The organism is Echinicola pacifica DSM 19836 (assembly GCF_000373245.1).
Classification (GTDB): domain Bacteria; phylum Bacteroidota; class Bacteroidia; order Cytophagales; family Cyclobacteriaceae; genus Echinicola; species Echinicola pacifica.
Genome location: NZ_KB890754.1, coordinates 21056 through 482428, shown reverse-complemented (window position 1 = coordinate 482428; position 461373 = coordinate 21056). Strand labels below are relative to the sequence as shown.

The window sequence follows — 461373 nt, the reverse complement described above, 5'->3', positions numbered from 1 at the left end:
GGTATAGCTCATTGGGATTTTTGATTCCCGACGCTCCGTGTACATATCCATCATGTATTTTCCTTGCACCGAAAATTCCTCTGTGATCTGGTAGTTGAGTCCCAAGTTTCCAAAAACCCGGTTTCTATCAAAGCTATTATTCACCTCATAAGCAAGGAAATAAGGGTTATTATAATCTCCCAAAGCCTGAGATTTCTGCTGAATCCCCTCCTGGCCTGGCATCCAGTAATCCTTCATATCATTGATATCAATATGCCGGGAAAGCTTATAGGCCCATTCCAGAGGGTTGGTGCCTCGGTTTCCTGCGGGACGATTGTCGGAGCCCGTTTTACTGATATTTATGCTAGAGTTTAAGGTCAGCTTCTCGTTGATCTTCAGGCTGCTATTTAGCGATAGGTTATTTCTTCTGAAATCTGAATTGGGGATTATCCCCCAGTTGTTTAGGTTGGTATAGCCTATTCTATAGTTGATTATTTCATTATTATTTGCCACGGACACCCCATTGGTTAGGGTCACTCCATTACGTACAAAATCTGAAACATTGTTGGGATGAGACTCCAGCGGCAGCGGCACCAGGTTTCCATTTTCATCCCTTGGGCTATTCCACTGAATGGCCTCATATCCCTTGTCCAGCTCCGGGCCGGCACCAGCAGCGGAGCCTTCCTCTATCGCCAGCTGGCCTCCCGGATAAGGATTATTGTCCGGGGTATAAGGTCTTACGCCTGTGGCGAATTTATTATGAAAGGGCAGGTATTTATATGGCACCTCCACCAAGGTATTAGAACTGATACTAACGGTGACACGGTCAGCACTTTTTCCCGATTTGGTGGTGATAAGTACCACGCCATTGCCAGCACGGGAACCATATAAAGCCGCAGCACTTGGTCCTTTTAGCACAGAGACACTTTCGATATCGTCAGGATTGATATCAGACATGGCGTTTCCGTAATCCACCTTATTCTCATTACCGATCTGACTTACATTGTTCAGGGTATTGATTACAGGCACCCCATCCACTACAAACAGCGGTTGGTTATCGCCACTTAGGGAAGTGATCCCACGAATCACCATACTTACTGAGGAACCTGTGCCACCCGTGGAATTGATAGCCACACCGGGCACACGACCCGCTAGGGATTTTAGCATATTATCCTGCCCGCCACGCTCAAATTCCTTACCCGACACTTCCGACACCGCATAGCCTAGCGAACGCTCTTCCCTGCGGATGCCCAATGCCGTAACCACAGCCCCTTCCAGGTTTTGGTAGGCTCCCAATAAGGTGATGCGCAATTGGTCCTTATTGCCAACCATTACCTCTTTGGAGTGAAATCCTACATAACTCACCACTAGCACCGACTCTGCCCCAGGGACTTCCAGGACAAATTTCCCATCGATATCCGTGACGGTTCCGGTGGATTCTCCTTTTACTTTTACGGTGGCTCCCGCCAAAGGAATACCCTCTTCGTCATACACCTCACCCATAATTTTGATCGCCACTTCCGCCACAGACTCCCGGCGAACCAAAATATTGCGATCTACCGTGCTGAACTCTAAGTCGGTATGATCACTCACTTTGGCAAGCAGCTCCTCCAGGGTACCCTGCTCTGATAGACTCACTTGACGATGCAACTGGCCTTCTACCTCCGTATTATACAGAAACTTATAATCTGTCTGACCTTCAACAGCCTGGATGAATTGACTGATAGTCATCTCTCCGCGCTTTAGAACAATGTTCTCAGGATTTTTAGCATTAGCATCCAGGACATAGATGAGTCCCAGGCATAGCAGCATCGCCAGCCTAAGCCAATTACTAAAAAATAAAATTTTAGTAGTTTTCATTTCCATACGTTTAGATATTATGTGGTTGGTTTTTGTGTGTGATATTTCTTCAAATTTGCATACGCCCCTTTTTGGTGCTAGCTCAGCTTTCTATTCCTTCATAGGCAAAGCCTTTACTTTGAGCAGATTTTCCCTGGGTTCGTTTTCCTTTCCTGCCAAAAAAGCAATGGCAGAAACCATATCTTCCATATTTTTATTTTCAAATCGTCCACTGAGCTTTAAGTCCAAAATAGTAGAATCCACCACCTCCAGCTCCACCCCATAATGCCGCTCCAGCTGCGCCAAAACATCCTTCATCGGGCTTTGATTATAGGAGAAAACCTTATTTTTCCATAGGACCTCAGCCGTATTCCCTAGCTCATATTGGCCAGTGCCTTTATGAATAATTATGGATTGACCAGCGGTCATGACTTCCTTCGCTCCTCCTGCTGTACTGATCTGCACCGCCACACTTCCCTCTGCCACAATCAATTCAAAATTCTCCTCCTCCTGATAAGAATGGATATTGAAAGCAGTCCCCAAGACTTCCACCCTTTGCTCTCCAGTATGGATGATGAAAGGCTTCATCTCATCCCTGCTGATCTCAAAATAGGCTTCTCCAGAAAAGTATATCTCCCGGCTTTCCTTATTCTCAAAAGACCCTGCCCTGAGCTCTGATCCTGCATTGAGGGACACCTTACTGCTATCCTGTAGCCACACATCCAGTTGCTCACCGTAAGCCGTCTGATAGATCATTGGCTTTTCCTGCCAGACATTTCCTATATAAAACCAAGCTCCTATTGCCAACAGTGAAACCAAGGAAGCTGCTGCCGCCACGCGCCAGTAAAGCCCAATCTTCGGGGAATCCTCCTTTTCCTCTGTTGATTCCTCCTCCAGGTATTGGTTAAAATATTCCTCCATTATCTCGGAAACTTCTTCCCGGCCACCAGCCATCCGATCCACCAAATAGTCAAATTCCGTCTTGCTGACCTTTCCCTGTATATAGCGCTCCGTGAGCTGCCTTAACTCTTCCTTCGATAGTGACATATACTGATTATTATTTATTACAAGTCATTGATATTTAACCTTCTGACTCTTTATTATAAAACTCCCAATGGGCTCAATCAGACTATTGACCAAAGGTTAAGTTTTTATTAATAGAGCAGATTTTTAAGTAATTATTAATTAATAATGGACCAATCCTCCCGGGAGTTTGAATGATTAAAACCCAATAAAAAAATATCGGCACCTTATTATCATGGGCTAAATCGATAAACTCATTTTCACTTAGTTGAGAGCTAGTAGTGAATTATTCCCTTTTAGTTCCAATAAAATATGAAGTGAAAAACCACTGCCTTAGTAAAAAAGCAGTGGTTAAGTATAATTAATATTCCTTCCGAACTATTTCTTTGCTTCGCTAATAACTCCAAGGTATCTTCCCATCCAATAAGGGAGCAACCAGATGTCCCCGGCGCTGCTTTCCGCCATTCCCTTATTTCCTCCATCCAGGGTAAAACGGTTGGCATTATGCCTTCTGATCATAAGCTCATCTGGAGCCAGCACCTGAGAGGTACTTTGCTCCCGGAAGTTGGGCGCTAAAAATTGCAGGTCCTTCCGATGGCTATTGGTCATGGTCCAGTTGATCAGGTCCATGGGATATTCCTGTAAGTACCAGACCGCATCCTCCTGACCAAAATTCCCTGGAGAGGCTATAGCCGTGATAATATTCCACAAGCCATCCTTCTCGGCTGTTTCGGATTTCCAGTGATCGCTGATCGCTTCGGCATACTTAGACTTAAGTTCTTCCGTAAAAGCATACCGATATAAGCCCCAATAGCCTAAGAAATACATCTCATCATCGGAGTGGTTCCAAGCTTCCGACAGCATCGCTGCCCAGTCATCTCCCCCTTCTTCGGCCTTACCAATAGTTTCCATCGGGACCATTAGATTATCCAAATAGCCATAATTCTCCATTAGCTCGTAAGCTTTGTCCTTAAATATCTCCTTTTGGGTGAAATGATAGGCGGTCTGCAGCATGGCTATGATATTGGAGGAGTTGAGCTTACGGTCTCCCACCATTTTGGGAAAGTTATTTACATATTCAGGATTCCATTTCCCCCATAAGGTAGGCTTACCATCATAGTCGATCAGGTACATATCATGCTGAACGATATGGCTCATCAGGGCATCGAGCAGCCCAATCGCCTTATCCCTCATCGCTGAGTCCTCCACCAGCTCGGCGATCACCCCAAGCACAAATACATGGCCGATGGCCTCATCACTACTGGTGGTCGCCTTCCAGTCCCACTCCGGATCGGCAGAACTCTGCCATCTCTCGGGATCAGCCAATTGCTCCTTATACCCCGACCGGTTATAAGACCGGGAAGGAAATCCCTCCACAGGATTGATAAGGTACAGTCGCTCCATAGCCTCCAGTGATTCCTGGCAATTTTGCAGGGCTTCGGTGTCTCCATTCACCGCATACCTGAAGGCCTGCGAAGCCAAGTACATGGCGGTCCACAGCCCGTCATTATCCGAATCCTTCAACTGACCTGAATCCACATTTCCACGTTCCTTTAAAGAAAGTGAGGAATTGAAGCCTAGGCGGATATGCCGCTTCCGTACTTGATCCTCAAAAAAAGCGGCTTTTTCCTCTAGAGTGTGGGAGGCAAAAACCAGCTGGGACAGTCCGGCATCAGTCAATACTAAAACCGATCCATCCTTGCCCTCGGCCATATCAATCACCCGATCACCCGTCAGCCATCTCTCGCCAAAGTAATAATTATAGCTACCATCCTCTTTTAGCATAAATGCCCCCTTATTGGAGCCAAACCATAGCCTATCATGGATCCACTGGACCGCTGTGATCTCTGGCCACGGAACCTGACTTGTCTGCGCTCCGACCTTCCCTGAGCCTATATCAAAACGCTTATATCCATTATTGCTGCCCAAAACAACCTCATTTCCTTTAATCGCAAATGCGGTGAAGCCTTTCCCTGAAAGTAGCCTATTGATCGCTCCATCTTCGTCTCTGATGCTTAGCAGCCCCTCTTTCATCAGGGCATAAAAAAGCCCTTTATCCTTCCCATAATGTATATCTATTAATTCTCCATCGAGCTCCTGCTGCCATAAAACACCATCTCTTCCTAGCTTACTTATAGTATTGCCTTGGTAAATCAGAAATTCAAATTCCTTCCCTGGCACGAACTGCGCTACAGCGTTGGAGCCATGCAAAAAGTAAATTCCCCCCGCCCAGGCGTTGGAAAATACCGCCTTATCATCCAAATAGACAAATTGCTCCTGATATACCTCCATGGCCTTCACCTTCTTATCTTTCATAGCCAGATAGGACCGATCCTCGACCAACTGACCCGGGTTCAGGAACTGCCCTGCATGGGGTTTATAGAGGCCTTTATGGGTCAGCACCTGAATGTTTCCATTCCTATCCATGGCCACTGATCGGGGCTGTGTAAGACTATCTATATAGTATTTGATACTGTGCTCCTGCACAAAAGGATGATCCTGATAAGGCTTAATTACCGACTGAGACCAGGCTCCCTGGCTAGTGAAGAGTAGCAAGCCTATTAGTAGGGATAGATTATACGTTTTATTTTTTGGCAACATTCCTATTGGTTTTAATATGGTTGTACTTATAAAATTACTTGGCCGCTGGGAAATAGACTATTCCTCATTTCATCTATCTTTTCTGGGTTGAATCTGAGGATCAATAACCCTGTATTTGATGGATTTTTGTCCTCCAGCCAGGTGACAGGAATACGTCATATGTAATTTCCCATCCTTACCCTTGATCAGGGAAGGATAAGAATAGCGGTCCTTATGATCCGGATCATATTCTAGCTGCAGGTGATCCTCCCAACTTACCCCCTGATCCTTAGAGAGGTATAAGCTAAGCTGATATCGGCCATCTGTAATATCATTGCAGAGCAAAAACCAATGCGTGTCATCATACGACAACAGCTCTACACTGGCAGTATTTGGAATAGCTGTTTTGGTGGATGGAGACCAGCTCTGGCCCTTATCTCTGGAGATGCTTTGGTGGATACGCTCTGGGCTGTCCCCACTGTCACGCATTAGGGCGAGGATGCTTCCATCAGATCGCATGGCTAATGCCGGCTGGATCGGGCCTCTGCCCACCAGCGGACTACTGGGAGTCCAGGTCTCTCCGCCATCCTCGGACAGGGCCATCATAGAAAAATTATACCCATCCGAATATAAAGGAAGCACCATCCGCTGCCCCTCCATGAGCAAGGGCTTGATCCGCGTCATCCAGCCAATACTTCTTTTGGCTGGATCAGCCGAAGCTTGGATGATCTGATCCTCATACGACTGCGCGTACTCCGCCCATCCTGCCCCTGATGGAGGCATTTCCTCAAATGCCTCCGCGACCTGCTTCTGGAAATCATCATTGGGCTTGAGGAAGATATTATCCTGCCACTGCCATACCGGTGGACCTTCTTGCTCATAGTCCATCGTGGAGCGAATCTTGAGTATCGATTGCTCCCACTTATTGGCCAATACGGCGATCCATACCAGGAACAGCTTATTATCTTTATTTAGGAATATTACAGGATTGCAGTCAGGAATTTGCGGGCTATCCGCGAGCAGAAATGGGGCTGACCACTGGTCAGTAGCCGCGGATTTGCGGGCGCCCATGATCCGCACATCATCGGCCGTCCGCTCTCCAGAACCCTGAAACCAAGCCACTAGCCAGTCGCCATTGGGCAGCTCCACCAAGCTGCTAGCATGCACATGCTGCTCCTGAAAAGGGAATATATAGGCCTCATCTACCTTTATACTTTGCTGCGCAAAAGCAGGCATCCCAAGCCATAAAAGCAAGATAGCCGACAAAGCAGCCATATAGAACTTAAAGTAAATCATTCGCAGAAAAGGGAGCATAGGCCATGGGGATTGTTTGTATGATTACCTTCAATTTCCATTTTGGGCTACTGCCGAGTCCCTACAGGCCCTTCTGATTACCATCAATGAATCATTTACCTCTATTTTTTAACCATTCATAATAGTCTTTTTCAGAATACTTAGGTATTATCATTAATAATTGGAGGCTATAATCACCCCTCAGCTTGCTGGAACTGGCTAAACAGCTTTGGCTCAGGAAGAAACCTATTGGGCATGCCTAAGAGAGAGCTTGCTCAGGAAACCGGGAGTATTGAAATCCCTTAGGGCACGGAGTACTTTGGCTTTGGGAAAAGCCTACTTCATTATAGCATACGAAAGATCATTAGTGAATAGCATATGAGACTAGGAATAGATTTAGGAGGTACCAAAATTCATTTGGGGCTCGAAGAAAACGGCCTTATCACGAGGCAAACACGCGAATTGCTGACGGAGAAGGACAATTTAGAATCCACACTTTCGCAGATAAAATCCTATATCCGGCCTTATCTTCATGAGCGCCTGAGCGGAATCGGCATTGGAGTCCCTTCCGTGGTGGACACCAGCAAGGGCGTGGTATATAATGTCACCAATATCCCTAGCTGGGAATGTGTGCCACTAAAGGCCATCCTGGAAAGTGAGTTTGGACTTCCTGTGGAGGTAAATAATGATGTCAACTGCTTTGTATTGGGAGAATACCGCTACGGTAAAGCCACCCCATTCACCAATGTCGTGGGCATGTCCATTGGCACAGGCCTGGGGTCTGGCTTGATCCTAGATGGTCGCTTATATATAGGCCAAAATTGTGGGGCAGGCGAAATAGGTTTATTACCTTATCTGGACCAGAATATCGAGTATTATGCCAGTGGAAACTTTTTTCCTGTGACCTATAATATCTCAGCTTTGGAGGCCTACCAGCAAGCCTGCGAAGGAAAGGCTAGCGCTTTGGCCCAGTGGGAGGAATTTGGGAAACACATTGGAAAGGCAGTTTTGGCGGTATTATATGCCTATGATCCTCAGGCTATCGTCTTTGGCGGTTCTATTTCCAAAGCTTTTCCCTATTTTAGAGAAAGTATGTTATTCCATATGCAGGAGTTTATTTACCCGGAATCATTAAAGAAGCTTCAGCTGCTGATTTCTGACGATGAGCTCATGCCGATTTTAGGTGCTGCAGCGCTAATAGAGACTCCCTAAACCGTAAAAAATGAATAAAAATCACCTAATAGTCGCTTTAATCATCCTCATATTCTTTGTCATCAGCTTTCTCACCAATATTTTAGGACCTATTATTCCTGATCTTATTGCCAGCTTTGACCTCAGCCTGGCCCTCGCGGGCTTCTTACCCTTTGCGTTTTTTGTGGCTTATGGTGTCATGTCCATTCCCGCAGGGCTGTTGGTGGATCGCTATAAGGAAAAGAAGGTGCTGCTTCTGGCATTTTCTTTTGCCTTTGTGGGAGCACTGCTATTTGCGCTTTTACCTTCCTTCTCCATTGCCATGCTCAGCTTATTTTTGATCGGCGTGGGAATGGCCATGCTGCAGGTAGTGATCAATCCCCTCCTGCGTACCTCGGGTGGAGAAGCCCATTTTGCTTTCAATTCCGTACTGGGCCAACTGGCATTCGGTGGGGCCTCGTTTTTGAGCCCTATGCTATATAGTTATCTGGTACGAAACCTGGGGGAAGCGGACAGCCCTTCGCTGGTGCAGCTTCTTGCGCAGGCAGTTCCTGAAGGGATGAAGTGGCTGTCCCTCTATTGGGTATTCGCTGCGATAGCCCTGCTGATGCTAGCTGTCATATCCTTGGTCAGGTTTCCCTCCGTGGAGCTCAGGGCCGACGAAAAAGTGGACCTCAGTGCGGCTTTTGGCAGCTTAAGCCGCCAGCGTACCGTATGGCTGTTCTTCATAGGCATCTTCTGCTATGTGGGCACCGAGCAGGGCATTGCCAACTGGATTTCTAAGTTTCTGCAGACTTACCATCAGCTTGACCCCGCAGTGGAAGGAGCCCAAGCCATCTCCTATTTCTGGGGCTTGCTGACCTTGGGATGCCTGCTGGGATTAATCTTGCTAAAGGTGTTTGACAGCCGCAAGGTATTGATGCTTTTTACGGCCGCAGCGATGATCAGCCTTGCCCTTGGGCTATTTGGATCCGCCCATCTTGCAATTATCTGCTTCCCATTGACTGGCTTTTTTGCCTCTGTGATGTGGTCGATTATATTTTCCCTGGCTCTCAATTCGGTGCCCCAGCATCATGGGACCTTCTCAGGGATCTTATGCACCGCCATTGCGGGAGGAGCGATATTTCCTCTGGTAGTCGGCGTACTCGGCGACTGGATAGGCTTACGCTTAGCGATGCTTTTCCTAATGCTGCCCCTAGCCTATATTTTCAGCATAGGAATATGGGCAAAACCACTGATCAATAATGCCACCATTAGCACTTTCAAAGAACTACTCAAGCCTGGTAATTAAGCATGTATAAAGTAATTTTACTATTGGATTTTGCAGAGGAATATAGCAAAGATCTACTTCGAGGGATCTCCCGCTATGCCAATGAAAATGGTCCCTGGACCTTTTGTAGAATGCCCTTATATTACCGCGAGACCATCGGTATAGAAGGTATCCTGGACTGGGCCAAAGACTGGGGCGCGGATGGCATCATAGGCCAGCTCTATAATGATATGGATCTGGAGCTCATCAGGCAGTCTGGCCTGCCAGTGATCGCCCAGGATTTTAAAGAGCGCTTCGATACCTTGCCCAATATAACCGCTGACTATCACCATATGGGTAAAATAGGCGCGCAGTATTTCCTCAAAAAAGGCTTTAAGCATTTCGCTTTTTATGGGTATAATAATATCGTATGGTCGCGGGAGCGGGCGGAAGGATACGAGGATGAGCTTAAGAATCACGGCTTTAGTGTCAACTATTTTGAGCATCATATGGCCAGGTCCACGGATATCTGGTATTATAAAAGCAACTCGCTGAGCACCTGGCTGACTGCCTTACCTAAGCCCGTGGCCATCATGGCCTGCGATGATAATCAGGCACTGCATCTTACCGAGGTATGTCGGCAAATCGGGGTAAAAATCCCTGAGGAAATCGCCGTACTGGGCGTGGACAACGATGTGATGCTCTGCGAGCTCTCCGATCCGCCCCTCTCCAGCATCGCCATGGACATCGAAAAAGGTGGCTATGAAACCGCCGCTTTATTGGAATATATGGTCCGCAATGGTAGTGATAAGTATTATGATATCCTCGTGGCAGCCACTCAGGTGGTCACCCGAAAATCTACCGATATCTATGCCACCAATGACGAGTATATCGCCTCTACCCTAAAATATATCCACCAAAATATCGACAAAAACCTGCATGTAGAGGACGTGGTGGTCCAAGTGCCACTCTCCAGAAGATCACTGGAAAAAAGATTTCACCAAATCACCGGCTATCCTATCTATAAATATATTTTTAACCTTAGAATAGAAAAATTCACCCAAAAATTAATAGAAACAGATAAGACTATCTTCGAAATAGCCCTGGATATGGGGCTCAATGATAGTAAAAATATTGCCCGACAGTTCCGTCAGGTGAAAGGCTGCAATCCACTAGAATACCGAAAAACACATCAGCTGCCCAAAAACTAATGGCCGCGGCCTGTCTTATTCTGAGTTGTCATTCAAAAACTGATCAAACATCTCACGTAACTCCCCTTCGAAATACTCCGGATGATCCGTCATTAGCCGAACCAAGGTCTCCATCTCCCTGCGATTGATGGAGTTATCTCTCAACTTGCTCAATAAAGATAATGCCTGTTCATTTTCCATATCTTCTGTTATTTTGGACCTAATGTATTAATTATAAAGCTTTTGAATCGATTCTAGTGCCCTCCGGGCAAATTAAATTATACCTCAGCCTATATTTCCCATTTTATAATAAATAGATAATTCAACCCTCCCTCAAAGTCCCTACAATCTATGCTCCCCTCTACTAACTTTGAAGACTCCTTGTCTTAGGCTGAGCGAATAAAAAAAACAATAAACGATCCAAAATCTGATATACCTTATTATAACCTAGCCTCCCATTAAGGGATTTTAGAAATCTGTCGCTTCGCTCAAAGTAAATTAGTGCCCTCCCCAAAGCGATTCACCCTCCTCCAGCTTATCAGATCGCCAAGCCTTATCCCTTTCTCACAGTCTTAATAAAACCCAGCATTCCTGATTCACTCCTCCCAGCCTACCTTCAATAAAACACTAAAGCAAGTTTCCATATCCTCAGCTATCTATTAAAGAGAACCTGAGAAAGGAAAATATTAGAGCTTAATGAAAATCTTCCTTTTGTATAACCATAATGCAGGAAGGTAATTGATACCTACAAAAAGGATGGCGTATCCCATACTGGCCAGCCTAGGAGCTATGCCTGCGGCCATCATAGCCTCCATATAGGTCTCACTCAGTGAAAGTCCCCAAAATCCTGAAGAATAAAATATCAAAGACAGTAAGTCTGCCAATACATATACTGCGATGGCATTGGAACCGAATACCAGCCAGGGAAAGGTGCCCCTTTGGTGGCCTTCCATATCCAGCCAGTAATATAGCATTCCCAATACACTGAAACCCGCGCCGCTGGTGACCAGTACAAAGGAACTGGACCAAAGGTTTTTATTTAATGGAAAAAACAATGACCATAATAATCCGGCGATAATCAAGAGCATCCCCAGCGACATGAGGTTAAGGGCCTTCTTGCCGGGCATAAGGGAGGACAGCAGTATCTTTCCTGCAAGTAATCCCAGGATTCCTGAGGCAATCGCCGGCAGGGTACTCAGCAGGCCTTCAGGATCCCAATCTCCCTGCCACATTTTACCCGGCAATAAGAGGCGATCCACGTAGGCTGCAATATTCTGACCAGGCTCCAAGCTTACCAGACCGGTCCCCGGCATTGGAAGCAGCGTCAACGCCAAACTATAAGCCAGCAGAATACCTAGGGCGATATAGACCTGCTTCTTCCAACTGGTATGCAGGAATAAGAAACTGGATGCCAAAAACACCAGCGCTATGCGCTGTAATACACCGGCTATCCGGACATTCATAAAATCGAATGTGGGGATCAGACCAAGAAATATTCCCAATAGAAAAAGCTTAACCGTACGGCTGATAATTTTAGGATATAATTCCTGTGGGCGGGTACCTTGATCGATTTTGGCCGAATAGGCCAGAGAAATAGAAACACCTACTATAAATAAGAAAAATGGAAATATAAAATCCGTCGGGGTGATCCCATGCCATGGCGCATGCTCCAAGGGCGGAAATACATAATCCCAAGTCCCTGGATAATTTACCAAAATCATCGCGGCAATGGTCAATCCTCTAAAAACATCAAGAGATCTTAGTCTGCTTTTGTTAGCGCTCATTTAATATTGATTATATACGTAGAAATACTACTTACTATACTAATTACCATCAATTCAGGCTATTTGCATTACAATCCGCAAAAAGAAGGGCCTTAGGGCATCCTCCCAACATTAACAATAATATAACTCTTTGCAAATCAATACTTAACACAAGAAACATCTTCGCTTTTTGAGGGTTTATATTCGTGTTTTGCGCAATTATTGTCGAAATAATGTTTGATATTTAATTATGGAAAGCAAAATTATATAGTCATGAAACAGCCTAACAAACAAATTTTACAGCTATTTATTGAAGGTGACCATAATGCGGCAGATGCCGTTTACCGTTTTTACAGAAAACCTGTCATCCGATTTGCTCAGTCTCTATTGAAAGATCCTGTCGAAGCGGAGAATGTTTTTCAGGAGGTATTTACCAAAATTATGGCGCATAGGCCTAAAATAAATCCGGAGATGAATTTCAGCAGTTATTTCTTCACAGCGGTCCGAAATGAAATTTTCGATTATTTCAAAAAACTTAAAAAAGACCAGCATTTAAAAGATGAATTCTGGTCACGAATCGAACTGGCAGATCGCCATGAGCAGCTTCTTAAAGAAGAAAGGCTACAGCAATTGGAGGAGGAAATAGAGCACCTGTCCCCGAAGCGGAAACAAGTGCTCCAAATGAATTATTTCGAAAAGAAATCCTATCAGGAAATTGCCAATGAACTGTCGATTTCTGTGAATACCGTCAAAAACCAACTTATCAAAGCCAAAGCACATTTAAGACAGGAATTAAACTAATTAGGCGTTTCTAATGACTATAGGTCAAGCCTCATTGGCAGGTTATCAGCATTCTGGTGCTGGCTGACTAATGATTCAGCAGCATTGGCTTTTTCGGGCTGCCCGCTTTTACTTCTGCGGCTGAGCTGATCAGAGGGCTTAGAATCTCCAGCCATCTAGCTAGCACCACGGGCTCTCCTACGAGGGCTGAAAATCGCTCTCCATCATAAATTTCCAGCGTCTTCCGCATTGGTTTATTCCAATATTCCAATTCAAGGCTGATCCTGTCGATAATTTTCTCCTTCCCTTTTCCCTGGCCGCTCATTCGACTGACTTCCTGCTTATGCAGCGCCTTAAGGCCAGAGAGGTCGATACATTCTGGGGTTTCCTTCGCCAGATCTGCACTATAAATCAATATTCGCTTATGAGCGTCTAAACCTAAATAATAGGCATTTCTCCAAAATTCCTGCTCCCCAATAGTCAGCCCTTGCGACTGTGAAAAGGTTTTGTAATTATTTAAAGCAGTCTTTTGAATTTTTTTATTTTTCTGAGCATTCAGAATTAAGGGTAATGCAAATGCGCCAGTCAGCAGAAAGGCAATGATCAAAGTGATACTATCCATGAGTAAGTTGATTTTTAGTAATTAATAATCCAATTCCCTAGTGGAAATAGCCTGTGCCCAAGTAGCCCTCAGCACTCACCCACACTGTACCGACTTATTTTCTAACTATAGAAGCCATAAACTTTAATTATTCCCAATAAGGAATAAGCGTTCTGGGCAATCTTCAAGAACCACTACTGGAACTTAAAGAGCACTGGTCCATAGCAATGAAAATAAAGGCCAAAGATTGTGGGCAGAATATGTTTTTCTGAAGACGATAGTGTATCTGGCTAAAACCCTAGGGGTAATTTCACTTGCGAACCAGGAGGAGGAATTCCTCAGATTTTGCAGAGGTGAACTGCCATAGAGGCAGGAGAAATAGGAATATTAAATTACCAGAAAAAATGGCTAGGAAAGATGATCTCTCTAATCCCCAAGCTGGGGATAATCCCCATAAATTGTTCCTCTCGGCCGATAACCGAAATAGAAACAAGGACCAGATCCAGCGCGGATCCAGATATAAAAGTGGGAAAGTCATTATTACCAAAATACTCTGCACTTCCCTGCACCGCCAGCGAACTTACTGGAATCAAGGCATGGGAGAGAGTATGGGAACTGGCTAGACTGACTTGAACATCAGCAGGCAGCGCAGATGTATTCTGCTCCGCCTCAGCAAGATGAGGGGCAGTCATCGCCATTACTATCATCCAGACAGTGAAAGCAAAAACTCTATACAGCGGAGCCGAAATGTTCTTCAAAGTAGTGAATTAATTTTCCCGAAATGTAAGGTGATTTTCACCATAATATCAAAAATAAACAGTTTTTTTTCTTCTATAGTTCTCAGGATAAAGTGAAATGCCATGCTTCTAAAAGACTTCCAAAAAAAATCAGCTGGCGAATGCATTTACTGCTTCTCGTAGATTTTTGATGGTGATGCTACCTTCTCTTTCTCTTGTCTCAATTTCATATACACTTTGCTATAAATTCGCTTTTTTAATCTGGTAACTACTGCAAAGCCCTTCCCTGGAAAAGGCGAATGGCTTATAGCCATCCAGAAGAAGCTGGCATTACTATTCCAATCCTATTGAAAGCCAGTAATTTTACGATCTAATTGCTTTAGTTTTAATTTGATTATATTCATCTGCTAAGGTATTATCCTGGCAACTCCATTTCAAAAATATGGTTAAAACCTGTTTAAGGCCAAAAAACAAAGAAAGGCATCCGCGGAAACGGATGCCTTTCTGTTTAATATTTTATATAGAAATCTGATTAGCTCAATGCTTGCTCAATATCAGCACAGATATCATCGATATGCTCGATTCCGAGGGAAATTCGAAGTAAACCAGGGGTCACACCTGCTGCCAACTGCGCTTCTTCGGAGAGCTGCTGGTGGGTGGTGGCGGATGGCTGGATGATGAGTGTTTTGGCATCACCGACATTTGCCAGATGACTGATCAGTTTCAGGTTATCCACCATCTTTTCGCCAGCTTCCTTGCCTTCTTTAAGTTCAAAGGTAAGCACGCCGCCAAAGCCATTTTTGAAATATTTTTTGGCTAGCTCATGATGACTGTGGCTTTCCAGGCCTGGGTATAAAACCTTGGCAACTTTTGGATGCTTTTCCAGCCATTTGGCTAAGGCAAGGGCATTTTCTACGGTGCGTTGAGCACGTAGAGAAAGCGTCTCCAATCCTTGCAGTAAAAGGAAGCTGTTGAATGGGCTGATGGCCGGGCCAAAATCCCTCAGGCCTTCCACTCTTGCTCGGATCGTAAAGGCTACGTTTGGCATGCCAAGGGGATTTCCTTCTCCGAAAGTATTCCAGAAATTCAGTCCATGGTATCCTGCGGAAGGCTCTGAGAACTGCGGAAACTTCCCATTTCCCCAATTATAATTACCACCATCCACGATAATTCCTCCCACGGAGGTACCATGTCCACCGATCCATTTGGTGGCAGAAGCCACCACGATATGCGCGCCATGCTCCAGGGGACGGAAGAGATACCCACCAGCTCCGAAGGTATTATCTACCACAAGAGGAAGATCATATTTGGTCGCCAAGGCCCCCAATTTTTCAAAATCAGGAATATTAAAACCAGGGTTACCGATAGACTCCACATAGAGTGCCTTGGTATTGTCATCGATCAGGCTCTCCATGTCCTCTGCTCTCTCGCTTTGGGAGAACCTTGCGTCAATTCCTAAGCGCTTAAAAGCCACCTTGAACTGATTATAGGTACCGCCATAGAGGTAAGGAGAAGTCACAAAATTGTCACCGCTCTCGAGGATATTATTGAGCGCTATAAACTGCGCCGCCTGGCCAGAGCTCACCGCCAAGGCAGCTACTCCCCCTTCCAATGCTGCCATTCGCTGCTCGAAGACATCATTGGTAGGATTCATGATTCTGGTGTAGATATTACCAAATTCCTTCAGGCCAAATAAATTGGCTCCGTGCTCGGCAGAATTGAATACATACGAGCTAGTCTGGTAAATCGGAACTGCCCGGGAGTTGGTAGTTTTATCAGGTTCATGGCCAGCATGAAGCTGAAGGGTGTCAAAATGAAATTTTTGCTCTGACATGGTTATTGCAAATTATTATTTTAGGGAATTAAAGATAAAAATATCATCATTTCATCTTCTTGAATACAATCAAAGCCTGACTGGCTTTATATTCAAAAATACCATTTTGAAATGAAACTTTCCTGAAAATAGTATAAAATGCAAAGGTAAGTAGGCAAAAATTTGCCTACTTACCATTTGTCGAAGTATAATACTTCTTTTACCTGTCCGAGAGAATCAATGAAAATCTTGATATTCTCATCCACTTTTAAGGGAGATTGGTAGATATAAATAGAATCTAAACCTTCCCATACCTCCTTAGCATCAGGAGATCCCATTAAGGTCAAAGCCTGATCCTTAGGCATCCCCACCTGTACATCGTAGGATCTTGCCACATTCTCCCAGGTCTTCTCCTGGTACCTTTGGAATAACTGCCAGGAAACCAGTACCAACATGATGAATATGGCTCCATAAAATAAAAAATCCCTCTTCATACCCATATAGCTTTATGACCTTTCATTCAATAAGCGAATATCACCTAAAATTGTTTAAAAATAAGCGTCCATTTTATGATTTTTTTTCATGATATCGCCCGCATTAGTCCTGTATTATGAGATCAAGAGGAATACCCTCAAAATCAAAGGAAATAAGAATTCCATTTAACCATCATTTTACACCACTTATACCCCAAAAATAATAGGCTATCCTCGGATCGTAAGTAAATCCACTCGAAAGAAAATTTTATGAAAGCAAAAGAAAAAACACCTGTTTCCCCTTGGATTATGGATTATTTATTACAAATTTAAATATTCACTACACACTTGCCCCTCAAAATTCAGTGATCCAATTAATAACCCACGCAATATGTGACTTCTCTAGGGAGTTATAGTAGCGATAATGATAGTACGAAACACCTGTGGTTTTTTTGATAAATTCCAGTAAGCAGCATGATTGAAAAAAATGATCTTACGCAAAATGGCTCCAATAAAGCAAAGCTGCTTTCTATGGTAAGCCATGAAATCCGTACCCCCTTGCATGGCATTATTGGTTTGACCGAACAGCTGCAGGACACCACCCTGACACAGGAGCAAAAGGACCTGGTGGACAACTTACTTCGGACAGAGCGTATTCTTATGAATCTGGTGAATGATGTCCTGGATTATTCCAAACTCAAAGATGCAGCATTTGACATCAAACTGAAGCCTACTAAAATCCAGTCTGTCTTAGATGATATTCGTTTTTTATTTATGGCGGTAGCCAACCAAAAAGGATTATCCCTTGTGGTGCACTGTGATGTGATCGATAAAATAGTGAAGGTGGATGAGCTTCGCCTCAAGCAAGTATTGTCCAACTTAACCAATAATGGACTAAAATTCACTGATACAGGAGGCATTACCTTGGTCTGCACCCAGGTGTCTGGGGAAATCAGTGGCCGAGTACGCTATAAGTTTGAAGTCATCGACACCGGAAAGGGCATTCCTGAAGAAGTCGTGAACAAGATATTTGATGAATATTACCAAACCGAAATCGGCAGCAAAAAAGAAGGGACAGGACTTGGGCTCACCATCTCTAATATGATCCTCTCCAAAATGGACAGCACCTTAGAACTTACCAATTCTGATGGAGGTCAGGGAGCTACATTTTTCTTCTTCCTTGATCTCGAAGTAGCTGAAGAAGTTCAGCCTGAACATAAAGAAAGAATAAGCCACCACTTCCAGAATGCTCATGCGCTAGTCATCGATGATGACGCCATGGTCCAGCAGATTTCTTCCAATATGCTATTGAAAGAGGACATTAAGGTGGAGCTTGCCAGCAGTATTAGCGAAGGCAAGGAGAAATTCAGGAAATACCACCCCGAACTGGTGTTTCTTGATATGGAGCTTGAGGATGGAACTGGCGATCAAATGGTCCAATTCCTCCGCAATGAATGTTTCTATCATGGGGTCATCATCTGCACCACCGCTTCCACCCATAGCACCAAGGATATCATAGCCATGGGTTTTGACGATATACTTCGCAAGCCCTTTAACCGCCGATCCATGAACCGGGTGCTGGCCAGACTATCCCAAAAAGAATATTAGATGTCCATCAACTCAGGGAAATTTGAGGAACAAAACATACTTTTTAATAGCCTAAGGTAAAGCTGGAAATAGGAGTACTGACTCCTATTCTACTGACTTTTTGTCCTCCAGGAAGTGCTTATTTACTTTTAAAGGCATGAATAATATTCTCCAAGGATTTTCACTTCCTCCAACTAAAATTGCGGCCTTCTTAAGACAATAGCCAATGCTTTCCCCTTCGTAAATTCACAAAAAAAATCCCTCCCAAAAACCTTTACGATTTTAGGGAGGGGCTGTTAGTCAGTCAAATCAAAAAGTTACAAACCTATCTTTAATCTATTAGAAGGAGTAAGCCACGCTGAAACGGCTATTTCGCGGTGCTTCGGCCTGATATAATACAAATCCTGAATAGCTGGCTCCCATATAGAGGTATTCATCGAGGATATTGAAGACATTTGCCCTTAACTCCAGCTGATTTTTCTTCCAAGAAAGACCACCATCAAGCTTGAAATAATCCGGCAGCTGATATTCTGGATTTACCTCATATCTCCAAGTATGTCGATCCCCTTGGTACATAAAACCCATGCTAATTCCCAGGCCTTTGAGGGCTCCAGAGGTCAAGGAATAGCTGATCCATGTATTGGCGACGTGGGTGGCAAAACCCGGCACGCCATTTCCTATATTGTCAGGATTAATATCCTCGGTAATCTCAGAATCCGTATAGGCATAATTGGCCGTCACCACCAATCCTGGAAGGATTTTTCCTCTAGCGTCAAACTCAATGCCTTGGGTTCTGGTCTGCCCTAGCTCCAGCGAGAATATTCCCGTGGCATCATCCGGGTCAGATACCAGTTGATTATTTTTCAAAATTCTATAAGCCGACAAGCTCGTGCTCCATTTACCCTCAAAGAAGTCACGCTTCAGGCCTAATTCCATATTGTTTCCCGTGATTGGCTTCGGACTTTCTCCACCTTCAATTATCCCAGATTGCGGCACAAAACTCTGGTCATAAAGCCCATAAATGGAGGTATTCTTATCCAGGGAATAACTTAGTCCCAGTCGGGGGGAAAGCTTAGTATCTTCTAATGGGGATCCATAGGTCACCTGATAGACATAGGTATATCTTCCTGCCAGCGTCAGTCTCAGGTCATTTTTCAGAAATCCAAGTTCATCCTGAAGGTAAACACCAGAGAAAGTTTGATTCAAATACGTATTATTGGCTCGGTTATGTAAGGTTTTTGATCTATCAAAAACCGGGAGTCCATTGGCAGGTCGTCCATATACAGGGCTAGCTCCCTGAAATAACGACTCCGGTGTATCGAGATTTATTTGCGAATAGAAGTCGGCATAATATTCCTTGGTTCCAAGGTCGAGGCCTGCCAGGATAGTATGGGAAATAGCGCCGGTCTGCACCTTACCATTGAGGTAAGCCTGACCAAAGGTGCTATTGCTCTGTGCATCCCAAATGGAGGCATATCGCAACATATTATCCTCATTGTCGATGGATCTGATCCACAGGGAATTACCTTCCTGGCTATAATTAAAATAAGATAGCTGAGCGGTAAATTTCCAGTTGGAGTTGATTTGATGCTGAAGATTTGCAGTGATATTTCTATCCTCAATAGTGGTCGGATCCAAGCCTGGCTCAGACACCGTAAAAGACTGATCATAAGCAGCATACCCTTTGGTAGTAAAGACATTCCCATCGCCCATATTGGACATGGTGACGTGCTGGTGGATATATTCCAGGCTCAGCTTGGTCTTATCATCCAGCTGATAGCTGATCACTGGGGCGATGCTAAATCGGTCCTGGTATCTGAATTTCTGAAAGGAATTCTGCGTCTGGCCCATGGCGTTAAATCGATAAAGGAGCTTTCCTTTTTTGTCCAGCTTACCTTCTATATCCAGCGTTCCCCGGTAGAGATCAAAGCTGCCAAGGGTAATCCCCACGTTTCCTCCGGATTGGCCCGTAGGTTTTTTGGTGACCACATTATAAATGCCGCTGGGCTCACCATAGGACATCATAAAGCCTGCCGGGCCTTTCACAAATTCGATTTCAGAAACGAAACTCATTTCTTCTGTCAAAGGACCAAAATTACTAGTCACATTCATACCATTCCGGAAGGCTGAAGCCCTCGAACCCCGCATATTGATCTGGGCATAGAGATTTCCCCATTGGGTAAACTGGGTGGCACCGCTGACATTTCGTGTCAGTCCATCGGTCACAAAAATCACCTGCTGATCAGCCAAAGCTTCAGCAGTTACCACTTGAATATTCTGAGGTACCTGCACTAGGGGTTCGTTTAGGCGTAAGGAAGGGCTGGGATTATCGACCTTGTATCCATTACGAATAGCGTGGATCGTCACCTCATTTAGCTCCTCCTCGGATGCCAGAAGTTCGATGGTCCCCAAGTCAAGCATTGCGCCTTCTGAAATCACGATAGGCTGCACCACCGGGCTAAATCCAATGCCCGATACCGATAGCTTATATTTCCCTGCCGGCGCGGCGATCCTGAAATTTCCCCTTTCGTCGGTTGCCGTGCCATAATTACTGGACTTTAGCAGCACCGTTGCAAAGGGTATAGGCTCCTTGTTTTCGTTAATTACTCTCCCTCGAAGGGACCCGGTAGTTTGCGCAGTTACTCCCTGAAACCACAACAGGGCAATTGTAATAAGTAGTAGTTTTTGCATAAAGCACTTTAAATTGATAGTCGTAAGTGGTGAATATAATAAAATTATTAGGTCTTGATAACTAATTTTGTCAGGATCTAAAAACCCTTTAAATTCAATTTGGACAAAGATATTAACGTTTTTCCTCTTTACTTACTAAACCAAAAATAAAACAGGTGTTTAATGCATTATTTTTCTAAATTTCTACTGCTTAGGGGGGTAAATTTGGTAGATCACACCAAAACTGGTAATTCCAGAAAAGATTTTTTTCTAATCAATTTTTCAGATTTTAATTCCCAACTTCCTTTTAGTGCTGATGAACTAGGAGTTTTTGGTGAGCACTTAATGGGAGAAGGGAAAACAAGGGAAAAGATTCTGGATAAAACATTACTTGTTATATCCAGAATTCACCTATTACCTGATGATGCTTTGGGTAGCGCAGCGCCAAATATTATTATACTGCTGGCCAAAGTGTTCTCCAGAAGTTTCTTCGGTAGCGATAGCTTCCACGATATACTGCCCTTTCCAAGGCGTCTCTAGGGTGAGCTCTCCTTTTTCATTGCTTTCCACCTCTTTGGTCCATCCATTTGGGCTGGTGATAGTGACCTTAATTCCTCCTTGAGGCTGGCCTTTGAAATAGGTGGTAAAGTGAAGGTCATCTTTCAATTTTCCTGTCTCAGGACTGGTGAGCAATAAGGCCAGGTCGGTGGACGGTCCTTGGACTATTTCGCTGGTCTTACCCACCCATACTTGTGCGGCGGTATTGAATTGATAGATATAGTCTCCCCCCAGGTCCTTGGCAGAATGTCCTATCTGAATGCGATATACTCCATCCATGCTTGGAGTAAATTTGGCAGTAAAGTACTCCTCACTGCCTTGCTGAGTAGTCAGGGCCGTTTTATTTCCTTCAGGATCGATCAGCCAAAGTTCAAATTTAGATACATCTGAGTACCAGTCATCGACTTTTTCGATCATGCCTTCAAGGTACTCCCCATAATAAATCTTCACTTCCTGCTCCTGTCCTTTTTTTCCTTTAGGAGCGGTCTCTATCCATAGTGCATGAGCAAAAGAGGAGGATAAACTAGCCACCATGGCTAGTACAACTAATAAACTGAATTTTGATTTCATAAACTTTTAAATTTTATTTTCTTAATAAGTCGTCAATTTGAAGCTGAATTTGGGCTTCGCCAAGGCAATCTTTGAGTCGGTAGAATTCCTCTTCCAGCAGGGTAAACTGAATATCCTGATGATAGGTTTCGACGACGATTCTGTCCAGACCATCATAAAAGGGACTATAATCTCCCTCAAAGTCCAGCTCCTCGATATAGCGGCAAAAGCCCTTGAAGTCCATCATGCTAAAACTGGCCATACACTGACCGAACATCATACCGATGCGGCCGCAATGCTCACAGCGTGTGAGGATAAATTGGTTTTTCATCAGTATAATTTCGGGTTTACAGTAATCCATAGTTAGTTTAGCTCTAGTGGTTTAATTGGTGCCTGTAATGATCCCGGAGAAAGTTTATCGATTGCGCTCCCCAATCACACACAGGGCTTAATTTTTTCTAAAATCTATACCCCAGGCTCAAACGAGCATTTCGTGGTGCTTCTGCCTGATAGTAATAATAAGTGGCATAAGCGGATCCAGAATAGAGGTATTCGTTAAGTACATTAAAGACATTGGCTCGGATGGAGAGATTGTCATTTTCCCAGGACAATCCCCCGTCGATTTTGAAATAATTAGGTAGCGGCAATTGGTTTCCCTGCGCCCAATTCCAGGTGGATCGGTCCCCCTGGTAAGTAAAGCCTGCACTCAGCCCAAATCCTCGAAGCGGCCCCTCCTGTAGGGAATAGATGATCCAGGCATTGGCTAGGTGCTTTGCAAAACCGGGCAAGGTCCCTCCCACCGGACTCTCCGGAGCAGCCTTGGTCACCACATTATCCGTATAGGCATAGTTAGCGATGATCTCCAGCCCGGGAAGCACATGTCCACGGGCATCAAACTCAATTCCCTGCGCTCGAGACTGCCCTATCTGAAGGGAAAACTGGCCCGTTGGGTCCTCAGGATCATTGACCAGCTGGTTGTTTTCCAGGATTCTATAGGCAGAAAGACTGGTGCTTAACTTGCCTCCAAAAAAGTCATGCTTCACTCCTAGTTCCATATTGTTTCCAGTGATAGGCTTTGGCTTATCGCCATTGCTCAACAGTCCGGACTGAGGTACAAATGTCTGATCGAATAATGCATATACGGAGGTCTCCTTATCGATGGAATAGCTAAGTCCAAATCGTGGTGTCAGTTTACTGTCCTCCACCGTGGTTCCATAGGAATTTTGTGAGGTATATGTATAGCGCGCTGCCAGGGTCAGTCGCAATGTATTGTCAAAGAAACCTAGCTCATCCTGTGCATAAAATCCGCTATAAGACTGAGTGATCGCCGTGGTATTGGCGCGCTGCTTAAGGCTTTTGCTCCGATCAAATTGCGGAAGACCATTCACAGGTCTGCCATATACAGGATTATTCATATTAAAATACGCTCCTGCGGAGTCCAACTGGTGCGATTGGCTCCAGTCTGCAGTATATTCCTTGGTCCCCATATCCAGGCCAGCGAGGATGCGGTGATTTACCGCTCCGGTTTTCACCTCTCCATTTAGGTACACTTGTCCATATGCACTCTCGCCTAGGGCATCCCAAATGGATACATAGCGCAGTAGATTGGCATCTGCATCCACATAATTTAACCACATCGAGCTGCCTTCCTGCTGATAATTAAAATAAGCAAGCTGGCCAGTGACTTTCCAATCGGAATTTATGGTGTGTTGGAGATTGGCCATAACGCTATTGTCATCGATCCTCGTGGGATCCAGGCCGGGCTCTGCTATGGTGAAACTTTGGTCATAAATTCCGTAGCCTTCCGTGGAGAAGACATAAGCGGATCCTACATTGGACATCTTTACATGCTGATGAACGTATTCCAGCGTAAGCTTAGTGTCTTCGCTCAGCTGATAGCTGATCACTGGAGCGATGCTATAGCGATTTTGGAAGGTGAAATCCTGGAAAGAATTTTGAGACTGCCCCATTACGTTCAATCGGTATAATAATTTGCCATCCTTGCTGAGTTTCCCATCGAGATCCATCGTCCCACGATAGAGGTCAAAGCTCCCCATGGTCATCGTCACCTCACCCTGGGTCAAGCCCGTTGGTTTCTTGGTCACCACATTATAAATGCCACTCGGGTCGCCATTGGACATCATAAAACCTGCTGGCCCCTTCACAAATTCAATATTGGAGACAAAACTCATATCCTCCGTCAACGGCCCCCAGTTTGAGGTGACATTCATCCCATTTCTGAATGCCGCTGCTCTGGAGCCTCTCATATTGATCCTTGCGTATAGGTTTCCCCAGTGCTCCAGACGACTGGCTCCACTGACATTTCGGATCACTCCGTCAGCCATATCCATTACCTGCTGATCCTCCAGCACCTGGGCGGTGATCACCTGGATATTTTGTGGAATTTCAATTAGGGATTCATTGAGGCGGAGGCTTTCTGAGGGGTTCTCCACCTTATAGGAGCTACTCGCTCCAGTGATCGTAACCTCCTTAAGCACTGCTTCTGAGACTTTCAGTGAGGCGGTGGGCGCAGTACTTACCTGACCGCTGCGAAGGCTGATTTTCTGATGAATGGAAGCAAAACCTACTGCCGATATGTCCAAGGTATAATTGCCGGCAGGAGCCGAAAACTGATAGCTGCCGTCCTCGCTTGTGGCCACTCCGTAGTTAGTGCCATGAAGGATCACGGAGGCAAAGGGAATAGGACTGCCCTCCGGATCTTGTACCTTGCCTCTCAGAGTGCCCATTGATTGAGACCAAGCGGCGGTGCTTAGCCCTATCAATAACATAAAGAGTATAATTCTTTTCATCTTCTTATTTAGATTAAGTTTAATTAAGGACAAATGTATACTCCATACGTTTAGGATGAAAATTATTTAGAATGATTTTAAATACATATTTTCTATGCTTATTAGAGTCTCATAGATTTTATCTAATTGACTCCAATGACCTCTTATATCAACCTCAAAAACGTAATTCCTAAGCCCACATCACGGAGGCGCTTATAAAAAATACCAGCCCTAAAAATAGGACTGGTATAGGTAGTTGATCTCCTGCGTGGAAACGGGAACAGGAATGATCCTCGCTATTTATTGGTATATATTACTCTTTGATGATCTTAAATACAGCGTATTCTCCATTTTGACTGATGTGAATGAAATACGTTCCAGCTTTCAGATCATTGATATCCCAATTCGTCAGGTCTCGATTCAGGTTTTTAGATTTGCGCAGCAGTCCTTTGGAATCATATAGATAGGCCATAGTAGGAAGGGCCACAGATTCCGCCAGTTGTAGCTGAAACTCTCCCTGAGTAGGATTAGGATAGAGGATGGCAATCGTCTCTTTCTCTGAAGAAGCGGCCGTATGACTGCCCATCGACTTCTCATATTCCGTAAGAGGGCGAGGACTTGGCGCCGTTCCTGATATAAGGTTTCCTTGATAAAAGACGCCTATATTTTCATTGTCGGCCCATTGGTTTAAAGTCTGAAAGGAATGGTCATTGTTTTCATCAAGCTCAGACCAATCCGTTTTGGTCAGGCGGAAGGCTATTTCTCCCGTTTCACTGAGCGGTGCAAGGCTCTCCCCCGCTTTGTCTACCTTCAGTTCCAGGTAATAATCAGCCGTAAGGGAGTCCGCACTGATGTCCACGATAGTAGCATCTATGTTTTTAGCTCCGAGTTTAGCATAATCCACCCAGGCTTTGAGCGCTGCATTTCCCTCCTTTTTGATCCAATAGCGAAGACTTAAATCCTCATATTGCAGGCGCACATTGCCTTCATTCAATAAGGTTAGGCTTTTATTAATTGTATTTTTTCCGCCGGACTTATGCTTGCTCCATACAGAGGAAATTATTTTAGACTCCACAGGCTCGGGTTCTTTCCCCCAGATCAGCTCACCTTTCAGATAGACACCTATAGAAGGATTGGCTATGAAGGAGGCTGCTTCCCGTGCAGAATAATCATTCGTTTCATCCAAGTCAGACCAGCTATCATCAAAAATGGCAGTCTGAATGATCCCCGAGGCCTGCCCCGACGCTAGAAGACTTCCCTCCTCAAAGGACAATTCCATATACCCAAACGCTTCGGTATGCGGCTCTTCCATGGGAACATAATTCAGGTGAATCCTATCCCTTCCCAATGCTGCATAATCCACTCTGGAGGAAATTGCGGAATAATTCTCCGGGGTAAACCAATAGCGAATGCTCAGTTCGTCCAGGCTAATCGAGGTACTATCGGCATTTTGCAGGTTAAAATAAGGTTTGATTTGATTGTTAAAAGGCTTATTACTCTCCCCATTTTTATACTGCAAGCTGACTTGCGGGAAAGCCTTATAAAGGGCGTGGATTTCTGTTTCGCTCAGCGCAAAATTATACAGCCTTACCTCATCCATCAGGTCTCGATAAGGTTTATTTTCATCCGAATTGCCGAAGAGGACTGCGCTGCTTGCGCCAATAGCGTTGCTGCTGCTGGAAGCTTCGGAGGCCTTCTGGCCATTTATAAATAAGCGAACCTTACCGTCTTTTCGATCCAATACCGCCACGACATGGACCCATTGCCCCCCAAAAATGGTATGGGGGCTTCCTGCGCTTACACTTAGGCTGGTGGAAGACTTGACCTTATCATCATCCACCGCAAAAGTCAGGCGACCATCTCTCAGCTGAATACCATACCACTGGTCCGCAAAACTCCCCTTGTGAATGAGGTAGGAATCCTTTCCATTGCTGTATTTATAATCGTCACGGGGGATGCTCACCCACATGGATAGGGTAAAGGAATTCTGGTCAAATTTCAGGTGCTCGGCATGCGGTATGGCCACGGCGGCATCTGAAATAGGATGATCAAATTTCATGGCACGGCCATATTTGCCGGCTGTTCTTTGGTAATCCGCATAACCGCAGGCTTCCCCATCCTGCTGATAGTCCGACCAGTCCATCACCGTCATCCCTCCTTGCTCATCCATCTTCCAATAGCCCACCAGGCCTTTGGGGGAGGTAGCGTGGAAATTCCATAGAGCGCTCCTGCTGCTGCCGGCCTCACCGACTGCCTCCACCTGCCAATAATATTCCTCGCCCTGCTGCAGCTGATCGAAGAAGGTGACGCTCTCCTCCACCGAAAGACTATCGACCAGGTCCATCGCTGAGGAATCCTGGCCTAGATAGACCTTATAATACTGCGTATTGATGCCTCCTTTCCAACTTACCTGTACCGAATCGGTATATCCTTCTAAGGAAGAATGACTCGGAAGACTCGGGGCAAATGGCTGAATGGGAAGCGTAGAGGTATGAAATAAGGCCAGCACCTCCTGCTCCGACAGTCCATGATTATAGATTTTCACCTCATCGATCTGCCCTCGGAAGGGAGTACCAAAACCATTGGAATTTCCAAGAATAATAGGTTCATATTGACCAATATTCCCCTGAGTACGGTCTGCCACTTCCTTATACAAAGCGCCATTCATATAGATTTTCAGACTGGATGACTCAGTATCACGAATCGCTACCAAATGCACCCAATCTCCGGTGTAAATGTCCTCAGAACTCGCCGAAAGCTCCGTCTTCTGGGAATTGTCATCCACCGAAAAACGTAAATTCCCATCCTTGAGCTCTATTCCAAACCACTGTCCGGTGCCTCCCGTTTGGGAGTCAGCCTTAAAGGTCCCTTTATGAATCAAATAAGCCTGAGAAACCGGTTGGTTTGACTTCAGCCACATAGAGATGGCAAAAGAATGATAGTCAAAATACAGCTGATCCGCATGAGGGATGAATACATGAGAGGGATTCTCTGCGCTGGAAAAGTCCAAGGCACCATTTACTTTTCCCTCCGTCCAGGAGTAATCATTTAATTCGTTGACCTCCCCTTCATTGGCGAAGCCAGAACTATCCATCACAGCCGTGCCCTCCAGCGTGTCCATGAGCCAGGCGCCCACTAGGCCCCTGGCGATATAAGGCCTTGTACGGAATGACCAGAGATCCCCCTCGGTACTTCCTAGAGCATTGACCGCATCCACCCGCCAATAATAGCTCGTACCAGATAGCAGCGAATCCAGCGATAAGAGAGTAGTGCTTAGGCTATCCAGCAGGCTCAGCTGCTCTGGCGAGCTTCCAAAATAGAGTTTATAATAATCCGAATTTTCACTTCCCTCCCAGGTCAAAGTCACCGAGGTGGTGTCTGCATAATCACTGGAATGACCCGGAGATGGAGCAGAAGGAACAGAAGGGGCCGTCGGAACGGGCAAAGTCTTATAAGCAGCGCTTATTGCGGGAAGGGCTTCCGCCGATTCATCAGCTGCGGTAAGCCTAAACTGATAAGTCGTATTTGGCAGAAGCCCATCTATAAAAAAAGAAACCTCCGTAACTCCTAAAGTATCTATTGGGATAAAATCATCATTGGAGGCCTTCATCTCAAGATAAATGGTTTGGTAATCCTCCTCATTATTCTTCCAATGGAGCCTGAGAGATGTGGTGCCGATTTCCTTGGCGCTGATCTCACTGATGGGTTTCACAAAGGGCTCTGGATCCTGGTAAATGAGTTCATTGATATAGCGCTCCACATTAGCGTAGCCGGATGGACCGATCAGCATGGCATCGGAGGCATCCTGAGGATCCAATCCCTGCTCAAGCTCCCAGCTATCAGGCATACCATCACGATCGGTATCCAGTTTTTGAGGGGCGCTGAATACCTCTCCAGGGCCTGCGGTAGGGAGCTCCTTTTCGTTGGCTATCAGCTTGCCAATGGTCCCTAAGCTCCGCAGCTCATCCATCATAAAACGATCTACCTGGTCTCTAGTGGGGTAATTGGCTCCAGCATTGGCCAGAATATAATGGTAACTCTCCTCAGCGGTCATCACCTGCTCTGGAAATGGATAATCATAAGGAGTCTCAGCAAAAGTGCTAATCCCCTGGTAAGACTCGCGGCCCACCAGTTCTCCATCCAGTTGGCCATTGAGATTGCCATCGTGATAATTCCCTTCGGCATAGGGGATAAAGCTATCGGTACCTCGGGAGAAGGGTCTGATGCTAGTGCTTGGCCCATCGATATAGTAGTTGTTCACGATATTTACCCGGGATTCCGCACTGGACCCCCCCATAATATATCCTCCTCCACGGCCCCAGTTATAAACTATATTATTGACAAACTGGTTTTTGTTTTTGACTTTAGGATTCCTGGTATTATTATCGATATAAAGGTTTCGGAATAAGCTGACCAATCCTGAAGGCTCCATCAAGCCCCCGCAGGAATGCGTCTCCAGCCCTTGGCCAATGATGCTATTCTGAATGGTGATACTGTCCGCATGACCGGTAATCGAGAACGTTTCGTCCCGTCCCCAGCTAGCAGAGATATGGTCAAAAATAATATTCTTAGCATTATCAGTCAGCGTCATAGCATCGGCTCCACTGGTGCCATATTTGCCCATCCGCACCCTCAGGTACCTCACGATGGTATTGCTGGCCTGAGTGAAGGTGATCCCATCACCATAGATCACCAGCCCATCCCCCGGGGCAGTTTGACCCGCGATGGTGATGTTTTTGGATACGATGATCCGAGATTCTGCATGGATGATTCCGCCCACCTCAAATACCACAATCCTATTGGGACGGCTTACGGCATCCCTGAAAGATCCCGGTCCCGAGTCATTTAGGTTGGTCACGATATAGACTTCTCCATATCTTCCGCCTTTGGCAAATTTTCCGGATCCTTCTGCCTCAGGAAATGCGGGCGTCTGGGCTTTGCTTTCGCCCATAGGCGAAAAGAAATTAATGATAATCAGCAAAAGAAGGACTAAAGCCCTCCTAATGGGAAATGTAAAATGGTGCTGCATGTTAGTCAGGTTATTGGATAAAATTGATTTACACTAACACCAGGGGCTTGCAGGATCTACTTAGGGTGGGCTGAAATGAAAACTGAGAGACATGCTATTTGCCTTATGACTCAGCTCATTCTTTGCCCATTATAAAATTGGAAAAATTATACTAAATAACTGTTATGGTCTATCCTGACCAATCAGCATTTTCTTCCCTAAGTAAAATCTTAGATTTACACTAGTACCTACCTCAGGAGCTAGGCTGAGGATGAATTTTTGCCTGAGGTAAATTCCCTTTTACCTTTGGCTAAGCGTCCAAAGTCTTTTCATAATTTCCGGGAATTGCATTAAGCAGGAAGAAGCTCCCTCCACTTTGTTCTTAGTTTTTTTAAGTGGTCCAAAACACCTTTTCTCTTTCTAGGACCTTTTGGTACACGACTCGTAAGTCTTTCAAAATCAAGGAATGGCCATAATGAAAAATACCGTAATTACGGTATTTTTTGGGAAGCTTGGAGGTGGTATTTTTACAGTATCAAATAACCCATCAAAACATGACTTTTGCTAATGTGAATGATTTACTGAAGAAAATAGACCATAACGGCATGGCCGTGATTGTCTCCAGGGGAATTGCTATAGTGTTAACGGGAGTTTTTTTAATGGCCACTGCCGTTACCCTTGACCATTCATTATTGCATCTATCTGTGATATCACTTTTGGTATGCTGGATGATGGAAACTTACTTTAGGGTAAAAGAAATCACCCTACAGCAACTCTATGATGAGCAGATCCAATTTCTGAGCAATGACAGTTCCCTCCGCAACACCAAGAGCCAATTCGGCAAATGGTTTGAGGAACTTTTTATAAGTATCAATGGACTGTTTTACCTTTTAGCGATATTCGTTCACCTTTTTTTACTGATAATATTATAATAAGGAAGTACTATAAACCCAAAAAAGGCATGCTTTAAAAGCATGCCTTTTTTGATTAGGGCCATCGTTGATGATGATTCAGGAAAATGACACCTAGTTATTTTTGGGCCGGCGGCCAGCTGATCTCTTCTCCATTCACCACGAAATTTTCGAAATGAACCCCTTCCATATGGTTTATATTAAAGACCTCGTCCACCCCATCAATCCGGCAATTGATCATTTGGAAATTTTTGACAGGAGAGCTTTCATAGGCATTGGCCATGACGGCGTATTTGCCGCCATCTTTTACATATAGGTTTTCGACGATGACATTTTGGATGCTGGGAATATGATCCCCTTCTTCCTCATAAAACATATTAAACCGAACTGCAGCTTCCTTATAAGTGCCCACCACCACATCTTTCATAAATACATTTTCCACCGTTCCTCCACGTTTAGAGCTGGTTTTGATCCTGAGTACCCGATCCAGGTTTGGGCTGTCCATCGTGAGATTATAAGCATAGATATTCCGGGCTCCGCCCGAAATCTCACTTCCTATCACCACACCACCATGGCCTTCCTTCATCTCGCAGCCTTCGATGATAATATTTTCCGAGGGAATCCCCGGTCCTCTACCATCTTCATTTCTTCCAGATTTGATCGCAATACAGTCATCTCCAGTATCAAAATAGCAATCCTTGATCAGTACATTCTTACAGGCTTCCGGATCACAGCCATCGTTATTGGGGCCCAGGGTAATGATTTTCACCCGCTCCACGGTCACATTATCACAAAGTACCGGGTGTAGGTTCCACATGGGTGAGTTGATCAGTTTGACATCCTGAATCAATACATTGCTGCATTCGAAGGGCTGTACAAATTGCGGTCTTAGAAAATGCCCCTCTCCAAATACCCGCTCTTCCAGGGGCAGCTGCTCGTGTACCATCTCGTGTAGCAGATTGCGCGCCTCCGTTTGCCTTCCCATGCCTTCTTCCCAACCATAATGCTTCGCACCACACCATGGCCACCAATTTTCCATATCTGCATTGCCATCCAAGGTTCCTGTGCCGGTTATAGCGATGTTCTCCTGCTGATAAGCATAGATAAAAGGCGAATAATTCATCAGTTCCATCCCCTCCCATCGGCTTCGTACCAGAGGCAAATAATCCTTTGGATTGCGACTAAACTGCAGGACCGCTCCCTCGGAGATATGCAGATTTACATTGCTCTTGAGATGGACGGCGCCTGTCAAAAATACCCCCGGAGGAACGATTACTTTGCCGCCTCCAGCTTCGTTGCAGGCGGATATGGCACTGGCGATCGCATCGGTATTCAGGAATTCCCCGCCTTCCTTCGCTCCAAAATCGAGGATACTAAATTCTCGATCTGCAAATTCCGGAGCTTGAATCAAGGCACGAATGGAATCCAATTTTGACCAAGGGTCAACACTCTCTTCTGCGGACTGCTTGGACTGGCTACAGGAGACCATCAGCGCGGCACAGACTAAAAACAGATAAATGACTCTGCAATTTTTCATATAAATCTCAATTTTTAAATAGACTAATAATATACTTTCCTACGAAACGAACCTCGCATTAATCCCCGCTCATACCGGCTTTTTCCATTTCTAAACTAGCCAAAATAAAGGGTCCTATCCCTTTGGGATCATTCGTTTTTATTTTTTCATTGATATAGTATTCATAGGTACCATCGCGATAAGGGTCGCCGCCTAGCCCCGCCACTGCACAGACCTGATCCAGGTGAATCTCTCCCGCTTCTTCTCGTATCAGTTGATCGATGATTCCTTGATAGCCCTCTTGAGCGGCAGTCAGTGCGGAGGGCTTTAGGTACCCCTTATTTACTCCTTTGGCGAGTGCATAGACAAACATGCAGCTAGCGGAGGCTTCCAGGTAATTTCCCTGTTCCCCGGGCCTGTCTATCACCTGATACCAGAGTTTTGACTTAGGATCCTGATACCTGATAATGGCCTGAGCCAGACGCTCCAGAATTCCTCGAAGCTGTACCTGCCCATAATGGTCCTCAGGAATATAATCCAGCGCATCCACCAGCGCCATGGCGTACCAGCCCATGGCTCGGCCCCAGACATTGGGCGATCTACCAGTCTTCGGGTCTGCCCATTGCTGAAATTTACTCTCATCCCAGCCGTGATAGAGTAAGCCTGTATGCGGATCTCTCAGGTACTTCTCCATCAGTACCAGCTGGTGGATTCCCTGCTCCCTGGCGGTGTTATCCCCAAATACCTCGGCGTATTGCAGCAAAAATGGCGTACCCATATAGGCTCCATCCAGCCACATCTGGTGGGTATATCTCAGCTTATGCCAGAAACCGCCCTCCGAGGTTTTGGGCTGAAACTTCAGTTGCTTCCTGAGGGTATTCAAGGCGGTCAGATACCTCGGGTCCTTTGTTTCCGCATATAAGTGGAAGAGTAATTTCCCCGAGTTGATCATATCTATATTATACGTCTCATACTTATAAGTAAGGATCGTGCCCTGCTCATCGATCAGCTCGTCCGCATAGGATTTGATATAGTCATAATATTCTTTTTTTCCCGAAACCAAATACAGCTTCTCAAAGGAAAGTAAGACCAATCCCTGAGGATAACTCCAGACAGGTCGGTCCATAAAATCAATCATCCAGGCCGATGGATTACGCTTCATGACCGACTGGGCCATGGCTTCGGACCATTTTCCTGTTGAGGAAGGTCGGGATTGACCTTTGGTCAAAATCGATAATAGCATTAAGCCGAAGAGGCACAGAAAATAACGATACTTCATCATGGCATAGGTTTAAGTCCTTCCCACTTCAGGTTCCAGGTACCATCATCCGGGAATCCTGGATTTTTACGATCTGGTGCTCCCTCCCAACCTGCGGCCATCATGGCTACGGTGGTCAGTAGTCCACCATTTCCAGGCAGGTAGATTCTCAATCTTTTATCTTGATAATTGTGCCCATTGGGCAAATAGGTGTTTTTGTCTTCTCCCATGAACAGGGCATCCAGAGCGGTGTTTGGCATATCCAATCGGGCGGCACTCATGGCCATCATCGGATAATCCCAGCCCCAGGTGGATTCCCAGTTCCATATTTTAAGGATTTTCTCCAGGGTATTTTTCATTATTACCGTGTCGATCTTATCGGTTTTGGGCAGCATTCCATAAGCGCCTAATACCACAGGATGATCATGGAGGTAAAAGTCATCCTCATAGGCTCTAGGATGGCTGCTGCTAGGTAGGTATAGCTCATCCTTGATGGCTAGTGGTGCCAGGTTATCCAGCACATCCTGCCATTTGGGATTGGGAGATTCGCCCATCCGCTTCTGCCAGTCCAGGGCCACCGTCAGCCCATAATGCCAATAAGCCAATTCGAATGGAGGGTCATCGGTAGCATTGGCAGGAAAGAGCTCCTGAGCAGGGATCAGCGGAGAGATCAGGTGGTATTTCCCATCCTTATCACTCTTCTTAGCAAAGGAAGCCATAAAATCCGCGGTTTCATAAACTAGTTCCTTATAGGTAGCCAAAGTCTCCTTTTCGGGCCTGGCCTGATAGATTTGCTCTATAAAATAAAGGATATGTGGCTGTTGCCAAATAAGGTAAGAAGCCACACTGGAGGGGCTTTCATCCCCATAGGGATCTGTCATCTTTTGCCATCTGGCCCCCTCGAAGCCCTGCCGCTTGGCGGTGGCTTTGGCCTTGGCAAGATTATCAAAATACCACGGAAGGCTCTTTTCCATGAGACCTATCCTATCCCATAATCCATAATGAGCAGCATGCCACCAGTGCATCTCCATATGAAACTTACCATACCAGCTATTCATCGTAAGGCCAGTCTCCTGAGGCGGTAGAGATCCTGAGCAATTTACCCTCGTGAGGTATTGCGAAAGCACCACCCTTCTCTCCAGCTCCTGAGCACGGGGATCAGTACATTCCCCAAAGTCGATGGCCCCACCCGACTTCCAAAATTCATCCCAATAGGCAATGCTATTTTCGGAGGTGGAACTGAAGTCCGGAAGTTCAGTTTCGCCTTTTTTGGAGAAAAAAGCGGAGAATTCCATACTTTCCTCATTGCCCTGAGGCGCTAAGGTAAACAGGTGCTCGGCCTGCTTATGAATGGACGCATTGCCCTTCCATGAAAAGTCAGTGACATAGCGAGTACTGTCCAATTTTCTATTGATTCGTACCTTATTCTCAGCGATGGACTCCAAGTCTGACTGATGCTTGGAAGGGCTATTCCAGTCATACCCCGGGCATACATGACAATCAGAGCCATAAGGGAATCGGAGATTCACCTTTATCCTTCCCTTTGCAAGCAGGGGGGAAAATACCTTGGCCGATATGCCATCCATCTGCTGATGCCCATACAGCTCCACCACCACGGGGATGCCTTCGATCTCGTACTTGGAGGTGATCTTTCCGGTCCATAGATCCAGTTCTTGTTCCACTTCCTGAAGGTCTTCGACCTCTACGATGCTTCCATCTTCCTTTTTTATTTCCAACCCAATAATCCCCAGATGCAAGCGGTGAGGGCTCGTCCGGAAATAATCGGTGACTTCCTTTTTGCGGCCTTCTTTCCACTGCACGGGGAAGGATATCACCTGCCCAATGGCGGAAGTATCGTAGCGAAGGATTTCGTCCCATTGGTAATTGCCCTCATTGGGGAAGGCATGCCAACCCCACTGGCTTTGGGTACCTAAAGAAACGCCTTTTTCATAAAATTCAGGGAAGGATTGCAGCCCACTAATGTCCACCGTATAGGCAAATTCCCCATTTCCTACCGACAAGGATGCAAGGGTATCCGCCGACTGAAGCCGTACATTATGCCTGCTCACCACGGCCTCCCTATCGATGGGAGACTGAGCCCCTTCCTGCTTATCCGCAGACTCGCCGCAAGAGCTAAGCACCGCCGCCGATATCAGCATGAGACAGGAATGTGTATAAAGTTTATTTTTAATATTTTTGGTCATGATTCTGCTTGATACAAATAATTATTATGCTAAGTTTTTATTTGAAACTGCCCTTTCTAAATCCTTCATAATATAAACCCCCAGTACTATTCTTGGTCCTGCTGCATCCTACCCAAATGGAGGTAGGAGAACGTCACTTTTATAATACTTTTCCTAATACGACCCTATCATTCAATACATTAACTAATGACTCATAATCATTTGATTTACAATAAATTAATACTATTCAGTTTATCAGGTATTTCAGCTTCTAATTTCCGATAAGGGATAGGTTAATAATTAATATATTTTTCGAAAATCAAGTTGATAGTTTTCTTTTTTTCGAAGGAAAATCAAATTAGAAAAAAGGGATTGGATAACTATCCTTGACTGTCTGGTAATGGAAGGGTCATTTCAGAGCACTGGTAAAGGGCGGGTTCCATCAGGGTATATTTTTAGGACAGCCGATAGCCTGAGTCGCCCAGTGTCTGGGTAAGGACCGGGGTTTAACAGGCAGCTATTTCCGGCGACTGACAAGGCTGACAATGATACTTTCATTTGCGCTATTCCCGCGGGGGGTTGATACTGGCAACGGGGAATTTACCTTGGAAAATAAGGGCGAAAAAAGACAAAACCGGGGCTAAGCGCCCCGATCCTGTACTGCTATAACAAACCCCTAGTTTAGTATCATAATCCATCATCGAGGAACCAATGTTGTGGTTGCATCAGATGGTTTCTTATTGCATCACTTTTGCCTGCCGGGTACTTGGCACTTACCCGGTCAGCCACTAGAGAGGGGTCAGCCCATCTTTTAGCCATCCGTATCATCGCAAAAAGCGATCTGGCCTCGCCAGCACTTTCCATACAGGTCTCTTCCAGCAGGAGTAAATCCAGGCCCTTACGGTAAGCCTCTATTTTCTCTGGGGAATCCAGGTCATTTCTGTCCAGGCCTTCAGGATATACAGGGCCCAGGTCCACCCTTCTGCGCACACCCCAGTTGGTGTTTATGGCAGAGTTATACGTTTCATTGTCCAAGGGATAGCGGAGATTACCTTCATTCTTGGAGAGGTAGTTTTGGACACCATCATTGAGGAAGGCTTCTGCTTCGGCAAACAGTCCCATTTGATTTAAGGCTTCGGCGATAAATAAGTGGAGATCTGCTGCACGGTAAAGCACGATGTGTACGTCATTTTTGTACACATTGTCTGGCAGTTCGTGGGCACGGGAAAACTTCCTTACCACCCATTCTCCATTTTGATTCCAGTAGGTATAGTCCTCCCCACGGTATCGGTCCCCCACGGTCACTCCATCCTGCCTCACCTGCGCCTCAAATCGGCTCATGGCCACTTCGGTAGGTCGCAGGAAATAGTCGTTAGGCTCAGTATTGGAAAAATAGTGGATTAGACGGTGCGTCTGCCCTCTTCTATAGTCAAAGGGAACTATATTGATGAGTTCCCGAGTCTTGGTAATGGGATCTCTATAGAAAAACTGGACCCATTCCGAATTATAATCTTCATTGCTCAGCTTATATCTTTTGCTCCCTTGGTCATAAATATAAGGCATGCCTATGCTGACCACCTTTTCATAACTGCCAGCCCAGAGGTACAGCTCCATCAGAAGAGGCTCTGGCGAGGGGCAGATCATATTCCAGGTAAGGTCCTGACTGGAAGTATTGACGCCAGGAAAGAGCAAATCCGACCAAATCAGGACTTTTTTGCCATCGATGCCTTTCACACCGCCCTCCATGAGGCTGATGAGTTGGCTGATCAGCTCATCAAAGCCCAAGCGGGGATACTTGCTCAGGTCCTCATCTCCCAGCAGAGGTGCATCCAGATATACGGCCTCCCCATAGAGCTTCGCCAGCATGAGGTAAGCCCATACTTTATACCTTATCGCCCCACTGATCAGCGGCTCAAACACCTCATTCTCTACCGCATTGGGATTGGATTCCTTAAAGTCAAAGGCCTTTTTGATATAGGTATTGGCATTGCCAATCACCCCATAATACCCGGAAGGATCCGCAAGCTCATTGTCTGCGCCAGCGGAATAGTTATAAATATCCCAAAGCTGCTGCGGCGCATTTGCCGTAGGCTCCAGAAAATCGCCTCTTAACTCCGCTAGGAGAATTCCCTTGTCTGCGACTTCCTGGACTTTGGCGGCGATTCCCATATAGCCAGAATACAGCTCATTGGTATTGCCTATATAGTTTTCATCCAATAAAATCTCCTTCTCGTCTGCCTCAAAGTAGCTTTCGCAGCTGCTCAAACCCAACAGGGCCAGCAGGACCGCAGCAGCATAGAATCGTGTATATTTCTTCATCACCTTTCTCATTAAAATTGTAGGTTAAAACCAAACTTGATGGACGTCGGCAGCGGCAGAGTTCCCATGTCCACCCCTTGCATATAAGGCTGATAAGAGTAGGACATCACTGGGTCAAGTCCCAGATAATTGCTCAAGGTGAGCAGGTTTTCTCCCGCGATATAGATTTCTCCACCCTCAATGAAGTTCATCCTTCCTAGCTGGTAACTGAGGCTTAAGCTGCTTAATCGCAGGTAAGAGCCATCTTCAATCCAGCGATCAGAAAACCGGCTATTGTTCATAGGATCTCCATAGGTAGCTTTGGGAACCTGGGTAAGCTGACCATCCGTCTGCCATCTCTGATCCACAGCCAGCGATTGGTTTCTGAAATCCTTCAGGGACTCAAGCTCCCGGCGTAGGGCATTATAAATTTGATTACCCTTGCTATAAGTAAACTGTGCCGAAAGGCTAAATTTCCGGAAACGCAGCTGTGTAAAGAAACTCCCGAAATAATCCGGGGAAGCGTCCCCTATTAGGGTACGATCTTCCTCATTGATTATTCCATCCTGATTCTGGTCCGTAAAGTGGATGTCTCCAGCCGCAAAGGGATCTCCTTTATAATCCACAAGCGCCAAGGCATCTGCCTGCTGCTGCGTGGCAATCACTCCCTCGGACTGATATCCATAAAAGCTATAAGGATTCTGACCTTCCTGAGAGATCAATGCCCAGTCACCGGACATTTCTCTAATCATAGCCTGTGACGGGCTGTCCAGCTCTTTCAGCACATTATTATTAGTGGTGATCATCCCACCAATGTTCCAGGACCAGTTCTTTTGCTGGACTAGGGCCACCTGAATAGAAGCTTCTATGCCTTGGTTGGTGATCATTCCTCCATTGATGTATCGGTAATCTATACCATAGGCGGAGGAGGTCTGCTGAGGGAAAATCAAGTCATTTGTTTGGCTATAATAATAATTGATCGCCCCTATTAACTTCCGGTCAAGAAAACTGAAATTGGCTCCCAAATCGAAATTCATTACCTTTTCTCTACCCAAGGAGGTATTGGCAACATTGCCGGTCACGATGCCAGCAAGCTCTTTATAGGCCTGACTGGAGTAATATTGCTTGCTCAATCCGGTGCCAAACTGGCTATTTCCAGTAAGCCCAAATCCAGCATGAATATCCAGCAGGTCAATGGCGCGTTGATCCTTTAGCCAAGAGGAATTTTTCAGTTGCCAAGTAAGCTCAGCACCCGGATATATCCCCCATCGCGGCGCATCCACCCCTGTGGAAGAGGCGCCATCTGTGGAGATATTTAGGGTCGAAAGGACTTGGGAGGAGATCTGGTAATTGGCATAAGCATAGACGCTCATCCAGTTCCACGAGTCATAATATCCGTCAAAATACCTACCGTCCACTTCCACATAGGAAAGTGTCTTATAAAAGTCCGAGCTGGTATTTCTCCCAAATCCCCCATCAAATTCATTTTTGGTGATCAGTCCTTGAAATCCGATTCCCCCATTAAGTTTTTGGCTGGGAAGTAGATTGGTAAAGTCCGCGCTGGTGTTGTAGAATAAATTGGAGGTCTTGCCTGTACCTGCTCTTGCGGTATTCAGGGCCACGCCATCTTCCAGCGGGACAATCGTCTGATTGGATCTGCCGGGGATAAAGGTACTTTGACGCTTATATCCAGAATAATACCCGAATGTGGCGCTAAGGACTGCATTTTCATTGGCTTGATAGTTTATGCCTGTATTGACAAATACATCAAAGTTATCCGATTCCATCTTAGTATCATTGACGACCGCCAGTGGGTTGGACACGCCAAACTGGCGAACGGCATCATAAGCTGGCAGCTGGTTATTGTACTCATCCTTCTTGAATGAACTCAGGATGGGTGCCTTATAGAGTGCAGCGACCAGCGGATTAGAAGCATCTGACAGGATCTGTTCGTGCACTTTGCTATTGCCATAGGTAAGGCTCATGGAGGTTACCAGCTGGAATTTTTGGCTCAGTTCAATCTGGGCATTTAGCCGGGTGGTATAGCGGGTATAGTTTGTATTGTCCATCGTACCGCCCTGGTTGCTGGCGCCGACGGCCAGATCATATTTTGCAATGGCATCACCACCTTTTACCCGTAGGTGGTTGGAAGTGACGAATGCTGATTGGTTGATGAGGTCTTGCCAATCCGTCTGATTATTATACAGGAAATTATAATAATAATCAGGGTCATCCCTTAAGAAAGGAAAGAGGCTAAGCATATCTCCCATATCCTCGTATCGGGTGAGGCCCACATCGCCCAGATAGCTTTTATAGTCATCCACACCAAGGACAGGCAGCTCCTTATTATTAAAAGCCATGCCGTATTGGCCCGAAAACTCGATGATGGTCTCCATATCTTCTGGTCTGCTCGTCTGGATGAGAAGGACGCCATTGGAGCCCAGCGATCCGAATCTCGAAGCTTCGCTACCTTTCAGCAGCCGTATTTCGTCAATATCATTAATGCTGATGGCATTAAAAACACTTTCTGAATAGCCTTGGATGATGGGCGAATTCTGATCTTCTGGCAAATAAGGTATGCCATTGATCAAAATCAGCGGTCTATTTTTCGCGCTTAGCGATCGGATTCCTCTAAGGTTAAAGTAGGCGCCTTCTCCAGGCATTCCACTTTTGGTGATGAGATTTAGTCCCGGAAATGCCCCCTGAAGGACATCCTCCACATAGATGGCATTGGGCTTAAACTGCTCCACCGCCAGATAATCGGCCGAGAAACCAGCGGCTGAAAAGCCCTTTTGCGGCAAATCATAGGCGGCGGACCGCTTGGGATAGAGGATCACCTGAATATAATCACGACCCAAAATCTCCACTTCCTGCTCTTCAAACTCCGGTGCCCAGACGGTAAAGGTACCTTGCAGCTCCTCTATATTCAATTCAAACTCCCCCTGATCATTGGTCTGGCCAGTGGCTTCTGAGCCGGCCACGGTGATATAGGCCTGGCTGATCGGCTCATCATCATAGGGGCTGATTACCTTGCCCTTCAGCAGCTGCTGAGCCGAAGCCGCACATCCTATTAGCATCGCAAAAGCCCAAAGGCCCATGCTCTTATATAGTTGCTTATTCATAAATCCCTTTCTTTTCATTAGTAGTTATTTTGGGTGGGTACTAATGCCCAGTGGTACAGCTTCATTTCTTCTCTGGAGCTCTTCCCGAGCAGGGCCACCTCTATCCTGATGGTGAAGGAGCTTACTTCGCTGCCTTCGATGGTGACGATTCCCGCCAGACCTCCCAGGCCATCCCACTTGGTACCGGACACGGTATTGGTGCTTCGGTCATAATTCCATGGGGAAGATGGCTCCACATTCAGCTCCTTGGCCACCAACTGATCGTTGATATATACATTGATAAATGGGTGGTTTTTGGATTGAAATCCCATATACAAATTGTACTCTCCTGGCGGCACTTCCACCACAGAGGCCGTGGTGGTACCATCTGCATTTTTATCCAGTTTGACCGGCGTGTAATCCACCGCTAGGGGCTGTCCCTCCACATTGTCCCCAAAAAGGCGAAGAATGGTGTAGCTTCCTGACACATTAATATTGGGGAAGGAATAATTGTCCGTCACCTGAGACCGCACCTCAGTGGCATTATGAAAAGTAAATAATTCATCCCGCATCTCATCTGGAACAAATTCATAATAGTAAAACAGCTGCTTGATCGCAGAGATGTGGACATTATTAGGGATTTTCAGATGGCTAACCTCGTAAATCCGGCCATTGCTCATTCTTTTGAATTGTGGATTTACTCCCTGGACGGTCGTTTTCCATAATTTGCCGAAGGCAGAAACCAAATCTTCCTCCATTCCATAATTGTCGATGACCTTATCATAAAAAGCCGCATTCATGATCCAGTCCCAGGCAATGGTGGAATCTGCCTGAGTAAAGGGCTTTCCAAACTGATCATATAGATGCTGTAAGTTCGAATAGCAGTTGCCCACCACCTCATTACTAGGCAGAAACATGGTCACCTGCGAAAACTCTGACCTAAAGTCAACCTTCTCAAAAATGGGATTTTCAATTCTAAAGGTGGAGTCATAGATCGTATTTCCGGACTTGTCCACCCCTATCGGGATACTATTTTGTGCATCAAAGAGCGTATCATTCTTGGCAAACACGGAATCCCGAATAATGGAATAATCATCGGAAAGCTGGAACAGGTAATCATAGATGCTCTCATCGGGCAGCATGAGATCATCGATTTCATGCACCACTCCATTTTGGCAAAACTGATTGCCCAGAATGATATTAGAGTCGGCCACGCGGATTTGATTTTCCACAGGTCTGCTGACTGGGATGTACTTTCCATTGAGGCTGCGTAGCCTCAGGCCGTCTCTGAGCTTGCTCATATCATAGGTAAGGTTATTGATATGGTATCGAAGGACATATTCCTCTTCCAATCCGAGCGCAGACAAATTGGCCATGGCCTCATTATTCACTGCCCACACCGATAGGTATTGGTCTCTGGAAAGCTCCTCAGCGATTCCATGTCGCTCGAGGGCTTCGACGAAATCGGTATATTCTGGTTGCGACTTCAGGTAGTCCAGCAGATTCAGTGGAGATACCACCGCATCGCTTGCCGCCGCTTCATAGTGCTCATCCCAGGTTTCCTTACAGGAAAAAAGGAAGGCGGCGAGACCTATTATTATATAACTTAGCTTGTTCATTAGTTTCTATTTTAGTCCTTAGGGGTAAAGCGAATATGGTCCAAAGTGAGAAGCTCACCATCTACAGCCACGATTCTCAGCGTATGACTTTTGGTCTCTTCGAAGGTGAAGGAACTGGTCATCCTACGCTCCAGTTTCCGATCATACTTGCTGTTGGATACAGGCCACTGACTTCCCAGGCGCTTGCCATCCATTGAGCATTGCAGGTAGCCAGTGTTGGAGGACTTGGTATAGCTGAGATAGACCATGGTCACCTCATAGCTTCCTTTGATCAATACAGGCGTATCCATTTCGATCCAGCCAGAAGGCCCCAGGTCCAGTCGGAGGTGATCGTGATTTAAGGCATCCTGATACCAGATCCCATCCGCGCCCCGGTTATTGCGGTAACTCACGACATTTGACCTGAATTCAGGGGTGGACTTCCAGCGATAGCAGCTTACTTCCTCCTGATTGATCGTGCGCGTGTAGGTAGAGTTTAGACTGGAGTTTTGGTACTGATCACATAGGGCTTGCAGATCTGCATAATCTGTCAGATCCCATAATACCGTCACCTGCTCTGGGGTAAAGAGAGGCATCCATGAATCCATAATATGTACCACACCATTCTTGCAATTGACATTAGGCTCCATAAAGCCCACTCCCTCTTCTGACTCACGGTCAAAGTTCAATACTAATTGTCCTGCTTGGTCGGAGATATTGATCACCTCATTGCTGGCAAGGGTATTGATATTTTTGGCTGTTTCTCCTTCCGGGAATTCCCCCAGGTCGGAGAAGGATCTCAATTGCGATAGCAAATGATAAGAGATGTACTGGTTCAGCTTATTGCTGGATTCCAAATAGCTCTCGTCCTCCACGCCTAGCACCGTGACCAGATCTCCGAGGCTATTGATCCCATGTGCGGCATAGACCTCATTGGGCACTGCAAAAGCCGTCATGCGGATTCTGTACTGAACGGGATTTCCCTGGCTATCGAGCCCTTCCTCGGTGATGGTATGTAGGAGGTCTGCCTGACCTGTCAGCTGCACCGCTTCGCGAAAGATGCTAAAACGATCCGCTTGGATCTTATCCCAGATCGTGGCTCTCACTGGGACCAGCACCTCCTCAAGGACATGCACGATCCCATTGGTGGCCACCACATCCAGTTCTGAGATGCGAGAAAGGCCATTGACATATATCGCATTCAATCCCCCCTCTCTAAACTCAATAGATAGATTGTCATCGGTGGCATTGCGGTCATTTATCACGCCATTTTCGAACTGGCTTTGGCTAATCAACGCGGAGTGGATGGTATGGTATTTTACCAAATATGCCGCATCCTCCGGACTCATATCCGATACCTTATCCCAGTTGTTCTCCTCGAGGTACTGCTGCATGCCTTCATTCGAAGGGACAAATACCGTATAGGAATCTTTTAGGTTTAGGGTATTATACATATCACCATGCTGCATCAGCTCCACCCAAAGGGAAAACCTCTCCGGTTGGGATTCTAGCAACAGTGAAATGGGCAAATCCTCATAGGCGGTGAAGGTGCTATCCTGATAAGGATCCTCGCAGGCTCCTAATCCGATCAGCAGCATCAAGAAATATAATGGTCTTAATTTTTTCATTTGCCGGTTAATTTAGGTTTTCGTAATAAGGGTTTTGAACTAGCAATTGGTTGGACTTAAGTTCGTCAAAGTGTATCGGCAGATAGTGACTATTGACATCAAGGAGCTTAGATCTGATGATCGGTGCACCACTTGCAGGAGCGGTCAGGAGCACTTGAGAGATCAGGAAATCCTTATATTGATAGTCATTTCTGCTGCCCACCCGGAGCAGGTCATACCATCGCTTTCCTTCGCCAATAAACTCCCTACCTCGCTCGTCCATGATGAGCTGAAGCATCTCCAGTTCGGTGGATGCTGCAGCGATGGGCTCTGATAGCTGGGCTCTTTCGCGAATCACATTCACCAGCTCGGCGGCCTCTTCATAGTCACCTTGCATGGCCAGCGCTTCGGCTTTCATCAGATAGATATCCGCCATTCTATAGATGATCCAGTTTTGGTCACTGTAGGTTCTGGGGATGCCAGTTCCGGCCTCTGCGCCCAGGTACTTCCACACTTGCAGATTTCCCTCGGTATAGGTGGCCCCTGCACCGCGTATATCTTCGTCCGAATCAGCGAAGAGCTGAAGGGAATATTCAGAGATTTTGTACCGATTATTGGACCCAAACCAGCTGACCAGGGAGTTGGTCTGCCCCTTCTCATTATCAAACTGCAGCTCAAAGATCCCCTCATTGGTATTGCCCGGGCTAAAGATGGTAAACCAGTTATTGGTCGTATTGATTTTTCCTTGGAGAAGTCCCAGTCGACCGCTATTTATTATTTGATCGCAGGCTTGGGAGGCTTTTTCATACTCCTCCGTCCACAGGTACAGATCGGCCAGGGTGGCATAAATCGCCCATTTGGTCGATCGGCCTTTGGTCTCCCAGAGGGTAGGCGCTATTTCCTTGGAGTATTCCAAGGCTGCTTCCAGGTCGGTTTTGATTTGCTGAAAGACCTCATTGGATGGGGACTTTTCTTTTTCAAATGACTGCTGATCATCCATATATGGCTCGGTGATCAGCGGTACATCGCGGAAATTTCTCACTAGGTAGAAATAAGCCAGTCCTCTGAGGAAATAAGCTTCTGACAGATAGGACTGCATCACGTTTTCGCTAAAGGAGGGGTCTTTTGGCACCACGGTGGGTGCATATCTGATGACCATATTAGCATAGTTGATGATTTGATAGAAATTCCCCCATTTGACAAATTCATTTCCGGGGATGATATCCCATTGGTTGATGCGGAAGATATCTGGCTCGATGGCACCGTATCCTAGGCTAATGCCATTTCCCCTCATTTCTCCCCAGACCAACATCTCCTCCATAGAATCGCGCAGGCGCACATATCCGGCTCCCAACACGGCTTCTACTTCTTCTTTATTGGCCCAGTATTCATCACTCACCTGGTTATTTTCTGGCTGTACATCCAGCCATGAATTGCAACTTCCGAGCATCAGCATCGCTAGCACCAGCGTTATATATTTTGTTTTTTTCATGATTGGCTGGGTTAAAAGTTCATATTAATACCTAAAGCATACCTTCTTGGCCTTGGCGTGCGCGCATTATCCACACTCAGCATATAGATATTGCTCGAAAGGCTCACCTCAGGATCCTGGCCAGAGTAATTGGTCCAGGTGTAGAGGTCTTGAGCGGTGAAGAAAATATCAAATCGCTCTATCTTGTTTTTGCTTAGGAAGGCTTTTGGCAGGGAATACCTTAGCGAAACGGTCTTTAGTCGGATGAAGGAGCCATCTTCCACGTACCGGTCAGAGCCTAGGAAATTATAGCCTTCATTATAGAGGGCCCGAGGAATCTCGGTATCATCACCTTCATGTCTCCATCGCTTCAGCACCGCGGTGCTTTGATTGGCGGTACCATACATATTTTCGGTCTGCATACGGGCTTGGTTTACGATCTTCTGACCAAACCGCCCGTGAACAAAGGTGGTCAGCATGAAGTTTTTCCATCGCAAATTAAATCCCCCACCGGCGGTAAATACGGGCATTGCATTGCCTAGATAGACGATATCATATTGGTCGATTACGCCATCTCCGTTGATATCTTCATACTTAGCATCTCCGGGAAATACCCGTCGGTTACCATTTTTGGTATATACCAGGTCCCCTTCTATATCATACATGAGTTTTCCATCCCCATCATGAGCATAGGTTTCTTCACCATTCTGATACACTCCGAGGTAGCGGTAGCCATAGAAGGAGCCTATTGGATTGCCTTCCACTATCTTATGCGCATATTTTTCATTGCCAAAAGTGTAATTTTCAAAGAGCATATTATCAGGAAGCTCCACCACTTCATTGCGGTTACGGGCGAAGTTTATATTGAAGGACAAGCCCCAATCCTCTCTGCGGACGGCATCATAGTTGAAGATCAATTCCCAACCCCGGTTATAGACCTCTCCAGAATTATAATACCCCACTTGGCTGAAGCCTGTGGAAGAGGGAAGGCTATAGTTTTTTTGGAGGAGGTCGGTGGTCTTGCGGTCATATACTTCGGCGGTCAGGAACAGCTTTCCATTGAGAAGAGAAAGGTCAATACCGATATTAGACTGGGTGATGGTTTCCCACTTTAGGTTCTCGAGTTGGATGGAATTGGGTGATATGGCGATCATATCCATATATCCGGGAGTAATGGGGCTAAAAGTCCCGATATAAGGCCAAGCACCTCCTGGAGGGTTGCCACTTTTGCCCCAGCTGGCGCGCAGTTTGCCCAGCTCAATTCCAGCTATTCCATTCATAAAAGGTTCATCTCCAAACTGCCATGCGAGGCCCAGCGAGGGAAACCCTGCCCAGCGGTTACTGGCGCCAAGGCTGGAGTTGGCCTCCCATCTATAGCCGCCGGAGATGATGTACTTCCCATTGAAGGTATAGTGACCATTGGTGATGGCAGAGATCCTTCTGCTCATAGAATTGTCGGATTTCATGCTGGCCACCGCTGCCCCATCCGTAGGGTCGCTGAGGGCGCTGGATGCATTGCCACTAGTCTCACTTACATAGCCAAAACTTCTGGATTCATTGGTTTGTAGAAGGCCGCTGAGGATGATATGGTTCCTATCATTTAGTGCCTTATTATAGATCAATTTGTTTTCCGTATTGATATACAATTGATCCGAAAGTAAATCCGAGCTTCGGTTGAAATAAGGGTCAGTCCATAAAACACCTGTGGCAGATTGAGGTAAGAATTTCTTGTTTTTGGTAGTCCTCGCGTCGAAGCCTACTGTTCCCAAATATTGGAAATCAGGGTTAAACTGGTATTTCAGTCTAAAGATCACCCTTGAATTATCCGCTTTGGTCTGGTTGCTGGATTCATTCACCAATGCCACAGGGTTATAAACATTGCTACCAAAACTTCCCTGGAAATTCTGAAGAGGCGTAAAATACTCTGTAGTGCGGTTTCCTGCCTGATCGAGAACGTAAGGGCTCATATTAGGCATCTTAAACATGGCCATAGATCTGGCAGAAGGGAAATTGCTTTCGGTCCAATTGGCATCCTTCAAACTTTGGGAGTAAGACATGTCTGCACTTACACTCAACTTATTAGAAAACTTATAGGTCACACTGGCCAGGGAATTAAATCGATCGAGGGAGGTACCAATGGTGGTCCCCACATCACGGAGATAGCCTACCGAAACGCGGTAAATGGCCTTGTCCCCACCACCACTTAGGGAGAAGTTATTATCCAGGAAATAGCCCAATTGGGTCACCTCATCCACCCAGTCGGTATCCTGATTATACTCATCGAAATACACCCACTCCGGATCAAAATTAATTTCCTGAGTGCCGAATAGTAATCCAGTATAGGCTGCGCCCGACTGGTATCCGATATCATTTACCGAATTCCAAATTCCATCCTGCATCAAGCTGACATACTGGGCACCATTGAGCATAGGAATGGTGGAAGGTTCTTTTTTCACTTCCGATTTGGTAGAGAAAGAAAATCTCGTTTTACCTTTTTTGCCTTTCTTTGTTTTGAATACCAGGACGCCGTTGGCTCCTTGTGAGCCCCAAATAGCGGTGGCTGCGGCATCTTTAAGCACTTCTATGGACTCTATATCATTTGGGGAGATATTTACCAAAGCCCCAAAATCCTGATCATTCGCTGTCGCAAAGTTAAAATCATCCCCGAAATTTGTCGGGTAAGGCACCCCATCCACCACGATAAGTGGCTCCGAATTGGCATTGAGGGAGGATGTACCTCTGATGCGGATAGAGCTACGGGATCCCGGATCAGCGCCAGAGATAATATCTACATTGGCCATGCGACCCTGCAATCCGGACTCTATGGAGGTCATGGGGACCTCCTCCAGCTGCTCCACGTCAAACCGCTGACTGGCAGCGACCTGCTCTCTCGCACTGATGCCCAGAGAGTTGACCTCCACTCGCTCCGCGACCACTTCGGCGGAGCCATATTCAAAGGCCTCCTCCTCAAGGTTGATGTTAAGCTTCGTCTGGCTGCTATAAGCCAGTCTTTTGGTGGTAAATCCAATATAGGAAAATACGATATTAAGATTCTCCATTGGCGGGATCGCTAGACGGTAATTCCCATTTGCATCTGAAATGGTACCATTTAGGTTTCTTTGCTGGTCATTTTCCACAAATACACTGGCGCCAATTAAGGGTTCGCCGTTGGTATCAGTGATGGTTCCTGTGACCAGATTTTGCTGTGCCTGCAGTGGAAATGCCAGGCATAGCAGCAGGAGACTACTAAGAATATAAATTGATTTCATAAGGCTTGTTTTTGGGTTATTGTCCTGATTGGATCACCTGATCGATCTGGTACACCGCTCCATCTACATATATTTTAGGAAAGGTGCTGATCACCTTCGCCAGCTCCCCAGTGCTTGACCTCAGCTGAAGCGCACCATTGACCTCTTCTAAATGGATAGGGCTGAAACTGTCTCCAGCCTCTTGGGCACTGAGGAACTCCCCTTGTACTTCCATTCCCGGAAACGCATAATCGTTGAGACTATTAGAGCTGATCGGTACAAAATAATAGCGTAAATACGCCTCCAATTCCTCTTTGTCCTCAGGAATTAAACCGGCCTCCTTAGCGGCGATAATCGCCTCATTGGTAGGAGCAAATAGCATATAGTTATCCCCAAATAAGAATTCTAATTCCTTCTGTGGATCCACCAATCCTGCTTGTGAAAGCAATTTGGAAAACTCCCCAAATTCCTGAATGGTGCTGGTGCCAGAACTGGCAGAGGCGATTATATACTTGAGGCTTCCCTCCTCCGGGATCAGCGATCTGGCGACATCATAGGAGCTGCCATTGATCCAATCTCCGGCGATACCCTGCGCAGGAACAAATTCTCCCAGATTGAAGGTGTTAGAAGATGCTACACCCTGATCGGTGATATAGAGATAGCTAAAGGGATTGCGCGTCCTATAGACCTTAGTGCCAGAGATTTCACTGATCTCCTCGGTGACCAGGTGATTCTGAACGAAAGCCTTCATAGCACCATTGCTCATGGGTACCCGAATCCCCTCAGAGTTTTCAATTTCCACATATTCATCCCCAAACATCAAGAGATTACCTTCATTCCAGAAGATATCACTACCATGATAGAGGGTATTTAAAATCACCTCATTGGAGGGAATGAATAGGGTAAACTGTAGGGCATCACCCATTAGCGCCGGGAGTAGGCCCGCATTGGTCACCATCTGTAGGAAGATCTGATAATCGGGATTAACCAATAGAGGTCCGACCACACCCTGAAACAAATCCGGCACAATCACCTCTGTAAGGCCATAATACACCCCATTGACCCCTAAGCCTCTGGCGGCCACCTCTGATTGAGGATCAAATTGAATGGTATTGCCAAAGGAACTTTTGATCTCTCCTCTTTCTATTTCGGAAGGAAATACGATGGAACCGCTATAAACATGGTTTCTCAATAGAATGCTAAGAGGTAATAAAGGCACCTCCTCCAATGAGGAATAATAGGGCGACCAATATTCCTGAAAAAACTCGTTTAGCGCTTGATTGCTGGGAGCAAATACATTGTAGGCGCTCGCCGAAAGTTCTGCAAGGTTTGCATAATCCGACAATCCCCCGCCCCCATTATAGGACCATTCGGAAGCGATGCTCGGCAGGTTGCCATGAAACTTCACATATAATGAATCTCTGGCAGCTGCATACTCCCGAGAGGTCTCCACATCATACCAGTAAGTGGCAAACTTATCATAGATGGCTATAAAATCACTATAATCTTCCTCTTGCTGCAACTCCGTATAGATGGACTCGAGGGGCTTGATCACCCTATCCACCAGATAGACATAGCCATTGTCCGTCGGGATGGCATATTCCTCCACTGTGGCATCTGAGACCGTGAAGCCTCCAGCGCCGGTCCAGGAGCTATTGGGATAGAAATACTTATAATTACTCGCTGCATCGATGTTTTTGCTGGCAAATAGCTGATACGAAAATACCGGTAGAAAGCGCTCCTTATGGAAAATCTTCCTTTCCTTCTGCGCCACCAAGTCATATTCCACACTTATCGTATCCCTACTTTTGGTACGGTGCTTATAATATAATCCCGCAAAGGCAGGCTTATCCACTCCCTGGCCTTCTGGGCGATAATTCACAAATCGCTCCCGACCAAAGGAATAATAAACGAGGTGAAAACCAATAAGCTTCTTCAACTCATCACTTGGCATGGCCGCTATAGAACCGAAGCCCTCCGCATCCAAATAAGCCTGAAAAGACTCATCCGTGGGAGCCATCACCGTGACGATCCCCTTCCCTTCCACCAAACTCCTAAAGCCTGACTTATCCACCGCTTCTAGGAACATACTGTACTCACCGCGGCTTTCTAATAAATCCCAAGCATTGCCCTTGAGCCATTCGGGCCTTTCATAATGCTCCTCCCAGCCTGCTTCCTGACATGAATAGTACAGCAAACATGCTGATAAAAGGAAAGTAATCCTTTTGATCATCTTGTTTTGAATTTAGGTTATTGAATTGGGTTTAATGCCGACAAGAAATCCAGCTTAGTAGTTGGAATGTTATTTCGGATTAATGTTTTCAGGTAAAATAATCAGCCTGTGTAGAGCTTAGGGTCAAAATTATATTCGTAAGGTATAGGGATCAGTGATAGGATCTGATCTGTACTGTACTGTGCTGTCCATACAGCACGGGTATGTTTGTATTATTCAAATATTATCTTAAATTATATACACCTACTATTTTACCCTAGTCACGTACTTAATTTGCCTCAACTGCTTAAAGACCCATTTAAATCGATTGCAATCCGAAATATGAGAGATCATTTGCCAGAACCTAAAAAATCATATATTCCTATTCATCATTTTATTTATCAATAATAACCCAATTCTCGATGGTGCAGCGCTCAAAGTAAGAGAAGGGGCATCCAGCCGCGTGTTAAAAAAGACCGAAAAATAAAAAAGCCAGTTTGTCCACACTTGCATGCTGGATATAACTGGCTTTTGCATAAAGAATAAGATAGACAGCGCACAGGGCTATGCCGCCTTCGAAATCCACTAGATAATCATTGGAGTTTATTCTGAGGGCTGTGAGTGCAGGGAATATACTGCTGACTTGAGGCCTTTAGCCTTAGCGGTGATTTTGACTTCTCCAGGGAGTTTTGAGGCTTGCACCACCAAGGTAAGTTGACCGTTGAATACTTTCATTTGTGGGAGATGGAATAGCTCCAGGCTGGTAGGATCGCCATTGGCGACAGCCCTAAAAAGCCCTTCCCCAGCAACGGAGAAACTGACTTCCCGCTGATCCACGGGGCAGAGATTCCCTTCCTTATCCACTACTTGCACGCGGAAAAAAGCCAAGTCTTCCCCATCTGCGATGAGGCTTTCCTGCTCCGGCTGGAGCAGGAGGTGATCGGGTTTCCCTGCCGTATGGATGGTTTTCTCCCCCATCTTTTCGCCATTTTCATCATAGGCAATGACCCTTAGCTCCCCAGCCTGATAGGGTACCTCCATCCACATGAGGCGATACCGCTCCTGCAGGCTGTTGTATTCTCCCTTATCCCTGATCCCCATACTTTCTCCATTGACGAACAACTCCGCTTTGGGATGGTTGGTATAGACGAATACTGGGACGCTCTCGCCTTCCCTTCCCTCCCAGTTCCAGTGAGGAAGGATATGTAAGGTCTCCACTTCAGTATTCCAAATACTTTGGTACAGATAATAACGGTCCTTGGGGATGCCCGCCAGATCCACCATGCCAAACATAGAGCTGTGATTCGGCCAGGCATCGGTATCGTAAGGGGTCGGCTCGCCAAGGTAATCAAAGCCAGTCCACACAAACTGTCCCATGGTCCATGGGAAGTCATCTGCCAAGGCAAAGTCATCCTCGGGCAGATTTGACCAATAGCAATATTCCAAATCGTAAGAGCTGGACTGATGATCCTCATGCAGCACCTGCGAGGCTTTTTCCACCGGAAAGTGATATACTCCTCTGCTGCTCACGGTGGAGCCCGTTTCGGATCCGAGTACCAAGCTATGAGGTAAGCGCTCATAGGCTTCCTGGTAGCGGTGAGTTCTATAATTAAACCCTGCTATATCGATCATCGCGGCAAAACCATTGTCCAGAACACAGGAAACCTGATCCATCCCGGCGGTCACCAGTCTGGAAGGGTCCTCCCTATGGCAAATATCCTGTAAGTACTTTGCGACCTTATATCCTTCGGGGCTGCACTGCGTGGGCACCTCATTGCCTATTGACCACATGATGACGCTGGCATTATTACGGTAATGTCGGACCATATTTACCAGGTCCTTCTCCGCCCAATCCTCAAAAAATCGGTGGTAGCCATTTGCACTTTTCGCGCGATCCCATTCATCAAAGGACTCCACCATGAGCATTAGCCCCATCTCATCACAAAGCTGTACCAGCTCGGGAGCAGGCATATTATGAGAAGTCCTTATCGCATCAGCACCCATATCCTTCATTATCTGAAGCTGACGACGGATCGCAGCGGTATTCACTGCAGCACCGAGTGGGCCCAAGTCATGATGCAGGTTCACCCCCTTAAACTTCCTGGGCTGGCCATTAAGAAAGAAACCCTTATCAGCAATAAACTCCACTTTTCGGATACCAAAAGTGGTGGAATACTCATCGATTTTCTTTCCCTGAAACTCTATCACCGAATGAGCAGAATATAAGTGAGGCGTCTCGGGAGACCATAATTCCGGCACCTCCACCGTCAGGTATTGCTCCAGTGGCCTGCCATGACTTAGCTTTTGCGTATTTGTCTTTTGACTCACCAGCTGCCCCTGTGGATCGAGGATGCGGGTCGTGATGCTAAGCGCTTCGCCCTCTTGGATATTCGAGATTTCGGTCTTAATATTGACCGAGGCATATTCCTCAGAGACAAATGGAGTCGTAATATAGGTCCCCCAAATAGGAATGTGCACCTTAGGCACGACGAGGATATGGACATTTCTATACAGCCCTGCCCCGGGGTACCATCGGGAAGACTGCTCTTTATTTTCCAGGCGTACCGCCAAAAGGTTTTCCTCTCCTGACTGGTTTATCTTATCCGTAATATCAAAGTAGAAGGTATTATAGCCATAGGGCCAAAAACCAACCTTCTGGCCGTTCAGAAAAACATTGGCCTCGCTCATGGCCCCATCAAAAATCACAAAAACCCGCTGGGATGCTGTATCGATAGTCGCCAGATCAAAGGTATTCCTATACCATCCAATCCCCATATATGGCAATCCTCCCGTTCTTCCGGTTTTCCGGGAAGCCACCTTTTCTCCATTTTGGGTGACAGCCACCACCTGAAGGTCATTATTTTCATCAAAAGGCCCATAAATGGCCCAATCATGAGGCACGGTCACAGATTGCCATTCTTCCTCATCCATTTGGAGACTTTCCCCATTTTGCACCTCGCCTTTGGTGAATTTCCAGCCTTCCTTCAGGCTGAACTCCTGTCGCAGGTCCTGAGCACTAAGGCGAAACAGACTAAGGAAAAAAATGATGATCAAGCTATAATTTTTCATAAGGGGTCTATTTTTATTCCATCCAGGCTATTCATTGACTAGCCCATACCAGCGTCAAAAATAAGGACTTTTGCCTCAATATGAACCTTTAAAATTGAGCTAATTACCAACTATACTGTAATGTCCTGTTTCCGTAAAAAAGCTTTAATAAATCGCTGGCTGTCCCGATTGTTGGATTTGGGGATGATGATAGCAGCGAGTTTGGATGGAGACGGCTTCCGGCCTTTGAAGAATCCATATCCACGATAGATCCCTTTTTCGATAAGTACCGCCGCACGCTCCCCCTTTTCTCTTCCGGGAAGTAAAATCAGCTGATCCTCATTCGGCAGGATAATGGAATCTATATATGCCAGGGCCCTGGAGTTATACTCTTCCGTTGCCTCCTTGCCGATGCATGCCCCCATGCATAGCTTGATTGAATAGTGAAAACAGGCCGCCCTGCTTGGATATAGCCCATTAATCTTCTGACATAACTGGTGCTTTTCGGTGATTCGAAAAAGGTAAGCTTTGGCCTCCGCTCGAGAGGTGAATGCCATAATCTCCCGGCTATCACTATCGATCTTGTCAATAAATAATCGGATATATCCCTGTTTGTTCAATTCATGATATAAACCATATAAAAAAACACTTCTGCGCAAGGCCCGATTAAATAGCGGCTTAATGGTTTTGATTTGCTCCGACTCTCTAAGCAAAGCCAAAAGCTCACTGCCCATGTTTTCATAGATCACCCTGACCACCTGATTTCGCATGCGCAGGCTCTTACGGCTGGTATTATTAAAATGCTGCTGCAGCCGCTTACGGATATCGATGCTTTTGCCGATATAGAGAATACGGTCATTAGCATCCAGAAAAAAATACACGCCTATCACCCCTGCCGGTATAGAAGCTATTATATTTTGCAATCGTTCTTCTGGCATTACTTACTTTCCTTTGGTTATTTTCACCTATCTGGCTATATAACCAAAAAACAGTCCAAGGTGTTTCCTCGATGAATTAATTCAAGTGCTGAAAGGCATTTTCAGAAATTAAGCTCTGGTCCATTCCATCTTTCAGGTGGCTAGGGCGAGATTTCAGTGGGCGCGCAGCAGGACTTTTCTTGAGTTTGGAAGCCACCCACAGGGCGGTCAATGAAAGTACAATCCAAAACGCATCTATAAAGAATACCTGATCTTGCCCAAGGCTATAACTTTTCCAAAGCCAATTTCCAGTAACTAGCCCATTGGCTATCGGGATACATAATCCTAAGACTGCCCCACTAATGAGGCTCATCTTATTGGTGAAGTAATTATCCTTCTTGACGATGAATAGCACCGAAAGTAGCAACCAGGAATAAAAGAATACCTGATAGATAAAGCTCATTCTGGACTCATCAAAATCCTGCAAGAATACTTTCACTGCCAGGAAGGTCAATGCCGTCACAGGGAACATACTTAGGCAGATCGCCAGATAAATGGTTACAAGCCAGGAATTGAATTGTCGTTTTGCTGGGGCTATATGTTTCTTATCTCTGGCGACTAGCCAGATCATCACTCCAGAAATGATCACGAAGCAGGATACTAAACCCAGGATGAAGTACACTATCTGGAGCCCCTTGCCGCCGAAATCCCCGAAGTGCAGCTGCTTGATCACCGCTGTGGCTGCATCAGGATAGCTCGTTTCGGTAAGTGGATCCACTGCGGAGATCACGGTGCCGGAGCTGGCATGATAGATGATCTCCCCTTTTCCGGCAAATTTCACCCGGTGATTGGCGGTTCCTTCCAGGGCCACTTGCATATTGGCATCTCCATAATTGAGGACCTGCACCGTCTTGACTTCGAAGTCGGGCCATCTAGCCTCAGCCCTTGCCATAAAGGCGTTGACACTAGGTAGTTCACTTAGCTTTTCGGCCTGAAAATTTGTCTGCGGAGCACTCAATCCAAAATCCTCATAGAGCTTTTTCGTATCTCCATCATAGACAAAAGTGGCTATCGCCGGGGACATCACCGTGGTGCCTATGATCAGACAGCATCCCGTCACCGCATAGATAAATTGATAAGGCAAACCTATTATCCCCAGGGCTGTATGGGCATCTGTCCATAAATTCTTAAGGCTAGCCATAGGACGGAAAACGTAGAAGTTAGACACTATCTTCTTCCAGTGGACGAGTACGCCAGTAATAATGGCAAATAAGAAGAAAAAGGCGACGAATCCGGAAAGCATATATCCTGAAGTCCCCCAGAAGTTTAGCTGCGCAAAGAAATGTAATCGGTAAAGAAATTCGCCTATACTATAATTGCTTCTATAAGTATATGGCTGGTAAGTGTCTGTGTCAAGGTAAAAAAAGCCACGCTGGCGAGCCTCTTCCGTAGCGGTGGTATCCTTGGAGGCGGACAAACTCACGTTGATCCTTCTCTCCTCAAAGTACTTGGTAAAAGCGATATCCCTCCCATAAAGTTCCTTTCTGGCGTCCAGGGTGTCTAGCATCCGGTCAAGGTCGAGCGTACCCAATTTAAAATCCTCGCTGATGGACTCATTCCTCTCCCATCCGATGATCTCATCTCTGAAAAACGAGAAAGAACCTGCAAAGAAAATCACATACAAGGCCGCACTAATGATAATACCACTGATGGTATGGGTATGAAAGAGGATATTATAAATCCGGTTGCTCATAGTCTAGAAGATTGGGAGGTACATTTTGTTGAGGTAGATAATGGCCGAAAACACCAGGGTGATGGCCAGGTATAAACCCCATGCTTTCCATCCGTTGCGAAAGAGAAAAGCCAGCAATAGCAAGGTGGCCCAAAGCATAAAGCCCCCAAATCGCAAGGTGCTCAGCACATTTATATGATCCAGCCAATAGGCCAGCATCATGAATGCCGATACGGTCACTGCATATCCACCAATAAATCCCGCGGTAATCTTGGCGAACCGCTGGGAAAATGAAGTACTAAGGTATTTTTTGTTAGCCGGCATACTTATATCAATTCTATAATGAGGGAAAGAACAAGGCCGATGGCTAGCATTCTGCCTGTGACGATTTGCAATGGCGCGACAATCACCACTAAGCTCCCAACGGTCATCAGCAAAACGATAAAAGAAAAGATACCCGCTCCTAAGCCCAAACCTAGCACTGCCAATAAAGCGGCTACCAATAGACAAAAAACTCCTATTCCCTTTGCTAATTGGGGAGCACGTCTGGCAAAAGTCCTTATCGGTGAATGCCCACCAAGCTGTGCTTTCTGCGAGGTATAGTACAGGAATAGAAAACCTATAAGGACTATCAGTAGGGAGATCGTGTTCATTTCTTGATGGTGGTTTCACTTATTTGGCACAAATATAGAAGGCGGAAAAAACGATTGCAAGTTTATTTAGATTTAATTTAAATTAAGACTAGAATATTTATGGCTTTTAGGCTTAATAGAGAGGCTTTCATAAAGGCATGAGCCAAAAAGTAATAGAAGCCTCTCATAATACAAATGACTTTTCCGACTAAAATAAATGGATAGGGAATTGATGGAAAACTCAGAGCCAAGGGTGGCTGGTTAGGTTAAGATTCTGAAAAGCAATAAGGCTAAAGTTATGGAAGCTAAATTTAGGTCCAAAGAAAGTATGCTCCACCCTCAGCCCGACGGAGTGTTGCTTGGGGAGGCTTGCGTACTGGATTTATCAAAGGAGCAATTCCTCATATTCTGCGGAATTTAAACCTCCTTACAAATTGTTTCTCTTTGTTTATAGAACGAATATCAGGCTCAGAGAGGAATAGAAAGTTTAGAAAAGGCCAGCTAGCCCCAAAGCTAATAGATACTAAAAATTAGGTCTCCGATAAAAAATAGAGTACGGAAAGTGCGTTTGGGATCACTCAGTACTGAATCCTCAGACAGGCCACAAAAAGTGCATTAGATTTAATTGAAACTTAACAAGGCCTTATTGATTGGCATAGAATTGACGGATATGCACCTCCACATTTTTAACGACGCCCTTATACCACTCAAAGCGTAGGAGTTCCTTTTCATGCTCCTCCAAAAAATAATTAGCAGGCAGGTTTTGTTTTACTTTCTCCTGAAGGTCGTACAGGCAGATGGAGGCACTTACCGAGATATTGAAGCTTTCTGTGAAGCCAGACATGGGAATATGGACCAGTCCATCACTTTTGGCAATTACCTCATCGCTCACGCCGGCATGCTCATTGCCAAACACCAGGGCGGTCTTCTCCGAGGGCTGGAGCTGATGAAGGGGCATGCTATCTCCGTGAGGGGAAGTGGCATAGATCTTATATCCCTCCTCACGGAGTTTTCCAAAGCAGGCATCCACTGCTGAATGCTCCTTTTCAGGCTCGTATTTATGAATATCCACCCATTGGGAAGCGCCCCGAACCACATATGGATTGACTTCATAGAGGTCCTTTTTTTCCATAATATGGATGTCCTGAACCCCAAAACAATCACAGGTGCGGATCACCGCACTAGCATTATGCGGCTTATAAATATCCTCTAGTACCACCGTAAAATAACGGGAACGCAAAGCCAGGACTTCCTCCATCCTGGCTTTTTTATGATCCGTCACATACTGTGATAAATAGTCTAATAATTTATGATCTATGGGCGAGTTTATCATTTGCCAAATAATCCAAGCTGATCCTTATCGTCCTCCTCCTCTTTGCTACTTAGGTCTATCGTCGTTCCCACTTCCAGAGAATCATCCGCAGCTTTTTGGGGTTCTTCTTTTTTGATAGGTTCTAGGAGTTTTATGCTTTTGACCATATGAGAGGTCAGTCTGTTACCCACAGCTTTCCAGCCCTTCACATCGATAAGCATATCCAGATCGTACTCGACTTTTTCGGTCTCCTTATCCTTCTTAAGGGTCACTTCCACCTGCGGTTGTTTATGCGTGGATATGATATCCAGCGTCGATTTCCGATGATCGGAGATGAAGCTAAACTTCTTATTGGAAGTGCTGGTCTCCACATGGAATCGCTTCACATAGTGATTTTTACTTACGCCGTCGAAATAAATACAGGAAATTACCGCCTGAGGGTCAAATTTCTCGATCAACATCAGTGTATTGGTGTCATAGCGATTGGTGAGTTCGTAGCTCGTAAGCTCATAGCTGCCATCTTTATAGAAGGCGATGACCTTATCATCTCCCAGGAAATTACCGATCAGCTTCCCGCGCTCATCGGTATTGAGTCGGCCTACGGCCTCATCAAAATACACATCCAGTCCGCCAAGGGTAGAAACGCCTTCCATCTTCAGCTGTATCTTACGGATGGTATAGCGGCTGAGGATATTCCCTCCTGCCCCACGGCCTTTGATATCGATTTCCTTGAAGTCAAAATCAAACACCTTCACACGGGCTTTGCTTCCCTGAGTCAGGTAAACCGTCACGATCTCCGCCTCCCCATTGGCATTTGGGGTAAAGTACAGCACCTTGGAGCCTTTGGTTCCTTTGGTGAGCACATACTCCCGGTCTCTGGTGACACTGAGAATCTGGAATCTCTTTACCATGGCTCTGCCAGAAACGCCATCGAGGTAAATCATATTATAAACCATGCGCTCGTCACCTTTACGGAACACCGCCACATGAATGATGTCTTTGCCCACAAAAACCTTATCCTGAATTCTGGTCACCACACAGGTGCCATCCGACTTGAAGGCGATGATATCATCCAAATCCGAACAATCACAGATAAACTCATCTTTCTTCAGGCCATAGCCCACAAATCCATCTTTACGGTTTACATAGAGTTTGGCATTATTGGCAGCCACCACAGTGGCCTCAATGGTGTCGAATGTCCGAATCTCGGTCTTCCGTTCCCTGCCTTTTCCGTATTTCTTAAGTAGTTCCTTATAGAAGCTGATGGCATAGTCAGTGAGGTTTTGCAGGTGATGCTCCACTTCCTTGAGCTCATCTTCCAACTTCCGCATTAGCTCATCGGCTTTGAAACTATCAAACCTCGAGATCCTTTTAATTTTGATCTCTGTAAGCCTCACGATATCTTCTGTGGTAATGTCCCGGTAGAAGCTCGGCTTATAAGGGTCTAATCCCCGGTCGATGGTCTCTATGACCGACTCCCAGGTTTCGCACTCTTCTATATCTCTATATATTCGATTTTCGATAAATATCTTCTCCAGAGAGGAGAATAATATCTTCTCCATCAATTCCCCCTTGCGGATCTCCAGCTCTCTTTTCAGCAGTTCTTTGGTCTGCTGGGTATTATGAGCAAGAATTTCATTCACACCCATAAACACGGGCTTCTCGTTTACGATCACGCAGGCATTGGGCGAGATGGAGACCTCACAGTCAGTGAAGGCATATAGGGCATCGATGGTCATATCGGGAGATTGTCCCGGAGCCAGATAGACCTGAATTTCTACATCTTTGGCGGTATTATCTACCACCTTTTTGATCTTGATTTTCCCCTTATCGTTGGCCTTGATGATGGAGTCGATCACCGAGGTGGTGGTGGTCCCAAAAGGAATATCCTTGATCAGCAGGCTTTTGGAATCGCCTTCCTCTATTCTTGCACGCACTTTTATCCTTCCACCTCGCAGGCCTTCGTTATATTCCGAAAAATCTGCCAATCCCCCTGTCGGGAAATCAGGAAGTATATTTGATTTCTTTCCCTTCAATAAATCTATGGAGCTGCTGATGAGTTCACAGAAGTTATGCGGGAGGATCTTGGTGGATAGACCCACGGCGATTCCTTCCACCCCTTGAGCAAGGAGTAGTGGGAATTTCACTGGCAGGGTAACCGGCTCGCGTTTTCGACCATCATAGGATAGCTGCCACTCGGTGGTCTGGGGGTTAAATACCACCTCCAGCGCAAACTTGGAAAGTCTGGCTTCAATATATCGGGCGGCGGCGGCACCATCACCGGTACGGATGTCCCCCCAGTTTCCCTGAGTTTCGATCAGCAGCTCCTTCTGTCCTATATGGACGATGGCATCACTGATCGAGGCATCCCCATGCGGGTGATACTGCATGGTCTGCCCGATGATATTGGCCACCTTATTGAAGCGGCCATCATCCATCTCTTTCATGGCGTGAAGGATTCTTCGCTGTACTGGCTTGAATCCATCATCGATCGCAGGCACTGCCCGCTCCAAAATCACATAAGAAGCATAGTCCAAAAACCATGATTGGTACATTTCACTTACCGGTACGGACTCGTGTAATGCATCACCATTGAGGTTTTCTTCTGGAGTATTATCTATTTCACTCATAATTTAAATTTCGTTTTTCGATGCCCATTTCCGATTGCAGAGCGCCACTATTTAGGCTGCTTCTGTCTCCTCCTTATCCTTTGCTTTCTTAGGATCATCCACGATATCCTTCTCCACTTTTAGGCGATCAATAATAAAGTTCTGTCTGTGAGGGGTATTTTTACCCATAAAGAAGGACAGTAAATCAGCTATCTTGGTATCCTTCTTTAAGATGATGGGCTCCAGACGGATATCTTCCCCAATGAAGCCTCCAAACTCGTCGGGAGAAATCTCCCCTAAGCCCTTAAATCGGGTGATCTCAGGTTTATTTCCCAGCTTCGCAATTGCATTACGTCGCTCCTCATCAGAATAGCAATAAATAGTTTCCTTCTTATTCCTCACACGAAACAGAGGCGTATCAAGAATGTATAAGTGCCCATTTTTCACCAAATCAGGAAAAAACTGCAGAAAATAAGTCATGATCAGCAGGCGAATGTGCATCCCATCCACATCGGCATCTGTCGCTATGACGATCTTCCTATACCGCAGAGACTCGATGCCATCCTCAATATTCAGGGCATGCTGGAGAAGGTTAAATTCCTCGTTTTCATACACCACCTTTTTGGTCATCCCAAAGCAGTTTAGGGGTTTTCCTCGCAAGGAAAACACCGCCTGGGTCTGCACATCTCTGGACTTGGTGATGGATCCTGAGGCGGAATCGCCTTCAGTAATGAAGAGCATGGTGTTATTTTTGGCCTCCTCATTGGCTTTTGGATCATCGTAATGCACGCGACAATCCCTCAGCTTTTTATTATGTAGGTTAGCTTTTTTGGCTCTTTCATTTGCCAGTTTCTTGATGCCGGAGATTTCCTTTCTTTCTCGTTCTGATTGAAGGATTCTCTTCAGCATGGCATTGGCGGTATCTGGATTTTTGTGAAGGTAATTATCAAGTTCTGTTTTGATAAAATCATTCACAAAGGTTCTCAGCGTTGGACCGTCAGGTCCTACACTATGTGATCCTAGCTTAGTTTTGGTCTGCGACTCAAACACTGGCTCCTGAACCCGCACGGCTATGGCTCCGGCAATACTCTGACGGATATCAGAAGCATCGTAATCTTTCTTATAAAATTCCCGTATGGCTCGCACCAGTGCTTCTCTAAAAGCGGCTAGGTGGGTACCTCCCTGAGTAGTATATTGCCCGTTGACGAAGGAATAATATTCTTCTCCATACTGGTTGGTATGAGTAAGCGCCATCTCGATATCCTCGCCTTTGAGGTGGATAATCGGGTACCGCTCACTGTCATCATCCAATCTTCTGTCCAGGAGATCATGAAGCCCCTTATCAGAGAAGAATTTCTTTCCGTTATAGTTGACCGTCAGGCCTGCGTTCAGAAAGGCATAGTTCCAGATCTGATTTTCGAGGTATTCGGGGATAAAATGATAATTCTTAAATACGCTGGAGTCTGGGCTAAAGACGATCTTAGTCCCATTTCTCTCCGAAGTACTGGTAATCGGGCGGTCTTCTATAAGCTCTCCTTTTTCGAATACCGCCACCTTAGTTTGTCCATCACGGTAAGACTGGACTTTGAAATTTTCAGAAAGGGCATTGACTGCCTTGGTACCCACGCCATTTAGCCCTACGGACTTTTGGAAGGCACCGGAATCATACTTCCCTCCCGTATTAATCTTGGATACACAGTCTATCACTTTCCCCAAAGGGATGCCTCGACCATAATCCCTCACCTCTACCTTATGCTCAGAAATCTTCACTTCGATGGTCCTGCCGTAACCCATCATATGCTCATCTATACTATTATCGAGGACTTCCTTCACCAGCACATAAATCCCATCATCCTGGGCGCTGCCATCTCCAAGCTTCCCGATATACATCCCTGGTCGGAGCCTGATATGCTCCTTCCAGTCAAGCGACCTAATACTATCTTCGGTATATTGAACGTTTTTTTCTGCCATGATTAGCGGTTATTTTTTCTCCTTGTCAAACTTCACTTACGATCTTACCTCCTGCAACTTGCGGGATAGAATGATAAAAAGCATAATGATCCAAACCACAAATAAAACAGGTAATAGATATAATCCAAATTCAAACGGCTCGCCGGTCTCATCGGCCACACCATTCAGCTGATGGACGAATACCGACACCACGACAATACTGAAGTTTACCACCGTCACAAAGGAGTAAATCCAGCCTAGGATATATTCACGAAGTACATCTCCTTTCGGGAATAAACGCTTCATATTGAAGGAGGCGCCGCTTTCTATGAGCTTGGCGGGGATGATCAGGATCACATTGAGCAGAATAAACAGCCCTATGCCTATATAAAAAAAGGTGTTCCTTGAGATTAATTGAAGGGGGTTTCCTTCTGTATCTATCTTCAGCTTGACCATCTCTGGCAAGGCGGCGTAGATGTATAAGAAAATAACAATAAATGCCAATACTGACAATAAATGGAATGCTTTTGCAAATCGTTGAATCATAAATGCGAATTTTAAACCGCTAATATAAGAGTTATGATGGTACAATACTTTTATCTGAGCCATTAGATTTTGACTTCCTCCCTCCCAACATCGCTAAGAAGCTGAAATTAAAGCCATTTTGATTCCAGCCTCTCCCCCCAAACATTTCTCCCATCTCACTCATTCTTCCATGGCCCTCATCAAAATCCAGCATACGCATACTTTTTAGCGACAGATAATTGGTGTATAGTGACTTCTTGTCCTACCTTTGAGACGAAAAGAAAAACAGACCAATGAAATTCAAATTAGTTTTTATCCTCTTGATCAGTTGTCTCTGCCTTAATCAGTCCTGCGTCAGAAAACTAGATACTGGAAATATCGATCTTGAAAAATGGAAATCAGATCGCTATGGTTGTCGAGGGTTGAGATTAGAGCAGCTGGAAGAAATCAAGCATATAAAAAATAATTTCCTGGAAGCCACCAATCAGGAGTTGATTGTCACCTTTGGGAGGCCCGACCGCGTGGAGCTGCTTAATAAGAGTCAGAGTTTCTTCTTTTACTTTCTGGAACCGTCCTCGAGCTGTGATGGGGTAGAAATAGAAAAAGAACCCCTAAAGGTTCTCTTTCGATTAAATGCTATCAATAGAGTGAGCGAAGTCACAATTAGTACATTAGATCCCTAAGGCTAGAAGCATAAAGCTGCTGCACCCAGAGTACCAGCATTATTACCTAAGGTGGCTTTCTGAAGCTGCACCTCCTGGGTATAATAGCGGGTCAGGTATTGGCGAACGGTCTTCTCCAGTGCTGGCATCATAAATTCCAGTCCTGCAGATATTCCACCGCCAAAGTACACCTCGTTGATATCCAGGATTCGGATGGTGCTTACGATGGCCTCGCCAAGGATGTCGCCCACTTCTTCAAAAGTCAGTAGTGAAACTTCATTTCCCTCCCTTGCGGTATCCACCAGCAGGTGCGTACCGAGTTCCTGATCCCTCAGTCTTCCGATTTTTTCCGGATAGGCATTGACCATTCTTTCGAGGATGTTCAATATGCCATTACGACCTACCAAGGTCTCCAAACGGGCATTGCCTCGGGAAAGCATATGTCCCATTTCCATGGCATTACCACGGGCTCCCTTGAAGATTTCCCCATCGATCACTGCCGCAGAGCCTATGCCTGTGCCCATGGTGATGAAAAGGAAATTTGGAGATGGTTTGGAAGAGGCAAATTTATACTCGCCCATTGCAGCGGCAGAGGCGTCATTTTCTAGACAGAATGACTTATCTGGATACTGCTCCAATAAGGCCGCTTTGAGATTAAATCCATCCAAAGCAGGGATGGCTGGTATCTCCAGCGTGGTGGTCCGCTCCTTATTAATAAGGCCTGGCAGACCAATACCCACCTTTTGGATATCTGGATACTTCTTTAGGTATTTGCCAATTACCTCCACAAAGCAGGCATTAAAGCCCTTTGGGTCTTCACGGTAAGAGGTGGTATCTTCCTTATCAAAAGAAACAATCTCCCCTTGCAGGCTCACTTTTCCTATTTTGAGATGGGTACCTCCTACGTCCACTCCCAAAAAGTGCTCTTGTTGATTATTCATGGTTTAAGGTTTTAATAGGTTTTGAATCGTAAAATAGCAAACGAAATGCTTTACTTCCTAAATTCTTTGGAAAAGTCTTGAAAGATTTCATACACTGCGGGGCATACCAGGGTGTTTTGTAGCGTCAAACCCAATATGCCATGCATGTTTTTACGATTGGTATGTGGGTATTCCCTGCAGGCCTTTGGGCGGGCCTCATAGACAAAACACTTATTGTCCTCTCCCAGAAATGGGCAGGGCGACTGATGCAGCACATAGTCTCCTTCATCATCACGATAAAGGTATTGGTCTATAAATTCCGATGGCTTTAGTCTTAGCTTTTTTGCCAGCCTATCGATATCCGTCTGGATAAATATCGGGCTGGTGGTTTTGCAGCAATTGGCACATGTCAGGCAATCCATTCGCTTAAATTGCTCCTCATGGGCTGTCTCAAATTTCTGATCCAGCATTTTAGGCTTCACCTTGCGCAGGCGAGCCCTTAGTTTCTTATGAGCAGGAAAATCCGACTGGGATTTGTCCTTAAAATTATCAAGATCAAATTGCTCCAAAACCTATTTTTTTCATTATTCCAGTTAAATAATACCAAATATCATATGGATTATACCAAAATTATTGTATTTTAGTAGGTATCCATAAACCCAAGAGACCATGAAAATGCATCCAAATGAATTGTTCTTCTATTACACGCCCGGTCAAAGCATCGACAAGCAGGCCAGGGCGTATGCGCGATCGGTGTCGCGGTATGTAAATGAAATTAATATCGAAAAGGAGAAAATCACCACCACAGGATGGCGAACTATTCTGGACAAGCTTCATCTACGAGCAAAAGACCTGCTCAACCGTGCTCATCCAGAATATCAAATCCATATCGCCGGCAAAACCTGGGATGAAGAAAGCTGGCTTCATATCCTGGTGAAATATCCTCATCTCATCAAAGCCCCTATCGCCATCAAACGCGACAAAGCGGTGCTCTGCATCAAACCAGGAGAGATCTTTAAGCTTAATTAGTCCACTAAGCTAATTCCATCTTCCTTGATGACAATCTTGCGAGCTTTATATAGTTGCCCAATTGATTGTTTAAAGTGTTTTTTACTCATCCCAAGAATGCTTTTAATTTCCTCAGGGGATGATTTATCATGTAGGGGCAGGAATTGATTGTCTTTAAGGGCATCAAGGATTTTTTCTGCCCCTTCTTCATATTTCTGCCGCCCGATCGGCGTTAGCTGTAAATCCAACTTTCCATCTTCACGGCGCTTCTTGACAAAGGCCTTCACATGATCTCCAGTGCTTACTCCTGTGAAAGTCTCGTTGCCATAGATCAGTCCCTCGTAATGCTGGTTGATCAGCGCCTTAAACCCTAGGTCAGTCCGCTCAAAAATCAAGGCTTCCACTTCCTGACCTTCTTCAAAGCCCTCCGTATCCGCAAGGACAAAGTCCTGGTATTTAGACACGCCTATCAAGCGATTGGTTCTATAATCCACACAAACCATGACCAGATAGCTTTCGCCTTCTTTCATGGGCTTCCCCATCTCTGATACGGGCACGAAAAGGTCCTTTGGTAATCCCCAATCCATAAATGCCCCAATTGCCGCCACCTGCTTCACAGGCATCACCGCAAACTCATCCAATAAAGCTACAGGGCGATTGGTCACCGCCACCAAGCGGTCCTCACTATCCGTATAGATAAAAACTTCCTTCTCGTCTCCCTCTTTTTCCTCCCCATTCAGGTAGCCTTGAGGTAGCAATACTTCCTGTCCTTCGGACAAAGTAAGGTAAGCCCCATGGGCCGTAAAACGACTGATCGGTAAAACTGTTATCCTACCAAGTTCTTTGATAATTTCCATAAGGCACAAAGTTAGCTAAATATTGAACACCCTCCACCCTGACGGGCAATTTCGTTTGCATTATTACGATGACCTCCATATGCAAGGATGTTTCCAGCCTTTATAAAATTAAATTTGGATCATCATTAGCCCAGCCACAAGTAATTTCCCTGCATATAGCTTCCAGATTTCACTTGTCCGATGGATGAAATTCCTGAATAATCATGCCAGCAAGGACCGCACCGCGGTAGCGGAAATACAGAGAAGCTTTTTTAACCTATATTCATAGAAGTCATTCCTTTAAAAATAACCTAAGCATTAAGCTTCATCCATTTTTAATTTATATTTTGTCATCTCTGAATCGCTAAACCCAATTAAAATGAAAAATATAACCGTTATAGGCTCAGGAACGATGGGAAATGGTATTGCCCATGTGCTGGCGCAATATAATTTCTCCGTCAGCTTATATGATATTAATGAAGCAGCACTGGAAAAAGCCCTGCTGACCATTGGCAAAAACCTGGATCGACAAATTGATAAAGGAAAACTACCTTCCTCCCAAAAGCAATCGATCTTAGGCAAAATCCAGACCTATACCTCCCTGGAGGAGTCCCTAAAGACCGCAGATATGGTCATCGAAGCGACAACGGAAAATGAAGAGCTTAAGCTTAACCTTTTTCGACAGATGGATCAGGCCTGTCCTGCACATTGCCTATTGGCCACCAATACCTCCTCAATCTCCATCACTAAGATCGCTAGTGTCACCTCACGGCCTGGGAAGGTCATCGGCATGCACTTTATGAATCCTGTGCCCATTATGCCCTTGGTAGAGGTGATCTCAGGATATGGTACCACTAAGGATACGCTCAGCACAGTCATGAGCCTAGCCAAAAACCTAGGGAAGAGCCCCGTAATGGTAAATGATTACCCGGGATTCATCGCCAACCGCATCCTGATGCCCATGATCAATGAGGCGATTTATAGCCTCTACGAAGGAGTGGCAGGCGTGGAAGAGATCGATCAGGTGATGAAAATGGGAATGGCCCACCCAATGGGACCGCTCCAATTAGCCGATTTTATTGGGCTCGATGTCTGCCTATTTATTCTGAAGGTGATGCAGTCGGGTTTTGGAAACCCTAAATATGCCCCTTGTCCCTTATTGGTGAATATGGTGGCCGCAGGAAGCACGGGCGCCAAAGCAGGTGAGGGATTTTATACCTATTCCCCAAATAGTAAGGAGCTTATTGTATCTCCACGCTTCCGCCGTCAATAAGTTCATAAACTCAGCACACCAAATAAAAGCACTTAATCAAGGCTATTTAAGCAGAGAAATCCGTAGTTTCGTGGGATAAAATAGATAAAACCATTATTTATGCATATTGCTATTTCAGGAAATATTGGCTGTGGCAAGACCACATTGACGAACAAACTCGCCAAACATTATGGATGGGAAGTGGAATTGGAGGATGTAGAGGACAACCCTTACCTCGAGGATTTCTATGCTGACATGAAAAAATGGTCCTTCCATCTACAAATCTATTTCCTCAATAGCCGCTTTAATCAAATTAAAAATATAAAGGCGGCAAACTACTCCACTGTACAGGATCGCACCATCTATGAGGATGCATATATTTTCGCCTCCAACCTCTATGAATCAGGTAACTTTGAGGAGCGCGATTATCAGAATTACCTCAATTTATTTCACTCCATGACGGAGTTTGTCGAAGCCCCTGACCTGCTGATCTACCTTCGGGCAGATATCCCCAAACTGGTAAGCCAAATCGCCAAAAGAGGCCGCGACTATGAAAGTAGTATCAGCATTAATTACCTGAAAAATCTCAACCAACATTATGAGGATTGGATCAGCCAATACGATAAGGGCAAATTATTAATTGTTGATGTAAACAATATGGATTTTGTGGCCAATACAGAGGACTTTAGCTTCATCGTAAACCAAATAGACCGGGAGATCAACGGGCTATTCTCCTAAGCTTTTCTGCCTAAAATAGGAGGGCAAAAAATGATTCCTCAGCTTCCAGTCTATTAGTCCAAGGGCAAATTGCCCCTAACTACTGCCAATCTCTTAAGATCAGAATATTAGATGGTTTTTCTTTGCAGCCAAGCTATAATGGCCTGATGCTGCTCTTCTTTAGGCTGCACCAAAAGTTGGTCAATTTTCTTGAGACTCCCACCATACATGATGGTTTCATACATAGGAATACGGACCATCTTATACCCATGCAAGCGAGTCAGCAGGTCATATTGAGCGTCATTATAGGCATTCAGCCTCCAGCCTGGCGCTCCAACACCTCCCAAATCCCCCGGCTCTGATGGCTGCCCGAAGCATTTTTTGGCAATTGGCGGTCCATTCCATACACGCTCCGCCATGCCGGATTTTAAGCAATCACGCTCATAAGTCCGGCAAAGGCGCTTATAGCTGGCTAGCCAGGAATAGGTAAATACCTCATACATGCTGGTCTTGAAAGTTCCTGCACGGTACCGGTTAAAGTGCACAGCATCATCATATACGAAAAGAAAACCATGGATCTTAAAATCAAATTTCATCCGATCCAGTAATTTTGCTTCTCCTTCTCCACCCAGCTGATGGTACAGCTCGCCTAATAAGCTTTTCGCCCTATCATCCAATAAGCGCGGATTTACCTCCAACTTATAATCCTCTTCTACGTCTATGCCATTAGCCACTAATATCTCGACCAAATTGGCTACTTTCAAATGATGCACACTTCTTAAATTAAATTTCTAACTACTCCTAAATCACACTTAGCCACAATCCCCTCACCAAAAATGTGCGATCAATAGGCCTTCCCCTCTCTCTGCATTTTATATTTCTATTCCTCCAACATTCTTTCTTTCAGGTTCCCCTTAGAACCCGGAAAGGTGGTTCTGCTGGATATATCCCAGCCTATTAGCAGCATTATAATTAGAAAAATAATACTGACCACCAGAAATATTTTTTTCTTTGTTTTCATATTGCATTCTTTTCAGCTATTTTTCTTCGAAATTTCACCAAAATTAAGTGAAAGATAACAGTAAAAAAAGGCGATATTTACTAAATTAAATCAATACTACCCTACATTAAGGAATAAGCCCTAAGCACATCACCTTGGAATCAAGTCAATATATTACTATCCCAACTCATAAGCTATGTACCAGATTATAAACAAAGATGTAATCTATCAATTTTTAGGGGAAGACCCGGATTTAATTAAACCGATGCTTGAGATGATACTCAACAACAGCCTCCCGGAGCTGGAACAACTCGATGAGCTCTATGAAAATGGGGACTATGAATCGGTAAGAATAAAGGTGCATAAAGCCAAATCCGCGATGGGATATGTGGGTGCTCAACAGACACGGCAATTATTATTGGAAATAGAAAAAGGGGTAAAGGAAGTCTATCCAGAAAAAAATGCTCAGTTAAAAAGTGAGCTAGAGATCGTGAGGCAGGAAGTACAGCAGTTTATTTCTGAAATATAAACAAACGAATAGCCGTTCACCCAATAATTCTTGCACTTGAAGAGCTACTTTTACATCTTGGGAAAAAATCCCAAATATGAAAAAAACGTACCTGTTAAGCTTTTTTACTTTTTTACTAATATTCACCGCCGCTGCCCAGCAATCCAGCCTGAGTGTTCGTAAAATCATGCAAGACCCCAAGTGGATGGGCACCTACCCCTCCCAAGTGCAATGGAGTGAAGATGGTCAAACCATCTACTTCAAATACAATCTTGAAAATGATCCCGCTGATTCCTTATATAAAATAGAGATTCGCAATGCCGGCGCCATCGTCAAGGTAAAGCCTGAGGAAGAAAATAATCTCATTCCCTCCCAAGCCCTTGAGAATAGGGAGGGAACGAAGAAAATCTATACGAAAGATGGCAGCCTCTACCTTTATGAGAACAAGAAGCAAAAAGAAACCCTACTCTTGCAACTAAGCGAACGCATCTCCCAGCCTCAATTCCTAAATGAGGAGGAGCTCATTAGTTTTCAGCTCAGCCAAAACCTCTTCACTTACCATCTTCAAACCGGGCAAATCCGGCAGCTTACCCATATCAACTCAGGAAAATCTCCGGAGAAGACCGCCAAAAAGGTGGAAGAAAAAGAAGAGTGGTTAGCAACAGAAAACAAAAGCTTGCTGGAGATCGTACGTGAGCGAGCGGGCAATAAGGAGGCCAGCAAAGCCTATAGAGAGGCCATAAAATCCAAATCACCCTATAAATATTATACAGGAGATCAAAGAGTCCAAGGCTTGCAACTGTCGCCCAAGGCTGATTATGCCACCTTCATACTCTCTAGCCCGGCTGAAGAGCCACAAAAAACCTTCGTGCCAGACTATACTGACCTGTCCGGATATACCAAGGCCTTGGATACCCGCTCCAAGGTGGGTCAAGAACCTCGTAGCATGCAGCTCGCAATCTATGACCTGAAGAATGACACCGTATATTTGGCAAAATCAGAAAACCTCTCAGGAATCACTGATCAGCCTGATTATATCAAGGATTACCCAGAAATAGAATGGACCAAAGAAGTAAGAAAAACATTTCCTTCCAGCCCTATATTTAATAAAAACGGGCAGGCAATAGTAAACTACCGATCTGCAGACAATAAGGATCGATGGATCGCCTTATTGGACTTGCCTACCGGCGATCTTAAGGTGCTCGATCGCCAGCGAGATGAAGCCTGGGTGGCAGGTCCGGGAATTGGCTATACCTTTGGCGGCGGCACCCTGGGCTGGCTGCCAGACCAGCAGCATATCTATTTCCAATCTGAGGAATCCGGATACAGTCATCTGTACCTTTATGATATCGGCACGGAGCAAAAAACAGCCTTGACCAAAGGAGAATTTGAGGTCTTTTCGCCTCAGCTTTCCAAGGACGAGAAATATTGGTATTTCAGCTCCTCGGAGGTAGGCCCTGGAGAGCGTCATTTTTATAGAATGCCGGTATTAGGTGGTGAGAAGGTGAAATTGACGCAAATGGAAGGCAGCAATCAGGTGACGATGTCCCCTGACGAGAAGCATCTGGCCATTCTCTATAGCAGCAGCAACCGCCCTTGGGAATTGTATCTAAAAGAAAATAAAGCCAAGAGTAACGCTACAAAACTCACTGCGGGGCAGTCGGAGGAATTTCAGGAATATGACTGGCGCAAACCAGAGAATATCACCTTTGAAGCCTCGGATGGAGAGGCCGTCCATGCAAGGCTTTACCGCCCGGAGCAGGCCAGCAAGAATGGTGCAGCAGTGATCTTCGTTCATGGTGCCGGCTACCTGCAGAATGCCCATAAATGGTGGTCCAGCTATTTTAGAGAATATATGTTCCATAACTTACTTTGCGACCTGGGATATACCGTATTGGATATCGATTACCGAGGTAGTGCTGGATATGGTAGAGATTGGCGAACGGGCATCTATCGTCATATGGGGGGCAAGGACCTCTCCGACCATATCGATGGGGCAAAATTCCTTGCGGATACCGAAGGTGTTGATACCGAGCGAATCGGAATCTATGGAGGAAGCTATGGCGGCTTCATCACACTCATGGCATTATTTACCAGCCCCGATGTCTTTAAGGCAGGTGCTGCGCTAAGGTCTGTTACGGATTGGGCGCACTATAATCACGGCTATACCTCCAATATCCTCAATGAACCGACAAAAGACCCCTTGGCTTACAAACGATCTTCACCCATTTACTTTGCCGAAGGCCTAAAAAACCATCTGCTGATCGCCCATGGCATGATCGATGTCAATGTGCACTTTCAGGATGTAGTCCGCCTGTCACAAAGGCTTATAGAATTGGAAAAAGACAATTGGGAAATGGCCGTTTACCCTGTGGAAGACCATGGATTTGTGGAGCCTAGCAGTTGGACCGATGAATATTCCCGAATACTTAAGCTATTTAATCAAACCCTCCTGGAGAAATAAATAGCCCAATACCCTTCTCCAATTTAGAGGCTAGTCATTTGGCTGCTTATCAAATGGAGCTTACCCATGTAGGCTCCATTTTTTTATTCTTAAACCTAAGCCCAGGCTATCAATCATTTTTTTCGGTGGAAGCCAGATTATTTGCTTCGCAAAAAAAACGAAACTCCTCTACCTGATTTCCTAATGAATAACTGAGATTCCTTAGGATATTATTGATCTTAACAGAATTTAAACGTATATTATTTTGGTTTTGCAGAATTTATCGCATGAACCTACCCAATTTTCATTAGCCCAAAACCTACATTAATATGAAAATCCTAAAATTCATACTCTTTGGCCTCATCGGTATCCTCCTTCTGGGGCTACTAGCTGCGGCTTTTATCCCAAAAAAAATGGACGTGGAAGTGAGTGTCATAATTGATAAGCCGGTGGTAGAGGTTTTCGATTATGTCAAAAAACTTAAGAACCAGGATAAATTCTCCGTTTGGATGCAGGTAGATCCACATATGCAAAAGACCTATATGGGCATGGATGGTACTGTGGGTGCGGTATCCAAGTGGAAATCCACCAATTCGGATGTAGGACAGGGAGAACAGGAAATTAAAACAATTGTGCCTAATAAGCGGATAGATTACGAATTGAGATTCATAGAGCCCTTCCAAAGCACCGACAGAGCTTATATGATCACCGACCAAATCACTTCCAGTCAAACCAAGGTCATCTGGGGCTTCAACAGTGTCAGCCCCTACCCGATGAATCTGGTGGTGAAAATCATGGGCGTGGAGCAGATGCTCTCCAACCAACTGCAGGAAGGCCTGAGGACGTTAAAAAAACAGATGGAAGAATAAGAAGCTAAAGCATAAAAAAACCGGCCGCGGGTCTGCGGTCGGTTTTTTTATGCTATTATTTTTCAGAGGCAGTCGAATCAGTTGATGATCACCATCTCTACTCTCCTATTTTGCTCTCTTCCCACTTCGGTATCATTGTCTGCGACAGGGTCGGCGCCCCCATTTCCTCTGATCATCATTCGTTCAAAGGCCACTCCCGAATCCACCATATAGTCTCTGATGGCTTTGGCACGGTTCATAGAAAGCTGCTTATTGAGGGCGGCATTTCCCACATTATCAGTATGGCCTTCCAGCCTGATTTTCACCAAAGGATTTTCTTGCATAAACACCACCAGCTTATCGATATAGGCATAAGTCTGCTCCTGGGCTAGCTCAGCAGTTCCTTTTTCGAACAATACATCTCTCAGCACTAGGCTCATTCCTGCCTTTGCCGGGGTAAGCATCACCAATTGCTCACCGCTGATGCCCTTCACAGCTATAGCCTCCGGCAAATAGCGATCAGAAGAAACTACTAATAAGTCGGTCTGCTCTCGCAGAGGAATTTCCTTCACGCCCATCAGGTCATCAAGCACCTCAATCGTACGACCGTCGGCATCCCTCAGGCTCACCTTATAGGAGATCTCTGCCATACTTTCCTTATCCAATACACTTAGTCTAAGTCGCTCGCCGGTTAGCGCTCCCGGCTCCAAGGTTTTTGCCTGTTCTCCAGGCTCCACTTTGGGGATGGGTATAGGCGTCGATTGATCCTCGGTCACCTCGGCGACCACCACTTCTAATACTTTACTTTGAGCTTCAGCTTCTTTCCTTACCGTATCAACTGCTATGGTTGGAAGTGCTTCCTCTTTCGCCGGCAGGCTTATCGTAGTTTCCTCTTCCACTGGCGCTCTCTCCACTGGTGTTGCGGCAGTTTCCCTGACAGGATAGCTAGAGGCCAAATAAGGCTGATCTGCAGGTGCCGGAATATCCTCCAGGACGATTTCCTCTTTTCTTCTCATCAGGATATCCCCATATCCCTCACTATTCTGTGTGGTGGTCACAAAAGCCGTATAGGGGCTATTGGGATCAATGAAATAAGACAATTCTACCCCTTGGCTATTGATATCTTCCTGTAATCTTCGTGGAGTCGTCCATTTCTCCCAGCTATCATCCATCCGTTGGGTATAGAAGATATCTCTGCCTTCGCCGGTACCATGGCCATTGGTGGAGAAATAAAGGACCTGCTTATTATCATCCAGAAAAGGGGTCATCTCCTGCTCGAATGTATTGACATCAGGCCCAAGGTTTTGGGGTACGGTCCACTTGCCTTCGCCTTTTTTGAAGCTGATATAGATATCCTCATTTCCGAAGGTGCCGTAGGAATTCATAGACATCACCAATATGGAGCCGGAGGGATGAAGTCTGGCACTAAAGGAGGAGCCATTATTCTTAAAGCTGCCAAAATCCAGCTGGTTCACATATTCCCAACTGGTCTCTCCTGTCCTTCGATACAGGTGGATTCCATGTTTCTTTTGTTTTCCATCATGATATACCAAGGCGGTATTATCATCCGGAAAACCAATCAGGAGGTCATAGCCTGAGGTACTAAGACTTTGGACTGGTTTGGTTTCTTGCCATTGGTTGAAGGCGTTTTTCTTGCTATACCAGACATCGCCCAGGTCCCTGGATCCACCGATATTGTCTGGATGATAGGCGACGATGACGAACAGCTCTTCTTTGGAAGATAATACGGGCTGTTGCTCATCATAAGGGGTATTTACCTCCTTAAGGGCAAAAACCCCCTGGCCTTTGGCCGGTAAAAAAGTAGAAAAAGCAAGCAGCCCAAGGGCGCTTGCTTTTAAAATGTCACTCTTAAATTNCTGGTTTACTTTCATTTTATTGGTCTAATACAATCGCAAATACTAATGGCGCTACGATGGTCGCATCAGATTCGATGATGTATTTCGGGGTGTCGATACCCAGTTTTCCCCAAGTGATTTTCTCATTTGGCACCGCTCCGGAATAGGATCCATAGGAGGTGGTGGAATCGGAAATCTGGCAGAAATATCCCCAAAGTGGGATGCTATCACGCTGTAGATCCTGATGGAGCATAGGCACCACACAGATCGGGAAATCCCCGGCGATACCACCGCCAATCTGGAAGAAGCCCACTGTGCTATCTTCTGTAGCATTTTGGGTGTACCAATCCGCCAAATACATCATATACTGAATACCGCCTTTTACGGTATGGACATCTTTTACGTCGCCACTGATGACGTGACCAGCAAACATATTGCCAAGGGTGGAATCTTCCCATCCAGGAACGATAATTGGTAGATTTTTTTTCGCAGCCTCTAGCAACCAGCTGTCTTTAGGATCGATTTGGTATTCTTTTTCTAGTTTTCCAGAAAGCAATATTTTATAGAAAAACTCATGAGGAAAATAGCTTTCGCCGGCTTCGTCAGCCTTCACCCACTCGTCGAGGATCACATTTTCGATCCTTCTCATAGCCTCCATTTCAGGAATACAGGTATCCGTCACCCTGTTCATATGACGATCCAGAAGGTCTTGCTCGTCCTCTGGAGTCAGCTGTCGGTAATGAGGAACCCTTTCATAATAATCATGAGCTACCAAATTGAAAACATCCTCCTCGAGGTTGGCACCCGTACAAGTAATGATCTGCACCTTATCCTGACGGATCATTTCTGCGAGAGAAATGCCTAATTCGGCGGTGGACATGGCACCGGCAAGGGTCACCATCATTTTACCATTATTGTCCAGGTGAGCTTTATAGCCCTCAGCAGCATCTATCAGTGCTGCTGCATTGAAGTGCCTGTAGTTGTGTTTTAAAAACTCTGTAATCTTCATCAATATGATTATTTAAATTTCACTGTTCTTATTTCCCTAAACAATTATAACTATTAGGGCTTCAAGTATATTGCCAAACTCACTATTCTCTTACTATAATAAGCCTTATAAACCTGAGCCTATAAGGCGGATACTACCTATGAAAGAATAAAAATACTATAATATAAGATATGAAAAAAGCCCGGTAAAAAACCGGGCTTTATAAATTCATCTAAGGGGAAGCTGTTTGATTATTTTGCCTCCGTAGCGGTAGAATCTTTACTTGCACCCGTGGCAGTATCACCTGCCTTATACGCGTCATTCAGACCAGAAGTCACCTCAGTGGTTACATCCAGAGTTTCGTTGGCATACCATACGCCCCCACCTCTGGTATAACTTAGCACCATTTCCAAGCCTTTATCTTTGGCGTAGTCCTTCAAGAAAACCTGAATTTTGTCGTACACTTGATTGTAAAGGTTGGCTTCATCTGCTGAAAGCTCCTGCATCAGGTTATCTCTATAACTTACCAGGTTTCTTTCTTTAGTCATCAAATCTTCCTGCTTGGCTCTGGACTGGTTAGGCGTCATATTTTGAGCAGATTGCTGAAAATTAGTCACCTCTTGTTCAAAACCTTTTGCTCTGTTGGCTAATTCGCCTTCGTAGCGCTTGCCTTTCTCAGCAATTTCAGCGGATTTGTCTTTAAAAAACTGGTAGTTGTTGATCACACTGTCCGTGTTGATATAGGCGATTTTCAGATCGCTTAGATCCACCTGAGCATTGCTGCCTGATTCAGCACCGCCATTTGCAGCACTTCCACTTCCATTATCGCAGCTTGTCAATAAGGCACCTGCAATTCCTAAAATCCCTAATACTTTGCTAATTTTTCTCACTTGTATTGTTTATTATTTCAACTTGCCGCAAATATAAACAAACTTATGATTCTACAAATTTTATTTGCATATGATAACAGTTTTTTAGCATATCAAGCCCTAAAAATATAAATATTGCGCTAATCTATAGGTATTGGCATGGGCCTCGATGATCAAGGAGATCTTCTCGGAATAGCCACCTCCCATACAGCACATAATAGGAATTCCCTTTCGCTTCGCCAGTGTCAGGACACGTTCGTCCCTCGATCGGCAGCCCGCCAGACTAAGGCCCAGCCGCCCTAGTTTATCGCTCGCAAGCACATCCACTCCACACTGATAAATCAAAAAATCGGGCTGAAAGCTATCCATGACTGGCTCCAGATGCTGATCCAATACCTCCAAATATTCCGCATCTCCCATGCCGTCCGGCAGTGGCACATCAAGGTCAGATCGCTCCTTATGCAGTGGGTAATTGGCCGCGCCATGCATACTAAAGGTAAACACCTGCTCCTTATCTTGGAATATTTCCGCAGTCCCATTTCCCTGATGCACATCTAAGTCGATCACCAACACTCTATTGGCCAGGTGATTGTCTAATAGGTAATTGGCAGAAATAGCAATATCATTTAATAGACAAAAACCCTCTCCCCGATCCGTAAAAGCATGGTGCGTGCCTCCAGCACTATTCATCGCTATCCCATACTTCCGGGCATATAAGCAGGCCTGTACAGATCCATCCATAATATGAATTTCTCTTTCGATAAGTGCTTGACTCAGCGGAAAGCCCGTTTTTCGAATTTCTGATTTATCCAGCGCAAGGTTCCTGAGCTTGGACACGTACTCAGGCTTATGCGTATTCAGAAGCCACCGCTCCTCTAAGGCCTTGGGAATAAAGAGATTCTCCTCCCCGATCGTGCCCTCATACAACAATTGCTGAGGGAGCAATTCATATTTTTCCATTGGAAAACGATGGCCTTGAGGAAGTGGATGGGCGTATTTTTCGGACCAAGCTATTTTGAGCATGCTATTATAATTCCAGTTTGAGAGAGAAGTTCCTAACCTACCTCCTTCTATAAACAACAAAAACCGTTTGTTGCTTCACAACAAACGGTCAAGGTATAATGTTTTACTGAAGGGACAAGGATATAGCCCAATGCTCCCATCCTTAAGAAGTAGGGAAACTAGACCTGTTTCCATTCCAAATCCAGGGTGATTAAAAGAATAGAAAGGTCGATATTAAGGGCAATAATCTGTCTAATGATTTTACTTGGATTACTCTTCTACATCTTCTGACTGGTAGGAGAACAGGGTCTCGTCGAGTACCAAGGTATCATCATTGAATTCTTTGATAAACTTAATAATGGAACCTTCAGTCACCTGATCCAGATGAAGTGCCGCATCCACACCTATCCCAAAGTCATGGTTGGTATCGATATCGACAAATTCCTGCACTTTCACTGCCTCATCTTCCTCGAGCTCCATGATGATTTCGGTGATAAACCAGCCCACCTCTTCCTCATCGCTATTGAGAGGTTTAAGGTTTCCGTTTTCATCTTCTTCATAATGGATCCCCTTAAAGTTGGGGAATTTTTGCGCGGCTTTGTGCTCTGCCAATTCGTAAATTTCACTAGAGTGGTGTAACCTCAAAGTATAAAGAGCTGCATCATAAATCACCTCTCGTCCTTCAAACATTCCAATAAAGTAAAAGTTGACGAACTCTTCGCTGTTGGCATCGGATGGCACTATTTTATAGGGCTTACCTGCACTCTTAAGCTCTGCTTTTAAGCTTTCAATGGTTTCGGGATTAAACCCATCATTTTTGTACAACATATGCTTTAATCAAAAGGGTGTTTCAACAAATATCAAACTTAATATAAAAATAACTAGAGCGAGTCTAGACGCATTTACCATATATAAGTAATTAATTTACAACTAATTACCATAAAACAAAATCCACTTGTGAATTTTTAATGTAAATGGTGAATTTTTAATTATTTAGGTATTAATCTCTTTCAAACAAAGAAACGCCAAAAAGGGCATTTATTATAGATAATATCAAACTAAAAAGCAGTGCCCACCAAAAACCATCTACCACAAATCCGGGGATGATGGCAGCAGCCAGCATGATAATAAGGGCATTGATCACTAAAAGAAATAAGCCAAGCGTGACCACCGTAATAGGTATGGTGAGAAAAATCAAAATGGGTTTTACAGTGAAATTCAGCAAGCTAAGAACTGCCGCTATAATCACGGCCACCCAAAAATCCTCAACATGAACACCCGGCAATAGATAGCCCGTAATAATTACCGCTAATCCCGCAATGATCAATTGGATAAGAATACTTCCCCAACTATTAGTTTTTGCACTCATACATTTTATTGTTTTAGGTAGTTACTGTTCAATAATTATGCATTATACCCGTTTTTGAATAAGCAAACAATCAAATTTTCGCCAAAAATTATGAATTATGTCATGTTTTTCAAAATAACTCCATTGGCATTAACTATTTCCGATAGAAGGAATTATCTTTGTAATCTAAATCAATTCTAAATTTCGTGATATTAATAGTATTCTTCCTCCTTCACTGGTATTTCTCTTTGTTTTGCCAGAGTTTCTTTCTGCACCGCTATGCGGCTCACCAGATGTTCATTATGAATAAGTATTGGGAAAAGTTCTTCTACCTTTTCACTTGGATGTGTCAGGGCAGTTCTTACCTCTCCCCAAGAGCTTATGCCATCCTTCACCGTATGCATCATGCCTACAGTGACACCCCTAAAGATCCACACAGCCCACATCATACCGAAAACCTTTTCACCATGATGTGGAAAACCAAAAACATATATAATGAATACTTCAGCTTCCGTCTGATGCCGGAAGAAAGGTTCTCAAAAGACGTGCCTGACTGGAACAAATTCGACCGTATGGCCGATAGTATGTTCGTCAGATTAGCTTGGGGACTTCTTTATGTAGCCATATACGTGCTTAGCATTAGCGTTTTTCACCTGCCAGGCACGCACTGGTGGATGTACTTCCTTCTTCCTATTCACTTTCTGATGGGCCCAGTTCATGGGGCTATTGTAAACTGGAGTGGACATAAGTACGGCTACGCCAATTTTGACAATAATGACCAATCCAAAAACAGCCTGTTGCTGGATGTCCTAATGCTCGGTGAGCTGTTTCAAAACAACCACCATAAACTTCCCAACCGACCCAATTTTGCGGTGAAGTGGTACGAATTTGACCCTACCTATCCGGTGGTTAAGCTACTGCATTTCACTAGGATCATAAAACTAAGGCCTGCCTAAAGTAAGCCACTCAAAACCTCCCTCATACGGAGGTTTTTTTTTGCCCTATATCAACTAATTTATTAATTCAAACTATTGTAATAGTTGCGAAACTAAAAAACTATTTATATATTGATAAGGTCAATGGTAATTAGTATCCCTTTCTTGTTATTTACAAACTAAATGATTAAGTTAACAGGGAAAAATAACCAGAATTGAGAAAAAATGAGAGAGTTAACAAGAGCAGAAGAACAAGTCATGCAAATTCTTTGGGAGATCGAAAAAGGATTTGTCAAGGACATTCTAGTAAAGATGACAGAGCCCAAGCCTGCCTACAATACTGTATCAACTATCATCCGAATATTGGAGCGTAAAGGTTTTGTCAAGCACAAGGCTTATGGAAAATCACACGAGTATTTCCCTATCGTATCCAAAGATCAGTACCGAAGTTTCTCCATTAAAAATTTACTATCTGGATACTTTGGTGGCTCATTTACCAAGCTAGCTTCCTTTTTTGCAAAAGACGAACAGATGGACATGAAAGAAATTGAAAAGATACTTGATGAACTTAAGGACAATGTAAAATAAACCCATGGTTTTTCTGATTGATTATATCTGGCAGAGTTCTTTCTGCCTACTCTTTTTTTTCGGAATTTACTGGTGTTTTCTCCGTGGGGAAAAGGCCTTTAATTATTCACGTATATTTTTATTGGTTACTCCAGTCCTGGCCTTATTATTTCCATTGCTCAAAATCCCCGTGGACTTCTCGAAGCCCTCCATTTCCCTGCAAAATCTGGAGTTTATGCAGGCCATTCATGCCAGTGAGCAGCAAGAGGATGTAGCGGCCACTTTTGGGCTGCCTGAAGTGCTCGTAGAAAGCACCAAGCTTCCTATACTGCTCGAATGGGGAGATTACCTCCTCCTAGCTTATCTCTTTATCTGCACACTTTTGGTCATCCATTTATTATGGCAACTCCTGCAGCTGCGCTTATTGTCCGAAAAAGGCTGGTACCAAACCATTTATAAGCTCCAAGGGAATTATTTTCTGATCCCCACCTTTGGGATGACTCCTGTATTTTCCTTCTTTGATAAGATATTCTGGGATGATACCCAGTCTCTGGCTCCCGAGGAGAAAGAGCAGATCTTAAACCACGAAAAAGAACATATCCGCCAAAAACACAGCTGGGACATGCTGTTCTATCAGGTACTGACCATCCTCTTTTGGTTCAATCCAGGCATTCACCTGATGCGCTCTGCCCTGATCGATACCCATGAATTTTCTGCCGATGCCAAGGTCCTCAAAAATTCTATGAACAAAGATCTTTACCCCAATCTCATTGTCAAAATCGCCTTTAAGGGATTGGACCTTCCGGTAGGAAACCACTTTATTCGGTCCTCTACCCTAAAAAGAATCATGATGATGAAGAAATCGAACCGAAAAAACTGGGTTAAACTCCTGATGGTAATCCCACTTACGGGAATGCTGATGGCGCTGGTCTCCATGAAAACTACTGATCAGAGCCCCCTGATAAACTCTCTCTCTAGCATTAACATCAAAGTAATCGAAAACCAAATCCTTCAAGCCCGGGACACCATCCAGGTGGGCACCAGGGTCTTCAAAATCACCAACCCTAAGCATTATGAATATATCTCAGGATTGGAGAATGGTAAAGTCTCCGCTCAGCTTGGTTATTTAGGTTATGAATTTACGGATATCGATGACCATAAAGAACATAAGCAAGTACTGGAAATGATCGATGTCCTAAAGGGGAACAGTCATTTTGCAAAGAATTATTCGGATCCTGATCTAGCGATCAGTCCAGATCAGCAACCACAGCCTATCAGTGATCAGGAATCCATGGTCAACTTTATTTCCAGAAACCTAAGCTTCCCCATTATAGCGCGTGAATTGGAAGCTGATGGAACCGTCTTAGTGGAATTTATCGTGGATCGAGAGGGAAATATCAAATCCCCTATCCTAAAGGAATCTATGGGAATGGGACTGGATGATGAAGTCCTGAGACTATTTAATTCTAAAGACATCCCAAAATGGAAGCCAGCATTAAAGGACGGCAGCCCAATCAGCACCTTGGTGGAATTGCCAGTGGTATTTGAGACGAGGACATTCTCCGCTTCCCAGCTCGGCACCAGCAGCATACCTCCCTCCAGGGAGCCGGTGATCACTGAGGTAGATGAAATCCCCTATCCAAATGGAGGGGCCAAAAGGTGGCATAATTATATTTCTTCCAATATGGAATACCCAATGGCCGCGATCAATAATAAGGTGGAAGGTACGGTATATCTTTCCTGTATCATTGGCTCCACGGGCATTGCAAGGGAAGTAAAGGTAATCAGTGGTATCGGCGCCGGAGCAGATGAAGAAGCGGTCAGACTATTGGAGCAATCGCTCCCGTGGACTCCCGCCAAAGTAAATGGCAAAGCAGTAAGTACTCAAATTAAGGTGCCGATCAAATTTGACTTAGCAAAGGTAAGCCCTCCTAATCCCAATCGTATTAAAAAGATCACCGTAATGGGCTATTCCGCAAAGGAGGAACCTGCCAAACTACTGAAGCCGAAGGCGGCGCCTGCTATCGGCCAAAATGACTTATCCAAGGTGACCTACTATGTCAATGGCAGGAAAACCGATCTGAGGGATGTCCAGAAGATTGTCCCTACGACTATCGAAAGCATCACCGTGCTCAATAAAATCTCTGCCAAAGCCAAATATCCCAATGCATATAAAGATGGGGTGATTGAGATAGCTCTGAATGACCAGTAGGCCCTCCTTGAGTTTCAGCAGCCTATATTTCCAAAAATCTATATTATCAGTAATTATCACCTATAATTTCCTCTATTAATCCTAAAACAATCGATTTTCACCTTGCTTATCTCTTATAGTCCTCTTAACTTAGAGATAATATTAAATCAATCTTATAACCGTAAAACCAAGATAAGTAGAATGGGAAAAGGCGATATTAAAAGCAGAAGAGGAAAAATTAAAAGAGGTACTTTTGGAAAAAACCGGCCTCATAAGAGTCAAAACAAAGTAAATAAGAAGAAGCAAACACAAGGCATATAAGGTCCTTGGAAGCCACCAATCATTTAAATAATATAGAAGAGCGGGAATCCCCGCTCTTCTTTTTTGCTTATTCCCGCCCAATCAATATTTCCTAAGCCCCTACTCTGATTTATTTCTAAAATACTCACCTAGAATAAGGAGGTTTTATCCTCCAAAGGAAGGGGCAGGTATCAACGTCGGACCAGAAAATAGCCTCTCCTAAAGATTTTGATTTGCCATTTGAATTTTAGCGATTGGACTGGAGCCAATATGGTTCAAATAAAGACTGGTTATAATATTTCATTTCCTTACGCTTTTGCTCATCATTAAGCGCCTCATAATGATCAATTTCCTATGGGAAAGCGCCTACAAAACCCTTTCCCTATCGATTTTATGGGGTTTTTGGGAAGGATAAAAATTTATAATTCCTTTGGTAAGAAACTTGCAAAATCGAAAATCCCATTGTTTATTTGTGGTATCCTTTTACTTTTTATAAAGTATAGGGATTTATACAGAAGAGGTGAGAGACAGGCTCGAAGACCCTCTGGCAACCTGGAAAATCCAAGGTGCCAATTCCTGCCAAATGTGAATATCCGCATTTGGAAATATAAATTCTTAATCATGAATTTTATTAAAAGGATACTTCAAACAGCACAATTACATCTACTTACTTTCCAACAATCTATTTTGATAGAGCCTATTCAGACCTCCAAGGGTCGAATGTGTTTCTGTATGTGTTGATCTCCCAATCTCGCAGTGTTTTTGCTGCACTCCCTAAAAATTAATTATTGACGATACTTGCCGCCCTCGGGCAGCATCAAAATAGAGTATAAAATGAATTTAACCTCACCGTATCTGATTACTGATATGAGCCAAGAAACTTTCCACTGCCAGGAAGAATTAAAACTGGAATCTGGTGAAGTATTGCCTGAATTTGACCTTTGCTATACGACTCAGGGTCATCTGACGCCAAAGAAGGATAATGTCATCTGGGTGCTCCATGCCCTTACCGGCGACTCCAATGTACAGGAGTGGTGGAGTGGCCTGGTGGGTGAAGATAAATTCTTTGATCCCACCAAATACTTTATTGTATGTGCCAATAACCTGGGCTCCTGCTATGGCTCGACTCAGCCACTAAGCACCAATCCTGTCACAGGCAAGGCCTATTATTACGATTTCCCTAATCTCGCCACCCGAGATATGGCCGCAGCTTTTGACCGACTTAGAGAGCATTTGGGGATAGAGAGCATAGACACCATTATAGGTGGATCCCTCGGCGGGCAGGTAGCCTTGGAATGGTCCTATATTCTTCAGGAGAAAGTTAAAAACACCATCATCGTAGCCTCCAACGCTAAAACCTCTCCATGGACCATAGGCTTCAACGAAGCGCAGCGTATGGCCATCGAGTCTGATTGCACCTGGGGCGAGAAGCGTCCCGATGCAGGCAAAAAAGGCCTTGAAACCGCTCGGGCCATTGGAATGCTCAGCTATCGTCATCAGGAAATCTTCCAGGCTAGCCAAAGTGAGTCTGAGGAAAAAACCGATCACTTTAAGGTCAGCAGCTACCTGCGCTACCAAGGCGTAAAACTTGCCAACCGATTCAATGCCCTCTCCTACTGGGTACTGACCAAAGCCATGGACAGCCATGACCTTGGACGTGCACGTGGAGGCACTGCAAAGGCCCTCTCAGAAATCAAGTCAAAGGTTCTTTCCATTGGCATCAATACCGATATGCTCTTCAATAAAGAGGAATCCCAGTTTATCAGCCAGCATGTCCCCAAGGGTACATATAGAGAAATCTCCTCCATCTATGGCCATGACGCTTTCCTGGTGGAAAACGAGCAAATCAATTATATTCTAAAATCTTTTTACCTGGAAAATAATGACTAAGAAAACAGCTCTTTTTGGATTTGGTGTAGTTGGGCAAGGCTATTATGAAATAGCCAAAAAGCATGAAGGCAATCTCACGCCGACCTGCATCGTGGTGAGGGACTCTTCTAAAGAAAGGCTGGAGGGATTACCCCTATCCTATGACCCAGGGGACATTCTCAATGGAGAATATGATATCATCACCGAGCTGATCTCTGATCCTGACCAAGCGTATGACTACGTCACTCAACTCCTTAAACAAGGAAAGAAAGTGGTCTCCGCAAATAAAAAAATGATTGCTGATCACCTTCCTGAATTGATTGCCTTGCAATACCAATATGGAGGTGTACTGCTCTATGAAGCTGCCGCTGCGGCAGGGATTCCTATCATTCACACCTTGGACAGCCACTATGACGGAGACCAAATCACCTCCATCAAGGGAATTCTTAATGGCTCCTCTAATTATATCCTGAGCAGATTGAGCTTGGATGGCCTGGACTTTGACCAAGCGGTAAAGCAGGCTCAGGAAAATGGCTTTGCAGAGGCAGACCCTACCCTGGACATCAATGGCAGCGATGTGAGTAGTAAGCTCTCCATTCTTGCTCTTCATGCCTTTGGCAATTATATAGCCCCTCAAAAAATACTGACTATCGGCGTCCAATCTATTCGTTCTGCCGATATACAATTAGCGAAAGCGCTCCACCTATCCATCAAGCTCATCGGCAGCGCCAGCCAAAGCCCATCCGGCTGCCAAGCCTATATTCTCCCCACTTTCGTCAATAGTAATGACCCACTATTCCTAGTGCAAAACGAGTATAATGCGGTCAAAATAAATTCAGAAAACCTAGGAGAACAAGTGCTAATAGGCAAAGGGGCCGGAAGCTTCCCCACTGGCGCATCGGTATATGCTGACCTTCGCAGACTTCCCGCTGGCAAGGGATATCGCTATGACCTCCTAAATGGTCAGGTTCCTACCAGCCAAAGTCCGGAATTAAGCCCTCTTAAAGTATTGCTGCGCTCAAATGACCAAAAGAGCCTCGCCACCCTCGCAGGCGCTGAAGGAATTATCTCTACGGATGCTGGCTATTGGAAAATCTGGAATACCGGTTCCGAGCAGCTTTTTGCCCATCAGGATTACCTTAATCAGCACCAACTTTCGGTGATATCCTTAGGGGATAATGATATTGAGCAAGAAATAGTGGATGCCTTAAATCTAAATTACGCCTTAGCTTAAGCTTCTTCCACTGAGACATTATGGAATTCTATAGCCTTCGTTCCTTAAAACAAAAGGCTATAGAGAAGGACTTCGTTTATTTCTGCTTCATACTTTGCTATAAATCCCTACCCTTTGGCACAGGTTTAGCTTTATTGGCGGTATATTAATCTGATCATGTGGATCATTAATCGTATCGTATGAACTATTCCCAAATCAAAGAAACGTGTATATACCTCACCGACCTGGATCAGGCAGAGGCATTTTATAATGGATTATTGGATATGCCGATCATTTCACGAGAAGATGATCGGCATATCTTTTTTAGATGTGGAAGCTCTGTATTGCTATGTTTCATTCCTGAGGTTACCAAAAATGAAGAAAACCTCCCGCCCCATTTTGCCTACGGCAAGCAGCATATCGCGCTGGAGGTTCCTGCTGAAGAATATGACGCTGCAAAAAAAGAACTCCTTGCCAAAGGAATAAAAATTACCCATACTCAGGATTGGAAGGAAGGACTGGAAAGTATCTATTTCGACGATCCCTTCGGCAATGTCCTGGAAATAGTTCCTAAAGGAATCTGGGAATAACAATGTCCTGTTTCCTTATCCTATTAGTATCAGCATAATAAATATTGATCAACCTATCAGGTAGATCCTCTTCTGCAGAAGCTCAGCCTATAGGAGATCGCATATATTTGGGGCAAAGCCCCGCTTCATTTAACCCTATAATGCCGGTGGTTGAAATCAGCGGCTAGGCTACTTTGTTTTCATGAGCATTAGTCCCAGAAGTCGGCATTCTCCACTCCTGCTTCTTTGGCTTTAAACACAGGATCTTTGCCTTCTTTCTTTTGGCGTTTATAATCTTCAAAAGCTCTCATTACAGGCTTTCGTAAGAGCAGAATCGCTATGATATTGAGCCAGGCCATTAAACCCACCCCAATATCGCCCATGGTCCAGGCAAGTTTGGCCGTTCGGATCGTGCCATAGAAAGTCGCTATTAATATCAAAGCTCTTAAAGCCCAAAGACTCCAAACTCTATTTTTGCCCCGATTCAGGTAGGACAGATTGGTCTCTGCGATATAGTAATAAGCCATAATGGTGGTAAAGGCAAAAAACAATAAGGATACGGCAACGAAACCACTGCCGATAGAGGGAAACTGCGTGGCCACAGCGTATTGGGTATATTCAGCACCAAATTCCACGCCGGGGAGATTCTCTACTAAGAACCCGCCCTCGGGATGGATTACATTATATTGGCCCGTAAATAAGATCATCAGGGCAGTGGCAGTGCATACAAATAGCGTATCAACGTACACCGAAAAGCCCTGCACTAATCCTTGCTTAACAGGATGACTCACCTCTGCTGCTGCCGCTGCATGAGGGGCAGTCCCCTGTCCTGCCTCATTGGAATATATTCCTCGCTTCACCCCCCAGGCAATCGCCATCCCGAATACACCACTAAATGCGGATTCCATATTGAAAGCTGATTTGATGATCAGTGCAAAAATCTCTGGCACCTCGGTAATATTAAGTCCAATGATCACTAGTGCCATAAGAATATAAGCTGCGGCCATAAATGGAATCACCACCTCTGCCACCTTGCTAATGCGCTTCACGCCTCCAATAATAATCAAAGCCAACACGGCTGTCACCCCAATACCAGTAAAAACTGGGTCGATTTGGAAGGCATTTTTCACGCTTAGCGCGATACTATTGCTCTGTACCCCTGGCATCAGGACGGCGGTACTCAAGATGGTGGTAAGGGCAAATAAAACTGCATACCACTTTACCTTTAGGCCTTTTTCGATATAAAAAGCAGGCCCACCGCGATATTGTCCATTATCCACCTCCTTATAGATCTGGCCTAAAGTGGACTCTACAAATGCCGATGCAGCGCCTAAAAAGGCAATCACCCACATCCAGAAAATCGCCCCTGGTCCACCCATTGCGATAGCCGTGGCCACACCAGCGATATTCCCTGTCCCCACTCTGCCACTGATCGCAATGGCAAAGGCCTGAAACGAAGAAACTCCCTTATCCGAGGACTGCCCCTTGAAAAGCAAGCGTATCATTTCTCCCAAATAGGTAACCTGCAAAAAGCGCGTGGTGATAGAAAAATAAATTCCAGCAAGAAGGCATAAAACAATCAGTGCGTTGCTCCAAACGAGAGCATTTATAAACTCTACAATCTCTTTCATAATCTCTATTGGGTGAAGGAAGAAGAAGCATCAAAAGCCAACATTCTTCCATTGGGCTCAAACCCAAATAAAAGAAAAATTTCGCAAATTTTTCAAAATAATATTTCAACAGGTTTGTTTTTTTAGGCAAATGGCAAATTTTCCCTGACAATAAACCATTCCCCCCTCCAAAACCACCCTTTCCACTGCAAGTGTATTTTTCCTGATTCTAAAACTAAGGGTAAAAACTATGAGTATAAACTCATTTTTTTTTGGCTCGGAGCACCTAAAATCAAGATCGCTCAAGGAAGATTATAATTGGACTATATAAACCGCGGATTATCACCTTAGCAGGAAGACCTGTGGGCAAAGGCTGATAAGCAAAGTCCACTTTGATAAAATCGAAGAAGCAGCTGACAAAAGAGATTTTCATTTTCAGTCAATAAGGTTGGTTTAAATCAGATAGCTGATTAATTTTGGAGCAATTGTATGGTATATGGGCAAATCGAACAGAAAAAAGAAAAGGCTAGGTAGTTTTAAATTTATGAGTGTGCTTTTCAGCACTACTCTTTCCCTGTTTATTGTAGGGCTGTTTGGGGTCATTGTGATTCAAGCGAAAACCCTCACCTCCATCATTCGAGAGAATATAGAAGTACAGGTATTTCTAAACAAAAACATCACCGATGCCGACCGAGGCAAGCTTCAAAAAGCATTGGAAGGGCAGGATTTCCTACTGGTCAAAGAGGATGGTGCCCAGCTTTCCTATATCTCTGCGGATGAGGCTGCAGCCACCTTTTTAGAAGATACTGGTGAAGACTTCAGCAAGTTCCTCAAGGACAACCCCCTGCGGGATAGCTATGTATTATCGGTGAAGGAAGAATACCAAACGACAGAAAAAATGCTAGCCATCGTCGCCGAAATTCAGCAAATGGATGGGGTCTTTGAGGTTACTTATATGAATGACCTGGTGGAGTCCATCAATAAAAACCTAGTCAAGGTAAGCATGGTATTAGGTGCTTTTGTCTTAATTTTGGTAATTACGGTAATCATCCTTATTAATAATACGATACGATTAGCCCTATTTAGTCAGCGTTTTCTGATTCGCAGCATGCAGTTGGTGGGAGCCACGCGGGGATTTATCCGTAGGCCATTCCTCAATCGCTCCTTTTTCTTTGGAGCTATGGCAGGAATTATCGCCTCGGCGATGCTATTTGGACTTATCATCTATGCCAAGGCCAATATTGATGGCTTTGCCTTATTACAAAACAATCAATTGCAGTTCATCCTATTTGGTGGGCTGATTTTATTAGGATCCATTTTATCCTTTTTCAGCACGCTAAGAGCTGTCAACAAATATTTGAGAATGTCCTTAGACGAACTATACTAAAATGAATAAAAACAACTTACCCTTTTCCAGAAAAAACTACCAGCTCATGTTGATTGGAATAGCCATTATCATTGGCGGTTTTGTCATTATGGCCTTGGATGGTGAGCCACATGGTTTTGGTTTCATGGGATTGACCCTTGGGCCAGTAATCACCTTGGCAGGTTTTATTTTTGAATTCTACGCAATTTTTTACAAATCAGAAAAATAAATGAGCATCATAGAAGCAATTATCCTTGGTATCATCCAAGGACTTACCGAGTTCTTACCGGTATCCAGTAGTGGACATATAGAGTTAGGCTCTTTCCTATTAGGAGTAAAGGCCGCCGACAACCTCTTATTTACCGTGGTAGTACATGCTGCCACCGCCCTGAGTACGATCATAGTATTCAGAAAAGACATTTTGGAAATATTTAAGGACCTGCTGAAATTCCAATGGAATGAGGGCACGCAGTTCGCTACCAAAATCCTATTATCCATGATTCCTATTGGGGTGGTGGGCGTATTGTTTGAGGATGAGATAGAAGCTCTCTTTGGAGGCAATATTGTATTTGTGGGTGGAATGCTGCTGATAACTGCCGTTTTATTGGCATTTTCTCATTTCGCTGCCAAGCGTGAAGGCCATGTTACCTTCCCAAAGGCGGTAATTATTGGTATTGCACAGACGATAGCGATCATGCCGGGGATTAGCCGCTCAGGCTCCACGATAGCCACTGCGATATTGATCGGTGTGGACAAGGAGCGGGCGACGCGTTTTTCCTTTTTGATGGTATTGATCCCTATCCTGGGAGCTTCTGCCATTAAGTTATTGAAGTTTTTCAAGGATCCTAGTATTGCCGAAGGCATCTCAGCAGTAAGCTTGACGGCAGGATTTATCGCCGCCTTTCTTGCTGGCCTAGCCGCATGTATCTGGATGATCAATATAGTCAAGAAAGGCAAGTTGATTTATTTTGCCGTGTATTGCGCCATTGTGGGCTCGATAGCACTCATTGGTGGATTAATGATGTAATATGCAAGAGCCTTACGGAGAAGTATTTCTCGTCAACAAACCTTATGAATGGACCTCTTTTGATGTGGTCAAAAAAATCAGAAACGCCCTAAAAATCAAGAAAGTGGGGCATGCAGGGACATTAGACCCTCTTGCCACCGGCTTATTGATCATCTGTGCCGGCAAGAAAACCAAAAGCATAAATGACTATATGGGGCAGGAAAAAGAATATACCGGCACCTTTGTTTTGGGAGCCACCACGGACTCCTTTGACTTGGAGCAGCCCATCATAGAAGTCGCTGACCCTGCTCACCTTACCTTAGATCAGGTAACCGAGGCCTGTAAGGCGCTGACTGGTGAGATCATGCAGATCCCTCCCGCTCACTCTGCCATCAAAAAAGATGGCAAAAGAGTCTATGAATCAGCAAGAAAAGGCATAGAGGTCCAGCTGGATCCCAGGCCAGTGACTGTATCCACCTTTGAAATCACTCGATTAGAATTACCCGAACTGGATTTTAAAATCGTTTGTTCGAAGGGAACCTATATCCGAAGTTTAGCGAGAGACCTTGGTGAAGCCTTGGAAGTGGGCGCCTATATGTCAAAACTCGTTCGGACCAGAATAGGTGATTTTAACCTATCTGAAGCGCATGAAGTACAAGAAATAGTGGACAGGATAAAAGCTGAAAAAGAAGCTAATTCATGAAAATATACGAAGGACTGGATCATTTTCATTCCATCAAAAACCCCGTGGTCACAAGTGGAACCTTTGATGGTGTGCACTTGGGTCACCAGAAGATCCTAGGACGGATACGTCAGATTGCTGAGCAAGAACAAGGCGAAACAGTCCTGCTCACCTTCTGGCCGCATCCACGCCTGGTTTTATATCCCGATGAACATAACCTTCGCCTGCTTACCACCTTTGAGGAGAAAGCAGTCCTGCTGGAGCAATTTGGCATAGACCATCTCATCACCATCCCCTTCACCAAAGAATTCTCTCAACTCAGCAGCGAGGAGTTTATCCAACGCGTGATAATCGATAAACTGCAGACCAAAAAATTGGTGATCGGATACGACCATCGCTTTGGTAAAAACCGTGAAGGGAGCTTTGAGCACCTAAAGGCGAACCAGAAGCGCTATGGATTTGCCATAGAGGAAATACTTCGTGAGGACGTGGACCATGTCGCCATCTCCAGCACCAAGATCCGTGAGGCGCTAAGCCTAGGAAAAGTGGAAGAAGCCCATGAGTTTCTGGGGAGAGACTACGAGCTCAGTGGACTGGTGATCAAGGGCCAACAAATCGGCAGAAGCATAGACTTCCCTACTGCCAATATCCATGTGCCAGATAGCTATAAGCTGATTCCTGGCGATGGTGCCTATGCGGTGAGGATCGTCGTGGACAGTTCCGAGTACTACGGCATGTTGAATATCGGTAATCGACCCACCGTGGATGGAGTAAAAAGAACGGTAGAGGCGCATTTGTTTGGTTTTGAGGGAAATCTATACGACAAACAAATAAAAGTTTATTTCAAAGATTTTTTGAGAGCGGAAAGAAAATTTGCAAATTTAGAAGAGCTAAAAAAGCAATTGGCTAAAGACAAACTTACAGCTAGGGCTATTTTTGGTTTATAGACTTCTGAATTTTGCCTTATGATTAACAAAACCGTACCCAATGCCGAGTCTGCCACTAAGGATATTGGCAGCAATTCCGTCCTTATGCTGGGAGGCTTTGGTCTCTGTGGCATTCCGGAAAACTGCATCAGCGCCCTTCTCACAAGGGACCTCCATGACCTCACATGTATCTCTAATAACGCCGGAGTGGATGACTTTGGGATCGGACAGATGTTGCAGCGGCGCATGGTCCGCAAGATGATCTCCAGCTATGTAGGTGAAAATGCCGAATTTGAAAGGCAACTGCTCAGTGGAGAGCTCAAAGTTGAGCTCATCCCTCAAGGCACCCTAGCGGAGCGAATCCGCGCTGGCGGAGCAGGCATCCCTGGTTTTTTCACCCCAGCGGGCGTAGGCACCGAAGTGGCCGACGGCAAGGAACAGCGGGAATTTGACGGTAAACTATATATCCTGGAGCGAGGTCTTATCGCTGATTTTGCCTTGGTGAAAGCCTGGAAAGGCGATACCGCCGGAAACCTTATCTTTAAAGGAACCGCCAGAAACTTCAACCCCTTGATGGCCATGGCTGGCCGAATAACGATCGCCGAAGTGGAAGAACTTGTTCCAGCGGGAGAATTGGACCCTAACCATATCCATACTCCCGGAATCTTCGTGCAGCGGATTTTTGAAGGGAAGAATTATGAAAAACGCATCGAAAAAAGAACCGTCACTCCCTAAGCCCTCCCCCCATGTTAGACAAAATCCAAATTGCCAAACGAATAGCCCGCGAAATTAAAAACGGGCAATATATCAACCTTGGGATAGGCATCCCCACGCTGGTGGCCAACTATATCCCTGAGGAGCTGGAAGTGGTTCTCCAATCCGAAAATGGCTTATTAGGACTCGGCCCCTTCCCTAACGAGGAAGAGGTGGATGCCGACCTCATCAATGCAGGCAAGCAAACCATCAGCATGGTAAAAGGCTCCGCCCTATTTGACTCTTCCATGTCCTTTGCGATGATCCGCGGCGGGCATGTGGACCTGACCATCCTCGGAGCGATGGAGGTCTCTGAAAATGGTGATATTTCCAACTGGAAAATCCCCGGAAAAATGGTGAAAGGAATGGGTGGCGCCATGGACCTGGTGGCCTCTGCCGAAAACATCATCGTCGCCATGCAGCACTGCAGCCGAGAAGGTAAGTCCAAATTACTTAAAAACTGTACCCTTCCCATCACCGGTATCCGATGTGTGCGAAAAATCGTCACTGACCTCGCCCTTATCACTGTGATGCCAGAAGGGGGATTTAGATTACTGGAAAGAGCCCCCGGCGTGAGCGTGGACGAAATCAAATCCAAAACAGAGGGCCGATTAATCATTGAAGGAGAGATTCCTGAGATGGTTTTTTGAAATTAGGCTTTAAACTTATATCCCTTATAGACTTAAACTCTATCCTTTTTATTTCTGACTATGGAAAGGACTTTAAGCCTGTGCTATAAGCGGTGGCCCTTATCTAATTAGCTATGCTTAAATCATCATTGCAAGGCGAAGCTAAAGAACAGCCAAAGCTCTTTTGTCCACGAACTAAAGGATGACGGCTATATTTGGATAAAAAAGTCTGCCAGATAAAAATCACTTCCTGCCTTAGACTGATTCCCAATCTCCAACCTTGGTATTTTAGTCCGCTATTCTGATCATACGAAATCAGGAAGATTCATGAAGCTTTTTTTGGACAGTTGTATATAAAATTGGTTTTTCATTTTCAAGTCATTTAGACTTGAGGTTTTAATATTAATACCTAAGCTCATCCTTGAAACTTATTTACTCTAAAATGGATTCCTTATATAGCTCCAATGAAAGCTAATCCCTAATTAAACATCCTCGATCATGAAAAGAGCTCTTATCATTTTATTCAATTTAGTCAGTGCAGTCCTAATGACTTTCTTTGCAATACCGAAGTTATTTGGAAAAGAACAAAGTTTGGCTGGTTTTAAGCAATTTGAGGATGCTTTAGGCATTGATGCAGATGGGTTTAGGATTTTCACGGGGATTGTTGAGGTGCTTATTGCAGTATTGCTAACTTATATTAGCGCTAAGCCTATAAAAATCATATCCATATTTACCTATTTTATCCTCGGATCCACCATGGCCTCGGCCCTATTCCTGGAATTTTTTGCCAGACCTGAACCAAAAATTCTGCTGGTCATAATCGCCCTCTTTTTATTGTCCTTTTCGTCTACCAGGCTATTTCAATTGACCAAACCGGGTGAAATCTAAAAGTATCTTTTAGTTTGCGAAAAGTACAATGTATAAAGTTCATCGATAATGAGGCTTAGGTTTGTTATAAATCAACCGTAAGGTTCTTATTTGCCTTTCATAACTGGTGATTTTCGATAGAATAATATATTATTTCCCATAAAAATGGTATAAAACACATTTTTGGACTTTTTTTTGAGGTTAATGCGAATAATTAGCCTGTTTTTTATCCTGAGTTTCTGCTATTCGGATTTGTATAAAGCCATCTTCAAGGCTAGTAGGCTCCAGGGTCATTCAGCAGCGCTCATGCACTAAACTTAAACCATTAAACACGATGAAAATCCCAGCTTATACCCGTTTTATTCTAATGCTTCTATTTTCTGGTATCTCCATGTATATCACCATGTATTTCAACACCTTTGAATTCAGTCATGTTTTCTTCAGTTGGACTCGAATGTATATGACCTTAATTGGACTTGGTGGCATGGCGATCGTTATGTTCTTATTCATGCAGAAGATGTATGAAAACAAAGTCAAAAATGCCGCCCTTCTTATTGGAAGTGTCTTAGTCATGGCGGTCTCCACCCTCCTGGTACGTCAGCAGGTGCCCATTGATGATGTGAAATGGATGCGGGCCATGATTCCTCATCATTCTATTGCGATATTGACAAGTAACAGAGCGGATATACAGGATCCGGAAGTAAAAAAACTAGCCGAAGATATCATCAAGGCACAGGAAAAAGAAATCGCTCAAATGAAGGAAATGATCAAACGACTGGAAGAATAAACCCTCCCTTCATTCCTCGAGCTCATATAGGAATTTTAACAGGCCCATCAAATGGCCTTGATGATTGCATGAAAAAGTCAAAAAGCCCGGAAGAAATGATCTTCCGGGCTTTTTGGTTGATTCTAAAAACTAGTCCTAGTCGATGGAAATAGTTTGCTTGGCCATATTCCACCCTCCTATTTCTATCGAAGTCTGGTTACTTTCCAGGTTTTCGTAGGTAAGTAAGATGGTTTTGCTTTCTCCAGGAACTAGCGATACATAATTATCACTATAAAAAGTGGGTAATAAGCGCTCGCCAGAAGCCTTATCCACCAAAGATACCCGATTAAAGAAAGACACCGTGTTCCCTTCGTTATTGCTGAGGCGAAGTTCTATTTCTGTATCCGATATTTTTTTGGCTGATGCCTCAAGTCCAGCCTTTTCCATGGCCTGTAATCCCGAGTAATTTCCGCTAGCATCTGGCAACCAGTAGAAATTATCGCTCACTTTATTCTCATGCTCATCCATCAGCTGAACGGAGAGAAACATGCCCTCCTCTGCCCTTAGCTCGTCAATTTTTTTCTTCAATGACATGATCACCCTACTATCACTCGGCTCGATATAGCAGAATATCTGTGTAAGGACCTTGCTTTCCCCTTTGAGATCATAAGCGGTCACCTTCAGCATGAGGTCAAATTGCTGCTCGAAGGTATTATTAGCAATCATGATATTGCCTGTAACAGGGTCATACATCCCATGAACAGGCTCGCTGCCCGTTCTCAAGCCATATAAGCAGGCATTTGGGTCGAGGTAATAATCATACATCTGACCCCTCAGGGCAGTCCATGGATTTTGTGTTTTCCAAATGATGACGCCTGTGTACCAATCCCACATATGAGCCGAAAATCCTTCGATAAGCCCTCGATATTGGTTGTAATTTACCAACTGTGCCTTGGAGGCAAAATCCTCCATATCGGTAGGTTTGCCATAGGGATCCATCGCATCGCGATAATCTATATATTTATGATAGGTCCAGACTTCATCTTTCACTTTTTCGGTTCCGTCTTGCTCCTCGGGAATCACCTGATGTGCTTCTGGGATAAATCTTCTTAGCGATACCGCATCACCAGTGCCAACGGAGCCCACCTCGGAGTTGAAAGGCCAGGTTTTATCACCCCAGAAGGTGGAAATATCCTGTATGCCATAAGGGCCATCGCCATTTCCGCCCTTGAAGTTATAGGACATCTCATCTGAGTTGGAGTAATCGATAAACCAACGTGTACCGTCCAATTCGGGCAGGATCTCATCTCTGAGGGCATATAGAATATCTGCTGGCGGGGTGATTTCATTGCCTCCGCACCACATGGCCAAAGAAGCATGGTTTCTGAGCATTTTGATCACGTCAATGGCGGACTCCAGGAATAGATCATGATCATCCGGATACTGCCTTCGGGTCCATTGATCGTCTTTTTTGTAAGGATCCAGCCAGCGGCCATTGGCATCTCCAGACATCCAAAAATCCTGTATTACGAGTAAGCCGTACTTATCACAAGCCGCATAGAACTCCGGCCGCTCGGGTAATGCCCCACCCCAAATTCGAATTAAATTCAAATTCATATCTCGGTGAAAGCGAATTTCGGCATCATAGCGCTTTTCCGAAAATCGTAGCATCGCATCAGAGATAATCCAATTGCCTCCCTTAATAAATATCTTCTGGCCATTGACGGAGATTTGCTTACTTCGGGTGTGGGCATTCCATTCAGTTTGGATTTCTCTAACCCCAAAACGAACCGCTTCACTATCGGACAAATTATCATCCGCCACAAACTGGATATTGATATCGTATAAGTGCTGCTCTCCATACCCACTAGGCCACCAGAGTTTAGGATTCTTTAAGCTATAATCCGGCAGAGATACTTCTATCGTTTTATTGGCCGGAATGCTTACGGACTGCTGGATGGTTTCCCCATCAAGGGAATAATTTAGCGTTCCAGAGACCTCCTTATTTTGAGTATTTTCCAGTTCGGCGCTCAGCTGAATGGTTGCTGGATCCTGCGGACCATGAGCAGTTCTGATGCCCTCTACCAGGGTGACGATATGTGGGTTTTTGAGGTTCACGGCCCCTGTTTTTTCAATAAATACCTTATCCCAGATGCCCGTATTACGATCACGTACAGGCTGAATCCAATCCCATCCTGCGGTATATTGCAAGGCTACTCCCCTGGCAATAGTCCCATCGCCTCCTTGTCCACCATTAGGATTGCCGACATGCTCCGCTGGATGAACCAACACGGCCAGGCGATTATTTCCATCCTTGGACAGCATCCCGGTAATATTAAATTGCCTGCGCAGGTACATACCTTCATAGGGCTCCTGGTTCACTTTCTGGCCATTTAGATAGACCTCCACACTATAATTGATCCCACGGAAGCTTAGCCAAACTTGCTCATCCTTCCTGGCTTTTTCGCTGAAATCTTTAACGAACCAATAGGTATAGTGCTCCTGGCCCGTATCATAGATATCCTCAATCTTTTCATTGTTCATACCATAAAATGGATCGGGGATCTTTCCATTGTTCAGTAAGGTCGTGAGCACAGTGCCTGGTACCGTCGCAGGCATCCAGTCCTCCATAGCTTCTGATGGGCTTGATAGCTCCTCACCGCTCGTCTGGCACTCCGCAAGGGGCTTGCAGTACCATTCACTGTTGAGTTCATATCGGTTTTGGCCTCTGGCCAAATGCATAAAATTCATAGCGAATAAGAATATACTCACTATTCTGAGGGTAGTTTTCATAGGTTTGTGATAGGTTGATGATTTAGCCTGCGCTCCAAAATACACAGGCTTAAATTTAATAAACTTTTTACCTTTCAAACAAAAGTTTATTAAATTTTAATACAAATAATAACCATTTTTTTGATTTTTTACACAAACAATCAAAAATAGAGAGCTATTATAACCCTAAGTTTTCATTTAGACCAAAACACCTTTACCTATATGCTAACTGGAATTCTGCCCTATTATAACCTTCAAAGTGTTATCTATATAAAAGAAATCTTGACAGGTAATTAAGGATGACTGCAGCGAGCCCTGATGAGGGCAGAGTGAAAGGTCAGGGAAAATTAAAAGCTCGTCAGCTGGTTGGAAGGCATAGTCATGGGAGTCTTAAGCTTGTACCTTATCAATGTCACGCTAACCTGTTCAAAATCAAGAACTGAGAAAAACCATGAAATCTAGAAAGACTTCAAATGATTATCTTATTTTTATAGAAGTGCCTTTATTGATTTTTATTTGAGCACAAAGAATATAAACCTACTACCCCCGTAATAATGAATAGAGAGATCAAGAATGTGGATGATTATATCGCGGGTTTTCCAGCCAGAACGCAAGCTAAACTCAGACAGATAAGGGAGTTGGTCCTGGCTATAGCCCCAGAGGTGCAGGAAAGCATCTCTTATGGTATGGCCGCCTATAAGTTAAACCAAAAACCACTCGTATATCTTGGTGGCTTTGGAAACCATATCGGATTTTATGCTACTCCCTCAGGTCATAGCCAGTTTGCCAGTCAGTTAGCCAGCTATAAACAGGGAAAGGGCTCGGTGCAGTTCCCCCTGGACAGCGAGCTGCCGATGGAATTGATTTCCGATATGATAAAATTCCGTGTGGCAGAAAACAAGCAAAAGAAACCTCCCAAGTCCTCCAAAGACTTTTTATCCAAATCCTAAACCCTGTTTTACTTTTATTACTGACAAACCCATGAAAAATCTCAAAACCATCTTCCTGGTATCCACGGCTCTCCTTAGCCTGTTGCTATTAATGTCCGCAGGCATTGAATTATTTACTGCCGGAGCCAGAGACACCTTTGTCGCATTGGGCTATCCCGCCTATCTTTCTATCCCTTTGGGCTTGGCAAAAATCGCTGGACTTATTGCCTTTTGGTTAGTAAAAAACCCCACTATAAAAGAATGGGCTTATGCAGGATTCTTTTTTGACTTCGTATTAGCCGCCTCCGCTCATTTAATTTCCGGTTTTGGAAACCCCATGATTGCCATTATTGCCTTGGTACTTTTGGCCATCTCATATATATCGCGCATGAAAGCAGGACTTAATTAAAGCCATGAAATCTGAAAAAGAAAAAATGCTCTCGGGGGAATTATACAATGCCATGGACCCCGAACTCACTAGCGAACGGGAAGCTGCCAGGGATTTACTTCATGAGTTTAATACGAAGCGAGAAACGGAAACAACCTCCACTGCCCAGCTTTTAAAGCAATTGATGCCGGAATCGGGTGAGAATATATGGATTCAGCCTCCCTTTTATTGTGATTATGGCTATAATATCAAAACTGGAAAAGGTGTATTCTTTAATTTCAATTGCGTGGTACTGGATGTCATGCCAGTCACCATCGGCCATCGCAGCCTGATCGGTCCCAATGTACAGATCTATACTGCCACGCACCCTTTGGATTTTCAGGAGCGAGCCAGTGGACTGGAATCTGCCAAGCCAATCCATATCGGTGATGATGTCTGGATAGGAGGCTCTGTGGTGATTTGCCCCGGGGTGACGATAGGAAACCGCTCGGTCATAGGAGCAGGATCTGTGGTGACCAGAGACATCCCCGATGATACACTGGCTGCTGGCAATCCCTGCAAAATCATCCGCAAACTCATTTAATAACACCCTCTATAGGCTATTGAAGGAAGATTTATCAGGAAATATGGTATAAGTGTATTTTATACATTAATAATTAAGTATATTTGTTTATTCAATAGATAAGCTTGTCCCACTTATAAATCAAAAGGGGGGACCAGGGAAAAGATTAATAAACCTATACCAAAATGAACCGAAGTATTTTCAGCCTATTCACCCTATTATTGGGACTAATCAGCAGCGTTTCGCTTGCCCAGCAGATGGAGTTTGACAATCCACTAGTAGAGCAGCGAGCAGATCCATGGGTATTCCGCACCGAGCAAGGGCAGTATTATCTAATAGCCACCGTCCCAGAGTATGACCGCATCGTGCTGCGCAAAGCTTCCACCATCAATGGATTAAAAACGGCAGAGGAAAAGGAATTATGGCAAAAACACCCAAGCGGAAATATGGGGGCACATATTTGGGCACCTGAACTGCACCATATTGATGGAAAATGGTATATCTATTTTGCCGCTGGGGACACAGATGATATTTGGAATATCCGTATGTATGCGCTCTCCAATACCGCCTCCGATCCTATGAAAGGAGAATGGAAGGAGGAGGGTCAGGTAATGACTAAGATCAGCTCCTTTTCCCTAGACGCCACCACCTTTATGCATAAAGACAAGCGCTATATGATATGGGCCCAGAATGTACGAGGCGGAGCACATGGCACGGCCCTAGTCATGTCCGAGATGAAAGATGCTACCACCCTTATCGGCCCGGAGATCGTCCTTACAGAACCTGAGTACAGTTGGGAAACTCAAAAATACAATGTCAATGAAGGGCCAGCAGTTATAAAGCACCAAGGAAGGATTTTCGTGACTTATTCGGCAAGTGCTACGAATTCAAATTACTGTATGGGTATGCTTTGGATCGATGAAGAGGCTGACTTGATGGATAAGCGTAACTGGCAGAAATCTCCTGCTCCGGTATTTTCGACTAATGAAAGTATCAATCGCTTTGGCCCTGGCCACAACTCCTTCACGCTAGCCGAAGACGGCAAAACCCCTGTCTTGATCTATCATGCAAGAGACTATAAAGAAATCCAAGGCCATGAATTGACCGATCCAAATCGTGCTACACGTGCTAGAATAATTCACTGGACCCCAAGCGGATTTCCGGATTTTATGCAGCATTTAAAGGATTAACAACCCTTTAACAAAAAATCAGTAACTGATAAACCCCTAATTCAGGAGGTAGTCCAGCCCACTGGATTCACCTCCTGAATTTTTTTTTTAAGCCTGCCATCAATTCCACATAGCATTATCCTCACATTTGGGCCAGGACACAGCCAGCCAAAACTCCACCCTTCTGCCTTCCCTCCTTTGGGCTGATATTCCCTAAGCTTCCATAATAATTAATTTACACCTTCAGACTCTATTCGCTCAAACTCTACAAAAACAAAATTTTGGACGGTACCGAATGGGGTAGAATGGTTGACAATCTTGCTACGGGTTTTCTGAAAGCCGAAAGGCTCCACCCGTTGGCAAAGGCTGGAAGCTGAATATTGCTGAATAGCTATGCCACTGCATTTCTTTGGTCCCTGCTCCGAAAACGCCCCTATCAATATCCTTCCACCTGGCACAATCATCTGTCGTGCTAAGTTTAGGTACTGCCGCTGATGATGATCTGCAACCAAAAAATGAAATACCGCCCGATCATGCCAGTAGCGATACCTCTCTGACAGCTCCACCTCCAGCACATCGCTTATCAGCCAGGAAACTGCATTTGCATCTTCCCCAAGTCTTCTTTTGCCTTTGGCAATGGCATTTGCCGAAATATCTAAAACGCTGAGATTTGAAAATTCATCTTGCAGGAGATAATCCACTAAGCGGCTATCTCCTCCGCCTATGTCTATTATAGAATCGCCTTTGGTAAGTCCCGCAGAATGAATAAAATCCAAAGAGGTCTGCGGCTTTTCCTGATACCAACTCACCTCGGTCGGGCCTTTTTCTTGGTAGATTTGCTCCCAATGCGATTTACGATCTATTTCCATATCTTTTTATTTCTATCATTAAGTACTCTCTTGAAATCATCCGCTCTCTCCCAAAACTACGGCATGAAAAGCAAATTATGGTCTTTCTCTCCACTTATCAAGCATTTTGATTTTACTTGTGGTTTAGCAAAACTTATCCCTAGAAAACATTAAGCTTAAGCGAAGCTAAAAATTCCCTGACTCATTAATAGGCCTTTGCGATATTAACGGAGGTAATAAACGCTCATATTCGGTTATTTTATTTAAATTAATTCCCGGAAACACTTTTGGAATTTTTACCATTAAAAAATGAAAAACAAATTTGCCTTAGCTTTAGCCTCTCTAGCTTGGTTTGCAGTAATTCTTCAGCTCCTTATTATGCTGAAAAACCCAAATAGCCACTTTATTGACACCATGATACGGTTTTTTAGCTATTTCACCTTACTTACCAATTTGATGGTGGCGGTATATTTCACTTATTATTTCAAATTAATACGCAGTGAAGGCCCCTCCCCCAAATACCTAAGGCTCAGTCTTACGCCATTGACGGTATATATAGTCATCGTGGGACTTGTCTATCAGATTGCACTTAGGCCTCTTTGGTCTCCGACGGGATTACAATGGGTAGCAGACGAGCTGCTGCATACGGTGGTGCCGATTATGGTTTTCTTGTTTTGGTATCGGCGTGCCAAAATCTTAAACCTCCACTGGAAACAGCTCCCTTATTATTTGATTTGGCCCTCCATTTATCTCTGCTTCATCATGTTTCAAGGTTCGGTTTCTGGTTTTTATCCCTATTTCTTCTTAGATGCCTCCACCCTTTCGATACCAGATTTAGTGATCAACCTGATGGCTTTATTATTGGTATTCCTTGTCATTTCTAGTCTATTCATCCTTATTTCCGCAAGGCTAAATAAGAAAAAGCACCTCGTAAAAGGATGAATTCACTCTCAGAAGCCAAATCGCAGGTATATCTCCAGCATCCTGAACCGATAAGAAGTTGTCTGCTAAGCTTGCGGGAAATTATGCTCTCCTATCCACGGCCATTGACCGAAAGCATCAAATATGGCATGCCTTGCTTCTGCTACGGCAAAAGTCCGGTATGCTACTTTTGGGTGGATAAGCAAACGGCTTTCCCCTACCTGTTGTTTGCAAGGGGCCATCTTATGAGCCATCCTTTCCTCGAACAGGGTAAGCGTAAAAAAATGAAATCGCTAAGCATAAACCCAGTGTATGACCTTCCCTTGGAGACCATTATGGAAACCCTTGAGGAGGCACTGAGCCTTTATAAGTAAATTTTCCCTGAAGAACAGGCCTCAGCTTATATCATAGGAAAAACAAGACGATTTATTTGTCTTAGAAAAATAATACCAGGTTAATTTCGCACCAAATAAACGATGCTACATTATAATGGATGAACTGGAAATCAACAAAGTAAACGCAATGGCATTTTACAAAATGGCCTTTGAAGGAAATCCAAAAATGGCCGTGGAGCGATATATAGGGGATGAATATATTCAGCACAATCCTGCCGTAAGTGATGGAAAGCAAGGATTTATTGAATATTTCGAAAGAATGCAACAGGAATACCCGCAGAAAAGCATACGATTCTTAAGGTGTATAGCGGAGGGTGAAATGGTGGCGCTGCACAGTCATCAGGAATGGCCCGGGCAGGAGCAATATATTACAATGGACTTCTTCCGATTTGATCCATCAGGAAAAATCGTTGAGCATTGGGATGCTATTCAGCAAGTGCCTGCGGACGCTGCTAATGGCAATACCATGCTGTAAGAAATTCGGCCCTTTTTTTTTCGACCTTAGGCCACTGATCATCAGCATACTGGACTTTTACCATTATTATAAAGGAACTACGGGGATAGTTTTGTAGTTTTGCATTTTCAAATTCAATTGCCAAAATGAAAAATTCTGAAATTAATTTTAAGATCAATCTAGACGAAAAGAACCTTCCAAAAACCATCGAATGGGATGCTTCTGATAAAGAAGGCGAAGGAGTAGAACAAACTAAAAGCATCAGCTTGAATGTTTGGGACAACCAGAATCACAGCACCTTGCGAATAGACTTATGGACAGAAGATATGTCTGTGGTCGAGATGAAGAGGTTTTATATAGACATCCTTGGAGGCATGGCACAGACTATTCTGAATAGCACTGGCGATGAGTTTATGTCAGAAGAAATCAAGGAATTATGTGACCGACTCGTACAGCACGTAAATGAAGAGAATAAAAGCTCCAAATAAATAGAAACCGCCGTAGAGCGGTTTTTTTTTGTCCCTGGCAGTAATTACCTATCTCCAGCATACAGAGATCATCTTGGCTTACTGAATTTTCATTATCCTGCCAAACAATACCAAAGGCGCTGGCATCGCAGATTAGGCAAATATAAGGGTTCGGTCGGACGCGACAGCTTTACGATTCTTATGGGAGTTATTACCAAACTGCTCAAAAGTGACCCGGGAAAAACGCACTGTCACTAATTGGGATTCCTCAATGCATTTCTGCATGCCGGAAGTTCATTTTAACAGACTGATTTAGAGACGGTAGGGCTTGAAATGGCTCTTAAGGAAATCGATAGATTAAACAGCTAAAAGTACTTGATTACTAAACTACTTATTTATTTACATCGGATATTTTAAATTATATTTTTTGAATATAAAACAATATTAATTGTATTTGAATAAATCCTTTTGGTATTAAATAGATCTATCCATGACCATTAGCATAACTATACCAAGGAATGTCAGCGAAAATAGATGGGAAGGCATTATTTATTATAGCTAAGCCCTTAATTGGTGGTTTTTGGTGGTCAAAGTGCGGATAAGAAAGCTAGCGGCAGGATAGATTAAGGAATTAACCAAAAGCACTTCACTTGTTTTCAACTTTAGCCATATGGCCAAGTATTTTTTTATTATTAACAAACGCAATATTATTAGGCTTAGTCTATTTAATTGGATTTTTTACCTTATATTAAAATGGTATTTAGCCCGAAATCAGGCTAAATGCAATTAGCCAAACAAACCCAAATACCATGATTATAGTCCTACAGCCTTCGCGGTGGTTCCGATATTTATTAGTCATAATGCTAATAATCTCCGCCGCCCTGCCCGGATGGGCACAAGAAACTACGATAAAAGGAACGATCACTGATGAAACCACCAAGGAGACCCTCATAGGGGTAAATATTCTGGTAAAAGGGAAAGTCATCGGAACGATCACCGACCTGGACGGCAACTTTTCTCTAACCGTACAGCAGGCGCCCCCACTTACCCTAATCATCTCCATGGTGGGATACGCAAGCAAGGAAATTGACATTAGTTCTAGTCAGCCTCAGCCTTTAAAAATCCAACTGGTAGAGCAAACCCTTCTTGGCCAAGAGGTGGTAGTTTCTGCCTCCCGTGTGGAAGAGAGCATCTTGACCTCTCCGGTATCGATCGAGAAGATGGATATTCTAGCCATTAGAGAGGGAGCCAGCGACAGTTATTATAAGGCGATCGCCAATCTCAAGGGAGTGGATGTCACCTCCTCCTCCATTAATTTCCAAATCCTCAACGCCCGCGGGTTTAATTCCACGGGCAATACTCGTTTTGTCCAGCTTACGGACGGGATGGATACTCAGGCTCCGGCGCTAAACTTCCCTATCAGTAATCTTAACGGTCCTTCTGAACTGGATGTAGAAAGTGTAGAATTTATTCCTGGTGCCTCTTCTGCCCTCTATGGCCCTAACGCCTTCAACGGCATACTTCTGGTCAACAGCAAAAACCCTTTTGATTACCAAGGCCTCAGTGCTTATTATAAGCAAGGCTTAAATCATATCAATGGCCAGCCCGGTGAGCCTCAAAGTGCCCAGCCTCTGTATGAAGCGGCCATCCGCTATGCAAAAGCTTTCAATAATAAATGGGCTTTCAAAATCAACGCCTCATTTCTCCGTGCGGAGGACTGGTATGGCACCAACTATTCCGACCTAAACGAACGAAGCCAAGGAGACCTTCCTACCAATCCAGGTGCCAATAGAGTGCATATTTTCGGGGATGAGGTATCAAATAATATTGGCCTACTTAGAAATGTAAGCAGCATCCAAAACACTGCTCAAGCCTTGGGGATAGGCGGATATATAGCCAGTATCCCCGATCAGGTGGTATCCAGAACTGGATATGAGGAGCAGTATCTTGTCGATTATGGTGCCGCCACCAATAAGGTGAACGCCGCCCTTCACTACCGGATCAATGATAAGGCAGAACTATCCTATACCCTCAACTATGGCGCTGGAACCTCCGTGTACACGGGTTCGCAAAGGTACTCCCTATCAGAATTTGAGATTTCGCAACATAAGTTGGAACTTACTGGTGACAATTTCTTTGCACGAGTATATACCACTCGGGAGAATTCAGGAAGTTCCTTTATTGCTGACCTTACCGGGGTGAGGATCAATGACACTTGGAAGGACAATAGCACCTGGTTTGGAGAATACACCCTGACATATATGGGAGCTCTGGCACAACAGGGAGTGGCACCGGGTAGCCTTGGGACGATCGACCAGCAAGCAGCTGCTCACCAGGCGGCGAGAGCTGCCGCCGACCAGGGTAGATTTGTGCCTGGCACTGCGGAATTTGATAATGCAGCAGCAGAAATCAAGGCTGACTATATCCCCTCAGGTTCTTTATTTAATGATCGCTCCAGAATGTATATGGCCGAAGGCCAATATAATTTCAAAAACGAAATAGATTTTCTTGACCTCCAGGTAGGCGCTAGCTATAGACTTTACGAACTTAATTCCCAAGGGACGATATTCGCCGATGTGGATGGCAATGAGATCAGCATCTCAGAGTTTGGTGCTTTTACCCAAGGATCAAAGACGGTAATGGATGACCGACTAAAACTTATGGCCTCCTTGAGGTATGACAAAAATGAAAATTTCAAAGGTCAGGTAAACCCGCGAATCGCAGCAGTATTCACCCAGGGACAGAGCAATATCCGACTTAGCTATCAGACAGGCTTCAGAATGCCCACCACCCAGGGGCAGCACATTGACCTCAATGTGGTATCTGCAAGGCTTATCGGTGGTTTACCGTATTATCGTGAGAAGTATAATGTCTTCGAAAATGCCTTCTCTTTAAACTCGGTCAACGACTATATTGCGGAAGTAGGAACTGGCCTCAGCCCCGTGGATCCTGCAGCCACCAGTAAGCTGGTCCCTGTGAACGACCTTCCAGAGCTAAGACCAGAGCAGGTGAAGTCCATAGAAATAGGCTATAAAGGCCTGCTTGCGGAAAACAAGTTATTGATAGATTTTGCATATTATTATAATAGCTATAATGATTTCATCACACAAACCGCTGTCAGAAAAGCTCCGGGGCCAGTATATCCAATGCCAGCCAATAGTGACCAGGCCGCTATCAATGCTGTAAATGCTCCTTCCCTGCTGACTCCTATCACCATTCCGGGACAGGAGAACACTTACCAAACCTATACCAACCTAGTGGATCACTCTGTGGAAGCGCACGGAGCTGCTCTTGGACTTACCTATAATCTTCCAAAAAACTATACTATAGGCGGGAATTACAACTATAATAAACTGCTAACTGAAATCGAACCAGGCTTTTTGGCTGATTTCAATACGCCGGAACATAAGTTTAACCTCATGCTCTCTAATCGAAAACTAACGGACAAGCTAGGGTTTAACGTCACCTACCGTTACCAAACCGCTTTCATGTGGGAGTCTTCTTTTGCAGTGGGCGAAGTCCCAGCGGTGGGTACCATCGATGCGCAGGTGAGCTATAAGGTAAAATCTCTTAAATCAATTTTCAAATTGGGTGGCTCGGATATCTTAAATAAGAGGTATTTCCTTAATTATGGCGGCCCATCCACTGGAGCTATATATTATATCAGCATCACTTTTGATGAACTCCTGAACTAAACCCAAATCGACCATGACTATCAATTATAAAACGATATATCTTACGGCAGTGGCGGCCCTGGCCTTTTCCTGCCAATATGAATTCCCTGCGGTCCCTGACAATGAACCCAGCCCTGGTAATGCTGATTTCTCTAAGATGATCAATGTGGGAAACTCTCTCACGGCAGGCCTTATGGACGGGGCCCTGTACAATCGCAGCCAGCAAAACTCTTTTGCCATCATCCTTGCTGCCCAGTTGGAAGCGGTGGGTGGTGGATCCTATAATGTTCCCTCGATCAATTCTGAGAACGGCTATTTTGCTATGGGGCCTAATGGGCCTTTAGGCAGACTCACCTTGGTCACTAACAGTCAGACAGGAGCAATAGGCCCGCAACCTATTGGTGCGGGAGACCTGCCTAGTGCCTATACGGGTGATAAGGCTAGCTTAAATAATTTTGGTGTCCCTGGCATCACCATAGGTCAGGCGCTGACTCCACTTACCGGTGGACCTGCCTCCACCAGTAATGCGGCGTACAATCCACTATATGCTCGATTTGCAAGTGCTCCGGGGCAGTCCACCATAATCGGGGATGCGGCGATGGCTTTGGCTGATGGCGGTAGTTTTTTTACTTTCTGGCTGGGCGCCAATGATGTTTTGGGCTATGCCATCACAGGAGCTGCTAACCCCACAATACTTACTTCAGACAGTGATTTTCAGGAAAGACTCACCTTAGCCCTTAACACCTTGCTTTCGGCAAATGAGAGCGCTAATGGAGTGGTGATGAACATCCCAGGCATAGAAACTCTACCCTATTTCAATCTAGTTCCTTATAATGCTATTCCACTGACTCAGGCAGAAGCTAATCAGCTGAATCAAGGGTACACTGCCTATAATGCAGGACTGGGCCAGGCACTGCTTGCGGGTTTTATAAGTGAAGAAGAGAAGAATTATCGGACTATTGAATTCATCGCTGGAAACAATTCTTTTGTGATAGAAGATGAATCATTGACAAATCTGACGGCCTTGGGTCTGCCCTCGATACGACAAAGTAAGAAAACCGATAAAACCACGCTTCCACTGTCGCAAGCCTTAGGCCAGCCTTCAGCAGATTATCCTAATGGCCAACGAGGGCTGAGTTTCCCCGTAGAAGACAGCTATATACTTATTCCTGATGAGCAGGTGCAGGTCAATACCAAAATCAGCACTTTCAATGGTTATATCGCCGCAGCGGTAAGTGCACATCAAGACCGACTAATTCTGGTGGACATCGCCGCTTTTATGCAGGAAGTAGCTGCTGGCACGATCAAATCTAATGGGGTAAGTCTAAATGCGAGCATTGTCCCTCCAAATGGTGGTATCTCCACCGATGGCATCCATCCAAATGGCCGTGCTCATGCTTTCATCACCAATCTGGTAATCGATGGGATCAATGCTAAGTGGCAGGCCAATATTCTAAAAATTAATCCTAATGCCTATATCGGAAATGACCTTCCTGTGGTCAGGTAAAATTTCTCTGCTGCTATAAAATAAAAAAAGCCTCGTAACAATGTCACGAGGCTTTTCCATTCACTTTAACCACTAACAACCATAAAACAAAAATTCATCATGCTATGAAGCAATCAGAAAATGATGAAAACATCACTTTTGTTAGTAGTCCGTACGGGAATCGAACCCGTGTTTCATCCGTGAAAGGGATACGTCCTAACCCCTAGACGAACGGACCATGTAAAACAGAAAGACAAGGTATCAAGATGGTAGTCCGTACGGGAATCGAACCCGTGTTTCATCCGTGAAAGGGATACGTCCTAACCCCTAGACGAACGGACCATTTTGTTTTTATTTCCTTGCCTTTCTGTAAGGTGATGCAAATATAGAGGCTTAAATTTACAATACAAAACCCTGCCAAAAAATATTCTGTTTTTAATCCCAAATTCCTGATTATGAGCCTAAAAAAATAACACTTTAGGCAAAACCGCGGGACTTTTGTAAATTCACCCTTTGGAATTACTAACCCAATAACGATTAAAAGGATGACTAAAATAAAGGTGGCTATCAATGGTTTTGGCAGAATTGGCCGGTATGTATTTAAACTGCTTCAGCAAAATCCCGCCGTGGAGGTACTTGCTATAAATGACCTCATGGAAATTTCGAATCTGTGCCATTTGCTAAAATATGACTCCATCCATGGCCGCTGGGATCATCAGGTACAGTCCGCAGATGACCATATCATCATCAATGGGCATAAAGTGAATGTCTATGGTAAAACCTCCCCTGAGCAGCTCCCCTGGAAGGAACTTGGGATTGATATAGTCATCGAATGTACGGGACGATTTGTCTCCAAAGACAAAGCCGAAGGACATCTAACAGCAGGAGCAAACAGGGTCATCATCTCTGCTCCAGCAGTGGGCGAGGTACCCACGGTCGTACTGGGCGTCAACGACCCTATACTCAAGGGTGACGAGACCATCATCTCCAATGCCTCCTGCACCACCAACTGCCTTGCTCCTATGGTGAAGATCCTTGATGATCAATTTGGTCTTCAAAAAGCCTTTGTTTCCACCGTGCATAGCTACACCGCAGACCAAAACCTCCAGGATGCTCCTCACCGAGACCTCAGACGTGCCCGTGCAGCCGCCCTGTCCATCATCCCCACTACCACCAATGCCGCCAAAGCAGTGGAGCTCGTCCTGCCTAAGCTTCAAGGAAAACTCCATGCTATGGCTTATCGGGTCCCCGTTCCGGATGGAAGCCTCACCGAGATCAATGCCATCCTTGATCAACCCACCAGCACGGAGCAAGTCAACGAACTCATGAAGCACCATGCGCAAAATGACTATAAGGGCATCCTCGAATACACCGAAGACCCCTTAGTCTCTGCTGATATTATCGGTAATCCCCATTCCTGCATATTCGATTCCCAATTGACAGTAGTCAATGGCAATTTTATCAAGGTCATCGCTTGGTATGATAATGAATCCGGCTATGCCAATAGAGTGGTGGACCTGGTCTTCAAACTCTATAAAATCGCAAGGTAAAACCCTAATCATTAAAAAAATACAATAGGGAATTTTAGGCCTCTTCGCTATAGGCAAGGCAACTGAATCATTATTAGGAGTTTTAACCATAAATTAATTACCGATTCTGGGTACAAATACCCATTATGCAACGGTGTGGAATCATTTTCGCAGTAAATTTGGTCATAGCACTAATTTTCCGAAGCCAATGTCTCACGATCACCATCACAGCCATAAAAACATAAAACTCGCCTTCTTCCTCAACCTGGGATTTACCATTCTGGAGTTTATTGGAGGGATGTTTGTCAATAGTATTGCGATCATCTCGGATGCCCTTCATGACCTTGGCGACAGCATATCTCTAGGGATCAGCTGGTATTTGGCGCATAAGTCCAATAAGGAAGCCACGCAGACCTTCACTTTTGGATATAAGCGTTTTTCTCTTCTTGGTGCCCTCATCAATAGCCTTATCCTTTTGGGAGGCTCGGCGTTTGTGATTCGTGAGGCGATTGATAGGATCATTCATCCCGAAAGCTCTGACGCCCAAGGAATGTTTATATTTGCTATCATTGGGGTGGCGGTAAATGGCTATGCAGCTTTTAAACTGAGCCATGGCAAGACCCTGAACGAAAAAGTCATCAGCTGGCATCTTATCGAAGACGTATTAGGCTGGGCGGCAGTATTGGTAGCTTCTATCATTATGATGTTTGTGGATAGCCCTTACATCGACCCCGCTTTATCCATTGCTATCACACTGTATATCCTATATAATGTCCTCAAAAGGCTTCGCGAAACACTTATGATCTTCTTGCAAGCCAGCCCAAAGGAAATAAATGAAGCAGAAATCCATAGTAAAATTCTCGCCTTAAAATGCGTGGAATCCCTTCACCATGTACACATATGGTCGTTGGATGGTGAAAAACATGTGTTTACCGCGCATATAAAGCTAAAAGAAGTCGATTCCTTACAGGATATCATGAACCTGAAAAGCAACCTGCGTAGTCTCCTCAAAAGCTATCCATTCTCCCACCATACTATAGAAGTGGAGCTTCCTGATGAACCTTGTGCGATGCTGGAAACCAAGGAAGAGCATCACCACCACTGATGGGCTCTTTGATTACTCCTATTATCATGTATTTATTCTAAGGGAAATTTTATCCGAAACAATGAAATACTATCGGTGTTTCTTATGTTTCCGCAAATACTCAGATGGAGAAATATCCATTATATTCTTAAACTGTCGATTGAAATTCGATAGGTTATTAAAGCCACATTCATAGCCCACTTCGGAGATATTTAGTTTCTCCTCGATTAGAAGTTTACAGGCATAGCCAACTCTTATTTCATTCAAAAATCTAGAATAAGTCTTCTTAGTAGATTTCTTAAAATACCTGCAAAAAGCGGTCGGGTTTAGATGCACCAATTCTGCCACCTCTTCCAAAGGGATATTTCTCTTGAAATTATTAAAAGTAAAAGAATATACCTTATCCACTCTATCATCGCCGGTGCTGTGCAAAGGCAGCAGAAAACCATCCGTGCTTAAGGTTTGGCAATCAGTTTCATCAGCCAAAACTGCCAAAAATTCGATGAGAAGATTAAACCGTACCACCCCCTCAGCCAAAAACAAGCGATCCATATATTCAAAAGCCAGCTCTCTAGCTTTCCCCTCAAACTTCAGCCCGTTGGTGGCTCGGTCTAGCAGCTTACTGATAGATTTCAGTTCGGGTAAATCCATGAATTCCTTCCCTGCAAAATCTCTTTTGAAGTGAACGGTATAAGCTTCAGCACTTCCCTCCTGCTTTTCTTTAAAAAAGGCAGGATCATTTTGCCATAGATGGGGAAGGTTTTCACCAATCATTATTAGATCCCCTTCCACAAAAGGCTCAATGCTATCGCCAATAAACCGCGTACCTTGACTTTTGGTAATATAAACCAACTCAATTTCACTATGATAATGCCATACATCCAGGAAATAGGGATACGAATGCCTGGCTACCATGAAGGAGCGATCAAAGGGGCTTTTTCTTTCTAATAATTTGGCTTTCATAAATAAGTACGGTTGAGGGCTAACGGTTTCTTGACCTCTCAATAATACAAATATTATCATTACAAAACAATAACCTAAACAAAGGAGCAAAAATAGTATTACATAAAAGTAATATTAATGTAGCAAGACCATTTAGATTATGTGAAATTGCATCATAATTCACTTTAGAAAAAAAATTAATAAAACTCCTAAAACCATGGGCATAAAAATCACCGGTTATAAGATTAAGGACATCCGATTTCCTACCAGCAGGGAAAAGCACGGCTCAGATGCCATGAACCCCGATCCTGACTATTCGGCAGCATATATTATACTCGAGACAGACCAGCCAGATCTTGAGGGGCATGGGCTTACCTTCACCATAGGCAGAGGCAATGAAATCTGCTGTGCAGCATTGGAGGCGATTGCTCATCATGTGGTGGACACGGACCTTGACGATCTTACTGCGGACATGGGGGCTTTTTGGCGCTCAGTGAATAGTGACAGCCAGATCCGCTGGTTAGGACCAGAGAAAGGTGTAGTCCATCTCGCTACCGGAGCCTTGGTCAATGCGGTATGGGATTTATATGCCAAGGTGGAGAAAAAGCCATTATGGAGATTATTGGGAGAAATGAGTCCTGAGGAGCTGTTGAAATGTGTGGACTTCACTTATATCACTGATGTATTGACGCCGGAGGAGGCCTTGGAGATGCTCAAAGAAACTGCCAAAGGCAAGGAAGAGCGCTTTAAATATTTAGAAGAAAATGGATATCCGGGATATACGACCTCCGCAGGGTGGCTGGGATATACTGACGAAAAAATCAGACGACTGTGCAAAGAGGCGAAAGCTGAAGGTTGGAAGCATATCAAGATGAAAGTAGGGGCAAACTTACAAGACGATATCAGAAGAGCAGGAATCATCCGAGAGGAAATCGGTGATGAGATGTTCCTTATGATGGATGCCAACCAACGTTGGGAAGTATCTGAGGCCATCGAAAACATGAAAGAATTGGCAAAATTCAACCCATTATGGATTGAGGAGCCGACGAGTCCTGATGATATCCTTGGTCATAAAGCGATATCTGATGGAGTACATCCTATTCTAGTGGCCACAGGTGAGCATTGCCAAAACAGGGTGATCTTCAAGCAACTTATGAAAGCGGGAGCCCTTCAGATTTGCCAAATTGACTCTTGCAGAGTCGGTGGTGTAAATGAGAACCTAGCCATCATGCTGATCGCCAAGAAATTCGATATTCCTGTATGCCCTCATGCGGGTGGTGTGGGTCTATGCGAATATGTGCAGCACCTCTCTATGGTGGATTACCTATCAATCAGTGGGACGATGGAAGGCCGCGTGATCGAATATGTAGATCATTTGCATGAGCATTTCCTGGATCCGGTTATCATAAAGAATGGCAGATACCAAGCCCCTCAGTTACCGGGTTACAGTATCGAGATGAAGGCTTCCTCTTTGGAGGAATATGACTTTACCACAGGTCCGGTATGGAATGAAGCACATGTCTAGCAGGTTGGTGCAGGACAGCTTTTTTTCTTAATTTGGACATATTTCTGTAAATAAATCACAAGATGAAAGATAAAACCATAATCATAACGGGTGGTGCAAGTGGAATTGGGCTGGCCATGACCACTAAATTTGCCCAAGAAGGCGGAAAAGTATATTTCATAGACTACGATCAGAAAAACGGAGAATCTGTCGCCAAAGATCTGAGTTCCAAAGGACTGGATGTGCATTTCATCCAAGGGGATGTATCCGATACTTCTGCGATAAATACGGCAATCGGCGGTATAGAAGGCACTATAGATGTGCTGGTAAATAACGCCGGAGTATCTCATATCGGCAATTTGGAGAACACCTCTGAGGACGATTTTGACCGACTGTATAAGGTGAATGTAAAGGGAATCTATAACTGTACCATCGCAGCTATCCCAAAGATGAAAGAAAATGGCGGCTCCATCGTTAATATGGCTTCCATCGCTTCCACCATGGGAATTCCTGATCGTTTTGCCTATTCCATGACCAAAGGAGCAGTTTTTGCTATGACCTTGTCTTTAGCAAGAGATTATGTGCAATATAATATCCGCGTAAACAGCATCGCTCCAGGAAGAGTCCACACCCCCTTTGTGGATGGATTCCTAGCCAAAAATTACCCTGGTCAGGAAAAAGAAATGTTTGATAAACTTGCTGCCACCCAACCTATTGGAAGAATGGGCAGGCCTGAAGAGATAGCGGCCATGGCCTATTATTTATGCTCAGAAGAAGCAAGCTTTATTACTGGAGGCAATTATCCTATTGATGGCGGTTTCTTAAGTCTTAAAATGTAATTGGAATTCCCTGCTCCTTTTAGCTTATATTTTCTGTAAAAATCCTAATTTAGATTTCAGAAAATAGAAGGTACCCCATTCAAGTGAAAAGAGTACTTCCTAGTTATTAACTTTGACATACAAGGTTTCTCTAGCCAGGAAGTTTGTCAACGGAATAAATGGGAAATCAGAGCAGACTCCCGATTACAGTGAATATAATTAAACATAAGCTAACGATAAAAAAGCATGAAATTATTAAGATTTGGCAATCCTGGAGCAGAAAAGCCAGGAATCGAAAAAGCAGATGGTAGCCGCTTAGACTGCAGTGCCTTTGGAGAAGACTGGACTGAAGATTTTTTGGAGAATGATGGATTAAACAGACTATCCAAGTGGCTGGAAGACAATGAAGAGTCTTGCCCACAGGTAATCACTGAAACCCGTCTAGGTCCACCGATCAAGCGCCCATCAAAAATCATCTGCATCGGCCTTAATTACTCTCTTCATGCCAAAGAAAGTGGTATGGAAGTGCCAAAGCAGCCAGTTATCTTCATGAAAGCCACCTCTTCTCTTTGTGGTCCAAATGATGATATCATCATCCCAAAAAATTCTCAGAAAACCGATTGGGAAGTGGAATTGGCCGTGATGATTGGAAAGAAAGCCAGCTATGTAGAAAAAGAAGATGCGATGGACTATATCGCAGGTTATTGCCTGCTAAACGATGTCTCCGAAAGAGACTTCCAGCTTAGCCATGGCGGACAATGGGTAAAAGGAAAGAGTAACGATCACTTTTCTCCACTAGGCCCCTACTTGGTCACTAAGGATGAAATCAAAGACCCTCATAACCTGAGACTTTGGCTGAAGGTAAATGGTAAAATGCTGCAAGATAGCAATACCTCCGACCTGGTTTTTGATATTCCTACACTGGTAAGTCACCTGAGTCATTATATGACCCTATTACCTGGGGATATCATCTCCACCGGTACTCCTGCCGGGGTTGGACTTGGCCTCACCCCTCCTACTTATCTCAAAGAAGGCGACGTGGTGGAGCTGGGAATAGATGGGCTGGGAACTTCCAGCCAGAAAGCGGTAAACTATAAAGGTTAATCCCTTCTTATATTGATAAAATTAAAACCTGCTGGATATATTCAGCAGGTTTTATTTATTTTGACCCAAAGAACCAAAACAAACCTATGAAAATTGACGCACATCAACATTTCTGGCAGTATAATCCAGAAAAGCATGCCTGGATAGAGGATCATATGAGCACGATCCGCCAGGATTTTTTACCCAAAGACCTTAAGCCTCTCCTTGACAAAGCTGGTGTGGAAGGCACCGTGGCGGTACAAGCAGATGAGTCTTTTGACGAAAACACCTTCTTATTGCAGCTGGCAAAAGAAAATTCTTTTATCAAAAAAGTAGTGGGCTGGGTAGACCTCCGCTCCCTATCTTTGGAAAAATCCCTTGAGGAATATTCCACCAATCCCAGCATGGCAGGATTTAGAATGATCCTTCAGGGTCAACCTCCCGCTTTGATGGATGATATCTCCTTCAGGAATGGCATGGCAAAACTAAAGAACTATGGTTATACCTATGATATTTTAGTATTTCCTCATCATCTCAGAGCCACCTTGGACCTGGTAAGTCACTTTCCCGATCAGCCCTTTGTAATAGACCACTTGGCCAAACCTTATATTAAAGATGGAAAAATAGATGAATGGGCATCCTGGATGAAAAAAATTGCCAGCTTCGATAATGTACATTGCAAGGTATCAGGTATGGTGACAGAAGCCAATTGGAAATCATGGACCTCTGCCGAACTGAATCCATATATTGAAGTAGTTCTGGAGGCCTTTGGCGCTGAGCGACTCATGTTTGGATCCGACTGGCCAGTACAACTATTGGCGGCTGAATACCAGCAATATCATGACTTGCTTTCTGACTATATTTCTAGCCTTTCGGCTGTGGAGCAGGCAAATATAATGGGAAATAATGCTGCCAAATTCTACGGAATCCAATAAGTATTATTGGGGAAGCGAACCTGCGGTAGTCTTACCTGATTAAGTATTTAATCAGGTAAGTTACGTTTACAATGCATGAAACTATTTATGTAAGGTAGTCTAATAGGAATGACTTGCAATTTCACGCTCCTATACCTCAGAGAATACTCCCTGCCCATAGGGTCAAATTAAACGATAAACTTTAAGCAAAAATGAATAAGAAATATACGCTTACCTTAGATCTGAAAAACGAGCCACAATTAATTAAAGAGTATGAAGCCTATCATCAAGAGGTGTGGCCCGAGATAAAAGAAAGTATATTGCAAGCGGGAATTGTCAATATGGAAATCTATCGCTGGCAAAACCGATTATTTATGATAATGGAAGTGGATAATTCATTTTCATTTGATAAAAAATCAGCAATGGATGCCTCCAACCCCAAAGTCCAGGAATGGGAAACACTAATGTGGAAATACCAACAATCTCTTCCCGGAGTGGCCGAAGGGGAAAAATGGCAATTAATGGATAAGATTTTTGAACTTCAGGAAGGAAATTAATTCCTTCCTGAAGTAATTACATTACGGCTTATGGCCTAAAATAAATCAATATTCCTTGATTAAATTAAGTCATTGCTTAATTTCGATTTCACCTAATTCAGTTTCCTTTTCAATTTTAAGGTAAATGCTTAGATAATGGAAACCTGTTTGAGAATATAGCTCAAGCCTTAATTTTTTGCCAATGGGCCTTTTTTTAATAGTAATTCTAATTTGTAAGCCATTTACAAAAATCCAGATCGGCACATTCAATTAAAGCCGGATAATTTCCTTATTTATTTTTAGGCAATAATTTTAAAGATATTTTTTTCAAGTTCATTATACTTTCTTTTCTTTGCACCATAACTCAAACGATCGTTTAACATATTATGTATATAAATTTCGCTGTTGATATAATAACAAACCTAAAATGATATATGAAATAAAATTCATGTAAATATTAGACGTGATTTTATTTAGAATTGTGGGTAAAATAAATTTTAGTGGTAAGGAGAAATTTATTTTTTCCCTGAGGAAATCTTAAAAAAACGTTGCTCAAATCTTCAAAATACATTATTTTAATAACAAAGAACACTACTAAGACTACAAGGGAAGGACCATTCATTTATGATCAAGGTAATAATTGTTGACGATGAACCTAAAGCGCAGGATTCATTAGAATCCTTGTTGCAATTAAAATTTAAAGATAAGTATAAAATTATCTCCAAGTGCTCTTCTGTGGATGAGGCGATTGTAGCGATCAACCATCAAGTTCCGGATCTTTTATTTTTGGACATACAGATGCCGGGAAAAAATGGTTTCTCGTTAATGGACCATTTCCCTATTTTGCCTTTTGAAGTTATTTTTGTCACTGCCTTTAAAGATTACTCTTATGAAGCCATCAAGGCACATGCTTTTGACTATTTGCTTAAGCCCATCGATCTTGGGGAGCTGGAAGAAGCCATGCTTAGGTTTGAGCGAAACAAGGAGGAGCGTAATCTAAATCATAAATTAGACACTATCCAGGCAAATATGGAACAGCTGGATATCATTACTTTTAATTCGGAAAGAGGGTTGGACTTCGTCAAAATAAATGACATAATCTACTGTGAATCAGACAATAACTACTGCACCATCTTTCAGGAAAATGGAAAAACCATCAAAGTTTCCAAAACCTTAAAGAACATTCACGAAAAGCTTCCTCAGCATATTTTCCATCGTGTACATGACAAATATGTGGTTAATATTAAAAAAATAGACAGCTATGACCGGCGGGACAATTATTTGTTTTTGAAAAACGGAGAAAAGATATCCATATCTATACGCAAAAAATCCAAGTTCCTGGATGCTATCAATGGTTAAATATATTTTATTTTTTCTATTACAGCTCTCCCTATTTACCCCACTTATAGCGCAGCAATACCCCACGGTTAGATTTCAAACCCGCGATGGGCTCCCCAATATTGCGATCAGAAGCCTGTATGTGGACTCTAGGGATATCCTATGGATCGGCACTGAAAACGGCCTGTCCAAATATCAAAATGGCTACTTCACAAATCTATTTGTGGAGGATGGGCTTGCCGAAAACAACTGCTGGGCGATCTGTGAGGATGAAAATGGCCATTTGTGGTTTGGAAGTTACGGTGGTGGGGTAACAAGCTTCGATGGGGATGCATTTAAGATTTATAATAAAGAAAATGGCCTGGTTCACAATCAAGTCCAAACCCTTTATGCTGCTAATAAAAAAGTCTATATAGGTACGTTGAACGGCTTATCCATTATGGATATTGACACCAAGGAGATCAAAACGGTAAAAGGTAGCCAGGCTAAGCATCCTCAAAACTATGTTTCAGGATTCTTCCAAAGGCATGGAAAATTCTATTATACCACTTATAATAATGGACTCTACGAGGTCGTGGATAATGGCGAGGAATTTAAGGCCCGCAAAATCCATAATGGAACCATGACCTTGTCGCTTTTTATTGAGGGAGACAGCTTGTACTGTGCCAATAAAGGCCAGATGGTAAAATACCATATAGATGATTTCATTAAATCCCCCGACACCGGACAGCCGGTGGGAAGATCTTCCGTATGGGACCAAACCCAAGATCACCTCGGAAATCGGTACTTAGCGGCCTGGGGAATTTATCAGAATACAGGGGGACTTTACCGATTTGATGCTAAGAATATGATACCTATGAATCAGGATTTTGGGATAGACTCCAAGCATATTCTAGCCTTGGAATTCCAAAAATCTAAGCAACAGCTCTTTGTTGGGTCTCATGATAAGGGGCTTTACCGAGTTTCCCTAGACAATTCAGTGGTGTACTTTCCAAGAAATGGTACAGAGGTGAAAGGCATAGAGGAGTTAAATGACAAACTATTAATTCTGGATGAGTCCGGCTTAGAGATAAAGCCGCAAAAAAGAAACGACTCTTCTTCAGTCCATATTCATCCAAAAACCTTCAAGAAGGAACAGGAAAACTACCTAAAAGCAGGGAAATACATCCCTAAGCATGAGGATTTTTTCTATGAGATCGACTATACTACGCCCTCCTCATTGATCAAATTTTATAGGCTCAGTGTTCATAAAAACAAAATTTGGATATCGACCAATATTGGTTTATTCGCCCTTAATGAAACGGGAGAAATCACCGATTATCTTCCCTTGCACACCATGGTGATGGGCTTCACTCCTGACCATCAGCTCATTGAGACCAATCCATATCATGGGGTACGAGTATATAATGATCCGCAATCATTTGATTATCACTACTTTCCAGAAGAGGACATAGACACCCCGACCATGGTCACTGACATCACTTCTTCGCCCGGAAGCACTTATTTCTCTTCTGCCTTTTCTGGCTTATTCCTATATACCGGTGGCAAATTCAAATCGCTGCTTAAGGAAGGAATTTTAGAGGAGAAAAAAATCAAGAAAATTCACTATACCGAGGACGGGCGTTTATTGGTAGGTGGTGAATATGGCAATCTGTATATCCTGGATGGGGACGCTGATTTTAAACTCCTAGGTAGGTATTCCAAAAAAAGACTAAATGGAAATTCCATCGTCGCATTGGAGGATTATAAGGAATATATGGTGGTAGGCACCGAACAGGGCGTACACCTTATAAGCGATCATTCTTATCAATTCTATAGTCAGCAACAGGGCCTCAAGCATTCTCCGCGGATGGTAAAAGTAATTGGTGATGACCTTTATATCGCCACCGAAGCGGGGTATTATAAGCTTGACTTGAAGCATATCTCCTCTCTGGAGAGAGAAAAAATTGGCGTGCAGCTCCATAATATTAGCATAAATAATGCAGCTATATCCAAGGACAACTATCGATGGTTCGATTATAAGGAATCAAGTATTTCGCTGAATGCCGATCAGTCAGCGGTCAGTGTGGACTTTGCTCTTGAGGGGGTAAAACACCCTGATCTGGTATGGATTAGATACCGGCTAAATCCCAATGAGGAATGGAGTCCTTTCCAGCAAAATACACTGATAACTATCAATCATCTAAATCATGGGAAGTACAATCTGGAGATCAATGCCTTTGACCAGCACACGAGTACTTCAGAAACCCTGAGCCTCCTTAAAATAATTGTCGAGCCTCCTTATTACGCCACACCTTGGTTTGTGGTTTTTTCCATATTCACTTTATTCCTGCTGGTGCATGGGCTATTTTGGTATAACCTTAGGCGCCAGCGCCAAATACAAATCGCCAAGTCAAACATTACTAAAAGAATCGCAGAAACGCGTCTGGAAGCACTCAGAAGTCAGATGAACCCGCATTTCACCTTCAATGCTCTTAACTCTGTGCAGTATTATATCCTGGAGCACAATCAGGAGGAGGCCATTCGATTTCTAGGGCAATTCTCCTCCTTAATGCGGACCACCCTCGAGCATTCCTCCCAAGCGTGGATCTCTTTACGAGAGGAACTAAGGTATATCAAAGCCTATGTGGACATTGAAAATTCCAGACGAAAAGTCCCCATAGAAGTTAATATAAAGCTGGATTCCAGCCTTTCAAATGATGATACTCAGGTCCCACCGATGATCGTCCAGCCAATTATAGAAAACGTGTTTGTACATGCCTTTCCGCCCTCGAGGCTAAAGCCAAAAATGACCATCTCCTATACCAAATACAATAAGCATAGTCTGATATGTTCAATAGCGGATAATGGGATTGGTTTTGACTCGAGCACCATTTCTAACCAGTCAAAAGGGCTTTCCCTTATTTCAGAAAGGCTAAAACTCCAATTTATGGACGAAAAATCCCCCATTACCATTCACTCCACCATTAATACTGGGACAACCATCCAGGTGATTATCCCTATTCGTATAGCCACATAAGCTTGCCTTGGACCAGGTGAATCCCGGAGAAGGCCGAATCACTGCTTTGAAATTTATATCAGCAATATTAGTTGGAACTACCTCTAATTGGTCCCTTTCCAATAGAATGGCAATGCGGTCTGGGGAGACTGCATTTGTGCATAGATTTTCCTTCCGTAAGGATAATATATCTTTGGTCAATAAATACAAATCACTGATAGCCAAGGTACAATATACTTTTTAAGGGTTTGATTACTATACTCCCTCTTTCCCAAAAAGTGCTAAGCACCTTTTTTTCAGCCCGCCAAAGCCGTATTGCAGGGACTATAAGCAGTTTTATGGGATGCCAAGCATTATGAAAAGCCTCCTAATTAAGCGGAAACGGTAAGTACTCAGGATTATAACCCCTCACCTCTTCAAAGCTTACACTTACTCATTCTTAAAAATTATACGAAAAAATAGACCTTATTTTACAGCGATGAAAGTGATTAATTTGAAAGGTTAATCAATCGCAATTTTGCGGCAATTATCAATAAGTTGGTTCTGTTTAACAACAGTATTTTTTCATCTTAGCCCGGGAGCTATTCCGCCCGGGCTTTATTTTTTTTCTGATCTATCAAAACGATCGCTGAACAATCGTCCTGCAAGCCCGATGCTATTAGATTCTTGCCTGATAGGTATAAAGGTCAAAATACCTCCCTTTTTTCTCCATTAATTCATCATGCTTGCCTCTTTCCGCAATTTGCCCTTTTTCCACCACCAGAATCTGATTGGCTTGGCGGATGGTACTTAGCCTATGAGCGATCACAAAGGTGGTTCTTCCTTTCATAAGTTCTTTTAAGCTGGCCTGGATAAGGGTCTCACTCTCGGTATCCAAATTCGATGTAGCCTCATCGAGGATCAGAATTCGTGGATCCGCCAGGATGGCTCTAGCAATGGCTATACGCTGCTTTTGTCCACCGGAAAGCTTTACTCCACGCTCCCCTATCATAGTATCCAGACCTTCGTCAAATCTATCTGTAAACTCATTGACATAGGCAGCATACACTGCCTGCATCAGATGCTCTGTACTGGCGTCTGGCCGGGGGAAGAGAATATTATCCCGAATGGTCCCTTCAAACAAAAAGTCATCCTGCAATACCACCCCCAGCTGACTTCTATAACTATTAAGATTTACCTGCTGTAAATCCTGGCCGTCCACACGGATAATACCGCTGGTAGGGTTTAGAAAAGAAGCTACAAGGCCTGCAATGGTCGATTTCCCAGAACCTGAGGTACCTACCAATGCCGTCATCGTCCCTGCTGGTGCAGTGAAACTCACTTCTTTTACTACTGGCTTGTCTTTTTCATAGGCAAAAGAAACCTGGTCAAATTCAAAATCGCCTTTGATGGAAGGTAGTGCTATGCCCCGTAATTTCTCATCCTCTTCCAACGGGATATTCATAATCTCCTCTGTCCTGTCCAACCCGGCAAATGCCTCGGTCAGCTGGCTACCAATATTGCTCATCTGAACAATGGGGGCGATCATAAAACCCAAATAGAGGGTAAAAGCAAGGAAATCACCAAAGGTCAATTGATCGTTCATAATCATATAGCCGCCGATACCCATAATCCCTGCTGAGGCCAGCCCCAATAGTAAGGTCGCCGCACTCGTCACCATACTGGTGGTGGTAAGGCTAGACTTCACATTGAGATACAGTCGCTGCACACCATCCTCAAAAGTTTTCACTTCCTGGGATTCCGCATTAAAGCCCTTAATCACTCGGATTCCCCCTAGGGTCTCCGTGAGACGTCCGGTAACCTCGGCATTTATTTTGCCTCTTTCCCGGAAAATAGGTCTGATCTTAGCAAAAGCCTTTAAGGAAATTAAGCCAAAAACAATTACAGGTACCAGTACATAAAAAGTCATCATCGGACTGATATAGATCAATAATCCAAGGCAGATAATAGAGGTCAGTATCCCTCCCACCATTTGGGCTAAGCCTGTACCGACAAGATTACGAACGCCTTCCACATCCGTCATAATCCGCGAAACCAACTCCCCTGTTTTGGCATTATCAAAAAACCTAATGGGCAGGCGGATTATATGTCCCTGGACCTTGGCCCGCAATTTTGCTATCAGGTGCTGAGCTTCCACGCTCAAGATCTGGGTAAGAGCAAAGCTCGTCACCGCTTGAATGGTAACTGAGGCACCCACCGCTATCACGAGCCACTTTAGCAGCACCATATTATTGTTTGGAATGACATCATCTATAAGATACTTACTCGCTCCAGGCAGCACTAATCCCGCCAGCCTGCTGATGATGATCAAAAACAGACCCAGAAAAAGGTGCTTTCGTCTTGGCCAGATAATCGTTTTGAACACATGACCAATGGTCACTTTCTTTTCTTTCTTGATTGTTGACATAGGTATATAAAAATAAGGCAATTCTCAACGAAAATTGCCCTCAATAAGTTCTTACCTAATTATAAATAGTAAATAAATAATGATTTTCCAGTAAATCCCTGAGAATAAAGGCACTTATACTTCTTTTATCTCCCCGGCAAATCACGCATTTTAAAGAACTCAATTGGTAAACCAGGGCACTGGAGAAAAACGGGGGATGTCAAGCTAGTAGGAAAAGTAAAAAACGTAAGCCACTATTCACCGATTACCCAGCCAGCACTAATAAGAGAAGCCTGAATCCTGGCTAGTAGAAAATGGGGTGCAAATAGGATCCTTTGGGGAGATTTTAATTCCAATTGGCGCGCTGGCGAATCTTGCTTCTACTACTCACCACTCCAAAAATCAAGGCATTGATTACAATGGCTAATACGATCAATAGTGCGGTTTCAAATTTGGTAAGAATAGAACTTCCAGCCATGATACGTTGAGAGTCATCATTGACCTGCTTACCCACGGTCAATTGAATTTCAGAAAGCGTCTGCAGGTCTTCAGAAGCCGCGGTGATATAGTTCTCCGTATCCCCCTTAGCTTGCTCAAAGTCCTCAATGGATCCATCAATAATGATGTGCTCAAGGTTTTTGATTGTTTGCATATTAGAGGTCAGGGAGCTGAGCGCCACTGCTTCTTCAGAAGTCAAATGTGTGGCTTCAAACACCACTAATATCGAATCGATTTTGAGGTTAAGATCAGAAGTGGTGGAGGCATGATTTTGAAATTCAAGGGCGGTCTGGCTATCATCAAGCATCCGCTGCTTCTTATTCAATATATCCGAAAGGTGATAAATATAGCTTTCCGGCAGCAGCCTATCCTCATATATCGTGGCGAGGGAGATCGTCAAATCAGAAACATTTTCTTCATCCAAAATATTCTTAACAAAAACAGATATAAAAACTACCATTAACAATCCAGCGATAGCCAAGCGATTTTTAATACTATAAACCCATTTCATGATTAGAATCTCCTCTCCGGTTAAATTTGGATACCATTATATCTGGAACTTTATATTTAGACTAATATAAACCCATTTTGCCCTGATTAACAATTTATTAACAAACTTATTATGTTTTACGGAATTCTCCTCAAAAGGGTACCAAATAATTGACTTGATTAGGTATTTTATAATCATTCTGCCTTCATTCAGGGTGGTTTTTGGTATTATTCACAGGCATATCTTAGAGTAATACAATTTTCACTTAAGTGTAAAATAGGGATTTTCAGGATTGTCCCTCCTATTATGGCTATCGAAATGGAGGTATGTTGGTGGCTGATCCTTACTATATAAGGAGTACCTTCCAGAAATCTCTTCGGCTTCCATTTCACCAAACAAAAATTGCTACTCAAACCATTTTATAGAATCAAGCTTAAACCTTCAAAAGTCACACCTTATATATTATAGTAAATTTTGTGGATTGGCAATTGAAATTGTATCCTCATCCACTCAAGGGCAATACTTCCCCGAACAGGGGATTTACTAGGTGTAAAGGATCTTCATTTAGGAATATTTCCGAGGGACTTCCGAAGGAAAAGGATGTGATTTCACCTGGTGAAACCACTTGATAGCCTTAGACTTTGGCAGTTTTAGGGGAGCTCCTATGCTGGATTCCTTCTGAAAAGCGAGTAAAAATGATTAGAGGGAAAAAAAACATCAAATTTTTATCAGGGAATTCCTTACATTTTCCTAAGGTTACCAAATTGTTATATGTATCGTTTTTTCTTATTTGAAAAACATTTTACTTTAAATAAGCTGCTTCAAACTAAAAAGTTATTAGTACTTCACCTATACGACATGTAACTATTCTAATTTTTAAACTCCAAAATATTCATTTTTTTTAGTGATCTTTGTGGCCATTGAATGTAAAAATTCGTATTCTTATATAACTAAAGAAGACAAAATCATGCTGACCAGAGATTTCATACAGCTGCTACAGCTTACCCCAAAGATGCCTGTAAAGGTGGAATACCTACCAGGTCTATATACCCCAGATTCAGTATTTGTTGAGAAAGTCACCACCGCAGACGGTGATGATGGAGCAGTACATATTCAGGTAACATTGGCGGAAGGTCCATATAGATCAAATTTAGTTACGAATGATATATTTGATCAAATACTACAGGATATCCCAGACATGGCCATACTACCCAGCTCTATAGTTACCGTAATATATGGTAACGCTGAATTTGGTAATACTGAATTGGACATCAATGAAATAGAGGTTTTTCAAGGTAATTTCACCTTAAAACTATACTCTACCAATAATTTAATTAATGCGAATAGAAGAAAAGAGAAAGTCAGAAGCAAAACGGTGGAACCGAAAAGCAAACGCCACTTTTTTTCTGGTTTGAAAAACATATTATTTCCTACACCATTGGTACTTCGTTGGAATCCCGCTAAATTATAAGCGAATTCAACGTAGCTATTATGTCAAATAAGGATTTAATAATTCCTGAGCGTAGCCGGGATATAGGAGATTTCTTAGTGGGTCGATTACTGCCTTTCAGAGAGAAGCGCATGGTCGGCCCCTTTGTATTTATGGACCATATGGGTCCCTCCACCGTGGGTCCGGGTCATTATATGGATATTGGTCAGCATCCTCATCTGGGTTTATCCACGCTTACTTTTTTGCTTGAGGGCGAAATGATGCATGAGGATAGCCTAGGGACAAAACAGCGGATAAAGCCAGGGTCTGTAAACTGGATGACTGCTGGTTCTGGCGTCACCCATACGGAGCGCAGCCCTATCGACTTGCGAGATGGCGGGAGCTATCCCATTCATGGCTACCAGATCTGGGTGGCCCTGCCCAAGGACAAAGAACTAATATCACCGAGTTTCCATCATTTTGAGGCGAGCCAACTTCCCTACTGGGAGGATGGAGCTGCCGCCATCACTTTGGTGGCTGGGAAGGGATTCGGCAAAGAATCTCCCGTCCCCGTTCACTCCCCTTTATTTATGCTGGACATCAAGGTTTCTGCGGATTATGATTTGGAGATTGCCGAGCAGCTTCAGGGAGAAATTGGGATAGCAGTGGTGGATGGAGAGGTAAATGCCTGCGATCAAATCGTGCGTAAGGATCACCTGCTCGTCTCCAAAGTGGACAATCAATGTGCCTTAAAAATTAAAAAAGACAGTCATATTCTTGTATTTGGTGGAGACCCCTTTCCTGAAAAACGATATATTGACTGGAATTTTGTTTTCAGTGAAAAGGAGCCTATCCAAATGGCCAAAGAAAGGTGGATAAAAAAGGACTGGCCAATGGTCAGTGGCGACACTTCCTATATCCCCTGGCCATAAGCGAATTATAAGCTAAATACATAAAAGAATCCATAGTAAAATCAAGGTTTAGTGGGACTCTGGAAAGAGTCCCTTTTCTTTATTGTTTATTTAAGGGGTAAAGATTTTAAATAACGCTGCCTATATAGTTTCTTTGTAATAAATTCACACAAGCAAATTAACTTTTCATGAAGATTATAGCGATAGGTAGAAATTACGCCAAACATATAGAAGAGCTGCAAAACGAAAGGCCCTCAGAACCGGTGGTTTTCCTGAAACCTGACACGGCCCTATTGAAGAATAATATGCCATTTTACCTACCAGAATTCTCAAATGATGTGCACCATGAGGTGGAGATCGTACTGAAAATTGACAGAGAAGGCAAATTCATCAAAAAGGAATTCGCAGATCGGTATTTTAGTGAAATTGGTATTGGTATTGACTTTACTGCAAGGGATCTCCAGCATAAGTGTAAGGAAAAGGGCCTGCCTTGGGAAATCGCCAAGGCCTTCAATGGTTCGGCACCTATAGGAAATTTTATTGCTAAAAAAGACATTAAAGACCTCAATGACCTGAACTTCCACTTGGACATCAATGGGAAAGAAGTCCAAACAGGCAATACCTCCATGATGTTATTTGACTTTGGGACGCTTTTGGAATATGTCTCGCAGTTTTTCACCCTCAAGAAAGGAGACCTGATCTACACAGGAACCCCCGCAGGTGTGGGCGCAGTGAAAGCCGGAGACCGTCTGGAAGCATATATTGAGGATGAAAAATTATTAGACTTTGAAATTAAATAGATTAGCCTTACTACTCCCTATTTTCCTGCTGTCCCTTACGGCTGCAGCACAGATAGAAAAAGGGTATTATAAATTCCCTATCAAACCCGGTCAGCGAAACTACCTGTCGGGCAATATGAGTGAAATTCGCCCCAATCATTTCCATACCGGAATAGACATCAAAACAGACGGGCGGGAAGGACTGCCGGTTTATGCCGCTGCTGATGGCTATGTCTATCGGATGAAGGTCTCCTCCTTTGGCTATGGGAATGTGCTCTACCTCCGGCATCCCAATGGACAATATACCCTATACGGTCATCTGAAGGACTTCAACAGCCAGATTGAGGACTATATGTGGGCCCAAATGCAAAAAGCGGAGGACAATAATTTAGAAATATATCCTGATAGTCTGGCCTTACCGGTCAGGAAGGGTGATATTATTGCCTATTCCGGGAACACAGGCAGCTCTGGAGGGCCTCACCTTCACTTCGAAATCAGGGATTCAAAAGACAGGGCCCTGGACCCGCTTAAATTTGGGTTTCGGGAAATAGAAGATAGCACCCCTCCCACCCTACGCTCCATCGCAATCACTCCCCTAACGATAGATAGCAGAATCAACGGGAAATTTGAAAGAACCGTGCTACAGCCCGCCTTCCGGGGCAATCAGTTTGTCATCGATGGAAACGTAGAAATTACGGGAAAAGTAGGCATAGAGATCAGTGCTTATGATAAACTCGATGGAGTATATAATCAAAATGGTTTTCCTCACTTCGAAGTATTTCAGGAAGGAATAAAAACCTTTGATGTCAATGTGGATCGGGTGGATTTCAACATCGGCAGATTCCTTCTCACTCACACCCATCAAAATCGCTATACTAAATTATATACCACGGCTTATAATCAGTTTGACTTTTACAGCCCTGATAGCTTATACAGTGGGGCCATAGAAGTGGCAGCTGACAGCAGCAAGGCCGTCACCGTACGTCTGGAAGACGTATATGGCAATACCTCAAACCTAGAAATGACCTTCAAGGGTGAGCCCGTCCAACATGAAATAAGCGGCTACTCCGCAAGCAAAAAAACCTTGGATTACGAGGATAACTGGCTGATCGTAAGGGCTCAGAAGCTAGACAGCCAAAACCTCGCCACCTTCTATATAGATGACCTCATGATGGAGGTGATGATGAGCTATGAGGATCCGCGCTTCCGCACCTATATATGGGATATGGATTATGGTATCCCCGACTCCATAGATGTCTGCAATGAAATCTTATACCCTAAGGTCCAACAAAAAATACCCTTTGGGAAGGAATATTATTATAGTGATAATAACTGCACGATAAACTTTGAGAAGGAATCATTGCTCGAAACGATCTTTCTCAATATAGAATCAGGCAGGTATAATTCGCGACCTTCCCTGGAGATAAATGAAGGCAGAGAGGACTATCTACGTGAGGAAATAGAAGTAAGTATGGATGTGACTGACTATAAAGGGAGCCGTGAGAAGGTCCATATTTATCAACATTATTCCAATGGCTACAAACGCTTTGTCGGAGGGGAATGGAATGATGGGAAAATCACCTTCAAAACGAAAAATTTTGGTACTTTTGTGCTGGTTCAGGACGATACCGCCCCAAGCATAAGCCCCATCCGGGTGAATTCCTCCGAACTTCGCTTTTCGATAAGGGACAATCTGTCAGGCATTAAGAGTTTTGAAGCTCGGGTTGATGGAAAATGGGTAATTATGCGGTATGAACATAAAAATGGCGTAATTTGGTCACAAAAGACCGATGCCGGCCCCTTTAAAGGAAAGCTGGAATTAAAGCTTACCGATAATGCCGGTAATATTTCAGTTTTTACAAGAAATCTCTAGGTTTCTGACAAAATATTCGGAAATTTAAATGTCAAAACAACACTTAAACTCATAAACTTAAAATTATGGCACTTGAAGTAGGCAGTAAAGCCCCTGATTTTGAAGCAAAAGACCAAGATGGCAAGCTCATCAAATTGTCTGAATTCAAAGGCAAGAAGGTTGTTTTATACTTTTATCCTAAGGACAACACCCCTGGCTGCACAGCGCAGGCATGTGATTTACGGGATAACTATGAAGCCTTACTCAACGCGGGTTACGTTGTATTAGGAATCAGCACCGATTCCGAAAAGTCTCACCAGAAGTTCATTGAAAAGCATGAGCTACCATTTCCATTGATTGCTGATGAGGACAAGGTGGTGCATGAGAAGTACAATACGTGGAGGGAGAAGAACAATTACGGCAGGACCTATATGGGCACTGTGCGTACCACCTTTGTGATCGATGAAGAGGGCAATATTGCTGATATCATTGAGAAGGTAAAGACAAAAGAACATTCAAATCAAATACTTAACTAAGTTCCTTTAAAATGGAAAAACTAACAACCGAACAATTACAAAAGACGGCCTCACAGGTCAGGAGAGACATTTTGCGCATGGTGCATGAGGTACAATCCGGCCATCCTGGAGCCTCTTTGGGTTGCACCGAATTTTTCGTTGCCCTGTATTTTAACCAACTGAATCACAATTCTGAATTTTCCATGGAAGGAAAGGGTGAAGACCTATTTTTCCTTTCAAACGGACATATTTCCCCTGTATGGTACAGCGTATTGGCCAGATCAGGATATTTTGACCTGGAAGAGCTGAAGACTTTCAGAAAGATCAACAGCCGAGTGCAAGGTCACCCAGCCACAGAAGAAGGCTTACCAGGAATCAGAATCGCTTCTGGCTCATTGGGACAGGGGCTATCTGTCGCTATCGGAGCCGCTCAGGCGAAGAAAATCGATGGTGATAAAGGCATAGTATATGCACTTATGGGCGATGGTGAACAGCAGGAAGGTCAAATCTGGGAAGCTGCGATGTATGCTCCTCACCATAAGGTGGACAATTTGATCGCAACGATCGACTTTAATCGTCAGCAGATCGATGGCCCTACGGCAGTGGTGATGGATTTAGATGATTTGAAAGCTAAATGGGAAGCCTTTGGATGGCAGGTTATCGAGACTGTAAAAGGTAACGATATGGCATCTGTGGTGGAAGGATTAGAGAAAGCAAAAGCACTATTGGGTAATGGTAAGCCAGTGTTAAACCTCCTTCATACAGAGATGGGTTTTGGAGTAGACTTCATGGTGGGCACACACAAATGGCACGGAATTGCTCCAAGTGACGAGCAATTAGAAAATGCCTTGGGCCAACTGGAAGAATCACTGGGCGATTATTAATCAAATCATTAACATCCTGTTGCCTCCAAGTGCAACAACAAACATTGTAAACCATGGAAAAAACCTTAGACACTAAATATACTTATACTGAGAAAAGCGATACCCGATCAGGTTTTGGTGACGGCCTTGTAGAGGCAGGTCGCAAGAACCCTAATGTGGTTGGTCTATGTGCTGACTTGATCGGCTCCCTAAAAATGGGTGCTTTTCAAAAAGAATTTCCTGAGAGATTCTTCCAGGTAGGTATCGCAGAAGCCAATATGATGGGCCTTGCCGCTGGTATGACCATCAATGGTAAAATTCCTTTTACAGGAACATTTGCCAATTTCTCTACCGGCCGTGTATATGATCAAATCAGACAGTCAATCGCTTATTCTGACAAAAACGTCAAAATTTGTGCTTCTCACGCGGGTCTCACTTTAGGAGAAGATGGTGCTACTCACCAGATCCTTGAGGACTTAGGAATGATGAAAATGCTTCCTAATATGACGGTGATCAATCCTTGCGATTATAACCAAACCAAAGCCGCAACCCTAGCAATTGCAGAATATCATGGCCCGGTTTACCTGAGATTTGGTCGTCCAAAATGGCCTATCTTCACTCCTTCGGATCAGAAATTCGAAATTGGTAAAGCCTGGAAAATGATCGAAGGTACCGATGTTACCATTTTTGCAACAGGTCATTTGGTATGGGAAGCGGTCGTGGCTGAAGCCATGCTTAGAGAAGAAGGCATCTCCGCAGAAGTAATCAATATCCACACCATAAAGCCTCTCGATACGCAGGCGATTTTGGAATCGGTAGCCAAGACAGGCTGCTGTGTGAGTGCCGAAGAGCACCAATATAACGGTGGCTTAGGCGATAGCATTGCGCAAACCTTGATTAGAAACAGCCCTGCTCCACAGGAATTTATTGGAGTGGACGATTCTTTTGGTGAGTCAGGGAAACCTGAGGACCTATTAGAGAAATATGGTCTGAATGCAGAAAATATCGTTAAGGCTGCTAAAAAAGCAATTGGCAGAAAATAATCCTTAATGGAAATTGATGAAGCAGCAAATTGGTCCTTCCAGTTTGCTGCTTTATTGTTTTTTATCCAATCCTCTTCATTTTTGAAGACAAGCGTCATGAAAGCCTAGTGAATAACAATTAGCTGCCAAGGCACCATAAGTTTACCCCAGATGATTAGCTATTATTTTCACCAACCCAAACACCTACAACATGAAAATCCTAAGCCCTAGCCTACTATTCTTACTTATACTATGCACCTACACCAGTTCTGCCCAAGCGCAGCAGCTGGAGTTTAAGGAGTCTGAAGGTGGAATCATGCTGACGGAGGAGGGTTCAAATCGATTTTTTTATCAAACCGCAACAAAAACCTTAGATGGAAAATACCCACGAGCCAATTATGTCCATCCTCTCTATGGCAATAATGGTGAGCTACTGACTGAGGATTTTCCTGAAGATCACTATCACCACCGAGGGATATTCTGGACCTGGCATCAGCTGTATGTTTCCGGCAAACGAATCGCTGATCCCTGGTTTTGCGAGGGAATTTCCTGGAAGGTAACGCAAACCTCCACGCAGGTTAAAGGCAGCAAAGCTTGGATCAAAGCCACCGTACAATGGCTGGCAGATAGCCTTCACCAGGCTCCGGTAATGGAAGAGGAAATACTTATCAGCTTTTCTAGAATCAAGGACAATGCCTATACCCTGACCTTTGACATTAGTCTTAGCGCCCTGGTCGAGGGGCTATCAATTGGAGGCTCGGAAGACGCGAAGGGCTATGGTGGCTTCTCCCCGCGAATAAAACTCCCTGATGACCTGGAATTCCACTCTCAAGGCAAGGAAATCAGCCCACAAAATCTACCCGTACAAGCCGGCCCCTGGATGGATATGCAAGGAAGCTACGATGGCCAAAATCAGTCAGGGCTGGTAATTATGGGCGAGCCAGCGCATTTACCCAATTATCAAGGCTGGATCCTCCGCAGTGCCAACAGCATGCAAAACATGGCTTTTCCAGGCCAGCAAGCCCTCTCTATTCCTAAAGGTCAATCTCTGGACTTCAGGAATATGATTTTGGTATATGAAAACCTAAGCCCAAAACAAATAGAAAAGATCTATAAGGATTTTGCCAAAAAACGAGACTAAGGGCTGATTCACGTTCCTCATTTGATAATCTTGCTTCAGCAATGGTTTCTAAGTGCTTTGCTAAAGCTCTATTAAAAAGTCTGAAGTCCCACGTAATCAATCCAATTACCCAAAAAAGAAAGTCAGCTCCCGGGGAATAAGCCTACGATCACTTTCAAAAAAAAAGAGCTTATTGGTGATTTTAATAAATCGCAATAAGCTCTTTCCTGTAAGTTATGTTCAATTAAATTTTTGGCAATTCCCAGCCATTATGGTAGTGAGCATTGACCAATTTATTGGCTTCATCATTTGTAAATAAGCCTTTGTCTGCATCCCAATAAATTTTATTACCAGTTTTGAAGGCGATATTACCCATATGCGCATTGATCGCGGCGATACTGCCTGTTTGAATGGCACAATTGAGCATGGAAGGGTCATTGGCTTTGATAGACTCCACAAAGTTCACCGTATGGCGATCCAGAGCATTACCTTCCGGCTTTACTCTAGGCATGCTGGCGAGCAGTTCCTTGCCATCTTTTTTCTCGGCAATTATCTCCCATCCGCCTCTATTGACCACAAGCGTGGCATTGTTTCCTATGAAAGCTATGCCTTCGGTATAGCCATAATTTCCCCCATCTATCCCGGTGGCATGCTCCCACAGCATATTGAAACCATCAAATTCATAAACGGTCTGCAAGGTATCGGGAGTTTCGGAGGCATCGTCTGGGTAGGCGAATTTTCCTCCTGAGGCCATCACCGATTTTGGTGCGGTGACGCCCATGGCATATAAGGCGATATCGATCTCGTGCACTCCCCAGTCAGTCATCAAGCCACCGGCATAGTCCCAAAACCACCTAAAGTTGAAGTGAAATCTATTCTCATTAAATGCTCGCTCAGGAGCTGGTCCTAGCCACATCTTATAATCCACCCCTGCAGGAGGCGTGCTATTCGGTTTTACGGGCACTGGCTTCATCCATCCTTGGTAAGCCCAGCATTTGACGAGTCGGATATTTCCGAGTTGCCCTGATTTTACAAATTGAATCGCTTCATCATATTGGCTTCCGCTGCGCTGCCATTGGCCCACTTGGACCAGTTTTCCATAGCGCTCAGCAGCCTGAACCATGATATTACACTCTTGAATGGAATTAGCCAGAGGCTTTTCGGTATAAGCATGCTTGCCAGCGGACAGGGAATCCACCAAATTCAAGCAATGCCAATGATCAGGAGTACCGATAATTACCACATCAATATTCTTATCTTCCAGCAGTTTTCGGTAATCCTTATACAGAGCAGGTTTTTTGCCACGGAGCTTCACCACATCGGCGGAGCGTCGGTCCAGCACCGATTGGTCGATATCGGCAATGGCCACACAGTTGACCTGTGGCATTTTCAGGAAAGAATTCATATTGGACCAGCCCATACCATTGGCCCCGATGAGGCCTACGTTTATCTGATCGCTGGGGGCCACTTTACGGGTAAAAAGGCCAAATTCTTTTGCATCTACGATCAATGGCATGGACATTCCTGCCGCCGCAAGCATGCTATTTTGTAAAAATTTCCTTCTAGAAGACATGAAATAGGTATTTTGGTTTAAGTATATTTTATATAGTAATCAAAAAAAAACCAATACCTGGCGGGGAAAGTATCGCCTAAGTATTGGTTGGGAATGTGATTATAATTTTCTCACCCAGATATTTCTGAAATTGACCAAATTACCATGGTCTTGCAGTTTTATGGGAAGCTCGGCAGCATGTGGTTCGTATTGGTGCACCCCAATATAGGCGGTGGTTCCTTTCACTTCATAGTGATTCTGAACCAAAACGCCATTATGAATAACCGTCACATAGGCTGGCGAAATCACGATGCCATCCTTATTGAAGCGTGGTGCGGTAAAGATCACCTCGTAGGTATTCCATTCGGATGGAGAACGCGTGGCATTCGCTAAAGGAATGCCTTCCTTATATAATGATCCAGCCTGACCATTAGAATAGGTTCTATTATCATAGGAATCCAGAATCTGAACTTCATATCGATTCATGAAAAATAAGCCACTATTTCCTCTTCCCTGGCCATCTCCTTTCACTACATCGGGTGCTTTCCATTCAATATGCACTTGGACATCTCCAAAGCTTTCCTTGGTGGCGATATCCCCCGTACCTGGGTTTACCGTAAAAAACCCATCATTTATAGTCCAATTTGCCGCTCCACCTGTTTTGAGGCTGGTCCAGGCATCAAGGTTACTTCCGTCAAATAATACTATCGCATCAGAAGGAGGTGTATGATTTTCCTTGCCTGGGTCCACTTTGCGCACTTGAGGTTCCCATACTTCCGTGGCCTCTGGCGGCAGCTGTACACTGGTCTGCTGAGCCTGCACCGCAAAGCCGCTCAAAGTCCCCATCAAAATGGCAGGTAACATAAATTGTAATTTCATTCTTATAGGTTTTATTGGTTATAATAATTGATTCTCTTACGATAAAGCTAAAAATATCACTCACTTCATAACCACCACACTCCACAAAGGATTTCTTTCTAAAAGTCACTTTGATTTTTAGCCTATGAAAATTAAGGTTTTTACCTTCAATATAAAAGTAAACAACACACTTATGATTATAATCTCTCTATAAATTTCTCAATAAACGAGCTCTTTTATTTTCTTCTTTAGGCTAGCCATAAGATCTGTAGGCAGAGACCTTTCTCCTATAAATACATCGGTCATGGCCGAGATAAATCGATCACCATATTTCTTCATTAGGAAATTCCTGATTTTCTTCTGTCCATAAAACCACTGAGCGACCTTCAGGCTGGTATTCAGCTCGGGCAGCAGCTGCTCTTTTAGGAGTTCCTCATACCTTGCTCCAGCCAAGGAGACATCCCCTTCGGACTGGGCGATAGCCTCCGCCACTAAGGATCCACTTTTCAGCGCATTGGATATCCCCTCGGCGGTGATAGGGTCTGCAAATCCAGCAGCATCACCGATCAAAAACACCCCGTTTCTAAAGAAACCATCCGTCCGTGGTGCCACAGGAATCTGGAAACCATGAGCTTTTTCGCTGATCACTTCCTTGATCCCGAGTTTATCCAAATAAGCCCTATAATGCGCTTTCAGGTCGATGCGGGCTTTCCTGGTGGAAGCCACTCCTAGCGACAGATGGTTCTTCTTAGGGAAGCTCCAGGCATAGCCATAGGGAATGCTATCCACATCAAACCTAACCTCGCTAGACAGTCGCTCAAAGTCCTCAGGACTCACTTCCACCTCATATTCCAAGGCAGGAATCAAATTCCTCGTCTCGCTCCACCCAGCCAGCTTGGCGGTAGGACTTAGAGCCCCATCAGCGGCCACGACCATTTTGGTCATGATATCTCCCTGATCGGTATGTAGGGTGATGGCTTCGCCAAAACTAAGTTTATTCAACTTATGACCTTCTTTCAACACTGCCCCTTTTTCGATGGCCTTATTGACAATAAAATGGTCAAAATCATCACGCATCACCATGCTGATCACGGGAACCTCCCGCTCTGTAGTCAGGACTAAGTCATCCCTATCAAAATATAAGTGAATCTGGTAAAACTCACGCTCTACGACGTCTGAAATATCAAAGGGTAAATTCCTGCGGCCTCTAAATACGAAGCCTCCACCACAGGTTTTATACCTTGGCAGGGATTCTTTATCAATCAAAACAGTAGATAAGCCTTTGCTAGCCAGTTGGTATGCAGCGAGCGAACCCGCAGGGCCGCTTCCGATAACTGCCACATCAAATATATGACTCATGAATGGGGATATAAGGGTGGAAATAAAATTCGACCCTAATTTAAAACATATTATACTTTATTTACCAGTTCTCCTTTCTTTTATAAGCCATTTTCATATCCTGAACTTCCCAAACAAAGACTTTGCTCCTCCCGACTATGGGCTGGACTCAGGGCTGAATGATAGCCTCGCCGGATTCCTCAGCGAATGCTTACTATTTCCAGCAATTCCTTGTAGTTTTGCAGTGCCTAACGTCCTTAATCTACCAATGAGCTTAGATATTCAACCAAAAATCGCGATAAAGCTATGAATAACAGACAACTATTCTTATCCCACCTTGCTCAAACTACCGATTTCCCCTTATTGATAGAAATAGAAAAAGCGGAAGGAATCTATATGTACGGGCCTGAAGGCCGTAAATACATCGATTTGATATCAGGAATTGGGGTAAGTAATGTGGGACATAGGCATCCCAAAGTCATCGGAGCTATTCAGGAGCAACTAGACAAATACCTGCACCTGATGGTATATGGAGAATATGTGCAGAGTCCCCAAGCCCAATTGGCCAAGGCCCTCTCCGATACCCTGCCAGAGCAACTGGACAATGTGTACCTGGTCAATAGTGGAAGCGAAGCGGTGGAAGGCGCTTTAAAACTCGCTAAAAGATATACTGGCAGAAGAGAAATCATCAGCTGTGTCAACGCCTATCATGGTTCAAGCCATGGTTCTCTATCGGTCGGTGGAAATGAAATTTTCAAAAGGGCTTACCGACCCTTACTTCCCGGGATCACCAATATACCCTTTGGGGAGCTTGACTTCCTGGACAGCATCACCAAAGATACTGCTGCAGTCATAATGGAGACGGTACAGGGAGAAGCAGGGATACGAGTTGCCACGCAGGAATATTTCTCAGCATTGAGGAAGCGATGCGATGAAACAGGCACCTTATTGATTTTGGATGAAATCCAGGCGGGATTTGGTCGTACGGGCAAATTCTGGGCTTTTGAGCATTATGGAATAGCCCCTGATATCATTGTATGCGCCAAGGGTATGGGTGGTGGTATGCCTATAGGTGCCTTTGTAGCGCCCCAGGAAATCATGGCCGTTTTCAAAAATAACCCACTTCTGGGTCATATTTCCACTTTTGGAGGCCATCCTGTGAGCAGCGCTGCCGCACTGGCCACCATAAAAGTGCTCAAAGAAGAAAATCTCGTGGAAGCGGTAGAAGCTAAAGCAGAACAAATAAAAGGCTTATTGCAGCATCCAAAAATCAAGGGGATCCGAAATAAAGGACTCATGATGGCCGTGGAATTCGAATCTTTTGAGGTGCTCAAGCCAATCATTGACCGGGCCATTGAACTCGGTGTGATTACTGATTGGTTTTTGTTCTGTGAGGATAGCATGCGGATAGCCCCTCCTTTGACCATTACTGAAGAAGAAATATCAGCAGCTTGTACCCTCATACTTCAGGCGATAGAAGAAAACGCCTAATACTTTACCAGGAAAGGGGCATCGAGGAATTGGTCCTTTCACTTTATTGTTTGGCAAGTCTAGGGGGCCATGCCAGCACCTTCACCCCGGGGGAATAATGTGCCAATACGGGATCTCCATCGGTAAGTTTTCTGAAAGTGGGATAATTCACCTTTACCCTTTGCAGGGAAATACTCCGCAGAGGCCATTCAATATGGTGAATGGGGAAATGCTGAATACCGTTTTTAGTATCCTGGAAAAGATGGTACCGCTCCAGTAACCAACGCTCCACGGCAGTCTTTTCGCCTAGTCCCCTTCCGGTGGAGAACTTCAATTCTAAGGAATCTCCCATTCGCAAATTTTCTGATCGGAAAAATCCAGCTCCTCTTTTCATTAAGGAAAACCGATAGGGAAGCCCCGAAAAGGCCTTGGCAACATAACATGCCACTCTTTTTCCTGCTTCCATACTTAAGAAATAAACCCCTGCCTCCCCATTTCTTTTTACATAGGTGCGTACATTGACCTCTAGGAAGTCTGAGACCATGGAGAAAGGCGGTATATTCCTGAAACTAATATTATTCATGGTAAAGGCCACCAAAGAAATCCAGGCTTGGCCATCGATAAGATCCAGTTCTAGCGTATCAGGCAAAAAGCCCTTTAAATAATCAGCATCCACCTTCCAATGTAAAAAAACACATCTATTCCATTCCTGATAGTACTTCCACCGCTCTGCCGGATTCGCCTCCGACCTATGATCAATCGTACCTATAATCTCTTTATATTTCACACTCAATATCTTTATTCTACAATAATTCCCAAGTCCCGATGGTATTCCATTCTGCCTCCCATATACCTCCTTAGCTTTCCCCAGATCCCTTCCCCCTCACTTAGCTTATGAAGGAGCCCCTTATTCCAGACCTCTATCATTTGCTCAGCAAAATCCTATTAGGGACTCTTTCTCCTAATACTTACTATTTTTTTGAGATTAGGCTCCCTACCCTATGGCGAAATTATGGACAAGGGAAATAGGGCTTAGTATCTTTGGCACTTATTTAATTTTTTTGGTAAATAAAACCATAAATACACATTTTATAGACCGTGGTAACCCTAAATAGATAATTCACAGTCAATATATCATAATTGTTTAGATCAAAAAAAAATGTTTTGATAATAGTAATGGTATATTCCCCAAATAAGCATTCTATCTTCAAGACTGCTGGTCGAATTCTGATAATGGTTTCAGGCCAATTTTTTATAGATGGAATCCCCTTTTAGGAACCAAAAATCCTCCTGGACCAATAATTTATTCTTATCTTAATAAATCCGATTATTGAGCAACTTTATCGGGAAAAATATCGTTTTCCTACAAAACCTATAGATTTTATATTTAACCATAAAAATTAATTCAGTTATGTCATTACGATTAGGAGATTCCGCACCTGATTTTACAGCGAATAGCACTGCCGGTGAGATCAATCTTTATGAATACCTTGGGGAAAGTTGGGGGATTTTATTCTCTCACCCTGCTGATTATACACCAGTCTGCACCACTGAGCTGGGCACTGCAGCCAAGCTGAAGGGTGAATTTGATAAAAGAAATGTAAAGATGATTGCCTTGAGTGTGGACGGTATCGACAGCCACCATGGCTGGGTGAAGGACATCAATGAAACTCAGCAAACTGAGGTAAACTACCCGATCATAGCCGATGAGGATCATCATGTATCAGAGCTATATGATATGATCCACCCCAATGCTGATAATAAGCTTACGGTAAGATCGGTTTTCATCATTGGCCCAGATAAGAAAGTGAAGCTGATCATCACTTATCCTGCAAGCACCGGAAGAAATTTTAATGAGCTTCTTCGCGTAATTGACTCCTTGCAGCTAACCGCTAACTACTCTGTGGCAACTCCTGCAAACTGGCAACATGGCGAGGATGTGGTAATAGCCCCAGCTATCAAGAATGAAGATATTCCTGCAAAATTCCCTAAAGGGCATAAGGAAATCAAACCTTATTTAAGAACGACTCCTCAGCCGAATCTTTAAGCTGCTGAGACTTTAGGGGCTCGTATTGGGACCTTAAAGTTTAGAAATGTAAGTCATAAAAAAAGCCCAGACCTTGCAGAGGTCTGGGCTTCTTATTTATGGTAAATAGAAATTATTTCCCAAATACATATCTGATATTCAGGCCGAATACATCCGCTCTAAAATCAGTATCTTCTACGATCCACACCACAGGTCTCCAATCCAAACCAACGGCCATTGGGAAATCAAAATGGTATTCTAAACCTATTTCGCCAGACACACCGAAGTAAAAAGGATCATTAATGATCAGGGATGGGCCTACACCAACATACCAGTTCAGACCATCCGCCTCGGTAATTGGGCGATAGATGAAGTCATAAAGTGCATCAATGCCAACGCCATCACCAAAGCTAACATCTGCGTGAACTCTGCTGAACTGGCCTACGGAGAAAATCCCGTCAATGGCTACATTATTATGGCCTTCACCAAAACGAACACCTATTTCCTGAGCTTGAACACCATAGGAAATCAACAAAACGGTTACTGCTAATAGAAATTTTTTCATTTCGTTAAATTTGTATTTAAAAGTATAGTTAATTTGATTATTTCAAGTAATTAGAAATCTGTCAGCACAAAATTAACTATTTTTAAGTAAATAATAATAAAAAAAACTGATATGTTTATCCTCAAAACGCTGCACTTCATCTACCTTCTGTCTATCAGTAAATTATATATAGGGGTATATGACTCCTTCTTATTTTTACTTTCGTATAGTAAGTGATCCAATCATAATAATTAAAAAAGCCTGAAGTCCTTCCCTATAGAAAAAGATTAGAATTTAGACTTCTAAGAAGCCTTCAAAGATCTTGACGGCGCGGCCTAGTATTTTCACCCTGTCCCCTTTCAGTTCCAGCTTCATCTCCCCTTCTCGCTTACTCGCTTGATAGGCATGAAAAGAGGTATTCCCTTCCTTTTTATGCCAATAATCCACCAAGGCACAATGTGCAAATCCTGTAACCGGATCCTCATTGATCCCTAAATTAGGTGCAAAGTAGCGGGAATAGATATCGTAATGTTCATCTCCTTTTGCAGTGATAATGATTCCCTGCTCAGAATGCATGGCTAATACACCAAACTCAGGCTCGACATACTCCAGGCTGTGAAAGCTCTCCAATTCGAGAATCCAATTGCCTTTAAGGGAGGCCGAACCTATAATCCTCTGACCAAAAAAATCATTCTTAAAGAAGGGGTGAACACCAGTTTTGGTCTCTAGCAAGGGAAAGTCCATGGCGATCTCCTCTCCTTCCATCTTCACCTTGAGGTCCCCACTTTTGGTCTGAAAGATAATCTCCTGATCCTCCTCTACCACCTCTTCCATATAGAGCATATAGGCACTGGCCAGCGTGGCGTGTCCACAAAGATCCACCTCCTTCTCAGGAGTAAACCATCTCAAACCAAAGACATTAGGCCCTTTTTGCTCCAAAAAAGCAGTCTCGCTCAGGTTCATTTCTGCTGCGATCAACTGCATTCCTTCCTCAGCTAAGGGGCCTGGCAACAGGCAAATAGCCGCTGGATTCCCGCAAAAAGGAGTATCTGTAAATGCATCAATGGTAACGATAGGTAATGGAGTGGACATATTATTTAAGATATTAAAATGATGAAAAAGGAATAATTGAAGCACTATCAGTCGAAGGATCACCTAGAAAATCAGCAATTATCAGCCTATTCCTTACCTTTCGATTGCTTACCTAAATTAGGCGATATTGACCTTAAAACCAATTAAGTGGTCCATTAAACCAGAAAATAGAATTGGCTAATTTAGCGAGGACTTTTAGCCATTCCCGGTCCATGTTTTATAATCCAGAGGGCAATTGCTGAATATAACTATTCTTATGGCCTAGATTCTAAATTGAAATTGACCTTAAGAAATAAGGCAGGGTATAACTTTAATGATGAGATCAAGCTCCAAAAAGTCAGTAGGTATGTTCCTTATTCTGGAGAGATATCCCGACTTCGGATAATTTCAGCACCTGATTTGCTCATATCCTTTAAGGCAAGCGTAAAATCATTGGGATTTATATTGACCGCCTTAGAGGCATCTTCGATCACATAGGTATCAAAGCCCTCCTTAAGGGCATCCAAAACAGTGAACTTTACGCAATAATCAGTGGCCAAGCCCACAATATAGACCTCCGAAACTTCCTGCGCCAATAGGTAGTCGGCTAAACCTGTATCGGCTTTCCTAGCATTATCATGAAAACCACTATATGAATCCACAAGTTTATTTTGTCCTTTTTGGAAGACCTTCCTCCAGTTGCTTTGCTTAAGGTCCTGATGAAATTCTGCACCAAAACTACCTTGCACACAGTGGTCAGGCCACAGGATCTGGTCCTCACCCTCCACCACTACGATATCCCCCGGGCTTTTGCCTGGGTGCTGAGAGGCAAAACTGCTATGATCTGCGGGATGCCAATCCTGCGTGGCCACTATGAAGTCAAACTTTTCCTGCAATTCATTGATGACAGGGATCACCTTATCTCCCTCAGGAACTGCTAATGCCCCACCTGGAAGAAAATCATTTTGTACATCTACAATTATCAATGCTCTCATTATAATTCAGGTTTAATATCTACTCCATTCCTTCCTCAGAATCTATACCAAACACGGATACTTTAGCATAGCATCAGAGATAAACTAGCACAGGTTTTTAAGGTAAAGCAGAATGGATCAATTGAAATTTTTGGCTTGCAAAACCAAATTTGTCCTCAGGTGGTATAATGACTCCTCCAATCCCACCGGATAGATATGTGGATTGATTAATCGTTTATGTGCTTTATCGAATTTCTCCAAATTGCTAAGGGTTTTTTGACGGATATCCGCAAGCAATGGCCTTGTATATACTTTTTCGCCCTTGACGAATATAGGGACAAGCATATCCTTACTTTCTAGCTGATCCGGACTTATTTTCTTGCGTTTGGTAGGGTCATAAGGGTCAATAATGGTGAGTTCCTGCGCAGACAGGTCGGTATTTTCCAGATAAATCATGTCAGATACTGCTTTCCCATTTTTATAGAATCGCTTGACATTATGGTATCCGGGGATATTGATTTTGATGGATTGCTGAGACACTTTCACTTTGGGCACCCATTTGCCATCGTGATCTTTAAGAGCGGCCATTTTATAGACAGCTCCCAAGGCGGGCTGGTCATAAGCCGTCACCAGCTTCGTTCCTATTCCCCAGATGTCAATAGCGGCTTCCTGTAATTTCAATGAAGACAGAATATGCTCATCGAGGTCATTGCTAGCCACTACTTTGGCATCGGGAAAGCCAGCTTCATCGAGCATTTCTCTGGCCACATTGCTATAGTAAGCCAAATCACCTGAATCGATACGTATGCCCAATAGTTTTTTACCTTTCTCCTTAAGCAGTTCACCCATTCGGATGGCATTTTGGACCCCTTTGATGGTATCATAAGTATCCACAAGGAAGATACAATTGTCAGGAAAAGCATCTGCATAGGCCTCAAAGGCAGCCATTTCACTTTCAAATGCCATAATCCAGCTATGTGCATGGGTGCCGGAGACGGGGATCCCAAATAGCTTTCCTGCCATCACATTACTAGTGGAAGAGCAGCCGCCAATATAGCTGGCACGGCTCGCCGCCAAAGCGCCGTCTATGCCCTGAGCACGTCGCAGTCCAAACTCCAATACAGGGTCGCCTTTGGCTTCCAGGGTGATTCTCGCAGCCTTGGTAGCCACCAAGGTTTGGAAATTCATAATATTCAGCATGGGGGTCTCCAGCAGCTGACATTGTAATAAAGGTCCTTTTACCCGGATCATTGGGGTATTTGGGAATATCACTGAGCCCTCTTCCACGGCGTCTATATCACAGCAGAAATCGAGTTCTTTCAGGTATTGGATAAATGCTGGATCAAAAGTCGGCTCCCCATCCTCCTTCCGCATTTCGCTCAGATAGGCGAGGTCATTTTCGTCAAACTTAAAATTACGACAGTAATCGATGACATAATCTAATCCTGCTGCGATGGTAAAGCCACTTTGGAAGGGGTTTTTACGAAAGAATAAGTTAAATACAGCTTCTTGCTCTGATTTGCCCGACTTCCAGTAAGCATAAGCCATGGTTAATTGATAAAAATCAGTGAGTAAAGCCAATGATCCTTGATATAAATCTCTGGTAATTTTCATTTATTTAGATCTAATGTTTAAAATAACACCGCATAGTACCAGTGCCATTCCCAAATAGGTTAGCAAGTTAAAGGTTTCGCCGAAAAAGATAAAACCAAATACAAGCGCATATAGAATTCCGATATAATTTAAGCTAGTAATCTTGGCCAAATTGGCATGCTGATAAGCCATAGTCATGAAATATTGGGCGGCCTGGGTAAAAATCCCAATACCCAGCAGAATCAACCAATCCCATCCTACTGGCGTCACCCAATGAAAATAACTCCATACCGAAACAATCGGCAGGGTCACCAGTGGAAAGTAAAACACAATCACCAAGGGATGTTCGCTGCCCTTAAGCTTGCGGATAATATTATACGCCAAGCCTGCAAAGAAGCCTGAGGCCACCCCGATCATCGTATATTGAAGAGAAATCCTTGCGTCAAAACCCTCGATCACCAATACGCCGCCAAAGGCTATGGCAAAATACAAAAATCGGATAGGTTTAACTTTTTCCTTAACAATAAATATCCCTAAAATAGTAGTAAATATGGGTGACAGGTATTGCAAGGTCACCGCACTGGCCAAAGGAATATTCTGTAGGGTATAAAAGAAGGTAATCAGACCCAAGGAGCCGGAAATCCCTCTTAGTATTAATAATTTTTTGTTATTACCAAATATGGGCACCCCCTGGCGCTTCAGGATGATATAACTGACGACGAGACTGAAGAGTGATCTAAAAAAAACGATTTCCGCTGCTGGCAAATGTGGCACATACTTCACCATGACCTGCATGATTGCAAAAAATATCCCTGCCAGAAGCATATGCCTCACGCTGTCCTGATTCAAAATGGTTGGTCTTTAGTGATTATATAATTTTCAAAACACCAGCGGAGGAAAATGGTTCCCTGAACTTATAAATCAATAACTATCCCGAGATTCCAGGCTGAATACCCGGCAGAGGGTCTTGTTCTTGGTCGGAAGATTCCTCTAGATTTGTCTGCTCCACGGGGTTTTCCGTAGCGGCAGTTCCTTCAGACTCCTCATCAGACGCGGCTTGCTTTTCTTCCTGCAACTCCTTCTCTGACTTGCCCAGCATCACTCCAAACATCATCACAAGTACCGAAAGGACGATCACCTGAATGATCAGTGACTTATTTACCAAACCAATCATATTCTCCGGGCTGATATACAGAAATAATAATACGGTGATCAATCCTCGAGGAGCCACAAATAACAGCGGCTTCATCGGCAGCTTACTTAGATATAGCTGCAGCGCCCTTAGGGAGAAGGTCAGCACCACAATGCCCACCGCCCATATCAGCGTGGAAGTGTTCAGAATCTCCGAAGTTTCCAACAAGTAACCGAACAATAAGAAGAATAATGAGCGAATCAAAAATGTCGCCTCAATGGTCAACTCTTTAAACTTCTGCACTTCTTTATTTAATATATCCGTGCGGAATACATCAAAGAATTTGAGATTATGAAGTTCATTTAAGTTGCCAATGGATAAGCCAAATATTAGGATAAAGATCAGTGCCGGAAGATGATAGACATACGATATGGCATAGATCAAAATGGTCAGGAGAATGATAGGCACAAATTTGATATGATGCTCCAATTTGCTCAGCAGAAAGGATAAGCCTATCGTCGCCACGAAGGAGATGATACATATAATAAGCAGTTGGAGACCAAACATGCCGAAGGAATTCAGTCCCACGGTCTCATTGCGAAGCATAAAATTGAAGAATACTACACCGAGAATGTCTGAAAGCGAACTCTCATAAATCACAAATTCCTTATTTGAAGTGGAGAGATTCCTCACACTTGGGATGGCGATGGCGCTACTAATCACGCACAGCGGGATTGCATTGATTAGGCTATCTCTAAAGGTATATCCTCCATATTGCTCAAAAATATAAGCCAATAAAAAAGACAAGGCCAGTAAGGGGCCTAATGCACCAAAGAATGACTTGCGGATAAGGGTAAACTTGGACTTGTTTAGCTCCAATTCCAAGGAGCCCTCAAGTACGATCAGGATCAGTCCTGTGGTCCCTAAGATCGGCAAAATGGTGGACAAATCAGGTAAATTCAATTCAAAGAGCATGGTTCCTCTTCGTACCAAATAGCCCAAAAGCAGCAATAAAATTACTGAGGGAATTTTAGTTTTCTTAAAACTATAGTCGAATAAATACGCTATCAAAAGGAGCGTACATAATGTTATGATTATCGTTGTCGTCATTATAGTCTTTTTTGGTCACTAGCTTCTCCCTTCCTCCTCGATATCTACTAAAGGAGATCGCTATCTCTTAAAAAATGGTCAGGAGGTAGATCCGATTATGGAAACATCTTGCCCAATTTTATCTCTAATAAGCATAAAATCTCTTAATCTACCAGAAATTTTAAAGCAATTTTTCTGGCCGAATAAAAAATATTTCTCTAAACCCTTGGCAAAAAGCCATGTAAATCTCCCTCCTACTTTAGGCGTTAAAACACGAGTATCTCCTTAAAATCAGTAAAAGAAAGCTAAAATTATGGTTTCTCCTTTCGACAGCCCTGGCTGCTACTCTATATTTCCATATCATAATAGCTATATTCACACTGGCTAACCACATCCATTTCTTTAGCTCCAAAAAAGAATGCTTGTGTGGAGAAACAAGATCGCATTATTTTTGTTTCAATAAAAGTACACAAAATCAAGACAGCAATATCTATGGCATTGAAAATCAATCAAGAGGCTCCAGACTTTACTCTACCTTCCACCAGTGGCTCCAGTTTCCAGCTATCTGAAGACTTCAAGGGCAAGTTTTGTTTACTATTCTTTTATCCCAAGGACCAGACCAAGGGCTGTACGCAGGAAGTATGCAGTTTCAGGGATAATTTTCACCTTTTCAGCAAATTAGACATCCCACTGGTGGGCATCAGCAGAGACAGTATAGCGAGTCATCAGGAGTTTAAGGAAATGCATAAGCTTCCTTTCGAACTGTTAGCTGACGAAAGTGGAGCAGTTTGCAAGGCGTATAAGGCACTGATGCCCATCGTCAGGGTGCCCAAGCGAATCACTTATTTGCTCAATGCAAAACATGAAATCGTAGCAGTCCATGAAGGGTTATTTGATGGGCCTGCACATGTGGAAGCTATGATGAAGGAAGTGCAGGCGCTGACCAAAGGCTAAATGACGGTATCCTGCTGGACGATGAGTCCATCCTGCATGGTAAGCATTCGATCGGCCATTTGGGCCAGTTCTTTGTTGTGAGTAACAATTACGAAGGATTGGCCGAATTTTTTGCGCAGTGTAAAAAACAATTCATGCAAAGCCTCGGCACTTTGAGAGTCGAGATTGCCACTAGGCTCATCGGCGAAGATGATCTTGGGATCATTGATCAAGGCTCTCGCCACGGCCACCCGCTGCTGCTCTCCCCCGCTTAGTTCGGAGGGTTTGTGTTGCATTCGCCCTTCTATCCCCAATAAGGCCGCAAGTTCCAAGGCTCTCTTTTCCAGTTCGCCAGAGTCTCTTTTGGCGATCATTCCGGGGATCATGATATTTTCCAGGGCGGTAAATTCGGGAAGGAGATTGTGGAACTGGAATATAAAGCCAATTTCCTTATTACGGTAGGCGGCGAGCTGATCTCCTTTGAGTTTTACCAGGTTTTTTTGATCCACCATTACCTCCCCCTGATCAGGCAGGTCGAGGGTACCCAAGATATGCAAAAGTGTACTTTTTCCGGCTCCAGAAGCACCTACGATAGATATCACCTCACCTGCATCGATGTGAATATCCACTCCTTTTAGCACATGTAAGTCACCGTAATACTTCTGAATCCCCTTAGCGTGTAGCATACCTTATATATCGTTCTAGAAGCTTCAAAGTTAAAACTATTTTGGACTTTACCTGATGCCAGAATGCCATAAAATGGATTTAATACCGATAATCTTAAGGGGATTTAATGGCTTCAAAAACTTTATCCAGGGATTTAATGCGGCTTGGATAGCGACTCTACTAATGATAGAACAGATAAAGAACCAATTATAAATCAGAATTTTACCTTTAGCAAATGGCTATAAGAGTGAGGGGGAAAGAAGAGTCCATTAAAGGAAGGCAAAGAATCATTTTATAAAAAAGACCTTGATAAACCTTGAAATATCGGCCTGTGCTGATTAACTTCGAGCAAAAATTTTCGCTAGGATGAATATACACGAATATCAAGCAAAAGAAGTTCTGAAAGGATACGGTGTCAAGATTCAGGAAGGCATAGTAGCCGATACCCCTGAAGCCGCACTGGAAGCAGCCAAGCAACTCAACGCAGAAACAGGTACCTCATGGTATGTGCTAAAAGCACAGATCCATGCTGGTGGACGTGGAAAAGGTAAAGTTCAGGAAACCGGCTCCAATGGTGTGGTTTTGGCCAAGAAGTTGGACGAAGTATCTGAAAAAGCCAAAAACATCCTAGGAGGAACATTGGTGACTCACCAGACAGGTCCTGAAGGCAGAAAGGTAAATAAGATTTTAATCGCTGAGGATGTTTACTATCCTGGAGATTCCGAGCCAAAGGAATATTACCTATCCATTTTATTGGATAGAGCCAGAGGTTGCAATGTCATCATGGCCTCTACCGAAGGTGGAATGGACATCGAGGAAGTAGCCGAGAAGACTCCTGAGAAAATCATCAAGGAGTGGATAGACCCTAAAGTAGGTCTTCAGCCTTTCCAGGCCCGCAAGGTTGCCTTTGCACTGGGACTATCTGGAAACGCACTTAAGGAAATGGTAAAATTCATCGCAGCGCTTTACAGAGCTTATGATGCTACCGATTCTTCCCAATTTGAGATTAACCCGGTATTGAAAACTTCGGATGATAAGATCCTGGCAGTAGATGCAAAGGTAAATCTGGATGACAATGCGCTATACAGACATAGAAACCTTGCTGAATTGAGAGATTTTGCTGAGGAGGATCCATTGGAAGTAGAAGCTGGCAAATCTGACCTAAACTATGTGAAGCTTGACGGAAACGTAGGTTGCATGGTGAATGGTGCAGGCCTTGCGATGGCGACTATGGATATGATTAAGCTTTCTGGTGGCGAGCCTGCCAACTTCCTCGACGTAGGTGGCGGAGCCAATGCAACGACCGTGGAAGCTGGATTCAGAATTATCCTTAAGGATCCTAATGTAAAAGCCATCCTGATCAACGTATTTGGTGGTATCGTAAGATGTGATCGTATCGCTAGCGGCGTGGTAGAAGCCTATAAGTCAATAGGTGATATCCATGTTCCTATCATCGTACGTCTGCAAGGAACCAATGCTGAGGAAGGCGCAAAGATCATTGACGAGTCAGGATTGAAAGTGGCTTCTGCAATTACTTTGAAAGAAGCAGCAGAAAAAGTTCAAGAAGTACTTAAAAACGTATAAAAATACTTTATATTTGTGACCGATTTGAGGGTAAGCCTTCAAATCGGTTTTTAATGCGCGCGTAGTTCAACTGGATAGAATATCGGATTTCGGCTCCGAGGGTTGAGGGTTCGAATCCTTCCGTGCGTACTAATAAAGCCTTGCTGGATCTCCCGCAAGGCTTTTTTTGGGGCATGCCCTCTCTCTCCTACCTACATTGGCTAATTTACATAGCCCCACAGCGGTACTACACTATTCAAGAGAGGAGAACCCTACTCAAGATCACTCACAGACCAAAGAAATGGATTCATGCCTCTGGATATCAATTTCTGGATAGCCCCATCCGGTAAGCTAATGGCGGCTGTAACACTAAGATCCCTTGAGGCTAACGATATAAGGGAAATGCTTTCAAAAAAGTAAGAAACCCATTTCTTTTTGAAATGAAGCGTGTAGGTCTGGGTCGGTGGTAGTTTTTATTTCCATGTATCCTTGCTTCCGGAAAGACTGAGTTTAGCTAACAGTCTCCCAGTCTATTATTAGCATTCAATAGTCCGTCTATAACTTGTAAAAAATCAGGACGGGATTATTGCTGCTTTCTGTACTGGACACCAAATCTCCTAGCACTTTATTTAAGGTATTACTTTCAAGAATCATCTTTCTACTTGCATATTTCTGCTGGAAAAAAATATAGTTAACCAAAACATTATTTTCAGGAATGCTTGTAGGTACCCGGAAGGAACCTAAAGCATAAATATCTTTTTGAACTATTCCATGAATCAGTTTCCCCGAAGCAATTGATCTGAAAAGGTGTGCTGTTTTACGTCCTATATAATAATGATTAAAGTAAGTGAAATCATCTAAAAAATGTCCCAAGGCTACCACATAGGAATAGTCTCCATATTACTTTTCAAAATCAGCTAACTCATTAAATTCCGTATCATGTGGCAATATTCAATTTCCAAAATCGATGTGACAATAAGGAAATAGTTTATCTTGGTTAACAGTACAGACGATATTAGTAAAGGGTCGGAGATAAAATACTTTTTCTCCTTTTCTACTGAAAACCTTTCGCGTAAAAACCATACTATGCTCTTTAGAAGCGTTATAGCCCTTCCCTTTGCTACCACCTTCCCAGTAGTATCAACAATTGCCAATTGATTGTTTTTAATTTCTTTAAGATGGTGATTATATGTTTTATTTAAATCAACAGCATTCATACTGTACTTGAGGTATGCAAAATTCATTAGACCATAGCCGATCCTTTGCTCTTTCATAAACTCCCCTTCCAAAGTATATATAGAGGACCTTAGATAGCCGATCGTCATGAATAACTAATTGATTCTTATTCTCCTGACCTAATAAATACATAGAATTCATTTTTATTTCCATCCTTTAAAAAAATTTTACCCTCATATATTTTGATATCAGAAATCCAATATGACATGAGGTCATTTGGGATATCTCCAAGGTTCACATACTATATCTTGTCAATTATATCAGACATCAATACCACATTTTCATTATACCCAGGGACCTTAATCTCCAACAGAAAAGAATCCCTCCCTACAACTGAGTCCAAATTGGACAAACTTCGAGACAGTACCTTTTCGACATCAAGATAAATTTATTATTCTAACTAAACTTCCTGGATTTACCACAGGAGCCAAAAATTAAAATAAAGAAAACAAAGAATACAGAATTTAATTGAAAGATCTTCATTTATAAGTATCGTTTGGGATGAGACTTATCCACCAAAACAAATAATTAAATGCAATAAAATCTCAAACAAGTCCTTAAGCTATTTTTAAAGAATAAATGATTATAGGGAATTTCAGAAGGGATATAATATAACTTAAATTAATATAATAATGATAGTATTAGTCGAATTTTACCAGACACCCCGCCGATGCAACCTCACATCCATTCCTTTTTAAGTTGAAACTCTCACCTAATACCTTCGGAATAGAGCAAGCTTGCCGATTCCCTCCATATAGTATTATATGAAATCAAAGCCACACTGTGTGGCCTCCATCCTGGTGCTCCCCCCAAGCCCTACACAAATTCCATATTCACCTGCACCATCCTATTCCCAAATTTAGGTCAGAATAGCTATATAGAGTCAAGATAGGCACCCACCTAGAGCAAAGACGACAAAGGAAGTATTGCTAAATAATTTGACTTAACAATTGATACTTTTGGTCAAATTAATAAAGGCCCTAATACTCTATCTATGGCTTAAATCATTCAGAGCAAATTCTAGAGCTTCCAGGGCTCAGCTCAGAGGACTTAATTTCATAAGAAATGTTCCTATAGTCAAAAATATATGGTTAGAAATAAATATCCCATAAAGATTCGGTGAGAAAGTATAGAATCCTAGTTATCTGCAATTCCCTATAAGCATCAATATCGTAGCATCCTACAGTGCTATCTTTATTTTCTTGTGTTTTTTTTCTTGCTTATCCTTACTTCTTAGCCTCGATTCCCCTGAAAATTGGATTTAGTTTAAAAAAATAGCTCTAAACTTTCGAAATCCAATTATTTATAATAAAGTCATTAATTATTTGCATTAATCTAATTAAAAACAACTATTCAATAACTTTATAATAATACTAACAACATAGTTAATTAACTATAAAATACATTATATATAATTTTAATTTTTTAGTTTAAATATATTACAAGGTTTTATATTGATGATCTTGCATTATTCAATATTTTAAACTAATATAAAATATATAATGAATTGAAATTTATTCACTTTCGATTCAACAAATTTTAATTTATTACCTAACCCAAAAAAACCCATGAAAATATTTTACCAATTAGTATTAGTACTACTAATGCTATCCATGTCGACAATTTCGGCAATGGCCCAGAACCAAACCCTTTCAGGTATAATCACAGATGAAGAAAGAGAGCCTATTCCCGGAGCAACGGTATTAGTAAAAGGTACAACGATTGGTACCTCTGCAGATATTGAAGGACGCTATTCAATAAGCATTCCTGCCAATTCAGTATTAGTATTTTCTTTTATTGGTTATGAATCGATAGAGGTATCAATCGTGAATCAAAGCACCTTAGACGTCACGCTCGAGTCAAATATTTCAGATTTAGAGGAGGTCGTAGTCATTGGTTATGGAACGGCCAAGAAAAGAGACCTCACAGGTGCTGTTTCTTCAGTAGTCGCAGATAAGCTTGAAAATGAAAATCCCAATTCTGTACAAGACCTTCTCCGTGGAAATGTTGCTGGTTTAAATGTTGGCTTAAGTACCACTGCAAAAGGTGGAGGAACTTTGCAAATCAGAGGCCGAACGTCATTAAATGCAGGTACAAGTCCTCTTCTGGTTTTAGATGGAGCAATTTATTATGGGGAGCTTTCCGACATTAATCCGAATGATATTCAAACCATGGATGTGCTGAAAGACGCTAGTTCTGCTGCTGTGTATGGAGCAAAAGCCGCTAATGGGGTCATTATTATTAATACAAAGAAGGGCATAAAGGGTAAACCGAGGATTAAGATTAATTCAAATGTTGGTTTTGCCTCCGTAGCCTCTACGGAGAAGGTGTATGGCCCACAAGCTTTTATAGATTGGAGGACAGATGTTTTTGAAAGCTCAAATGCAGGTGGATTTGACCCATATGAATTTTCCAACCCAAATTCTCTTCCTTCAAACGTATCCATAGATGAGTGGATGGCATATGATGGATCCACAGGGGATCCCGAAACAGTCTGGTTACAGAGAATAGGTTTGCAACCAATTGAAATTGCTAATTATAAGTCCAACCAATCGGTTGACTGGTACGATAAAATTTATCAAAAAGGACTGAGGCAAGATTATACTGTTAGTATGTCCGGCCAAGGGGATGACATTACTTATTATTGGTCTTTGGGGTATATGAATAACGAAGGTGTGGTAATAGGGGATGAATTTCAAACTATCAGAAGTAGGTTAAATCTTGAAGGAAAGATAAACAACTTCCTTACGGTAGGTATGAATACGCAATTTGCTATCCAAGATGAAAGCTCCGTGCCGGTAGGATCAGGAAATTATACTGATCTTTCTCCGTGGGGAAGTGAATATAATGAAGATGGCACTTTAAAGTATCGACCAAATGAAGAGCAAAGTGGAGGGCGCCACCCTCAGTATGACAGGCAATATACTGACCGACTAGATAAGGAATTTACGCTCAACTCAACATTATACGCGACATTAAGCCTTCCTTTAGGACTAAGTTTCAGAACCAATTTTACTCCGAGGTATACTTATTATGAGCGATACAATCACCAAAGTGCTGAGCATGAGGACTGGGGGCGTGAAGGGGGGTTAGCTTCCAGAAGGCAAAAGAAAACACATTATTGGCAAATAGATAATATTTTGACATGGAAGATGACCTTTAAGGAAGTTCATGATTTCAATGCCACATTCCTTATAAATGCCGAAAAATTTCAGAGTTGGGATAATACAATGAAAAATGAAGGATTCCAGCCGCATGATCGCTTAGGTTTTCACAAAATTGACTCAGGCATTTTACCCACAATTTCAAGCGATGATGAATATTCAACTGGGGACGCCTTAATGGGTAGATTACTTTACACCTACAATGATCGGTACGCTACGACCCTTTCGGTAAGAAGAGATGGATATTCGGCTTTTGGTCAGAGTAATCCTAGAGCAACATTCTCCTCTGCCGCTGTAGCCTGGACTTTCACAGAGGAAAATTTTGTGAACGTAAAATGGTTAGATTATGGAAAACTCCGAATGTCCTATGGAAGTAATGGAAATAGGGACATAGGGAGATATGTAGCCCTATCTGACTTAAACACTGGCAAATACTTTTATCAAAAAGAAAGTGGAGAGCTATATCTAGTCAATCAACTATATGTAAACAGTATGAGTAATCCTGCTTTAAGGTGGGAAAGGACTAATTCAATAAATTTTGGACTAGATTTTTCCCTATTTGATGGTGTTATAGATGGGACCATGGAGTTCTATAAAATGTATACCACTGACTTATTGGTTAAGCGAAGCCTTCCAGATATTGTAGGTTTCGACTCGGTCTTTGATAATTTGGGACAGGTGGATAATAAGGGTTTTGAAATATCTTTATCTAGTACCAATATTAGTCGTATGAACTTTACCTGGAGGACTCATAGTAATTTTCAACTGAATCGTAATGAGATCATCAGCTTGTATGGAGATACAGATGAAAATGGGATTGAGCTAAATGATTACGAGAATAAATGGTTTATTGGTGAATCCATTGATAGAAATTGGAATTATCAAACCAATGGAATTTGGCAAACCGGACAAGAGAGTGAGGCATCAGAATATAAACTCCAACCAGGGGATTATAGAATTAATGATCTGAATGGAGATGGAAAATTCACAGAATTAGATGATAAGACATTCTTAGGATACTCTGAACCTCGGTATAGATGGAGTATTAGAAATGAATTTAAATACAAAAATTTTGATCTATCATTCATGTTTTATTCCTATTGGGGTCACGAGGGAGCCTTCAACCAACTCAAAAATAGGACTAGCTTTTTGGATAGACGAAATTCTTATACCACCCCCTATTGGACAGAAGAAAACCCTAATAATGAATGGGCACGATTAGCCTCAGATGACGCAGGAGTACCTTTTGATGTTTATCGAAAAAAATCATTTATACGCTTTGAAAATATTTCATTAGCCTATACCCTACCTAAAACTCTTTCACAAAAGGCAAAAATTGAAAATATGCGCTTTTACTTCAACGTCAGGAATATAGGGTATTATGCGCCAGAATGGAATTGGTTTGACCCGGAAAATAATGGGGTAACTCCTAGGTATATGACACTAGGAGTTGATTTAACATTATAAAACAGTTTTACATCAAATCGAAAAACTTATGAAACTTAATATATATTATCCATTTACAAAATCACTTATGATTTTGGGTACTGGCTTTCTTATTTTAGCTAGCTGTAATGAAGAATGGTTAGAGCCAAAACCTTTGTCATTCTATGCACCAGAAAACACCTTTAATGAGGCTAGTGGACTATGGGGAGCAATGGTGGCCTGTGAAAGGAACCTTCGTCATGAACTTACTGGGGACGGTTCTCCTATATTAACGGAACATATATTCTCAGAAGTAGCTATAGAAGGCACCACGGATAAGTCAGGCCCAGCTCAAGATATGAACAAACTTATCACTCCGGATGCTAACCTAAATAGTACCAATACAAATAGAATCGGGTGGTATTGGTATGAGGGTTTTAAGGGAATAAAATATGCTAATGTGGTAGTTTCTCGAATAGACCAACCCAGCGATTATGAATCAGAAGCGGAGAAAAATCACATTTTAGGTACGGCTTATTTTCATCGAGCAATGAGATATTATCGTCTTACTCACCAATTTGGAGATGTTCCTTTTATTGAGGAGGAAATTAATACTCCAAAACTGGACTTCTATTCAACAGACAGAAAAGTCATTTTAAAGAAGATAAAGGAAGATCTAGAGTTTGCAGAGCAATATGTTCCAGAATATATGGATCGTGGTCAAGTTCCCAAGGGTGCAATTCAACATCTATTAATTAAAGTAAATTTAGCCCTTGCTGAATTCGATGATGCTATTGCAGTTGCCAATAGGCTAATAGACCAGGGACCATATCATTTAATGACAGAAAGATTTGGAGCAAAAGACTCTTATCCAGATAAGGATGTGGTTTGGGACCTGCACCGACCAGAGAATAAATCGATCTCTTCAAATAAAGAAGCAATATTTATGGTAATGGATAGGCTGAATGTAGATGGAAACTCTGGTGGAATGAGTTCCATGAGACAGGCGGTACCTTTTTGGGGCTCTAATATAAACACTCCAAATGGAAATAAAGGCACCTCCGACAAAGCCCAGCTTGATATCGATCAAGTATCCAAATTCGGAAGGGGAATTGGGAGATTGAGAGGGACCTGGTATCACCAGCACATGATTTGGGATGATGAAAAAGACTTAAGGCATGCCCCAGGAAATTGGATGACTATGGAAGACTTGGTATATAATAATCCATCTATTAAGGATTCGGATTCATTTTATGGCCAAAACTTACAATTGACAAATTCTGCAGGAGTCGTCTTACTAAATGACACCATTAGAAGTTGGTTCGACTGGCCACATTATAAAGTATTTATCCCCGATCCCGAGTCTATTCAACCTGCAGGTGGAAATAGTGACTGGTATATATTTAGATTAGCAGAATCCTACTTATTAAGAGCCGAGGCCTATTACTGGAAAGGTGACTTAAGCAATGCTGCCGCCGATATTAATGCCGTTAGGACACGTGCCTTATGCTCCCCCTACCCTGCGGCCCATATAAATATTGGAACCATTCTAGACGAACGCGCAAGGGAATTATTCTACGAAGAACCACGTAAAACTGAATTGACTAGAATATCCTTCATATTCGCTCAAACTGGTAAAGCTGCTTATAATGGTAAAACTTATAATGAGCAGAGTTTTTCAGAGGATAACTTCTACTTTGATAGAATGATGGAAAAAACAGATTATTATAATAAAGGAGTCTCTACCATCCATGGTGACACCTATACTTTAAGTCCTTATCATGTATTGTGGCCAGTGCCTGCGGATGCAATCAACTCAAATACTAGGGGAAAAATCAATCAAAATAAGGGATATGCTGGATATGAAAACAATATTCCTCCTTTGACAAATACAAGTGAATAAATATACAATGTGACCTTTAATATATTAACCCAAATAAGTCGATGTTATACGTCGACTTATTTTATTTCCACCTCTATTTCGCAAATCACCACTTTTTAAAACCTTTCATTTCGTTTATAAAATGAGTTTTAAATCTTCAAATCCCTTTCTTTTTTCAGATTTTATCCCTTAATTGTTCTGTCGCTTTTTGGGGACATGATGAGCCATTTACTATTCGAAGCTTAAAGAATGAAAAGAAGAAAATCACTTAAGATCATGGCACTGGGTGCCTTGGTTCCCAATACAGGATTACTAGCTCAATTTCAAATTAAGGAGAAGCAACTGGAAAAAAGCACCTCTCTGCATTTTGAGAGTGACTGGCAGACCTGGCCCGACATGGAATGGGTAGGATCTGAATATTGGGGCAACCGCCTTCAGGACTGGAATATACGAGAGGGCAAGGTCGTATGCCAGGTCCAGGGACAAAACCGCAGCCTGCACTGTCTCACCACCCAAGTCAAAGAAGCTTCTGGCTCATTTCATACAGAGGTATCCCTCCATATAGATACTGCTGTCAGCAGCTCAGACCAGAGCTATGCTGGGGTCCGGCTGGGCATCAAAGGTAAATTTAACGACTATCGGTCCGCAGCAGTTCATGGTCGTGGCCTCGATATTGGACTGACCAGCGCCGGCAATCTTCTAATAGACGATACGCTGATACCTATAAATGCCACTATTCCGCAAGAGGTCAAGCTCTCGATCAGTCTCGAAGAATTGAATAGCAAATCCAAACTTAAAGTAAGCCTTCAATCTACAACTGGAGAAATCCTCGCAACGGGAGAAACCAGGGAGCTCAATCACCTTGATATATCAGGAAATATTGGCTTGGTATCTCATATCGCTAAGGGCAAGGAAGATGAATCAGCTTCTTCTGCCACTTTTTCTGAGTGGAAAATTGAAGGATCACGGCTCCACTCCTGCAGTGAGCACGAATACGGCCCAATCTGTTTTGCGCAATACACCATTCATAAGAACATCCTAAAACTCACTGCGCAGCTATGCCCCGTGGAGCAAATAAAAGGACATAAAGTAAGCTTGGAGGTAAAGGAAGGCTTAGAATGGAAAGCAATGGGAGAAAGCACCATAGACCCCATGTCCAGAACAGTACATTTCAGACATGAAAACTGGCCTTTTACCGAACCTAAGGCTTACCGAATCAGCTTGCACCTTCCCTTGAAAGAGGCGGGAGACAGCCGTGAATATTATTATGAAGGCAGCATTATGGCTCAGCCACAGCAAGCCTCGAAGGTCAAAGCGGCGGTTTTTAGTTGCAACTGTGACTACGGCTTTCCGGATATGGAAGTGGCGCCTTACGTCAATGAGCATCGCCCGGATTTGGCCCTATTTCTTGGAGATCAATTTTATGAAAGCACGGGAGGTTTTGGCATTCAGACTTCCCCCATGGATAAGGCTGCCCTGGATTATCTGCGCAAGTGGATGATGTTTGGTTGGTCCTACCGTGAGATATTTAGACATATCCCCTGCGCTATTATCCCTGATGATCATGATGTCTATCATGGCAATATCTGGGGAGAAGCTGGCAAAGCGGCCGACATCACCAATGGCTGGGGCGCTCCGGCTCAGGACTCCGGAGGATATAAAATGGAACCGCGATGGGTAAATATGGTCCAAAAATGCCAAACCAGCCACCTTCCTGACCCTTATGATCCTACACCAGTAAAGAATGGTATAGAAGTATATTATACTGATTGGCTGTATGGAGGGATAAGCTTCGCAATATTGGAAGACCGAAAATGGAAATCTGCCCCTAAGCATGTACTGCCTGAAGAGGCGGATATATGGAATGGATGGATCAAAAACCCGGATTTTGACATCAAAAAGCACCGCGTTCAAGCTGACCTACTGGGAGACCGCCAACTGGATTTTCTCGACCATTGGGCAGCGGACTGGTCTGGAGGGGCAAAGATGAAAGCCCTGCTCACCCAAACGATCTTCAATACTGTGGCCACCTTACCCGCCGAAGCCATGGATGACTCCGTGGTCCCAAGCATGACCATTCCTAAGCCTGGGGAATATGTCCTTGGGGATCAGATTAAAGGAGATATGGACAGCAATGGCTGGCCTCAAGTGGGAAGAGATCAGGCCGTGGAAAAAATACGTAAATGCTTTGCCTTCCACATCGCCGGCGATCAGCACCTTGCTAGCTTTACCAAATATGGAGTGGATGATTTTGGAGATGGGGGATTTGCCTTTGCAGGTCCTGCCCTGAATAATATCTGGCCCCGTAGATGGTGGCCACCTGTGGACAATCCGCAAGATTATTCGGATCAAAACCCAGTCTATACCGGAAACTATGAAGATGGGTTTGGAAATAAAATGACCGTCAAAGCCATCGCAAACCCGAGGCTCACCGGAATTGAGCCAGCCGTGGTTTATGATAGAGCCACAGGATATGGGATCGTTACCTTTGACTCCAATACTAGGACCATCACCACCGAGTGCTGGCCAAAATATGTCAACCCCGCAGAGAAGCCCGATGGGCAATATGCTGGCTGGCCTATTACCATTAGCCAGGAAGATAACTTTGGTAAATCCGCCAAAGCTTGGTTGCCCGAAATAAAAGTCAATGGGATGAATAACCCCATTGTCGAAATTATAGAAGAAAAAACTGGTCAAAGCCTGTACTTTCTATCGATCAAGGGAAATACCTTTACCCCTAAAGTATTTGATGCCGGAAGTTATACCATTCGTATCAAAGACGCTGATTCAGGGAAAATAAAGGAGAAAAAAGGAATAAAATCCTCCAAATCCCCGAAAGGCACGCTAATGATGAGCTAATCATAACACCAAAAAAGCCAAGCCGAATAAGCAATATTTGCTAGTCCGGCTTGGCTTATTATTTTTATAATCCACTATAAGTTATTTCGTCATGGAGACTTATATACCTGCTTCACTTCCAAGGAAGACTAATCAAGAATCTTAGTCAAATGCTTAATATAGGCATCCGCATAGCGCTGCATCCCCAGGTCTGTGGGATGAGTACCATCTACATAGTCATCCATACCTAAGCCAATATCCTCACGGGTCATGAGATACAGATCCTCAATGCCCTCAGCTATCAAGTCTTCAAAAATTGCCTTGGTCCATAAATTTAGGTTGGTATAAATCTCCTTCCGAGCTGAATCGATGCCCCCATCAGAGTAACCATCATGCTCCACAAGCAATATTGGGGTGTCGGGTTGGGCAGCCTTTAGAGCCTGAATAGCATGTGTAATTCTTTCCCGCACGATTTCCTCAGTGAATCCCCCTCCTGGGCCTAAGTTTGGCAAGCAATCCAATACATAAACGCTAGCCTTCAAGGTCTCTATGTATTCTATGAGTTCGGGCTCCATCCTACCATTGCCAGAAAATGCCAGGTTTATCAAGGGTTTATCGAGCGATCTTCCAAGGATATTAGGCCAGGACATTCCAGCTCGAGAAGCACAGGCGCCTTGGGCAATGGAAGTACCATAAATGACGATAGGGTTTTCCGGCCTTTTAGGCAGGAAGGTAAATTTCGCCGAACTGGCCATGCCTATCTTCAGGTCACTGACACTATTATATAAGGGCAAATACAGCTGGTATTCTCGCTCCTCCCCAGTACTATTGGGTGTAAGGAAAGAATAAGCAATTTTCTCTTCTGAAAAATCATAACGGCCCCTTACCCATAGCCACTCACCATCGGCGGCACGGGAGTATAGGTCCAGCCCTGACACCCCGGTGGTGGGCATATGAGGCATGGATAGCTTCTTACCGGGCACAAAAGTCACTTGTACCTGATCCGCGTCAGTGGTAAACCTTAACAGCAGACCCGTAGCATCCCTAGATAGATTCCAGACGGGCTCCCTTACCTTGGCCTGGGCATCATCAGGAAGTCTATTATATCCGATATCCTCCCAACCTCTGCCTTCTAAGACCCCATCAGTGGCTAATGGATCATGCCATTGCAGCTCCTGCGCCCATAGATTCACCGAATCGAATGATAATACAGCCAATACAAACAGCCTTACGAAAAATGATTTCATAGTTTATGATTATATAATTGATGATTCCCTAAGTAATTTATGTACCTCATAAAACGGATATGCTGAAATAGATCAGGTTTAATTCCTAATGGCATAAAGCCCATCTAAGAAGGTGACTAAGCCAAGCTCGCCGTCCTTATTGCAATTTCCACCGAATGTTCATTGCCATTTTATAGCTAATGAAGTTATTTCCCCAAGCCAGAGACCTTCCGCAGCAATCATTATGAGGGTAAGTATAATAAAAAAATAGTGAGCAAAGGACAAGGCATATTATTTTAGCAAATAATCACGGGGATTAAGCTAAAATAATATGCCATAAATAAGTGCTAAATAAGTCGTAAATCGAAGGGATTAATTCATCTTAGACTCCAGCATCTTGTCCACAAAATTCCACTGGTCAAAAGCAGGGGATTCATGTTCTCTTTTCACAATATCATCCAGCTGTTTGATCACTTCAGGGTTCTTGGAGGCGAGATCCATTTGCTCGGCAGGATCCGCATCCAGGTCAAATAGCTCCCATTCTTTACCAGGGTTTTTCTTCAAGTCTGTCTTCACGCCTTTCCACTTGCCCATTCTCACAGCCAGTTGGCCACCTTTTTCGGGGTATTCAAAATATAAAAATTCATGATTTGGCTGGTCTTCTTCCTGCAGCATGGCAGGTAAAAAAGAGAGTCCGTCAGTTTGTCCTTTCACCTGCTGCTCCGTAAGGTCGGCTAGAGTAGCCATCACATCATATTGTACAGAAATATGATCGGTGGTACTTCCAGGGGCCACTTTTCCCGGCCATCTGGCGATCATTGGCATCCTGATTCCTCCTTCATATAGGTCCATCTTCAAACCTCTAAGCCCTGCAGTACTTTCAAAATAAACAGCATCCACGCCTCCATTGAAAGTGGGACCATTGTCACTTGAGAATATCACTAGTGTATTTTCGTCCAATCCTAAATCTTCTAATAAAGCGAAAACCTTACCCACTTCCTGATCCAAATAAGAGATCATGGCAGCATAAGCACTTTTAGGAAATTCATGCGGAGCATAGCCTTGTTGCCCCAGATATGGCTCCTCTTCAAACTGCCCCAGATACTGCTCCAGGGCTTCATCAGGCACCTGCAAAGATACATGGGGAATGGTATAGGGTAAATAAAGGAAAAATGGCTCATCCTTATTTTCCTTAATAAATTTGGTGGCCTTTTCGGTCATTTTATCTATAGAATACTCCTCGCCCTGATAGGCATCAAAGTAGCCCTCATCTCCATATTTAAGATCCCTCAATTTGAAATCTCCCAAAGCCTGAGCATTGCCTTTGCTTCCACTAGCGGATGGAGTATGTACGAAGATATAAGGATTGGATAAACTGTCCCATTCGGTATTTTCCCACAAATGAGTAGGGTAAAAATTATGCGCCTGACGCTGGTCAAGGTATCCATAGAAGTAGTCAAAGCCTTGCTTATTTGGAGCTCCAACATTTCCAGTCATCCCAAGCCCCCATTTACCAATAGCCGCGGTTTTATATCCAGCTTGCTGCATAAGGTGACCTAAGGTAAAACTAGTCTCTGGAATAGGCTGTTGGCCATTCTCCACCTCATCGCTAAAACTAGCAGGAAGGACAGGAAGATTTCCACGAATATACCCTTTTCCGGTATGCTTGCCCGTCAATAGCCCACACCTAGCTGGAGCACAAACAGGCGATGAGGAATAATGATTGGTAAAAACAATCCCCTCTTTAGCCATCTGATCCAAATGAGGCGTTTTGATTTTCGACTGACCATATACCCCCAGTTCCCCGTAGCCTAGGTCATCGGCATAGATATATATAATATTCGGCTTAGTAGGTTTTTCCTCCGCCACTTTTTGCGCCGAATTACAGGACCACAGCGAAGTGGCCAAAACCAGGCCCATGCACCATGGGCTATAAAATGCTCTTCTTATATTGATTTTCTCCATGCTTAAAAATAACCATAATAATAACCAATCAAAACAAAAAACCTTCAAACTATTTCGTTTTGAAGAAATTATTAAAACTATTGAAGGGTAAACATTTGATATTTTATGGATTAAATCTCTTATAAAGTCACTATAACCTACTCCATCAATTAAAAAAATGGAATATAGAGCAGTAAAAGCATCAAAATCGCAGGATTACTCAAAGAAAAGAGCATGATATTCTTTTCTGAATATTATTTTGTTTTTAACCTGCCAGGGTAAAACTCAGTCGAAAAAACCAAGTCAAAATAGACATTAGGAAAACGGTCAGAATAGATACAGAACAAAATTTGATCAAGCAGTAACATGAAATCCGTACTAGTGGAAAACGGAGGAGACTAATCCAGCTCCAAAACTTTGAGGTCGTTTTCGCTAAGGATTTCTGTATTTTCGTACACCAGCTTCCAGCCAAGCGAGTTGGTCAGGACATAGAATCTTGCCAGCTCGGCAATAAGCCGCGTTTCTGCATTTTGCTTGATCTCTGATTTCTCTATTTTCTGATTTATAGACGCATTCACCTTACTTTTGATGCGGTTGAAGTCGGCTGCCCCAAAGGGGTTAAAATAATCTCCTGCCACATCGTAAAACTGTAAATCGGGGAATATTTTGATTTCTGGCGGAGGGATGCTGGTTATAAAAAGTGTTTTATTATCGGCATCAAGCTGGAAGGAAACTTGCCCCAGGTCAAAGGCCACCTGCACCTCTGCATTGACCACCACCAAGGCTTTTTTCTCCGTGGTCCAGAGATTTCCAAATATTCTTTCTGTTTGCTTATAATTAAAAACCTGCGAAAAATGACCCTCTGTAACGATCAACTTCCGCACATTATTTACCTCCTTCTGGATCAATGCGGTGCTCTCCTCAAGGGTGGCTGCCTCTTCGCGCTTTTCAGCAAACCAGCGAAAGCCCCAAATTACCAAAAAACCTACCACAAGCCCAAAAATGAATTTCCGCATATACCAATTAATTATTTTTCAGAAAGTTAGCTATTTTCTTCTATTCTTTTCTCCAATGAATTATCGATTTAAACAAAATCCCTCACTCCTTGTCTCAGCTCATCTATCTACCCCTCTACTATTTTCCAGCACCATCTCCCCTCCTCCTCCACTCAATATATTGCTCCAGCCTCGTCTTCCTTCATAAGATTACCTACTTCCGCGGGCTATAAAGCAAAAAAAGTACTGAAAACCACTAAAAGGGCTAATCAGTACTTTTTTTTTAATTCCAACCCTCAATTTTGGTCATTACGACCTATTGAAGGCTGATATCTTTAGTAATTATTTTTTCTCGATCACCGGACTTTCCAGCTTTTGATGGAAGATCTTCTCTGCATCCGGATCCTCATACTTCTTGATAGTCTCCAGAAGTTTCACTTTCATTTCCTCTTGGACTTTAGCATAAGCTTCTTCACCATATACATTCTTCATCTCTTTGGGATCCTTTTCCAGGTCAAATAATTCCCAACCTTCGACTTGGTTATAGAATCTAATAATCTTATACTGTCCCATTCTAATGCCGAAATGAGGGGATACGCTATGCTCACCTACCTCATAATAATGATAATAGAGCACTTTTCGGCCTTCCTTATCCTTGCCGGTAAGTACTGGCAGCATAGAGGCTCCTTGCATATCTTCAGGAACCTTCACTTGAGCAGCCTCCAGCAGGGTTGGTGCGATGTCCAGATTCATAACCAGTGCATCCGATTTGGTCCCTGGCTCCACTACTCCCGGGTATCTCATCATCATAGGTGTGCTAAAAGACTCCTCATACATGAATCGCTTGTCAAACCAACCATGCTCGCCCATATAGAATCCTTGATCCGACAGGTAGATGACAATGGTATTTTCATCCAATCCATGGGCTTCTAGGTAGTCCAGCGTTCTTCCAATATTTCTATCCATAGACTCTGCTGTCGCAAGATAATCTCTCATATATCGCTGATATTTCCATTCCACCAGCTCTTTTCCTTTTAGGTCCAGCGCATTGAGCTCCTCATGGATTGGCTTATAATGAGCATCAAAAATAGCCCGTTGCTCCGGGGTCATACGGACAATATTATTGTCCTTAGAATCATCCGGATACATCTTCAGATCATAAGCCATGATCATGGTTTTGTCGATGGTCATATCCTGTTCCATCGCCGCTTGACGACCGGCATAGTCATCATAGAAATTGTCAGGAAGCGGATAGTTTACCTCTTCAAATCGATCCAGGTCCTGGAAATCCGGCAGCCAGGTGCGGTGTGTGGCTTTATGGCCGATCACAACGGCAAACGGCTTATCCATATCCCTATTGTCCAACCAATTTTCTGCCGCATCTTCTACCAGATCACTTACATATCCCTCTCTATTTACCTTTCCTTCACCTTTGACGATGAAGTCGGGGTTATAATAGAAGCCTTGGCCGGGGAGAATTTCGTAATGATCAAATCCCTGTGGGTCTTCGCCCAAATGGTATTTCCCGATCCATGCCGTTTGGTAGCCTGCTGCCTGCAAGTGCTTTACGAACTGATCTTGATCACTTTCAAATTTACTATCGGAGTTTCTTTTGAAACCATTCTTATGACTGTATTTGCCGGTTAGCAATACCGCCCGGCTGGGGCCGCAAATGGAGTTGGTCACATAAGCATTGGTGAATAAGACACCTTCCTGCGCGATACGGTCAATATTTGGGGTCTTCGCTATCGTGCTTCCATAAGCGCTGATGGCCTGTCGTGTGTGATCATCAGAAATGATGATGACAATATTGGGTGGTTTTTGTTCCTCAGGTTTTGCACATGCAAAAGCTGATATTGCTAAAACCGACCACAGTAAAATCCTGAACATGATCCTTGTATTTAAGTATATAAATTTATTGTTCTAAATCACTTTTATCCAAGCTCATAAGGCTATTCCTGGCTATAGGATATTCCTAAATCATTGGTACGGACCTCCATTAGTTTCTTTGCCAGTTGCTCCTGAAATCCTTCCACTACTTTAGCATATTGAGGGTTTCCTGCAAGGTTATTGAATTGCTGAGGATCGTTTTTCATATCAAAAAGCTCCATTCCTCCACTGGCATCTTCCTTATATTGGATAAACGCCCACTGATCACTTCGCAATAAGAAAAACTCTTGACCTCTCCATTTGGACACCGAAAACGCAGCTTCTCTAATCTGTGCTTTGGGGTTTTCGATGATCGGCACTAAGCTCTTGCCTTGGATTTGATTGGGCAAGGAAAGTCCAGCCAGCTCGGCAATGGTCGGGTATAGGTCTATTAGCTCCGCAAAGGAGGAAGTTACTGCGGCTTGTTGGCCTGGAACTTTGATGATCAAAGGAACCTTTACCGATTCCTCATGCAAGCTTACTTTCATCCAAAAGTCATGCTGCCCCAGATGGAATCCATGGTCTGAGGTGAAGATGACAATCGTATTATCTTCCAGTCCTTCTTCTTTCAGCGTAGCAAGCACCTTTCCTACCTGAGCATCCATATAGGCCACAGAGGCATAATATCCAGCGATGGCCTTTTTTTCCTGATCTTCGGACATCTGCGCATTCACCGAAGTGACATAGTTGATGCCATTGGCAGGGATATCATTCCAGTCTCCCATTACCTTAGGAGGAAGGATCATTTCCTGGTAAGGGTATGCCTCAAAATAGTTGGCAGGAGCCACAAAAGGCACATGAGGCCTTACTAAGCCTACGGCCAAAAAGAAGGGCTTATCTTTATGCTCTTTAATCAATTGGGAAGCTTTTTCGGCAGTCCTGCCATCAGAATGTACCAGGTCATCCCCATCGGCTTTGACGATGGTCATCACATTTCCACCTTTCCGCTCCAGTTCTCCATATGGATTGTTTTGCACCAATTCGGCCTCTCCTTCGGCTTGCCATTCAGGGCCTTGGCTGTTGAATCGCTCCATCCAGGAAGCCTCATCATCCGCTCCATCTGAGCCTTTCTCAATATCGATGGGAACGCCCATATGGTAAATTTTACTTACCCTTGCGGTATAATATCCGTTATTTTTGAATAACTGGGACCAGGTCACTTTATCCGGACCTATATGCTCTCGTCCACTGGTGTACCCAAAAGTCCCCGTGGCATGAGGATAGTACCCCGACATAAAAGAGGCCCTGCTGGGTCCACAAATAGGGAACTGACTGTAAGCCCGATCAAAGCGCATCCCCTCGGTCGCTAGCTTATCAATATTTGGAGTAATTTTTAAAGGATTTCCATAACAACTGACCGCATTGGCAGTAAGGTCATCTGAAATTATAAATAAAACATTATAGGGCTTTTCCCCTTGACCAAATACCGAATAGGATAATAAGGTCAAAAGAAAGCCTAATAGAGGCTTAATGGTCATAAAACTTGCATTTTCATGTATAAAAAACGATAATAACGAAACAACTATATTTCCTTCTTCTAAGGTAACACTCTGTTCAGTAAGGCATCAATTGGCATTGGGATGAAAGTCCTAAAGTTACTGAAAATTCTATAATGAGCCGTTTAAACAAATTTAATAAAAAGACTATAATAAATAATCAATATTTTAAATAATTACCTAAAAGAAAAATGATTTTTTATATAAACCAAATCATTTTCTACGGGACAGCACCAAACATCATTGGTCAAAAATTTCCATTCTTGGTAATATTTACTTAAATTCTACACAGAATGCTAAACAATAAATACTAATGGCTAAGAAAATTCTAATAATCGCAGGTGACTATGTAGAGGACTATGAACTGATGGTTCCTTATCAGGCAATGCTTTCCATTGGATTGGAAGTGGATGTCATGGCACCTAGCAGAAATAAGGGGGACATCATCCCTACCGCTATTCATGACTTCGTTGGCGATCAGACTTATACGGAGCTGCGTGGGCATAATTTTGAAATCAATGTGGACTATAATAAGGTAGATCCTGAAGCTTACGATGCTTTATATCTGCCGGGCGGAAGAGCTCCCGAGTACATACGGCTAAACCAACGCGTCATTGAAATCACACGTCATTTCTTCGATAAGAACAAACCCGTCCTGGCGGTATGCCATGGCATCCAGATACTCACCACCGCGGGCGTGCTCAAAGGCAGGTCACTCACGGCCTATATGGCGGTGGGGCCAGATATAGAACTGGCTGGTGGCACCTGGGAGAATGTCTCTGTGGATGAAGCAGTGGTGGACGGAAACCTCGTCACCTCCCCAGCCTGGCCAGGTCACCCTGCCATGCTAAATGAATTTTACAAACTTCTGGGGATCACCATCTCTCACGGATAAAACCCCTTACGCACAGTATATACCCTATTACAAAGGTATATCCTGTGCTAGTTCTAAACTTTTTGGGAGATAGACGGTTAGGAAGTAAAAGATCAACTGTCGTGAAAATTTTATTAACGGGTGCTACAGGGTATATAGGTAAAAGGTTACTTCCTCAGTTGGTAAGGATGGGGCATCAAGTGGTATGCTGTGTCAGAGACCAAAACCGATTTGAGCCTCCTAGCTCCCTCACGGAGCATATCAGCGTGGTAGAAGTAGATTTTTTGAAGGAAGAAACCCTTGCTAATATCCCTAAGGATATTGATGCTGCCTATTATTTAATTCACTCCATGTCAGGAGCGGATGATTTCTCAGAAATGGAAAAAAAATCTGCGCAGCACTTCCGAAAGAGTCTTGAAGGCAGCAAGGTGCAGCAGGTGATATACCTTGGGGGAATCATCAATAATGAGGTATTGTCTAAGCATCTGCTCAGCCGAAAGGTGGTGGAAGATGAGCTCCGGAAAGGGGACTATCATTTTACTGCCCTGAGAGCGGGAATCATTATTGGCTCAGGTAGTGCCTCCTTTGAGATCATCCGTGATCTGGTGGAGAAACTGCCGCTGATGATAGCTCCCCGCTGGCTCAAGACACGCTGTCAGCCTATCGCCATTCGGGATGTGATGAGCTTCCTCAGCAAATCCCTCTTTCAGGAATCCGCCTATGATTCTCATTTTGATATCGGAGGACCAGATGTATTGACTTATAAGGAAATGCTTTTGGGCTACGCCCAAAATCGTGAGCTAAACCGACACATATGGACGGTCCCGGTGATGACCCCAAAGCTCTCCTCCTATTGGTTATTTTTCGTGACGAGCACCTCCTACAAATTGGCGAGCGCACTCGTGGATAGTATGACGGTAGAGGTAATCTGCCAACCTAATCCACTGGCGAAAAACCTGCAGATAGCCCCCTTAAACTATCAGCAATCCCTGGATGCGGCATTCACCAAGATCGAATCCAACGAGGTGATATCCAGCTGGAAGGACTCCCTGATTAGTGGGCGGTTTGAAAACAATCTTTCTGAATATATCAAAATCCCCACCCATGGCTGTTTTGTGGACCAGCGAAAAACGCCCATCGTCGATGAGGAAAAAGTACTCAATCGCATCTGGGCAATTGGAGGAAGTACAGGATGGTACTATGGCAACCGGCTGTGGAAGATCCGTGGGTTTATGGACAAGATGGTCGGCGGCGTGGGGCTGCGTCGTGGACGTACCCACCCCGGGACAATCCATTCGGGGGATTCAGTAGATTTTTGGCGGGTATTATATGCCAAAAGAGAGGATAAGAGATTACTGCTATATGCTGAAATGAAGGTCCCTGGAGATGCTTGGCTGGAATTTAAGATAGAGGATTCCTGCTTGATCCAGACGGCCACTTTTCGGCCCAAAGGCATCTGGGGAAGGCTGTATTGGTATTCTGTCTATCCCTTTCATGGGCCCATCTTTGGGGGCATGCTACGCAAACTTGCGGATACCAGCAGCAGTTAAATGGGCTCGATTCAGACTCAGTGAGTCATTTATTCCTCCACCTTTCCTTCGAAATGCTTATCACGCTCAAAAGTTTCGATATGCCTGTGCTTTTTACTTTCGTAGATATCTGTTAGCGTAATCATAATCCCTGTCTCCTCCACCGCGCCAAACTCATTATTCATAGCCGTACCGAAGGTCTTCATGCTTGGAGAAAGGTTCATATAGGTATTGATGAGCGGAGGGATATTTTCTCCAAGAGCTCTCACCCGGGAATTCAATTCCTTATACCCTTCCTTATAATCCAGGCCATCGAAGAGCCCTTCAAACTTCGAAATATCAGTTTTATAGCCCAGTCGTTGAATAGGTTCTACCAAATGCTCCTCATCCGGGAAGTAATAATTCATGAAATAAAGGAGTAAATCCCTGGCTTCCGCATTGAAGTGGGGATACATGGTGACTTTTCCAAAGAGGTATTTGACATCGGGGTTTAGCACCACCACCGCACCTAATCCATCCCAAAGATTATCTAGGGAAAAAATCCCCTTGCGATTATCTGTTCTTGGTTGGTATTTTGGCTGCACAAACGATCTTCCCAGCTCAATGGTATGAGGCAGGTACTCTTGCTTAAACTTATCTGTGAACTTAAATAGATGGGCTGTGGAGAGATTTAACTCACCGTGGCTATTGAATCCTGCCGTGCTGCACTTGATCAGGCGGTATCCTGCGATGATCTCTTCCTCCACGGGGTTCCAAGCGACCAATTGATCGTAGCATTTTTCGCAGGTATCATTTTCATCGATATCCAGTGGTAAGCCCGTACCTCCTCCAGCACCTCGGAAGGTAAGTTCTCTCAGCCTCCCAATTTCTTGCATGACATTGGGGGCGTTATGATGATTCACCAGATAGACATGATTGTCTCCATTATTGGTATGTCTAAGGAAACGCTCCTGAGTAAGCTCTTGCTTCAACAGGTCCTTATCTACTGGGGCTATTATCTCTTGCATAAAAACTTTAACTTTCTGTGGCTAAGGAATAAACCATATTTTTCACCTCCTCTGCCCAGTCCTTCTCACTTTTTCCCTCATCAAAATACTGGTAAGATATTGGTTTTCCTATATGTATAGTCACTTTTTTATTCTTTTGGCCAAACATTTCGTCCGCCAAATACATCATTTCAATATTTGCCTTTATCCCCAAAACTTTCCTGATCCTCGCTAGATTATAAAAAAAAGGAGAGTTATTCCCCTCAATATAAACAGGCACCACTCGTTTTTGGTATTTTTTGGCCTTGCTAATAAAGCTCTTTTTCCATTCTAAATCCTTCACTCCGCCTTTTTGCTTCCGGGAAACCAAGCCCGCTGGAAATACCAATACAGCCATCTCGCCCGCGTAGGTCTCCTCTATCAGTTTAGCAGCAGCACGGCCATGGCTGCCATGCTTATTGACAGGGATGAACAATGGTTCGAAGTTTTTGATATTCATCAAAATATCATTCACCAAAAACCTCATATCTGTGCGGTGCTTTCCCAGCTCATGCATGAATACTATGCCGTCCAGCCCTCCCAGGGGATGGTTGGAAGCAAATATCACCGGCTCGTGAATAGGGATATTCTCAGCCCCCTTAAGGTCCACAATAAGGCCAAACTCCTCAATCATCGCATCCACAAAATCCAACCCAAATAGGTGGCCTTTCCGAACCATAATGTCATTCAGCTGATCCTCATGCGCAATCTTACGGATATAATTAAGCACATAACTCGGCATCCAACGATTGAGCCCAGGATTCTTGTCCTTAATAACTTTTTGTATGTCTATAAATTTATTTTGAGGCTCGTCCAAGAACTATAAATTTAAGTTTTTCGCTGTTCTTCCTAACTTCCAAATGACTGATATGCAGAAAAATGAGCGATTATATCCGCGTATTCCTATTGGCATTCTCCAAATTCAAATGGAAGTAAGTCGTTAAAAATACAAAAAAATAGCAATGATACGCCTATATATTACAATATACCTGCCTCCTCTTATCCGATTTTATTCGATATGCCCTTTACGAATTTAGATTTTCACTATTTAAAATAATGGCTTCGAGGCCCTTTCCCCAGCTCCAGTCCCTTACCGTAAGAAGCTTAGCAATAGTAAAATTTCATCCTGCTCGAATCAAGACCTAATCCCGGAATATTTTACTCGATCACCCGAGAAATATGCTTCACCGAGCCCACCATAAAATACCCTAATGCAGGCCTGTCCCCATCAAGCAATTCTATATTGCTGATGGGATTTTGGGGCGGCGGGGTAAATAATCCGCCATCATTATATAATAAACCCAACATACCTTGCAGGTAATCATAAGCACTTTCATTTAGCCGATACACAGACAGCCGTGCTTCGTCCCCCTTTCGGAAAGGGATGGACTCCAGCTCAAAGCCATTCTCAAAGGCCGCTGTGCCAAAAGTGTCATCAAACAGCAAATAATCACTTCGCCCAGTCAGTAAGGTATCATTGCGATTTACCCTTATTCTATAGAAATTGTCCTCCGCAAATGGGATTTTGCCGTGAACTTTGAGGTAATAGCCCTTCGGGCGAAAGGCCCTTTCCTCCTTATACACATAGGACAAGCTGTCTATCTGAGGGGATTCGAGCAGGATTCCTGAGGATCGATAGTGGTTTTGCCCTATCTCCACATGCAGGGAATACCGCCTCCCCGGACGCCCTTCCTCATTAAATACCGGAAGATACGTTTTGGTCTGCTCAGAATATTCAAATCTAATCTTCCGTGCATTTTCTTCATAAATCAAATAAACATTGGCATCAGCAATAGGCCTATAACTCGCCGAATCATAATAGTTTTTGGTCCTGGTAACTCTGACTTGATTATAGATACTATTATTGGTCCATATCCCCTCGATCACGGGCAGCTCGGGACCCTCTCCCACCTCCAGATATACCTCCTCCTGGCAGGACACTAGCCCCAGGATCATCACTATCATTATAATGGTCTTCATGGCCGTCAAAATTCAAAATTATAAGAGATGGAAGGCAAAAAAGTAAACAAGTAGGTCATCACCACCCCAGGCCGCTTGGAATAAATCGGATCACCAGAGGAGGAGGTAAAATTGATATCATTATTTATAATATCAGTAAACTGATAAGAATAGGGGTTCTTACGGCCATAGATATTATAGACACTAAGGCTCCAGCTCCCCTTCCAGCGCTTCCCTTTCTCCTTATCCTTCAGTGTCACCGACACATCCATGCGATGATAATCGGGAAACCGATCCTCGTTTCTTTCCTCAGGATAAAGAGGCAATTGCTGAAAATCAACCACATAGGAGCCCACGGGATAACTTACCGCTTGCCCCGTGGCATATACAAAGGTGGCATTGCCACTGAGCCGCTTAGAAAAATCATGCTGAAGCACCAAGGATACATCGTGAGGCCTATCATAGCGAGGGGCATAAGGCTGGCCAAGGCTAATCCCCGCCACCTGACGGAAAGTCCTCGAATAAGTATATCCCAGCCAGCCGGTCGTTCTGCCTGTATTTTTGCGCAATAGCAATTCTGCACCGTAAGACCAGCCCTTACCTTCAAACACCTCTGCTTCTATCTGATCCGAAAATAACACCTCTCCCCCCTGCCGAACGTCTATCAGGTGCTGGTATTTCTTATAATACGTCTCCACCGACATCTCCCATACGCCTCCCTTGATATCCTTAAACAAGCCTGCGGAAAACTGATCCGCTTGTAAGGGACGTATATATTCCCCCGATAACACCCAGCGATCAATAGGCAGACCTGCGGAGCTATTAGTGGCGACCTGGGTATATTGATAGTTACGATTATAGGAAGCCTTTAGGGATAAGGAGGGGCTGATCGAATAGCGCATGGCAATCCTTGGCTCCAGGCCTTGGTAAAATTTCATCAGTTGCAAGCGCGAGAAATATAAGGTATCGGTGATCGTCTGGGAAGAAGGGTAAACTGAATCCTCATATTGATACTCCACCCCTTGGCCCACACGGGCAAAAAGGCTCCAACGCAACCCCGTCTCCAATTTTAGCTTAGTGCCAAGTTCTGATTCCCCCAACACAAAGAAACTTTGCAATAAGGCATTCCCAGGATTGGTTTCCACAGGTACGAGCGAACTCCCCGGCTGGGTGCTCATCTCCACGGGCCTGAAATGAAATAGCTGACTTTTCATCCCCACTTCGAAGGAATTAGCACTATTAAGGATATAAGACAATGTAGTTTTCACCCCACTTTCCGATAGTAGGTTGTTCCACAAGAAGCCATTGTCATTGTCCATGACCTCCACTTGGTAGCGGTACCGCGAACTGTAAGCATTAAGGTCTAAGTATAAATCAGGCCGCAGCGTACGCTTCCAGTCCGCTGAGCCCACCCAGTTTTTCCAGCCAAAGCCAAAAAGGTTGCCTGCTTGCAGGTAATCGCTTCCGAAATAAGTGGAAAAGGATAATTTATCCCTATCAGAAGGCCTAAAGGTGAATTTTGCACCCAAATCATAGAAGTAGAGTTTATTGCTATTGATGGAGGCATCATTGGACAGCTTTAGGAATAGATCGGCATAGGTCCTTCGTCCCGTAAGCAGGAAGGAGGATTTTTCAGAGAATAAGGGGCCATCTAAGGTGATTTTTGAACTAATATTGCCTATTCCACCTGCGGCGTGGAGCCTATCGGGCCGGCCTTCCTTCATCGTAATGTCCACCACGGAGGAGGCTCGCCCACCGAAGGTCGCAGGAATATTCCCTTTATAGAGGTCCACCTGCTCCAGAGCATCCGGATTAAATACCGAGAAAAACCCAAAGAAATGAGAGGGATTATAGACTGGAGCACCATCCAGCTGAATTAGATTCTGATCTGCGGCTCCCCCTCGTACAAAAAGGCCGGTGGTGCCCTCTCCAGCAGTCTGGATGCCTGGCAGCAGCTGCAGGCTTCGCAGCACATCCACCTCACCAAATAAACTAGGGAGACTTTTAAGTCTTTCCACATCAATGATATTGCGCCCCAAATCTGTGGATTGACTATGAACAAACTGCGATTTTCCTTCCACCACAAACTCCGCGAGGCCTTGAGCAGAAGGAATCATGCGGATAAGCAGCTCTCTTGAGCTATGGGCGGGCACATAAATAATTTGTTTTTGGTACCCGATATAGCTCAGCTCAAGGCTGTCCACGGCGGAAATAGATGGCAATGAGAACCTCCCCTGATCATCGCTCACCACAGCGGTGGAAGGCTGATCTTTCCAGTAGAGGGTAGCGCCAAGCAGCTCAGCACCAGTCAGTACGTCCACCACTTGTCCAGAAATGATCTTTGATTGGCCGCTGGCGAGGGGAGAATTCCCTAACCAGCAAAGAATACCTATCAAAACCAAAACAACCTGCTTCATAAAGGCCTAAATCACTGTTTGTCTTACTTTTTATTCTTTTTGGAACCGCAATATGGGTATTTTGTTTGCAATACTTCCCATTAGTTAGATTAAGATATTGAAAAATCAAATCAGAAAAAACCAGAAGGTATTACCCTATTGCTATTTTTCTCTACAATGAATAATTTAGCTCGGTCTGTTTCGTTTTGATTTAAAATTCCTAATTTCAAGGCATGATTTGGGCATATCCTGACGTAAAATTACTCGTAATCCTAGCCATCGTTTTTGGTGGGCTGTACTTTATCTATCTGTACCGCTTCTGGCGGATCAATAAACAACTGAAAATCAAGAAGCACCGGCTACTCATGAAGATGGGCCTCCGGATCGCCTACTTCATTTTGTTTATGATCGCTATGGCAGGGCCATCGGTGGGCACAGGATTCAAAGAAATAAAGCAAGAAGGCAAGGACATATTTATAGCGATTGACTTATCTCAGTCGATGAATGCAGCGGACATCAGTCCTTCCAGGCTTCAGCGAATTAAATTTGAGTTGAAAAACCTCATTAAGAATTTCGATTCCGATCGTATAGGCTTAATCATCTTTAGTTCTGAGGCCTTCATCCAATGTCCCCTTACTTTTGACCAAAATGTCCTTCAGCTGCATCTCGATGGGTTGAATACCGGCCTTGTACCCAATTATGGTACTGATATTGCAGCTCCCCTGGAGCTAGCTCTTAAAAAATTCAGAACGGATGAAAATCAAGACCCCAAATCAAAATCGATCATCCTCATCAGTGATGGTGAAAACTTTGGTGAAAACCTTAATAGCACCTTGGACCAGCTGAGCGAAGAGGGAATCAAAGTATTCAGCCTGGGGATAGGTACCGAAGGCGGAAGCACAATTCCCAAAGGCAATGGAGTCATCATGGATAATGCCTCCAGCAGCCCGGCGATCAGTAAGCTGAGCACCAGCACGCTCAAGAGGGTGGCAAATGAAACCAATGGACAGTACTTTGAAATCAGTGATCAGGCGCAGGAAATCCCTCAGCTTATCACTTCTATAGAGAAAATAGAAGGTTCCATCACGGGTTCCCGAACCGTGGAAGCCTCGGCAAACAAATATTTCTATTTTCTGCTTGCCGCATTAGGGCTGGCGATATTAGATATGATCTTGCCACTGAGAACCCTGAGTATTTAAGTATTCAAAAACAGAAAAGACGAATGAACAAAGTCATATTGGGTCTAATGCTATTATTACCAGCATCCTGGACTCAGATCAGCAAGAAGAACAGTGCTCTGGATCAGGCGGAAGAAGCCTATAAAAAGGCCGATTATGAAGCCTCCGTCCGCGCTCACCTGGACCTGATCACCAATTACGAGCTGGAAGGTCAGGAAGCCGCTTATGATCTGGCACTAAGCTACCAGCTCAATGGTCAGGAAGAAGAAGCCAAAACAAAGTTCACAGAGTTACTTTCTTCCCCCAATCCACTAATCGCCTCCTCCTCCGCTAACCAACAAGGGGTGATGCTCGGCAGTGAAAAGAAATATAAGGAGGCCTTGGAAGCCTTCAAAACTGCCCTGATCAAAGATCCTACGAATGAAATCGCTCGGTATAACTATGAATTACTAGCCAGATGGCTGGAGAATAACGAGGACCAAAATCAAGAAGAAAACCAAAACGAACAAGACCAGCAGGAACCATCCAACTACGCGAAAAGAATGAAAGCGGAGGCGGACAAACTTGTCGATCAGTTTAAATTTGGCGAGGCCTTTGAGTTAATGAATAAGGCATTGGAAATAGACGAAACTGTTTCTCACTATCAGTCGTTTATCAAAAACCTAGGAGACATCAATGAAATCAATGAGCAATAAATCCGTCATCAAGTACAGCTTAGCCCTTGTGGCCCTGCTATGGACCAGCAGCATAGTTTCAGCGCAGACTGTGGATAGCTATTTTAATCAGGCGGCAAAGCACTATGTGCATAATGACTATAGAAATATGGGTCAGGCTTTGGCCGAAGGCTTACAGAAATACCCTCAGGATCCGAAGCTAAATGCGCTAAAAGACAAGCTGGAGGAAGAACAAGAGAAGCAAGACCAGCAACAAAAAGAAGATCAGAAAAATCAGGATCAGCAGGATCAAGACAAGCAGGATCAGCAAGATCAGCAGCAAGGCGATCAAAAGCAGCAAGACCAGGAGCAGCAGCAAAGCCAGGAGTCCAAGGACGGGGAAGGCGATGAGCAAACTCAGGAAGATGGCGCCGAAAATTCTGAGGAAATGCAGGAAAAGAAGGGTCAAAAATCTCAGGATCAGGATCCCTCCGACCAGAACTCCAATTTAGACAGCGACTTAAGCGAGCGTGAAAAGGCCATGGAAGAACTCAAGCAAAAGCTGCAACAAATGAATATCTCGCCTCAGCAAGCCCAGCAAATCCTCGATGCGATGGATAATGCGGAATTGCAGTATATTCAGCAAACTCGCAAAAAACCCACCAAACGTCCCGACAAAGGCCTTCCCGATTGGTAAGAAGCTTTGCTCCTCTTCCTATTTAGGCAACCATTTCTCCATTATAAGCAGTGAATTTCGGTTCAATTATATAGATGTCATACTTTATCCTGAAAACTTCAGGAGCTAATCGGTATAAATGAAGCGCTGGGAAAGAGCTCTTATTTCTTTTTTATGATCAGCCTTACTCAGCGGCAAATTGCATTGAGCGACTGGTAGGGATATTTTAAGGGTAATTATAGTGCGGAAAATATAAATGGAAGGAGAACATCCCCATCATTAATCCCTCATAGCAGGGAGCTCTACCCCGGAGCCTCACCCCCAAAACATTCCCATACGAAGTGGCGGCTTAACCTTCTAACTTTTGAGGGAATCCAGCGTGCAAAATTGGGTGTCCTTGATTTATAGTTTTATATTTATAAGTGTATCCTCTAGGAATGGCTGTGATCAGCACCTCCCTATTCAGCTTTGATCATTTACAGGCTGGATTTGGAGCAAACCTGAGGAAAAAAACCAATGATTTCAACCATTAAACTATAAGCCCAAATGAAAGAAGTATGCATCTTATCACTTACCAGAACCCCAATGGGGAGTTTTGGAGGAGTATTAGCAGGATTATCGGCAACTAAACTAGGCAGCATCGCGATAGGTGGCGCACTCAGCAAAGCGGGTATAAGTGCGGATCAAATCGAGGAGGTATTTATGGGCAATGTATTGTCCGCCAATCTCGGTCAGGCACCAGCCCGACAAGCCGCCCTAGGTGCGGGACTGGGACATCAGGTTCCCTGCACCACCATCAATAAAGTATGTGCCTCAGGCATGAAGGCGGCCACGATAGCAGCCCAGAGCATCATGATTGGTCAAAATGAATTGGTCTTAGCAGGAGGAATGGAAAGCATGTCCAATGTGCCATTCTATATCCCAAAGGCAAGATTTGGTTATAAATATGGCAATGGGGCGCTCGTGGATGGCCTGGCTCATGATGGCTTACATGAGGTATATAACGACTTCCCCATGGGCAACTGTGCGGATAATACCGCTGAAAAAATGAATATTAGCCGGGAGGCTCAGGATCAGTATGCGATTCAGTCTTACCAAAGGGCCGCAGAGGCTTGGAAAAGTGGTGCCTTTGCTCCGGAAATCACCCCTGTGGAAGTGGTGGGCAGGAAGGGTGAGCTAAGTAGCATCTCGGAAGATGAGGAATATGCGAAGGTGTTATTTGAAAAAATCCCTGGCCTTCGTCCAGTTTTCAGTAAAACAGGCACCGTCACTGCCGCCAATGCCTCCACCATGAATGATGGTGCTGCCGCTATGGTTTTGGCATCGGTGGACAAGGCAAGGGAATTGGGGCTTAAACCTGTGGCCAAAATAATCGCCTTTGCAGACGCTGCCACGGACCCTTTATGGTTTACCACTGCCCCTTCTCTGGCGATCCCCAAAGCCCTTAAAAATGCTGGGCTAACGATGGCTGATATAGATTATTTTGAAATCAATGAGGCCTTTGCGGCGGTGGCTATCGCCAATCAGATGGAGCTGAACATCCCCGCAGACCGCCTCAATATCTTCGGAGGAGCCGTGGCACTTGGCCATCCGCTGGGTGCCTCAGGTGCGCGCATCATGGCCACCCTTTCCAATATTCTGATCCAACGCGGCGGCAGATATGGCCTTGCGGCAATCTGCAACGGAGGAGGTGGTGCATCCGCCATCATCATCGAAAACCTTAGCCATTAAGATAAGTAAACACCCTGCATGAACAAATCCCTATTAACAGGCCTGCTCCTTATTCTCCTATCGATCACCGGAAAGGCACAGCAGATCATCACCTACCATGATGAGGAGGAGCAAAAGATCTTTGAGAAATATGACAGCAAGAATGGTTTAAAAGAAGGCCTTTACGAACAGTTTACAGAGGAAGGAAACCTCAGACTAAGGGGACAATTCAAAGCAGGATACCGCGAGGGGAAATTCGTGGAGTTCTTCCCAAATGGCACCGACACCTTACGGGTAGTCCATTATGTGGATGGCTTAAGAGAGGGGCCGAGTCTCAGTTTTAGCGAAAATGGAAATATCCTTCAAAGCGCAAATTTCCTTCAGAATAAATTGGAAGGAAAGGTGCTTAATTATTACCCGGAAGGCAGTCTCCATTCAGAGGTGATGATGCAGGCAGGAAAGCCTTCGGGCGAGCATCTCATCTACTTTCCTTCTGGGCAGGTCCAATCCAGAACGCATTATTCCATGGGTCAAAAAGAAGGTCTCCTGGAAACCTACTATGAAGATGGCCAGCTAAAAGCCTCCGAAAACTACCGTCAAGGTCAATTGCACGGGGAGCTAAGGACCTACTATCCTGATGGAACGTTAAAAGAGAGCTCCATCTATCGAGAGGGGGTGCAAAATGGCCCAAACAATCGCTTCCATGCGGATGGCAGCCCTGCCAGAACGGCCAGATTTAATAATGGCCAGCCTGATGGAGAGATCATTGTATATTTCCCTTCGGGCAAAATTCAGGAAAAAGTAAGCTATAAAAATGGTAATCCAATAGGCGATCAGCTGCTGTATTATCCTTCCGGGGCACGATCAGAGCTGATCCGCTATATAAACAAGGGCCAAAGGCAGATGCATGAATTCTATCATGAAAATGGTCAACTGTATAAAAAGGTGATGTTTGACAATGACCTTCCTGAGGGGCAGGTGCTCGTATATGATTCACTGGGAACCAAAACCGAGCTCATCCCCTACCATTTGGGACTACTGGAGGGCACCCTTATTCGTTTTAATGCGGAGGGAAAAGAGGTTTTGCAGCAAGACTATTATAATAATTTGAAAGATGGAAAGGAGATCCAACTGGATGAGGATGGCAATATTCGCCAGATCACCACGTTTTTTAAAGGAAAAAAAGCGGGAGAGTTTAAAACTTTTGGAAGCGATGGGCGGTTGTTAACGGAAGGTTTTTACAAAAATGGCTTTAAAGCAGGGCAATGGAATTATTATTCCGCAGAAGGAGAGCTATCAAAAACAGAAAAATATGATAACTGGGGGCAATTAATTGAATAATTTTTCAGAAAATGAAAGGTTAAAATCCAGCAGTCTCCTATTTTTGCTATTTATTAATAAAGGAATAAAATCATGGGCCCCGAAAGGACCAGCCCCTCATTCACCTTAAGCGATACCAACATCATGAATACGGCCATTAAAGAGACCAATTTTGAATTCCCCAAACAAACGGGATTTTATAAAGGAAAGGTAAGAGATGTATATATGTTTGAAGAGCAGATAGCGGTGGTCGCTTCAGATAGAATTTCTGCTTTTGATGTAGTATTGCCACTTCCTATTCCTTACAAGGGGCAGGTGCTCAATCAGATAGCGGCCAAATTCCTAAAAGCCACCTCCGACATCGTCCCAAACTGGGTGACCTCCACCCCGGATGCCAATGTAACTGTGGGCAAAAAATGTGAGCCTTTTAAGGTAGAGATGGTCATCAGAGGCTATTTGGCCGGTCATGCTTGGAGAGAATACAGAGAAGGAAAGCGCAGCATCTGCGGGGTATCCCTTCCCGAAGGGCTCAAGGAAAATGATAAGCTTCCCCAGCCTATCATCACTCCCACCACCAAAGCGGATCATGGGCACGATGAAGATATCAGCCGTGAAGACATCCTTGCCAAAGGCATTGTAAGCCTGGAGGACTATGAGGTTTTGGAGAAATATACCCATGCTTTATTTCAGCGAGGTACAGAGATGGCAGCTGACAAAGGCCTGATCCTGGTGGACACCAAGTACGAGTTTGGCAAATATAAAGAGGAGATATTGCTAATAGATGAGGTGCATACGCCGGATTCTTCGAGGTACTTCTACGCAGACAGCTATGAAGAAAATCAAGAAGCAGGACTGCCTCAAAAGCAACTTTCCAAAGAATTTGTACGTCAGTGGTTGATTGCTAATAGCTTCCAAGGGAAGGACGGTCAGAAAGTCCCTAATATGCCCAATAAAATTGTAAAAGATATTTCTGAAAGGTATATTGAACTCTATGAGAAAATAACCGGGGAGGAATTTGTAAAAGCTGATACCACGCAGCTGATGGAGCGAATCAAGAGCTCTATCGAACAGGAGATAAAATAATAACAGCACTAAACCAAGCAGCCAAAGCTGCCAAACGAACAAACAAAAATGAAATACGCAGTTGATAAAAAAGAACAATACGTCATCTTCACCCTTCAGGAGGAAAAATTAGACTCTCCTCTATCGCCGGTGCTGAAGTCTGAGCTTCTTACCGTGCATGCTGAAGGATACCAAAACCTGGTATTGGACATGAGCCATGTAAAATACGCTGATTCCAGTGGATTAAGTGCCCTGCTTGTTGGCCACCGTTCCTTCAGTGAGGACGGGGGGATATTCATCATTGCTAATCCTCAGGAACATGTAAGCAAGTTGATCAAAATCTCTATGCTGGACAAGGTGCTCAATATCGCTGACTCGATTGAGGGGGCTGCCGATGCCATCTTCATTCATGAAATCGACGGTAGCAAAGAAGAAAATTAAGTTTGGAATTTACCGTCACCATTTTAGGTTCTAACTCCGCTGTCCCTGCCCACGACAGAAACCAGACTTCCCAAATCATCACGATGGGAAGCCAAGCCTTGATGGTGGACTGTGGCGAAGCCACCCAAATCCAGATGCAACGATATAAGGTGAAGTCCACGCGGATCAACCATATATTTATATCCCATTTGCATGGAGATCACTACCTTGGGCTCATGGGAGTGATCTCCACTTTTCACCTCAACAAAAGACTCAACCCGCTCACCATTTATGGACCAAAAGGGCTGGATGAAATTATCACTACGCACCTTAAGTATGGAAATACCAAGCTTTGCTATCCCCTGAAGTTTGTCCATACCAATCCGGAAGAGCAGGAACTGCTTTTAGAAACCAAGAATTTCAAGGTGCATAGCTTTCCCCTCAAGCACCGACTGCCTTGCACAGGCTTCAAATTTGAGCAAAAACCCGGTTTACGGCGATTTATAAAGGAAAAATTGCAAGAAACACCGCTGAGCATCCCTATTATCAATGTATTGAAAAATGGGAAGGACTATACCGATATGGAAGGAAAGGTCTATCGTGCTGAGGAATTTACGGCCGCTCCCCTACCTATTAAGAGGTATGCATTCTGCTCGGATACCATTTTTGATCAGGACTTGATCCCTTACGTCAAGGGCGTGGACCTGCTGTATCACGAGGCCACATTTATGGAAACAGAAGCAGAAAGAGCCAGCGAGACCTTCCACTCTACCGCCAAGCAGGCAGCCACCATCGCCCAAGCAGCAGGAGCTAAATCCTTGCTTTTGGGACATTATAGCACGCGATATATAGAGTTGGATGGCTTACTTATGGAGGCCGAAGGGGTATTTTCCAATAGCCGACTAAGTATAGAAGGCCAAACGTACCGGGTGTAGGCCATGAAAAACAAAGAGGAGGATCGTTTTCAGCAGAAGAAAACCAATTTATTCATAATCCTAAGCGGTATTTTCCTTACCAATGCCATCTTAGCAGAGATCATCGGAGTAAAAATCTTCTCTGGTGAAGGTACCTTGGGTATTCCTCCTGCCAACTGGACGTTCTTTGGTGAATATGTCCTGGACTTTAACCTAACTGCCGGGGCAGTCATCTGGCCGGTGGTTTTCATCACTACCGACATCATCAATGAATATTTTGGAAAGAAAGGAGTGCGGAAAATTAGCTTTTTGACGGCTGGTTTTATCGCTTATAGCTTTGTCTTTATCGCAATTGTTACCGCCTTGCCTCCCGCACAGTTTTGGCTGGATGTCAATGCCACCGACCCGGAAGGCAATGCCTTCGATATAGAGTATGCCTTTGATGTTATCTTTCGACAAGGTCTGGGCATTATTATCGGCTCCCTCACCGCCTTTTTATTAGGTCAGCTGATTGACGTGTATGTATTTCAACAATTAAGAAAAATCACGGGCCATAAGATGATTTGGCTGCGAGCTACCGGATCCACCCTCGTCTCCCAGTTTATCGACTCCTTTGTGGTACTGGGAATCGCTTTTTATGTATTCGGAAACTGGTCCATAGATCAGTTAGTCGCCGTGGGCATTATCAATTATATCTATAAATTCTCGGTGGCCATACTTCTTACCCCTCTGCTCTATCTAGGTCATAAACTGATAGACAACTATCTCGGTAAGGAATTCGCAGCGAGAATGGCTGAGGAAGCTGCCGGAAATACCGCCATTAGCTAGATACTTTACCGATCCCATTACTTTGGCGTTTAGCCCGCTTTTTTCGGGTATAAAAGAGGCTCATAATTCACCTTTATTACTTAATTTTCGCTTCATATTGAAGAGGTTTTCTCCTCTTGATTTTTCATAATAATATTTGTTGAGATTTACTATTATGAAGGTAATTGCAGGAAACCTCTTCTCCAATTCCTGCATTTTATGATATTAGGGTATCTGTAGGGATAGAAATCCTCACTTCCAGCGTTTTTTTTTTGATTTATTAGGGTCAAATAAATTTATCCTTAAAATCCTAAAATGCCCTCTGAGGAAAGCTACTACCTTCACTAATGCCTCTTATCTAACCCTTAGAGGATCAATAATATGACCTTGAGCAGTACTTTATGGATATAACTTTACTCTCAGCCTTCCTGAAAGGGAAGCTGCTTATACTATTTCAGGAGATTTTGTCGGAATTTGCCGCTATTTACCATCCAGTAAGGAGATGAATGATAAATAGAGGTAGGCTATAAATGAAATCAGCTAATCGCTATTCTATTTTTTGCCTTGCGGCCAGCTGCTGGGCGATAATACTTCCGGCCACCAGCTGAAGGGCATGATAAAGCATCAGTGGAAGCAAAATCACCCCGAAGGTCACCGGATCAGGGAAAAGCACTTTTCCCATAGCTGCGCCTTGGATCAGGGATTTTTTGGAACCGCAAAATAGCACTGTGATCTGATCCTCCCGATTGAATCCAAGCAGCTTGCCCATGCCAAACATCAAAGCAGCCATCATCACAAATAATAAGGCCATGCTGGCTCCCAGACCTATCAGGAATGCCCAACTTCTGCCTTCAAACATTCCCCGGGCTACTGCCGCAGAAAATGCCGAAAACACAATCATCAGGATGATACTTTGGTCCATATATTTCAGCGTCGTGCTGTACTTATTGACAAAAGGCCCCAGGACCCGGTGCAAAAGAAATCCTGCTACCACAGGGAATAAAACCTGCAAGCTTAGCTGCCAGAAAGTACTTAGCAAGTCAAAAGACAATTCGCTACCTTCCAAAAACAACTCCATCCAGATCGGGGTGATAAATATCCCTACGATGCTAGAAATACTGGCGTTGAAAATGGCTGCGGGTACATTCCCTCCTGCTATGGACACCATCACCACAGAGGCGGACACCGTGGAGGGCAATGCCGACAGGTAAAAAGCACCTAGCCAAATAGGGTCATCACCAGCACCAAATAGGGCCTGAACCAATAGGACAATAACCGGGAAAACTAAAAAAGTGGTGCTCTGGATCAAGAGATGCAATTTCCAATTGCCCAATCCACTTCGCAGCTTTACCGGATCCATCTTCACCCCATAGAAGAAGAAAATCAGAGAAACTCCATAATGAGTAATCACTTTAAATGGGATGATACTGTCTTCGGCGCCCCATTCAGGGAAAATATTTGCCAATAAAATTGTCCCTATAAGGGCCAGAAAGAAGCCGTTTAGGCCTGCTCTGGAAAGAATATTTTTCAACTGACCCATGGCCTTATTTCTTTATTCGTCGGAAATTGTCACATAATACCGCAGTAGCTGTGGCGACATTCAATGATTCTGCTCCTCCAAAGCTAGGGATGGTGACTTTTTTGGTCACCAAAGGCTCCAACTCTGCGGAGATGCCTTGGGACTCATTTCCCATGAGCAAAATTCCCGTAGGCTCAAAACTCGCCGTATGCACGGATTCCCCGTCCAGGTAGGCCCCAAAAATGGGAGCCGACTGAGTCTTCAGGTATTCCTCCAGAGGGGCGTAGAAAAACTGCACTCTGGAAAAAGAGCCCATACTTGCATTAAGCACTTTGGGATTGTAAAAATCGGCGGACTGGCTAGAGAAAACCATTTTGCTGATTCCATACCAATCAGCAATTCTAATGATGGTCCCCATATTGCCTGGATCACGGATATCATCCAATGCCAGCACCAGCTCCTCAGTCCCCACCTCAAAAGGACGCTCTTCTTTGAGCTCTGCAACAGCAAGTGCTGCATCATTGGTCAGGAAGGTCCCTGCGGCAGCGAGCTCCTTAGGGCTGGCTTCCAAAATCTCCACATCCAGCTGACTCATCAGGCCATGATGCTCAGAAATATATTTTTCTGTTGCCAAGAGATGAGTAACTTTGAAATCTGATTTCAAAATTTCCGTTACATTCTTGGATCCTTCCACGAAAAAAGCCCTTTCGAGCTTACGGAATTTTTTCTGTTGCAAGGATTTAATAAACTTAAGCGTATTTTTGCTGATCATTAAGGTGCATTATTGTGATTAATATCAAATATATAAACTTTCTTCTTGCTATTCTTTTGCTGACCTCATGTTCTTTGACACGAGGCCTGGAGGAAGAGGAATATCTTATCTATGATGTGGACCTAAAAGGCGTAAAAAAAGCCAATGAAGTCAAAGTAAAGCAGCTCGTTAAGCAATATCCGAACACCCGAATTCCCGTATTAAATTTCTCCCCAGGGGTATTTATTTATAATATGGGTGAATCAAGTTTTGATAGCGCCAAGCTGACCAATAAGATCAACCATTATACACAAAAGCAAAACGAGCTCGCAGAAGAACTGGACCAAAATCCCACCAATAAAAAGGCTGAACGAAAATTATATAAGTATAATAACCGAATAGAAAGTATTAAACGCAAGCTGGATTATGGCAATTGGTTTATGCGAACAGGCAATCCAAAGAGCATATTGGACAGCGCTAAAACCGCCTCCACCGAATTGGAAATTCAGAATTATTTGGTAAATCATGGCTTCTTTGATGCGACTATTTCTACCTCCATCAAGAAGGAAAAGAAAAAGGCCTATATCACCTATACTGTGGAGGAAAACAGTCCCTACCTCGTAGATAGTGTCTATACCAAATCCAGTGACGAGGGCATCAGTGACTTTCTCGTGCAGCGATCCAAAAGCAGCAATCTTAAAAGTGGAAGACCTTATAATCAGGACAACCTCACCCAGGAAAGACAGCGGCTAGAGGATCTCCTCAAAGATTCGGGGTATTATACCTTTTCCAAGTCCTATATCAGCTATAATGTCTATAAGGACACGGTGGACAAAAACGTGGTAATCGAGCAGCTCATTCGTAATCCCAGCTATACCAATGAGCATAAGGTCTATACTATTGATTCGGTGATATTCCATATCAGCACCCCCACGGAGGTGATTCAGGACAAGAGTTTCCAAAGACAATACGGGGACATCACCTACCTGATGTATCAAAACCGCTATTCGGAAAAAATCATAGACTCGCGGGTATTTATCCAAAAGGGCAGCAAATACAGCAAAACCGCTGTGCTGGAAACGCAAAGACAATTGGCCAATTTGGATATATTCAGATTTATAAATATCTCCTTTGACACCACCGGCAATCAAATAACAACGCGGATCTTCACCCAGCCAAACGAAAAATACCAAATCACTAACCAGCTGGGAGCAAGCATTACCGAACAGCTTCCAGGCCCCTTCTTTTCCCATTCACTGCGAAACCGCAACCTCTTCCGAGGTTTGGAAATCTTTGAATTTAATTTTCGTGCAGGTCTCGAAGGGGTCGCCTCCGCCACCACTGCCGGAGGAGTCTATCGAAGCCGGGAACTCAGCACCTCAGCCTCCATAATTTACCCCCAATTCCTTTTGCCCTTTAGCAAGCAAGGCCTAAAAAGGTACGGGAAATATAACCCACGCACGAGAACCCTGATCGGGTATAATTACGTCAACCGCCCTGAATATATCAGGGAAGGTTTTAATACAGTTTTGGCCTATAACTGGGCCACCACCAATCAGCGTCAGCAGTACACGATCAGTCTGCTAGATGCCAACCTCATCCGGTCCAATCTGGATCCTGCCTTTGAGGAACGCTTAGTGGAGCTCCAAGAACAAGGGAATAACCTGATCAACTCATTCCAATCTTCCTATGTCAGCAGTATTTCTGGCCAGGTCATTATCAATTTTAACCAATATGGCTTATGGCAAAGAGATCGCTCATCGCTATGGCGCTTATATTTCGAAAGTGGGGGAACCAGTTTCAACTTAATCAATGCCGATTATTTTAAGGATAGGAGTTTGCAATATTTCCAATACCTCAAATTCCAATCAGACTTCCGCAGGTATATTCCATTGAGCAGAAAGACCACCTTCGCCTACCGGATCAATGCGGGCCTGGCCATCCCTTACGGTATTAGTGAAGGCGTACTGCCTTACGAAAAGTACTTTTTTGCGGGTGGAAGCACGAGTATTCGAGCTTGGAAGCCCCGCCGACTGGGACCGGGAACTTATACGCCACAGACAGATGAAGAGGGAAATTTTGACTATAGGTACGAGCAGCCTGGAGACATCCTAATAGAGGGGATGTTTGAGCTTAGGAGGAAGTTATTTGGCTATTTTGATGGGGTGTTTTTTGTGGATGCAGGGAATACTTGGACCCTCAGATATGACCCCACGCGACCTGGCTCGCAGTTTAAGGCTGGCACCTTTGTGAACGGCATCGCGGTGGGCACAGGCTTGGGGATCCGCATGGATTTTGATTTCCTGGTGCTTCGTCTGGATATGGGCATCAAGGCTGTGGATCCTGCTCAGCCTGAAGGGGAGCGATTCGTGTTGGACAATCTCTCCTTCCGTAGCCCTTTAGGAGACAAGGGCCAGACCGTATTTAATATTGGTATTGGTTATCCTTTCTAATGAAGCCCTCCCCCATTTTCCTAAATTCCTGATAGACAATCGCTCAGGCAGCCTTATGCGGTTTACCTTCCGAAACATGACAAAAATCATGGTCCATTTACAGGCTATTAACCTTTTATAAATTCAGATATCCGTATTATTTCCCGTAATTTTAGGCTAACAAAATAAACCAAAATTATGGCAGGATCAATCACCAAAGAGCAGATAGCAGAAGATTTCAAAAGGATTCAAGATCATATTTGTGAGCAACTGACCCAGGCAGATGGAGCGGGACATTTTGCTGAGGACTTATGGACCCGGGATTCTGGCGGAGGTGGTAGAACTCGTATTTTTCAGTCTGGAAAGATTATCGCCAAGGGAGGCGTGGCTTTTTCGGCTGTACACGGCCCCACCCCTGAGAAGATTCTCAAAAAGCTAAAGCTGGAGCAGGCTGATTTTTTTGCCACGGGAGTATCCATTGTCATCCACCCGCACAGCCCGATGGTGCCTATAATCCATATGAATATCCGCTATTTTGAGATGAGCAATGGCACCTATTGGTTCGGCGGCGGGATAGACCTCACCCCTCATTATGTGGACGAGGAGGATGCCAGCTATTTCCATCAGCAGCTGAAAGGACTCTGTGATCAATATAATGAGAACTATTATACCAAATTCAAAAGCTGGGCGGATGATTACTTCTATATCCCCCATCGTGAGGAGACACGCGGGATTGGAGGTATATTTTTTGATCGGCTGACCGCCAATGAAGAGAATAGTTTCGAGTCAATATTCGAATTTGTAAAAGCAGTGGGGATGCTCTTCCCAGACATTTATACCCATTATATGGCCAAAAACAAAGCTCTGCCTTATACCGAGCAGGAACAAAAATGGCAGGCTTTACGTAGAGGCAGGTATGTCGAATTCAACCTGGTGTGGGATGCCGGAACCAAATTTGGACTAGATACCAATGGGCGTACGGAGAGCATTCTGATGAGTATGCCACCACAAGCCAATTGGGAATACATGCATCAGCCAGCAATAGGATCAAAAGAAGCTCAAACCTTGGCCTTGCTTAAAAAAGGTATTAATTGGATAAAAGAAGAATAGCGTGATAGAAACGATTAAAGATTTAGATGAAAAGTTATTTATACTCCTAAATTCATTTCATCAAGATTGGTTGGATGAGGTGATGTATGCGATTTCCGGCACGGCTTTATGGCTTCCCTTATATGCATTATTGGCTTATTTCATTATCAAAACTCAGGGAAAAGCAAGTATATGGGTATTTATTGGGATTGCATTGGCCATCCTATTTAGTGATCAGACCACTTCCGGGCTGATGAAGCCCTACTTCGAAAGGCTGCGTCCCTGCCATGACCTGCGCTGGGACAGTATCATGCATAATTACCGCCATTGTGGTGGCATGTATGGTTTTGCCTCCTCTCATGCCTCCAATACTTTCTCCCTCGCCACCTTTATGAACCTGGCCTTTAGAGGGAATAATCGCTATTTAAAATGGCTGTTTCCATGGGCCATTATCGTATCCTATTCCAGAATATATTTAGGTGTCCACTATCCCGCGGATGTATTTGTGGGGGCTACTGTGGGGATCTTAGCTGGTTTTGCCGCCTATTGGGTGGCCTTCAGGCTTCAGGAACTAGTCACTAAACAAGTGCTAGGGCAAGACCAGTAAAATGAGCATATCCCTAAAAGTGGAACCTGAGGCGGCCATTTTTAGGGATTTTTTTTTATTGATAGCCTTTTATCATTCTTTGGATATACTTCCCCACAATATCAAATTCCAGATTGACCTTATCCCCTTCCTGAAGTTGATGAAAATTGGTATGCTCATAAGTATAGGGTATAATGGCCACGGAGAAGCCCCCCTCGATGCTATTGAAGCAGGTCAGGCTGGTGCCATTCAGGGTGATGGATCCTTTCTCGACGGTTATATTCCCTATGCTGGGCTCATAGATGATATCGAATATCCAGCTTCCGTCCTTATTTTCTATTTTCTTTACGGAGCCCACCTGATCCACATGTCCTTGGACGATATGTCCATCAAATCGGCCATTGGCAGGCATGCAGCGCTCCAGGTTGATTTTGCTGCCTTCTTTCCAGCTCTCAAGGTTGGTTTTTTGCAGGGTTTCGTCAATGGCGGTGACGGTATAGCTATCCTCTGCGATCTTCACCACCGTGAGGCACACGCCATTATGGGCCACAGATTGATCGATTTTTAGCTCCTGGCTGAGGCTAGACTGTATATCAAAATGAATATTACTGCCCTCACGGGCAATGCCAAGCACCTTGCCCACTGATTCTACAATTCCGGTAAACATATTGAATTACTATATTATTATTTAAAGATCAAGCAATCAGGCAATAAGTAAAAATTGCCCAACAATGATTAAAATTAAGCGATTTTATCCATTAACTTAGCATTGGAAGCAAAAAGTTCAGATCGTCGATATGATTAAGTTAGAGGATAGCTATTCTCATAAAGGCCAGCGTAAAGCACTGGTCAGGACCCTCAAAAAGAAGGGAATAATGGATGAAAGAGTCCTGGAGGCTATAGGTCTTCTGCCAAGGCATTTTTTCTTTGATAGTGCCTTGCATTCTCATGCTTATGAGGACAAGGCCTTCCCAATTGGGGAGGGACAGACCATTTCTCAGCCTTTTACTGTGGCCTTTCAGACCGAATTGCTCTCCATTCATCCAGGGGATAAGGTATTAGAAATAGGCACTGGATCGGGCTATCAGGCGACTATTCTGCATATGCTTGGGGCCGAGGTACATACGATAGAGTATAACCTTAAGCTCTACCAAAGGACAAAGAAATTCCTTCCCCGCTTGGGTATAAAACCGCATTTTTATCATGGTGATGGCTCGCTAGGAATTGCAGAAAAGGCTCCTTTCGATAAGATAATCGTAACTGCCGGGGCGCCAGTAGTCCCAAAAAGCCTGCTGAAGCAACTCAAAGTAGGCGGAATTCTGGTGATACCTGTGGGAGATATGAAAAGCCAAAAGATGATGAAGCTGGTAAAAAAAACCAGCAAGCAGATCATTCAGGAATCCTATGATCAGTTTGCTTTTGTACCGCTACTGGGTAATGAAGGCTGGGGATAATCGAAATATTATTTTAAATAACGGGATAAGAATATTGTTTTTAAGTAAAAATATTTTGTATTTTCGTAAAAAATGTGATTTAAATGGCTAAAACGAAAAAAGTACAAGAATCTGAGGTCATCATGACCGAAATGGTCCTTCCCAACGATACCAATACCTTAAACAATCTGATGGGAGGAAAACTCATGCATTGGCTGGACATTGTGGGGGCAATAGCCGCTCAGAAGCACTCCAATCGCATTGTGGTGACCGCCTCAGCAGACAGTATTTCATTTCAGCACCCTATCCATCTGGGCAATGTGGTGACCCTAAAAGCTCAGGTTACCCGGTCTTTTAATAGCTCTATGGAGGTCTATATTGAGGTGTGGGCGGAGGATATCCCCGCAAATAGCAAAACCAAAACTCACCGTGCATTTTTTACCTATGTTGCCGTGGATCAAAATGGGCGACCTATCGAAGTTCCTAAACTCGAACCCGGAACCGAAGAAGAAATTGAGCTGTTTGATGGCGCCCTAAGAAGACGTCAGCTCCGCCTGGTGCTATCCAAAAGAATGGACCCAAAAGATGCAGTCGAACTCAAGTCTATCTTTGGCCTGACAGAAGTCATTGAGCCTAAGAAATAAAGATTTTCAAGGAATATAAGTTTTATTTTCACAACTAGAACTTATCCCCTTTCCCAACTCCGGCAGATCACATAGGCTGATCGATCGGAGTTTTTTTGTGCCTTTTTTTCCTACACAAAGAATATAAAAAAGTATTTCAAATCCCCTAGCTTAGTTCATGACAAACACTTGTTTCCAGGGATAATTTTCCCGATTTTAGCCACATGGAAGAACTGGATCTTGATAAACTCGGATTATTCATGGAGGAGGATGTATTTCTGATTCCCGAAGATGTCAACGAAATTAAACTAGCTCAAAAATTTAAGGATTATGACTCCCCTATTGCCGAAGTAGCTGCCACAGTTGAAGAACCCACCCCACTTCCTCAGTCAAACAGTGAAGCCTCCGCTAGCGAGGAACCGATAGAGTATGAAGGGGATTTTGAGAAACGATTATTGGTGCTTTATCAGGGAGCGAGTCTGGCAGAGGATACCAAGGGTTTCCTGCTGAAAATCCTCCAGGCAGTCTCTCATAACCTTAAGGATATCGCGCTGGTATCATCCAGTCAAATCTCCACGCTTCCTCCCAATTGCATTTCGCATCTTGGACCTCATAAGGTCATTGTATTTGGCAATTTAAGTCATCCTATTATTCAGCTTAAAGAGCATGACTATGAAATAAAGTCCAATGAGGGCACGGAATATCTCTTTGCTGATGACCTTGGATTGATATTTGGTGACGACAAGCTCAAGCGAAAATTATGGACCAGCCTTCAAGCTTTCTTTAATATCAAAAAGTAAAATTATAATCTAACTAACCCTTTTTCCGTCTGTGCCAGTCGGCTGGACAGGGGAAATGGTCTTAACTGGCAGCTAAGCAGCCGAGTAAATTCACGTATGGATACATCCGAAAAATTAACTATTCTTAAGCGATTTAGAATCATCAGCATTGCCGAAGGCATCTCATTTTTACTCCTGCTATTTGTCGCCATGCCTATGAAATACACCATGGATATGCCATTGGCGGTAACCTATACTGGCTGGGTGCATGGGGCATTATTTGTACTTTATATGTATATGGTATTCCCTACCCGGCGCGCTTTGGGATGGACGGTGAGAAGGACTCTGTTTGCGATGGTCGCCTCCGTTTTGCCATTTGGCCCGTTTTTATTTGATAGAAAGCTGAAAGAACAAGAGCGTGCACTAAAGGCTGTAGCCTAAATCCCAGCTAATGATCGATCGAAAAAAGGAAATATATCCCATCAGCATTCCCCTGCGAAAGCACCTCATCAAATACGGTCGAGAGGTGGATATTCCTGTGCATTATAAGGAGCTGCTGAGATTCATTAGCTCCATTTCGCTCTATGACTCCAAGGGTAAAGATACTCTCTGGGAAACGGTCTTCTATAATGAGCAAGACCGTGCGGATATCCACTATAACCTTAAAAAAATCTATGCAATCCTTAAGGCCGAAGGGGATATGAGCGTCATGGAACACTTATATGTGGATCGGGTGGACCTCTGTACTTATGGAAATACTCAGCCGTTTCGGGTGAGGATAGTCAACAGGATCAATGATAATTTCGATTATTTCTACGTGAAACTAGCCGATGCATCACGTGTGTATGGCTTGGAGCTGGAGCACCTCCTTTCCCCCAACCGCATCAGCTACCTGGTCTATAAAAACACACTGATCGAAGAGCATATTGCTGGTATTCCCGGGGAGCAATTTATGCGACAGCACCTCGACATGCCCATGCAGAACCCCATACGGATCTGTAAAGAATTTGTAAAATTCAATGAACGCTGTTTTGTACGCTTATTAGGAGATATGCATTCAAGTAATTTTGTGGTGGATGTGACTCCTGATTTTGAGGAAACGCACTATAGGATAAGAGCGATCGATTTTGACCAACAATCCTATGAGGGCAAAAAATCGGTTTACCTTCCCCAGTATTTTAAGCAAAATAATATCCTCATCCAGCTGGGAATGAAACATATCACCCCTGAGTCCATGGCCCAATACCAGAAAGAAGAAAGGGCCCTGATTGCCTTTAGACTCAAGACTTCCACCTCTGAGATCGAAGATATCCTTCACTGTATGGAAAAAGATACGATCTCCACCCCCGCTAATATTAGCAGCCTAAAACAAGATCTTGCGAAACACTATAAAACTTCGACCTTTCTGGACTGCCGTAATATGGGAGAAATCCTAAGAATGAGTCTCCGTCAAGTGCTGAAGAAATAATAAATACCCTCTCCCATTTATCCTTTGATCAGTCTCCCTTTTGGTACCAATTTTTATTTCAGGTCAGGTCTAAGCAAGCCTCAATACTCTAATCTTATTTCAACAAAGCTCATCCTATTCCATTAATTACTTGTTCTAAGTTTTAATCACCATTTTTTAGAAAAAAAATAAAAGATTTTGGTGATTTTAAATGGGCGCCCAAACAGCTATGGCATAGAATATGCATATAGGCTAGTAGCTTTAAGCCATGAAAATCATACGGATTTTCACACTTAATTTTCGGAAGTCCAACCTTGATAATTGGCCTTCCAATTCTATTAAATAAATTTTGTTATTTCAAACCACATATACTTATGGCTAAGTCAGAAAAACGAGTATTCAAAAAATTAGGATTCAATAAAAGTGAGTCAGACAAAATCGTTGAATCATTAAATCAACTACTTGCAAACTACCATGTGCACTATCAGAAGCTTCGTAACTTTCACTGGAATGTAACCGGTGGAGATTTCTTTGATTTGCATGAGAAGTTTGAAGAATTATACAATGAAGCCTTTGAAAACATTGACTTGATCGCTGAGAGAATTAGGGTATTTGGGATGACACCACTGAGCCTAATGAAAGATTATCTCGAGCATTCAGAAATCAAAGAGGTAGGTACCGATTTAAGTTCGGACAAAATGGTAACTGAGGTACTCAAGGATTTTGAGATCCTCTCGGAGAATATGAATGATTGTGCCGAAAAAGTGGCTGAACTTGGCGACAGCGCCACAGAAGATATGCTGATTGCAATGATCAAAAGCATAGAACTTCATCACTGGATGCTTACTTCTTTCCAGAAGTAAAACCGATTCACACGACTTTATTCAAAATAGGATTGACCTTCACTGGTCAATCCTATTTTTTTTATGAGGTTTAATTAAATTTTTTTTCTTAAATAACCGATTAATACAGAAATATGCTTTTTATATAAAGGGATACGTTCTGCTGACTAGGCACTGGTTTGGGTATCCCCAAACAACCAATTACATTAATTAGATCAATCAACTAATTTATTGGATTTAAAATATATTTTTTTTAGTAAATACATCTCCTCAAAACTCCTCAACTTAACCTTTTAGATAAGGTCCATTTTATTCATTCCCAATTCTGATACCTTCAGAGCTTTATTTTTTTTTTAATTAAAACACTTTTTAATAATAGGATTATAAGTATATTCACCGATTAATTATAGTACTATATACTCCTACTACTTATGAAATCCCTCTTTAAAACAGGTATGGCCTTTATATTTTTCTGGTGCTATAGCTTGGCCTATGCGCAGGATTTTGAACAGCCGAGTGAAAAGAAATCCTTGGTCTATTTTTACCAATCCAATGGAACGGGAGCGCTGGCCAAGTTCAGCTATTACGATGGAAAATCATACCTCGGAAGGTTCGGCGGTAAAAAATGTTTAATACTTGAATGTGAGCCAGGTGAACATGTATTCTGGGTAGCTGCAGAAAATCGCTCTTTTATAGAAGCCAACTTATTACCCGGCAAAACCTATATCATACAGGTAATATCTACAGTTGGTATTTTTAGTTCAGCAGTAAAGCTCTTCCCCATAGAGCCATCAAAAGAGAAATTCCTCCGAGGAATGAAGCGTTACATGACCAAAAATCCCCCCATCTATCTGAATAGGTCTGACTTATCGCTGGAAGAGGCCAAGCTTGATTATTTTATCGAGAATGGCATTGATAAATATACCCGAGATAAAGAAAACGAGAAACCATTCCGCCAACTGCTTCCCGAGTATTATTTTAATTAATATAGATAAAATTATATAACGATAGTACGAAAAACTTACGGTTCATTAGCCAACGAATATGCATTATAAACACATCTTTACTAAGATCTAAACCTATGAAAAAGAACTATATAGTACTCCTGCTATTATTCCTAACGATTTCATTTTCTGCTTATTCCCAAAAGCCTGCTAACCAAAAAAACATGGCCTTTGCGGGCTTGGGTGCAGGACTACCTTACGGTGGATTTGGTGCACAGCTCTCCTATAATATTGAAAACTATTTCACTGTTTTTGGTGGATTGGGCTATAATCTTGTTGGTGCAGCTGGAAATGCAGGCTTTGAACTTGGGATTCCAAGTAAAAGGCAAACTTCCTTATTCGTAACAGGGATGTATGGATATAATGCCGCCACGATCGTGGAAGGGAAGGAAATATACAATAACACCTATAACGGGCCGAGTTTTGGAGCAGGAGTGAAAATCAATTCCCTGAAAACTCCAGCATTATTTTGGAAAATCAGCATACTCGTCCCTAGTCGGTCGGAAAGTTACAATGACGCCATTGAGGCCATGAAGAGAGATCCAAGTATAAATATTGAAACTACGCCCCCTCCCGTCCTTTTTTCAGTAGGTCTAAACTATTCGATCTCCTCCCTCTAGGCATAAGCTGCTAAAGCAGGAGCTGCTTGCGCTCTTCTATTCCTGGCACCTGTAAAAAGCAGCCTTCTTACTAAAGCAAATAGGGTCCTATTTACAGAACATAAAGGTGACTTTCTCAGCCTAAAAAAGCAGCCCCTATCGCCATTTTCAAGCGAGGTGCTGCTACATTTATGAACAAATCTCTATTATAAGGAGAAACTATGATTACAAAAGCCATTGAAATATGACCATTCACCGCTACAAATAAGCTTTAAGCGATCAAATCATCTTCAGTAAAATCCGATACAGAAAGGCTATCCTCCTTACTAAAACTTAAGTTTTGGGACAGCTCAAAGAGATGCGCCTCCGTTTCAAAGAAGTGCATCATATAGCCAGCTGTATTCACAAAAGCCACAAAATCACCTATTTCAGGTAAGCGGGGCAAGGTAATACTTCGCTTTAGCAGCACATCCCTTTCTAAGCAATAAGCGCCTGTAAAAAACACCTCAACTGGCTGGTCGGCACCGGCCTGTTCTGCATACATAATATAGGGATCCAGAAGGAAGTCTTCACTTGAACTCATCATTTGACTCATATTCATTTCCAAACCTACGAGCCATTGTCCTTTGGCATCTTGCTTCCGGTGAGCCACACGCGCAATCGTCATCCCCGTCTGACTGAGTAAGGATCGCCCCGGTTCTATTCTTATTTCCAAACCCAATTCCCGTAATCTAGAAGCATTAGTTTCTCCTGCTATGGAATCCTCATAGTCCAATACCTCCTTCAGAAATCCTATGCCATTGGTCTTATTAAAATAAGGATAGGTTTTCAGTTGACCTCTCAATTCATTATTGATTACTTCATATCCGAGGCCATTACCATTGAAGGTGAGCGGATTATTATTGGCCTTGACCCCTTCCTGGAGGGCTTTATCAAAATCCCTCCATTGCTGCTCACTTTCCAGATAGTTCATTAATATACCTCCCCCCATATCGATAAAGCGAATAGTATGTCCCTCCTCCTTTATTTTTGAGGCAAGGTGAATGCAATCGGAAAGGGCCTTACCACGCTGTCGTGTCGAATAGCCGTCCAGATGAAAATGAAAACCCTGAAGCATAAGGTTCTTAAAAACGCCATTTTCGCCGAAATTCTGAAGGATAAAGGTCTCTATTACCTCAATATCAAATCCAAACCGACTATATAACTTGGTATTCTCCACTATAAATCCGCTGATTCGAATGCCTATTATGGCCTTCTCGTTCAGCTGCTCAGCGATGCCTTGAGCCATAACGCATTCATCCCAGTTGTCTAATATAATGGGCACCCGGGCTTTGATGGCCAGCTCATACTGTGCTCGGGTTTTGATAGCGGAAGTTAGGACCAAGGTATCCGCGGTTCCTCCCAAAGCGAGAGATTGCTCCAGTTCTTTTTGACTCGCTGTATCCACGCCGATCCCTGCCTCCAAAGCCTGCTTCACCAAGGAGCGAGATTTATTAGCCTTTCGGGCATAAAACAACTGATGCTTTAATCTATAGGTCTCAAATAGCTTTTTGAAGGAGGCTATATTGTCCGTAAAGGTGGGCAGGTGGTGTAGGTTTATAGGAGAGCCGTATTTCTCGATTAGACCGGTGATGATTTTCTGGTCTTGAAAAATACGGTGCATCCATGGAGAAGTAATAGGGCTAAGTCCAGCATCTGGATTGCCTTTAGTATAGCTAGGATTCATTTTTGATTTAATTATTTACTAGTTCTTTTTTTTCGATTTCATGGGCTACTTCCTCGGCCCATAGGGAAGCAAAATTGTTTCGTGATCTTGACAAAGTATCATTGTCATAGGTAAGCCCTTCTGTGGGGGTACCGTACAGAGTAATCCCTTGCTGCACCATTCCATCCTGCGCAATTACCTTGCCCTGAACATCAATGTCCAAGGCCCCTGGGCAATAATGTCCATTTTGGTCATTCAGGAATTTTCTTCCCAAGCCTTTTTCCAATAGTGACTGGTGGAGTTTACCCGGGGTATTACTCTTATTATTTCGAGGAATCTGCGCATTAATATGAAAGTCTATGGCTTGCATCAACTGTTGATTGCCTTCCAAAATCCCATAGGCACCCAAGGCATCGGAGACTATAAAGCTCGATCCTCTCAGGAAAGTAAAATCCACTATGCCGGCTTCGGCAAGGGCAAGGATTTTCTTCATATTCTGAACCGGTGGACCATAGGAAATACGGTTGAAGAGTCCAAAATAATGCTGATCAAAGAGGCGATGAGAGGGGGCATCCAGCCCTCCAAAACTATAGATCTCGTTGAATCCCCGACTTATTTTACGCCAGGTAGCAAAGGCAGCATTTAATGGACTTTGATCCGGCCCTTTCTCAGCGGCATTGATTAGCTTTTCGATATAGGAGGACACCTCACTATGGTTCAGGGAAGTCTGATGGAGGAATGGATCGAGCAGGCTATCCCAGTGAAACTTCTCCAGCTCTGGAAAATCGTTATGGAATGCATCAATTTGCTGATTGAGAAATTCAAAATCTGAGCTGAACATGAATTCGCGAGCATTTTCCTTAAAAAGCACCCTGTAATAGGCAAAGCGGCATTCCTCAATAATCCATGGTAAAATGTCCTGTTCAAAAGAAACAGGCCTAGACCCTTGCAGAGACGACATCCGCTTCTCAGTAAGAATATACAGCGGATGGTTATCCTCTGAGACACCAGTGCGGGGCATCATTGGGAGGCCTGTTCTGGAATAGGGAAACATCTGTAGCGGTTCCTTTCCGGAAGGAATATAGGTCATTTTTCCCGATTCGGTGGATTCAAACCTCCCCTCTCGCCCTTCTGTAAGTGCTAGCACAGCATCAATACAGGTCAATCCAAAGCCTTTGATGGCCACCCTGGCACCCGGATCAATATGACCCAAGGCCTGAGTACAGGGGTAAATAAAATCGATAGATGGACCCATTTCTTTATGCTCCTCAAACCCTGCTCCGCTGCCCAAATGCCCGGTACTTAGTAAAATTCTATCAAACAACGGTAATGAATTCTTCCCATTATTATCGGAAGCTATTTGGTACTTTTCTCCACACTTTTCGATACTGCGTACGGTAGTGATATGTTTCACCAATGAAATAGTGTCGGGTAAATGCTCTTCTATTTGGGCGAAGCCCTCCATCAAATAAGTCCCCACTTTGGCCCGAGAGGCAAAACTTTCCTCCAAATGCTCCTTAGCATCATCAGTTTTGCTTTGTAGCCAGTCCACAAAACTAAGTGTTGAATCGGTGATGGCCTTGGGAAGTTCATCCGTCCAGCAATTGATATTTTTATTCGCATAATTCATAATCAGATAGGGTGGCTGATCATCACGGTAAATATTTCCAGCACCAAAAAACTCATTTTGATTGAAGAGATGTATGGCTATAGGCTGCGTAATCTGCCTTGCCTTGAGCTGAGCCACTAGCCGCTCAAAAGCATAGAAGCCTTTAGGCCCCAAGCCTACAATCGCAATATTAAAAATCGAAGGGTTCATGACGCGGTCGTTCTTATACCTTACCATCCCACCTTAGTTTTTAACAAGGCCTTGCTTTCAGGAAAGTTTGTCAACACCCAGTCTGGATTATAGATGGTATCGAGGTACCGCTCACCTTTATCTGCCAGTAGAAAAACACAATTACTACCATCGGGGATATGCCTGATGTATCGGCTAATGGCGGCCACCACGCCTCCCGTGGATCCTCCGCATAGGATACCCTCCTTCTTCAGCAAGGACCAGCATCCCTTGATACAATCCAAATCGCTTACCTTTATATGTCCTTCAATTTTGTCTGAATCCAAAAATTGGGATTGCACCCCTGCTCCATGCCCCGGAATAAGCCTAGGAGCTGGCCTACCACCAAATAAGACGCTTCCCAAGGCATCCACTGCTATGACCTTCGTGCGATGGTGATTCTCTGCAATATAATCTGCATAACCCATCAAGGTGCCGCAGGTACTGGTGGACACAAAGAGATAATCCACCGCGCCACTCAAGTCTCGCATTATTTCATCAATGGTTTTATGATGAGCCAGTGGATTATTTTTATTTCCATACTGATTGGTCCAGAAACTATTGGGTATATCCTTCAGGAGCTCCTGAACCCTATTTAATCTGGCAGCCAGAAAGCCTCCCTCCTCTGCGGGAGTTTTCACATATTCTATTTGAGCGCCATAGGCTTTTAGCAATTTTTCGGTATGAGCATTCAGATTAGGATCCACGACCACTATTAATTTTAATCCATAGTGAATGCAGGCTTGAGCAAGGCCCAAAGCCATATTACCAGAACTTGATTCAATGATGGTATGGCCCCTACTAATTTCCCCCTCTTCCAATGCTCTTTTCACGATAAAAATCGAAGTTCTATCCTTCAAACTTCCGGAGGGATTGGCGGCTTCCAATTTCCCATAAAACGATGCGTGGCTAGAAGGAAAAAGCTTATCCAAACGCACCAGAGGAGTCTCCCCTATAGTTCCTACTATATTATTGGCAACACTCGAAACATTAGCTGTCGTTATCATATCCGTTATATTTTATGGAATAAATCCAACCTAAATAAAAATTTATATACATATAGTCCATAAATTTTATGCCAACTTCGGAAATCCTGTTCGAGGTAAATCGTACAGAAGATGGGAAATGCTATCAAATACAAACCAGCCTTATAACTTTATCCAGGGAAATTTGTTTGACCCTTTCCTCAATAATAATTTCATAACGGATGATCTGTATTTCATCTTTATATCTTGGATATCAGGAAGATGTGGACGAGAGAGAATACTATAATGTTCGGATCATGGGCTACAAAAAAAAATAAGACTTCCCTATCTAAAGGAGCAAAAGCAAGGTCAAGAAATCGTATAATCCAGCGTTGATTTCGTGTGAAGATTTTTTTTTCAAAAAGGAGATGGGGGAAAGCAAAATGCCTAAAAGTGCATTCATTTGAGGAACCTGAATGATTCGGAATATTACCACTAATCTAAAGAGGTCAACAATGCGCGGGAATGGCAGTCGAATACTGCTTTTAAGGCCCGTTTAATTAGTCAAAAATACTCCGCAAAGAAGGGGGCAGCAAGCTCGGGAAAATCCAAATTATGGACAAAAATTCGAATTAATTATTGCCATTATTGAGGATCGTTTTTACTTCTACATTTATAATTTCACTTATTTCTTTTGCCCTATCAACTATCATAAAATGCTCCCCATTTTCAATAATGATGGTGTTATTCCCTTTTGGTGGAAGTAATTTATCTTTTGAACCTCCAATTTTAATCAAATTTATTATCCGAGTTTGATTTTTCCAATTCATTAGTTCTCGAACAGCCCATTTCAAAAAATAAAAATCCGTTTCACTCAGAATCGAGTCTAATAACTCTTTCTTTTCCGTACCAAACATAAAATAAGCAAGAAATTTTGGTGGGTTTAATAGCTTTTCGGGAATCAAATCCAAGATTTTCGATTTACCAGCTAGTCTTATTAGCCCTCCCAATTCCTTTCGGTTTTCGACTGAGGAAATTAGAATTGTAAATTTAGGTTTCGTTAATTTAGATATCTCGGTGGCGATTAAACCTCCAAAACTCACTCCTAAAATCCCATATTCATCATCTTTATCTATTCGGTATTCAGTAATTAACCGCTGTGAGTAGTGAATAATCGATTCTTTTAATTCTGGCTTGATCCATTCTACATTAATTATTTCGTATTCAAGAGTTAAATATTCAAAAACTCTTTTGTCTGCTCCAAGTCCACTTATTGCAAATATTTTCATGAAATTTTGTGACTATTTTTAGCACCACAATAACTCCTACACGAATAGTAACGCTAAAAACGCGCTATAACTCTTTTGATTAACAACTAGCAGAATATTTAAATTTCACCATTTATCTTATTTTTAGGAAATCATTGCTGTTCAATTTGTTTTATTTTATCTACTTATAAAGTCAAAATTTAAAAACAAGGATAATTAATCTATTTTTTCGTATTTAATCTGTATACTGGGACTCACTAAACCATTGGTAATAATAAGTGTGTTCCCCTCCTCTTCAAATTCCACAGTTAATCTATCTGTATTTATATTTGTAAAAAGTGATAATTGATTGTCTTCTTGTATAAAAAAACCAGATGCGTCTACATCAATTTGTAATTTGACAGGATTATATAGGTACGCACCATCTCTCGGTTGTATATTATCAGCATAAACTGAATAAAGTGAAAGGGTATCTCCATCGAATATAGGTTCCCAACTTGTTGCCCCAGCGTTGAGTTCTATCTCTTTCCATTCTGTTAAATAACCATACGTTGGAGGGTCGATTATTAAAATTTCGTCAGTACTGTTTTCTAGAGAACAGGATGCTGCAAAAAATAGGGTAAGAAAATAATAAAATAAGTGGTTTAGATTTCTCATTTGCATTGGTTTTAATTATTAGAATTTTCAGTATTCTTTCCGCCTTCATAACCTAAAGCAGTCGAAACAAAGCAAAGATTGTTACCTTTTGTTAATTGATGAGTCGCAGCATTAAAAAAAGCGACGTATTTGGGGATTAAGATATATAAAATTATTATTATTAACATATGAAACCTATCCTAAATTTAATTATAATTATTCTTGCTTTTTCTAGTTGTCAATTTGCAAGTTCACAGTCGGGAGAAGCACAAACTCCTGAAAAAATAAATGAACGCTTTTTTGATCTTTATGCCTCTAAAGGACCAGGGGAAGCATTGGACTATGCCTTTTCGACAAATGCTTGGATGGATAAAAACCAAACCTCTGATGTAAAAGTTAAACTGAATGAATTTACAGAACAGTTAGGTAACTATCATGGAAAAGAAGCCATTTCCAAAAGAAGTGTCGGTGAAAATCTTCTTTTATATACTTTTTTAATAAAATATGATCGACAAGCTATCCGATATATGTTTATTTATTATAAACCAAATAACAAATGGCAGGTTCAAAAATTTCAATATGATGTCAATTTAGAAACTGAACTAATAGAGGCCGCCAGTGCTTATCGACTCAATGAAAACCTGCCATGCAATTAATGAGAAGAAAAAGTTTCCTTTGAAAGTAACCAGACCATCTTTCCTGTTTTAAATAAATTTGTTTCTCCACCTTAAGTAGATTTTGTAAACAATAGCCATATTATTTAACTAATGGCCAAGTATAAACTTTTATTAGCCTGTTGTAGTTTTCGGAAGGAGGAATAGGCCTTCCTTACGAAACTTTCAAAAATAAAACTAAGGCCACTCCCTTCTAAAACTACTCCTAATTACTTCGGTCCATAATAAGTCCTGAGAAAGGTTAGCACTCCCTATAACCAAAAAAAGCCTCCAATAGGAGGCTTTTTCGTTACTTAGTGGTTGGTTGTTACGCGGCATTTCGTGCTGCATTGATGATTCCAAACATCGTTCGGAGGATCAACTTCTGCAGGACGGTATTTTCTTTACCGGAATCCAGCATTTCCTGGATTGCATATTGCTGTATGGTGATCAGTGGCAATACTATCTTCTCTCTGATCGCAATGGAGCTTTTACTGACTTCATTATCTTCCAGAAGGCTGTTCATGCCTGAGATATCAAGGATCTTTTGGAAGGAGCGCTGGTATTCTTCATACATCACTTCCCAAAATTCACCATATGTTTTGTCTTCTTTCAAATAGGCCGTGGCAGGATAATAGGATTTCGCCAGGGACTGCATAGAATTGCCCATGAGTGATCGGAAGAATAAGCTGTCCTGATACAATTGCTTGACCTGGTCCATTTTTCCTCTTTTCTCCATTTCAGCAATTGCCTTGCCCACCCCGTAGAAACCAGGGATATTCTGCTTCATCTGCGCCCAGGAACCCACAAATGGTATGGCACGAAGGTCCTCGAATTTCATCGCTTCACCCTTACTTCTTTTGAGTGGTCTCGATCCGATATTAGTCAATCCAAAGAATTTCAAAGGAGTGACTTTCTCAAGGTAGGGAACGAATTGAGGGTGGCTTTTGAATTCTTTATATGCCTGATAACTCACATCGGCCATCTCGTCGATAAGTGCACGTTGGGTATCCGTGAGTCTATTTTCTGGTGTTGGATAGAGGTGATTTTCCAGTCCGGCACTCAGAAGCTGCTCGAGGTTATAGGTACAAGACACCTGCTTACCATAGTTGGCGCTGATGGTCTGTCCCTGGATGGTTACCTGAATCTCTTCGTTATTTACCTGATCACCAAGAGAGGCGTAGAAGTTATGCATATTTCCACCACCCCTGGCAGGAGGTCCCCCTCTTCCGTCAAAGAAGACCACACTGGCTTCATATTTCTTAGCCATTTTGCTTAATTCTTCCTTGGCACGTAAGATGGACCAGTTGGCACGAATATATCCACCATCCTTAGTACCATCAGAGAAACCAAGCATGATGGTTTGCTTCTGCCCTCTCAACTTAAGATGAGCAGCATAAACCTCATGAGTATAGAGCTGTTCCATCACCGCTGGTGCAGCAGCGAGGTCATCAATAGTCTCGAATAATGGCACAATATCCAAATTCAAATCCCCCTTAGGTGCCAGCGTCAGTTTATTCAACTGGTAAACTTGCATCATATGGAGTGCCGATTGGCAATTGGAGATGATGTACCTATGCAGGCCTTCACTGCCATTATTATCTTGTACATAGCTGATAGAAGCGATGCTTTCCAGCATTTCCTGATGAAATTCATCTTTCAGTTGCTTCGGTGCAGGCAGCTCTTTGAAAGAAAGAATCGTATTGATCTGCTCTTCCTCTGTGCCACTTTTGTATTGCTCCAGCGCTTCAGTTCCCTGAGTAAGCTCGATGATTTCCTCCCACAGGGCTTCATGCTTACGGCTATCCTGACGCATGTCCATGGAAGCGAAGTAGAATCCGAAAACATTTACTTTAAGAATAAACTCATCCAGCAGGTCCAGGAATAGCCCATCATGGGATTCTATGATGATCTCACGGGCTTTTAGGAGTACGTTGATCAGGTCTTCCTTATTTTTGAATACCTTTTCTCCTCCGTATAAGGTTTGGTAGATGCCATTTTCGGCCTCCAACATAAGCGCTTCCACACCTGTAAAAGTCAATCTACGACGCACCTTTCGCACATCACGATAAAGACATTTCAGGATGGTTTCTTGCAGCTTATCTGCTACATCCTTGGTGATCTGATGGGTCACAAATGGATTTCCATCACGATCTCCTCCTGGCCAAAACCCTACTTTTAGCAAGTCAGGATTGTCCCATTCGTGAAGGGGGATGTCCAGACGTCTAAGTACACGGGCCAAAATATCAGGAATGGAATGGTAGAATACATGCTCCAGAAACCAGCATAAGCTGACCGCTTCCTCAAAGGGAGATGGCTTTTCTTTATTGATAAAGGCGGTTTTGCCTAACTGACGCAATAAAAGGTCAATGCTACCCAGATCATTATTACGAATCGATTTTTCGAGATCGGTAATGATGGACAATACATTGCCTGGGTAAAACTGGGTAGGGTGAGCCGTCAGGGTCAGTCGAATGGAGAAAGTCTTAAGTTTCTCGATCAACTCCGCCTTTTTCTTATCAGTTTCGACTCTGGAAATAAGGGCATTCATACTCCCCTTTCCTTTGACATCGTTTATTTTCTCAAATGCTGCATCTTCAATAGAATCAAAAAGCACAACCTGTCTTTCTACATATTGAACCAGCTTGAAAAGTAAATTATGTTTTTCTTTAGAAGAGGTGGAAGCAAGCATCCCATCAAAAAAAGAATGAACGATTTCTTTTGGGGTTTTTCCTTCTGCAAAGCCTTTCTTACATTCTGAGGACAATATCGGAAGCAATGTCCCAGTCCTATAAATATCATCAAAGGGCAAATCAAGGAATAAACTGTTATAAATGGTAAACCGCTTGGCTACCTCAGTCTGGTAGGTATTTGACATGGTTTATGGTTACTTTTTTTTTTGAAAATTATATACATTCAAACTATTCTGATCCAATAACAATATGATCAAAAACACCCCTAATTTATAGAAAATAATTTACAAAATCATTATTTTCATTGATTAAAATTTAAAAAAAAGGGAGTTTCATCATCAATTTCACAATATCACTTTAAGAAATATCACCAGTTTCAAAAGCACTTGCAATCCTTCCCCTCCAAAAAGAGGCAAGTCAGTCACCAGAATCTGAACTACTTAGAACAAAATCGAGCATTAGCACTGGCCTAGGACAAGAAATATCACTATCTTCCATCTAAAAATAAACATAAATACTGTGAAAAATCACCAACATCTGTTATTTCTAGCATTACTTTTCGGCATTATCTCCTGTAGTAAGCCTCAAAATCAAAACAATATGGAAACTGAAGCAACACCTTCACCAGAAGCGGATCCCATTTCATTTTGGCTGGGAACCTATACCAACAGCCCCGAGGAAGGTTTTCATCTGGCGCAATTCCTTCCCGATTCTGCAAAATTCAAAGTCGTACTGACTGAGAGTGATATCAACAACCCCTCCTTTGTCCTTAGCAATTCTACTGGCGACCTTATCTATGCCGTACAGGAGGAAGGAGGTGCCGAGGGAGGCAGTGTTTGCGCATTCCGCTACAATTCTAATGCCAATACCATCGAAAAACTAAGCTGCCAAAGCACAATTGGCAGCGGACCTTGCTATCTCACCCTTTCGCCCGACGAGAAATTTCTATTTGCCGGCAACTATGGAAGTGGGGATTTGGCGGTATTCCCTATTGCTGAAGATGGCAATATTGGCGAGGCAGTACAGGACATCACTCATACAGGCAGCAGTGTCAACAAAGACCGGCAAAACTCCCCTCACGTGCATAGCCTCACCTTCCATCCTGATGGCAAAAAGCTATTCGTGGCAGATCTGGGTACGGACAAGGTCAATATATATGACTATACTCCCGATCAGGCTAAGCCCCTCAGCGCTTCCACCCCCTCCTATTTTGAAGTAAGCCCAGGGGCTGGCCCTCGTCACCTAACCTTCAATGCGGCAGGTGACAAGATCTATATGATCCACGAAATGACCTCTGAAGTGGCGGTATATGACCTCAACCTGGAAACCAATAAAATCACCGAGCTTGACCGCTATCGCCTCACCCCTGATGGCTTCCAAGGCGCCATGGGTGCGGCAGAAATCAGACTTTCCGAAGATGGCCGATACCTTTATGCCTCCAATCGAGGAGACTCTAATGAAATTATAGTCTTTAAGGTGGACGAAACCAGCGGCACGCTTAGCAAAATCCAAACGATCAGCTCAGGTGGCAAAACGCCCAGGAATTTTGCAATCAGCCCTGATGGTCAATATTTATTTGCCGGAAATCAAGGTAGCAATACCCTAATTGCCTATGAGCGAAATCCCGAAACAGGAATAATAAAAATGCTGGACGCAGAGTATTCCATTCCCAAGCCAGTGTATTTCTTTATGGTTAAATAAAAAAACAATGACCTAAAAAGCTGGCCTAAACAGCATAAAATCAATGAGATAGGCAAGTCTTAAAACAGGCTTAAACAAGCATAAACAGCGATTATTCAGTAGATAATACCGTATTGGCAAATCCAAAAACCCCTATTTCGAATATTAAGTATACTTTATCTTTGAAAAAATATATTGGATATATCGTGCAATTCCGAAAAGTATGCTTACCTTTGAATTATTAATTAAAAAATATCATTTATTATCATTATTATGAACACAGGAAAAGTTAAATTTTTTAATGAATCTAAAGGATTCGGTTTTATCATTGACGATGAATCTTCAAAAGAGTATTTCGTTCACATCACTGGATTAGTTGACGAAGTAAGAGAAGACGACGACGTGACTTTCGACCTTAAAGAAGGAAGAAAAGGTCTTAATGCCGTGAATGTAAAGTTATCATAACATATAGCATTTAGTGACATTATTGAGAAGAGCCACTTACCTAGTAAGTGGCTTTTTTTTGTGCCTATATTTCCCTAATCCTCTCCCCCCTACTCTCCAAGGCTCACTCTTCCACGGCTAATAAGAGCAAAATCCCTTCTACATCCGAAGGTAGGACATATCATCGGTAAATTACCTCCAGTATCTCAATAAGAAATAGCGCTGGCGCGCTAAAACTACTTCATACTTGCCCCCATGAACCTCCTTGCGTATAATGTATATTGCCATTCGTAATGCATAATGGAGAGTCAATATTATTATGATATAATTGACCAGTACCTAGCCCCTGGGGCAGGGCAAGTGGATAGGAAGCTGCTAGCTGCGTGATCGCATTCAGGCCTATATTACTTTCCAAAGCAGAAGTCATCCACCAGGCAATGCCTCTTTCCTCTGCCAGGCCAATCCACTCCCTCGTATCATAAATCCCCCCTACCAAACTTGGCTTGAGAATAATATAAGGAGGCAGGAGTGTATCTAATAACCGCTCACGATGCTCTCTTCGAGAAACTCCGATTAGCTCCTCGTCCAAGGCTATCGGTATGGGGCTCACCTTGCATAAGGCGGCCATTTCCTTTTCTTGTCCTTGGCGAATAGGCTGCTCTATGCTGTGCAGCTCATACTGCGCCAATGCTTCTAATTTCTCAAACGCATCTTCCGCCTTAAAGGCACCATTTGCATCTACCCTCAGTGTAATTTGATCCGCAGAAAAACGCTTACGAATATAGCCTAATAGCTCACATTCCTGTTGAAAATCAATGGCTCCAATTTTCATTTTAATGCATGAATAACCCTGATCCAGCTTTTCCTGGATTTGCTGCAGCATAAAGTCCTTTTTACCCATCCAAATCAAACCATTGATGGGGATTTCTAATTGACCCCTCACGAAGGAATTAGGAAAAATCACTTTCTCTCCACCATAAAATAAGTCCAGCAGGGCGGTTTCAAAGGCAAAGCGAACGCTAGGAAGGCTCTCAGGAATATAGCCCCTACAGAATCGAAGAACCCCCTCTGCTGTCCAGTCCACCGGCTGCCCAGCTAAGCCCCTCACCAACTCCTCTATCTGAGCCCCCAGGTTCGGTACATCATCCACACTTAAATTTGGTAGTGGCCCCGCCTCTCCCCAGCCTGATTGCAGGGGTGAAGAGGGATCAAATACCTGGATAAAATAAGAATCTTTGGTATTCAAAACACCCCGGGAGGTCCCTGCTTCAAACTTAAACTCCAAGGTTCTCTTTTTCCAACTTGCTTGCAGGTGAATAGGATTTGCTTGATTTTTATTCATGGGCTGGTCATTAAACCTTATATTTGCGGATTCAAAAAACAAAGCTAAAGGAATCTCACTAAGAAATAAACCGGTTTCTAAGATAATCCTTTCTTCATACAAAAAACTGATCCATGGAAAGTATCAACAGCATCAAACTATCTGATTACCATTACGAATTGCCAGAGGAGAGGATTGCTAAATTTCCATTAGAGGAGCGGGATCAGTCGAAATTATTACATTTTGAGCAGGGCACGATCGATCATTATAGCTTCAAGGACTTACCGGCACTCCTACCCTCTAATAGTCTCATGGTGTTTAATAACACCAAGGTGATCCCCGCCAGAATGATTTTCCAAAGGCAGTCGGGAGCGCGAATAGAGATATTTCTATTGCAGCCTGTATCGCCGAGCAATATCATCAATCAGGTCATGGAAAGCAGCCATCCTGTGGCCTGGCAGGCGATGATAGGAAATTTAAAGAAATGGAAGGATGGGGAAATTCTCCAAGGCTTGATAAAAGTAAGCGAGCAAGAGCTTATCGTGAAAGCAAAGCTTCTGCAGCGACAGGACCGTTTGGTAGAGATCAGCTGGGAAGGCGCTACGGTATCTTTTGCGGAGGTGGTGGAAGCGACGGGCGAAGTTCCCTTACCTCCTTACCTTAACAGAAAGGCCACAGAGGAGGACAAACCACGCTATCAGACGGTTTATTCCAAGAAGGAAGGGGCTGTGGCTGCTCCCACGGCAGGCTTACACTTCACGGAGCAGACATTAGAAAAACTCGCACAAAAAGGCATAAAATCAGAATACCTCACCCTTCATGTAGGGGCAGGCACCTTCCAGCCCATCAAGGAGGAACTAGTCAGCAAGCACCCTATGCATAGGGAGCAGATCGTATTGGAGCGAGGCACCATAGAAGCATTGAGCAGCCATGACGGCAATATTGTAGCCGTGGGTACCACGTCTATGCGTTCGCTAGAAAGTATCTATTGGTATGGGGTCAAGTTGCTGAACAATGATGGAGATGAATTCCATATTGCCAAGCTGTACCCTTATCAATCACATGAAGTGAGGGCGACCTTGCAAGAGAGCCTGGATGCCATATTGGCTTATATGAAAGAGAATGACATGGATGAAATCACGGGGAATACCGAGATTTTCATCATGCCTGGGTACGAATTCAGAGTATGTAATGGTCTGGTGACCAATTTTCACCAACCAGGATCAACCTTGATCTTATTGGTGGCAGCATATACAAATAACATGTGGCAGGGCATCTATGAAGAAGCCCTGTCACATGGTTATAGATTCCTTAGTTACGGAGATAGTAGTTTGTTATGGAACCGCAAAAAGGATTAAGCTCCAGCACCTAATTTATTGATGCCGTGGATAAGCTTTTGGTAATAGGTTCTTCCTACAGGAACCTTTTCTTGTTCGATAGTGACCTCTTTTGGCGAGATGGTGGTGATTCTGTCAAGCCGTACAAGGTATGATTTATGAATTCTCACAAATTCATTTTCCGGAAGGATAGCTTCAAATTCCTTAAGGATATTTCGCAGCGAGTACACTTTGTCTTGTGTGACCAAAGTGGTGTAGTTTCCGTCTCCCTTTAACCATAGCACATTCTTAAACTTTACCCGGCGTAGGCATCCCTTATCTCGAACGAATAATGCGTCCTTGATCAGTAGGTCTTCTTGTTCAGAGTGGTGGTTCTCTAAGTTTGAATCTTTTTTATTCATTGCAGTCCCGTGATGATAAATTACTTCTCCCATAATATGGTTTGTTTGTTTTTTTGGAGAGTTATACTTTTAAAAACTAAATTGTATTTCTATTCCTGTTGATTAATGTTAAGTATTTGGAGAATTGCCAAGCTCAGACATCACATTATCCTACCCAAATTGGGATAAGAAAATGATCTAAATTTGTTGGCGGGTTGAAATAGACCTCCTCTTATTCTTATTCACGCATAAATATAAACACAATATACATATTTATGTATATAAAAATCATTTTTTTTGATAAAAATAAAAACAAAAACAGCCTGACGGAGGATCCGACAGGCTGTTTCATACGCTAAAATATGCCGATTATCAGCTCTCAGGCTGGTATTGACTCTCTAATTCTTTCAATTTTTTACTGCCGTATGCGATTTTCGTAATTACCACATATAAAACAGGTACTATAAATATTGCCAGGAATGTGGCAGCGAGCATCCCACCGATCACAGTCCAACCAATTGTTTGCCTTGCCACGGCTCCGGCACCATTAGAAAGTGCCAGCGGAACCACCCCTAAGATAAAGGCTAGGGAGGTCATGACGATTGGTCTTAACCTTAACTTAACCGCTTCGATAGTCGCCGCAAGTAAAGGCATCCCACTGTCCACCCTTTCTTTGGCAAACTCCACTATCAAAATGGCATTCTTGGCAGCCAGACCGATCAGAGTCACCAAACCAATCTGCGCATAGACGTTATTATCTAATTTTGGCAAGAAGGTAAGCGCCAGTATGGCCCCAAATGCCCCCAATGGTAAGGCCAATAAGATGGAGAATGGCACGGACCAACTCTCATACAAGGCCGCCAATAATAGCGATACTAGGATGATCGACAAGGCAAAGATCAGGATAGTGGTATTGCCGGAGGCCAATTCCTCCCTACTCAAGCCTGAGAAATCATATCCATAGCCTGCTGGCAGCACTTCTTCAGCGACTTCCTCCAGTGCAGCCAAGGCCTGACCACTACTGTATCCAGGAGCGGCATTACCATTGATCTCTGTGGAACGGAAGAGATTATAATGACTAATCACAGGGGCGTTTTCCACTACATCATAATTGATCAAAGCTCCCAAAGGAACAGATCCTCCGCCTCGGCTCATGACATAATATTGCTCCAGATCCTTAATATCCATTCTATAAGCAGTATCCGCCTGAGCGACCACCCGGAAATTACGGCCATACCTTGTGAAGTCATTGACATAAGAGCTCCCCATATAAGTGGACATGGTGCTGAATACATCCGATACCGCTACCCCAAGTTTCTTGGCTTTCTCACGGTCCACCGTGATATGATACCCCGGTGTCTTGGCGGTAAAGAAGCTATAGGCCATGGCAATTTCCGGCCGCTGGTTGGCAGCCGCCAGGAACTGGCCCATCACCTGCTCAAACTCCTTGATACTCCCTGTGGAGCGCTGCTCCAGCATGAAGCTAAATCCACCCGTCTGTCCCAAACCTGGAATGGCTGGTGGCGGTACCACAATGATATTTGCCTCCTTGATAGCCGCAAACTTCTGATTCAGCTGGCCAATAAGACCAAATAACTGCTTGGAAGGATCCTTACGCTCATCCCAGGGATCCATCTGAATAAAGAAAGTACCACTATTGGACTTGAAACTAAAGTTGATCGCATTCAATCCACCAATACCCGTCACATTCCTAATCCCATCTGTGCTAGTGATCATCTCCACCATCTCATCCATAATAGCACTAGTACGACTGGTAGAGGCACTATGAGGCAATTCTAAAGACACAAACAAACGCCCTTCATCCTCTGTTGGCAGGAAGCCTGTGGGCTTAGCCTGAAATAGACCAAAGGTACCCGCATAGATACATACCAAGATGATCAGCACCAACGGAGTCGCTTTAATGGACTTTTTCACCCCATTACCATAGGAATTGGTTACTCTCTCAAACCAGGTATTGAATTTATAAAATAGGCGATTGAGGCCCTTGGAGTTTGCTCCCACCTCAGTAGGTCTCAGCATGAGACTACAAAGCGCTGGGGTCAAGGTCAAGGCTACGAAGGCTGAAATCAACACCGAGATCGCAATGGTAATCGCAAACTGCTGATACATCCTTCCCACAATACCGGGGATAAATCCTACAGGGATAAATACCGCCGAAAGGATCAGGGCAATAGCAATCACCGGCGCCGTGATATCTTTCATCGCTCGCCTCGTGGCTTCCTTAGCTGACACTTTTAAGGTATCGATATAATGCTGGGCAGCTTCCACCACCACAATCGCATCATCCACCACAATCCCAATGGCCAATACAAAGCCAAACATAGTCAGTGTATTGATCGTAAAGCCCAAAGGAATAAAGAAGATAAAGGTACCGATAATCGACACCGGAATGGCCAAAATCGGAATCAGCGTGGCTCTCCAGTTTTGGAGGAATATAAATACCACTAGGATCACCAGGATCAAAGCTTCCACCAAGGTATGCAATACCTCATCGATGGAGACCTGAACCACAGATACCGACTCAAATGGAATCACATAATCCATATCTGCCGGGAAGGTCGCTTTCATCTCATCCAAAGCCTCATATATACCTTCGGCAGTTTCTAGCGCATTACTTCCTGGAGCCTGATAGACGAGGAGCACCGCTGCTGGATCACCATTTACGGTAGAAAAACGACCGTAATCAAACTCGCCAAACTCCACTCTCGCAATATCCTTCAGGTAAACCAGCTTACCCTCTTCGGGGCTGGACCTTACAATAATATCTTCAAAGTCCTCGCCACGCTCCAATTTACCATTTACGGTAATGGGATATTCGAAGGTCTGGGAGCTTAGCTGTGGCATACCACCTACTGTACCAGCCGCTACCTGGAGGTTTTGCTCCTGAATGGCGGCGGTCACTTCTGCAGTGGAGATATTATACTGGGCCATCTTATCCGGCTTCAGCCATACTCTCATACTGAAATCCTGCCCGATGGCCGTGATATCCCCCACTCCTTTGACCCTTAGCAGGGCATCTTTGATGAAGATATTGGTATAGTTGCTGAGGAATTTGGTATCGTGGGTACCTTCTGGCGAATACATACTGATCACCATCATGATACTTGGATTTCTCTTCCGCACCGTCACGCCAAGGCGCTTTACCGCCTCAGGAAGGCGGGGCTCGGCAATACTCACCCTGTTCTGGACGTCCAGCGTGGCGATATTAATATCTGTACCCACATCGAAGGTCACATTCATATTCATCTGACCTGTACTCGTATTGGTACTACTGATATACGCCATACCTGGCGTACCGTTTACCTGCGTCTCGATCGGTGTGGCGACTGTCTGCTCCACCGTCTGCGCATCCGCCCCAGTATAATTGGCTGATACTGACACCACTGGTGGGGTAATATCAGGATATTGGGTGACGGGTAGGTTAACTATAGCGATGGCCCCTACCAGCAGGATGACAATGGAAATCACCATCGCTGTCACAGGGCGTTTTATAAATACTTCTGCTATCATAAAATGATCGTGCTTACGATATTAAAATGGTCATTGATTAAAAACTCAGGCATCTACACTGATTTTTGCGCCCTCACGGAGCTTCTGGATACCTTCCGTTACTATTTTCTCCCCTACTTTTAGTCCTTCACGGATGACAATTTCATCTTTCACCTTGGTCCCTAATTGTACATTCCGCTGATGCACTGTATTTTCCTGGTCTATGACATACACAAAGTACTCACCCATCTGCTCGGTCACCGCCTTAAATGGAATGGTCATTTGCTCACCTATATCCTGGTTCAGCACTATTAAGTTGACCGTCATCCCGGCAATAAGGTCTCTATCTGGATTAGGGAATTTCACACGTAAATTGATCGTACCTGAAGTACGGCCTACTGCGCGATCGATAGTCGTCAATTCTCCAAAATGAGGATAGATATCTTGCTGACTAAACTGAATAGAAAAAGTGGAGTCTGGAAGGCTCTCTGCCTTCAGCATCTTGGTAAATCTTCTCACGTCTTTTTCATTGACCACAAAGTCCACCAACACTGGATCATCAGAGGAAAGGGTATTTAATAGAGACTGACCAGGGGAAACCTGTGCGCCTAAGCGAACCTGGGAGATCCCGATGGTTCCCGCAAAAGGGGCCGTCATCAGGGAATAATTGAAATCAGTCTCTGCGCTGCGCACCTGAGCCTCTGCGGAAGCCACCTGAGCCTCTGCTGTCAGGATGTCCGCACGGGCGTAATCCAATTGCTGCTTGGCGATGGCATCCTGCTTGTCCAGCTCTTCATATCTTCCCAAATCCTTCTTCACACGCTCCAGGTTAGCTTCGGCACTTTTGAGATTGGCCTGCGCCTGCTGATGGGAAGATCTGTATTTGCTACGATCTATTTCATATAGCTTTTGGCCTTTCTTCACTTCCTGACCATCTTCTATATATATATTAGTAATATAACCTGTGACCTGCGGGCGTATCTCCACTTCCATAAGGGGGATGACCGTACCCGGATAGACGTCCGTTCCTGTCACATGCTTCTTTGCTACTTCCGTCGCACGGACAGAGATCACCTGAGGGGCTCTTTGAGTGGTCGCCTCACTTCCACATGCACTTATAAAAGCCGGTATTGCAGCCACCAGCATTAAACCTAAAAACTTTTTCATGTCCCGATTAATTATTTTCTGTATAGTTGATTTCGATATTTCCTAAAGCTCTGTCCAGATCCAGCTTGGAAGCCAGAAGATTGTACATAGCATTATAATGACTCAATTGGGAGGTTCTAAGCTCCGTCTCTGCCACAATAAGATCGACATAAGCTTTAATGCCTTGATCGTATTGAAGCTTAATGATATTATAAACCTCCTCGGCGAGTTCCATATTTCTCTTGATGGTTCTCCACTCGTACAGGTCACTTTTATAGTTGGCCATGGCCGTGATGTATTCGGTATTGATCTGCTTCTCCAGATTCTCCCGCTGCACCGCGATTTTGTTCTGCTGAAGCTCGGCAATTTTTATATCCTGATGCCTTTTTCCTCCCTGAAAAATCGGCAGGGAAAGGGTCAGGCCAATGGAAGACTTGGGATAGCTGGTCTGATATAAATCAGAAAAAGTATTATTAAAATACAACCAGTTATAATTGTAGTTTGCAGAAAGCGTGGGCAGATAAGCCCATTTCTGATAGCCTGTATTGAGTTCAGCCAAGGTAGCCTGAGTTTCCACCTGTTGGTATTCGATTCGGTTTTCAGGAAGCATGATCTGAGTCGTGTCAGTAAGGGCTCTTTGTTCCATCTCCTCATAGCTATAATCCAAGGAAATATCAGCCTCCACTGGATAGCCAATCAGCTGCTTCAGGTAGGCGATTTTGGCATCCACACTTTCCTGTGCCCTGCGGTTATTGCTTCGAATATTGGACAGGGTAATCTCGGCGCGTTGGTAATCGGTCTTATCCACGAGTCCGGATTCAAATCTGCTCTTGGCATCTTTATACTGCTTCTCCTGGCGCAGCAGGTTTTCCTCGAGGATATTCAGCTGCTCATACGTCAGCAGAATATCATAATACGCCTTACTTACCTCCACCACGGTGCTGATCTGCACATCCGTCTTATTTTGGTCATACTGCTGCTTGACATACCTGGAAGTCCTTCCCGCAAAAATCTGATCTCGGTTGATAAGATTCTGATCCACTTGAAGGAGCAGGCCAGAGTTATACGTTTGGCCAAAGGTAATCAGCTCTCCCCCGATTGGTTGCTGCTGCAGTTTGATATTCTTATTGCCACTAGCACTGGCATTGATCTGCGGATACCAGCCAGCCAGGCTTGACTTGACCTCACGATCCCCTATTTCCTGATCCAATGATGCCTGCTGCATCGCCGGAGCATGGTCCATGGCATACTGGATGACCTGGTCCAGGCTCAGTGAAGCGGAACTGCTGCTCGTCGACTGCCCAAAAGTGCTAAATGGCAGCAAATATCCGATCATAATCATCGATAAGATCTGGATGCTCTTTTTCATAATAATGTTGGTTGAAAATTGGTAATTAAACTCCATATAATTGATATAATACTAATGCTGAAAGAGGTAGCCCCTTGGGCTAAAATCCATTCTAGGCTTAGCTTTTTGCTTCCGGTTGTTTTTTGATGCCGTCCCAGACGATTTCTGCGATATGACCTAGGTTGATCTGATCCATATCCATTTTCTTACCATGGTAGATCGTCACCTTCACGGAGCTGAGGATGGTGCCATGCACCATAATGCTAAGAATCTCAGGCTTCACCCCTGATCGGAGTTCGCCGGAATTGATCCCATCGGTGAAGAAATTCCGCATCCAATTATGCCATTGGTTATCGGTCATCTCCATTTCTTCGGTGAAGTAAGGGGAATTGTAAAATTGCTCCATAAATCGGTGGATGGAGCGATCCTGCACATAGAGCTTTTTCATATTGTGCCAAAATCGCATGAAGCGCTCTTTGAAGGGCAGCTGGTCATCATCCCCAGACTGGGCGGCATCCACCACCTTGGCCACGAGGTAATGATACAGCTCCATGATGAGCTCATCCTTACTTTCGAAGTAATGATATATGGTGCCTGCGGCAACAGAGGAGTTCTTGGCGACCATGGACATCGGGCATCCGTGGAATCCATGATCTCTGATCAGGTCCAAAGTTGCCTCCATTATTTTCTCTTTTTTGTTCATAGGTTCTTCAGATTAAGAAAACCGAATGAACATTCAATCATATCTAAGCTCCAATAGTTCCCCATTCCTTTATTTTTTTTTATCTGCTTTTTAACACAATTTATAAGCAACTCCTAAACAACCGTTTAAGTTTCCCGTAGAGAGGAAATTTATTGAAATCAATAAGGTTTTTGCTTAAAAACAGATTAGAGCTGAATGGCCTGGAAACTAGAGCTGATGCCCATAGGGGCTTAGGTGCTAGCGGGTAACTTAGTTTTAGAATAGGATGGAAATGGCTGGGCCAAAATCAGGACTTCTGATAAAATGGTCCTCAAGGTCCCAGCCAATGAATACAATACGTGATTCCAGCAATATATTAAGGGGGAAAAAAGCGGGACCAATTTTATGGGTAGGCGAAGTCATGAATCTCTCTCAGGCGCCTTCGCTGGAAAAAAGGAAGTTAGACTTGTTTCATCCCAACCCCTTATCAGTATATCCGACATGTTTCCCAAACACCAGCAGCATTTAAAGCTTGCTGTCGCAAGCTTGCCTGCATCGATTGGAGATCGCAACGAGACAGGTGCTTAATATGGAAACTGTGGCTAGGTAAATTGGGCTTAACAAAAAAATAATTCGATATAAAGAGAGGTGGATAATCTCAATCTATGGATGAATAAATATAAGGAAGTAAAAAAGCAATCATCATAATTCAATCCTCTGCACTATTTATTGTAGGCCTCCTTTCAATTAAAGGACGGCACCTGTCCTAAGAACTCATACGGCTATTAAGTCTGTGGAGAAATTGGTATAATCTATTGACTTGACCATTTTGATCAGAATACCAACAAACTCCTGCTTGCAAATGGAAATGGCGAAAGGAAAATCCGGATCCTGAGTAGGCCAAATTCTACAATCATCAAATAACCGCGATAAATCCCCCTTGAACTTCGCTCTTACTATCAGGTGATCAACCTCATTAGGCTTATTGACCACGGATAGGAACCCATTGGATGAAGTAATTAACATTAGGATAACTTATTTATATAAAAACGACGAATACACTACGTTTAATAAACCTAAAACCAGTAAAGAAACACCGGTCTCTGGGACCACCTTTTTCAGAGATTGAAAAAAGTACTTACTTAATTTCATAAACCATCAAACCTATAAGGGGTTTGAATAGATTAAATGTAAGGATAGAAATCAAGATTTGCAATGAAAAAATAGGGCGATAAACTGGTTTTTATCAACAAGTTATCCACAAAATACCTTCCCTTAATCTAAAAATTGAAAATAAAAATACCCCAAATGGGGTATTTTTTATTTACCTAATTATGTCATTTATCACCAAAAATAAGTTATTCAAACGTTAGTTTAAATTTACCTATTGGAAAACATCGAATTTAATACCCAAATTAAAACGGGCATTATAGTACTCCGCTTGCATCGTTCGAGACCTAATTCCTTGATAATATCTCAAAGGTTGATTCGTCAGATTATTGCCCTCCAAAAAGACTCTCCATTTAGGGGTAAATGCATAGGATGCATTGAAGTCCAAGAAGGTTTGTTTATCATAATATCGGTCTTCAAACTCCTCTCCTCCCAACTCATCCAGGTAATCACTGGCGTAATTGAGAGAAGCTCTAAGCACTAGCTTTTTGGTTTCATATGAAAGCGAGGCATTAAACATATTCTCCGCCGTCCCTGGCAGCATCAGGTCACTTTCTTCACGACCTTCTATCCCCGTGGTAGAGGATTTGGTGAAGGTATAGTTCAGATAGATCCCAAGGCCTTTCCAAATCTGCTTCTGCACCGATGCCTCCAAGCCATATACCGAGGCGGTACCGCCATTTTCGGGTCGAGTATATTCCAGGTTGGACCCAAATACCGGATCGGTATAGTCCAGGTCGGTGATATAATATATAAACTTATCAATATCCTTATAAAAACCCCCAACAGAAAACAGCCCCACATTATCAAAATACTTCTCAGCCATCAGGTCAAAATTCATAGAGGTGGTCGGTACCAAATTAGGATTCCCAGTAGCCAGCTCCTCATCCGAGGCGCTATATTCTGCATAAGGCACCAAATCATAGTAATTAGGCCTGGCCAGAGTATTCGTCCAAGCAAATCGAAGTATGCTGTTTGGATCCAAATCATACTTCAGGTGCACACCTGGCATGACATTATGATAGGTATCACCTGCGGTATCCTCTATATACTCCTCATTGTCCATATCAAAGAGGTTACCGGTATAGCTGATGTCGGTGTACTCCCATCTCAGCCCCACTATCGCCGAAAGCTTCTCAGTAAGCTGATGATCGGCCATCATATAAGCACCGTAGATCGCTTCATTCGCAGAATAGTTGCCTGGTATAAACTCATCTGTCTTCAGCTCTCCCTCAAATTGTCCCTCATCATAAAAATCCAATGAACCTAAGAATTCTGGATCTGCAAAGTTTCCGATTTGGTACTGGCTTCCCGCAAGGAAATTCGGATCAGATTGGTCGGTGTTTGGCACCTCACCGAGAGTTCTGCCAAAGGCATCCTCATCCACAGGGCTGTATTCGTAGTAATTATTATTCCTCATTTTATATTTGGAGCGATATCTGCCACCAAATTGAAGAACACCACTATTGCTATATGGCAGTTTAAAGTCCATTTTAGCATTGATATCCTCGTCAAAGGTATTGCCATTTTCCTCCACCAGCTCATCCAGCTCCAAGCCGAAATTATCCTCATGATTCAGCAATGCCGCATAAGGCTTCTCAGTATCCATGATATCCACCAAAACCTCCTGGCCGCCTGAGCGATACCCGATATATCTCTCGGTAGGTCGCTTTTCAGAAGCCTTGGCATAGGTCGCAGACCAATCCATCTTAAGGCGATTGAATATGTGATCTCCACCCAGGGTGAAGTTCTGCACACGCTGATCTTCCAAACGCTTGTTTTTCACATGATCAGATCCGATTCCTCCCTTGGTTTGGTATTCCACTCTGCCAACGGTATTGAATACATTCGGCGAAATCTCCTCAAAATTCCCGTCATCAAAAGCCTCATCCAATTCATCCACTTTCATCCCAAACCTATTTTCCCAGTCATTTCGATGGTTGTACATGGAGGAAAATATAAAGCTGTGATTGGCATTCACCTCATAGTCTAGGGAGAGGGATACTGACTTCCGGATTCGCTGCACCAAATACTTCCTCATCTCAAACTCTTCCAAGGCTAGGCCATTGTCAGACTCATACCAGACGGCCTCTATATTATCCGAGCCAAAATTGTGATTATTATAAGAAGCTGATACGATCGCCCCCAGTTTATCATCCAAAAACCTATTACCCAGAATCACTGATCCGGTCCAAATGGGTTTTTCGGTAAGTAAATTCAACCCTGTGGCGGCGGTTCCGGAAATCCGGAGTGCATTGGGCGCCTTACGCGTGACCAGGTTGACGGATCCGCCGATGGCATCAGCATCCATATTTGGCAGGACTGCCTTATTGACTTCTATGGTCTGGATCATATCCGAAGGAATAAGATCCATCTGCACGCGGCGATTATCTCCTTCTGCTGAGGGAATTCTTTCACCATTTAGCGTCACCGAATTGAGTTGCGGTGCCATGCCACGGATGATAATATCCCTAGCCTCGCCTTGGTCATTCTGCATGGTGATCCCGGGGATACGCTTCAGGGCATCACCAATATTGGCATCCGGAAATCGACCAATCTGATCCGAGGACACGATATTGGTGATATTCTGATTGTTCTTTTGTTGGTTCAGCGCCTTGGCCTGGCCCTTTAGCCGATCGCCAAACACGATAAACTCGGCTCCCTCTACCAGGCCTGGACTCATCTCAAACATGGTTTCGTGAGTCTGTCCTCTTTTTACCTGAACCTGGTTGGTCTGCATCTCATATCCCAAATAGGATACTTGGATATCATGGAGACCTTCTGGAATTCCCATCAATACAAATTCGCCTGACTGGTCGGTAATGGCCATCTTGTTCAAGCTTAAAATAATCACATTTGCACCAGGAAGGGATAGGTTCTGATTATCCTTTACTTTTCCTTTGATCGCTCCTTGCCCGAAGGCTGCACTTCCTGCAAAAGTCATAAGCAGTAGCACCAAAAGCGGTAAAAATTTATTCATCGTATCGTTCTTTAAGAATTATTACTTAATCGATTTTAATTCCTCTCCCGCCATATCTTCCCAACGGTAGATCTGGAAAGTTCTGTCATCAGACATGGCCACAAAAAGGCCTTTAGGAAAAGTCTTATTCAAAGGCAGGCTGACAAGCTCTGAGCCATCACTACTGAGGGTGCTGGTCTTGATAATTGTGATCAGCTCATGCTGATTGGGGTTCTCCGCGGTGCCCTCACGAGGAAAAACATGAAACTGGTTAGCTTCCTGGTCAGAGACCAAAATATAGCCTGTGTTTTCGTCCAATTTATAGATACTGATCCCCTCGTGATCTTTAGTGAAACCTTCCGTTCCAAAAAGCGTCAACTCTTCATTGCCTTTGGCGGGATCTGCATAGTACTTCCTTACCCCTATCCCCTCATCAGAATAGTAGATGTAACCAAGTTCGTTGTCCACCGCAATGGCCTCGATCTCCTTCTGGCCACTAAACTGACCAAACTTGCGAACCAAATTCAGGGAAATACCGGATGCATCGCTGATAATTTCATACTGCCAGAGGTAGCTGCCATCTTGAGGGCCGTTTTTCCTACCGGCAATGACATAATGCTTGCCCGTTTCCGGCTGAGTATATATGGCCACCCCCATCAAATCTCTAAATTCAGGACCTGTCTCCCCTTCATAGACCTCCAGTCCACCGGGAACGATCTCTTTCATATCAGGAAGTGAAAAAAAACGGAGTTTTGAGGTCAATCTCTCTCCCGTAACCGCAAAATCCACAGTCCGATCTCCAAGCTGCAATCCATAACCGATATCCACATTGTTGGGCCGCTGAATGTCTCGCACCACCAAGGAGTCTATCGTCTTTCCCTCCAGGTCAAATACATATATAGCGCCGTCCTTATCCTTGTCTGTACCTAGGATCAGGCTCTTGGATGGATCCTGAGGATTGATCCATACTGCTGGATCATCTGAATCATGCGCCAGGCTATCCGTTACAAATACCGGCTGAACTCTTTGTGCTACCTGCACTTCCTCTTTCTTATTCTCATTTTGATTAGGGGTATTACAATTTGTAAAAATCAAACCACTCAACATCAGTGGTGAAAAATAGCGTAATCTTCTATTCATAAGTTTTGGTTTATTATTTAGGATGCAAAAGTACGGGCTAGCGATCAGTATAGGCTACCCTAGTTTATTATGAAAAAGTCATTATTCGCCAAAGACCCGAAACAAAAAATTAACATTATAATCAATTGGATATAAGCCAAATAGATTTTTCCCGAAACAAAAACAATATAGAATGAAAAATAACTCTTCAGCAATCTTTAAGACAAATGGCCTACTATTACGCTAGGATTAAAGCAGTATTACCTTTTCGTTATACGATTAAACCTGGAAGTGCAGAAGGATGTATAAAGTTTAGGATGCCCAGAGCCCTCTGTCTTTAAGGCTTTAAGGCTGGATTAAGATTGCTGAGATCAATACGCTCCCTGCCAAAGCTCGGGATACACCAAAATCGCCGTTCATTTAATCGTCATAGCTAAAGAAAAGTAAGTCTGGATGGGAATTAGGTTTACATCACATAGGTCTAGAAAAGCCTCAGAATACTCTCTAGGAGTATACTTGCGGGGAGGTAAAATGAGGAATCCCCAGTTTGGGAAGGGGAAGGGGAATGATTAGGAATTAGAATTAATAGAAAATAAAAAGGTCCAGAAAAAATTCCTGAACCTTTTTTTTCACCAAGTTTGACATATTAAAAAATCAACGAAAAGATCTTTGTAATCCTTTTAATATTTTTAGTATTGTTTTGTCTTTTATTTTTTTCTGTAAGAAACCATGATTATATCGATCCACACTAACGACTTGTAATAAGATATCACAGAGTCTAAACATCGGCCATCCGGCTTCAGTATCGATAGAATTCAATTCCGGTACCACTCTTTTCTCTGGCCAATCTTTGACCTCAGCAATGAGCTTGTTCCGAATGATCTGTGCAAGATCATAGAAATCATAATAATGATAAGCTGCTTCCGGAGTCAATTCCTTCCCTACTATCCGCTCAACTCGCAGAAACTCCTCCTCCATCTCCGAAATATATGGCAACAACTCCTCAAAGTGTACATCCGATAACCACACACTGGAAGCATCATAACGTAAAATATCCCTTGTTTCATTCATAAGGCAGGAGGCTAAACGATGACCCAATCAGCTACTAATCTCTCAGCACGTTCTTACTTTTCTGTCAGTATCTTTTTACCGACTTTCTATGCATCTAAGTTGAGAATATATTTTTTAATACACAACCTTTTTTCCTCTTTTTATATAAAAAAATGCTTTTTAAATAAACTCACAACACTTTCATAAATTTTCTTTACTTAATACAATACCGCCCAAAAATCACTCCACCATAGTCAATTTTTAAACTTTACTTACTACTTTAATCCAAATTTCATTGAATTTTCATGTCAATATTGATTTTTTAAGGCCAATAACTGAGGGTCATTTAGAAGGTAATATTTATATTGTAGAATCAATTAAACCTAACCTTGTTTTACACTTATGAGCAGCTATCAACCTGCACCTGACAGGTACCAAAAAATGCTATATCGCCGATGTGGCAAAAGTGGCCTGAAACTCCCCGCCTTATCGCTGGGCCTATGGCATAATTTCGGCCATGTGGATGTACTAGACAATTCCCGAAAGATCCTCCAGCTTGCCTTTGACAGAGGCATCACCCATTTTGACCTAGCCAATAACTATGGTCCTCCGCCAGGCTCTGCGGAAGAAAACTTCGGCAAGATCCTCAAAGAAGACTTTGCAGGATACCGTGACCAGCTCGTCATCTCCTCCAAAGCGGGATACTATATGTGGGAAGGTCCCTATGGAGAATGGGGCTCCAAAAAATACCTGGTATCCAGCCTAGATCAAAGCCTCCAGCGAATGGGCTTGGACTATGTCGATATTTTCTATCACCACCGGCCTGATCCTGACACCCCGCTGGAAGAGACCATGGCCACCCTCGACCTCCTCGTAAGGCAGGGCAAGGCACTATACGTCGGAATCTCCAACTATCAGGCGGAAGAAGCGGCCCAAGCGATCCAAATCCTGAAAGATCTGGGCACTCCATGCCTGATCCACCAACCCAAATACTCTATGTTCGAAAGATGGGTGGAAAGTGGACTGATGGACCTTCTGGGGAATAAGGGTGTCGGCTGTATTCCCTTCTCACCACTGGCACAGGGACTGCTGACCGATAAATACCTGAAAGGAATTCCCGAAGACTCCAGAGCAGCAAAATCCCATGGATTCCTGCAAAAATCCGCCATAACCGAGGATACCCTAGCCAGAATCAAAGCACTTAATGAAGTGGCGATGGAACGAGGACAAAGCTTGGCCCAACTCGCACTGTCTTGGCTCCTGAAAGATGAAAGAGTCAGCTCAGTGCTTATTGGCGTAAGCAAAACCTCACAACTGGAAGATTCCCTAAAATGTCTTGATAATCTTGATTTTGAGGAAAAAGAACTGAGCAGAATCGAACAGATATTGAATAAATAGAATTTAGCATTTCTCCCAAACCCCATTAGTGAAGCGCTTAAATAAGCCCTGGGGTTATTCGGATTGTGAAATTCTGGTATTAAAGCGCTTGCCTTCCTGCAAAATACCCGTCCAGACCATACAATTGGCGCGGAGGAGAGTGATGAGCTATAGTTATAGTCTTGCTATTTCCCCTACCAAATCAGAGTCAATAGGGTATAAATCAGCGGGAAGGGAAGCGCTTTCATTTTTTCATAGCATAGTGTCGGATGGGCCCTTGGTGTTCGCCTAGCCATAGGACATCCCCCAGCCATAGGCTACTGCGCACCTCCCCTCGGAGGCAAAATCCACTTTGATCCTGAGGGATATAATGACTCTCCAGGCTTGGGCTCAGCTCCATGAGCAAGCCGTGATTGGCATCGATATTCCCTATTTTAATACGTCCTTGGTGAATATTCCCGCCCAGCCATAAATAGTTGCCCTTAGGACTAGGGATAAATGCAGCAGTATAAACCGGGGCGATTTGCGCCTGCATGGGCAAATCAAGGGCTACAAAACGGCCATCCTTAAGCGTAAAAAGCATAGTTTCCAGGGTGTTTACTTCGTATGTCAAAGCGATTGCCTGTTCACTGTCCGACAGGATATCCTCCAGCTTAGCTTCTGCATAGCTGGCATAATCCTTAAAGCTATTTCGTTTTGCACTGATCTGATCCATCAGCTCATCTCGGCTGATATAGGGATATTCTTTGGTCTGAATATAAAAATTCAAAAAAGGATCCACAGAGCCATTCCCATCAAAATCCCCAAAACTAAGGCGTGCCGGCTCCTCCCTAGAGGCTTTAATTTGAGAATTTAATCCGAAATTCCCTGCTAACAGTTCAGGCTCACCATCCCCATTCATATCTTCCAGCAACAGAGAAAACCATATTCCAGCATAGGAATGATCAAAGTACAGGTCGGTTTGACGAAGTACCTTTCCCTCCTGGAAGGAAAATACCTCCAGACCCATCCACTCTCCAGCCACGACCATTTCTGGAATCCCGTCCCCATCTAAGTCGGCACTCTGAGCATCTCTCACCAAATGCAAGCCTTCAAGGGCACTGCTCATCCTAGGAGAAGCAAGGCTAAAGTGCCCCTTACCATCATTGATCAGGAGCTGTGAAGGGTAAGATTCCGGATGCCTTCCAGGGATGGCCGCCCCTCCGATGAATAAATCCAAGGCTCCATCAGCATTCGCATCCAAAGCCAAAACGGCCCCCGTGGCCGCATGCCTTTCGGGAATGGCCAGCGGGCGTTCTTCCATAATCCCTCCACCCATATTTTCATAAAATCGATCCTGAAGACGTACATCGGAAGCAGAAAAGTCATGATATCCTCCACTGGCCACATACAAATCCCTATCTCCATCGCCATCAGCATCGAAAAACACGGCATCTGTATCCACCGATCGGGATGAATTCTGAAAAGCTCGCTGCACGGTCTCTTTTAATTCCTCCCCACTTATACCTCGAAATAATAAGGGCCTAGCCCCCATTCCCGCACCTATATATACCATCACCTCTCCCTGCCCTGAGCTGCTGGCCATCACTGGACCGATATCGCTTAGGGGATAGGTCAAAAGGGGCTGGCGCTTGAAATCATTGAAAGTTTCCTCCTTTTGGATCAGAATATTCCCCTCCTTATTTTCGACCCAGAGGGGAGTCGATGGAGCAGCTGTTTGGTCCTTCACTGGCTTGTCCGCTGCCGCATGGTTTAAGATAAGGCTTTGGCTGGTCCTTGGAGAGACCAGACATTGGGTGGCGCCATCTGGCCAGGTCACCAGCACAGAATCTACCTCTGCCGCAGACAGGCCAAAGGTCAGGATAGGGCTTACACTGGACTGATAACCTCTATATGGCATCTGCTCCATCAGCTGCTCTGTACCCCGCTGGTACAGCCTCACCTGAGAACCTATGCCTTGAAGATTCCCTTTAGGGCCTTGCAAATGGATTTTTAGCCAGTGGTGGTTTGGACTTTCATTTCGATGGTTCTCATAAATAAAGGCTTCCTCATTGATATTATTGATGACCAGATCCAGGTCGCCGTCATTATCCAGATCTGCATAGGCGGCACCATTACTATTGGAAGCTCGATCAAAGCCCCAGTTTTGCTGCTGATTGGTAAAGGTCAGATCCGCATTATTTTGGTAAATATAATTGGTCACCGCCGAGGAAGGCATCTCATGAATTAAGGTCATTAGATTCTCGGTGGACATCTTGCCATTTTGAAAGAAGGAGCTTCTGTATTTAATAAAGTCAAGATTCGTAAAATCATGCAGGAAGCCATTGCTAATAAACAGATCCTTCCAGCCATCCTGGTCAAAATCCGCCCATAATGGCGCCCAACTCCAATCCGTATTGGAGATTCCTGCTACCTGCCCCAGCTCGCTGAAAGTACCATCGCCATTATTGACTTGCAGCATATTCCGCATATACTGATAGTGCAGCCCAACGCTCAAAAACAGATTGAAATGAGAGTAATTGTCTGGCATAAACAATAGCTTCTGCCGCTTATTATCCTCGGGAAGCATATCCAAACTTAGCAAATCCACCTTGCCGTCATTATTATAATCTGCCGCATCCATCCCCATGGTGTAAAGGGAAGTATGATCCAGCCGCTGGGCGAGGACCTCCCGATAGGTCCCATCTTCCTGCTTCTGGTACAGGTGATCGGCAGCGGAATAATCATTTCCTATATAAACCTCCGGAAGGCCGTCTCCATCAAAGTCACTAATGCTCATCCCAAGTCCGTAAGACAGGGGGCTGGTATCCCATCCTGCCTCCTCGGTGATGTCCACAAATATGCCTGAGCGATTTTCTAAAAGCCGGCTGCTGCTATTGGGATCTTTTTGGGCTAAAATATGCTGAAAGGAGACTTCATCCAGATTTCGAAATAGCTGGGGATGGTGATTCAGCAGAACCATATCCAAATCGCCATCGGCATCATGATCAAAAAACGCCGCAGCGCTACTATAAGCGGCGTTATCCAAGCCATACTCTTCGGCCATCTCCTTAAAGTAAGGAATCCCCTGAGCATCTGCCCCTTGATTTACAAATAGCTGATTCCTTCTTTGCTCCTCTGCCAGATCTCCACTATAGCAAACATAAATGTCCATCCAGCCATCCTGATTGATATCCACCATGGCCACCCCTGTGGCCCAGGATCGTGGTCTGCCAGAAACATTTGAGGCTAAACTGATGTCCTGAAATTGCAGGGAACCACGATTTAGGTAAAGCTTATTATTACTCATATTTCCTGAGAAATAAAGGTCTTCCAGTCCATCATTATTGACATCTCCGATCGCCACTCCTCCCCCATTATAAAAATACTGATACTGAAAAATATTGGCCTCAGGGCTCTCGGTAAGCGTATTGCTGAAATCCACACCCGTCACAGAAGGATCCACAATAGTGAATAAGGGAGCTTTTGGCTCAGGGGCCGCATCAGGAGTCTCACAGCCGATATATATGAGGCTATTGATCAGGATCAGGCTGCTTATCAGTAGATTTTTTGGCATAGATTTAATTTCAATTTTTCCTCAGAATATTATTTTCCCCTGCATTCTTTTTGACCTAAGCCAAATGGCTCCATCTAAAATAGGGAATAGAATCACATTTACAGACAGGGAAAGGGAATTCCATCACATCGCCACGGGTATTTCTCTGGATAAATCCGTCAATCCAAACCCCAATTATCCGCTGTATTATACTGGCTAAGTTTCTATTCTTCCAACTGCCCTGATTTGAATTATTGATTTTAAGGCTCCAGACCTTAAAGTTCATTTAGTAAATCGGCGGTAGGCATGGATTCGAGGGTAGCCAATGCCCCACTTTCAAATAGGATACTTGTCATGCAGGGCTAGGTGTTTGGCTCATTACTTATATTTTTGATCTGAATACCATTGACTATGATACCAGAAAAAACCTGCCTGGTCTATAAACTAAAACTCGAAGCGGTAATTTACCGCTTCGAGAGTGTGAACCATTATCCAAAATTCTTTTAATCGCTTTTTATTGTTCCGCTCGTACCACGCGTACGTTGTCCACGCCCATTACGACGGGGACACCATCGGTGCCATAATTCTGTATTACCAATCTCAGTTGCTTCACCCCTCCGGTATCCCCTGCGAGTAAGTCTGCATAGGTTCCCAGACGGACATTTCCGCTGGTTAGCTGGCTGAGGTTAGTGGAGACCGTGTACCAGGTACCGTCTGTGGTGCTTACATAATCCACGAGAGGTACATTGGTAGTGAGTTCATTGCCTTTATTATCAGGAAACCATATCATAAGTTCCACATCTTCTATGGAGCTGGCGGTGGAGATAGCGATTTCCACTCTGATCTCAAACTTGCCCGCTGGGGTCGATGGGGCATATTTATCGGCCGGACTGGTAGGGAAAATCTGTGCTCCCCCCCAGTTGGTAAAGTTCATCACCTTATCATTACTCCAGCCGCCCTTTGGAGGCAGCTCCATATCGATGGCTCCAAAGTTTCCATCGATGCCATTTACCGGGCCGATAGAAGGCACGATCATATTGCCGGAAATTCCCCAGCCCCAGTTCCAAGGCCATTCCAAAGCACCATCGGTATCAAAATCTGCTACCATGCCGTTGCCATCATAGATCTGCGTCCTTCTGCTGGTTGCAGATCCCCCACTTTGGGTGACCACAGACACAAAATTTCCCTCTGAGAAGTCCAATCCATCGGGAACTTTCACTGTCAGCTTACTACCTGTACTATTGGCCGTGAAGCCTTCGGTCACATAATTACCTTCTCCGGGGAAGAACACTGTATCGATAAAGTAGAAATATCTACCAAATAGTGTCAAATTATCCCCCGGCTTCAGGTATTCATTACCCACGCGGCTGATCTGCGGTGCTGGAGGCAGGGTCTGGAAGGGAATGGATGTTTCTCCACCTTTGGTGACTAGCCTTAGCATATTGGATACATTCGGGTCGGTGGCCACCGTCGGCACGCTGTCTGTGATGGTGACGATCACATTATCATTGGTGACATAGGCGGGATTTACGCCTACCGAATAGCCATTTAGATATACCTGCTGAGTGGTCCCTAAGTTCCTGCCCATGATGGCCAGGGTACTTCCGAGTGTCGCCCGGGTAAAGGCACTGTCCGCAGTCTCAGGGTCGGTATATCGGATACGATCTATGGTGGGCATACCGGTGACTTCATCTTCATCTTCCTGGCAGGCCAAGGAGGTTATGGCCAATAGGATGACCAATAAACTGCTGAGGATATTCAGCGGTAATGTATAGTTATTTATCTTTTTCATGATCCTTTTCTTTTTGGGTGTGAGCATTATTCTCCTGCGCTGAAATCATAGGGTACGGGAGGTTTTCTCAGATTTGGAGCTTTAGAAAGCTCCACAGATGGAATCGGCAGGTTAAAATTACTTGCATTCACATCAAAAAACCTCGGGCTGGTATCATCTTCAGGGATCTCGATTTCCCACATTCTAGGATCAGGAATCTGATCCGGATAGATCCTGAAAGTACCTCTATCCTGACTGCTCAAAAGCTGGTAAGCCAGCTGTGGATTATAATATTGCAGGCGGGTAAACTCATACCAAGCTTGTCCCTCCATTGCCAATTCTTTGATACGCTCATAAAAGATATCCTCCCAATCCACAGAAGTCTTCGGTGATACGCCGGCTCTGTCCCGGACCTTATTATAATAGGTAAGGGCATCGCTAGGATTGCTCTGCAAGACTGCCTCCGCATAGATAAGGTACACCTCTGCCAGACGAAGAATATAGGTATTTATCTCTGTCCCCTGCTGCACCACTTTGCCATCGTTATCTTCTGGCCGGCCGACCACATATTTTTTCACCCATGCGCGTGATCCATAAGGCTGACCAGCATCCTCACTAGGCGCCGGAACTCTCAGTTCCTGTGCGCTGCCGCCAGCAGGCACCTGAGTGATATAATCATAATGATCTCCGGGAAACATAAAACTAGCCTTTCTTCGTGTGTCAAAAGTCCAATCATCATATAGCTCGAGCATCCATTTTGATCCTCCAATATCCCCTCCCCATCCGTCAGAAAAGCCGGTAATCTCAGAACCAAAGGCTAGGAATGCCTGCACCGAGTTTTGTGCTCCCCAGGCATTGAGGTTGCCGGCATTATAGGTCCACTGAAGCGCCGCCAAGGTCTCCACGTTATTATTATTGACGGTCTTGAACAGGTCCTCATATTCCTCCATCAGCGTGGCGCCGCTATTATCAATCACCCTTTTGGCAAAGTAAGCCGCGCTGTCCAGATCATTCTGATCACGTGTGCCGCTGATACCGGCACGAGTCAGGTACATCTTTGCCAGCATCCCTTCAGCACTCCACTGATTCAGCCTACCTTCCTGCACCGATTCATCAGGAAGATTCTCCGCCGCATAGCGAAAGTCTTTGATGATAAACTGCCAGACCGATTCCACGGTATTCCTAGCGATGGTGGTGTCCTGAAGCAAGGTGGTATTATTGGTAATCAAGGGCACAGGGCCCCAGTTTTGTACCAGATAGGAATAGGCTAGACCTCTCATAAAGCGGCCTTCGGCAATTCCATGACGCTTGATACGATCTGTTACTGCTGCACCCGCATATTGTTTCACATTATTGATAAGGGTGTTGGACTGGCCTACCACATTATAAAAAGCCCTCCAAGAGGCTCCATTTTCGGGAGTTTCCCCGGTAGTATTGAAGCGTACGTTCTCGATCTGGTAAGAGCCGGAGGTGAGCACGCCACCACGAGCATCTCCTATCCCATGGGAAGCCTTATCATTATAAGAAAACCACACGATATTATACAATGGCGCAGTGCCAGCGAGGATCTGCTCATCATTTTGGTAGAAATTGGCATCCACAATGGCATCCAATGGGGGTCTGTCCAAAAACTCCTCCCCACAGCTCCATAGCCCACCGAGCAGGGTGGCCACTGTGAGTAGTGAAAGCGTTTGACTTATATATTTTTTCATGATTATGTCCATTTTTGTAATTAGAAATCAATCCCTAGGCTTAAGTTATACATACGTGTGGAAGGATATCTGCCGTAATCCACGCCGATAAGCTGCTTACTTGCCTCCACATTATTGCCCACATAGGCTCCCACCTCTGGGTCATAGCCCTTGTACTTGGTCCAGGTCGCCACATTCTGCATCCCAAAAGAAAGTCTAGCTCCACGAATGACATTTTGCCATCCTAGGATTTGCTTGTTGAACTCATAGCTCAGGTTAATATTCTTTAGCCTTATATAGGAGCCATCCTCCACAAAACGGTCACTGATTCGATTGCCATTTCCATTCGGATCACTCACTGTGATTCTAGGGATATCAGTATTGGGATTGGCCAAATAGGGATTTCCATCATCGTCCGTCTCCACCCGAGCATACTCAAAGGTCTCCACCAACAGGTTTCGGCCTAGATTTATATTATTAGGGTTGGTATTATAGAATCGGGAATAGTTAAATACATCTGCCCCCAAGGCTCCTAATAATAATATGTCCAGTTTGAACCCCTTGTACTCCAGAGTTTGGGTGGTACCAAAGGTGAATTTTGGCCAAGGATTACCGATAAACGTTTGATCCCGCTCATCGATAATATTATCACCGTTTTGGTCTTTATATTTTACGTCTCCCACCCAGATATCATCTTCACTGATCGGTAGGCGCTGCCCGTTATTGTCTGCCGGAATGGCACTCCCCTCGATCTCTTCCACCGACTGGAATATACCCTCATATTCATAGCCATAAAACAACCATGGGGATCTTCCTACTACAGCTCGCTGTGTGAAATCATTCATATACCAGGCCGTACGATCGATGAAGGCTGACTCACTATAAAACTTGGTTACCTCCGTTTTGAAGCCAGAAAAGTTGAAGTTGGAAGTCCAGCGGAAGGTACTGGCACGGTTGTCAATATTGATGGTGTTGATCGTGAAAGCATATCCACTATTCTCCAATGCACCAATATTCACCGTAGGTGTACCTATGCTTCCTTCGCCCTCTGTGCCCATATACCAAGGCAGTGGATTGGGCAATAGCAGGTTGTCAGTGACTTTCTTATAGATATCGCCTTCGATCTGCAGGCGATTATTAAACATATTCAAATTGAAACCTAAATTATAGGTCTGTGTTTCTTCCCATGCGAGCTCTGGATTACCATACCTAGTGACTAAGAATCCTCCTCCCCAAGGGGTAGGGACACTGGGTGAGCTGAGCGGGGCATAGATTGCATTGGCACTGCCTTGATTTCCGGTAAGGCCAGTTTCTAACCTTATCTTCAATTCGTCAATCTGCTCAATTCCCTTCATGAAGTTTTCCTCAGACGCTCTCCAAGCCGCGGAGATGGAAGGAAAATATCCCCAGCGGTTTTCCGGACCGAAGTTCGCCGACCCATCCGCTCTCAATGCCGCCAGAATAATGTATCTATCATCGTAAATATAATTTAGCCGGCCTAGGTAGGACTCCATTGCCCACTGGTTCTTATTGCCGGCATTGGTAGCTCCCTGGGAGGATCCTAAGCCCAGCACAGGAAGATCATTGGAAGTAAAGTTCTGTCTCGACCCCTCGATAGACTGCCAGTTGGATTCCTGAGCCTCGTGGGTAAACATGGCGGTGAAGTCATGCTTATCAATGGTTTTATTATAGGTAAGGGTCTGCGACCAATTCCAGTAAAAGCTATTTTCGGCCTTATTGGACAAACTATTCACATCATTTCGAACGGATCCAAGGGTATAAGTTGGGGTCCAAAAAGTACCATTAGCATAGTTGATATTACCATTGAGCTGGGAGGTGAATGTCAATCCCTCCATTACACGAATATTCACATTGATCCCACCAAGGGCACCTCTTCGCTTAAATGAACGATCCAGGAGATTGGCAAGTGCGATGGGGTTTGGTGGTGTAAACTGCAAGCTGCTTCCATTCAGGCCATCTGCTCCACCCCAGCTGCCATCAGGATTTTGGACGGGGATATTTGGCGCCATTTGGATGGCATTATTGATGATATCACTGCTGCTGGTCGCCAGTTGCTCATCCGTCTCACTGAGTGCCAGGTTTACCCCGATAGTCAGCCAGTCCCGGACGTCATTGTCAAGGTTTAGCCTTAAGCTGTACCGCTCAAAACCTGAGCCCTGGGCCACCCCTTCCTGGTTAAAGTACTCGCCCGAGAGGTAGTATTTGGTCGCTTCATTTCCTCCGCTGAGGCTCAGTGCGTGCTTGTTTAGCGCTGCGGTCTTGAAGAGTGCATCCTGCCAGTCGGTCCCTTCGCCCAGGAGGCTCGGATCCAGGAATGCTGCCGGGGATGATCCACCTGTCAGCTCTCTGATAGTATTGGTCATTTCAGCATATTGGCGTAGGTTCATCACATCTAGCTCTTCGGGCTTATCCTGTAAGCTATAGAGATAGGTATAATTGATATTCGTCTGTCCTGCCTTACCCCGCTTGGTCGTGATGAGCACCACCCCATTGGTGGCTCGGGATCCATAGATGGCTGTAGCGGAAGGTCCTTGGAGGATCTCCATGGATTCTATATCACTGGGATTCAGCCCTGCCAGCGGGTTGGTGCTGGAGGTGGGTCCATAGGATACGGTATTCGGCTGGATCTGCACGCCATCCACCACATACAGCGGCTCGTTGCTTCCTCCGATGGAATTGACCCCGCGGATATTAACGGATAGCCCTCCTCCCGGCGCACCGGTATTTTTGGTCACATATACCCCGGCAGCACGACCTTGTATCGCCTGCTCCAAAGTGGTATTTACGGTCTTTTCGATCGCATCTGCTGAGACCGTCACATGGGCGCTGGTCATATCTGCCTTCTTCATGGTGCCATAGCCGACCACGACAAATTCATCCAGATTGGAAACATCTTCCTCGAGGGAGATATTGATGACACTTTGATTGCCCACCGTAGCTTCCTGAGTAGCATACCCGAGGGAGCGATAGATTAGCTCATCCTCAGAATTTACCGTGATAGTATAATTCCCTTCCAGGTTGGTGGTCACGCCTTTGGTGGTCCCTTTGATCAGGATGCTGACCCCGGGGATGGCTTCCCCTCCTTTGGCCGAGCTCACCTTACCGGTCACCGTGACCTGAGCGTAAGTGATTCCTGTCAATAACAACAGAAACCCTAGCAGTAAGCATTTTTTCATAATTTATCAGGTTTATTTATTGGGTTATTAAAATGGAAAAAAGTGTCCCTGACATAGCGCTGCCAGAAACACTTATTCAATAGGTGTAATAGGTATTAGAAATTTCAGTGGGAGAATAAGAAGGTCTGGCTTCACACTCACGATTCACCGATATACATCTCGCTATCTGGAGATGCCTCATCGGAAACATATAAAGTAAGACATTAGAAAGGACTGAAGTATAGCCAATCCTCGGGAGAATTCGTTCGGTTATGTTCTGCATATTGGGTTTAGGTTAATTTCCTAATCTAATGTACCATGAAGGAAAAAATATCAGGGTGATGAAATGTTTATTTGATGGGGTACAAATGTTAACAATGCTTAAAAACCCATTCAAGGCCGTTTTCAGGGAGTATTATGCATGATTTTTAGAGAAAAAATTTTGAGATCAAAATCTAAAATTGGTAATCTATACAAGTTTGTCGAAGTCCCGGTCCTCCTGACAGCAGAGTATCTACCTGCCACTACTCCCTTTTACTCCCTTTTCCAGCCCATTATCACCTGCCTTTGGCAAAGCCCTATTCCACTATTAATCGTCCTCTGCTTCATCGCCATTTTCAGAAATAGCATAAGGCTGCTTGGCATATACTGAAGGAATCACCTTATACCTCGCTTTGAAGTGTTTGGTGAAATACTTGGCATTGGTATAGCCTACTTCATAGGCTACTTCGGAAACATTGAGTTGGTTTTGCTGCAGTAGCTGTGCTGCGCGCTCCAGGCGAATGAGCCGGATAAATTCCAGCGGCTTCTGCCCTGTCAGTGAGGTGAGCTTCTTATACAGGTGCACTCGGCTCATCGCCAGCTCACTGCTGAGCATCTCCACAGATAGCTCAGGATTATCCATATTGTCTTCCACTATTTTTACCGCCTTCTGAATGAGCTTATCATCCATAGATTCCAGCTGCACTTCACTGGTGATGACGCCTATCCGCTTCTGAAAACGCTCCTGAAGCAACTGCCTTTCTGCCAGAAGATTTCTTATTCTTAGCATTAATAGCTCCACCTTGAAGGGCTTAGTGATATAGTGATTTGCCCCGCTGTCGAGCCCTTCCAGCTGTTTCTCCTCGGAGGTCTTGGCCGTCAGCAGGATGATGGGAATATGAGAGGTACGCAGGTCATGTTTCAGCAGCTGGCATAGCTCCACCCCTGTCTTACCAGGCATCATGATATCACTTATGATCAGATCTGGAATATGCTGAAAGGCTTGTTTTTCACCTTCTATACCATTTGGGGCGGTGATGACGGCATACTCTTCCACCAGCACTCCTTTGAGGTAATGGATAAATTCTTCATTGTCCTCCACCAAAAGGATGGTCTTCCTATCACTGTCAGCTTCCCATTCTTCCCTATATTCTTCCTCCTCCATGCCCGGACTAAGCGCCTCCACGGGCAGGGAAATAGTGAAAACACTTCCTTTTCCCAGTTGGCTTTTCAGCCTGATAGTGCCTCCGTGCAGTCGGGTAAACTCCCTGACTATGCTCAGACCGATACCACTTCCCTGATTGAGCGAATCACTGGGAGCTTGGCCCGTAAAGTACCGCTCAAAAATCTGCTGCTGGTCCTCCTCGCTTATCCCCATTCCAGTATCAGCGACCTCTATAGTTAAGGTGCCCTTTGGTTTCTCCTCCGGAGAATACTGAACATTCACCTTGATCTGACCACCCTCATCAGTAAACTTAAATGCATTGGAAAGCAGGTTAAACATTATCTTCTCTAGCTTATCCGCATCAAAATTGGTAAAAAGCAGCTCTATATCCGACTGGAATTCCAACTGGATATGCTTCTTGGTCGATAAGTCCTCAAAGGAGGTGGTGGTTTCCTCCAGGAAGCGTATGATATTCCCCTCCAAAGGCTGGAGCTCCACCCCTTCGGTCTCGATTTTCTTGATATCCAGAAGTTGATTGATCAGGTTCATGAGTCTCCTGGCATTTCGCTGGATCGTAAGATAATGATGCTTATCTTTATCGGCATGCTGGTCGGAAAGGAGCTTCTCGATGGGGGTCAGGATCAGCGTAAGTGGAGTGCGGAACTCATGGCTGACATTAGTAAAAAAGCGAGTTTTCATCCTATCCATCTCATGCATTCTTCTGGCTTCTTGCCGGTCTTGCTCCAGCTGAAGCCGCACCTTTTCTCTAGAGATAATTTCCCGCTGGATGATGATGATGATAGCTATGCCCAGCAATATATATATCAGAAAAGCCAATGGGGTTTGCCAAAAAGGCGCAAGCACCTCTATCTGCACCATCGCTGCCTCATCTGCCCACACCCCATCATTATTAGAGGCCTTGACCTTAAACACATAATTTCCAGGATCCAAGTTGGTATAAATGGCCTTGGTCACCCCATCCTTTACTTCCACCCAGTCATTATCAAAACCTTCCAGCTGGTATTTATAGGTATTTTTGGAGGAATGGATATAATTCAATGCCGAAAATTCCAGCGAAATCACATCTTCATGGTGTTTCAGGGTGATCTTATCGGTAAGCGTGATGCTCTTATCAAATAATACCCTTCCAGAAACTTCCCCTCCTATAGGCACATTTTTATTGAACAACTGAAAGCCCGTCAACACTACCCGAGGCTTCTCCTGATTGATCTTTACCTGCTCGGGATAAAAAATATTATAGCCATTGGCTCCGCCAAAAATCAATTCGCCCCGGCTGGTTTTCAAGGCAGAGTTTTCATTAAACGCATTCCCCTGCAAGCCATCACCCATACCAAAATTCCGGAATTGTATAGTTGGTATGCTTCCTGACCTATCCACCAATGCCTGACTCAAGCCCCTCGTGGTGCTGAGCCACAGGTGTCCCTCCTCATCTTCCAATACCTTAAATATATGATCGGAAGGCAGTCCATCTTTTTCGGAGAAATTGGTGAATTTCTGATTTCTATGATCATAATAACTCAAACCCTGCGTCGTGGCCACCCATACTCCATTTTGGCTGTCTTCATAGATGTCAAGGACATTGTCTCCCACTAGTGTGCTGGTATCTCCCACCAGGTGATTATAATAATTCGCCGATCCATTTTTGAAGTTTACCACATCGATGCCATTTCCTCCGCCGATCCATAAGTTGCCAAGGTGATCCTGCTGGATGGCTGAGATATAATTGCAATGCAGGTAATAAGAACCCATATTCTGCTGATAATGGAGGAAACCATCGGTCTCAGGCTCGTATCTTTCCAAGCCATTGCGCAGGGTACCTATCCATATATTCCCCTCCTTATCCTCATACAGCTCCCAGATACTTTCTCCGGCGAGGCTGGAGGCATTCCCAGCCTGGGGTTTATAGTTGGTGAAGGTATCCTCCTCCAACTTGCTCAAGCCTGTCAGATAAGTTCCTATCCAAAGTCTCCCCTTGCTGTCCATCAGTAAGTCCACAATTATATCTCCTGCCAGGCTATGAGGATTGTCTTTTTGATGCTTATATACGGTGTATTTCTGGCTGGCTCGATCGTAATGGATCAGGCCATTTCCATTAGTACCAATATAAAAATTGCCCTGGGCATCCTCCACCATACAGTTGATATCATCATAGGGAAGTGAGCGGCTGCTGGTAAGGCTATGCTGGATATGGGGGAAGCGAACTAGCTTTTCATTATAGAAATTGATGCCATTCTTAAAAGTACCTACCCAGACCACGCCTGATCGGTCTTTGAACAGTGCATATACGCTATTTTGGGCCAGGCTGTGGGGATTTTCTGCCTCATGATTGATAAACTGGACCGTCCGACTGTCCTTATCTATGATATTTATTCCACCATGGTCTGTCCCCACCCAGATTTCTCCAGGTTTATTCTCGATGATGCCCCTTACCTGATCATTATTTAGCTTGATATAGGAGGAATTTTTATAAATATGCTGCATCCTATCAGCCTGACGATCATAATAATAAAGCCCACCGCCATTTTCATAGCGATACAGCCACACATCATCCTCGCTATCGATGAAGATCTTAAAGTCATCGGTCAGGAGATCATGCTCCATATCCAACAGCTCGATCCTACGCTTTACGGCTAGCTGGATAGGATCCAGGATATCAATCGCCCCATTGGCATATACCAGCCAGTATTCCCCAGCGCTATTTTCGGCAATGGCTGAAATCGAATTAAAACTCAGGCTGCGGGGCTTCTCCGGCTCATGCTGAAGGTACACAGTGGTATTGGACTTGGGATCATAGATGCTCAGTCCCTTATTGGGGTGGGCAAACCACATTCTTCCTCCACGGTCCAAATAAACGAAATTGATCTGCTCCGACTGCCACTTATAGTGGCGAGCATAGGGTGATAGGTCGGCATGGAAAGTTTCCGTGGTCCCCTCATACACCTCAAAATTATTATTACGATTGAGCAACCATAGTTGTCCGTCCAGCCCCGGCATGATCTTCCTTATGCTTATTTCCTGAAGGGAAGTGCTATCATTCGGTTCATTCTTAAATATTTTGAAGCCCCTGCCATCATAGCGGTTAAGACCAGAATTGGTTGCTACCCATAGGAAGCCCACGCTATCCTGATAGATATCCGTCACATTATTATTAGACAAACCCTGCTCCACGGTGAGTGCGGCAAAAAGGTAGTCTCCCCCAGCGGAAGATTTCTGCTGAGCCTGGCCGCTGATCAGGAAGATCATAAGCAAAGCAAAGGTAAAAGGTGCTTTCATATCGGTTATTGGGCAAATGGACGATGAACAATATATGGTAAGTTTTACTAGCAGTCAATTATTTTCACCTACATCTATCAGTAAAAAATCTATTTAGGCTTTTAATGAAACTATTTGAACGAGTAAAATTCAGGATTTCAGCCTGCTATCTTTTGCTACCTAGATATAAATCAGTAATCATGGAAAGTATTAGGTGATATTCAAGACCAATTCCTTATCTTTGCGCAAGTTTTTGGTACCCCTAGCCTTCATAAAGGCGGGGTTTAATAGGGAATTCGGTGCAAAACCGAAACTGTACCCGCAGCTGTAAGCTTCCAAAAAACTTCTGGTAATAAACCACTGTCTGCACCGATTATGATCGGCAAAGATGGGAAGGAGCCAGAAGTGAAGTGAGTCAGAAGACCTGCCATCAATTTAATTTTCAGAGCTTTCGGGTGAAAAGCCATGAAACCATCCCAATATCTGTGTGGGCAGTTCTCGCTGTCGTCCGGATAGTGGCGGTTCCGTAGGATGATCCATCATCTTATGAAAACCCTCCTTAGCGCTAAGGTCGGTTTTAGTATTTCTCCAGAAAGTTCATAGTGTTTTATTATTCAAACTCATTAGTCACGCTATGAACAAAAATTTATTCTCCATTTTCATTACTAAGAAATCCGTCTTAGTAAGCAGCCTCCTTAGCAGCATGTGCCTCTCGGGCGCCGCTTGGGCACAGGATACCCAGGACCTTGATGAAGTGCTGGTGACTGGAACAAAATTCGAAATTCCTGCCGAAAAATCAGGAAAAACCATCTACAAACTCAGCGAAAAGGACATCCGTCAAAATGCCGGTAAAACCGTTGCTGACCTGCTAAATGAAGTTCCTGGCGTTCAAATCGATGGTAATTTCAGTTCTCCTGGAACCAATATCAGTTATTTTGTGAGAGGAGCGAGCAGCAAAAACACCCTTATCCTTATCGACGGCAGTCCCATCAATGATCCCTCCGGCGCTTCTGCGACATTTGACCTCAGGCTGCTGTCTGTGGACCAGGTGGAATCTATAGAAATCCTAAAAGGAGGTCTGAGCACCCTATACGGCACAGGAGCCTCCGCCGCAGTGATCAATATCAAGCTCAAAGACGCCAAATCGGGATCTCCACTGGCAGGCACCGTCGATTTTAGCGGTGGATCCTTCAACACTTATAAAGGCAATATCAGCCTTTCTGGCAGCAGCGAAAAGCTGAAATACATGGTTTCTGGCGGGCTTTTTCACTCCCAGGGATTTAGCTCTGCCTCTGACGAGCAGTCAGATGTGGCTTTTGGGAAAGATGGTATGGATCGCAAAAACGCCTTAGTAAAATTGGGTTATCAGGTTACCGAGCGCTTTTCGGTGGACTTCCTCAGTGGCTATGATGATATGAAGGCCGATTATGATGATGGTCCCTTCCTAGATGCTTCTAACCACCAGGTCGGTGAGCAGTTTCGTATAGGCCTTACGCCAACTTACCAATATGACAAGGGGAATATTAAACTCCGCGCCTTATATAATACGAATGATCGGGAGTTTTATAGCGCTTACCCATCCAGCTATAAAGGCAGAAATCTGCAATTGGACCTGACGCAGGAGCATCAGCTGGCGCCAGGGCTTAAGGCGCTGTGGGGGCTAAACTTGCAGGAATTAAGCTACGAACAACCAGGGCAGTTGGAATTTGACAACAACAGCTTCACGATTTTTGACCCTTATGCATCGGTATTTTATGAAGCCGAGAGTGGCTTTAATCTTCATGCTGGAGCAAGGGTAAACACCCACTCCGCCTACGATGCCAAGTTTATCTATAATGTCAACCCTAGCTATAATTTCCAGGTTTCCGATCAGGTTACTGCGAAAATCCTGGCTTCAGTATCCACTAGTTATTTGACGCCCACCTTATATCAGCTTCACTCGCCAGACTATGGCAATGAAGGCCTTAATCCTGAGGAATCCCTCAATTATGAGCAAGGAGTATCCTTCTATATAGGGCAAAGCTTCATCATCAACCTGGTACATTTTACACGTGATGAAAGAGATCCAATTGAATTTGTCTCCCTCTTTGATGCGGACAACAATTACCTGGGCGCCGAATACCAAAACACCACCGACCAACGCCGAGTGGAAGGTTTTGAGGCAGATTTCTCGTGGATTGCCAATGAGTTTTTAACTGTAAAAGCAAATTATGCGCATGTAAGCACCGATAAGCCGGAGTCTTTCTACCGCATTCCAGCCACCAAATGGGGGCTTGCTTTCAATACCCAGCCGGCTAAATTCACCGTCGTCAACCTTAAATACAACTTTACCAGCCAGAGAACCATATATGATTGGGGACAAGGTGAAGTGGAGCTTGACAGCTATGGACTAGCAGACTTATACCTCCAGCAAGGAGTCCTTCAGAATAAGTTGCAGCTTTTCGGAGGCGTGAACAACCTTCTGGATGAGGATTTTACTGCCATATACGGGTACACCACCCAGGGCAGAACGTTCAATTTAGGAGCGCGATACCAATTTTAGGTTAAGCATGGAAAAGCACTGCCCATCCTGCCAAAAAGCTTTTGCCTGCACCAAAGTATGTTGGTGCAGTGCTTTTCCTCCTATCTTACCCTTAGAAGAAAATGGCTCCTGCCTCTGCCCTGCCTGTTTGGCTCAAAAGATCAAAGAACATATTGCCATCAAGATGCAGGCGCTCGACCCGGACAGCATTCGTCAAATCCAACAGCTCGGCAAGCCCAGCTCCTTGATAGAGGGCATAGATTATACCATCAATGACCAGGGATTTTTTGTATTTTCGGCTTGGTATCTATTACGACAAGGAAAATGCTGCGGCAATGGCTGCACCAATTGCCCCTATCAAAACCTCAAGAAAGTATGATTCACTATATCACTGGCGGTGAGCGATCAGGCAAAAGCCGATATGCTCAGTTAGAAGCCGAAAAAAACTCCCAAACCCCTTTCTATCTGGCCACCTCGCGGATCTGGGATAAGGATTTTCAAAAACGAGTGAGCAGACACCAGTCCGATAGGGATCATCGCTGGACGACCATCGAGGAAGAGAAATTCCTCAGCAAGGTGGATATAAGCCATAAAACTGTGGTGCTGGATTGCATTACTTTATGGCTCACCAACTGGTATGCCGATCATAAAAGTGACCTGGCTGCCTGCCTGGAAGCATGCAAAAAAGAACTGGATCAGCTATTCCTTCAAGCGGAAGATAGCCACCTGATCATCATCAGCAATGAACTAGGAATGGGGCTACATGCCACTACAGAAGCTGGAAGAAAATTTACCGAATTGCAGGGCTGGATCAATCAGCATATCGCCCAAAATGCGGATAAGGCTACTTTTATGGTTTCTGGACTTCCTCTTAGTCTCAAATAACACCTCTATACTCCTGGTTTCATCGCCAGCCTACAAAACCCTAATCCTATGTACAAAAGTGTATTCAACTGGAGTGGTGGAAAGGACAGCGCGCTGGCCCTATACTATTGTCTCCAAGACCCCACCATTGAGATCAGCAGTCTGCTGACCACTGTCAGCCAACAGTACGAGCGCATCAGCATGCATGGCGTGCGGGTAAGTCTGCTAGAAGAGCAAGCCCGGCAATTGGGCTTACCGCTAAAAAAGATAATGGTGCCCGAAAACCCCGACATGAGCACCTATAATGAGCTGATGCAACAAAACCTGCTGGCCCTAAAATCCCAAGGTGTACAGGCCAGTATTTTTGGCGATATCTTTCTGGAAGACCTTAAGGCCTATAGAGAGCAGAAACTAGCCGAAGTCAATCTAAAAGGGCTTTTCCCCCTCTGGGGAAAGAAAACGGACCTGCTAATCCGTGAATTCCTGGAGCTGGGATTTAAGACCATCGTGGTATGCGGAAAGTCCCCAGACCTCCCTGAAGAATTTGTAGGGAGAACCATTGATAGGGATTTTTTGGCGGACTTACCCAAGCACATCGACCCCTGCGGGGAAAATGGCGAGTTCCATACCTTCGTATATGACGGGCCAATCTTCAAATCTCCCATTGATTTTACCTTAGGAGAAAAAGTCCTTCGCTCCTACCCCGCACCAAAGTCCGAGGACAGCTGCCATACCGAGCTACCAGCTCAGGATATTGGTTTTTATTTTCAAGATTTAATCCTCTCTCCCAATGATTCACTTTAATATCCCGGCGATCGACCAAGCACTTCTACCCGCCTTGCAGGCTAAAGTGGACAGCAAAACCAAACCCCTGGGCTCCTTGGGGAAGTTGGAAGAAATCGCCATCCAGCTAGGCCTCATCCAACAGCGCCTCCAGCCCCGGTTGCAGTCACCCCATTTATTGGTGTTTGCAGGGGACCATGGCATCGCCAAAGAAGGGATCGTCAACCCTTATCCTCAGGAAGTCACCCTACAGATGGTCCATAATTTCCTCCAGGGAGGTGCCGCAGTCAATGTCTTCGCTCGACAGCATAATATCCAGATGAAAGTGGTGGATGCTGGGGTGAATGGCAACCTGCAGCCTCATCAAGACCTGATTTCTGCTAAAATCGCCTATGGCACCAAAAACTATAGGGAAGAAGATGCCATGAGTCTGGAAGACTGCCACCGTGCCATCGCCAAAGGCGCAGAAATAGTCGAAATGATTAGCCAAAATGGCTGCAATATCATTGGATTTGGAGAAATGGGTATTGGAAACACCTCCTCTTCGGCGCTACTAATGCATTATATCACAGATATACCTCTGGAAAAGTGCATCGGAAAGGGCACGAGCACCAGTGATTCACAATATAAAACCAAGGTAAATCACTTAAAAAAGGTATTATTTAATCTTAATGGTATCGATTTAAAAGATTATTACCTATTATTGTCCAAAATAGGCGGCTTCGAAATAGCGCAAATGTGTGGGGGAATGCTCCGCGCGGCAGAACTTGGGATGACGATCATGGTAGATGGCTTTATTTCCAGCATCGCTGCACTTATTGCTTCTAAGCTTCATCCTACCCTGCTGAAGTACTGCATTTTTGTGCACTGCTCGGAGGAAAAAGGCCACCAAGCCTTACTGGAATATATGGGAGTCCAGGCCCTTTTAAGCTTAAATATGAGGCTGGGAGAAGGCTCCGGCATCGCCGTATGCTACCCCATCATCGACTCCGCCTGTCGATTCCTAAATGAGATGGCAAGCTTTGAGGATGCGGGTGTAAGCGATACCCATTGATTTAATCAACTAATAATAAACCCTTTATGAAAACCGAAATCAGAGCTTTCTTCACCGCACTGATGTTTTATACCCGCATCCCATGTCCCAAATGGGTGGATCATTCGGAAAAATATCTCAGAATATCACGAAAGTATTTTCCGCTCATCGGCCTATTGGTCGGAGGAATCGCAGGACTTACGCTGGTGGGGTTGGAGAAAATACTTCCCGTATCCATCGCAGTTATATTCAGCATGATCACTTCTATTTTGGTAACTGGCGCATTCCATGAGGATGGATTGGCAGATACCATGGATGGATTTGGTGGGGGCTGGACCAAAGAGAAGATCCTTGCGATCATGAAAGACAGTCGATTGGGGACCTTTGGTGCCATCAGCCTGATGATGGTGCTGATGGTTAAATACCTGCTGTTGGTGGAAATAGTAAAGTACTCCCAGGAAAACATCTTTAGTTTCGAGTTTTGCCAATGCCTTTTTGCTACCTACCTGTCAGGACATGCCATAAGTCGATTTATGGCCCTTACTTTTTTCAAAACGCATCAATATGCCAAAATGAACGATGAAATTGGCAGCAAATCCAAGCCGATAGCTAAAGGTCAATTCCCACTTACTGATCTATTCCTCGCAGCAATATTTGCCTTAATTCCCATGGCCTTATTCCAAAACTACCTTATGTTTCTCGCCCTTATCCCCTGCTTTTTGATCACCTGGATCCTGGGACGATGGTTTAATAAATGGATAGGTGGCTATACGGGAGATTGCTTAGGAGCAGTACAGCAAATCACCGAAGTCACCTTTTATATCAGCATTCTGACAATATGGATGTATTTCTAATTCGACATACCAGCCCAGCAATCGCTAAAGGTATCTGCTATGGGCAGACAGATATAGGGCTTAGAGAAGACTTCGATGAAGAAGCCGAGGCCATTCATGCCTTAATAGGTCAGCCAAAAGGCAAGTATGCCATATTTTCCAGCCCCTTGAGACGATGTACACTTTTAGCTGATCGCTTATTTCCCACCGTCATTTGGCATAGTGAACCCAGATTGATGGAATTAGATTTTGGTGCCTGGGAGATGGAGCAATGGGATGCTATTCCCTCTGGTGAACTATCAAAATGGATGGAGGATTTCGTTCAAGTCGCCTGCCCAGGTGGGGAATCTTATCGAGACCTTTACTCTCGATGCGTGGATTTCCTCAGCGATCTCCAGTCCATGTCCCTGGATCAGGTCTATATCATCAGCCATGCTGGCCCGATCAGAGCCATACATGCTTACCTTACTGACACGCGCCTGGAAGATTCCTTCTCTCTAAAGGTCCACTATGGAGAGGTGATAAGAATGGACTCCCTCCGGCCAGCAGGTGAAAATTGCTCCGCTCAAAAAAAATAAAACCTTCCATACACCCAATTCCCCTAGCGAATAATTCTCGGATCTTAGATCGCTAACCTTACCCTCCCCATTTGAATTCGACTCCCTACCAAAAATAGGTTGGCGAAAATTCATTGGCCCTTGCCTGCGTTTTTATTTATCTCATAAGTGATATACCAGCGGTCAGTGGAAGGTATATATAGCTTCCGAGCCTAATGAAGGGCTTTCGAAGCTTTGCATATTTCCATTTCTCTAATTTATTTTTCAGAATACAGCCCCGCTTTCAAGGCTGCGTCATAGTGCTTAAACCGGATTTTTAAAAAAAAAATAATGGAAGCGGGTTACTCTTGGGCGGTCTCCACATTAAGAGTACAAAACCGCTAGAATATGTCGTAAAGCAATTACTAAATGGAACCGTGAATACACGGTAAATATGACCCCGATTTTACTGGAGTTTACTTTTATATAACCTTTCTATAAAGTGCCTTAATGCTGGAATGATTCTCATAAATCCTCTAAACCACACCAAGAGTCGAATCTTCCCAAACTTTCACACTTCCATCTGTCATTTTAAAATTTAGAAATCATGAACAAATTTCCACTAGTACTAATTAGCCTGATGCTACTTCTAAATGCATGTAACAACGAAGAAAAAGTAGAACCCGATTCTGGATATCAAGTGGTTTTTTATGAACCAGATAATGCTGCCTTCTCCACTCATTCGATCCAAACTACCATCGTCAAAGATGATAGTCAACTGACTACCTTTGGCAATTTTGACTCTAAGGGTAATCCTATTACGATCTCGGAAGCCTATTTTTACTCCAAGCATACCAATGAGGAAACGGTGATTCTGCTTGACAAAAAAAGAAATCCAGCTTATTTATATTCCGTGGACCTGTCCAGTGGCACCAAAATGGCATCGCTGACGGAATTTGTGAATGTCGATGAAAACTCCTTCCTCGTCAGGATATATCATTATGACTGGGAAAGTAGAATAGGTACTCTGCTGTCAGAATCAAGCGTCAGCAAATCCTCTGGCCGATATGCGACCACCAAAGTATTTGAGGTGGATGATATGAGCCAACCTGCAGGAGCCAGCTCTAGAACTGACACGAAAGTGAATTCCTCCTTTGCCAGCCCTGTAAGCCGTATTGATCTGGAAATACAGCAGGATGAGAATGCGCCAATTGATCGTGGTAGTTCCCTGGGACCTTGGACTTATACCTTTAACCAGTTTAAGAATAACAATATCACCAAATGGATTATTCAGACACATTCCAGCGGAGACGGCATGGAAGGGACAGGCATTGAAGTGAGCAGCAGTACCACTTCCAACGCCAGGGGAGTAGCCATCTCCCAGGCAGGAAAAGGCATAGGAAATGCCTCCGTGGTGCTAAATACCATTTTTACCAATAGCTTTGCCTCTTTGACCAATTCTATAAAGGAGAAATTTCCAGCCATTAAAAATGGGGCCTGGAGGTCTGAAAATAACGTGGTGGAAAGAACCTTAGGAAACTCCGCTACCCTGACCCACTGGCTAAACTCCAATATGACCTTCGAGAGTGTGGAAGAACTGATGCAGTCCATCCGTGAAAACGAAACACTGATTAATCCCTTCAATATAAACGACCTGCCCGATCAAAATGGCCTATTGCAGATTAGCCTAAGCTGGGATACGAACCGTACAGACCTGGACCTACTCGTGGAAGACCCCTTTGGAGAAGTCGTTTCTTATGGCCATCCAGTAGCTCAATCCGGAGGATATATGGATCGAGATGATACCGATGGTTTTGGACCCGAAAATATCAACTGGAGTGGAGATATCCCAAATGGGGAATATAGAGTTTACGTTTACTACTTTGGGTGTAGCGATACTATTTGTCCTGCCACAAACTATAAAATCACAGTTTCTAATGGTCTTGGAGACACCACTGAGTTTGAAGGTGAGGTCCTGATCAGTGGAGAAAGGAGATTTGTGGCCAGCTTCACCCTTAGCGGTACTGAAATCTTATAAGATCTCCCTGGTCGGACAAAACCTTAGCTGGACCATGCCTATTCAAATGGCTGTACTAAATCAAGGTAGATTTGGTAGCCATTTGAGCCGCTAAGAGAAGAGATATCAAATTCTCCAAGGTCTAATTTAATTAGTACTGATTAACTAATCCGCATGGCTCAGACCAGCCTCCAAGGGGAGCAATGATCAGTATCCTTATCACCAATGGGGACCCTACTGTATCAGCGAAAAGAAGGCTTACCTCCTCTACTTTAATTTTTTAGGCTTACGAATAAGTCACCTCTTTTGATAAAACAAATGAGGTGACATTTTTTTTGAATTCTGCCTGAGCCTTAGGCCCTCAAACAGGGCCGTTCTCTGCTTTTAAAATACTTATCCCTGTTGCTTTCTAGACCGTTTTAGGATTATTAAACTGCTCTCATAACTTTTATTCTCGCAAAAGTGCCGTAGGTGATTAGGAAATCTGAAAATTAAATCATTATTTTACTGTCATAACACACTATGACACTAAAACACTGATATATGATTTTGTTAACACAAATGAGTTTTGCTTATCAGAAGAATAAGCCGCTTTTTGATCAGATGGATTGGCAGGTTGGTTCCGGTCAGGTAATAGGATTACTGGGCAAAAATGGCGCTGGGAAATCCACCTTATTGCGTTTATTAGCGGGCTTATTGAAGCCAAAATCCGGCGATATATCCATCCACGGTTACCGGCCCTTTGATCGGTCTCCGCTATTTCTTCAGGACATGATCATCCTTCCTGAGGAAAATTACCTACCTGATAAATCTTCTATTCAGCGATATATTAAGTCCATAGCGTCTTTTTACCCTGAGTTTGATCATGCAAAAATGGTAAGAATGCAGGAAGAATTTGACCTCCCTAAGGACCAAAAGCTTGGCAATATCTCATTTGGCCAACGGAAGAAGCTTCTGATCGCCATTGCTTTGGCATCTGGATGCAAGACCTTACTGCTCGATGAGCCCACCAATGGTCTGGATATTCCCTCCAAAAGTCTCTTTCGGAAAATAGTGACGGCCAACCTAAGGGATGATCAAACCATCATCATCAGCACCCATCAGGTAAAGGACGTCGAAAACCTCATTGACCGAGCGGTGATCGTCAATGATGGCAAGGTGATTTTTGATGAGGACATGCTAGCTATCAGTGACCAATGGTACTTTGGTCTCTCTTCCCTTCCTGATGCTGAAGCCGTCTATTCGGAGAAGAGCATGGGCGGATACCACTATATTACAGCACTCGGCCCAGGAAAGCAGCCTTCACAGATTTCTCTGGAATTATTATTTAATGCTGTAATCAACAAGCAACTACATTCTCCCCAACCACAAAATGCATAAGAATATGTCTCGTCAAAATGAACAATTTAGCCTTAGCCGCTTTATTAATTTATTGAAATACGACTTTAACACTAATCGCCTGCTTTATATTTTATTGATACCGGTGATCATGATAATTATTGGTGTCCTTTTTTGGTCAATATTTCCCTCCTATACCGAAACTATAAAGGGTCAAAATTTCCAACCCAGCTGGAATAAAGACTCTTATTACCCCTTTCTTATCTCGGGGTATATAATATTTGGGACCTTCATTGTCGGAAAGAGTTTCCCGTATTTCAAAAATAAACAGACCCTCACCACCTACCTCACTCTTCCAGCCTCCACCCTCGAAAAATTCCTTTTGCAGTGGGTATTGAGAATCATTGGTTTTTTGGTTATTTACCCCATTGTATTTCAGCTTACTACCAATCTGACGGTGGATCTATACCTAATGGTACAAAAAGCCAAGCTCAGCTCCATTGGTTTGCCCATGGAAAAACTGCCTACAATCCACAAGGCTTCCTTGCTTTCCTTCCTAGAAACCTCCGAAAAAAGTTATTTGATCCTTATCGTCACCTTAACAATTAGCTTCCTAGGAGTTTCCTTGCTTTTCTATTTAAGCACGATTTATAAGCAATGGAACATTATTTTTGGTCCGCTGACAGTGATGGCTTTGATATTTTTTATCATTTTATATATGATGTCCTTATCAAATATTGTGGTGGCGGATCAGGTTAAATTTTGGGATTTTAAATTAGAGTTGAATTATCCTACCGTTTTTGATGACCTTCCATTGATCTTGGTATCGACCCTTGTGATTGCAGGAGCGGCCTCCATTGCCTGCTGGATAGCAGCTTATTTTAGGTTAAAAGAAAAGGAGGTTTAAGATGGAATTTACAGAATCTAGAAATATATTTCTACAAATCGCAGATTGGGTTTGTGACCAAATCTTACAGGAGAAATTTGCACCAGGAGATCGCATCCCCTCCGTCAGGGAGCTGGCAGAGGAGATGGAGGTCAATCGTAATACCGTCATGAGGACCTATAGCACTCTTCAGGACCAAAAGATACTCGATAATAAGCGGGGCATCGGGTTCTTTGTGGCAGAAAATGCGCCGACACAGATTCATCAGCGCCAAAAGGCAGCATTTATCGAAAATGAACTCCCACAACTTATCCATAGGGTGAAGGTACTCAACCTAAACTATCAGGATCTAAAGCCATTGTTGAACGCACTTGAAGAAAACAAAAATGAAAACGAGCAATAAAGTAATATTCGGATTTTTACTGGCAGCCATCATGGTTCAGACCACCCTGATGGTCATCGCACATAATGTATCGCAGGATCGCCCTCCTGTGGCCGCCACGATTTTGCAGGAAGTGGAGTTGACAGACTCATTCACCACGCTGCATCTTCATATCAATGGGCATGTAAATATCACTGAGAGTCAGAAAAACCAACTAGTCATCAAGACTTACGATGAAAATGCATCCAAAAACTATCAAATTGATATTAAAAATGACACTTGCTTTGTCTATTCCGAGGCAAAAGAATATGTCACTCTGGATATCAACACTAATAAAATGAGGCAGCTCATCATTGATCAGGCTTCCTCTCTAGATATCAGAGGGAAATATGACTCTCTATGGGTCCACAATCACAAATCAAGGCTATCTATACAGCATAAGGATACTCGTATAAATTTCCTGCAACTCACTGCTACCGAACGGTCAAACAATAACCTACAAAATATCGGGGCTTTGGACCTATCTCTTGATCATTCTTCCCTTAATGGCAGCAATATCAACAACTTAACTTCCGATATTAGGAATAATAGTGACCTGAATATAGAGGGACTTCCCAATATTAATGGACTTAAAAAGGATGATAATTCAAAAATCAATTTTCATTAAACTCCAGTGTTACCATCATATTAATTGTAATTAAAAGAGTTAGAATGACTTATAGCAGTACTTTTTGATCACCCTACAAATAGTCTTTTTACCAAGCTAAATTAATTTCCCCCAGCCTTGACGCAGATAGTGCGCAGGACTGGGGGTTTTCTTTAAACATTGCGTCCACAGACCTCCTGCCGTCATCATACTCCTATTTAGCTTTGGTAAATGCTAGCGCAAAGCGTAATCTGGAAGGATGTCCATGCCCCTATCCCTCCTGAACTGCTAATTTCCGTAAAGAATTCCCTACTAAATCAGTAGAGATTAAAAAGGCTTTACTATTTTTGCAGGAATATTTAAAATAGCTCAGCATTGAAAAAAATCAACAGGGGGTACCGCAAAGCACGTTACGTAGTTTATAAGCAAACGATACTAAATCCAATTGATCATCTATGGACCTTTATTGGTGGTTTTTTAGGTATTGGTTGTATCGCTTTTATACAGGATGAATTATATCATTTTGCCCCTTTAGAGCAGGTATTTTTGATAGGCTCCTTTGGAGCATCGGCGGTGCTGGTATATGGAGCGACCAATAGCCCTCTTGCACAGCCTAGAAACCTCATTTTTGGCCATATGGTGAGCGCATTCATTGGCGTGAGCGTGGTGAAGACCATCGGCCATTTCGATATTTTCTGGCTTAGCTGCGCCATGGCAGTCTCTTTGGCGATCATTGCCATGCAAATGCTAAAAGCCATGCATCCTCCCGGTGGAGCCACCGCCCTGATCGCGGTGATTGGCTCTGCAAAAATCCAGGAACTAGGCTTTATCTATGTACTAAGCCCCGTCTTTACCGGCGCCTTAATCCTTCTTTTAGTAGCCTTATTGGTAAATAATGTCCCCAAAGACCGCCACTATCCCTATAATCCAAAGGTCTCCCCCTATATGAGCCGCCGCACCAAATACTGGTTGAATATTCGAAGAACCATCGGATTGAAATAATCTCCTCTATTCCTTCATTTTTTAACCTTAATACCTTAATTATCATGGCTCTGCTCTATCTCTGAGCCTTCCTCTCTCTTCTAATACCAGTGAACTGATTGGCTCTCAGCTTTCCAGCTTCTTTTATTAATCCCTTACTATCAATAGATTGCAGAATATTTTTACAACTATTTCCATTTATCGGGAATTATTTACTTATGCAACAGTGTTGCAATAATATACAAAATCTCTAAAGCTAATTGAATATTATGAAAACCAATACTCTAAAGGATGTGATCGTGATAGGAGGAAGTTATGCCGGCTTATCAGCGGGCATGGCGCTTGGCCGATCCCTCCGAGACACACTGATTATCGATGCTGGCAAGCCCTGCAACGCCCCTACGCCCCATTCTCATAATTTCCTCACTCAAGATGGCTCCACTCCAGCGGAGATCTCTTCCCTTGGTAAAGAGCAAGTTCTCCGCTACCCCAGCGTCAATTGGCTTTCTGATACGGTGGTGGACTGCCAGGCAGAAGGGGAAATGTTTAGGGTAAAAACCCAATCAGGTCAGGAATTTAGAGCCAAACGGATTCTATTTACCACAGGCATCAAGGACCTTATCCCGGAAATCCCGGGCTTCGAGGCATGCTGGGGAAAGTCGCTCATACACTGCCCTTATTGCCATGGATATGAGGTGAAGGGATTGCCTACGGCAATATTTTCGAATAGTGAAAAGGCTCTTCACTATGCTAATTTATTACCCAACTGGACTTCCGATTTGCGAATCCTCACCAATGGTCCCCTACAGATTCCTGCGGAAAGTGTGGAGATGATCCGTGAAAAATGTATTCCTATAATAGATAAAAGAATCAAGCGTCTGGAGCATGAAAATGGCCAAATACAGCAGGTCCTTTTCGAAGACGGCAGTACGCTTTCCCTTCCCGTCATCTATGCCGAGCTGCCCTTTGTCCAGACCAGTCCTCTGCCTGAGGCCCTGGGCTGTGCACTCAATGAGGGGGGATTCATTAGCGTCAATGAAATGCAGCAAACGACTGTTGCCGGCATCTATGCCGCAGGAGATAATTCCAGTCCTTTCCGTGCGGTTTCCAACGCCGTGGCTGCTGGCACCAAGGCGGGAGCTGTGATCAACTTCCAGCTGATGTCCAGCTAGAATACCCGCGGGTATAGAAAGGAATAGTTACTGAAATAATATTCATTTTGCCCCGAAGGGGCATAAACCATCTCGAAAACGAAGCACAAAAAGATACATGGGCTGCCTTGCTAAAAGGGAAGTTCATGTATCTTTGCATTTATAGCAATTTATGATTTTGAGGATCCCCAGCCACTTGACAAGACCTGAAAACCGCTATTCAAATGACGCTGGGATACAGAAAAGTAAGCGTAAGGATAAGTTCCCAAAAGCTAAAGACAAGCACCTGATTTTCAGAAGGTATTAGACAATTCATAAAATTCCCACCTGCTCAATTAGGCACCATTAAGATAGACTAAAAATGAAAATCACCGAATGTCCATGTGGTTCGGGCCAGCCACTGAGTCTCTGCTGTTTACCCTATATCCAGGGGCTCGATGCGCCAAATGCTGAGAAGCTGATGCGGTCCAGGTATTCTGCTTATGCGCTAAAAAACTATTCCTATATCCTATCCACAGCCTTGCCGACGGAAGATCCTTCCACAGCCTTAAGCTCCCTTCAGTCTTGGGCGGAGCCATTGACATGGACTAGGCTTCTGATCCTAAACACCGCCGAAGGTCACCCCACAGATCATAAAGGCATGGTGGAGTTTCAGGCGCATTATATAGACGAAGAGGGAGTTCCGCAAGTGCATCATGAGATCTCTAGTTTCATAAAGCAGCAGGGCGCGTGGAAATATGAAAAAGGGCAGTATCCAGATTCCATTGAGGCTCAAAGCACTAAGGTGGCCCGCAATGAACCCTGCCCCTGTGGAAGTGGCAAAAAGTATAAGAAATGTTGCGCTTAATAAGAAACCTTAGCTAATTTTATCCTAGGTTACAATGCCAAGACCCGACGAAAAGAGATCCATCCCCATTCATGAAAGTTTGTATAGCCGAAAAGCCAAGTGTTGCCAGAGAAATAGCCCAAGTTTTAGGAGCCAATAGCCGTAAAGACGGGTATTTTGAAGGAAATGGCTATCAGGTGACCTGGACTTTTGGGCATTTCTGTAGCCTCTATCCACCGGAGGATTATAATCCCTCCTGGAAGCGATGGGATCTCTATACCTTGCCCATGCTGCCTCAGCGATTTGAGACCAAGGTGATTCCTGACAATGGGGTCAAAAAGCAATTTAAAACTATACGAACGCTTCTTGCCAAGGCAGAAATGGTCATCAATTGTGGTGATGCAGGCCAGGAAGGGGAACTTATCCAACGCTGGGTTCTAAAGCAGGCTGAATATAAAGGACCTGTGCAGCGACTATGGATCTCCTCCCTGACCACCGAATCCATACAGACAGGCTTCCAAAACCTCAAACCTGCTGAGGAATTTGACAATTTATATTACGCAGGTAGCTCCCGCGCCATAGGGGACTGGCTCCTCGGCATGAATGCCACGCGATTATACACGCTGAAATACGGAGGCTATAAGCAGGTACTATCCATAGGCCGGGTCCAAACGCCCACCCTCGCCATGCTCGTCCAGCGGCATTATGAAATAGAAAACTTCAAACCGTCGCCCTATTGGGAATTGCAGACCCTCTATCGCGAAACCAAGTTTAACAGTACAGAAGGGAAATTTCTGCATAAGGAAGAAGGCGAAAAACTGCTAGAGAAAATCACTGGCAAAGACCTATTTATCACCAATATAGAGCAAAAGGAAGGAAAGGAATATGCACCAAAACTCTTTGACCTGACCAGTCTTCAGGTGTATTGCAACAATAAATTTAGTTTTACCGCAGACCAAACCCTCAAAATCGTCCAACGGCTTTATGAAATGAAGGTAGTCACCTACCCTAGGGTGGATACGACCTTTCTTCCCAATGATATGTACCCCAAAATCCCTGGAATCCTCAAGGGACTCCAGCATTATGCCCAATTTACTGCGCCGCTATTAGGCAAGAAAATCAAGAAATCACCCAAGGTATTTAATGACAAAAAAGTCACTGACCACCACGCTATCATCCCCACAGGAGAAGAAAAATCCCTGGGAAATGAAGAAAATAAGGTCTATGATATCATCGTAAGGAGGTTTTTGGCGGTATTCTATCCTGACTGTAAGGTGGCCAAAACTCAGGTGGATGCCGAGGTGGACCAGGTGCCCTTTACCGCCAAGGGAAAAGAAATCCTCTCGGAAGGATGGCGCGTATTATTCCCCAAAGAAACTAAGAAAAATAAGGAAGAAGAGGACTCCAAGGAGGAGGATGAAGAAGGAATCCTGCCCACCTTCGAGAAGGGTGAGCATGGCCCACATGAGCCAACTTTTGTGGAGAAAACCACCAAACCACCGAAAACCTATACGGAAGCTTCCCTCCTTCGGGCCATGGAAACCGCCGGCAAGCAAGTCGAAGATGAAGAACTTAGGGACCTCATGAAAGCCAACGGAATCGGCAGACCCTCCACCCGGGCGAGTATCATCGAGACCCTCTTCAAAAGGAAATACATAGAAAGGCGCAAGAAACAGGTGGTCCCCACCCCAGTGGGCATTCAGCTGATCGACACCATACAAAATGACCTCCTGAAATCCGCAGAACTTACGGGTCAATGGGAAAAAAACCTTAAGGAAATCGAAGAGGGAGAGTTCAGCGCCATTCGCTTCATAAATAATATGAAACAGATGGTACATGACCTCGTGCAGGAGGTGAAAAATGAGCATGGCAAACCAAAACTCAGCTCAGCCAGTCCTCCGCCCTCACCAAAATCCACTGCCAGCAAGTCCACGGCGAAGAAAACCAGCAAAGCTGGCAGCAAAAAAAACCTTAGCGAAGCTAGCTGCCCAAAATGTGGGCAAGGCAGCATCATCAAAGGCAAATCAGCCTATGGATGTAGCCAGTGGAAACAAGGCTGTAGCCTGAGGCTACCGATGAAATTCATGGATAAAAAGCTTTCTGACAATCAGGTTCTTCGCATAATCGAGAAAGGTGCCAGCACCAAACTGAAGGGCTTCACTCAAAATGGTGCTAAGGTGGATGGGATTATCAAACTCACGGAGGCCTATGATCTTGCCTTTGAAGGTAGCTCCGCAGTCGAAAAAACGGTGGAAACCAGCCCAGTAAAAAATCATATGCCCTCTTGCCCCAAATGCAAGAAAGGAACTTTGATTAAAGGCAATTCTGCCTATGGCTGCAGCGAGTGGAAAAGTGGCTGTGATTTCAGGTATTCTTTTGCTGATATCAAGCAAAAAGCCGCTGGGCAAGCCCTGACCAAAGAACTGGTCATGAAGATCATCAGCTCCTAAGCTCCAGCGATGGCGATATGAAGTAAGGCAAAGTAAGTCAAGTCTTTGACTATTTCGGGGATAATTTTATTAAAATTTTTATCAAAAAACCTAATAATTATTACACAATATAGGCTATATTACCTAATAAAATGGATTGTACAAGCGGTGTTAAAAGGTCAGAGACTGGTAACTTTTATCATAAACAAGGTACTTTAGGAGCTCTGATTTGGCATTCAAAACACTGCTTTTCATTCTTAAAACGATGAACTAATTTCATCTCTAAGCAATCTAGGAATGAGATCTATTACTCGCTTATTAAACGGATTTTTAGATGAATAGAATTAAAAGCCTTTGTGTCATCGATGATGATCCAATCTACACTTTTGGGGTTAAGAAAATCATCGAAATGGGCAATTTCGAAGTGGATGCTATATTTTATGAAAATGGCAAAGAAGCCTATGATGGCCTCATCGAAAAGCTAGAAAACGGCGAAAAACTCCCCGAATTGATCCTTTTGGATATCAATATGCCTATCTGGAATGGCTGGAGATTTCTGGATGAATTCCTGAAAAAACACCCCCAGCCAGATGTAATCATATATATTATATCGAGTTCCATTGACCCCAACGACACTCGAAAAGCGGATGAATACTCCGTGATCAAGAATTTTGTGGTGAAGCCTATTTCCATTCAGAAAGTGCAGGAAATACTTTCTTAGCAGTCTGAGAGAGAAAATACTTAACCCATTTCCTCCCCTACGAGGTTTATACCATAAAAAAGCCTCTTATTTGCGAGCTCGAAGCTATCGGCAAATAAGAGGCTTTCTTTTTAGTCTGAAGGAGAACGAATTCCTAGTCCTTCTCCACGGTAAAATGCCCTGTAGAAGACCAGTCGCTCCAATTGAGGTTTTGGTCGCGATACCTTACGCGCCAGAAGTAACTCTTGCCGGCTTTGAGAAGCTTAAATACCTTTTCATCTCTGAGGTCATCGTCTTTCTGTTGGTTTTCATTATAATACCAATTTTCATATTGCTTCCAGCTATCAAAAACCACCTGGCCGAAAGCTTCATCTGTGCTGATCTGCCAATTGGAGGCGGCATGAAAGGCCCCTTTACGATCGGAGGAGAAGTCAGATGCCTTTAGCAGCATCTCATAAGCTGGGACCTGCTGGTCGATCGGTGATACGAGCTTAGGCGCTTTAGGCTTACGGCTATATTTCCAGACGGTCACGGAATCAGTAAGCTCGTTATTTCTCGCATGGAACTGGTTTCCCTGGCTGATGCGCTTCACAGTGAACTTCGGGTCTGCTGGATCAGCATCCACCTCCACGATCACAAAGCCATATTCATCCTGCGTCACCGTAAATTCTTCGTAATCTCTCCCTTCAAATTCACCCCAATTGTCCAAGGCGCCACCAGCACTTGCCACATTGATCCATAGGTGCTTATGATCCTTAGACTGGCCGCGGGAATAGCCATGTGTGTGACCAAAAAAGTGAACTGTGGGCTTTCCAGTCTTGGTAGTAAAATCCTCAAGCAATTTCACCACTTCGCCACTAAAATCTGATTCTCCAGGAATCCATAATTCGGACTTATGCGGATGATGCATCTGAGCAAATACAAAATCAATATCTTCCATCTCCTCCGTTTCCGACAGGACGTTTTTCAGCCAATTGATCTGGTACCTGCTGCCACCTATCCCGTCATCCGTATTGGAGTTTAAGCCCAGTACTCGGACATTTCCGTGGTCCTTATACCACCAATTTTCGGCAAATTCAGGGCTGCCATTCTGAGGAAGGCTAAAGTATTTGAAATAATATACGGCCTGATTTTCATGATTCCCCAGCACTGGATAGACAGGCACCTGAGAAAATAAGTCCTCTGCCGGCCCAAAAAAATGATCCTTCCATTGATGGTAAGTAGCCCCGTTCTGCACTAAATCACCGGGCACCAAAACCATCGCCAGGTTCTCTGGCAGCTCCCCGTCATATTCCTGCTCCATATAAGCCAATATGCCTTCATTTACGATCTCACTAAACTGGTCAGGTCGGTCGCCATCTATCTGCATATCACTCATCGCCACTATATTGAAGGAGGAATGATCTGAGGCAAAAGGAGGGGTTTTGAATTGATAGGTATCTGATAATGCTTCGCCGGTTTTCACCCGGTAATAATAGGTTTTTAGCCGATCTAGGTTTTCAAGTTTCACCTCATGTACCCGTGCATCTGTGAAGTTAATATCGATAGAGATTCCTTCGGCCTGACGGCCAAGGCTAGGACTCTCCCCAAACTCCACTATGCTCTCGTCCCCGGAATCCGTCTGCCACATGATGACCGCCGACTGGGGATTCACATCTTGTATATAGGGCTTAATTTCTATTGCTTGAGCGCATATATTCTGGTAAGATACCAAAAACACAAAAAGAGGGAATAGTATTGATTTTTTCATGGGTGACTGGGTAGAATTTTGGCCAAAGGTAAGCTACCAATATGACGATGAGCTGACCTTAATATTACTAATTTGTAAACTATCAAATCTCCAAATGGGCTAGTAGAGCACTTTTGCCTAGCCTCAGTGTTACTATAAATTGACTGTAACCAATAAATTTAACCTGAAATTCATATAGAAATCGATTAAAAATGTTGAATTTGACCTACTTTCGACCCAAAATATAAAGAAAACATCCACTTCAAACACTTAGGTACACCATATGCGCTTATTAACACTAACCAGCATTATTTTATTACCATTTCTTACTTTATCGGGACTAGCCTTTGGTCAGGATCGAATGAATGACACCCAGGTAATTGGCTCGCATAATAGCTATAAGATAGGAATAGAGCCTGCGGTAATGGCTTTGATTGCAGCCAAAAGCAAGGAGCAAGCCCGGTCACTGGAATATGAACACTTGCCTATGCCTGATCAGCTGAGCCTGGGGCTAAGGAAGCTCGAGCTGGATGTCTATCATGATCCGGAAGGCGGACGCTTTACCAGTCCTGCAGCACTGGGATTACTGGATAGCCAAGGAATAAAGCACCTTCCTTATGATGAGGAGGGTAAGCTTAAGGAAAAAGGCATGAAGCTATTTCACGTTCAAGATATCGACTTCAGAAGCCATCAGCTATTATTTACAGATGCCCTGGCGGAGATTTTGGAATGGAGTAATGAGCATCCTAGCCATCATCCTATCTATATCACCTTGAATCTAAAGGAGTCCACTTACCCGGGATTTACCCCTGCCCTTCCCTTTGACGAGGGGGCGATGGATAGCTTAGAGCTGGAAATCAATACGGTCATTCCTCAAAATAAATTAATAAGACCAGACGATGTACGGGGAGATTTCGCCAGTCTGGAATCAGCAATATTGGAGAAAGGCTGGCCCTTGCTCAGTGAGGTTCAGGGAAAAATCATGTTTATCCTCGATGCAGGAACTGACAAAACGGAGCTCTATCTTTCCTTATATCCTCAGCTGGAAGGGGCGACGATATTTGCCAATGTAGAAGAAGGAAATCCTGCTGCTGCCGTCAGGATTATCAATAATCCGGAAACTAATCAGGACTATATCCAATCGCTGGTGAAAAAAGGCTATATCGTGCGCACCAGGTCGGACGAAGGCACCAAACAAGCCAGAGACAATGATTATTCGCAATTTGAACTGGCAAAATCCTCTGGAGCACATATCATCTCCACGGATTATTATATCCCTAGTGAGCTGTTCGAGTCAAGTTATATTGTGAATTTTGGCGAGGGAAAATATGAAAGATTGAACCCCCTGAGAACTAAATAATCTAGGTCAATATAATAAAAGCCCTAAGGCATGAAGGAAACCTTCTTTGGCTTAGGGCTTTTATTAGATTACCATTATTGGTTTTCTACATATTTTTTAAAATTGTCTAGGATCGCTTGCCAGCCTCCTTTTTGCATTTCGATGGAATTATCCCCTTCCGGGTCAAAGGTCTCCTCCACTATAGTTCCATTGCCATCCGCCTTAAACACGACCTCCACCACTCGCCCATCATCTAGGGTATAGGAAAGCATTTCTCCTTGGTTTACTGACATATAAGTTCCCGAAAAATCAAAGCCTTGGGTGCCATCACGAGACTCCATACGGGAGGTAAACACTCCCCCTTCACGGAGGTCGTTTGTAGCCTGAGGAGTATGCCATTCATCAGAAGCATTATTCCAATTCATAATATGCTTAGGGCTGGTCCAATAAGCCCATACAGTATCTACGGGCGCTTTTACATGTGTTGTTACAGTGATCTTCTTCATGGTTATTTTTATTATGCTTAAATAATTTCAAGTTGTTGGGGCTATATAATTCTATGGTTATGAGGATAAAAATAAGCTTATATGCTCATAAATTCAATGTAGAAAACTGCTTAATTCTAGTTTCCTATTAATTAAATCCTCGATTGCTACCCAATGAAAATAGTGATGCAAATCGCGTTCCTGTAAAGGGATTTTAAACAAAAAATTAGAATTTAATAGTAGTTTAGACTCGATTTGCAAGAAAAAAGATCAACAGATAAGTCATCACACGCAATTAAAAGCTTTACTTGTGGATGTGACTTCTTCCTATATGATTTTCATATCTTCCAAGGTATAAGGACTTAGGCTGGGTGAGTAAGGATTTATTAATTGAGAATTTTAAGGGGTACCTGATGTTTTCCATAATATAAAGAGGCCAACACCATTTTTGCTACAGATTTAGGTAGGAATGAATACGAATCGTTATCTTTGAAAGGAAGAAAATTATAATCCAGAATTGTAAACCAATCAGTATAAGCGCACAGGGATGTCCTGTGATTTATAGGCAAAAAACTTTATCATGAATTTAAACTTAAAATCCCCACTCGCATTTTTTGATCTGGAGGCCACCGGTATCAATATTTCCACGGATAGAATAGTGGAAATATCCATTGTAAAAGTCCATCCTGGCGGAGAGGAAGAAATCAAAACCATGAAAATCAACCCGACGGTGCCTATCCCAAAGGAGGTGTCGTTGATTCATGGGATTTATGATAAGGACATCAAAGATGCTCCCACCTTCAAGGATGTGGCAAAAGAGCTTCACCAATTCCTCGAAGGCGCTGACCTGGCAGGCTTCAATGTGCTGAAATATGATATCCCATTATTGGTAGAGGAATTCTTACGTGCGGGAATTGACTTTGATATCGAAAAAAGAAACCTGCTAGATGCGCAGAAGATTTTTCATATGATGGAAAAAAGAAACCTCTCAGCGGCATATAAGTTTTACTGCGGCCAGAAACTCGAAAATGCGCACAGTGCTGAGGCCGATACCTTAGCGACCTATGCCGTATTCAAAGCCCAAATCGAACGCTATGAAAACGAAGTTGCTGAAGACTTACAAGGCAATAAACTCGGGGTAATCGAAAACGATATGAAGAAGATCCATAACCTCATCAATGAGAAAATGGTGGATCTCGCTGGTCGATTTATCAATAACGATCAGGGAGTAGAATGCTTTAACTTCGGCAAACATCGTGGCAAACCGGTGGAGCAAGTGCTGAAGGAAGAACCTAATTACTATGACTGGATGATGAAGGGCGATTTTCCACTGGACACCAAAAGGAAATTTACCCAGATAAAACTCAGGAACTTCAATAACCGATAATAAGCCGCTTATCGGCATTAAATAGCCTACATACAGTTTCGGTCGAAAGAAAAAATATCCTTATTGATTATGAGCTGATGGATAAATAAAGAAGGTGCCTCTCTTTAGTTTTAAGGAAAGGCACCTTCTTTTGCTTATAGCTCGGTTACTTTTTGCTCGTTCAAAGATTTAGCCTTACCCTCTCATTCGATGGTCAACTCCCAAGTCGGCCAATTTTATTGGCAATAAGGCCTTCATCCTTCCTTGCTAAAGCAGCCAACAGTAACTACGCCAACTCGAATCTTACTCAATGGCTTTCTTATGGTGAAAATAGCGTAATCGGTAGCAATACTTCGCTGTATCTGCCAGGTGATCAGACAGCTGCCAGTTGGCTACTGCTCCGACTCCTGCGCCAATGATTGGAATCAGCTGAGCCAGTTTTGCTAAGTCCATATAATCCCTGTATTCTATCTGAAAACTCTTCCAGTCAAAACTATCTCCCTGGACTGGTAAATCCTTGGCTGCATTTTCCCAATTTTCGATTATCTCGATTACTTCTTGTCTTTTCTGCTGGCTGGAAAACGCCAGTTGGAATACATGGAGCATAAATATCCGTTCTCGAAAGTCTTTCACATCATGGCCGTACATGGAGGCGATCTCAAAAAGCATCTTCATTTTGATGGCCAAAAAAGCAGGAAAATCGGCAAATCCCATAAGAATGCCCCCTGCTCCGGTGACAGCCCCCTCCACCGAAGCGGTGCGCTGGTACCACTTCACCCTATCCCGTATCTTCAGCTCTCTTTTGGCTAAGGGAAGATCCGCAGGAAGCTGGGGATTGGCGTAGGCAGAGCCAAAGAGCACCCCTTTCACCATCTTCTCAATGGCAAAGGTGACCGCTTGGTGTACCTTATCAGGAATTATATCATTTATCTTATGCTGGATTCCCTTGGAGAATCGGTGCCATAGATTAGGATTCTTCTTGATCTTAACCAGCCAAGCTGACAATTCATAATACGCTATTTCTTCATCTAGTAACATCCTGTGATTCCTTACAAGTATTGTGCTAAGACTTCAGACTCCCCCTCTTCCCAAGCTCTACCACTCGAAGATTCTTAGGCTTTCCCTCCTCCAAGTCAAATTTCAATATTGTTTTCATCTGGTGAAAGCCATGATTCCCCATAGCTCCAGGATTCATGTACAGGCATTTCAGTTCCTGATCAAATTCGACTTTACAGATATGCGAGTGGCCACAAATAAACATCTGGGGATTTACATCCTTAATCCGTTTCTTCACACCTGTGGCATACCTAGGCGGTTTGCCACCAATATGAATCATCAGCACCTTCACCCCTTCGACGGTAAATACCAGCTCTTCGGGGTACTTCTCCCGCATCTCGCTTCCGTCTATATTGCCTGTCACCACACGGAGGGTCTTGCCGGCAGGTAACGCCTCCATGACCGAATCTGTGCCAATATCCCCTGCATGCCATATCTCATCCACATCCTCCAAATGAGCGAGGGTCGCCTCGTCAATATACCCGTGTGAATCCGATATCAATCCTACTTTTACCATATCTATTTTATATTGAAAACTTCCTTCGCTAGCTTCTTATTGGTTTTAGCTAACAAAGAACTGCAAATTAAACAAAGGATAAAAGAACTTCATTTATTTACAAAAAAGGAACAGTTTATGCTGAAAACAGAGAAAAATTACGAGTTTATGGTATTCTAATCTCCTAAGCAGTCAGCAATCCCTTTTAATAGAACGTATAATCTTGAAAACTAATCCTAAGCTATGAAATCCATCAATCCCTATTCCGGTGAATTACTGCAAGAATTCCAGGACCACACGGAAGAGCAAGTAGAAAATGCTATAAAAAACGGTCAAAGTGCTTATTTATCGTGGCGCAGCACACCCCTGTCAGAGCGTGCATCTCTAATGGGCAAAGCGGCGGAGGTACTTCGGAGCCGAAAAGAAAAATACGCTAAGATCATCTCCTTAGAGATGGGGAAAGTGATCACGGAAAGCCGCTCAGAAGTGGAAAAATGTGCGATGGTATGCGATTATTATGCAGAGAAGTCTGAGGAATTTCTTGCGGATGAGCCGATTGAACTGCCTGATGGAGCCAAAGCTAAGCGGGTATTTGACCCATTAGGGATAGTATTGGCTGTGATGCCTTGGAATTTCCCTTTCTGGCAGGTATTCCGGTTTGCAGCGCCAAATCTTACCGCCGGGAATGTAGGCTTGCTAAAGCATGCCTCGAATGTCCCACAATGTTCCTTGGCGATCGAAGAGGTTTTCACCGAAGCAGGATTTCCTGCGGGGGTATTTCAATCCTTACTGATCGGTTCGGACAAGGTGGAGAAGATACTCCAGCATCCCCATGTAAAAGCGGCCACACTGACGGGGAGCGAAAAAGCAGGCGAGATGATCGCTTCCCAGGCGGGGGCGGAAATCAAAAAGACCGTGCTGGAACTTGGGGGTAGCGATCCTTTTATAGTATTGAAGGATGCAGATATTAGTAAGGCCGCCGAAACGGCCGCTAAGGCGAGAATGATTAATTTTGGGCAAAGCTGCATAGCCGCCAAGCGGTTTATCGTGGAGGAGGAAGTGTATGATGAATTTTTGGGCAAATTTAAGGCTGCCATCGAAGACTATAAGGCTGGAGAACCCTTGGATGAGGATGCTGGATATGCCTGTATGGCCAGACCGGATTTGGCTGAGGAGCTCTATCAACAAGTGAAAAAATCTGTGGATCTGGGAGCAAAGGTCATCCTTGAGGGAATGGAGCCAGAAGAGGGCAAGGCATTCTTTAAACCCATCATCCTCGCCGAATTGACACCCGATATGCCCGCCTATAGCGAAGAATTATTTGGTCCGGTGGCCTCTGTCTTCAAGGTAAAAAATGAGCAGGAAGCAGTTTCGATAGCAAATAGCAGTGTGTATGGTTTGGGATCTAGCCTATGGACCAATGATTTGGATAAAGGAGAAAGAATTTCCCGGCAAATCGAAAGTGGTGCTGTATTCATCAATTCTATGGTCGCCTCCAATCCGCACCTACCATTTGGTGGGATAAAGAAATCTGGGTATGGAAGGGAACTTTCGGTAGATGGCATCCGGGAATTTATGAATATTAAGACGGTTTACCTTGGCTGAGCGACTCTGGGCATCGGTAATAGCGGCCATATAAAGAGATAGCTGCGTATCTCACCATAGAAGAGCAAAAAAACATTTTATTAATAAGTATCAGGTTAATTCTTTAATGGACTTGGTAATTGAAGGATTAGTTTCTATTTTTACGAGCGAAAATTTTGGCTAAAAAATGAGAATAATACAGTTTAGAGAAGCATTAAGAGAGGCCATGACCGAAGAAATGAGAAGAGACGAAAGCGTTTTTCTCATGGGTGAGGAAGTGGCCGAATACAATGGAGCCTACAAAGTAACCCAAGGCATGTTGGATGAGTTTGGACCAGAGCGGGTATATGACACCCCTATCTCCGAAGGCGGCTTTGCCGGCCTTGGTGTAGGAGCTGCCATGAACGGCCTTCGTCCCATCATCGAGTTCATGACTTTCAACTTTTCGCTGGTAGCCATTGACCAAATCGTAAACTCCGCTGCGAAAATGTACGCCATGTCTGGTGGAGCATATAATGTCCCTATCGTGTTCAGAGGCCCGACCGGTAACGCCGGCCAGCTGGGCGCTACTCACTCTTCCAACTTTGAGAATTGGTTTGCCAATACTCCTGGCTTGAAGGTGGTGGTTCCTAGTACTCCTTATGATGCTAAAGGACTTCTCAAAGCCTCTATCCGTGATAATGATCCTGTGATCTTCATGGAATCAGAACTTATGTACTCTGATAAAGGTGAAGTTCCTGAAGGTGAATACCTGCTTCCTATTGGCCTGGCCGATATCAAGCGTAAAGGAAAAGATGTAACCATCGTTTCTTTTGGCAAAATTATGAAAGTAGCTTTGGAAGCTGCTGAAGAACTCGCCAAAGACGGTATCGAAGCCGAGGTGATCGATTTGAGAACAGTACGACCTATTGATTACGCTACTGTTTATGAATCAGTGAAGAAAACCAATCGTTGTGTAGTCGTTGAAGAAGCAAATCCAATTTCTTCCCTAGCTACTGACCTGGCTTTCAATATCCAAAGAAACATGTTTGATTACCTTGATGCACCTGTATTGAGAGTAAACTCCATGGATATCCCATTGAGTTATTCCCCTACTTATATCGAAGCGACTCTTCCAAATGTGAAAAGAACCATCGAAGCGGTGAAGCAAGTTACTTATGCAAAGTAAGGCTTAAAGGCTTTATATATACATCTAAAGCATCCGCCTCGGCGGATGCTTTTTTATTTGGTGAACATGGTAAATCCTGATAAATAATACAGGTTATAATTGATCATTTTTTTTCCGGATAGGTGTACATAAATGTATTATTCTATTCGATTAATACCTTTCCTTACACCGACAATACTGACCGTAGTTATCCTCCCGCTCCTATGATTTTATCCTGGTTTTGCTTACCCAATTAAGTCAATTCCAATTAGTTAAACTCTAAGTGCCCATACTAATAAGCACCATTGCTCATCGCCTCCCAATTACAAGTCACTTTTAATCAAACGCCCCATCCAACACTAGAGGAACGAGTACTCCACTCAAATTATAGAGAGGAAATGAAATCAAAATCTAATTAGGGGATAAATGATAATTTTAAGTTAAAAACAACCATTCATAAGTAAAAAACAAATAAAACAAAACTTTATTTTTTCATTATTACTATAATACAGTTGTACTATAAGATATTTTTTCTAATATTATCTAATACCGATAACAAAATCAATCCTATCTATTTATAAGCTTCATCGATATATAATAGAACACAAATAGCCATACAACTATATAAACATGAGCTTTTGGTCTATTAAACGTCTTTATCAAGCATTATCATTAACGTCAGTTAAGCTTCTTATAATTTAAATAAATGCTTATGAAAAAATTATTTACAATCATCGCATTCTTTGTGGTAAGCATTACACTTGCACAGACTGTCACTGTTCGAGGAACGGTTACCAATGCCGAGACTGGCGAACCTCTGATAGGCGCTAACATTCTGATCAAAGGCACTTCCAATGGGACCATTACTGACCTGAATGGAATTTATTCACTTAATGCAGAAAAATCATCTACCTTGGTCTTCAGTTTTATTGGTTTTGGATCAAAAGAAGAAATCGTCGGAAATAGATCCATTATTGATGTTAACCTATCCGGATCGGAACTCGACGAAGTAATCGTAGTAGGCTATGGAACGCAGAAAAAGAAAAATCTTACAGGAGCTGTAGGCACCCTAAACACTGAGGATATCGGAAGCCAAAGTGTCACCAGCGCTGCCAGTGTTTTACAAGGTCGAGTTTCCGGAGTGCAGCTGATCCAAGGTTCGGCTCAGCCAGGAAATGACAATCCCACCATTCAAATCCGGGGCGTAGGGACCGTAAGGTCCTCCATAGATGGTCAAAACAATGATTCTGCTCCTTTGGTATTGGTGGACGGCGTACAGTCCACGCTAAATGATGTCCATCCCAATGATATCGAAAGTTTTTCTGTGCTAAAAGACGCTTCTTCTGCTGCGATCTATGGTGCCAGAGCAGCCAATGGAGTAATATTAGTCACCACCAAAAGAGGAAAATCAGGCAAGCCGAAGGTCTCGTTAAATTCCTATATTGCCTTCCAAAGTGCTACGGCCACACCGAGCGTATTGAGCCCATATAATTTTGCTTTGCTCAAAAATGAGGCTCAAACCAATATTGGAAATACCGAAAGCTATACGCAATCAGAACTTGACTTATTCAAAAATGGCGGCAATCCTCTGTACAATAATGGCCCATCGTTTTTTGATGAGGGTTACCGAAAAGGCGCACCATTACAGAATCATTACTTCTCAGTAACTGGAGGTACCGAATATGTCAAGTATATGTTCTCAGCCGGCTTCCAGGATCAAGAAGGGATCGTCATCGAAACGGATTCGAAGCGCTATAATTTCCGCTCTAATGTGGATGTAAAAGTCTCTGAAAAATTCAGAACAGGACTAAATATATCAGGAAGTTTCACTAATAGCAACGAGCCTAATTATAGCAACTTTGGTGTGACCCAACTAGTAAGAGATATGATTCGTCACGCTCCACTAAACCCTTATCGCTACGAAAACGGCTATATCTCCATGGGCAATGTGGAACTGTCAGGCCGGACCTCCACCGCCATCCATCCGATTGGACTGGCAAAGTATGGCGGGAATGACAATACGAAATACTACCGAGCCACGCCCAACTTATATATGGAGCTTGAACCTATCAAAGACCTGATCTTCAAAGCCAATGGATCAGTCTATGTAGAGGATAGAAAGCAGAGTTTTTTCCGCAGTAAAATGACTGTTTCTGATGGGAAAAATGTATTTACTGCCAACGGTTTGGGTGAATATAGGGAAACAGACTTCCTGAATACCACCTCTACATTTGAGCTTACCGCCAGATACAATAAGACTTTTGGCAAGTCCAACTTTGGCGGACTGGCAGGCTACACTAGCCAAGCCTATCGCCAGGACTTCCTTTCTGCTGCCAACGAAGGCTATAACAATGACCTGCTTACCGAACTTGATGTGGCCTCGCTCAATCCTAGCGTGGGAGGAAATGCTTCCGAGTGGGCACTTCAGTCGTATTTTGGAAGGGTAAATTATGACTATGACGGAAAATACCTCGCCGAATTTAATATCAGGTACGATGGATCTTCGAGATTCGGAGAAAATAACCAGTACGGTACATTCCCTTCCTTTTCTTTGGGATGGAATATGGCTAAAGAAGCATTTATGGCCAACCTGACTAAGGTTAACGAAATGAAAATACGAGCCAGCTGGGGACAACTAGGTAATCAAAATATTGGTAATTACTCAAGCATCGCCACCGTCAACCTGGATCAGCCTTATGTATTTGGAAACAGCTTAGTCGCAGGAGCTGCGTCCAGAGCTTTGGCAAATCCCAATGTCAAATGGGAGACCACTGAAACTACCGACATTGGCTTAGACATGACGATTTTTGATTATAAACTATCCTTCACGGCAGATTATTACAATAGAAAATCCAAAAATGTATTACTCAGCCCACCCGTAGTGGCTACCCTGGGCAACCTGTCCCCCCCTGTCCAAAATCAAGGTGAAATCCAAAATCAAGGCTATGAGTTCTCCTTAAACTATTATGGAAATATCGGAAGTGAATTTCGCTATAGCTTATCGGGAAACTGGTCGCATAATGATAATAAAGTACTGAAACTGGACAGTGAATTCCTGTCGGCCAATAAAGTCCTAACCAAAGAAGGCTATCCTATCAACTCGTTTTACGGACACGTCATCACTGGAATCTTCCAGTCGGATATTGAGGCTCAGGACGCTGAATCGTTTGGATTACAACCCGGAGCCACATTGGTCAGTGCAGGTGATTATATCTATGAGGACAGGGACGGTAACGGCATAGTGAATGCAGACGACCGAGCAATCATCGGTGACCCCAATATCCGAAATACGTATGGAATGACCCTTACCGCCGATTATAAAGGCTTTAATTTCAGAATGATGTTTCAAGGAGTGCTCGGCCGTGATGTCGAAAACGGAGTGTTCGGTACAGACGGAATGAGGGGGTACAGTAACCTTACCAACCTCTACCTCGACCGATGGACTCCAGAAAATCCCGACACAGACGTGCCTCGGGTCGCTACAAACTACAAATACAATACGTCCCTATTTGTAGGCCCTGCCTTAAGTTCTGCGATATTGAATGCTTCTTACCTAAGAATGAAGCATATCGAGCTAGGATATACTTTCCCAGTTGAATTGACAGAAAGATTAGGCTTCTCTAATCTCCGCGTCTATGTGGCAGGCCAAAACCTACTCACTTTCACCAAGTTTGTAGATGGCTTCGATCCGGAGGATGCTTCCACGTTTAACAACGTGAATGACAGCTATCCTCAAGCCAAAACCGTGTCCATGGGTGTAAATATTTCCTTCTAACTATGAATCTTACTATTATGAAAAAATATATTGCCATCCTTATGGCGGTACTTTTCAGCAGCTGTGCAGATTTAGACCGCTATCCGTTAAACGCTATTGGCGAGCCCCAATTTTGGTCATCCTCTGATGATGCAGTACTAGGTATCAACGGCGTTTACAACGTCCTTGCGCATAATCATATGTATCGGGACTTCATGCGCCACTCTGATGCCATTGGAGATAATGCCTACTCTCAATACTCATTTAACTATTACCTCGAAATCAGCGAAGGAAGAGGCTATGATGCCTCCAGCGTATGGCCGCTAAACTTTTGGAAAAAATCCTATGAAGGTATTGTCCGTGCCAATGAGGTGCTGGAAAATGTACCCGACATCACCATGGATGAAGCAACCAAATCCCGAATCTTAGCCGAAGCTCACTTCTTAAGAGCCTTGTTTTATTTTCACCTGACCAACCTCTACGGAGATGTGCCTCTGGTTCTGACCAAGCAAACTATCGGTGAGTCCCTGGTCGCCAGAGACCCTAAAGCGACTATAGTCACTCAAATCTTAAATGACCTGACATTGGCCGCCTCCATCCTTCCCGATTCCTATGGACCGAGTAATCTGGGTAGAGCTACCAAGGGTGCTGCACTCACCTTGAAGTCAAGGGTTCATCTATATAATAAACAATATGCAGAAGCCATCAGCACCGCAAATGAAGTGATCGCCCTGGGCTATGACTTATTGCCCCAATCTAGCTATAAGGACATGTTCCTGCCTACTTTGGAAAATAATGCTGTCGAATCGATTTTTGAAGTTCAATTCCTTGGAAAAAGTGGAACTTCTGGCGTTGGCAGTTCTTTTAATTCCAATTCTGGTGCCACCCCATCCTTTGGAGGAGCATCTTATTCTCCAATCCAGGAACTGATTGACGCTTATGAGCCTGGTGATATTCGCAGGAACGTTACCGTTTTAGAACCCGGCCAAACTTTTGCCGGTCTAGCTTTTGATCCAGTGAGGTCTCCAACAGGATATGCATTGATCAAGGGGGTTATCCCTGATGTAACCATCACAGATGATGGGGATGCGAACTTCGTGGTCATGCGATATGCTGAGGTTTTGCTAAACTTGGCTGAAGCTGAAAATGAGCTGAATGGGCCCACCACGATTGTTTATAATGCCATCAATGAAATCCGAAACCGGGTCAATCTTTTGGATCTTCCAGGTGGTATGAGTCAGGAAGAAATGAGGATTGCAATCAAAAAAGAACGAAGACTAGAATTAGCTTTCGAAGGCCATCGTTATTTTGACCTCCTCCGCTATGGAAGCGCAGACTTAAAAGCCTCCATGGAAAGCGTCACTAGCGTACAAGGTCACGAAAGAATTTACAATGACCGTCTGCTGCAATGGCCAGTGCCACAAAATGAAATTAATATTGACCAAAACCTGCTACCCCAAAATTCAGGTTGGTAAATTAATTCTACTGAATCAGTCAAGATTATCCATAGAAAAAGCACTCCAGAATTTTCCGGAGTGTTTTTTTTATGCTTATAAAGTGGCTAATGCCCCCCCTGCGCTTCCTAATACCTCCTTCCATCTATGTCATTATTGGGTCATTTATAGAGTGAAAAGCAAAAGTAAAGCAGCCTGCTATTCATAAAGTAGTCTCAGCCTTTATATAATATTATTGAATTTAAGTTGACTGACTTTGATAGCCTATGAAGGATATAATATAATTCTTTAGCAGGGGCAAAAAATGTAATCCTTCTAAGTACAAAGGGAACTAGTAGAGGCCTTTCATTAATCAAGTGGATAATTGTCCCAATCAAAAATAAGTGACATTGGATCGGATAATAAATTGGTCTATATTCCGCTTACTTGCCAGCTTTCTACCAATCGCTAAGCTTGACGACTTACAAATTTGACTATGAAAAGATAACCTTAAGCTCCTAGCTAATGAAAATCACTACAATATTAACCATCCTTCCTGCCCTTCTTCTACTGAGCTGCCAATCAGAAAAAACAGATGATTCAGCAGTTCCACTTTCCAAAAATCTTGAAGAGTTAGCTTCCGATTCAGTGGCTAGCTGCAGTCCCAGGATTTTAAAGAGAAATACAGACCATGGACTGATCTTACTCACGGAGGGTCAGAAGGGGGAATTGTCTAAGAAACTAAAGAAATTAGACCCTAATTTGCCAATTATAGGTCTTCTGATGTACGATAATGTGCTAACGACAGAGCTTACTGCTCCAATGGATGTATTTACCAAGCTAACAGAGGATGGTAAAGCACTTTTTAATGTCATCACCATTGCCGAAAATTATGATTTCATTGTAAGCGAGGAAGGTTTAAAAATGTTTCCAGATTATACCTTAGAAAATTCTCCTCAGCTGGATATTCTTATTGTCCCGAGTGCTTATGATATGTCTCTTCAGGTAAAAAATCAAAATTTGGTAAATTTTATAAAAAGCCAAAATAGTAATACAGATTATACAGTAAGCAATTGCGCGGGTGCAACATTAATTGGGGAATCGGGAATCGCAGACGGAAAGAAAATTGTGACCTGGATAGGTGGTGGAGAGGATTTGCAGAAAAATTACCCCAACCTAAAAGTGCAGGACGATGAGAGTGTCAGCTATATGGAAGACGGGAAATTCCTTTCTTCCAATGGTAATTTGGCCTCTTACATCTCCTCACTGGAGCTCTTGGAGAAGCTAAGCAGCATAGAACACCGAAAATTCGTGGAGTCTTACCTTTATCTGGATCGGCTGCAGGACTGGAAAAAATAAGTGTGGTTTTACTATAAATTCTGGTTCATTATAGCAATAAGGATGTTCAAAATAGTTCCTACGCCTCAGTAGCTGAATATTAACTTATTTAAAAAAAACACCTATAAGTTCATGTCATTTTTAGAGGATCAAAAGCAACCCTATCCGTCGATAAAAACTATTCAGATGAAAATATTTTTTATCACCGGGTTAAGCTTCAGTAGTATTTCATTAAGGTTTACCCAGACCCTTAAGGTACCAGCAATGTTAGATCAAGCTCCGCAAGCAAGTTTTCGCGTCAGGGAATAGCCTGATCCTGGGGCATCCCTGAGCTTTATTATTCTTTATACCTTCCATCGAGCTATAAGAAAGGCGAGAAATATCCCGTGATTGTGGAGTACACGGGGAACGAATGGAAACCTAGTGGGTCTTAAAACCTGCGGTGGAGATCAACCTTCAAGCTGATTTATCAGGAATTGATTTTTCAATTTATCAATAAACACCTGTTTAATTTCCTGTAAAAAATGTATTTTTCACTACATTGCTTAAGCGATACAGAGGAGCAAAAGTTTACTACTCCCAATATCAACATTCATAGAAACTATACTTCCACAGCTATCTTCATGGCGTGTAAAGGACTCTTAAAAACCCGAGCTAACCTTCTTCATTCATCAAAATACCAATTTTACGATCAATCAACATTCATATGGATAAAGTCATCATTATAACTGGCGCATCAAGAGGAATAGGAAAAGAAATAGCAGTTTTATTGGCAAAAGAGGGAGCCAGGGTGGTGGTAAACTATTCCAGTAGTGCCAAAGAAGCGGAGGAAACGGTACTTCAAATAAACAATGCTGGAGGGAAGGCACTCGCCATCCAGGCCGATGTCAGCCAAAAAGACCAAGTAAAAGGCTTGTTTGACAAAACGATACAGCACTATGGAAAAGTGGATGTGCTCATAAATAATGCTGGCGTCCTAGTCACCAAAGCCCTAAAAGACAATACAGAGGAAGATTTCACCAAGCTATTTGACATCAACGTCAAAGGGGTATTCCACACCTTAAAAGAGGCCTCCGAGAAACTAGCAGATAATGGCATAATAATCAATGTTTCTTCCAGCACCGTAAAACTCATGCTCCCCAGCTATGCGCTATATTCCGCCTCCAAAGCTGCGGTGGAACAAATGACCAGAGTTTTCTCCAAAGAAATCGGCCGAGGAATCTCCGTCAATGCCATAGCCCCAGGCCCTACCAGTACTGAATTATTTCTGAATGGTAAATCAGAAGAATTCATCCAAAAACTAGCTGGGATGAATGCCTTTAACCGTTTGGCAGATCCTATCGATATTGCCAGAGTAGTACTTTTCCTGGCAAGTGATGACTCTAAATGGATCTCAGGCCAAGTGATCGGTGCCAATGGAGCAATGGTGTAACCTCTAAAAAATTACCGATGCCCCCTACCTATTTTATCAGGATATTTATGCACCATTTAAGCGATCCAACTGTAGGAAGCATAAGGCTTATGGGAAGGCCATTTCTGCCCACAAGCGTTACTTTTGGTCATAAATAAAATGCTCTAATAGATTCAATCACCTCTTTCCTAGCTTAATATTGTTGAGGGAATAGTTCATCTTCAAGGTACAATAGCAAATGAAACAAGCCATGCCCAGCCCCTATTCCCATATCCATTTGGACCTTTATGATTATTTGGGATGGGCTATTTCTCACTATGAAGTAGCTCTAGAAAGTGTCGAATATAAAGCCTGCCAATTTAAGGTGAAAGACCTTAGGATAATCAGTAGAAATGCCAAAATCACTCCCAGGAAAACAGGGCAGTTTGTCACCTGTTGGAAAAGGCTGGATAATGGGCCAATAGAGCCTTTAAGCAGCAATGATCCTTTTGACTTTTTGCTGGTGAATGTTTTTACCGCTGATCAGAAAGGTCAATTTATCTTCCCAAAATCAATTCTTCATCAAAAAGGAATCCTATCCACAGCGACCAAAGAAGGTAAAAGAGCCTTTAGAACCTACCCCAGCTGGGATATCCCCACGAGCAAGCAAGCACAAACCAGCCAAAAATGGCAATTGAATCATTTCCATGAATGGACAACTCTGCCAGATCTCGATAGGATAAGGAAGCTGTATGGTCAGCTAATAGGTTAAAGAATATCACATAAACTGGTAAAAAGAAATGCCTTTCCATAATTAAGAATCATCTAAGAAGAAATAGCTCAGTCTGGCCTTTGGTTATTCAGCGTAAATCCCAATCCTAACATCAGAAAATTTGCCTCCTCGAAATCTTTGAGATTATAACCTACATGAATGAAGGAGGTCTTGCTGGTGCGGGCTTTTACCCAAAAAACCTGATAGGTGCCATCAAAGTCTTTTCCTCCACGGAGGACATTTCTGCCTATCCCCATACCGATAGTAAAAACGGGTAATACCAATTCTGACCGCGCAGAGAGCCCCAATGCCAGGCGATTCCCAAAGGGGGGCTGAACAATTATCGGCCCAGGATTAGGCTCTCGTGGCCCCACAATAATCGGCTCACCATAGACATTGGCACTGCCATCATACAGGGGATCCAGCGATAGTCCTGCTCGGAATTTATAGGTGAAATTATATAAAGCGCTAAGATTCATCCCCATCACGGTATAGGTATATGGGGAGGGAATTTTGGAGCCATAAACTTCCACCCCCTTCTTCCTCCACGAGCCATAGGCGATCACATCATAACTTATATGTGGCTGAAATTCCGCCACAGACTGCGCTGCTTTCGGCAGTTGCGATCGGGTATCAAGTTTATAGGTAATCCCCAGTTTTCCACCCACCATATTCAATCCCGAATTGGGGTATTGGGTGTTTCCATTGCTGAAATGTGTAAGATCAGAGCCCAATTCCATGGACACAAAATCGCTAAGCTGCCAATTTAAAACCAAGCCGGTATTTATATAAGCGTTAAATCTGGATCCCACCACCTTATTATTGGGGTTGTTTTCTATATCATAAGGCTGCCATCCTCCAGACACGCCAAAATTCCACTCAAAGTTCAACTGTATCTTCCGACCCAAAGAGGCCAACCTGGTCCCCTGAAATATATAAAGGGCGAATGGGTTCCCAAGCTCATTCTTATTACCAAAATAAAACTGACTAAGGCCTATTCCCCAATAGCTATCGCCATATAAGGGCTTCAATGGCGAATGAGCTGGCAAATGGAATGAAAATCTTAAATGAGGAGAATACGAAAATGAGGTCAACTCTAAACTTTCCTCTCCCTGAAAGAATGACTTCGTAGGAAATACATAGGCCATCCGGTTTTCTATACCAAGACGATGTTCATACTTCCGAGAGTTTATACCAGCCTTTTCGTCCTTTGACTGCGGCACCATTATGGCATTTTGCGCCATGACATTTATAGAAATAAAAAATAGAAAAGCCAAGGTGCAGAAGCCTCTATACCCCGTACAGACTGACAAAACTAAATTTTGATAGGCCTTAGACATTCCATCATATCATCTCCTCCATATATTTTATATATCCTTATGAGGTTAAAAATCCGATTATTCCCTCTAAAATGCTAAAATTGACCGACAAAAGCGATGATACTACTCAAAAAATCCAAATAATTGATAAGTGATTGCTAAAAGCTCGCACAAACAGCGAAATAATGGAAGCCATGAAGCGCTTACATTGATGCTAAGCATTGCTACATTAAAGAAAATAAATCCCTTGACCAAACGGCTTTTTAGCGATGATCAAGCTTAGCCCGATAAAAGATACTTTTTCGCAAAGACCTATTTAAAAGGATTGGATTGATGCAATATATAGGTCTCAATCTTCCTCGGGATCTTCCCTAACAGTCAAATCTTGCAATAATTGGTTTATACCCAGCGGCTCTACCACGATCTCACTTCTTTGATCTACCAATTCTTCATTTACAAAGGTGAAGCTAGTCCTCACTTCAATATAGATATTGTCTGTTCTCAATCCTGATTTAAGTTTTTTGAGTAAATGCTCTATATAGTGGTAAACATTTACCTTTTCCTGAGCATCATTGAGGTACATTTCCTTGAAGGTGGGATAACCATATATCTCCACGAAATCAGTTTTCAGAATCCCTAGCTCTTCAAAATCAGAAAAAACACTCGTTTCGGGAAAATGATGCTTGTCGATTTTATTTTGAGCACGAAGATTCCCTAAACCTAAAAAGAGACAAGCGGCAAAAATTATAAATATTTTCATAGAGTAACGAATTTAATTGGACGGCAATACCCAAGGGTATTACCATCCAATATATCAAAAACGTTGATCTAATTTTTGTTTTAAGCAAAAAACAATAAACCTCTATTTTTCAATAGATTACCATCTACATTTTATTACCTTAATTAAGCATTTATCCCCCATCAAGCTTGCATACTAGGGTCTGGCTTTTCCTATTATCTTCAATTATGAAAACATTTTTTCGAGGAAAAGCGCATACCTCTCTAGTTCCTGAGGGATATCAGCATTCTTTTCCACATCATGAAAATGCATGGAGGCAAGCCTTTCAAGTCCTATGAAGGCATTCATCCGGTGAAATCCAAAAAGGATACTATCATCTACAGACTGCTGCCTAAAGAATTCCCCCTCCAGCTCAAAAGCTTCCTTTGGAGCATTCCAGCTGGTGGTTACGATATATTTCTTCCCTTGCAATCTGCCTCCTGTACCATAGTTGATTGCCGGGTTTTTACTGCTTCTCCCATCACTATCATAGATACCCCTCTGATGTCCCGCAGTGATCACCCTATCGATATATTCCTTAAAGCCAAAAGGTAATTGAAACCACCAAATGGGAGTATGATAAACAATAATGTCGGCCCATTTGAACTTCTCCACCTCCTCCAATACATCATACTTCTCTCCCACACTGCTGGTCTGGACCGCATAGCAGTCTTTTGAGGATAAGTAGCTGCTGGTTTTTTCTAATAAAGTGGCATTAAACTCACCAGGTGAATGTGCAAACGGGTGGCCACCATTGATGATAAAAACATTTGTCATAATCATTTCATTTTTAATAATAACACAAAATTACCAGCTCTACTTCTATTATAAAAATAATATAAATTATATATTTGTATCATAAATATGATACTATGGTAAATCTGGAATGGTACCGAACCTTCATCGCAATAGTTGAAAAGCAAACTCTTACCAAGGCAGCGGAATCGCTTTACAGTTCTCAGCCTGGCGTTAGCTTACATCTAAACTCGCTCGAGGCTTATGTAGGAAGGCAGTTATTTGAGCGCACTTCCCGGCGGATGATTCCCACAGAGGAAGGCAAGCAGCTATATAATTATATAAAAGAGGCCATAGAAAAGCTGGAAAAGGCGGAGCAACATTTTAAGAAGACTTCAAAGGAACATATCCCCTCAGTAAATATTGGTATGTGTACTGAGACTTTTCAGGCCATTCTAGAATCGGAGATCTCCCAATTGCCCTTTAACCTAATCGCCAAATTCGGGAAGCATCCTGACCTAATAAAGGACCTTGAAAGTGGGATTTTGGACTTGGTGATTACCCCCAGCATTAATAAGGATAAAACTGCGCAGATCCAGTATGAAGCTTTTTCGAAGGAAACGATTATCCTGGTGGCCGGCAGCCAAACCCCATTGGAAGAAATGAGATCCCTCATTGAGCAGGACGATATTAAAGCCCTAGAAAAGCGGCTAAAAGCCAATATTTGGTATTGCGCCTCCAATGAAATGGAGCATTTTGAGAGATACTGGTTCGAAAATTTCAATAAAAGGCCTGACTTCAAGCCAAATTATATCCTTCCCAATATCAGCTCGATCATCCGTTGCTTACATGATAATAATGGATTGGCGGTGGTACCGGACTTTTTAGTGAACAGCTCCCTAAGTTCCGGGAAAATGAATCTGGTGTGGAAAGGAAGAGCAGCCGTGGAAAACACGCTTTATTTTGCCACTCAAAAAACCCCGAAATTCAAAACAGAAATCGATACTATAAAAGGTATTTTCCGCTCCAAAATGTAAAAATACTCTCCTTCAAAGAGTCCTTGAAACAGTAGGTTATTTGAAGAAATTAGAAATATTATTTCGTCCCTATTAAACCCTTCGCCCCTATGCTGGTCTAAAAAGACATATCATAAAACCAGAAGATATGAAATTGAACATTCTGAATACTGCGGTAGTACTTTTTATTATAACCGCATTTGTCAGTTGCATTGATTCCAATGCCAAGGAAAGTACCAGCTATGAGGTTCCTGAAGTTTACCGAAAAATCTACGGAGCCAGCAGCATTACCAGTGATGGCACCTATATTTATATTAAAACAAATGGCCTGCCGGACCATAAAAGTGTCTATTACTCCACCTCAAACGACCTGTATGAGCCATTTAGTGGGACGACATTTGAAGGCTACGATTTCACCAAAAACCCCAATGCCATTTATGATTTTGACTATACCTTCAAAATCCCCCTTAATCCGACAGAAGCCTCCAATCACTCCTCTACGCCCCTAGGCCCAATTGGAGTCTCGATCAATGGCGTGCCGTTTTTTAACCAATATGCGGGTCCAAACCGACCACTCACCGATGAGTTTAAGAGTTTTGATCAATACTGGGGGCATCCTGCTGGACATGGCAATTATCACTATCATATCGAGCCCCTCTATCTCACCGAAGTGAAGGCCAGCAGATCGGCCTTGATGGGCTTCTTGCTTGATGGATTTCCTGTCTATGGTCCTGAGGAAAATGGGATTGAGGTCACCGACCTGGATGATTTCCACGGTCATAGCCATGCCACCGAGGACTTCCCAGAGGGCATTTACCATTACCATATTACCAATACAGCCCCTTATATCAATGGCAATGGATTCTTTGGAAGCCCTGGCACCGTCAGCCAATGAGTAGGATAATATACTTTATTCTCCTCCTGGTCCTCTTCCAATGCAGCCCTCCAAAACCCAGTCCTGGTGTGGTAAGTAAAAAGTCACAAATCACCGAAAAAGAGGGCCTTACCCTTAAGGACGGTAGTAAATTCACGGGCTTAGCCTATGAGCTTTTTCCTGAATCTACGGACACTGTCCTGGTGGAGACCTATGTAAATGGTCTAAAAGAGGGGAAATCAAAAAAATGGTACCACGCTAACCAACTAATGGAAGTGAGAAATTACCTCGCGGGCAAGAAGAATGGAGAACAGATCGCCTATTATCAAAACGGAAATAAGAGATTTCATTTTACCGCTACTGATGACGCCTATGACGGGGAAATGAAGGAGTGGAATGAAAGTGGAAATCTAATTCACCTAGCACATTTTAAAGATGGTCAAGAAGAAGGAGTACAAAAACTATGGTATGATAATGGGAAAATCAGAGCCAATTACGTCATTATTGAGGGTAAAAGATATGGTCTCCTGGGTACAAAAAACTGCACCAATGTATCGGATAGCGTTTTTGTGGCTCAGTAGCTCATTGCTCTTAGCTTGCAGTCAAAATCAATCTGCAGGCATTCCCCTGCCCTATTATAACGAACCCACATTCAGTCCTATATTCCTGACAGATCAGTCAGAGGTGAGCGACCATATCGACCATACCATAGGTGCATTTGAAGTCTTGAATCAGGATAGCCTGATTATCACTGAGCAGATCTTCAAGGACAAAATTCATGTGGCCAATTTTATATTTACCTCCTGCGGAAGTATCTGCCCTTCCATGACGGCTAATATGAAAACGGTAAGCGACTATTTTAAAAAAGATAATTCCATTTATTTTCTATCTTTTTCGGTCACACCTTGGATAGACAGCCCGCAGGTATTGAGGAAGTATAGGGAAACAAATGAGATCCACTCCAAGAACTGGCAGTTCCTTACCGGCCAAAAAGCGGAGATTTATGATTTGGCCAGGAAATCATATTTTGCTGAGGAAGATATCGGCTTCAGTAAGGACAGCACCGACTTTCTGCATACGGAGCACTTTATATTGGTGGACCAAACCCAGCGAATTAGAGGTATATATAATGGTTCTTTGGCCTTGGAAATGAAGGAGTTAATAGCAGATATAGAAACGCTCAAGACGGAGAAATAAGGCTCAACCATTCTCCCTGGATCTCCCCTCTCCGGGCCATTTTGATTCTTCTTTCTATACGGTGAGAACACCTATTTTCTCTTGACCTCCGCCTACTATAGCGAAAAAAACTGGGATCATCTTTATTAATGAGACCTTGCTGCTTGCTGTTTTTAAGAAAACAATTCACTATTTTTGAGTTTTTAAGAAAACAAATCAACCTTATGGCATCAGGCTTTTTTGCAATATTAGACGACATCGCAACCTTGATGGACGATGTGGCGTCCATGACTAAAATCGCAACAAAAAAAACAGCGGGGATCCTTGGAGATGACCTTGCCGTTAATGCTGAAAAAGCCTCAGGCTTTGCCTCGTCGAGGGAAATCCCCGTGCTCTGGGCCATTACCAAAGGTTCATTCCTTAATAAGATCATTATATTACCGGTGGCGTTTTTGCTCAGCTCATTCCTGCCCACCGCCATTACCATCATCTTACTTCTCGGAGGAATATACCTGGCCTTTGAAGGCGCTGAGAAAATCTATGAGCTCTTTGTGCCCCATCATCATTCAAAAATCGAGGCCATCAAAGAAACCCAAACCAAAGAAGAAATCCTTGCTCTGGAGAAGGAGCGTATAAAATCAGCTATTGTTACCGACTTTATTCTTTCTGTAGAGATCGTAATCATCGCCTTAGGCTCAGTGGTCGGTGAAGCGCTGACCAACCAAATCATCGTGGTGACAGTAATTGCCATTTTGGCAACTGTGGGAGTATATGGTATCGTGGCCTTGATCATCCGTATGGATGAGGCTGGCTATAACCTAATGGCTCGTAGCAAAAATCAATCTGGTTTCTTTTTTAAACTTGGCCAAGGACTGGTAAAAGCCCTCCCTATCGTCATCAAATCGCTTGGAATCATAGGTACCATCGCCCTTCTTCTGGTGGCTGGCGGTATTTTTACCCATAATATCGAGTTTATCCATCACCTTTTCCCTGCTCTACCTGACATGGTCAGAGATTTTGCCGTGGGATTGGTTGTCGGTTTTGTCGCTCTGATGCTATTTAAATTGATCAAAAAAATATTAGGCAAATAAGCCATTCCACTTCTGGAAAATCCCCTTTCCTTTAATAGATTTTGGAAAACCTACCTCATATGGACCATTACGCTCTTAGCCTCATTAGATATGAAGCTAAGAGTGTAATACCCCCTGAAACATCCAACTTTTAGACAAAAAAAACACAGCAGTAAATACCGCTGTGCTTTCCAGTCAAAAAAACCCACATGTAAAATTTTATATGTCTTTTCACTCGCCGAAACTAGCCCATCAGTCCCCTAGGAATCTCCCAAAAATGACTGATGAGCTTCTGCAAAGTGATATGAAATCAGAAATTAATTTCCCATCATTCCGCCGCTATCTCCGCCACCTTTCAAATCTTCATTCTCAATGGATCTTTTCTTCCGCTTGCTGGCCACACTCATCTTGCCAATTCTATAGCTGAAGTTGATTTTGAAATTCATATTTCTCATGATATTGGTGCTGTTCTGAACGATGGTAGGTGAGATCACCTCGCTCTTCATTTTAAATTCTGGCGTAAGGAAGTTTTCTGCACCGAAGCCGATGCTTCCTTTCTTGTCATTAAACTGCTTATTAAGGTTCAGACCATAGATACTGAATCCACTATCATAACCTTGAAGATTTACTTTTCTGCCTCTGGCAAAAGCAAATCCCTGCAATACCCAGGTTTCGGTTAGATTATAATTTCCAAATACTCTACCACTAATCACAAAACCGTCATTGGAAGCATGATATAATGGGGTTTCTATATTATTGTCAATATTGGTATAGAACGCATCCACGCCACCATTAAAAGACAGCTTGTCTGAGATATTAAGGTTGGCAAATAAGTTGAGGCCTACAGACTGCTCAGTGCCTATATTCTCATAGGTAGTATAAATAACGCCATCTTCCAACACCGACCTAAGGGGCTGAATAGAACCCGTGGTATTTCTAAAAAAGGTCGAAATATTGATGCTGGAGTTATTTATATAGGTACTGTAAGACAATTCAAAATTGTCACTATACTCAGGTTCCAATAGAGGATTACCCTGGCTCGCCTGTGTAGGGTTTGGAGCCTGAATGTTCGGATTGAGGTATTGGAGGGAAGGACGTTGAATTCTTCTATTATAAGCCGCCTTAATCATATTTCCCTGCTCCAGCTTACGGCTAAGGTTTATGCTTGGCACGAGCACCCCATAATCCGGGATATTGCCTGGCTCCTCACCTGCCTTAAAATCGGCATTGATGGTGGTATATTCATACCGGGCGCCCACTTTGGCAGTGTAGTTTTTCAGGAATCCCTGTGTATAAGATAGGTACCCAGCAGTCACATTTTGATCATAATCAAATTCGTTGGTAAACTGAGCATCTGAACTCTCCACATATTCTCCATCGGCACCTTCCGCCTCAAAGTAACCGTAATCACTACTTACCCTACGCAAGATGTTCTTAGCACCATATTCAATAATCTGATTTTCTCCACTACCCAGTGGGGTAACATAATCCACCTGAATGGTGAATTCCTGGTTGTTGGAAGGGTTTTCATTTTTGATACGCTGATCCACCGTCACAAAATCATCGTCCAGCAGTGCTTGGATGAAGTCATTGCTTCGGTTATTTCGGCTATAAAGTCCCATCACACTAAACTCCTTTTGAGGTTTCTCAAAGGTTTTAGTATAGTTTAAACTTATATCGACAGTATTAGAAAGGTCTTCTGTATTTACCGTTCTCATCAAAGCACTGACAATCTCGTCTTCAATATAATTTTCGGTCAACAAATTGTCCTGACTACTTTTCCTGTTGAACATTCCAAAGTTTACCGATGCACCTAACCAATTGTACTTGTCAATTTCATAATCAGCCCCAAAATTATACCTACCCATCAGCATATTGTTTCGGGTGTCAGAAGATTGGATAATATTAGACGTGGTACCATCCTGGTTGATCACCTGTTGAGAATTTTCGAATCCTCCCTTAACATTATAAGCTGTACGGCCAAAACCTCCGAGATTGAATCCCCATTTCCCGGTTCTGGCACTCGCATTTACGCCCAAATTGGAGCCTCTTAATCCTGCGCTGGTATTGATACTTACTGACTTACCTTGAAGGTTATTTTTCTTGGTGACAATATTAATTACCCCTCCGGTACCTTCTGCATCATACTTGGCAGAAGGGGAAGTGATCACCTCTACCGCCTTGATCTCATCCGCTGGTATCTGCTTCAGGGCATCCGCAATGGAACTTGCAGACATGGTGGACGGCTTATTATCGATTAATACCGTGATATTTGAGCTCCCTCTCATGGACACATTACCATCCAGATCGACGGAAAGCATCGGCACTCTTCGCAATACGTCCGAGGCATCACCACCCACTGTAGTTTTGTCATTCTCAGCATTATAAATAGTTCTATCTACCTTCTCCGTAATCAGATCTCTCTGACCCTGCACCGTCACCTCATTCAATGTCAAAGACTCCTCAGTCATGGATAGTGAACTCAAATTAGTGGTATGAGTGTCCTCCTTAATCTGGATATTTTGCTTTTCGAATTGCTCAAAACCCACAAAATTCACTTGAAGCTTATAAGTCCCTGGATCAAAACCAGTGATAAAAAACTTACCTTTTTCATCCGCCACACCGCCGGAAACCTGGGTACCAGACTTCTGATCCAAGAGTAATACGGTGGCATAAGAAACGGGAGCTCCCTGCTCATCCACCACAGCTCCTGTAATCTGGTAGGATTTTTCTACTTCAGTACTGGAAGTCTGTCCGGCCACTGGTCCTGCGATCAGCAGCATCAAAAAAGCACTCACTTTCCAAAGGTTTTTAAAAGCGTTCATGTATTTAAATTTAGGTTTTATAATTTCTGATAAATTTTTACAACAAATCGGTTTAGCCGAACCAAATCAATTGGTTTTCGATAAGCAAAGTACTAGAAGTGTATTAATCAAAAAAACCAAATAGATAGGCTCATCGATATCATCGACCAAATCCCCACTGGACTAGACCAGCCAAAACGGAGGGACTCTGGAATCATTCTATGGATCAAATCCCGCATTCTGTGGACTAGAACGACTAGCTGGGCGATTTTAAGTTTTCCTTGTCAATGTATTATCTTATGTTTATTGTAGGTTATTTGGTCAATGATGAGTATAGTGGGCATTTATGGCCTTCAAATGGTCATAATCCACTTTAACTCAATAATTCATTGAATTTGCATCTTTTGATATACTTTGTACTTTAATTATGATTAAGGGTTTGAGATCACATAAAAATATAAGCTTTTTGATTCACCTCATGTTGTGGATTCTGATTGGTTCTGGATTGCTAATCTTTAGCCCTTTATCCTTCAATATCACCCTGCCAGAAGAATTTTGGGTGAGGCAAGCGGTGCTTTTTGTGGTAATGGTGATGATATTTTATGTGAATAAAGAAGTTTTAGTACCCAAGTACCTCTTTACCACCAAAACGACAATTTACCTCACCATCATACTTTCATTATGCGTGCTATTTATGTTCTTCATCGAGTATTTTGAAAACCTGATCCACCTCAAAGAGGCGATGCATAAGGCTTTTCACCCTGATGGAGGCAAGCCTTTCAAACCAAAAAAAGATATATTTGATGTTTTTACGCTATTATTACTCTTTCTGGCTGCTGGAATAAGCACCAGTATCGCCACGGTGCAGAAGTGGCAGGCTGATGAAGTCGCTCGGAAAGAACTCGATCAACAGCGCATCCAGACTGAGCTAAATTATCTTAAGGCTCAGATCAACCCACATTTCTTCTTCAATACTCTTAATAATATCTATTCCCTCACCAGTATCGATGTAGAGCGCGCCAGAACCGCCCTGCATAAGCTCTCCAGGATGATGCGCTATGTGCTTTATGAAACCGAGAAAGACCAAACTTTGCTCAGTAAAGAAATCGGGTTTGTGAAGGATTTTATTTCCTTGATGCGCCTGAGGATTTCTGATAAAGTGCAGATTGATCTGCAGATCGATGAGGAATACGAAGACAGAGTGATTGCTCCCATGATATTATTGCCCTTTGTCGAAAACTGCTTTAAGCATGGAATAAGTAGTATAAATCAGTCCTATATCAATATTCGCATTCATGTACATGAAGGCCAATTGGTGCTCGAAACAGTGAATAAAATCTACCCTAAAAACGTCAATAGCCCCGAAAACAATCCCCATGGAATTGGCCTTGCCAACACCAAAAGAAGGTTATCTTTGCTCTATGGGAATGATTATACCTTGGATATCAATGACTCTAATCCAGATCAGGAATATCAGGTAAAATTGAAAATCAAGATATAATGAAGATAAAATGTATTGCCGTTGATGATGAGCCCTTGGCTTTGGAGATGATCTGTACTTTTATAAATCAGACTTCATTTCTGAGCTTAGAAGCCAAATTTGAAAATGCCATTGAAGCCTTATCCTATCTGCACCAGAATGAGGTCGATCTTTTGTTTCTGGACATTCAAATGCCCGATCTGACAGGTATGGAATTGGCTAGAGTACTCGAAAGGCGGAATACCCAATCCTCCACCCGCATCATCTTCACTACCGCCTATGACCAGTTTGCGCTGGAAGGATACAAGGTGGACGCCATGGACTATCTATTAAAGCCCTTTGACTATGAAGAATTCCTGAGAGCTGCTACCAAGGCCTTGCATTATTTCCAAAATAAAACGGTCATCAAAACAAGCGATACCGAGCAGAAGGACTATATCTTCATCAAGGTGGAATACCAACTCGTCAAGGTCATGCTGAAGGAAATTATCTATGTGGAAGGTTATAAAGATTATGTAAAAATACACCTCAACACAAAGGAAAGCCCTGTCCTATCCTTGACCACTTTAAAAAATATGGAGGAGATTCTCCCCGAAGAAAGCTTTATGAGAATCCACAGGTCCTATATCATCTCCCTCGATCATATCGTTTCCATCTCAAGAAATTCGGTAAACATGGGAAAAAGCACCCTTACGGTAAGTGACCATTATAAGGATAGTTTCTTAAAGTTTATTGATAAATGGATAAGCTAAGCCCTTCAAAAATGACTACGTCTTCCTGACATTATTTTAGGCTAGAAAATTCCTAATACTTTCATCTTCAATTTAGATCAGGCCTCCTTTGAATTCCCTTTCGCCTTGGGCCAATCAATACACCTTGATCTAAGAATATCAGCTAGTCACCTTACCAGACCGGAATAAATTATCTGATATAAACCGCTCTATACTATCGGTTTCCTCTGCCAAGGTCCTAAAAGCAAAAAACCGGCGATTGGCCGGTTTATAAAATTAGTTGCTGCGGGTTCCCATTGTATTGACTTCTTGGTAAACCAGCTGCGGTTCTTCCAGGTCTGGAGACTTGACCTTGGATCCCGTTTCTCGGTCCATCCATTCTTTAAGTTGATCTGCTTCATTCTTACTTAAGGACCTGATGGCCTTGAAATACTCTTTCTTCAAAAGTGCTCTGTTAAAGCTTACTTTTTTCAATATCATTTTGTAATAATCCAAATAGGACGTCTTCATACTTTAAAATTTCGTTTAATAGAGTTTATCAATGATAAATTCTACACTACAATTGATGTATATTAAATAATAAGACCGTTTTGATCAATAAGGGCTTTCCCCTTGGCGGCGAATGATTCATCAGAATATTCAATTTCTCTAAGCCTCTCATAGTACACTTCAGAAAATCAAATTTCAATCAATAATTCACATGCAGCACCGGTGTACAAACACCATGCTAAAATCGAATGCTGTATGATTTAAAAACGAGGTTTGTAAACTAATGTTTAAAAATTAACCATGAAATTTCATTATCATTCAAAACAATCTTGCTTAAGTGCTAATTATTAAGCGTTTGCAATATATAAATATTTGAACAATTTTTACAATTTTTCCCTAAAACCCCTATTTTTATATCCTCAAACTTATCCTAAAGAACCTGGCAAACAGCAGATTATTAGGCACAACTTAAAATAGCAGGGATAGCGCAAGATTATATATGCTGCTTTCCGAAAAATGGCAATCTTATTGCAGGAAATACAAGAGCACATTTTACAAAAAATCCAACCTGTTTTAGGTAGATTAAAATTAAAATCAGGATTTACACTCCTATATTCACCAGTATCTTTAATAAGAATGCAATGACAGAAGACCAAAAATCATTTTTACGAAAGGCCATTGACCTATCATTGGAGGGCATGCATAAGGGAAAAGGCGGGCCATTTGGCTGTATTATCGTGAAGGATGGCAAAATCGTGGGATCAGCCTCAAATCATGTCATCAGCAATACTGACCCGACGGCACACGCAGAGGTGGAAGCCATCAGGGATGCTTGCAAGAACCTCAACACTTTTCAGCTTACCGGCTGCGAACTCTATACCAGCTGCGAGCCTTGCCCTATGTGCCTGGGTGCTATCTACTGGGCCCGACCAGACCGAGTATTCTACGCCAATACCAAGGAAGATGCGGCGGACGCAGGCTTTGATGACCAATTTATCTATGAGGAACTTCCCCTGGATCCCTCCCAAAGACAGATCCCCATGGTCAATCATAAGATCGCCGGTGCTAAAGAAGCCTTTGAAGAATGGAAACTCAAAGAGGATAAAACGCCCTATTAAGTAGTAGCCTGCACTTCAGCAAAAAACACAGGTTATAAACACTTAAAAAGCCTCTGAATCACCAGTATTGGTCCTTCAGAGGCTTTTTTCTTTGCTTAAATGGCGAGATTGTAGAAAAACAAGCTCCACCCTCATCCAGGTACTGAGATCCTGATCATCTCATTTATGCGCCTCAATTGGTCATTTACATTAGAGAACGATGAATCTCCATCATAGAATTAGAGGTAGGCCTTAAGTATAAGTTGGTTATTTCACCGGGGAGATTTTACGTTGAAATTTAGCTCTTATGATTTCCTGGACGGGTTTTCCTTGAATTTTGCTATCGAGCCATGAAATGATATCCAAGTACAGGAAAGCGCGTTTTTCATAGGGGTGATTTTCATAAGGCAGTAATTTATCACGTAAATCCTTAAAGGCTGCTTTTAGTTGGTTTTCATAGATTCTAGTCAGATTTCGCACGAAGTGCATCATCTCTTGCTGCACCAGTCTTAAATCCTGCATTTTGATTAGGAAGCGATATACATTCCGAATCTGCTGCTCTAGATTATCGTCGAGTCCTTCCTCATAGCTGGCGATCAGCTTTAGGATATGAGCAAAACACTGCAAATCCTCCCTCAACCCATCCCCAGTGTGGAAGATCACCCGATCCAGATGGCGAATAGCGCCCAGATTGTCCCCGCTACCAAAATACAGACAAGCGATCTTATAATGCAGCACGGTGACATGGTGCACATCCAATTTACCCCTCAGCCCTTCCATATCCTTGAGTAGGGATGGAATCACCTTATTGACCCCCTCGGAGAAATCACCGATCAGGAAATGATAATTGATGCTATTGGAGTAATAATAAAGAAAGGCAAGGATGCGACAGTTATCATCCATTTTAAAATCATCATTGGCTAAGCTTTCTCTAAACTGCTCAAAAACCTCCCCAAACCGATCATATTGCTGCAGATAGAATAAGGTATCCAGTAAATAATGGTACGCTTTCAGGTAATTACCTGTCGCCACTTTTTTCATATGAGGATGAGTCTGATATAGCCCCACCCAGCGCTGGGCGGCACGATAGCACAGCGAAAAGTCCTGCAAGATATGGTAAAACCACACCTGAGATTGGAAGAGATAGAGCTTCTCATAGAAGTTCAGCTCATCCAAATGATATTCGGGCATATTCTTCAAATAATAAGCCTCCACTAATTTGCGGTCGTGCTCGTCCTTGACATGGCCCATCTTCAGGTATAGCCCATAGAGCTGCAGCGAAAGATTGCTAAAGGAGTTTTTAAGGGAAGAACTGGCGGCAAAATCTCTCGCTTCATTGGCCAATACTTCCGCCCTATCCCGCATACTCCGGGTGATATGTTGCGATTCAATCACTTTTTCCAATTCCACAATCCTCAGCATAATGGTATCCAGAAAATAGCGTTCGGCGATTCCCTTAGCCTTGGAGAGTAGCTTTAGACTTTGTTGATATAAGCCTTTATTGTATAATATTCTAGCAAAATCGATCTGCTCATTGAGCTGTAATTCCACATTATGATCAGCATAAATCAGCCGTAAGCTTACCAAAATCTGCTTGTATAAGTGAGCCTTCATATTGGCCAATTGCTTCTTGGTCACAGGGGACTTTTTTAGCAAGCGCTCCTCGTCATATTCCTCCATCTTATCGAGCACATCGAAGAGCTGGAGGAATTTCGCATTTTCATTGGCACCAAAGCGCTTGGCATACAACTTAAAACTTCTCTTATCTGAGGGGCTGAGGGACTTGATCAAAATAAATACACTATCTTTTTCCCGCTCTGACATCGTAAACATATGGAATATAATTAGCTGTATATCAATAATTTATAACACCAACACACTAGTTGGGCGTTGGAGTATTAAAGTTAAGTCAATTTATAAAGATAGCATAAGATTTTACTTTAGATTTTAGAATAAAAACACAAGTTATGGATAAACGACAAGTATTGATCTTTGACACCACTTTGCGGGATGGGGAGCAAGTCCCTGGCTGTAAGTTAAACACCCCACAGAAGATAGAAATAGCTAAGCAGCTCGAGCTTCTAGGAGTGGATGTGATTGAGGCAGGATTTCCAATATCTAGCCCCGGAGATTTCAATTCTGTAGTAGAGATATCAAAAAGTGTCTCTGAACCTATCATCTGCGGCCTATCTAGAGGAGTAAAGAAAGACATAGAAGTAGCAGCTGAAGCCCTCAAGTACGCCAAAAGACCAAGAATACATACAGGAATAGGAACCTCTCCCTCTCATATCAAATATAAGTTTAAAAGCACTCCTGAGCTCATCATGGAGCGTGCCATATCAGCAGTGAAACATGCCAAGTCCTTCGTGGAAGATGTGGAGTTTTATGCTGAGGATGCCGGAAGAACAGACAACGAATACCTGGCTCGAGTCTGCGAAGCGGTCATCAAGGCAGGAGCCACCGTCCTGAATATCCCGGACACCACCGGCTACTGCCTTCCCGATGAGTACGGTGCCAAAATAAAATACCTGATGGACAATGTGAGAGGCATCGAAAATGTGATCATCTCCGCTCACTGCCATAATGACCTTGGTCTGGCCACCGCAAACTCAATCTCTGCGGTAATGAATGGCGCCAGACAGATCGAATGTACGATCAATGGCATCGGCGAAAGAGCAGGCAACACCTCTCTGGAGGAAGTATCGATGATCATGAAGCAGCATCCGCGCTTAAATGTATATAATAATATCAATAGCAAGATGCTGAATCCCATCTCACGCTTAGTCGCTGAGCGCATGGGAATGTTTGTTCAGCCAAATAAAGCGATTGTGGGATCTAATGCCTTTGCTCACTCGTCTGGCATCCACCAGGATGGGGTGATCAAAAATCGTGAAACTTACGAGATCATTGACCCTGAGGAAGTGGGCGTTCATGAATCCCTTATCGTACTGACTGCCAGAAGTGGTCGTGCAGCCCTTGCCTTCAGACTCCATAAGATCGGCTATAGCATCACCAAGTTAGAACTTGATGAAATATATCAAATCTTCCTGGAGCATGCGGATAAGAAGAAAGAAATCACTGATGAGGATCTTCATGAAATCATGAAAATCTCGAATGTAGCTGGAAACGTTGAAGCCTAAAAGTTTTACGATTTGGGCATAAAAAAAACCAGTAAGTTTTAAGCTTACTGGTTTTTTTATGTCTATTTATTTTTGGTTGAAGAATGAATTATTTTCCTCCTTTAGGCACCAAATTTCCGAGGGCACGCTGAGCACCGCCCATTTTGTTCATCTGCTTCATAAGTTTACGCATATCGTTAAACTGCTTCATGAGGTTATTCACCTCCTGGATGGTTCTTCCACTACCTTGGGCAATTCTCTTTCTGCGGCTTCCGTCTATAACATCAGGATTTTCACGCTCCAGCGGAGTCATACTCTTGATGATCGCCTCGATAGGCTTGAAGGAATCATCATCGATATCCATGCCCTTGATGACTTTTCCCATGCCCGGGATCATTCCCATCAGGTCCTTTAGGTTACCCATCTTTTTGATTTGCTCTATCTGAGAAAGGAAATCTTCAAAGTTGAATTGGTTTTTACGGATTTTGGCATTGATACGCTTCGCTTCGTCTTCATCAAAGGACTGCTGAGCACGCTCCACCAAAGAGACCACATCCCCCATACCGAGGATACGCTGAGCCATACGATCAGGATAGAAAACATCAAGGTTTTCCATTTTCTCTCCTGTGGAGATGAACTTGATCGGTTTATCAACAACGTGTCTAATAGATATCGCCGCTCCACCTCGTGTATCTCCATCGAGCTTGGTCAGGACCACACCGTTGAAATTCAGTCGCTCATCAAATGTCTTAGCGGTATTGACCGCATCCTGCCCCGTCATGGAATCGACCACAAAAAGGGTTTCTGATGGATTGAGGTTTTCCTTAAGCTCAGAGATCTCATTCATCATCTGCTCATCCACTGCTAAGCGGCCGGCAGTATCGACGATGACAGTTTTCTTACCGTTTTTCTTGGCATATTCCACTGCTCGGGAAGCGATCTCCAAGGCATTTTTGTTGTCTGGCTCGGCATAGACCTCCACACCAATCTGCTCTCCAAGGGTCTTCAGCTGCTCTATCGCCGCAGGACGGTAGATATCACAAGCTGCCAAAAGTACCTGACGACCTTGTTTCTTCAGGTGGTATGCTAATTTACCCGAAAATGTAGTCTTACCAGAACCTTGAAGACCTGAAATCAAAATCACATTGGGATCACCCTTAAGGCTAATATCCTCCTTGGTACCCCCCATCAATTTGGTGAGCTCCTCTTGGGTAATCTTGACCAATAGCTGACCTGGAGATACAGAAATAAGTACATCCCGACCTAAGGCCTCGGTTTTTATGGTATCAGTGACTTCTTTGGCCACTTTATAGTTCACATCAGCATCAATCAAAGCCCGACGAATCTCCTTCACCGTGGTGGCTACGTTGATTTCTGTAATCTTGCCCGTCCCTTTTAGGGTCTTAAAGGCTCTATCTAGTTTAAAACTGAGATTATCAAACATGCTCTTTAATTCTATTTTACTGCAAAATTAGAAGAATTTAATTGCTATAGAAGTTCCTTAGGCCTTAATGATCGATTAAATTGAAAAAAAGACAAATATCTCAACATCATCCTTCAAATTTCTCTTCCTGTCCCACCTCATCAGTGGCACTTTATCGTCAAAAAAAGGAATTATCCTCTATAAAAATCGCTTTTTAATTATTTTATCAAAAATCATTCACCTTTTATCAAGTGAATATTACCAGATATGATACGCAAGATTTGAAAAACCTTGCAACCTTTACTTATATTGTTCATTTTCAATAGGTTATGAACATATCGGAAATAAAATACCCCAATTAGGGTATTTTATAAGCCCTCAATAAGTCGTACATTAGAGAACTGTTAATTTTTTAATAAGGAAGTAGAAAGTAATTTTTATCTTTTATCCTAAAAATGACTAAACCGTCGGGCATCCCGGCGGTTTTATTCTTTTAGGCCCACTTATAGGTGCACCTTGGCCGCCCTCCACTACCCTGGACCAAGCGGGTAGATATTCATCTACTATGAAATCATCCTTACTCTCTAAAAGGCCACAAAAAAACCGTTAACTCTAAGCAATGAGAATTAACGGTTTCAAATACACCTAGGCTAAAGCCTGATTTAGAAATGCTTCCTATTGAGAATCTCAGATAAGATGACGGCATCCTTTACTTTTTTCGGATCTTTAAGCATGGTTCGGAAGCGATTAGGTCCCGTTTTGAAAATATCCACCGTCTCTACATCCTTCAAAAGTCTCTCATCAATATCGATCTTCACCTGATCATCTAACTTTACCAATGGACGCTTCAAAGCTTCCTTCGCCTGGTGCGTGCCCTCATAATACTTAATCTCTGGCTGCCCTCTAGGGATCTCCACTCGCTCTTCCACTTCATAACTTGGGTAAAAAGGGGCTTCTTTCACCTCTTCTACCTTCTCCACAGGCTTATTAAAATCCCTCTGGCGCTGACTTTGCTCAGACCTGATCTCATTAAGCAAGTCCTCAAAAGAAGTGGGTTTACGGGGTCTGTGCTCCTCTCCCGTCTCCTCCAAATCACCCTCTAAACTTTGCTCCCCCTTCTTTTTCTTCTTCGACAACATCTGCACGAGAAAAAACAAAAGAGTCAATACAAGGTATATTATTGTTCCGTTATCCACTTTTTCTTAGATTATTATTGAGACAAATTAACACTATTTTCACAGAACCCCTACCCGAACCGACCAGAATCGTACTAGGAACTTCAATAATCCTGGATTCATCCTTCTATTCTATCATTTACCACAGGCATTACTTCCATGGCCTCCATAGCGTAATTTGGCTTTACAGCCTGCATATACATGAAAGAGGGACTGAGAAGCCTCTAATGGAGCTGGGAGCTATATCCTATAGCTGAAAATAAAGTTTATAGGTTTCTTGAGTACGCCTGGATAGAACTTATAAATAATAATGCGATATACTTCTAGCGGAGGATAAAATCACTTTGCCGCAAGGCAAAACCAAAAACTAAAGCCATACAGCTAGAATAAGCTAGGGATGGAGGACGGGCTTCCTTATGGCCGTAAGAATAAAGTAGGAAAACTGTGTATAATATAAAGTGAATACCCGAAGGTAAACGAGTGGAACATTGGGCGCTGATAGGGGGATATTGGACTTAGCGACTTCTAAATTCGCCCATCCTCGGAGCAAGGTATTTGCTTATTGCCACGAACTGATTAATTTTGTTTGTTATATTCTACATTAATTAGGCATACATGCAGTTAACCAAACTTGAGATCAAGGGGTTTAAGAGTTTTGGGGACAAGGTCACCATCCATTTTGATAAAGGTATCACGGGAATCGTGGGCCCAAATGGCTGTGGAAAATCCAATGTGGTGGATGCTATTCGCTGGGTGCTCGGCGAGCAAAAAACTCGAATGCTGCGCTCAGACAAAATGGAGAATGTGATTTTTAACGGGACCAAAAACCGTAAGCCTACCAATATGGCGGAGGTCTCGCTGACCTTCGAAAACACCAAAAACCTGCTGCCTACCGAATATACGCACGTGACTATCTCCCGGCGCTATTATCGCTCAGGAGAAAGTGAATACCTGCTCAACGGCATCGCCTGCCGGCTAAAAGACATCACTAACCTATTCATGGATACCGGGATCCAGTCGAATAGCTACGCCATCATCGAGCTAAAGATGATCGATGAGCTGCTAAATGACAAAAACAACTCCCGAAGGGACTTATTCGAAGAGGCCGCAGGAATCTCAAAATTCAAAACTCGAAAAAAAGAAACCTTAAAAAAACTAGAGGATACCGATGCGGATCTGGAAAGGGTCGAAGACCTTTTATTTGAAATCGAGAAAAATCTAAAATCCTTAGAAAAACAAGCCAAGCAAGCCGAAAAATATTTTGAAATAAAGAAGTCCTATAAGACCTCCAGTGTGGCGCTGGCAAAGGTGAGTGTAAAAACTCATACGGACAGATTGATCGAGGCAAATGAAAAAATCAATGCCGAAAAGGATCGAAAACTGCAACTCACTAATGAAATAACGGGCAGAGAAGCCGAACTGGAGAAGGCGAAATCAGACCAAATTCATAAGGAAAAACTGCTAGCATCCAGACAAAAATCACTCAATGAACATGTCAACAAAATCAGGCAGTTTGAAAGTGAAAAGAAAATTAAGAACGAAAGGTCTCGGTTTTTGGAAGATCGTGCACTCAAATTGCGTGAGCAAATCGACCAGGATCGTAAATCCAATGATCGCGCAGGATTCAGCATTCGCTCGCTAGAGCAAGAAAAAGAAATAGCCGAAAAACTTCTCGCAGAGAAAGAACTTACCGTAGACAACCTAAAGGCAGATTACGAAGAGCAAAAATCCGCCCACGCCATCCTCCAAGAGAGACAAAAGGTGATAAGCAAGGACTTTTCGCGACGCAAAGACGCTATCTATCAGCTAAGCAAAGAGCTGGAAATCAAACAAATCCAACTATCATCCCTCAAGCAAGAACTGGAAAAAACCGCTTCCGACGATAATAGTCAGGAAGCTAATCTGGTGGATTTTGAGGAAAAGACGATGGTGCTTAAGGAGGAATTAGACGAAAAAACGGAGCAATATCAGCGACTAAAAACCCGGGAAGAAGATCAAAATCAGAAAATCGAGGAGTCCAACCACACCATAGAGCTCATCAGAGAAGAGGTAACCACGCTGGGACGGAAACTAGATGCCAAGCAAAACGAATTTAACCTGACCAAATCCCTGGTCGAAAACCTGGAAGGCTTTCCTGAAGCCATCAAGTTTTTGAAGAAAAACTCCAGCTGGGGAAAGGATACTCCCTTGCTTTCTGACATCCTTACCACTGGTGAAAATTACCGTGTAGCTATCGAAAATTACCTTGAAAGCTATATGAATTATTATGTAGTGGAAACAGAGGAGCAGGCCATCGCAGCGGTAAACCTACTCAGTGATGCAGCACGAGGGAAAGCAAATTTCTTCGTTCTGGAGCATTTTGAGAGGTTCAGACCTGCTCAGACCAAGCTATTTGCCAATGCCATTGCAGCCACCGAAATCATCGAGTACGATGAGAAATATGCAAAACTCATCAGCTATGTCCTGGACGATGTTTATATTATTCGGGGAGAAATAAAAGACGTGCCTCAGGATGACGACACCATTTTCATCACCGAAAGTGGCAAATTCACCAAACGTAAATTCAGCATTTCTGGGGGCTCAGTGGGACTCTTTGAAGGAAAAAGAATAGGTAGAGCCAAGAATCTTGAAAAACTTGAAGTTGATATCAAAGAACTCAACCGAAAAGTAAGCACCGCCCGATCCAATCTCGACCGCAAGGTAAGCGACCTGATGAAACTCAAGGAGGTATCTTTTAAGAAAGATATAGAAAACCTACAAGCTGAAATCAATGAAATAAACCAGCAATACATCTCCATCAAGACCAAGAAGGAGCAGTTGGCAGAAATGCTATCGAGCAACGCCAATAAACGGGAAGATATTCTGGAAAAAATAGATCTTCTTAGTGAAGAAGTCAATGAGATAGGCCCAAGCCTTCAGGAAGAAAAATCGGGCTTTGATGGAATGGAAGAAGAACTGGAAATCATGAACGATCAGCTGTTGCAGGAAGAAGAAAGCCTGGCCGTTCGATCTAGTAATTATAATCAGGAAAACATCCAATATCATCAGCATCTCAATAAGGTCAATAGCCTGGAGCAAGAAATCTCCTTTAAGCAGACGGCCTTTGAAAATAGCAAAGAGCGTATCGAAAAATCCCAGGCTGAGCTCAGCACTATTGACCAGGAAATAAAAAACCTGCTGGATAATAATGAGATCAAAGATGACGAACTCATCGAGTTATATAGTGAAAAAGAATCGATCGAAGTTGGGGTAACCGAAGCAGAAAAGGATTACTATGCCTCAAGAGGCAATATTGATGAATGGGAAAAGGGAATTCGGGCCATTTCAAAGCAAAAAGAAAGTATCGACTCCATCATCATGGAACTCCAAAACTCTCTGAATGAAATCAAGCTGAAACTTTCTGGCATGAAAGAAAGGCTCAGTGTGGAATTTGAGATTGACCTGGACAGGCTAATGCAGGAGGACCCGGAAGTCTCCGATGAATACCTCAACAAATCGGATGAAGAAATCCGTGAAGAGGTAAATAAACACAAGCAAAAATTAGAAAAAATTGGCCCCATAAATCCCATGGCGATGGAGGCTTATGATGAAATCAAGCAAAGGCACGTATTTATCACCAGCCAAAAAGAAGACCTCGAAAAAGCCAAAAATTCCCTGATGGACACCATTAAGGAAATAGATACTGTGGCGAAGGAAACCTTCCTTAATGCTTTCGATCAAATAAAAACCAATTTTATCAAGGTTTTCCGAAGCCTCTTTACCGCAGAAGATGACTGTGACCTGAAGCTTACCGATCCAGACAATCCACTGGAAAGTACCATTGAGATCATGGCTAAGCCAAAAGGAAAGCGACCACTGACCATAAACCAGCTTTCCGGGGGAGAAAAAACACTTACTGCTACCTCCTTATTATTTTCCATTTATCTATTGAAGCCAGCCCCCTTTTGTATTTTTGACGAGGTGGATGCGCCATTGGATGATGCCAATATCGATAAGTTTAATCAGATCATTCAGAAATTCTCTGGTGAGTCACAATTCATCATTGTGACCCATAATAAACGAACAATGGCCAGCACAGACATTATTTATGGGATCACCATGATAGAAGCTGGGGTTTCTCGCGTGGTCCCTGTGGACCTTAGAGAATTGGAAGACATTATCGAAGAATAGGTAGTATGAGGAGGGTTTATAATACTAAAATTGAACGGCTGTGCTGCACCGAAGGTATAGCACAGCTAAAAAAGTCATTTGCGTAACCCCTCCTACCTACGAACAGTTTATAAATGCCAATACTAAGAATTATTTTTAGGACTTGACTTATTTATGTAGAACAAATGAATTCACTTTTATCCCTATAATTCTTCACATTACTTCCGGTAAATCCCAATCAGAAAGAGGCATCAAAAAACCAATAAACCATGTTCTCTGAGGATCTCCCACACCTCAGACTCCACGAGTTCTTCAAAATCACCCATGCTCGCTTCGTATTCCTCCCATACAACCTGTAGTCTATTCAAAGGCTGGTCATAGGAAACGGTAGCCAATAATTCCGCCACCCATTCGGCAAATTCCATCGGCAATTCCAGTGCGAAATCCTCCTTTTTACCTGAAAAAACAAGCTCTACAAAGCCTTCTTCCTCGCCTTGCTGCATGGCGGGCTGCTCTCCGATCCAGATGATTCTATGGTGTTTTTTATAGACCAATGCCGGCTCCTCCGTTACCTGCCTGCGGATATAATTTTTAGGTATGCTAGTGACAGGAAGTTTAAAATCAAACCAATCTTTTAAAGGGATCTCAAAGCCTACACCATGCATATAATTGAAAAGCGACTTGCGCAAGCCTTCCGAAAAGCGGCCATGATCCACCCCTGTGGGATCATTATAGGGCACTTCATTATTAGCAAAAGGAGCTAAACTCTTATCTGTACGCTGCACACCAAAGGCCTTAGGGTCCAAGCCCACAGGGCTATGTGCCGTCATCGCAAACCTATGCCAAAACCCTGACTGTAATACACCCTCCTCAAAAAGCTGCCGAACCATCTCTAGCGAATCCACCGTCTCCTGGATAGTCTGGGTGGGATATCCGTACATCAGATAGGCATGTACCATTATTCCAGATTGGGTGAGGTGATTGGTCACCTGAGCCACTTGAGCCACCGTCACACCTTTTTTGATTAGGCCCAGAAGGCGGTCAGAGGCCACCTCCAGCCCACCCGAAATGGCTATGCATCCAGAGGCACGAAGTAAGCGACATAAGTCGGCTGTAAAATTACTTTCGAAACGGATATTCGTCCACCAAACCACCACCAATCTTCTTCTCAAAATCTCAATGGCCAAATCCCGCATCAATGCAGGGGGGGCAGCTTCATCGACAAAGTGAAAGCCATTGGTCCCGGTCTGCTCCATAATTTCTTCTATGCGGTCACATAAAATCCCTGCGGTGACAGGCTCATACCTTCCAATATAATCAAGTGAAATATCACAAAACGTACACTTCCCCCAATAACAGCCATGTGCGAGAGTTAACTTATTCCACCTCCCATCACTCCACAGCCTGTGCATAGGATTGGCTACTTCAATCACCGAAAGGTAATCGCCCAAAGGAAGGTCACTGTAATCCGGAGTACCAATCTCCCGCTGCGACACATCCTTCTCGGCGGAATGATTAATCATTTTCACTTCCCCATTCTCCCGCACAAAAGTCCTCTTGAGCTGCTCCTGAGGGATCTTCCCCATCAAATGCTCCAGTAGCAAGCGAACCGGCGCCTCACCATCATCCAAAGTGATATAATCCACATATTCAAATACTCTGGGCTCCTTCAGCGTGCGCAGCTCCGTATTTGGGTAGCCTCCTCCCATCCACACTTTGATCTCAGGGTGCTCTGCTTTGAGGTATTGGCCGCACTTCAGCGCCCCGTATAGATTACCTGGAAAAGGCACAGAAAAAGCCACCGACTCGGGCTGGAAAAGCTGAATCTTCTCCTCCAATAAGTCCCACAATAGGGTATCAATCAAGCTTAACTCCCCCTTAAGGGCCGCCTCCATCTCGTCAAAACTAGCTGCCGACATCCCCAAGCGCTCTGCATACCTGCTAAATCCAAAATGAGGATCCACCACCTCGGTGATCAGGTCACCCAGATCCTCCAAATATAATGTTGCAAAATAGCGAGCCTTGTCCCGCAAGCCCATGCTTCCAAAGGCCCATTCTACATCATCCAACTGCGCAAATCGCCCCGCCTGAGGAAGAAAATCGCCCTCAGAAATATGGTAAGCCAAGGTTGGGTTTTTGTCCTGCAGATAATCTATCACCGTATCGATGGTCTGTAAATACGCCGCCTTCATCCTCAGTATCCGATTGATATTATCAGAATATTCCCCCTCAGCCTCCTCAGCAATAGCAAAAACCTCCTCCAAACCCGCTTTTGAAAACAGGCTTAGAATAACCTCCAAGCCTAAATCAGCCTGTGCCGAGGGTATAGCCAAGGTATTGAGGTACCCCTTAAGATAGGCCGTCGCAGGGTAAGGCGTGTTTAATTGTGTAAATGGCGGGGTGATAAATAGGACTTTACAGCTCAAGGTGCTTGAATATTAAATGAAGCACAAAGTTATAAAGAATTACGGATTCCAATCCAGAGCTTAAGCAAGTATTAAATGATACTCGCTGACATCTATCAATAAAGGCTATTGATCCTTTATCTGAAGATCCTATCAGAAGCGCTATTCACCGGAAAAATGATTTAAAATAAATAGGATAGGAAAAGCCGTTAAAATCGACCAAATCTAGTAGGGGCTTAAAAATCAATAGTTCTTTCATTTTAGGACATAAAAAAAGTCCCACTTTAGGAAGTAGGACTTTTTTATAAGCTCTATGGGCATTAACAATTCCCATCCACATCGCAGGCGGCTCCATCGGCCCCCGTGATGGTCTGGATTCCAGGCTTAGACTTGCTAAACTCCTCCCAAGCTTGATTCAATGCCTGAGTAAAGGTCTCCCGAGGTTGAGCCCCAGAAATGCCTAATTTTTCATCCAATACGAAAAACGGAACGCCTCGCACTCCCAACTGCTGAGATTCATAGATATCCTGATTGACGCGGTTATCATAATCTTTGGAATCCAAGGAAGCGGTAGCAGCGGCTTCATCCAGGCCTACTTCCTTCGCCAGGCCTATCAGGGTTTCAGCATCTGCAATATTCGCCCCTTCGGTAAAATAGGCTTTGAATAGCCTTTCTTTCATCTCATCACCCTTGCCAGTAAACTTAGCATACTGAAGGAGACGGTGAGCGATGCGGCCATTTGCCACCACTACTTTATCAAAATCATATTCTAAGCCCTCGCTTCTCCCCATCTCTGCCATATGATCACCAGCTTCCTGAGCCTGCTCCAGCGTCCAACCCTTGGTATCTGCCAGATATTCGGCGATAGATTGGTTAGGATCTGTTTTCATTTCTGGATTTAGAAGGAAGCTCTTCCACTCCACATCCACGGCCTCCCTGTGCGGAAAATCCGCCAGCGCCGCTTCTAATCGTCTCTTACCTATATAACAAAACGGACACATGATATCCGACCATATCTCGATTTTCATCTTTTCCATATTTCAATCTTTTAATTATTTTCAATTTTAAAATCAACTTCCACAGCACCTATCCTTCATTCGTAAGGGTTATTTGCTTCTAGCATGGCTAATGCGTAAGTTTACTCTTACTCAAATTCACTTATCAATAAATCAAATTTTAATCCTAAGAGTTCAATTATACCGGATGAAAACAAAAGAATGTCCCTCCTGCGCGATGGAAGTAGATGCAAAAGCCAAAGTTTGCCCCATTTGTCAGTATGACTTTCCAAAACAAAGCCCCATTATTCAGTGGGTGGCCATATTGCTCATAATTGTATTTATTCTCATCTATATTCTTTGATGGTGAGTAAGAACATTCAAAACTATACATGTCTCTCTTCTCTATTTATCCTCTAAAAAAAAACCACAGACCAGTGCTTCCGAGCTGATCAGAAATGGAACTACTGTCCATGAAATTTTACTGACCACCTTCAGTACTTTTATCTGTGGTTATTATTGACCTGTCTTACTGACTCAGACCAGATCCAGATGTTGCTGCAATGAGTCCTTTACTGCATCGATGACTAATTCATAAAATGGAGCTGGATCGTTATTTACCTGCACTGATTCCAGGGCTTTATAGTAGGCCAGCCTTGAGGTATTATCTCCTTTTAAATTGGCTAAGGTAAAGCCATGAGAAACCAGGATCAAATTCATCACCAGGCGACTGGTACGGCCATTTCCATCCACAAAGGGATGAACACTCACTAGCCTTTCGTGCATCTCCGCCGCCAAGATTACCGGATGAAGACTGGTCTTATGGCTATTATAATGAATAAAATAGTCTTCCATCATCTTGCCAAGGAGATAAGGCTGCGGTGGCATATGCTCACTTCCACTGATCCGCACAGGTACAGACCTGAACTTCCCTGCATTCTCACGATCTATTCCTTTCAGCACCAGATAATGTAATTCCATCAGCGTCCTTGCATTAAAATCCACTCCTCCTTTTACCAGCTCTTCTACAAAATCCACCGCCTCAGCATGGTTTATTGCTTCCAAATGCTCCTTCATGGACTTCCCTCCTATAGTAATCCCCTCATTGATGACCAAATGGGTTTCCTGTAGGCTAAGGGTATTTCCTTCTATCCTATTACTTTCATAGGTATAGGCCACATGGAAGTATTCTTGCATCTTCTGAAGCTGGGTACCAATCAAAGGCCTTTTTTGCTGCCATTGGACCTGAAGCTGATCCACTTCCTTGAGTTTGGCAAGTACAGAAGCTGATAGTTTACTAAACTCCAATGCCTTTGCTCCAGCGAGATATTCCACCCTACTTTCCGCAAGGGCTAAAATCTCGGAGGCTTGCTCCTCGTATTGAACCAAATTGAAAACTTTCTCCACCAGCCATTGCTTCTTCAAGGCATCCAGTCTCAGCTCATAGGCCTCAGAAAAAGCCTTAAGATTTCCCTCCGAAGGGAATCTTTTCCCTCTTTCGATTTTGCTGATCAATCCCGCATCCACTCCTGTCCGCATTACGGCTTCTTTTAGTGTGAGGGATTTTTGCTCGCGGGCATCCTGTAGAATTTGAGCTAAGGTTTTCATTTTGACAAAATTAATATTGACAAAAATAGTCAATTTTAGTTAGTTTTACAATTTTCCCTTCTCATTTCATCCTTTACCTGCCCCAGGTACTTATTTCGACTTTTGGGGTATAAATAGAACAGTGTGGGTAAAAACTTCATGTTTGGGCGAGAAGGATAATAATGCAATAATAGTCCACAGGTTGTATTTTAAACGAGAACATTTTCCAAGAAAATCAAGGCTATAAAAGGTATATCCCTAAAAAACGAAAGGATAATCTGTAAAATTAAATTTAACACAGAACCATATTTGCCAAAACCTGTGGAATTAGGGCTCAAATGATAAGTGGAAGCATGTTTTCATGAAATTTCTAAAAAAAAGTTTTGTATATTTAATTATTAATTTGAACATTTGTACCGCAATAGAGCAATGAGCAACTTAATTAACATAGCGAGCGATAACAATAAAATGGACATTTTATCCATTAACAGTATTGCTATGCCTATTTTTTCTATCAGGAAAGACTTTAGGAGTCTTTTTAGGGCATAGTCCCTTCTATATTCTTTGACGTCCTATGTGGATGTTATCCTCTGCACCAATTCATATATTTATATCATTGAACCTTAAGGAGCTTATCTTTGGCAGCAAAGTTGGGAATCATTTGTCAAACCATGGCTTCTTCGATAAATTTATAGCATGACAAAAAGTCAATTTATCATACAGCCTGCTGGAGAGCAGCACTGTAAATACGCTCAAACCATTGTGGACGAGATGGCCTTGTCCGCACAGGCGCGTGGAACTGGCATTGCCAAGCGTTCCCCTGAATATATCGTTCAGAAAATGCGGGAAGGCAAAGCAGTAATCGCCCTATCCAAAGATGGAGAATGGGCCGGTTTCTGCTATATCGAGGCCTGGAGTCACGGCAAATTTGTAGCAAACTCAGGCCTTATCGTTTCTCCAAACTTCCGAAAATCGGGCTTAGCCAGAGAGATCAAGCGTGCCGTTTTCAAACTCAGCCGCACCAAATATCCTGATGCTAAAATCTTTGGGCTTACCACTGGAGCGGCGGTAATGAAAATCAACTCTGAACTGGGCTATATTCCGGTAAGCTACTCTGACCTATCTGATGATGAGGAATTCTGGAAGGGCTGTCAAAGCTGTGTAAACTATGAAATCCTCAAAAGCAAAAACCGTCAGAACTGTCTGTGTACGGCTATGCTTTATGTGCCTAAGGATCAAAAGAAAAAAGATATCGCACTCAAGAAGGATTTTGGTGAAAACCTCAATCTCTTCGAAAGACTCGTGCGCATGAAGCGTGCGGTATTTACGGGTATAAAAAAAAAGACAATTAAAACATTAGAATTAATTTAGCAATAGAAGCTCAGCTTCAGCGGTAGCCAAGGCTATTTCGTTAGTTGATTTCTATTTGATCTTAAAATCAATATTATAAACACATGAAAAAAGTTGTTTTAGCATATAGCGGTGGTCTGGATACCACTTTTTGTGCCATTCACCTGTCCAAAGAGAAAGGTTATGAAGTCCATGCAGTATTAGTAAATACTGGAGGATTCAGCAGTGAAGAGCTTAAATCCACTGAAGAAAGGGCTGAAAAGCTAGGCATCGCTTCCTTTGAAGTGCTAGACGTCACTCAGACCTATTACCAAGAAGTCATCAAGTACTTGGTATTCGGAAATGTGCTAAAAAACCAAACTTATCCCCTTTCGGTAAGCGCCGAAAGGATCTTACAAGCCAAAGCGCTGGCGGAATATGCAAAGAAAATAGGTGCTAAATGCGTTGCCCACGGAAGTACTGGAGCAGGAAATGATCAGGTACGATTTGACATGATCTTCCAAACCATTCTTCCAGAGGTAGAAATCATCACGCCAATCCGTGACTTGAAGTTGAGCCGAGAAGCCGAAATCGAATACCTTAAAAAACATGGGGTAGAAATGAATTTCGAAAAGGCAGCTTATTCTATTAATAAAGGGATCTGGGGTACCTCCGTTGGAGGAAAAGAAACGCTGACTTCCGGGGACACGCTCCCTGAATCTGCTTATCCTACTCAGCTGACCAAACATGAGCCAGAAACTATTTCCCTGACCTTCGAAGCGGGTGAAATTAAAGGCGTAAATGGCCAGACTTTTGACAATCCGGTAGAAGCCATCCTAAAAGTACAGGAGCTAGCAGATCCATATGCAATCGGAAGAGATATCCATGTGGGGGACACCATTATCGGCATCAAAGGTCGTGTTGGATTTGAGGCGGCAGCCGCCCTGATCATCATCAAGGCGCACCAGCTGTTGGAGAAGCACACGCTCACCAAATGGCAAACTTTCTGGAAAAACCAGTTGTCTGAATTCTATGGTAACCACCTGCATGAGGGCCATTACCTGGATCCAGTGATGAGAAACCTTGAATCATTCCTTCAGGACACTCAAACTTACGTGTCTGGAGAGGTAAAAGTGGCCTTGAAGCCCTACCAGTTCCAGCTTATCGGAATTGACTCTCCACATGACTTGATGTCAGCGAAATTTGGCTCTTATGGAGAAATGAACAAGGGATATACTGCTGAGGACGTAAAAGGCTTCACCAAGATCCTTGGAAACCAAACCGCTATATTTCATAAAGTGAATCAAACCTTAGAAAATGACTAAGATCAAAACTGCCGTAATAGGCGCAGCTGGCTATACAGGGGGAGAATTGCTCCGTATATTGGTGCATCACCCTTCCTGTGAGCTGGTATATATACATAGTAACAGCCAAAAAGGCAAAAAAATCGACGAAGTACATGCTGACCTTATAGGAGATTCCGATCTGGTCTTTACCGATGAGGTAAGCACTGAGGGCTTAGATGCGGTATTTCTAGGGCTGCCCCACGGGCAAGCTAAAAGCTTCCTGGAAGAGCATAAATTCAATAAAGACACTGTCATCATTGACCTGAGTACCGACTTTCGGGACGAGTCAAACGGTTTTCTTTACGGTCTTCCTGAAATCAATGCGGCTAAAACCAAAGGGGCCAAGCGCATCGCTAATCCCGGATGCTTTGCCACGGCTATCCAGCTGGGCCTAGTTCCCGCGGTAGCTGCGGGCTTAGCCAAAGACACTATTCATATCACCGGACTAACCGGTAGCACTGGCGCAGGCAAAAAACTTAGTGAAACCACTCATTTTAGTGAAAGAAACCAAAATGTATCGGTCTATAAGTTATTTACACACCAGCACCTGAAAGAAATAGGACAAACCTTCGGTCAATTGCAGGAAGGTTTCGATCAAAACCTCATGTTTGTGCCCTATCGTGGCAACTTCTCCAGGGGAATATGGATCACCTCTTATTTCCCATATGAAGGGAGCTTAGAGGCGGCCTATAAGATCTATCATGATTTCTATGCCGATGCACCTTTCACCCATGTATCCGAAAGAGATATAGACCTGAAACAGGTGGTCAGCACCAATAAATGCATCGTCCACCTCAAAAAAGAAGGGGGACAGCTGGTCGTCTATTCTGCTATAGACAACCTACTCAAAGGTGCTTCAGGACAAGCAGTACAAAACTATAACCTGGCCTTTGGATTGGACCAAAAAGAAGGATTAAAACTTAAAAGCCTAGCTTTTTAACAGCAAAAAACCATGAAACCATTTGACGTATATCCCCTGATCGATGTAACTCCTTTCAAAGCTGCCGGAAGTAAAATTTGGGATGAGCAAGGCATCGAATACCTGGACCTCTACGGAGGTCATGCGGTGATTAGTATTGGCCATAGCCACCCGCACTTTACCAATAGAATCAAAAATCAGTTGGATCATATCGCTTTTTATTCAAATTCGGTTCAGATTCCTATTCAATCCGAACTTGCCAGCAAGCTTGGGGAGGTCTCTGGCTATTCTGAATATGATCTTTTCCTATGCAATTCAGGGGCGGAAGCCAATGAAAACGCGCTTAAACTAGCAAGTTTCGATACAGGAAAGAAGGGCTTCATAAGTTTTACCAAAGGCTTTCATGGTCGTACTGCAGGAGCAGTTGCGCTGACGGACAATCCCAAGATCATTGCTCCTTTCAATGAGCATGATCATGTATATATTTTACCTTTCAATGATCTGGAGGCAGTAGAAAAGCAACTGTCTCAAGGGAATATAGCGGGGGTCATCGTAGAAGGCATCCAGGGCGTAGGTGGTATTCAGGTGCCAGATGCGGCTTTCCTTTCTGGCCTCGCAAAGCTCACAAAGCAGTATAATGCTAAATTAATCCTGGACGAGGTGCAGTCAGGCTATGCCCGTACAGGCAAATTCTTCGCTCACCAGTGGGTCGAAAACTTAAAGCCTGACCTTATCACCATCGCTAAGGGCATGGGAAATGGATACCCAATAGGAGGAGTTTTGATAAGTCCGGATTTTACAGCCTCCCATGGACTATTGGGAACCACTTTCGGTGGAAATCACCTTGCCTGCGCTGCTGCCCTGGCAGTATTGGAGGTAATAGAGTCAGAGCAGCTGGAGCAAAAAGCCCTAGAAAATGGTGAATGGATCATGAAAGAACTATCCACAATCGAAGGGGTAACCGCTGTTCGTGGAAAGGGTCTGATGATAGGCTTTGATATGGATGTCCCTGCGGCGCCAGTTCGCTCCGCCCTGATTCATGAGCATAAAATATTCACAGGAAGCTCCGCTGGCAAAAACACCATTCGTCTGCTCCCTCCCCTGAATATCGAAACCAGTGATTTAACCTTATTCCTGGAAAAACTTAAGGAAGTGCTAAAGTTACAGAAGTCAACTGCATAATAATTCTTAAGAGTAAAAACCAAAATCCTTGTGTCTTTATTGCCTCCTGGCATATCAAAACCATTTATAAACAATGAAATATTACACCCAATTTGAAAATAAACAACTGGCCGACACCTTAATTCAGAAGGCATTAGAATACAAAGAAAATCCCTTATTGGACAAGACCCTTGGCCAGGGAAAACGAATTGGATTGCTATTTCTAAATCCAAGTTTAAGAACGCGGATCAGTACCCAAATCGCCGCTTCCAACCTAGGGATGGAAGCGATCGTCCTCAATATGGACAAGGAAAGCTGGGCGCTGGAGATGGAAGATGGGGCAATTATGAATCAAGGTAAGGTCGAGCATATCAAGGACGCAGCGGGTGTACTTGGAAGTTATTTTGATATTCTCGCTCTGCGAGCCTTCCCTTCCCTGACCAATAAATCTGAAGATAGTGAGGATTTTATCCTACATCAATTTATAAAACACAGCGGCCTGCCGCTAATCAGTCTGGAAAGTGCCATCCGGCATCCACTGCAGAGTTTGGCTGATATGGTGACGATAGAAGAGCTAAAATCCAAGCCTAAGCCAAAAGTGGTGCTCACCTGGGCGCCTCATATCAAAGCTATCCCCCATGCGGTGGCCAATTCCTTCTCCGAATGGGCGATAGGATGTGGACATGAAGTCACCATCACTCACCCTGAAGGCTATGAGCTGGATGAGCGATTTACTAAAGGGGCGACCATAGAATATGATCAGGAAAAAGCCCTGGCAGATGCGGATTTTGTCTATGTTAAAAACTGGTCTGCTTTCAATGAATATGGTAAAATCCTTCGCACTGATGAATCATGGATGCTTACAGAGCAGAAGCTCCTAAAAGCCCCCAATGCGAAGGTGATGCATTGCCTGCCAGTACGAAGAAATGTCGAGCTCTCCGATGAGATCCTTGACAGCCCCCGAAGTCTGGTACAGCATCAGGCAAACAACCGAATCTACGCTGCCCAAGCTGCTATCAGTGAAATACTGAGATAAATAACCAAGTGCTTTTGACCCTAACCCATCAACCCATATGAATATCAGCATTGTAAAAATAGGAGGAAATGTCATCGACAATCCTGAGAAATTGGAGGACTTTCTTTTGCTATTTGCCCGTCTGGAAGGTAAAAAAATCCTAGTCCATGGCGGTGGCGTAATGGCATCAAAAATAGGTGAATCCATGGGCATTCAAGCCAATATGGTGGACGGCCGCAGGATCACCGACGAGCCAACACTCGACATTGTCACCATGGTCTATGCAGGCCTTATCAATAAAAAAATCGTCGCTAAACTCCAGCGCTTAGAGCAAAATGCGATGGGTTTCACCGGCGCAGATGGAAATCTCATACGCTCCGCCAAAAGACCGGTGGCAAAGATAGACTATGGATTTGTCGGAGATGTGAAAGAAATCGACACTGAATTATTGGAGGGAATAATTAGTCAAGGCATCATTCCTGTATTTTCTCCTATCACTCATGATCGAAAAGGCAACCTTCTGAATACTAATGCAGATACCATCGCCTCTGAACTGGCTACTTCCCTGGCGCATAAGCATACGGTGAAACTATATTTCTGCTTCAATAAAGCAGGCGTTCTCATTGATGAAAACAATGAAGACTCGCTGGTCCCAAAGATCAATGAGGACATCTATGATGAGCTAAAAAGAGATAATGTAATTCATTCGGGGATGATACCAAAGTTAGATAATGCCTTCAGTGCACTCCAGAGAGGGGTGAGCAATGTCTGGATAGGCAAAGCTGAAAACCTGATTTTGGCCTCCAAGGGCATGAAGTCAGGTACCAATATCGAGAGGCATCGCTACGATCTATATTGATCCTCCCATTTATTTCATTATAAACCTATTGAAGTCCTGCCTGCAGCCCTATTTCAGACAGGACTTTTTTTAAATAATCCTGGATATTCGATGAACAAGCTAAAAGAAGAAGCTTTAGACCTTCTCAAGCAGTTAATAGAAACCCCATCCCTCAGTCGCGAGGAAGCGGCCACCGCGCAGCTAATAGAGGATTACCTCCGCCAAAAAGGGATTTCGGTAAATAGGCATCAGAATAATATATGGGCAAAGAACAAGCATTTTGACCCTTCGCTACCCAGCCTATTGCTAAACTCCCACCATGATACAGTAAAGCCAAACAACGGATATACCAAGGATCCATTTCAGGCTATCGTGGAAGAGGGCAAGCTTTATGGACTTGGCAGCAATGACGCAGGCGGCTGCCTGGTAAGTCTCATTGCCAGCTTCATCCACTTCTACGATAAACCATTACCTTTCAATCTAATATTGGCGGCGACCGCTGAGGAAGAAATAAGCGGAAAGAATGGCATAGCGAGCCTTCTTCCTGAGCTGCCAGACCTAATGCTGGCCATCGTGGGTGAGCCCACTTTGCTGGACGTGGCAGTTGCAGAAAAAGGCCTGATGGTAATCGATGCCACCGTAAAAGGCAAAGCAGGCCATGCCGCCAGAGAAGAAGGCATCAACGCCTTATATCAAGCCTTGCCTGACTTAAATAAAATAAAGGAGTACCAATTCAAACGGGTATCAGAATACCTTGGCAAGTCAAAAGTCTCAGCCACCATCATCCAGGCGGGGTCTCAGCACAATGTCGTTCCAGACACCTGTACTTATACCTTGGATGTAAGGGTCACGGATAGCTATACGCTCCAGGAAGCATTGGCTGAGTTGGAGACTTTATTGGACGCCACTCTGCAGCCACGATCCATGAGGCTGAATTCTTCTGCTTTGCCCCAAGATCATACCTTTTGGTCCACGATAGAGGCGCTGAAACTATCCTGCTATGGCAGCCCCACACTATCTGACCAAGCTCTGATTCCCTTCCCTTCCGTCAAAATTGGACCTGGGGACTCCGCCCGATCTCATACTCCAGATGAGTTCATTTATGTGGAAGAAATCAATCAAGGAATCGAAAAGTACGTAGAGATCCTTGAAGCTTATAGCTCAAAATTTAATCCGTAATCATTTGATTATTAGATCGCTATCTCAATGGTACCTATAGAAAAATCATGATTGAAGTACTATAAAAAATTAATTACGTAAATTCATCCGCCTATACCAGGACTATAAAAGGCTACTATTTGACGGAAATAGCGCTTGGGGACTGGCAGCTGACTGCTGGATAAACCAGCAGAATAAAATTAATTCGATTCTAAAAACTCAGGCCTATTTATCGATATCTATAAATAGGAATACAAGACGATTACCATGAAACTTTGGCAAAAAAACACCACGAATACTAAAGAAGTAGAGCAATTTACCATCGGTAGAGACCCCGAGTTTGATATAGTCCTAGCGCCTTTTGACGTGCTGGGATCCTTGGCTCATGCCACCATGCTAGAAAGTATTGGCCTGCTGACTCGGGAGGAACTCCAGACCTTAAAAGCAGGCCTAAAGGAAATCTATCAAGAAATCCTCGAGGGGAAATTCAGTATTGACCCCGGAGTGGAAGATGTCCATTCTCAGGTGGAATTCTTACTCACCGAGCGCTACGGTGACGTGGGCAAAAAGCTTCATAGTGGAAGATCCAGAAATGATCAGGTGGCAGTTGATTTGAAACTGTATTATCGATCAGAGATTCGGGAGGTACTGGATGCGGCTAAAGGGCTTTTTGATCTGTTGATCAGTTTAGCAGAGAAGCATAAGGGCGACCTCATGCCAGGATATACCCATACTCAGCTGGCCATGCCTTCTTCTTTTGGTCTTTGGTTTGGCGCCTTAGCTGAGTCTATCGCTGAAGATATGGAGCTGTGGCTTGCCGCTTATCATCTTGCGGACCGCAATCCCCTCGGATCGGCCGCGGGATTTGGCTCCTCCTTTCCGCTAAACCGCAGTATGACCACCAAGCTCCTGGGTTTCAAGGAAATGCACTATAATGTAATCAACGCTCAAAATGGTCGTGGAAAGACCGAGAAAGTGATCGCCTTCGCCATGGCGGGCCTTGCAGGAACCCTCAACAGGCTGTCGGATGATATTATCATCTTCATGAACCAGCATTTTGGATTCGTGAAGTTCCCTGATAACCTCACCACTGGCTCTAGCATCATGCCTCATAAGAAAAACCCGGATGTGTTTGAGCTGATCCGTGCCAAAGCTAATCAGATCCAAAGTGGCCCGCAAAATCTCATGATGCAGATGACCAATACCAGCACAGGGTATCACCGTGACCTGCAACTATTAAAAGAAACCACCTTTCCCGATTTTGAGAAACTTAAGGATTGTCTGAATATCACCAAGTTTATGCTGGAGCATATCGAGGTGAAATCCGGCATTTTGCAAGAGAAATTTTATAAGCACCTCTTCAGCGTAGAAGTAGTCAATGAGCTTGTCCTTCAAGGAATGCCGTTCCGCGATGCCTATAAAAAGGTAGGCTTGGATATCGAAAAAGATGACTTCTCGCCAGAGCAAACCGTAAACCATAGCCATGAAGGAAGTATTGGCCAATTATGTCTGCCGGAAATTCAAGCTAAGATGGACCAGGCTTTGGCCAAATTTGACTTTAGCGCTATCGATAGCAGCTATGAAAAATTGCTAAACAATTAATAAAACAACTTATACTTTGGCTTCTCTGCCACAGAGGAGCTAAGAAGAATAGGAATGTGCTGGGGAATACCTCAGCACATTTTTTTTAGCAATACTTTTTATACTTGGCTGTAGCTTAGGAGATCCATTTCATCCTCAAAATTCATCCTTAATCCCATAAGTTCTTGCCACTTATTGGGAGAAAGTACCTAATGAAGATAATCTGACACTAAATACCATTTTTACATTGTCATCTTAGTTCAAAATTCGTTATTTTGAATTTAAATTTTCAAGCTGTGCCGTATAAAGAAAGAGAAATCGAGAAAAAGTATTTTTCCATTGGAGAAGTAGCCGAGATGTTTGGGGTAGCCACCTCACTAATTCGGTATTGGGAGGGGGAATTTGAAATCATCAAGCCCAAAAAGGATAAAAAAGGCAATAGACGTTTCACCAAAGAGGACATCGAAAAAATCGGTTTGATATTTCACTTGGTGAAGGAAAAAGGGTACACCTTACAGGGAGCACAGGATATTATCCAAAAGGATCAATACGAAGTATCTGATAAAGCGGGGATGGTAAATAGATTGAAGGAAATCAGGACTTTTTTGGTAGAAATCCGGGACAATATTCATGCAAAAGAACAATGATCAATTTTTACTTTACAGCTTAGCCCTAAGTCTGATTCCTCAATTGGGCTCCCAAGGAATAAAAAACATCATTAGCTACTGCGGAGGCCCCGGGGAATTCTTCCGTATGCCTGCCGGAAAAGCCGCCAAGATTCCTGGCATCGGCCCCAAGCTACTCGCAGAGCGCAAACATGAGGAAAAGCTGGTCCAGAAGGCCAGCCTAATCCTGGAGGAATGCAGAAAGCATGCTATTCGCCTCCACTCCTACCTTGATGCGGACTATCCTGAACGGCTAAAGTCATTTGCCGATTCACCAATTATATTTTACAGCAAAGGCAATATAGACCTAAACTCTTCCAGAACCGTGGGGATCGTGGGGACTCGGAATGCCTCCGAATACGGCAAAACCATCACCCGAAAAATTGTCGAAGAATTAAGCCCTTATGGCCCCACTATTATCAGTGGACTGGCCTATGGCGTGGATATAGCTGCCCACCGGGCAGCCCTGGAGTACGAGCTTCCCACCATCGCGGTATTGGGCAATAGCCTGGAAGGAATCTACCCCGCAGCACATAAGGTCACCGCCATGAGCCTCTGCGAACAGGGAGGACTGATCTCTGAATACCCCATAGGAACGGTGATGAATCCCAATAATTTCCCTGCAAGAAACCGAATTATCGCCGCTCTATCCGATGCTTTGATCGTGGTGGAAGCAGCCAAAAAAGGAGGTGCCTTGATCACCGCCGAAATTGCGTATAGCTATAATCGGGAGGTATTTGCCGTTCCTGGCAACTTACAAAACATCTATAGTGAGGGCTGCAATAACCTAATTCGCGGGATGAAAGCAGCCATCTATACCGGAAGTAGAGACATCAAAGAGGCCCTATCATGGACCGAAGCAAACGAGGAACCTATAAAACAAAGCTTAGATCTCAGTCAATTTTCCGAACCAGAACAGCAGCTATTGACCCTTATAAAAGAAAATACCACCATTCAAATCGATCAATTAGGCTGGCAAAGTCAACTTCCTGTTTCTGAATTAGCTTCACTCCTGCTCAACCTGGAATTTCAAGGAGTGATAAAAGCCCTACCGGGTAAAAAATATAGCCTAGCCTGAACTATTGGAATACAAACTGAGCAAGCTTCTCCGCCTCATGAAACTCCTCCATATTTAGCCCTAAGGTAAAGCCCTGGGATTCGATAATCTCAATCACCTTCTCCGTAGCCACATTTCCTACTAGCTCATCGGTAGCAAATGGACATCCACCATGGCCTTGAATAGCCCCATCAAATCGCCTACAGCCACCTTGTATTCCCGCCAGGATCTTTTCTTCCACCTTGTCTGGCCGGCTATGAAAATGAGCGCCAAATTCAATTTGCGGATAAGTTTCCACATTGAGCTGAAACACACTACTGATCAAGGCCGGACTCGCAGCACCGATCGTATCAGATAATGCAATCGTCCTAATTCCAATTGCATTCAATTTATTAACAAATTCGGCCACCAACTCTCCATTATATGCCTCACCGTAGGGATTTCCGAAGCCCATGCTTAAATAAATCACCAGCTCCTTCCCTTTGGTTTCACATAGATTTTGGATATCCTCCACTGTTTCCAGGGCCTCAGCGATACTTTTATTGGTATTCTTCTGTTGAAAAGTCTCCGAAAGTGACAGAGGAAAACCTAAATAGTCAATCTCCTCAAAATGCAAAGCATCGCTAGCTCCTCTGGTATTGGCGATGATGGCTAGCAGCTTCGACCTGGAGCGAAATAAATCCAATAAATCTAATAGCTCTGCCGTGTCGCGCATCTGAGGGATGGCCTTGGGACTTACAAAACTCCCAAAATCTACCGTATCAAAACCAATATTCAAAAGTTGGTTGATATAAGCAGCTTTGATCGCAGTATCTATAAATTCATCCTTCCCCTGCATCGCATCTCGCGGACATTCTATGATTTTCATCGCAATAAATGTTAAGTATATAAATGGTATTCGAAGGTAAAAAATTTTATCGGACTTTACTGAGATTAGTCCTCCCAACCTGCCATCGAAACTTCGCCTTCAACCTATTTACCTTTTTTGGCTTCAAAAATATTTCTTTTTTACAAAAGGCTGATGGCCTGTTTTTATTCAATAAATACCATAAAAAAAGCCATGAAACATCGTCTCATAGCCTTAGTCAATTAACATAAACCCAATTAGTAAGCGTCAGTCTAAAGACACCTGTCTGGACCTATAAAGGAAACTTCAACTACTAAGCTCAACCTTTTGCATGATCCACACTGAAACGCCAATCCCAATGTCTCATTCAATACACTTACTGATGTAAATATATAATTTTTTTAAACAACTCATTTATCATACCATATTTTTTTATATAAGAATATCTTTAACTTATATGGATGGTAAAAAAACAGAAGCCAAAGAAAGGGAGCACATGATCATGGGTAAATACCGATTGTCAAATATTACCAGAGTTAACTATACTAAGGGGGATATGCCCTTTAAAATGTTATAATAAATGCATATAAATACTTAATTTGCACCCTACTTTAGATAAGCAAAAACTAAGCGGACAGCATGCAAATCAAACTTAATAAGCAGGTTTTACCTCACCTTTTAGGCATCCTCTCTTTTTACCTATTAGTGGTCCTTTACTTTTCTCCATTGGTATTTGATGGAAAGATGATCTTCCAAAACGATATTCTTCAATGGGAAGGCTCTGCAAAAGAGTTGATCGACTTTAGAGAGGAAACTGGCGAGGAGGGACTCTGGACCAATAGTATGTTCGGGGGAATGCCCGGTCACCTGGTTAATATGGAATATCCTGGAGATATATCCAAGGCCATCATTGCGGTATTGACCTTGGGCCTGCCCCACCCTATAAGTGGCTTATTTATGGGCATGGTGGCGATGTATCTCTTACTATTGAGTTTTCGGGTAAGGCCAGAAATCTCCATTATGGGGTCCTGGGCATTTGCCTTCAATACATTCCATATGTTGAGCTTAGAGGCCGGACATAATGCCAAAATCTGGGCAATTTGCCTTATCCCTTTACTCCTGGCAGGAATTAACCTGGCTTTCAATGGCCGCAAAATCTGGGGCTTTACACTCACGGCCTTAGCCCTAATGCTGCAAATCCGGTATAACCACCTTCAGATTACCTATTATACCCTTATTATTGTCCTCGTTTACGCTATCGGTCAATTCATTTATTATAAAAACAATCATGAATTAAAGTCATTTGCCAAAATCGCAGCCCTTCTTATCGTCGCTGGAATCCTAGCCGTCGGAGCAAATACCAGCAGGCTTATAGGCACCGTCAATTATGGAAAATATTCCATTCGTGGCGAAAAAACTCTCAGCACAAGCGAGAATAATGATTCCGGATTAAGTAAAGACTATGCCTTCAGCTGGTCGCAAGGAAAACTAGAATCCCTTACCCTGTTGGTGCCCAACTTTTCTGGAGGCGCGAGTCAGGAGGCATTGGACACAGACTCCCATACTGCCAAAGCCCTTCAGAAGAATGGCTACTCTGGGGCGGAATTGAATAATTTCCTTCAACGAATCCCCACCTATTGGGGAGATCAGCCCTTCACTGGAGGGCCAATCTATGGCAGTGCGATCATGATATTCTTGTTTGTCATCGGAATTTTATATGCGCCGGCTCGCTTTAGGAATATATTTATTATCATCACCCTGCTCTCCTTAATGCTCGCTTGGGGCAAGAATTTAGCGTGGTTCAACTATACACTTTTCGATTACCTTCCTGGATATAATAAATTCCGAGCCGTATCCATGGCCTTGGGTGTTACTTTATTTTCTATTCCTGTCCTAGGCTGTATTGGATTGGAATATTTATTACGTGAAAAATCTACTCAGCAGCAGACTAAATCATTGCTGATCTCCCTCGGCATAGTGGGTGGGTTCACACTATTGCTAATTATCTTAGCTGGGGCCTTTGGGCTCAAGGGTGCCGTGGACGCCAATCTTCCCCCATGGATGGCCGATGCATTACGTGCAGATCGAAAAAGCCTCCTACAAAAAGACGCCTTGAGAAGCCTGGGTTTTATTATTGCCTCTGGCGCAATGATCTTTCTCATCATAAAAAACCAGCTTAAATCCCAATATGCAATTCTAGGAATAGCCATATTGGTGCTGGTGGACGTATGGACGGTCAACAAGCGCTACCTCAATGAGGAGTCATTCCGTAAAAGCCCATCAGAGAGCTATTTTGCAGCGACCGCTGCAGACCAAAAAATCATGCAAGACCAAGCGTATTTCAGAGTGCTGAACTTGCAAAATACCTTTCAGGAAGCCCGAACAAGCTATAGGTTTCATAGCATAGGTGGCTATCACGGAGCAAAAATGAGAAGGTATCAGGACCTAATTGAAAATATACTTCAGCCAGAGATAGGTGCTTTTGTGGAAGCTGCACAAGCCGGAGACTTTAATTATAATAATCTTCAGGTAATCAATATGCTTAATACAAAATACATCATGGCTGGAACCACGGCGAATGCTGTATTTGAAAACCCGCAGGCCAATGGTCCCGCCTGGATGGCCGAGCAGATCGTAGCGGTCTCCTCCAACGATGAGGAAATCCAGAAACTTACGACTATAAATACCCAAAAGGAAGCCACGGTAAACACCTCCGAATTTGACGCTAAGGAAGGTAGTGGAAAAATAAAATTGACGAGCTATAAGCCGAATCAGCTGGTCTATCAAGCCCAGATCACTAAAGCAGGACTAGGGGTGTTCTCGGAAGTATATTACCCTAATGGCTGGACAGCCACCATAAACGGAGTGGAAGCTGATATCCTCCGTGTCAATTATTTACTGAGAGGCTTGATGCTGCCCGAGGGAAATGCAGAAATTATCTTTTCTTTCGAACCAGATGGCTATAAAGGGAGTTCTATAATTGCAGCAAGCTGCCAATATTTTATTATATTACTACTCGTTGGCAGCCTGCTGCTACCCTTTACCAAATTTGCTCATTATGGAAGAAAATGATAAATACATCAGCTATTATGATCAATTTTCCACCGATCCTAAAAAGAAAGAGATCAGCACTTTGCATTCGCATGTGCTTGATAAGCTGGTGGCAGAAGGACTAAAGTCAAACCATAAGGTATTAGAAGGTGGAAGTGGCCTTGGGGAGCTCAGTAATTTGATCGCTCAGAAGGTGAAAAATGGTCTGACCTTAGGGGTAGATATTAATGAAAATAATGTCTCAAAAGCCACCAAGCTCTGGGAAAAGCAAAAAAACCTCCACTTCGTTAAGGCTGAATTAAAGGCCTTTGAAAGCCAAGGTGAAACTTACGATTACTTTGTCTTATCAGAAATCATCCAGCAGGTCACCACAGATAAGCATCTTGCTCTATTCGAGGCAGTAAGGCGACATTCTCATGAGGATACGGTGATCTTTATCAACCTCCCTACCCCGCCATTTGCGGAATGGAAGGCCGAAAACGACCCTGAGAGCCTGCAGTTCGTCGAGTCAACGATCAACCTGAGTGGCCTGATTGAAAGCCTCGCCGCTAATGATTTCTACCTTCAGAAGGTCGTTCCTTATAGTGTTTTTTATGAGGAAGCAGATTATCAGTATTTTATATTTAAACCAATCAAAAGGCTTGAATCTCCTGCATTAAAGAGGAAATGGGCGCTTAGTAAGGATAAAATCTCCATTAATCCCTTAAACTTACTTTAGACGAATTTGTAGTTTATGTTGACCTATTGTGTTGTTGTGCCTGCTCATAATGAGGAGGCGTTCCTGTCGGGAATGCTCGATTCTCTGCTCCACCAGACCCATCTACCTACTCAAATCGTCATAGTTAATGATAACTCCACCGACACTACCGAGGAGCTTATCGATTGGTATTGTTCCAACCACCCGATTATCCGCAAGTTAAATCGTGTGGCAGAAAGCACTCGCCTTCCAGGCAGCAAGGTTGTGGCCGCATTCCATGCCGGCGTGGACCATATTACTGAGTCCTGGGATTTTTTGGTAAAATTAGATGCTGATCTTATACTACCTGAGCATTATTTCCAAAGTATTTCCGAAGCGTTCGAGTCGAACCCTAAGCTGGGCATTGCTGGAGGCTTCGCTTATGAGGAGCAAAATGGCGTCTGGGCACTAAATCATACTATGAACAAGGACCATGTCCGAGGCGCATTTAAGTCCTATACGCGGGAATGCTTCACCACCATGGGAGGCTTAAGGAGCAGCATGGGCTGGGATACCATCGATGAATTATTAGCAAGGTATTATGGATTTGAAGTGCTGACCCTAGAAAGTCTTCATATAAAACACCTGCGCCCCACCGCAAGTTCTTACTCCAAAAAAGCAAAATATATGCAAGGGGAAGCCATGTATAAGATGCGATATGATCCAGGGATAGCCTTTTTGACAATGGCGAAAGCCAGCTGGAAACAGAAAAAAGCCAGTTATTTTGTAGATAGCATTATTGGATATGCCAAAGCCCACTTTGATGGAACTCGCGCTGCGGTAAGCCCAGAAGAAGGTAAATTCATCCGAAAGTACCGTTGGCAGAATATCCTCGCCAAAATCACTGGTAAATAAGGCTAATTTCCTTAAGTTTGAATTTTGTTTCGGTTTATTGCCATTTCTTTCCACTATGACTCATCCCATCATCAATCAGCTCCATTCTGCTCAGCAGCAAAGCATATTGCCCAATACCAACTGGTATCGTCCAAAATCGCTTTCGATGGGATATATTCGATATAGAATCGCTCGACCTATTATCAAGTCTATATTTTATATTTATAGGAAAAAAAACGATCCTTGCCCTTGGTTTGCGCCTTCAGCAGTAGAATTTTTTAAGAATTGGCTGAGCAAAGACATGAAAGGTCTAGAATTTGGCAGCGGCGCTAGCTCTAAGTTTTTTGCTCAGCGCATCCATACTTTGGTAAGCGTGGAGCATCATGAAGGTTGGTATCAGCATGTTCAAAACTGGTTTAAAGATAATAACCTCAGCAATATTGACTACCGATTTATAGGTGAGCAGCCGGGATATACGCCCTTAGGTCTACCTGATTTCTATTCCCGCCTTCAGCTAACAGCCGCAGATTACTCCTTCAAAAATCAGTTTTGGGATTATTTTCATATGGCTGATGAGTTCGAAGATGCCTATTTTGATTTTATACTAGTGGACGGAAGGGCTCGGGTAGCCTGCTTACTAAATAGCATAGATAAGTTGAAATCTGGTGGCATCATGATATTGGATAATTCCGACCGGCCAAGCTACCAGCTGGCGTTTAAGGTTCTCGCCCAATGGGAGTATTATACCTGCACCACAGGTCTATCAGATACCACCTTCTGGGTAAAACCATAAGCGAATGGGCTTAATAAAAAAGCAATCCTCCCAAACCACCCTCATCGCCTATGCTGGAATCATCATAGGATTTGTAGGTTCTGCTTTGATACGCCCAAAATTCCTCGATGAGAGCGAAATTGGCTTATTGCAACTGGTGCTAAATACCACAGCCTTATTTTCTTCGATCTTCACTTTAGGGACCAACCTCACCACCTTAAAAATGGTGCCGGCCTTCGTCAACCAACCTTCCAAGAAAAAGTCCTTTATCAGCTTTTCTGTAATTTTGGGAATCATCGGGCTGATTGTATCTATCCCTATCTTCTTTGGTTTAAAACAATTTATCTTCAAACCTGAGGATGGAGGGCTTCCGAACTTTGACTATTCCACTCATTTTTTTTGGGCCATACTGCTCGTCATCGGTTTTAGGATATTCCAAAATATCCTGGATGCCTACCTGAGGACCATCCATCAGCCTCTTCCGGGCGTATTTGCTGAATCCATTATTCAGAAGTTCTTCCCTATCATTGGGCTGCTATTATATTACTATGAGTATATCAATTTTCAAGAATTAATTTATTTCAACTTATTCATCTTTGGGATCCCGATCCTAGTTTCTGCCTATAAACTCTATCAGTCAAAGGCATTTGAATTAAGAAAACCAGGTCCTTTTACATCAGAAGAAAAGAAGACTATTGCTGGGATCAGCATGTCTGGAGTATTAGAAATTTTGAGCGGCGGCTTGATATTATATATTGATTCATATATGATTCAATGGTTGCTTGGCGAGGCTTCCGTAGGGATTTACACCACTTTATTCTTCTTTGGTTTGGTGATCAGTGTCCCTGCAAAATCGGTACGCAGGATATCGATCATCACCTTAAGCGAAGCCATCTCAAAGGGCGATTTCAGCACTATCAACACTATATATAAGAAAAGCAGTCAGACATTACTGGTAATTGGAGGGCTACTATTTTTGGGGATTTGGTGCAATAGATACAGCGTAGAGGCCTACTTGGGAGACAGCTATGCTCAGGAAATCAGCATTATTTTATTTATAGGCCTTGCCCAGTTGGTGGATTGCATTACCTCTGTCAACTACCAGATAATCGCAGTCTCCAAACATTATTATTATAACCTCTTCATAGGCTTCATGACCTTGGCCTTATTAGTACTGAGTAATTATATCCTCATCCCCATCATGGGCGTCACTGGAGCCGCATTGGCCTCGCTGATCAGCATGAGCCTAATCAATGTGCTTCGTTTTTGGTTTCTAAAATCCAAGTACCAATTGAGTCCTTTCTCCTCAAGCAGTTTAAAAACCCTGGCGATTATTTTTGGCGTTCTGGCAGTGGTGGACTTTATTCCAAACCTCAATAACTTATACCTAAACCTTTTATTTAAGGGGCTTTTGGTGCTAATAATCTATCTTCCAGCCATCTACTTTACCAAATGCTCTCCAGACGTAAATCAAATCATCCAAAAGAACCTGAATCGTCTTCGCTAAGCGCCGTGTTTCCTTCAAGGAAAACTAATCTTGATCCCAGTATTGCTGAGAAATAAGATCTAATCTCTCACATTTGCGGAGCGATTTTTAAAAAATTCAGCGATTTTCATACTAATAAATTGTACTTCCTGCTCCGAAAGATAAGGATGTAAGGGTAAAGACAAAATTGTTTTGCAAAGGAGCTCAGCGTTTTTCCTTAAAGGCCCAAAAGCACCATATGGAGGGATTTCCGGCAGAGAAAGAGGGTAATGTATGGCCGTGCCAATGTCATTAAGCTCCAAGAAGAGCTTCAATTCATCCCGAAAATTCGTACGAATAACAAAAAGATGCGCATTATGATGGGTGCCAAGGATATGATTAGGAACAAGCAATCCGTCTATATGCTGAAGGTGAAGCAAATAGGTTTTTGCCAGCTCCTTCCTTTTCGCTTGCCAGGCAGGGAAATAGTCCAGCTTCACATTAAGAAATCCTGCTTGAAGGCTGTCCATTCTACTATTGCGACCTACCGAAACATGCTCATCCTTATTTCTTTGACCATGATTAATAATCTGCCCTATCTCCTCAGCAAGCTCAGGATTATTAGTGGCAAGCATACCCGCCTCTCCCAAGGCGCCTAAGTTTTTGGTAGGATAAAAACTATAGCAACCTATATCTCCAATGCTCCCTGCTGCCTTTCCTTGGAAAACACTACCAAAGGACTGAGCAGCATCCTCCACCACCCATAACTGCCGGGAGGCTGCGATCTCCATAAGTCTATCCATGTCCACCATCATCCCATACAGATGGACGGGCATGATCACCTTGGTCTCAGGGCTGATTAGGGAAGGGAGGACTGTCAAATCCATCAAGCCATGCTCATCGCAATCGCAAAAAACCGGCTTGGCTCCCACTAAGCACACCGCCTCAGCGGATGCTACACAGGTAATAGCGGGAACAATGACCTCATCTCCTGGCCCTATTTTCAAAGCGCGAAGGGCAATTTCCAAGGCATCTGATCCATTGGCACAAGGCATACAATAAGCCAAACCCAGGTATGCTTGCATATTTGCCTGCAAAAGATCATGCTCCTTCCCACCGGAAAAAACCCCCTGCTGCAAAATTGTTTTAAACTTTGCCTGCAGGTCATCAGCCAAATCAAAATGCATGGCCTGAAGGTTAAGAAAGGGAATGGACTTGTTCATCTAATATATCTGCTAATTTTCCGGTAAGGTACTCTCTACTATATTGCGCAATCTCTATATTTTCATTTGGCCGGGCTTCCCCGGAGAAGCCTGCTCTCAAATAATTACGCAGGCCCACTTCATCTTCCGGAGAAAATACTAGCCCCGTCTGACTTTGACAAATCAAAGCTGAGGCATCACCCTGTGGATTTCCCAGCCCTATAATTTGCTTGCCTGTGGACATATATTCAAAAATCTTCCCCGGGATATTTCCCGCAGAATGCTTGCCCTCAGGCAGGATCAATGCCAGCATCGAGGCTTGACGATAATAGGAAAACACTTCTTCATGAGAAACATATCCTGTCACTTTTACATGCTCTTGAAGCCAAGTATCTCCAGCAATATATTCCTCTACCGTCTCGGTGACCGTACCCACAAAAATAAAGCGGACTGGATCCCGATAGGCATAAAACTCCTTCTTAAACGCCTGAATCAACGGGATAGGGTTTTGAAAAACATTAATTATCCCGGTATGGACCAGGTCGAAACCAGGGGTTTGAGAGCTAATTCTGCTTTTATCATGAGCAAAATCATCCTTATCAAATCCATTGGTAATTAAATTGACTTCCCTCCCACCATTTTTGGTAAACTCCCTTACAAATGATGGCGTAACCGAAATCACTGCACTGGCTTCCTGCAACACCGATTTTTCCAACTTTTGGTGTTGGCGCTTTACCTTCTTGCTCATGGGTAAAGAATCATAAAAACCCCAGCCCGACCAAGGATCTCTAAAATCAGCTATCCAGGGAATGCCTGTCTTTCTTTTCAGCTCTCTGCCAATAAGGTGAAGGCTATGCGGTGGGGAGGTGGTTATAATTGCCTGAATAGAATGCTCTTTGATGTATTCTTCTAGAAACTTCACTGAGGGTTTCACCCAAAACACCCTAGGATCTGGAATAAATAAATTGGCTCTTAGCCAGATGCTTAAGCGATCAAACCAGGATTTATGCGATTTCTCGACCACCGAGAAAGGATTCACTTTTTGGCCTTTAGGTTTTGATTTTATAAAGCGAAACAAATTATAAGGCTCCCAAATGGGATATCTGATCACCTCTGTGCTAGCTGCAATGTCCTTCAGAAGACTTTCATCCGTAAAATTAAAATCGGGGTTTTCTGGGGTAAAAATCGTCGGTTCCCAACCAAATTTAGGAAGGAATTTGGTAAACTTCAGCCAGCGTTGAACCCCTGAGCCTGCACTTGGAGGCCAGTAATAGGTAATGATCAATACTTTCTTGGGTGAATCCATAAACCAAATATATAACTTTCAACCTACAATGCCCGCAGAGGAAAACTCCGCACGGCTCCACTCTCGAAAGCAAAAAATCAGGACAATAACTTGGTATATTTCTCCAATATCAAAGCTTGCATTTTCTTTCTATCGTAATTTTCCACCACCTGCTTATAGAGGTTATCAGCCAAATCCTGCATAAAATCTCTTTTCACATAAGCGAACTCCAGGGCATCCTTAAGCACCGAAAGGTTTTTCACCGGAAAGACTAGGCCTGTTTTTTTATTTTGGATCAGGTCTGTATTGCCCATAATATCTGAGCAAATCACTGGCACTTGCATGGCTCCAGCTTCTAGCAGGACATTTGGAAATCCCTCCCGGTAAGAGGCGTGTACTAATACGTCAGAAATCGCCAAATAATGCTCCACATGGTCTGACCATCCCACTTGAACGATCCGCGGATGATCTTCAATTTTCCTGAGGATATCCTCATCCAAAGGGTCAAGTTCCTGCTCGTAATCTCCAAGCAAAACTAATTTTGATCTATTGGTGATTTTGGATTCCAGGAAGGCTTTCACAAGATCTTCGATACCTTTATCCCTGACTAATCGGCCCACCGCAAGGATAATGAAGTCATTTTCACCGGGCATCACCCGCATAGTGGCAGCAACCAGGTGATTCTCCTTCAGGTTTTCCCTGCTAAATCGCTCTAAATCTATCCCATTGGAAGAGCCATGTCCCAGGACTTCCACCTTCGCCGATTGGGTGAAGTTATTTTTAAGGATAAAATTCTTCATTGAATTTGAGTTCGGCCAAATATGTGTGGCATTACTAAAGGTCCACCGGTCGGTATTTTCCAGTAATTTCTTCTTATTATTCTCCTGAGTGACATGAAGCATGCCCGCCAAGGTATGGATACGAACTTTGACCCCAGCGAGCTTAGCCGCAACCATGCCGAGCAAGCCGGCTTTGGGGGTATGAGTATGTACGATATCGGGCTTTTCTTCTTTAAAAAACGTGTATAATTTCCACAGGCATACTAAATCATGAAAAGGAGTGATTTTTCGGGTAAAAGGAACTGTAAAATGCTCGCACCCTTCCTTATTGATGATTTCATTAATTTCTTTCCCATCTGCACTCACCATCTTTACCTCCCATCCAGCAGCTTTCATGTATTTCATTTGCCCAGAAAGCAGTTGTTTTAGGGAGAGGGGTACAGTGGTGATCCGTATCAGCTTTGGCATTAAATTCTATTTTAAAAGCACAAATATATACCTAATTAACGAAGGAAAACACTTTCTTTTGGCATAATTAACGTTATTGATAGGCAAGCTAACAAATATGTGACCAAAAATATTTTTGCCTACAAAATCATAAACCCATCCTGGCTTAATCAAATAACCAGAATGGGTTTAAAAGTAGGGTTTGGAATTTATTTTCCTTTCCCAGGAAATCAGGAGAGCCCCGCAGCTTCAAAGAGGATTTCTACCGGGTGCAAGGCTTTCTTACCTGTGCCATCAGCGATCTGGTGGCGGCAGGAGGTTCCAGGAGCAGCGATAAGCGTGTCGGCGGCAGCCTCTCGTACAGCTGGAAATAAGACCAAGTCACCCACAGTCATGCTGACCTCATAGTGTTCTTCCTCATATCCAAAAGACCCTGCCATACCACAGCAGCCCGAAGGGATGGTTTCCACCGTATAGTTTTGGGGTAAGCTCAATAGCCTTTCGGTAAAGCTTACAGAAGAAAGTGCCTTCTGGTGACAGTGCCCATGTAGCTTTATCTTTTTGGTGGCTGTGCTAAATTGCTCAGCGGTGATATGACCTCTCATGGCTTCCTTGGCGAGGAATTCATCTACCATCATCGCATGTCGCTTCAGGTTTTTAGCATCTTCTACCAAGTCAGCATTTACCAGTCGGGGATACTCGTCCTTAAAACTCAAAATTGCCGAAGGCTCCACGCCTACTAAAGGCTCACTGATGGAAACCTTATCTTTAAATGCTGCAACGTTTTTATTCGCCATGGCCTTTGCCCGGTCTAGGAGGCCCTTGGATAATGCTCCCCTTCCACTTTCCGGATGGTCCACCATCTTCACTTCATAGCCCAGATGATGTAATAATTTGATAGCTTTAATACCTATTTCTGTGTCATTGAAATTGGTAAATTCATCAAAGAAGAAATGGACGGCGCCTATTTTTTTATCTGGAGCAGCTAAGGATTTATAGTTTTTCTGATACCATTTTTTCAGGCTCACCTTGGCTATCGTGGGTAAATTTCTTTGCGAAGCTACCCCAAGCATTTTTTTCATGGCAGATCCCGTGGCCTTATTAGTCATGAAAAAATTGGTAAGCCCTGGCACTAGGCTGCCGAGTTCATTTAGGTTATTGATATAGGCAAAAGCCTTACTTCGCAAGGGTACCCCATGTGTTTTGTGGTACTGGTGTAAAAACTCCGCCTTGAGGCTGGCCATATCCACATTGGAGGGACATTCAGCGGTGCATCCCTTGCAGGAAAGGCATAGGTCCAATGCTTCCTTTATTTCAGGATGATCAAAAGGATTAGGTTGGGTGTTTTTGGTCAAAAACTCCCGCAAGGTATTGGCCCTCCCACGAGTGGTGTCTTTTTCATTTCTGGTCGCCATATAGCTGGGACACATGGTGCCTCCGGAAACCGGTGTTTTGCGGCAGTCTCCAGAGCCATTGCATTTTTCTGCGGCTCTTAATATTCCCCCGACATGACCAAAGTCCATAGCGGTCTCAATTTCAGGCGTAGCCATGTCTGGCTCATAGCGCAAGAAACTTGTCATGGGAGCAGTATCGACTATTTTGCCGGGATTAAAAATCTTATTAGGGTCCCAAGCTTGCTTAAGTCTGCGGAAGAGCTGGTAATTTTCCTCACCCACCATAATAGGTATGAAGGCAGCCCGAACTCGGCCATCACCATGCTCACCGCTTAAGGAGCCGTCATATTTCTTCACCAATTTAGCTACAGCCTCAGTGATCTTAAAGAAATCCTGAACGTCTTCGGATTTTTTCAAATCTAAAATTGGTCTTAGGTGGATCTCGCCAGCCCCTGCATGGGCATAGTGCACCGGCTTCTGACCAAAACCCTTCATTATTTCACCAAATTCAGCAATAAAATCCGCCAGATCATCCAAATCTACTGCGGTGTCTTCAATACAAGCCACCGCCTTGCGATCACCGGGGATATTTGCCAGGAGGCCAAGTCCCGCACTTCTCAATGCCCACACATTACTGGTGCGCTGCCCAGTGATGAGTGGATAGGAATAGCCCAAATTGGCGGCTTTCATCGCATCGATCATAAGCTGCGCCTGAGCAAGCGCTTCTTCCTCAGTATTCCCTCGAAATTCTACCATTAAGACCGCCTCAGGATCTCCTTCTACAAAATAGCGGTTTTTGCTTTGTTCTATATTTTCCTTGGTACAGTCCAGGATGATCTTATCCATCAGCTCGCAAGCTGTGGGCTTAAACTTCATCGCCAGCTGTGTGGCTATCATACTTTCATGTAAAGTGGTGAAGTGAGCCGCCACCACCACATCCTTTGGGGCGGGCAGTGGATCCAAGTGGATCTTTACCTCGGTGGTAAACGCCAGGGTGCCTTCTGATCCACATAGCAATTTGCAGAAGTCAAAAGAAGCATCGCTGTCGCTAAACACTTCCGACTCTAATAAATAATCTACTGCGTATCCTGTATTTCTCCTATGAATGGTGGCCTTAGGAAATTCTTTTCGGATGTTTTCCTGAGTTTGAGGATCCTGAAGTTCCTGCTGGATCATGCGATATAAATCACCTTCCAGCCCCGGAAGCTGCTTTTTTTCCTCAAACTGCTGTTTACTTATTTTATGGAATATGGCTTCATTGCCGTCACTGAGAATCGTCTGGATCTCCAAGGTATGCTCTCTGGTGGAGCCATATATTATAGAGGTGGTGCCGCAGCTATTGTTCCCTACCATCCCCCCAATCATGGCTCTGTTGGCGGTGGAAGTGACAGGGCTGAAGAAAAAGCCATGAGGCTTAAGGAATGCATTGAGCACATCTCTCACCACTCCCGGCTGCACACGTACCCATCCTTCCTCTTTATTGAACTCTAATATGGAGGTAAAATGCTTTGAAACATCCACCACTATGCCATCACCCACACACTGTCCAGCGAGGGAAGTCCCCGCCGTCCGAGGAATTAGTGAGGTGTGGTTTTGCTTCGCAAAATGGATTAGCTTTTTTATATCTTCCTTGGACTTCGGAAAGGCAACTGCCAAGGGCATTTCTCTATACACGGAAGCATCCGTTGCATAGAGGGTTTTCATAAGTTGATCGTAATGTAAATCACCTTCTAACTCTTTCGCCAATTGGTCCAACTGAGGTGATAAATTCGCTGCTTCTTTAGACATGACATAAAATTAAAACAGATCAGCCAACTAATGAATAATAAAATAAAATATCTGTTAAAAAATTTATAATACAGATCACTTCTAAAGTAAGCTAAAGGCTGCTCTTGGCTAGCCTATACAGTTATAAAACCATACAATATTCTAGTCAATCGGACATATGCTAGCATATCTATCCTCAAGATCGGCCAAATCTCGGGGCTCTCCAAAATTTCGTTTCGCTGCTTCATGGATCATCCTGGCGTGAAGAAGCACCACCTGCTTTTGGTCCTCCGTCCGACAGAGAGAGTGTATAGTCAGCATGGCCTCCATCAGCCGGATCAGTACCGCCGGACTTCCCTGGCCAAACTGCCGGATCTGATTAAAGGCAATGCTCACGATGCCGGAAAAAGACATGGTCTTCACGATCAGGCGCAACTGCCCCCTATCATCATACCTATACGCCCCGGGCATCTGCGCCCTAGTCAGGTAAGCTATCGAATCGGTCAACTTATCAATTACGGTGATGGCGGTAAAGGGATCATTCACTCCCGGTGACAAGGCCCTGGAAGCGACTTCCACCATTTGCCGAATCGCAAATTCAGCATCCTGAAGTGAAGTGCGCTTGGGTCCTACGATTATAGCATCTGTGACCTTATCCTCCCATTTGTCCAACATATCACCTCTGAGATAGGCTTCTATTACCACCTGGCCTTCTACCAGAAAATGCCCGGCATGAGTTCGAATTTCCAAGAAAACATCATTCTCCTTGGCTATTGCTATTAATGACTTATAATCAATATGCTGAACATATCCGCTTTTACGGATCTTTATTGAATATTTACCAGATACCTCCTTGAGCCTTTGGATATGGCTATCATGATCCTTTTCTTGCTCAAAAGAACCATCTGTAATCTCAGGAAATAATTTGGTGAAATTTTGATTAAGGGCCATATTCACCTTAGAGATCACCTGATCTGCTTGGATGTTGACCGCAATATGGTGGATGAATATAACCAATAGGAAGATATTTACTACCGCCAAAAACAAAGCAAAGCTAATCGCTAAGACAGGCAAGAAATTAAAAGAATCGCTGGACTTCACGGTGCTTAGCACGATCAGGCAATAGGTGAATGTGGCTATATAGGATCCCAACACCACCTGATTAATACGATCATGCATGAAGTTTTGTAGCAGGCGTGGGCCAAACTGCGAGGAAGCAAGGGTCAAGGCCACTAGAGTGATGGAAAATACCGTGCCCGCCACCCCGATCATGGCTCCAGCAATCGTCGATAAAATGCTGCGAGCAGAATCAGCACTCCCCACCAAGAGAAACCTAAAAACTCCCTCGGGCTCAAAGTCCCAGACCTCATCCACATACACCAAGGCCACTGCCGCCACCATCGCTGCCAAAATCAACATCAAAGGGATGAACCAAAAAGAGGATTGCAGGGTGGACCAAAAATATTGTAGTTTCGTTTTCACAGCTTAAGTACTTTTTACCAAATTAAATCAATTCAAACCGATACATCCTAGTCTTCATAGGTCTAAATGATCTAATTCATGATATTTCAGTCCGGAAATACCGATTTACCTTCCAATTTCACCTTATTCTCTAAAAATAACCTTATCGGAAAGTAGGTCAATTTTGGCCTTTATGCGTGATTCTTTCTATACCCATCATCTTCCTTCTTTCAAAAACAGGCAAAAAATCAGCTTTTTTGTTTAGATGGCTAGCACCAAAGTGAGGCTATTGAAACCATAAAATATCTCCTTGCGGGAGCCTATCGTAAACTACCGGTAAAGCCATATTCCTTGGACGTGGAAAAATGCACAGGCCATAAAAAAAACCAAGGGATGAACCCTTGGTTTCGAAACCTAAATAGGCATTTGCTTATCTAGGCCATTGTAAACTAGTAGAGTCAATGCAAATCTGTAATTTCTTTCGTTACTATACGCCAGAATTATGTGCATTATAATTTTTAGCAAAAGACTAAGGCTTTAGTGTACTTCAATCACCTTAATTCCCTCTGGGATCACTTCGCCTGGCTGCCATCGGGTTTCACCTCACAGGCTTCTTCACCCACGGTTTTGGCCACTGTAATACCATAAAAGATATGTCCCATTAGGCTACCCAACATCATCAGGGCTTTGGATCCCGCCATATCAGGCATAGGCATCATGGCACCCATTATCGCCATCATGATCTGGGCGACCACAAAAACCATAAATCCAAAAACCGCTCCTTTGAGGTAGATATTCTGGATTTTGTGGTTAAACAAACATAAAATAGCATAGCTATACGCAAAGGCAAACATGATTCCGATCATAAAATGCATCAGCCAGCCAACAAAAAGTGGCGTTCCCAGCATCCCCGAAAGCATACCTGGAGCAGACATCTTTGGCATTCCCATCATGGGCGCCAGTATCATAATAAGGGTCATAACGGCGGTGCCGATAAGCCCTGCTAGAATTGTTTTTTGAATTTTAGGATTCATATGTTTCTTAGTTTAATAGTGCCCTCCCGCCATTGTGGTGGAAAAGGGCACTAAATAGGGTTAATGATTATTTGGTAGAATGCAATTCCATAGGGATATGGATCTCCACTTCATCGCCCACCACCATAGTGGCAGCCCAATCGCCTGTGCCCACCCCATAGTCTGTTCTATCGACAGAAAGATCTATAGTAAGCCCCAGAATCACCATGCCTTCTTTCATTGGGTGATCCATTTGGCCCTTTACCGTCATAGGTAATGACACCTCTTTGGTGACATCCTTGATGGTCAGTTTTCCATGAATGAGGTATTCATTTTCTCTAATCTCCTCAAATTTTGTAGAAGTAAAACTCATCGATGGGTAGGTCTCAGCATCGAAGAAGTCTGGAGACTGTAAGTGATTATTCCTTTTTTCATTCTCCGTATCCACGCTGTTGACCGCTACGGTAAAGGATGCTGAGCTAGCTTCCAGCTGATCAGGATCAAAACTCATCGCTCCCTCGAATTCATTGAATTTGCCAGTCACAGGCGTAAAAAAGTGACTTATTGAAAAGTTGACAGAAGTATGCGCCTTGTCTATTTGCCACATTGTAGCATCCTGCGCCTGGACACCTGCTGCACTTATTGCTGTTACTAAAACGGCAAGACTTAGTTTTTTGAGTGTTGAAACCATGATTGATAAATTTTAAATTGTTAAACTTATCTGTTAATACCAATAGCTTCAAAAAATCACCCGAGGGAGAAATTATTTTTTAATATTTTCTTCTTGCTCCTTGATTTTGCGAATTTGCTCTACGCATTTATATTTTTGATTCTGAGCATTATGCTTTGATTTATAGCCATACTCTTTTTGAATCTGCTCTATCTCTTTTTCCTGAAAAAATATATCGTGGATCAGCCGATTACAATGATCCGTAATTTTGGACAAGTATCCTTTTAGCTTCTCCAAATAACTCTTTTCATCTTCTATGGATTCATTGATCGAATTCCTGAAATCACTCTTATCTATCTCATCTATAGACACCTGGAAGTTTTTATTCCTTAGCTTTTTGAACCATAGATTTTTACAAATAGCATAAATATACGTATTAATAGAAGCGAAAAGCCGAAATTCATCCTGACGAAGCTTATTGACTAAAATCATCATCGCTTCCTGAAATAAGTCTTCAGCATCATCCTCATTTCCCCCATTGTTCTTTACAAACTTGGAAATTTTCCCAAAATTGTCCTTATACAACTTCCCAAAAGCTATATTACTTTCTGTCTTTAAGTCAACCAGTATATCATTCATGTTCCTGTTGATATCATTATTTAGAATATAAAAATTCTGTTTGCTCTATTAAATAATAAGTCACCTACAGAAACCTCCATAAGTCACTATTTTTCAACTCTTTATTTAGAAAATAATATAAAATTTAATCAATTAAATTGCGGAAACCCAATAATATTTGACAATTAATATCCCCTAAAAAGCTTTAAAGGTATTTTCTAACCACTAATAAACAAGGTTTGGATGCCACGCTAGAGGAAATCCTCGTTTTCAGCTCTCGATTAAGCTTTTACAATACGGTCATAATCCTCCGCAGGTTTAGCGGTATACCGCTTACGCAATAAAAAACATTAAACTATTCCCTAATAGAATCAATTTCACAGAGCTTCGATTCTGCAAAAGGAGGATGTTCAGTAAAAAGCCTAACCCAATATGAACCTTTTATATAATCCTCAAGGCCCGATAGGACCCGAAGTATGAAACCTTACTATAACAACATATAAAAAATAAGTGGCTTCGGACTTAGCGGCTATTAAAAATGGCTGATTTTTTAACCCTGATTAATCATTATTTCTTGGGGGCAGGTAATCAATCTGCGGCATGGATTGAGAACTAGGCTTTAGATCCACTGGCCCCAGCCCGGACATAAATTCCATGACCTCCTGACTATCCCCTTTGAGTTTAAATTGGGGTAAAGTCCATTTATAGAAATTCTTTTCCTCGCCCTCGGCAGTGATTTTATGGTCAGCATAGCTGGCAGTGTATTTGGTTCCTTTATCAGCATCCAAACCATAGACTTCACGAATATGGACCTGCTTATTTTCGTACCGTATTTCGACCAGCGGAAAATGATCTGGACCCTCCCAGGTTCCCAAAAAATCCACCAATCCCGCAGGGGTATCAGCGGCGGATTCCTGTAGCACTTCTTTGCTGTTGGTCTCGGTCTCAGAATGCTCCTTTTGATTGGCTGCCTTTTGACAGCCTACAAAAAGAATACTTATCACAACAATAAGGCTATAGTTCAAGAATTGTAATTTCATTTCAATTTTGATTTAATTAGTAATAAGATGAGAACTGGTATAATGCTATGGCTGCGTGATCCCCAGTCGAGTTATTTACTTAATTTCAATTACATACGTAGTTAGGGATTTTATTTGGTGGCCTTTGGCGCTGGTAAATTCATAAAACTCAGAAAAGGCATATCGATTTCCATTTTCCATATGCATAATTCCACTGATTGCGCCTTCTTTTCCATGGCTTAGGATTCGCTCAAGGTGCAATTCAGCTAATTTATGGCTTTTCATTTTAGCTAGCTCATCCGAAAATTCCTGAACACCTTCCAATTGCCTATCCCCTATCAAATTCCAGGTAAAATCTTCGCAGACATGTTTTAGAAGATAAGCGGTATCTCCAGCGGCAAAGGCGATATTAAAATCCTTCAAAAATTCCTTTTTGGGGGCATTTCCACAGTCACTATCGATTTTTATTTTCATTTTAACTATAGGTCTGTCGGCTTACAAAAATTATGCTGAATCTAATATAAATTATTTTTTAGAAAACATATAGAACAATAACACCTAAAAAACTCTTTTTTAAGCTAAAGTTTCAATTTTACAACCTCACTTTGGAACTTGCCCTTTCCCAGCCAGTTCTACAATTTCTTTAATCCTCTTGGCTCTGGTTTCGGGTCTTTTTGCCATTACGACCTTATGCAAGAGTGTCTTTTGGATGGATTTGCTTAGGCTCAAAAAAAAGGTTTTGCTTGCAGGAACCGAAGCGAGGGCAATTTCCACATCTGCGGGGATGATTCCACTTTCGATCTCATCCATGAGTGACCAAGTACCATTCTTTTTGGCAGCATTGATGACTTCCATCCCGGGAGTCTTCATCAGCCCCTTTTCAATCAATAGTTTGACCTTATCCTTATTGATTTTGGACCAGGTGCTGGAGGGTTTTCTTTGGCAATAATACTGCATATAGCGGTGCTCATCCAGTGTTTTCTTTGTACTATCGATCCATCCAAAACACAGGGCTTCATCCACCGCCTGGCTCCACGTCAAATTATGCTTAGCGGAGCCTACCTTATAAAATATCACCCAAACAGATGCACAGGAAGAATGATTAGATGCTAACCATTGTCTCCATTCATTAGGACTTGCAGGACAAATCCTGTCTTTCATTTTTGTGGTCACAATTTCATTCTGTTTTAACACCTTAATTATACTTTCAACAGCTTTCAAACTAGAAAATCTTCTGTGTTCCCTGCTAAATGCCCCATGCTGACGCTCTATTATGCTATCTCTTATCTCTGACCACGAGATACCATATTTCATCGAGTTTTAGGTATCCATAGTCATAGCAATAAACATATACATTTCCCTTATGGTTTTTATAATAATGCGTATGATATTTAAATTGAAATCCCCGCTCTAGCAATTGTTCTCTCGATATTTTGGCGGTTTCCATTTCGTCTCCAAGGATTCCGGAGAGTATCTTCCTGTTTTTTTTCAGGACATCATTTATCGTCCTTACCAGGGTATAATGATTGGCCTTGAGGTTATTATTAAAATTTGACCGACAATAGGAATCACAAAATTTCTTATCCGAACGACCTTGCATAGGCTCCCCACAGTTCATACACATCTTTCCTTTCATGCCTAGGATTTTAAATTTGAAATAAAACCATAGAATCTATCCAATTCTAATCAGAAACGCAAGGAAACCAAGCCGATTATATTCGTTTAAAAGCATTTATATACGACTAGATACGGAAATAAACGTTTGCAAATCGGGTATAAATACCCCTCTAATGCACCTTTGTTACAAGCGATTAGAGACAAGGATCAAAATGGTATTTCAGCCACAGTATCAAAAAACCTAATTGACGCCTTAGTATAAAAACCCCTATGCAGGGGAGCGCTAAGAAAGGAATTATAATCCATCACTAAAATCACAAATATCATGAACAATCTAAGAAACAAAGTACAATTAATCGGAAGACTAGGAGCCAAAGCCGACTTCAAAAAATTGGATAACGGTACCGCCATGGCTAAGTTTAGCATGGCGACAAATGAGGTCTATAAGAATAATAAGGGCGAAAAAGTAGATGAAACCACCTGGCATCAGGTGGTGGCCTGGGGCAAGACGGCTGAAATCATTGATAAATACACGGATAAGGGAACTGAAATCGCCATTGAAGGCAAGCTAATCAATCATTCTTATACCAATAAGGAAGGCGAAAAACGGTACAGCACCGAGGTCCAAGCCAATGAAGTCGTCCTACTCGGCGATAAAAAAGCTACAGTCTAAAGTCAAAATCAATTGCCTCATACCTGGGAGGTATGGGGCAATTTTAACTATCAATCTTTTGTGAATATGACTCACTGATATAAATAGGTCCATCCCCTCCTACTTTTCAACTTATTATTTCCAAAATCTATTTGTCATAAATAATTTGATAGGTATATCCACAGGTATTGAAGAGAATATTAAAAGCCCAGCACCCAAGCTTTGGGTTAGAAGCGATACCTAAAAGAAGGCGATCATACAAAAAAATTATCCATCCATGATTAAAGGGAATAACGGCTAGTTTATGACCAGAGCATATTCGTTACCGCAAGTGCATGAACATTGATAAGCTTGAAGTTAGGGCAGGTCTCTCTATCCAATATCGTAAACAGTGAAGGCCACTCTCAGAGGAACTATTATTTGAGTCCCTAACATAAGCCGGCAGAATAAAACACTTTAGCGAAGCTCTGAATGGCTATTACGCCTAAGGAGACAGATAGCTAAGGACATGGAAAAAGAAACACATAATGATACTAAAAGTGTTTTCAATATGAAATTATTTTTAACCTTCATAGATCCTAAAGTAAACGGGGAAAGAGCTTAAAACCCAGGTACACCAGACCAGACCAATCCACACCAAACGGGACAGTCTCGGAGAACCTGCTATACAATCATACCAAACGAGTCAGCGCCGGTAATTTGGTTAATTCTGAGGTATTTAACGGCTCGGAAGGGAAATGATGAAATAGATCATCAACAAAAAAAGGCTACTTCTCTGGGAAGTAGCCTTAAGATTATTGAGGAGGGAATAGCTTATTCCTTTATCATGGATTTAACGAATTCCACCTCACCAGTTTCAACGTCATAATAACCACCGGCGATAGCTATTTCACCATTTTCATACAATTCATTTAATACTTCACTTCTTCGAAGCACCTCTCCCATGGTATGGGTGATATTTTCATGAGCGACGGCTTCTACAAACTCAGCGTCAGAAGTACCATTGCTAGACTGCGCTTTTACTGCATCGATTGCAGGATTTACTTTCTCAAGCAATCCTGTAAGGTTGCCCATTTTCACTCCAGCGCAGGCTCCATTGATGGCGCCACATTTGCTATGTCCAAGGACCATTACCAGTTTTGATCCAGCGACCTTACAGGCATACTCCATGCTTCCAAGGATATCCTCATTGACCACATTACCTGCGATACGTGCGCTGAATATATCGCCTAAGCCTTGGTCAAAAATCAACTCTGCGGAGGTCCTAGAATCGATGCATGACAAAATGATCGCAAATGGCCACTGACCATCCTTGGTATCATTTACCTGACCTAGCAGATTTCGGTTAAACTTTAAATTATTAACAAATCGTTGGTTTCCTTCAATCAAAATTTCTAAAGCCTTGGCCGGAGTTACGGTAGCCTGAGTTTCTGCGGTGTGTGCTTTCATAGATTTAGCTTAATTCTTTTTGGTTTATTTTAATTTTGGTTTCCATTCAATAACTCGGTAATCACTTCCTTATGGGAAGTTTTTCCTTCTTTACGGTAATTTAATACCTCTTTATGTTCCAAAGAAACATGGTTTGATCCATCAAGATCGTTTTCCAAATTATAGGCATCCTTGAACCCTACCAATTTAACGGTAATATTTCTTTCTTTTGCCTGAATGTTTTTAAATTCTCTGATTAACTCCAAAACATCATGAGCTACATAAACGGTGTCAGAAGCATCGATGACCACATTGGCATCTTCAGGGATATGATTTAAGGTCTGCTTTATAGCTGCCTTATTGAGGAATGAAACTTCCTGCGCTAGATCTACATGGATCACATCTCCATTTTGGTAGCCTTTTTTGTTGAAGTAATATACCCGACGAGAGTTTCCTCTCAATACAAAGAATACACTTACCACAAGCCCAAGGGCTACACCCTTAAGCAAATCAAGGAATACAACCCCACTAAGCGTCACGATAAATGGCACGAATTGGTATTTCCCTTGTTGCCAGAAATATTTAAAAGTGGCAGGTTTAGCTAATTTGAAACCAATCAACAATAATATCGCAGCCAGAGTGGCCAATGGTATTTTATTCAGTATAAACGGAATGGTCAATACACTTAATAATAAGAAAATGCCATGAACAACGGCAGACATCTTTGATTTTGCACCGGAATTAACATTGGCAGTGGTTCTTACCACCACAGAGGTCATCGGCAAACCACCGAGAATACCACTAATGATATTACCTACTCCTTGTGCTTTCAGCTCTACATTGGTATTGGTCACCCTTTTCATAGGGTCCATACGGTCGGCTGCTTCTATACATAATAGGGTCTCAATGGAGGCCACTACGGCGATAGTTGCCGCAACGATCCACACTTCAGGGTTGCCAATGGCAGAGAACTTAGGGAGGGTAATTAAGCCTTTGAACTCCTCAGGCGTGCTGGGTACAGGAAGGCTCACTAGGTAATTTTCACCGATGGCTAAGGCACTGCCTGTCATCATAAAAAACTCATTGACCAAAACCCCAAACACTACGGCTACTAAAGCTGGAGGAACCAGTTTCAGACGGTTTAAAGCAGGAACTTTTTCCCAGGCGATCAATATCCCTAAGGAAACTACGGTCACCACGATCACTCCAAACTGCACATCTGTAAAAGATGCAGCAATGCCTGTAAAAATAGCAAAGCCAGAACCTATTTCGGCATTAGAGCCTAAGGCAACAGGAATTTGCTTCAAAAATATAATAACACCAATACCGGCAAGCATCCCAGTGATCACATTACTAGGGATATAATTGGATATGCTTCCTGCACGAAGAAACCCTAAGGCAAGCTGCATAAGTCCGGCGAGAACCACTGCCACCAAGAAGATTTCGAAGGCTCCCAAATCCTGGATAGCCACCAATACGATGGCGGTAAGTCCGGCGGCCGGGCCAGATACAGAAATATGTGATTGACTCAAAAGCCCTACCACTATACCCCCAACTATACCAGTAATAATACCTGAAAATAAAGGAGCGCCAGAGGCCATGGCTATCCCCAAACAAAGGGGAAGAGCTACCAGAAATACCACTAAACCAGAGGGTACATCTGATTTTAAATTCGCAAAGAGATTTTTCATCTTTGTCATAAATAAGTTAACGTTTGAAATGATAATTATAACCTGCCATAGGGCCAGGCTACTAAAATCCTCAAATTAATGTAGCATGGCTAAGCCATGGAACACCAATCAAGGCTGATCATAGTATGATCAAAGAACGTATTACTTATGACTGTTCGGGAGGGGGGCAAAATTGATCCGCTAAAATAAAAGGGTAGCTGTTCTCCCTATGCAGATCTACGCTGATTTTATCGTTGGTCAAGGCCAGAGCCAAATCCCAGTCTTCTACTATTCCCAAAAATTTTGACTTGTCAGGGGTATGCGTCTCAGACGTATCCTCTTCCTCTTCTACAATATTATAAAACATCGAAACATCCACAGAACTGTCCATAATGGTCACCACTACCGGGGTAAAAATAAACCCGGTAAACAGCACCATGAAAAGGGCAGCTATCGCTTTTTTGATATTTGTGTTTCTTTGGTTCAAGTGAAAATAATGTTTGTACTGGGCTAATTATCGACTAATTATAACGACAAAAGTAATCAAAAGTTTAAAATATATTGTAAAAACGCAGTATTTAAGTTTTGATTTACCTCTTATTCCCAAGCAGAAACACCCCCCTAAAGGAAATAAGCATCGAAATTCAGCTGACTAATAGCTCACAAACAAAATCTTCAACTTCTTTCACCGGTGATCTTGGTATGTTTTTGCTGGGAAAGTCTGGTTCAAATCCTGATACCAATTTTCCTGTGGGATTTCCTTCATATAGGCCTCCAGCGTTTCTGCAAGTTGATCTGGAGTACGAATTCCAGAAACCACGGAGCCCACTGCGGGATGAGCCAGAGCAAAATGTAAAACCCATGATCGCCGGATATCCAGCGCCGGTACCAGCTCTTTTAATCCTTCCATCATCTGCTCCACCTCTTTCACCGACCATGACAAGAATGACTGGGGAGCCTTATCCAGCAAAATACCTTTGGCATACCCTCCTCTCACCAGCACTGGAATCCCCGCTTGCTGGAGCAGGTCAAAGCAGGCTTCTTCAGGTCTTCTATCCAGCAAGCTATATTGCATCATTACCCCGGCAATATTCGACCTTTTTACATATTCACGAATGACATTTGGCCGAATGGAAGAAATTCCATATTCTCTGATTTTCCCTTGCTCTTTTAGCCGCTCAAATGCCTCTATAGTTTCATCCATAGGATCCTCTAAAGTACCTCCGTGCAACTGATAATAATCAATATAATCGGTCTGCAGGCGTCTCAGGCTTTCATCCACGGCGCTCAGAATATAGGATTTGCGAGGATTCCAGTCCCAACCACTACCATCCGCACGAAGCTGATTCCCCACTTTTGTTCCGATCACCACTTTGGACCGTATTTCCTTAAGTGCCTCCCCTATCAGTTTTTCATTTTCACCCTTATCATAAAGATCGGCGGTATCAAAATAGTTGATTCCCGAATCAAAGGCTTTGCGTACCAGTCCCTTGTCATGGCTCTTGGCGCCCTTCAAGGACATGGTCCCAAAGGACACTTCACTAATCTGAATATTGGATTTCCCTAGGCTGATATAATTCATGGTTGATCTAAATTGAATAGCATTTTTATGCGTGAAAATTAAAATCTTATTTTATCCTTTACTCCATAAGAAAGACAATGCGTCTTGTGAAAAAACTGGAAGCCCTCGTCAATGCTACGAGATGGTTTGTTGCTTTAGCGTCCAATGAAGTCCTCTTTATTCTTACTATTAAGTGATTTAATCCTTTATGATTTGCAAAAAACCATCCCGCTTCACCCACAAGGTGAATTTAGATTACCATTGGCTGTGAACTTCTTCACGGATCCATTCCTGATACACTTCCGAGACTGCATTCATCTCCTCTTTGCTGAGGCCGGAAGCATCAGAAACGGCAGCATTGGCGATCACCTGCTCAGGGCTACTTGCCCCAGGAATCACGGTACTGACCTCCTCATGCATCAAAATCCACTTCAGGGCTTTCTCCACCAAAGAATGGTCTTTACCAAGCTTTTCTTTAAGAACCTCCACGGCTTTCAAGCCATGACTATAATCCACACCAGAGAAGGTTTCTCCCTTATCGAAGGCCTCTCCATTCCTGTTAAAATTACGATGATCCTTTTCGTCAAACTCAGTTCCTGCGCGCAACTTTCCGGTGAGCAGGCCACTGGCCAAAGGAACTCTGGATATTATACCGATATTCTTTTCCTTGGCGGTTTTAAAAAATTCCTCCGCAGGTTTTTGTCTAAACATATTAAAGATAATCTGGATCGTCTTCACATTGGGATATTGAATCGCCCGTTGCGCTTCCTCGACTTTCTCCACACTCACCCCAAGGTTCTGAATTTTACCTTCTTCTTTTAACTTGTCAAAGAGTTCGAAGATCTCATCTCGCTCATATACCTCCGTCGGAGGGCAATGCAACTGCACCAAATCCAGGGTATCAAGGTCCATATTGCGAAGGCTTTCTTCCACGAATTTACGAAGGAGGGCCACCGTATAGCCTTCATTGACATGAGGGGAGACATGACGACCACATTTGGTAGCCACAAAAATTTCCTCATTGGTAGTTTTAAGAAATCTTCCAATCGCCTCTTCGCTGAGGCCATTATCATAAACGTCGGCGGTATCAAAAAAATTGATGCCTTGATCTACAGCGGTACTCAGAATCTTATGTGCGGCGATGGCATCAAAATTACCACCCCATCCTCCACCTAGCTGCCATGTGCCAAGTGAAATCTCTGAAACTTTCATGCCCGTATCTCCAAGTGCTCTATACTTCATGTCTTTATCTTTTAGTGCGTGTTTTTTATCGTTATATATAAGTACTAAAAAAGAACTTAATTGGTATTTTTTACCAATTAGGAACGTCCAAGGATTGTACCAAAATCGTTTTGAAAGATAAATAAATACATTTACCTTACCATATTAAATCACTACAGCAACAAAATACATTTTTACGTTGTTTTGACATTCAATTACACGATTATGAAAACCAGAAGATCATTTCTACAAAAATTAGGCTTAGCGGGAGCTGGAGCATTAGTGGTACAGTCAGCGCAAGCCGAAGAAGACCGAGGACGTTCATTTATGATACATCAAGTATATTTTTGGCTCAAGGACCCACAAAATGATATGAAGAGCTTTATGAAAGGCTGTGAAAATCTTATTAAAATTGATAGCATTCAGAAGGCCTACATCGGCGTACCTGCTGCCACCGAAAGGCGTGAAGTGGTCGATCATAGTTTTCACGTATCGCTTACGGTCCATTTTAAGTCCATTGAGGACCATAATATTTACCAATTTCATGAGGATCACACCAAGTTCGTGGCAAATCATGAGGACAAATGGAAGAAGGTCCAAGTTTACGATAGCAAAATTGATTAAAAATTTACTCCCTAATGCCGATATACTTGATATCGGCATTTTTTTTATCCCTTAACCATTTCCAATTAAAGCTCGGCTCCCTTCATTAAATAATTTGAGCTCAGCTCTCAGGCTTAAAGCTCCAAATAGGTTGGCAATCTAAAATCCTTAAGTGCATCTATTATTTCATCAGGTTCAACTATTTAGAAAAAGGTTTACCCGGCTCATCCCAGCAGGTATTCAGGAATTCTATTAATGAACAAGGGCGTTAACCGACCTAACGAATCGGTGAGAAAAAAAGCTGCTAGCGGTCAAAATAGTGTAAATGATTCGTGATTAATAATAAATTGAATTTTGGGTTTTAGGGTCAATATGGAAATAATAAGTAGAAAAAACAGGGCAATCTATCCAAATTAGGTAACTAATAACAATTTTTTGTAAAAGATAACTGAATAAAGCTTAAATTGACAAAAATTCAGGTTCACCCAAGCCTCAGTTCAAAAGCAAGGTATTCATTCTAAAAATTTCATCTATGAAACTTTACGGTTTCATTTTTATTATACTTCTGCAATTGCAGACCGAAAGTACCTCCCTTCTAGCTCGACAGGTCAGTTCGCCCAGTAAATCTCTCCAACAGGAAGGGCTCATTGATAGTCTAAACCAGTGGTCTGAGAAACACTTCGAATCTAATATTAAGGAGGCCCTTAAAACTTCCAAACGTGCACTGGCCCTCTCTAAGGAGCAGGGATATGTCGCTGGCGAAGCGGAAAGCATGGTGCATTTGGGTTGGATCTATTATCGCATGAATCAATATGCCGATGCAATAGAATATGCCTTCAAAGGGCATGAGAGCATCACTGACATTAATGACCCACGCCTATTAGCCAAGTCTCTTTTTAATATTGGGGCTATTTATAGTGAGGGAATTGGTCAGCCTGAAGAGGCATTGGAATATTTTTCTCAAGCTTATGAAAAGAGCAAGCTGCTCCAGGACAGTGTACTCACTGGCCGGGCACTCAATAATATGGCTTATATCCTCAGCCGCTTAGGCCGTCCTGATGATGCCAAAGAGTTGATCACCCCATTTCTGCAATCCAATAATACCCCCTATTTGCAGGCCTTCGCTAAGCGAACGTATGGAGATATCTTAGTGATGGAAGGTGATACTACCGGAGCCCTCAAAAATTACCTGGAAGCCTATAAGTCCCTAGTAAAAAGTGACAATCAGCTCTTCACCACCGTAACCTGCATTAATAGAATTGCAGATATCTACCTCCATACCGGCAAGCCTTATATTGCCAAATCCTATTTGGACAAAGGCTTTGCAATAAGTAATAAAAACCATTATCGAGAGCATTTAGTAAAAATCTCCAAGCAATATTCTTCCTATTACGAGGTCATCGGTAACTATAGAGTAGCACTATATTATCAAAAGCAATACCTAGCACTAAGAGATACCATTCGTGAGGAAATAAATGCCAAAAACATGGGCCGCCTGGAAGCCAAGTTTGACTTCGATCAAAGGCTAGATGCTATAAATTCAGAGATGGCCTTCAATGAGAAACTGATTCAGGAGCAACTGGAGCAGCAGGTTTTCCGAAGGAATATATTTCTGGCCGGATTTATCCTCATGATCATCGTGGCCTCTTTTATCCTTTATAGCACCTATAAAGTGCGTAAGGCCAAGCAGCAAGCGGATAGTGCCAATCAGGCCAAATCGGATTTTATTTCTAGTATGAGTCATGAAATCAGGACACCGCTGAATGGGGTAATTGGATTCTCAGAATTACTCTCCTCCACTCACTTGGACGCAGGCCAGCATCAATATGTAAATCTCATCAATCAGTCCGCCAAAGCACTGATGGAAATCGTCAACGATATACTGGATTTTTCCAAAATCGAGGCAGGCAAACTAGAGATCGAAGATGCCGCCACCAATATCTCCAAGCTTGGGGCCGAAACCGTAAATCTCATTGCGCTGCAAGCGCATAAGAAAAAAATAGAACTGATACTGGATATAGATGATGATATCCCCTATCAGGTATCCACCGATCAGGTGAGGCTGAAGCAAATCCTGCTCAACCTACTGAGCAACGCCATCAAATTCACCTCCAAAGGAGAGATCCTCTTACAAATAAAGCAGCTCGTGCTTACCGATGCGCAGACCGTCCTAAGGTTTTCGGTGAAAGATACTGGTACAGGGATCAATGCTAAAAATCAAGAGAAAATATTCTCGGCCTTTACTCAGGAGGACTCCTCCACCACTCGAAAATACGGGGGGACAGGCCTGGGGTTAGCCATCACCAAAAAACTATTGGAAATGATGGGCACCTATATTCATCTCGAGAGTACGGTGGGCAAGGGAAGTGTTTTCTGGTTTGACCTTGAGCTGCCTATTACCAAGGCGAAGAATAATAAAGAGCCTCATTTGATTCGCAATGGCTTTAAAGCCTTGTTAATTGACGCAAATGTGACGCATGGAGAAGTCGTATTAAAAACCCTTCATAACCTGGATATCCAAACCAAATGGCTGACGAATGAGAACAAAATTATTGAATACTTAAAGTCGGAGCCTAGTCTGGATATTATCCTTGTCAATCAAAGTCTATATAAGACCAATGGGGTTACCTTGGTCAATAAGTTGAAGAATGAACTCAAGGTAATCAAGTCCACGACCAAGATTATCCTGATGCATAATGCCTTTGTAAAAGACAGTGTATTGCCTGATATTATTGACACTTATCTGATCAAACCTTTTAAGAAGGCAGACTTCATAGGTGTTACGAACCGGATTTTTTCTCCCGATCACCATGTAGAGCCTAAGCAAAACCAAAATACAAATAAGAAACTTGAGACATTAAAACCGATTCAGCCTCAAATATTGGTAGCTGAGGATAATCAGGTGAATATGCTTCTGACACGTAAAATCCTGAACTCACTTGTACCCAACGCGACCTTATATGCGGCAAAAAATGGTAAGCAAGCGGTGGAAATCTTCCAGGAGAAACCCTTGGATTTAATTTTTATGGATATACAAATGCCTGTTCTCAACGGCTTTGAGGCCACTCAAATGATCCGAAAGCTGGAAAGCCCCGGAAATCACGTTCCCATCATTGCCTTGACTGCGGGGATACTTAATAATGAAAAACAAAGAAGTAAGGCCGCAGGGCTGGATGACTTTACTAGTAAACCTATGGACAAAGAAGCCATTATGGACCTGCTATTAAAGTACCTCTCCACCCATCAGCCTGCTTGATCTATACGAAAAAAGGCAGCTTAAAAATTTAAGCTGCCTTTTTTTGGCTCAACCTTTCTTCATCTCAGGTCCTCCTTTAAAACTTTCGAGATTCTTCACCCTAATCAGGCCTTCCGATTCACCTACCTGATCATCAATATCGAGCTTAAGCCCCCCTAGGTTTTAGATTTTGTGAGGGAGTTAAATTTAATAAGTCTTAGTTCGTCACTTTTTCAATCACAATATTATGATTGGTATAGATACAGATATCGGCGGCGATGCTTAGGCTTTCTCTTACCATTTCCTCTGCGGTAAGATCAGGAGCAAATTTCTTAAGTGCGCGAGCGGCAGACTGGGCATACATACTTCCAGATCCTATGGTTGCGATCTCCAGGTCAGGCTCAATCACATCACCAGTACCAGAGATGATGAGAACGTCTGTAGAATCGGCCACGATCATCATCGCTTCCAGTTTGCTGAGCATACGATCTGTACGCCACTCCTTAGCGAGTTCCACGGCGGCTCTTTTCATATTATTGCCGAAGGCTCCCAGCTTCTCCTCAAACTTCTCCAATAAGGTGAAGGCATCTGCGGTAGAACCTGCAAAACCAGTAACGATTTTGCCACCCTGTAACTTACGCACTTTATTCACGCTACTTTTGGCTATGGTATTGCCCAGGGTTGCCTGGCCATCTGCTCCGATGACCACCTGCCCATTATGTCTTATTGCCACGACGGTGGTGGCTTTTAATTTTTCCATAAGTACTTTCTGTCCTATTATAAATGTCAAAAATCCGCCTTTACTCCCAAGATCCATAAAACCTATAGACCTGGCCAAAGGCTAAACTGTATTCACAAAATCCATACTAAAACAAAAAGTCCTGTCAGGATATTACCAAACAGGACTTTTTGACATATTATTTATAGCATTCTGAATGCTTCTGTAGCTTAGATCAATAATCTAACAGGATCTTCCAACAGGCCTTTGAGGGTTTTTAGGAATGCAGAACCCACGGCTCCGTCCACGACTCTGTGATCACATGAAAGGGTTACTTTCATCACATTGCCTACTTGAAGCTGGCCGTCTTTTACGATGGCTGTTTCTTTGATTCCGCCCACAGCCAGGATACATGCATCCGGTGGATTTACGATAGCGGTAAATTCTTCGATACCGAACATCCCTAGGTTAGAGATGGTGAAGGTATTTCCTTCCCAATCCTTAGGTTGAAGCTCTTTAGACTTGGCTTTACCGCCTAAGGACTTGGCTTCCTGGGAGATTTGAGAAAGTGATTTGCTATCCGCAAAACGGATCACAGGAACTAGCAGACCCTCTTCCACTGCTACGGCCATGCCCACATGGATATGATCATTGTAGCGGATTTTATCGCCTAACCAGCTACTGTTGACCTTAGGATGTTGTCTAAGGGATGCAGCCACGCCTTTGATCACCATATCATTAAAGGAGATTTTTACTGGCGCCACTTCATTCATGCTTTTACGTGCCTCGATCGCCTTATCCATATTGATTTCCATGGTAAGGTAGAAGTGAGGAGCCGTAAATTTACTTTCGGCAAGTCTTTTGGCGATGGTTTTTCTCATTTGAGATACCTTCTCCTCCGTATAAGATTCCTGACCTACAGAAGCTGCAGGGGCAGCTTGAGACTCGGCCGCGGCAGGCTTGGCAGAGGCTGGATCGAAAGTCTCCACATCTCTTTTGATGATTCGTCCACCTTCGCCAGATCCTTTGACCTGAGCGATATCTACTCCTTTATCTTCCGCTAGTTTTTTGGCTAGTGGAGAAGCCTTTACTCTTCCATTTTCAGAGGATGAGGAAGCTGGAGCTTTAGTTTCTTTTGGCTTATCAGCAGGCTTAGATTCTGCTTTAGGCTCTTCTTTTTTCTCTTCCTTGGCAGCAGATTTTTCTTGACCACCAGAGGACTTTTGTCCGTGGGCATCAAGCAATTTCTGGAAATCAGCTCCTTTTTCACCAATGACTGCGATCACCCCGTCGATAGGGACGCTGTCACCTTCAGGAATACCAATATGAAGGAGTACTCCATCTTCGTAAGATTCCAGTTCCATGGTCGCCTTGTCAGTTTCGACTTCAGCAAGTATATCTCCGGATTTTACTTCGTCTCCTTCTTTTTTCAGCCATGAAGCAATAGTGCCCTCCTGCATGGTATCACTCATTTTAGGCATGGTGATCAGGGTAGCATTTACATCAGAGGTATCGATTTCTTCAGTGGATGCTTCCTCTTTCTCTTCTGTCTGCTCTTCCTCTTCTTTCTCCTCCTTTGGCGCCTCATCGGCAGGTTCCTCTTTCTTGGATTCAGTGCTTCCACCGTCTCCATTCACCTCTTTGAGCAAGTCGTCGATGTTTTCGCCTTTTTCACCGATAATAGCAATTACGCCATTAACAGGAACTGCGTCTTTCTCTTCCACACCAATATGCAATAACACCCCTTCATCATAAGACTCCAGCTCCATAGTGGCTTTATCGGTTTCGACTTCCGCCAAGATGTCACCTGCTTTTACATCGTCTCCTACTTTCTTTAACCAAGCTGCGATCACCCCTTCTTCCATGGTGTCGCTCATTTTGGGCATTCTTATTACTTCGGCCATAAGTTTTCTATATCCTATTCAAATTTACGCTAGTCAAAAATAGTTCTTAAAATATCTTTATTCAAATTTAATAATGGTAATTTCAAGATGGAATATCATGAAAACGTTTCGATTAATCAAATAATGCCTTTAGTTCCTTCATCAAAATATTCAGGTTCTCCGATATTATTCAATGGACACCTGCAGACGATCATCCCCGCACTATTCCGGCCAAACATCTCCTTACCCTTTGAAAGAGAAAGAATTAACACGCCCGACGGCGACTTTTTGGACCTTGATTGGCTGAGAAATAATCACCCAAAACTCATCATTCTAAGTCATGGCTTGGAGGGAGATAGTCAGCGTCCTTATATGAAAGGAATGGCCAAACATTTTTTCCAAAATGGTTTCGATGTGCTATGCTGGAACTTCAGAGGATGCAGTGGAAGCATGAATAAGCGCCCGGTATTCTATCATTCGGGAGCCACACACGATCTCCAAACCGTCATCTCCCATGCCGCGGCAGGCTATGATCAGGTAAACCTTATCGGCTTTAGCTTAGGAGGAAACCTCACCTTAAAGTATCTGGGAGAACTCTCCGACCCACTGCCCATCCACCGGGCGGTCGCCATCTCTGTTCCCTTGCACTTGGAATCCAGCTGTCATAAGATAAGCACGGGAGAAAATATCATATACTCCAACCGATTCCTGAAAACGCTCAAGCAAAAAGTCCGGCAAAAGGCGAAACTCTTCCCAGAGCAACTCAATGAAGCTGCGCTGGCCTCGGTAAAGACCCTGCAGGATTTTGATGACGTCTTCACTGGCCCTCTTCATGGTTTCACTGGCGCCAAAGACTACTATGAACAGTGCTCCTCTATCCATTTCCTGTCTAAGATCAAAACCCCGACACTCGTCATTAATGCCTTAAACGACCCTTTCCTGAGCGATCACTGCTTCCCTAAAGCCCTCGCCAGCCAACTCGATAATGTATTTATGGAGTTTCCTGATACAGGTGGTCATGTGGGATTCAGACCACTGAAAAGGAACCAAATTTATTGGTCTGAAAAAAGAGCACTTGAATTTATCACTAGGGATGATTATTTTACACCAAACTAGCTAATAACCATGTGCGAACGATATACATTAGGCGCTTCTAAGGAGCAACTAGAACAACGATTTGGATCCGAAATGCTGGAAAATTTCCATTCCAGGTATAATATAGCCCCGACCCAGTTGCTCCCAGTTATTACATCTGACAGTCCTGCGGGATTTTCGCATTTTTACTGGGGCACCACGCCGGGGTTTGCTAAAAACAAGCCATTGTCTCTAAAGTATATAAATGCTGCTGCGGAAACTGCAGCCACTAAGGCGGCCACCAAATCGGCCTTTATGCGCAGAAGATGTATCATACCTGCCGATGGTTATTATGCCTGGAAAAAAATCGGTAAAAAAACTAAAATTCCACATCGCTTTGTTTTTCCTCCTGATCGCCTGATGAGTTTTGCCGGCTTATGGGAGGAGTATGAAAATGAAAATGGGGAGATCAATCATACTTTTATCATCCTCACGGTCCCTGCCAATCCCTTGCATCGGGATTTTGGCGATACCATGCCTGCCATCCTGGATAAGGGGCAAGAAAAAATATGGTTAGATAAGTATAGCAGTCCCGAACAACTTCAGTCAGTGCTAAGCACCTATTCCGAGGACAAAATGACCACCTACCCTGTCTCACCCAATGTGAATTTTATTACCAACGATTCTGAATACCTCATTCGAAAAACCAGCCCTATGGATCAATTTGGCAATTACACCCTATTTGGTTAATATTTTAAATAATTTTTGGCCAAAGCTGTGTAATTTTACTTTCCAACAGTCCTCACCTTTAGGGCGAGGGCTGGAAGACAATAGCTTTTTTTCAACATCTTAATTAGAATACCATGAATAAATCCAAAATAATCGGTGTGGGACATTATGTTCCTGACCAGGTGGTCACCAATGATGATCTTACCAAAATCATGGAAACAAGTGATGAGTGGATTGTGGAGCGCACCGGCATCCATGAAAGGAGATGGTTTACTCCTGGAAAAGATACTGTCGCTAATATGTCAGCCAAAGCCAGCGTGATGGCCGCCGAAAGGGCAGGCATCACTCTTGACACGGTAGATTTTATTATTTTTGCTACCAGCACACCTGATTATTTTGCCCCTGGCAATGGCGTACTCCTTCAGCGTGAGATAGGCCTGCAAGGAATAGGCGCTTTAGATGTTCGCAATGCCTGCTCCGGATTCATCTATGGCCTCTCGATCGCAGATCAGTTCATCAAAACTGGCATGTACAAAACTATTTTGGTGGTCGGCGCTGAGATCCAATCTTCAGCACTTGATAAGTCCACTGCCGGCAGGGGAAATGCAGTAATCTTCGCAGATGGTGCAGGCGCAGCTATCGTTCAAGCGACCACCGACGCTCAATCTGGCATCCTTTCCTCTCATTTACATGCCGACGGTGACTATGCCGAGGAGCTCTATCTAAAGGATCCAGGCAGCAGCAGGGAAGTCCGCCTGGCTCCAGAAATGGTCAATGATGATAGCTTCAGGATGCAGATGAATGGTAATGTGGTGTTTAAGCATGCCATCGTAAGGTTCAACGAGGTAATTTTGGAGGCCTTACAGGCCAATAATAAAACCGTAGAAGATATCGATCTCCTCGTTCCACATCAAGCCAACTTAAGAATCAGTCAATATATACAGCAGAAACTAGGTCTGCCAGACGAAAAGGTATTTAATAATATAATGCATTATGGGAATACCACCGCTGCGACCATTCCTTTGGCCCTCAGTGAAGCTTGGGAAGAAGGAAGAATCAAGGACGGAGACCTGATTTGCTTGGCAGCCTTTGGAAGCGGATTCGCCTGGGGATCGGTATTATTGAACTGGTAGTGATCCTATGGACAATTCGCTGAACCTAAATATCCTGAACGACGAAGGGCTGTTTCATTCTATCCACCAATTGAGGGAGCAGTTTATCCACGTATTTTCGGATTTGGGCAATAAAATAAACGAGACCAATTTATTCGCTCTTCATGCCGATCAGAAGGGCGTAAAGATAAGTCAGGGTAATGCTCTGCAACATTGCCCCTATCAGGTGTTGGATATTATCAGGGATTTTGACAAGCATTCAGGGTTTAATATTAGGATTATGAACTGGTGGGGCCATGGTCTCTACCTTCTTGTATTTATGGGCCAAAATAATACCCTTAGTCCTCGGCAATACAAAGCCTATCAGGCGGCTTCTTTCGAAATCACCGAGACCGGTTCTCCCTTTGACTATGCCGGGATCATCGGCCAGGGAAGAAAAACTAGTATCCCGGATGCTGAAAATCTCAGCAAGCACCTAACAAAATACCATCATATACAGTTGATTAAGCAGCTATCTTATCCCACTGACACAGCCCAATTATTGGACTTATTGCAGCGGGAATGGTCGATGATTGTCAATATCCATGAGGGAAATTAATCTTTTCTCATGAATAAATGATAATTTAGAACCCTGGTGAAATGCTAACCGTAAACCTATTTTACTGATAATTAGAAGACAATATTCCTAAATATATATGAAATACCTCCTGCTCCTAAGTACCCTATTACTCTCTGTCTCACACGTATTTGGACAGCGTCAATCGGTAAAAATGTACAATAAAGATTCCACCATAGTGGGGATAGGTGTGGTCGAAAATGGCAAGATGGAAGGCCTATGGCAGCTACGGTCTCCCCAGACTAATAAACTCCTGGAAGAAGGCTATCTAAAAGCGGGAAAGAAAGATGGCAGCTGGACTACTTACCATCCCAATGGAGTCAAAAGCAAGGTGGCCGAATACAAAGACAACCAGCTAAACGGAGCCTATCTGCAGTACGATGCTGGCGGGGAACTGATCCAAAAAATCACTTACCAGGACAGCGTAGCCACAGGTGAATACATTGAATTCTATGGCTCCGACTCCCCTGTATATGGATTTAATCTGGGCAAAAGAATAAAAAAAGAAGGTCAATATAAAAATGGCAAGAAAGAGGGGGAATGGCTTTCCTATTATGAAAACAGCCAATTGGCCATAAAAAACGCCTATAAGGAGGACAAACTGGAAGGCCCTTACCTAGAATATTCTGCCGATGGCCAACTCATGATAGAGGTCAATTATAAAAACAATGAACCTCATGGAGTTTTCAAGAGGTATTCCTTCGATAATGTTTTGGAGCAGATCGGAGAATATGACATGGGTACCAAGGTGGGTGAATGGATAACTTACTTTCCAGGCACCAAAATCCTCGCCGCTGAAGAATATTACGATGAGAATGGTAATAAATCAGGAACCTGGAAATACTATTATGAAAATAAAAGAATCGCCCGCACAGAGAAATACGAAAATGATATCCCGATAGGCACTTGGGAGGAATTTTTCTCCAATAAGAACTTAGCAAAAAGAAAAACCTATGAGCTTGGAGCGCCTACTGGCGACTATATAGAAAACCACGAGGACGAATCCCCATCCGTTCGTGGCCAGTATAGCAATGGGATCAAGACTGGTCTGTGGAAAAGCTTCTATGCCGATGGGCAACTTTATTCTATTGGCGAATATAAAAACGGTGTAAAAAGTGGTCTATGGAAATACTTCAATAAAATCGGAATCCTGATAGGAGAAGGAGAATATGAATTGGGCTCTGAGCATGGCCAATGGTTTTATTATTATGATGGTGGCCAGCTTAAGTCCGTAGGAAGCTATTTCTATGGCTTCGAGGACGGCACCTGGGGACTGTTCTACGACAATAAGCAGCTGACCCAAGAGGAAGAATGGAGCAATGGCCGTCTGATGAATATCAGTCAATATAATAATTACGAAGGAACAGACACCTTAGGCAAGGGCACGCTAAAAGATGGAGACGGAAGCCGATACACCTATTATGTCAATGGAAATAAAGAATCTGAAGGCACTTATAATTTTGGCAAACCAGATGGGAAATGGACCTATTATCATGACAATGGCAAAATAGCCTCCTCTGGAATGATGGATGAAGGCAAGCGACAAGGACGTTGGACTTATTTTAATAGATCAGGCAAACTACATGAAATCATCACTTATAAGGATGACGAGATCATTCCTGACAAAATCCCACAAGTGGATTTACCTTTCCAGATGTTTGAATAATCTAGCACCGGAATCATACACCTAGTTTAAGGAAATGATTTCGGTTTTTTTATGCCCTTAAAAATGGTGCTTTCTGCCTAAAGCTTTGGTAGAAAATTCTACCCATTCCTAAAAGTCTGATCCACATAATTTTTTTTTGACTAATTGATCATTTTTTTTATTCTTGCTTTTATCAATTTGAGCGGCTCTATCCTTCAGGAAATCTCCCTTTTAGGCACACGCAATTTTATTATACATAAGCAGGGCAAAAAAAACTTTAAGTCACCTTTAGACCTAAATATCATAAGATTAAGAGGGTAAAAATATAAATTACGACTATTCAGGGGGCAATTGACTTCGGAAAAAAGGCAAAAATCACTATGGCATTGCCTTATATTTATACACAAGCCTAGCGTCAAATCTGGAGGCCAAATAATATTTTACCTAAAACCTCTAAATCTTTTTTAATTTTTTTATAAAAGTATTTTTTAAATTGGGGTATATTTTGTTTATTTGAATACCCTAATAAATAAAGCAACAAATGAATTTAATAGATCCAAAAAAAAATCTAGAAGAAAAAGAAGGAGTAGTTGAAATTAAAAACTACCTGAACAAGATCAAAATCATCAAGAATCTATATACGAATGGCAGCAATACTGCCAGTGAGATATGCAATGAGGTGGGGATCAGTTTACCGACTGTCAATTCCCTCTTGACTGATTTGATTCAAGGTGGCCAGCTAATAAAGCAAGGCCGGGCAGAATCCCAAGGTGGGCGTAAGCCGGACCTTTACCGACTGGGTTCAGATTCTTTCTATGTATTATCATTAGATATCAGTAAGTTTTCGATAAGAGCAGCCATATATGACAGCTCTAATAAGGCCGTGACAGAGACGGGTACGTTTAAGATCACGCTGAATAACGAAAAGAGTACCTTTGACAAGATTTCCGACTTCATGGAAACCTATATGCAGGAGTCCGGAGTAGCCAATGACAAGATCATCGCCATAGGTATGTCCATGCCAGGATTGGTAGATTCCGTAAATGGCATCAACCATACCTATTTAAAGTTTGGCAAGAAGACCTTGGTAGAGAATTTTGAAGGCAGGTTTGACAAGAAAGTCTTTATTGAGAACGATGCCCGAGCGATGACCTTGGCCGAATTTAAGTTCAGTCAGGATCAGAAGTACAATAACGTATTGGGCATCTTTGTGGGCTGGGGCATTGGCCTTGGCATCATCATAGACGGCAAGTTATACCGAGGCGGTGCAGGATTTGCAGGCGAGTTTAGCCACTCTCCTATTTTCGAATCACGGGAGATTTCCTGTACTTGTGGCAAAAAAGGATGCTTGGAAGCGGTGGCCTCAGGCACGGCGATGGTTCGTATGGCGGAAGATGCCATTACTAAGGATACCGATTCTATTCTGAGCAGAATGGCGCGCGAGCGTGGTGAGAATATAGACCCTTCCCTGATCGTGGATGCCGCACTGGCAGGCGACCAAAGAGCTATCACCATCCTATCGGATGTAGGGCTGGACCTCGGAAGAGGAATTTCCATCCTGATCCAATTGCTCAATCCCGACCTGATCATCGTGGGTGGTAGTGTAGCAGAAGCCCAGCAATACCTGATCACGCCAATACAACAAGCATTGAACATCTTCAGCATGGCCAAATCCAGAGAGAAATCCGAGCTTGTCCTTTATAAGTTGGGCAAGGAAGTAGGACTCTTGGGAGGAGTAGCTGTGGTGATAGAAAATATATTTGAAGATATCATTAATTGATCTGAGGCTGCAAGTCTGCATGCTTCGAGGGTCATTTTAAACAGCATCAACGTAAAACCATTTTAATATGCTAAGCAACTATCCTTTATCGGAAGTAGAAAAATGTTTCTTAAAAGAATCAGGTGTCACGGAGATCACTACCAAGATCCCATACCTGATGGTGGACAATTTCCCTAAAATGGGGCTATTGACAGCATGTAGATTCCTCGAGTGGGCAGCAGCAAACCCTGATGGGGTGATCAGCTTACCAACTGGAAAAACTCCTGAATTTTTCATCAAGTGGACCCAGTTCTTACTTGAAAATTGGGATAGCAAAAAAGGCCAGGACATCCGTGCGGAATACGGAATGTCTGACCTTAAAAAACCAGTTCTCAAGGACCTTCATTTTGTTCAAATCGATGAATTCTATCCTATTGCTTCTGAGCAGGCGAATAGTTTCTTTCACTATGTGAACAAATTTTATATTGATGGTTTTGGTTTAGATCCTGCAAAGGCCCTCTTGATCAATTCTGACGACATCACTTTGGCAGAAGGCAAGCACTTCTCCGAAATCTTCCCTACATTGAAGGTGGATCTTTCGCTTAGATTCCGCGAAGCCTCTACTAAGGAGGAGAAACTTCAGCAAGAATCCATTTATCTGATTGACAAATGGTGTGGCGAATACGAGCAAAAAATCCGTGACAAAGGCGGCATTGGTTTCTTCCTTGGGGGAATCGGCCCTGATGGTCACATCGCTTTCAATACCCGGGGAAGTGACTTATACTCCACCACTCGACTAACTGAGACGAATTTTGAAACTCAGGCAGTTGCAGCAGGTGACCTTGGCGGCATAGAAGTTTCTGCCAATAGACTTGTGATCACCATTGGTTTGGAGACGATCGTTTACAATCCTGAAGCAGTAGGCATCATCATCGCTGCCGGAGAAGCTAAAGCACAGATCGTAAAGGACTCTTTGGAGACTACTTTAGACAATATCTATCCAGCTACCGTTCTTCAGAAATTGAAAAACGGCCGTTTTTACCTGACCAAAGGTGCTGCTTCTAAGCTTACCGACAGTGTAAACAGCTACTTCCAAAAAGGAGAGTGGACTCAGGCTAAAACTGAAAAGTCTATCCTGGAGCTCTGCAAAAAACTAGGCAAATATGCCAATAGATTGAAACTTGAGGACCTGAAAAACGATCCTTATACTTCATTGATTCCAAACTTGTCCGAAAACACTGTAAAGCAGGTTATCGACAGCACCATTGCTAAGCTGAACAAGGGAATCGAAAAAGAGGAAGGTGAAGTTTTACTTCACACAGGACCTCACCATGATGATATTTCATTAGGTATCCTTCCTCATATCACCAATCAACTGAGTGAGAAGTCAAATGAGGCTCATTTCTCTGTATTGACCTCTGGCTTTACTGCGGTGACCAACACTTTTGTGATCGACACCTTGCAGTACACCAAAAAACTATTGGACCAGGATCTGATCCAAATGGTGAATTATGAAGATTTCTTCCAGACTGGCTACAAGCTTAAGATGGACAAGGACATCTATCATTACCTTACCAATGTAGCCTCAGAAGAGCCAGACCAAATTAAAAGGGGACTTTGTCACCGAGTGGTAAGAGCTTTGGTGTCTATATTCGAGGTACCAAATAGCCAGAAGCTCCGTGAGACGATCAATGATGTATTAGCCATCTTGAAAAACTCTTATGATGGAGAGAAGAATCCACCAAAAATCCAGAAGCTTAAGGGTATGATCCGTGAGTTTGAGGAAGAATTGGTATGGGCTCACTTTGGAGTGAAAGTAAAGAATGTTCATCACTTGAGACTTGGTTTCTATACTGGTGATATCTTCACCGAGCAGCCGGATAAGAAACGTGATGTGGAACCGATCGTGGAAATGTTCAGAGAAGTGAACCCTACCAAGATCAGCTTGACACTCGATCCGGAAGGAAGTGGCCCTGATACGCACTATAAAGTACTACAGGCTACTGCGGAAGCGGTACGTCAGTGGAGCAAGGAAAAAGACCTTAGTGACCTTCGAATCATAGGCTATAGAAACGTATGGTTCCAGTTCGAAGCATCTGAGTCCAATGTCATCGTCCCAGTATCTCTAGGAGATCTATCGGTGATGGAAGATTCCTTTGCCAACTGCTACCTAAGTCAGGTGAATGCCTCCTTCCCTAGCTATGCACATAATGGTAAATTCAGTACCATCGCTAAGCGTACTTGGGTAAAACAACTTAATGATATCCAGTTGCTTTTAGGAAAAGATTATTTCTACCAACATGATATGGCAAAAGTTAGAGCCAGTCATGGGCTGATATTCTTCAAAGATATGAATGTAGAAGAATTCATCGCTCATGCAAGAGAGCTGGAGAAATCCATCGAAGGAATGATCTAAGCGATCTGCTCCCTATTGCGCCTAACTGTTTATAAGATATCCGAAGGCGTTAAAACTTTCGGATATCTTTGGTTTTTATAAACGAAATAATATGAAAAGAAATCGGCTGATTTTGGGTTTGGACATTGGAGGGACATCTATCAATGCCGGTATAATGAAGGATGGGACTTTGGTAGAAAAAAAGGAGATCCCTACCCCTTCACAGGCTACTCAAGAGGAAATTTTAAATACAATTGCAGAATTTATACGATCGTACTTTACTCATGATATAGATGGTATTGGGATTGGTATTCCCGGGCTTGTAGATTCCAATAAAGGAATCGTATATAACCTGGAAAATATCCCTGCCTTCACCAAGGTGGCATTGAAGGATTACCTCGAAGAGGCCCTCCAAAAGCCCGTATTTATAAATAATGATGCCAATTGCTTTGCATTGGGGGAGTATAGGTTCGGCGGTGCTGACCATCACCAGAATATGGTGGGGATTACCCTTGGTACAGGTATAGGAACGGGCATCATCACCAATGGCGAGCTCTACACAGGCTATATCTGTGGCGCTGGCGAATGGGGTGGAGTGCCGTATAAAGACAGCAATTTTGAAAGTTATTGCAGCAGTAAGTTCTTCCGGAATTTACACCATACCACAGCAAAAAAACTTGCCAGTAAGGCTGCTGAAGGTGATCCTGAAGCATTAAAATTGTTTCATGAATATGGAATGCACATTGGTAACCTGATTAAATACATCCTATTTACCTATGCCCCGGAAGCAATTGTAATTGGTGGCTCTATCCGTAAAGCCTTCCCTTACTTTTCGGAAGGAATGTACGAAGCAGTAAGCACCTTTCCTTATCATTCAATAAGTGAAAACCTCACAATATACACCTCCAAACTGGAAGATTCCGCAATCATGGGAGCTGCAGCATTGGTGGAAGAAGACCGCACACCAGCGGTAAATAGTATCAAATAAGCCTTCCCGGACCTCTGAAATCTCGGGGGGCTTATTTTTTTAACTTTCTCCTTAATCCCCCGCTTCTTACCCTATTCTATTTTTCTTTTTAAGCGAGGATTTAGTAGCCCTGTATCAATTTTCTTTTTGGGAAAACTCATTGCAAATGTTTGCTTTTCCTTTTATATTGATCTACAGTTACCCTGACACATATATCCCCTTATTTATATAAAAATGCTTGACATTTACCCCCGCACCTATTCCTTCCCCACCCTCCTTTTCTGTTTAGTATCGCTTCTTATTCTTCCCATAAACACCATTGCTCAGGAAAAGCCTTTTGGCTTCAGCCCTATCAAAGCCAAAAAAGCAGGAATCAGCTTTAAGAACCAATTGATCGAAGATGCCTCCAATAATATTCTCACCTATGAATATTTCTATAATGGTGGTGGGGTAGCCTTGGGGGATTTGGACAATGATGGATTAGACGAAATCTTCCTAACGGGAAATATGAGTCCAAATGCCTTATACCAAAATCTCGGAGACTTTAAGTTTAAAGATATCAGCAAAAAAGCAGGGATTAGCGGGAAGGATAGCTGGACCACGGGCGTCACCATGGCTGATATTAATGCAGATGGCTACCTGGATATTTATGTGTGCTATTCTGGAAAGGGAGATGCCGATAGCCGGCAAAATGAATTGTACATTAATAATAAAGATCTTACTTTCTCCGAACAAGCAAGTAAGTATGGTCTGAACAGCAACTATAATAGTACCCAAGCCTTATTTTTTGACTATGATCAAGATGGTGATCTGGAAATGTATCTGCTAAACCATAATACAGAAGTCATCACAGAATTTCAATTCGTGGAAGCCAAATCAAAAAAGCATGATCGAGCAGGAGATCAGTTGTTCCGCAATGAAGGTGGCCATTTTGTGGAAGTCACTCAGGAAGCTGGCATTTTCTCCAATTCCCTAGGCTTTGGGCTGGGAATAAGCGCTGCCGATCTTAATGGAGATGGCTTATTGGACCTTTATGTGTCAAACGATTATATAGAGCATGATTACCTCTATCTAAATAATGGAGACGGTACCTTCCAAGAATCCATGAAGGAAAACCTAGGACACATTAGTCATTTCTCCATGGGCCTGGACTTATCAGATATAAACAATGACGGCTACCAGGATATATTCACGCTGGACATGCTGCCAGAGGACAATAAGCGCCAAAAGCTGCTCTATGGACCTGAAAATTACGAGCATTATCATCTGATGCTTCAGGAGGGATTTCATCATCAGAATATGAGGAATATGCTCCAAATCAATAATGGAGATGGCACTTTTAGTGAAGTGGGGCAGCTTGCGGGAGTCTCCAATACCGACTGGAGCTGGTCTTCCCTATTCTTTGATGCCGATAATGATGGACTCAAAGACCTCTTTATTACCAATGGCTATTATAGAGACTATACCAATAGGGATTTTCTTAAATACAAGGGTGACTATTATTTCCAGAAAGCGATCGCTAGAGAAAAAGCAGACACGCTCGATCTTGTCACCAGCATGTCCTCCACCCCACTAAAGAACTATTCATTTCGAAATAAGGGAAACTTAGCTTTTGAGAATAGCTCGGCTCAATGGGGCTTAGATCATCTGGGTTTTTCTAACGGTGCCGCCTATTCCGACCTTAATAATGACGGCCAAATGGACCTCGTCGTCAACAACCTAAATGACTTCCCTTCTATCTATAAAAATTCTGGTGCTCCCGGAAATCATTTCTTAAAAATCAAACTGAAGGGGAGCGGACTCAATACCTCTGGGATAGGGGCGAAAATCACTTTATTTCAGGGCTCCACCTTACAAGAGCAAGTCCAAATGCCCACTCGAGGTTTTCAATCCTCCATGAGCCATATTCTTCATTTTGGCATCCCAAAAAACACCCTGGTGGATTCAGTCACCGTGCTCTGGGCAGATGGAAAAAGCCAAACCCTCGCTCAGCCCAGCCTAGATACCCAGTTGACCATGGACTATTCCTTAGCCACACTTTCCTCTACCCCATCATCTGCACCACAGCCCCCTTTGCTACAAGCTACCGAATCGCCCATTCCTTACCGATATACGGAAAGCCAGGTCAATGACTTTAAAAGACAACCACTCCTTCAAGTGATGCCAAGCTATACGGCTCCGGTATTAGCCAGCAGCATGGCCTTAGAGAAACCAAAATGGGTGTATGCTGGAGGAACAAAAGGGTCTGCCGGAACCTTATATAAGCAGCAGTCCAACGGGGCATTCCTTCCCTCCGATCATTTCAAATCTGACCCTAAACATACTGATTCTGACGCGTTGTTTTTTGATGCGAATGGGGATGATTTGGAAGATTTATATATCGCCAGTGGCGGTTATCATAATTACTCTGGCTACGAAGGGGAATTACAAGATCGATTATATATAAATGATGGCAATGGAGGATATATACTCCAAGATGCAGCGCTACCCGATATGCCAATAAGCACTGCTACGGTGGCGGCGGTAGATTATGATGCTGATGGAGATCAGGATTTATTTGTGGGAGGCAGGATCGTACCCGGGAAGTATCCTCAGCCAGCCCCCAGCTATCTGCTAAGAAATCTAGGCGACGGCACTTTCGAGGACGTCACAGCAGACTATTTACCAGCCCTGGCAGATCTAGGAATGATCACTGATGCCAGCTGGCTGGACCTCAACGAGGATGGTCTGATGGACCTGATCCTGATTGGGGAATGCATGCCCATAAAAATCTTTATCAATAAGGAGGGCCGGGAATTTACCGACCAATCCAATATATGGCTAGACCAAGCATTACATGGCCTGTGGAACACGATGACCACAGCGGATTTTGATCAGGATGGAGACCTCGATCTAGTATTGGGAAATTTAGGAATGAATACTCAGATGAACCCCAGCGAGGAAGAGCCTGTCACCATTTATTATGGGGATTTTGATGGTAACGGTTCTGTGGACCCTATATTGGTGCGTTATATTCAAGGCAAAGCCTATCCCTTTGCGAGCAGAGATGAGCTATTGGATCAGATGTATGGTATGCGAAGTAATTTTACAGATTATGAAAGCTATTCTAATGCAAGCATCACGGACATCTTATCGGAGGAGCAATTAGCTAGCTGCCAGAAATTAAGCATTACACAGGTCAAATCTATTTATCTCGAAAACACCGGCAAGAAGCTTGTCCCTAGGAACCTACCGATAGAAGCCCAGTTTTCTCCGATCTATAGCATTCTAGCCAATGACATCAATGGAGATGGCAATCTGGATCTGGTGCTGGGAGGCAACCAGCATTATACCCGACTGCGAATTGGAGTGATCGATGCCAATTATGGTCAGGTTCTCCTTGGTGATGGTCAGGGAAATTTCCGTTATATATCCCAGCTGGAGTCAGGTCTAAGTCTGAAAGGCGACCTAAAATCCATCCTTCCTCTCCACAGTCAGGGAGAGGATTATCTTCTCTTTGGGATGGGAAACTATGGCATTCAAGCCTATAAATTATCACAAAAACCATGAGACTTTCCCTACTTTATTCTGATAAATTATTTCCATCAAGGCTATTGAAAACCTTCGGCTTGTTGCTGGTTGTACTTTTATCCTGCGGGAAACAAGCATTTTCTCAAAGCGAAAAAGAACAGGTTCAGCTTTATATTGATAACCTGTTTGAGATCACTCAAATCATGGTAAGTGATGTCACTGCTCCTACCGGAGCGGCGAGATTTTATGCTTATAGCACCTTGGGAGCATATATGGCTCTGGATAAACCCGTAAAACTACCTAATAATTTCACTGGCAGTTTTCGCGTTCCACTGATTATCGACAGGCCTGGGAAGGTTGATATAAAAGCTGATTTTGCAGCCTTATACTGTATGCTTCGCATTGGAGAGGCTATAATGCCCTCTGGAAAACGCCTCGAAGCAGCCAAGGGCCGATTGATGGAGCGCTATAGAGTCAACCGCTGGATGAGCAAAAAGGAAATGGTAGCCAGCATATCCTATGCTGAGCAAATTGCCGATCAGGTGATTGCCTATAGCAAAACGGATGGTTATTCTCAGTTAAGTGCACTGCCACGATATTCGCCCTCGGAGCAGGTAGGAACCTGGTATCCCACCCCTCCGGCGTACCTTGGAGCGATTGACCCGGAGTGGCGAACCATACGGCCTTTCTTCCTGAGAGACCTCAGCCAATTTAAGCCAATTCCACCAGCACCCTTTGATATGGACAGCACCAGCAGCTTCTATACCCAAATGATGGAAGTGCACAGTGTTTCCAAAAAATTAACCTCAGAGCAAAGGCTCATCGCTAATTTCTGGGATTGTAACCCTTTTATGGTATCCTATAGCGGTCATATGGCTATTGGGCTAAAAAAAATCAGTCCTGGTGGTCACTGGGTGAGCATCACTGGAATTGCCGCTCTAAAGGCAGGCTTTTCCCTCGCCCAGACCCTGGAGGCACATGCTTTAGTTTCCACTGGCTTGCATGATGCATTCATTAGCTGCTGGGAAGAAAAGTACGATAGTGATCGGATACGTCCCGAGACGGCCATCAATAAATATATCGATAATCAATGGAGGCCGATCCTCCAGACTCCACCCTTCCCTGAATATACCAGTGGACATAGCGTGATCTCGCGAACCAGCGCCGTGTTACTCACTTGGTATTTTGATCAAACTATCAGCTATACAGACAGCTCTGAGGAATACTTTGGCCTGCCCGCCAGAAAGTTTAAATCCTTTCTTCAAGCTTCTGACGAGGCGGCAATCTCGAGATTGTATGGAGGCATCCATTTCCGTGATGCGATCGAAGAAGGTGTCCGCCAAGGTGCCAAAATTGGAGAATTCATTATTGGGCATGTGGATTCAAAGTCTCTTAGTAATAATTAACAGTTTATACATCTATTTGGAATCTATCCGATTCTATTTCAAGATCCAATTGGTTTTTGATTAGACTGTAATAACTCGCTCCTTTAGTACTATTATTTTATCCGCCTTTTTCACTGTGCTTCACCTATGGGCTATAATAATTACTGTTCTATTCTTAAAAAACTCCTGTAAATTCTCATGAATAATTTTCTCATTTTCAGCATCTACTGCTGAGCTTACTTCGTCTAGGATAATTATTTCAGGATCTTTATTTTGCTCTGGCTATCAGTATGCGTTGCATCTGACCTTTGCTAAGTCCCAATCCATTTTCTCCAATTTTAGTCAGCTCTTTTGAGGGAATCTGTCAATAAACTCAGCACTGATAAGATCTCGCCATAGGTCAGGCTTACTATTAAGGAGGATTTATCCTTTGTCCTTAATCTCAGAGTCAGTCATTCATAATACTTCTTGGGAGTTTAATGATAGCTATTTTTCCGCTACCGCTAGTTCCAATAATCAAATGCTATTGATAAAGTGCCTTGCTATGGCCATCTAAAGCGCAGCTACACACATAAATTCCTTTGTTATTCCGCTCTGTCCCTCTCATCTTCATTGCTGAAATTTTTGCTTTTACTTTTAAGGTTGCTGTTGCCAAATCGATAAACGGCGGATAATCTTAGCTGCCTAATATCATAGTAATTTCGGTATTCCTGTCTTAAACCGTCCACGTAACTTACAATCGTTCTTCGATCAGTTTTAAAAATATCAGAAAGCACAAGGCCTAAATGGAGTTGATCCTCCAATAAAACAGCCTTGACACCCAGATCGACAGCACAGCTTTTCGAAATTCTGTCCACACCGGATACCCCTGGCGCGATATACCAAAAATTCAATTCTCCAAGAAATGTCTTCTCTGAATTAAAATAGATCGTATTATCCATCGAAAAGTAAAAGCCCGCTCCTTCCTGCTTATCGATCGTATTTGGCAGCATGGAGGTGACGCGGGAATAGTATAGATCATATTGCAAATAACTCTCAAACCACCTAGCCCTATCAAATGTAAAGGATTGGGAAATGCCTACCATCTGCTCATTCAAAAAATTCCTTCTTATCGTCGCCTGAATGTCTGTTTTAGGATCAATAAGGGTGACCTGCTCACTGCCATTGTTGAGCTTCATTAGATACAGCGATGTGTTCAGGTTGCTCCTATAGAGATGGGACAGCTCTAAGTTATCAATAAAATAAGGCTGAAGAAAAGGGTTCCCTTCTGTATAGGAATAAGGATTAGGATACCAACGGAAAGGGTTCAGGTCCGCATAATCCGGACGGTTTATACGCTTCCCATAATTTATCGACCATACATGGTTTTCATTGGGAGTATAAGTGGCGTAAGCAGTCGGAAACAGTTTATAATAATCATTTTTATTTGTCTTTAGAAGAGTAAGAGAATTTCCCTCAGTCTGGGTAAATTCAAGACGTAAACCTCCTTTAAAGTCCCACTTTTGAAGGGATTTACCCACACTTCCATATATGGTCTGGGTATTTTCTTTATACCTAAACACATTTGACAGATCCGTATCAAGGACATATACATTTTCCTGAAAACGGAAAGCCCCCACCTCACTGTTGTTTTTTATAAATGACAGCTTACTGCCAAATTCAACATCAGCAAATGCTGTAGGCCATTCAAAATCAATCCCGGAAGTGAATGACTCGATATCCTGAAAGGAGGTATTCCTAAATGTCTCCGTTGAGTTCTCTATATAATTACCGCTAGCAAGAAAAACATTAGTGCTATTCACCCTGTCAGACCCATTTCTATGAATAAAATAATCCAAATCAATGGACATGGATTTACCCACGGTGTCAAATTTGGTTTTGAAGTGTCCATTTAACGAATGATAAAATGCTTTTTCATCCGAGTTTCCCAAGGTTCGCAATAAAGAATCCAGTCCACCGGAAGCATTAAACAGGTAGGTTGAGCTCTCTTCATTATTGTCTGGTCTGTTGGTGGATCCAAGGTACTGAATGCCAATAGTGCTTTTTTCGTCCAACTCATAATCTATTCCAGCTCGTCCAGAAACAAATTTTGAAAAATATCTGATTTTCGAAACTCCTTCCCATACTTGGGTACTGTGGTCAATTACACTATTTTCGTTTGCTTCAATGGATCCCAATCTGCTATTTAAATTTGAAAAAAGCGACCACTTATCCTTTTGGTAAGTAAAACCTCCTCCGAGATATCCTGTCGGGTAGGTGTTTTGTCTATAAGAAGATTGGATATTCCCACCGATATAATCTTTTTTTGCTTTTTTTAGTACAATATTGATCAAGCCGCTATTTCCACCAGCTTCGTATTTGGCCGGAGGATTAGTGATCACTTCCACTCTTGATATATCGTTGGATGTCAATGATCGGAGGTAATTTGCTAAATCCTTTCCGGAAAGTGGCGATAGCCGATCGTCTATCATCACTTTGACACTGCTCTTACCTACTATGCTGACCTCATCTCCACTAATCCTAATGCCGGGAGTTTTTTGCAATACATCCAAAGCATCCCCGCCCGATGAAGCGACAATGCTATTTTCCACATTGAATATCAACCTGTCAACTTTCCTTTCCAGCACAGGACCAATTCCCTGTACGGTTACCTGCTCCAGATCACGCGCACTTTCTGTCAAAATAATCCTTCCCAAGTCCCCTTTATTATCCTCGGAAACCTGATAGATTTTATCCTCAAAACCAATATGTCTCGCTATTATCTCCAACGGACCTTCGGCGTTTATCTCAATTTCAAATTTCCCCATCTCATCGGTTACCACCCCAGTAACCATGCTATCACTGCCTACTATATTGACAGAAACCGTTGCATACCCTATCGGGTTATTTCCAGCATCGGTCACCGTCCCTTTATAGATCACTGTTCTTTCATAGGATTGTGAAAATGATAGATGGGATAAAAGAAATAAGGTAAAAATGAATAAACTTTTATAACTCCTCACGTTTTTGCTTTTCGGGAAACAAGAGTCAAATATGCTAGTAATAGCCTTGGAAAAACCACCAGTATTAATAAGCTATTTAATGACCAACCAGCCTCATTGTCATTTTACTCCAAGCAATAAAAGCAAAACAAAATAATGAAAAAAAGTATTTAGCAATTTTAAATTATAAATAAACACAAAATACCAAAAAAAAGTACTTACTAAGGTGCTGAATGTGAATTTTAACCTGTCCAAATAATTATAAGGTATTCAAGATGATGATATAATAAAAAGAAAAGTCTCCTTAGAAATAATTCCTCAGGAGACTTTTTGAAATAATTTCATATCTCATACTTTTCATTTACTAATCCAACGATTACTTCCGCTGGAAGTCATCCTGAACGCGGACGATATCATCTTCATTGGAAGGATTTGCAGGGTCGGTGTGCATCCATATCTCAGCTACGACACCCCAATTATCCATTCCTATCAGGCGATGTCTTTCGCCTTTGGCAAGCTCCACGACCTCTCCTAAGACTAGGGATTTAAGCTCTCCCTCTTCATCGGTTGGGCTGGTAACAATGCCACCTTCTCCACCTACCAATTTCCATATTTCGGCTCTGCGGTGGTGATATTGCCAGGAAAGTCTTTTTTCAGGACCCACAAGTAAAATTTTGGGGCTAAGTTTCTGCTTAAGTTGATCTTCCGAAAAGTCCACACTAGCAAAAAACTGGGATCTAAATTTAGCTATCTGGCTTTCATCAATAACAAAAAAACCACCCCAAGGTCTTTCTCTGTCCTCGGCGGCAACCTGATATTCATTAAAATCCAACCAGTCCTTGATTTGTTTAAAAATTTCTTCTTTGGAAGCGTTCTTTTCTATCTTCATATTGTTCTTCGGTTTAATAGATTGACCCTTAAAATTATGAATTGCCAGACATAAATCCTCATACATTAGATTTAAATTCTAATTATTCAACCTTGTAACCATTCACTCCATAATATACTATATAGAGATAGCATATCAGAGGGACGACAAAGGAAAGCTGAACACTGCCAGAAATATCCGCTACCAATCCCTGAACCAGGGGAACGATGGCTCCACCCACGATCGCCATCACCAATAAGGAGGAAGCTTGACCGGTATATTTACCCAGGCCACGGATGGCAAGAGAAAATATGGTGGGAAACATGATGGAATTAAACAAACCTAAGGCAACAATTGCCCATAAAGCCAGCAGGCCATCGGTAAGTAATCCCACTACCAATAAGGCCATTGCCGTAAGGCCAAATAACCATAAAGTACGGTTAGGGATGAATCTACCAACAAGGATCACCAAGATATTCAAGGCAATAAAAGCTAATGCATATAAGGCCATCTGCAGTTCATATACATATAATATGCTGACAAATGCCAAGATGGCAATGCCCAGAATCAGCCAGAATCGGTTAGAAGGTTTCTTAAAATCCGCTAAGGCTATCGCCCCAAAAAACCTTCCAACCATGGCTCCGCCCCAGAATAGCGCTAAATAATGACTCGCTTCGGCTTCATCCAAGCCCGTGATTTCTGGCAGCCTGGCAAAATTAATCAAATTACTTCCCACTGTCACCTCTCCACCAACATAAGCGAAGATAGCACCTACGCCCAAAAGCAAATGGCGGTGCTTGAGGGCTCCACTATCAGAGACGACGACCTCCTGATCGCCGATTTGAGGTAGCTTAAACATCTTGAAAATAAGAGCTATCACCAATAAGGTCACTGCCAATCCAATATAGGGAAGCTTCACTGCGTCGGCAGAAATCTCAACCTCCCCTATGGTGCCAAATATCAAATACCCACCAATGATGGGTGCAATAGTGGTACCTAGGGAGTTGAAAGCCTGAGTCATATTCAGTCGGCTGGAGGCTCCCGACGGATTCCCAAGAATGGTCACATAGGGATTGGCTGCTATCTGCAGGATCGTGATGCCCGAAGCCAGCACGAACAAGGCAAATAGAAAAAATCCAAAACTCACAAAACTTGCTGCTGGATAGAAAAACAGGCAGCCAATAGCCGCAATTACGAGCCCTATGATAATTCCATTTTTATATCCTATTCGCCCGATAGGGTCCCCTTTGGTAATAGAGATCAGGTAATAAATCAGAGAAATAATAAAGTAAGCCCCAAAGAAGGCAGTCTGAATGAGCATCGCCTGCCAATGCTGCAAGGTAAATACCTGCTGGAGGTGAGGGATAAGGATGTCATTCAGGCAAGTGATAAATCCCCACATGAAGAATAACATGGTCACTAGAAATAAGGGACCAGAATATGACTTCCCTGTGTCAAAGTCAGCATTCGATTGAGGAGCATCCTTGCTCACATTAATTGAGGCCATGGGCGGTGATGATTTGGGGTTAGTATTAGATTAAATCGCTTTTTGGTTGTATTCCCAGCTATAAGCAGCGCCTATTAAGGCAGCTTGCTCTCCTAGCTGAGTTATTGCAATGGGTGTAGAATGGCCATTTTTCAGCAAATATTCTTGCAAACTAGGCATAAACAATCCCTCAGCTTTGGAGATATTCCCGCCAAGTACAATTACTTCCGGCTGATCATTTTTGATAAAGTTGCAGAGAAATTCACCTAAATTCTCACCAAATTCGTGGAAGATATCCTTTGCAAGAGCATCAGTGGCAGACAGGTCTGCTAATGAACGCACATCTTTAATCTTCTTTCCGGCTTTGGCAGAATATTGGTCCCGAAACCATCTGGTGGAAACGTACTCTTCTGCTATGGTCCCTCGAAAGGGGCTACACCATAAGGCCGCATCTTCAGCGAAGTCACCATGGAATCGAGCACTTCCCAATCCAGTGCCTAAGGTAAGGCCTATGGCTTTCTGATAAGGGCGTGCTGCACCTGCGGAAACCTCTCCTTGCAAAAAGCAGGCAGCATCATTTTCGAAATGGATGCAGCAGGTCGAGGTTTGCAATGCCCTGGCAAGTTCCTCCTTGATGTTCATACCATACAAAGAGGCATATTTTCCCTGATCCTTCAGTAAAGAAATCCCCTCTACATAATCAAATGGTCCAGGCATCGCAATGCCTATCTTGCAGATGGAAGGATGATACCCCGGAATATCAGATATGCAGTCGCTCCAAGCCTTTAATATCTCCTCCGCCTTTGCGGTAGAATCTACTTTTCTCCTGATGAGGGTGCCCTCCATCAATGTTTGATTGTGCAAATCCACTACGCCCGCCGTAATATGCGAACCACCTATGTCAACGCCAACTACTTTTTGCTCAGTCATCAAAATTTACAATTAATATAGGGTCAAAAATTAGTCTAAGTCAGTGGAAAGGGAATACGGGAAAGTCTCAGGAGCTATGCCACGACTTTTGTTGGGTGCAGCGCTCATCGTAAAGTCAATCACGGCACCTTTCATTAAACTCTTATGGCTAAGCCAATTATTATCATAGCGCTTACCATTCATTTCCACCGCTTGGATATAGCGATTGTCCGCACTATTATTTGGAGCATTGATGACCACTTTATTTCCATTTTGGAGGCTCAAGGTAGCTTTTTGGAAAAGTGGTGCGCCAATTACATATTGATCCGTACCTGGGCATACAGGGTAAAAACCCAGGGCGGAGAAGATATACCAGGCGGAAGTCTGGCCATTGTCCTCATCACCGCAGTAGCCATCAGGGCCAGGCATATACATCCGATTCATCGTTTCCCGTACCCAATACTGCGTTTTCCAAGGCTCACCCGCAAAGTCGTATAGGTAGATCATATGCTGTATCGGCTGATTACCATGCGCATATTGGCCCATATTGGCGATCTGCATCTCGCGAATTTCGTGGATCACTCCACCATAATAACTGTCGTCAAACACCGGTGGCAAGGAGAACACCTTATCTAGCTGAGCTACAAACTGCTCTCTTCCTCCCATCAGCTCCGATAAGCCTTGGATATCATGGAAGACCGACCAGGTATAATGCCAGCTATTCCCTTCCGTAAAGGCATCGCCCCATTTAAACGGATTGAAAGGGGCCATAAAATTCCCATCCTTATTTTTACCACGCATCAACTTCGTTTCCGGGTCAAATAACTTTTTATAGTTTAAGCTTCTTTGTCTATAATATTCAATTTCTTTTGCGGGTTTATCGAGTGCCTTGGCCAACTGATAGATCGTAAAATCATCGTAGGCATACTCTAAGGTTCTGGCTGCATTTTCATTAATCCCCACGTCATATGGCACATAGCCTAAGTCTTTATAATACTCAGCTCCTGCACGGCCCACGGCGGTAAGTGGCCCAGCATTATTGGCGCCATGAATCAGGGCCTCATATAGTTTTTCGATATCATAATCATAGTCTCCCTCATATTTGAGATAGGCATCTGCCACGACTGAAGCGGAGTTATTCCCCACCATGACATTCCTAAGGCCAGGACTGGCCCACTCGGGAAGCCAGCCACTTTCGTCATAAGCATTGGCAAGCCCCTCCTGCATCTGAGCATTGAGCTCGGGATACATCAGGTTAAGAAATGGAAATAAGGAGCGAAAAGTGTCCCAAAAACCCGTATCTGTAAACATATATCCTGGCAAAACTTCCCCATTATAGGGGCTATAATGCACCACTTCTCCTTGCGCATTATATTCAAAAAACTTCCGTGGGAATAATAAAGAGCGATACAAGCAGCTATAGAAAGTCTCCATCTGATCCTGCGTCCCACCAGAAACTTCAATTCGACCTAGCTCTTCATTCCATGTCTTCCGTCCCAGTTCCTTCAAGGTTTCGAAATCCTGGTCTCCGATTTCCTGAAGATTAATAAAAGCCTGTTCTATACTGATAAAGGAGGAGGCGATTTTAGCATTTATCTGCTCACCACGGCTGGTTTCAAAACCTATAATGGCTCCTACGTGATTGGATTTGGCATGGAGATCCTGCTGGAGAAGGCTGTCCTTAAAGGTATGTGTGAAGCTAAAATCCTTGTCAAACTCAATGACAAAATAATTCTTAAAATTATCCGGCACTCCCCCACTGTTTTTGGTGGTGTATCCAGTGATCACACGATTTTTTGGGTCAATTTCAATAGACGATCCATTATCAAAAGCATCGATTACGATGGAAGACTGCTCGGATTCGGGGAAGGTAAACCTAAACCGGGCGGCCCTTTCGGTGGGAACCAGCTCGGTGGTCACATCATGATCTGCAAGATATACTGAGTAATAATAGGGACTGACCGTTTCGGATTTATGAGAAAACCAGCTGGCTCTATCATCCTGATTAAATACAACTTTTCCAGTCACTGGCATGATAGAAAATTGCCCGTAATCATTCATCCATGGAGACGGCTGGTGAGTTTGCTTGAAACCTCGGATTTTTGTGGCATCGTACATATAAGCCCATCCATCTCCCATCTTACCCGTCTGAGGCGTCCAGAAATTCATCCCCCAAGGCATGGCGATCGCAGGGTAAACATTGCCATTGGAAAGGCTATGATCCGAATCTGTACCCATCAAAGGCCTTACAAAATCAACCGGCTGGTCCACTTTCATGATGAGGTGATCAGACTGAGCCTGGCTTGATAAGTTGCCCACAGTAAAGAGCAGCAACCCTAAAAGAAGCTTTTTCATATTGGATTTTGTTAATTGACACGTAAATAGAGATGAAGCTCAAAGAGAGCAAAGTCATCACAAATAGTCGAGGAAGTAGAAAATACTAGGTTCCACTTTACAAATATATTAGCATAAAGTTAAAAAGCTAAACCCTTTTAGTATTATTTCGAATTTGATTGAAATGCTTTTTTCTCTATTCGAAGCTTTTAGAATTGGCCACTATCCCCCATTTATCATAGGTCCATTTAGGCTAAAGCCTCCTAAGAATCACCAATTTTACCCCTGCTTCAATGTATAAAAGCTTAAGGATCATTTTTATTTCCCTAAAAAAAAGTCCGACCGAGGTATTACTAATAGTTAATAAAAAAAAATCCCATCTACCGAAGCAGATGGGATGGATAAGCGTTAAGGATTAACTACCATATCCTGGATTTTGGACCAGATTAGGGTTAAGTGAAAGCTGTACATATGGAATGGGCAGAAGGTTACGATTAGGGTCGTTGGTGGCTTCATGATCCCACCAGCTTCCCGCTGCAAACTCTCCGAACCGAATCATATCTGAGCGACGCTTGCCTTCAAAAATGAACTCTCTTCCGCGTTCTTCAAGCAGCTCCTCCATGGTAAGGCTAGCCGTGGTATATTGGGCCTGGGCCCAATCCGCTGCCGTATAGGCTCTTATTCGGCACTGATTGACCAGCTGAACAGCCTCAGCGTTGGCTGTCCCTCCGTTTTGACGCATGAGGGCCTCGGCCTTATTGAAATAGATCTCGGTCAAGCGATAAATGACATAATCATTTTCCCAGTAATTTTCCTGATCCTTGGTACCAGATTGGTATTTATTGAATCTGGCTCCGCTGTTTTCATCACCTTCGGTCATACTTCCTTCTCCAGTGGCGCCTTCGCTATTTCTCCGAATGGAATTTACATAGACCAATTGTTGGCCTTCATATTCCTCGGTGGCCATGATAGGCTCATTTGTCCCATATTTAAATTGGGGACCAAAGAGAAACCACTCTTCCTTACGAAGGTCATTTTCACTATAGCTATCAAAGGCTGAGGGAATCACCACAAAGGCATTCCAACCGCTATAGGTTACATTAAGCGCTTCGGCCATATTTCCATACCCAAAATAAAATCCCGACCAGTTGAAGGTGAATCCTCCTTCACGGCTGAAGGCAAATTGAAATATATTTTCTGGAGAAAGGTGATTATCAGGACCAAAAGCCCCACGGATAGTTGGATCCAAAGCCATCGTTCCAGTGAGGCCTCCTCCTTCTCCATTGATCACCTTATCGCTATATTGGATGCATTGGTCCCACATAGCGGTCCCTTTGAATCGCTCAGCATTCAGGTATAGGTCAGAAAGCATGGCATAAGCCGTGGCCTTAGTTATCCTGCCCACCATCGCTTGAGATAGCGGCTCCAACTGTTCCATATTCTGGAGGATTTCTGCCTCCACAAAATCAAATACTTCCGACTGAGGGCTTGTAGAGGGGTTGATGGGCTCCGCTACGGTAGTGACTATCGGCACATTGCCCCAGAGGTCCATGATTTTCAGATAATGAAAAGCACGCAAGACCTTAAGCTCGGCAAATATGGCTTCTTTTTCCTGCTCTGTCATGCCTATTGCCTCAAAATCTATTCCCTCCAAATCACCTAGAACCGAATTTACATAGCCAAGACTTTCCCACATGGACGACCAAGCACTTCTTATTCGAGGCTCTTGCGAGGTCCAGGTATGGTAATGCATCCGAATATGATCACCACCATCATAACCATGTCGCCCCTTTTGAGGCCATGCGACTTGATCGGCAGACATTTCACTTTGATAATAAAAGCCAGCACCGCCGGTGGGGGCTAGCCAGGATTGCATCTTCGTATAGGGTCTTAGTACCCCCTGCATAACCTCAATCTCATTATTATAAAAATTATCCTTCGACAATTCGCTGTATATGGTTTCTTCCAAGTCCATACAGGCAGTTCCCCCGAGAAGTAAGACTGGACTTATCAGGGATGCTATTTTATTTATATATTTTTTCATGATTGTTCTTCTTTAAAATCCAACTTTTAGCCCCAGTGCAAATGACTTTGTTCTAGGATAGAACCCTCTACCGTCTATACCTGTATTAAATCCAACATCCTGTAATTCTGGATCTAAACCTGAATATCCGGTGATGGTCAGAAGGTTTCTGCCTGTTGCATATACCCTTAGATTTCTGAATACCTCGCTGTTTAAGGAGAAGTTATATCCTAAAGTCAGGTTATCAAGCTTGACAAAGCTGCCTTTTTCTAAGTAATAGTCGGAATATTGAGGATCATCATCCAGGTTATTATGTGTGGTAATTGCACTATTCAATAAATTGTTAGGCAACCATCTCTTGTTCCCAAAATAAAGGTCCTTGGTATTCAAAATATCATAACCAAATTTCCCTCTGAAGAACACCGTAAGGTCGAAGTTTTTATAAGTGAAGGTATTATTGATGGAGGCCATGTACTTTGGAACACCATTGCCAATCACCTGCAAATCCTCAGAGCTCATATCTCCGGCTCCGCCAATGCTACCGTCCGCCTTATAAAACTGCCATTTGCCATCTTCAGTAAATCCTGCAAAGCGTTTTCCATAGAAATTACCTACTTCTCCACCTTCTTCTACCCGGATGGCATTCCCGAGGTTACCCGGACTCGGAAGCCCGCCTTCTTCTATCCATGAAACTGTGAAAATATCATTCGATAGTGACTTTATATTGTTCCTTTGAGTATTGGCCGTCACATCCATTCTCCAGGAGAAATCCGCATTCTTGATAATGGTAGAAGTCAGGTAAAGCTCCACGCCTTTATTGGTCAAACTTCCCACATTCGTCAGGAGAGTACTTCTAACAAAAGACGGTTGCTGTGCCGAGTAATCGTATAATAAATCCACCGTTTCCCGGCTGTATAAATCCAATGAACCACCCAGTTTGTTTTGGAAGAGCAAGAAATCAAACCCTAAATTCCACTCTCGCTTTTTCTCCCATCTCAGATCAGGGTTAGGGTTTCTGGAATCCCCATAAGTTTGATAATATATCCCTCCTTGAGGATATACACCACCACCTGATAGGGTTACGATCGAATTGTAATTCCCTATTCCCTGATTACCTGTAACCCCATATCCTAAGCGGACTTTGAGGCTATTAATGGTGGAACTGGTAGATAGGAAGTCCTCTTGCGTAAGCTCCCAACCAGCAGAAATGGCTGGGAAATTACCCCATTTATGGTTATCTCCAAACCGTGATGATCCCTCACGACGTAAGGTGGCCTGGAAGAAGTACTTATCATCGTAAGAATAACTTGCTCGCGCAAAAAAGGCGATCAAGGTATTATCTTCTTTGAAGCTTCCCATTCCAGGTCGTGGCAAATTGGTATTATTAATAGCACTACCCGCACCTAGATTCCAATCCAAAAAGACGTCCGTGGTAAAGCCATTATTATTTACATTAAAAGTCTCCGTAGTAAAATACTGATAACTGTACCCGGCTATTGCATCCAGGGAGTGGACTCCATCAAATACCCTTTTATAATTCACGGTGGATTCAAAAGTATTCGAATAGTTTAGTGAATCAGACTTAGAGGCATAGCCCATCCCCTGATACTGAGAGGTCGGACGATTGGCAAAATCATTCATGGATTGATAATACCGGTCATTGGCATTGGTTCTTAAGTGGGCTCCAAAAGCAGAGACCTTCAAGCCTTCAATTATCTCATAACTCAGCCTAAGATCACCAGAAAAAGTTTGCTGATTACGCTCGTCAATTCTGTTAGCATATCTAGATAGCGGGTTATAATTATTATAAGCCTGAGTTTCTACGAAACTACCGTCAGCATTATAGATGGGAGCGGTAGGATTTCGCTGGATCGCCTGTTCAAAATCGCCAGTGCTTCCGCCAAGTCTATTGGCATCGCTAAAATTCACCGCCAAATTTGAGGCTACCGTTAAGCGATCATTGATGCCTGATTGATTGAAGTTGATTCTTCCACCAAACTGTCGCCTGTTATTCTCCACTGCTATACCTTCGGCTTCATTGAAATAGAAGGAAGCCCGATAGTTTGAGCTTTCTCCTCCACCAGATGCAGAAAAGTTATGGTATTGACTGAGGTTTTGCTTATTGAGCAATAACTCATACAAGTCGGTCTCATAACCCAAATCATTGGAAGGATCGATTAACCCTTGATCTATTAGGCCCTTAAATTCATTGGCGGTCAGGAAATCAGGTTTTTTGTCGACAAATTCTCTTTGGAAATAAGTCGAATAATTAAATACTGCATTTCCGGCCCGGCCTTTTTTGGTGGTAATCAGGATCACCCCGGCATTACCTCGAGTACCATAGATCGCAGCGGCAGATCCATCCTTCAATACGTCGAAAGACTCAATATCATCCTGCTGTAATAGATCCAGGCTTCCTCCTGGCACTCCATCAATTACGATCAGTGGACTGGTGGTCCCTTTGATGGAGGTCAAGCCTCGAAGCTGTATATCGGTATTCCCATTTGGATTGTTTCCTTGGGTTCTGGTGATATTCAGGCCTGCTACTTTCCCTTGGATCAATTCCATGGGAGATCTCACCCCACCCTGGACAAAATCATCCTCATTGACATTGGCTACGGAGGAGGTGATTTCTCGTTTCTTCTGTGAACCATAACCGATTACCACAAACTCCTCTAAAGACTTGGTGTCGGAAGCCAATTCTATAGTGAGCGCAGATTGTGATCCCACGGTGATTTCCTGTGTGGTCATGCCGATAAAGCTGAATATCAACACCGAATTATCTGAGGCTACATCGATGGAAAAATTTCCTTCCAAATCGGTTACAGTCCCATTTGTGGTGCCTTTTTCCAGAATAGAAACACCCGGGATTGGCTCGCCGGAATCATCTCTTACCACGCCTTTGACTTGCTTGGCAAGACGGCTTTTCGCATAAGGCTCAAGGTTGGGGACATGGTTTGGAAGAAAAGTCTCAGCGGTATTCGCAAAGCTCATACCTGTCAGTGCAGTAGAAAAAACAGCCGTTAATAGGCCAGTTCTAACCTGCCGAAAGCTAAAATTGCTGCAGAGGTGACTCCCTCTGACAACTAGTAATTTTTCTTTCATGTAATTTTGGGTTTTAGGTAAAACATACTTCTACTCAATGATGGAAAAAAATCATTTCCAATAAGCAGATCTTCTCAAAGCTAAACCCTTTTAGTAAATTGAAAAATAGAAATATGATCACTAGTAGGAAAGGAGAAATCTATAAACCTCGATCGTTTCAATTGTTATACACATAAAAGTTGTTCGCAATTGTAAAAAAACATTTCATAACAATAATTAGATAATACTATTTTTTCATTTTATAATTAAATTACCTAATACTATAATAATTCATTTCCCAAAAGCTTAAATTCTTGAATATTTAGCAAAAAAGTAAAGAAATGATGATTAGCGTGTATAAACTATAAAATACAAGCCAAAACCAACGCGAATAAGTAGCAATTATTTACATGAGTGGTTGATATCTGTTTTTTAAGGAAATAAAAATTAGTATAAATAACCATAAACTAGTAATAAAAAGTTATTATAAGTACAAATTTTAGCTCTTATAATTATAAAATAGGTCATCAATCCTATTACATTTTCACCAGAAGTACAGGCATAAAATATCAGCAAGGTCTAAGGAAGGCCTTGAAAATAGTAAAATTAACTTAAGAAAAGTGTTGATGGTTCTTAGCCTTTAACCTTTATTTGAGTGGACTCTCTTTCTTTTAATTCGGCATGAAGCACGATCTTCAAGGGTTCTCTTTTTTCTACAGGGGTATTGATCAGACTCAACATAGTCTGGATAAGTTGATTGGCAATTTCCTCCTTGGGCTGGACGATACTAGTGACTGAAGGAGTGCTGAACTTGAAGAATTCATTATCATCAAAAGCGATAACGGCCATATTCGCTGGCACCTTTATCCCCAATTGCTTTATTAGCTGCATGCCGCGCATGGCCAGATAGTTAGTAGCAAAGAAAACAGCGTCCATCTCAGGGGAATCCTCTATGAAAGCCTTCATGGCTTGCTCGGTTTCCTGTGAAGAATATGACTTATAAGGGATCGCCAGCACCTTTGGCTCCATATCATTTTGCTGACACATCTGATGATAAGCCTCTAGTCGATCATGCATTTGAGACTGATCTGAATCGATGGTTATGAAGCCAATATTTTTATTTCCCTGGGCCTGAAAAAGATCCAAGCCCTGCTTAGAGCCCTGGAAATTATCAATCACCACATGACTACAATTGACCTCAGGAAGATAACGATCAAATAGAACCAGGGGATTACGATCACCAGACATCTCCTCTACAAACTCGGATTCCAAGCCGAGAGGTGGAGTCAGGATATAACCGTCCACTTGCAAGTCTTTGAACATGCGGATTAATCCTTTGGTTTTTTCAGCATCATCATTGGTACTCACATAGATGATCTTATACCCCTCTTCATAGGCCTTATCCTCTATCATTTTGGCTATAGTCGCAAAAAATGGATTGGAGATATCCTCCACCATAAAAACAATGATATTGGACTTACCCGTCCGTAGGCTTTTGGCTAATTGGCTTGGCTGATAGCCTATCTCCTTGACATAGGCCTGGACTTTATCGATAAGTTTTTGGCTAATTCTATTTTCCTCAGCCTTTCCGTTCAGGACAAAAGATACGGTAGTGACAGATATATTTAACTCCTTGGCGATCGCCTTGATTGAGTGTCTCTTCTTTTGCATTCTTAATAATTAGTGGTTTGTTTCAGCAATACTAAAGGCTGGTAAAAATATGGTATGAACCAAATATAAACGATTTTGTCCAATAAAATAAGATTTAAAGCCTGCCAAATGGTATTTTTACACCTTTTACAATTAAATAACACCTAACCAGGTGCCTTTTTTGGGCGATTTGGGATCGATTTTAGCCGATATCATCATTTTAAGGTCATTTATTACGCCAATATATAAGTATTGCAATTGCTCATTTTTCTTAAATGGCGATATCACATCAGTCCACTCCTCCCCCGTAAGGGCACTTGATTGATTTCCCTTTCTTTAGATCATTAAATCAGGCAGTATGGAATTCCACCACTATGGCATTGAAATTTTCAGACCCAATCCTTCATAAACACAAAAAGAGGCTATCCAATGGATAACCTCTTAATTTATGGGAAACACCCCTGTTTGCTTTAGTATAAGATAACTATAACAGAGAGAATTTTAGGATTAATTTGCATCCCACCATACAGAATTCACCCAAGTATCACCACCCATATTTGAAATGGCATTTTTTAGGTTATCCGGATTAGTGGATGCTTCAGAACTCGGGTAAGGCTGACGTACCGGAATCATTCCCTGAGAGAAATTACCGCTATAGTCCACCGGGGTCAACACCGGGTATCCGGATCTCTTCCAGTTGTTCCAAGCCTCCACAAAATCAGCCAATAGGCTGGTCGTTGCCCAGATCTGCTCATTTATCATTTTGAGGGATGCCGCTTCAGAACTCGTATCTAGCGGGTTGGTAGCCACAAAGGCAGTTGCATCAGCCGCAGACACCACTCCACCATTGAACTTAGCTATGGTGCTCATCGCAGCGGATAAGCCATCAGCGTAGTGCTGAGCGGAAGTACCGCCTACATTATAACCTCTAATTAAGGCCTCTGCCATCAGGAATTTCACCTCAGCATAAGTCAATATAAAGTTAGGGGCATCTCTATCTCTGTAGATTGCGGTAGGTCTGGAATAGTTTCCAAGTGGTGTCGCATCCGCACCCGTACCGGTGGGTCCCGGATAATTTGGCTCAAGAGACACATCAGTTGATCCACCGTTGAGATCATATCCATTGGGTAATCCCGTCTGCAATGCAGGGGTATTATCGCCCGAGATATTACCATTTCTATTATTTATCAAACCTGCAGGCGGAACTTCTGCCACCACCGCGAGGCGTGGATCGTTATTGGATTTAAGGAAGTCGATCATTGTTTTTGACCAGCGAACCTCATATACATCTCCCACCACATTCAGCGCATTGGCACTAGAGTTAGAATAACCATTGGTTTGATCAGAGGCAAGAACTGCCTCATCAGCAATTGATGCAAATACACCACCAGCAACTGCCTTTTCCACATAGGTTTTGGCGGTTGTTGCATCCGCATCAACGAGCCTCATGGCCATGCGTAACATAAGGGAATATCCGAATTTTTTCCATTTAGTCAGATCGCCAGCATATAGCACATCATTGGTAATGGCATCCTGAGCTGCATTCAGACCGGTAATTGCCGCATCCAAATCTGCCAACATTGCCGGATATAAGGATGACTGTTGGTCATACGTTGGACGAGTGATGCCTTCCGTGGCTTGGAAAGCCTCCGAATAAGGTATATCACCATAAATATCCGTCACATAAGCCAAGGTCAAGACCTTCATAATGGTACCCACATGGTTCAAATTAGGCTTATTCTTAGTAAGTGCCAATTCTTGCATTTGGGACAACTGTGAGGCATTACCATAACCCACATTCCAAGCACTCTGGATATAACTATTAGTACTTCCAGAAACTACATACTTATCACCATTTGAATAGTAATTGGCATTTCCGGTAGAAGTCGAGGCCAGGGCTTGGATCCACATAGACTGGAACAGAATAGCACCTGTATAACCCGTGGTAAGGTTGCTATAGTTTTTCTGAGCTGTAGGCAGGATCAGAGATGGGTCAAATAGAGCACCATCTGCCTTATTGGGATCAGTATTGATCTCCTCAAAGTTGCTATCACAAGCCGACACCACCAGGATCAGCCCTGTAAGGAATAAACTTATATATCTTTTCATATTTAGTTCAATTTAAAGTTCAGGTTAAACCCGTAAGATCTGGTACTTGGTAAGCTGGTACCTTCTATACCTGTATAGTTAATATTAGAGCCAAAGGAAGCCTCTGGGTCTATATTCTCAGCCTTTCTCATCAGGAATGCTAAGTTTCTAGCTACAAAAGAGATGTCAAGTCCTTTAAGAACAGGAGTACTAGCAAACCACTCTGCAGGTAAGGAATACCCAAGCGTAAGCTGTCTAAGTTTAATAAAATCACCATCGACTACACTGGTACTGGTTACGTTATTCGCTAAACCTGCATAATATGCCTCCGCTGAGGCTGTGATTCCATTAGTGGTTACTCCATCTTCTCTTCCCTCAAGGGTAGTCTGGTGCAATCCTCTAGTGCGGGAATAGTACTCAGTGGCGGACAGCACTTTATTTCCAAAGTTATAATCAACTAATACACCCAGGTTAAAACGCTTATAATTGATTTCGTTATTCCATCCTCCATACAAGGTTGGTAATACAGAACCCCAATTCTTCAATTCTCCTTTAAGCGGAACCCCTGACTCATCCACCATGATGCTACCATCACTTGCATATGCATAATCATAAGCTCTTATCTGAGGTCCGGCTTCACCTACCACATAGGCAGTCGTCGCATTTCCTAAAGTCGCTCGGTTTTGACCTAAAGAAACAGGGTTATTATTTAAATCTGTACTCAACACCTCATTTTTCACGCTGGTCAAGTTAAAGGAACTGACCCATGAAATTGCTGAAGTTTGCACAGGAGTACCTGAAACCAATACCTCCAGGCCTTTATTGGAGGTAGATCCAGTCGCAACCAAGGCAGAACTAAAACCTGAAGTAATACTATAATCGGCCCTCATGATTTCATCATGAGAGGTTTTGGTAAAATAAGCCAGATCGAATGTCAACCTATTGTCAAGGAAAGACAAATCCATACCAATTTCAAACTCACTAGTCGTAAACGGCTTCAAGTCCAAATTAGGAAGTGAAGAAGGCGCTGATCCTGAAGGAACATTCAGGTAAGAGTTTTGAGAGCTATAATAAAATTTAGTCTGATAAGCATCAAAAGGCTCTCCACTGGTCACTGCATAGGAAGTTCTCAGTTTACCAAACTCCAAAGCATCCCAATTAATCAACTGATCAAAGACAAAAGCCATCGTCACAGAAGGAGAGAAAATGCTATTATTCGATAGAGGTAAGGTGCTATAGACGTCATAACGGCCAGTGGTCGTCAGAGTCAACAGACTCTTATATCCAAAACCTAATGAATAATATGCAGAGTGAACTTCTCTTTCATCATAAACTAAACTATTATTATTTCTATTAAATAATTCAGTGTTATAAGGAGAGTATAAATAAGGTAATACAAATCTGCTACCATTCAAGCCAATAGATTCATACTTATTTTTCCTCATATTCACCCCGGCGATACCATCTAAATTAAAATCCTCTGAAAGATCAAATTGAGCACCGATAATCCCGTCAATATTCATTTCAGATCGAGAGGACTGCCCCCTGGCACTCAATGCTCCTTGGAGGTTGGCGGTATATGCCAAGCCATAAGGCTCTATATTATTTACCTTATCATTGGAGATATCATTCCCCATGCGTACCAATGCGTATATTTTCTTAGTGAAGTTATACTTGGCGGAAAGGGAAGAAATAGTTCTTGCACGATCCTGGTCATTAATTCCCTTGGCAGTAATAAAGTAAGGATTCGTCACATATATATCATCACTAAACACAGTTTCTGCACCCGTAACCGGATCATAACCTGGAGCAAAGATATTATGATCGATATTAGGAGCTAAGAACATGAAGTTGTTAGGGTTCCTAGGACCATCACTTAGGTTAGGGATATTATCTGCTTTTTGGTCAATATAATTGACCATGGCATTGACAGTAAGCTTATCGGTAATATTCTGGTCCACATTCAGGTTGATGGTGGTCCTGTTTACACTACTGTTTGGCACAATAGAATTGGCTGCCAAATTAGAAAATGATAATCTAAAAGAACCATCATCTCCCAATCCCTTAGATAAGGACACCGAGTTGGTGATATTGGTACCTGTTCTGTAGAAATCGATATAACTTTCATTGGCTGGCGAATAGGCATATTGGTTTCCATCAAAACCTATAACCTGAGAGCCATCCATTTTAGCACCCCAAGCCAATCGACCTGTGGTCTGTGCAGCATCTGCCGTAGTAGGCTTTTGCCCACCTGTACCTTGACCATATACTTTTTGGAAATTAGTATAATCAACTGCCTTTTCGGCCATGAAGTTCATGGTATAGTTCACTCCCCAATCTCCACCTTTTTTACCTTTTTTTGTGGTAATTAAGATAACGCCATTGGAGGCTCTTGAGCCATAAAGGGCAGAAGCAGCCTGGCCTTTAAGGACAGTCATGGATTCGATATCATCAGGACTTAGGTTTCCGATACCATCGCCATTATCACTACCACCCCATTGTCCAGCGGCTCCACGTTGGGTATTATCCATTGGGACACCATTGATCACATAGAGAGGAGAACCTGTTCCACTGATACTTGGCAAACCTCGAAGGGTGACTTTAGCAGTTCCACCTGGACCTGAATTGGTACCTTTCACCACTAATCCGGCCACTCGCCCAGCCAGTGAATTGGCCACGTTGGTTTCTCGAGCCTTATTTAGAGTCTCGCTATTTACTTCGGTAATAGCATATCCTAGCGTTTGCTTATCTTTGGATATACCTAGGGCGGTCACCACCACTTCCCCAAGATCCTCAGCATCCTGAGAGAGGGAAATATTAATGGAAGTTTTGCCCTGTACCGATACTTCCTCGGTGGTGTATCCTATAAAGGAATAAACCAAGGTAGCATTTGAGGGAACATTAGTCAGCGTGTAATTGCCATCTAGATCCGAAGATGTTCCTGTAGTTGTACCTTTAATAAATACATTGACTCCAGGAATTCCCTCACCAGTGTCTGCATCTCTCACGACGCCGGAGACCGACAGCCCTGAGGACGTTTGCGCATTGGCCATCATGGCCAAGCCTCCTGACAACACCATGATAAACATGGCTAGTAGAATTTTTCTCATAAAACATAGGGTTAAAGTTAAACAGGGTACTTATATACTTTCAATTACTCCCAAATACAGTTGAGGCAAAAGGTACAGCACTGAGGGTGAATTCACGCTGCCTCCCCACCTTGCTTGTCATTTGAAAGACCAATCATTATAAACGGATTTTTATCAATTTGAAACACCCATAAGGCATTTAATCGGTATTTCCGCTAATACAATTTAAATATATGCATTTGACTTCAATAACAAAAAAATTGTTTGTTTTTTTATTATACCTCCAACAAAAAATCTATATTTTAGGTAATTCAAACTATAATTAATCGATTTTTTCCATTAATACGCAATCAGTAGGTATAATATTTTTACAAACTAATGATGTGTTTGCCAAAAATACTTCTTAATCCGGCTCTTCTACCCGTGTAAATTTCTAATTCCCAATTACTTATAAGCACTCCGCACTTTTATAAAATTTCTACTCTGTCAAATCACCCTTTAGAGTCTATTAAATCTATTTAGCAAAAAATTACCGCTAGTGAGCGCAGTAAACCTGGTGCAGGTTGGAACAGTTTTAGCTAACTGCTCTAAAACAAACCTATAATTACCCGAAGACGTACCATTCTAATAAGAGATTAGAAACTATAACTAACGACTACAAGTCCATTGATGTAGCCTTAATAGATAAGGAATATCACCCAAAAGTTGTAGTCATCGCTTAAAAAGTTGTAGTCATCGCTTAAAAGCCTGGTTTCAAAATGGGCGATTTCAGCATAAACCAACCAAGCACCCCAAATAAACTTTAAATCACAGCATTATGAACAAGATGAAACTAACAAATTGGTTGGGAGTAAGTTTACTAGCAATAGTAATGACAATAGCCTTGTATCCCTCTACTTCCAAAGCAGAAAACCATAACGGAATTTCTTTTCAGGTATTTTATGACGAACTCTCTCCCTATGGAGATTGGATGCAACATCCACAATATGGGTATATCTGGTTACCTTATGTAAACCAAGGGTTCCATCCATATGGTACAGAAGGCTACTGGGTAATGTCCGAATATGGAAATACTTGGGTGTCCGATTACCAATGGGGATGGGCGGCATTTCATTATGGAAGATGGATGTATGACGACTATTTCGGCTGGGCATGGGTTCCTGGCTATGAATGGGGACCTGCCTGGGTAAATTGGCGATCAGGAGGAGGATACTATGGATGGGCACCATTGGGGCCTGGAATATCCGTAAATATCAGCCTTAACATCCCTAATTCGCATTGGGTATTTGTTCCACAAAGGAGATTCATGCACCGTCATGTGTACCGCTATTATCCCTCCAGAAGAAATGTGGTAAATATCTATCAGCACACTACCATCATTACTAATACCGTCGTCTATAATAATAGAAGATATATTGGAGGACCAGACAGAAGAGAAATTGAGCGCTATACCCGTCATCAGGTTCCTGTTCGGAGAATTAGCCCTTCAAGGGAACCAGGTCGATCAAAGGTAAGCAAATCGTCTTTGGCCGTATATCAGCCTTCTTTACGCCCATCAGGTAATAATAGGAATGACTCGGCCAGGCCTTCCAGAACCATCACTTCCTCCCAGGCGAGGACAAGTAGAAGCAATGCCGTGCGTGGAAGCTCTGGAAGTTCTAATCAAAATGGAACCACCACTAATCCTTACAGACCATCCTCCAGAGAAACCAGAACCTCCCCTGCTACGAATACCAGAGGAAGTGCTGGCAACTCGGGCAATACCAGTCCTCGACAGTCAGATCGGACAGATCAGACAAATCAAGGAGCTAGACCTACCAATTCCCCATCCCGAAATGCCAGCCCAAGCAGCAGTAGGAATGAATCAAATGCAAGCAGAGGTAGCTCATCTACTCCTAGGACATCTGCCACCGAGGCCCCTGCGACGAGGACGCCCAATAGCAGGACTCCATCGAACAGGACTATAAGTACTGGCAGTAGGTCTAACACAGGGACCAGTCCTTCTGTAAGGCAAAACAGTTCTTCGAGCTCTTCCAGGGTAAAAACCACCAGCACGCCAAATAGACAGAGCTCTACAACCCAGCCCTCCAGCAGGACAAAAAGCAGCACCACCAGCTCTCCTCGTAGCAGCACAACTAGCAGCAGGTCAAATGAAAGCAGTTCAGAATCCACTAGCACGAGCAGGAGTAAAAGAGGTAACCAATAATACTTGAAATAAGAAAAAAATCAACAAATTTGGTTTTTTTCACCTATAAACGAACAGAGTGGCCTATTATTTGCTAATAACACTATCAGAATACAAAAGGTATTAAATGTTTGGCAAGACTAAAAGCTGAATACAATTTTGACAAGAAATTCGATTGATTCGATATATAATATTAATGTTAGGTGATAGATTACTGAAAGCATGGCCGGAAGTCTGGTCATGCTTTTTTCCTCTTTCAACTAGCTAAAAAAATTCAATTATAAATCTGGAAAGATCTAAAATAGTGTGAGAAAATACCCAAGCCGAGGAGGCTGGAAATAGATTCTAAAACTCCATTGGTGAGATTAGGTTTTGCTACTAAAAAGTCATCATAATCCACCTTAGCATAGTCCTACACTTGGAATGTTGCTCACAAATTAAATTTTAAATCTTCCTCTTATAAGTATTGAAAACTAAATAAACTCCCTATATTCACGTTTTTAAAGACATAAACTAAATTATCAAACACTATGAGTAGATTCACTGAAGTAAAAGAACTGATTGATTCTCTTGAAGAAGATTTCACCAAGTTTTACGAAAAAGGAAACAAAGCAGCTGGTACTAGAGTTAGAAACGGCATGCAGGCGATCAAAACTTTGGCTCAGGACATCAGAAAAGAAGTTACTGACCGTAAGAATTCAGGAAATTAATTCCTAAAGATCTAAATAAGATTTTAGAAAAACACCATTGGATCGTTCCTATGGTGTTTTTTTATGCCCTTTCCTTTCCTATGGCTTGCTTAGAAGTACTCATTCATTGTATGAGTAAGGCTCGTTTTAATTACTGATTTCTGGTCAAAAACCCCCAGTTCAATTCCCTAGCAAAACATCCTGGTGGATGGGAATTAAGTCCCATATCAATAAATTACCTGATCAGCAGGATCAAAAATTCATATTAACCACTTTCAAAAACCACCTATTTTGGCACTAAATCCTCCATCATTAATTAAAGCCATATATGCCTTATTTTCTAGTATTAGTTGAATTTCGTAATTAAATAGGGAAAATAAATTATCGGGTAATACACCTTCTTATAGTGCAATAATAGAAGAATAAAAAAAAAGGTATGCCGACATAAATCTTTGGAAGATCTCCATCAGCATACCTCAATATACAATCCCTGCCTTTTATAGTGAAAGCCGGAGGGAGTTGACAATTAAAATCTTATAATTTCCTAATTTCAATATTCTTAAACTTCACCATAGATCCATGACCAAGGAAGCCAATATGACCTGATTTATTGAATAAGCCAGGATGATCCTTCCCATCAGGCATACCGTTTTTGGTGGCCTTGCGGATATTACCTTCCAATATTACCTTACCATTCAGGATTACTTTAATATCATCTCCTTTGGCTATCACTTCCTGCTGATTCCACTCCCCTACATTCTTCTGAAAACCCCGCTTGGCAGGAATAATACCATATACTGAGCCATGGTATTGGTACTCCTTAAGGTCGGCATACATAGAAGAAGAATTGTCGAGGATCTGCAGCTCCATGCCCACATAGGCGGCATCGCCCTTGAGTGGAGTCCTGATGCCGAGTCCATTATTGGCTCCAGGACTTAGGAGAAACTCAAATTTAAGGTGAAAATCGGCATACTCCTCCTCTGTGTATAAGTTGCCATTTCCTCCCTTATCCGGACGTATGACCAGCAGCCCATCCTCTACTTGATAGTCCACCTTATTGCCTACCCAGCCATCAAGGTCTTTTCCATTAAAAAGTGAAACAAATTTAGCCTTGGGGACCATCCCTGAGGCAGCTGTTAGCAAAACGATTGAAAAAGCATACAAGCCTATTCGATATAAAAACTCCTTATTTTTCATACTACGCTTATTTTATTTCTATAAAACTACTATAAATCCGATCTCATCCCATTTTTCTGAGTAATATATGGTTTTATCTCACTAAAAAGGCTGGTTACAGGGCCCAAGGAACTGCAACCAGCCTCTGAAATTACAAAAAACACCTATCCAAATCCTTCACTATTATAAGGTGGGGTCAAATGTCCCTCCCCAATCCATATTTTGCTCTAGATTTGGATTTCGATCGATTACTTCTTTTTGAATGGGGAAGAAATAATAGGTGTCTGGTACCACGCTAGTCTGCACTCCAGACCGGGGGACCTGCAAGATAGAATACCTAAAATCCTCCTCTACCAACTCATAGTTGATGGCCATCTGTCTGGCCAGGCTAAGAGGCATATCAGACCCATCCTCATTCACTGTTATAGATTCTACCCCATGCTTGGTCTGTCCATCCAGTCTATCCAGCATCCGCAACCTTCTCAAATCCCAGAATCGATGGCCTTCAAAACACAATTCGATATTTCGCTCTGCCAAAATAGCTTCTCTCATCGTAGCCCTATCAGTTGCCACAATGCCATAATTACCATCCGCTCCCGGCTCTATTCCTGCTCGCTCACGGATACGCTTCAGCAATTCCAAAGCGGTACCCCTATCCCCAGTTTCGTTGGCTGCTTCGGCATAATTAAGCATAAGCTCCGCAAATCTCATCAGCACAAAGTCCACATCATATTGCTGTACTTCCGCCTGAGTGAGCTCCAAGAGGCTATTTTTAAGTATGAAGAACCCGGTATATCGATCCAGATTGGTACTATTAGTCTGAGCGGCAGGATTGATCCCAAAATCATCCAGCTCATGAGCTATGCCTAGCGCTGTATACTGACGCTTATCTGCCTTGCCAGATACAGGATAGGGTTTGCCTGCCCATACGATGGATTTCTCAAATCGTGGATCTCTATTCTTCCAATAATTCTGAAGAAACTCCTCCTCAGACATGGCATATTTGCCCGTAGGGTCATCATAGCGCTTACCGTCCCTCATAGGGAAATCCTGAATGAATTCCCAGGTGGGGGTGGCATTGGCAGGACCACGGCTTTCTGAGCCCGGCCTTACCCCATGGTCCCAGCCTGCGGTTTTATTAGGATAATTATTTATCACTGAAAAAATGATCTCTTTGTTCCCTTCCTCCAGGGCAATTTTGCTATAATCGTCCAATAAATCATGTCCATTGGCCATGAGCGTCTCATAAGCTGCCTTATTGGCGACATAGGCGTCCAGCCAGTAGGGATTGTCCCAGGGCTGAGAGGGGTTAAACTGTGGTGAGGCTTTGTACAGTAATACTTTTGCCTTAAATGCCAAGGCAAAATCTCTGTCAATTTTCCCATGATCTCCGCTGGAGGAGCTGATATGTGCCGGTAATAAGTCGATGGCCTGATCAAGGTCTTCTATCAAGAAATCAAAACATTCTTCCGAAGAATTTCTAGGCACATACAATTCGTCCTCATAGCGATCCTGGGGCACTTTGATATAGGGGACCCCTCCATGGTAAGTGACCATCTCAAAATATCTATAGGCCCGCATAAATAAGGCTTGGCCTAATATTTCTCCTTTGGTATCCTCATCCATCGATCCTAAATTCACATCCTGAATAGCCTGATTGATCAACCGAATGATATTATAATTCCAACTCTTATAATCGGAATTACTGATGGTGATCCTATCTGCATACCATTCGATACCTGCGATCTGCTGACTGGACCTATCCAGCGTCGAATTCCAATTGCCAAACATCTGATAAAGGTTGGCCATATAGGCGGTTGCAAGGTTTTCATCATTCCAGATATCTTCGGGCTTATAGTGCTCAATATCTTCTATGTCCAGCACATCCGAACAAGCACTGAGTCCCAAAATCAAAGCGAGTATATAGATTAAATTTTTCATTGTTTTCTCTGATTTAGAATTTAACATTAAGGCCCAGTGTCAATGATTTCATCAAAGGAAATGAATCATAATTTTTCTGTTCAGGATCATGAAATTCCTTCATATCCGAAATAGAAAAGAGGTTGGTGCCATTAAAGAAAATCTGTGCATTAGCCACGTTGATGGAGGAAAGCCAGGTTTTGGGTAAATTATAGGCTACTGTAAGGTTTTTCAGTCTCATATAAGCACCATTTCTTATCCAAAAGGAGGTTGATCCTGTGCCTGACTCATACCAGTTGTAGCCGATCGGCCGTGGATACTGTGCATCGGGATTCTCAGGGGTCCAGACATCCCCAGCCCAGAGTGGATAGTAAGGTCTGATCGTGCCGCCATGTTGTCTCATACCTTCTCCTTCCTGGTTACTGATGATCCGATCATACATCCCCACACCTTGGAAGTGAGCATTTACGCTAAAATTGCTGTATTCTACATTGAAGCCAAAGCCATAGTTGATACGAGGCGCAGCATTATTTGAAAGTAATTGGAAATCATTACCGTCAATTTTCCCATCCGGACCTTCGCTAAAGCCATCCCCTCTCACATCCTCAAAATACAAACCTCCCAGGTACGGATCTCTACCATATTGCTTCAGACCTGATTCCATCAGCTCATCCAGCTGCTCTTGACTTCTGATTATTCCTATTGCTCTCAGTCCAAAAATCCGATTGTGAGGCTGACCTATTTGTGATTCATTGCTACGATTTCCTCCTTCCTGGAAAATTGGATTTTCATCCAATACATCCCACTGATCACGTGCATAGCCCAGATTTCCATATACTGAATAGTTGATTTGACCTTCTGCTGCCTTATCACGCCACATTAGAGAGAGCTCTCCACCCTTCCACGATCGAGCGGCGTAATTTTCAGGAGCTAGTGCTTGTCCATAATTATCTGGCAGAGTCACAAGTCGGGAGCCCAGGATATTTTTTTCTTTTTTGGTAAATACATCTATACTACCAAAAAGTCGGGTATCCATTAGCTCAAAATCCAAACCTATATTATAGGTGGTGGAAGTGGCCCAGGTCAAATATGGGTTAGGAGTATTGCCGGGAGCTATGCCCCTGTATAAGTCATCTCCAAAGATATATCCCCCATTATTACCATAGGTATCGACATAAGAGAATGGAATGATCTTATCATTATTTAGATCAAGGTCATTGCCTGTGGTACCATAGGAAGCTCGTAGTTTCAGGTCACTCAACCAGCTTTTGGTATTGGCCATAAAGGACTCATCCACAATGCGCCAAGCGGCAGATACAGAAGGAAAGAATCCCCAACGGCTGTCTTTTGGAAATAAAGTATTCCCATCATATCTAAAGGAAAACTCCGCTATATATCGCTCATCAAAATTATAATTGGCTCGCCCAATTAGGGATTTCCTTGCACCAATCTCTTCATAGCCATAGCCATACCTTCTCTCCGCATCTGTAGAATAGACAAAATCCTGATCATAATTAGTCACTGGGTCTTCAGCTTTGGAATAAGCTCCGTAAAGCCCATTTTCTGCCTGCTCATAAACCACCATCGCATTCACTCCATGTTTGCCAAAAGTCCTATCATAATTCAAAAACCAGTCAAATTGGTATCCCCAATAGGTATTGATTTCATAACTTAAGAATTCTTGATTGGAACTGAAGGTAAAGGTGTTCGTCTGGTTAGGATTTGGAGGCGCTGGAATGAAGCGATTGCCATCAGGATCGGCCTGGTTATAGACATAATTTTCCTGAAAAGTCAAAAACTTCTTTCTCATATAATCCTTAGCCAGGTAATTACCAACCACTTTGGTGGTCAAGCCTGGAACTAAATCCCCTAAATCAATATCCAGGGAAAGAATGGTATTCATCTGACGCTTGCGTGTTTTGATATACCGCTCCCCGATGATCTGATCGATTACACTCCATGCCAACCAGCTTCCCATAGGCGTCTGTACAGGATAATCTGTCACATAATCGGCCGGGGTACCATCTCCTTCGAGATAGAAAGGATATACTTTGGGCCAGTTGAAAGTCACACGATACAAATCCGAGACATCATAATCATCATCTCCCGAAAATGGCCAGTAAAACCTGTCGTGATTTTGCTGGGTAGCGGAGACATTTACTCCCAATTTGATTCTTTTAGACACCTGAGCGGTGACATTAGTCCGGAGATTAAACTTCCCATGCTCAAGACTCTTATAGGAGCCTTCTTCATCTCTAAAGCTTAATAAGGAGTAATAGGTGAGTTTATCAGATCCTCCCGTTACACTTAGGGAGTAATTTTGACTCCAGGGATTTTGCCAGATAAAATCATTCACATTATAACTCCGATCGGAAAAATAGGCAAATTCCTCCTCTCCATTTGGAGGGGCGGTACCTCTAAATTCCGCCACACGGTTTTGATAAATTAGCTCATCAGTAGCGGTGGTCTTGTCGGATAGGAGCTCCATGGTGGGGCTAAAAAAAGCATAGGAGGTCTGGAAATTAAAGGTAGGCTTTTGCTCCGTGCCACTCTTGGTGGTCACCAATACGACTCCATTACCAGCTCGGGATCCATAAATGGAAGCCGAAGCTGCATCCTTCAGGAAGCTTATCTGCTCCACTTCGCTTGCCTCTAGTGCATCGAAGGCCTCTTTATCCCTTACAATGCCATCAATAACGTATAATGGATCCCCAAAACTTCCCCGAATCCTTATGGATGAGGTGGCCCCTGACAGCCCCGAAGTTCCTGTAACATTCACCCCTGGGGCTCTACCAGCCAGGGTATTGGATAGGTTATTAGAAGGAATCTGAGTGAGGTTATCGGTTTCCACCGCAGTGATGGCGCCGGTCAAGTTTACTTTCTTCTGCTTACCATACCCTACCACGACAAATTCATCCAGAGATTTGGTATCTTCCTGCAACACCACATCAATGACCGATTTACTGCCAATGGATACTGTTTGGGAAATATAACCTATGAAAGAGAAGGTCAGGGATTGGCCGTCCTGCACGTCCAAAAAGTACCTACCATCCAGATCGGTCACGGTACCATGAGAGCCTCCAGGTACCGTCACTGTCACACCGGGAATAGCCAGCCCGGAGGCATCTGTCACTGTTCCTGTGATTTTCTCCCTATATACCTCCGTTAATTCTACCTTTTCTTTTTCGCCCTTTGGGCCAACATAGATCGTATTATTAATACGTTTGAACTGTAAATTTCCAGTTTTGGAGACCTCCCTGAGTAAGTCTGCAATGGATGAATCTGTAGCGGTCACTTGTAACCTAGGTGCTTTGATTATATCGCCCTGGCGATAACTAAAGCTAAAATCAGTACTTTCCTCTATCGTTTTAAAAACCTCTTCTATGGGCATATTGGAATGCTCCAAATGAATACGTACCTCTTCCAGGCTGACTTGACCCTTGGTCTCTCCAGCTAGCAAAGTGCTTAAGAATATTACTTGAAGCATCATTCCAAAAAAGGCATACTTTCCCACTGTTACGATTATTTTCAGTAACTTTGTTGTCATAATTAAATTTTGTTTTTTAGGTAATACAATTGTCTGAAAAACCTTTGGGATCATTAAATGAGGCTGGACGACCAAATACAGCTTCGTTTGATGATCTTTTGGCCTTATAGTAGTTTATTCATAGGCACTTTCTTATTAGTTTAAATAGTATTAAAATATGATTACTTTTTTATTCTCAATCCTAAAATCAAATCCAAAAGTCAAACTCAAGCCATCCAAGGTCTGATCCAAGGGCAAGCCATCAAATTTGCCCGTAAAGTCACGGGTAGGTGAGATTTTTCTATTCACCTCAAAAGAAACCCCGTACCAATCCTCTAACTTTAAAATCACCTCCTTAAAATCCGCCTTCGCAAAGGCTATGACATTGTCCTTCCAAGCAAACATCTCATCATAACTCAGCTTCATTCTTTTAACTTTAGTAGATCCCCTCGCCACGCGGACGCCCTGCATCGGCAATAAGTCAATTAATTCTGCTGTTTCCCCCGATGCTGTTTTGAAACTCGGATGTACTCCCACCTTTCCTGTCAATACCCCAATAGTGGCATAGCGGCTATCTTTAAAGTCCCTGACCACAAAAGAAGTCCCAAACACCTGGGTACTAGCGGACTGGCTGGTAACAATAAAAGGTTTTAAGGGATCTCTACTCACCTCAAAAAACGCCTCCCCTATCAATTTCACTTCCCTTATACTGTCCGAAAAAGAGGAAGGAAAAATTATAGAAGAATTTGAATTTAGCATTACTGTGGAACCATCAGGTAAACTGAGGGTGAGCTTTTGCCCCTTACTAGTCTGCTTATTTACCCAGCGTATAGGAGTCTGAGCTAATTCGACTTTTTCTTCTTTCTCTAAATTTATCCATATTCCAAAACCCGTAATCAAGGCTAAAAAACAAGCCGCCACCCAAGTTCTACGAATTTTGGCTACCTTATTTTTAGCCTTATAATGGGTGTGCTCTATTATTTTCGAGCGCTGCCCCTCTTTCGCCAATTCATCCTCCAAATCCACTTTAAATTGGATCCTTGCTAGCATCTTCTCAGAATCAATAGGATCAACAGTCTGTTCCTGGTAGTCGTCCAGCCCATCTATAATTTCCTCGGGAGCTGCGTCACTATTGATCCATAGCAAGACAGCGTGAGCCTCCTCGGGACTGCATTTACCCTCAAAAAATCTACGTATAAGATCTGGATTCATTCAGTGATATTCGTTTGTATATAAGTAATACGCCAAAAGATCCTTTACCCCCCAAGCGTTATTAAAAAATTTTAAACATTTATTTTTCTTGAGTCCCATTCTTAGTGAAGTTTTCGAATCTATTAAAAATTCAACCTACTCACTATACCCTAAAACCACCAGTTCTAGCCAGTCCTACCTTTACTAAATCATAGAGCCTAAGCGTTTTGTACCGAAAACCCAGTAGGTGTTCTCGGTAATTTTTGAAATGACCCCATTTTCCTGATACTATATTCCCTAGATCCTGCATATAGGAACCTAAAGTGGAATATAGAAGCTTAACCCTACCCTTGTTGGAGGTGGGAAATAAGGGTAATCGTCCTACACGCCTCCTTTCAAATTATCAGGAAGAATTTTTAACAAATATTAAGAAAATGTTACTTTCATTTTATATATTACTTATCGAAATAACTTTCAATAGTTTATTTTCACCCCCTATTGTTTCAGTAAAATGATAAATACCTCCTTATATGAAATTTCAAAACTTATCGTTTCAGATGACAGGAAGGCCTTTTATCAATTGTACACCATGTTTCATAAGCAGATATTTTCTTTCTGCCTAAATTATGGAATAAATCGCGCAGATGCAGAGGAAATTACTCAAGAGAGCTTTGTCAAATTATGGTGTAATCGCCAAAACATTCAGGTGGACAAATCCATTAAATCTTATTTATTCAAAATTGCCCAAAACCTTATCTTAGACTTTTTAAGGAAAAAAAGTAAGGAAGTGGCACTTGATAAATACCAAATGCAGCTGATGACTCCCAGCAATAGCACGCAGGATACAGTGGAATATAATGAGCTCAGAGACATTATGGAACAAATCCTCGCCAATCTCCCGGAGCGGAGGAGGATGGTATTCGAAATGGCCAGGCTCAAAGGAATGAGTCATAAGGAGATTGCTGAGCGCTTAGGTATCAGCACTAAGACCGTGGAGAATCATCTTTCTCTGGCCACCCAAGGCTTTAAGGAAGTATTAAAAAATGCCAAATTAACCGCATTTATACTCTTCGGGGAACTTATACTTTCTCTAATTTAGTTATTGGCTATATCGGACTATCTGCCCTTATCCTAAGGCAATTAATGGCCTATCCTTCCTTATTAGTTAGCTATTTGGCCCATTTTGGGTTTATACCGCCGAAGGGTACAACCATTCCATGGGCATTTACCGTACCTATTAATATACCGTTAGAATAGAAACCTAAAGTATCAAGAGAAATAATCTCAGCCCAACAATTATGAAAAACTTATTATTAGTATTAGGAGGTCTTATGATGATGATTTCCTCCCCCTCTATAGCGGGAAGCCAGCCTGTCAAAAATGAAACGGCAACCTTTGCCGCCGGATGTTTTTGGTGCGTCGAAGCCCAATTTCTTCAGTTGGAAGGAGTATCCAAGGTCGTGTCCGGTTATATCGGCGGCCATGTAAAAAACCCTACCTATAAGCAGGTAAGCGCAGGTAATACCGGTCACGCAGAAGCGATAGACATTACTTTCGATCCCTCAGTGATCAGTTATGAGGAATTATTGGAGGCCTTCTTTGTGGCTCATGATCCTACACAGCTCAACCGACAGGGAAATGATGTGGGTACCCAATACCGCAGTGCTATCTTTTATCATGACCAGGACCAAAAGGAAAAAGCTGAATTCTATATCAAAAGAATGAATGAAGAAAAGGTATATCCTAAAAACGTGGTCACGGAAGTGGCTCCATATGACACCTTTTATATTGCTGAGGACTACCATCAGAACTATTATAACCTTAACAAAAACCAAGGCTACTGCCAGTATGTGATCAGCCCTAAATTGGAGAAGTTCAAAAAGGTGTTTAAGGAAAAATTAAAAACAAGTAAGTAATTAAGCCTCTAAAAATATGATGACGAAGACGATAATGATTTTTGCTCTGGCAATGACCGGCTTATGGAGCTGCAGCATGGGGCAAAGCAATGTTCAAAAAGAAAATCCCTACTATTCCAAAACGGATACCACTAAACTGAAGGTAACTGATAAAGAATGGAAGGAAATCCTCCCTCCTTTCCTGTACGCTGTGGCAAGGGAGGAAGTCACCGAAAGAGCTTTTACGGGGCAATTTTGGGATAAGGATACCAAAGGCACTTATTACTGCGCCGTATGCGGCAATAAGTTATTTCTTTCAGAAGCAAAATTCGAAAGTGACTGTGGATGGCCTAGTTTCTTCGAAACGGTAAGGAAAAATAGTGTCATTTATAAGGAAGACAATAGCCATGGTATGAAACGAATAGAAGTGGAGTGCGGGCGTTGCGATAGCCACCTTGGGCATATATTCGATGATGGCCCTCCACCCACTCATAAGCGATTCTGCATGAACAGTGTTTCGCTGGACTTTGAACCCTTCGGTGTGGCAAGCAAATAATATCGGTACAGTAAGCTTCTATAGGATAGGGTTCCCCAAGATCTTGCTGTGAGAATAATAATCAAAGTAGGCCTTCCGTCATGCTTTTTCCAAAGTGATGATTACCTTGGAAGAAGCTCCTATACGGTAAGGCTCCGAAAGAGAAACTACCTCTGCTATTGAGAAATCAATCTTGAGACCTAATATTAATAAGGAGACCAACTTTACATTGGTCTCCTTTTTTTTATGGCCTAATTGATAGTGGCGTCCGCCAAAAGCTTGGTGAAACTTATTTTTTAACTGGCATTTTTGCTCCAGTTTCTTCCGTCCAGGTCATCAACTTTTCCAGTAAGGCCGCATCCAAATTAAGGTCCTTATTAATAAGATTTTGTTCCTCTTTTTGGTCTGCCTCAAGGTCAAACAGCTCATCCTGCTGCTGCCCATAATAATGGATCAGCTTATATTTTCCTGATCGAATGATGGAATAAGGCACCACATCCGAACCCCGATAATGAGGGAAATGCCAAAACATATCCCTATCCAAGCTCTGATCAGGATCGCTCATCAAGGCGGTCAGACTTTTGCCATCCACCTTCTCGGCCCCTTGATCCAATCCTGTGATTTCCAGAATGGTGGGCAGCATATCCATAGAAATGATGGGGGTGGCCGATTCGGTGTTTTCAGGGATCATCCCTGGCCATCTCATGATGGTGGGGATCCGAATCCCTCCTTCATAAGGATACCCTTTTTCAGATCTCAATGGAGCATTATTGGTCACTTGACGATTTGGATTCCCCATCAGCCCGCCGTTATCAGAGGTAAAGATCACCAGGGTATTGTGCGCCAGCCCCAGGCTATCCAAAGCATCAAGGATTTTACCCACATTATCGTCCAGGCTCTCCACCATGGCGGCATAGGTCGGATTATTTTGCTTACCCGTGGGAAGTTCCTTGTATTTATCCACCACTTCCTCCTTTCCCATCAGCGGCGTATGCACGGTATAGCTAGCCCAATGGACAAAGAAGGGTTTATCTTTATTATTACTTATAAAATCCACCACCTCATCTCCTTCCCTATCGGTAAGGTACTCGCCTGTTTTGCGTGGTGGCAGATTAGGAATAATATAGTCTGGATTACCGTTGAAAGGTTCGTAAGGGTCAAAATAGCTTGGTGGCTGTCCTAGGTCGCAGCCGCCCTTATTCACATCGAAGCCCTGCTGTTCTGGAAAATGACTCTCCGAGCCCAAGTGCCATTTTCCCACGTGAGCAGTAGCAAAACCCAGTTCCTTCAGGTATTCTGCTATGGTCTTTTGTTCCAAAGGCATGAAGAGGAAGTTCTTGGGCGTTTTGAGAGCCAAGCCTTCATTCTCATCATATCCTTGGGGGTTTCCTCCGTCAGCAGGCAGTACCCCTCCCTGAAATTCGGCTCTTATCCAGTCTGTGATGCCTATGCGTGCCGGGTATTTCCCCGTCAACATGGCGGCACGAGTAGGAGAGCATATGGCTGCCGCAGCATAAGACTGGGTAAACTTCATGCCCTGCCTTGCCAGCTGGTCTATATTCGGAGTTTGATAAAAATCACTCCCAAAAGCCCCCACATCAGCCCATCCAAGATCATCGACATGGATCAGAAGGATATTAGGAGGGCTGGAATTTAGCGCCTCCTTTTTTCCCGATTTGCCACAGCTAGACAGTAGCATCAGGCCAAGCAAGGCTTTGCCTACCAACGTGAAGGCTTTTATCTTATTTATTGATTTCGCTTGAGTCATCTTCAGTTCTCAGTTTGAAAGGCTTAATAGCCCGGGTTTTGTTCCAGGTTAGGATTTGTATCGATCTGCTGAAGGGGAATAGGATAAAGTACCTGATGAGGCTTGGCATTCCAGCCCCTAGAGATGGCGCCATTCACAAACTCTCCATGGCGGATCAGGTCTTCTCTTCGCATACCTTCGCTATAAAACTCCCTTGCTCGCTCTGCCAGGATAAATGCACGCAGCTGATCTGCAGAGCTATATTCCGCCGAACCCACCAAGGAAGCATTTGCTCGCTCTCTCACACTATTGATCAGGTCAAAGACCTCCTGACTGGGGCCATTAAGTTCATTCAGTGCCTCTGCCCTGGCCAAGAGTACATCTGCATAGCGGATAAATACGAGGTCATTGCCATGCGACTCACCAATTCCGTCAGGATCTGGCCAGTATTTGAAGCTCCTTACATTATCCAAAGGCATTCCATTTTCATCTTCCAGCAATTCTATATTCTCTCCTGTGGTGCTGACATAATTGGTAATCAACAAATTCCTCCTTAAGTCTGCTTCCTCAAACGTTTTGTAGAAAGCGGAATAGGTTCTGTACTGAGCCCCATAATTGGCCCAGGAACTTTGGATTGGATAACCTGGAGGAAAGGCATGAGCCATATAGTTATTTTGGTAGCCATCCTGTGGAATACAAGGTGCACGGAATATATACTCCTTATTGGCTTCCCCATCCACGGAGAATAGCTCCTCATAATCATCATATAATGTATAGACTCCCAGGTCCATTATCTCCTGAGCGGTGGCAGCCACATTGTCCCACTGCTTATCATTGAGGTAGATTTTCATCTTGAAACCTAAAGCAGCTCCCTTGGATGCCCTACCGATGAGTTTTTCCTGCACAGGAAGGTTTGCTGTCGCAAAATCCAAATCGTCAAACATATACTTTAGGAAATCCTCCTTGGAGGCTCGCGGAGTGCTCTGCCCGATTTCCTCAATTTCTGCGGGAGTTGCTCCGGCTGGAATCTCTATTATTGGCGTAGGGCCAAATAGATTATAGAGAAAATAATAAGAAGAGGCCCGAATAAATCTCGCCTCTGCCCGGAGAGCATTCAACTCAGATTCACTTGGGCCACTAAGGCCATTGGCCACCAGTAGGACGGTATTAGCACTAGAAATGGCCGAGTACATCTTGTTCCAAACCCCATTGAGGATGGAATTGTTCACAGGCCATGAAAACTGGATGAAAGGTGCTGCCACCCGCTCCAGACCACCACCGGTTTCCCAGGCGATATCAGTGCCGAATTCATTTAGCAAAAAAGCATAATCTCTATGGTTATATGAGATAATTCTCGACCGAGCATAAGCCCCGGTAAGGAGGGCATCTACGCCTGAGGGGTCCTGAAGGAAAGAATCAGGGTCATATTGAGTATATACTTCCTCTTCCAGAAAGCCCATACATCCCGTAAGGGCCACCGCCAGGCCAGATAGTACTACTATTGAGCGATTGATATACTTATTGAAGATCTTCATGAGTCTGTAATTTTAGAATGTAACATTCAGCCCAAATCTTAGGGTCCTGCTGAGTGGATAACTGTTATAATTGACCTTGGAGACACTTCCAGTGCCTGTTGCGCTGGCATCCGGATCAAAGCCCTCAAAATCCGTGATGGTAAATAGATTATCCACCGCCGCATAGGCATTTATATTGCGGAAAATCTTGCTGCCATTCAGCGGGAAGTCATAGCCTAGGGTGATTGTCTTTAGCCTAATATAGGAAGCATCCTTGACCGTCATGGAATTGATAATATAATCTCCTCCATAAGCGGTAGGGTTTACCCCACTTGGGTACTCATTGGTGGGATTCTCAGGAGTCCAACGGTTGATCAGGTATTCCGCAATACGGTTTCTGTACTCATTGGTGGGATACAGCGATTCGGTAACATTCGCATCCAAGGTCTGAATCCCATTGATCCACTGCAGGAATATATCCAGGGTAAAGTGTTTATAGGTAAAGGAATTGCTGAAACCTAGAGAGAAATCCGGAAATGGATCTCCCAATACCACGCGGTCATTTAGGTCGATGACGCCATCCTGGTTTTGATCCTTAAACTTGATATGACCGGGCTTGGCATCAGGCTGAGAGGAATCCGCTATATCGTCATCCAACTGGAAGATCCCTTCCGTTTCGTAGCCATAGAATGAGCGCATTGCCACCCCTTCCCGTACCAACAGATAATTACTAATAAAGGTACCGATCTGTCCGGATACGATTTCAGGGATAAAGTCAGGTAATGCGGTCACTTCATTCTTCAGAACCGAGAAATTCAAGGTGGAATTCCATTTGAATTTATCCTGATCAATATTCACTGAATTCAGCATAAAATCTATCCCTGAATTACGAGCGGATCCGAAGTTGACCAAAATATTGGAAAAGCCCACCACTGCAGGAATAGGTTTGCTGAAAATCTGATCTCTGGTATTCCGCACATAAAAATCCAGGGAGCCGTTTACCCTATCTCCGGCAAATCCGAAATCCAAACCTAAGTTAATTTCCTCAGTAGTCTCCCATTTTAAGTTCGGGTTAGGAAGCCTGGCAGGGACCACTCCTTGGTAGATAGCATCTCCAAAGACTGCTGATCCTCCAGCTATTAGCGTCTGAATAGTACTAAAATTAGGCACTCCCTGATTTCCTAATTGCCCATAACCCAATCTTACTTTGGCGGTGCTAAAGGTATTGGTCAAGCCCTGGAAAAAGGGCTCGTCAGAGATTCTCCATGCAAAAGCTCCTGAAGGGAACACTGCAAACTTATTAGTATCCGAAAAACGTGAAGTCCCATCTGCACGGATGGAAGCCGTGAAAAGATAGCGTCCTTTAAGGTCATAATTGACCCGACCAAGAAAACCGTTAAGTCTATTTCTTGAGCGCGAGCTCTGGACATTGTCTCCCTCATCGCCATCACCACTTTGCAGCAAATCCGCATTGGTCACATCTGACAGGAAGCCTCTGCTACTAGCATCCACCCCCACCGTAAGGAATTCCTCAAAGGTGGACCCTACCAAGACATTCAGGTGATGGTCCTTATTAAATTCCTTATCGTATTTTACCAAAAATTCAGCAAGCCACTGGGTATAATCCGAAGCCTCTCTGGAGCCAATCCCTCCATTACTTAGGCCATTGATGGTATTTCGGTCCCGGTAATTAGAGGTCATCCCCGTGGCATTTGTACCTCCCAATCGCACAGAGCCGATGAGACCCTTGATAGGCTCAAATTCCGTGGTGAAGGTACCATAAAATCGACTATCCAAATTCTCCTGACTCACTCCATTTATTAGCGCCTCAGGATTATCCAAAGCAATGAAGCTATTCAAATAATACCGACCATCCGAATTCAAGCCTGAAGGCAAGGTAGGGTCAAATTGGATCGCAGAATTGATCGGTCCTGCACTTTCATTTGCTGCATTAGAAAATAGAATAGAATTTTGTACCGAGCGGGTGTAATTAACATTGAACTTAAACCTCAAAAACTCCTTAGGTTTAAAGTCCATATTGGCACGCAGGTTAAGCTTTTTGAAATTAGAATTTTTCACTAAGCCATCCTGATTGAAGTAGTTCAAACCGGCATAATAGGTGCTTTTGTCTGAGCCACCAGACATACTGATCTGGTGATTTTGGACTGGTGCATTTTGGTTAAAAATCACATCCTGCCAGTTGGTACCAGCACCCATCTGGGCCACTTCCTCATCTGTATAGATGGGCTGACCGCCACCATCGGCCCTAATGCCATTCAGGGTCTCCATATACTCTCGGCCATTGAGGACATCCACGCGCTTCGCCACCGATTGTATTCCATAATAGGTATTATATTTCAATACCGGATCACCCTTCTTACCCGTCTTGGTGGTGATTAGGACCACGCCGTTTGCGGCGCGAGTACCATAAATCGCCGCAGAGGAAGCATCCTTCAGCACCTCTATGGAGGCGATATCATCAGGTGAAAGGTCTGCAGGATTGATTCCCGGAAGTCCATCCACCACGATCAATGCTGAATTGTCTCCATTGATAGATCCTGCTCCACGAATTTGTATTTTGGTTTGGGCGCCAGGAGCGGAGTTCGGCTGGCTGATGCTCACCCCTGCTGCACGGCCATTCAGCAGCTGAAGGGCATTGGAATTTGCCCCTTGGGTAAAATTCTCCTCGGTTAAGGAAACCACAGATCCGGTAAGGTCGCTTTTCTTTTGGACACCATAGCCCACTACCACGACCTCATTAAGCCCGCTGAGGAGCTCTTCCATTTCAATATTCACAGTGGACTGATTGCCCACTGTGATTTTCACGGTTTTATATCCCACAAAGGAAAACTCCAAAACAGTGGCATCATCCGGAACGGTCAAGCTGTACTTGCCGTCAATATCGGTCACGGTGCCTTTGGTGGTACCTTCCACCCGAACGTTTACCCCTGGGATTCCCATGGGCTCCGCTTCCGAGGTAACCTGTCCTGATACCTTTTTTTCGATTATAGCTTCAGAAACAAGCGCCGCTTTCACCTCAGGATTTACCTGCTCCCCACGCGGAAGGATCACGATGCTGTTTTTTACTCTTTCGTAAGTCAGGTCTGTTTCTCCAAGTAGGATCTCAAGCGTATTTTCCAAGGTTCGCTTTTCTTCGCTCAGGCTAAGACTAGCATATTTCGCTATATGTGCAGAGCGATAGGAAAACGTATAAGGCGTCTCCCCTTCTATTTTCTGAAGTGCTTCCTCCAGCGATTGGTCCTGTAGACCGAGGGTTATATACACCTTATTCAGCTGAGGAAGAAGATCATTCGTGTACGCCTGCACATAGGCTGTAAATGGGCTTATTAGCAGGAATAAAATGATTACTTTCTTCCAAATTTGGTTTGGCTGAAAGCCGGGCTCTCTTTTCCTTGGGGGACCCCAAGCCAATGGTTCTTGTAAAATCTGTTTCATTTTTTTTGAGTTTATTTATTTATGTTAATTATTAGCTTATAAAATCATTTTCCTTAATGAATACCACATGGGTGGAAATGCAGCTTGCTTTTTACGAAGACCTTTCTTCCCCTTCTATATTATTGGCATCAATAGGAATGCTTGTTTATTTTTTTGGTACGATCACTCGCCCATTCCCTAGTACTGATTTTCATCATAGGTTAGCTTATTTGCAAAGGGTACCATCGATTATGATTGTTTGATTGACAATGATAAAATCAGCTCCTGTGACCCGCCCCAGCACATCAAGTACATGATCCAGGGATTCATTGGCTTTGAATTTTGAAGTAAAGCGACAAGTTTTGATTTGGTCATGCTTAAACTCCACTTCCATTCCATAGAAATTTTCCAAAATCCAAGCGGCTTCCTCCAAGCTCACTCCTTCAAAAACAAGCCAACCGTTCTTCCAAGCACTCAGGGCGGTGGCATTTACGGTGGCTCGCTCGAGCTCACCTGAGGAGACATCCATAGATACTTGTTGGTTTTTGGTGATATATACCGGCTCACGCTCCTCCATGGCCACAGCTACTTTTCCCGTACTCACGGTCACCTTCACTTTTGGATCCTGCCTATACGATCGCACATTGAAAGAGGTCCCCAAAACCTGGGTGCTTACCTTGCCTGTCCATACACTGAAGGGGCTCTCTTCATTTCTAAGCACCTCAAAAAATGCCTCGCCTTCTAGCCTCACTGTTCGATTATGAAAACTCTCAGGGTAAGAAATGCTGGTCCCCGCATTGAGCCACACTTTTGATCCATCAGGCAGCTCTATCTCCTGCACCTCTCCGAGCCCCGCAGATTGACTTAGCCAATTTTCAGCCTCAGGAGAATTGTGATTTCCGCCCAGCCAATAAGCCATGGCCAGGCCACCCAGCACAAGCACTGCCGCCCAAGGCAACAGTCTTCTGAACTTGTTTTGTGGCTTTGGCCGATATACGGATAGAGAATTTTTCTTTTCCTGAATTCGTGCAAAAAGATCCTCCTCCTGGTAGGAAGTTTTCCCTGAATTCTTTGTCCTGCTCCACAGGTCCTCCAGCAAATGACCATAAGCCTCTGGCTTCGTATCCAATTGCTCCAATAAGTCAAAAAGCTGCCTTGCTTCTGCCTTTGTGGCCTTTCCTTCAGAATATTTGTGGAATAAATCCTTAATTAGTTGTTCCTGGTCCAATGTCTTCGTCTTGCTTTTATATAGGTATGTCGAACCTAAGCAGGCAATAGGACTAGTGCAGGTGAAAAAAATCAGCTATTTATTTCGTAATAAAATCCCCTAGGCATAGAAATCTAAAAATCTAAGGTGATAATTGCTGTTGTTTTAAAACTCAGAAGTTAGTAGATAAGATAGAAATATCCTCCTATACCTCCGAACACCCAGGGAAAACCATGGTATGGGAATAGCTGATCTTAAAGCTAATACACGCAGTATAGCCCACAATCTACCAATCACGAAGGGTCGCTAAAATCAATAAAAACAGTAAAATCAGGGGTTTATCGAGGACATTCCTCAGATTTTCTAAGGCCTTTACCATATGATTTCTCACTGTATTTTTGGAGATATTCATATGTTCTGCTATTTCCTCATAGCTAAGTCCTTGTTCTCTACTTAATTCAAAAATTATTTTTTGCTGAGGAGAAAGCACTTCCTTCAAGTTATTTAAAAAGCCCTTTTCTTCAAATTCAAAGTCTGGATGACTTATAGAGCAGTATTGATGGATGATTTTTTCTTTGAGTCTATGGTTTGAATTTATCTTTCTAATATAATCGATGGACTTTCTTTTGACAATCGTAAATAAATACCCATCGAAATTATCAATTTTCGTCAGGCGAATTCTTTCCTGCCAGAGGCCTATAAACACCTCCTGCACCATATCCTCTGCTAGGTCTGGATCCTTCAGAAGTGAATTAGCATACTGATATACCTTTAAATGATAGTCTGAAAACAAACATTTAAATGCAGCTTCATTCCCTAAAGCGACCGCTGATAAAAGCTCCTGAGTGTATGTCAAATTCGAAAGCCCCATGCTTTCACGTTTAGATTCTAGTTATTTATAAATACAATAAACGGCTTTAGCATAAATATTAAAAGGATTAGAAAAACTAATTCACCAATACTTCATCTACAAATACCCAGGCCTTATCTCCTGCTCCCCTATGCCAGGCAGGAACATTCGTCACAGGAAACACCTTCAATCTTAATTTTTCATACCTACCTTTTGGGAGTTCATACCGTAGTTGCACCAACCTGTTGGGCTGTGATGAGCTGGGAACATCAAAAGTTTCCTGAGCCAGGTCTGTCCACTGGCTAGAGCCTGCTTTTTGACCTTGGATGGTGATCCTTTTAGGAGGGAAAATATGCGCTTCCTCATGGTACATCATGCTTATCGCCAATAGTGACAGCTCCTCACCGGAAGGTGTGATTTCCAGATCCAAGGGTTGGTCCTTAAACCCAAGCCAAGCTCCGGAGGCATAATTCACATCTCCCTTTTCTCCATCCATTAAGGTTTCGGTTCCTTTGCCTTGGTAATTACCAGAAGGGCTCGTGTTTAGGTTCATCCTGACAGTTTCATCAGATTTCCTATAGAAGCTTACGGTCTGGGGTAAGCTTGCTTCCCATCCATCCGCATAAGCCACCGCCTGCAGCTCACAGGTTTGATCGACAGTGATAGGCTCAGTATACCAATTACCATTAAGGCTATCAGGGGCATTTCCATCTAGGGTATATTTTATCTTTACAGTCCCAATTGGGTGTTTGAGGGTTACTTTTTCGGTTTTGTCAAATAGCACATGATCATACTTCACCTGTGGGGCATTGAGCTGATAGGTTTCCCCTCCACCCAGGAATCCCCATTCGATTACCACCTGATTGGATTTGAGCTTACTTTCCTCAAAATCCCCAGCGTCCAATCCCGTTTGCCACAGACTCACAAAATCCAGCTGGCCCATAGTCTCTAAAGTAGGAATAATCTCGGCAGAAAGTGTGTTACCTGCTAGCATCAGCCGCTGAAGGTTAGGCAGTTTGGCGATAGCCGCCAATTGCTCCACACTTACTCCTGTAAAATTCAAATTCAACTCTTCAATTTTATCAAAGCCATCCAGCCAATCAAGGCCTACCTCCGCCAAGGGCATGCGAGCCATATTGACACTGACCACCTGATGCCTTACCTTATTGAGCTCAGCTAGAGATGCAGGGGCAAAGGCGGCAGTTCCATAGTAATTCACTTCCAAGGCTGGAGAACCTGGATACAGAGGTCTTACCCTTCGATAATAATTATTTAGGGATTCGATGAGCTCCTCATCCGCAGGCTCAAAGTCATAGGTAGTAGTTTCAGTGAACAAAGATGCGGCGAGGGTATGCCAGGGACTTTCGGCCTCCATGGTGGCGAGTTTCCCTTCCACCGGGGCTCCATCTTCCACCCATAGTTTGAGGATGGCAAGCTCATCCTGTGTAAGCTGCACCTTGCCCTTGGGCGGCATATGCTTTTTTTCGTCCATGGGAAGATCAAGACGCTCCACTAATAGAGATTGCTGCCATGCAGCGCTGTCAAATAAGGCGCCTGATTTTCCACCCGCTTGGATAAAATTTATTTCATCCAAGCGCAGATCTCCCTTACTTTTGCTGGCTTGGTGACAGTTGACACATTTCTTATCCAAAATAGGCTTCACCACATGATCAAATACTAGGGCTTCCTCCAGAGGAACCTGGTCCTGCTGGCCAGCATTCAGCGGCTCCATGAGGAAATCACTGCCATGTGTCAGGTTAGCACCCCAATGTCCTGCAGCCAATAGCGTAATAGCCAATGCTGAAGCAATAATTTTAGGGCTGTATCCACTGATATTGCGTAAGAAATACAATAATAAAGTAGCTACAAATACCGCCACTCCCAGCCATTTATGGATTTCCAGGTCGTTCCCCTCATAGCCTTCTTCCATGCTTAGCATCCATCCACTCAGCACGGTGATCCCGGCAAAGAAAGCAGCTATTAATAAGAATATACGGGTAAACTGCTTCTGGTTATTTTCCGGGAGAATCCCGGGAATAAGTACAAAAATAATGGCCAGCAATAAGAGTACTATAGGAAAATGCAGCAGCAAGGGATGACTTCGGCCCAAAACCTGAAGCACTGCAGGAACTACCAAGCCTTGGCCGCCAATAATAAAAATCAATAGCAATCCTGCAAAAACGATCAACAGGTTTTCTAAGCCACTGATCCATTTATTCATATTATTCATATATATACTTTCAACTAGCAGAAATAGGGAAAAGAATTATGGGCATGGGCGCCTTATACCAGGACACTTTTGATCACAGCACCATGGACATCCGTCAATCTATACCTTCTTCCGAGGTGTTTATAGGTTAGTTTTTCATGGTCTATGCCCATCAAATGGAGCATGGTAGCCTGAAAATCATGCACATGCATAGGATCTTTGACGATATTATAGCCAAATTCGTCCGTTTCGCCATAGACCATCCCTGATTTCACGCCGCCGCCGGCCATCCAGACGGAGAATGCTCTGGGGTGGTGATCCCGGCCATAATTATCCACCGACATCTTGCCTTGACAATAATTGGTACGGCCAAATTCCCCGCCCCAAATCACTAATGTTTCATCCAATAAGCCTCGTTGTTTCAGATCAGAAATCAAAGCAGCAGAAGCTTGATCCACATCCTTGGCCTGGCCGGCCATCTCTATGGGTAGATTACCATGCTGATCCCAGCCTTGATGATACAGCTGTACAAAGCGCACTCCACTTTCCGATAGCTTCCTGGCCAGGAGACAATTGGCCGCATAGGTTCCAGGGACTAGGCAGTCGGGACCATACATTTTGATGATGCTATCTGGCTCATTGGATACATCCGTCACCTCTGGCACGGCGGTTTGCATCCTAAAGGCCATCTCATATTGTTGGATTTTAGCCTGGATTTCAGGATCACCAAATTTCTCATAAGACATATGGTTGAGGGTGGCGATCTTGTCCAGCATCCTCCTTCGATCGTCTCTCTTGAGCCCCTCAGGATCTCCAAGATATAGAACTGGGTCTTCGGAATTGGAGAACTGCACCCCTTGATGGACGGCATCCAGGAATCCATTAGACCATAATTTTGAATATACCCCCTGGCCATTACCTTTACCACGGCTAAGAAGCACGCAGAAGGCTGGCAGATTGTTATTTTCACTGCCCAGCCCATAGCTCAGCCAAGAACCCATGCTGGGACGATTGCCCACCTGAGCTCCGGTCTGAAAGAAGGTAAGCGCGGGGTCATGATTAATCGCTTCGGTATGCATGGACTTCACGATACAGATATCATCGACTATTTTGGCGGTATGCGGAAATAGCGAACTTATCCATGCCCGGGATTCACCATATTGCTGAAAATCAAAATAGGAGCCTACCAAAGGGAAGGTGCTCTGTCCGGCGGTCATTCCTGTCAATCGTTGGCCCTTTCGAATGCTTTCCGGCAGGTCTTCACCTATGCGTTTATTCAGCATAGGTTTATAGTCAAACGATTCCAACTGGCTAGGAGCACCATTTTGGAAGAGGTAGATCACCCTTTTTGCCTTGGGAGCAAAATGAGGCAATGCAGCCATCAGTTCCTCCTCCGAAGAGCTACCCGAAAACAGGTCAGGAATCAGCAAGGATCCTAAAGCCATGCCTCCAAGGCCCAAACTTGCTCGTGAGAGAAATTTACGCCGATTTTTATTCAGCCCATGCTCTAATATTTCCTTTTCCATATCAAATTTTCGTAATCGTTTCTTCCAAATTATATAGTGCGACAATCACCTGAGTGAGTGCTGCGGTATGTGCATCGAGCTCTGCGGCTTCCAGCTGTTTTCCGGCGACTTTCATGCTCAGCATTATCTTCTCCGGATCTTTGTCGAATCTTGTCTTTTCTTCCTGATAATATTCCGTCAGGACTTCCATCTCTTCCTCTGTAGCTGCACGACACACAATTTTCTTAAACACATTTTCTATCCCTTCTTCCGCTGACTCATTGGAAGAAAGAAGTGCCAATTTGCTGGCTGCTTCCAATATAAATGGATCATTAAGCATGACCAGCGCTTGCAGCGGGGTATTTGTCCTGCCGCGCGTCACCTCACATCGATCACGATTACTCGCATCAAAGATGATCATCTTCGGAGGGGGAACCGTAAGCTTAATGAAATGGTATAGTCCTCTACGGTATAATTTCTCCTCAGTATCCTGCACATACTTGGCAAGACTTCCTCTTCCAGAAGTGGCAGATTCCCATAATCCATCCGGTTGGTAAGGCTTAATGCTTGGCCCTCCGATTTCAGGATTGATCAGTCCGCTGCTCGCGATGATTAAATCTTGGATATTCTCAGCGGTCATCCGCAGTCGTGGCGCCCGGGCGAGATATAAGTTTGCAGGGTCTTTAGCCATTTTTTCCTCGGTCACCTCTGAACTTTGGCGGTAGGTAGCAGAAAGGTAAATCTGTTTTAAGAGTCGCTTGATATCCCAGCCGTTTTCTCTGAAGTCCACGGCCAACCAATCCAGCAGCTGTGGGTGAGTGGGTAAATCCCCCTGCATCCCAAAATCGCCAGCGCTTCCTACAATTCCCTGGCCGAAGGTCTCCTGCCACAGTAAATTGACAAATACCCTTGAGGTCAGGGGGTTCTCTGCGTCCGTAGCCCACTGAGCAAGCCCAAGGCGGTTTTTGGGTAAATCCTCTCTGAAAGCCATCACTGATTCCGGCGTATTGGGGCTCACCTTCTTTCCTGGGGCATCATAGACGCCACGCTCCAGAAGGTACGTTTGGCGAAGGGTATCCAGCTCCTCCATCACCGACACCATGATGGTGGTGGTATCTTTATGATTCAGGTAGCTTAACACGCCCTCAGGGTTAAAGTCTTCCTGCTCTATCCATAATATTGGCGTCTTGGCAGGCTTACTTCGGGAGACATCTCCTTCAAAGCCCTTCTCCGGAGTATTATTAAAAAATGCATAAAGCTGAAAATAATTTTCCTGCGAGAATGGGTCATATTTATGATCATGACACTGAGCACATTCCATGGTGATCCCAAGTATGCCTTTGGAGAAGGTATTGGTCTTGTCTAAGACATATTCCACCCTATACTCCTCATGGATCACGCCACCCTCCTCAGTATATTTATGATTTCTATTGAATGCCGTGGCTAATATCTGCTCCTTGGTAGGATTAGGTAATAAATCACCTGCCAGCTGCCAGGTGATAAACTGATCATAGGGCATATTATTATTAAAGGCATGAATGACCCAATCGCGGTAAGGCCACTGGGTACGGTATTCATCATCCTGGTAGCCATAGCTATCCGAATACCTGGAGATATCCATCCAGAGCACCGCCAGCTTTTCCCCAAAAGCAGGTGAGGCTAAAAGCTCATCGACAAGGTCCTCATAAGCCACCTCATCCATATCGCTGTATTTCTCCACCAATTCCGGTGCTGGAGGAAGCCCAGTAATGTCTAGCGCCAACCTCTTAACCAAGGCGGAAGATTCGGCCTCCTCTGATGGGGATAAGCCTTCTGCCTCCATTCTGGCAAGGGTAAATCGGTCTATTTCATTTTTTTCCCAGGAGGTTTGCTCGGGAAGGGCGGCCTTCTGTGGCGCTACAAAAGCCCAGTGAGGCTCATATTTTGCACCCTGCTTGATCCACTGCTCGATAGTGGCTATTTCCTCAGCGCTCAACTTAAGATTGGAAGCTGGGGGAGGCATCTGCTCAGCAGGATCCTCTGACACGATTTTTTGGTAAGCAATAGACTTCTTTGGATCTCCAGGAACGATGACATGGTCTGAAGGGCTGTCCTTAAGAGCAGCATAAGCTCCTTCTTCGGTGTCCAGTCGTAAGCCAGCTTCACGCTTATTCGCATCAGGTCCATGACAGGCAAAACATTTGTCTGATAAAATTGGCCTAATATGAAAATTATAGCTGACCTGATCTCCCGACTTTAGCTGAGTCGAGGATTCATTGGAGGAATTTTCTCCACAAGAGGAAATTAGCAAAATAGCCATTCCCACCAAGGAGAGTACTTTGAGGCGTTGAATCATCTAGGGGAATTTTTGGGTTTGAAGCAATTTAGCCAAATAAGATGCAATTCACAAAAAATTCGACTAATAAAACAAGTATCTGCAAAAATATTATTTACGCAAACATTCGTTTGCTGTATCGATTTACTTCAAAAACGTCCATTTGGCCTATTTCGACTCGAAATATAAGTAATTTATACGCTATCCTTCCACCCATTATTCACCCCCAAAGGTTGGCCATTTTAACAGCTAATCTATTAAACTATGACTCCTCCATCCTCAAATCCCTCCGTTAAATTGGATCCAATCTCATGGGCACAACATCCTTCATGTGAAGAGAAGAGAAGGAAGTTCATTTATTAGTTTGCCAAGGCTCAATCCTCCGAAAAAGAACAGTTTGCAGTAAGGTAAATATCATCTATTATTGTCAGAAAACACCTATTAACGCCAACTAAGAGACGGGAGGCTAAGGAAGAATAATTGAGTTAAAAAAAGAAACAGGAGGCCTAGGCTAATAGGTCTCCTGCTGGGTTTATCTTCTGATATGTTTAAAATATCAATTAAAAACTTAGGGTCTTGTTTATATATTCTTGATTGCCTCCTTCACTTCCTCTTCTCCAGACACCAGGTCAAAGGTCTTATGGATGGTATTATTCTGAGCCAACACTTCCACAATGACTTCGGCCACATCTTCTCTCGGCACCGACTTGGCCTTAGGCTTATCTCCTACAGAAACTTTACCTTTTGGCGCTTCATTCTCCAGCATCCCTGGTCGAATGATGGTATAATCAAGTTTACTATTCTTCAGTGCCCGGTCAGCATAGTACTTGGCGATATAATAGGTCTTCATCTCCTCCGGCCACTGGTCTCTATCATCTGTAAGCATGGCGCTGACCATCACAAAGCGCTTTACTCCTGCTTTTTCGGCCGCATCTATACTCTTAATCGCTCCATCAAGGTCAATAGCAACAGTCTTTTCCGGGCCAGTACTCCCACCTGAACCGGCGGTAAATACCACCGCATCGCTACCTTTGAATACCTTGGCCAAATCGTCCACAGAATCTTCAAGGTTTCCCATCACTGCTTCCACCTTATTCTCTTTAAACTCCTTGAGCTGGTCTTCTTTTCTTACCATCGCTATTGGGGAAAAATCCTCTTGGTCTTGCAGTTTCTGAACTACAAACTGTCCAATCTGGCCATGTGCTCCAACAATCAAAACATTCTTCATTTTGTTAAATTTTTATGGTTATGGTTTAGTTTTCAGACAATTTTAAACACATAACATGCCAAAAGAAGGTTTTGTTGAAGCAATCCCCTTAATTACTGAACATTTTGAAGTTTGATACTATAAGGTAAATTCATCTTACTACCGAGAAGAACCTCTTCAGGCACCATAATATGTAGGTCATCTCCTTTTTGCTTGTAGGTTAGGGTTTTTCCTGAACCGAGATGACGAACGGTCGTTCTCTTATCAGCTTTCAGCCCCTTCAAAACTAGTTCCTGCTTTGATCCATCCGGAATAATCGCAAAAACCGACTTGTCATTTTGAGTAAAAAACACTTCCTTCACTGCTTTTCCATCCTGCTTATCCACGGTTTGTTTGAGGATATAGTCCCCTCCCAAATAGCTCCCTGAGTGATCGATCGTGCGATCTCCCTCAGACCACTGCACAGACTGCTTCCACGGTCTGGTCCCATAAATAGCTTCTCCATTCTTAGCCAGCCACTCTCCCATCTCCATCAATCTCTCCTGCATGATGGGCGGGATATTCCCCCTATGATCCGGACCTATATCCAGTAATAAGTTTCCACCATTACTTACAATATCGATTAGCATCAGTAGCAATGCCTGTGTGGAATTATAATCCCAGGCATCCTCATTTTGATTGTACCCAAAGGAAAATCCCATACCCCGGCATTCTTCCCAAGGCTTATCAAATACCTTCCCAGCCTCATACTCGGTGGTATAATAGCCACCATGCTTTTGCCTGAGCCCCTTGCCCCAGCGGTCATTCACCAGAATATAATCCTTGGCGGCAGACTCATTATATAACCAGGCCAAAAATTCCTCACTTCTCCATTGGGTATCCTCTATTTCCCACTCTCCATCGGTCCAGAGTATATCGGGCTGGTAGCGCTGCACCAAGTCCTTAACTTGTGGCAAATAATGCTGATCGACAAATTTATCCTTATCGCTCAACCATAGCGGATGATACCATTCATATAAGGAATAATAAAGCCCCATCTTGACCTCCGTCTGTCGGACCGCCTGAGTCAGCTCGCCTACCAAGTCACGCTTGGCGCCCACCTCCATGCTGTTCCAGGCAAAGCCACGGTCATTGGCTTGCTCATTGGGCCAAAGGGTAAATCCATCATGATGCTTGGATGTAAGTACAATATACTTGGCTCCTGCCTTCTCAAACAGGCTCGCCCAAGCTTCCGGATCAAATAAATCTGCGGTAAACTCCGGTCCGAAGTCATAATAGGTAAAATCATCCCCGTACGTTTTCTTATGGTATTCATAGACCTCATCTCCCTTGAAGTCACCATTGCCAAATAAGCTTTTGCTCTGCAGCCAATACTGATACCATTCCGAATAGGTTCCCTTCGGCGACCATGCAGGGACAGAATAAGGCCCCCAATGAATAAATATCCCAAACTTGGCATCCTCAAACCAGCCAGGAATGGGTCGTTGGTCCAGCGAGGCCCAGTCAGCCTCGTACTTTTGTGCCGTAGCCATCTGGCTATAAGCCAGTAATAGGGTAAATGCAAGGGCAATATATTTGATCTTCATTATTGATATATGGGTTAATTACTGTGCAATACAGCTTGTAGGGTTATTCTAATAAATAAGCTAATCGATAAGCCTCCAAAGGCAATTCATATTTATTTTTAACTAATCCTTTATAATGGACACTTCCCTATCCGGACTAATGAAATAGCCTCCACAATCCCAGCCGTCGGCAAGAGAATGGTGGAGGAATAGGAGGAATATAAGAAATGCCCTATTTTGCTTGTGAGACTGTCTTCGCTTGATTTTCGAGGGTTTCTATTCGCTCAAACATAACACGAAAGGTATTCCAGGCTGTCTGATCTCCCCCATCACTATCGGGCTTATGGTCATAAAATCCCTCCATAAAAGCGCCGGCACTGGACCAGACAGTCTGCATGATTCCATAAAATCGAGGTTTCATCTCTGGGGTAGCCGCAGCTCTAAATCGGAACATATCCTCCACTTGCTGAGTGGATACCTCTGGCCGACGCCAGTTGCAGGTAAGGACTCTAAAGCCCTTCATCGCAAAATACACGGCCGACTGATCGGGTCTTTCATAATGCCAGTCACCGATCACCACCTCTTTCGAAATCAGGTCAATGGCGCGGTGGGTATTATTCATACTTGCCTCCCACATCCCCATGCCTGTGGCCTGTCCGTCGAGCAGTCGGTCCCCCCAAATCCACAATTCCCTATCATTCAGCGCCAAATGCCCTTGGATTTTGTTCACCTCATTAGCAAAAAGCTCCGCCTTATCCCTTCCTGCACATCTAGGGCAGTTATCATCCCCGATATAGAAAACCTCGTCCATCCCAGCATGAAAAGCATCTGCTTCAAACACCTCGCAAATCTCATCCACCAGGTCAAATACTACTCCATGAACTTCAGGATGCAGAGGGCAGTAACTTTTGCAATATAAACCATCTTCATTGGGCCATTCATAGGTATCAGGAAGTTTAATATGTGGTGTTTCATCAAACTCAGGATAGACCTCCAGCAGCTTTTCAGATTGGGTATGCCATGACTGATGCCCCAGCAGGTTGATCTGAGGAATGAGCCTAATCTGGTTTCTCTTTCCCGCCTCCACTAGCTGCTTTACCTGAGCATGAGAAAGAGGATTATTCCCGATGAGCTCAGGGTGGCTTTGGTATTCATAGGTGTAATCCACCCGCAAGATCAGCGTATTGATTCCTCGTGGCGCCATCTCCTCATCCATAAATTGAATAAACTGGTTCAGCTCTTTAGAATTGGGGGCTTTGATCGCAAATGCCTTCACCGGCAAGGGATCCGCTGCCATTACCATTTGGCTTTGACATAGAATCAGGAAACAAATCAGAATACGTTTCAACATGCTAAAATGGGTTTATTATAAATGATAATTATGGATAAAATTATAAGATAAGATAAAAGAAGGAGGCCTGTTCAGCCTCCTGTTTTTTTTTAATTGTCCGATCAGAAAGTTCTTAATCCCTAGTCACTTTACTCTGCCACCAGTCGGAATTAGGCTGCCAGTTTTCATCAAACATCTGAAGTCTTTGCTTTTCCAGATCCTCTCTTTTGTTGGTTTGAAGGCGTAGCAACACTTTTGCTTCCTCCTCAGCGCTATACTCAGGGTCTTGCACTGGATACCTCGCATTATTGTCCATCAAATAGTCAAAAAGGGAGGCACTTAGACTCAACACTTCCTCCGGATAAAAGGCCGAAATGTCCGTTTGCTCCATAGGATCTTGCTCCAGGTCATAAAGGCTGGCCTCATTATTTTCCCAATAATAGATCATCTTCCATTTGCCAGAGCGTACTATCGAGGAAGGATCGCCTCCTTGGTTTCCATAATGTGGATAATGCCAAAAAAGTGTCCTTGGGCTTTCTTGGCCCTTGATCATGGAAGGGACCAGGCTGATGCCCTCCACCTTGGAATTGGCGGTGGGATCGCCCCCAGCCATATCAATAAGGGTGGGCATAAAATCAATATTACTTGCTATTTGAGATAGCTCAACGCCATTTTGATTGGGCACTTTAATGAAGAATGGTACTCGAAGTCCTCCCTCCCACTGGTAGCCTTTGCCACCACGCAGCGGCAGATTAGAGGTAGAAAAATTATCCCCAGAAGCCACACCGCCATGGTCCGAGGTAAATACCACAATGGTATTATCCGCGAGGCCAGCCTGCTCTAGTGCCTCCATCACCAAGCCTACGGCCTGATCCATCGTCTCCATCAGACCTGCATACACTGGATTGTCCTGCACCACACGAATGGGCATACGTCTTTCCATTTCATACCCATGATCAGCAGTGCCTGCGGCCAGGGCTTTATTTCTATATTTGCTCCATAGATCTTCGGTCGTCTGTATGGGGCCATGGACCGCATAGAAGGATAGCATCGCAAAGAATGGCTGCTCATGATCTTCATTGATATATTTCGCCGTTTCAGCACCTAAGCGCAGACTCAAATTCTCTCCATCCGGGCCCTGGCTCATCTTTGGGTTATCATATGGGGCAAAATAGCCTCCTCTTGGAGAGCCTGATTCGTAGCCCCCGATATTGATATCAAAACCATGATCCTCAGGATAGGATCCCTCTCCTCCCAAATGCCATTTGCCAGCGAAAAATGTCTCGTAGCCTTCTTTTTTCATTGCCTCCGGCAAAGTCTCAAGATCAAAAGGTAAGGAGTGCGTATAAGTAGGTGGCAATAGACGAGTATGCCTGCCATGCTTCCTCCAAGCCTCTCCCTCTGGGGCTCCTATCCAGTCCGTGATGCCATGAATGACAGGGCTGGTTCCGGTCATAATCCCCGCTCGACTGGGGCTGCAAACCCGGCTACTCGCATAGCCATTAGTAAACCGAAAGGAATTTTGGGATAACTTGTCAATATTGGGGGTTTCATAAAATTCACTCCCTGTGCAGCTCAAATCATGATACCCAAGGTCATCCACGAGGATAAAAACAATGTTTGGCCGCTCCTGAGCCTGCATCTCAAAAGAAATCAACAGACCAAATGAAACAAAAAGTATACTTAAATTTCGGGTACTTAATACTCTTAACATAGGGATAATGGAAGTTTTGGCAAATAATATGAATTGCACACAAAGTACAAAGGATTGGAACAAAATACTGTATTTTTTCACCTAATTAAAGGCCTTATTGCAAATATTTTCAATAAGATAGTTAATTTATGCTTACCCTTATCAGGCATTAACGTGGAGTTTAGGCTTCCTATTTGGTGAGATTGCTTGGGGGAAAACCAAATTGTTTTTTGAAACAACGGCTAAAATAAAGGGGGTCATTGAAGCCGATCATGCCGGTGACCTCAGACACATTATACTTCCTTGTACGCAATAATTGGGCGGCCTTCTTCAGTCGAAAAGTTCGTATAAATTCATTTGGCGCCAGCTCAGTAAGTTCCTTTATCTTGCGATAAAGCTTGGAAGTGCTCATCCCCAGCTCCTTGCAGAGGTAATCTGTATTCAACTCGGGATCATCAAGCTTACCTTCTATCAGACGGGACACCTCCATGATAAACTCCTCATCAATGGTAGAATGCGCCAGGGCTCTGATTTCTCCCTCTACCTCCGCTGAAAAGCGTGCTTTAAGTTCTTTGCGGGATTTTAGGATATTTTCTATTCGTGTTTTGAGCAGGGAAGGATCAAAGGGCTTCACTACATAGCCATCTGCACCGGAAGTATAGCCCCGGATTTTGTCGTCATTGTCTGAGAGAGCCGTCAGTAATATGACAGGAATATGGCTTATTTCCGGGTTATTTTTCAGTTTATTGCAAAACTGCAATCCATCCATCACCGGCATCATCACATCCGCCACACAAAGCGAGGGTTTTATCTTCTGGCACAGCTCCAGGCCGGCTTGACCATTTTCAGCCAAAAATACCTGATAATATTCGGACAGAAATTCCCTCAGATAATTCCTTAATTCCACATTGTCTTCGATGACCACCACTCTTGCCCTCGCCTCATCGGCAGAACCCGGGGAGGCTGGCAGGGTTATTTTTTCAGGCTCCGGAAGTGGTACTTCAGGACTGGCATAACTGAAGATTTCAGCAGCCTCATAAGCCTCCTTACTTATTGGCAAAAGCACCGTGAAGGTACTCCCCTGCCCCAACTCACTGCTGAGACTGATGGATCCCTTATGAAGGTGCACCAAGGCATGCACTAAGGATAAGCCGATCCCTGTTCCTGTATTATTCTCTTGGTTTTCGGATACCCTGTAGAATCTGGAAAATATCTTTTCCTGACTGTCCTCCGGTATCCCCATCCCATCATCACAGACCTCCACGACCAAGGTGCTTTGCCCATTCTCCTGCTTGAGGCTTAGGAACAAATCGATATGCCCATAGCGAGGGGTGAATTTCAGGGCATTGGACAGCAGGTTATACAAAATCTTATCATACTTATCCCGATCGATATATCCCTCTATCGGCTGATCGCCGTAAATCATATTCAACTTTATCTCCTTATCCTCTGCCAAATCCTGGAAGGATCGGAAAGTCAGCTGGGTATGCGCCACTATGTCGGTGGCGGTAACTTTAATTTTTAATTCGCCGGATTCTGCCCTTCTGAAATCCAAGATCTGATTCACCAAATTCAATAACCTCTGCGTATTTTGGTGGATAAGACTGAATCTGCTGGATTGAAATTGATTTTCCTGCCCCTTACTATTCTCCAATAATTGCTTCACCGGCCCCAGGATCAAAGTCAGCGGCGTGCGCAGTTCATGTGATATATTAGTAAAAAACTTAAGTTTCTCTTTAGTAAGATTTTCGTCCCGCTCTCTTTTGACCTTCTCCATAAGTAACTCTTGCCTCAATTTGGACCGCGTTAGCAATTGCCTGCGAACGAAGTAAAACACTGCGATAAGCAAAAGAACCACTATGATCACGGCCTGGTAAGTGAGCCAAAAAGGAGGAAGTATCTTAATGGTATAAATGGCCTCTTCACTCCAGAGTCCATGACTATTTTTAGCTTTGATCCTAAACTTATAAGTGCCAAAAAATAAATTGGTGTACTGGACCGTACGTTGCCTGAAATCCACTGTGGTCCAGTCCTCGTCGAAGCCTTCGAGGATATAGCTGAACTTGTTGAATCGCTCATTGGTGAAGGAAGGGCTCGAAAAAGTCAGTGAAAAATTCTTATTAACATTTTCTAAAACAAGGGTATGGGATTTATTGAAATCCACCGGCAATATTACCTGTCCATTCACGATATCCTTCACCTCAATATCTCTATTCTGCACTTTCAGATTGGTAATTACTGGTTTTGGAGAGCGCTCGTTGGCCTGAAGTTTTCTGGGGGAAAAGGTGATTACGCCGTTTTTCCCTCCCATATATAGGCTGGAATCGTTATCATAATAGAAGCCTGAGAAGCTAAATATATCCAGCCTATTTCCGCTGTCAATATAGAACATCGTAATTTCGTGGTTGTGGATATTGTAGCGTGCCACCCTATTATTATTGATATTCAACCATAAATTCCCCTGATGGTCATTCAGCAGATCTGTCACCCATCGGCCACTGATATCTTCCATATCTGCTGCGGGCCTGAAGACATCCGCCTCGGTGTCCAGATAGTCGAGGCCCTTCCGTGTAGCCGCCCAGATGCGCCCAGCATCATCCATGACTATATCGCTTACATTGTCATGGGAAAGTCCCGGGGTTCCGTTTTCTTTGGCTAAATAATGCTTGCTTATTTTGGTTCGGAGGTCATATCGCTGGACTCCCGACTGGGTAGCAAACCAGATATTATTTTCCGTATCCACAATAATTTTATTGATAGATATCGTGGACAAAGGCCTATCCAGCTTCAGGGATTCTTGCTGCAGTTTGATATCCATAAATCTAGCTCCGTCCCCATGCGAGCCTACCACTAGAGTATGCTCATCGACCTTAGCAAAAGCCACCACGGGGGAAGCCTCAATTCCTATATCGATGACCCTGGAAGTTTTCAACTTATAATCAAAAATCAAGATTCTCCCATCCCACAAACCACAATAAAACACCCTGCCATCCACCGAAAATATACTTGCGATATCCTCCTGATTATGGTACAGCGGATGCAGGCCATTGCCATCGGATATAAACAGGCCATTGTGCCGGGTGGCAGAGATGATCTTGCCATCATGGGTCTTTGCAAATCCCCGAATACGAGGCTTTTGGTTGCCTATATAATTGGAGATATCGGTATCATATCGGTATTGGATAGCACTGGGGTTATACTTGTCAAGGCCGTTTTCGGTCCCTACCCATAGCGTACCCGAATGGTCAAAAAATAAGGCCGAAACCATATTATCAGTTAGAGATTCATCATTATACAACTCAGAGTAATACCACTGGTACTTCTGATCTGCAATATCCTCCAGCCGGTCCACTCGTAAAAGCCCCCCCAGAGTCCCCAGCCAATAGCTGCCGTTAGGATCCTGGGCAACAGAGATAAAGAATGGCCCCAGCTTATCGCGGATTATAGCATTGTCTATATATAAATTCTCAAAGGTATCCGCCTCGCGGTTGAGCTTATATAGGCCCTCTCTAGTACCTACAAAGATATCCGACTTATGGTCCTCCACTATAAAATTCAAATAGGGGTTTACCTGCGTCTCATTGGGAACGGCAATGGTGAATAGCTGTTTTCGGATGACCTCCCCTGTCTCGTCCAGGCTAAGTTTTGCCACTCCGGCACTTTCATAACTCCCCACCCAGATGGCCCCCTGGCTGTCCTCAAAAATCTCCTTGATATAGGTAAAACCTTCCAGCGCTACCTTTTCGAATACGTTGGTCTGAAGGGAAAATTGATAGAGCCCAGAACTCTTGGTGCCCACCCATATGCGCTGATGTGTATCCACCATCACCGACCTGATCTCCTCATCTGGCAGGCTTCCCGAAATAGCCACATCTCTGTGAAAAGTCTGAGATTGATGGCTGTCCATATCGAATAATGCAAGGCCATTCCTTGTGCCTATCCACAGGTGTCCCCGCTCCTCATCCAGCTCCAGTGCCGTAATATCATCATTGGGAATGGCATTTGGATGCTCAATTGAACTGAGGTAAGGCTTGAACTCATAGCCATCAAAGCGGTTGAGCCCCGAAAAAGTGCCTATCCACAAAAAGCCATAGCGGTCCTGTACAATATGGCGAATGGAGTTTTGACTGAGTCCATTCACTTCATTATAATGCTCAAATTTCAGTGTCTGAGCATAGAGGTCAGTTATCGACCCGAGGATCAATAATAAATATAAGCTTATCCGGCCTTTCATGGGTTTATTGGGATGCTCAGCAAGGGGAATCTATAGACTTAGATTAGTCTCCTCCCCAAGAGCAAGAGTAGTTATTTTGGTCCAAAATAGTAAGCCCTATTCTAGGTACTTTTTGGCGTATTAGCAAATTAATTAATCAATTCCATCATCATGGAAGCCTATTTATAAAATGGGTTTTGGGGAGAATAAGGAAGTGGAAAAAACNCTGTACTTCTACCTTTTCCTAAAACCTCCCCAAATCAAAAGGACAGCCCTTTGAGAGGCCGTCCTTATAGAGTTTAGGGTGTTAATGATGGGAATAGTTAGTCTTCCTTATTTGGCGAGCCGGACATTTTCAGCAGCAATTCACCACCTTCTATAAGGTCTTGGTGGGAGATTTGAAAATTTTGAACCGGCTTACCGTTTATCGTGGCTTTCTTTACCAAATAATTGGTTGGGCCATTATTTGTGGTACGAATCACAAAATTACCGCCCGAGTAATAATCCGGGTTGAGGCTTATAGTCACCTTATCAAATAAAGGGCTACCTATTTCGTAAGATGGGTTTTGTTCCGTTCCCCCATTCATTTGAAATAAGCCGATTTTCATCAATACCGCCAGGCTTCCCATTAACCCTTGGTCCTCATCCCCGAAATAGCCGGTGGAAGGGCTCAAGCCTGAGAAAATCGCATCGACCACTTTCCTGCTCCAGGCTTGGGTGAGGTCGGGTCTGCCGAGTTGGTTAAAGATGAAAGCGGTCTGTATAGAAGGCTGATTACCATAATTGATCGGCACCCTTCTGTATTCCGGGTGCAGCTCCTGAGCGTGGGAATTGCCTGCGGCAAAATTCATCTTCTGGGCAGTGGTAAATTGCTGGTTTAGCTTATTTACCGCCTGCTCCTTGCCTCCCATAAGCTCCGCAAGACCTGATATATCATGTGGGACAAACCAAGTGGACTGGGCGCCATTGGACTCGATAAAGCCGTGCTCATGCTCATATGGATCGAAGTTCTTCATCCATTTTCCCTGCACATTCTTCGGTCTCATCCATCCTATGGAGTCATCAAAGACATTTTTATAATTGCCTGATCGCTCTATAAAGTAAATATAGTCCTCATTATGTCCTAGCTTCTTGGCCAGCTGCGCCAAGGTCCAGTCTTGGTAGGCATATTCCAGGGTCAGGCTAGCTCCATCCTGATGGCCACCAAATTTCCCTTCGGGAATAGGATAAGGCACATAACCCTGATTGATATAATAAGATAATCCACCGCCGAGATTAGTATTATGCTCATATCCGGCCTTCTCCATTATCCCTCCGGGCATATGGTTTTTCTTCAAGGCCTGATATATTTCCTCCAAGTCCTCGGTGATGATACCCTTCTGAATGGCTGTGACGATAAAAGGTGTGGATGAGGCACCCGTCATCACATAGGTATAATTTCCTCCTGATGGTCCTCTAGGCACCAGGCCTCCGTCACGATAGTACTGCATCATAGAATGCACAAACTCCTCCATGATTTCCGGATATACCAAGCCCCAGAGTGTATTGAGGGTCCACTGAGCACCCCAAAAGGAGTCTGAATTATAATGGTTAAATAATGGCTTTCCATCATTGTCCACTGGCAACTGTCCCTTTCTGAATTTCTCTCCTGTATAGTCTGGATAGGCTCCATTGATATCACTGATCACCCTACGTCCTTGCAGCGCATGCCATAGATCGGTGTAAAATCGACTCGAAGCCTGTTCGCTGCCGCCTTCTACCTGGATCCTGCTCAGCATAGCATTCCACTCAGATTTGGAGTCGGCTACCACCTGATCAAAGTCCCAATGGTCCAGCTCTCCCAGCATATTGGCTTTGGCGTTTTCGATGGATGTATAGGAAATGGCCACTTTCATAGCGGCCTTTTTGCCCTCACTGTCCAGCATCAACAGGTAATTTCCCGTGGCCTTATCCTGCTCTATCTGCACTATGTCCTTGTCCGTACGGACATAGAAGTATAATTTGACCGGCTTCGGTCTTCTATGCGTTTTTTGTATCAGCAGCTCTCCCGACAGGCTACGCTTATCCTCCTGGACCAGCTTTCCATTCAGGTTATCATTGGGACCCAGGGGGCCATTTAGGTTAAAAAGAATGCCGGATTTCTTATGTTTTGGGAAGTGATAGGAATGAAAGCCCACCCTTTTGGTGCTGCTGAGCTCCACGGATATCCCATATTTATCCAGCTCCAGATAGTGATACCCAGGGTGAACTTTTTCGGTATCATGGCTAAAGGATGAGGGGTAATCCGTAAAAATATTCTCCTCACCCGACTCTTCAAGCGTCACTGGCATCACCGACAATCCCGAAAGTTGCCAGGCATGAATATGACTAAAACCACGCACGGTATTCACCTTATATCGGTAGCCACTGCCCCAGGCGCCATCCACCTCATTGTCGGGGCTTAAGTTGACCATGCCGAAAGGCCGGGAAGCGGATGAGAAGAAAAACCATCTTGAATTTTCGCTATCCAGCTGAGGAAACACCTTATCTACAGGTTCTTTTACTTTTTTGCCTTGGGCAAAGCTTCCTTCAGGTAGCATCATACAAGAGACCACAAAAGTAAGTGCCACTAGCAGTGGCAATTTAATTTTATATTTCATAATAATGATTTTCTAATTTCAGTCGAAATTAAATCTAACATTGGTTTAACAGGTTGGTTTGATAGCCGAATAATCATAGTTACAAATTGGCCCTCTTTTTTTCCGCTGCCATAATACGATTAATTTCATTTTTTATAGTCCTCTGATGCGAACTCATATTTTATTTATCCCCAAAATCATTCAAAAAGTCCTAAACCGACCCAGTTCGTGGCCGTAAATCCAAAAAAACCACAGGTCAAGAGCGTCCCTCAATGCGGGATCAATTGACCTGTGGGATTTATTATAGGCAAATCAATACCCGGGATTTTGTGTCATCGTATTCGGAGAAATCTCCAGTTCACGGAAAGGTATAGGACGCAATAAATGCACGGCAGGATTGAAAGCCCCATGATCCACCACATGTGGATTGTACATTTCTATTCGTTCTTGCAGCTTTCCAGTCCTCTTCAGCACGGCCCAACGATTGGATTCTCCGGCTAATTCTAACGCACGCTCCACTAGGATATCATCTATAGTTACACTAGCATAAGGGTTTTCGACTCCTGTGGCTCTTTCTCTTACCCTATTGATATGAAACAGGGCTTTTGCAGTATTATTATCCCCTAGATAGGCCTCTGAGGCGATTAGGTGAGTTTCTGCCACACGGAAGATAAAGGTATCTCTGGCACCATTGGTTTCTGCTTCCTTATTCTCATCGTCAAATTTCTTGAAAATGGGGAAATTGGTAAAGGCTGGGTTGAGAGTATATCTATAATTCACCCCTGGAATCTCCTCCGGTCTACCAAAAAGGTACTGATCCGGCTGATACACCCAATAATCATTCAATCGGCGCGTCAGCTCCTCCTGACTCAAGGCGTATTTAGGGAAATACATGATGGTATCCCCGGGGGCAATAATGTCCGTACCCAGCTTATCGCTCATATCGGCAATGAGTGCTCTGTGCACGGTCACTTCCTCACGGCTATCATTATCCGTAAATAGGGAATAGAAATAAGGCGTTGGCATCAGACTATTGCCTTTGGTACCATATAAGTTTGCCCGGCTTATACCTGGAAGGTCAAACACCTGAAACATGAATAAAGAGTGTTTAGTATTCCCTTTATCCTCGGCAAAACCAGTGTCTCCCCATTGTCCGGCAAAGAGAATCTCAGGGTTTACCTGATTGTCATAGGCAAATACCTCTGCGTAGGATTGCTCGCGGATATCATAATCTCCGATAGCCTCTTCGGCGAGCTGGCCAGCCTTGGCAAAATCGGTGCTTTGTCCGTAGGACTTATAAGCTCGGGTAAGGTACACTTCCGCCAAAACATGCTTCGCCGCACGCTTCGAAAATCTACCTGTTTGAGGCTCATCCAATAGGGTCGGTATTGCCGCTTCCAGCTCGCTGATAATGAGCGTATAGGTATCTTCTTCGGAAGAACGTGTATAATCATTCCTGATACTCTGGGGCTCTTCAAGGTCCAGTACCACGCCACCAAACTGCTGGGCAAGGTTGAAAAAAGCCAGCGCTCTTAATGCGCGAGCCTGAGCGATTCCATATTCCTTTTCATCCTGAAACCCCGGGCTGAACTCGATTTGATTTTCGAACCTATTGATGGCGGTATTGGCTTTGGAGATCACATTATAGTTGGCATTCCAAACACCATTGGTGGTGGGAGCCACAAATCCAAAGTAATCATTGCCACTGGAAGTACTGAAAATCTCAGATTGGGTGGTAAAGATATCTGTTCCTTCAAACTTATATCCGTAGTTTTGGTACACCCCACGCATGGCTCCATATATGCCCACGACCAATTGGTCCGCATTGGACTCCTCCAGGAAGTTTTCGCTGGTAAGTTGAGAATAAATATCCTCATCTATAAAATCATTACAAGCCGAAATCATTAAACAAGAGGCAAGTATGACTATTTTATATTGTATTGTATTAATTATCTTTTTCATCTTTTTTACCACTTTTTATATTAGTAAGTCAATTTCACTCCAAACAGAATAATCTTGGTCATATACCCTCCATTATAGGAGTTTTGCAAGCCTGTCTCAGGATCGGGACCTTCATAATTGGTAAAGGTGAATGGGTTCTGCACATCCAGGGTAAAGCGTAAGCTGGTCATCTTCAGTCGCTCCAATGCCTCAGTAGGCACCTGATATCCTAATCCGATATTTCCGATTTTCACAAAATCAAAGGACTCATAATACCACTCTCCGGGATGCCCGTATTCCAATGCAGGATAGCTGGCATCGGTATTTTCCGGTGTCCAATAGTCCAGGTCAATTTTGTTGAACTTGGCATCATCCCCTTGGTAGGGAGCGAAGTGAGAATAAAATTCGGAGTGGCCATAGGTTCCCTGACGGGTATAGATCTGTACGGATAGATCAAAATTCTTATAGCTAAAGCTATTGTTCAAGCCACCGATCCATTTTGGAGATACAGACCCCAGTACGACCTTATCTTCTTGATTGATGAAGCCGTCATTGTTTTGGTCCTTGTATTTATACTGTCCGGGAAAATTGCCATATACTGCGGCCTGATCAGCTTCTTCCAGCTGCCAGATTCCGATTTTTTCGTAGGCATATACTGCATCTACAGCCTCCCCGATTTTCAACACGCCATGAGTACCATAGGGCTCCTGATCCAGGTCTCCATCAAGCTCTAAAATCTGGTTGATGTTTCGCGCGAAATTAAGACTACTGCTCCATCTGAAATTGTTCTTCTGGATATTGATGGTATTTAAAGTAACCTCCAGGCCCTTATTACGAACCGAACCATAATTACCTACAGCACTTCCATAAGCAGTGATATTTGATAGGGTTTTATTGAGGATCGCATCCACTGTGGTTTTGCTATAGACGTCCATTCCCACACGGATTCGATTTTGGAACATGGACATGTCCACGCCAATATTAAACTCCTTGGAGCGCTCCCAGGTCAAGGCATAGTTGGGTAGGCCATTGACATCCACCCCATTCGTATGGGTATTACCAAAAAGGTAATCAGCACCTCCCAGGAAGGCCAGCGAACTATAAGGGCTCACTGGGCTGTCATTTCCTGACTCACCATAGCTCAAGCGGAGTTTTAGGTTATTGATCCACTTGGTGTTCTTGATGAAGTTCTCATCACTTACGATCCATGCAAAGGCTGCGGAAGGGAAAAATGCCCATTTATTATCCACGGCCAGCTTAGAAGATCCATCATATCGGCCTGTGAGGGTAAATAAATAACGGTCGCTAATGGAGTAATTTACTCTACTGGCAAATGACGACAGGGTGCTTTTCACATAGTTGGAGTGATAACTTCTCACGTCCAAGCCCGCGCCAGTATTATAATAGAGATAAGAATCGGTATCAAAATCTCTCGTTTCTATATTTCCTCTTTCGAACTGGTTATAATAGATAGAGGAAACCAGGGTAGTCTTCAGGTTATGGCCCTCAGCAAGGTCAAAATCAAAATTGACAATATTATCCCAGGTGTAGGCCGTTCTGAAGGAGTTATTATAAATGGACTGCACACGCTCAGATTCGTTACGTGAAGATTTGGTATAGAGCCCTCTGAACTCCCCAAACCTATTACTCTGCATATTGGGTGCAAATTGCGTTTTGATATTCACCCAGTTGGCCGGCTTAAATTGCAGATAAACGTTGGCGATTACATCGAGTGATTTGGTATTGGTGATCCATGCGCCATTCGCATCATAGTAAGGATTGAGGAATCGCTGATCCTGATCATCCGGGATCAATATCACATTGCCTTCAGGATCTCTTTCGTTCACCGTAGGTGGAAGTCTCAGCGTACTTCTAAATAGCTCACGGCTACCTTCTTCCCTATTGGCATAAGCCAAATAGGTTTTTAATCCGGCGGTAAATTTCTCGGAAACTTTCTTGGACAGAGAGGCGCTGATATTATATCGCTCATAGTTTTCAATACCCATGACGCCCTCATCTTTAAGGTAACTGATGGATCCGCTGTACACCAGTCCATCACTTCCTCCAGACATTCCGATATTATGGGAGGTTTGGATTCCCTGATGCAGGTAATCTTCAGCCCAATCGGTATAACGACGGTTGGCGACATTATCCGCCTCCTCGTTGGAGGATCGGATCTCACGGCCCATGTCCACGGTAAGGTTTCTATAATCCTCCACGGTAGGCACTCCAGTGCTGAAGAGCCCTTTCCAGGCGGTACTTCTAAGGACTCCATCTACAAACTCCACATATTCATCCCCGTCATAAAAATCAGGCTTATTGGTCGCTGAGCGAATCCCGAAGGTTCCTTCGTAGCTAAATACAGACCTACCTTCGATCCCATTTTTGGTAGTGATGATTACCACACCATTGGCCCCACGGGCACCATAAATGGCTGTGGCGGAAGCATCTTTCAGCACGTCTATTTGCTGGATATCAGCAGGATTCAGCATATTGATATCCTCAAAGAAAATCCCGTCCACCACATAGAGTGGCTTGGAAAGATCGGAAGCCGGATCATCGCTAATCCCATCCCGCGATGCATCGCCATTTTTGATTACCGTATTTCCACGAATGTCGATAGATAGTGGCGCTCCGGGCTTATTACTTAAGGTCCTTACATCCACACCGGCGATCCGTCCCTGCAGGGCCTGGCCGATATCGGTCTTCTTCTGCTCCGTCAGGGTCTCGGTATCCACCGAAGCCACTGCGCCAGTAAGGTCTCTTTTCTTCACCGAGCCATAGCCGATCACCACCACCTCATCGAGGCTGGAAGGGGAAGGCTGCAACTTCACTTTGAAATGATTTGAATTGCCCAAGGTCAACTCCTGAGTCTCGAAACCTATAAAGGATACCGACAAAGTCACATTGGAATCGGTAACCGTTAGTGAAAACTTGCCATCGAGATCTGTAATAGTTCCATTGGTCGTCCCTTTGATGAGCACATTGGCCCCCGGCAAAGGTTCGTTTAGGTCATCATACACTTCCCCGGTCACCTTGACCTGGGCCATAGCAATGGTGGACCACACCAATGCCATTAGCATCATAGTAAATTTCAGCATATTGATTTTGAGTTTATTGTTAATAGCTCCAAGGTAATTTTTGTGCCTCCCCAAGGGATGGACAAATTTTTCAAAAACATGGACAGATCATTAAAAACATGCGCAGGAACTCTAAAAAAGGCTTTTTTCAGGTACTTCCTTTTTATTATAGGTAAAAAACATTTAATGAAATCAATCAGATACTAAGCAACTAAAAAACATCCCTCCTTTACTATCGCCTTCTGCCAGGTCTTTCCACCGCCCATTTATCATGGAACTAAAAGTCAGTTTTCCCTTGGTAATGGTGCAGAATCATCGGAACCCTAAATTAAAAAGATAGGTCGATTTTGAGGGAGAAGAAGAGTTAAGGATTATCTCAAAAGCGAATTGATTTTCAAGGACTCATCATCTCCCCAGCTTTTGGAGCCAGGCTGGGAGATTTAATTATGGGGTTGGGAGGAAAATCATTTTGCTAGTAAAGAATGAAAAGTCCCATACTTTATTATAGCTAATTCCCAAAGGGCAGCCTCCCTTCCTTAAGTTCTTCCATCATAGTAGGCATGGCTATGAGCCATACGGAATTTCAGGTCTTGGGACCCTTCATCTCCCCAGCTTTTGGAGTCAGGCTGGGAGATTTATTTATGGGGTTGGGATGAAAATCATTTTGCCATGGGCAAAAAAAAATTCCCCGACGAATGGATCATCGGGGAATTTTTGGTCAAGATTGTGGAATAATTCCCAACCTTGCACCTGTACCAAACTATACTTCTTTTTCGAGCACGGCGTCTTTTTGTGCTTTTACTTTTTTGGATAGCTCAGAAATTGAGCCTTTGAGCTCATCAAATTTCTTGTCTATTTTGCCGTTTAGGGAGCTGGCAAGATCTTCGCCTTGCTTTTGCACTTTTTTTCTGGTTTTGGTCCCTTCATCAGGAGCAAACATTACACCTAATGCTACACCTGCCGCCAAACCGGCAACGACTCCTAATAATACTTTTCCTTCACCCATGATTTTTTCAATTTTAGTGTTTAAAATAATTTTATCTTTTTTCGAATAACAAGTTGAATACTTCAAGTAATATGCCATCTCAAAAGATGTGACAAAATGCATTAAGTACAATCTACTTTTGACTGGCTATCTCCCCTTGTTATTAGTAAAAACTTATTCCCAAATCGAGATTAATCAATTGAGGAATAACTAGTTTATAAGGAACAACAACCATGCTAGAAATAAAAATTACCCCAAAAGGCAGTCTTCTCTCCTTATCAATCCTGATTTTTTTGAAAATTCCGTAAACCGTTTTCTGTCAAGGTAAAAATTTGCTTTTTTAAGGTTCGGAAGTCTTTGGCATAAGTCGCAAGCAGGTTTTCCAGTTCTTCCTGATCTTGCAAGAGATGCTTCTCCTGGCGGAAGTCATTGTCCTTTATCATATCACAGATATGATGCAAATGAAGGTTCAGCTTTCGTTCTATTTCCTCCCTTCGTCGGTCAAGAATAGAGATTTTACGTTCCATTCGTTTTGCCCAAGCGAGATTCATCTGATCTAAAAAGTGATGGAAATAACTCTCCATCAAATCCTGAAGAAATCGAATTTCGTCATGGTAAAAGGCCACATCGGATCGCCAATGCTCTCCCAATGCATAAAATTGCACCAGGCTATTGGCCTCATTGCTCGGTTCTAATACCTCTTGCCGCTTTTGTAGGAGTTCTGTCATCATCTTTATCTTGCTCAAAATGTCAAATCGCCTTAGCTTAACCGTACTGTTAAAAACTATCTGCTAAACTAAATCTTTATTTTCTGCAAGTGGGAAAGTCCTCCCCTTGGAATCTCCTTTAAAATAGCTATAATATCATTTTTAACCAATATTTTTCCAGCCTATTTTGATACTATAACCGACATTGTCCATTATACCTCCTATTTAGGAAGGATGTAATTCATTGGGACTGGTACCCGATTTCGCAAAGCTATCGATATTCATGCTCGTCACAGAGGCGATCTTCTGCAGGGCCTCCACTGTCAGGAAAGCCTGATGACTGGTTATAAGTACATTCTGAAAAGTCATCAACCTCGCAATAATATCATCCTGAAGAATATCCCCCGAATGATCTTCAAAAAACAAATCCTCTTCTTCTTCATATACATCAAGGCCCAAGCCGCCAATCTGACCACTCTTCAGCCCCTCGATAGCATCCCGGGTGTTGACCAGCGCCCCTCTGCTCGTATTGATCAGCATCACCCCTGCCTTCATCTTGCTGATGTTCTCCAGATTGATGATATACTTGGACTCTGCCGTAAGTGGCAGATGCAGAGTGATGATGTCAGACTCCCGACACAGCGTATCAAAATCCACATAGCTAATCGGAATTTCCTGCTGAAGCTTCTCATTAATATAAGGGTCAAAGGCCAGGATTTTGCAGCCAAAACCATGGAGAATCTTTACCACCTTGCTCCCAATCTTCCCCGTGCCGGCCACGCCGACCGTTTTGCCTTCCATATCAAAACCTACCAATCCCTCAAGGGAAAAATTCAAATCCCTCACTCTATTATGAGCTTTGACCAGTTTCCTGTTCAGTGCTAGCATAAGCCCCACCGTATGCTCCGCTATCGCTGCAGGTGAATACTCTGGCACCCGGGCCACCTTGATCCCCAAGGACTCCGCCGCAGACAGGTCCACATGATTAAACCCTGCCGAACGTAAAGCGATAAACTTCACCCCCATCTCCCCAAGCCGACGAATCACCGGCGCAGAACCATCATCCGTCACGAATAGCGCTACCGCCTCCGATCCCTGAGCCAGCTCCACCGTCTTGAGCGTCAGCCTCACCTCAAATAACCGCAACTCATGCGCTGGCATCGCCTCCTGCAAATAACTTTGCTCATACTTATGTGCACTAAAAACTGTTATTATCATCTGTTAAAAATTAAAGAGTAATGAATGACATGAAAATAACAGATAAAGAACTCAAATAGTAGTAAAACCAGAAAATAATGTAATAAAATAACCCAACACTTTGCCTCCCGCAAACGCTTAGCATTGTGCAGATGAGAGCATATCGTCTAGCCAATAAGAAATAGTCTCCTCAATAATCGGATATACTTTCTCCCTAGGCTCCAGCTAGACACTTTCTAACGACGAGTATTTCCTTAGCTGATGAAGGCCCTTATCGTATATAAAGATGAAGTGTCCTCTGCATGCTGCCTCCTTCCGGATCCTCCACGGCCAGCTGAATCTCCGCAAAACCTGAGCTTTTGGTGTGGATCTGTAGCTTATCCCCAGAGATCTCAGCATTCAAGTTTCCTGAATGGGAGATCAGCTTATATTGTGGCTCCATGGTATATCCTCTGAAAAAACTCGGTATATCCAGCGATAGAGCCTCAGCTTCTTCCAGGAAATAATGAGGCTCGGCCAGCCAATTCAGATAGTCTTCCAATTCGGTAAATCCATCCCTATCAGGATCGGCATTGGCTTCCGAAAAATCCCCCGGGGAACTGTGAGGGTTACTTCCCACCGCCAGCTCCCACCAATCTGGCAGTCCATCGGCATCGCTATCCCAGTTCTCCTCTCTTTTTACCTCGGGGTATTCTTCCCAACCCCCGACATCCTGCTCTGTATCCGGCATTCCTGCAAGGCCACTAATGCTTCCCTTATAGCGATAGCTGCCATCCAATGTCTCCTGGATGATCCTCGAATCATGCTCATCTAACACGGGCTGGTTTGCCCCTACATCCGAAAGCACCCGCTTATAGGCCTCTTCTGCACTTTGGCTGGTGACAAAGGAGGGGAAAAACGGCTGGTCCATAAAAGTGGGAAAATCCACCTTGCCTTGAATCATTCTTCCCTCTTCCTGATTTTCAAGCCCAAAATACCCAGGCATCACATTTCCTGCAAAATAATACTGCTGAGTCCCCTTGCCTATCCCCTCATGCTGCGCCTTCAAGGCCTTAAAAAACACCGTGCTAGGCCCTGGTTTATAATAGTTGTTTACGAAATTCACTTCATGCGCCCCTCCATCGGTGGTTCTTTTTCCCCAATTATATACCACATTATTCCTGATGTCCAGCCGTCCACTACTATAGCCATTGCCGTCCAGTCCTCCACCCATACTCCAGTTCCTACCATAACAATGCGCTAGGAGATTATGATGAAAACTGCCAATATCCCCACCAATCGTCGCGGCATAGCCATGCATGGCTCCTCCAGCATATTTACCATGGTCGGCTACATTTAGCGCCTCGGCGATCAGGGTACGCTGTAGTGTAATATTATGGGCACCTCGCGAACTGAATGACTCATCTATCGTCCATCGGATCGAGCAGTGATCCATTATGCTATGGTTGGCGCCAGTAAGCCCCATGCCGTCATAGGTCCTTCCAGCACCGATTCCCACTCTCATAAATCGGACTATGCCGTCATTTCCTGTCATGCCCAGCGGGGCTCTACTGATCATGATTCCCTTCCCTGGAGCGGTCTGTCCTGCGATGGTGATATAGGGCTGGTTGGCCACTAGCCGAGACTCCAATTCGATGGTGCCTCCCACCGCAAATACAATAGTCCTCGGTCCAATATCACTGGTAATGGCTTCTCTTAAAGACCCCGGCCCATCATCATGCAGATTGGTCACCGTCACCACCTTTCCTCCACGTCCTCCACGAGCATATCTGCCATATCCCTCCGCCCCCGGAAAGGCCAGCTGGGCCGGCTGGAAATACCATACATCCCCTTTGGTGATGCGGCCATCGCTGCTTTCCTCATCCACTCTCCAATAATAATGATCCAAGCTATATAAATCCTTAACCACAAATCCCGGTCTATCCATCACCCCCTGATAGCTGCTGTCTCCCTGCTCGGCAGCGCTAATTTCTGCCTTCGATGTACCAAAGTAAATATGATGCCTCACGGACTTCTCTCCTGGCTCCCAGTCCATGCGCAAGGAAGTCCCCATCTCCACATGCTCCTCCCCATCTGCGGGGAAAGGCCGTTTCGCCTGCAACTTCATATTGGGCGTATTGAGCTCAAACCCATTCAGGATAAATGAGGAGGCATCCCCTTCCGCTTTACTAAACCGCAAAACGACCGGCTGATTCTCTATGGCTTCAAAGGTGAGATAGGCCGTAGCCGCCTCAGCATTGGCCCCCACGCGATTGGAGGGTGACAGCTCTATAGGCCTATCCGTCCCTGCTACCTGAATTCGAAAGGTAGGAGCGGTAGGATTATCGGTCTTGTCCAAGGTATTATGATAGGTCAACAGACTATGCTTCCCACTAGGCAGGCCAGAAATGGTAAGTGTCAATTGCCCCTCCGCCACCAAGCCATCATTGCTTAGCCTCGCCCAATAAGGCGCCTGCACACCGGCCTTATACCAGTTGCTGCGAAAAGCCCCGTCAAACTTAAATTGAAGCCCCTCAGCGGAAAACTCGGCTGATCGGCCTTCCTCTATCACCCATGGCTGATAGCCCGGCTCATTTACCTCAGCAGCCTTCCTGCCTGCAAAATCAAGGTCCACCTTCACTGTGGGCTGTTGAGCAAAAGCCTCCCCACCGACCAGGCAGCAGTAAATAACTAGAGCGATATGGAAAAATCGTGACATCGTATTCTTCATGGCGTATTGGGTTATTATAGGATATGGCCTTCGGCCCAAATAAAATTTTAGTATTAATTCATGATAAACTTAAGCATAGAGAATTATATCCCTTCTAGCCTCTCTGACCAATAGGGATATAAGTTTGCCGAATCGGGAAAATCTACCTTTCAATACCACCGCCCAAAACCCACTGAGTCCTGCTGCCTTCCTCCACTTCCAAATCCCGGATCCTGCAGATTGAGTGGATTCATATCCCAGTTCAGCTTTCTCATCTCCTCCTTAGAGGCTGGCGTCTTGGCCTGCTGTTTTATTTTCCCTTAATTCATATCTTCGCAAGCGAATAATGAATAAAAAACTTATCCATACCATTTTTCTTTCCATCGTATTTACGCTGATGCTCGGGCTTAATGCCCAGGGGCAGAATGGGGCTTTTATCTATGGCAAGGTGAAACTCCGCAATTCCAGCGAAATCGAAGGACATATACGCTGGGCCGCTGGCCAAAGCCTATGGGTGGACCTGCTCCTTGCCGAAAAAAAGGACAATACCATCCTGCAATACCTCAGCAAGGAAGACCTCCGTCAACTCAGCGCCTCCGAAAAGAAAACCGATTGGAGTTTTATGGCTTTATGGGAAAACCAATATCCCAATAGAAAACTAACCTTCCGCAGCCAATTTGGCAATATTCGTCAGCTCACCGTCACAGGAGCCAATGAAGCCACCATTCGACTCAAAAACAACCATGATATTCGCATCTTCATCAATGAGGATGTAGAATACAAAAACCAACTGGGTAAGGACTTGGTCATTGTGACCGCCGACCAAAAGAAAGTCACCGTGAAGTGGGAAGACCTGCAAAGTATCGTGTTCCTGCAAGAGAAGGCCCCTAACCCCAATGGAAATAGTCCACTTTATGGGAAGGTAGAGACACGGTTTGGTTATTTCTATTCAGGCCTGATCAAATGGGATATGGACGAATATCTCTCCCAGCAATACCTCGATGGGACGAGCATAGACCATCGTCACATTCGTCATCAATTTGCCGAGGTCAAAAGCATCCGCCCAAAGAATCACGGCTCCCTCATCCAGCTGCAATCGGGAAAGGAAATTTATATGGATGACCATCCCAATGTCAACAATACCAACGCGGGTATTCAGATAAGAAATCCCCTTTGGGGCCAGATCACCCTCCAATGGGGGGACTTCAAAAACGCCCATTTCAGCCCTGTACCTGCGCATACTTCCAGTGGAACCGGCTACAGCTATTCCGATTTCAGAACCCCAAAACCCCTTAGAGGCAGCTTGACGCTGAAAGACAATTCCACGATATCCGGAGCGATATTTTATGACCTGGACGAGCGATGGGACATAGAAACCCTAGACGCCTGGGCTCAAGGTGGAGGGCTGCTGCAAATCCCATTTCGGGAAATCAAAAAAATCACTCCCCTTAATGACAGCCAGTCTAAGGTCTTACTGCGTAGTGGGGAGTTGATTACGCTGGGGGACAGAAGTGATGTAAACTCCCAAAACTGGGGCATTATGATCCAAAAAAGCGATGAAACCTTCCAATATTTCCCATGGGCAAAAATAAAGGAAATTTCCTTCATCCATTAATTAGGAGCAAGGGCAGGAAAACAATAAGCAGCCTCCAGGCGGACAATCATGGGGGCAAGGAGATTTTTGATAAAAGTGAGTATATTCAGCATGATAAAAGGTTAAAATTGAAGGAAAACAATCAAATATATCCCAGTAAAAAAAGGCTGGTAATCCTACTGCTGGTGCTTATACTGCCCGTGATCCTGCTGCTGAGCCTTGGAAACACGGATTTTGCAGCTGCCATATTATGGATTGAGGCGGTTTTAGTTTTTTTGGTGCTGGGCAATCTGTTTATCCACCAGAAATTAGAAAAACTTCAGCCTTGGGATCATATTCCCTTAAGGCGGTTTCTCAGTCAATTTATCCTCAGCGGCATCTATTCTTTAGCCTGTATAAATATCTGCTATTATAGCCTAAAAACCCTGCTGATCGGCCGTCCTCCCAGCTCGGATCAGTTTCTGGTCCTTAATATCTATGGGCTACTATTCTTCATTCCCATTATCTCCCTGGTTTTTGGGCTGTACTTTATGCAGCGCTGGAAGGCCGCGGTACGAAAATCCGAACAATTGCAGGCCGAAAATCTCAAAACAAGGCTGGAAACACTTAAAGGCCATATCGATCCTCACTTTCTTTTCAACAACCTCAATGTGCTTTCCTCGCTGATCGATATGGAAAATGAGGAGGCCCAGCGCTTTCTGGACAAGTTCGCAGAGGTGTACCGCTATGTGCTTCAGCATCGTGAAGAAGAGCTGGTAGAGTTGGAGGTGGAAGTGGCCTTTATCAGTTCTTATATGTATTTATTTCAAAAACGTCTGGACCGTCAGCTTAAGATAGCTATTCATTATTCGGGTGGAAATAAGGCCTTGTACATCCCCACCCTGAGTCTGCAGATGCTGGTAGAAAATGCCATTAAACATAATATCGCAAGCGCCCTGCGGCCGCTGAAAATTGAGATCAATTGTGAACAGGATCAGTACATTACCGTGAGGAATACCTACCAACCTAAGGTAAAAGCACCCAGCGAACTGCCTCAATCGGGGCTTGATAATATCAGAAAAAGGCTGGCGTATTTTACAGAAAAACAAGTAATTTTAATTCAAAACGAGGATTTTTTCGAGGTAAAAATCCCCCTGATCGAAATGGAAACTAAATCATGAAAGTTCTAATCGTAGAAGATGAAAGTCCTGCGGCCAATAAGCTGAAGCAGATGCTCCTGAGGTACAGTAATGAAATGGAGATGGTGGCCAATCTCAGTTCGGTGCAGGAGACGGTGGCCTGGCTGAGCAGTCATCCAGCTCCCGATCTCATCATGATGGATATTCAGATCGACGATGGGCTTTGTTTTGAGATTTTTAAGGAGGTGAAAGTTCTGAGTCCAGTGATCTTTACCACCGCCTATGACCAATACGCCATTCGTGCATTTGAGGTGCATAGCATTGATTATCTGTTGAAGCCATTCAGCTATGAGAAGCTCGAGATCAGCCTCAATAAACTTATGGATATCCAGCAAAACCGTCAGGAGCTCAAGCCTTCCCCGGTGAATATGGACCAGCTTATGGAAGCTCTCGAAGGTCAAAAACAGCGCTTTAAGTCCCGCTTTCTGGTCAAAGCAGGTACCAAAATACGATCGGTCAAGAGCAGCGAAATTGCTTATATCTATACGGACCGCAAGCTGAACCTGCTCGTCACTGGTGAGGGAGACCGCTACCCTGTTGATCAGTCCCTAGATGAGCTATCACAGCTGCTGGATCCTCAGGATTTTTTCCGCGCCAACCGCCAGTTGATCATACATATTGACGCGGTCAAGGTCATCCATCCTTATTTCAAGGGGCGGGTAAAACTCGAAATTACGCCTTCTTTGGACCAGGAGATTATCATCAGCAGTGAAAGAACCCCCAGCTTCAAAGCCTGGCTAGACCAGTAATTTTAAGCGAGCATAAATCCCGGTTCAGCAGGAAGATGTCCTTATTGACAGATAGCAACTTTCTTTAGTATGGCTTATACCTTAAGTTCGAATATCCCCTAGCAGCCAGAAGGCTCTAAGGTAAATCATATTTCGGGGAAGAGTGATTTTCATTTCCCCAGAAACGATACTATTCGACAATAAACCATACGCCTACCCATGTTGCAAAACCAAAAGAGATTTTTACTCACCCTCACGGGGTCGTTGCTGCTCACTGCGGCCATGGCCCAGTACCCCAAAGAATCGGGTGCGGACCGAGCCAAAGCCGATTCCATAAAAAATGCCGCTCTCGCACATTCTGATAAGATGTGGGAAATAGCACGCGAGCGGGTGTACGAAGAGGAGACCCTAGGCAAGCCCTATATCCCATGGGCAGCGCGCCCCAGCGACCTACCCCAATCAGACCTGCCGGCCTTTCCGGGAGCAGAAGGCGGAGGAATGTACAGCTTCGGAGGACGAGGAGGACAGGTAATCACTGTCACCAGCCTGGCAGATCATGGCCCTGGCACCTTACGCGAAGCCTGCGAAACCGGCGGAGCTAGGATCATCGTCTTCAATGTCGCCGGGATCATCCAGCTGGAGACACCACTGATCATCCGTGCCCCTTACCTGACCATCGCTGGCCAGACCGCTCCCGGGGATGGCGTCTGTATCGCCGGGGAGTCCGTATGGATAGATAGCCATGATGTGGTCATTCGCCATATGAGATTCCGTCGAGGAGAGACCTTTGTAGGCAGAAGAGATGATGCGATTGGTGGCAATCCCGTCGGAAATATCATGATCGACCATGTCTCTGCCAGCTGGGGATTGGACGAAAATATGTCTATCTACCGACATATGTACGACCCTGGAGGTGGATATAAACAGGAGAAACTCCCCACCGTCAATATCACCATCCAGAATAGCATCTTCTCCGAAGACCTGGACACCTATAATCACTCTTTGGGTAGCACCCTGGGAGGCGAAAATTGCTCGTTTATGAGAAACTTATGGGCCAGCAATGCAGGAAGAAACCCCTCCATTGGCTGGAATGGCATATTCAACTTCGTCAATAATGTGATCTTCAACTGGGCACACCGCACCACCGATGGAGGCGACTATAAGGCCACCTATAATATCATTAATAATTACTATAAACCCGGCCCTGTCACTGATAGAAGCTCTCCGGTGTCCTACCGTATTTTGAAACCTGAGTCGGGACGCAGTGACCTGGACTCCGTGGTCTTTGGCAGAGCTTATGTCCATGGAAATATCGTGGAGGGTATGTCCGCTGTCACTCAGGACAATTGGAATGGTGGAGTACAGATGGAAGGGAAGAATGGCCAAGCTATGACTTTAGAGCAGGCACAGCATTATTTCTCTAGGATGAAGGCCAGCAAACCATTCCCCATGCCTCATATGAGTGTATTACCCACACAAAATGCTTATGATCATGTATTGGAAAATGCTGGTGCGACCCTTCCTAAGCGTGACCCTGTTGATGAACGGATCATCAGAACCGTCAAGACGGGTGAAATAGAATACACCAAAGGACTTGATCCTGAATCCTTCTACCAGTTCGAACACCGACGACTGCCCAACGATGCCTATAAACAAGGAATCATCACCGAGATCCGTCAGGTGGGTGGATATCCGGAATATCAAGGTCAGCCTTACCTCGACTCGGATATGGACGGTATCCCCGACTCCTGGGAAAAGGCCCAGGGGCTGGATCCACATGACCCCAGCGATGCAAACGGGGATATCAATGGAGATGGCTATACCAATATCGAAAAATATATCAATGGAATAGACCCTAAACTAACTATAAACTGGAAAGACCTATCCAATAATAAGGACACGCTTACCGAAAATGGGCTATCGGTAGATAAATAAAGGTTGATACTTAGCCCTAATTTGATTTGAATGTTTAAAGGTTTGGAGTGTTTCACTTCAGACCTTTTTTGTTTCGATTTCCATCAGGGTTCAACTTAAATCCCAATAAAAAGAGTAATTCAATTAATCGATAAGCTTGAAATGCTGCTAACTTCTCGATTAGAAAAATCATTATTTACAAATAATACTACCTCTAATTAAATTAATATTATTACTAATAATTAAAGATTTACCATATCTTATTCCACCGATTAGAGAATCAACCACCTTTTCTTCAAATCAATTGATATTAAGCCATATTACATCAGTTCTGAGGCATAAAATAACCGCCTATTCATATAGCCTTAATATATAGGATGGACTTCATCTGGGTTAAAAAGAGGTATTCATTTAAACGCGTATTTAACCTTTTATCAAATGAATGAATAAATATCCTTTTTCTATTGCAAATTTGCTGGAATATTATGATTATTCCGAATAATGAAGCAACTCTACCTTTTCATAAGTGCCTACCTGCTTTGCGTTCCTTACCAAATACTTTTGGCTCAAGGTGATACAGAAGCAGTACAGGCCAACCAAACCGAGCTCAATGAGCTAAAAGGGCTCTATCAAGAGCTCATCCCCTACCCGCAGGAAATTTCCGCTGGAGGAATCTACGAAGCTGGAGGAACATTCCATATCGAAGGAACTGCCTTCCTGGTTTCCTCCGAATTTATCCGCGGAAACGTCTCCATCAATCGGGAAATTTTCAGGAACTTATTCTTGAATTATGATGTGATGAGAGACCAACTGGTAACCTACCACTCCGCTAATTTCCAGCAGATCGTATTGGATGCACGCAAAGTGGAGATGTTTGGCCTTGCCAATGACAGGATCTTCATGAAAATCGACCGAAATACCTCCTATTCATGGCATAAGAATGGATTTTACGAGGTTTTGCTGGATGCAGAAATCAAATTTCTCTCCAAGCACTATAAAACCGAAGAAATTCAGCGCGATTACGGGAGTTCCGAAAAAGCTTTTATTTTTATAAATCATGAGGATTTCTTCGTAATGAAGGATCAGGAATTTATAAGAATTCGGACCAAAAAAGACCTGGCCAATGCGGCGGGGATTAGCAAAAAGGAAATCAACAGCGTTTTAAGAAAAAATGGTCTGCGGTTTAATAAAAATCAACACCGCACCATGATCGAGGTTGGCAAAGCCTATTTTTCTAACGATAACTCCCCAGGTCAATGAAGTCAACCCAACTTATTTTTATAGTCCTTTTATTTATGGGGGGCCTCGGCAGTGGATTTGCCCAAGATCAAAAATCCAGTCAGGAAAAAATTACCGGCTTATTTCCAGGCATCAGCTTCTCCAGGTTTGTCAATTCCGTGGAAAGCCAGACTTCCTATCAGTTTTATTATAAGCAATCGGATGTCAAGGATATTCAGGTTAATATAAGTGCCAAGGATAACGATTTGGCGGATGTATTAAAATTGATCTTTGAGGGGAAAGAGATGCAATTCCGCATAGACAAGTCCAAGCGGGTATTCATATATCGTTCGGGTCCTTTTCATACGGGATTGAGCGCCAATTTCTTTCAGCAGGAACCGCAGCAGGGGGAATTTGAAAGCATGTCTTCCGAGTTGGACCTAGATCGAGCCTTTGCCAAAAACAAGCTATGGGTAATAGGAAGCTCGCAGAGCAGCGATACCGAGCCCACCGCTAGGCTGTCAGGAACTGTCCTTAGCCTCAAAACAGGCGAGCCAGTATTCGGAGCAGTGGTTTATGAAAAAACGAATTTTACCCGATCCATCACAGATGAAAATGGACAATTTAGCCTCGAACTTCCTAAGGGGCGTCAGACGATTTATATCCAGCATCTGGGTCAATTTCAGGAGCAACGTCAGGTAGAAATGCGGGGCTCAGGCTCTTTGGAGCTCCAGATAGACGAGAGCATAGTGTCTCTGGATGAGGTGGTGGTGAGCTCAGACCGACTCTCCAATGTAAACAGAACAGAGATGGGAGTGGAAACCATGTCGGTATCCTCCATGAAAAAACTCCCTTCGGTCATGGGGGAAGTCGATGTAATCAAGAGCATACTTACCCTGCCAGGCGTGAAAACCGTGGGAGAATCCAGCGTAGGCTTCAACGTCCGTGGCGGCGGGGCCGACCAAAACCTAGTGCTACTCAACCAGTCCACCATCTATAACCCTTCCCATCTTTTCGGCTTCTTTTCTGCCTTCAATGGCGATATGGTCGAAAGTGTGGCCCTGCATAAGGCAGGCATGGGAGCAGAATATGGAGGTCGTCTATCCTCGGTATTGGATGTCCGGGGAAAATACGGAAACCGTGAGAAAATCAGTGGTAGAGGAGGCATAGGCCTGCTCACTAGCCGGCTGGCATTTGATGGACCTGTGGGTGACAAAACCACCTTTATGGCCAGTGCCAGAACGACCTATAGCGACTGGCTGCTGAATCTGGTCAATGACAAGTCGGACCTCGACGCTGCGGCAGCAAGCTTCTACGATCTCAATTTAAATATAAAACACTATCTCGATGAGAAAAATGAGATCAGCCTAACCAGCTACCTCAGCCATGATTCATTTAATTTCGTCGCCGACACCCTATATGACTTTACCAATAGAAATATTGCCGTAAACTGGAAGCATTATTTCAACGACCAACTCGAGGCGGATTTCTCCATGGGTTATGATCAATATACCTTTGGTATCGAAGGCTATGAAAATGAGCTCAATGCCTTTGAATTTGACTTTAATATCCAGCAGTACCACCTGAAGGCCCACTTCGATTATGAGCAGGGCGATTATCATACGTTTAAATTTGGAGTAGATAATATTCTCTATAACCTACAGCCTGGAGATATTATGCCTCTGGGTCCAAACTCCATCGTCCTTCCAGAGACCGTCATCACCGAAAGAGCGCTAGAGTCGGCCCTATTCTTTACCGACCGCTGGGAAGTCACCGAAAAATTCACTGCAGACCTTGGACTTCGCTATGGAATGTACCGCATGCTCGGACCAAACCAGTTTAAGGAATATGCCCCTGATGCTCCAAAGAACGACGAAACTGTCACGGGAATCGTGGATTATGACAAAAATGAAACCATCGTCACTTATGGTGCCCCAGAGTTTAGGCTTAGTGGAAGGTATATTTTGGACAATTTCACCTCCATCAAAGCTGGCATACACAGCACCCGGCAATACATCCATCAGCTGTCCAATACCTCGGCAGTCACTCCTACTGATACCTGGAAGCTTAGCGATCCCTATATCCAACCGCAGCGCGGATATCAGACCTCCCTAGGCTTCTATAAGGACCTTAATCAGGGACTGATAGAAACCTCCGTGGAGGTTTATTATAGAGGGATGAGTCATCTGATCGATTATCGAAGTGGTGCGGAGTTATTATTGAATAATGATATTGAGCAGGACCTGCTCGATACAGATGGCAGAGCCTATGGGCTGGAGCTGCAGCTGAAGAAAACCACAGGCAAGCTAAATGGCTGGATTAGCTATACCTATTCCAGATCTGAAATGCGCACCTCCGATACGGAGCTATCCGAATCCATCAATGGAGGAAGCTGGTACCCTAGTAATTTTGACCAGCCCCACGCAGTGATGCTAGCAGCCAATTACGAACTCTCCAAGCGAGCCAACGTATCGGTAAATACCAATTATAGTACGGGAAGACCCATTACCTTGCCCGTGGCAAAATTCTATTATAATGGAGCTGAGCAAGTCCTGTTTTCTGAAAGAAATGCCTATAGGATTCCTGATTATTTCAGGATAGATCTAGCGCTAAACCTGGAAGGCAACCATAAGGTGGATAAGCCTGCGCATGCTTCCTGGTCTCTAGGCGTCTATAATTTATTAGGAAGAAGTAACCCTTATTCCATCTATTATACCCCTGTAAATGGCCAGCTTAAAGGATATCAATTATCGATATTTGCCAGTCCTATTCCATATATTACCTATAATTTTAGATTTTGAAAATGACTCGTCTAAATAAATCAATACTCATTAACCTCCTGATCTTTGCGGTCTTTATGGCCTGTCGGGAGCCGTATGATCCAGAGATAAACAGTGAAGACCTCAATGTGCTGGTCGTGGAAGGGCATATAGAAACGGAGGGAGGTAGCTCCTGGGTTTCGCTCAGCACCACAGGCTCATTAGATGATTATTTCAATTCTTATTTTCCCATTCAAGGGGCGCAAGTGAGGATACTGGATCAGAATAATGGCAGCTATACACTGGATGAAAATAATCCGGGACGCTATACTGGAAGCCCTGCATTATCCTCCGACCAGCAGTATAAGCTGGTCATTACCACCAGCGAAAATGGTACTTATGAAAGCGACTGGCTCCTTCCCATCGACAGTTCACCTATAGATGATATTGGCTATAAGCCTGAGGGCGGAACGCAGGATCTGGAGGTCTATGTATCCACCCACGGAACCGAGGAGGCGCAATATTTCATTTGGGATTATGAGGAAACCTATATCTTCCGGGCGGGGATTCCCTCCTTCTATAAGTATGATGCGGTCCGCGACACCGTGGTTTTCCGTAGCAATCCTGCCGACCGTATTGAGCGCTGCTGGAGGACCGAATATACGGATCTCATCAATATCGGCTCCGCCAGCCAATTCGCGGAAAACTTCATTTTTGAGAAGAAAATCCAACATATCCCCTATGGATCCGAAAAGATGACCGAACGCTATTCCATTCTGGTCAATCAACGCGCTATTAGCCGTGAGGCATATACCTTCTTTAATATTATGGAAAAAAACACCAATGATATGGGGGATATTTTCAGTCCACTGCCTTCTAATCTAAGTAGCAATCTCCATCACCTTACCGATCCCAACAAAAGGGTGATTGGTATGGTGACCGCAGGAAACTCCGTATCTATGCGGGTCTTTTTTGATCGATCGGAGATTGATTTCTGGCGCGTGGATAACCCCTATTATGCTGGATGTGAGATGTATGATGACACCATTAAAATAAGCGAACAAAGATTTTGGTTCCAGGACTTAGGAGCCAACCCTGTCTTAGTGGTAGAGGGTCCCACAGGAGGAATTTTAGGCTATAGAGGCGCCTCCGTGAGATGCACCGACTGTACCTTGAGAGGGGTAAATGTAGCACCAGATTTTTGGGTCGATAATTTATGAAAAAATTCAAAACCATACTATTAGCAATATTATTCCTTGCGATATACCAAGCTTCAGCTGGAGCTCAGAATACCGCCTTCGAGGAATCCATCAGCGTTCATCTGGCAAAAACCATCGCTGTGGCGGGTGAAAAAGTACCCGTGCAAGTGACCCTGCAGCTTCAAGGGCAGGCAAGCCCCCTGAACTTTGTCTATGCCGAACTGCTCAGCCGAGATGGAATACGATATGCTGAAGCGATCATACCTCTGGAAAATGGCCGGGCCTCTGCCTATATTCAAATCACCGATGAGACCCCAAGTGACCACTATCTGCTAAGAGTCTATAGCCGACTGGGAGCTAAATCTACCAATCCTAAGGCCAACTATCAGGAACTGATAACTATCATCAATCCGGAAATCCCTCCGACCAGACAAGGAGGCACTTCTGCCTCTTCCGGAAATACCCTCCAGCTGAGTGCGGGCGAACTGGGAATCGATATGGCTAGCAGCTCCATGGGCCGTGCTCAAACAGCCAAACTAAAGATAAAGGCGCCAAGCCAAGGCAAGGTCAACCTATCCATCAGCCTGAAAAATCCATACAGCAGCAGGCTGGTGTTTCAGGAAAAACTAAACAGTGAGCCAGCATCTTCCAGTGAAATGATCCCTGAAATCCGTGGACATATAATCCAAGGCCAGGTCACGAGCAGCCCGGTGGACACCCTAAGTTATTACCTATTGAGTGCCCATGGCAAGCAGTCGGAGCTATTTCTCTCCCGTCCAAATGCCGAGGGGGAGATTTATTTTGATCTTGGGGTATTTAAGCATTATGACTTCCTGATCTTGCAGTCAGAGCGCGATTCTGTTGCTTTTGACTTCCATATCCAGTCCCCTTTCGCCAGTCCACCCGATCTTTCCTGGTTGCCAAAGCTGGAGATAGACGAGGAAGATCAGGCCTGGCTCGACCAATGGGTATTGGGCCAAAGCATCGCTAGGCATTACCTTGCGCCGCTTCCCCTGCCACAAGACAGCCTGGTGACCGGTTTTACCGCCGATTTAAGTTATCTATTGGATGATTATAACCGATTTGAGGATATGGGTACCACCTTTAAAGAATATTTCCCTACGGTAATGGTAAGAAAATCCCATGGAAAGACCCATTTCAAATTGATCAATAAACCTTTGGGAACCGTCTTTGATGAAAACCCACTGATGCTTATCGATGGGATGCCTGTGTTTGACTCAGACCAACTGGCAAAATTCCACCCAAAAAATATACGACAGGCACTGATCACCAATCGTGAATATTATATTCGTAATAAGTCCTTCAAGGGGGTGCTGGATCTAAAGTCCTATCAAAATGATTTTGCAGGATATCCACTACCCGAAAATGCCCTCTATCTCGAATACCCAAGCATACAGCAGGAAGTGATCTGGGATTTTGAGCCCAGCGGGGCGGAAGAGCAGGTAAAAGCCCCCGACTTAAGGGATATTTTGCTTTGGCAAAGTAATATCTTTATGGAAGGCAATGGAGAAAAAGAATGGTCCTTTACCACTTCCGAGTTAGCGGGAACCTATGAAATCGTCCTCAGCTATACTGATACGCAAGGAAATCACTACCAAAAAACCAAGACCTTCACCGTCCTTTAATCCACTACCCCCTGCCCCCTAAAGGGGGTTCTTGATCTTTCTTTAAAGGACAATTAGATCCCGAAATTGGAGATTCAAGAACGTGAAGCAAACCAATAGAATTCGACATTGAAATCTGCCTTTTTTGCTCCTCCCCTTTAGGGGAGGCGGGGTGGGGTGAATAAAACCCTGACTGGTCCTATAAATAGTTTACAAGTTTGTATTTAGATCCTGATTTAGATTGACAGCGTATCGACTACCCCCTGCCCCCTAAAGGGGGTTCTTGATCCTTCTTTAAAGGACAATTAGATCCTCAAATTGGAGATTCAAGAACGTGAACCAGACCAATAGAATTAGACATTGAAATCTGCCTTTTTTTGCGCCTCCCCTTCAGGGGAGGCGGGGTGGGGTGAATAAAACCCTGACTGGTCCTAAAAATAGTTTACAAGTTGTATTTAGATCCTGATTTAGATTGACAGCGTGGCAACTACCCCCTGCCCCCTAAAGGGGGTTCTTGATCCTTCTTTAAAGGACAATTAGATCCCGAAATTGGAGATTCAAGAACGTGAACCAGACCAATAGAATTAGACATTGAAATTTGCTTTTTTTGCTCCTCCCCTTCAGGGCAGGCTGGGTGGGGTGAATAAAACCCTGACTGGTCCTAAAAATAGTTTACAAGTTGTATTTAGATCCTGAGTTAGATTGACAGCGTGGCAACTACCCCCTGCCCCCTAAAGGGGGTTCTTGATCCTATTTTAAGGACAATTCGATCCTGAAATTGAAGAATCAAGAAAGTGAAGCAAACCAATAGAATTAGACATTGAAATCTGCTTCTTTTGCTCCTCCCCTTCAGGGCAGGCTGGGTGGGGTGAATAAAACCCTGACTTGCCCTAAAACTAGTTTACAGGTTTGTATTTAGATCCTGATTTAGATTGACAGCGTGGCAACTCCCCCCTGCCCCCTAAAGGGGGGTCTTGATCTTTCTTTAAAGGACAATTCGATCCTGAAATTGGAGATTCAAGAAAGTGAACCATACCAATAGAATTCGACATTGAAATCTGCCTTTTTTGCTCCTCCCCTTCAGGGGAGGCGGGGTGGGGTGAATAAAACCCTGACTTGCCCTATAAATAGTTTACAAGTTGTATTTGGATCCTGAGTTAAATTGACAGCGTATCGACTACCCCCTGCCCCCTAAAGGGGGTTCTTGATTCTTCTCTTAAGGACAATTAGATCCCGAAATTGAAGATTCAAGAAAGTGAACCAGACCAATAGAATTCGACATTGAAATCTGCCTTTTTTGCTCCTCCCCTTCAGGGGAGGCTGGGTGGGGTGATCGACAAATAATGAAAAAAATAGTCCAAAAAAAGAGGCTGGCTAGGGGATTTGATTCCCTTGGCCAGCCTTTATATTTATATAGCACTTCTCTCTAGATCAATATCCTGCGGCCCAATCATCTCCACGAGGATCGCCAGCTCCTTCAAGCTTGCCGTCAGGCTGCACCAGGATCGCATCGACTCTACCGATGGTTCCACGGACTTTGATGGCATGCCCCATCTTCTCCAATGCCATTATCACCGCAGAATCAAGGGCTCCCTCCTCAGGGAAAATAAAATCTGGTTTCCACTGCGAATGCACTCTTCCGGCACTTACGGCCTCTGTCATCGTCATCTTATGATCGAGAACATTGAGGATCGTCTGATATACCGAGGTGATGATGGTACTACCGCCAGGTGTACCCACCACCATCAGCAACTTGCCATCTCTCTCCAGAATGGTGGGAGTCATCGCACTAAGCATTCTTTTTTCCGCCTCAATAGCATTCGCCTTACCGCCTAACAGACCATATAGATTAGGTACTCCAGGCTTACTGCTGAAGTCATCCATTTCATTATTCATCAAAAAACCCGCTCCTGTCACAAAGACCTTAGAGCCATAGCCGGAATTAATAGTGGTGGTGACCGAGACGGCATTTCCATCCTTATCCACGATGGAATAGTGCGTCGTCTCCTCACTCTCCTGCCCTGCCAGCTCCATAGCCTCCACTTCATTGCTGTCGGTGGCTTCGCCAAGATCGATTTCGCTCACCCTGCCAGCGAGATAATCCTCATCCATAAGCTCCTTCCGAGGCACTTCCCAAAAATCTTCATCACCAAGATGCTTTGCACGGTCTGCATATACGCGTCGCTCCATCTCGGTCATCACATGTACCGTCTCTGGGCTATGAAATCCATAAGACTCCAGCGGGAAATATTCCGACATCCTCAGTAACTGTATCAAGGCGATTCCCCCACTGCTGGGCGGTCCCATACTGTACACCGTCACATCATGATATTTGCCAGACACAGGCGTTCTCCACTTGGATTCATACCTCTCCATATCCTCCATACTGATGATGCCATTGCCACTTTGCATCTCAGCCACGAGGAGCTCGGCAGTTTTACCTTTGTAAAAACCCTCCCAGCCCAACTTCTGAATACGCTTCAAGGTGGCCGCAAGGTCTTTTTGCTTTAGCACATCCCCTTCCTGCCAGAGACGATCCAGCCTCACCAAGGGAATAGCTGTGCTATCACGGTTATTATCTATAAATCGCTGCTTGGTGCCATTATAATTATCAGCCTGCTGAGCGGTAATCGCAAATCCTCTCTTCGCCAACTGATAGGCAGGCTCGATCAGGTCCTTAAGTGGCATAGTGCCAAAACGCTTATGAGCACGGATCATACCATCTACCGAGCCCGGTACTCCGGAGGCCATCGGCCCGGCAGTGCTAAGGCCATCGATAATTTCTCCATTTTCATCCTGATACATCTCCTCATAAGCTGCCAGAGGAGCCTTCTCTCTAAAGTCCAGCGAAACCACTTCTCCACCCTCTGGACGGTACATCATGAATCCACCCCCACCGAGATTTCCCGCAGCAGGATACACCACCGCCAAGGCAAAATGCACGGCCACCATCGCATCGATGGCATTGCCACCCGCCTTGAGCACCTCAGCACCCACACGGCTGGCCTCATGATGAGCAGAGACTACCATCGCCTGATTGCCCACCACAGATTTGCCCTCCGAATAGTCCTTGGTCGGCATGGGAGCACAGGAAAATAGAACACAGACCCCCAGCAAAAAAGCCAGGCCTGAGGTCCATGAAGAAGAATGATTATAACGCATAAATAATTTTTTATAATAGGGTGAATGAATCGTAAATATAAGTCAATTAATGAAGTCAAAACCTCCAGCAAATATAGGAAAATGTTCGGAATGCCCATCCCTCCACTCCCCCCTAAAACCGCCAATAAAGGGCCCTAACACGAGGATATACTAGTAAAAAATACCCCATTTCGGGTATTTTATGAATTGGAGAAATTATGTAATTTGAAAACCCGTTTAACTATAATGAAAAAAGAAATACTATTATAGATGATAAACTCAAAATTAAAAATATCAATTAACCAGGCTTCCCAAAGGGGCATAAAAAAAGCCTCCTGGTTTATAATGGACAAGAGGCAACCCAAATGTTTTCACAACGGAATAATCCTTATTGTGAATTGCTTTCAGGTCAGAAAGATATGGAAAAACTAATAGAATCAAAAAAACACTCCTCAAAATATAAATAATTTTTATGAAAAGAATATTAGGACTTGATTTAGGAACTACATCAATTGGATGGGCATACATCAAAGAGGCAGAGAGTGAAAAAGAAAAATCCTCAATTGAGAAAATAGGGGTCAGAGTCAATACCCTATCTTCAGACGAAAAAACCAATTTTGAAAAAGGAAAACCAATAACAACAAATGCCAATAGAACATTAAAACGAAGTGCTAGAAGAAACCTTGACAGATATCAGCTTCGAAGAAACAATTTAATTGAAGTATTAATTCGTGAGAGAATAATCACCAATGAATCAATTTTAGCCGAGTCCGGCAAAAACACCACATTTGAGACATGGAAATTGAGATCAACTGCTGTTTCTGAAAGGATAAATAAAAACCAACTTGCAAGAGTACTATTGGCTATTAATAAGAAAAGAGGCTATAAAAGCAGTCGAAAAGCTAAGAATGAGGAAGAAGGTCATTCTATTGATGGTATGGTTATAGCAAAAAAATTATATGATGAAAATCTGCATCCTGGTCAATTAGTTTTTCGGCTATTAAATGAGGGAATAAAAAATTTGCCAGAATTTTATCGGTCTGATTTACAAGCGGAATTTGATTGTATATGGGATACTCAAAAAAAATATCACCCCGAGGTTTTTACTGATAATTTTTATAGAGAAATCATGGGCAAAGGCCAAAAAGCAACATCCGCGGCCTTTTGGAGAAATTTTGGATTTAACACCGCAGATATAAAAGACATCCACGAAAAGTTAAAATCTCCTAAAACCATCTCATTTGGTTTAAGAGAAAAGAAGAAATATCAAGGATATTATTGGCGAAATATTGGAATTCATTCAAAATTAGAGAAAGAGGAAGCTGCATATGTGATTACAGATATTAATAATGAATTGAAAAAATCTAGTGGATATCTTGGAGCAATATCAGATAGGAGTAAAGAATTATACTTTAATAAAGTTACTATTGGCCAATATTTATACAACACCCTAAAGCAAGATAAAAATTCAAAACTTAAAAATACAGTTTTTTACAGGCAAGATTATTTTGATGAATTTGAATTAATATGGGAGACCCAAGCTAAATATCATCCTGAATTAACCAGAAAATTAAAGGAGGAAATTAGGGACATTATTATTTTTTATCAACGAAAGTTAAAATCTCAAAAAGGATTAATAAGTCTTTGTGAATTTGAGAATAGAGAAATATCAGTTAAAAAAGGAGGAAAAATTTCAACAAGGACAATTGGGTCAAAAGTTATCCCTAGATCCTCTCCCCTTTTTCAGGAATTCAAAATTTTACAGCTTTTACATAATATCAAAATTCGAAAAAAAGGCAGTAAAAAAAGATCAGTAGCAAAAGAAAAAATTCTAACTGAAGAATCTGATATTTTCATACTTGATTCACTTGCCCGAGAGCATCTCTATTCAGAATTAAATATAAAAGGAACTTTAAAGGCGACCGAAATAATAAAGCATTTAGGATATAAAACTACAGAATGGGAAGTAGCTAACTACACACAGATAGAAGGAAATAATACAAATAAGCTATTTTATGAAGCTTATTTAAAAATTATTGAATCCGAAGGTTATGACATTATTGAGATCTTTGGCGGCAAGGCTGATTCTGACGAGGTAAAATTAAGTGATTTCACAATTTCAGCATCTGATTTAAAGGATAAAATATTGACAATTTTTGAATCCTTAAAAATAAATTCTCAGATTTTAGAGTTTAATGCAGAATTAGAAGGAAAAGCTTTTGAAAAGCAAGCCTCATACCAATTATGGCACCTGCTTTATTCCGCAGAGGATGACAGCAATAATCATAGTGCGGACGATATACATACATTCGGAAAGGATAATATTGACTTAAAAAAACTACTATGTAATAAATATGGATTCCAGCCTCATCATGCAAAGATCCTTACCAACCTGCCCCTTGATAGAGAATACGGAAGCTTAAGTTCAAAGGCCATTCGGAAAATTTATCCATTCATCAAAGAACACCAGTACTCAGAGGCGTGTGAATATGCAGGGTATAGGCATTCTAAATCATCACTTACAAAAAGTGAGGTCCAAAATCGCTCATTAAAAAATAAATTAGATTTATTAAAGAAAAATAGTTTACGCAATCCTGTAGTAGAGAAAATTCTAAATCAAATGATAAACGTGGTTAATTCATTAATTGACCAGGAAAATGTCCTCCTTGTAAAACAAGGTCTTCCACCAGAATTTCATTTTGATGAAATACGAATAGAATTAGCGCGAGAATTAAAGAAAAATGCTAAGGAGAGGGAAGAAATGACCACAAATATTGCTCATGCCAAAAATTTACATGACTCAATTTTTTCCACTCTTCAAGATGAATTTGGTATTAAAAACCCAACTCGAAATGATATATTAAGATATAAATTATATGAAGAACTTAAAAGCACCGGATTTAAGGATCTTTATACGAATGTCTATATTCCTCGTGACAAAATATTTACCAAAGAGATAGATATAGAACATATTATCCCACAATCTAAAGTATTTGACGATAGTTTTTCTAACAAAACTTTAACATTTAGAAAGATTAATAATGATAAAGGAAACCTTACTGCATATGATTATATCTTAGGAGAATTTGGTCAAATAGCATTAGATAGCTATTTAGAACGCATTAAAGTCTTATTTGATTTAGGTCAAAAAAACAATAAGGAAGGCATTTCAAAAGCTAAATATCAGAAACTTCTAAAAACTAATTCCCAGATTGGGGAGGGTTTTATTGAAAGAGATTTGAGAGATAGCCAATATATTGCTAAGCAAGCAAAATCTATCCTTTTTGAAATAACCCGATCAGTAGTTGCAACTTCTGGAAATATAACAGATAGATTGAGGAGGGATTGGAATTTAATTAATGTAATGCAGGAATTAAATTTTAGTAAGTACAATCATATAGGGCTAACTGAAGTAATTGAAAATAAAGACGGAACATTCAAAGAAAGAATTGTAGGATGGAATAAACGAAATGATCATAGGCATCACGCTTTAGACGCATTAACGATAGCCTTCACTAAACACAGTCATATTCAATACCTAAATCATTTGAACGCTCGCAAAGATGAAACTCATATAAAACACATTTTAATAAACCAGATTGAGAATAAGGAGACTCATAAGGTCCTCAGTAAAAATGGGAGAAAAAAAACTCAATTTAATGTTCCTATACCAAATTTCAGACAGGCGGCAAAAGCTCATTTGGAATCAGTGCTAGTTTCAAGGAAAGCAAAAAACAAAGTTGTTACACGAAATAAAAATTTAATTAAAACTGTTAAGGAGGTATTAATAAAAACCGAATTAACCCCAAGGGGCCAACTCCATAACGAAAGTATTTATAAAAAATATAAGTACCCAATAACAAAGGAGGTTAAAATAGGTGGGAGATTTGATGAAGAACTAATTTCGATGGTTAATAATCCTCATTACAAAAAGCTTCTGTTATTAAGATTATATGAGTTTGGAAATGATCCAAAGAAAGCTTTCACTGGAAAAAATGCTTTGGCTAAAAACCCCATCTTCATTAATCCCGATAAAACAGAAAAACTACCTGAGAAAATATCGATAACACAATTTTTGGAGGGCTATTCTATTAGAAATAAGATAGACCATTTATTAAATATTGATAAAGTAATTGATGAAGGAGTAAAACAAATACTAATGGAACGTCTAGAAAGGTTTAATAATGATCGCAAAAAAGCTTTTTCAAACCTAGAAAAGGATCCAATTTGGCTAAATAAAGCTAAAGGAATAAGCATTAAGAATGTACGGATTAGGGGTAAAAAAAATGCAGAAAGCCTTCATTCTAAAAAGGATCATTTGGGAAATAAAATTTTAGATCAAAATGGATTTGAGATCCCTGTAGATTTTGTAAATACAGGAAGCAATCATCATGTCGCAATTTATATTGATAAGGAGGGTAATCTTCAAGAAAATATAGTTTCATTTTTCGAGGCGGTAGCTAGAGCAAATCAGAAATTAGAAATAATTGACAAAAATTATAACAAGGACTTAGGCTGGACATTTTTATTCTCCTTGAAGCAAAATGAGCATTTTGTTTTTCCGGATTTAGGAAATGGTTTTAACCCAAGTGATTTCGATCTATTCAGTAAAGATAATAAAAGCGTTATTAGCCCACATTTATTTAGAGTACAGAAGCTTGCGACAAAAGATTATTTCTTTAGACATCATTTGGATACAAGCGTAGAGGAAAATGCTAAGTTAAAAGGAATTACGTGGAAAAGGACTGGCTTGACTGGCCTTAAGGGAATAGTAAAGGTCCGAATAAATCACTTAGGAGATGTGGTCTCGATAGGGGAAACAAGGTAATACTGATTATTATGATAAAACGGACACTTTTCTTTGGAAACCCAGCATATTTAAGCACCAATAATGAACAACTTTTGGTGACTTACCCTGATAATCAAGGAGAAAAGCAAGTACCAATTGAAGACATTGGAATGGTGATTTTAGAAAATGCCCAAATCACCATTACCAATGGATTAATCGGTAAGCTGGTTGATCATAAGGTGGCAGTAGTATCTTGTAATAACCAACATCTGCCTGATGGACTGCATCTACCTCTGCATGGACATACTGAGCAAACCGAACGCATAAGATTTCAACTTAATGCCAGTCAACCCCTTAAAAAGAATCTATGGCAACAGACCATAAGCTCCAAAATAAAAAATCAGGCGGCCTTGTTATCAGAACGAGATGTACCTATTCAAAAACTAACTCATCTAGCCAAAACAGTACAATCAGGTGATTCGGGAAATAATGAATCTCAAGCAGCCGCCTATTATTGGCAACATATCTTTGACCTACCTGATTTTAATAGGGGACAACATGGACTTCCTCCTAATAACTTGCTCAATTATGGGTATGCAATTCTCCGAGCGATAATTGCTCGAGCACTAGTAAGTTCTGGATTATTACCTGTAATCGGTATATGGCATAGAAATAAATACAATGCTTATTGCCTTGCGGATGACATCATGGAACCTTATCGTCCCTTTGTGGATATGGTGGTTCGGCATATTGTCGAAACTGAGGATAATTACGAAGAGCTAAATTTATCATTAAAAACAGAATTGTTATCTATTCCTGTCTTAGATGTCAATATAAATGGACAAAAAAGTCCCCTTATGATTGCAGCAAGTAGAACTACTAATTCATTATTTGAGTGTTATGCAGGAATAAGTCGAAAAATCTTATATCCAGTTTATGAATGATCGTTTTTATTCCAGATTAAATCAATACCGAAGTATGTGGGTTTTAGTTTTTTTTGATCTTCCTACCGACACTAAAATTGATAGGAAAAGGGCTAGTAAATTTCGAAAAAAACTTCTGGATGATGGCTTTAATATGTTTCAATTCTCCATCTATATGAGGTTTTGTGCTAGCAGGGAAAATGCAGAGGTACATACCAAGCGAGTAAAAATTAATCTTCCTCCCAAAGGGAAAGTAGGTATAATGGCGATTACCGACAAACAATTTGGTATGATGGATCTATTTTATGGGACAAAACTGGCTGATAAAGAGACTCCAGCTCAACAGTTAGAGCTTTTTTGATTGAATTATTTTAAAAGGATATTTGGTATACTCTGATATATTTCCAGCTCTGTTTTTCCAATCCTAATTTCATACATAACTAACAGCATACCAGCCTATTATGACCAGGTATGCTGTGATTACCTATGCAAGGTACAAGTCTGAAAGCAATTCACAAC

Annotated in this window: 336 protein-coding genes, 3 tRNA genes and 2 riboswitches (1 of these 341 running past the window's edge); of the genes, 172 read left to right on the top strand and 167 right to left on the bottom strand. The window is 43.5% G+C overall.

All coding sequences use genetic code 11. The features are described from left to right. The 4 genes from B050_RS0115955 to B050_RS0115940 form a co-directional block, all read right to left on the bottom strand. Positions 1 to 1839, bottom strand: partial view of a SusC/RagA family TonB-linked outer membrane protein gene (locus tag B050_RS0115955; RefSeq protein WP_229802457.1) — the 5' portion only. Its footprint begins 1779 nt before the window's first position; the window shows 1839 of its 3618 coding nt (coding positions 1-1839); its start codon is at positions 1837 to 1839; the stop codon falls past the left edge of the window. A 90-nt stretch (positions 1840 to 1929) separates the two neighbouring features. Continuing rightward, positions 1930 to 2865, bottom strand: coding sequence for a FecR family protein (locus B050_RS0115950; protein WP_018474948.1), 936 nt, complete (start codon positions 2863 to 2865; stop codon positions 1930 to 1932). 354 nt (positions 2866 to 3219) lie between these two features. Beyond that, positions 3220 to 5442, bottom strand: coding sequence for a ligand-binding sensor domain-containing protein (locus B050_RS0115945; protein ID WP_018474947.1), 2223 nt, complete (start codon positions 5440 to 5442; stop codon positions 3220 to 3222). Between the two features lie 69 nt (positions 5443 to 5511). Further along, complete coding sequence (locus B050_RS0115940) at positions 5512 to 6735, bottom strand: sialidase family protein (protein ID WP_026235952.1); 1224 nt, start codon at positions 6733 to 6735, stop codon at positions 5512 to 5514. Positions 6736 to 7092: 357 nt separating this feature from the next. On the opposite strand from B050_RS0115940, the gene B050_RS0115935 reads away from it, so the two are divergent. From B050_RS0115935 to B050_RS0115925, 3 genes are read left to right on the top strand one after another with little or no spacing between them, the layout of a single operon-like run. After that, complete coding sequence (locus tag B050_RS0115935) at positions 7093 to 7926, top strand: ROK family protein (protein ID WP_018474945.1); 834 nt, start codon at positions 7093 to 7095, stop codon at positions 7924 to 7926. Between the two features lie 10 nt (positions 7927 to 7936). Further along, positions 7937 to 9196: an MFS transporter gene (locus B050_RS0115930; RefSeq protein WP_018474944.1), complete on the top strand. Its 1260-nt coding sequence runs from the start codon at positions 7937 to 7939 to the stop codon at positions 9194 to 9196. Positions 9197 to 9198: 2 nt separating this feature from the next. Continuing rightward, positions 9199 to 10365 (top strand): AraC family transcriptional regulator, encoded by a 1167-nt coding sequence (locus B050_RS0115925; RefSeq protein WP_018474943.1) that lies wholly within the window; start codon positions 9199 to 9201, stop codon positions 10363 to 10365. Between the two features lie 15 nt (positions 10366 to 10380). On the opposite strand, the gene B050_RS23480 is transcribed toward B050_RS0115925, so the two are convergent. Continuing rightward, entirely contained in the window at positions 10381 to 10545 is a 165-nt protein-coding gene (locus B050_RS23480) for a hypothetical protein (RefSeq protein ID WP_018474942.1), read from the bottom strand. A gap of 485 nt (positions 10546 to 11030) precedes the next feature. Then, positions 11031 to 12128, bottom strand: a complete 1098-nt coding sequence (locus tag B050_RS0115915; RefSeq protein ID WP_026235951.1) for an acyltransferase family protein — start codon at positions 12126 to 12128, stop codon at positions 11031 to 11033. A 252-nt stretch (positions 12129 to 12380) separates the two neighbouring features. Here B050_RS0115915 and B050_RS0115910 point away from each other — a divergent pair, with 252 nt between their 5' ends. Next, positions 12381 to 12908: an RNA polymerase sigma factor gene (locus B050_RS0115910; RefSeq protein WP_026235950.1), complete on the top strand. Its 528-nt coding sequence runs from the start codon at positions 12381 to 12383 to the stop codon at positions 12906 to 12908. A 67-nt stretch (positions 12909 to 12975) separates the two neighbouring features. Here the strand turns inward: B050_RS0115910 and B050_RS0115905 are convergent, their stop codons facing one another. The 4 genes from B050_RS0115905 to B050_RS0115875 all read right to left on the bottom strand — a co-directional run bounded on the left by B050_RS0115905 (position 12976) and on the right by B050_RS0115875 (position 16532). Continuing rightward, positions 12976 to 13509: a hypothetical protein gene (locus tag B050_RS0115905; RefSeq protein ID WP_018474939.1), complete on the bottom strand. Its 534-nt coding sequence runs from the start codon at positions 13507 to 13509 to the stop codon at positions 12976 to 12978. A gap of 371 nt (positions 13510 to 13880) precedes the next feature. Further along, on the bottom strand, positions 13881 to 14246 hold the full coding sequence (locus tag B050_RS0115900; RefSeq protein WP_157492834.1) for a hypothetical protein: 366 nt from the start codon (positions 14244 to 14246) through the stop codon (positions 13881 to 13883). A 511-nt stretch (positions 14247 to 14757) separates the two neighbouring features. Beyond that, positions 14758 to 16059, bottom strand: coding sequence for an O-acetylhomoserine aminocarboxypropyltransferase/cysteine synthase family protein (locus B050_RS0115885; protein WP_018474935.1), 1302 nt, complete (start codon positions 16057 to 16059; stop codon positions 14758 to 14760). 170 nt (positions 16060 to 16229) lie between these two features. After that, on the bottom strand, positions 16230 to 16532 hold the full coding sequence (locus B050_RS0115875; RefSeq protein ID WP_157492833.1) for a hypothetical protein: 303 nt from the start codon (positions 16530 to 16532) through the stop codon (positions 16230 to 16232). Between the two features lie 453 nt (positions 16533 to 16985). Here B050_RS0115875 and B050_RS0115870 point away from each other — a divergent pair, with 453 nt between their 5' ends. Next, a complete protein-coding gene (locus B050_RS0115870) occupies positions 16986 to 18119 on the top strand; it encodes an ATP-binding protein (RefSeq protein WP_018474932.1) in 1134 nt (377 codons plus the stop codon). A 318-nt stretch (positions 18120 to 18437) separates the two neighbouring features. Here B050_RS0115870 and B050_RS0115865 read toward each other — a convergent pair whose 3' ends face one another. From B050_RS0115865 to B050_RS0115845, 5 genes are all read right to left on the bottom strand, one after another. After that, complete coding sequence (locus B050_RS0115865) at positions 18438 to 20789, bottom strand: TonB-dependent receptor (protein ID WP_026235949.1); 2352 nt, start codon at positions 20787 to 20789, stop codon at positions 18438 to 18440. 393 nt (positions 20790 to 21182) lie between these two features. Continuing rightward, positions 21183 to 21896: a DUF4198 domain-containing protein gene (locus B050_RS0115860; RefSeq protein WP_018474930.1), complete on the bottom strand. Its 714-nt coding sequence runs from the start codon at positions 21894 to 21896 to the stop codon at positions 21183 to 21185. Between the two features lie 13 nt (positions 21897 to 21909). Continuing rightward, positions 21910 to 22206: a DUF6686 family protein gene (locus tag B050_RS0115855; RefSeq protein WP_157492832.1), complete on the bottom strand. Its 297-nt coding sequence runs from the start codon at positions 22204 to 22206 to the stop codon at positions 21910 to 21912. 127 nt (positions 22207 to 22333) lie between these two features. Beyond that, on the bottom strand, positions 22334 to 24685 hold the full coding sequence (locus tag B050_RS0115850; RefSeq protein WP_026235948.1) for a TonB-dependent receptor: 2352 nt from the start codon (positions 24683 to 24685) through the stop codon (positions 22334 to 22336). A gap of 292 nt (positions 24686 to 24977) precedes the next feature. Further along, on the bottom strand, positions 24978 to 29615 hold the full coding sequence (locus tag B050_RS0115845; RefSeq protein ID WP_018474927.1) for a LamG-like jellyroll fold domain-containing protein: 4638 nt from the start codon (positions 29613 to 29615) through the stop codon (positions 24978 to 24980). A gap of 611 nt (positions 29616 to 30226) precedes the next feature. Between B050_RS0115845 and B050_RS0115840 the strand changes: the two genes are divergently transcribed. Further along, positions 30227 to 30604 (top strand): hypothetical protein, encoded by a 378-nt coding sequence (locus B050_RS0115840; protein WP_157492831.1) that lies wholly within the window; start codon positions 30227 to 30229, stop codon positions 30602 to 30604. Between the two features lie 97 nt (positions 30605 to 30701). Here the strand turns inward: B050_RS0115840 and B050_RS0115835 are convergent, their stop codons facing one another. From B050_RS0115835 to B050_RS23475, 20 genes are all read right to left on the bottom strand, one after another. Next, positions 30702 to 32120 (bottom strand): glycoside hydrolase family 28 protein, encoded by a 1419-nt coding sequence (locus tag B050_RS0115835; protein ID WP_026235946.1) that lies wholly within the window; start codon positions 32118 to 32120, stop codon positions 30702 to 30704. 58 nt (positions 32121 to 32178) lie between these two features. Further along, positions 32179 to 33381, bottom strand: a complete 1203-nt coding sequence (locus B050_RS0115830) for a glycoside hydrolase family 88/105 protein (RefSeq protein ID WP_026235945.1) — start codon at positions 33379 to 33381, stop codon at positions 32179 to 32181. After that, positions 33378 to 35516: a hypothetical protein gene (locus tag B050_RS0115825; RefSeq protein ID WP_205744998.1), complete on the bottom strand. Its 2139-nt coding sequence runs from the start codon at positions 35514 to 35516 to the stop codon at positions 33378 to 33380. The genes B050_RS0115830 and B050_RS0115825 overlap by 4 nt, the downstream gene beginning before the upstream one ends. Before the next feature lie 711 nt (positions 35517 to 36227). Next, a complete protein-coding gene (locus tag B050_RS0115820; protein WP_044202726.1) occupies positions 36228 to 37859 on the bottom strand; it encodes a RagB/SusD family nutrient uptake outer membrane protein in 1632 nt (543 codons plus the stop codon). An 11-nt stretch (positions 37860 to 37870) separates the two neighbouring features. Further along, complete coding sequence (locus tag B050_RS0115815) at positions 37871 to 40960, bottom strand: SusC/RagA family TonB-linked outer membrane protein (protein ID WP_026235943.1); 3090 nt, start codon at positions 40958 to 40960, stop codon at positions 37871 to 37873. A gap of 17 nt (positions 40961 to 40977) precedes the next feature. Beyond that, positions 40978 to 42558: a fasciclin domain-containing protein gene (locus B050_RS0115810; protein WP_018474920.1), complete on the bottom strand. Its 1581-nt coding sequence runs from the start codon at positions 42556 to 42558 to the stop codon at positions 40978 to 40980. A gap of 11 nt (positions 42559 to 42569) precedes the next feature. After that, positions 42570 to 44165, bottom strand: coding sequence for a fasciclin domain-containing protein (locus tag B050_RS0115805; protein ID WP_018474919.1), 1596 nt, complete (start codon positions 44163 to 44165; stop codon positions 42570 to 42572). A 7-nt stretch (positions 44166 to 44172) separates the two neighbouring features. After that, positions 44173 to 45636, bottom strand: a complete 1464-nt coding sequence (locus B050_RS0115800) for a RagB/SusD family nutrient uptake outer membrane protein (RefSeq protein ID WP_018474918.1) — start codon at positions 45634 to 45636, stop codon at positions 44173 to 44175. 11 nt (positions 45637 to 45647) lie between these two features. After that, on the bottom strand, positions 45648 to 48884 hold the full coding sequence (locus B050_RS0115795; protein WP_018474917.1) for a SusC/RagA family TonB-linked outer membrane protein: 3237 nt from the start codon (positions 48882 to 48884) through the stop codon (positions 45648 to 45650). A gap of 16 nt (positions 48885 to 48900) precedes the next feature. Then, positions 48901 to 51096, bottom strand: a complete 2196-nt coding sequence (locus B050_RS0115790) for a fasciclin domain-containing protein (protein WP_018474916.1) — start codon at positions 51094 to 51096, stop codon at positions 48901 to 48903. Positions 51097 to 51678: 582 nt separating this feature from the next. Further along, entirely contained in the window at positions 51679 to 54144 is a 2466-nt protein-coding gene (locus B050_RS0115785) for a glycoside hydrolase family 2 TIM barrel-domain containing protein (RefSeq protein ID WP_018474915.1), read from the bottom strand. A 110-nt stretch (positions 54145 to 54254) separates the two neighbouring features. Beyond that, a complete protein-coding gene (locus B050_RS0115780; RefSeq protein WP_018474914.1) occupies positions 54255 to 55061 on the bottom strand; it encodes a GIY-YIG nuclease family protein in 807 nt (268 codons plus the stop codon). A 76-nt stretch (positions 55062 to 55137) separates the two neighbouring features. Continuing rightward, positions 55138 to 56793, bottom strand: a complete 1656-nt coding sequence (locus B050_RS0115775; protein ID WP_018474913.1) for a PepSY-associated TM helix domain-containing protein — start codon at positions 56791 to 56793, stop codon at positions 55138 to 55140. 3 nt (positions 56794 to 56796) lie between these two features. Next, positions 56797 to 57096, bottom strand: a complete 300-nt coding sequence (locus B050_RS0115770) for a hypothetical protein (protein WP_018474912.1) — start codon at positions 57094 to 57096, stop codon at positions 56797 to 56799. Between the two features lie 2 nt (positions 57097 to 57098). Further along, complete coding sequence (locus B050_RS0115765) at positions 57099 to 57425, bottom strand: hypothetical protein (protein WP_018474911.1); 327 nt, start codon at positions 57423 to 57425, stop codon at positions 57099 to 57101. Positions 57426 to 58047: 622 nt separating this feature from the next. Beyond that, a complete protein-coding gene (locus B050_RS0115760; protein ID WP_018474910.1) occupies positions 58048 to 58737 on the bottom strand; it encodes a TrmH family RNA methyltransferase in 690 nt (229 codons plus the stop codon). Next, on the bottom strand, positions 58734 to 61346 hold the full coding sequence (locus B050_RS0115755) for a DNA gyrase/topoisomerase IV subunit A (RefSeq protein WP_018474909.1): 2613 nt from the start codon (positions 61344 to 61346) through the stop codon (positions 58734 to 58736). The genes B050_RS0115760 and B050_RS0115755 overlap by 4 nt, the downstream gene beginning before the upstream one ends. 51 nt (positions 61347 to 61397) lie before the next feature. After that, positions 61398 to 63296 carry a DNA topoisomerase IV subunit B gene (locus B050_RS0115750; protein ID WP_018474908.1) on the bottom strand — a complete coding sequence of 633 codons (1899 nt, stop codon included), beginning with the start codon at positions 63294 to 63296 and terminating at the stop codon, positions 61398 to 61400. Positions 63297 to 63332: 36 nt separating this feature from the next. Continuing rightward, a complete protein-coding gene (locus B050_RS0115745) occupies positions 63333 to 63821 on the bottom strand; it encodes a hypothetical protein (protein WP_018474907.1) in 489 nt (162 codons plus the stop codon). Positions 63822 to 63852: 31 nt separating this feature from the next. Further along, positions 63853 to 64014, bottom strand: a complete 162-nt coding sequence (locus tag B050_RS23475; protein WP_018474906.1) for a hypothetical protein — start codon at positions 64012 to 64014, stop codon at positions 63853 to 63855. 79 nt (positions 64015 to 64093) lie between these two features. Between B050_RS23475 and B050_RS0115735 the strand changes: the two genes are divergently transcribed. Continuing rightward, positions 64094 to 64483, top strand: a complete 390-nt coding sequence (locus tag B050_RS0115735) for a hypothetical protein (RefSeq protein ID WP_018474905.1) — start codon at positions 64094 to 64096, stop codon at positions 64481 to 64483. 2 nt (positions 64484 to 64485) lie between these two features. Here B050_RS0115735 and B050_RS0115730 read toward each other — a convergent pair whose 3' ends face one another. Together B050_RS0115730 and B050_RS0115725 are read right to left on the bottom strand one after the other, a co-directional pair. Then, entirely contained in the window at positions 64486 to 65403 is a 918-nt protein-coding gene (locus B050_RS0115730) for an ROK family protein (protein ID WP_018474904.1), read from the bottom strand. Between the two features lie 50 nt (positions 65404 to 65453). After that, positions 65454 to 65951 carry a YkgJ family cysteine cluster protein gene (locus tag B050_RS0115725; RefSeq protein WP_026235941.1) on the bottom strand — a complete coding sequence of 166 codons (498 nt, stop codon included), beginning with the start codon at positions 65949 to 65951 and terminating at the stop codon, positions 65454 to 65456. A gap of 100 nt (positions 65952 to 66051) precedes the next feature. Between B050_RS0115725 and B050_RS0115720 the strand changes: the two genes are divergently transcribed. Next, positions 66052 to 66411, top strand: coding sequence for an arsenate reductase family protein (locus tag B050_RS0115720; RefSeq protein ID WP_018474901.1), 360 nt, complete (start codon positions 66052 to 66054; stop codon positions 66409 to 66411). On the opposite strand, the gene B050_RS0115715 is transcribed toward B050_RS0115720, so the two are convergent. After that, entirely contained in the window at positions 66408 to 67238 is an 831-nt protein-coding gene (locus B050_RS0115715) for a CvfB family protein (protein WP_026235940.1), read from the bottom strand. The two genes, B050_RS0115720 and B050_RS0115715, sit on opposite strands and share 4 nt — an antisense overlap. Before the next feature lie 367 nt (positions 67239 to 67605). Here B050_RS0115715 and B050_RS0115705 point away from each other — a divergent pair, with 367 nt between their 5' ends. Both B050_RS0115705 and B050_RS0115700 read left to right on the top strand, forming a co-directional pair. Further along, a complete protein-coding gene (locus tag B050_RS0115705; RefSeq protein WP_026235939.1) occupies positions 67606 to 68499 on the top strand; it encodes a 3-hydroxyacyl-CoA dehydrogenase family protein in 894 nt (297 codons plus the stop codon). A gap of 99 nt (positions 68500 to 68598) precedes the next feature. Continuing rightward, a complete protein-coding gene (locus tag B050_RS0115700) occupies positions 68599 to 69216 on the top strand; it encodes a deoxynucleoside kinase (RefSeq protein ID WP_018474898.1) in 618 nt (205 codons plus the stop codon). 107 nt (positions 69217 to 69323) lie between these two features. Here the strand turns inward: B050_RS0115700 and B050_RS0115695 are convergent, their stop codons facing one another. Continuing rightward, entirely contained in the window at positions 69324 to 69968 is a 645-nt protein-coding gene (locus B050_RS0115695) for a DUF7255 family protein (protein WP_018474897.1), read from the bottom strand. Positions 69969 to 70469: 501 nt separating this feature from the next. On the opposite strand from B050_RS0115695, the gene B050_RS0115685 reads away from it, so the two are divergent. The 3 genes from B050_RS0115685 to B050_RS0115670 all read left to right on the top strand — a co-directional run bounded on the left by B050_RS0115685 (position 70470) and on the right by B050_RS0115670 (position 74015). After that, entirely contained in the window at positions 70470 to 70724 is a 255-nt protein-coding gene (locus B050_RS0115685; protein ID WP_229802455.1) for an Hpt domain-containing protein, read from the top strand. 76 nt (positions 70725 to 70800) lie between these two features. Next, positions 70801 to 73167, top strand: coding sequence for a S9 family peptidase (locus tag B050_RS0115680; protein ID WP_018474894.1), 2367 nt, complete (start codon positions 70801 to 70803; stop codon positions 73165 to 73167). Between the two features lie 308 nt (positions 73168 to 73475). Further along, a complete protein-coding gene (locus tag B050_RS0115670; protein WP_018474892.1) occupies positions 73476 to 74015 on the top strand; it encodes an SRPBCC family protein in 540 nt (179 codons plus the stop codon). Positions 74016 to 74092: 77 nt separating this feature from the next. Here the strand turns inward: B050_RS0115670 and B050_RS23840 are convergent, their stop codons facing one another. The 6 genes from B050_RS23840 to B050_RS0115640 form a co-directional block, all read right to left on the bottom strand. Further along, positions 74093 to 74434, bottom strand: a complete 342-nt coding sequence (locus B050_RS23840) for an OmpA family protein (protein ID WP_455423229.1) — start codon at positions 74432 to 74434, stop codon at positions 74093 to 74095. Positions 74435 to 75887: 1453 nt separating this feature from the next. Continuing rightward, complete coding sequence (locus B050_RS0115660; protein ID WP_018474890.1) at positions 75888 to 76859, bottom strand: deoxyhypusine synthase family protein; 972 nt, start codon at positions 76857 to 76859, stop codon at positions 75888 to 75890. Positions 76860 to 77089: 230 nt separating this feature from the next. Then, positions 77090 to 77728 carry an OmpH family outer membrane protein gene (locus B050_RS0115655; RefSeq protein ID WP_018474889.1) on the bottom strand — a complete coding sequence of 213 codons (639 nt, stop codon included), beginning with the start codon at positions 77726 to 77728 and terminating at the stop codon, positions 77090 to 77092. 99 nt (positions 77729 to 77827) lie between these two features. After that, positions 77828 to 78730 (bottom strand): histone deacetylase family protein, encoded by a 903-nt coding sequence (locus tag B050_RS0115650; RefSeq protein WP_018474888.1) that lies wholly within the window; start codon positions 78728 to 78730, stop codon positions 77828 to 77830. A 249-nt stretch (positions 78731 to 78979) separates the two neighbouring features. Continuing rightward, complete coding sequence (locus B050_RS0115645) at positions 78980 to 79537, bottom strand: hypothetical protein (RefSeq protein WP_018474887.1); 558 nt, start codon at positions 79535 to 79537, stop codon at positions 78980 to 78982. Positions 79538 to 79709: 172 nt separating this feature from the next. Beyond that, entirely contained in the window at positions 79710 to 80078 is a 369-nt protein-coding gene (locus tag B050_RS0115640) for a phage holin family protein (protein WP_018474886.1), read from the bottom strand. Between the two features lie 185 nt (positions 80079 to 80263). Here B050_RS0115640 and B050_RS0115635 point away from each other — a divergent pair, with 185 nt between their 5' ends. The 7 genes from B050_RS0115635 to B050_RS0115600 all read left to right on the top strand — a co-directional run bounded on the left by B050_RS0115635 (position 80264) and on the right by B050_RS0115600 (position 87722). Continuing rightward, positions 80264 to 81013 (top strand): acyl-CoA desaturase, encoded by a 750-nt coding sequence (locus B050_RS0115635; protein ID WP_026235937.1) that lies wholly within the window; start codon positions 80264 to 80266, stop codon positions 81011 to 81013. Positions 81014 to 81217: 204 nt separating this feature from the next. After that, the gene (locus B050_RS0115630; protein WP_018474883.1) at positions 81218 to 81580 is read left to right on the top strand and encodes a BlaI/MecI/CopY family transcriptional regulator; all 363 of its coding nucleotides are present in this window, start codon (positions 81218 to 81220) and stop codon (positions 81578 to 81580) included. 4 nt (positions 81581 to 81584) lie between these two features. After that, positions 81585 to 83771 (top strand): M56 family metallopeptidase, encoded by a 2187-nt coding sequence (locus tag B050_RS0115625; protein ID WP_018474882.1) that lies wholly within the window; start codon positions 81585 to 81587, stop codon positions 83769 to 83771. Between the two features lie 180 nt (positions 83772 to 83951). Continuing rightward, a complete protein-coding gene (locus B050_RS23810) occupies positions 83952 to 84071 on the top strand; it encodes a 30S ribosomal protein THX (protein ID WP_018474881.1) in 120 nt (39 codons plus the stop codon). Positions 84072 to 84554: 483 nt separating this feature from the next. Further along, positions 84555 to 84664: riboswitch (SAM riboswitch) on the top strand. 220 nt (positions 84665 to 84884) lie between these two features. Further along, positions 84885 to 85940 carry a homoserine O-acetyltransferase MetX gene (metX, locus tag B050_RS0115610; RefSeq protein WP_026235936.1) on the top strand — a complete coding sequence of 352 codons (1056 nt, stop codon included), beginning with the start codon at positions 84885 to 84887 and terminating at the stop codon, positions 85938 to 85940. Further along, positions 85933 to 87153, top strand: coding sequence for a homoserine dehydrogenase (locus tag B050_RS0115605; RefSeq protein ID WP_018474878.1), 1221 nt, complete (start codon positions 85933 to 85935; stop codon positions 87151 to 87153). The genes metX and B050_RS0115605 overlap by 8 nt, the downstream gene beginning before the upstream one ends. A 179-nt stretch (positions 87154 to 87332) precedes the next feature. Further along, positions 87333 to 87722, top strand: coding sequence for a VOC family protein (locus B050_RS0115600; RefSeq protein WP_018474877.1), 390 nt, complete (start codon positions 87333 to 87335; stop codon positions 87720 to 87722). 188 nt (positions 87723 to 87910) lie between these two features. On the opposite strand, the gene B050_RS0115595 is transcribed toward B050_RS0115600, so the two are convergent. Further along, positions 87911 to 89332 carry an alanine/glycine:cation symporter family protein gene (locus B050_RS0115595; protein ID WP_018474876.1) on the bottom strand — a complete coding sequence of 474 codons (1422 nt, stop codon included), beginning with the start codon at positions 89330 to 89332 and terminating at the stop codon, positions 87911 to 87913. Between the two features lie 475 nt (positions 89333 to 89807). Here B050_RS0115595 and B050_RS0115585 point away from each other — a divergent pair, with 475 nt between their 5' ends. The 9 genes from B050_RS0115585 (at position 89808) to B050_RS0115545 (ending at position 96327) form a co-directional block, all read left to right on the top strand. Next, entirely contained in the window at positions 89808 to 90698 is an 891-nt protein-coding gene (locus tag B050_RS0115585; RefSeq protein WP_018474874.1) for a cell division protein FtsX, read from the top strand. Position 90699: 1 nt separating this feature from the next. Further along, a complete protein-coding gene (locus B050_RS0115580; RefSeq protein WP_018474873.1) occupies positions 90700 to 90906 on the top strand; it encodes a DUF3098 domain-containing protein in 207 nt (68 codons plus the stop codon). Next, a complete protein-coding gene (locus B050_RS0115575) occupies positions 90907 to 91704 on the top strand; it encodes an undecaprenyl-diphosphate phosphatase (RefSeq protein WP_018474872.1) in 798 nt (265 codons plus the stop codon). Between the two features lies 1 nt (position 91705). Continuing rightward, a complete protein-coding gene (truB, locus tag B050_RS0115570; RefSeq protein WP_018474871.1) occupies positions 91706 to 92386 on the top strand; it encodes a tRNA pseudouridine(55) synthase TruB in 681 nt (226 codons plus the stop codon). Next, positions 92383 to 93312 (top strand): bifunctional riboflavin kinase/FAD synthetase, encoded by a 930-nt coding sequence (locus tag B050_RS0115565; RefSeq protein ID WP_018474870.1) that lies wholly within the window; start codon positions 92383 to 92385, stop codon positions 93310 to 93312. Before truB ends, B050_RS0115565 begins: the two co-directional genes overlap by 4 nt. 18 nt (positions 93313 to 93330) lie before the next feature. Further along, positions 93331 to 94026 carry a CoA transferase subunit A gene (locus tag B050_RS0115560; RefSeq protein WP_018474869.1) on the top strand — a complete coding sequence of 232 codons (696 nt, stop codon included), beginning with the start codon at positions 93331 to 93333 and terminating at the stop codon, positions 94024 to 94026. Between the two features lie 11 nt (positions 94027 to 94037). Beyond that, the gene (locus B050_RS0115555; protein WP_018474868.1) at positions 94038 to 94694 is read left to right on the top strand and encodes a 3-oxoacid CoA-transferase subunit B; all 657 of its coding nucleotides are present in this window, start codon (positions 94038 to 94040) and stop codon (positions 94692 to 94694) included. Positions 94695 to 95171: 477 nt separating this feature from the next. Next, on the top strand, positions 95172 to 95561 hold the full coding sequence (locus B050_RS0115550) for a DoxX family protein (protein WP_018474866.1): 390 nt from the start codon (positions 95172 to 95174) through the stop codon (positions 95559 to 95561). 313 nt (positions 95562 to 95874) lie between these two features. Then, positions 95875 to 96327, top strand: a complete 453-nt coding sequence (locus B050_RS0115545) for a DUF305 domain-containing protein (protein ID WP_018474865.1) — start codon at positions 95875 to 95877, stop codon at positions 96325 to 96327. 135 nt (positions 96328 to 96462) lie between these two features. Here the strand turns inward: B050_RS0115545 and B050_RS0115540 are convergent, their stop codons facing one another. After that, positions 96463 to 99099 carry a glycoside hydrolase family 2 protein gene (locus B050_RS0115540; protein WP_018474864.1) on the bottom strand — a complete coding sequence of 879 codons (2637 nt, stop codon included), beginning with the start codon at positions 99097 to 99099 and terminating at the stop codon, positions 96463 to 96465. Positions 99100 to 99632: 533 nt separating this feature from the next. On the opposite strand from B050_RS0115540, the gene B050_RS0115535 reads away from it, so the two are divergent. From B050_RS0115535 to B050_RS0115520, 4 genes are all read left to right on the top strand, one after another. Next, positions 99633 to 100028, top strand: a complete 396-nt coding sequence (locus tag B050_RS0115535) for an iron chaperone (RefSeq protein ID WP_018474863.1) — start codon at positions 99633 to 99635, stop codon at positions 100026 to 100028. Between the two features lie 31 nt (positions 100029 to 100059). Then, the gene (locus tag B050_RS0115530) at positions 100060 to 100416 is read left to right on the top strand and encodes a DoxX family protein (protein WP_018474862.1); all 357 of its coding nucleotides are present in this window, start codon (positions 100060 to 100062) and stop codon (positions 100414 to 100416) included. Positions 100417 to 100420: 4 nt separating this feature from the next. Continuing rightward, a complete protein-coding gene (locus B050_RS0115525) occupies positions 100421 to 100978 on the top strand; it encodes a sugar O-acetyltransferase (protein WP_018474861.1) in 558 nt (185 codons plus the stop codon). A 164-nt stretch (positions 100979 to 101142) separates the two neighbouring features. Further along, positions 101143 to 102147, top strand: coding sequence for a glycoside hydrolase family 43 protein (locus tag B050_RS0115520; RefSeq protein WP_018474860.1), 1005 nt, complete (start codon positions 101143 to 101145; stop codon positions 102145 to 102147). 209 nt (positions 102148 to 102356) lie between these two features. Here B050_RS0115520 and B050_RS0115515 read toward each other — a convergent pair whose 3' ends face one another. Further along, positions 102357 to 102995 (bottom strand): SAM-dependent methyltransferase, encoded by a 639-nt coding sequence (locus tag B050_RS0115515; protein ID WP_018474859.1) that lies wholly within the window; start codon positions 102993 to 102995, stop codon positions 102357 to 102359. A 288-nt stretch (positions 102996 to 103283) separates the two neighbouring features. On the opposite strand from B050_RS0115515, the gene B050_RS0115510 reads away from it, so the two are divergent. The 6 genes from B050_RS0115510 to B050_RS0115485 all read left to right on the top strand — a co-directional run bounded on the left by B050_RS0115510 (position 103284) and on the right by B050_RS0115485 (position 110392). Continuing rightward, positions 103284 to 103916, top strand: a complete 633-nt coding sequence (locus B050_RS0115510; protein ID WP_018474858.1) for a Pr6Pr family membrane protein — start codon at positions 103284 to 103286, stop codon at positions 103914 to 103916. Further along, the gene (locus B050_RS0115505) at positions 103913 to 104269 is read left to right on the top strand and encodes a DUF1801 domain-containing protein (RefSeq protein ID WP_018474857.1); all 357 of its coding nucleotides are present in this window, start codon (positions 103913 to 103915) and stop codon (positions 104267 to 104269) included. Before B050_RS0115510 ends, B050_RS0115505 begins: the two co-directional genes overlap by 4 nt. A 115-nt stretch (positions 104270 to 104384) precedes the next feature. Beyond that, entirely contained in the window at positions 104385 to 104765 is a 381-nt protein-coding gene (locus B050_RS0115500) for a nuclear transport factor 2 family protein (protein ID WP_018474856.1), read from the top strand. Positions 104766 to 104890: 125 nt separating this feature from the next. Continuing rightward, positions 104891 to 105232: a gliding motility protein GldC gene (gene gldC, locus B050_RS0115495; RefSeq protein WP_018474855.1), complete on the top strand. Its 342-nt coding sequence runs from the start codon at positions 104891 to 104893 to the stop codon at positions 105230 to 105232. 788 nt (positions 105233 to 106020) lie between these two features. Continuing rightward, on the top strand, positions 106021 to 108906 hold the full coding sequence (locus B050_RS0115490; RefSeq protein ID WP_157492829.1) for a carboxypeptidase-like regulatory domain-containing protein: 2886 nt from the start codon (positions 106021 to 106023) through the stop codon (positions 108904 to 108906). Between the two features lie 13 nt (positions 108907 to 108919). Then, a complete protein-coding gene (locus tag B050_RS0115485) occupies positions 108920 to 110392 on the top strand; it encodes an SGNH/GDSL hydrolase family protein (protein ID WP_018474853.1) in 1473 nt (490 codons plus the stop codon). Positions 110393 to 110537: 145 nt separating this feature from the next. Here B050_RS0115485 and B050_RS0115480 read toward each other — a convergent pair. Together B050_RS0115480 and B050_RS0115475 are read right to left on the bottom strand one after the other, a co-directional pair. Continuing rightward, positions 110538 to 110609, bottom strand: a tRNA-Glu gene (locus tag B050_RS0115480). A 29-nt stretch (positions 110610 to 110638) separates the two neighbouring features. Further along, positions 110639 to 110713, bottom strand: a tRNA-Glu gene (locus B050_RS0115475). A 203-nt stretch (positions 110714 to 110916) separates the two neighbouring features. Here B050_RS0115475 and gap point away from each other — a divergent pair. Next, entirely contained in the window at positions 110917 to 111921 is a 1005-nt protein-coding gene (gap, locus tag B050_RS0115470; RefSeq protein ID WP_018474852.1) for a type I glyceraldehyde-3-phosphate dehydrogenase, read from the top strand. A gap of 187 nt (positions 111922 to 112108) precedes the next feature. Beyond that, positions 112109 to 113005 carry a cation diffusion facilitator family transporter gene (locus B050_RS0115465; RefSeq protein WP_018474851.1) on the top strand — a complete coding sequence of 299 codons (897 nt, stop codon included), beginning with the start codon at positions 112109 to 112111 and terminating at the stop codon, positions 113003 to 113005. 69 nt (positions 113006 to 113074) lie between these two features. On the opposite strand, the gene B050_RS0115460 is transcribed toward B050_RS0115465, so the two are convergent. Further along, the gene (locus B050_RS0115460) at positions 113075 to 113947 is read right to left on the bottom strand and encodes an AraC family transcriptional regulator (protein WP_018474850.1); all 873 of its coding nucleotides are present in this window, start codon (positions 113945 to 113947) and stop codon (positions 113075 to 113077) included. A 196-nt stretch (positions 113948 to 114143) separates the two neighbouring features. Here B050_RS0115460 and B050_RS0115455 point away from each other — a divergent pair, with 196 nt between their 5' ends. The 7 genes from B050_RS0115455 (at position 114144) to B050_RS0115420 (ending at position 123138) form a co-directional block, all read left to right on the top strand. Further along, a complete protein-coding gene (locus B050_RS0115455) occupies positions 114144 to 115451 on the top strand; it encodes an L-fuconate dehydratase (protein ID WP_018474849.1) in 1308 nt (435 codons plus the stop codon). Between the two features lie 62 nt (positions 115452 to 115513). Beyond that, a complete protein-coding gene (locus tag B050_RS0115450) occupies positions 115514 to 116269 on the top strand; it encodes an SDR family NAD(P)-dependent oxidoreductase (RefSeq protein ID WP_018474848.1) in 756 nt (251 codons plus the stop codon). A gap of 225 nt (positions 116270 to 116494) precedes the next feature. Beyond that, positions 116495 to 117352 (top strand): fumarylacetoacetate hydrolase family protein, encoded by an 858-nt coding sequence (locus tag B050_RS0115445; protein WP_018474847.1) that lies wholly within the window; start codon positions 116495 to 116497, stop codon positions 117350 to 117352. A gap of 86 nt (positions 117353 to 117438) precedes the next feature. Continuing rightward, positions 117439 to 118266 (top strand): amidohydrolase family protein, encoded by an 828-nt coding sequence (locus B050_RS0115440; RefSeq protein ID WP_018474846.1) that lies wholly within the window; start codon positions 117439 to 117441, stop codon positions 118264 to 118266. 191 nt (positions 118267 to 118457) lie between these two features. After that, positions 118458 to 118802, top strand: coding sequence for an L-rhamnose mutarotase (locus B050_RS0115435; RefSeq protein WP_018474845.1), 345 nt, complete (start codon positions 118458 to 118460; stop codon positions 118800 to 118802). A gap of 603 nt (positions 118803 to 119405) precedes the next feature. Next, positions 119406 to 120140, top strand: a complete 735-nt coding sequence (locus B050_RS0115425; RefSeq protein ID WP_018474842.1) for a LytR/AlgR family response regulator transcription factor — start codon at positions 119406 to 119408, stop codon at positions 120138 to 120140. Beyond that, the gene (locus B050_RS0115420; RefSeq protein WP_018474841.1) at positions 120133 to 123138 is read left to right on the top strand and encodes a sensor histidine kinase; all 3006 of its coding nucleotides are present in this window, start codon (positions 120133 to 120135) and stop codon (positions 123136 to 123138) included. The genes B050_RS0115425 and B050_RS0115420 overlap by 8 nt, the downstream gene beginning before the upstream one ends. A 637-nt stretch (positions 123139 to 123775) precedes the next feature. Here B050_RS0115420 and B050_RS0115410 read toward each other — a convergent pair. Beyond that, positions 123776 to 125524, bottom strand: a complete 1749-nt coding sequence (locus tag B050_RS0115410; protein WP_018474839.1) for an ABC transporter ATP-binding protein — start codon at positions 125522 to 125524, stop codon at positions 123776 to 123778. 325 nt (positions 125525 to 125849) lie between these two features. Further along, positions 125850 to 126512 carry an MCP four helix bundle domain-containing protein gene (locus tag B050_RS0115405; protein ID WP_018474838.1) on the bottom strand — a complete coding sequence of 221 codons (663 nt, stop codon included), beginning with the start codon at positions 126510 to 126512 and terminating at the stop codon, positions 125850 to 125852. 946 nt (positions 126513 to 127458) lie between these two features. Between B050_RS0115405 and B050_RS0115395 the strand changes: the two genes are divergently transcribed. The 8 genes from B050_RS0115395 (at position 127459) to B050_RS0115355 (ending at position 135003) form a co-directional block, all read left to right on the top strand. Beyond that, a complete protein-coding gene (locus B050_RS0115395) occupies positions 127459 to 127962 on the top strand; it encodes a hypothetical protein (RefSeq protein WP_157492828.1) in 504 nt (167 codons plus the stop codon). A gap of 20 nt (positions 127963 to 127982) precedes the next feature. Next, a complete protein-coding gene (locus B050_RS0115390) occupies positions 127983 to 128852 on the top strand; it encodes a pirin family protein (protein WP_018474835.1) in 870 nt (289 codons plus the stop codon). 167 nt (positions 128853 to 129019) lie between these two features. Next, positions 129020 to 129631, top strand: coding sequence for a fumarylacetoacetate hydrolase family protein (locus B050_RS0115385; RefSeq protein WP_018474834.1), 612 nt, complete (start codon positions 129020 to 129022; stop codon positions 129629 to 129631). Next, positions 129618 to 131483 carry a M23 family metallopeptidase gene (locus B050_RS0115380; RefSeq protein WP_018474833.1) on the top strand — a complete coding sequence of 622 codons (1866 nt, stop codon included), beginning with the start codon at positions 129618 to 129620 and terminating at the stop codon, positions 131481 to 131483. The genes B050_RS0115385 and B050_RS0115380 overlap by 14 nt, the downstream gene beginning before the upstream one ends. 65 nt (positions 131484 to 131548) lie before the next feature. Beyond that, positions 131549 to 131998: a thioredoxin-dependent thiol peroxidase gene (gene bcp / locus B050_RS0115375; RefSeq protein WP_018474832.1), complete on the top strand. Its 450-nt coding sequence runs from the start codon at positions 131549 to 131551 to the stop codon at positions 131996 to 131998. A gap of 11 nt (positions 131999 to 132009) precedes the next feature. Beyond that, positions 132010 to 132861, top strand: coding sequence for a transketolase (locus B050_RS0115370; RefSeq protein ID WP_026235934.1), 852 nt, complete (start codon positions 132010 to 132012; stop codon positions 132859 to 132861). Positions 132862 to 132914: 53 nt separating this feature from the next. Further along, positions 132915 to 133883, top strand: a complete 969-nt coding sequence (locus B050_RS0115365; protein ID WP_018474830.1) for a transketolase family protein — start codon at positions 132915 to 132917, stop codon at positions 133881 to 133883. Positions 133884 to 134073: 190 nt separating this feature from the next. Then, positions 134074 to 135003, top strand: coding sequence for a DUF6807 family protein (locus B050_RS0115355; RefSeq protein WP_018474829.1), 930 nt, complete (start codon positions 134074 to 134076; stop codon positions 135001 to 135003). 223 nt (positions 135004 to 135226) lie between these two features. On the opposite strand, the gene B050_RS0115350 is transcribed toward B050_RS0115355, so the two are convergent. The 3 genes from B050_RS0115350 to B050_RS0115340 all read right to left on the bottom strand — a co-directional run bounded on the left by B050_RS0115350 (position 135227) and on the right by B050_RS0115340 (position 138751). After that, positions 135227 to 136555, bottom strand: coding sequence for a Gfo/Idh/MocA family protein (locus B050_RS0115350; RefSeq protein WP_026235933.1), 1329 nt, complete (start codon positions 136553 to 136555; stop codon positions 135227 to 135229). A gap of 99 nt (positions 136556 to 136654) precedes the next feature. Further along, entirely contained in the window at positions 136655 to 137413 is a 759-nt protein-coding gene (locus tag B050_RS0115345; protein ID WP_026235932.1) for a 3-keto-disaccharide hydrolase, read from the bottom strand. Between the two features lie 198 nt (positions 137414 to 137611). Beyond that, positions 137612 to 138751 (bottom strand): NAD(P)/FAD-dependent oxidoreductase, encoded by a 1140-nt coding sequence (locus B050_RS0115340; RefSeq protein ID WP_018474826.1) that lies wholly within the window; start codon positions 138749 to 138751, stop codon positions 137612 to 137614. Positions 138752 to 139036: 285 nt separating this feature from the next. Between B050_RS0115340 and B050_RS0115330 the strand changes: the two genes are divergently transcribed. Beyond that, positions 139037 to 140221, top strand: a complete 1185-nt coding sequence (locus B050_RS0115330; protein ID WP_018474824.1) for an aspartate aminotransferase family protein — start codon at positions 139037 to 139039, stop codon at positions 140219 to 140221. 43 nt (positions 140222 to 140264) lie between these two features. Here B050_RS0115330 and B050_RS0115325 read toward each other — a convergent pair whose 3' ends face one another. Beyond that, positions 140265 to 140987 carry a YqjF family protein gene (locus tag B050_RS0115325; RefSeq protein ID WP_157492827.1) on the bottom strand — a complete coding sequence of 241 codons (723 nt, stop codon included), beginning with the start codon at positions 140985 to 140987 and terminating at the stop codon, positions 140265 to 140267. Positions 140988 to 141611: 624 nt separating this feature from the next. Here B050_RS0115325 and B050_RS0115315 point away from each other — a divergent pair. Continuing rightward, a complete protein-coding gene (locus B050_RS0115315; RefSeq protein WP_018474821.1) occupies positions 141612 to 142247 on the top strand; it encodes a peroxiredoxin in 636 nt (211 codons plus the stop codon). A gap of 112 nt (positions 142248 to 142359) precedes the next feature. Here the strand turns inward: B050_RS0115315 and B050_RS0115310 are convergent, their stop codons facing one another. The 6 genes from B050_RS0115310 to B050_RS22535 form a co-directional block, all read right to left on the bottom strand. After that, positions 142360 to 142791 carry a hypothetical protein gene (locus tag B050_RS0115310; RefSeq protein WP_018474820.1) on the bottom strand — a complete coding sequence of 144 codons (432 nt, stop codon included), beginning with the start codon at positions 142789 to 142791 and terminating at the stop codon, positions 142360 to 142362. A 273-nt stretch (positions 142792 to 143064) separates the two neighbouring features. Continuing rightward, positions 143065 to 143862, bottom strand: a complete 798-nt coding sequence (locus tag B050_RS0115305; protein WP_044202717.1) for a PhzF family phenazine biosynthesis protein — start codon at positions 143860 to 143862, stop codon at positions 143065 to 143067. Positions 143863 to 144215: 353 nt separating this feature from the next. Then, positions 144216 to 144836 (bottom strand): bifunctional nicotinamidase/pyrazinamidase, encoded by a 621-nt coding sequence (gene pncA, locus B050_RS0115300; RefSeq protein ID WP_018474818.1) that lies wholly within the window; start codon positions 144834 to 144836, stop codon positions 144216 to 144218. 117 nt (positions 144837 to 144953) lie between these two features. Next, on the bottom strand, positions 144954 to 146429 hold the full coding sequence (locus B050_RS0115295) for a nicotinate phosphoribosyltransferase (RefSeq protein WP_018474817.1): 1476 nt from the start codon (positions 146427 to 146429) through the stop codon (positions 144954 to 144956). Continuing rightward, complete coding sequence (locus B050_RS0115290; protein ID WP_018474816.1) at positions 146430 to 147233, bottom strand: DMT family transporter; 804 nt, start codon at positions 147231 to 147233, stop codon at positions 146430 to 146432. It abuts the gene before it with no gap. 103 nt (positions 147234 to 147336) lie between these two features. Then, on the bottom strand, positions 147337 to 148650 hold the full coding sequence (locus tag B050_RS22535; protein WP_044202639.1) for a cation:proton antiporter: 1314 nt from the start codon (positions 148648 to 148650) through the stop codon (positions 147337 to 147339). A gap of 471 nt (positions 148651 to 149121) precedes the next feature. Here B050_RS22535 and B050_RS0115280 point away from each other — a divergent pair, with 471 nt between their 5' ends. Continuing rightward, complete coding sequence (locus B050_RS0115280) at positions 149122 to 149583, top strand: peroxiredoxin (protein ID WP_018474814.1); 462 nt, start codon at positions 149122 to 149124, stop codon at positions 149581 to 149583. Here the strand turns inward: B050_RS0115280 and B050_RS0115275 are convergent. Beyond that, complete coding sequence (locus B050_RS0115275) at positions 149580 to 150248, bottom strand: ABC transporter ATP-binding protein (RefSeq protein WP_018474813.1); 669 nt, start codon at positions 150246 to 150248, stop codon at positions 149580 to 149582. The genes B050_RS0115280 and B050_RS0115275 overlap by 4 nt on opposite strands. A 346-nt stretch (positions 150249 to 150594) precedes the next feature. Here B050_RS0115275 and sucC point away from each other — a divergent pair, with 346 nt between their 5' ends. From sucC to B050_RS0115230, 5 genes are all read left to right on the top strand, one after another. Further along, complete coding sequence (gene sucC / locus B050_RS0115265; RefSeq protein ID WP_018474811.1) at positions 150595 to 151812, top strand: ADP-forming succinate--CoA ligase subunit beta; 1218 nt, start codon at positions 150595 to 150597, stop codon at positions 151810 to 151812. A gap of 55 nt (positions 151813 to 151867) precedes the next feature. After that, positions 151868 to 151941, top strand: a tRNA-Arg gene (locus B050_RS0115260). 2654 nt (positions 151942 to 154595) lie between these two features. Next, positions 154596 to 157658, top strand: coding sequence for a SusC/RagA family TonB-linked outer membrane protein (locus B050_RS0115240; protein ID WP_157492826.1), 3063 nt, complete (start codon positions 154596 to 154598; stop codon positions 157656 to 157658). Positions 157659 to 157686: 28 nt separating this feature from the next. Beyond that, on the top strand, positions 157687 to 159519 hold the full coding sequence (locus B050_RS0115235; RefSeq protein WP_044202636.1) for a RagB/SusD family nutrient uptake outer membrane protein: 1833 nt from the start codon (positions 157687 to 157689) through the stop codon (positions 159517 to 159519). Between the two features lie 228 nt (positions 159520 to 159747). Continuing rightward, positions 159748 to 162357, top strand: coding sequence for a hypothetical protein (locus B050_RS0115230; protein WP_018474805.1), 2610 nt, complete (start codon positions 159748 to 159750; stop codon positions 162355 to 162357). A gap of 128 nt (positions 162358 to 162485) precedes the next feature. Here the strand turns inward: B050_RS0115230 and B050_RS0115225 are convergent, their stop codons facing one another. The 5 genes from B050_RS0115225 to B050_RS0115205 all read right to left on the bottom strand — a co-directional run bounded on the left by B050_RS0115225 (position 162486) and on the right by B050_RS0115205 (position 169908). Then, a complete protein-coding gene (locus B050_RS0115225; RefSeq protein WP_018474804.1) occupies positions 162486 to 163583 on the bottom strand; it encodes an SGNH/GDSL hydrolase family protein in 1098 nt (365 codons plus the stop codon). A gap of 351 nt (positions 163584 to 163934) precedes the next feature. Continuing rightward, a complete protein-coding gene (locus B050_RS0115220) occupies positions 163935 to 165527 on the bottom strand; it encodes an arylsulfatase (RefSeq protein ID WP_018474803.1) in 1593 nt (530 codons plus the stop codon). Between the two features lie 377 nt (positions 165528 to 165904). Continuing rightward, the gene (locus tag B050_RS0115215) at positions 165905 to 166522 is read right to left on the bottom strand and encodes a DUF4230 domain-containing protein (RefSeq protein ID WP_018474802.1); all 618 of its coding nucleotides are present in this window, start codon (positions 166520 to 166522) and stop codon (positions 165905 to 165907) included. 321 nt (positions 166523 to 166843) lie between these two features. Continuing rightward, complete coding sequence (locus tag B050_RS0115210; RefSeq protein ID WP_018474801.1) at positions 166844 to 168391, bottom strand: sulfatase family protein; 1548 nt, start codon at positions 168389 to 168391, stop codon at positions 166844 to 166846. A gap of 62 nt (positions 168392 to 168453) precedes the next feature. After that, positions 168454 to 169908 (bottom strand): sulfatase, encoded by a 1455-nt coding sequence (locus tag B050_RS0115205; protein WP_018474800.1) that lies wholly within the window; start codon positions 169906 to 169908, stop codon positions 168454 to 168456. 331 nt (positions 169909 to 170239) lie between these two features. On the opposite strand from B050_RS0115205, the gene B050_RS0115200 reads away from it, so the two are divergent. Both B050_RS0115200 and B050_RS0115195 read left to right on the top strand, forming a co-directional pair. After that, positions 170240 to 170821, top strand: a complete 582-nt coding sequence (locus tag B050_RS0115200) for a DJ-1/PfpI family protein (protein WP_018474799.1) — start codon at positions 170240 to 170242, stop codon at positions 170819 to 170821. Positions 170822 to 170922: 101 nt separating this feature from the next. Further along, complete coding sequence (locus B050_RS0115195) at positions 170923 to 172350, top strand: SDR family oxidoreductase (RefSeq protein WP_044202634.1); 1428 nt, start codon at positions 170923 to 170925, stop codon at positions 172348 to 172350. Positions 172351 to 172379: 29 nt separating this feature from the next. On the opposite strand, the gene B050_RS0115190 is transcribed toward B050_RS0115195, so the two are convergent. The 4 genes from B050_RS0115190 to B050_RS0115175 all read right to left on the bottom strand — a co-directional run bounded on the left by B050_RS0115190 (position 172380) and on the right by B050_RS0115175 (position 177730). After that, complete coding sequence (locus tag B050_RS0115190) at positions 172380 to 173336, bottom strand: GNAT family N-acetyltransferase (RefSeq protein ID WP_018474797.1); 957 nt, start codon at positions 173334 to 173336, stop codon at positions 172380 to 172382. 7 nt (positions 173337 to 173343) lie between these two features. Then, positions 173344 to 174171 (bottom strand): 1-acyl-sn-glycerol-3-phosphate acyltransferase, encoded by an 828-nt coding sequence (locus B050_RS0115185; protein WP_026235928.1) that lies wholly within the window; start codon positions 174169 to 174171, stop codon positions 173344 to 173346. 341 nt (positions 174172 to 174512) lie between these two features. Further along, positions 174513 to 175334: a DUF4249 domain-containing protein gene (locus B050_RS0115180; protein WP_044202706.1), complete on the bottom strand. Its 822-nt coding sequence runs from the start codon at positions 175332 to 175334 to the stop codon at positions 174513 to 174515. Between the two features lie 5 nt (positions 175335 to 175339). Continuing rightward, complete coding sequence (locus B050_RS0115175) at positions 175340 to 177730, bottom strand: TonB-dependent receptor (RefSeq protein WP_018474794.1); 2391 nt, start codon at positions 177728 to 177730, stop codon at positions 175340 to 175342. A gap of 212 nt (positions 177731 to 177942) precedes the next feature. Between B050_RS0115175 and B050_RS0115170 the strand changes: the two genes are divergently transcribed. The 9 genes from B050_RS0115170 to B050_RS0115125 all read left to right on the top strand — a co-directional run bounded on the left by B050_RS0115170 (position 177943) and on the right by B050_RS0115125 (position 186470). Next, positions 177943 to 178908, top strand: coding sequence for a vWA domain-containing protein (locus tag B050_RS0115170; protein ID WP_018474793.1), 966 nt, complete (start codon positions 177943 to 177945; stop codon positions 178906 to 178908). Positions 178909 to 178931: 23 nt separating this feature from the next. Next, positions 178932 to 179582: a tetratricopeptide repeat domain protein gene (locus B050_RS0115165; protein WP_044202631.1), complete on the top strand. Its 651-nt coding sequence runs from the start codon at positions 178932 to 178934 to the stop codon at positions 179580 to 179582. After that, on the top strand, positions 179563 to 180237 hold the full coding sequence (locus B050_RS0115160) for a hypothetical protein (protein ID WP_052308755.1): 675 nt from the start codon (positions 179563 to 179565) through the stop codon (positions 180235 to 180237). Before B050_RS0115165 ends, B050_RS0115160 begins: the two co-directional genes overlap by 20 nt. Before the next feature lie 525 nt (positions 180238 to 180762). Next, positions 180763 to 181947, top strand: coding sequence for an acetyl-CoA C-acyltransferase (locus B050_RS0115150; protein WP_018474789.1), 1185 nt, complete (start codon positions 180763 to 180765; stop codon positions 181945 to 181947). An 18-nt stretch (positions 181948 to 181965) separates the two neighbouring features. After that, complete coding sequence (locus B050_RS0115145) at positions 181966 to 183267, top strand: toxin-antitoxin system YwqK family antitoxin (protein WP_018474788.1); 1302 nt, start codon at positions 181966 to 181968, stop codon at positions 183265 to 183267. Between the two features lie 123 nt (positions 183268 to 183390). Further along, entirely contained in the window at positions 183391 to 184329 is a 939-nt protein-coding gene (locus B050_RS0115140; protein WP_026235927.1) for a phosphoribosylaminoimidazolesuccinocarboxamide synthase, read from the top strand. A gap of 48 nt (positions 184330 to 184377) precedes the next feature. After that, positions 184378 to 184749 (top strand): STAS domain-containing protein, encoded by a 372-nt coding sequence (locus B050_RS0115135; protein ID WP_018474786.1) that lies wholly within the window; start codon positions 184378 to 184380, stop codon positions 184747 to 184749. Between the two features lie 2 nt (positions 184750 to 184751). Next, positions 184752 to 185663 (top strand): ribonuclease Z, encoded by a 912-nt coding sequence (locus B050_RS0115130; protein ID WP_018474785.1) that lies wholly within the window; start codon positions 184752 to 184754, stop codon positions 185661 to 185663. A gap of 3 nt (positions 185664 to 185666) precedes the next feature. Beyond that, positions 185667 to 186470, top strand: coding sequence for a queuosine precursor transporter (locus B050_RS0115125; RefSeq protein ID WP_018474784.1), 804 nt, complete (start codon positions 185667 to 185669; stop codon positions 186468 to 186470). A 526-nt stretch (positions 186471 to 186996) separates the two neighbouring features. Here B050_RS0115125 and B050_RS0115115 read toward each other — a convergent pair. Together B050_RS0115115 and B050_RS0115110 are read right to left on the bottom strand one after the other, a co-directional pair. Further along, complete coding sequence (locus tag B050_RS0115115; protein WP_018474782.1) at positions 186997 to 187989, bottom strand: bile acid:sodium symporter family protein; 993 nt, start codon at positions 187987 to 187989, stop codon at positions 186997 to 186999. Between the two features lie 4 nt (positions 187990 to 187993). Further along, positions 187994 to 188740 (bottom strand): TrmH family RNA methyltransferase, encoded by a 747-nt coding sequence (locus B050_RS0115110; protein ID WP_018474781.1) that lies wholly within the window; start codon positions 188738 to 188740, stop codon positions 187994 to 187996. A gap of 14 nt (positions 188741 to 188754) precedes the next feature. Here B050_RS0115110 and tamL point away from each other — a divergent pair, with 14 nt between their 5' ends. The 3 genes from tamL to B050_RS0115095 all read left to right on the top strand — a co-directional run bounded on the left by tamL (position 188755) and on the right by B050_RS0115095 (position 192847). Beyond that, positions 188755 to 191172, top strand: a complete 2418-nt coding sequence (gene tamL, locus B050_RS0115105) for a translocation and assembly module lipoprotein TamL (protein WP_157492825.1) — start codon at positions 188755 to 188757, stop codon at positions 191170 to 191172. Positions 191173 to 191349: 177 nt separating this feature from the next. Further along, complete coding sequence (hemF, locus tag B050_RS0115100) at positions 191350 to 192261, top strand: oxygen-dependent coproporphyrinogen oxidase (RefSeq protein WP_018474779.1); 912 nt, start codon at positions 191350 to 191352, stop codon at positions 192259 to 192261. Between the two features lies 1 nt (position 192262). Next, the gene (locus tag B050_RS0115095) at positions 192263 to 192847 is read left to right on the top strand and encodes a phosphatase PAP2 family protein (protein WP_018474778.1); all 585 of its coding nucleotides are present in this window, start codon (positions 192263 to 192265) and stop codon (positions 192845 to 192847) included. A 55-nt stretch (positions 192848 to 192902) separates the two neighbouring features. Here B050_RS0115095 and B050_RS0115090 read toward each other — a convergent pair whose 3' ends face one another. Next, positions 192903 to 193493 carry a riboflavin synthase gene (locus B050_RS0115090; RefSeq protein ID WP_018474777.1) on the bottom strand — a complete coding sequence of 197 codons (591 nt, stop codon included), beginning with the start codon at positions 193491 to 193493 and terminating at the stop codon, positions 192903 to 192905. A 130-nt stretch (positions 193494 to 193623) separates the two neighbouring features. On the opposite strand from B050_RS0115090, the gene B050_RS0115085 reads away from it, so the two are divergent. From B050_RS0115085 to B050_RS22955, 8 genes are all read left to right on the top strand, one after another. Next, complete coding sequence (locus B050_RS0115085) at positions 193624 to 194280, top strand: protein-L-isoaspartate(D-aspartate) O-methyltransferase (RefSeq protein WP_018474776.1); 657 nt, start codon at positions 193624 to 193626, stop codon at positions 194278 to 194280. An 83-nt stretch (positions 194281 to 194363) separates the two neighbouring features. Then, complete coding sequence (locus B050_RS0115080) at positions 194364 to 194903, top strand: acyl-CoA thioesterase (RefSeq protein WP_018474775.1); 540 nt, start codon at positions 194364 to 194366, stop codon at positions 194901 to 194903. A gap of 203 nt (positions 194904 to 195106) precedes the next feature. After that, positions 195107 to 195682, top strand: a complete 576-nt coding sequence (locus tag B050_RS0115075; protein ID WP_018474774.1) for a hypothetical protein — start codon at positions 195107 to 195109, stop codon at positions 195680 to 195682. A gap of 96 nt (positions 195683 to 195778) precedes the next feature. Beyond that, positions 195779 to 196102: a DUF3817 domain-containing protein gene (locus B050_RS0115070; RefSeq protein ID WP_018474773.1), complete on the top strand. Its 324-nt coding sequence runs from the start codon at positions 195779 to 195781 to the stop codon at positions 196100 to 196102. Between the two features lie 10 nt (positions 196103 to 196112). Next, a complete protein-coding gene (locus B050_RS0115065) occupies positions 196113 to 197129 on the top strand; it encodes a hypothetical protein (RefSeq protein WP_018474772.1) in 1017 nt (338 codons plus the stop codon). 353 nt (positions 197130 to 197482) lie between these two features. After that, on the top strand, positions 197483 to 197971 hold the full coding sequence (locus B050_RS0115060) for a Dps family protein (protein ID WP_018474771.1): 489 nt from the start codon (positions 197483 to 197485) through the stop codon (positions 197969 to 197971). Positions 197972 to 198405: 434 nt separating this feature from the next. Continuing rightward, positions 198406 to 198936: a hypothetical protein gene (locus B050_RS0115055; protein ID WP_205744997.1), complete on the top strand. Its 531-nt coding sequence runs from the start codon at positions 198406 to 198408 to the stop codon at positions 198934 to 198936. Between the two features lie 95 nt (positions 198937 to 199031). Beyond that, a complete protein-coding gene (locus B050_RS22955; RefSeq protein ID WP_018474769.1) occupies positions 199032 to 199574 on the top strand; it encodes a hypothetical protein in 543 nt (180 codons plus the stop codon). 250 nt (positions 199575 to 199824) lie between these two features. Here B050_RS22955 and B050_RS0115045 read toward each other — a convergent pair whose 3' ends face one another. The 5 genes from B050_RS0115045 to B050_RS0115025 form a co-directional block, all read right to left on the bottom strand. Beyond that, on the bottom strand, positions 199825 to 201279 hold the full coding sequence (locus B050_RS0115045; RefSeq protein ID WP_018474768.1) for a type III PLP-dependent enzyme domain-containing protein: 1455 nt from the start codon (positions 201277 to 201279) through the stop codon (positions 199825 to 199827). A 7-nt stretch (positions 201280 to 201286) separates the two neighbouring features. After that, a complete protein-coding gene (locus B050_RS0115040; RefSeq protein ID WP_018474767.1) occupies positions 201287 to 203104 on the bottom strand; it encodes an FAD/NAD(P)-binding protein in 1818 nt (605 codons plus the stop codon). Next, positions 203098 to 204102, bottom strand: coding sequence for a 2,3-diaminopropionate biosynthesis protein SbnA (sbnA, locus tag B050_RS0115035; protein ID WP_018474766.1), 1005 nt, complete (start codon positions 204100 to 204102; stop codon positions 203098 to 203100). The genes B050_RS0115040 and sbnA overlap by 7 nt, the downstream gene beginning before the upstream one ends. A 590-nt stretch (positions 204103 to 204692) precedes the next feature. Next, positions 204693 to 205349 (bottom strand): alpha/beta hydrolase, encoded by a 657-nt coding sequence (locus tag B050_RS0115030; RefSeq protein WP_018474765.1) that lies wholly within the window; start codon positions 205347 to 205349, stop codon positions 204693 to 204695. 195 nt (positions 205350 to 205544) lie between these two features. After that, the gene (locus B050_RS0115025) at positions 205545 to 205985 is read right to left on the bottom strand and encodes a hypothetical protein (protein ID WP_157492823.1); all 441 of its coding nucleotides are present in this window, start codon (positions 205983 to 205985) and stop codon (positions 205545 to 205547) included. Between the two features lie 167 nt (positions 205986 to 206152). On the opposite strand from B050_RS0115025, the gene B050_RS0115020 reads away from it, so the two are divergent. Further along, on the top strand, positions 206153 to 206620 hold the full coding sequence (locus tag B050_RS0115020; protein WP_018474762.1) for a hypothetical protein: 468 nt from the start codon (positions 206153 to 206155) through the stop codon (positions 206618 to 206620). A gap of 325 nt (positions 206621 to 206945) precedes the next feature. On the opposite strand, the gene B050_RS0115015 is transcribed toward B050_RS0115020, so the two are convergent. Beyond that, on the bottom strand, positions 206946 to 209495 hold the full coding sequence (locus tag B050_RS0115015) for a phosphoenolpyruvate carboxylase (protein WP_018474761.1): 2550 nt from the start codon (positions 209493 to 209495) through the stop codon (positions 206946 to 206948). Between the two features lie 415 nt (positions 209496 to 209910). Between B050_RS0115015 and B050_RS0115010 the strand changes: the two genes are divergently transcribed. After that, positions 209911 to 211011 carry a lactonase family protein gene (locus B050_RS0115010; RefSeq protein ID WP_018474760.1) on the top strand — a complete coding sequence of 367 codons (1101 nt, stop codon included), beginning with the start codon at positions 209911 to 209913 and terminating at the stop codon, positions 211009 to 211011. Positions 211012 to 211263: 252 nt separating this feature from the next. After that, positions 211264 to 211455, top strand: a complete 192-nt coding sequence (locus B050_RS0115005; RefSeq protein ID WP_018474759.1) for a cold-shock protein — start codon at positions 211264 to 211266, stop codon at positions 211453 to 211455. A gap of 220 nt (positions 211456 to 211675) precedes the next feature. Here B050_RS0115005 and B050_RS0115000 read toward each other — a convergent pair whose 3' ends face one another. Continuing rightward, entirely contained in the window at positions 211676 to 212776 is a 1101-nt protein-coding gene (locus B050_RS0115000) for an o-succinylbenzoate synthase (protein ID WP_044202700.1), read from the bottom strand. 113 nt (positions 212777 to 212889) lie between these two features. On the opposite strand from B050_RS0115000, the gene B050_RS0114995 reads away from it, so the two are divergent. Next, positions 212890 to 214113 carry an S-adenosylmethionine:tRNA ribosyltransferase-isomerase gene (locus tag B050_RS0114995; RefSeq protein WP_018474757.1) on the top strand — a complete coding sequence of 408 codons (1224 nt, stop codon included), beginning with the start codon at positions 212890 to 212892 and terminating at the stop codon, positions 214111 to 214113. On the opposite strand, the gene B050_RS0114990 is transcribed toward B050_RS0114995, so the two are convergent. The 9 genes from B050_RS0114990 to B050_RS0114945 all read right to left on the bottom strand — a co-directional run bounded on the left by B050_RS0114990 (position 214110) and on the right by B050_RS0114945 (position 227477). After that, positions 214110 to 214526, bottom strand: a complete 417-nt coding sequence (locus B050_RS0114990; protein ID WP_026235925.1) for a LytR/AlgR family response regulator transcription factor — start codon at positions 214524 to 214526, stop codon at positions 214110 to 214112. The two genes, B050_RS0114995 and B050_RS0114990, sit on opposite strands and share 4 nt — an antisense overlap. Positions 214527 to 214844: 318 nt before the next feature. Continuing rightward, the gene (locus B050_RS0114985; protein WP_018474755.1) at positions 214845 to 218003 is read right to left on the bottom strand and encodes an efflux RND transporter permease subunit; all 3159 of its coding nucleotides are present in this window, start codon (positions 218001 to 218003) and stop codon (positions 214845 to 214847) included. Positions 218004 to 218048: 45 nt separating this feature from the next. After that, positions 218049 to 219149: an efflux RND transporter periplasmic adaptor subunit gene (locus B050_RS0114980; RefSeq protein ID WP_026235924.1), complete on the bottom strand. Its 1101-nt coding sequence runs from the start codon at positions 219147 to 219149 to the stop codon at positions 218049 to 218051. 7 nt (positions 219150 to 219156) lie between these two features. Then, entirely contained in the window at positions 219157 to 220497 is a 1341-nt protein-coding gene (locus B050_RS0114975; RefSeq protein WP_018474753.1) for a TolC family protein, read from the bottom strand. Positions 220498 to 220594: 97 nt separating this feature from the next. Continuing rightward, a complete protein-coding gene (locus tag B050_RS0114970; protein WP_018474752.1) occupies positions 220595 to 221179 on the bottom strand; it encodes a TetR/AcrR family transcriptional regulator in 585 nt (194 codons plus the stop codon). Between the two features lie 753 nt (positions 221180 to 221932). Next, positions 221933 to 222184 carry a hypothetical protein gene (locus tag B050_RS0114960; RefSeq protein WP_018474750.1) on the bottom strand — a complete coding sequence of 84 codons (252 nt, stop codon included), beginning with the start codon at positions 222182 to 222184 and terminating at the stop codon, positions 221933 to 221935. Positions 222185 to 222542: 358 nt separating this feature from the next. After that, positions 222543 to 225308 carry a TonB-dependent receptor gene (locus tag B050_RS0114955; RefSeq protein ID WP_026235923.1) on the bottom strand — a complete coding sequence of 922 codons (2766 nt, stop codon included), beginning with the start codon at positions 225306 to 225308 and terminating at the stop codon, positions 222543 to 222545. 21 nt (positions 225309 to 225329) lie between these two features. Beyond that, positions 225330 to 226427, bottom strand: coding sequence for a phytase (locus tag B050_RS0114950; protein WP_018474748.1), 1098 nt, complete (start codon positions 226425 to 226427; stop codon positions 225330 to 225332). Positions 226428 to 227060: 633 nt separating this feature from the next. Continuing rightward, positions 227061 to 227477, bottom strand: a complete 417-nt coding sequence (locus B050_RS0114945; protein ID WP_018474747.1) for a DUF6508 domain-containing protein — start codon at positions 227475 to 227477, stop codon at positions 227061 to 227063. A gap of 381 nt (positions 227478 to 227858) precedes the next feature. On the opposite strand from B050_RS0114945, the gene mgrA reads away from it, so the two are divergent. Continuing rightward, on the top strand, positions 227859 to 228854 hold the full coding sequence (gene mgrA / locus B050_RS0114940; RefSeq protein ID WP_018474746.1) for an L-glyceraldehyde 3-phosphate reductase: 996 nt from the start codon (positions 227859 to 227861) through the stop codon (positions 228852 to 228854). Positions 228855 to 229077: 223 nt separating this feature from the next. Here the strand turns inward: mgrA and B050_RS0114935 are convergent, their stop codons facing one another. Continuing rightward, entirely contained in the window at positions 229078 to 232389 is a 3312-nt protein-coding gene (locus B050_RS0114935; protein ID WP_018474745.1) for a VCBS repeat-containing protein, read from the bottom strand. 64 nt (positions 232390 to 232453) lie between these two features. Between B050_RS0114935 and B050_RS23760 the strand changes: the two genes are divergently transcribed. Continuing rightward, positions 232454 to 232588 (top strand): hypothetical protein, encoded by a 135-nt coding sequence (locus tag B050_RS23760; RefSeq protein ID WP_018474744.1) that lies wholly within the window; start codon positions 232454 to 232456, stop codon positions 232586 to 232588. A 294-nt stretch (positions 232589 to 232882) separates the two neighbouring features. On the opposite strand, the gene B050_RS0114925 is transcribed toward B050_RS23760, so the two are convergent. The 4 genes from B050_RS0114925 to B050_RS0114905 form a co-directional block, all read right to left on the bottom strand. Then, on the bottom strand, positions 232883 to 234160 hold the full coding sequence (locus B050_RS0114925; protein ID WP_157492822.1) for a glycan-binding surface protein: 1278 nt from the start codon (positions 234158 to 234160) through the stop codon (positions 232883 to 232885). A 26-nt stretch (positions 234161 to 234186) separates the two neighbouring features. Further along, complete coding sequence (locus B050_RS0114920) at positions 234187 to 235851, bottom strand: RagB/SusD family nutrient uptake outer membrane protein (RefSeq protein ID WP_044202697.1); 1665 nt, start codon at positions 235849 to 235851, stop codon at positions 234187 to 234189. A gap of 20 nt (positions 235852 to 235871) precedes the next feature. Beyond that, entirely contained in the window at positions 235872 to 239027 is a 3156-nt protein-coding gene (locus B050_RS0114915) for a SusC/RagA family TonB-linked outer membrane protein (RefSeq protein ID WP_018474741.1), read from the bottom strand. A gap of 568 nt (positions 239028 to 239595) precedes the next feature. Then, the gene (locus B050_RS0114905; protein WP_018474739.1) at positions 239596 to 243726 is read right to left on the bottom strand and encodes a hybrid sensor histidine kinase/response regulator transcription factor; all 4131 of its coding nucleotides are present in this window, start codon (positions 243724 to 243726) and stop codon (positions 239596 to 239598) included. Between the two features lie 216 nt (positions 243727 to 243942). Continuing rightward, a riboswitch (cobalamin riboswitch) is annotated at positions 243943 to 244151 on the top strand. Positions 244152 to 244339: 188 nt separating this feature from the next. Here B050_RS0114905 and B050_RS0114900 point away from each other — a divergent pair. From B050_RS0114900 to B050_RS0114815, 17 genes are all read left to right on the top strand, one after another. Next, entirely contained in the window at positions 244340 to 246247 is a 1908-nt protein-coding gene (locus tag B050_RS0114900; RefSeq protein WP_052308754.1) for a TonB-dependent receptor plug domain-containing protein, read from the top strand. Between the two features lie 7 nt (positions 246248 to 246254). Beyond that, the gene (locus B050_RS0114895; protein ID WP_018474737.1) at positions 246255 to 246605 is read left to right on the top strand and encodes a DUF5522 domain-containing protein; all 351 of its coding nucleotides are present in this window, start codon (positions 246255 to 246257) and stop codon (positions 246603 to 246605) included. Then, complete coding sequence (locus B050_RS0114890) at positions 246602 to 247111, top strand: bifunctional adenosylcobinamide kinase/adenosylcobinamide-phosphate guanylyltransferase (protein ID WP_018474736.1); 510 nt, start codon at positions 246602 to 246604, stop codon at positions 247109 to 247111. The genes B050_RS0114895 and B050_RS0114890 overlap by 4 nt, the downstream gene beginning before the upstream one ends. A 48-nt stretch (positions 247112 to 247159) precedes the next feature. Further along, entirely contained in the window at positions 247160 to 247894 is a 735-nt protein-coding gene (locus tag B050_RS0114885; RefSeq protein ID WP_018474735.1) for a Dph6-related ATP pyrophosphatase, read from the top strand. Further along, the gene (gene cobT / locus B050_RS0114880; protein WP_018474734.1) at positions 247881 to 248927 is read left to right on the top strand and encodes a nicotinate-nucleotide--dimethylbenzimidazole phosphoribosyltransferase; all 1047 of its coding nucleotides are present in this window, start codon (positions 247881 to 247883) and stop codon (positions 248925 to 248927) included. Before B050_RS0114885 ends, cobT begins: the two co-directional genes overlap by 14 nt. 26 nt (positions 248928 to 248953) lie before the next feature. Beyond that, on the top strand, positions 248954 to 249760 hold the full coding sequence (locus B050_RS0114875; protein ID WP_018474733.1) for an adenosylcobinamide-GDP ribazoletransferase: 807 nt from the start codon (positions 248954 to 248956) through the stop codon (positions 249758 to 249760). Then, on the top strand, positions 249745 to 250317 hold the full coding sequence (cobC, locus tag B050_RS0114870; protein WP_018474732.1) for an alpha-ribazole phosphatase: 573 nt from the start codon (positions 249745 to 249747) through the stop codon (positions 250315 to 250317). Before B050_RS0114875 ends, cobC begins: the two co-directional genes overlap by 16 nt. A 565-nt stretch (positions 250318 to 250882) precedes the next feature. Further along, complete coding sequence (locus B050_RS22950; RefSeq protein ID WP_157492821.1) at positions 250883 to 252313, top strand: YfaP family protein; 1431 nt, start codon at positions 250883 to 250885, stop codon at positions 252311 to 252313. A gap of 522 nt (positions 252314 to 252835) precedes the next feature. After that, the gene (locus B050_RS0114860; RefSeq protein ID WP_044202615.1) at positions 252836 to 253672 is read left to right on the top strand and encodes an ABC transporter ATP-binding protein; all 837 of its coding nucleotides are present in this window, start codon (positions 252836 to 252838) and stop codon (positions 253670 to 253672) included. A gap of 4 nt (positions 253673 to 253676) precedes the next feature. Continuing rightward, positions 253677 to 254537: a hypothetical protein gene (locus B050_RS0114855; RefSeq protein WP_157492820.1), complete on the top strand. Its 861-nt coding sequence runs from the start codon at positions 253677 to 253679 to the stop codon at positions 254535 to 254537. A 1-nt stretch (position 254538) separates the two neighbouring features. Continuing rightward, positions 254539 to 254919: a GntR family transcriptional regulator gene (locus tag B050_RS0114850; protein ID WP_018474728.1), complete on the top strand. Its 381-nt coding sequence runs from the start codon at positions 254539 to 254541 to the stop codon at positions 254917 to 254919. Continuing rightward, a complete protein-coding gene (locus B050_RS0114845) occupies positions 254903 to 255565 on the top strand; it encodes a hypothetical protein (protein WP_018474727.1) in 663 nt (220 codons plus the stop codon). The genes B050_RS0114850 and B050_RS0114845 overlap by 17 nt, the downstream gene beginning before the upstream one ends. 354 nt (positions 255566 to 255919) lie before the next feature. Further along, the gene (locus B050_RS0114835) at positions 255920 to 256546 is read left to right on the top strand and encodes an HPP family protein (protein WP_018474725.1); all 627 of its coding nucleotides are present in this window, start codon (positions 255920 to 255922) and stop codon (positions 256544 to 256546) included. 248 nt (positions 256547 to 256794) lie between these two features. Next, positions 256795 to 257697, top strand: coding sequence for an NAD(P)/FAD-dependent oxidoreductase (locus tag B050_RS0114830; RefSeq protein ID WP_018474724.1), 903 nt, complete (start codon positions 256795 to 256797; stop codon positions 257695 to 257697). Positions 257698 to 258037: 340 nt separating this feature from the next. Continuing rightward, on the top strand, positions 258038 to 258523 hold the full coding sequence (locus B050_RS0114825) for a YchJ family protein (RefSeq protein WP_018474723.1): 486 nt from the start codon (positions 258038 to 258040) through the stop codon (positions 258521 to 258523). 71 nt (positions 258524 to 258594) lie between these two features. After that, the gene (locus tag B050_RS0114820; protein WP_018474722.1) at positions 258595 to 260952 is read left to right on the top strand and encodes a type IA DNA topoisomerase; all 2358 of its coding nucleotides are present in this window, start codon (positions 258595 to 258597) and stop codon (positions 260950 to 260952) included. A 313-nt stretch (positions 260953 to 261265) separates the two neighbouring features. Next, the gene (locus B050_RS0114815) at positions 261266 to 261652 is read left to right on the top strand and encodes a response regulator (protein WP_018474721.1); all 387 of its coding nucleotides are present in this window, start codon (positions 261266 to 261268) and stop codon (positions 261650 to 261652) included. Between the two features lie 133 nt (positions 261653 to 261785). On the opposite strand, the gene B050_RS0114810 is transcribed toward B050_RS0114815, so the two are convergent. After that, positions 261786 to 263381, bottom strand: a complete 1596-nt coding sequence (locus B050_RS0114810; protein WP_018474720.1) for a fibronectin type III domain-containing protein — start codon at positions 263379 to 263381, stop codon at positions 261786 to 261788. Positions 263382 to 263643: 262 nt separating this feature from the next. On the opposite strand from B050_RS0114810, the gene B050_RS0114805 reads away from it, so the two are divergent. Next, on the top strand, positions 263644 to 264720 hold the full coding sequence (locus tag B050_RS0114805) for a phosphatidylinositol-specific phospholipase C1-like protein (RefSeq protein ID WP_026235921.1): 1077 nt from the start codon (positions 263644 to 263646) through the stop codon (positions 264718 to 264720). Positions 264721 to 264794: 74 nt separating this feature from the next. Here the strand turns inward: B050_RS0114805 and B050_RS0114800 are convergent, their stop codons facing one another. Further along, entirely contained in the window at positions 264795 to 265205 is a 411-nt protein-coding gene (locus B050_RS0114800; RefSeq protein ID WP_018474718.1) for an SRPBCC family protein, read from the bottom strand. A 559-nt stretch (positions 265206 to 265764) separates the two neighbouring features. On the opposite strand from B050_RS0114800, the gene B050_RS0114795 reads away from it, so the two are divergent. Then, positions 265765 to 266571 carry a 3'-5' exonuclease gene (locus tag B050_RS0114795; RefSeq protein ID WP_018474717.1) on the top strand — a complete coding sequence of 269 codons (807 nt, stop codon included), beginning with the start codon at positions 265765 to 265767 and terminating at the stop codon, positions 266569 to 266571. 282 nt (positions 266572 to 266853) lie between these two features. Here B050_RS0114795 and B050_RS0114790 read toward each other — a convergent pair whose 3' ends face one another. Together B050_RS0114790 and B050_RS0114785 are read right to left on the bottom strand one after the other, a co-directional pair. Further along, positions 266854 to 267588, bottom strand: coding sequence for an EcsC family protein (locus tag B050_RS0114790; protein ID WP_018474716.1), 735 nt, complete (start codon positions 267586 to 267588; stop codon positions 266854 to 266856). A gap of 25 nt (positions 267589 to 267613) precedes the next feature. Beyond that, positions 267614 to 268123 (bottom strand): metallophosphoesterase family protein, encoded by a 510-nt coding sequence (locus B050_RS0114785; protein ID WP_018474715.1) that lies wholly within the window; start codon positions 268121 to 268123, stop codon positions 267614 to 267616. 222 nt (positions 268124 to 268345) lie between these two features. Between B050_RS0114785 and B050_RS0114775 the strand changes: the two genes are divergently transcribed. The 7 genes from B050_RS0114775 (at position 268346) to B050_RS0114745 (ending at position 279520) form a co-directional block, all read left to right on the top strand. After that, a complete protein-coding gene (locus B050_RS0114775) occupies positions 268346 to 269707 on the top strand; it encodes an NAD-dependent succinate-semialdehyde dehydrogenase (RefSeq protein WP_018474713.1) in 1362 nt (453 codons plus the stop codon). Between the two features lie 166 nt (positions 269708 to 269873). Beyond that, complete coding sequence (locus tag B050_RS0114770) at positions 269874 to 270854, top strand: pyruvate dehydrogenase complex E1 component subunit beta (RefSeq protein ID WP_018474712.1); 981 nt, start codon at positions 269874 to 269876, stop codon at positions 270852 to 270854. 691 nt (positions 270855 to 271545) lie between these two features. Further along, a complete protein-coding gene (locus B050_RS0114765; RefSeq protein WP_157492819.1) occupies positions 271546 to 274608 on the top strand; it encodes a SusC/RagA family TonB-linked outer membrane protein in 3063 nt (1020 codons plus the stop codon). 17 nt (positions 274609 to 274625) lie between these two features. Further along, entirely contained in the window at positions 274626 to 276062 is a 1437-nt protein-coding gene (locus tag B050_RS0114760; protein WP_018474710.1) for a RagB/SusD family nutrient uptake outer membrane protein, read from the top strand. A gap of 483 nt (positions 276063 to 276545) precedes the next feature. Next, entirely contained in the window at positions 276546 to 277379 is an 834-nt protein-coding gene (locus B050_RS0114755) for a DJ-1/PfpI family protein (protein WP_018474709.1), read from the top strand. A gap of 685 nt (positions 277380 to 278064) precedes the next feature. After that, positions 278065 to 278790, top strand: a complete 726-nt coding sequence (locus B050_RS0114750) for an SDR family oxidoreductase (RefSeq protein WP_018474708.1) — start codon at positions 278065 to 278067, stop codon at positions 278788 to 278790. Positions 278791 to 279007: 217 nt separating this feature from the next. Then, the gene (locus B050_RS0114745) at positions 279008 to 279520 is read left to right on the top strand and encodes a MepB family protein (RefSeq protein ID WP_018474707.1); all 513 of its coding nucleotides are present in this window, start codon (positions 279008 to 279010) and stop codon (positions 279518 to 279520) included. Between the two features lie 68 nt (positions 279521 to 279588). On the opposite strand, the gene B050_RS0114740 is transcribed toward B050_RS0114745, so the two are convergent. The 3 genes from B050_RS0114740 to B050_RS0114725 all read right to left on the bottom strand — a co-directional run bounded on the left by B050_RS0114740 (position 279589) and on the right by B050_RS0114725 (position 282394). After that, on the bottom strand, positions 279589 to 280764 hold the full coding sequence (locus B050_RS0114740; protein WP_018474706.1) for an acyloxyacyl hydrolase: 1176 nt from the start codon (positions 280762 to 280764) through the stop codon (positions 279589 to 279591). A 424-nt stretch (positions 280765 to 281188) separates the two neighbouring features. After that, positions 281189 to 281599 (bottom strand): hypothetical protein, encoded by a 411-nt coding sequence (locus B050_RS0114730; protein WP_018474705.1) that lies wholly within the window; start codon positions 281597 to 281599, stop codon positions 281189 to 281191. 204 nt (positions 281600 to 281803) lie between these two features. Then, a complete protein-coding gene (locus tag B050_RS0114725; RefSeq protein ID WP_026235920.1) occupies positions 281804 to 282394 on the bottom strand; it encodes an NAD(P)H-dependent oxidoreductase in 591 nt (196 codons plus the stop codon). A 95-nt stretch (positions 282395 to 282489) separates the two neighbouring features. On the opposite strand from B050_RS0114725, the gene B050_RS0114720 reads away from it, so the two are divergent. From B050_RS0114720 to B050_RS0114700, 5 genes are all read left to right on the top strand, one after another. Then, positions 282490 to 283389, top strand: coding sequence for a LysR family transcriptional regulator (locus B050_RS0114720; RefSeq protein WP_018474703.1), 900 nt, complete (start codon positions 282490 to 282492; stop codon positions 283387 to 283389). 127 nt (positions 283390 to 283516) lie between these two features. Further along, entirely contained in the window at positions 283517 to 284263 is a 747-nt protein-coding gene (locus B050_RS0114715) for a YHYH protein (RefSeq protein WP_018474702.1), read from the top strand. 68 nt (positions 284264 to 284331) lie between these two features. After that, on the top strand, positions 284332 to 284823 hold the full coding sequence (locus B050_RS0114710; protein ID WP_169336264.1) for a toxin-antitoxin system YwqK family antitoxin: 492 nt from the start codon (positions 284332 to 284334) through the stop codon (positions 284821 to 284823). After that, positions 284792 to 285439, top strand: a complete 648-nt coding sequence (locus tag B050_RS0114705) for an SCO family protein (RefSeq protein WP_026235919.1) — start codon at positions 284792 to 284794, stop codon at positions 285437 to 285439. Before B050_RS0114710 ends, B050_RS0114705 begins: the two co-directional genes overlap by 32 nt. 203 nt (positions 285440 to 285642) lie before the next feature. Beyond that, on the top strand, positions 285643 to 286509 hold the full coding sequence (locus B050_RS0114700; RefSeq protein ID WP_026235918.1) for a DUF808 domain-containing protein: 867 nt from the start codon (positions 285643 to 285645) through the stop codon (positions 286507 to 286509). 296 nt (positions 286510 to 286805) lie between these two features. Here the strand turns inward: B050_RS0114700 and B050_RS0114695 are convergent, their stop codons facing one another. After that, positions 286806 to 289313, bottom strand: coding sequence for a TonB-dependent receptor domain-containing protein (locus tag B050_RS0114695; RefSeq protein WP_018474698.1), 2508 nt, complete (start codon positions 289311 to 289313; stop codon positions 286806 to 286808). Between the two features lie 457 nt (positions 289314 to 289770). Between B050_RS0114695 and B050_RS0114685 the strand changes: the two genes are divergently transcribed. Both B050_RS0114685 and B050_RS0114680 read left to right on the top strand, forming a co-directional pair. Continuing rightward, positions 289771 to 290793, top strand: a complete 1023-nt coding sequence (locus B050_RS0114685) for a sensor histidine kinase (protein ID WP_229802453.1) — start codon at positions 289771 to 289773, stop codon at positions 290791 to 290793. Next, entirely contained in the window at positions 290793 to 291524 is a 732-nt protein-coding gene (locus B050_RS0114680) for a LytR/AlgR family response regulator transcription factor (protein WP_018474695.1), read from the top strand. Before B050_RS0114685 ends, B050_RS0114680 begins: the two co-directional genes overlap by 1 nt. 255 nt (positions 291525 to 291779) lie before the next feature. Here the strand turns inward: B050_RS0114680 and B050_RS0114675 are convergent, their stop codons facing one another. Then, on the bottom strand, positions 291780 to 292013 hold the full coding sequence (locus B050_RS0114675; RefSeq protein WP_018474694.1) for a hypothetical protein: 234 nt from the start codon (positions 292011 to 292013) through the stop codon (positions 291780 to 291782). Positions 292014 to 292633: 620 nt separating this feature from the next. On the opposite strand from B050_RS0114675, the gene B050_RS0114670 reads away from it, so the two are divergent. Beyond that, positions 292634 to 293110 carry a nucleoside deaminase gene (locus B050_RS0114670; protein ID WP_018474693.1) on the top strand — a complete coding sequence of 159 codons (477 nt, stop codon included), beginning with the start codon at positions 292634 to 292636 and terminating at the stop codon, positions 293108 to 293110. A 246-nt stretch (positions 293111 to 293356) separates the two neighbouring features. Here the strand turns inward: B050_RS0114670 and B050_RS0114665 are convergent, their stop codons facing one another. Continuing rightward, a complete protein-coding gene (locus B050_RS0114665) occupies positions 293357 to 294922 on the bottom strand; it encodes a hypothetical protein (protein ID WP_229802452.1) in 1566 nt (521 codons plus the stop codon). 134 nt (positions 294923 to 295056) lie between these two features. On the opposite strand from B050_RS0114665, the gene B050_RS22515 reads away from it, so the two are divergent. Further along, on the top strand, positions 295057 to 296229 hold the full coding sequence (locus tag B050_RS22515) for a 2-isopropylmalate synthase (RefSeq protein WP_018474691.1): 1173 nt from the start codon (positions 295057 to 295059) through the stop codon (positions 296227 to 296229). Between the two features lie 88 nt (positions 296230 to 296317). On the opposite strand, the gene ffh is transcribed toward B050_RS22515, so the two are convergent. Then, positions 296318 to 297652: a signal recognition particle protein gene (gene ffh, locus B050_RS0114655; protein WP_018474690.1), complete on the bottom strand. Its 1335-nt coding sequence runs from the start codon at positions 297650 to 297652 to the stop codon at positions 296318 to 296320. Between the two features lie 641 nt (positions 297653 to 298293). Beyond that, positions 298294 to 298827, bottom strand: coding sequence for a hypothetical protein (locus B050_RS0114650; RefSeq protein ID WP_157492817.1), 534 nt, complete (start codon positions 298825 to 298827; stop codon positions 298294 to 298296). Positions 298828 to 299421: 594 nt separating this feature from the next. Between B050_RS0114650 and smc the strand changes: the two genes are divergently transcribed. Continuing rightward, positions 299422 to 302976, top strand: a complete 3555-nt coding sequence (gene smc / locus B050_RS0114640) for a chromosome segregation protein SMC (RefSeq protein ID WP_018474688.1) — start codon at positions 299422 to 299424, stop codon at positions 302974 to 302976. 230 nt (positions 302977 to 303206) lie between these two features. On the opposite strand, the gene B050_RS0114635 is transcribed toward smc, so the two are convergent. The 3 genes from B050_RS0114635 to B050_RS0114620 form a co-directional block, all read right to left on the bottom strand. Continuing rightward, positions 303207 to 305381 (bottom strand): B12-binding domain-containing radical SAM protein, encoded by a 2175-nt coding sequence (locus tag B050_RS0114635; RefSeq protein ID WP_018474687.1) that lies wholly within the window; start codon positions 305379 to 305381, stop codon positions 303207 to 303209. 299 nt (positions 305382 to 305680) lie between these two features. Continuing rightward, positions 305681 to 306397 (bottom strand): DsbA family oxidoreductase, encoded by a 717-nt coding sequence (locus B050_RS0114630; RefSeq protein WP_018474686.1) that lies wholly within the window; start codon positions 306395 to 306397, stop codon positions 305681 to 305683. 495 nt (positions 306398 to 306892) lie between these two features. Then, positions 306893 to 307963, bottom strand: a complete 1071-nt coding sequence (locus B050_RS0114620; protein ID WP_018474684.1) for a Fic family protein — start codon at positions 307961 to 307963, stop codon at positions 306893 to 306895. A 675-nt stretch (positions 307964 to 308638) separates the two neighbouring features. On the opposite strand from B050_RS0114620, the gene B050_RS0114615 reads away from it, so the two are divergent. The 10 genes from B050_RS0114615 to dprA all read left to right on the top strand — a co-directional run bounded on the left by B050_RS0114615 (position 308639) and on the right by dprA (position 319032). Beyond that, positions 308639 to 309313, top strand: a complete 675-nt coding sequence (locus B050_RS0114615; RefSeq protein WP_018474683.1) for a GNAT family N-acetyltransferase — start codon at positions 308639 to 308641, stop codon at positions 309311 to 309313. Between the two features lie 83 nt (positions 309314 to 309396). Then, positions 309397 to 310596, top strand: coding sequence for an argininosuccinate synthase (argG, locus tag B050_RS0114610; protein WP_018474682.1), 1200 nt, complete (start codon positions 309397 to 309399; stop codon positions 310594 to 310596). Continuing rightward, the gene (argC, locus tag B050_RS0114605; RefSeq protein ID WP_018474681.1) at positions 310589 to 311557 is read left to right on the top strand and encodes an N-acetyl-gamma-glutamyl-phosphate reductase; all 969 of its coding nucleotides are present in this window, start codon (positions 310589 to 310591) and stop codon (positions 311555 to 311557) included. The genes argG and argC overlap by 8 nt, the downstream gene beginning before the upstream one ends. A gap of 12 nt (positions 311558 to 311569) precedes the next feature. Further along, positions 311570 to 312718, top strand: coding sequence for an aspartate aminotransferase family protein (locus B050_RS0114600; protein WP_018474680.1), 1149 nt, complete (start codon positions 311570 to 311572; stop codon positions 312716 to 312718). Between the two features lie 73 nt (positions 312719 to 312791). Further along, a complete protein-coding gene (locus tag B050_RS0114595; RefSeq protein WP_018474679.1) occupies positions 312792 to 313733 on the top strand; it encodes an N-acetylornithine carbamoyltransferase in 942 nt (313 codons plus the stop codon). Between the two features lie 37 nt (positions 313734 to 313770). Further along, positions 313771 to 314571, top strand: coding sequence for an acetylglutamate kinase (gene argB / locus B050_RS0114590; RefSeq protein WP_018474678.1), 801 nt, complete (start codon positions 313771 to 313773; stop codon positions 314569 to 314571). Positions 314572 to 314661: 90 nt separating this feature from the next. Next, on the top strand, positions 314662 to 315729 hold the full coding sequence (locus tag B050_RS0114585; RefSeq protein WP_018474677.1) for a M20 family metallo-hydrolase: 1068 nt from the start codon (positions 314662 to 314664) through the stop codon (positions 315727 to 315729). Between the two features lie 246 nt (positions 315730 to 315975). Continuing rightward, the gene (argH, locus tag B050_RS0114580) at positions 315976 to 317310 is read left to right on the top strand and encodes an argininosuccinate lyase (RefSeq protein ID WP_018474676.1); all 1335 of its coding nucleotides are present in this window, start codon (positions 315976 to 315978) and stop codon (positions 317308 to 317310) included. 275 nt (positions 317311 to 317585) lie between these two features. Further along, positions 317586 to 317936, top strand: coding sequence for a MerR family transcriptional regulator (locus B050_RS0114575; RefSeq protein ID WP_026235916.1), 351 nt, complete (start codon positions 317586 to 317588; stop codon positions 317934 to 317936). Beyond that, positions 317920 to 319032: a DNA-processing protein DprA gene (gene dprA / locus B050_RS0114570; protein ID WP_018474674.1), complete on the top strand. Its 1113-nt coding sequence runs from the start codon at positions 317920 to 317922 to the stop codon at positions 319030 to 319032. The genes B050_RS0114575 and dprA overlap by 17 nt, the downstream gene beginning before the upstream one ends. Position 319033: 1 nt before the next feature. Here dprA and B050_RS0114565 read toward each other — a convergent pair whose 3' ends face one another. Further along, complete coding sequence (locus B050_RS0114565) at positions 319034 to 319879, bottom strand: beta/alpha barrel domain-containing protein (protein WP_018474673.1); 846 nt, start codon at positions 319877 to 319879, stop codon at positions 319034 to 319036. A 618-nt stretch (positions 319880 to 320497) separates the two neighbouring features. On the opposite strand from B050_RS0114565, the gene B050_RS0114555 reads away from it, so the two are divergent. Genes B050_RS0114555 through B050_RS0114535 form a run of 5 tightly spaced genes read left to right on the top strand, consistent with a single transcriptional unit; the run spans position 320498 to position 326758 of the window. Continuing rightward, positions 320498 to 322930: a YfhO family protein gene (locus tag B050_RS0114555; RefSeq protein ID WP_018474671.1), complete on the top strand. Its 2433-nt coding sequence runs from the start codon at positions 320498 to 320500 to the stop codon at positions 322928 to 322930. Further along, positions 322917 to 323627, top strand: a complete 711-nt coding sequence (locus B050_RS0114550; RefSeq protein ID WP_018474670.1) for an SAM-dependent methyltransferase — start codon at positions 322917 to 322919, stop codon at positions 323625 to 323627. Before B050_RS0114555 ends, B050_RS0114550 begins: the two co-directional genes overlap by 14 nt. 15 nt (positions 323628 to 323642) lie before the next feature. Then, positions 323643 to 324500, top strand: coding sequence for a glycosyltransferase family 2 protein (locus tag B050_RS0114545; RefSeq protein ID WP_018474669.1), 858 nt, complete (start codon positions 323643 to 323645; stop codon positions 324498 to 324500). A gap of 55 nt (positions 324501 to 324555) precedes the next feature. Further along, the gene (locus B050_RS0114540; protein WP_018474668.1) at positions 324556 to 325272 is read left to right on the top strand and encodes a class I SAM-dependent methyltransferase; all 717 of its coding nucleotides are present in this window, start codon (positions 324556 to 324558) and stop codon (positions 325270 to 325272) included. A gap of 4 nt (positions 325273 to 325276) precedes the next feature. After that, positions 325277 to 326758, top strand: coding sequence for a lipopolysaccharide biosynthesis protein (locus tag B050_RS0114535; RefSeq protein WP_018474667.1), 1482 nt, complete (start codon positions 325277 to 325279; stop codon positions 326756 to 326758). Between the two features lie 59 nt (positions 326759 to 326817). Here the strand turns inward: B050_RS0114535 and B050_RS0114530 are convergent, their stop codons facing one another. The 12 genes from B050_RS0114530 to B050_RS0114475 all read right to left on the bottom strand — a co-directional run bounded on the left by B050_RS0114530 (position 326818) and on the right by B050_RS0114475 (position 340007). Next, positions 326818 to 327939 (bottom strand): DegT/DnrJ/EryC1/StrS family aminotransferase, encoded by a 1122-nt coding sequence (locus B050_RS0114530; protein WP_018474666.1) that lies wholly within the window; start codon positions 327937 to 327939, stop codon positions 326818 to 326820. Further along, positions 327914 to 329224: a glycosyltransferase family 4 protein gene (locus tag B050_RS0114525; protein WP_018474665.1), complete on the bottom strand. Its 1311-nt coding sequence runs from the start codon at positions 329222 to 329224 to the stop codon at positions 327914 to 327916. The genes B050_RS0114530 and B050_RS0114525 overlap by 26 nt, the downstream gene beginning before the upstream one ends. Positions 329225 to 329301: 77 nt before the next feature. Further along, a complete protein-coding gene (locus B050_RS0114520; RefSeq protein ID WP_018474664.1) occupies positions 329302 to 330450 on the bottom strand; it encodes a glycosyltransferase family 4 protein in 1149 nt (382 codons plus the stop codon). A gap of 209 nt (positions 330451 to 330659) precedes the next feature. After that, the gene (locus B050_RS0114515) at positions 330660 to 333611 is read right to left on the bottom strand and encodes an FAD-binding and (Fe-S)-binding domain-containing protein (RefSeq protein ID WP_018474663.1); all 2952 of its coding nucleotides are present in this window, start codon (positions 333609 to 333611) and stop codon (positions 330660 to 330662) included. A 141-nt stretch (positions 333612 to 333752) separates the two neighbouring features. After that, the gene (locus B050_RS0114510; RefSeq protein ID WP_026235915.1) at positions 333753 to 335072 is read right to left on the bottom strand and encodes a DUF2254 domain-containing protein; all 1320 of its coding nucleotides are present in this window, start codon (positions 335070 to 335072) and stop codon (positions 333753 to 333755) included. Positions 335073 to 335623: 551 nt separating this feature from the next. Beyond that, the gene (locus B050_RS22945; protein ID WP_018474661.1) at positions 335624 to 336085 is read right to left on the bottom strand and encodes a DUF6789 family protein; all 462 of its coding nucleotides are present in this window, start codon (positions 336083 to 336085) and stop codon (positions 335624 to 335626) included. Positions 336086 to 336152: 67 nt separating this feature from the next. Next, positions 336153 to 336755 (bottom strand): YceI family protein, encoded by a 603-nt coding sequence (locus tag B050_RS0114500; RefSeq protein WP_044202602.1) that lies wholly within the window; start codon positions 336753 to 336755, stop codon positions 336153 to 336155. Between the two features lie 72 nt (positions 336756 to 336827). After that, positions 336828 to 337373, bottom strand: a complete 546-nt coding sequence (locus tag B050_RS0114495) for an RNA polymerase sigma factor (RefSeq protein WP_018474659.1) — start codon at positions 337371 to 337373, stop codon at positions 336828 to 336830. A gap of 539 nt (positions 337374 to 337912) precedes the next feature. Further along, entirely contained in the window at positions 337913 to 338392 is a 480-nt protein-coding gene (locus B050_RS0114490) for a hypothetical protein (RefSeq protein ID WP_018474658.1), read from the bottom strand. A 75-nt stretch (positions 338393 to 338467) separates the two neighbouring features. Continuing rightward, positions 338468 to 338845 carry a nuclear transport factor 2-like protein gene (locus B050_RS0114485; protein ID WP_018474657.1) on the bottom strand — a complete coding sequence of 126 codons (378 nt, stop codon included), beginning with the start codon at positions 338843 to 338845 and terminating at the stop codon, positions 338468 to 338470. Positions 338846 to 338971: 126 nt separating this feature from the next. After that, the gene (locus B050_RS0114480; protein ID WP_026235913.1) at positions 338972 to 339532 is read right to left on the bottom strand and encodes a YdeI/OmpD-associated family protein; all 561 of its coding nucleotides are present in this window, start codon (positions 339530 to 339532) and stop codon (positions 338972 to 338974) included. A gap of 115 nt (positions 339533 to 339647) precedes the next feature. Continuing rightward, positions 339648 to 340007: a hypothetical protein gene (locus B050_RS0114475; RefSeq protein WP_169336263.1), complete on the bottom strand. Its 360-nt coding sequence runs from the start codon at positions 340005 to 340007 to the stop codon at positions 339648 to 339650. Positions 340008 to 340313: 306 nt separating this feature from the next. Between B050_RS0114475 and B050_RS0114470 the strand changes: the two genes are divergently transcribed. Further along, on the top strand, positions 340314 to 340661 hold the full coding sequence (locus B050_RS0114470) for a single-stranded DNA-binding protein (protein ID WP_018474654.1): 348 nt from the start codon (positions 340314 to 340316) through the stop codon (positions 340659 to 340661). A gap of 792 nt (positions 340662 to 341453) precedes the next feature. On the opposite strand, the gene B050_RS0114465 is transcribed toward B050_RS0114470, so the two are convergent. The 5 genes from B050_RS0114465 to B050_RS0114445 form a co-directional block, all read right to left on the bottom strand. Continuing rightward, entirely contained in the window at positions 341454 to 342089 is a 636-nt protein-coding gene (locus B050_RS0114465; RefSeq protein WP_018474653.1) for a carbonic anhydrase family protein, read from the bottom strand. 29 nt (positions 342090 to 342118) lie between these two features. Further along, complete coding sequence (locus B050_RS0114460) at positions 342119 to 343759, bottom strand: SulP family inorganic anion transporter (RefSeq protein WP_018474652.1); 1641 nt, start codon at positions 343757 to 343759, stop codon at positions 342119 to 342121. 145 nt (positions 343760 to 343904) lie between these two features. Then, positions 343905 to 344225 carry a hypothetical protein gene (locus B050_RS0114455; RefSeq protein ID WP_018474651.1) on the bottom strand — a complete coding sequence of 107 codons (321 nt, stop codon included), beginning with the start codon at positions 344223 to 344225 and terminating at the stop codon, positions 343905 to 343907. 198 nt (positions 344226 to 344423) lie between these two features. Beyond that, positions 344424 to 345320, bottom strand: a complete 897-nt coding sequence (locus tag B050_RS0114450; protein WP_018474650.1) for an aldo/keto reductase — start codon at positions 345318 to 345320, stop codon at positions 344424 to 344426. A 234-nt stretch (positions 345321 to 345554) separates the two neighbouring features. After that, positions 345555 to 346541: an aldo/keto reductase gene (locus tag B050_RS0114445; protein WP_018474649.1), complete on the bottom strand. Its 987-nt coding sequence runs from the start codon at positions 346539 to 346541 to the stop codon at positions 345555 to 345557. Positions 346542 to 346745: 204 nt separating this feature from the next. Between B050_RS0114445 and B050_RS0114440 the strand changes: the two genes are divergently transcribed. Both B050_RS0114440 and B050_RS0114435 read left to right on the top strand, forming a co-directional pair. Continuing rightward, positions 346746 to 347144 carry a Dabb family protein gene (locus B050_RS0114440; protein ID WP_018474648.1) on the top strand — a complete coding sequence of 133 codons (399 nt, stop codon included), beginning with the start codon at positions 346746 to 346748 and terminating at the stop codon, positions 347142 to 347144. Between the two features lie 511 nt (positions 347145 to 347655). Next, positions 347656 to 350379, top strand: a complete 2724-nt coding sequence (locus tag B050_RS0114435) for a tetratricopeptide repeat-containing hybrid sensor histidine kinase/response regulator (protein WP_018474647.1) — start codon at positions 347656 to 347658, stop codon at positions 350377 to 350379. A 196-nt stretch (positions 350380 to 350575) separates the two neighbouring features. Here B050_RS0114435 and hslV read toward each other — a convergent pair whose 3' ends face one another. Together hslV and B050_RS0114425 are read right to left on the bottom strand one after the other, a co-directional pair. After that, complete coding sequence (hslV, locus tag B050_RS0114430) at positions 350576 to 351118, bottom strand: ATP-dependent protease subunit HslV (protein ID WP_026235910.1); 543 nt, start codon at positions 351116 to 351118, stop codon at positions 350576 to 350578. A gap of 188 nt (positions 351119 to 351306) precedes the next feature. Then, positions 351307 to 352980, bottom strand: coding sequence for a pyruvate dehydrogenase complex dihydrolipoamide acetyltransferase (locus B050_RS0114425; protein ID WP_018474645.1), 1674 nt, complete (start codon positions 352978 to 352980; stop codon positions 351307 to 351309). A gap of 123 nt (positions 352981 to 353103) precedes the next feature. Here B050_RS0114425 and B050_RS0114420 point away from each other — a divergent pair, with 123 nt between their 5' ends. The 10 genes from B050_RS0114420 (at position 353104) to B050_RS0114370 (ending at position 368172) form a co-directional block, all read left to right on the top strand. Continuing rightward, a complete protein-coding gene (locus tag B050_RS0114420) occupies positions 353104 to 354075 on the top strand; it encodes a YheT family hydrolase (RefSeq protein WP_018474644.1) in 972 nt (323 codons plus the stop codon). Positions 354076 to 354084: 9 nt separating this feature from the next. Then, positions 354085 to 354783, top strand: coding sequence for an SOS response-associated peptidase (locus tag B050_RS0114415; RefSeq protein ID WP_026235909.1), 699 nt, complete (start codon positions 354085 to 354087; stop codon positions 354781 to 354783). A 113-nt stretch (positions 354784 to 354896) separates the two neighbouring features. After that, complete coding sequence (locus tag B050_RS0114410; RefSeq protein ID WP_018474642.1) at positions 354897 to 355895, top strand: 3-oxoacyl-ACP synthase III family protein; 999 nt, start codon at positions 354897 to 354899, stop codon at positions 355893 to 355895. A 7-nt stretch (positions 355896 to 355902) separates the two neighbouring features. After that, positions 355903 to 356472 (top strand): hypothetical protein, encoded by a 570-nt coding sequence (locus B050_RS0114405; protein WP_018474641.1) that lies wholly within the window; start codon positions 355903 to 355905, stop codon positions 356470 to 356472. Between the two features lie 97 nt (positions 356473 to 356569). Continuing rightward, positions 356570 to 358156 (top strand): toxin-antitoxin system YwqK family antitoxin, encoded by a 1587-nt coding sequence (locus tag B050_RS0114400; protein WP_026235908.1) that lies wholly within the window; start codon positions 356570 to 356572, stop codon positions 358154 to 358156. A 520-nt stretch (positions 358157 to 358676) separates the two neighbouring features. Beyond that, positions 358677 to 359915, top strand: a complete 1239-nt coding sequence (locus tag B050_RS0114390; RefSeq protein ID WP_018474638.1) for an ROK family transcriptional regulator — start codon at positions 358677 to 358679, stop codon at positions 359913 to 359915. A 67-nt stretch (positions 359916 to 359982) separates the two neighbouring features. Then, complete coding sequence (locus tag B050_RS0114385; protein ID WP_018474637.1) at positions 359983 to 362310, top strand: PIG-L family deacetylase; 2328 nt, start codon at positions 359983 to 359985, stop codon at positions 362308 to 362310. Positions 362311 to 362401: 91 nt separating this feature from the next. Then, on the top strand, positions 362402 to 363277 hold the full coding sequence (locus tag B050_RS0114380; protein WP_018474636.1) for an ROK family protein: 876 nt from the start codon (positions 362402 to 362404) through the stop codon (positions 363275 to 363277). A gap of 213 nt (positions 363278 to 363490) precedes the next feature. After that, positions 363491 to 366805, top strand: coding sequence for a VCBS repeat-containing protein (locus tag B050_RS0114375; RefSeq protein ID WP_018474635.1), 3315 nt, complete (start codon positions 363491 to 363493; stop codon positions 366803 to 366805). After that, positions 366802 to 368172 carry a vanadium-dependent haloperoxidase gene (locus B050_RS0114370; RefSeq protein ID WP_018474634.1) on the top strand — a complete coding sequence of 457 codons (1371 nt, stop codon included), beginning with the start codon at positions 366802 to 366804 and terminating at the stop codon, positions 368170 to 368172. Before B050_RS0114375 ends, B050_RS0114370 begins: the two co-directional genes overlap by 4 nt. Before the next feature lie 563 nt (positions 368173 to 368735). Here the strand turns inward: B050_RS0114370 and B050_RS22500 are convergent. From B050_RS22500 to B050_RS0114315, 10 genes are all read right to left on the bottom strand, one after another. Then, positions 368736 to 371072, bottom strand: a complete 2337-nt coding sequence (locus B050_RS22500; protein ID WP_018474633.1) for an outer membrane beta-barrel family protein — start codon at positions 371070 to 371072, stop codon at positions 368736 to 368738. 436 nt (positions 371073 to 371508) lie between these two features. Continuing rightward, the gene (locus tag B050_RS0114360) at positions 371509 to 372021 is read right to left on the bottom strand and encodes a cupin domain-containing protein (protein WP_026235907.1); all 513 of its coding nucleotides are present in this window, start codon (positions 372019 to 372021) and stop codon (positions 371509 to 371511) included. An 82-nt stretch (positions 372022 to 372103) separates the two neighbouring features. Then, on the bottom strand, positions 372104 to 373507 hold the full coding sequence (locus tag B050_RS0114355; RefSeq protein ID WP_018474631.1) for a sugar MFS transporter: 1404 nt from the start codon (positions 373505 to 373507) through the stop codon (positions 372104 to 372106). A 30-nt stretch (positions 373508 to 373537) separates the two neighbouring features. Then, on the bottom strand, positions 373538 to 374416 hold the full coding sequence (locus B050_RS0114350) for an ROK family protein (RefSeq protein ID WP_026235906.1): 879 nt from the start codon (positions 374414 to 374416) through the stop codon (positions 373538 to 373540). A 30-nt stretch (positions 374417 to 374446) separates the two neighbouring features. Then, on the bottom strand, positions 374447 to 376750 hold the full coding sequence (locus B050_RS0114345; protein WP_018474629.1) for a GH92 family glycosyl hydrolase: 2304 nt from the start codon (positions 376748 to 376750) through the stop codon (positions 374447 to 374449). 394 nt (positions 376751 to 377144) lie between these two features. Further along, entirely contained in the window at positions 377145 to 378773 is a 1629-nt protein-coding gene (locus tag B050_RS0114335) for a RagB/SusD family nutrient uptake outer membrane protein (RefSeq protein ID WP_018474627.1), read from the bottom strand. Positions 378774 to 378785: 12 nt separating this feature from the next. Next, positions 378786 to 381857 carry a SusC/RagA family TonB-linked outer membrane protein gene (locus B050_RS0114330; RefSeq protein ID WP_018474626.1) on the bottom strand — a complete coding sequence of 1024 codons (3072 nt, stop codon included), beginning with the start codon at positions 381855 to 381857 and terminating at the stop codon, positions 378786 to 378788. Positions 381858 to 382469: 612 nt separating this feature from the next. Beyond that, positions 382470 to 383507 (bottom strand): LacI family DNA-binding transcriptional regulator, encoded by a 1038-nt coding sequence (locus tag B050_RS0114325; protein ID WP_018474625.1) that lies wholly within the window; start codon positions 383505 to 383507, stop codon positions 382470 to 382472. Positions 383508 to 383993: 486 nt separating this feature from the next. Then, positions 383994 to 385595, bottom strand: a complete 1602-nt coding sequence (locus tag B050_RS0114320; RefSeq protein WP_018474624.1) for a SusD/RagB family nutrient-binding outer membrane lipoprotein — start codon at positions 385593 to 385595, stop codon at positions 383994 to 383996. A 2-nt stretch (positions 385596 to 385597) separates the two neighbouring features. Beyond that, on the bottom strand, positions 385598 to 388684 hold the full coding sequence (locus B050_RS0114315; protein ID WP_026235904.1) for a SusC/RagA family TonB-linked outer membrane protein: 3087 nt from the start codon (positions 388682 to 388684) through the stop codon (positions 385598 to 385600). 850 nt (positions 388685 to 389534) lie between these two features. Here B050_RS0114315 and B050_RS0114310 point away from each other — a divergent pair. After that, positions 389535 to 390869, top strand: a complete 1335-nt coding sequence (locus B050_RS0114310; protein ID WP_157492816.1) for a DUF6600 domain-containing protein — start codon at positions 389535 to 389537, stop codon at positions 390867 to 390869. Between the two features lie 509 nt (positions 390870 to 391378). Continuing rightward, a complete protein-coding gene (locus B050_RS0114305) occupies positions 391379 to 391558 on the top strand; it encodes a hypothetical protein (RefSeq protein WP_018474621.1) in 180 nt (59 codons plus the stop codon). Positions 391559 to 392071: 513 nt separating this feature from the next. On the opposite strand, the gene B050_RS0114300 is transcribed toward B050_RS0114305, so the two are convergent. From B050_RS0114300 to B050_RS0114285, 4 genes are all read right to left on the bottom strand, one after another. Next, positions 392072 to 392734 carry a 3-keto-disaccharide hydrolase gene (locus B050_RS0114300; protein ID WP_018474619.1) on the bottom strand — a complete coding sequence of 221 codons (663 nt, stop codon included), beginning with the start codon at positions 392732 to 392734 and terminating at the stop codon, positions 392072 to 392074. Between the two features lie 162 nt (positions 392735 to 392896). Further along, positions 392897 to 394654, bottom strand: coding sequence for a RagB/SusD family nutrient uptake outer membrane protein (locus tag B050_RS0114295; RefSeq protein WP_026235902.1), 1758 nt, complete (start codon positions 394652 to 394654; stop codon positions 392897 to 392899). A gap of 13 nt (positions 394655 to 394667) precedes the next feature. Next, positions 394668 to 398180, bottom strand: a complete 3513-nt coding sequence (locus B050_RS0114290) for a SusC/RagA family TonB-linked outer membrane protein (protein ID WP_018474617.1) — start codon at positions 398178 to 398180, stop codon at positions 394668 to 394670. Between the two features lie 150 nt (positions 398181 to 398330). After that, positions 398331 to 399371: a FecR family protein gene (locus B050_RS0114285; RefSeq protein ID WP_018474616.1), complete on the bottom strand. Its 1041-nt coding sequence runs from the start codon at positions 399369 to 399371 to the stop codon at positions 398331 to 398333. A gap of 490 nt (positions 399372 to 399861) precedes the next feature. Between B050_RS0114285 and B050_RS0114275 the strand changes: the two genes are divergently transcribed. From B050_RS0114275 to msrB, 3 genes are all read left to right on the top strand, one after another. After that, the gene (locus B050_RS0114275) at positions 399862 to 400449 is read left to right on the top strand and encodes an RNA polymerase sigma factor (RefSeq protein WP_018474614.1); all 588 of its coding nucleotides are present in this window, start codon (positions 399862 to 399864) and stop codon (positions 400447 to 400449) included. A 199-nt stretch (positions 400450 to 400648) separates the two neighbouring features. Then, positions 400649 to 401266: a peptide-methionine (S)-S-oxide reductase MsrA gene (gene msrA, locus B050_RS0114270; RefSeq protein WP_018474613.1), complete on the top strand. Its 618-nt coding sequence runs from the start codon at positions 400649 to 400651 to the stop codon at positions 401264 to 401266. 16 nt (positions 401267 to 401282) lie between these two features. Further along, positions 401283 to 401801 (top strand): peptide-methionine (R)-S-oxide reductase MsrB, encoded by a 519-nt coding sequence (gene msrB / locus B050_RS0114265; RefSeq protein WP_157492815.1) that lies wholly within the window; start codon positions 401283 to 401285, stop codon positions 401799 to 401801. A 268-nt stretch (positions 401802 to 402069) separates the two neighbouring features. On the opposite strand, the gene B050_RS0114260 is transcribed toward msrB, so the two are convergent. From B050_RS0114260 to B050_RS0114160, 20 genes are all read right to left on the bottom strand, one after another. Next, positions 402070 to 403548 carry a sulfatase gene (locus tag B050_RS0114260; RefSeq protein WP_018474611.1) on the bottom strand — a complete coding sequence of 493 codons (1479 nt, stop codon included), beginning with the start codon at positions 403546 to 403548 and terminating at the stop codon, positions 402070 to 402072. Between the two features lie 23 nt (positions 403549 to 403571). Continuing rightward, positions 403572 to 405062 (bottom strand): RagB/SusD family nutrient uptake outer membrane protein, encoded by a 1491-nt coding sequence (locus tag B050_RS0114255; RefSeq protein ID WP_018474610.1) that lies wholly within the window; start codon positions 405060 to 405062, stop codon positions 403572 to 403574. 12 nt (positions 405063 to 405074) lie between these two features. Next, the gene (locus B050_RS0114250) at positions 405075 to 408497 is read right to left on the bottom strand and encodes a TonB-dependent receptor (RefSeq protein WP_018474609.1); all 3423 of its coding nucleotides are present in this window, start codon (positions 408495 to 408497) and stop codon (positions 405075 to 405077) included. Between the two features lie 205 nt (positions 408498 to 408702). Beyond that, a complete protein-coding gene (locus B050_RS22940; protein WP_018474608.1) occupies positions 408703 to 409704 on the bottom strand; it encodes a FecR family protein in 1002 nt (333 codons plus the stop codon). Between the two features lie 265 nt (positions 409705 to 409969). After that, positions 409970 to 410554 carry an RNA polymerase sigma factor gene (locus tag B050_RS0114240; protein WP_018474607.1) on the bottom strand — a complete coding sequence of 195 codons (585 nt, stop codon included), beginning with the start codon at positions 410552 to 410554 and terminating at the stop codon, positions 409970 to 409972. Between the two features lie 76 nt (positions 410555 to 410630). Continuing rightward, on the bottom strand, positions 410631 to 412754 hold the full coding sequence (locus B050_RS0114235; RefSeq protein WP_169336262.1) for a c-type cytochrome domain-containing protein: 2124 nt from the start codon (positions 412752 to 412754) through the stop codon (positions 410631 to 410633). Positions 412755 to 412816: 62 nt separating this feature from the next. Next, entirely contained in the window at positions 412817 to 414268 is a 1452-nt protein-coding gene (locus B050_RS0114230; RefSeq protein ID WP_018474605.1) for a DUF1501 domain-containing protein, read from the bottom strand. Between the two features lies 1 nt (position 414269). After that, entirely contained in the window at positions 414270 to 416582 is a 2313-nt protein-coding gene (locus B050_RS0114225; RefSeq protein ID WP_018474604.1) for a PSD1 and planctomycete cytochrome C domain-containing protein, read from the bottom strand. 559 nt (positions 416583 to 417141) lie between these two features. Continuing rightward, positions 417142 to 417789, bottom strand: a complete 648-nt coding sequence (locus B050_RS0114220; protein ID WP_018474603.1) for an SDR family oxidoreductase — start codon at positions 417787 to 417789, stop codon at positions 417142 to 417144. 92 nt (positions 417790 to 417881) lie between these two features. Then, the gene (locus B050_RS0114215) at positions 417882 to 419354 is read right to left on the bottom strand and encodes an alpha-L-fucosidase (protein ID WP_018474602.1); all 1473 of its coding nucleotides are present in this window, start codon (positions 419352 to 419354) and stop codon (positions 417882 to 417884) included. Positions 419355 to 419565: 211 nt separating this feature from the next. After that, on the bottom strand, positions 419566 to 420684 hold the full coding sequence (locus B050_RS0114210; RefSeq protein WP_018474601.1) for a family 20 glycosylhydrolase: 1119 nt from the start codon (positions 420682 to 420684) through the stop codon (positions 419566 to 419568). Positions 420685 to 420796: 112 nt separating this feature from the next. Next, positions 420797 to 422377, bottom strand: a complete 1581-nt coding sequence (locus B050_RS0114205) for a sulfatase (RefSeq protein ID WP_157492814.1) — start codon at positions 422375 to 422377, stop codon at positions 420797 to 420799. Between the two features lie 169 nt (positions 422378 to 422546). Further along, positions 422547 to 426590: a hybrid sensor histidine kinase/response regulator transcription factor gene (locus B050_RS0114200; RefSeq protein WP_018474599.1), complete on the bottom strand. Its 4044-nt coding sequence runs from the start codon at positions 426588 to 426590 to the stop codon at positions 422547 to 422549. Between the two features lie 302 nt (positions 426591 to 426892). Then, the gene (locus B050_RS0114195) at positions 426893 to 429208 is read right to left on the bottom strand and encodes a GH92 family glycosyl hydrolase (RefSeq protein WP_018474598.1); all 2316 of its coding nucleotides are present in this window, start codon (positions 429206 to 429208) and stop codon (positions 426893 to 426895) included. A gap of 291 nt (positions 429209 to 429499) precedes the next feature. Continuing rightward, positions 429500 to 431149 carry a RagB/SusD family nutrient uptake outer membrane protein gene (locus B050_RS0114190; protein WP_083923287.1) on the bottom strand — a complete coding sequence of 550 codons (1650 nt, stop codon included), beginning with the start codon at positions 431147 to 431149 and terminating at the stop codon, positions 429500 to 429502. A gap of 20 nt (positions 431150 to 431169) precedes the next feature. After that, positions 431170 to 434229, bottom strand: coding sequence for a SusC/RagA family TonB-linked outer membrane protein (locus B050_RS0114185; protein ID WP_018474596.1), 3060 nt, complete (start codon positions 434227 to 434229; stop codon positions 431170 to 431172). 739 nt (positions 434230 to 434968) lie between these two features. Continuing rightward, positions 434969 to 435316 carry a YtxH domain-containing protein gene (locus B050_RS0114175; RefSeq protein WP_018474594.1) on the bottom strand — a complete coding sequence of 116 codons (348 nt, stop codon included), beginning with the start codon at positions 435314 to 435316 and terminating at the stop codon, positions 434969 to 434971. A 155-nt stretch (positions 435317 to 435471) separates the two neighbouring features. Then, complete coding sequence (locus B050_RS0114170) at positions 435472 to 435924, bottom strand: hypothetical protein (protein ID WP_018474593.1); 453 nt, start codon at positions 435922 to 435924, stop codon at positions 435472 to 435474. Between the two features lie 201 nt (positions 435925 to 436125). Continuing rightward, on the bottom strand, positions 436126 to 437118 hold the full coding sequence (locus B050_RS0114165; RefSeq protein WP_026235898.1) for a 2-hydroxyacid dehydrogenase: 993 nt from the start codon (positions 437116 to 437118) through the stop codon (positions 436126 to 436128). A gap of 250 nt (positions 437119 to 437368) precedes the next feature. Beyond that, positions 437369 to 439807 carry a T9SS C-terminal target domain-containing protein gene (locus tag B050_RS0114160; RefSeq protein ID WP_157492813.1) on the bottom strand — a complete coding sequence of 813 codons (2439 nt, stop codon included), beginning with the start codon at positions 439805 to 439807 and terminating at the stop codon, positions 437369 to 437371. A 325-nt stretch (positions 439808 to 440132) separates the two neighbouring features. On the opposite strand from B050_RS0114160, the gene B050_RS0114150 reads away from it, so the two are divergent. From B050_RS0114150 to B050_RS0114110, 8 genes are all read left to right on the top strand, one after another. Continuing rightward, entirely contained in the window at positions 440133 to 441401 is a 1269-nt protein-coding gene (locus B050_RS0114150) for a hypothetical protein (protein ID WP_018474589.1), read from the top strand. Continuing rightward, positions 441365 to 442540, top strand: a complete 1176-nt coding sequence (locus tag B050_RS0114145) for a sensor histidine kinase (RefSeq protein WP_018474588.1) — start codon at positions 441365 to 441367, stop codon at positions 442538 to 442540. The genes B050_RS0114150 and B050_RS0114145 overlap by 37 nt, the downstream gene beginning before the upstream one ends. After that, the gene (locus tag B050_RS0114140; RefSeq protein WP_018474587.1) at positions 442537 to 443307 is read left to right on the top strand and encodes a LytR/AlgR family response regulator transcription factor; all 771 of its coding nucleotides are present in this window, start codon (positions 442537 to 442539) and stop codon (positions 443305 to 443307) included. The genes B050_RS0114145 and B050_RS0114140 overlap by 4 nt, the downstream gene beginning before the upstream one ends. A 198-nt stretch (positions 443308 to 443505) precedes the next feature. Then, on the top strand, positions 443506 to 445221 hold the full coding sequence (locus B050_RS0114135; protein ID WP_018474586.1) for a polysaccharide lyase domain-containing protein: 1716 nt from the start codon (positions 443506 to 443508) through the stop codon (positions 445219 to 445221). 480 nt (positions 445222 to 445701) lie between these two features. Next, entirely contained in the window at positions 445702 to 446460 is a 759-nt protein-coding gene (locus tag B050_RS0114125; protein ID WP_018474584.1) for a hypothetical protein, read from the top strand. Further along, complete coding sequence (locus B050_RS0114120) at positions 446457 to 449219, top strand: TonB-dependent receptor (protein WP_018474583.1); 2763 nt, start codon at positions 446457 to 446459, stop codon at positions 449217 to 449219. Before B050_RS0114125 ends, B050_RS0114120 begins: the two co-directional genes overlap by 4 nt. 2 nt (positions 449220 to 449221) lie before the next feature. Further along, positions 449222 to 450397 (top strand): DUF4249 domain-containing protein, encoded by a 1176-nt coding sequence (locus tag B050_RS0114115; RefSeq protein WP_018474582.1) that lies wholly within the window; start codon positions 449222 to 449224, stop codon positions 450395 to 450397. Further along, the gene (locus B050_RS0114110; RefSeq protein WP_018474581.1) at positions 450394 to 452022 is read left to right on the top strand and encodes a hypothetical protein; all 1629 of its coding nucleotides are present in this window, start codon (positions 450394 to 450396) and stop codon (positions 452020 to 452022) included. Before B050_RS0114115 ends, B050_RS0114110 begins: the two co-directional genes overlap by 4 nt. Positions 452023 to 453432: 1410 nt before the next feature. Here B050_RS0114110 and ggt read toward each other — a convergent pair. Next, entirely contained in the window at positions 453433 to 455082 is a 1650-nt protein-coding gene (ggt, locus tag B050_RS0114105; RefSeq protein WP_018474580.1) for a gamma-glutamyltransferase, read from the bottom strand. A gap of 532 nt (positions 455083 to 455614) precedes the next feature. Here ggt and cas9 point away from each other — a divergent pair. Genes cas9 through cas2 form a run of 3 tightly spaced genes read left to right on the top strand, consistent with a single transcriptional unit; the run spans position 455615 to position 461215 of the window. Next, the gene (gene cas9 / locus B050_RS0114100) at positions 455615 to 459970 is read left to right on the top strand and encodes a type II CRISPR RNA-guided endonuclease Cas9 (RefSeq protein WP_018474579.1); all 4356 of its coding nucleotides are present in this window, start codon (positions 455615 to 455617) and stop codon (positions 459968 to 459970) included. Positions 459971 to 459981: 11 nt separating this feature from the next. After that, positions 459982 to 460875, top strand: coding sequence for a type II CRISPR-associated endonuclease Cas1 (gene cas1 / locus B050_RS0114095; RefSeq protein WP_018474578.1), 894 nt, complete (start codon positions 459982 to 459984; stop codon positions 460873 to 460875). Further along, complete coding sequence (gene cas2 / locus B050_RS0114090) at positions 460868 to 461215, top strand: CRISPR-associated endonuclease Cas2 (RefSeq protein ID WP_018474577.1); 348 nt, start codon at positions 460868 to 460870, stop codon at positions 461213 to 461215. Before cas1 ends, cas2 begins: the two co-directional genes overlap by 8 nt. The last annotated feature ends 158 nt before the right edge of the window (positions 461216 to 461373 follow it).

What these genes read in the sequence shown, in the direction of transcription:
- B050_RS0114195 (WP_018474598.1), bottom strand. Translation starts at nt 429,208, where the DNA reads ATGAAATATAAAATTAAATTGCCACTGCTAGTGGCACTTACTTTTGTG.
- B050_RS0114990 (WP_026235925.1), bottom strand. Translation starts at nt 214,526, where the DNA reads ATGGGAGAAGTAATTTATCATCACGGGACTGCAATGAATAAAAAAGAT.
- B050_RS0114700 (WP_026235918.1), top strand. Translation starts at nt 285,643, where the DNA reads ATGGCATCAGGCTTTTTTGCAATATTAGACGACATCGCAACCTTGATG.
- B050_RS0115055 (WP_205744997.1), top strand. Translation starts at nt 198,406, where the DNA reads ATGGCCTTTATATTTTTCTGGTGCTATAGCTTGGCCTATGCGCAGGAT.
- B050_RS0115685 (WP_229802455.1), top strand. Translation starts at nt 70,470, where the DNA reads ATGATACTCAACAACAGCCTCCCGGAGCTGGAACAACTCGATGAGCTC.
- B050_RS0115080 (WP_018474775.1), top strand. Translation starts at nt 194,364, where the DNA reads ATGGCTAAAACGAAAAAAGTACAAGAATCTGAGGTCATCATGACCGAA.
- B050_RS0114980 (WP_026235924.1), bottom strand. Translation starts at nt 219,149, where the DNA reads ATGAAAAAGTTTTTAGGTTTAATGCTGGTGGCTGCAATACCGGCTTTT.
- smc (WP_018474688.1), top strand. Translation starts at nt 299,422, where the DNA reads ATGCAGTTAACCAAACTTGAGATCAAGGGGTTTAAGAGTTTTGGGGAC.
- B050_RS0115395 (WP_157492828.1), top strand. Translation starts at nt 127,459, where the DNA reads ATGCTGACCAGAGATTTCATACAGCTGCTACAGCTTACCCCAAAGATG.
- B050_RS0114520 (WP_018474664.1), bottom strand. Translation starts at nt 330,450, where the DNA reads ATGCCAAAGCTGATACGGATCACCACTGTACCCCTCTCCCTAAAACAA.
- B050_RS0114585 (WP_018474677.1), top strand. Translation starts at nt 314,662, where the DNA reads ATGAACAAGCTAAAAGAAGAAGCTTTAGACCTTCTCAAGCAGTTAATA.
- B050_RS0114680 (WP_018474695.1), top strand. Translation starts at nt 290,793, where the DNA reads ATGAAGATAAAATGTATTGCCGTTGATGATGAGCCCTTGGCTTTGGAG.
- B050_RS23840 (WP_455423229.1), bottom strand. Translation starts at nt 74,434, where the DNA reads ATGAGCCTAGTGCTGAGAGATGTATTGTTCGAAAAAGGAACTGCTGAG.
- B050_RS0115060 (WP_018474771.1), top strand. Translation starts at nt 197,483, where the DNA reads ATGGCTAAGTCAGAAAAACGAGTATTCAAAAAATTAGGATTCAATAAA.
- B050_RS0115755 (WP_018474909.1), bottom strand. Translation starts at nt 61,346, where the DNA reads ATGAGTGAAATAGATAATACTCCAGAAGAAAACCTCAATGGTGATGCA.
- B050_RS0115860 (WP_018474930.1), bottom strand. Translation starts at nt 21,896, where the DNA reads ATGAAATCAAAATTCAGTTTATTAGTTGTACTAGCCATGGTGGCTAGT.
- B050_RS0115065 (WP_018474772.1), top strand. Translation starts at nt 196,113, where the DNA reads ATGATCGATCGAAAAAAGGAAATATATCCCATCAGCATTCCCCTGCGA.
- B050_RS0115700 (WP_018474898.1), top strand. Translation starts at nt 68,599, where the DNA reads ATGCATATTGCTATTTCAGGAAATATTGGCTGTGGCAAGACCACATTG.
- B050_RS0114260 (WP_018474611.1), bottom strand. Translation starts at nt 403,548, where the DNA reads ATGACTCAAGCGAAATCAATAAATAAGATAAAAGCCTTCACGTTGGTA.
- B050_RS0114805 (WP_026235921.1), top strand. Translation starts at nt 263,644, where the DNA reads ATGCGCTTATTAACACTAACCAGCATTATTTTATTACCATTTCTTACT.
- ggt (WP_018474580.1), bottom strand. Translation starts at nt 455,082, where the DNA reads ATGCCGACCAAGGACTATTCGGAGGGCAAATCTGTGGTGGGCAATCAG.
- B050_RS0115535 (WP_018474863.1), top strand. Translation starts at nt 99,633, where the DNA reads ATGAATAGAGAGATCAAGAATGTGGATGATTATATCGCGGGTTTTCCA.
- B050_RS0114355 (WP_018474631.1), bottom strand. Translation starts at nt 373,507, where the DNA reads ATGGCCTCAATTAATGTGAGCAAGGATGCTCCTCAATCGAATGCTGAC.
- B050_RS0115200 (WP_018474799.1), top strand. Translation starts at nt 170,240, where the DNA reads ATGGCTAAGAAAATTCTAATAATCGCAGGTGACTATGTAGAGGACTAT.
- B050_RS0114330 (WP_018474626.1), bottom strand. Translation starts at nt 381,857, where the DNA reads ATGAAAGAAAAATTACTAGTTGTCAGAGGGAGTCACCTCTGCAGCAAT.
- B050_RS0114190 (WP_083923287.1), bottom strand. Translation starts at nt 431,149, where the DNA reads ATGAAAAAGATAATTAATACAATACAATATAAAATAGTCATACTTGCC.
- B050_RS0114550 (WP_018474670.1), top strand. Translation starts at nt 322,917, where the DNA reads ATGGAAGAAAATGATAAATACATCAGCTATTATGATCAATTTTCCACC.
- B050_RS0115485 (WP_018474853.1), top strand. Translation starts at nt 108,920, where the DNA reads ATGACTATCAATTATAAAACGATATATCTTACGGCAGTGGCGGCCCTG.
- B050_RS0114950 (WP_018474748.1), bottom strand. Translation starts at nt 226,427, where the DNA reads ATGAATAGAAGATTACGCTATTTTTCACCACTGATGTTGAGTGGTTTG.
- B050_RS0114275 (WP_018474614.1), top strand. Translation starts at nt 399,862, where the DNA reads ATGATAAATACCTCCTTATATGAAATTTCAAAACTTATCGTTTCAGAT.
- B050_RS0115865 (WP_026235949.1), bottom strand. Translation starts at nt 20,789, where the DNA reads ATGCAAAAACTACTACTTATTACAATTGCCCTGTTGTGGTTTCAGGGA.
- B050_RS0115170 (WP_018474793.1), top strand. Translation starts at nt 177,943, where the DNA reads ATGATTTGGGCATATCCTGACGTAAAATTACTCGTAATCCTAGCCATC.
- truB (WP_018474871.1), top strand. Translation starts at nt 91,706, where the DNA reads ATGCAAGAGCCTTACGGAGAAGTATTTCTCGTCAACAAACCTTATGAA.
- cas2 (WP_018474577.1), top strand. Translation starts at nt 460,868, where the DNA reads ATGAATGATCGTTTTTATTCCAGATTAAATCAATACCGAAGTATGTGG.
- B050_RS0115820 (WP_044202726.1), bottom strand. Translation starts at nt 37,859, where the DNA reads ATGAAGAAATATACACGATTCTATGCTGCTGCGGTCCTGCTGGCCCTG.
- B050_RS0115625 (WP_018474882.1), top strand. Translation starts at nt 81,585, where the DNA reads ATGGTTTTTCTGATTGATTATATCTGGCAGAGTTCTTTCTGCCTACTC.
- B050_RS0114825 (WP_018474723.1), top strand. Translation starts at nt 258,038, where the DNA reads ATGAAAATCACCGAATGTCCATGTGGTTCGGGCCAGCCACTGAGTCTC.
- B050_RS0115525 (WP_018474861.1), top strand. Translation starts at nt 100,421, where the DNA reads ATGAAATCTGAAAAAGAAAAAATGCTCTCGGGGGAATTATACAATGCC.
- B050_RS0115165 (WP_044202631.1), top strand. Translation starts at nt 178,932, where the DNA reads ATGAACAAAGTCATATTGGGTCTAATGCTATTATTACCAGCATCCTGG.
- B050_RS0114730 (WP_018474705.1), bottom strand. Translation starts at nt 281,599, where the DNA reads ATGAAAATATTTATAATTTTTGCCGCTTGTCTCTTTTTAGGTTTAGGG.
- B050_RS0115790 (WP_018474916.1), bottom strand. Translation starts at nt 51,096, where the DNA reads ATGATCAAAAGGATTACTTTCCTTTTATCAGCATGTTTGCTGTACTAT.
- B050_RS0115355 (WP_018474829.1), top strand. Translation starts at nt 134,074, where the DNA reads ATGAAAATCCTAAGCCCTAGCCTACTATTCTTACTTATACTATGCACC.
- cas1 (WP_018474578.1), top strand. Translation starts at nt 459,982, where the DNA reads ATGATAAAACGGACACTTTTCTTTGGAAACCCAGCATATTTAAGCACC.
- B050_RS0115125 (WP_018474784.1), top strand. Translation starts at nt 185,667, where the DNA reads ATGAAAAACAAAGAGGAGGATCGTTTTCAGCAGAAGAAAACCAATTTA.
- B050_RS0114295 (WP_026235902.1), bottom strand. Translation starts at nt 394,654, where the DNA reads ATGAAAAATTTAATCTATATACTCGCTTTGATTTTGGGACTCAGTGCT.
- B050_RS0114325 (WP_018474625.1), bottom strand. Translation starts at nt 383,507, where the DNA reads ATGCAAAAGAAGAGACACTCAATCAAGGCGATCGCCAAGGAGTTAAAT.
- pncA (WP_018474818.1), bottom strand. Translation starts at nt 144,836, where the DNA reads ATGAGAGCATTGATAATTGTAGATGTACAAAATGATTTTCTTCCAGGT.
- B050_RS0115235 (WP_044202636.1), top strand. Translation starts at nt 157,687, where the DNA reads ATGAAACTTAATATATATTATCCATTTACAAAATCACTTATGATTTTG.
- B050_RS0114250 (WP_018474609.1), bottom strand. Translation starts at nt 408,497, where the DNA reads ATGAAACAGATTTTACAAGAACCATTGGCTTGGGGTCCCCCAAGGAAA.
- B050_RS0115910 (WP_026235950.1), top strand. Translation starts at nt 12,381, where the DNA reads ATGAAACAGCCTAACAAACAAATTTTACAGCTATTTATTGAAGGTGAC.
- B050_RS0114115 (WP_018474582.1), top strand. Translation starts at nt 449,222, where the DNA reads ATGACTCGTCTAAATAAATCAATACTCATTAACCTCCTGATCTTTGCG.
- gap (WP_018474852.1), top strand. Translation starts at nt 110,917, where the DNA reads ATGACTAAAATAAAGGTGGCTATCAATGGTTTTGGCAGAATTGGCCGG.
- B050_RS0115600 (WP_018474877.1), top strand. Translation starts at nt 87,333, where the DNA reads ATGAACTATTCCCAAATCAAAGAAACGTGTATATACCTCACCGACCTG.
- B050_RS0115735 (WP_018474905.1), top strand. Translation starts at nt 64,094, where the DNA reads ATGAAATTCAAATTAGTTTTTATCCTCTTGATCAGTTGTCTCTGCCTT.
- B050_RS0115650 (WP_018474888.1), bottom strand. Translation starts at nt 78,730, where the DNA reads ATGCTCAAAATAGCTTGGTCCGAAAAATACGCCCATCCACTTCCTCAA.
- B050_RS0115815 (WP_026235943.1), bottom strand. Translation starts at nt 40,960, where the DNA reads ATGAATAAGCAACTATATAAGAGCATGGGCCTTTGGGCTTTTGCGATG.
- bcp (WP_018474832.1), top strand. Translation starts at nt 131,549, where the DNA reads ATGGCACTTGAAGTAGGCAGTAAAGCCCCTGATTTTGAAGCAAAAGAC.
- B050_RS0115745 (WP_018474907.1), bottom strand. Translation starts at nt 63,821, where the DNA reads ATGATTCAACGATTTGCAAAAGCATTCCATTTATTGTCAGTATTGGCA.
- B050_RS0115515 (WP_018474859.1), bottom strand. Translation starts at nt 102,995, where the DNA reads ATGGAAATAGATCGTAAATCGCATTGGGAGCAAATCTACCAAGAAAAA.
- B050_RS0115500 (WP_018474856.1), top strand. Translation starts at nt 104,385, where the DNA reads ATGGATGAACTGGAAATCAACAAAGTAAACGCAATGGCATTTTACAAA.
- B050_RS0114705 (WP_026235919.1), top strand. Translation starts at nt 284,792, where the DNA reads ATGTATCGGATAGCGTTTTTGTGGCTCAGTAGCTCATTGCTCTTAGCT.
- B050_RS0114945 (WP_018474747.1), bottom strand. Translation starts at nt 227,477, where the DNA reads ATGAATGAAACAAGGGATATTTTACGTTATGATGCTTCCAGTGTGTGG.
- B050_RS0114320 (WP_018474624.1), bottom strand. Translation starts at nt 385,595, where the DNA reads ATGAAAAGATATATAAGTTTATTCCTTACAGGGCTGATCCTGGTGGTG.
- B050_RS0114410 (WP_018474642.1), top strand. Translation starts at nt 354,897, where the DNA reads ATGAATAAATCCAAAATAATCGGTGTGGGACATTATGTTCCTGACCAG.
- B050_RS0114305 (WP_018474621.1), top strand. Translation starts at nt 391,379, where the DNA reads ATGAGTAGATTCACTGAAGTAAAAGAACTGATTGATTCTCTTGAAGAA.
- B050_RS0114620 (WP_018474684.1), bottom strand. Translation starts at nt 307,963, where the DNA reads ATGAAAACCTTAGCTCAAATTCTACAGGATGCCCGCGAGCAAAAATCC.
- B050_RS0114795 (WP_018474717.1), top strand. Translation starts at nt 265,765, where the DNA reads ATGAATTTAAACTTAAAATCCCCACTCGCATTTTTTGATCTGGAGGCC.
- B050_RS0114375 (WP_018474635.1), top strand. Translation starts at nt 363,491, where the DNA reads ATGCTTGACATTTACCCCCGCACCTATTCCTTCCCCACCCTCCTTTTC.
- B050_RS0115030 (WP_018474765.1), bottom strand. Translation starts at nt 205,349, where the DNA reads ATGAAAATATTTGCAATAAGTGGACTTGGAGCAGACAAAAGAGTTTTT.
- B050_RS0114850 (WP_018474728.1), top strand. Translation starts at nt 254,539, where the DNA reads ATGGAATTTACAGAATCTAGAAATATATTTCTACAAATCGCAGATTGG.
- B050_RS0114310 (WP_157492816.1), top strand. Translation starts at nt 389,535, where the DNA reads ATGACAATAGCCTTGTATCCCTCTACTTCCAAAGCAGAAAACCATAAC.
- B050_RS0114425 (WP_018474645.1), bottom strand. Translation starts at nt 352,980, where the DNA reads ATGGCCGAAGTAATAAGAATGCCCAAAATGAGCGACACCATGGAAGAA.
- B050_RS0115240 (WP_157492826.1), top strand. Translation starts at nt 154,596, where the DNA reads ATGAAAATATTTTACCAATTAGTATTAGTACTACTAATGCTATCCATG.
- B050_RS0115005 (WP_018474759.1), top strand. Translation starts at nt 211,264, where the DNA reads ATGAACACAGGAAAAGTTAAATTTTTTAATGAATCTAAAGGATTCGGT.
- B050_RS0114785 (WP_018474715.1), bottom strand. Translation starts at nt 268,123, where the DNA reads ATGGTAAAAGTAGGATTGATATCGGATTCACACGGGTATATTGACGAG.
- B050_RS0114615 (WP_018474683.1), top strand. Translation starts at nt 308,639, where the DNA reads ATGACAAAAAGTCAATTTATCATACAGCCTGCTGGAGAGCAGCACTGT.
- B050_RS0115275 (WP_018474813.1), bottom strand. Translation starts at nt 150,248, where the DNA reads ATGCTACACGCTAAGGGGATTCAGAAGTATTACGGTGACTTACATGTG.
- B050_RS0114360 (WP_026235907.1), bottom strand. Translation starts at nt 372,021, where the DNA reads ATGAAGATAGAAAAGAACGCTTCCAAAGAAGAAATTTTTAAACAAATC.
- B050_RS0114240 (WP_018474607.1), bottom strand. Translation starts at nt 410,554, where the DNA reads ATGGGGCTTTCGAATTTGACATACACTCAGGAGCTTTTATCAGCGGTC.
- B050_RS0115230 (WP_018474805.1), top strand. Translation starts at nt 159,748, where the DNA reads ATGAAAAGAAGAAAATCACTTAAGATCATGGCACTGGGTGCCTTGGTT.
- B050_RS0115595 (WP_018474876.1), bottom strand. Translation starts at nt 89,332, where the DNA reads ATGAAAGAGATTGTAGAGTTTATAAATGCTCTCGTTTGGAGCAACGCA.
- B050_RS0115855 (WP_157492832.1), bottom strand. Translation starts at nt 22,206, where the DNA reads ATGAAAAACCAATTTATCCTCACACGCTGTGAGCATTGCGGCCGCATC.
- B050_RS0115295 (WP_018474817.1), bottom strand. Translation starts at nt 146,429, where the DNA reads ATGAAAATTACCAGAGATTTATATCAAGGATCATTGGCTTTACTCACT.
- B050_RS0115330 (WP_018474824.1), top strand. Translation starts at nt 139,037, where the DNA reads ATGAATAACAGACAACTATTCTTATCCCACCTTGCTCAAACTACCGAT.
- B050_RS22515 (WP_018474691.1), top strand. Translation starts at nt 295,057, where the DNA reads ATGGATAAACGACAAGTATTGATCTTTGACACCACTTTGCGGGATGGG.
- B050_RS0115410 (WP_018474839.1), bottom strand. Translation starts at nt 125,524, where the DNA reads ATGTCAACAATCAAGAAAGAAAAGAAAGTGACCATTGGTCATGTGTTC.
- B050_RS0115585 (WP_018474874.1), top strand. Translation starts at nt 89,808, where the DNA reads ATGGGCAAATCGAACAGAAAAAAGAAAAGGCTAGGTAGTTTTAAATTT.
- B050_RS0114145 (WP_018474588.1), top strand. Translation starts at nt 441,365, where the DNA reads ATGGGCAAAAATAAAGGAAATTTCCTTCATCCATTAATTAGGAGCAAG.
- sucC (WP_018474811.1), top strand. Translation starts at nt 150,595, where the DNA reads ATGAATATACACGAATATCAAGCAAAAGAAGTTCTGAAAGGATACGGT.
- B050_RS0114800 (WP_018474718.1), bottom strand. Translation starts at nt 265,205, where the DNA reads ATGAAGAAGATCACTGTAACAACACATGTAAAAGCGCCCGTAGATACT.
- B050_RS0115310 (WP_018474820.1), bottom strand. Translation starts at nt 142,791, where the DNA reads ATGAAAAAATTTCTATTAGCAGTAACCGTTTTGTTGATTTCCTATGGT.
- B050_RS0115800 (WP_018474918.1), bottom strand. Translation starts at nt 45,636, where the DNA reads ATGAAAAAAACAAAATATATAACGCTGGTGCTAGCGATGCTGATGCTC.
- B050_RS0115915 (WP_026235951.1), bottom strand. Translation starts at nt 12,128, where the DNA reads ATGAGCGCTAACAAAAGCAGACTAAGATCTCTTGATGTTTTTAGAGGA.
- B050_RS0114370 (WP_018474634.1), top strand. Translation starts at nt 366,802, where the DNA reads ATGAGACTTTCCCTACTTTATTCTGATAAATTATTTCCATCAAGGCTA.
- B050_RS0115680 (WP_018474894.1), top strand. Translation starts at nt 70,801, where the DNA reads ATGAAAAAAACGTACCTGTTAAGCTTTTTTACTTTTTTACTAATATTC.
- B050_RS22950 (WP_157492821.1), top strand. Translation starts at nt 250,883, where the DNA reads ATGAACAAATTTCCACTAGTACTAATTAGCCTGATGCTACTTCTAAAT.
- B050_RS0115135 (WP_018474786.1), top strand. Translation starts at nt 184,378, where the DNA reads ATGAAATACGCAGTTGATAAAAAAGAACAATACGTCATCTTCACCCTT.
- B050_RS0114530 (WP_018474666.1), bottom strand. Translation starts at nt 327,939, where the DNA reads ATGAACAAGTCCATTCCCTTTCTTAACCTTCAGGCCATGCATTTTGAT.
- B050_RS0114460 (WP_018474652.1), bottom strand. Translation starts at nt 343,759, where the DNA reads ATGAAAAATCTCTTTGCGAATTTAAAATCAGATGTACCCTCTGGTTTA.
- metX (WP_026235936.1), top strand. Translation starts at nt 84,885, where the DNA reads ATGAATTTAACCTCACCGTATCTGATTACTGATATGAGCCAAGAAACT.
- B050_RS0115190 (WP_018474797.1), bottom strand. Translation starts at nt 173,336, where the DNA reads ATGCAAGAGATAATAGCCCCAGTAGATAAGGACCTGTTGAAGCAAGAG.
- B050_RS0115215 (WP_018474802.1), bottom strand. Translation starts at nt 166,522, where the DNA reads ATGCGGAAATTCATTTTTGGGCTTGTGGTAGGTTTTTTGGTAATTTGG.
- B050_RS0114495 (WP_018474659.1), bottom strand. Translation starts at nt 337,373, where the DNA reads ATGAATGATATACTGGTTGACTTAAAGACAGAAAGTAATATAGCTTTT.
- B050_RS0114790 (WP_018474716.1), bottom strand. Translation starts at nt 267,588, where the DNA reads ATGTTACTAGATGAAGAAATAGCGTATTATGAATTGTCAGCTTGGCTG.
- B050_RS0115805 (WP_018474919.1), bottom strand. Translation starts at nt 44,165, where the DNA reads ATGAAAAAATTAAGACCATTATATTTCTTGATGCTGCTGATCGGATTA.
- B050_RS0114720 (WP_018474703.1), top strand. Translation starts at nt 282,490, where the DNA reads ATGGTAAATCTGGAATGGTACCGAACCTTCATCGCAATAGTTGAAAAG.
- B050_RS23760 (WP_018474744.1), top strand. Translation starts at nt 232,454, where the DNA reads ATGGCTCCATCTAAAATAGGGAATAGAATCACATTTACAGACAGGGAA.
- B050_RS0114595 (WP_018474679.1), top strand. Translation starts at nt 312,792, where the DNA reads ATGAAATATTACACCCAATTTGAAAATAAACAACTGGCCGACACCTTA.
- B050_RS0115810 (WP_018474920.1), bottom strand. Translation starts at nt 42,558, where the DNA reads ATGAACAAGCTAAGTTATATAATAATAGGTCTCGCCGCCTTCCTTTTT.
- B050_RS0114775 (WP_018474713.1), top strand. Translation starts at nt 268,346, where the DNA reads ATGAAATCCATCAATCCCTATTCCGGTGAATTACTGCAAGAATTCCAG.
- cas9 (WP_018474579.1), top strand. Translation starts at nt 455,615, where the DNA reads ATGAAAAGAATATTAGGACTTGATTTAGGAACTACATCAATTGGATGG.
- sbnA (WP_018474766.1), bottom strand. Translation starts at nt 204,102, where the DNA reads ATGATAACGACAGCTAATGTTTCGAGTGTTGCCAATAATATAGTAGGA.
- B050_RS0114490 (WP_018474658.1), bottom strand. Translation starts at nt 338,392, where the DNA reads ATGAAATTACAATTCTTGAACTATAGCCTTATTGTTGTGATAAGTATT.
- B050_RS0114995 (WP_018474757.1), top strand. Translation starts at nt 212,890, where the DNA reads ATGGAAAGTATCAACAGCATCAAACTATCTGATTACCATTACGAATTG.
- B050_RS0115145 (WP_018474788.1), top strand. Translation starts at nt 181,966, where the DNA reads ATGAACAAATCCCTATTAACAGGCCTGCTCCTTATTCTCCTATCGATC.
- B050_RS0114765 (WP_157492819.1), top strand. Translation starts at nt 271,546, where the DNA reads ATGAAAAAATTATTTACAATCATCGCATTCTTTGTGGTAAGCATTACA.
- B050_RS0115660 (WP_018474890.1), bottom strand. Translation starts at nt 76,859, where the DNA reads ATGAAGATTACAGAGTTTTTAAAACACAACTACAGGCACTTCAATGCA.
- B050_RS0114875 (WP_018474733.1), top strand. Translation starts at nt 248,954, where the DNA reads ATGAAAACCGAAATCAGAGCTTTCTTCACCGCACTGATGTTTTATACC.
- B050_RS0114215 (WP_018474602.1), bottom strand. Translation starts at nt 419,354, where the DNA reads ATGAAGATCAAATATATTGCCCTTGCATTTACCCTATTACTGGCTTAT.
- B050_RS0114975 (WP_018474753.1), bottom strand. Translation starts at nt 220,497, where the DNA reads ATGAAAAAGAGCATCCAGATCTTATCGATGATTATGATCGGATATTTG.
- B050_RS0114220 (WP_018474603.1), bottom strand. Translation starts at nt 417,789, where the DNA reads ATGAAGAATGTTTTGATTGTTGGAGCACATGGCCAGATTGGACAGTTT.
- B050_RS0114415 (WP_026235909.1), top strand. Translation starts at nt 354,085, where the DNA reads ATGTGCGAACGATATACATTAGGCGCTTCTAAGGAGCAACTAGAACAA.
- B050_RS22945 (WP_018474661.1), bottom strand. Translation starts at nt 336,085, where the DNA reads ATGAATCCTAAAATTCAAAAAACAATTCTAGCAGGGCTTATCGGCACC.
- B050_RS0115460 (WP_018474850.1), bottom strand. Translation starts at nt 113,947, where the DNA reads ATGAAAGCCAAATTATTAGAAAGAAAAAGCCCCTTTGATCGCTCCTTC.
- argH (WP_018474676.1), top strand. Translation starts at nt 315,976, where the DNA reads ATGAAACTTTGGCAAAAAAACACCACGAATACTAAAGAAGTAGAGCAA.
- B050_RS0114905 (WP_018474739.1), bottom strand. Translation starts at nt 243,726, where the DNA reads ATGAAAGCACCTTTTACCTTTGCTTTGCTTATGATCTTCCTGATCAGC.
- B050_RS0114565 (WP_018474673.1), bottom strand. Translation starts at nt 319,879, where the DNA reads ATGAAAATCATAGAATGTCCGCGAGATGCGATGCAGGGGAAGGATGAA.
- B050_RS0115180 (WP_044202706.1), bottom strand. Translation starts at nt 175,334, where the DNA reads ATGAAGACCATTATAATGATAGTGATGATCCTGGGGCTAGTGTCCTGC.
- B050_RS0114985 (WP_018474755.1), bottom strand. Translation starts at nt 218,003, where the DNA reads ATGATAGCAGAAGTATTTATAAAACGCCCTGTGACAGCGATGGTGATT.
- B050_RS0115950 (WP_018474948.1), bottom strand. Translation starts at nt 2,865, where the DNA reads ATGTCACTATCGAAGGAAGAGTTAAGGCAGCTCACGGAGCGCTATATA.
- B050_RS0115435 (WP_018474845.1), top strand. Translation starts at nt 118,458, where the DNA reads ATGAATAAGAAATATACGCTTACCTTAGATCTGAAAAACGAGCCACAA.
- B050_RS0115560 (WP_018474869.1), top strand. Translation starts at nt 93,331, where the DNA reads ATGATTAACAAAACCGTACCCAATGCCGAGTCTGCCACTAAGGATATT.
- B050_RS0115175 (WP_018474794.1), bottom strand. Translation starts at nt 177,730, where the DNA reads ATGAAGCAGGTTGTTTTGGTTTTGATAGGTATTCTTTGCTGGTTAGGG.
- B050_RS0114555 (WP_018474671.1), top strand. Translation starts at nt 320,498, where the DNA reads ATGCAAATCAAACTTAATAAGCAGGTTTTACCTCACCTTTTAGGCATC.
- B050_RS0114970 (WP_018474752.1), bottom strand. Translation starts at nt 221,179, where the DNA reads ATGAACAAAAAAGAGAAAATAATGGAGGCAACTTTGGACCTGATCAGA.
- B050_RS0115000 (WP_044202700.1), bottom strand. Translation starts at nt 212,776, where the DNA reads ATGAATAAAAATCAAGCAAATCCTATTCACCTGCAAGCAAGTTGGAAA.
- B050_RS0114750 (WP_018474708.1), top strand. Translation starts at nt 278,065, where the DNA reads ATGGATAAAGTCATCATTATAACTGGCGCATCAAGAGGAATAGGAAAA.
- B050_RS0114120 (WP_018474583.1), top strand. Translation starts at nt 446,457, where the DNA reads ATGAAGTCAACCCAACTTATTTTTATAGTCCTTTTATTTATGGGGGGC.
- B050_RS0114160 (WP_157492813.1), bottom strand. Translation starts at nt 439,807, where the DNA reads ATGAAGAATACGATGTCACGATTTTTCCATATCGCTCTAGTTATTTAC.
- ffh (WP_018474690.1), bottom strand. Translation starts at nt 297,652, where the DNA reads ATGTTTGATAATCTCAGTTTTAAACTAGATAGAGCCTTTAAGACCCTA.
- B050_RS23810 (WP_018474881.1), top strand. Translation starts at nt 83,952, where the DNA reads ATGGGAAAAGGCGATATTAAAAGCAGAAGAGGAAAAATTAAAAGAGGT.
- B050_RS0115370 (WP_026235934.1), top strand. Translation starts at nt 132,010, where the DNA reads ATGGAAAAACTAACAACCGAACAATTACAAAAGACGGCCTCACAGGTC.
- B050_RS0114630 (WP_018474686.1), bottom strand. Translation starts at nt 306,397, where the DNA reads ATGGAAAAGATGAAAATCGAGATATGGTCGGATATCATGTGTCCGTTT.
- B050_RS0115010 (WP_018474760.1), top strand. Translation starts at nt 209,911, where the DNA reads ATGGAAACTGAAGCAACACCTTCACCAGAAGCGGATCCCATTTCATTT.
- B050_RS0115490 (WP_157492829.1), top strand. Translation starts at nt 106,021, where the DNA reads ATGATTATAGTCCTACAGCCTTCGCGGTGGTTCCGATATTTATTAGTC.
- B050_RS0115935 (WP_018474945.1), top strand. Translation starts at nt 7,093, where the DNA reads ATGAGACTAGGAATAGATTTAGGAGGTACCAAAATTCATTTGGGGCTC.
- B050_RS0115290 (WP_018474816.1), bottom strand. Translation starts at nt 147,233, where the DNA reads ATGCTTCTGGCAGGGATATTTTTTGCAATCATGCAGGTCATGGTGAAG.
- B050_RS0115340 (WP_018474826.1), bottom strand. Translation starts at nt 138,751, where the DNA reads ATGAGTCATATATTTGATGTGGCAGTTATCGGAAGCGGCCCTGCGGGT.
- B050_RS0114890 (WP_018474736.1), top strand. Translation starts at nt 246,602, where the DNA reads ATGATTCACTATATCACTGGCGGTGAGCGATCAGGCAAAAGCCGATAT.
- B050_RS0114545 (WP_018474669.1), top strand. Translation starts at nt 323,643, where the DNA reads ATGTTGACCTATTGTGTTGTTGTGCCTGCTCATAATGAGGAGGCGTTC.
- B050_RS0114935 (WP_018474745.1), bottom strand. Translation starts at nt 232,389, where the DNA reads ATGCCAAAAAATCTACTGATAAGCAGCCTGATCCTGATCAATAGCCTC.
- B050_RS0115115 (WP_018474782.1), bottom strand. Translation starts at nt 187,989, where the DNA reads ATGGGTCAGTTGAAAAATATTCTTTCCAGAGCAGGCCTAAACGGCTTC.
- B050_RS0114200 (WP_018474599.1), bottom strand. Translation starts at nt 426,590, where the DNA reads ATGAAAGGCCGGATAAGCTTATATTTATTATTGATCCTCGGGTCGATA.
- B050_RS0114500 (WP_044202602.1), bottom strand. Translation starts at nt 336,755, where the DNA reads ATGGTTTCAACACTCAAAAAACTAAGTCTTGCCGTTTTAGTAACAGCA.
- B050_RS0114400 (WP_026235908.1), top strand. Translation starts at nt 356,570, where the DNA reads ATGAAATACCTCCTGCTCCTAAGTACCCTATTACTCTCTGTCTCACAC.
- B050_RS0114235 (WP_169336262.1), bottom strand. Translation starts at nt 412,754, where the DNA reads ATGAATAAATGGATCAGTGGCTTAGAAAACCTGTTGATCGTTTTTGCA.
- argB (WP_018474678.1), top strand. Translation starts at nt 313,771, where the DNA reads ATGAATATCAGCATTGTAAAAATAGGAGGAAATGTCATCGACAATCCT.
- B050_RS0114540 (WP_018474668.1), top strand. Translation starts at nt 324,556, where the DNA reads ATGACTCATCCCATCATCAATCAGCTCCATTCTGCTCAGCAGCAAAGC.
- B050_RS0114350 (WP_026235906.1), bottom strand. Translation starts at nt 374,416, where the DNA reads ATGACTGAGCAAAAAGTAGTTGGCGTTGACATAGGTGGTTCGCATATT.
- hemF (WP_018474779.1), top strand. Translation starts at nt 191,350, where the DNA reads ATGGCAGGATCAATCACCAAAGAGCAGATAGCAGAAGATTTCAAAAGG.
- B050_RS0114815 (WP_018474721.1), top strand. Translation starts at nt 261,266, where the DNA reads ATGAATAGAATTAAAAGCCTTTGTGTCATCGATGATGATCCAATCTAC.
- B050_RS0114435 (WP_018474647.1), top strand. Translation starts at nt 347,656, where the DNA reads ATGAAACTTTACGGTTTCATTTTTATTATACTTCTGCAATTGCAGACC.
- B050_RS0115425 (WP_018474842.1), top strand. Translation starts at nt 119,406, where the DNA reads ATGATCAAGGTAATAATTGTTGACGATGAACCTAAAGCGCAGGATTCA.
- B050_RS0115365 (WP_018474830.1), top strand. Translation starts at nt 132,915, where the DNA reads ATGGAAAAAACCTTAGACACTAAATATACTTATACTGAGAAAAGCGAT.
- B050_RS0115510 (WP_018474858.1), top strand. Translation starts at nt 103,284, where the DNA reads ATGAAAAACAAATTTGCCTTAGCTTTAGCCTCTCTAGCTTGGTTTGCA.
- B050_RS0115220 (WP_018474803.1), bottom strand. Translation starts at nt 165,527, where the DNA reads ATGGAGAAAATCAATATAAGAAGAGCATTTTATAGCCCATGGTGCATG.
- B050_RS0115070 (WP_018474773.1), top strand. Translation starts at nt 195,779, where the DNA reads ATGGATACATCCGAAAAATTAACTATTCTTAAGCGATTTAGAATCATC.
- argG (WP_018474682.1), top strand. Translation starts at nt 309,397, where the DNA reads ATGAAAAAAGTTGTTTTAGCATATAGCGGTGGTCTGGATACCACTTTT.
- B050_RS0115705 (WP_026235939.1), top strand. Translation starts at nt 67,606, where the DNA reads ATGAAAAATATAACCGTTATAGGCTCAGGAACGATGGGAAATGGTATT.
- B050_RS0115280 (WP_018474814.1), top strand. Translation starts at nt 149,122, where the DNA reads ATGGCATTGAAAATCAATCAAGAGGCTCCAGACTTTACTCTACCTTCC.
- B050_RS0114525 (WP_018474665.1), bottom strand. Translation starts at nt 329,224, where the DNA reads ATGGATTCACCCAAGAAAGTATTGATCATTACCTATTACTGGCCTCCA.
- msrB (WP_157492815.1), top strand. Translation starts at nt 401,283, where the DNA reads ATGATGACGAAGACGATAATGATTTTTGCTCTGGCAATGACCGGCTTA.
- B050_RS0115580 (WP_018474873.1), top strand. Translation starts at nt 90,700, where the DNA reads ATGAATAAAAACAACTTACCCTTTTCCAGAAAAAACTACCAGCTCATG.
- B050_RS0115505 (WP_018474857.1), top strand. Translation starts at nt 103,913, where the DNA reads ATGAATTCACTCTCAGAAGCCAAATCGCAGGTATATCTCCAGCATCCT.
- B050_RS0115110 (WP_018474781.1), bottom strand. Translation starts at nt 188,740, where the DNA reads ATGATCAGCAAAAATACGCTTAAGTTTATTAAATCCTTGCAACAGAAA.
- B050_RS0115940 (WP_026235952.1), bottom strand. Translation starts at nt 6,735, where the DNA reads ATGCTCCCTTTTCTGCGAATGATTTACTTTAAGTTCTATATGGCTGCT.
- B050_RS0115530 (WP_018474862.1), top strand. Translation starts at nt 100,060, where the DNA reads ATGAAAAATCTCAAAACCATCTTCCTGGTATCCACGGCTCTCCTTAGC.
- B050_RS0115775 (WP_018474913.1), bottom strand. Translation starts at nt 56,793, where the DNA reads ATGAGCAACCGGATTTATAATATCCTCTTTCATACCCATACCATCAGT.
- B050_RS0114770 (WP_018474712.1), top strand. Translation starts at nt 269,874, where the DNA reads ATGAGAATAATACAGTTTAGAGAAGCATTAAGAGAGGCCATGACCGAA.
- dprA (WP_018474674.1), top strand. Translation starts at nt 317,920, where the DNA reads ATGCAAAAGAACAATGATCAATTTTTACTTTACAGCTTAGCCCTAAGT.
- B050_RS23480 (WP_018474942.1), bottom strand. Translation starts at nt 10,545, where the DNA reads ATGGAAAATGAACAGGCATTATCTTTATTGAGCAAGTTGAGAGATAAC.
- B050_RS0114135 (WP_018474586.1), top strand. Translation starts at nt 443,506, where the DNA reads ATGTTGCAAAACCAAAAGAGATTTTTACTCACCCTCACGGGGTCGTTG.
- B050_RS0114210 (WP_018474601.1), bottom strand. Translation starts at nt 420,684, where the DNA reads ATGTTGAAACGTATTCTGATTTGTTTCCTGATTCTATGTCAAAGCCAA.
- cobT (WP_018474734.1), top strand. Translation starts at nt 247,881, where the DNA reads ATGATTCACTTTAATATCCCGGCGATCGACCAAGCACTTCTACCCGCC.
- argC (WP_018474681.1), top strand. Translation starts at nt 310,589, where the DNA reads ATGACTAAGATCAAAACTGCCGTAATAGGCGCAGCTGGCTATACAGGG.
- B050_RS0114740 (WP_018474706.1), bottom strand. Translation starts at nt 280,764, where the DNA reads ATGGCGCAAAATGCCATAATGGTGCCGCAGTCAAAGGACGAAAAGGCT.
- B050_RS0115405 (WP_018474838.1), bottom strand. Translation starts at nt 126,512, where the DNA reads ATGAAATGGGTTTATAGTATTAAAAATCGCTTGGCTATCGCTGGATTG.
- B050_RS0114255 (WP_018474610.1), bottom strand. Translation starts at nt 405,062, where the DNA reads ATGAAGATCTTCAATAAGTATATCAATCGCTCAATAGTAGTACTATCT.
- B050_RS0115885 (WP_018474935.1), bottom strand. Translation starts at nt 16,059, where the DNA reads ATGTCAGAGCAAAAATTTCATTTTGACACCCTTCAGCTTCATGCTGGC.
- B050_RS0114405 (WP_018474641.1), top strand. Translation starts at nt 355,903, where the DNA reads ATGGACAATTCGCTGAACCTAAATATCCTGAACGACGAAGGGCTGTTT.
- B050_RS0114900 (WP_052308754.1), top strand. Translation starts at nt 244,340, where the DNA reads ATGAACAAAAATTTATTCTCCATTTTCATTACTAAGAAATCCGTCTTA.
- B050_RS0114335 (WP_018474627.1), bottom strand. Translation starts at nt 378,773, where the DNA reads ATGAAAAAATATATAAATAAAATAGCATCCCTGATAAGTCCAGTCTTA.
- B050_RS0114820 (WP_018474722.1), top strand. Translation starts at nt 258,595, where the DNA reads ATGAAAGTTTGTATAGCCGAAAAGCCAAGTGTTGCCAGAGAAATAGCC.
- B050_RS0115140 (WP_026235927.1), top strand. Translation starts at nt 183,391, where the DNA reads ATGAATACGGCCATTAAAGAGACCAATTTTGAATTCCCCAAACAAACG.
- B050_RS0114845 (WP_018474727.1), top strand. Translation starts at nt 254,903, where the DNA reads ATGAAAACGAGCAATAAAGTAATATTCGGATTTTTACTGGCAGCCATC.
- B050_RS0114685 (WP_229802453.1), top strand. Translation starts at nt 289,771, where the DNA reads ATGTTGTGGATTCTGATTGGTTCTGGATTGCTAATCTTTAGCCCTTTA.
- B050_RS0115345 (WP_026235932.1), bottom strand. Translation starts at nt 137,413, where the DNA reads ATGAAATTACAATTTATGTTACCTGCCATTTTGATGGGGACTTTGAGC.
- B050_RS0115785 (WP_018474915.1), bottom strand. Translation starts at nt 54,144, where the DNA reads ATGAAAAATTATAGCTTGATCATCATTTTTTTCCTTAGTCTGTTTCGC.
- gldC (WP_018474855.1), top strand. Translation starts at nt 104,891, where the DNA reads ATGAAAAATTCTGAAATTAATTTTAAGATCAATCTAGACGAAAAGAAC.
- hslV (WP_026235910.1), bottom strand. Translation starts at nt 351,118, where the DNA reads ATGGAAAAATTAAAAGCCACCACCGTCGTGGCAATAAGACATAATGGG.
- B050_RS0115315 (WP_018474821.1), top strand. Translation starts at nt 141,612, where the DNA reads ATGTCATTACGATTAGGAGATTCCGCACCTGATTTTACAGCGAATAGC.
- B050_RS0115075 (WP_018474774.1), top strand. Translation starts at nt 195,107, where the DNA reads ATGGAAGAACTGGATCTTGATAAACTCGGATTATTCATGGAGGAGGAT.
- B050_RS0114670 (WP_018474693.1), top strand. Translation starts at nt 292,634, where the DNA reads ATGACAGAAGACCAAAAATCATTTTTACGAAAGGCCATTGACCTATCA.
- B050_RS0115160 (WP_052308755.1), top strand. Translation starts at nt 179,563, where the DNA reads ATGAAATCAATGAGCAATAAATCCGTCATCAAGTACAGCTTAGCCCTT.
- B050_RS0115390 (WP_018474835.1), top strand. Translation starts at nt 127,983, where the DNA reads ATGTCAAATAAGGATTTAATAATTCCTGAGCGTAGCCGGGATATAGGA.
- B050_RS0114450 (WP_018474650.1), bottom strand. Translation starts at nt 345,320, where the DNA reads ATGAATTATATCAGCCTAGGGAAATCCAATATTCAGATTAGTGAAGTG.
- B050_RS0114300 (WP_018474619.1), bottom strand. Translation starts at nt 392,734, where the DNA reads ATGAAAAATAAGGAGTTTTTATATCGAATAGGCTTGTATGCTTTTTCA.
- B050_RS0114465 (WP_018474653.1), bottom strand. Translation starts at nt 342,089, where the DNA reads ATGAAAGCACACACCGCAGAAACTCAGGCTACCGTAACTCCGGCCAAG.
- B050_RS0115455 (WP_018474849.1), top strand. Translation starts at nt 114,144, where the DNA reads ATGGGCATAAAAATCACCGGTTATAAGATTAAGGACATCCGATTTCCT.
- B050_RS0115795 (WP_018474917.1), bottom strand. Translation starts at nt 48,884, where the DNA reads ATGAAATCAATTTATATTCTTAGTAGTCTCCTGCTGCTATGCCTGGCA.
- B050_RS0114695 (WP_018474698.1), bottom strand. Translation starts at nt 289,313, where the DNA reads ATGAACGCTTTTAAAAACCTTTGGAAAGTGAGTGCTTTTTTGATGCTG.
- B050_RS0115670 (WP_018474892.1), top strand. Translation starts at nt 73,476, where the DNA reads ATGAAAATCCTAAAATTCATACTCTTTGGCCTCATCGGTATCCTCCTT.
- mgrA (WP_018474746.1), top strand. Translation starts at nt 227,859, where the DNA reads ATGAGCAGCTATCAACCTGCACCTGACAGGTACCAAAAAATGCTATAT.
- B050_RS0114725 (WP_026235920.1), bottom strand. Translation starts at nt 282,394, where the DNA reads ATGACAAATGTTTTTATCATCAATGGTGGCCACCCGTTTGCACATTCA.
- B050_RS23475 (WP_018474906.1), bottom strand. Translation starts at nt 64,014, where the DNA reads ATGCTGGATTTTGATGAGGGCCATGGAAGAATGAGTGAGATGGGAGAA.
- B050_RS0115025 (WP_157492823.1), bottom strand. Translation starts at nt 205,985, where the DNA reads ATGAGAAATCTAAACCACTTATTTTATTATTTTCTTACCCTATTTTTT.
- B050_RS0114485 (WP_018474657.1), bottom strand. Translation starts at nt 338,845, where the DNA reads ATGAAAATAAAAATCGATAGTGACTGTGGAAATGCCCCCAAAAAGGAA.
- B050_RS0114600 (WP_018474680.1), top strand. Translation starts at nt 311,570, where the DNA reads ATGAAACCATTTGACGTATATCCCCTGATCGATGTAACTCCTTTCAAA.
- B050_RS0114440 (WP_018474648.1), top strand. Translation starts at nt 346,746, where the DNA reads ATGAAAACCAGAAGATCATTTCTACAAAAATTAGGCTTAGCGGGAGCT.
- B050_RS0114125 (WP_018474584.1), top strand. Translation starts at nt 445,702, where the DNA reads ATGAAGCAACTCTACCTTTTCATAAGTGCCTACCTGCTTTGCGTTCCT.
- B050_RS0115555 (WP_018474868.1), top strand. Translation starts at nt 94,038, where the DNA reads ATGTTAGACAAAATCCAAATTGCCAAACGAATAGCCCGCGAAATTAAA.
- B050_RS0114150 (WP_018474589.1), top strand. Translation starts at nt 440,133, where the DNA reads ATGAATAAAAAACTTATCCATACCATTTTTCTTTCCATCGTATTTACG.
- B050_RS0115770 (WP_018474912.1), bottom strand. Translation starts at nt 57,096, where the DNA reads ATGCCGGCTAACAAAAAATACCTTAGTACTTCATTTTCCCAGCGGTTC.
- B050_RS0114285 (WP_018474616.1), bottom strand. Translation starts at nt 399,371, where the DNA reads ATGAATCCAGATCTTATACGTAGATTTTTTGAGGGTAAATGCAGTCCC.
- B050_RS0114915 (WP_018474741.1), bottom strand. Translation starts at nt 239,027, where the DNA reads ATGAAAAAATGCTTACTGCTAGGGTTTCTGTTGTTATTGACAGGAATC.
- B050_RS0115385 (WP_018474834.1), top strand. Translation starts at nt 129,020, where the DNA reads ATGAAGATTATAGCGATAGGTAGAAATTACGCCAAACATATAGAAGAG.
- B050_RS0115225 (WP_018474804.1), bottom strand. Translation starts at nt 163,583, where the DNA reads ATGAAATCATTTTTCGTAAGGCTGTTTGTATTGGCTGTATTATCATTC.
- B050_RS0115605 (WP_018474878.1), top strand. Translation starts at nt 85,933, where the DNA reads ATGACTAAGAAAACAGCTCTTTTTGGATTTGGTGTAGTTGGGCAAGGC.
- B050_RS0114755 (WP_018474709.1), top strand. Translation starts at nt 276,546, where the DNA reads ATGAAAATCACTACAATATTAACCATCCTTCCTGCCCTTCTTCTACTG.
- B050_RS0115925 (WP_018474943.1), top strand. Translation starts at nt 9,199, where the DNA reads ATGTATAAAGTAATTTTACTATTGGATTTTGCAGAGGAATATAGCAAA.
- B050_RS0114745 (WP_018474707.1), top strand. Translation starts at nt 279,008, where the DNA reads ATGAAACAAGCCATGCCCAGCCCCTATTCCCATATCCATTTGGACCTT.
- B050_RS0114345 (WP_018474629.1), bottom strand. Translation starts at nt 376,750, where the DNA reads ATGAAAAAGCTTCTTTTAGGGTTGCTGCTCTTTACTGTGGGCAACTTA.
- B050_RS0115765 (WP_018474911.1), bottom strand. Translation starts at nt 57,425, where the DNA reads ATGAACACGATCTCCCTACTGATAGTCCTTATAGGTTTTCTATTCCTG.
- B050_RS0114380 (WP_018474636.1), top strand. Translation starts at nt 362,402, where the DNA reads ATGAAAAGAAATCGGCTGATTTTGGGTTTGGACATTGGAGGGACATCT.
- B050_RS0115840 (WP_157492831.1), top strand. Translation starts at nt 30,227, where the DNA reads ATGACTTTTGCTAATGTGAATGATTTACTGAAGAAAATAGACCATAAC.
- B050_RS0114110 (WP_018474581.1), top strand. Translation starts at nt 450,394, where the DNA reads ATGAAAAAATTCAAAACCATACTATTAGCAATATTATTCCTTGCGATA.
- B050_RS0114665 (WP_229802452.1), bottom strand. Translation starts at nt 294,922, where the DNA reads ATGTTTACGATGTCAGAGCGGGAAAAAGATAGTGTATTTATTTTGATC.
- B050_RS0115575 (WP_018474872.1), top strand. Translation starts at nt 90,907, where the DNA reads ATGAGCATCATAGAAGCAATTATCCTTGGTATCATCCAAGGACTTACC.
- B050_RS0114165 (WP_026235898.1), bottom strand. Translation starts at nt 437,118, where the DNA reads ATGATAATAACAGTTTTTAGTGCACATAAGTATGAGCAAAGTTATTTG.
- B050_RS0114315 (WP_026235904.1), bottom strand. Translation starts at nt 388,684, where the DNA reads ATGAGAAAAATTCTACTAGCCATGTTTATCATGGTGTTGTCAGGAGGC.
- B050_RS0114230 (WP_018474605.1), bottom strand. Translation starts at nt 414,268, where the DNA reads ATGGAAAAGGAAATATTAGAGCATGGGCTGAATAAAAATCGGCGTAAA.
- B050_RS0115520 (WP_018474860.1), top strand. Translation starts at nt 101,143, where the DNA reads ATGAACCGAAGTATTTTCAGCCTATTCACCCTATTATTGGGACTAATC.
- B050_RS0114830 (WP_018474724.1), top strand. Translation starts at nt 256,795, where the DNA reads ATGAAAACCAATACTCTAAAGGATGTGATCGTGATAGGAGGAAGTTAT.
- B050_RS0114920 (WP_044202697.1), bottom strand. Translation starts at nt 235,851, where the DNA reads ATGAAAAAATATATAAGTCAAACGCTTTCACTACTCACAGTGGCCACC.
- B050_RS0114225 (WP_018474604.1), bottom strand. Translation starts at nt 416,582, where the DNA reads ATGATTCAACGCCTCAAAGTACTCTCCTTGGTGGGAATGGCTATTTTG.
- B050_RS0114420 (WP_018474644.1), top strand. Translation starts at nt 353,104, where the DNA reads ATGCCTTTAGTTCCTTCATCAAAATATTCAGGTTCTCCGATATTATTC.
- B050_RS0115630 (WP_018474883.1), top strand. Translation starts at nt 81,218, where the DNA reads ATGAGAGAGTTAACAAGAGCAGAAGAACAAGTCATGCAAATTCTTTGG.
- B050_RS0114925 (WP_157492822.1), bottom strand. Translation starts at nt 234,160, where the DNA reads ATGAAAAAGATAAATAACTATACATTACCGCTGAATATCCTCAGCAGT.
- B050_RS0115045 (WP_018474768.1), bottom strand. Translation starts at nt 201,279, where the DNA reads ATGAATCCTAGCTATACTAAAGGCAATCCAGATGCTGGACTTAGCCCT.
- B050_RS0115090 (WP_018474777.1), bottom strand. Translation starts at nt 193,493, where the DNA reads ATGTTTACCGGAATTGTAGAATCAGTGGGCAAGGTGCTTGGCATTGCC.
- B050_RS0115845 (WP_018474927.1), bottom strand. Translation starts at nt 29,615, where the DNA reads ATGGGCGAAAGCAAAGCCCAGACGCCCGCATTTCCTGAGGCAGAAGGA.
- B050_RS0115465 (WP_018474851.1), top strand. Translation starts at nt 112,109, where the DNA reads ATGTCTCACGATCACCATCACAGCCATAAAAACATAAAACTCGCCTTC.
- B050_RS0115640 (WP_018474886.1), bottom strand. Translation starts at nt 80,078, where the DNA reads ATGAGTGCAAAAACTAATAGTTGGGGAAGTATTCTTATCCAATTGATC.
- B050_RS0115445 (WP_018474847.1), top strand. Translation starts at nt 116,495, where the DNA reads ATGAAATTATTAAGATTTGGCAATCCTGGAGCAGAAAAGCCAGGAATC.
- B050_RS0114290 (WP_018474617.1), bottom strand. Translation starts at nt 398,180, where the DNA reads ATGACAACAAAGTTACTGAAAATAATCGTAACAGTGGGAAAGTATGCC.
- B050_RS0114205 (WP_157492814.1), bottom strand. Translation starts at nt 422,377, where the DNA reads ATGTTAAGAGTATTAAGTACCCGAAATTTAAGTATACTTTTTGTTTCA.
- B050_RS0115150 (WP_018474789.1), top strand. Translation starts at nt 180,763, where the DNA reads ATGAAAGAAGTATGCATCTTATCACTTACCAGAACCCCAATGGGGAGT.
- B050_RS0114675 (WP_018474694.1), bottom strand. Translation starts at nt 292,013, where the DNA reads ATGAAGACGTCCTATTTGGATTATTACAAAATGATATTGAAAAAAGTA.
- B050_RS0115305 (WP_044202717.1), bottom strand. Translation starts at nt 143,862, where the DNA reads ATGTCCACTCCATTACCTATCGTTACCATTGATGCATTTACAGATACT.
- B050_RS0115450 (WP_018474848.1), top strand. Translation starts at nt 115,514, where the DNA reads ATGAAAGATAAAACCATAATCATAACGGGTGGTGCAAGTGGAATTGGG.
- msrA (WP_018474613.1), top strand. Translation starts at nt 400,649, where the DNA reads ATGAAAAACTTATTATTAGTATTAGGAGGTCTTATGATGATGATTTCC.
- B050_RS0114895 (WP_018474737.1), top strand. Translation starts at nt 246,255, where the DNA reads ATGGAAAAGCACTGCCCATCCTGCCAAAAAGCTTTTGCCTGCACCAAA.
- B050_RS0115835 (WP_026235946.1), bottom strand. Translation starts at nt 32,120, where the DNA reads ATGAAAAATTGCAGAGTCATTTATCTGTTTTTAGTCTGTGCCGCGCTG.
- B050_RS0115545 (WP_018474865.1), top strand. Translation starts at nt 95,875, where the DNA reads ATGAAAATCCCAGCTTATACCCGTTTTATTCTAATGCTTCTATTTTCT.
- B050_RS0114855 (WP_157492820.1), top strand. Translation starts at nt 253,677, where the DNA reads ATGTCTCGTCAAAATGAACAATTTAGCCTTAGCCGCTTTATTAATTTA.
- B050_RS22955 (WP_018474769.1), top strand. Translation starts at nt 199,032, where the DNA reads ATGAAAAAGAACTATATAGTACTCCTGCTATTATTCCTAACGATTTCA.
- B050_RS0114140 (WP_018474587.1), top strand. Translation starts at nt 442,537, where the DNA reads ATGAAAGTTCTAATCGTAGAAGATGAAAGTCCTGCGGCCAATAAGCTG.
- B050_RS0115780 (WP_018474914.1), bottom strand. Translation starts at nt 55,061, where the DNA reads ATGCCAGAAGAACGATTGCAAAATATAATAGCTTCTATACCGGCAGGG.
- B050_RS0115945 (WP_018474947.1), bottom strand. Translation starts at nt 5,442, where the DNA reads ATGTTGCCAAAAAATAAAACGTATAATCTATCCCTACTAATAGGCTTG.
- B050_RS0115550 (WP_018474866.1), top strand. Translation starts at nt 95,172, where the DNA reads ATGAAAAGAGCTCTTATCATTTTATTCAATTTAGTCAGTGCAGTCCTA.
- B050_RS0115440 (WP_018474846.1), top strand. Translation starts at nt 117,439, where the DNA reads ATGAAAATTGACGCACATCAACATTTCTGGCAGTATAATCCAGAAAAG.
- B050_RS0115645 (WP_018474887.1), bottom strand. Translation starts at nt 79,537, where the DNA reads ATGTTGTACAAAAATGATGGGTTTAATCCCGAAACCATTGAAAGCTTA.
- B050_RS0114955 (WP_026235923.1), bottom strand. Translation starts at nt 225,308, where the DNA reads ATGAATAAATTTTTACCGCTTTTGGTGCTACTGCTTATGACTTTTGCA.
- B050_RS0114475 (WP_169336263.1), bottom strand. Translation starts at nt 340,007, where the DNA reads ATGAAAGGAAAGATGTGTATGAACTGTGGGGAGCCTATGCAAGGTCGT.
- B050_RS0114185 (WP_018474596.1), bottom strand. Translation starts at nt 434,229, where the DNA reads ATGCTGAAATTTACTATGATGCTAATGGCATTGGTGTGGTCCACCATT.
- B050_RS0115825 (WP_205744998.1), bottom strand. Translation starts at nt 35,516, where the DNA reads ATGCTGATATCGGCGGCGGTGCTTAGCTCTTGCGGCGAGTCTGCGGAT.
- B050_RS0114385 (WP_018474637.1), top strand. Translation starts at nt 359,983, where the DNA reads ATGCTAAGCAACTATCCTTTATCGGAAGTAGAAAAATGTTTCTTAAAA.
- B050_RS0114885 (WP_018474735.1), top strand. Translation starts at nt 247,160, where the DNA reads ATGTACAAAAGTGTATTCAACTGGAGTGGTGGAAAGGACAGCGCGCTG.
- B050_RS0115210 (WP_018474801.1), bottom strand. Translation starts at nt 168,391, where the DNA reads ATGTTCAGGATTTTACTGTGGTCGGTTTTAGCAATATCAGCTTTTGCA.
- B050_RS0114960 (WP_018474750.1), bottom strand. Translation starts at nt 222,184, where the DNA reads ATGTTAATTACTTCATCCAATGGGTTCCTATCCGTGGTCAATAAGCCT.
- cobC (WP_018474732.1), top strand. Translation starts at nt 249,745, where the DNA reads ATGGATGTATTTCTAATTCGACATACCAGCCCAGCAATCGCTAAAGGT.
- B050_RS0115205 (WP_018474800.1), bottom strand. Translation starts at nt 169,908, where the DNA reads ATGACCATTAAGCCTCTATTAGGCTTTCTTTTGACCTTATTATCCTAT.
- B050_RS0115905 (WP_018474939.1), bottom strand. Translation starts at nt 13,509, where the DNA reads ATGGATAGTATCACTTTGATCATTGCCTTTCTGCTGACTGGCGCATTT.
- B050_RS0115565 (WP_018474870.1), top strand. Translation starts at nt 92,383, where the DNA reads ATGAAAATATACGAAGGACTGGATCATTTTCATTCCATCAAAAACCCC.
- B050_RS0115870 (WP_018474932.1), top strand. Translation starts at nt 16,986, where the DNA reads ATGATTGAAAAAAATGATCTTACGCAAAATGGCTCCAATAAAGCAAAG.
- B050_RS0115015 (WP_018474761.1), bottom strand. Translation starts at nt 209,495, where the DNA reads ATGTCAAATACCTACCAGACTGAGGTAGCCAAGCGGTTTACCATTTAT.
- B050_RS0114175 (WP_018474594.1), bottom strand. Translation starts at nt 435,316, where the DNA reads ATGCATTTTGTCACATCTTTTGAGATGGCATATTACTTGAAGTATTCA.
- B050_RS0115540 (WP_018474864.1), bottom strand. Translation starts at nt 99,099, where the DNA reads ATGAAAACTACCCTCAGAATAGTGAGTATATTCTTATTCGCTATGAAT.
- B050_RS0115420 (WP_018474841.1), top strand. Translation starts at nt 120,133, where the DNA reads ATGGTTAAATATATTTTATTTTTTCTATTACAGCTCTCCCTATTTACC.
- B050_RS0115850 (WP_026235948.1), bottom strand. Translation starts at nt 24,685, where the DNA reads ATGAAAAGAATTATACTCTTTATGTTATTGATAGGGCTAAGCACCGCC.
- B050_RS0114390 (WP_018474638.1), top strand. Translation starts at nt 358,677, where the DNA reads ATGAATTTAATAGATCCAAAAAAAAATCTAGAAGAAAAAGAAGGAGTA.
- B050_RS0115760 (WP_018474910.1), bottom strand. Translation starts at nt 58,737, where the DNA reads ATGATAAACTCGCCCATAGATCATAAATTATTAGACTATTTATCACAG.
- B050_RS0115830 (WP_026235945.1), bottom strand. Translation starts at nt 33,381, where the DNA reads ATGATGAAGTATCGTTATTTTCTGTGCCTCTTCGGCTTAATGCTATTA.
- B050_RS0114470 (WP_018474654.1), top strand. Translation starts at nt 340,314, where the DNA reads ATGAACAATCTAAGAAACAAAGTACAATTAATCGGAAGACTAGGAGCC.
- B050_RS0114515 (WP_018474663.1), bottom strand. Translation starts at nt 333,611, where the DNA reads ATGTCTAAAGAAGCAGCGAATTTATCACCTCAGTTGGACCAATTGGCG.
- B050_RS0115020 (WP_018474762.1), top strand. Translation starts at nt 206,153, where the DNA reads ATGAAACCTATCCTAAATTTAATTATAATTATTCTTGCTTTTTCTAGT.
- B050_RS0115875 (WP_157492833.1), bottom strand. Translation starts at nt 16,532, where the DNA reads ATGAAGAGGGATTTTTTATTTTATGGAGCCATATTCATCATGTTGGTA.
- B050_RS22535 (WP_044202639.1), bottom strand. Translation starts at nt 148,650, where the DNA reads ATGACGACAACGATAATCATAACATTATGTACGCTCCTTTTGATAGCG.
- B050_RS0114810 (WP_018474720.1), bottom strand. Translation starts at nt 263,381, where the DNA reads ATGAAAAAATCAATACTATTCCCTCTTTTTGTGTTTTTGGTATCTTAC.
- B050_RS0114715 (WP_018474702.1), top strand. Translation starts at nt 283,517, where the DNA reads ATGAAATTGAACATTCTGAATACTGCGGTAGTACTTTTTATTATAACC.
- B050_RS0115730 (WP_018474904.1), bottom strand. Translation starts at nt 65,403, where the DNA reads ATGAATAATCAACAAGAGCACTTTTTGGGAGTGGACGTAGGAGGTACC.
- B050_RS0115085 (WP_018474776.1), top strand. Translation starts at nt 193,624, where the DNA reads ATGATTAAGTTAGAGGATAGCTATTCTCATAAAGGCCAGCGTAAAGCA.
- B050_RS0114480 (WP_026235913.1), bottom strand. Translation starts at nt 339,532, where the DNA reads ATGAAAGACAGGATTTGTCCTGCAAGTCCTAATGAATGGAGACAATGG.
- B050_RS0115930 (WP_018474944.1), top strand. Translation starts at nt 7,937, where the DNA reads ATGAATAAAAATCACCTAATAGTCGCTTTAATCATCCTCATATTCTTT.
- B050_RS0114170 (WP_018474593.1), bottom strand. Translation starts at nt 435,924, where the DNA reads ATGATGACAGAACTCCTACAAAAGCGGCAAGAGGTATTAGAACCGAGC.
- B050_RS0114760 (WP_018474710.1), top strand. Translation starts at nt 274,626, where the DNA reads ATGAAAAAATATATTGCCATCCTTATGGCGGTACTTTTCAGCAGCTGT.
- B050_RS0114535 (WP_018474667.1), top strand. Translation starts at nt 325,277, where the DNA reads ATGGGCTTAATAAAAAAGCAATCCTCCCAAACCACCCTCATCGCCTAT.
- B050_RS0114445 (WP_018474649.1), bottom strand. Translation starts at nt 346,541, where the DNA reads ATGAAGTATAGAGCACTTGGAGATACGGGCATGAAAGTTTCAGAGATT.
- B050_RS0115750 (WP_018474908.1), bottom strand. Translation starts at nt 63,296, where the DNA reads ATGGCAGAAAAAAACGTTCAATATACCGAAGATAGTATTAGGTCGCTT.
- B050_RS0115720 (WP_018474901.1), top strand. Translation starts at nt 66,052, where the DNA reads ATGAAAATGCATCCAAATGAATTGTTCTTCTATTACACGCCCGGTCAA.
- B050_RS0115350 (WP_026235933.1), bottom strand. Translation starts at nt 136,555, where the DNA reads ATGTCTTCTAGAAGGAAATTTTTACAAAATAGCATGCTTGCGGCGGCA.
- B050_RS0115040 (WP_018474767.1), bottom strand. Translation starts at nt 203,104, where the DNA reads ATGGTAAGGTATAAGAACGACCGCGTCATGAACCCTTCGATTTTTAAT.
- B050_RS0114860 (WP_044202615.1), top strand. Translation starts at nt 252,836, where the DNA reads ATGATTTTGTTAACACAAATGAGTTTTGCTTATCAGAAGAATAAGCCG.